At 39.5% G+C, this 461,373-nt stretch carries 421 protein-coding genes, 3 tRNA genes, 1 other RNA gene, 21 pseudogenes and 1 riboswitch (1 of these 447 only partly in view); of the genes and pseudogenes, 212 read left to right on the forward strand and 234 right to left on the reverse strand.

The genetic code is table 11. The annotated features are described in order from the left end of the window. Positions 1–270 carry the 3' portion of a helix-turn-helix domain-containing protein gene (locus SLP02_RS19135; RefSeq protein WP_319422316.1) on the forward strand. It extends 129 nt beyond the left edge of the window, so the window shows 270 of its 399 coding nt (coding positions 130–399); the start codon falls outside the window, past its left edge; its stop codon occupies positions 268–270. A 379-nt stretch (positions 271–649) separates the two neighbouring features. Further along, positions 650–942 (forward strand): annotated as a pseudogene (locus SLP02_RS26795) (HigA family addiction module antitoxin). Between the two features lie 211 nt (positions 943–1,153). On the opposite strand, the gene SLP02_RS19140 reads toward SLP02_RS26795, so the two are convergent. Together SLP02_RS19140 and SLP02_RS19145 are read right to left on the reverse strand one after the other, a co-directional pair. Continuing rightward, positions 1,154–2,734, reverse strand: coding sequence for a PulJ/GspJ family protein (locus SLP02_RS19140; RefSeq protein WP_319422317.1), 1,581 nt, complete (start codon positions 2,732–2,734; stop codon positions 1,154–1,156). A 401-nt stretch (positions 2,735–3,135) separates the two neighbouring features. Beyond that, positions 3,136–3,972, reverse strand: coding sequence for a DUF3598 family protein (locus SLP02_RS19145; RefSeq protein ID WP_319422318.1), 837 nt, complete (start codon positions 3,970–3,972; stop codon positions 3,136–3,138). Between the two features lie 83 nt (positions 3,973–4,055). Between SLP02_RS19145 and SLP02_RS19150 the strand changes: the two genes are divergently transcribed. The 3 genes from SLP02_RS19150 to SLP02_RS19160 all read left to right on the forward strand — a co-directional run bounded on the left by SLP02_RS19150 (position 4,056) and on the right by SLP02_RS19160 (position 6,975). Then, positions 4,056–4,487: a DUF1622 domain-containing protein gene (locus tag SLP02_RS19150; protein ID WP_319422319.1), complete on the forward strand. Its 432-nt coding sequence runs from the start codon at positions 4,056–4,058 to the stop codon at positions 4,485–4,487. A 90-nt stretch (positions 4,488–4,577) separates the two neighbouring features. Next, positions 4,578–5,222, forward strand: coding sequence for a GUN4 domain-containing protein (locus SLP02_RS19155; RefSeq protein WP_319422320.1), 645 nt, complete (start codon positions 4,578–4,580; stop codon positions 5,220–5,222). 82 nt (positions 5,223–5,304) lie between these two features. After that, a complete protein-coding gene (locus SLP02_RS19160) occupies positions 5,305–6,975 on the forward strand; it encodes an FAD-dependent oxidoreductase (protein WP_319422321.1) in 1,671 nt (556 codons plus the stop codon). Between the two features lie 213 nt (positions 6,976–7,188). Here SLP02_RS19160 and SLP02_RS19165 read toward each other — a convergent pair whose 3' ends face one another. From SLP02_RS19165 to SLP02_RS26805, 9 genes and pseudogenes are all read right to left on the reverse strand, one after another. Continuing rightward, on the reverse strand, positions 7,189–7,764 hold the full coding sequence (locus SLP02_RS19165) for a DUF1802 family protein (RefSeq protein ID WP_319422322.1): 576 nt from the start codon (positions 7,762–7,764) through the stop codon (positions 7,189–7,191). A gap of 39 nt (positions 7,765–7,803) precedes the next feature. After that, entirely contained in the window at positions 7,804–7,977 is a 174-nt protein-coding gene (locus SLP02_RS19170; protein ID WP_319422323.1) for a hypothetical protein, read from the reverse strand. Between the two features lie 6 nt (positions 7,978–7,983). Further along, complete coding sequence (locus tag SLP02_RS19175) at positions 7,984–8,157, reverse strand: hypothetical protein (RefSeq protein WP_319422324.1); 174 nt, start codon at positions 8,155–8,157, stop codon at positions 7,984–7,986. Positions 8,158–8,233: 76 nt separating this feature from the next. Then, a complete protein-coding gene (locus SLP02_RS19180; RefSeq protein WP_319422325.1) occupies positions 8,234–9,154 on the reverse strand; it encodes an Hpt domain-containing protein in 921 nt (306 codons plus the stop codon). Next, positions 9,151–9,997, reverse strand: a pseudogene (locus SLP02_RS26800) (IS630 family transposase). The gene SLP02_RS19180 and the pseudogene SLP02_RS26800 overlap by 4 nt, the downstream one beginning before the upstream one ends. A 267-nt stretch (positions 9,998–10,264) precedes the next feature. Continuing rightward, positions 10,265–10,669: a hypothetical protein gene (locus SLP02_RS19195; protein WP_319422327.1), complete on the reverse strand. Its 405-nt coding sequence runs from the start codon at positions 10,667–10,669 to the stop codon at positions 10,265–10,267. Positions 10,670–10,689: 20 nt separating this feature from the next. Continuing rightward, positions 10,690–12,978 (reverse strand): tetratricopeptide repeat protein, encoded by a 2,289-nt coding sequence (locus SLP02_RS19200; RefSeq protein ID WP_319422328.1) that lies wholly within the window; start codon positions 12,976–12,978, stop codon positions 10,690–10,692. A gap of 43 nt (positions 12,979–13,021) precedes the next feature. Next, positions 13,022–13,546, reverse strand: a complete 525-nt coding sequence (locus SLP02_RS19205) for a LysM peptidoglycan-binding domain-containing protein (RefSeq protein ID WP_319422329.1) — start codon at positions 13,544–13,546, stop codon at positions 13,022–13,024. Positions 13,547–13,647: 101 nt separating this feature from the next. Then, positions 13,648–15,851, reverse strand: a pseudogene (locus SLP02_RS26805) (Hsp70 family protein). A 603-nt stretch (positions 15,852–16,454) separates the two neighbouring features. Here SLP02_RS26805 and SLP02_RS19220 point away from each other — a divergent pair. Both SLP02_RS19220 and SLP02_RS19225 read left to right on the forward strand, forming a co-directional pair. Next, on the forward strand, positions 16,455–16,859 hold the full coding sequence (locus SLP02_RS19220; RefSeq protein ID WP_319422332.1) for a hypothetical protein: 405 nt from the start codon (positions 16,455–16,457) through the stop codon (positions 16,857–16,859). Further along, the gene (locus tag SLP02_RS19225; RefSeq protein ID WP_319422333.1) at positions 16,859–17,641 is read left to right on the forward strand and encodes a hypothetical protein; all 783 of its coding nucleotides are present in this window, start codon (positions 16,859–16,861) and stop codon (positions 17,639–17,641) included. The genes SLP02_RS19220 and SLP02_RS19225 overlap by 1 nt, the downstream gene beginning before the upstream one ends. A 218-nt stretch (positions 17,642–17,859) precedes the next feature. On the opposite strand, the gene SLP02_RS19230 is transcribed toward SLP02_RS19225, so the two are convergent. From SLP02_RS19230 to SLP02_RS19255, 6 genes are all read right to left on the reverse strand, one after another. Next, the gene (locus SLP02_RS19230) at positions 17,860–18,885 is read right to left on the reverse strand and encodes a glycosyltransferase family 4 protein (RefSeq protein ID WP_319422334.1); all 1,026 of its coding nucleotides are present in this window, start codon (positions 18,883–18,885) and stop codon (positions 17,860–17,862) included. Positions 18,886–19,166: 281 nt separating this feature from the next. Further along, positions 19,167–20,261 (reverse strand): NAD-dependent epimerase/dehydratase family protein, encoded by a 1,095-nt coding sequence (locus tag SLP02_RS19235; protein WP_319422335.1) that lies wholly within the window; start codon positions 20,259–20,261, stop codon positions 19,167–19,169. Positions 20,262–20,810: 549 nt separating this feature from the next. Further along, a complete protein-coding gene (fmt, locus tag SLP02_RS19240) occupies positions 20,811–21,812 on the reverse strand; it encodes a methionyl-tRNA formyltransferase (RefSeq protein WP_319422336.1) in 1,002 nt (333 codons plus the stop codon). A 91-nt stretch (positions 21,813–21,903) separates the two neighbouring features. Continuing rightward, entirely contained in the window at positions 21,904–23,892 is a 1,989-nt protein-coding gene (gene nblS, locus SLP02_RS19245; protein ID WP_319422337.1) for a two-component system sensor histidine kinase NblS, read from the reverse strand. Positions 23,893–23,978: 86 nt separating this feature from the next. Continuing rightward, entirely contained in the window at positions 23,979–25,238 is a 1,260-nt protein-coding gene (gene purD, locus SLP02_RS19250) for a phosphoribosylamine--glycine ligase (RefSeq protein WP_319422338.1), read from the reverse strand. 256 nt (positions 25,239–25,494) lie between these two features. Further along, a complete protein-coding gene (locus tag SLP02_RS19255; protein WP_319422339.1) occupies positions 25,495–26,130 on the reverse strand; it encodes a phosphoribosylanthranilate isomerase in 636 nt (211 codons plus the stop codon). Between the two features lie 159 nt (positions 26,131–26,289). Between SLP02_RS19255 and psaK the strand changes: the two genes are divergently transcribed. Continuing rightward, the gene (gene psaK, locus SLP02_RS19260) at positions 26,290–26,562 is read left to right on the forward strand and encodes a photosystem I reaction center subunit PsaK (protein WP_319422340.1); all 273 of its coding nucleotides are present in this window, start codon (positions 26,290–26,292) and stop codon (positions 26,560–26,562) included. A gap of 81 nt (positions 26,563–26,643) precedes the next feature. Here the strand turns inward: psaK and SLP02_RS19265 are convergent, their stop codons facing one another. Further along, positions 26,644–28,368 carry an alpha/beta hydrolase gene (locus SLP02_RS19265; protein ID WP_319422341.1) on the reverse strand — a complete coding sequence of 575 codons (1,725 nt, stop codon included), beginning with the start codon at positions 28,366–28,368 and terminating at the stop codon, positions 26,644–26,646. Between the two features lie 199 nt (positions 28,369–28,567). On the opposite strand from SLP02_RS19265, the gene psb34 reads away from it, so the two are divergent. Beyond that, the gene (gene psb34, locus SLP02_RS19270; RefSeq protein WP_319422342.1) at positions 28,568–28,747 is read left to right on the forward strand and encodes a photosystem II assembly protein Psb34; all 180 of its coding nucleotides are present in this window, start codon (positions 28,568–28,570) and stop codon (positions 28,745–28,747) included. A 165-nt stretch (positions 28,748–28,912) separates the two neighbouring features. After that, positions 28,913–29,464, forward strand: a complete 552-nt coding sequence (gene psbP / locus SLP02_RS19275) for a photosystem II reaction center PsbP (RefSeq protein ID WP_319422343.1) — start codon at positions 28,913–28,915, stop codon at positions 29,462–29,464. Between the two features lie 48 nt (positions 29,465–29,512). On the opposite strand, the gene SLP02_RS19280 is transcribed toward psbP, so the two are convergent. The 4 genes and pseudogenes from SLP02_RS19280 to SLP02_RS26810 all read right to left on the reverse strand — a co-directional run. Then, the gene (locus SLP02_RS19280) at positions 29,513–30,001 is read right to left on the reverse strand and encodes a cupin domain-containing protein (RefSeq protein WP_319422344.1); all 489 of its coding nucleotides are present in this window, start codon (positions 29,999–30,001) and stop codon (positions 29,513–29,515) included. A gap of 134 nt (positions 30,002–30,135) precedes the next feature. Continuing rightward, complete coding sequence (locus SLP02_RS19285; protein WP_319422345.1) at positions 30,136–31,089, reverse strand: isoaspartyl peptidase/L-asparaginase; 954 nt, start codon at positions 31,087–31,089, stop codon at positions 30,136–30,138. Positions 31,090–31,157: 68 nt separating this feature from the next. After that, complete coding sequence (locus SLP02_RS19290) at positions 31,158–31,319, reverse strand: DUF2256 domain-containing protein (RefSeq protein ID WP_319422346.1); 162 nt, start codon at positions 31,317–31,319, stop codon at positions 31,158–31,160. Between the two features lie 368 nt (positions 31,320–31,687). Further along, positions 31,688–31,909 (reverse strand): annotated as a pseudogene (locus tag SLP02_RS26810) (IS1 family transposase); the annotation flags it as partial. A gap of 65 nt (positions 31,910–31,974) precedes the next feature. Between SLP02_RS26810 and SLP02_RS19300 the strand changes: the two are divergent. Beyond that, positions 31,975–32,920, forward strand: a pseudogene (locus tag SLP02_RS19300) (IS630 family transposase); the annotation flags it as partial. Here the strand turns inward: SLP02_RS19300 and SLP02_RS19305 are convergent. The 6 genes and pseudogenes from SLP02_RS19305 to SLP02_RS19330 all read right to left on the reverse strand — a co-directional run. Then, positions 32,801–33,223 (reverse strand): annotated as a pseudogene (locus tag SLP02_RS19305) (IS1 family transposase); the annotation flags it as partial. The pseudogenes SLP02_RS19300 and SLP02_RS19305 sit on opposite strands and share 120 nt — an antisense overlap. An 849-nt stretch (positions 33,224–34,072) precedes the next feature. Next, positions 34,073–34,372, reverse strand: coding sequence for an IS1/IS1595 family N-terminal zinc-binding domain-containing protein (locus SLP02_RS19310; RefSeq protein ID WP_319422347.1), 300 nt, complete (start codon positions 34,370–34,372; stop codon positions 34,073–34,075). Positions 34,373–34,570: 198 nt separating this feature from the next. After that, the gene (locus tag SLP02_RS19315; protein WP_319422348.1) at positions 34,571–35,194 is read right to left on the reverse strand and encodes a hypothetical protein; all 624 of its coding nucleotides are present in this window, start codon (positions 35,192–35,194) and stop codon (positions 34,571–34,573) included. Positions 35,195–35,212: 18 nt separating this feature from the next. Continuing rightward, a complete protein-coding gene (locus tag SLP02_RS19320) occupies positions 35,213–35,350 on the reverse strand; it encodes a hypothetical protein (RefSeq protein ID WP_319422349.1) in 138 nt (45 codons plus the stop codon). Between the two features lie 179 nt (positions 35,351–35,529). Then, positions 35,530–36,180, reverse strand: a complete 651-nt coding sequence (locus SLP02_RS19325) for a GIY-YIG nuclease family protein (protein ID WP_319422350.1) — start codon at positions 36,178–36,180, stop codon at positions 35,530–35,532. A 150-nt stretch (positions 36,181–36,330) separates the two neighbouring features. Further along, positions 36,331–37,011 (reverse strand): uracil-DNA glycosylase family protein, encoded by a 681-nt coding sequence (locus SLP02_RS19330; RefSeq protein ID WP_319422351.1) that lies wholly within the window; start codon positions 37,009–37,011, stop codon positions 36,331–36,333. Between the two features lie 357 nt (positions 37,012–37,368). On the opposite strand from SLP02_RS19330, the gene SLP02_RS19335 reads away from it, so the two are divergent. Further along, positions 37,369–37,629 carry a DUF6761 family protein gene (locus tag SLP02_RS19335; RefSeq protein WP_413467402.1) on the forward strand — a complete coding sequence of 87 codons (261 nt, stop codon included), beginning with the start codon at positions 37,369–37,371 and terminating at the stop codon, positions 37,627–37,629. 100 nt (positions 37,630–37,729) lie between these two features. Here SLP02_RS19335 and grxD read toward each other — a convergent pair whose 3' ends face one another. From grxD to SLP02_RS19350, 3 genes are all read right to left on the reverse strand, one after another. After that, entirely contained in the window at positions 37,730–38,053 is a 324-nt protein-coding gene (grxD, locus tag SLP02_RS19340) for a Grx4 family monothiol glutaredoxin (protein WP_319422353.1), read from the reverse strand. Positions 38,054–38,277: 224 nt separating this feature from the next. Continuing rightward, entirely contained in the window at positions 38,278–38,535 is a 258-nt protein-coding gene (locus SLP02_RS19345; RefSeq protein ID WP_319422354.1) for a BolA family protein, read from the reverse strand. 92 nt (positions 38,536–38,627) lie between these two features. Next, on the reverse strand, positions 38,628–39,326 hold the full coding sequence (locus SLP02_RS19350) for a hypothetical protein (protein ID WP_319422355.1): 699 nt from the start codon (positions 39,324–39,326) through the stop codon (positions 38,628–38,630). A gap of 189 nt (positions 39,327–39,515) precedes the next feature. Here SLP02_RS19350 and SLP02_RS19355 point away from each other — a divergent pair, with 189 nt between their 5' ends. The 10 genes from SLP02_RS19355 to SLP02_RS19400 all read left to right on the forward strand — a co-directional run bounded on the left by SLP02_RS19355 (position 39,516) and on the right by SLP02_RS19400 (position 48,979). Beyond that, positions 39,516–40,934: a phospholipase D-like domain-containing protein gene (locus SLP02_RS19355; protein ID WP_319422356.1), complete on the forward strand. Its 1,419-nt coding sequence runs from the start codon at positions 39,516–39,518 to the stop codon at positions 40,932–40,934. Positions 40,935–41,069: 135 nt separating this feature from the next. After that, positions 41,070–41,390 (forward strand): Asr1405/Asl0597 family protein, encoded by a 321-nt coding sequence (locus tag SLP02_RS19360; protein WP_319422357.1) that lies wholly within the window; start codon positions 41,070–41,072, stop codon positions 41,388–41,390. A 16-nt stretch (positions 41,391–41,406) separates the two neighbouring features. Next, positions 41,407–41,994, forward strand: coding sequence for a (2Fe-2S) ferredoxin domain-containing protein (locus SLP02_RS19365; RefSeq protein WP_319422358.1), 588 nt, complete (start codon positions 41,407–41,409; stop codon positions 41,992–41,994). Between the two features lie 229 nt (positions 41,995–42,223). Continuing rightward, entirely contained in the window at positions 42,224–43,507 is a 1,284-nt protein-coding gene (locus tag SLP02_RS19370) for a DUF389 domain-containing protein (protein WP_319422359.1), read from the forward strand. An 87-nt stretch (positions 43,508–43,594) separates the two neighbouring features. Then, on the forward strand, positions 43,595–43,867 hold the full coding sequence (locus tag SLP02_RS19375; RefSeq protein ID WP_319422360.1) for a DUF3143 domain-containing protein: 273 nt from the start codon (positions 43,595–43,597) through the stop codon (positions 43,865–43,867). A 235-nt stretch (positions 43,868–44,102) separates the two neighbouring features. Continuing rightward, positions 44,103–46,592 (forward strand): EAL domain-containing protein, encoded by a 2,490-nt coding sequence (locus SLP02_RS19380; RefSeq protein ID WP_319422361.1) that lies wholly within the window; start codon positions 44,103–44,105, stop codon positions 46,590–46,592. 44 nt (positions 46,593–46,636) lie between these two features. Beyond that, on the forward strand, positions 46,637–47,353 hold the full coding sequence (gene pgl / locus SLP02_RS19385; protein ID WP_319422362.1) for a 6-phosphogluconolactonase: 717 nt from the start codon (positions 46,637–46,639) through the stop codon (positions 47,351–47,353). Between the two features lie 115 nt (positions 47,354–47,468). Beyond that, positions 47,469–48,488, forward strand: a complete 1,020-nt coding sequence (locus SLP02_RS19390) for an FHA domain-containing protein (protein WP_319422363.1) — start codon at positions 47,469–47,471, stop codon at positions 48,486–48,488. Positions 48,489–48,606: 118 nt separating this feature from the next. Beyond that, positions 48,607–48,789 (forward strand): DUF6888 family protein, encoded by a 183-nt coding sequence (locus SLP02_RS19395; RefSeq protein WP_319422364.1) that lies wholly within the window; start codon positions 48,607–48,609, stop codon positions 48,787–48,789. Next, positions 48,767–48,979, forward strand: coding sequence for a DUF6887 family protein (locus SLP02_RS19400; protein WP_319422365.1), 213 nt, complete (start codon positions 48,767–48,769; stop codon positions 48,977–48,979). The genes SLP02_RS19395 and SLP02_RS19400 overlap by 23 nt, the downstream gene beginning before the upstream one ends. A gap of 86 nt (positions 48,980–49,065) precedes the next feature. On the opposite strand, the gene SLP02_RS19405 is transcribed toward SLP02_RS19400, so the two are convergent. Further along, positions 49,066–49,845 carry a hypothetical protein gene (locus SLP02_RS19405; RefSeq protein WP_319422366.1) on the reverse strand — a complete coding sequence of 260 codons (780 nt, stop codon included), beginning with the start codon at positions 49,843–49,845 and terminating at the stop codon, positions 49,066–49,068. 151 nt (positions 49,846–49,996) lie between these two features. On the opposite strand from SLP02_RS19405, the gene SLP02_RS19410 reads away from it, so the two are divergent. Further along, positions 49,997–52,207 (forward strand): lytic transglycosylase domain-containing protein, encoded by a 2,211-nt coding sequence (locus tag SLP02_RS19410; protein ID WP_319422367.1) that lies wholly within the window; start codon positions 49,997–49,999, stop codon positions 52,205–52,207. Between the two features lie 42 nt (positions 52,208–52,249). Here the strand turns inward: SLP02_RS19410 and SLP02_RS19415 are convergent, their stop codons facing one another. Continuing rightward, positions 52,250–52,720: a hypothetical protein gene (locus SLP02_RS19415; RefSeq protein WP_319422368.1), complete on the reverse strand. Its 471-nt coding sequence runs from the start codon at positions 52,718–52,720 to the stop codon at positions 52,250–52,252. A gap of 166 nt (positions 52,721–52,886) precedes the next feature. Continuing rightward, on the reverse strand, positions 52,887–53,063 hold the full coding sequence (locus SLP02_RS19420; RefSeq protein WP_319422369.1) for a hypothetical protein: 177 nt from the start codon (positions 53,061–53,063) through the stop codon (positions 52,887–52,889). Between the two features lie 159 nt (positions 53,064–53,222). Between SLP02_RS19420 and SLP02_RS19425 the strand changes: the two genes are divergently transcribed. The 8 genes from SLP02_RS19425 to SLP02_RS19460 all read left to right on the forward strand — a co-directional run bounded on the left by SLP02_RS19425 (position 53,223) and on the right by SLP02_RS19460 (position 58,958). Then, positions 53,223–55,649 carry a dynamin-like GTPase family protein gene (locus SLP02_RS19425; protein ID WP_319422370.1) on the forward strand — a complete coding sequence of 809 codons (2,427 nt, stop codon included), beginning with the start codon at positions 53,223–53,225 and terminating at the stop codon, positions 55,647–55,649. 68 nt (positions 55,650–55,717) lie between these two features. Continuing rightward, positions 55,718–56,095, forward strand: coding sequence for a KGK domain-containing protein (locus tag SLP02_RS19430; RefSeq protein WP_319422371.1), 378 nt, complete (start codon positions 55,718–55,720; stop codon positions 56,093–56,095). Positions 56,096–56,264: 169 nt separating this feature from the next. Beyond that, positions 56,265–56,552, forward strand: a complete 288-nt coding sequence (locus SLP02_RS19435) for a KGK domain-containing protein (RefSeq protein ID WP_319422372.1) — start codon at positions 56,265–56,267, stop codon at positions 56,550–56,552. 35 nt (positions 56,553–56,587) lie between these two features. Beyond that, the gene (locus SLP02_RS19440; protein ID WP_319422373.1) at positions 56,588–56,959 is read left to right on the forward strand and encodes a KGK domain-containing protein; all 372 of its coding nucleotides are present in this window, start codon (positions 56,588–56,590) and stop codon (positions 56,957–56,959) included. Between the two features lie 2 nt (positions 56,960–56,961). Next, positions 56,962–57,204, forward strand: a complete 243-nt coding sequence (locus SLP02_RS19445) for an HNH endonuclease (protein ID WP_319422374.1) — start codon at positions 56,962–56,964, stop codon at positions 57,202–57,204. A 216-nt stretch (positions 57,205–57,420) separates the two neighbouring features. Then, on the forward strand, positions 57,421–58,029 hold the full coding sequence (locus tag SLP02_RS19450) for a hypothetical protein (RefSeq protein ID WP_319422375.1): 609 nt from the start codon (positions 57,421–57,423) through the stop codon (positions 58,027–58,029). A gap of 51 nt (positions 58,030–58,080) precedes the next feature. Beyond that, positions 58,081–58,395 carry a carbon dioxide-concentrating mechanism protein CcmK gene (locus SLP02_RS19455; RefSeq protein WP_319422376.1) on the forward strand — a complete coding sequence of 105 codons (315 nt, stop codon included), beginning with the start codon at positions 58,081–58,083 and terminating at the stop codon, positions 58,393–58,395. A gap of 194 nt (positions 58,396–58,589) precedes the next feature. Then, positions 58,590–58,958 (forward strand): carbon dioxide-concentrating mechanism protein CcmK, encoded by a 369-nt coding sequence (locus SLP02_RS19460; protein WP_319422377.1) that lies wholly within the window; start codon positions 58,590–58,592, stop codon positions 58,956–58,958. Positions 58,959–59,155: 197 nt separating this feature from the next. Here SLP02_RS19460 and SLP02_RS19465 read toward each other — a convergent pair whose 3' ends face one another. From SLP02_RS19465 to SLP02_RS19485, 5 genes are all read right to left on the reverse strand, one after another. Next, a complete protein-coding gene (locus SLP02_RS19465) occupies positions 59,156–59,701 on the reverse strand; it encodes a hypothetical protein (protein ID WP_319422378.1) in 546 nt (181 codons plus the stop codon). 467 nt (positions 59,702–60,168) lie between these two features. Next, a complete protein-coding gene (locus SLP02_RS19470; RefSeq protein ID WP_319422379.1) occupies positions 60,169–62,004 on the reverse strand; it encodes an ABC transporter ATP-binding protein in 1,836 nt (611 codons plus the stop codon). A gap of 234 nt (positions 62,005–62,238) precedes the next feature. Further along, positions 62,239–62,874 carry an ATP phosphoribosyltransferase gene (gene hisG, locus SLP02_RS19475; protein WP_319422380.1) on the reverse strand — a complete coding sequence of 212 codons (636 nt, stop codon included), beginning with the start codon at positions 62,872–62,874 and terminating at the stop codon, positions 62,239–62,241. A 98-nt stretch (positions 62,875–62,972) separates the two neighbouring features. Then, positions 62,973–63,836 carry an EamA family transporter RarD gene (gene rarD, locus SLP02_RS19480; protein WP_319422381.1) on the reverse strand — a complete coding sequence of 288 codons (864 nt, stop codon included), beginning with the start codon at positions 63,834–63,836 and terminating at the stop codon, positions 62,973–62,975. Between the two features lie 79 nt (positions 63,837–63,915). Continuing rightward, positions 63,916–64,818: a LysR family transcriptional regulator gene (locus tag SLP02_RS19485; protein WP_319422382.1), complete on the reverse strand. Its 903-nt coding sequence runs from the start codon at positions 64,816–64,818 to the stop codon at positions 63,916–63,918. A gap of 185 nt (positions 64,819–65,003) precedes the next feature. On the opposite strand from SLP02_RS19485, the gene SLP02_RS19490 reads away from it, so the two are divergent. Together SLP02_RS19490 and SLP02_RS19495 are read left to right on the forward strand one after the other, a co-directional pair. Beyond that, positions 65,004–65,921 (forward strand): aromatic alcohol reductase, encoded by a 918-nt coding sequence (locus tag SLP02_RS19490; RefSeq protein ID WP_319422383.1) that lies wholly within the window; start codon positions 65,004–65,006, stop codon positions 65,919–65,921. Positions 65,922–66,274: 353 nt separating this feature from the next. Continuing rightward, positions 66,275–66,754: a GNAT family N-acetyltransferase gene (locus SLP02_RS19495; protein ID WP_319422384.1), complete on the forward strand. Its 480-nt coding sequence runs from the start codon at positions 66,275–66,277 to the stop codon at positions 66,752–66,754. Between the two features lie 15 nt (positions 66,755–66,769). Here the strand turns inward: SLP02_RS19495 and fabG are convergent, their stop codons facing one another. Beyond that, positions 66,770–67,534 (reverse strand): 3-oxoacyl-[acyl-carrier-protein] reductase, encoded by a 765-nt coding sequence (fabG, locus tag SLP02_RS19500; RefSeq protein WP_413467253.1) that lies wholly within the window; start codon positions 67,532–67,534, stop codon positions 66,770–66,772. Positions 67,535–67,667: 133 nt separating this feature from the next. Here fabG and trxA point away from each other — a divergent pair, with 133 nt between their 5' ends. Both trxA and SLP02_RS19510 read left to right on the forward strand, forming a co-directional pair. Next, entirely contained in the window at positions 67,668–67,985 is a 318-nt protein-coding gene (trxA, locus tag SLP02_RS19505) for a thioredoxin (protein ID WP_319422385.1), read from the forward strand. Between the two features lie 49 nt (positions 67,986–68,034). Next, on the forward strand, positions 68,035–68,610 hold the full coding sequence (locus SLP02_RS19510; protein WP_319422386.1) for a Uma2 family endonuclease: 576 nt from the start codon (positions 68,035–68,037) through the stop codon (positions 68,608–68,610). 60 nt (positions 68,611–68,670) lie between these two features. On the opposite strand, the gene SLP02_RS19515 is transcribed toward SLP02_RS19510, so the two are convergent. Next, the gene (locus tag SLP02_RS19515) at positions 68,671–69,210 is read right to left on the reverse strand and encodes a DUF4352 domain-containing protein (protein ID WP_319422387.1); all 540 of its coding nucleotides are present in this window, start codon (positions 69,208–69,210) and stop codon (positions 68,671–68,673) included. Positions 69,211–69,422: 212 nt separating this feature from the next. On the opposite strand from SLP02_RS19515, the gene SLP02_RS19520 reads away from it, so the two are divergent. Then, positions 69,423–70,031, forward strand: coding sequence for a Uma2 family endonuclease (locus tag SLP02_RS19520; RefSeq protein ID WP_319422388.1), 609 nt, complete (start codon positions 69,423–69,425; stop codon positions 70,029–70,031). A 211-nt stretch (positions 70,032–70,242) separates the two neighbouring features. Here the strand turns inward: SLP02_RS19520 and mreD are convergent, their stop codons facing one another. The 3 genes from mreD to SLP02_RS19535 are packed head-to-tail and all read right to left on the reverse strand — an operon-like array spanning position 70,243 to position 72,619. Further along, complete coding sequence (gene mreD, locus SLP02_RS19525; protein WP_319422389.1) at positions 70,243–70,791, reverse strand: rod shape-determining protein MreD; 549 nt, start codon at positions 70,789–70,791, stop codon at positions 70,243–70,245. Positions 70,792–70,806: 15 nt separating this feature from the next. Next, complete coding sequence (gene mreC / locus SLP02_RS19530; RefSeq protein WP_319422390.1) at positions 70,807–71,553, reverse strand: rod shape-determining protein MreC; 747 nt, start codon at positions 71,551–71,553, stop codon at positions 70,807–70,809. Between the two features lie 25 nt (positions 71,554–71,578). Then, the gene (locus SLP02_RS19535; protein ID WP_413467254.1) at positions 71,579–72,619 is read right to left on the reverse strand and encodes a rod shape-determining protein; all 1,041 of its coding nucleotides are present in this window, start codon (positions 72,617–72,619) and stop codon (positions 71,579–71,581) included. A gap of 244 nt (positions 72,620–72,863) precedes the next feature. Between SLP02_RS19535 and SLP02_RS19540 the strand changes: the two genes are divergently transcribed. The 4 genes from SLP02_RS19540 (at position 72,864) to leuB (ending at position 76,928) form a co-directional block, all read left to right on the forward strand. Further along, positions 72,864–73,868, forward strand: coding sequence for a multicopper oxidase domain-containing protein (locus tag SLP02_RS19540; protein ID WP_319422391.1), 1,005 nt, complete (start codon positions 72,864–72,866; stop codon positions 73,866–73,868). A gap of 113 nt (positions 73,869–73,981) precedes the next feature. Further along, on the forward strand, positions 73,982–74,818 hold the full coding sequence (locus tag SLP02_RS19545) for a hypothetical protein (protein WP_319422392.1): 837 nt from the start codon (positions 73,982–73,984) through the stop codon (positions 74,816–74,818). A 245-nt stretch (positions 74,819–75,063) separates the two neighbouring features. Next, positions 75,064–75,735, forward strand: coding sequence for a Fe2+-dependent dioxygenase (locus tag SLP02_RS19550; RefSeq protein ID WP_319422393.1), 672 nt, complete (start codon positions 75,064–75,066; stop codon positions 75,733–75,735). A 101-nt stretch (positions 75,736–75,836) separates the two neighbouring features. Further along, positions 75,837–76,928, forward strand: a complete 1,092-nt coding sequence (gene leuB / locus SLP02_RS19555; protein WP_319422394.1) for a 3-isopropylmalate dehydrogenase — start codon at positions 75,837–75,839, stop codon at positions 76,926–76,928. 82 nt (positions 76,929–77,010) lie between these two features. Here leuB and SLP02_RS19560 read toward each other — a convergent pair whose 3' ends face one another. Then, positions 77,011–77,433: a DUF29 family protein gene (locus SLP02_RS19560; RefSeq protein ID WP_319422395.1), complete on the reverse strand. Its 423-nt coding sequence runs from the start codon at positions 77,431–77,433 to the stop codon at positions 77,011–77,013. A gap of 297 nt (positions 77,434–77,730) precedes the next feature. Here SLP02_RS19560 and SLP02_RS19565 point away from each other — a divergent pair, with 297 nt between their 5' ends. Both SLP02_RS19565 and SLP02_RS19570 read left to right on the forward strand, forming a co-directional pair. Continuing rightward, positions 77,731–78,756 (forward strand): ABC transporter substrate-binding protein, encoded by a 1,026-nt coding sequence (locus SLP02_RS19565; protein WP_319422396.1) that lies wholly within the window; start codon positions 77,731–77,733, stop codon positions 78,754–78,756. Beyond that, the gene (locus tag SLP02_RS19570) at positions 78,743–79,942 is read left to right on the forward strand and encodes a substrate-binding domain-containing protein (RefSeq protein WP_319422397.1); all 1,200 of its coding nucleotides are present in this window, start codon (positions 78,743–78,745) and stop codon (positions 79,940–79,942) included. Before SLP02_RS19565 ends, SLP02_RS19570 begins: the two co-directional genes overlap by 14 nt. Before the next feature lie 16 nt (positions 79,943–79,958). Here the strand turns inward: SLP02_RS19570 and SLP02_RS19575 are convergent, their stop codons facing one another. Continuing rightward, positions 79,959–81,824 (reverse strand): two-component system response regulator, encoded by a 1,866-nt coding sequence (locus SLP02_RS19575; RefSeq protein ID WP_319422398.1) that lies wholly within the window; start codon positions 81,822–81,824, stop codon positions 79,959–79,961. Positions 81,825–81,870: 46 nt separating this feature from the next. Then, positions 81,871–84,144, reverse strand: a complete 2,274-nt coding sequence (locus SLP02_RS19580; RefSeq protein WP_319422399.1) for a response regulator — start codon at positions 84,142–84,144, stop codon at positions 81,871–81,873. A gap of 920 nt (positions 84,145–85,064) precedes the next feature. Here SLP02_RS19580 and SLP02_RS19585 point away from each other — a divergent pair. The 3 genes from SLP02_RS19585 to SLP02_RS19595 are packed head-to-tail and all read left to right on the forward strand — an operon-like array spanning position 85,065 to position 86,144. Further along, positions 85,065–85,544, forward strand: coding sequence for a hypothetical protein (locus tag SLP02_RS19585; protein ID WP_319422400.1), 480 nt, complete (start codon positions 85,065–85,067; stop codon positions 85,542–85,544). Further along, complete coding sequence (locus SLP02_RS19590) at positions 85,514–85,918, forward strand: transposase (RefSeq protein WP_319422401.1); 405 nt, start codon at positions 85,514–85,516, stop codon at positions 85,916–85,918. Before SLP02_RS19585 ends, SLP02_RS19590 begins: the two co-directional genes overlap by 31 nt. Next, positions 85,842–86,144 carry a tyrosine-type recombinase/integrase gene (locus SLP02_RS19595; protein ID WP_319422402.1) on the forward strand — a complete coding sequence of 101 codons (303 nt, stop codon included), beginning with the start codon at positions 85,842–85,844 and terminating at the stop codon, positions 86,142–86,144. Before SLP02_RS19590 ends, SLP02_RS19595 begins: the two co-directional genes overlap by 77 nt. 419 nt (positions 86,145–86,563) lie before the next feature. Here the strand turns inward: SLP02_RS19595 and SLP02_RS19600 are convergent, their stop codons facing one another. Then, on the reverse strand, positions 86,564–87,586 hold the full coding sequence (locus SLP02_RS19600; protein ID WP_319422403.1) for a hypothetical protein: 1,023 nt from the start codon (positions 87,584–87,586) through the stop codon (positions 86,564–86,566). Between the two features lie 99 nt (positions 87,587–87,685). Further along, positions 87,686–88,540: an AraC family transcriptional regulator gene (locus tag SLP02_RS19605; protein ID WP_319422404.1), complete on the reverse strand. Its 855-nt coding sequence runs from the start codon at positions 88,538–88,540 to the stop codon at positions 87,686–87,688. Positions 88,541–89,063: 523 nt separating this feature from the next. Between SLP02_RS19605 and SLP02_RS19610 the strand changes: the two genes are divergently transcribed. Continuing rightward, positions 89,064–91,589, forward strand: coding sequence for a sigma 54-interacting transcriptional regulator (locus tag SLP02_RS19610; RefSeq protein ID WP_319422405.1), 2,526 nt, complete (start codon positions 89,064–89,066; stop codon positions 91,587–91,589). A 243-nt stretch (positions 91,590–91,832) separates the two neighbouring features. Here SLP02_RS19610 and SLP02_RS19615 read toward each other — a convergent pair whose 3' ends face one another. Next, entirely contained in the window at positions 91,833–92,321 is a 489-nt protein-coding gene (locus tag SLP02_RS19615; protein WP_319422406.1) for a hypothetical protein, read from the reverse strand. A gap of 129 nt (positions 92,322–92,450) precedes the next feature. Here SLP02_RS19615 and SLP02_RS19620 point away from each other — a divergent pair, with 129 nt between their 5' ends. Next, complete coding sequence (locus SLP02_RS19620) at positions 92,451–92,969, forward strand: hypothetical protein (protein WP_319422407.1); 519 nt, start codon at positions 92,451–92,453, stop codon at positions 92,967–92,969. Between the two features lie 187 nt (positions 92,970–93,156). Here the strand turns inward: SLP02_RS19620 and SLP02_RS19625 are convergent, their stop codons facing one another. From SLP02_RS19625 to SLP02_RS19645, 5 genes are all read right to left on the reverse strand, one after another. After that, the gene (locus tag SLP02_RS19625) at positions 93,157–93,315 is read right to left on the reverse strand and encodes a hypothetical protein (RefSeq protein WP_319422408.1); all 159 of its coding nucleotides are present in this window, start codon (positions 93,313–93,315) and stop codon (positions 93,157–93,159) included. A gap of 56 nt (positions 93,316–93,371) precedes the next feature. Beyond that, positions 93,372–93,560, reverse strand: a complete 189-nt coding sequence (locus tag SLP02_RS19630) for a type II toxin-antitoxin system Phd/YefM family antitoxin (protein ID WP_319422409.1) — start codon at positions 93,558–93,560, stop codon at positions 93,372–93,374. 85 nt (positions 93,561–93,645) lie between these two features. Further along, the gene (locus tag SLP02_RS19635; protein WP_319422410.1) at positions 93,646–94,518 is read right to left on the reverse strand and encodes an SMP-30/gluconolactonase/LRE family protein; all 873 of its coding nucleotides are present in this window, start codon (positions 94,516–94,518) and stop codon (positions 93,646–93,648) included. A 130-nt stretch (positions 94,519–94,648) separates the two neighbouring features. Beyond that, positions 94,649–95,518, reverse strand: coding sequence for a phosphodiester glycosidase family protein (locus SLP02_RS19640; protein ID WP_319422411.1), 870 nt, complete (start codon positions 95,516–95,518; stop codon positions 94,649–94,651). 40 nt (positions 95,519–95,558) lie between these two features. Beyond that, complete coding sequence (locus tag SLP02_RS19645) at positions 95,559–95,789, reverse strand: winged helix-turn-helix transcriptional regulator (RefSeq protein ID WP_319422412.1); 231 nt, start codon at positions 95,787–95,789, stop codon at positions 95,559–95,561. Between the two features lie 231 nt (positions 95,790–96,020). On the opposite strand from SLP02_RS19645, the gene ribD reads away from it, so the two are divergent. Further along, the gene (gene ribD / locus SLP02_RS19650) at positions 96,021–97,133 is read left to right on the forward strand and encodes a bifunctional diaminohydroxyphosphoribosylaminopyrimidine deaminase/5-amino-6-(5-phosphoribosylamino)uracil reductase RibD (RefSeq protein ID WP_319422413.1); all 1,113 of its coding nucleotides are present in this window, start codon (positions 96,021–96,023) and stop codon (positions 97,131–97,133) included. Here the strand turns inward: ribD and SLP02_RS19655 are convergent. Beyond that, positions 97,124–97,297 (reverse strand): hypothetical protein, encoded by a 174-nt coding sequence (locus SLP02_RS19655; protein ID WP_319422414.1) that lies wholly within the window; start codon positions 97,295–97,297, stop codon positions 97,124–97,126. The genes ribD and SLP02_RS19655 overlap by 10 nt on opposite strands. A 196-nt stretch (positions 97,298–97,493) precedes the next feature. Here SLP02_RS19655 and SLP02_RS19660 point away from each other — a divergent pair, with 196 nt between their 5' ends. The 3 genes from SLP02_RS19660 to SLP02_RS19670 all read left to right on the forward strand — a co-directional run bounded on the left by SLP02_RS19660 (position 97,494) and on the right by SLP02_RS19670 (position 99,929). After that, positions 97,494–98,012 (forward strand): GIY-YIG nuclease family protein, encoded by a 519-nt coding sequence (locus tag SLP02_RS19660; RefSeq protein WP_319422415.1) that lies wholly within the window; start codon positions 97,494–97,496, stop codon positions 98,010–98,012. 12 nt (positions 98,013–98,024) lie between these two features. Then, on the forward strand, positions 98,025–98,612 hold the full coding sequence (locus SLP02_RS19665; RefSeq protein WP_319422416.1) for a GIY-YIG nuclease family protein: 588 nt from the start codon (positions 98,025–98,027) through the stop codon (positions 98,610–98,612). A gap of 339 nt (positions 98,613–98,951) precedes the next feature. Further along, positions 98,952–99,929 (forward strand): alpha/beta hydrolase family protein, encoded by a 978-nt coding sequence (locus tag SLP02_RS19670; RefSeq protein WP_319422417.1) that lies wholly within the window; start codon positions 98,952–98,954, stop codon positions 99,927–99,929. Between the two features lie 150 nt (positions 99,930–100,079). On the opposite strand, the gene proB is transcribed toward SLP02_RS19670, so the two are convergent. Further along, positions 100,080–101,201, reverse strand: coding sequence for a glutamate 5-kinase (gene proB, locus SLP02_RS19675; RefSeq protein WP_319422418.1), 1,122 nt, complete (start codon positions 101,199–101,201; stop codon positions 100,080–100,082). Between the two features lie 188 nt (positions 101,202–101,389). Here proB and SLP02_RS19680 point away from each other — a divergent pair, with 188 nt between their 5' ends. Next, on the forward strand, positions 101,390–102,655 hold the full coding sequence (locus SLP02_RS19680; protein ID WP_319422419.1) for a HEAT repeat domain-containing protein: 1,266 nt from the start codon (positions 101,390–101,392) through the stop codon (positions 102,653–102,655). Between the two features lie 49 nt (positions 102,656–102,704). Here the strand turns inward: SLP02_RS19680 and SLP02_RS19685 are convergent, their stop codons facing one another. Beyond that, on the reverse strand, positions 102,705–104,060 hold the full coding sequence (locus SLP02_RS19685) for a peptidylprolyl isomerase (RefSeq protein ID WP_319422420.1): 1,356 nt from the start codon (positions 104,058–104,060) through the stop codon (positions 102,705–102,707). A 139-nt stretch (positions 104,061–104,199) separates the two neighbouring features. On the opposite strand from SLP02_RS19685, the gene SLP02_RS19690 reads away from it, so the two are divergent. Then, positions 104,200–104,337: a hypothetical protein gene (locus SLP02_RS19690; protein WP_319422421.1), complete on the forward strand. Its 138-nt coding sequence runs from the start codon at positions 104,200–104,202 to the stop codon at positions 104,335–104,337. A 111-nt stretch (positions 104,338–104,448) separates the two neighbouring features. Continuing rightward, positions 104,449–104,530: transfer RNA gene (locus SLP02_RS19695), tRNA-Tyr, on the forward strand. A gap of 908 nt (positions 104,531–105,438) precedes the next feature. Here the strand turns inward: SLP02_RS19695 and SLP02_RS19700 are convergent. Together SLP02_RS19700 and SLP02_RS19705 are read right to left on the reverse strand one after the other, a co-directional pair. Continuing rightward, positions 105,439–105,561, reverse strand: a pseudogene (locus SLP02_RS19700) (nitrate reductase associated protein); the annotation flags it as partial. Positions 105,562–105,704: 143 nt separating this feature from the next. Beyond that, positions 105,705–107,840, reverse strand: a complete 2,136-nt coding sequence (locus tag SLP02_RS19705) for a molybdopterin-containing oxidoreductase family protein (RefSeq protein ID WP_319422422.1) — start codon at positions 107,838–107,840, stop codon at positions 105,705–105,707. Positions 107,841–108,360: 520 nt separating this feature from the next. Between SLP02_RS19705 and SLP02_RS19710 the strand changes: the two genes are divergently transcribed. From SLP02_RS19710 to SLP02_RS19735, 6 genes and pseudogenes are all read left to right on the forward strand, one after another. Further along, the gene (locus SLP02_RS19710; RefSeq protein WP_319422423.1) at positions 108,361–109,875 is read left to right on the forward strand and encodes an AAA family ATPase; all 1,515 of its coding nucleotides are present in this window, start codon (positions 108,361–108,363) and stop codon (positions 109,873–109,875) included. A 3-nt stretch (positions 109,876–109,878) separates the two neighbouring features. After that, complete coding sequence (locus tag SLP02_RS19715) at positions 109,879–110,403, forward strand: SH3 domain-containing protein (protein ID WP_319422424.1); 525 nt, start codon at positions 109,879–109,881, stop codon at positions 110,401–110,403. Positions 110,404–110,571: 168 nt separating this feature from the next. After that, positions 110,572–110,955, forward strand: a complete 384-nt coding sequence (locus SLP02_RS19720; RefSeq protein WP_319422425.1) for a YkvA family protein — start codon at positions 110,572–110,574, stop codon at positions 110,953–110,955. 30 nt (positions 110,956–110,985) lie between these two features. After that, positions 110,986–111,672, forward strand: coding sequence for a response regulator transcription factor (locus tag SLP02_RS19725; protein ID WP_319422426.1), 687 nt, complete (start codon positions 110,986–110,988; stop codon positions 111,670–111,672). Positions 111,673–111,679: 7 nt separating this feature from the next. Next, positions 111,680–111,901: pseudogene (locus SLP02_RS26815) on the forward strand (ATP-binding protein); the annotation flags it as partial. 237 nt (positions 111,902–112,138) lie between these two features. Next, positions 112,139–112,966, forward strand: a complete 828-nt coding sequence (locus SLP02_RS19735; protein ID WP_319422428.1) for a GGDEF domain-containing protein — start codon at positions 112,139–112,141, stop codon at positions 112,964–112,966. A gap of 44 nt (positions 112,967–113,010) precedes the next feature. On the opposite strand, the gene SLP02_RS19740 is transcribed toward SLP02_RS19735, so the two are convergent. Further along, positions 113,011–114,354 carry a Mur ligase family protein gene (locus SLP02_RS19740; RefSeq protein WP_319422429.1) on the reverse strand — a complete coding sequence of 448 codons (1,344 nt, stop codon included), beginning with the start codon at positions 114,352–114,354 and terminating at the stop codon, positions 113,011–113,013. 241 nt (positions 114,355–114,595) lie between these two features. On the opposite strand from SLP02_RS19740, the gene SLP02_RS19745 reads away from it, so the two are divergent. The 3 genes from SLP02_RS19745 (at position 114,596) to SLP02_RS19755 (ending at position 118,182) form a co-directional block, all read left to right on the forward strand. Further along, a complete protein-coding gene (locus SLP02_RS19745) occupies positions 114,596–116,425 on the forward strand; it encodes a hypothetical protein (protein WP_319422430.1) in 1,830 nt (609 codons plus the stop codon). A gap of 58 nt (positions 116,426–116,483) precedes the next feature. Continuing rightward, a complete protein-coding gene (locus SLP02_RS19750; protein ID WP_319422431.1) occupies positions 116,484–117,485 on the forward strand; it encodes an ATP-binding protein in 1,002 nt (333 codons plus the stop codon). Positions 117,486–117,720: 235 nt separating this feature from the next. Then, positions 117,721–118,182, forward strand: a complete 462-nt coding sequence (locus tag SLP02_RS19755) for a hypothetical protein (protein WP_319422432.1) — start codon at positions 117,721–117,723, stop codon at positions 118,180–118,182. A gap of 125 nt (positions 118,183–118,307) precedes the next feature. Here SLP02_RS19755 and SLP02_RS19760 read toward each other — a convergent pair whose 3' ends face one another. The 3 genes from SLP02_RS19760 to SLP02_RS19770 form a co-directional block, all read right to left on the reverse strand. Then, on the reverse strand, positions 118,308–118,775 hold the full coding sequence (locus SLP02_RS19760) for a DUF29 domain-containing protein (RefSeq protein WP_319422433.1): 468 nt from the start codon (positions 118,773–118,775) through the stop codon (positions 118,308–118,310). Positions 118,776–119,005: 230 nt separating this feature from the next. Next, positions 119,006–119,335 carry a type II toxin-antitoxin system RelE/ParE family toxin gene (locus SLP02_RS19765; protein WP_319422434.1) on the reverse strand — a complete coding sequence of 110 codons (330 nt, stop codon included), beginning with the start codon at positions 119,333–119,335 and terminating at the stop codon, positions 119,006–119,008. Further along, entirely contained in the window at positions 119,335–119,580 is a 246-nt protein-coding gene (locus SLP02_RS19770) for a type II toxin-antitoxin system ParD family antitoxin (protein WP_319422435.1), read from the reverse strand. Before SLP02_RS19770 ends, SLP02_RS19765 begins: the two co-directional genes overlap by 1 nt. 80 nt (positions 119,581–119,660) lie before the next feature. On the opposite strand from SLP02_RS19770, the gene SLP02_RS19775 reads away from it, so the two are divergent. From SLP02_RS19775 to SLP02_RS19800, 6 genes are all read left to right on the forward strand, one after another. Further along, the gene (locus SLP02_RS19775; protein ID WP_319422436.1) at positions 119,661–120,839 is read left to right on the forward strand and encodes a vWA domain-containing protein; all 1,179 of its coding nucleotides are present in this window, start codon (positions 119,661–119,663) and stop codon (positions 120,837–120,839) included. 333 nt (positions 120,840–121,172) lie between these two features. After that, a complete protein-coding gene (locus SLP02_RS19780; protein ID WP_319422437.1) occupies positions 121,173–122,273 on the forward strand; it encodes a methyl-accepting chemotaxis protein in 1,101 nt (366 codons plus the stop codon). 214 nt (positions 122,274–122,487) lie between these two features. Next, entirely contained in the window at positions 122,488–123,375 is an 888-nt protein-coding gene (locus SLP02_RS19785; RefSeq protein WP_319422438.1) for a flagellar motor protein, read from the forward strand. Between the two features lie 186 nt (positions 123,376–123,561). Further along, a complete protein-coding gene (locus tag SLP02_RS19790) occupies positions 123,562–125,472 on the forward strand; it encodes a fumarate reductase/succinate dehydrogenase flavoprotein subunit (RefSeq protein ID WP_319422439.1) in 1,911 nt (636 codons plus the stop codon). Between the two features lie 561 nt (positions 125,473–126,033). Then, positions 126,034–129,471 (forward strand): non-ribosomal peptide synthetase, encoded by a 3,438-nt coding sequence (locus SLP02_RS19795; protein WP_319422440.1) that lies wholly within the window; start codon positions 126,034–126,036, stop codon positions 129,469–129,471. 355 nt (positions 129,472–129,826) lie between these two features. Beyond that, a complete protein-coding gene (locus SLP02_RS19800; RefSeq protein ID WP_319422441.1) occupies positions 129,827–130,483 on the forward strand; it encodes an HAD family hydrolase in 657 nt (218 codons plus the stop codon). 54 nt (positions 130,484–130,537) lie between these two features. On the opposite strand, the gene SLP02_RS19805 is transcribed toward SLP02_RS19800, so the two are convergent. The 3 genes and pseudogenes from SLP02_RS19805 to SLP02_RS19815 form a co-directional block, all read right to left on the reverse strand. Further along, the gene (locus SLP02_RS19805) at positions 130,538–131,206 is read right to left on the reverse strand and encodes an HAD hydrolase-like protein (RefSeq protein WP_319422442.1); all 669 of its coding nucleotides are present in this window, start codon (positions 131,204–131,206) and stop codon (positions 130,538–130,540) included. 276 nt (positions 131,207–131,482) lie between these two features. After that, positions 131,483–131,869: pseudogene (locus SLP02_RS19810) on the reverse strand (type III glutamate--ammonia ligase); the annotation flags it as partial. After that, positions 131,836–132,583: pseudogene (locus SLP02_RS19815) on the reverse strand (IS1 family transposase). The pseudogenes SLP02_RS19810 and SLP02_RS19815, both read right to left, overlap by 34 nt. An 820-nt stretch (positions 132,584–133,403) precedes the next feature. On the opposite strand from SLP02_RS19815, the gene SLP02_RS19820 reads away from it, so the two are divergent. Next, complete coding sequence (locus SLP02_RS19820; RefSeq protein WP_319422444.1) at positions 133,404–134,474, forward strand: hypothetical protein; 1,071 nt, start codon at positions 133,404–133,406, stop codon at positions 134,472–134,474. A gap of 71 nt (positions 134,475–134,545) precedes the next feature. Here the strand turns inward: SLP02_RS19820 and SLP02_RS19825 are convergent, their stop codons facing one another. Continuing rightward, entirely contained in the window at positions 134,546–136,051 is a 1,506-nt protein-coding gene (locus SLP02_RS19825; RefSeq protein ID WP_319422445.1) for a site-2 protease family protein, read from the reverse strand. 127 nt (positions 136,052–136,178) lie between these two features. After that, a complete protein-coding gene (locus SLP02_RS19830) occupies positions 136,179–137,051 on the reverse strand; it encodes an alpha/beta fold hydrolase (RefSeq protein WP_319422446.1) in 873 nt (290 codons plus the stop codon). Between the two features lie 421 nt (positions 137,052–137,472). On the opposite strand from SLP02_RS19830, the gene SLP02_RS19835 reads away from it, so the two are divergent. The 7 genes from SLP02_RS19835 (at position 137,473) to SLP02_RS19865 (ending at position 143,343) form a co-directional block, all read left to right on the forward strand. Continuing rightward, positions 137,473–137,997: a GNAT family N-acetyltransferase gene (locus SLP02_RS19835; protein ID WP_319422447.1), complete on the forward strand. Its 525-nt coding sequence runs from the start codon at positions 137,473–137,475 to the stop codon at positions 137,995–137,997. Positions 137,998–138,091: 94 nt separating this feature from the next. Next, on the forward strand, positions 138,092–138,871 hold the full coding sequence (locus tag SLP02_RS19840) for an SDR family NAD(P)-dependent oxidoreductase (protein WP_319422448.1): 780 nt from the start codon (positions 138,092–138,094) through the stop codon (positions 138,869–138,871). Positions 138,872–139,101: 230 nt separating this feature from the next. Next, a complete protein-coding gene (gene bchI / locus SLP02_RS19845; RefSeq protein ID WP_319422449.1) occupies positions 139,102–140,175 on the forward strand; it encodes a magnesium chelatase ATPase subunit I in 1,074 nt (357 codons plus the stop codon). 60 nt (positions 140,176–140,235) lie between these two features. Beyond that, positions 140,236–141,060 carry an ABC transporter ATP-binding protein gene (locus tag SLP02_RS19850; RefSeq protein WP_319422450.1) on the forward strand — a complete coding sequence of 275 codons (825 nt, stop codon included), beginning with the start codon at positions 140,236–140,238 and terminating at the stop codon, positions 141,058–141,060. 28 nt (positions 141,061–141,088) lie between these two features. Then, positions 141,089–142,348, forward strand: a complete 1,260-nt coding sequence (locus SLP02_RS19855; RefSeq protein ID WP_319422451.1) for an MlaD family protein — start codon at positions 141,089–141,091, stop codon at positions 142,346–142,348. 88 nt (positions 142,349–142,436) lie between these two features. Further along, positions 142,437–142,625, forward strand: a complete 189-nt coding sequence (locus SLP02_RS19860; RefSeq protein WP_319423711.1) for an NAD(P)H dehydrogenase subunit NdhS — start codon at positions 142,437–142,439, stop codon at positions 142,623–142,625. Positions 142,626–142,677: 52 nt separating this feature from the next. Then, a complete protein-coding gene (locus SLP02_RS19865) occupies positions 142,678–143,343 on the forward strand; it encodes an HAS-barrel domain-containing protein (RefSeq protein ID WP_319422452.1) in 666 nt (221 codons plus the stop codon). 335 nt (positions 143,344–143,678) lie between these two features. Here the strand turns inward: SLP02_RS19865 and SLP02_RS19870 are convergent, their stop codons facing one another. After that, positions 143,679–145,373, reverse strand: coding sequence for a bicarbonate transporter BicA (locus SLP02_RS19870; protein WP_319422453.1), 1,695 nt, complete (start codon positions 145,371–145,373; stop codon positions 143,679–143,681). A 696-nt stretch (positions 145,374–146,069) separates the two neighbouring features. Here SLP02_RS19870 and SLP02_RS19875 point away from each other — a divergent pair. Then, complete coding sequence (locus SLP02_RS19875; protein ID WP_319422454.1) at positions 146,070–147,500, forward strand: FAD-binding domain-containing protein; 1,431 nt, start codon at positions 146,070–146,072, stop codon at positions 147,498–147,500. A gap of 16 nt (positions 147,501–147,516) precedes the next feature. Here the strand turns inward: SLP02_RS19875 and SLP02_RS19880 are convergent, their stop codons facing one another. Together SLP02_RS19880 and SLP02_RS19885 are read right to left on the reverse strand one after the other, a co-directional pair. After that, a complete protein-coding gene (locus SLP02_RS19880; RefSeq protein ID WP_319422455.1) occupies positions 147,517–148,413 on the reverse strand; it encodes a succinate--CoA ligase subunit alpha in 897 nt (298 codons plus the stop codon). 297 nt (positions 148,414–148,710) lie between these two features. Then, positions 148,711–149,979 carry an ATP-grasp domain-containing protein gene (locus tag SLP02_RS19885; RefSeq protein WP_319422456.1) on the reverse strand — a complete coding sequence of 423 codons (1,269 nt, stop codon included), beginning with the start codon at positions 149,977–149,979 and terminating at the stop codon, positions 148,711–148,713. A gap of 537 nt (positions 149,980–150,516) precedes the next feature. On the opposite strand from SLP02_RS19885, the gene SLP02_RS19890 reads away from it, so the two are divergent. Next, positions 150,517–151,236: a hypothetical protein gene (locus SLP02_RS19890; protein ID WP_413467403.1), complete on the forward strand. Its 720-nt coding sequence runs from the start codon at positions 150,517–150,519 to the stop codon at positions 151,234–151,236. Positions 151,237–151,283: 47 nt separating this feature from the next. Here the strand turns inward: SLP02_RS19890 and ruvX are convergent, their stop codons facing one another. Continuing rightward, positions 151,284–151,727, reverse strand: coding sequence for a Holliday junction resolvase RuvX (gene ruvX / locus SLP02_RS19895; RefSeq protein ID WP_319422458.1), 444 nt, complete (start codon positions 151,725–151,727; stop codon positions 151,284–151,286). Between the two features lie 105 nt (positions 151,728–151,832). On the opposite strand from ruvX, the gene dnaG reads away from it, so the two are divergent. Beyond that, positions 151,833–153,797 (forward strand): DNA primase, encoded by a 1,965-nt coding sequence (gene dnaG, locus SLP02_RS19900; RefSeq protein WP_319422459.1) that lies wholly within the window; start codon positions 151,833–151,835, stop codon positions 153,795–153,797. Positions 153,798–153,833: 36 nt separating this feature from the next. On the opposite strand, the gene SLP02_RS19905 is transcribed toward dnaG, so the two are convergent. The 8 genes from SLP02_RS19905 to SLP02_RS19940 form a co-directional block, all read right to left on the reverse strand. Further along, on the reverse strand, positions 153,834–154,217 hold the full coding sequence (locus SLP02_RS19905) for a DUF1636 domain-containing protein (RefSeq protein ID WP_319422460.1): 384 nt from the start codon (positions 154,215–154,217) through the stop codon (positions 153,834–153,836). Positions 154,218–154,695: 478 nt separating this feature from the next. Next, positions 154,696–154,843, reverse strand: a riboswitch (cobalamin riboswitch). An 87-nt stretch (positions 154,844–154,930) separates the two neighbouring features. After that, the gene (locus tag SLP02_RS19910; protein ID WP_319422461.1) at positions 154,931–155,512 is read right to left on the reverse strand and encodes a hypothetical protein; all 582 of its coding nucleotides are present in this window, start codon (positions 155,510–155,512) and stop codon (positions 154,931–154,933) included. A gap of 124 nt (positions 155,513–155,636) precedes the next feature. Beyond that, entirely contained in the window at positions 155,637–156,539 is a 903-nt protein-coding gene (locus SLP02_RS19915) for a metal ABC transporter permease (protein WP_319422462.1), read from the reverse strand. Then, the gene (locus tag SLP02_RS19920) at positions 156,532–157,323 is read right to left on the reverse strand and encodes a metal ABC transporter ATP-binding protein (RefSeq protein ID WP_319422463.1); all 792 of its coding nucleotides are present in this window, start codon (positions 157,321–157,323) and stop codon (positions 156,532–156,534) included. The genes SLP02_RS19915 and SLP02_RS19920 overlap by 8 nt, the downstream gene beginning before the upstream one ends. A gap of 57 nt (positions 157,324–157,380) precedes the next feature. Beyond that, the gene (locus SLP02_RS19925; protein WP_319422464.1) at positions 157,381–158,322 is read right to left on the reverse strand and encodes a metal ABC transporter substrate-binding protein; all 942 of its coding nucleotides are present in this window, start codon (positions 158,320–158,322) and stop codon (positions 157,381–157,383) included. A 192-nt stretch (positions 158,323–158,514) separates the two neighbouring features. Next, on the reverse strand, positions 158,515–159,042 hold the full coding sequence (locus SLP02_RS19930; protein WP_319422465.1) for a hypothetical protein: 528 nt from the start codon (positions 159,040–159,042) through the stop codon (positions 158,515–158,517). After that, positions 158,948–159,346, reverse strand: a complete 399-nt coding sequence (locus SLP02_RS19935; RefSeq protein ID WP_319422466.1) for a hypothetical protein — start codon at positions 159,344–159,346, stop codon at positions 158,948–158,950. The genes SLP02_RS19930 and SLP02_RS19935 overlap by 95 nt, the downstream gene beginning before the upstream one ends. A gap of 180 nt (positions 159,347–159,526) precedes the next feature. Further along, the gene (locus tag SLP02_RS19940; protein ID WP_319422467.1) at positions 159,527–160,660 is read right to left on the reverse strand and encodes a hypothetical protein; all 1,134 of its coding nucleotides are present in this window, start codon (positions 160,658–160,660) and stop codon (positions 159,527–159,529) included. 172 nt (positions 160,661–160,832) lie between these two features. On the opposite strand from SLP02_RS19940, the gene SLP02_RS19950 reads away from it, so the two are divergent. Beyond that, complete coding sequence (locus SLP02_RS19950; RefSeq protein ID WP_319422468.1) at positions 160,833–160,976, forward strand: hypothetical protein; 144 nt, start codon at positions 160,833–160,835, stop codon at positions 160,974–160,976. Here the strand turns inward: SLP02_RS19950 and SLP02_RS19955 are convergent. From SLP02_RS19955 to SLP02_RS19975, 5 genes are all read right to left on the reverse strand, one after another. Continuing rightward, on the reverse strand, positions 160,973–161,854 hold the full coding sequence (locus SLP02_RS19955; RefSeq protein ID WP_319422469.1) for a 4-hydroxybenzoate solanesyltransferase: 882 nt from the start codon (positions 161,852–161,854) through the stop codon (positions 160,973–160,975). The two genes, SLP02_RS19950 and SLP02_RS19955, sit on opposite strands and share 4 nt — an antisense overlap. A 7-nt stretch (positions 161,855–161,861) precedes the next feature. Then, positions 161,862–162,296 carry an aspartate 1-decarboxylase gene (gene panD / locus SLP02_RS19960; protein WP_319422470.1) on the reverse strand — a complete coding sequence of 145 codons (435 nt, stop codon included), beginning with the start codon at positions 162,294–162,296 and terminating at the stop codon, positions 161,862–161,864. Positions 162,297–162,350: 54 nt separating this feature from the next. Next, on the reverse strand, positions 162,351–163,526 hold the full coding sequence (locus SLP02_RS19965) for a pyridoxal phosphate-dependent aminotransferase (protein ID WP_319422471.1): 1,176 nt from the start codon (positions 163,524–163,526) through the stop codon (positions 162,351–162,353). A gap of 66 nt (positions 163,527–163,592) precedes the next feature. Further along, a complete protein-coding gene (locus tag SLP02_RS19970) occupies positions 163,593–163,919 on the reverse strand; it encodes a type II toxin-antitoxin system HicB family antitoxin (RefSeq protein WP_319422472.1) in 327 nt (108 codons plus the stop codon). Further along, positions 163,912–164,166: a toxin HicA gene (locus tag SLP02_RS19975; protein ID WP_319422473.1), complete on the reverse strand. Its 255-nt coding sequence runs from the start codon at positions 164,164–164,166 to the stop codon at positions 163,912–163,914. Before SLP02_RS19975 ends, SLP02_RS19970 begins: the two co-directional genes overlap by 8 nt. A 186-nt stretch (positions 164,167–164,352) precedes the next feature. On the opposite strand from SLP02_RS19975, the gene SLP02_RS19980 reads away from it, so the two are divergent. Beyond that, positions 164,353–164,634, forward strand: coding sequence for a YiaA/YiaB family inner membrane protein (locus SLP02_RS19980; RefSeq protein ID WP_319422474.1), 282 nt, complete (start codon positions 164,353–164,355; stop codon positions 164,632–164,634). A 114-nt stretch (positions 164,635–164,748) separates the two neighbouring features. Then, positions 164,749–166,269: a carotenoid isomerase gene (crtH, locus tag SLP02_RS19985; protein WP_319422475.1), complete on the forward strand. Its 1,521-nt coding sequence runs from the start codon at positions 164,749–164,751 to the stop codon at positions 166,267–166,269. A gap of 119 nt (positions 166,270–166,388) precedes the next feature. Here the strand turns inward: crtH and SLP02_RS19990 are convergent, their stop codons facing one another. The 5 genes from SLP02_RS19990 to rpoD all read right to left on the reverse strand — a co-directional run bounded on the left by SLP02_RS19990 (position 166,389) and on the right by rpoD (position 174,673). After that, on the reverse strand, positions 166,389–167,339 hold the full coding sequence (locus tag SLP02_RS19990) for a succinylglutamate desuccinylase/aspartoacylase family protein (protein WP_319422476.1): 951 nt from the start codon (positions 167,337–167,339) through the stop codon (positions 166,389–166,391). Positions 167,340–168,513: 1,174 nt separating this feature from the next. Next, positions 168,514–170,430, reverse strand: coding sequence for a 1-deoxy-D-xylulose-5-phosphate synthase (gene dxs / locus SLP02_RS19995; RefSeq protein ID WP_319422477.1), 1,917 nt, complete (start codon positions 170,428–170,430; stop codon positions 168,514–168,516). A gap of 423 nt (positions 170,431–170,853) precedes the next feature. Further along, positions 170,854–171,492, reverse strand: coding sequence for a glycerol-3-phosphate 1-O-acyltransferase PlsY (plsY, locus tag SLP02_RS20000; protein WP_319422478.1), 639 nt, complete (start codon positions 171,490–171,492; stop codon positions 170,854–170,856). A gap of 212 nt (positions 171,493–171,704) precedes the next feature. Further along, on the reverse strand, positions 171,705–173,207 hold the full coding sequence (lnt, locus tag SLP02_RS20005; RefSeq protein ID WP_319422479.1) for an apolipoprotein N-acyltransferase: 1,503 nt from the start codon (positions 173,205–173,207) through the stop codon (positions 171,705–171,707). A gap of 320 nt (positions 173,208–173,527) precedes the next feature. Next, the gene (gene rpoD, locus SLP02_RS20010) at positions 173,528–174,673 is read right to left on the reverse strand and encodes an RNA polymerase sigma factor RpoD (protein ID WP_319423712.1); all 1,146 of its coding nucleotides are present in this window, start codon (positions 174,671–174,673) and stop codon (positions 173,528–173,530) included. A 586-nt stretch (positions 174,674–175,259) separates the two neighbouring features. Between rpoD and SLP02_RS20015 the strand changes: the two genes are divergently transcribed. Then, positions 175,260–176,993, forward strand: a complete 1,734-nt coding sequence (locus SLP02_RS20015; protein WP_319422480.1) for a hypothetical protein — start codon at positions 175,260–175,262, stop codon at positions 176,991–176,993. On the opposite strand, the gene modB is transcribed toward SLP02_RS20015, so the two are convergent. The 5 genes and pseudogenes from modB to SLP02_RS20040 form a co-directional block, all read right to left on the reverse strand. Continuing rightward, positions 176,990–178,825 carry a molybdate ABC transporter permease subunit gene (gene modB / locus SLP02_RS20020; RefSeq protein ID WP_319422481.1) on the reverse strand — a complete coding sequence of 612 codons (1,836 nt, stop codon included), beginning with the start codon at positions 178,823–178,825 and terminating at the stop codon, positions 176,990–176,992. The two genes, SLP02_RS20015 and modB, sit on opposite strands and share 4 nt — an antisense overlap. 19 nt (positions 178,826–178,844) lie before the next feature. Continuing rightward, the gene (gene modA, locus SLP02_RS20025; RefSeq protein ID WP_319422482.1) at positions 178,845–179,702 is read right to left on the reverse strand and encodes a molybdate ABC transporter substrate-binding protein; all 858 of its coding nucleotides are present in this window, start codon (positions 179,700–179,702) and stop codon (positions 178,845–178,847) included. A gap of 65 nt (positions 179,703–179,767) precedes the next feature. Then, an RNA gene (ffs, locus tag SLP02_RS20030) (signal recognition particle sRNA small type) lies at positions 179,768–179,864 on the reverse strand. Between the two features lie 70 nt (positions 179,865–179,934). Beyond that, positions 179,935–181,883, reverse strand: a pseudogene (locus SLP02_RS20035) (heavy metal translocating P-type ATPase). Between the two features lie 88 nt (positions 181,884–181,971). Further along, positions 181,972–182,367: an ArsR/SmtB family transcription factor gene (locus SLP02_RS20040; protein ID WP_319422484.1), complete on the reverse strand. Its 396-nt coding sequence runs from the start codon at positions 182,365–182,367 to the stop codon at positions 181,972–181,974. A 442-nt stretch (positions 182,368–182,809) separates the two neighbouring features. On the opposite strand from SLP02_RS20040, the gene SLP02_RS20045 reads away from it, so the two are divergent. The 3 genes from SLP02_RS20045 (at position 182,810) to SLP02_RS20055 (ending at position 186,168) form a co-directional block, all read left to right on the forward strand. Next, complete coding sequence (locus SLP02_RS20045; RefSeq protein WP_319422485.1) at positions 182,810–183,076, forward strand: glutaredoxin family protein; 267 nt, start codon at positions 182,810–182,812, stop codon at positions 183,074–183,076. 51 nt (positions 183,077–183,127) lie between these two features. Further along, the gene (locus SLP02_RS20050) at positions 183,128–184,606 is read left to right on the forward strand and encodes a UDP-N-acetylmuramoyl-L-alanyl-D-glutamate--2,6-diaminopimelate ligase (protein ID WP_413467404.1); all 1,479 of its coding nucleotides are present in this window, start codon (positions 183,128–183,130) and stop codon (positions 184,604–184,606) included. Positions 184,607–184,884: 278 nt separating this feature from the next. Next, positions 184,885–186,168 carry a bifunctional folylpolyglutamate synthase/dihydrofolate synthase gene (locus SLP02_RS20055; protein ID WP_319422487.1) on the forward strand — a complete coding sequence of 428 codons (1,284 nt, stop codon included), beginning with the start codon at positions 184,885–184,887 and terminating at the stop codon, positions 186,166–186,168. Positions 186,169–186,200: 32 nt separating this feature from the next. Here SLP02_RS20055 and SLP02_RS20060 read toward each other — a convergent pair whose 3' ends face one another. The 7 genes and pseudogenes from SLP02_RS20060 to gyrB all read right to left on the reverse strand — a co-directional run bounded on the left by SLP02_RS20060 (position 186,201) and on the right by gyrB (position 195,033). Continuing rightward, on the reverse strand, positions 186,201–186,836 hold the full coding sequence (locus tag SLP02_RS20060) for a hypothetical protein (RefSeq protein WP_319422488.1): 636 nt from the start codon (positions 186,834–186,836) through the stop codon (positions 186,201–186,203). Between the two features lie 91 nt (positions 186,837–186,927). Continuing rightward, positions 186,928–187,434, reverse strand: a complete 507-nt coding sequence (locus tag SLP02_RS20065) for a hypothetical protein (protein ID WP_319422489.1) — start codon at positions 187,432–187,434, stop codon at positions 186,928–186,930. Positions 187,435–187,594: 160 nt separating this feature from the next. Further along, the gene (locus SLP02_RS20070) at positions 187,595–189,139 is read right to left on the reverse strand and encodes a sensor histidine kinase (protein WP_319422490.1); all 1,545 of its coding nucleotides are present in this window, start codon (positions 189,137–189,139) and stop codon (positions 187,595–187,597) included. A 505-nt stretch (positions 189,140–189,644) separates the two neighbouring features. Continuing rightward, positions 189,645–190,419, reverse strand: a pseudogene (locus SLP02_RS20075) (IS1 family transposase). A gap of 66 nt (positions 190,420–190,485) precedes the next feature. Beyond that, positions 190,486–192,366, reverse strand: a complete 1,881-nt coding sequence (locus SLP02_RS20080) for a DDE-type integrase/transposase/recombinase (protein WP_319422491.1) — start codon at positions 192,364–192,366, stop codon at positions 190,486–190,488. Next, entirely contained in the window at positions 192,359–192,901 is a 543-nt protein-coding gene (locus SLP02_RS20085) for a hypothetical protein (protein ID WP_319422492.1), read from the reverse strand. Before SLP02_RS20085 ends, SLP02_RS20080 begins: the two co-directional genes overlap by 8 nt. 197 nt (positions 192,902–193,098) lie before the next feature. Next, on the reverse strand, positions 193,099–195,033 hold the full coding sequence (gene gyrB / locus SLP02_RS20090) for a DNA topoisomerase (ATP-hydrolyzing) subunit B (protein WP_319422493.1): 1,935 nt from the start codon (positions 195,031–195,033) through the stop codon (positions 193,099–193,101). Between the two features lie 355 nt (positions 195,034–195,388). Between gyrB and SLP02_RS20095 the strand changes: the two genes are divergently transcribed. From SLP02_RS20095 to SLP02_RS20115, 5 genes are all read left to right on the forward strand, one after another. Further along, positions 195,389–195,724 carry a hypothetical protein gene (locus SLP02_RS20095; RefSeq protein WP_319422494.1) on the forward strand — a complete coding sequence of 112 codons (336 nt, stop codon included), beginning with the start codon at positions 195,389–195,391 and terminating at the stop codon, positions 195,722–195,724. Between the two features lie 18 nt (positions 195,725–195,742). After that, complete coding sequence (locus tag SLP02_RS20100) at positions 195,743–196,411, forward strand: SDR family oxidoreductase (protein WP_319422495.1); 669 nt, start codon at positions 195,743–195,745, stop codon at positions 196,409–196,411. A 78-nt stretch (positions 196,412–196,489) separates the two neighbouring features. Continuing rightward, on the forward strand, positions 196,490–197,290 hold the full coding sequence (locus SLP02_RS20105; RefSeq protein ID WP_319422496.1) for an alpha/beta fold hydrolase: 801 nt from the start codon (positions 196,490–196,492) through the stop codon (positions 197,288–197,290). A 304-nt stretch (positions 197,291–197,594) separates the two neighbouring features. Beyond that, on the forward strand, positions 197,595–199,445 hold the full coding sequence (gene ftsH3 / locus SLP02_RS20110) for an ATP-dependent zinc metalloprotease FtsH3 (RefSeq protein ID WP_319422497.1): 1,851 nt from the start codon (positions 197,595–197,597) through the stop codon (positions 199,443–199,445). A 116-nt stretch (positions 199,446–199,561) separates the two neighbouring features. Continuing rightward, the gene (locus SLP02_RS20115; RefSeq protein WP_319422498.1) at positions 199,562–200,389 is read left to right on the forward strand and encodes a ChaN family lipoprotein; all 828 of its coding nucleotides are present in this window, start codon (positions 199,562–199,564) and stop codon (positions 200,387–200,389) included. A 3-nt stretch (positions 200,390–200,392) separates the two neighbouring features. Here the strand turns inward: SLP02_RS20115 and SLP02_RS20120 are convergent, their stop codons facing one another. Further along, positions 200,393–202,033 carry a SpoIID/LytB domain-containing protein gene (locus SLP02_RS20120; protein WP_319422499.1) on the reverse strand — a complete coding sequence of 547 codons (1,641 nt, stop codon included), beginning with the start codon at positions 202,031–202,033 and terminating at the stop codon, positions 200,393–200,395. 421 nt (positions 202,034–202,454) lie between these two features. Beyond that, complete coding sequence (locus tag SLP02_RS20125; protein WP_319422500.1) at positions 202,455–205,826, reverse strand: hybrid sensor histidine kinase/response regulator; 3,372 nt, start codon at positions 205,824–205,826, stop codon at positions 202,455–202,457. Positions 205,827–206,219: 393 nt separating this feature from the next. Between SLP02_RS20125 and purU the strand changes: the two genes are divergently transcribed. Both purU and SLP02_RS20135 read left to right on the forward strand, forming a co-directional pair. Then, on the forward strand, positions 206,220–207,074 hold the full coding sequence (gene purU, locus SLP02_RS20130; RefSeq protein WP_319422501.1) for a formyltetrahydrofolate deformylase: 855 nt from the start codon (positions 206,220–206,222) through the stop codon (positions 207,072–207,074). A 48-nt stretch (positions 207,075–207,122) separates the two neighbouring features. Continuing rightward, positions 207,123–207,554 carry a DUF29 family protein gene (locus tag SLP02_RS20135; protein ID WP_319422502.1) on the forward strand — a complete coding sequence of 144 codons (432 nt, stop codon included), beginning with the start codon at positions 207,123–207,125 and terminating at the stop codon, positions 207,552–207,554. A 6-nt stretch (positions 207,555–207,560) separates the two neighbouring features. Here SLP02_RS20135 and SLP02_RS20140 read toward each other — a convergent pair whose 3' ends face one another. Further along, positions 207,561–208,496 carry a formylglycine-generating enzyme family protein gene (locus SLP02_RS20140; RefSeq protein ID WP_319422503.1) on the reverse strand — a complete coding sequence of 312 codons (936 nt, stop codon included), beginning with the start codon at positions 208,494–208,496 and terminating at the stop codon, positions 207,561–207,563. Positions 208,497–208,582: 86 nt separating this feature from the next. Here SLP02_RS20140 and SLP02_RS20145 point away from each other — a divergent pair, with 86 nt between their 5' ends. Next, positions 208,583–209,242 carry a cysteine dioxygenase family protein gene (locus tag SLP02_RS20145; protein ID WP_319422504.1) on the forward strand — a complete coding sequence of 220 codons (660 nt, stop codon included), beginning with the start codon at positions 208,583–208,585 and terminating at the stop codon, positions 209,240–209,242. 35 nt (positions 209,243–209,277) lie between these two features. Here the strand turns inward: SLP02_RS20145 and pgeF are convergent, their stop codons facing one another. The 4 genes from pgeF to SLP02_RS20165 form a co-directional block, all read right to left on the reverse strand. Then, a complete protein-coding gene (gene pgeF, locus SLP02_RS20150; protein WP_319422505.1) occupies positions 209,278–210,078 on the reverse strand; it encodes a peptidoglycan editing factor PgeF in 801 nt (266 codons plus the stop codon). An 80-nt stretch (positions 210,079–210,158) separates the two neighbouring features. Then, a complete protein-coding gene (locus tag SLP02_RS20155; RefSeq protein ID WP_319422506.1) occupies positions 210,159–210,854 on the reverse strand; it encodes a class I SAM-dependent methyltransferase in 696 nt (231 codons plus the stop codon). Between the two features lie 317 nt (positions 210,855–211,171). Further along, positions 211,172–211,975 carry a hypothetical protein gene (locus SLP02_RS20160; RefSeq protein ID WP_319422507.1) on the reverse strand — a complete coding sequence of 268 codons (804 nt, stop codon included), beginning with the start codon at positions 211,973–211,975 and terminating at the stop codon, positions 211,172–211,174. 262 nt (positions 211,976–212,237) lie between these two features. Beyond that, positions 212,238–213,032 (reverse strand): type 1 glutamine amidotransferase, encoded by a 795-nt coding sequence (locus tag SLP02_RS20165; RefSeq protein ID WP_319422508.1) that lies wholly within the window; start codon positions 213,030–213,032, stop codon positions 212,238–212,240. Between the two features lie 248 nt (positions 213,033–213,280). On the opposite strand from SLP02_RS20165, the gene clpS reads away from it, so the two are divergent. Together clpS and SLP02_RS20175 are read left to right on the forward strand one after the other, a co-directional pair. After that, a complete protein-coding gene (gene clpS, locus SLP02_RS20170) occupies positions 213,281–213,574 on the forward strand; it encodes an ATP-dependent Clp protease adapter ClpS (RefSeq protein ID WP_319422509.1) in 294 nt (97 codons plus the stop codon). 28 nt (positions 213,575–213,602) lie between these two features. After that, positions 213,603–213,884: a DUF2103 domain-containing protein gene (locus SLP02_RS20175; RefSeq protein ID WP_319422510.1), complete on the forward strand. Its 282-nt coding sequence runs from the start codon at positions 213,603–213,605 to the stop codon at positions 213,882–213,884. A gap of 495 nt (positions 213,885–214,379) precedes the next feature. Here the strand turns inward: SLP02_RS20175 and SLP02_RS20180 are convergent, their stop codons facing one another. The 3 genes from SLP02_RS20180 to SLP02_RS20190 form a co-directional block, all read right to left on the reverse strand. Further along, on the reverse strand, positions 214,380–215,567 hold the full coding sequence (locus tag SLP02_RS20180; protein WP_319422511.1) for a TRC40/GET3/ArsA family transport-energizing ATPase: 1,188 nt from the start codon (positions 215,565–215,567) through the stop codon (positions 214,380–214,382). Between the two features lie 43 nt (positions 215,568–215,610). Beyond that, positions 215,611–216,045 (reverse strand): DUF2358 domain-containing protein, encoded by a 435-nt coding sequence (locus tag SLP02_RS20185; protein ID WP_319422512.1) that lies wholly within the window; start codon positions 216,043–216,045, stop codon positions 215,611–215,613. A 95-nt stretch (positions 216,046–216,140) separates the two neighbouring features. Then, on the reverse strand, positions 216,141–216,710 hold the full coding sequence (locus SLP02_RS20190; protein WP_319422513.1) for a CesT family type III secretion system chaperone: 570 nt from the start codon (positions 216,708–216,710) through the stop codon (positions 216,141–216,143). A 197-nt stretch (positions 216,711–216,907) separates the two neighbouring features. On the opposite strand from SLP02_RS20190, the gene SLP02_RS20195 reads away from it, so the two are divergent. After that, on the forward strand, positions 216,908–217,351 hold the full coding sequence (locus SLP02_RS20195; protein WP_413467405.1) for a nucleoside deaminase: 444 nt from the start codon (positions 216,908–216,910) through the stop codon (positions 217,349–217,351). Positions 217,352–217,566: 215 nt separating this feature from the next. Here SLP02_RS20195 and feoB read toward each other — a convergent pair whose 3' ends face one another. Together feoB and SLP02_RS20205 are read right to left on the reverse strand one after the other, a co-directional pair. Continuing rightward, positions 217,567–219,420, reverse strand: coding sequence for a ferrous iron transport protein B (gene feoB / locus SLP02_RS20200; protein WP_319422515.1), 1,854 nt, complete (start codon positions 219,418–219,420; stop codon positions 217,567–217,569). A gap of 59 nt (positions 219,421–219,479) precedes the next feature. Next, positions 219,480–219,725 carry a FeoA family protein gene (locus SLP02_RS20205; protein WP_319422516.1) on the reverse strand — a complete coding sequence of 82 codons (246 nt, stop codon included), beginning with the start codon at positions 219,723–219,725 and terminating at the stop codon, positions 219,480–219,482. A 285-nt stretch (positions 219,726–220,010) separates the two neighbouring features. Here SLP02_RS20205 and SLP02_RS20210 point away from each other — a divergent pair, with 285 nt between their 5' ends. The 3 genes from SLP02_RS20210 (at position 220,011) to SLP02_RS20220 (ending at position 221,838) form a co-directional block, all read left to right on the forward strand. Continuing rightward, positions 220,011–220,313 carry a type II toxin-antitoxin system HigB family toxin gene (locus SLP02_RS20210; protein WP_319422517.1) on the forward strand — a complete coding sequence of 101 codons (303 nt, stop codon included), beginning with the start codon at positions 220,011–220,013 and terminating at the stop codon, positions 220,311–220,313. Positions 220,314–220,414: 101 nt separating this feature from the next. Next, on the forward strand, positions 220,415–220,828 hold the full coding sequence (locus SLP02_RS20215; RefSeq protein ID WP_319422518.1) for a helix-turn-helix domain-containing protein: 414 nt from the start codon (positions 220,415–220,417) through the stop codon (positions 220,826–220,828). 20 nt (positions 220,829–220,848) lie between these two features. Next, positions 220,849–221,838: a methyltransferase domain-containing protein gene (locus SLP02_RS20220; RefSeq protein WP_319422519.1), complete on the forward strand. Its 990-nt coding sequence runs from the start codon at positions 220,849–220,851 to the stop codon at positions 221,836–221,838. 29 nt (positions 221,839–221,867) lie between these two features. Here the strand turns inward: SLP02_RS20220 and SLP02_RS20225 are convergent, their stop codons facing one another. The 4 genes from SLP02_RS20225 to SLP02_RS20240 all read right to left on the reverse strand — a co-directional run bounded on the left by SLP02_RS20225 (position 221,868) and on the right by SLP02_RS20240 (position 225,206). Then, entirely contained in the window at positions 221,868–222,098 is a 231-nt protein-coding gene (locus tag SLP02_RS20225) for a type II toxin-antitoxin system HicB family antitoxin (protein ID WP_319422520.1), read from the reverse strand. Between the two features lie 268 nt (positions 222,099–222,366). Beyond that, positions 222,367–222,582, reverse strand: a complete 216-nt coding sequence (locus SLP02_RS20230; protein WP_319422521.1) for a DUF5818 domain-containing protein — start codon at positions 222,580–222,582, stop codon at positions 222,367–222,369. Positions 222,583–222,703: 121 nt separating this feature from the next. Then, positions 222,704–224,473 carry a S8 family peptidase gene (locus tag SLP02_RS20235; RefSeq protein ID WP_319422522.1) on the reverse strand — a complete coding sequence of 590 codons (1,770 nt, stop codon included), beginning with the start codon at positions 224,471–224,473 and terminating at the stop codon, positions 222,704–222,706. A 133-nt stretch (positions 224,474–224,606) separates the two neighbouring features. Further along, the gene (locus SLP02_RS20240; RefSeq protein WP_319422523.1) at positions 224,607–225,206 is read right to left on the reverse strand and encodes a Uma2 family endonuclease; all 600 of its coding nucleotides are present in this window, start codon (positions 225,204–225,206) and stop codon (positions 224,607–224,609) included. Positions 225,207–225,502: 296 nt separating this feature from the next. Here SLP02_RS20240 and SLP02_RS20245 point away from each other — a divergent pair, with 296 nt between their 5' ends. Next, positions 225,503–225,706, forward strand: a complete 204-nt coding sequence (locus SLP02_RS20245; RefSeq protein ID WP_319422524.1) for a hypothetical protein — start codon at positions 225,503–225,505, stop codon at positions 225,704–225,706. 53 nt (positions 225,707–225,759) lie between these two features. On the opposite strand, the gene gatA is transcribed toward SLP02_RS20245, so the two are convergent. Both gatA and SLP02_RS20255 read right to left on the reverse strand, forming a co-directional pair. Then, the gene (gene gatA / locus SLP02_RS20250; RefSeq protein WP_319422525.1) at positions 225,760–227,214 is read right to left on the reverse strand and encodes an Asp-tRNA(Asn)/Glu-tRNA(Gln) amidotransferase subunit GatA; all 1,455 of its coding nucleotides are present in this window, start codon (positions 227,212–227,214) and stop codon (positions 225,760–225,762) included. Between the two features lie 4 nt (positions 227,215–227,218). Then, on the reverse strand, positions 227,219–227,389 hold the full coding sequence (locus SLP02_RS20255; protein ID WP_319422526.1) for a hypothetical protein: 171 nt from the start codon (positions 227,387–227,389) through the stop codon (positions 227,219–227,221). Positions 227,390–227,667: 278 nt separating this feature from the next. Between SLP02_RS20255 and mnmA the strand changes: the two genes are divergently transcribed. The 4 genes from mnmA to SLP02_RS20275 all read left to right on the forward strand — a co-directional run bounded on the left by mnmA (position 227,668) and on the right by SLP02_RS20275 (position 232,460). Next, on the forward strand, positions 227,668–228,729 hold the full coding sequence (mnmA, locus tag SLP02_RS20260; protein WP_319422527.1) for a tRNA 2-thiouridine(34) synthase MnmA: 1,062 nt from the start codon (positions 227,668–227,670) through the stop codon (positions 228,727–228,729). Positions 228,730–228,927: 198 nt separating this feature from the next. After that, a complete protein-coding gene (locus SLP02_RS20265; protein WP_319422528.1) occupies positions 228,928–229,350 on the forward strand; it encodes a hypothetical protein in 423 nt (140 codons plus the stop codon). A gap of 166 nt (positions 229,351–229,516) precedes the next feature. Beyond that, positions 229,517–230,926 carry an ATP-binding protein gene (locus tag SLP02_RS20270; RefSeq protein WP_319422529.1) on the forward strand — a complete coding sequence of 470 codons (1,410 nt, stop codon included), beginning with the start codon at positions 229,517–229,519 and terminating at the stop codon, positions 230,924–230,926. A 91-nt stretch (positions 230,927–231,017) separates the two neighbouring features. Further along, positions 231,018–232,460 (forward strand): ATPase domain-containing protein, encoded by a 1,443-nt coding sequence (locus SLP02_RS20275; protein WP_319422530.1) that lies wholly within the window; start codon positions 231,018–231,020, stop codon positions 232,458–232,460. Here SLP02_RS20275 and SLP02_RS20280 read toward each other — a convergent pair. The 5 genes from SLP02_RS20280 to SLP02_RS20300 form a co-directional block, all read right to left on the reverse strand. Beyond that, positions 232,409–232,738, reverse strand: a complete 330-nt coding sequence (locus SLP02_RS20280) for an antibiotic biosynthesis monooxygenase family protein (protein ID WP_319422531.1) — start codon at positions 232,736–232,738, stop codon at positions 232,409–232,411. The two genes, SLP02_RS20275 and SLP02_RS20280, sit on opposite strands and share 52 nt — an antisense overlap. A gap of 108 nt (positions 232,739–232,846) precedes the next feature. Then, positions 232,847–234,766, reverse strand: coding sequence for a peptidoglycan D,D-transpeptidase FtsI family protein (locus SLP02_RS20285; RefSeq protein ID WP_319422532.1), 1,920 nt, complete (start codon positions 234,764–234,766; stop codon positions 232,847–232,849). Between the two features lie 317 nt (positions 234,767–235,083). Further along, positions 235,084–235,596, reverse strand: coding sequence for a hypothetical protein (locus SLP02_RS20290; protein ID WP_319422533.1), 513 nt, complete (start codon positions 235,594–235,596; stop codon positions 235,084–235,086). A gap of 180 nt (positions 235,597–235,776) precedes the next feature. After that, positions 235,777–236,574: a 5'/3'-nucleotidase SurE gene (gene surE, locus SLP02_RS20295; RefSeq protein WP_319422534.1), complete on the reverse strand. Its 798-nt coding sequence runs from the start codon at positions 236,572–236,574 to the stop codon at positions 235,777–235,779. Positions 236,575–236,679: 105 nt separating this feature from the next. Further along, positions 236,680–237,162, reverse strand: coding sequence for a GNAT family N-acetyltransferase (locus SLP02_RS20300; protein WP_413467406.1), 483 nt, complete (start codon positions 237,160–237,162; stop codon positions 236,680–236,682). A 185-nt stretch (positions 237,163–237,347) separates the two neighbouring features. Here SLP02_RS20300 and cydB point away from each other — a divergent pair, with 185 nt between their 5' ends. Together cydB and glgA are read left to right on the forward strand one after the other, a co-directional pair. Further along, positions 237,348–238,352 (forward strand): cytochrome d ubiquinol oxidase subunit II, encoded by a 1,005-nt coding sequence (cydB, locus tag SLP02_RS20305; protein WP_319422536.1) that lies wholly within the window; start codon positions 237,348–237,350, stop codon positions 238,350–238,352. 191 nt (positions 238,353–238,543) lie between these two features. Continuing rightward, positions 238,544–240,025 carry a glycogen synthase GlgA gene (glgA, locus tag SLP02_RS20310; RefSeq protein WP_319422537.1) on the forward strand — a complete coding sequence of 494 codons (1,482 nt, stop codon included), beginning with the start codon at positions 238,544–238,546 and terminating at the stop codon, positions 240,023–240,025. A 113-nt stretch (positions 240,026–240,138) separates the two neighbouring features. Here glgA and SLP02_RS20315 read toward each other — a convergent pair whose 3' ends face one another. The 4 genes from SLP02_RS20315 to SLP02_RS20330 form a co-directional block, all read right to left on the reverse strand. After that, entirely contained in the window at positions 240,139–240,783 is a 645-nt protein-coding gene (locus tag SLP02_RS20315) for a hypothetical protein (protein ID WP_413467263.1), read from the reverse strand. Between the two features lie 113 nt (positions 240,784–240,896). Next, positions 240,897–242,936: a hypothetical protein gene (locus SLP02_RS20320; protein ID WP_319422539.1), complete on the reverse strand. Its 2,040-nt coding sequence runs from the start codon at positions 242,934–242,936 to the stop codon at positions 240,897–240,899. 49 nt (positions 242,937–242,985) lie between these two features. After that, on the reverse strand, positions 242,986–246,315 hold the full coding sequence (locus SLP02_RS20325) for a tubulin-like doman-containing protein (RefSeq protein WP_319422540.1): 3,330 nt from the start codon (positions 246,313–246,315) through the stop codon (positions 242,986–242,988). 5 nt (positions 246,316–246,320) lie between these two features. Continuing rightward, positions 246,321–247,478: a hypothetical protein gene (locus SLP02_RS20330; RefSeq protein WP_319422541.1), complete on the reverse strand. Its 1,158-nt coding sequence runs from the start codon at positions 247,476–247,478 to the stop codon at positions 246,321–246,323. A gap of 177 nt (positions 247,479–247,655) precedes the next feature. Here SLP02_RS20330 and rfbB point away from each other — a divergent pair, with 177 nt between their 5' ends. Together rfbB and SLP02_RS20340 are read left to right on the forward strand one after the other, a co-directional pair. Continuing rightward, positions 247,656–248,747 carry a dTDP-glucose 4,6-dehydratase gene (gene rfbB, locus SLP02_RS20335; RefSeq protein WP_319422542.1) on the forward strand — a complete coding sequence of 364 codons (1,092 nt, stop codon included), beginning with the start codon at positions 247,656–247,658 and terminating at the stop codon, positions 248,745–248,747. Positions 248,748–249,329: 582 nt separating this feature from the next. Beyond that, positions 249,330–253,277 carry a tetratricopeptide repeat protein gene (locus SLP02_RS20340; protein WP_319422543.1) on the forward strand — a complete coding sequence of 1,316 codons (3,948 nt, stop codon included), beginning with the start codon at positions 249,330–249,332 and terminating at the stop codon, positions 253,275–253,277. Between the two features lie 19 nt (positions 253,278–253,296). Here the strand turns inward: SLP02_RS20340 and SLP02_RS20345 are convergent, their stop codons facing one another. Next, positions 253,297–254,499, reverse strand: a complete 1,203-nt coding sequence (locus SLP02_RS20345) for an RNA-guided endonuclease InsQ/TnpB family protein (RefSeq protein WP_319422544.1) — start codon at positions 254,497–254,499, stop codon at positions 253,297–253,299. A 27-nt stretch (positions 254,500–254,526) separates the two neighbouring features. On the opposite strand from SLP02_RS20345, the gene SLP02_RS20350 reads away from it, so the two are divergent. From SLP02_RS20350 to SLP02_RS20390, 8 genes and pseudogenes are all read left to right on the forward strand, one after another. Continuing rightward, a complete protein-coding gene (locus SLP02_RS20350) occupies positions 254,527–254,685 on the forward strand; it encodes a hypothetical protein (RefSeq protein WP_319422545.1) in 159 nt (52 codons plus the stop codon). 128 nt (positions 254,686–254,813) lie between these two features. Continuing rightward, a complete protein-coding gene (gene glnT / locus SLP02_RS20355; RefSeq protein ID WP_319422546.1) occupies positions 254,814–256,112 on the forward strand; it encodes a type III glutamate--ammonia ligase in 1,299 nt (432 codons plus the stop codon). A gap of 534 nt (positions 256,113–256,646) precedes the next feature. Next, on the forward strand, positions 256,647–257,597 hold the full coding sequence (locus SLP02_RS20360) for a PDR/VanB family oxidoreductase (RefSeq protein WP_319422547.1): 951 nt from the start codon (positions 256,647–256,649) through the stop codon (positions 257,595–257,597). Between the two features lie 166 nt (positions 257,598–257,763). Further along, on the forward strand, positions 257,764–258,750 hold the full coding sequence (locus tag SLP02_RS20365; RefSeq protein ID WP_319422548.1) for a heme-dependent oxidative N-demethylase family protein: 987 nt from the start codon (positions 257,764–257,766) through the stop codon (positions 258,748–258,750). A gap of 93 nt (positions 258,751–258,843) precedes the next feature. Beyond that, positions 258,844–259,650 carry a cupin domain-containing protein gene (locus tag SLP02_RS20370; RefSeq protein WP_319422549.1) on the forward strand — a complete coding sequence of 269 codons (807 nt, stop codon included), beginning with the start codon at positions 258,844–258,846 and terminating at the stop codon, positions 259,648–259,650. Between the two features lie 62 nt (positions 259,651–259,712). Then, positions 259,713–261,655: pseudogene (locus SLP02_RS26820) on the forward strand (primary-amine oxidase). 310 nt (positions 261,656–261,965) lie between these two features. Further along, complete coding sequence (locus SLP02_RS20385; protein ID WP_319422552.1) at positions 261,966–262,295, forward strand: hypothetical protein; 330 nt, start codon at positions 261,966–261,968, stop codon at positions 262,293–262,295. Then, the gene (locus tag SLP02_RS20390) at positions 262,292–262,456 is read left to right on the forward strand and encodes a hypothetical protein (RefSeq protein ID WP_319422553.1); all 165 of its coding nucleotides are present in this window, start codon (positions 262,292–262,294) and stop codon (positions 262,454–262,456) included. Before SLP02_RS20385 ends, SLP02_RS20390 begins: the two co-directional genes overlap by 4 nt. A 403-nt stretch (positions 262,457–262,859) precedes the next feature. On the opposite strand, the gene SLP02_RS20395 is transcribed toward SLP02_RS20390, so the two are convergent. From SLP02_RS20395 to SLP02_RS20405, 4 genes are all read right to left on the reverse strand, one after another. Beyond that, the gene (locus SLP02_RS20395) at positions 262,860–264,770 is read right to left on the reverse strand and encodes a transketolase C-terminal domain-containing protein (protein WP_319422554.1); all 1,911 of its coding nucleotides are present in this window, start codon (positions 264,768–264,770) and stop codon (positions 262,860–262,862) included. Between the two features lie 548 nt (positions 264,771–265,318). Beyond that, entirely contained in the window at positions 265,319–266,371 is a 1,053-nt protein-coding gene (locus SLP02_RS20400) for a tetratricopeptide repeat protein (RefSeq protein ID WP_319422555.1), read from the reverse strand. Between the two features lie 110 nt (positions 266,372–266,481). Continuing rightward, positions 266,482–266,646, reverse strand: coding sequence for a tetratricopeptide repeat protein (locus tag SLP02_RS26825; RefSeq protein WP_413467407.1), 165 nt, complete (start codon positions 266,644–266,646; stop codon positions 266,482–266,484). A gap of 9 nt (positions 266,647–266,655) precedes the next feature. Beyond that, positions 266,656–267,081 carry a tetratricopeptide repeat protein gene (locus SLP02_RS20405; RefSeq protein WP_319423713.1) on the reverse strand — a complete coding sequence of 142 codons (426 nt, stop codon included), beginning with the start codon at positions 267,079–267,081 and terminating at the stop codon, positions 266,656–266,658. Between the two features lie 180 nt (positions 267,082–267,261). On the opposite strand from SLP02_RS20405, the gene SLP02_RS20410 reads away from it, so the two are divergent. Further along, positions 267,262–268,443 (forward strand): sensor histidine kinase, encoded by a 1,182-nt coding sequence (locus tag SLP02_RS20410; RefSeq protein WP_319422556.1) that lies wholly within the window; start codon positions 267,262–267,264, stop codon positions 268,441–268,443. A 53-nt stretch (positions 268,444–268,496) separates the two neighbouring features. Here the strand turns inward: SLP02_RS20410 and SLP02_RS20415 are convergent, their stop codons facing one another. The 10 genes from SLP02_RS20415 to SLP02_RS20460 all read right to left on the reverse strand — a co-directional run bounded on the left by SLP02_RS20415 (position 268,497) and on the right by SLP02_RS20460 (position 277,851). After that, positions 268,497–269,297, reverse strand: coding sequence for an SDR family NAD(P)-dependent oxidoreductase (locus tag SLP02_RS20415; RefSeq protein ID WP_319422557.1), 801 nt, complete (start codon positions 269,295–269,297; stop codon positions 268,497–268,499). A gap of 475 nt (positions 269,298–269,772) precedes the next feature. After that, positions 269,773–270,264 (reverse strand): hypothetical protein, encoded by a 492-nt coding sequence (locus tag SLP02_RS20420; RefSeq protein ID WP_319422558.1) that lies wholly within the window; start codon positions 270,262–270,264, stop codon positions 269,773–269,775. Positions 270,265–270,389: 125 nt separating this feature from the next. Next, complete coding sequence (moeB, locus tag SLP02_RS20425) at positions 270,390–271,562, reverse strand: molybdopterin-synthase adenylyltransferase MoeB (RefSeq protein WP_319422559.1); 1,173 nt, start codon at positions 271,560–271,562, stop codon at positions 270,390–270,392. Between the two features lie 212 nt (positions 271,563–271,774). After that, complete coding sequence (locus SLP02_RS20430) at positions 271,775–272,713, reverse strand: GDP-L-fucose synthase family protein (RefSeq protein ID WP_319422560.1); 939 nt, start codon at positions 272,711–272,713, stop codon at positions 271,775–271,777. Between the two features lie 53 nt (positions 272,714–272,766). Next, positions 272,767–273,837: a GDP-mannose 4,6-dehydratase gene (gene gmd / locus SLP02_RS20435; protein ID WP_319422561.1), complete on the reverse strand. Its 1,071-nt coding sequence runs from the start codon at positions 273,835–273,837 to the stop codon at positions 272,767–272,769. Between the two features lie 220 nt (positions 273,838–274,057). After that, positions 274,058–274,969 carry a UTP--glucose-1-phosphate uridylyltransferase gene (locus SLP02_RS20440; protein ID WP_319422562.1) on the reverse strand — a complete coding sequence of 304 codons (912 nt, stop codon included), beginning with the start codon at positions 274,967–274,969 and terminating at the stop codon, positions 274,058–274,060. A 41-nt stretch (positions 274,970–275,010) separates the two neighbouring features. Then, on the reverse strand, positions 275,011–276,135 hold the full coding sequence (locus SLP02_RS20445) for a THUMP domain-containing class I SAM-dependent RNA methyltransferase (RefSeq protein WP_319422563.1): 1,125 nt from the start codon (positions 276,133–276,135) through the stop codon (positions 275,011–275,013). Positions 276,136–276,292: 157 nt separating this feature from the next. Continuing rightward, positions 276,293–276,934, reverse strand: coding sequence for a histidine phosphatase family protein (locus SLP02_RS20450; protein ID WP_319422564.1), 642 nt, complete (start codon positions 276,932–276,934; stop codon positions 276,293–276,295). Positions 276,935–276,960: 26 nt separating this feature from the next. Beyond that, positions 276,961–277,188: a DUF4278 domain-containing protein gene (locus SLP02_RS20455; RefSeq protein WP_319422565.1), complete on the reverse strand. Its 228-nt coding sequence runs from the start codon at positions 277,186–277,188 to the stop codon at positions 276,961–276,963. Positions 277,189–277,350: 162 nt separating this feature from the next. After that, on the reverse strand, positions 277,351–277,851 hold the full coding sequence (locus tag SLP02_RS20460) for a pentapeptide repeat-containing protein (RefSeq protein WP_319422566.1): 501 nt from the start codon (positions 277,849–277,851) through the stop codon (positions 277,351–277,353). Positions 277,852–277,961: 110 nt separating this feature from the next. Between SLP02_RS20460 and trpD the strand changes: the two genes are divergently transcribed. Together trpD and SLP02_RS20470 are read left to right on the forward strand one after the other, a co-directional pair. Beyond that, the gene (gene trpD, locus SLP02_RS20465) at positions 277,962–279,008 is read left to right on the forward strand and encodes an anthranilate phosphoribosyltransferase (RefSeq protein ID WP_319422567.1); all 1,047 of its coding nucleotides are present in this window, start codon (positions 277,962–277,964) and stop codon (positions 279,006–279,008) included. 91 nt (positions 279,009–279,099) lie between these two features. Beyond that, positions 279,100–279,222 carry a hypothetical protein gene (locus SLP02_RS20470; protein WP_319422568.1) on the forward strand — a complete coding sequence of 41 codons (123 nt, stop codon included), beginning with the start codon at positions 279,100–279,102 and terminating at the stop codon, positions 279,220–279,222. Positions 279,223–279,403: 181 nt separating this feature from the next. Here SLP02_RS20470 and SLP02_RS20475 read toward each other — a convergent pair whose 3' ends face one another. Together SLP02_RS20475 and SLP02_RS20480 are read right to left on the reverse strand one after the other, a co-directional pair. Continuing rightward, positions 279,404–280,129: a hypothetical protein gene (locus SLP02_RS20475; protein WP_319422569.1), complete on the reverse strand. Its 726-nt coding sequence runs from the start codon at positions 280,127–280,129 to the stop codon at positions 279,404–279,406. A gap of 389 nt (positions 280,130–280,518) precedes the next feature. Continuing rightward, a complete protein-coding gene (locus tag SLP02_RS20480; RefSeq protein WP_319422570.1) occupies positions 280,519–280,806 on the reverse strand; it encodes a hypothetical protein in 288 nt (95 codons plus the stop codon). 160 nt (positions 280,807–280,966) lie between these two features. Here SLP02_RS20480 and SLP02_RS20485 point away from each other — a divergent pair, with 160 nt between their 5' ends. Further along, positions 280,967–281,932 carry an aldo/keto reductase gene (locus SLP02_RS20485; RefSeq protein ID WP_319422571.1) on the forward strand — a complete coding sequence of 322 codons (966 nt, stop codon included), beginning with the start codon at positions 280,967–280,969 and terminating at the stop codon, positions 281,930–281,932. Between the two features lie 33 nt (positions 281,933–281,965). On the opposite strand, the gene SLP02_RS20490 is transcribed toward SLP02_RS20485, so the two are convergent. Next, the gene (locus tag SLP02_RS20490; protein WP_319422572.1) at positions 281,966–284,332 is read right to left on the reverse strand and encodes a ribonucleoside-diphosphate reductase subunit alpha; all 2,367 of its coding nucleotides are present in this window, start codon (positions 284,330–284,332) and stop codon (positions 281,966–281,968) included. Positions 284,333–284,607: 275 nt separating this feature from the next. Here SLP02_RS20490 and SLP02_RS20495 point away from each other — a divergent pair, with 275 nt between their 5' ends. The 4 genes from SLP02_RS20495 to proC all read left to right on the forward strand — a co-directional run bounded on the left by SLP02_RS20495 (position 284,608) and on the right by proC (position 287,579). After that, positions 284,608–284,886, forward strand: a complete 279-nt coding sequence (locus tag SLP02_RS20495; protein WP_319422573.1) for a PipX family protein — start codon at positions 284,608–284,610, stop codon at positions 284,884–284,886. Between the two features lie 23 nt (positions 284,887–284,909). Beyond that, positions 284,910–285,578, forward strand: coding sequence for a YggS family pyridoxal phosphate-dependent enzyme (locus SLP02_RS20500; protein WP_319422574.1), 669 nt, complete (start codon positions 284,910–284,912; stop codon positions 285,576–285,578). 479 nt (positions 285,579–286,057) lie between these two features. Beyond that, the gene (locus SLP02_RS20505; RefSeq protein ID WP_319422575.1) at positions 286,058–286,624 is read left to right on the forward strand and encodes a cell division protein SepF; all 567 of its coding nucleotides are present in this window, start codon (positions 286,058–286,060) and stop codon (positions 286,622–286,624) included. A gap of 148 nt (positions 286,625–286,772) precedes the next feature. Next, on the forward strand, positions 286,773–287,579 hold the full coding sequence (proC, locus tag SLP02_RS20510; RefSeq protein ID WP_319422576.1) for a pyrroline-5-carboxylate reductase: 807 nt from the start codon (positions 286,773–286,775) through the stop codon (positions 287,577–287,579). 72 nt (positions 287,580–287,651) lie between these two features. Here proC and SLP02_RS20515 read toward each other — a convergent pair whose 3' ends face one another. The 3 genes from SLP02_RS20515 to SLP02_RS20525 form a co-directional block, all read right to left on the reverse strand. Continuing rightward, positions 287,652–288,332 (reverse strand): rhomboid family intramembrane serine protease, encoded by a 681-nt coding sequence (locus SLP02_RS20515; RefSeq protein ID WP_319422577.1) that lies wholly within the window; start codon positions 288,330–288,332, stop codon positions 287,652–287,654. Positions 288,333–288,347: 15 nt separating this feature from the next. Further along, positions 288,348–288,545, reverse strand: a complete 198-nt coding sequence (locus SLP02_RS20520; protein ID WP_319422578.1) for a DUF751 family protein — start codon at positions 288,543–288,545, stop codon at positions 288,348–288,350. 387 nt (positions 288,546–288,932) lie between these two features. Further along, positions 288,933–290,576 carry a DUF3685 domain-containing protein gene (locus tag SLP02_RS20525; protein WP_319422579.1) on the reverse strand — a complete coding sequence of 548 codons (1,644 nt, stop codon included), beginning with the start codon at positions 290,574–290,576 and terminating at the stop codon, positions 288,933–288,935. Between the two features lie 218 nt (positions 290,577–290,794). Here SLP02_RS20525 and SLP02_RS20530 point away from each other — a divergent pair, with 218 nt between their 5' ends. Then, a complete protein-coding gene (locus tag SLP02_RS20530; protein ID WP_319422580.1) occupies positions 290,795–292,627 on the forward strand; it encodes a tetratricopeptide repeat protein in 1,833 nt (610 codons plus the stop codon). Between the two features lie 6 nt (positions 292,628–292,633). Here the strand turns inward: SLP02_RS20530 and SLP02_RS20535 are convergent, their stop codons facing one another. Beyond that, complete coding sequence (locus SLP02_RS20535) at positions 292,634–292,912, reverse strand: TMEM165/GDT1 family protein (protein ID WP_319422581.1); 279 nt, start codon at positions 292,910–292,912, stop codon at positions 292,634–292,636. 61 nt (positions 292,913–292,973) lie between these two features. Beyond that, positions 292,974–293,321, reverse strand: a complete 348-nt coding sequence (locus tag SLP02_RS20540; protein WP_319422582.1) for a TMEM165/GDT1 family protein — start codon at positions 293,319–293,321, stop codon at positions 292,974–292,976. A gap of 172 nt (positions 293,322–293,493) precedes the next feature. On the opposite strand from SLP02_RS20540, the gene SLP02_RS20545 reads away from it, so the two are divergent. From SLP02_RS20545 to SLP02_RS20555, 3 genes are all read left to right on the forward strand, one after another. After that, positions 293,494–294,429 (forward strand): serine hydrolase, encoded by a 936-nt coding sequence (locus SLP02_RS20545; protein ID WP_319422583.1) that lies wholly within the window; start codon positions 293,494–293,496, stop codon positions 294,427–294,429. Positions 294,430–294,714: 285 nt separating this feature from the next. Further along, positions 294,715–297,228: a GTPase gene (locus SLP02_RS20550; protein ID WP_319422584.1), complete on the forward strand. Its 2,514-nt coding sequence runs from the start codon at positions 294,715–294,717 to the stop codon at positions 297,226–297,228. A 47-nt stretch (positions 297,229–297,275) separates the two neighbouring features. Further along, a complete protein-coding gene (locus tag SLP02_RS20555; RefSeq protein ID WP_319422585.1) occupies positions 297,276–299,048 on the forward strand; it encodes a GTPase in 1,773 nt (590 codons plus the stop codon). A 354-nt stretch (positions 299,049–299,402) separates the two neighbouring features. Here the strand turns inward: SLP02_RS20555 and SLP02_RS20560 are convergent. Further along, a tRNA-Leu gene (locus tag SLP02_RS20560) sits at positions 299,403–299,482 on the reverse strand. 276 nt (positions 299,483–299,758) lie between these two features. Here SLP02_RS20560 and SLP02_RS20565 point away from each other — a divergent pair. From SLP02_RS20565 to SLP02_RS20585, 5 genes are all read left to right on the forward strand, one after another. Beyond that, positions 299,759–300,370 carry a hypothetical protein gene (locus SLP02_RS20565; RefSeq protein WP_319422586.1) on the forward strand — a complete coding sequence of 204 codons (612 nt, stop codon included), beginning with the start codon at positions 299,759–299,761 and terminating at the stop codon, positions 300,368–300,370. Positions 300,371–300,475: 105 nt separating this feature from the next. Beyond that, positions 300,476–301,222 carry an ABC transporter ATP-binding protein gene (locus SLP02_RS20570; RefSeq protein WP_319423714.1) on the forward strand — a complete coding sequence of 249 codons (747 nt, stop codon included), beginning with the start codon at positions 300,476–300,478 and terminating at the stop codon, positions 301,220–301,222. A gap of 213 nt (positions 301,223–301,435) precedes the next feature. Further along, the gene (locus SLP02_RS20575) at positions 301,436–303,133 is read left to right on the forward strand and encodes an ABC1 kinase family protein (protein ID WP_319423715.1); all 1,698 of its coding nucleotides are present in this window, start codon (positions 301,436–301,438) and stop codon (positions 303,131–303,133) included. A gap of 42 nt (positions 303,134–303,175) precedes the next feature. Next, a complete protein-coding gene (locus SLP02_RS20580; RefSeq protein WP_319422587.1) occupies positions 303,176–303,538 on the forward strand; it encodes a hypothetical protein in 363 nt (120 codons plus the stop codon). Between the two features lie 174 nt (positions 303,539–303,712). Then, positions 303,713–304,102 (forward strand): hypothetical protein, encoded by a 390-nt coding sequence (locus tag SLP02_RS20585; protein ID WP_319422588.1) that lies wholly within the window; start codon positions 303,713–303,715, stop codon positions 304,100–304,102. A 391-nt stretch (positions 304,103–304,493) separates the two neighbouring features. On the opposite strand, the gene SLP02_RS20590 is transcribed toward SLP02_RS20585, so the two are convergent. Further along, positions 304,494–305,258, reverse strand: a complete 765-nt coding sequence (locus SLP02_RS20590) for a ChaB family protein (protein WP_319422589.1) — start codon at positions 305,256–305,258, stop codon at positions 304,494–304,496. Positions 305,259–305,319: 61 nt separating this feature from the next. Continuing rightward, the gene (locus SLP02_RS20595; RefSeq protein WP_319422590.1) at positions 305,320–305,859 is read right to left on the reverse strand and encodes a Dps family protein; all 540 of its coding nucleotides are present in this window, start codon (positions 305,857–305,859) and stop codon (positions 305,320–305,322) included. Positions 305,860–306,118: 259 nt separating this feature from the next. Between SLP02_RS20595 and SLP02_RS20600 the strand changes: the two genes are divergently transcribed. From SLP02_RS20600 to SLP02_RS20635, 8 genes are all read left to right on the forward strand, one after another. Next, positions 306,119–308,797, forward strand: a complete 2,679-nt coding sequence (locus SLP02_RS20600; RefSeq protein ID WP_319422591.1) for an MGH1-like glycoside hydrolase domain-containing protein — start codon at positions 306,119–306,121, stop codon at positions 308,795–308,797. 136 nt (positions 308,798–308,933) lie between these two features. Then, entirely contained in the window at positions 308,934–309,146 is a 213-nt protein-coding gene (locus SLP02_RS20605) for an NblA/ycf18 family protein (RefSeq protein ID WP_319422592.1), read from the forward strand. A gap of 290 nt (positions 309,147–309,436) precedes the next feature. Next, positions 309,437–310,318 (forward strand): sigma-70 family RNA polymerase sigma factor, encoded by an 882-nt coding sequence (locus tag SLP02_RS20610; protein ID WP_319422593.1) that lies wholly within the window; start codon positions 309,437–309,439, stop codon positions 310,316–310,318. Between the two features lie 155 nt (positions 310,319–310,473). Further along, the gene (locus SLP02_RS20615; RefSeq protein WP_319422594.1) at positions 310,474–310,956 is read left to right on the forward strand and encodes a hypothetical protein; all 483 of its coding nucleotides are present in this window, start codon (positions 310,474–310,476) and stop codon (positions 310,954–310,956) included. 200 nt (positions 310,957–311,156) lie between these two features. Further along, complete coding sequence (locus SLP02_RS20620) at positions 311,157–311,423, forward strand: type II toxin-antitoxin system Phd/YefM family antitoxin (RefSeq protein ID WP_319422595.1); 267 nt, start codon at positions 311,157–311,159, stop codon at positions 311,421–311,423. Positions 311,424–311,426: 3 nt separating this feature from the next. Then, positions 311,427–311,681, forward strand: coding sequence for a Txe/YoeB family addiction module toxin (locus tag SLP02_RS20625; protein ID WP_319422596.1), 255 nt, complete (start codon positions 311,427–311,429; stop codon positions 311,679–311,681). Positions 311,682–311,838: 157 nt separating this feature from the next. Next, positions 311,839–312,729, forward strand: coding sequence for an ABC transporter permease (locus SLP02_RS20630; RefSeq protein WP_319422597.1), 891 nt, complete (start codon positions 311,839–311,841; stop codon positions 312,727–312,729). Positions 312,730–312,927: 198 nt separating this feature from the next. Next, positions 312,928–313,710, forward strand: a complete 783-nt coding sequence (locus SLP02_RS20635; protein ID WP_319422598.1) for a pentapeptide repeat-containing protein — start codon at positions 312,928–312,930, stop codon at positions 313,708–313,710. Between the two features lie 59 nt (positions 313,711–313,769). On the opposite strand, the gene SLP02_RS20640 is transcribed toward SLP02_RS20635, so the two are convergent. Continuing rightward, positions 313,770–315,488, reverse strand: a complete 1,719-nt coding sequence (locus SLP02_RS20640; RefSeq protein WP_319422599.1) for an ATP-binding protein — start codon at positions 315,486–315,488, stop codon at positions 313,770–313,772. Positions 315,489–315,525: 37 nt separating this feature from the next. Further along, positions 315,526–316,110, reverse strand: a complete 585-nt coding sequence (locus tag SLP02_RS20645) for a Uma2 family endonuclease (RefSeq protein WP_319422600.1) — start codon at positions 316,108–316,110, stop codon at positions 315,526–315,528. 158 nt (positions 316,111–316,268) lie between these two features. On the opposite strand from SLP02_RS20645, the gene SLP02_RS20650 reads away from it, so the two are divergent. Both SLP02_RS20650 and SLP02_RS20655 read left to right on the forward strand, forming a co-directional pair. Next, positions 316,269–317,246: an aldo/keto reductase gene (locus SLP02_RS20650; protein ID WP_319422601.1), complete on the forward strand. Its 978-nt coding sequence runs from the start codon at positions 316,269–316,271 to the stop codon at positions 317,244–317,246. 110 nt (positions 317,247–317,356) lie between these two features. Beyond that, a complete protein-coding gene (locus tag SLP02_RS20655) occupies positions 317,357–318,364 on the forward strand; it encodes a quinone oxidoreductase family protein (protein WP_319422602.1) in 1,008 nt (335 codons plus the stop codon). 118 nt (positions 318,365–318,482) lie between these two features. Here SLP02_RS20655 and SLP02_RS20660 read toward each other — a convergent pair whose 3' ends face one another. Next, positions 318,483–318,830, reverse strand: coding sequence for a MerR family transcriptional regulator (locus tag SLP02_RS20660; protein ID WP_319422603.1), 348 nt, complete (start codon positions 318,828–318,830; stop codon positions 318,483–318,485). Between the two features lie 104 nt (positions 318,831–318,934). Here SLP02_RS20660 and SLP02_RS20665 point away from each other — a divergent pair, with 104 nt between their 5' ends. After that, positions 318,935–319,894, forward strand: a complete 960-nt coding sequence (locus SLP02_RS20665) for an SDR family NAD(P)-dependent oxidoreductase (protein ID WP_319422604.1) — start codon at positions 318,935–318,937, stop codon at positions 319,892–319,894. Between the two features lie 365 nt (positions 319,895–320,259). On the opposite strand, the gene SLP02_RS20670 is transcribed toward SLP02_RS20665, so the two are convergent. Next, complete coding sequence (locus tag SLP02_RS20670; protein WP_319422605.1) at positions 320,260–321,507, reverse strand: inorganic phosphate transporter; 1,248 nt, start codon at positions 321,505–321,507, stop codon at positions 320,260–320,262. Between the two features lie 239 nt (positions 321,508–321,746). Here SLP02_RS20670 and SLP02_RS20675 point away from each other — a divergent pair, with 239 nt between their 5' ends. The 6 genes from SLP02_RS20675 to mnmG all read left to right on the forward strand — a co-directional run bounded on the left by SLP02_RS20675 (position 321,747) and on the right by mnmG (position 328,195). Next, positions 321,747–322,598, forward strand: a complete 852-nt coding sequence (locus tag SLP02_RS20675) for a tetratricopeptide repeat protein (protein ID WP_319422606.1) — start codon at positions 321,747–321,749, stop codon at positions 322,596–322,598. Between the two features lie 98 nt (positions 322,599–322,696). Then, positions 322,697–323,665, forward strand: coding sequence for a hydroxymethylbilane synthase (gene hemC, locus SLP02_RS20680; protein ID WP_319422607.1), 969 nt, complete (start codon positions 322,697–322,699; stop codon positions 323,663–323,665). Between the two features lie 94 nt (positions 323,666–323,759). After that, complete coding sequence (locus tag SLP02_RS20685) at positions 323,760–324,080, forward strand: hypothetical protein (protein WP_319422608.1); 321 nt, start codon at positions 323,760–323,762, stop codon at positions 324,078–324,080. Positions 324,081–324,304: 224 nt separating this feature from the next. Next, positions 324,305–324,829 (forward strand): Ycf51 family protein, encoded by a 525-nt coding sequence (locus tag SLP02_RS20690; protein WP_319422609.1) that lies wholly within the window; start codon positions 324,305–324,307, stop codon positions 324,827–324,829. Between the two features lie 11 nt (positions 324,830–324,840). Beyond that, the gene (locus tag SLP02_RS20695) at positions 324,841–325,992 is read left to right on the forward strand and encodes an iron-containing alcohol dehydrogenase family protein (protein WP_319422610.1); all 1,152 of its coding nucleotides are present in this window, start codon (positions 324,841–324,843) and stop codon (positions 325,990–325,992) included. A gap of 283 nt (positions 325,993–326,275) precedes the next feature. Then, a complete protein-coding gene (mnmG, locus tag SLP02_RS20700) occupies positions 326,276–328,195 on the forward strand; it encodes a tRNA uridine-5-carboxymethylaminomethyl(34) synthesis enzyme MnmG (protein WP_319422611.1) in 1,920 nt (639 codons plus the stop codon). Between the two features lie 2 nt (positions 328,196–328,197). Here mnmG and SLP02_RS20705 read toward each other — a convergent pair whose 3' ends face one another. The 6 genes and pseudogenes from SLP02_RS20705 to SLP02_RS20730 form a co-directional block, all read right to left on the reverse strand. Next, entirely contained in the window at positions 328,198–328,962 is a 765-nt protein-coding gene (locus SLP02_RS20705; RefSeq protein ID WP_319422612.1) for a class I SAM-dependent methyltransferase, read from the reverse strand. Positions 328,963–329,095: 133 nt separating this feature from the next. Further along, positions 329,096–331,501 carry a glycoside hydrolase family 15 protein gene (locus tag SLP02_RS20710; RefSeq protein WP_319422613.1) on the reverse strand — a complete coding sequence of 802 codons (2,406 nt, stop codon included), beginning with the start codon at positions 331,499–331,501 and terminating at the stop codon, positions 329,096–329,098. A gap of 94 nt (positions 331,502–331,595) precedes the next feature. Beyond that, positions 331,596–332,514: pseudogene (locus tag SLP02_RS20715) on the reverse strand (cation diffusion facilitator family transporter). A gap of 39 nt (positions 332,515–332,553) precedes the next feature. Then, on the reverse strand, positions 332,554–333,312 hold the full coding sequence (locus tag SLP02_RS20720; protein ID WP_319422615.1) for an SDR family oxidoreductase: 759 nt from the start codon (positions 333,310–333,312) through the stop codon (positions 332,554–332,556). Between the two features lie 140 nt (positions 333,313–333,452). Further along, a complete protein-coding gene (locus SLP02_RS20725; protein ID WP_319422616.1) occupies positions 333,453–333,794 on the reverse strand; it encodes a glycine zipper 2TM domain-containing protein in 342 nt (113 codons plus the stop codon). Between the two features lie 173 nt (positions 333,795–333,967). After that, on the reverse strand, positions 333,968–335,581 hold the full coding sequence (locus SLP02_RS20730; RefSeq protein ID WP_319422617.1) for a GMC family oxidoreductase: 1,614 nt from the start codon (positions 335,579–335,581) through the stop codon (positions 333,968–333,970). Between the two features lie 478 nt (positions 335,582–336,059). Here SLP02_RS20730 and SLP02_RS20735 point away from each other — a divergent pair, with 478 nt between their 5' ends. The 3 genes from SLP02_RS20735 to SLP02_RS20745 all read left to right on the forward strand — a co-directional run bounded on the left by SLP02_RS20735 (position 336,060) and on the right by SLP02_RS20745 (position 339,050). Further along, positions 336,060–337,460, forward strand: a complete 1,401-nt coding sequence (locus SLP02_RS20735; RefSeq protein ID WP_319422618.1) for an aspartate ammonia-lyase — start codon at positions 336,060–336,062, stop codon at positions 337,458–337,460. A gap of 427 nt (positions 337,461–337,887) precedes the next feature. Next, positions 337,888–338,106 carry a glycogen debranching protein gene (locus SLP02_RS20740; protein WP_319422619.1) on the forward strand — a complete coding sequence of 73 codons (219 nt, stop codon included), beginning with the start codon at positions 337,888–337,890 and terminating at the stop codon, positions 338,104–338,106. Between the two features lie 245 nt (positions 338,107–338,351). Beyond that, on the forward strand, positions 338,352–339,050 hold the full coding sequence (locus SLP02_RS20745; RefSeq protein WP_319422620.1) for a Crp/Fnr family transcriptional regulator: 699 nt from the start codon (positions 338,352–338,354) through the stop codon (positions 339,048–339,050). A 2-nt stretch (positions 339,051–339,052) separates the two neighbouring features. Here SLP02_RS20745 and SLP02_RS20750 read toward each other — a convergent pair whose 3' ends face one another. Next, the gene (locus tag SLP02_RS20750) at positions 339,053–339,676 is read right to left on the reverse strand and encodes a hypothetical protein (protein WP_319422621.1); all 624 of its coding nucleotides are present in this window, start codon (positions 339,674–339,676) and stop codon (positions 339,053–339,055) included. A 631-nt stretch (positions 339,677–340,307) separates the two neighbouring features. On the opposite strand from SLP02_RS20750, the gene SLP02_RS20755 reads away from it, so the two are divergent. From SLP02_RS20755 to SLP02_RS20770, 4 genes are all read left to right on the forward strand, one after another. Continuing rightward, positions 340,308–341,048, forward strand: coding sequence for a bacteriorhodopsin (locus SLP02_RS20755; RefSeq protein WP_319422622.1), 741 nt, complete (start codon positions 340,308–340,310; stop codon positions 341,046–341,048). 439 nt (positions 341,049–341,487) lie between these two features. Continuing rightward, the gene (locus SLP02_RS20760; RefSeq protein ID WP_319422623.1) at positions 341,488–342,432 is read left to right on the forward strand and encodes an NAD(P)-dependent alcohol dehydrogenase; all 945 of its coding nucleotides are present in this window, start codon (positions 341,488–341,490) and stop codon (positions 342,430–342,432) included. A gap of 106 nt (positions 342,433–342,538) precedes the next feature. Beyond that, complete coding sequence (locus tag SLP02_RS20765) at positions 342,539–343,132, forward strand: Uma2 family endonuclease (RefSeq protein ID WP_319422624.1); 594 nt, start codon at positions 342,539–342,541, stop codon at positions 343,130–343,132. 66 nt (positions 343,133–343,198) lie between these two features. Further along, positions 343,199–344,164, forward strand: a complete 966-nt coding sequence (locus SLP02_RS20770; RefSeq protein ID WP_319422625.1) for a 2-hydroxyacid dehydrogenase — start codon at positions 343,199–343,201, stop codon at positions 344,162–344,164. A 47-nt stretch (positions 344,165–344,211) separates the two neighbouring features. Here SLP02_RS20770 and SLP02_RS20775 read toward each other — a convergent pair whose 3' ends face one another. Beyond that, positions 344,212–344,673, reverse strand: coding sequence for a nuclear transport factor 2 family protein (locus tag SLP02_RS20775; RefSeq protein ID WP_319422626.1), 462 nt, complete (start codon positions 344,671–344,673; stop codon positions 344,212–344,214). A 46-nt stretch (positions 344,674–344,719) separates the two neighbouring features. Next, complete coding sequence (locus SLP02_RS20780) at positions 344,720–345,067, reverse strand: hypothetical protein (RefSeq protein WP_319422627.1); 348 nt, start codon at positions 345,065–345,067, stop codon at positions 344,720–344,722. Positions 345,068–345,355: 288 nt separating this feature from the next. On the opposite strand from SLP02_RS20780, the gene SLP02_RS20785 reads away from it, so the two are divergent. Together SLP02_RS20785 and SLP02_RS20790 are read left to right on the forward strand one after the other, a co-directional pair. After that, positions 345,356–345,541, forward strand: a complete 186-nt coding sequence (locus tag SLP02_RS20785) for a hypothetical protein (RefSeq protein ID WP_319422628.1) — start codon at positions 345,356–345,358, stop codon at positions 345,539–345,541. Further along, positions 345,525–345,749, forward strand: coding sequence for a hypothetical protein (locus SLP02_RS20790; protein WP_319422629.1), 225 nt, complete (start codon positions 345,525–345,527; stop codon positions 345,747–345,749). The genes SLP02_RS20785 and SLP02_RS20790 overlap by 17 nt, the downstream gene beginning before the upstream one ends. Positions 345,750–345,810: 61 nt before the next feature. On the opposite strand, the gene SLP02_RS20795 is transcribed toward SLP02_RS20790, so the two are convergent. From SLP02_RS20795 to SLP02_RS20815, 5 genes are all read right to left on the reverse strand, one after another. After that, complete coding sequence (locus SLP02_RS20795) at positions 345,811–346,377, reverse strand: TetR/AcrR family transcriptional regulator (protein WP_319422630.1); 567 nt, start codon at positions 346,375–346,377, stop codon at positions 345,811–345,813. Between the two features lie 16 nt (positions 346,378–346,393). Then, the gene (locus SLP02_RS20800) at positions 346,394–346,858 is read right to left on the reverse strand and encodes a nuclear transport factor 2 family protein (RefSeq protein ID WP_319422631.1); all 465 of its coding nucleotides are present in this window, start codon (positions 346,856–346,858) and stop codon (positions 346,394–346,396) included. 159 nt (positions 346,859–347,017) lie between these two features. Then, positions 347,018–347,884, reverse strand: coding sequence for an aldo/keto reductase (locus SLP02_RS20805; protein ID WP_319422632.1), 867 nt, complete (start codon positions 347,882–347,884; stop codon positions 347,018–347,020). 59 nt (positions 347,885–347,943) lie between these two features. Then, positions 347,944–348,537: a Uma2 family endonuclease gene (locus SLP02_RS20810; RefSeq protein ID WP_413467408.1), complete on the reverse strand. Its 594-nt coding sequence runs from the start codon at positions 348,535–348,537 to the stop codon at positions 347,944–347,946. A 168-nt stretch (positions 348,538–348,705) separates the two neighbouring features. Then, positions 348,706–349,548 carry a UbiA family prenyltransferase gene (locus SLP02_RS20815; protein ID WP_319422634.1) on the reverse strand — a complete coding sequence of 281 codons (843 nt, stop codon included), beginning with the start codon at positions 349,546–349,548 and terminating at the stop codon, positions 348,706–348,708. Positions 349,549–350,022: 474 nt separating this feature from the next. On the opposite strand from SLP02_RS20815, the gene SLP02_RS20820 reads away from it, so the two are divergent. Together SLP02_RS20820 and SLP02_RS20825 are read left to right on the forward strand one after the other, a co-directional pair. After that, positions 350,023–351,291, forward strand: a complete 1,269-nt coding sequence (locus tag SLP02_RS20820) for a glycosyltransferase (protein ID WP_319422635.1) — start codon at positions 350,023–350,025, stop codon at positions 351,289–351,291. Further along, positions 351,288–351,803, forward strand: a complete 516-nt coding sequence (locus SLP02_RS20825; RefSeq protein ID WP_319422636.1) for a hypothetical protein — start codon at positions 351,288–351,290, stop codon at positions 351,801–351,803. Before SLP02_RS20820 ends, SLP02_RS20825 begins: the two co-directional genes overlap by 4 nt. A gap of 108 nt (positions 351,804–351,911) precedes the next feature. On the opposite strand, the gene SLP02_RS20830 is transcribed toward SLP02_RS20825, so the two are convergent. Beyond that, complete coding sequence (locus tag SLP02_RS20830) at positions 351,912–354,974, reverse strand: PAS domain-containing protein (protein ID WP_319422637.1); 3,063 nt, start codon at positions 354,972–354,974, stop codon at positions 351,912–351,914. 468 nt (positions 354,975–355,442) lie between these two features. Beyond that, a complete protein-coding gene (locus tag SLP02_RS20835; RefSeq protein ID WP_319422638.1) occupies positions 355,443–356,441 on the reverse strand; it encodes a glycosyltransferase family 2 protein in 999 nt (332 codons plus the stop codon). Positions 356,442–356,717: 276 nt separating this feature from the next. Here SLP02_RS20835 and SLP02_RS20840 point away from each other — a divergent pair, with 276 nt between their 5' ends. The 3 genes from SLP02_RS20840 to SLP02_RS20850 all read left to right on the forward strand — a co-directional run bounded on the left by SLP02_RS20840 (position 356,718) and on the right by SLP02_RS20850 (position 360,620). Continuing rightward, a complete protein-coding gene (locus tag SLP02_RS20840) occupies positions 356,718–357,092 on the forward strand; it encodes a DUF2237 family protein (RefSeq protein WP_319422639.1) in 375 nt (124 codons plus the stop codon). A 593-nt stretch (positions 357,093–357,685) separates the two neighbouring features. Further along, on the forward strand, positions 357,686–358,762 hold the full coding sequence (locus SLP02_RS20845; RefSeq protein ID WP_319422640.1) for a cache domain-containing protein: 1,077 nt from the start codon (positions 357,686–357,688) through the stop codon (positions 358,760–358,762). Positions 358,763–359,162: 400 nt separating this feature from the next. After that, positions 359,163–360,620 carry an ABC transporter substrate-binding protein gene (locus SLP02_RS20850; protein WP_319422641.1) on the forward strand — a complete coding sequence of 486 codons (1,458 nt, stop codon included), beginning with the start codon at positions 359,163–359,165 and terminating at the stop codon, positions 360,618–360,620. Positions 360,621–360,657: 37 nt separating this feature from the next. Here the strand turns inward: SLP02_RS20850 and SLP02_RS20855 are convergent, their stop codons facing one another. Beyond that, complete coding sequence (locus tag SLP02_RS20855) at positions 360,658–361,671, reverse strand: AEC family transporter (RefSeq protein ID WP_319422642.1); 1,014 nt, start codon at positions 361,669–361,671, stop codon at positions 360,658–360,660. A gap of 156 nt (positions 361,672–361,827) precedes the next feature. Beyond that, the gene (locus SLP02_RS20860) at positions 361,828–362,112 is read right to left on the reverse strand and encodes a GlsB/YeaQ/YmgE family stress response membrane protein (RefSeq protein ID WP_319422643.1); all 285 of its coding nucleotides are present in this window, start codon (positions 362,110–362,112) and stop codon (positions 361,828–361,830) included. A gap of 149 nt (positions 362,113–362,261) precedes the next feature. Here SLP02_RS20860 and SLP02_RS20865 point away from each other — a divergent pair, with 149 nt between their 5' ends. Together SLP02_RS20865 and SLP02_RS20870 are read left to right on the forward strand one after the other, a co-directional pair. Next, positions 362,262–362,582 (forward strand): MliC family protein, encoded by a 321-nt coding sequence (locus tag SLP02_RS20865; protein ID WP_319422644.1) that lies wholly within the window; start codon positions 362,262–362,264, stop codon positions 362,580–362,582. 179 nt (positions 362,583–362,761) lie between these two features. Then, on the forward strand, positions 362,762–362,983 hold the full coding sequence (locus SLP02_RS20870) for a type II toxin-antitoxin system HicB family antitoxin (protein ID WP_319422645.1): 222 nt from the start codon (positions 362,762–362,764) through the stop codon (positions 362,981–362,983). A 20-nt stretch (positions 362,984–363,003) separates the two neighbouring features. Here SLP02_RS20870 and SLP02_RS20875 read toward each other — a convergent pair whose 3' ends face one another. After that, on the reverse strand, positions 363,004–364,188 hold the full coding sequence (locus SLP02_RS20875; protein WP_319422646.1) for an esterase-like activity of phytase family protein: 1,185 nt from the start codon (positions 364,186–364,188) through the stop codon (positions 363,004–363,006). A 197-nt stretch (positions 364,189–364,385) separates the two neighbouring features. Between SLP02_RS20875 and acnB the strand changes: the two genes are divergently transcribed. Further along, complete coding sequence (acnB, locus tag SLP02_RS20880) at positions 364,386–366,983, forward strand: bifunctional aconitate hydratase 2/2-methylisocitrate dehydratase (protein WP_319422647.1); 2,598 nt, start codon at positions 364,386–364,388, stop codon at positions 366,981–366,983. A 109-nt stretch (positions 366,984–367,092) separates the two neighbouring features. Here acnB and SLP02_RS20885 read toward each other — a convergent pair whose 3' ends face one another. Beyond that, on the reverse strand, positions 367,093–367,509 hold the full coding sequence (locus SLP02_RS20885) for a four helix bundle protein (protein ID WP_319422648.1): 417 nt from the start codon (positions 367,507–367,509) through the stop codon (positions 367,093–367,095). A gap of 344 nt (positions 367,510–367,853) precedes the next feature. On the opposite strand from SLP02_RS20885, the gene groL reads away from it, so the two are divergent. Beyond that, on the forward strand, positions 367,854–369,536 hold the full coding sequence (gene groL / locus SLP02_RS20890; protein WP_319422649.1) for a chaperonin GroEL: 1,683 nt from the start codon (positions 367,854–367,856) through the stop codon (positions 369,534–369,536). A gap of 146 nt (positions 369,537–369,682) precedes the next feature. Here groL and SLP02_RS20895 read toward each other — a convergent pair whose 3' ends face one another. From SLP02_RS20895 to SLP02_RS20955, 13 genes are all read right to left on the reverse strand, one after another. After that, positions 369,683–370,096 carry a hypothetical protein gene (locus SLP02_RS20895; protein ID WP_319422650.1) on the reverse strand — a complete coding sequence of 138 codons (414 nt, stop codon included), beginning with the start codon at positions 370,094–370,096 and terminating at the stop codon, positions 369,683–369,685. Between the two features lie 138 nt (positions 370,097–370,234). Beyond that, positions 370,235–370,930 carry an SOS response-associated peptidase gene (locus SLP02_RS20900; RefSeq protein ID WP_319422651.1) on the reverse strand — a complete coding sequence of 232 codons (696 nt, stop codon included), beginning with the start codon at positions 370,928–370,930 and terminating at the stop codon, positions 370,235–370,237. A 475-nt stretch (positions 370,931–371,405) separates the two neighbouring features. Next, on the reverse strand, positions 371,406–371,642 hold the full coding sequence (locus SLP02_RS20905) for a type II toxin-antitoxin system HicB family antitoxin (RefSeq protein WP_319422652.1): 237 nt from the start codon (positions 371,640–371,642) through the stop codon (positions 371,406–371,408). A gap of 61 nt (positions 371,643–371,703) precedes the next feature. Further along, positions 371,704–373,992 carry a xanthine dehydrogenase family protein molybdopterin-binding subunit gene (locus SLP02_RS20910; RefSeq protein WP_319422653.1) on the reverse strand — a complete coding sequence of 763 codons (2,289 nt, stop codon included), beginning with the start codon at positions 373,990–373,992 and terminating at the stop codon, positions 371,704–371,706. Beyond that, positions 373,992–374,984, reverse strand: coding sequence for an FAD binding domain-containing protein (locus SLP02_RS20915; protein WP_319422654.1), 993 nt, complete (start codon positions 374,982–374,984; stop codon positions 373,992–373,994). The genes SLP02_RS20910 and SLP02_RS20915 overlap by 1 nt, the downstream gene beginning before the upstream one ends. Further along, a complete protein-coding gene (locus SLP02_RS20920) occupies positions 374,981–375,496 on the reverse strand; it encodes a (2Fe-2S)-binding protein (protein WP_413467409.1) in 516 nt (171 codons plus the stop codon). The genes SLP02_RS20915 and SLP02_RS20920 overlap by 4 nt, the downstream gene beginning before the upstream one ends. 104 nt (positions 375,497–375,600) lie before the next feature. Then, entirely contained in the window at positions 375,601–376,500 is a 900-nt protein-coding gene (locus SLP02_RS20925; RefSeq protein WP_319422656.1) for an alpha/beta hydrolase family protein, read from the reverse strand. A gap of 113 nt (positions 376,501–376,613) precedes the next feature. Continuing rightward, positions 376,614–376,988, reverse strand: coding sequence for a hypothetical protein (locus tag SLP02_RS20930; RefSeq protein ID WP_319422657.1), 375 nt, complete (start codon positions 376,986–376,988; stop codon positions 376,614–376,616). A 255-nt stretch (positions 376,989–377,243) separates the two neighbouring features. Continuing rightward, positions 377,244–379,460, reverse strand: a complete 2,217-nt coding sequence (locus SLP02_RS20935; RefSeq protein WP_319422658.1) for a xanthine dehydrogenase family protein molybdopterin-binding subunit — start codon at positions 379,458–379,460, stop codon at positions 377,244–377,246. Positions 379,461–379,527: 67 nt separating this feature from the next. Then, entirely contained in the window at positions 379,528–380,514 is a 987-nt protein-coding gene (locus SLP02_RS20940; protein ID WP_319422659.1) for an FAD binding domain-containing protein, read from the reverse strand. A gap of 73 nt (positions 380,515–380,587) precedes the next feature. Then, positions 380,588–381,235, reverse strand: coding sequence for a 2Fe-2S iron-sulfur cluster-binding protein (locus SLP02_RS20945; protein ID WP_319422660.1), 648 nt, complete (start codon positions 381,233–381,235; stop codon positions 380,588–380,590). A 349-nt stretch (positions 381,236–381,584) separates the two neighbouring features. Continuing rightward, the gene (locus SLP02_RS20950) at positions 381,585–382,541 is read right to left on the reverse strand and encodes an ABC transporter permease (RefSeq protein WP_319422661.1); all 957 of its coding nucleotides are present in this window, start codon (positions 382,539–382,541) and stop codon (positions 381,585–381,587) included. Between the two features lie 203 nt (positions 382,542–382,744). Beyond that, on the reverse strand, positions 382,745–384,352 hold the full coding sequence (locus tag SLP02_RS20955) for a DUF6798 domain-containing protein (RefSeq protein ID WP_319422662.1): 1,608 nt from the start codon (positions 384,350–384,352) through the stop codon (positions 382,745–382,747). 217 nt (positions 384,353–384,569) lie between these two features. Between SLP02_RS20955 and SLP02_RS20960 the strand changes: the two genes are divergently transcribed. Both SLP02_RS20960 and SLP02_RS20965 read left to right on the forward strand, forming a co-directional pair. Next, positions 384,570–384,656: transfer RNA gene (locus SLP02_RS20960), tRNA-Ser, on the forward strand. A 265-nt stretch (positions 384,657–384,921) separates the two neighbouring features. After that, positions 384,922–385,122 carry a hypothetical protein gene (locus SLP02_RS20965; protein ID WP_319422663.1) on the forward strand — a complete coding sequence of 67 codons (201 nt, stop codon included), beginning with the start codon at positions 384,922–384,924 and terminating at the stop codon, positions 385,120–385,122. Between the two features lie 146 nt (positions 385,123–385,268). Here SLP02_RS20965 and SLP02_RS20970 read toward each other — a convergent pair whose 3' ends face one another. The 3 genes from SLP02_RS20970 to SLP02_RS20980 form a co-directional block, all read right to left on the reverse strand. After that, positions 385,269–386,192, reverse strand: a complete 924-nt coding sequence (locus tag SLP02_RS20970; protein WP_319422664.1) for a cobalamin-binding protein — start codon at positions 386,190–386,192, stop codon at positions 385,269–385,271. Between the two features lie 160 nt (positions 386,193–386,352). Beyond that, positions 386,353–386,880 carry a lecithin retinol acyltransferase family protein gene (locus SLP02_RS20975; RefSeq protein ID WP_319422665.1) on the reverse strand — a complete coding sequence of 176 codons (528 nt, stop codon included), beginning with the start codon at positions 386,878–386,880 and terminating at the stop codon, positions 386,353–386,355. A gap of 445 nt (positions 386,881–387,325) precedes the next feature. Beyond that, a complete protein-coding gene (locus SLP02_RS20980) occupies positions 387,326–387,505 on the reverse strand; it encodes a hypothetical protein (RefSeq protein ID WP_319422666.1) in 180 nt (59 codons plus the stop codon). A gap of 563 nt (positions 387,506–388,068) precedes the next feature. Here SLP02_RS20980 and SLP02_RS20985 point away from each other — a divergent pair. Both SLP02_RS20985 and SLP02_RS20990 read left to right on the forward strand, forming a co-directional pair. Continuing rightward, positions 388,069–388,602 (forward strand): annotated as a pseudogene (locus SLP02_RS20985) (DUF1643 domain-containing protein). 3 nt (positions 388,603–388,605) lie between these two features. Beyond that, complete coding sequence (locus SLP02_RS20990; RefSeq protein ID WP_319422667.1) at positions 388,606–389,067, forward strand: DoxX family protein; 462 nt, start codon at positions 388,606–388,608, stop codon at positions 389,065–389,067. A 242-nt stretch (positions 389,068–389,309) separates the two neighbouring features. Here the strand turns inward: SLP02_RS20990 and SLP02_RS20995 are convergent, their stop codons facing one another. The 3 genes from SLP02_RS20995 to SLP02_RS21005 form a co-directional block, all read right to left on the reverse strand. Further along, positions 389,310–389,780 carry a rhodanese-like domain-containing protein gene (locus tag SLP02_RS20995; RefSeq protein ID WP_319422668.1) on the reverse strand — a complete coding sequence of 157 codons (471 nt, stop codon included), beginning with the start codon at positions 389,778–389,780 and terminating at the stop codon, positions 389,310–389,312. 12 nt (positions 389,781–389,792) lie between these two features. Continuing rightward, positions 389,793–390,527 carry a TIGR04283 family arsenosugar biosynthesis glycosyltransferase gene (locus SLP02_RS21000; protein WP_319422669.1) on the reverse strand — a complete coding sequence of 245 codons (735 nt, stop codon included), beginning with the start codon at positions 390,525–390,527 and terminating at the stop codon, positions 389,793–389,795. 131 nt (positions 390,528–390,658) lie between these two features. Beyond that, positions 390,659–391,018 (reverse strand): GTPase, encoded by a 360-nt coding sequence (locus SLP02_RS21005; RefSeq protein WP_319422670.1) that lies wholly within the window; start codon positions 391,016–391,018, stop codon positions 390,659–390,661. Positions 391,019–391,408: 390 nt separating this feature from the next. On the opposite strand from SLP02_RS21005, the gene SLP02_RS21010 reads away from it, so the two are divergent. Beyond that, positions 391,409–392,101, forward strand: coding sequence for a pentapeptide repeat-containing protein (locus SLP02_RS21010; RefSeq protein WP_319422671.1), 693 nt, complete (start codon positions 391,409–391,411; stop codon positions 392,099–392,101). Between the two features lie 400 nt (positions 392,102–392,501). Here the strand turns inward: SLP02_RS21010 and SLP02_RS21015 are convergent, their stop codons facing one another. Together SLP02_RS21015 and SLP02_RS21020 are read right to left on the reverse strand one after the other, a co-directional pair. Then, on the reverse strand, positions 392,502–392,858 hold the full coding sequence (locus SLP02_RS21015) for a hypothetical protein (RefSeq protein WP_319422672.1): 357 nt from the start codon (positions 392,856–392,858) through the stop codon (positions 392,502–392,504). Positions 392,859–392,997: 139 nt separating this feature from the next. After that, positions 392,998–393,639, reverse strand: coding sequence for an HhH-GPD family protein (locus SLP02_RS21020; protein WP_319422673.1), 642 nt, complete (start codon positions 393,637–393,639; stop codon positions 392,998–393,000). A 284-nt stretch (positions 393,640–393,923) separates the two neighbouring features. Here SLP02_RS21020 and SLP02_RS21025 point away from each other — a divergent pair, with 284 nt between their 5' ends. From SLP02_RS21025 to rppB, 8 genes are all read left to right on the forward strand, one after another. Further along, complete coding sequence (locus tag SLP02_RS21025; RefSeq protein WP_319422674.1) at positions 393,924–395,522, forward strand: efflux RND transporter periplasmic adaptor subunit; 1,599 nt, start codon at positions 393,924–393,926, stop codon at positions 395,520–395,522. A gap of 9 nt (positions 395,523–395,531) precedes the next feature. Beyond that, positions 395,532–398,702 (forward strand): efflux RND transporter permease subunit, encoded by a 3,171-nt coding sequence (locus SLP02_RS21030; protein ID WP_319422675.1) that lies wholly within the window; start codon positions 395,532–395,534, stop codon positions 398,700–398,702. Positions 398,703–398,716: 14 nt separating this feature from the next. Then, a complete protein-coding gene (locus tag SLP02_RS21035; RefSeq protein WP_319422676.1) occupies positions 398,717–399,208 on the forward strand; it encodes a hypothetical protein in 492 nt (163 codons plus the stop codon). 32 nt (positions 399,209–399,240) lie between these two features. Next, entirely contained in the window at positions 399,241–400,179 is a 939-nt protein-coding gene (locus SLP02_RS21040; RefSeq protein ID WP_319422677.1) for a hypothetical protein, read from the forward strand. A 235-nt stretch (positions 400,180–400,414) separates the two neighbouring features. Next, positions 400,415–400,639, forward strand: coding sequence for a DUF433 domain-containing protein (locus SLP02_RS21045; protein WP_319422678.1), 225 nt, complete (start codon positions 400,415–400,417; stop codon positions 400,637–400,639). Further along, positions 400,636–400,977, forward strand: a complete 342-nt coding sequence (locus tag SLP02_RS21050) for a DUF5615 family PIN-like protein (RefSeq protein WP_413467410.1) — start codon at positions 400,636–400,638, stop codon at positions 400,975–400,977. The genes SLP02_RS21045 and SLP02_RS21050 overlap by 4 nt, the downstream gene beginning before the upstream one ends. Before the next feature lie 92 nt (positions 400,978–401,069). After that, positions 401,070–401,762, forward strand: coding sequence for a two-component system response regulator RppA (rppA, locus tag SLP02_RS21055; protein ID WP_319422679.1), 693 nt, complete (start codon positions 401,070–401,072; stop codon positions 401,760–401,762). Between the two features lie 27 nt (positions 401,763–401,789). After that, positions 401,790–403,157 (forward strand): two-component system sensor histidine kinase RppB, encoded by a 1,368-nt coding sequence (gene rppB / locus SLP02_RS21060; protein ID WP_319422680.1) that lies wholly within the window; start codon positions 401,790–401,792, stop codon positions 403,155–403,157. A gap of 174 nt (positions 403,158–403,331) precedes the next feature. Here the strand turns inward: rppB and SLP02_RS21065 are convergent, their stop codons facing one another. Next, positions 403,332–405,380: a heavy metal translocating P-type ATPase gene (locus tag SLP02_RS21065; RefSeq protein ID WP_319422681.1), complete on the reverse strand. Its 2,049-nt coding sequence runs from the start codon at positions 405,378–405,380 to the stop codon at positions 403,332–403,334. A gap of 81 nt (positions 405,381–405,461) precedes the next feature. On the opposite strand from SLP02_RS21065, the gene SLP02_RS21070 reads away from it, so the two are divergent. Continuing rightward, complete coding sequence (locus SLP02_RS21070; protein ID WP_319422682.1) at positions 405,462–406,583, forward strand: precorrin-8X methylmutase; 1,122 nt, start codon at positions 405,462–405,464, stop codon at positions 406,581–406,583. Between the two features lie 158 nt (positions 406,584–406,741). Here the strand turns inward: SLP02_RS21070 and SLP02_RS21075 are convergent, their stop codons facing one another. The 5 genes and pseudogenes from SLP02_RS21075 to SLP02_RS21095 form a co-directional block, all read right to left on the reverse strand. Then, a complete protein-coding gene (locus SLP02_RS21075; RefSeq protein WP_319422683.1) occupies positions 406,742–407,089 on the reverse strand; it encodes a four-helix bundle copper-binding protein in 348 nt (115 codons plus the stop codon). 1,049 nt (positions 407,090–408,138) lie between these two features. Continuing rightward, on the reverse strand, positions 408,139–408,489 hold the full coding sequence (locus tag SLP02_RS21080; protein WP_319422684.1) for a cupredoxin domain-containing protein: 351 nt from the start codon (positions 408,487–408,489) through the stop codon (positions 408,139–408,141). Between the two features lie 158 nt (positions 408,490–408,647). After that, the gene (locus SLP02_RS21085; protein ID WP_319422685.1) at positions 408,648–409,007 is read right to left on the reverse strand and encodes a transposase; all 360 of its coding nucleotides are present in this window, start codon (positions 409,005–409,007) and stop codon (positions 408,648–408,650) included. 4 nt (positions 409,008–409,011) lie between these two features. Further along, on the reverse strand, positions 409,012–409,824 hold the full coding sequence (locus SLP02_RS21090; RefSeq protein ID WP_319423717.1) for an ISL3 family transposase: 813 nt from the start codon (positions 409,822–409,824) through the stop codon (positions 409,012–409,014). Positions 409,825–409,986: 162 nt separating this feature from the next. Then, positions 409,987–410,614: pseudogene (locus SLP02_RS21095) on the reverse strand (transposase); the annotation flags it as partial. A 453-nt stretch (positions 410,615–411,067) separates the two neighbouring features. Between SLP02_RS21095 and SLP02_RS21100 the strand changes: the two are divergent. Then, on the forward strand, positions 411,068–411,388 hold the full coding sequence (locus SLP02_RS21100) for a metal-dependent hydrolase (RefSeq protein ID WP_319422686.1): 321 nt from the start codon (positions 411,068–411,070) through the stop codon (positions 411,386–411,388). A 92-nt stretch (positions 411,389–411,480) separates the two neighbouring features. Next, on the forward strand, positions 411,481–412,017 hold the full coding sequence (locus tag SLP02_RS21105) for a hypothetical protein (protein ID WP_319422687.1): 537 nt from the start codon (positions 411,481–411,483) through the stop codon (positions 412,015–412,017). Positions 412,018–412,035: 18 nt separating this feature from the next. Here the strand turns inward: SLP02_RS21105 and SLP02_RS21110 are convergent, their stop codons facing one another. From SLP02_RS21110 to SLP02_RS21160, 11 genes are all read right to left on the reverse strand, one after another. Beyond that, positions 412,036–412,179 (reverse strand): hypothetical protein, encoded by a 144-nt coding sequence (locus SLP02_RS21110; RefSeq protein WP_319418902.1) that lies wholly within the window; start codon positions 412,177–412,179, stop codon positions 412,036–412,038. Positions 412,180–412,313: 134 nt separating this feature from the next. After that, entirely contained in the window at positions 412,314–413,396 is a 1,083-nt protein-coding gene (gene psbA, locus SLP02_RS21115; protein WP_319419943.1) for a photosystem II q(b) protein, read from the reverse strand. A gap of 510 nt (positions 413,397–413,906) precedes the next feature. Further along, positions 413,907–414,587 carry a biuret amidohydrolase gene (locus SLP02_RS21120; protein WP_319422688.1) on the reverse strand — a complete coding sequence of 227 codons (681 nt, stop codon included), beginning with the start codon at positions 414,585–414,587 and terminating at the stop codon, positions 413,907–413,909. A 222-nt stretch (positions 414,588–414,809) separates the two neighbouring features. Continuing rightward, on the reverse strand, positions 414,810–416,225 hold the full coding sequence (locus SLP02_RS21125) for a uracil-xanthine permease family protein (protein WP_319422689.1): 1,416 nt from the start codon (positions 416,223–416,225) through the stop codon (positions 414,810–414,812). 29 nt (positions 416,226–416,254) lie between these two features. Beyond that, complete coding sequence (locus SLP02_RS21130; RefSeq protein WP_319422690.1) at positions 416,255–416,638, reverse strand: allophanate hydrolase-related protein; 384 nt, start codon at positions 416,636–416,638, stop codon at positions 416,255–416,257. Further along, the gene (locus SLP02_RS21135) at positions 416,635–417,654 is read right to left on the reverse strand and encodes a formamidase (RefSeq protein ID WP_319422691.1); all 1,020 of its coding nucleotides are present in this window, start codon (positions 417,652–417,654) and stop codon (positions 416,635–416,637) included. Before SLP02_RS21135 ends, SLP02_RS21130 begins: the two co-directional genes overlap by 4 nt. 68 nt (positions 417,655–417,722) lie before the next feature. Next, a complete protein-coding gene (locus tag SLP02_RS21140; protein WP_319422692.1) occupies positions 417,723–418,649 on the reverse strand; it encodes an ABC transporter permease in 927 nt (308 codons plus the stop codon). A gap of 32 nt (positions 418,650–418,681) precedes the next feature. Then, a complete protein-coding gene (locus SLP02_RS21145; protein ID WP_319422693.1) occupies positions 418,682–419,782 on the reverse strand; it encodes an ABC transporter permease in 1,101 nt (366 codons plus the stop codon). Further along, positions 419,783–420,949, reverse strand: a complete 1,167-nt coding sequence (locus SLP02_RS21150; protein WP_319422694.1) for a BMP family ABC transporter substrate-binding protein — start codon at positions 420,947–420,949, stop codon at positions 419,783–419,785. Positions 420,950–421,073: 124 nt separating this feature from the next. Continuing rightward, entirely contained in the window at positions 421,074–421,790 is a 717-nt protein-coding gene (locus SLP02_RS21155) for a cysteine hydrolase family protein (protein ID WP_319422695.1), read from the reverse strand. Between the two features lie 50 nt (positions 421,791–421,840). Next, positions 421,841–423,385, reverse strand: a complete 1,545-nt coding sequence (locus SLP02_RS21160; RefSeq protein ID WP_319422696.1) for an ABC transporter ATP-binding protein — start codon at positions 423,383–423,385, stop codon at positions 421,841–421,843. A gap of 122 nt (positions 423,386–423,507) precedes the next feature. Here SLP02_RS21160 and SLP02_RS21165 point away from each other — a divergent pair. Continuing rightward, positions 423,508–423,672 (forward strand): annotated as a pseudogene (locus SLP02_RS21165) (dienelactone hydrolase); the annotation flags it as partial. A 525-nt stretch (positions 423,673–424,197) separates the two neighbouring features. Here the strand turns inward: SLP02_RS21165 and SLP02_RS21170 are convergent. Then, positions 424,198–424,404, reverse strand: a complete 207-nt coding sequence (locus tag SLP02_RS21170; protein ID WP_319422698.1) for a hypothetical protein — start codon at positions 424,402–424,404, stop codon at positions 424,198–424,200. After that, on the reverse strand, positions 424,394–424,579 hold the full coding sequence (locus SLP02_RS21175; RefSeq protein WP_319422699.1) for a hypothetical protein: 186 nt from the start codon (positions 424,577–424,579) through the stop codon (positions 424,394–424,396). Before SLP02_RS21175 ends, SLP02_RS21170 begins: the two co-directional genes overlap by 11 nt. 203 nt (positions 424,580–424,782) lie before the next feature. Between SLP02_RS21175 and SLP02_RS21180 the strand changes: the two genes are divergently transcribed. The 11 genes and pseudogenes from SLP02_RS21180 to SLP02_RS21225 all read left to right on the forward strand — a co-directional run bounded on the left by SLP02_RS21180 (position 424,783) and on the right by SLP02_RS21225 (position 431,949). After that, positions 424,783–425,049, forward strand: a complete 267-nt coding sequence (locus SLP02_RS21180) for a hypothetical protein (RefSeq protein ID WP_319422700.1) — start codon at positions 424,783–424,785, stop codon at positions 425,047–425,049. Between the two features lie 581 nt (positions 425,050–425,630). Then, a complete protein-coding gene (locus SLP02_RS21185) occupies positions 425,631–425,966 on the forward strand; it encodes a type II toxin-antitoxin system VapC family toxin (RefSeq protein WP_413467411.1) in 336 nt (111 codons plus the stop codon). A gap of 634 nt (positions 425,967–426,600) precedes the next feature. Continuing rightward, positions 426,601–426,980, forward strand: a pseudogene (locus tag SLP02_RS21190) (filamentous hemagglutinin N-terminal domain-containing protein). Then, positions 426,934–427,188: a hypothetical protein gene (locus SLP02_RS21195; protein ID WP_319422702.1), complete on the forward strand. Its 255-nt coding sequence runs from the start codon at positions 426,934–426,936 to the stop codon at positions 427,186–427,188. Before SLP02_RS21190 ends, SLP02_RS21195 begins: the two are co-directional and overlap by 47 nt. Before the next feature lie 217 nt (positions 427,189–427,405). Beyond that, positions 427,406–428,437, forward strand: a complete 1,032-nt coding sequence (locus tag SLP02_RS21200) for an SGNH/GDSL hydrolase family protein (protein WP_319422703.1) — start codon at positions 427,406–427,408, stop codon at positions 428,435–428,437. Between the two features lie 210 nt (positions 428,438–428,647). Beyond that, complete coding sequence (locus SLP02_RS21205; protein WP_319422704.1) at positions 428,648–429,547, forward strand: competence protein CoiA family protein; 900 nt, start codon at positions 428,648–428,650, stop codon at positions 429,545–429,547. 263 nt (positions 429,548–429,810) lie between these two features. Continuing rightward, entirely contained in the window at positions 429,811–429,942 is a 132-nt protein-coding gene (locus SLP02_RS26830) for a hypothetical protein (RefSeq protein WP_413467266.1), read from the forward strand. Positions 429,943–430,176: 234 nt separating this feature from the next. After that, complete coding sequence (locus SLP02_RS21210; RefSeq protein ID WP_319422705.1) at positions 430,177–430,980, forward strand: SDR family NAD(P)-dependent oxidoreductase; 804 nt, start codon at positions 430,177–430,179, stop codon at positions 430,978–430,980. A 186-nt stretch (positions 430,981–431,166) separates the two neighbouring features. Next, the gene (locus SLP02_RS21215; RefSeq protein WP_319422706.1) at positions 431,167–431,400 is read left to right on the forward strand and encodes a Nif11-like leader peptide family natural product precursor; all 234 of its coding nucleotides are present in this window, start codon (positions 431,167–431,169) and stop codon (positions 431,398–431,400) included. A gap of 56 nt (positions 431,401–431,456) precedes the next feature. After that, positions 431,457–431,588, forward strand: coding sequence for a hypothetical protein (locus SLP02_RS21220; RefSeq protein ID WP_319422707.1), 132 nt, complete (start codon positions 431,457–431,459; stop codon positions 431,586–431,588). Positions 431,589–431,745: 157 nt separating this feature from the next. Then, entirely contained in the window at positions 431,746–431,949 is a 204-nt protein-coding gene (locus SLP02_RS21225) for a hypothetical protein (protein ID WP_319422708.1), read from the forward strand. Positions 431,950–433,117: 1,168 nt separating this feature from the next. Here SLP02_RS21225 and SLP02_RS21230 read toward each other — a convergent pair. Together SLP02_RS21230 and SLP02_RS21235 are read right to left on the reverse strand one after the other, a co-directional pair. Beyond that, a complete protein-coding gene (locus tag SLP02_RS21230; RefSeq protein ID WP_319422709.1) occupies positions 433,118–433,441 on the reverse strand; it encodes a hypothetical protein in 324 nt (107 codons plus the stop codon). Between the two features lie 166 nt (positions 433,442–433,607). Then, positions 433,608–433,856 carry a DUF1643 domain-containing protein gene (locus SLP02_RS21235; protein ID WP_319422710.1) on the reverse strand — a complete coding sequence of 83 codons (249 nt, stop codon included), beginning with the start codon at positions 433,854–433,856 and terminating at the stop codon, positions 433,608–433,610. Positions 433,857–434,133: 277 nt separating this feature from the next. Here SLP02_RS21235 and SLP02_RS21240 point away from each other — a divergent pair, with 277 nt between their 5' ends. Genes SLP02_RS21240 through SLP02_RS21250 form a run of 3 tightly spaced genes read left to right on the forward strand, consistent with a single transcriptional unit; the run spans position 434,134 to position 434,880 of the window. Next, positions 434,134–434,346 (forward strand): hypothetical protein, encoded by a 213-nt coding sequence (locus SLP02_RS21240; RefSeq protein ID WP_319422711.1) that lies wholly within the window; start codon positions 434,134–434,136, stop codon positions 434,344–434,346. A 20-nt stretch (positions 434,347–434,366) separates the two neighbouring features. Further along, positions 434,367–434,594, forward strand: coding sequence for an HAD family hydrolase (locus tag SLP02_RS21245; protein WP_319422712.1), 228 nt, complete (start codon positions 434,367–434,369; stop codon positions 434,592–434,594). A 7-nt stretch (positions 434,595–434,601) separates the two neighbouring features. Beyond that, complete coding sequence (locus tag SLP02_RS21250) at positions 434,602–434,880, forward strand: HAD hydrolase-like protein (protein ID WP_319422713.1); 279 nt, start codon at positions 434,602–434,604, stop codon at positions 434,878–434,880. A gap of 293 nt (positions 434,881–435,173) precedes the next feature. On the opposite strand, the pseudogene SLP02_RS26835 reads toward SLP02_RS21250, so the two are convergent. After that, positions 435,174–435,311: pseudogene (locus SLP02_RS26835) on the reverse strand (DUF1643 domain-containing protein); the annotation flags it as partial. A 573-nt stretch (positions 435,312–435,884) separates the two neighbouring features. Between SLP02_RS26835 and SLP02_RS21255 the strand changes: the two are divergent. Next, the gene (locus SLP02_RS21255; RefSeq protein ID WP_319422714.1) at positions 435,885–436,346 is read left to right on the forward strand and encodes a hypothetical protein; all 462 of its coding nucleotides are present in this window, start codon (positions 435,885–435,887) and stop codon (positions 436,344–436,346) included. A 77-nt stretch (positions 436,347–436,423) separates the two neighbouring features. Continuing rightward, positions 436,424–436,696, forward strand: a complete 273-nt coding sequence (locus tag SLP02_RS21260) for a hypothetical protein (RefSeq protein ID WP_319422715.1) — start codon at positions 436,424–436,426, stop codon at positions 436,694–436,696. 268 nt (positions 436,697–436,964) lie between these two features. Here the strand turns inward: SLP02_RS21260 and SLP02_RS21265 are convergent, their stop codons facing one another. The 3 genes from SLP02_RS21265 to SLP02_RS21275 form a co-directional block, all read right to left on the reverse strand. After that, the gene (locus tag SLP02_RS21265) at positions 436,965–437,336 is read right to left on the reverse strand and encodes a hypothetical protein (protein ID WP_319422716.1); all 372 of its coding nucleotides are present in this window, start codon (positions 437,334–437,336) and stop codon (positions 436,965–436,967) included. Between the two features lie 214 nt (positions 437,337–437,550). After that, on the reverse strand, positions 437,551–439,470 hold the full coding sequence (locus SLP02_RS21270; protein WP_319422717.1) for a hypothetical protein: 1,920 nt from the start codon (positions 439,468–439,470) through the stop codon (positions 437,551–437,553). Between the two features lie 39 nt (positions 439,471–439,509). Continuing rightward, positions 439,510–439,773, reverse strand: a complete 264-nt coding sequence (locus SLP02_RS21275; RefSeq protein WP_319422718.1) for a helix-turn-helix domain-containing protein — start codon at positions 439,771–439,773, stop codon at positions 439,510–439,512. A gap of 453 nt (positions 439,774–440,226) precedes the next feature. Between SLP02_RS21275 and SLP02_RS21280 the strand changes: the two genes are divergently transcribed. Further along, a complete protein-coding gene (locus tag SLP02_RS21280) occupies positions 440,227–441,720 on the forward strand; it encodes a hydroxysqualene dehydroxylase (protein WP_319422719.1) in 1,494 nt (497 codons plus the stop codon). Positions 441,721–441,856: 136 nt separating this feature from the next. Here the strand turns inward: SLP02_RS21280 and SLP02_RS21285 are convergent, their stop codons facing one another. The 4 genes from SLP02_RS21285 to SLP02_RS21300 form a co-directional block, all read right to left on the reverse strand. Continuing rightward, positions 441,857–442,486, reverse strand: coding sequence for an SDR family oxidoreductase (locus SLP02_RS21285; RefSeq protein WP_319423718.1), 630 nt, complete (start codon positions 442,484–442,486; stop codon positions 441,857–441,859). A gap of 129 nt (positions 442,487–442,615) precedes the next feature. Then, positions 442,616–443,125: a hypothetical protein gene (locus SLP02_RS21290; RefSeq protein ID WP_319422720.1), complete on the reverse strand. Its 510-nt coding sequence runs from the start codon at positions 443,123–443,125 to the stop codon at positions 442,616–442,618. Further along, positions 443,122–443,283, reverse strand: coding sequence for a Clp protease N-terminal domain-containing protein (locus SLP02_RS21295; protein ID WP_319422721.1), 162 nt, complete (start codon positions 443,281–443,283; stop codon positions 443,122–443,124). Before SLP02_RS21295 ends, SLP02_RS21290 begins: the two co-directional genes overlap by 4 nt. A 60-nt stretch (positions 443,284–443,343) precedes the next feature. Continuing rightward, positions 443,344–447,525, reverse strand: coding sequence for a serine protease (locus tag SLP02_RS21300; protein WP_319422722.1), 4,182 nt, complete (start codon positions 447,523–447,525; stop codon positions 443,344–443,346). Between the two features lie 207 nt (positions 447,526–447,732). On the opposite strand from SLP02_RS21300, the pseudogene SLP02_RS26840 reads away from it, so the two are divergent. After that, a pseudogene (locus SLP02_RS26840) lies at positions 447,733–448,099 on the forward strand (endonuclease domain-containing protein). 53 nt (positions 448,100–448,152) lie between these two features. On the opposite strand, the gene SLP02_RS21315 reads toward SLP02_RS26840, so the two are convergent. From SLP02_RS21315 to SLP02_RS21325, 3 genes and pseudogenes are all read right to left on the reverse strand, one after another. Continuing rightward, the gene (locus SLP02_RS21315; protein WP_319422725.1) at positions 448,153–448,695 is read right to left on the reverse strand and encodes a COP23 domain-containing protein; all 543 of its coding nucleotides are present in this window, start codon (positions 448,693–448,695) and stop codon (positions 448,153–448,155) included. A gap of 44 nt (positions 448,696–448,739) precedes the next feature. Then, positions 448,740–449,906 carry a trypsin-like peptidase domain-containing protein gene (locus tag SLP02_RS21320; RefSeq protein ID WP_319422726.1) on the reverse strand — a complete coding sequence of 389 codons (1,167 nt, stop codon included), beginning with the start codon at positions 449,904–449,906 and terminating at the stop codon, positions 448,740–448,742. 1,106 nt (positions 449,907–451,012) lie between these two features. Beyond that, positions 451,013–453,877 (reverse strand): annotated as a pseudogene (locus tag SLP02_RS21325) (tetratricopeptide repeat protein). A 482-nt stretch (positions 453,878–454,359) separates the two neighbouring features. Here SLP02_RS21325 and SLP02_RS21330 point away from each other — a divergent pair. The 4 genes from SLP02_RS21330 to SLP02_RS21345 all read left to right on the forward strand — a co-directional run bounded on the left by SLP02_RS21330 (position 454,360) and on the right by SLP02_RS21345 (position 457,793). Next, a complete protein-coding gene (locus SLP02_RS21330; protein ID WP_319422728.1) occupies positions 454,360–455,796 on the forward strand; it encodes a M15 family metallopeptidase in 1,437 nt (478 codons plus the stop codon). After that, the gene (locus tag SLP02_RS21335) at positions 455,741–456,721 is read left to right on the forward strand and encodes a hypothetical protein (RefSeq protein ID WP_319422729.1); all 981 of its coding nucleotides are present in this window, start codon (positions 455,741–455,743) and stop codon (positions 456,719–456,721) included. The genes SLP02_RS21330 and SLP02_RS21335 overlap by 56 nt, the downstream gene beginning before the upstream one ends. A gap of 209 nt (positions 456,722–456,930) precedes the next feature. Then, positions 456,931–457,545 carry a hypothetical protein gene (locus SLP02_RS21340; RefSeq protein ID WP_319422730.1) on the forward strand — a complete coding sequence of 205 codons (615 nt, stop codon included), beginning with the start codon at positions 456,931–456,933 and terminating at the stop codon, positions 457,543–457,545. A gap of 17 nt (positions 457,546–457,562) precedes the next feature. After that, on the forward strand, positions 457,563–457,793 hold the full coding sequence (locus SLP02_RS21345; RefSeq protein WP_319422731.1) for an ABC transporter substrate-binding protein: 231 nt from the start codon (positions 457,563–457,565) through the stop codon (positions 457,791–457,793). Between the two features lie 238 nt (positions 457,794–458,031). Here SLP02_RS21345 and SLP02_RS21350 read toward each other — a convergent pair whose 3' ends face one another. Next, complete coding sequence (locus SLP02_RS21350; protein ID WP_319422732.1) at positions 458,032–458,241, reverse strand: hypothetical protein; 210 nt, start codon at positions 458,239–458,241, stop codon at positions 458,032–458,034. 241 nt (positions 458,242–458,482) lie between these two features. Between SLP02_RS21350 and SLP02_RS21355 the strand changes: the two genes are divergently transcribed. The 3 genes from SLP02_RS21355 (at position 458,483) to SLP02_RS21365 (ending at position 461,053) form a co-directional block, all read left to right on the forward strand. Beyond that, positions 458,483–459,577, forward strand: coding sequence for a TPM domain-containing protein (locus SLP02_RS21355; RefSeq protein ID WP_319422733.1), 1,095 nt, complete (start codon positions 458,483–458,485; stop codon positions 459,575–459,577). 70 nt (positions 459,578–459,647) lie between these two features. Next, complete coding sequence (locus SLP02_RS21360) at positions 459,648–460,397, forward strand: LemA family protein (protein WP_319422734.1); 750 nt, start codon at positions 459,648–459,650, stop codon at positions 460,395–460,397. A gap of 152 nt (positions 460,398–460,549) precedes the next feature. Beyond that, the gene (locus SLP02_RS21365) at positions 460,550–461,053 is read left to right on the forward strand and encodes a hypothetical protein (RefSeq protein ID WP_319422735.1); all 504 of its coding nucleotides are present in this window, start codon (positions 460,550–460,552) and stop codon (positions 461,051–461,053) included. The last annotated feature ends 320 nt before the right edge of the window (positions 461,054–461,373 follow it).

The raw sequence follows: 461,373 nt of genomic DNA on the forward strand, positions 1-461,373 counted from the left end.
CGTACTTCTGAAGAAGATGCGATTCTTGAATTAATAGTTACTTTAATCGAGAAATTTGAGGATGAACATTATTCTATTTCCAAAGGTACGCCTCAACAAATGCTTTTACACTTGATGGAGTCTAACAACGTAAAGCAAGAAAACTTGGTGGGAGTAGTAGGTTCAAGGGGAGTTGTCTCAGAAGTGGTTAACGGAAAACGCAGTATCAGCAAAGCACAGGCAAAGATTCTGGCTGAATTTTTCTCTGTTGATGTAGGTTTGTTTATTTAAAAAAATAAGTATCAAAGGAATGATTGCTCCCAAGGCTGAATTTTAGTCCCTTTTATGAAAATACCTAAATATCGCTCAGAGGTTGTCTGAAAAGTCTAATTTGTTACATCAACGCCCCCTAAATCCCCCGCCCCTCCCTACCCCTCCCCAATTCTGGGGAGGGAACGATTGGTCTCCCCCAAACTTGGGGGAGATTAGAGGGGGCAGGGACTTTTAGATCTTGTTCCCCCCAAATTTAACGAGCGACCCCGCTTCGAGACCCCGCGTCGCCGTCAGGCGCAAGGGAATGCTCGAATTGTCGGCGTAAGACGCAAGATAAAGGCTTTAGCCGCATATACGCGCGAGTTGGGGGGCTAGGGGGGCAAGACCCAAAATTCTAATGTCAAGAAACGACTTTTCAGATGTCCTCTCACCAACCCATCCAGGAGAAATGTTACTCAAAGAGTTTTTAGAGCCAATGCAAATTACTCAATAAGCACTAGCTCAAGCAATTGGCGTACCCTATTAACGAGTCAACGAACTGGTTAACCAAAAAAGAGGCATTACCCCTCAACTGCCCTGCGACTATCCAAGTTCTTTGGTAACAGTCCCGATTTTTGGCTTAATTTGCAAAATGCTTGGGAAATCTATCATGCTCAAGCGGCAGAAGCAGAACAACTGGAAAAAATCTAACCTTGGGCAACAGGTTGAAGATTAGAAATCTGAATTAAGACACTTGCTGTCTTGTATATTTCAATTTTGGCTGTATATTCTCTTTTAATTTGAAAACATAACACATTATTTTTGTATGGCGAACAGCCGTTCGCCCTTACGATTAATCTGTAGCGAAGACAGTTTAATTTGATATTAAAAACGTAATAAACAATAATTATTGACTTATGGGTTAGGTTGAAGTGGGTCTGCCTGTAGCAGCAGAGCATGCAGTACCAGAAAAACAACTAGGAGCAAATTTTTTCTCAAATACGTCTGAGGTAACAACAAAAATATTATCTTGTAAATCAAATCCAGGTTCCGTAGTACTAGCATGAACACCAATTTCAAACCCAATGATTCGTTGATCTTCCCCTAAAAGCTTTAATCTTGCTTTTTCTGCTGTTTTTTGTTCTGCTGTCAAACTTGTTAACGAGTCTACATAAACTTTATAAGCGTCGATCTCGGTCACAGAAGTTGGAATTTTAAATTTTGTGTTTCGGTTATTCAGAATTTCGGTCTGGGTACCTGTAGTAGTATTATTATCGCGATCGATAATTGCCCAACCTTTGTCATACAAAAATCTACCTAAAGTTTGTTGCCCTAATTCACTACCACCATAGTTGGGAACGCTAGAACCTTTTTTAAAAAATTGAACAGTTTCATTGGAATCACCTTTGACTCGTGGCTTATCAGCAACTGAAGGACAACTTCCAGTTAAAGCAGGATCACGATCGCACTCACCATTAAATGTTGTAGGATTACCAAAGTTTACAGTGTGAGCTACTGCAAGTGAACTACTATTACAGCCCGTCGCATTTATAGGATTAGAAGTAATTGTTAGAGGTTGATCGGATTTTATTTCAATTGGTTGAGGTTGAGCTTGTGTAGTGCTATTTGGATTCTGAGTCCAACTAACAGGAGTTGCAGAATTACTAAAATCAGTTCGCATATGCCACCATGGTTCTGCACTGTCTTTGCATTTATAGTTACCCCCTAAACCTTCAACACTCCAAACAACAGATGTATTTTCATCTGTTTTATATGCAAGGGTTTCTCTAGCTCTAGCTACAACCTGAGTATCATTAGTTTGACTATCATTATTTACGCCACTAGCAGTTTTGGTTTGTCCTGTAAGAAATAATTGCGCGGTATTAGTTCCAGTAATACAAGCATAAAAACCTGTGGGATTCGTTGGTGTAACTGTTCCAGTCGTACAGGGTGAGGTTACAGTCGTATTATTAATACCATCAATTAATGCTTGCTCTGTCCACGAATTGATTGTCCCTGCAGGTTTTGGAGAATACTCGCCATTCGCATTCAATGGTGGTCCCCATCGATATAAAACTTGGGGTCCTTTCCAATTAGTACCACTATTTGATTTAAGATAATATATTACTCGTTCGTCTTTGATATTAGGGTCACTATCTGTATCTAATGTCACACTGTCATTGATTAGTGGAATGTCTAATGCCAAGACTACTGTTGCGCCAGAAACTGTAAATCTAGGTGCATTAGTGGCATTAGTTTCAATCTTTCTCGCTCTCCTAAGTTCATCAGAGATAAAATCCAAAGCGCGAGAGTTTTCATTTCTTGCTTTTGCTTTAGAATTTTCGCTTTGAGTAGTTCCTAATACTGTGACTAGACCAAAACCCAATGCGCCGATAACAAAAATACTCATGAATAAACCAATAAGTAGTTCGATTAAAGTAAAACCAGAATTAGCATTAAATTTGTTTTTTTTTAAAAGTTTATATAACTCTTTATTTTTCATATTAAGGAAAGCTTTTTATATATAAAACTAAAAATATTTATTTGGTATTTAAGCGAAGTAATTTAGATTAGATAAAAAGAATTTATTACCGTCTACACTTGTCGCCGTTTATACTATTACTAACCCAATATAGTTGTATCGATCAAAGAGTGTAAATTCGTAAACACACTGATTTTCAAATGAAGCGGAGATAAATATCAGGTAAATTACTTTGGTTTTTAAGCTGTTAGCTTTTAGCCGTTAGCTTGTTAAACAGCAAATTTTATCTACAAAATAATTGTCCATAAAATGTATAAAAAGCCCTCCAAATTTGAAGGGCTTAACGGTTGTTTTGAATGCCCAGTCCATTTTAAAAAATAAGGCGATCGCAAATTGTTCAAATTTAAACTCAAGACAAATCGTCATCTGACCTTTTTTTCTGTAACTAGAGTACAGCTAACCCAGTTACCTTTCTCGTTATAGCTACGAATAATTCTCTGTCTAGTATCTGGTTTGAGTAACCAACCCATTTCTAAGACAAAATTGTGACCGAGTTGGATCTTTAAAGGGCAATTGCAGGATGCTCCATCAGGTAGCAGCAAAACTTGGGTTGGTATACTGCTATTTTCAAATAATAATTTCGAGTTTTCGATTCTGGCAATGGAGCTTATAGTGCGATCGCCAAAAGACAAACTCTGTTCTATATGCTCACTGTCTTTTTGCTCGATCTGTAAGTAGCTAGTAAAGGTATCAGGATTTCTCAGATCGGCATACATAGTGGTTGCCTCTCCCTGCCATTCTCCTAGTAAACTAGCAACGGTTAAAGCAGGTCTTTGGGGAACGTTGCTATTGGGCAGCTTTTCCCTAATTAATACCACTTTATCTAACCCAGAAGCACTATTATAAAGCTCTACCATTCGCAGTCTACGAGTGCCATCGCCAAAATCATTATCAATTAAGCCAAACTCCGCGCCGAAAGTGCTGTAAGGACTCCACTGCATACTTCCTTGGGAGAAAGCACCATTGGTAAAGAAAATAATACTGCGATTGAGAGAGTCATAATCTACCACTACATCGCGACTGGGTTCATCTGGTGGTAGGTAGCGCACTACCTGATGGACATTTTTATTTTCATTTAGTCCTTCTAAGGTAACTAGAGTTGGAGTATCTGTTAGCTTTTCTCCTTTAGGTGAAAAACGAGTAAATGAGCCGTGCCATTCCCCTAAATTTTTGAGAAAATAGTCCCATTGAGTAAGCATATATTTAGTTTTAAGTTATTTTACTAGAACACTCGATCGTCAAAAGTATCGCCAAAGACACGTTAATTAAATAAGAAACAACAATGTTTGTACATCTAGTCAGCACTCTCAATAATTGGGTAGTTAGTTTGTGTCAGTTATTAGCACTGTTTGTGATTATTACAGGAATAATTAAAGCGTTAATAATTTACGGCAGGCATATTTTTAGTGATTCAAGTTCGGCGATCGCCTTTCAAGGAAGTCGATTAGAGTTAGGCTATGCTTTTTCTCTAGGACTAAGTTTTTTGGTTGGAGGAAGCATCTTAAAGACGACGATCACACCAACTTGGAACGACCTCGGACAACTAGCCGCAATTATTTTACTGCGAACAATTTTAAATTATCTCTTGCTAATGGCAATTGATAAAAGTGCCGATTCTAAGGGACAATCTTTATCGCCAGATAAACAGAAAAGCGACGACCAAAGCGCACCCCCTTCGCGATTGGCTTCGCCACCTCACGAAGTGCGATCTTGAAGATTACGCCTGATGTGAATTTGACTAAGCTGTATACTCATCATTGACTGATAATGTTACCCTTTTACTAAAGTTTAAGTGAATGGACTGATGAGCGACAATCAAGATCGAGTTGTTGAGCAACTTACGACACAGCTATCGGCGATTCAAGAACAGTTAAGTCAATTAACCCGCCGTTTTGATAATCTGGAAAATAATTTGGGGGAAGTGTCTAAATTACCAGCTAAAATAGCTCAGTTTGAAGATGATTTAATGTTGTTAGGCGATCGCTATCGCTATAGAAAGATTCAACAATATCTAATAGAAAGTAATTGGTTTGAAGCGGACAAAGAAACTATCAGATTGATTCTGTCGGTAACAGCTAAAGAAATTGAAGAGCTTACTCCCGAAGATATACAGCACTTTCCCTGTAATGATTTAATCGTAATCGATCGCTTATGGATGAAATACAGTGATGGTCGTTTTGGTTTTAGTCCTCAGTTAAAAATATATCAAGAACTGGGCGGTGGTTTTAATACCATCCTTGAGCAAAACCGACAGTTAATCGAAATCTGGGGCGAACACTTAGGATGGCGCAAAGATAATCGTTGGCTTCCCTGTGATGAATTGGATTTTAGTCTTAATGCGCCTTTGGGTTGTCATCCTTCTCGCTGGTGGAATTCTCCCTATGGATCGAAGATGACTAATTTCTTTTTAGGTCGTTTAATTACCTGTGATATTAACATTGAGCAATAAGTAGGGGCGAACGGCCGTTCGTCCCTACGATATAATTGCTGTGTTTCCTCATCCTTCATCCTTTCGCCTTCATCCTTTTAAAATGGCTAAACCAACAATATTGACCGTTGATGACGATTTAGAAGTACTACAGGCGATCGCTCGCGATCTCAGAAAACAATATGGCGATCGCTTTCGCATTGTTCGTGCTAACTCTGGGGCATCGGCAATTGAGGCTTTAGAACAGCTTAAGTTACGCAATGAAACAGTAGCTTTGTTCCTCACCGATCAAAGAATGCCCGAAATGAGCGGGGTGGAGTTTATTGAAAAAGCCGCGCCGATGTTTCTTAAAGCAAAACGGGTATTACTCACAGCTTATGCCGATACCAATGCTGCAATTGAGGCGATTAATACCGCCCGACTCGATTATTATCTCCTCAAGCCTTGGGATCCTCCAGAAGAAAAGCTATATCCTGTCTTGGATGATTTATTAGAAGATTGGTTGGCGGTGTATCGTCCTGCATTTGAAGGAATTAGAGTAATTGGCGATCGCTGGTCGTCTTATTCCCATAATGTGAAAGACTTTTTGGCACGTAACCAGATTCCCTATCAGTGGATGGATGTAGAAATTGAACCAGAAGCAACCAAGCTAATTGAATATGTATCTCACCAAGACAGTCAGCCTAAACTTCCTCTGGTATTATTTGCCAACGGCGATAAATTAGAACAGCCCAGTAACCTAGAAGTAGCAGCAAAGATTGGGTTACAAACCCAAGCGGGCAAACCTTTCTATGACTTAGTAATTGTCGGCGGAGGTCCCGCGGGTTTGGCAGCAGCAGTCTACGGGGCATCAGAAGGCTTGAGTACAGTGATGATTGAACGTTCTGCCCCTGGTGGACAGGCGGGTTCAAGTTCTCGGATTGAAAACTATCTCGGTTTCCCTGTGGGCTTAAGCGGAGATGACTTAGCCAGAAGAGGCGTTACTCAAGCAAAGAGGTTTGGGGTAGAAATCCTGACCCCCCAGGAAGTTGTCGAAATAAAACTAGAAGATCCCTATCGCCTTGTCAAGTTAGCCGACGGTAGCGAAATCAATTGTCATGCCTTGCTATTAGCAACGGGAGTATATTGGCGTAAATTAAATCTACCAGGATGCGATCGCCTGACAGGTAGAGGTGTTTATTATGGTGCAGCCAAAACCGAGGCTTTATCTTGTCAAGATGAACATATTTATCTCATTGGTGGGGCAAATTCCGCAGGACAAGCAGCCATGTATTTTTCTCAGTATGCTGCCAAAGTTTCGATGCTAGTCAGGGGAGACTCTTTAACTAAAAGTATGTCTCAGTATCTTATTGACCAAATAAATGCCACCGATAACATTGAGGTATTAACCCACACCGAAGTTACTGAAGTACACGGAGAAAATAGCCTGACAGGATTGACTTTACTCCATAACCAAACAGGAGAAACCGAACAGGTAGAAACCAATTCTCTGTTTGTTTTTATTGGGGCAAAACCCGAAACCGAATGGCTAGATGGGTTAGTAGCCAAAGATGAACGAGGCTTTATCTATGCAGGGGCAGATCTGAAGAAAAGCGAACATTTTCGGGGGTGGAATCGCGATCGCGATCCTTTTTTACTAGAAACTAGCGTTCCTGGTATTTTTGTCGCGGGAGATGTCCGACATAATTCAGTTAAACGGGTAGCTTCTGGAGTAGGGGAAGGTTCAATCGCCATTATGTTTGTTCATCGTTATCTAGCTGAAGTCGGCGCATAAGTTTTAAGTCGGTGATTCTAGCTAATAGCTAAAAGAAGTTGTTCTAAAAGCGCGAAAAGCGAAGCAGCGCAGTTCGAGGGTTCGCCTCGTTATGCGACTGCTTCAAGAAGTCGTTGCGGGGGTTTCCCCCGTTGAGCTTATTGAGCAAGAAAAACAAGGCTATTAACCCGAAAGTAGCGTTAAATATGTGCTGGCGTGGGGCTTTTCCTGGGTTTAACTCTCAAGCAAAGTTTTTATTTCTACCACTTTTTGATTATATTGGTTGTCTTCTATAGCTGGAATTAATCGATCAGTAGCAATAGGTAAATTCAATTCAATCCAAGATTTACAGCCACCATAAGCATTACTGTAAGGAATAGATTGAGGCTGAGGTAGACGATAAACTTTTAGTAGTAAAACTATCAAAGGTTTTTGAGGCTTCCATTTAAGGCGATCGCCGATCATTTGTTCATTCCAGATATGATATGGTTGCAGTGCCTCTATTTGCTCAATATTATCAATTGCTAAAATATCTGTTATTTCAGCACAACTTTTAATAGTTACTTGTTCTGGATGCCAGCCAGACTCCACGGAGACAACTTTAGAAACATATTCTGGCTTAAGTAAATGAGGTTTTTGATGTTCGTAGGTAGGATATAGCCAAACAAAAGAATGTTCTACCTGAAAACCCCGTTCGCGAATACCTCCTTTACGCAGCAGGATGATAGTATCGCCTTGATTTAAAGCTTCAATGGCGATCGCCCATTCTTTTAAAGCGTGTTGAAGGTGTAGACGTTTAGCTAGCTTCATAGCTAATAATAAATATTGGTAACTGCTTTAAGTTTAATCTTAAACTAATCTTGCTAAATCAAGAATAAAAACAGTCAGTGCAGTATTGTCGTCTTGAGGAATAACCGTAACATGACTGGCAATTTTTAAAGTATCGGCTTGTCGGTAAGCATTAGGTATAAGACGAATCTGTGCTGCGGGAACATCAATCAAACTAGGAGATTCTGCTACCATGATTCCTCATGCTCCTGTAATATTTTGGCTGATGATAAAATAACCTTTTGTTTGAGAGGTTTGGAGCAAGCTAATTTTAAATAACTTTTGGTGTAGATCGACAATAGCCACTTCTTGTTCTGCTATATGAGCTAAATCAACATGACTCAGCCTGCTACCATACGTGGGATTATGTTTCAATAACCTTTTGCACCTGCAAGTAATAGGTCAGAGGTCAGAAGTCAGAAGTCATTAAAATTCTGCTTTCTGGTTACGGTTAGTTGTGATGGCTGTATTGTTGAACTAGCTTGTCTATTTCTGAGAGAAATCTATCTTCGACTGAGTAAGCTTGGGCTAATTCTCTTAAGGCAAAAGATACTTCCCCGCATTGTTCGCGATCGCCTGCTAAGATCCGCTCTTTTGCTAAAGTATAATCAGCGACTGTTGCCTGAATTATCTCTAAAATGCGATCTCTGTTCTGTGCCAAGGCTGTTTGGGACGTTTGCACAATATCGCTAAAGCCTGGCAGGTTAAACAACTCCGTGAAACCAGCAAACATATCTAGCTGTCCCTGTAATTCCTCTTCTAAATTATAATTAGCGGGATTAGCTGCAACGGTTTGTAGGTGTTCTAAAGCCTGGACAACAACTTCAAAGATCGAAGAGACAATATCCACTCCCAAATCATTAGAACTGGGCATATAATTATCAGCATTCTTGAAAGCATCTGCCAAACGGACTTTTAAAGCAGCAAATACTGGTTCAGCCGCTAATAAAGCCTCTTCTTCGTCAAAAGTTCCTGCTTCAATTTCTCCAATGAGGGGATTACGCAGACAATCATATCCCTGTAACAATAAACTTTCTAATTCCCCATCAAAATCAACGCGATCGCTATAAAGAGCCTTGAAAAAATCCTCTAATCGATGAGCCAATAATTCAATCGCCCCTAACTCAACACTGGCTGCACCACCTTTGATCGAGTGAGCAGCACGCATCAACTCATGAACTTTTGGGGTACTATGGTTTTCACGCAGGTCAAGAAGACCTGTTTCTAGTACCTGTAATAGTTCTTGAGCTTCTTCGATGAAAAATTGGCTTGGTCGCGAATATCGGGGTTGAGTGACATGATTTGGGCGGGTAATAAGTAATAGGTAATAAGTAATACAGCAAAATTGTAGTTTTTCGGGTTTTATAGTCATTCTAAATAATTTGCGTATGATTTAAGGATGTCATCCAAAGAAGTACCAGGAGCGGAATAAATACGTCTTTTTTTGAGGATGGCAAAGTCTTGTTCGATACGATTAAAATCGGCTGAATAGGGCGGTAAAAACAAAACTTTATGACCCGCTTGTTCGGCAATACGAAATACATCATTTTGCCGATGAAATGCTGCATTATCAAGAATAAGAGTAGAGTTCGGATTCAATTCGGGAATGAGATGCTCTTCAAGCCACTGATTAAACCATAAAGCGTTAGTACTTCCTTTAAAAAGAACTGGTGCTAATAATTCTTTGCCTCTTTTTCCTGCTATTAAGCTTGTTCTCGTTCCTCTTTTGCCATTGCGCTCGCCATAGGTTTTTTGTCCTCGTTTTGACCATCCATATGGGCGATAAACATATTCTTCAAAGCCCGATTCATCCAAGTAAACTAAGTTATTTGAACCATCTAAAACAACAATCTCACGCAAATTTCTCAGAAAAGCGATTCGTTGACCATGCTTACGTTCACTATATTTTAGAGTTTTTTTTACGAGTCAATTTCATTTGTTTTTGAGCAGATCCAATCGCACTCGTATGGACTCCAAAATGTTGCGCCCGCTCTCTCAAAAGAGCGTCTGGATTTTCTTGAATATGTTGGATAAGTGCTTTCCAATCTAGTTTTCGCTTTCTTCCTAGTTGTGGTGTTGGAGTTAAATTCTTTCTTTGACACCAATCATTCACACACCACAAACTTACCTCATATCTTCTTGATGCTTCTGCCTTTGAGCCTCCCGTCGCTACAAAGTCAACTACTCGTTTTCGTAAATCTACACTATAAGTCATCTAATAGGATTGATTTTTCAACTCAATCCTATTATTCCATATGTTTCCTATTTAGAATGACTATACAGTTGTTTATGCCCACCTACTTATAGCCGTACCAAGTTAAATTAGCGGTGCGACCCCGCGTCGCCGACAGGCGCAAGGGAACGCGCACCAAGACAGGACATATTTAAAGTTATTTGCTCGCAAGTAACAAGTAATGAGTAACGAGTAACGAGTTTTGAGAAATGTCTATCACGTTTACACGTAATGCTATATTAGAAAAATCTAGGTTTTAAATTTGCCGATGTCTAACTGAAGTTTTTCTGCTACGTTTGAAAGCTGCTTAATCGAAGTAGATACTTGAGTAGCCGATTGAGAATTATTTTCGGTGATCGCCCGATCTAAACCATCAAATTCTGATAAAAATTCTAGCTTGGGTGCTAGTCTATCTAAAGCAGATAAATCGCTGCGTTTAAAACGTTTAATATTACTGAGAATAGGACGTAAATAATCGGCAATAATTCGCTCGTCAGGATTCATTAAGCTTTTACGAGCAAGAGCGATCGCATCTGCTGGATATTGACGACGCTTCATTGCCATAGCAAAGGCTTTAGTAATTTCTGCGTTAGATGCTCCAGGGGATACTTCCAAAACATCATAAGGGTTTGGTGTAGGCGATTGTTTGTTCATATATTGATATCTTTATCTTTTCAGCGATGTATTCTTAAACTGTTGTAAATCTCTTGAAATGCTGGTTCGCGTGGGCAAAGTTCATAAGCCCACTGTGCAAGTTGGTACATTCCATCAAAGTACAGACTACGGCTTTCTGAAGCTTCGAGGATGACATTGATACAAACCTCGGCAACTTTGAAACGCACCTTTTCGTGGCGCGATCTTTTTGCTATTTGAACACCTTCTTTAAATTCGCGTTTCATGACGCGACTAATTTTTTCTAGCTCTACTTGCATTTCAACTGTTTCTATCAAATTGAGGATAAAAGAGTTGTTGGGATCGATATCTTTAATCTTTTGAAGTTTTTTCAATCCTTGCTCATAGCTAATTGTCTCGTTTGATAGTTTTTCTGCAACTTGTCTACCTTTATACTCAGCAAAATAACTTCTAGAAGGTTGACTATTTAAAAGCTCATACCAAAAATTACTGAACTGTAGATGTTCATCAAAATCGTTTATTTTCTTACGCTGTAATTCACAGAGTCTATCTATTTCCTTACACCAATCAGACTTGGCTTTTATTTCGGATTTAGCCTGTTGAAGTGGATAAATTGCTTTACGCCATTCCAGATTTTGTAAATAGTGACAGCCTTCATGATAAGACATAAAATAACAGGCAAAGTTATCTGCTTCGCAAGATGGATTTTCATAGGGTTTAATTTTAATAGCACGCGCCGTATCTCCTTCCATACAAGCTGCTACGGCTAAACCCCAATCTGTATATAATGCTGCTTGCATAGACTTACTGTATAGTTTTTCTACAGGGAAAGTAATTTCTGTTAACTTATGGCGATGACGCTGATAACAACCAGATGGAATAAAAATCCTATTGACTCTTACTCCAACAAGAATAGAAGAATTTTCTCCTTGATAAAAAGAAACCATATCTCGACGATAAATATCCCTTAATTTTAAATACTTTTCAATATCATCATCTTTAACAGCATCGATCGCATTTTCTAATACTTGCTTTAGTTTGGCGGAAACATCTTTTATATCAATAGAGTTGCTTCCTAACCAGGGAACATTTTGTAGTGTGGGATTGTGTTCAATATTTGCTAAAGCTGTTGACCAAGCAATAATAAAATAGCCTAACTTGTTTGAATCTGTCTGAGAAAGATAATAGCTAGCGATCGCCCAGTTGTGTAGAGAATTGATATCCTGTTGTTTCAACCAAATTTGTTCGGTTTTTGCAGCTATTTCTTGCCAGTTTTGACTTTCCCAAATTTGACGCTCTAAAAAAGGCTGAATATGGTTCTCTAAATTAAATTTTACTACCGTATCAAGACCGAACTTTTCAATAAATTCCAGGCTGACAGATTTGGCAATTTCTACTTGTCCTCGATCTAAAAGTTTTTCTATTTCACAAATACTATTTAAGCGATCGCGTTCTGCCAAACTTTTAAGCATAGGACGTTGAGTTACTTCTATACTAACTTTGGAAATAGATCGCCACTCTCGATCTGCTTGTTGCCAGTTTCCAAGTTTAGTATAAGCAAAACCACGAATATAAGCTGCTTGTTCTCCATCTATTCTTTCTAAATAAGAGATTGCTTGTTTGGGATTATGTTTAACAGCTAAAATACTTAATCTAATCTTGCATTCGTCAAATTCTGGTATTAAACCTAATGCTTGTTCGTAATTAGCTTTTGCTTGATTTAATTCGCCTGTTTTCTCTACAACTAGACCTGATTTATATAATTCTTTAGCTTGTATTACTCGTTTTAATTTAGTTAATAACTGTTGTCCATCTTCACGAGTAAATTTGTCTAATATCGGTACAAGTAAATCGATTGCTTCTTGAAATTGCCCTTGTTTAGCTATTTGAACAGATTGTTTTAAAACCTTTTCATAGTTTTCTTGCTGCTTGATACCTTCTTGACATTTGGATATTTCACCCTTTAATTCAGTGGTAGAAAAAAGTTTTTGGGCTTTAATAAATTCAGTTAATGCCTCTTTAAAAAAATTACCTATAGCATATTTTTTACCATTAGCTAATAGTTGCTGAAATCTCTGGTGATCGTCTATTTTTTGCTGACATTGATTTGCAGCTTTGACAAACTCAGGTTTGTTAACTAATTTACTGCACTGCTTATATAGTGAAAGAGCTTGTTTAAGCCTAGTTGTATCGTCAGAAATTCTAGTATCTTTCGTTTCTAATTTTTTGGCTTCAACATAAAGTTCATTAGCTTTATGGTGCTTTTGATATTGGATAAATATAAAGCTACCTAAGCCTATTAAAATAATAAGAAAAAGTAAAAATGGCATACGCTTGATTATTTTGGAATTTTAATTAAAGAAATTAAATGTTTTAGCAATTGTTCTTAAGATTAGGGACAAATAAGAATTCTCCAATTTCTATCGAACTTTCTCGACCTTGTATTGCTGGATTAGCTTCACTAATTAATGACCAAGAGTTAATATCTCCATAAAGCCGCGAAGCAATTAAGGACAAAGAATCTCCTTTTCGCACTACGTAGTTAAAGCCACCACAGGATTTTGACTCAGGCTTTTCCGCAACGGTAGGAGATACGACTGATTGATCTGGTTTAGTTTCGGATGTTTGATTAGAAGCAGTGGTAGAAGTTGGTGTAGTTTGTGGCTGTTGTTTGGCAATAACAGAATTACCTGCAAATCCTAAGCCAATACCCAGTAGCAGAAATAAAATCGCTATACCCACAGGTAGCCAGATGGGAATAGTTCGTTTTTGTTCTTTTATTTCTACAGGCAACTCTGCCAGCATTCTGTAGGTAGAAAGATCGGTTTCGCAATTAGGACAAGTGTTGGCTTCAATTTGCGATCGCTCGCAAACTGGACAAGTTAACTTTACTGACATAACTTTTTAAGAATGTGGAGGATGAAAATTTAAATAAAGTCTCCCTGCCTTTTGCCCCCCTTTGCAAGGGGGGTTGGGGGGATCGGGATAAGGGGGCGCAGTTATCGGGTTAATCCTGTGGCAATACTGTTGTTACTAGTAGGAAGCGGTTGATCTATATAATGACGAACATCTTCAGCTAACTCTCTGAAGAGTCTTTCTGCTTCATAACCGTCTTCCCGTCTCATTGCATCAATCATCTGAGATAATTTACCAGCCATAACTCTGGCTTTACTTGGCTCTATTTGATGCGCTCTAGCAACTCCATCACGACAAGCTAAGATTAAATTGACTTTTTCGGGAAGGTTGTCTAACTCACGTCGAGCATCTTCAGTAAGAGCGTGCAGTCCAGAAATATTGTTATCAGCGATCGCCTTTTTTAAATCCCTAGATAATGTTTCCAGTCGTTCTTTCTGACTAGAGGGAAGCAGAAATTCACACTCTTGGGTAATAAACTCAAAATATCTAATAAAGAATTTGGCAGTATCGTAATCATCATCAGCAAATCGTTTTAACTCCTGTGATTTTTCTTTGGCTGCGTTGGCTCGATCCTCTCTTATGTTGCCATCTTGAGTTTTAATTTGATTAGCAGCTTTAACTGTCTCTCCAGCAATACGATAAGCTTCTTGAACTCCATGTTCGGTTAAATTACCTTCTTCATTAAGTTGCTTGATAGTCTCCTCAACGTCGCGAGAAATACTTTCATCTTGTCCCCCTGTTGATAAAGAACAACTGACTTTTACCGAAGGATCGTTTTTTAAAATAGCTGTAGTCTGAAGTGAGTTATTTTTTTCATCTAACTCTGCTGTTACCAAAATCTCCGTTCCTTTAGGATATGCTTTGTCAAGTGCTAACCACATATCGCCTATTCGTTCATCATCCCTTTTACTGACATCATCGGGACTGTAAAATTTAAAGTGAATTAGGCTTTGTCCATCTGCTTCTGTTTTAAAAGTATGAGTAGTCTTAATGGGAAGAATATCTCCTTGTTTGATTAGCTTGTGTCGAGGATCGTTAACTAATTCAATACAATAGTCGCGAGAAACTGTACCTACTTTCTCAATCAAACCAGCAGCAGTAATTGCAGCACCTTCGGCGACTGCATACATTGGACGGGATGAACTACTACTTTGTCTGCACCAAAAGCTTCTGTAACCTTACGCTGTACCAGAGGAATTTGAGATGAACCACCTACCAGTAAAACAACATCAATCATATCCTCTGGATAATCAGAATACTTAATTGCATCCTTACAAACAGCAATAGAACGTTCTACCATAGGTAAAATCATGCCCTCAAACTGTTCGCGAGTAATCTCTACCTCAATTGAGATCGCCATTCCTAAATCATCTAGTAGCGGGGTAGAAGGCATAATTTGAGCTTTAGAATTGCTACTGAGTTGAATCTTAGCTTGTTCTACAGCCATTTTTAGATCGCCCATAAAACGAGCTTTCTGGTAATGAGGCATCTTATTAATTAAGCTATCTATATCTTCCAAATCTTCTGCTTCTGCTATCTGCTCTTTTACAAAATCTATCAGGCGATCGTCTATATCATCACCACCAAGCCATAAATCCCCTGCTTTACCAGATTCAATAAATTGATTGCCAGCAGCAGTTACTATAGATGAGTCAAAAGTACCACCACCAAAGTCATAAACCAAAATGGTTTTAACATCATCGGAGTTAGGTTTGAAACCATAGGATATTGCTGCTGCGGTAGGTTCTGGCAATAGTTCCGATCCCGCTAATCCTGCTCTAGTTGCTGCTATTTGAGTTGCGTTTCTTTGCTTATCATTAAAATAAGCAGGAATAGTAATTACAGCCCTAGTAATTCTCTCTCTTTGCCCTTGTTGCTCTTGATAAGTTAGGGCATTTTGAACAATCTTTTTGAGAATTTCAGCACTAATATCTTCAGGCTCATATTCTTTGCTATCTAGCCATACCGAAAGGCTATTTTCCGTACCTTTGGTTGACTTAGAAATTTTGTAAGCAAAACGATCTAATTGCTGTTGAACTACAGAATCCCCAAACCCTCTACCAATAAGTCTTTTGATTGAAATAACGACATTTTCAGGATCGGCTTTTAGCTTTTTATAAGCATCGTTTCCGACAATAATTCGATTGTTTTCCAACGCAATCACAGAACGAGTAAGTGTGCGATCGGGCGCAGGATTATCTGGCGCGGTAACTATTTCTGTATTAGCAAATTTAAATGCAGCAACTGAATTAGTTGTTCCTAAATCAATTCCGACTATATTTCCCATGTAAAAATTTCCTTTCTATAAAAATTTCTGCTCTAAATTGAATCTTTTTTAAAGCAGCTTCATATTTTTATATTTTCCAAAAATAGCCGTATATTATCAAAATTAACTATGTTTAAACTAAATATATACTATTAAACATTTAGTTTGCCTTTAAGTATTTATTGTTATGTATAGTCATCAAATACTTTTTATTTACGCTTAAATACTCAAGAAGTAATATTACAAAATTTAAAGTAAATATACTTAGTTGTATTTCAGCATCCACTTGACTTAAACAGTAAATACAAACTGCTTTACCTATTGTCTTAATTGAAAATGGAAGCTACTTGTTCATTTGGACAATCAAAAAAGAGCAAAAATATGAAGTGTTAATAATGTCTAAGTTCTTTGTTTGATATCTGAAAATATAGAATAGCTGACTTTAAACGTATTGAATTGAAGTGAGCAACATACCAGAAGTAAATTTTCTTTCATAGTCTAATTTTTCCGATTTCTTTTAGTTTAAAAGTCAATTTGCGAACACTAGTTTGGATGCTTATATACACATCCTAATTATGAAATTATGACCAAACCAAAAAATGACTCTTTCAAAAAAAGCCGATAATGCTTGCCATTTTGGGAGTAGTTTCTTTGATAGTTACAGCATTAGCTGCTTTTTTTATTTTGCAAGGAATGAGAGAGGCAAAAATTGAAGAACAAGAAAAGCAAGCTGCTATTCAGGCAGAGCAGCAAAAACAAGCTGCAATAGAAAAAGAACAAGAAAGGCAAGCTGCCATTCGCAGAAGACAAATTTCTGAAGGGAACGAAGAAGATTTGACTGCTGCTGAAGCCGAAAAAGAACCTGCGCTAAAAGCTGAAGCTGAAGGAGAAGAACAAAATGCTATTAAAGCTGAAAAGGAAGCTGCTCTCAAAGCAGCATTAGAAGCTCCTAGACCTTGGCAATTAAAAACTTCAATCAAGAGTGATTCAAGTGATTTAGAAAGCGTAATTAGTGGAGAGAAAAAATAATGAAAAATGTTGTATCCAAAAGCTTAATTGCAGCTTGTGTAACTGGTGTTGCAATACTTTCAACAGCCAAAGCTAGTGTGGCACAAGTTAATATGAGTTTCTTGACTGAGGTTGCTGAAAGTTGCCAGAAAGATGTATTGTCATCGGAATATTATCAACAAATGGGATATAAAACTGGGGAAATTCCCAGTAAAGAATATGCAGATGGATATCTTCTTGGAGATTGTATTGAATCTAGATATTTCTATTTACAGGTTATCTCTCAATTTCCTTGGCTAGTTTCAACAAAGGAGATGCTACCTGGATATCCAGTCGCAGTCGCAGTTTCTCTTTTAGCTGAAGCTAATACTTTTAGCAAAACATTTATTTTAGATTGTCTCGTCTCTAAAAACAGTGAAAGTCAAGAATGTACAGACGCAGATGGTTTTAAAGCACTATCTTCAGGTTTGATAGATGGTGGCTACGTTGATATGTTTTATGGTAATGATTATCAAACCCAGAACAAGAGATATAGCTATATGTGTCCTTCTTGTGTAGTTGCCTATAATAAAAATCCATCAGGAAGAAAAATGATTGGGGCATTCATAGAATGGTTTACGACACTCGAACCATCCCAAAGAAAAGAAGTAATGTCTATTTTGGGCGATGAACAAGCACAAATAAACAATCGCGTTAGTATACAAAATGAAGCTGACAAAGCCTGGAATGAATACACTGCCATACGTCAAAGAATGACAGAAGAAGAAAAAGAACGGCGTAGAAGAGAGCTTTTAGGTGAGTAATTAGCAAAATCCATTTTAGTTCCCGCACTTTATTATCTTGTCAAAGCACTATCTTTGCCGAAGATCGCAGTTATGCCTAGAAGACTGGATATTTTTCCTGAAATATCCAGTCTTCTTTTCCACAATATGAAAGCGCGAAACAACACAAACAAAAATATCTAATATCAAATAATGTCTATTGTGTTTTCTTCATAAGACTATCATCCAGCAATGCCTACTCAAATATTCTCCATCAATGTGGCGATGGTTTCGATTTGTTGTTCGACTTGATGACGCTTGATGGCAAGCTGGTAAGCTTTTTCTGCTCTTGCTTCTGCTTCTTGGGGATTATTTAGCAAATGAGCGATCGCTTGCTGCAAAGCTTTGGCATCTCCTGGTTCGACTGTAAGGATCGCCTCTGCATCCATCAAATACTCTTTCAATCCTTCAGTTCGTGTAACGACAATTGGTTTACGACAAGCCATTGCTTCGACTAGACTTGTCGCACCAGCAGACCAATCACTAGGCTTGACACAGACAACAATTAGATCCGCATCGTGATAAAGCTGAAGTAATTCGGGTAGTGCATAAAAGCTATTGGACATATTAACAGGAATAGTTTTGGGGAAATTCCGCGCTAGTCCAGGTGCAAATTGCGAAAAACCAGCAATCTTAACATCGACATCTAAATCTTTAGTCGCCGCAGCTAGTAGATGGTAATCTCGTCTTTCTAAACCAACGCTGACAATAAGGGGGCGAATTTTGTTGGCAGATGGCTGTCCTGGCTTAAAGAATTTACAATCGGTTGTATACCAAAAATAACCAATTTTAGATTCGGGTAAATGCAAATAGTCTCGCAAAAAATCGAGTTGAGCGCGGGAATGAGCGACATATAAATCGATTTTGTCGGCGACGCGATATAAACTTAAGGCTGACTTTCCACGAGGTCGATTAATATTGTGAAAGCGTACTACGATTTTGGGTCGATTTTTCTTACTACTATTAACAGCAGCGAATGGAATTCCTAATCCTTCCCCTTCACAAAAAACAAAATCATCTTCTCCGAGTCTAGAAGTTACTCTGCGGGCATATTCCCAATAGTGTGGTATGCCCGTGATTTTGCCCCGAAGTTGATCTGGGAACGAAACCGAGCCTGAGCGTGGTTCATAAAAAGTGGCATCCAATCTTTCACCAAGCATCCAGACATCGTTACGAGGGCATTTTTGCGATCGCGCTTCTAAACTTCGTGTTTTTTGCCGTTCCAAATCATTAAATTTTCTCAGTGGGACGTGATATTTCAATTTTACTTGGCTCTCATTTAGCAATTTTAAACTAATTACTGAGGGGATGAATAATTATATCTGCCGTTAGTATTTTAACTAAATTTTTTCTCTAAAATGCTAATTATAATATTAGTTTAAACTTCAACAGACTTCTTGCACAAATTATCTTTATCAGTCTTTAAATACTTTTTTAATGTGTAATTTAAAGGATTGATAATAATTTCTAGAATCTCTAAATTTCTTCATGCAAGAAGTCCAACTTTTTAAGCACTAACTTTTTCTTGCACTGGAGATGCGTATTGTTGGTGATAATAGCTCATTGTCTCTAACAACACTTCTGCCAAAGGTTTTGTTGGAGTCCAACCCAGTAATGTTTCTGCTTTACTAAGATCGGGCATACGGCGATCGCAATCTTCATATCCTTCACCGTAAAATTGCTTCGAGGTAGTATTAACAATAGGATGATTTTTATAACTTAAATCACCCGTAATCTTAGCGTAGGTAAGACGCATCAACTCAGCAAGTTCGGCAATATTTACTTCGTTATTGCGGTTGCCAATATTAAAGATTTGATTTTGAGCTTTGTCTGGAAATTTAAGCATTAGACGCATAGCATCAACCGCATCATGAATAGATACGATTGTGCGCTGTGCGAGTCCACCATCCACCAGTTGCATTGGTTTGTTGTCTAACAAAGCAGTCATAAAGCAAGCTAAAACTCTAGGTACGCCATCGGAACTACCATCTCGACCAGGAATGTAATCCATCTTTGGCCCAAAAAAGTTAAGCGGTCTGATGATGGTAAAAGGCATACCGTTTTCTTGATTGTGGGCGTAGATCAAACGTTCGGTCATCTGTTTTGCACAGGCATAAGTCCAACGCTGATTGGAAATTGGTCCCATAATTAGTGGCGTTTCGTCTTCTCGCAGTTCGTAAAAATCGGGGTTGCTGTAATTATCTCCAGGTAAGTAGCTCGATAAAGTGCGACCGTATACTTCGCTAGTAGAAAAGCTAACCAACCATTTTTTGTACTTGGCGCACAATTCTACAATTGGATAGATATCGAATAAATTGGCATAGATCGTGTCTAATGGGCGAGTATTATACTCCGCTGGGTTGCAGATAGCGGCTAAGTTAAAGACGACATCAGCTTGGGCAATTTCACTTTCAATTTCTGCTAACTCTCCAGGTGAATTAGTCGTATTTCGATGTAAATGAAAATTGGGATTTGTAAGATGTCTGGCTATTTTGCGATCGCTAGGATCCCAGCCATGAATTTCAAAACCACCTTCATCAAGTAGCCTGTCTAAAAGATGACTACCAATAAAGCCACCACAACCTAACATTATTATTCGCATATTCTATATCCTAACTTTGTAGTATTTATGTGTCTTTGGGGTAATTTTACCATGAAAAAGTGTATTTTTAGTTAATGCTAGTAATATTGCTTAGTTCAAAATCGGTAATATAAATATCGCTTGAAAAATAGACGCTACTGAATCGGGGCATAAATAGTAAGACTAATGTTCTTGTCCATTTTGAAAAAGCCAATAACTAAAAATATTAAAATTAAAATCTAAAGTTTTATGCTTTAAATCATTACCGTCAGTTTTTTGACTTTTAAGAACAATAGCAAGTAACCTCTTCATAAATGTGTCAATTTTATGACAATACTGTCACACTTATTTGCCAAGATTAAATACTTATTATTCACACACATCAACAATTAGAGTAATTAAAGCAGTTAAAAAGAATGATTTACCGTTATATTCAACTTACAAAGGGCTTCGATAGCTGTTGTTTTGTTAATAATTAAATTTTGTCCGAACCATTTTAATACATATAACAGAAATATAATTTGCATAATTAATTTTGCTATAGAAAATGTCGATTAGATAGTTGCTTATTTAGCCGTTATTTATTTTAGTACCGACAGCCAAACGCATTCCATTGACAAAATCCCAACCAGATTGAGAGCGTTTCCCTGCAAGCTGTACCTGTTCTAGGAGTAATAAGCCTAAACCTGTCTGCACAACTGCACCAAAGTTTTTGATATTTTTGACTATTTCTCCTGGTTCACCTGAAAGCGAGGCTAATTCTAAGTATTGTTGTTTAATGCTAATGTATTTTTCTGGCAGGTCTTGAATAGTAGCTTGGGTAAGAGGAACTGTAGCACTTATTTTTAGTTTTTTATCCTGCAACGTGGCAGCACAATTAGGGAAAAAGCCTCGCACTTGATTGTGTACTTCTACTGCACTTTTTGACCAATCAATTATAAAATCAGACTTATCAATTAATCGTGCATAGGTAGCCTGGCTGTTATCTTGCCGAGTGGGTGAAATCTGCTGTTGTTCTAGTTTGAATAGAGTATCCAACAATAAATCTGCTCCCTGAGTGGCGAGACTAGCAGCTAAATTATGGGCATTATCTAAAAGTTTGATTTGGGTTTCGGCTTTGAGCAGCATATCTCCCGTATCCATACCCTCGTCCATCAACATAGTAGTGATGCCTGTAAGGCGATCGCCATTGACAATGCTCCACTGAATCGGCGCAGCACCGCGGTATTGGGGTAATAGCGAACCATGAACGTTGATACAGCCTAATTTGGGCATTTCTAAGATTTCTGAGGATAAAATCTGTCCATAAGCTACGACGACAAAAGCATCTGCTTGAGTATTTCTGAGATTATTTAAAGTTTCTTGGTCTTTTTTAATTCTTCGAGGTTGCCAGATAGTTAAATTATGTTCTCTGGCAATTTTTTTAACCGCCGAGGGAATAGTTTTACTGCCTCTACCTCTTCTTTTATCTGGTTGAGTCACTACTCCCACAACCTCAATCTCAGGGTGTTCTAAGAGTTTAGTTAAAGTAGTAACGGCAAATTGAGGAGTACCAAAAAAGACAATTTTCATGTTGATTATTGTACTTGCCAACGGCTATGCTGATTACTGAAAATAATTATTCTCTGTGGTGATAAGATTAAATGCGATCGCGCTTCCCAACCTACTTACTTATTACTTCAGCAGCTTCTTTAACTTCAGCCTGATAAATTGGTAATTCAAACCAGAAGCTTGTGCCGACACCAACTTCACTATCGATATAAACTCTGCTGTTGTGCTTTTCAATTATATTTCTGACAATAGAAAGACCTAAACCAGTGCCTTCAAGGGTGTGAACTCGATTTTCTACTCTAAAGAAACGCTCAAAAATAGCATCTTTATCTTCTTTAGAAATGCCGATTCCTGTATCCATTACTTCTATCCTAACTGCTGGCTGGCGTAATGTATTAGAATCAGCTTTGGTTGCGTAGGCTCTAACCGTAACTTTTCCGCCCGAATTAGTAAATTTTAAGCTATTGCCCACCAGATTAGTTAATACCTGTAGTAATAAATCGTAGTTACCCAATACAGCAGGCAAGTTAGACTCAAGCACCCGATCTAATTCAATTCCTTTATCTTTAGCGTTTAGCTGGCAGGTTCGCAAAGTCTGTTCTATGGGTTGAATCAAATCTACTTCACTGAGGCTATAGGCACGAGAAGATTCTAGGCGAGATAGGTCTAAAACATCATTAACTAAACGAGTTAAACGATCTGTTTCGTGGTTAGCCGTATCTAAAAACTCTTTTCTTTGAACGTGAGTTAAATTCTCGCCATATTCTGAGAGGGTTTCAATAAAAGACTTGATGTTAAATAAAGGAGTTCTCAATTCATGGGAGACATTGCTGATAAATTGACTTTTTGCTTCGTTTAACTCCACTTCACGGGTAATATCTTGAACCGTCATGGCAATTCCCTTAACATTTTCGCTACCGCCATCGACAACTCGACGGAGTAAAACCCGAATAGTTCTGGATACAGGTTTGTTTACAGTAATCCGAAATTCGTCTTTGGTGGGTAAAAGATGATGTTTTTCTGCTTCTGAAGAAATAGACTTTTCTGGTTCAACCTTAGTTTCTGGCTCAGTCTTGCTATCAATCATCTGATAAAGTGGTTTAGTTAGCTTAACCGTCAATTCTGAAGGCAGACGATGCAAAACATTTTCACCGATCGCCTCTTTTTCCCAACCAAAAATGTTTCTGGCTGTAGGATTGGCTAAAATAATCCGCATTTCTGGATCGATTAACATTGCCCCATCAGCAATGGTAGATACCAAAGTTTCCAGCTTTGCTTTTTCTGAGGTTAATTCTTCAATATTTTGTTCTTCATATTTTTCTAGCTTCTCAGCCATTTGATTAAAGCTACTAATTAACTCTCCTAACTCGCCTCTCAAAGGCAGATCGATTCGTTGCTTAAAGTTTTTTGCAGCAATGTTTCTTACCCCTACCAACAGTTCTTTGATCGGTTTAGTGATCATCAAGGCATTAAATACATTGCCCAAAATTACCATTGCCCAGATCGTAATAAATACGGCAATTGTTACATCTCGCGTCAAATTGGTCGAAGCCACAATTGTGGGATTGGGATTGATGCCGACTGCCATCACCCCTAAATACTTATTGTTGTGCCGTAGAGGCACAAAAACGTCGGTTACTTGTCCGTTGGGTGTTTGATGTTGCCGCACAAAGGGCAAATCAATATTTGGATCGTAGTTGTTGGGTAGCTTAATACGACGTTTGATCGTCAGAGAGTTTTGGACTTCTGCTTGGGAATAGGGAATGCCGAAAAAGATACTCCCCGCACGATCGGCATAGATTATGTAACGAATACTGGAGGTGCTGCGGTAAAAACGATCGGAAAAATTTGCTAAACCTGTTAAGTCATTTTCAGCTACTAAGGGTGCTGCATTGGAAGCAATTAAGATGCTTAAATCACTTCCAAAGCGGGTGTCATTAATATTTGACTCTAGCTGAATTGTATTGACTGCCCAGAAAGTTATGCTGCTCATAATCAAAGAAACTATCAAGGTAGCAGCAGCCATCAGCTTAGTCTGGAGGGTAAAATCAGACCACCAGAGGGAGATAACTTCTTTGATTTTAGTAATGAAGGTCAGCAATGTAATCGGTTTTAAATAAATATTAAGTTAAGTGAATTATAGTGTATTAACTGGGCTGACGAACAGAAAAAAAATCTTATAAACCTTTAGTTTTTGTACTTATGCCCAATGTCACGACGGTAATACATTCGCTCAAACTGAATTGATTCTACTGCATTGTATGCAGAAGCGATCGCCTGCTCAAAATCATCTCCAATAGCAGTAATTCCTAGCACTCTACCACCATCGGTAAGAATTTCTTCTTGTTCTAGTTTTGTACCTGCATGAAATACTATTGCACCTTTATTGGTAGCTTCAGCTATTCCTGCGATCGCCTTGCCTTTCTCGTAAGTATCGGGATAGCCTCCAGAAGCAGCCACTATGCACACCGCACTACCTGCTTTGGTTTTGATTGGCGGCAATTGTGATAATTTTTGTTCGACACAGGCAAGTAAAATCTCATCTAAAGGCGTATCTAAAAGAGGTAATACTACCTGAGTTTCAGGATCGCCAAAACGACAGTTAAATTCAATTACTTTTGGTTCACCTTCAGGGGTAATCATCAAACCTGCATACAGTACTCCGCAATAATCAATCTTCTTTTGCTTGAGAATATCTAAAGTAGGCTGCAAGATTTCTTGTTCAATTCTTGTCATTAACTCTGGCGTTACTAATGGCACAGGAGAATAAGCACCCATTCCGCCCGTATTTTTGCCCGTATCTCCCTCGCCGATCCGTTTATGATCCTGGGCGGGAGACAGGGGGCGAATAGTCTTACCATCGGTAACCGCCAAAACCGATACTTCTGAGCCTGTAAGAAATTCTTCGATGACTAATTTACCAGAATTATCCCTTAGTAAATCTACTGCTGCGATCGCCTCCTCTATAGTAGTTGCCACAATTACCCCTTTCCCCGCAGCTAAACCATCGGCTTTGACCACAATCGGCGCACCTTGAGCGCGAAGATAATCTTTGGCAGCAGCAGCATTAGTAAAAGTCTTAGACTTGGCAGTAGGGACATTTGCCTGAGTCATAATTTCTTTTGCCCAAGACTTGCTCGATTCTATTTGCGCGCCTTCTTTCGTCGGTCCAAAAACAGCAATATTACGCTCTCGTAAATAATCGACAATTCCCAAAGATAAAGGAACTTCTGGTCCTACTACCACTAAAGAAATTTGATTGGCTTTAACCGCATCGGCAATACCTGCAAAATCATCCACAGCTAAAGCTAAGTTGTGGCAGTTTGACATAGTTGCAGTGCCACCATTGCCAGGAGTACAAAAAACTTCGTCTACGTTAAAAGATTGTAATAATGTCCAGGCTAGGGTATGTTCTCTGCCACCATTGCCCACTACTAATACTTTCATATACCGTTGCTGATTTATGTATAAAATTCAACATTAAACTGTTCGTGGCTGTCAGCTATAAGCTATAAGCTTTTTAACGAGTGAACAGATAATAATAACTTTGGTTATAATACCCTGATTCAGATTACCTATCCTATTAGTTTGTCGTTCAGGAAAACTGCCCAGTACAGACAAGTCATGCCTGTCTTGGTCAGCATTCCCTTGCGCCCTACGTCGACGCGGGGTCTGACCGCTTGTCTCTTCTCTAATTGCCCTACTAATTGTTAATTGTTAACTGCTTAAAGAGTTGAGTTACCTTATTTAAGTCTTTGTCTCCAGGCGATCGCTCTACGCCACTAGAAAGATCGATCCCGTCGGGTTGGAGGCGAGATAGGGCATCGGCGATATTATCAGGGTTTAATCCCCCAGCCAGCATCCAAGGTAAAGCTGGTTTAAATTGCTTTAAGTCCTGCCAGTCAATAGTTTTGCCTGTGCCACCCAGCATTTGAGGATGATAAGCGTCTAGAAGCAAAGTATCTACTTTGTCTGTATAGGCTTTAGTATTTAGCAGGGATGCAGCAGTTTTAATCCGAAAGGCTTTGATTAGTTCAATTTTAATAGAAAGTGCCTGACGTAATTGAGCGCAAAAGTCGGGAGTTTCTGAGCCGTGTAGCTGCACCGCAGTTAGATTTGCTGTATTAACTACCGTGACAATTTCAGCTAAAGAATGATCGGCAAAAACTCCCACCTTATCAACTCGCGGTAATAAATTATCGGCGATCGCCTTAATATTAGCTGGAGTAATATAGCGAGGCGATCGCTTCACACAAATAAAGCCCAAGCTATTTGCGCCCAATGCCACAATTTCTTGACCTTGTTTAATTTGAGTAATTCCGCAGATTTTAACTCGCATATGTAATAAAACCAGATAATACCGTATTTTTTTAGTAAAACTTTGAACTACTGTTAATTATTTAGAAGAAACGCGGTTTTCCAGAGAGAGATTTTTATAATTCCTATAAACAAACGTAGTCTAAAAAATATTTAAAGAGCAGAGGAGTCAAGATTCATAATGATATCTAATTTTCTTTTAGCAGTTCAATACACCCCTTCAACAGCCGATTGGACTCCTACCGTGGCAATAGTCATGATTATGTCTAATTTATTTTGTATTGCCATTGGTCGCTATGCGATTCAAAATTCAGGGCAAGGTCCTAGCTTGCCCGTACCCAAACCTGAAGTATGGAGTAATTTCGGTTTACCTGAACTACTGGCAACTACTAGCTTAGGTCATATTCTGGGCGCAGGAATTATTCTTGGTTTAGGCAACGCAGGAGTTCTTTAGCAGTAATTAATTAGGGTTACATTGAGTTGGCAGATTTTAGCGATCGCACTATCTCTAATTGCCAATTTCATCTACTCTTATCTAATTTAGCTGTAGAGATTCTGAATCTAGAAATTCTATCAAACTCAAGGGCATGGCTGGTTTGCTGATTATCGATCCGTATTGAGCATTAAGATACTGAGCATAGGTTGGCTCGTTAGTAATGTAAGTACTAAAAAACGCTAATCCTAATTGTTTAACATAGCCTTGAGCTATTTTAGGATCGGGACCGATCGCTTGGGGAGGAACAGGAATACTCCCAGCCGACTCGTTAAGAGTGGAAAAATGTGTCCCACCCTCTAGCAGTACTAAATACTTTTTGGGAGTTTTTAGCCAGGTAAAGGGAATAATTTGTTCAGATAAAGAGGGCGTGACGGGATCTGCGCTACCTGATACTAGCATTACAGGAATCTTAATTTTACTTAAGCCTTGTTCGCCAAATACGGAGCTAGTCAAAGGATTAATAGCAACTGCTGCTTTAATGCGCTCGTCTCTAAGATTTACGCCAGTTTCTACAACAGGAATCTGTAATGCTAGACACTGAAGCAGTAAAGATAAATTCCAAGAATCATCTAAATTAGTACAATCTCGATTTAGAGTTTGCCAATTTAATTCTGCTCCTGCGATCGCCAAAGCGGTATATGCTCCAAAAGACTGTCCAATCATGCCGACATTGTTGGTATCAATCTTTTTGCCATAGTTACGGGCTATATAATCCAGCACGAACTTAATATCTAAAGGACGATCGATTAACTCCTTGGGTGGAGTTACATCTCTAACTAAACCGTTTAACAAAGCCTGAATTTGTCTAGCACTGCTGCCTGGATGTTCGGGTACAGCAACGGCAAAGCCATGAGAAGCAAGATGTTTAGCAAAATAAGCAAAAGTAGTCAGGTCGCTACCCAAACCATGAGAAATAATAATCAATGGCAATGGCTGCCTGTTTTTAACTTTAGGTAAATAAAGCTCTACGGGAAAAGTGCGCTCGCGAGACCGACCCGAAGGATCATCGCGACGGCTATCTTTCATCGTCAATAGCTCTTTACGGTATGAATATTTACCTGGGCTTAATAAATCTGAATTTATAGTTTTGGGGGCAGTCACAGCTAGTTGGCTTTCTTTTGTGGCTTCAGCTTGCACAGCAGCGATCGCGCGCTGATTGCCTTTAACCACTTGACTGAGATCTTTAATGATCTCTAATCCTTGTCTCGAATCAATTCGCAGTATTTTGGTTGGAAACTTCTTCAGCACGTTAAGAGGAGTTAATCCACCATCTTCAGCGTCTGCTGCTGCCAAAATCAACGCCGAACGAATTGCATAAAACCCAGGTTGACGAGCTTTGGTTTTAATTACTTTAGAAACTCGGTCTAAAATTTTTTCTCCCTGAAAAGAATAGAGAAATTGAGCGATCGCTAAATGGTCAAAATCCGCACTAGTTGTTAAACCCACTTTAAATTTCTGTAACTGTTCTGGGGTCAGAAATCCAGCATAGCTGGCTAACTCTCCTTCAATTTTTCCTGTAGTGGCATAAGTTTCTAGAGACTTAATTGAGACAGGAAACTCTAATGCTCCATAACTTAAGACGATTTCTTCGGCTGCTACTGCTTTTTTCGTCCAATAGCCAATCAGCCCCAGGGAGCAAACTACCTGTAAAGCTCCCAGGGCAATATATGAACCTAAGTGGGCGATTTTACTCCTAGACCGATGCCGATTGCTTTTTAAGGTAGATTGATTGGCTATCGAGCTAATAAACAAAGAGAATATCATGCCAAATTATTCAAGTAGAGCATAAGAACTACTACCGTTGTAACATTTTCCTTATTTGCTTTTAGCTGAAAAACCAAGGCGATCGCTATAGGAAAATACCAAACAGTGAAAAGCTGAGAGCTTTTTTATTGTGCGATCGGATAAATAAGATTACTATTTATTAAGGTTTACAAATAAAAATAAGAGGATTTAAAAATTTATGCCATATACAGAAGAAGAAGGTGGAATATTAAACAACTTTGCTAAAGAGCCAAAAATGTATACAGCCGACGAGCCTGATAAAGCTGAGAAACGCAACTATACCATTCTCGGAGTGCTAGGGTTTTTGCTGGTGGGCGGTATCATAGCAGTCGCAATATTCGCATCTACTGCCAGCTAATTTCTAAGCATCAAATAAAAAAAAACTATTATGATTTTGCCTCGTGTTTTCATATTTGCAGCACGGGGCATTTGTTTGGCTTTGGTGTCTTTGGTATGCTATGAGACAATAAAAATGCAAAGTAATAGTATTAAAAACAAGATTTATAGAGGTAATAACATAAAAATGTTCAAGTCTTTCTTCGCTGGCTTGCTAATTGTTTTAAGCTTATTGGTAACAAGTTGTTCTACAGGAGTAACTGGCTTACAAAGTTACGTCAACACTAGTAAAGGTTATGAGTTTTTGTATCCTAACGGTTGGATACCCGTTAATTTAGGAACATCTGCTAGAAAAACCGTAGATGTCGTATTTCGTGATTTGGTAGAGACAACAGAAAATCTTAGCGTTATTATTAATAATGTTCCTGATGACAAAACCTTAGAAGATTTAGGCGATCCCTCAGAAGTTGGATATCGTCTGCTCAAAGTAATTAATAATACCGATCCTGATAAAAAAGCAGAATTTCTCAGAGCCGAATCTCGTCAAAACAAAGACAAAACTTACTATCTTCTAGAATATGAAGAAAACTTGCCCGATCGAGAAGAAAGACATAATATTGCTAGCGTTTCCGTTAGTCGTGGTAAAATTTTTACCTTTAGTCTGTCTACCCCTCAAAGACGGTGGGATAAAGTTAAAGACAGTTTTGAAGTTGCAGCAAAATCTTTTACCGTCAGGTAATTTATGAGGGATGAGGATAATAAAATTGATTGGCTGTTTTAGTTACTTTTAATCCTTTACATAAATAGCTAATTCTAACCATAAATCAGGAAAAGCGTCTTGAAAGTAGTCTGCTTTTCCTAATTCCATATCGCGATAATCAAAGCCTGGAGCTACAGATTCACCCAATAAACCAAATTCCCCTGTTTCAAGTACGGCAGCTTTCCAATGATTTCCTGGTATCAATAGCTGCGCTACTTCTCCATGAGCAAAATTAAGTCCAAGCTTGACTTTGTTCAATTTTCCAGATGGACTAAGAACTAGATAGGTAATCGGTGAGCCTGCTTGGAAATAATGCAAAATATCTGACTGATTCTTGTGAAAATAATCGATAGGACGATCGTCGGTAAGCAGATAGTAGATAGAAGTGAGTATACTGCGATCGCTTCCTGTTCTTGAGGTTGCTATACTTGTTTCTGAGCGATAAGTTTCAGAGAAATAACCACCCTCAATATGTTCAACTAAAGATAGATGTTTGATTAAATCCTCTTTATTCATTTTTGATAATTTTGCTCTTTCGGGAATTAGGTTTGAGTGTCAGGCGATCGCCATAATTAATTTTAGATATTTTTGGAGCGATTAAATTAAGTCTAGCCTAATCGCTCCCTATAAGACACAGAATCAAAAGCTACTTACTGATAACCTATTAGTTCTTCCTGATTATTCCAATTAAGGGTATCGCCAATCTGTTTACCGTCATGATAAGCAGCTAGTATAACCTCGCTAGTTTTACCCCAAGAAATAGTACCATCAGCAGCGATCGCAATTGCGCCTAAATCTCGATTACGACTGCGTGATTCGCTCATAGATTTTTCCATGGCATCCGCTAAAGACATACCATCGGTAACGCGAATCACAATTTTGGCAGCTAAACATTCTTCCATAATCTCTTCGCCAATTCCTGTGCAGCTTACCCCAGCCGAGGCATCGGCATAGTTACCTGCGGGCATAGCAGAATCGCTCACTCGACCAATTCTTTCTAATCCTTTGCCCCCTGTGGAAGTTCCTGCGGTGATTTTACCGTTTTTGTCGAGAGCAACCACCCCAATTGTTCCTTTTCGTGGCTCGTGAATTAATGCTTGTTCGGCAACTACTCCTGCCATTTTTTTGTCAAAATTTTCATTCCGTTCCTGCATCCATTCTTGCAGGCGAATCTCTACTAAAGGATCGTACTTAGGCACATGAAGTTCTCGCAGTAGTTCAAACGCACCATAGTCCGATAATACGCGATCATTTTCTCCCTGCAAAAACTTCGCCAGTTCAATCGGATGTCTAACACGGGATACATTAATGATCCCACTAAAACGTTGCTTCGAGCCATCCATCAAACCAGCACTCATACGTATCTGTCCGTCAGACTGAAGTACAGAACCTGTACCTGCATTAAAAATTGGTTGATTTTCTAGCAGTCTACACCCCAAAATAACAGCATCAGTAGCACTAGCTCCATAAGCGAGTAAGTCATATACTTCTTCAACAACCGAATGAAGGGCTTGGCGGACTACCGCTTCACCCTTCTCACTCCTGATATGTCCTCCTGCGCCACCGTGAATAATTAGCTTGGGCTGTACTTGATTAGCTGACATAAATTAAATTGCTTCACTGAAAATTAACAACCGCATCATTGTAGATGGAAGCCCTACATAAATGCTGTTTATGATTCACTATTATCAGATTGTTTGCGGCGACGACAACGATCTGAGCAATATTTAACGTCGTCCCAACACTTTGACCATTTTTTACGCCAGGTAAAAGGGCGATCGCATACAGGACAAATTTTAGTGGGAAGATCGGATTTCTGACGCTGACGAGGCATATTTTAAGAAAGGAGGGATAAGGACGAAACAGTTTTATCAAAAAGTTTTTATTGCAGCCCCTTTGGGGCAGATCGTCGTCTTACGACGACTTCGCTGCGAAGCGCACCGCCCTTTGCTCCGTTTAGGAGCAAATAAGGACGGAGCAAGAAGCAGCGTGCAGTATTTAGTTTAGCAAAACCCTTCTAAAAACTTAATTGAAGGTGATTAGACAGAGATCGCCCATGCGATGTCTTCGATTGAGTAGAGTGTAAGACTCTATTTAATTGGAACTAATAACTAGCAAGCGTGGTAATAGATGCGAGAAAGGGGTACTCCCCGCATCTATTACACCTTTCTCGCAGGGACTATTCTTTATTATTACTTGAGGCTATCCCACTAATAAAATTCTGGTAGTCCTAAAGATGTAAGGATGCGTTGTAGTGATGGACAAAATACCAACGGGCGAGTGGAATATGGCTCTTAAACAGAGCCATATTCCACTCGCCCAAATTGCTCCAACATGATTTTCAATCTTCTTCGAGAAGAAAAGTGTTTTTCTGACTAAACGAGAAACTCTTTGACGCAATGTACAGTTAAATCTCTCGATATAGCAATACGTGGCTAGGTTAGGACAAAATTAGCTAAAATAAAAGCGCTCGCCAAAACCGAAAAATAATGCCTGCTCCCTATAGCTACGATTTAAGAAAAAAAGCCGTAGATGCCTGTTCTAGAGGTGAAAAGAAGAGAACTATTTGTCGATTGATGAAAATAAGCCGTAACACCTTAGACCTATGGCTGAAAAGAGAACAAGAAACAGGAGACTTTAAAGCGGTCGCCGAGCGTCCCACCAGAGAAGAGCGAAAAATTCAGAATTTAGAGAGATTCAAACAGTTTGTTAAACAACATAAAGATAAGACACAACAGCAAATGGCAGATTTGTGGGGAGAGAATCTTACCCAGCAAAATATTAGTGATGGAATTAAAAAGTTAGGCATAACCAGAAAAAAAGCGGTCAGACCCCGCGTCGCCGACAGGCGCAAGACAAAGGGCTTGCCCGCATGTACGCTGACCAAGACAAACTTACGGGTATCAAGAAACAGATGAAAAGAAAAGAAAAGAATTTCAAGAGCAACTAAAACATCAACAGGCAAATAACCTAGTTTATGTGGATGAAGCAGGATTCGATAACCGAGACGATTATCCCTATGGTTATAGCCCCAAAGGAGAAAGATGTTAGGCACTCAAATCTGATAAAAGAAATGAGAGAGTAAGTTGGATTGCTGCATTCAAAGAAGGAAAAGTGTTTGCTCCGTTAACTTTTGAAGGGTCATGTAATCGAGATTTATTTGAGACATGGCTTAAAGAAAGTTTGATTCCTCAACTTCAACCTGGAAATATCATTATTATTGATAATGCTACTTTTCATAAAGGACAAAGTATTCAAGAAATAGTAGAAGAAGCAGGGTGCCAGATTTGGTATTTGCCCTCTTATTCTGCCGATCTAAACAAGATAGAGCGTTGGTGGTCGGTTCTCAAAACTTGGATGAAGCAGAGAGTTAAAGAATTTGAGACTGTTAGAGAATGTGTTGATACAGCTTTCAAAAAATGTCCTAACGTATATGCGTAATGCTATATAATTAGTTTGTCCTGTCTCCTTTCCTACGGCTTGATGGCGTTGGGAAGGGATTACTTGTTCATAGGCTTCCCAGAAATCACTATAACAAACGGCGCACTGTCGATAGACTGGAGGTAAAGAAGACCCAAGTTTTCTAGCTCCTTTTCTGCTGCGGTCGCCGACATGAACTCCAATCACTTCTTTAGTCTGAACATCTAAAGCTAGCCAAATCCACTGTTTATTGCTTTTATTGCCAACAAATGACCACATCTCATCACACTGAATGGTCAGTTTTCCTGTCTTGGTGCGCCTTCGCGATTCGTCTTAAAAAGACGCGGTGAAGCAGTTGCGGTGGTGAGACACTTGCGTTGCGGACGGCAGTTTTTGAGGCGAGGAAACGCCCCCGTTTAGGGGGCTTGTTCCACTCGCCTGTTGGGACAGAATACTCTGACCCAAAACACGCCTCGTCTATGACCCGTTGAGGTACCTGCGGGGGTTACCCTTTGGTTGTCGAGGGCGAGCAAACTGAGTCAAGGTTCCCTGGCATAAGCAAAGGCACGAACCCGAAGGGAGGGAACCTCCGTTGCGAGACACCCTCGACAGTACGTGCGTACAAGTCCTTCGTCTGCGGAGGGAAAGCCAAGGCGCGTTTTGAGTGGGAAGCTTCTCACTCAAAAGCCGCCGTTCCTGCAAGGCTGTCTCGCAAAACCGTTGCGGGGGTTCCCCCCGTTGCGACCAAGGACGCTTCGTCCGCAGGTGAGTCCGTTGCGCGGGTTCCCCGCGTTGAAGGAACTGTCGAGGGCGAGATACCTGCGGGGGTTACCCCTTGGTTGTCGAGGGCGAGCAAACTGAGTCAAGACCCCGCGTGCGCGAACTGTCGGCGCGTTTTGGGTGGGAAGCTTCCTACCCAAAAGCCGCCGAGGAGTTCGCCGCCGTTGCGAAGCGCGAAAAAGCGTTGCGGGTCTGCGACCCGTTGAGCTTATTGAGCAAGAAGCAACGTCGAGCCGCATTTTGCGGCTGGCGCAAGGGAATGCTAACGGGTGTTGAACCATGCGCGGGGGTCGCACCGCTTTTTTTTAGCTGTCACGCTAACTTGCTTGGAAACTGATTCATATTTGTCATTGACGTAGTTTTGTAGCCAAGGTTCTGAAACATCTGTCACTCTTGCACCCTCGACACTTGCTTCAAGTCGGTGAAACCGATGGCGCGTTTTTTGTATGAATATTCACACAAAAAAGCCGCCTTCCCAACGCAGTGTCTGGCAATCCCCGCCAATGGAATCTTTTCTAATAATAGCTTGTCAATTAAATTTTTGGTCGGTTGACTAATAACTTTTTGCTGTCGATTTTCGACGAACTGTCTACCGCAGTCACGACAACGATAATTTTGGTTTCCATTGTGAATTTTTCCATTTTTTACAATTTGCTTGGACTTACAAGAAGGACAGGATATTAACATCTTGCTCTACAAAATTATTTCTTCTTATATCCTTACATCTTTAGGACTACCTTAACTTTTTACACGGATATCTGCGAAATCAAGACAGTTTAATAAATAGGTTGATTAGAGTAAAAAAACAGCAGAAGAAAGGTTCTAGTTAGCAAATTTTTATCGCTCAAGAATGTTTTAGATAGACTGATAAAGGCAGTTTCTACTTTAGCTTAGCAAAGGAATAGCTGTTCCCAATTTACGGTAGTCAAGCAATTTATCTACCGCTATTTCAATTGATTCAATCTCTTGAACTTTGCGATCGCCACACAGATCGATTAAGCTAGTAAAAACTTTATTAACAGTGCCATCTAATTCGCTCAAAGTCTCTGTTGGTGGAGGTGGCAGGGGTGGTGGATCTATAATTGAACCAACAACAACTCTAGCTTCCTGCTCAGCCGTTTCTCCATTGCCATAATCAGCAAGCACTTTAAATACTGTTGTATTAGCAATTGTCGTCTCGTATTCATCGGAAGGACGAAACTCTTGGGTAATTAACGTTCCATCTTGATAGAGACTAGTTTTTAATGCTCCTTTTGCCTGGCAGCGCACTCGGACAGGTTTAGACGAGGCTAAACTGGGCATTACCTGAGCATTTAGCTCAATTACTCTAGGTTCGGGTGGTTGTAAAATTCCCCGACGATAGAGAATCAGGCGATCGCTAAATTCAATTGATTCAGGTGAGGGCGAATGACCATTCGCCCCTACATCGCTTTTGATGGCGAGGGACGTTGGGGTTTCCCCAGCTTGTCCAATCGCCATGTTGATGTAAACCTTTTCTCCTACTTTCATGTCCCAATGACCATCTTGTTATCCTTGAAGAATTGTGTTTTGCAGTAGAGAAATTTCTGCATCCAGCAAAATATTGAGGTTTAAGTCTTTAGCAAAAGCATCTTTTAAAGCTTTGGTTGTCCAGTGGTCTAACTCCTTACTCCAAACTTTCTGCAAAATACAAACGGGAGCAAAAGGCTTAGAACCTTCGGGACGAATTTTCTCACAATCTTTAATTGAGATACCAAGTCACTGATGTTAATCTTTCTAAGGCGCGATCGCTCGGCAGAACTAGAAATTGTTACCTCATCTTTGCCTTGGAGTTTTAACGGTAATGGCAGATTATTAGGTATTGATTAGGTTTGAGAGTCAATTACTGAACTCCAGTCATCGTTTTTGACTGCTACTTCTAATTGGTGACGGCGTTTGATTTCGACCTCGCTTTGCATAGCTTGTGATGTTAATTCATCAGTTAAAGTGGCATCTGCCATTGCTTTACGTAGCTTTAATTTCTTATCCTCATAAGCATCACGTTCGCCATTGGTCATAGCAGCTTTGGCTGCTTCACCAATTGTTTGCGCCCAAGTTCCCTGTTCTCCAGTATTTCCAGTGGGAGTATAATTAATTTCTGCTATCCAATCATTTTTAAGTGCTTCCATTGCTTGACGTTTGGGAAACTTAAAAGTTTGAACCCGAACAAAAGTACATACTTGAGTCCCGTTTTGAGCAATATGTCCCCTAAGAGAACGTAAAACATCTCTAGAATAACCAACATACTGGTAAAGGCGATCGCTATCCAAAACTGCATAAACTCCAGCAACTTTAGCATTTTCTGCTTGTTCTGACCATGCGGATAAAGTAACTATGGCTGTTCCATCAGACTGCGGGGCAACGGTAGAGGCATCAGCACTATGCTCATGGTCAGAACTATATAAAAAGCCATGCAAGCCTTGATGAGCAATAGGAACGTTTTGATGTTCGATGGGAGTATTTTTTTCAGATTCCACAGCTATAGTCTTGGTAAAGATCTATTAATTATCCTACCCGTATATAGTTCGACAAAATCTTTCTGGATAAGAATTGTAATTTAATTTTTGGCCTTGCTGATTACAGATTTGCCATAAAAAAGACTAGAGAGAATTACAGCAAACATTTATTTAAAACTCGACTTGTGCCAAACGCTTCTGTAACATTCCTGGAAAAGCCTCATAATATTTTTGATTTAGGGGAGAAGGATGGGGCAAGGGTAGCAACTTCACTGAACGTTGATGAGTCATGCCCATATCGTCTGTAGCACTGAGATTTACCCTTAGAGAATTTTCAAAGCGATCGCTACTTTTATAAAAACTCTCAACTTCTCCTTTTGCACCATAGGGAACAAACCATTTAAAAGCTTCTGTTCCAAGAGGGATAATCTGATTTCCCTGCCAGTGAAAGACAAATAATCTTTCTATAAAAGGACGAAATCTTTTTTTTACCTTCATCAAATAAGCTTTGTTTCCTGGTGGCTTATACGGCACAGTATTAGTTAATAAAACTCTCTCAATAATCGTAGCGTCTAAATCTTTTCTTGAAGGGGCTTTTTGTTTATAAATTCCATAATAAAAACCTTCTCTGACCATTGTTCCTGAAGCACCAATTAAAGGTTGTTCAGCATGAACCTCATCTTTACCTAAATCACGACCAAAAAAACATAGAGGACTTTGTAAATTTCCTGCATAAAGAATTGGCTTAGTAGGCTCAAGTCCAGCAGATTTATATACAGGAATATCTATCGGAAAATCTTCTCTTTGTGCTTCTTGTTGCACCTGAGCAATTAAAGTAGCAATATCGAACATAAATTAATTTTGTTAATTATCTTATTAAGTTGCTGTAAACGGTGGGTTGAAACCAAGACTAGATATATTGCTGAAGTTTAATAGAAAAAATGCTTTTTACTTCTTTTTCTCTAGTTCCTAATATTGAATTTAGTTTACTTACAAACCGTATTTGATTATTGATCGCCCGTTATCGAACTTGACGGCAATGTCAATAAAGCTTTTCAGCTATTTTATAGTTTTTTCGTTCACCTATATTAGTTCTCAAGCTTGAGACTTTCTAACTTGGATCGCGGTAAAATGATAAAAAGTCAAAAAACTTAATAACAGTTCAACTTATACCCACAACTTAAGGAAAATAATTAAGCAATAGTCATGATTCTTCAAGATCCGCAAACAATTCGGCATTATCAAACAATCACCGACGGAATGGTAAACCTCTGGTGTAGACGCTACAGCTTTGAGGAAATTAGACTGTATTTGGATGGCTATATTGCTTGTTTGCGCAACAGCAACTTTATTGAGCAATACCAGATTCATAAATTAGAAGAGCAAGCATTAAGCTTTCTACGAGATCCCTCTAATTTTGAGCGATCTTTTCCTCAAACACAAATGGAAACTGACACAGACTACTATTAACTCGCTCGAAAGCTTTGGAAAATTTTAGATAATTTTTTATTTGAAATACGAAAGAGACGGATAGTTACAGCCGTCTCTTTAAAGTTATAGGCAGTAGATTCTAGGAAGCTAAGGCAACTTCAACCATCTGTTGCAATTCACCACTTTGATACAGTTCGATCGCAATATCTGAACCGCCAACAAACTCCCCATTAATATATATTTGAGGGATAGTAGGCCAATTGGAATATTCTTTGATTCCTTGACGTATATCTTGATCTGCCAAAATATCTACGGTTTCGTAAGGAACACCCAGAGTATTGAGAATTTGCACTACATTGTTAGAAAAACCACACTGGGGCATCAGTTTCGACCCTTTCATAAATACCATGACTTTGTTGTCATTAAGTAATCGATCAATTTTTGTTTTTACTTCAGGTGTCATAAATCTTTATTACCTATTTTGCTTAATTTACTAAATAACGCCAGCTATTATTTGTAGCGATTAATTCGATCTTACTAAACTTCAAAACATTAGATCATTTAACAATTTTAAATGATTGAGCTTAAACAGCTTGACTAGTAGATGTGGGCTTAAATTTAAATAGTCATTTATTTAGCTTGAGACTAGTAGCAAAATTTAACTCGTTACTCGTTACTTGTTACTCGCTACTTAAGCGGAGCGCTACTAGCAGCCTGCCAAGCTTCAGGAGTGTAGGTTTTAAGAGAGAGGGCATGAATTGTTTCTGATGCCAACTCAGCTTGCAGTGCAGCATAAACTATTTGATGCTGTTTGACTCTGGATTTGCCTGCAAAGTCTGGAGATACAATTATGGCTTCAAAATGTTGTCCATCGCCCGCAACTTTAACTTTGGCATTGGACAGTTTCTCTTGAATCATTGTTTGTACTTGTTCAGGGCTAATCATATTTTATTTTAGTAGAATGGGTATAGACTTTAATTTTAGACAGTATTTAGTTGTTGTAACCTAAACCTAATCTGCTCTATGTAATTAAGTTATTAGGGATTAGGAATCGTTGGATCTACACTTGGCGGTTGAGCTTCTGGGTTTGGAGCTTGAGGGGCAGCATCAGGGGGAGACTGAGGAGACTGGGGAGTAGGTGCTGGATTTTGCAGAGGAGTAGAATCTGGTTTAGAAATAGTAAGAGGCGTATCTACAAAACCAATCTCTAATAGCTGATCGTAAGCCTTCTTACCCAATCCAATTCCTGGACTTTGAGAGGTAACAACTTGAATTAGCAAAGGAATAGATAATTCAGGGTTTCCCTGCGCTCGATGAACTAAAGCCAACTGATAGGTTGCATTGTCCCTGGCAACACCAGTTTCCAAAGCTTTTTTGCGCTGAGATTCAGCAGCAGCATTGTCTATTCCAGTGGTGCTATTGAATAGCTGGAGATAGAAGTTAGATAGTTGGTTGTATACCTGACGCGCACGCTGCAATTTCTGTGATGCTAGAGCATAATTTTGAGCATCAATAGCCTTATCGGCTTCTGCCATTAGTTTTTTTCCGCCTTCGATGCTAAAAATGCTGGCTGAGGGAAGAGAATTACCTTCGGCGGCTTTATTTTCAGTCGATTGAGACTCTACGGGAGTAGTTGTTGACTGTGCCTGAATAGAAGCAATAGGAAAACCAATTAAAAATAAAGTCAAAAACAATAAGCGAGGCACAGAAGAGTTAATTATATTTAGTCTAAGCATAGGTTATGTCTTACCATTTTGTTTCGGTCTTGAGAGGTGATGGCTTTGAGGCTTCAGGTATCTTATCACCCAATAACCCGTGTGTGAAAATCAAAAACTTTATCTTGATTGGGATTAAAAAACTGGTTGATTTATCATTTGATCGCTTATGGTGGAAAGGTTTATTTCTAGGCAGCTTTAGCTTAGTCTATGTATCGCTTAATTTGGATTTTATCCTGCATAACTTTAATTACCGCCTGTCAGAAAACTTCTTCTCGACAAGCTAATTTACCTCAAGATAAATTTATTCAAGCTTATTTTAATCATCGACAAAGTAATGATGATACTTACATCGATCCTTATCGTCAAATAGAACATTCAGGTGATAATTTAGAAGCAGTAATAATTAACGAGATAGAAAAAGCAAAAACTAATATCGATTTAGCTGTGCAAGAGCTAAATTTACCATTAGTGGCTCAGGCTCTAGCTCAAAGTTATCGCTCAGGGGTAAAAATAAGAGTAATTTTAGATAATAACTATAGTCGCCCTTTGAGTAGTTTAAGCGCACAGCAAATTAAGCAGTTAAAGCAACGCGATCGCCTAAAATATAATCAGTTTTTTCAGTTAGTAGATCTAAACCAGGATGGTCGTTTAAGCGATCACGAAATTGCCCAGAGAGACGCTTTAGCGATTTTAGAACAGGCAGGTATTCCTGTCATTGACGATGCTGCTGATGGCTCAAAAGGAAGCGGTTTGATGCACCATAAATTTATGGTAGTTGATGACGAAAAAGTAGTCACAGGGTCAGCGAATTTAACCCTCAGTGGTGTTCATGGAGATATTGATAATTTAAATACCAAAGGTAATGTTAATCATTTACTTACTATTGATAATAACCAGGTTGCAAAGTTTTTTACTGAAGAATTTAACTATATGTGGGGAGATAATAATCAAGGCGGATTAAATAGCAGATTTGGTTTAAAGAAACCTTGGCGATCGCCTGTATCTATTCAAGCAGAAAATACCCAGATTACAGTTCAATTTTCTCCTACTCCTAGCAGCAAGAATTGGCAGGATAGTACTAATGGTTTAATTGCCAAGACAATCAATGAGGCTAACAAGTCTATTGATTTGGCATTGTTTGTTTTTAGTGACCAAGAAATAGCTAATACTCTACAGTCAAAACAGCACCAAGGGTTGAGCTTACGAGGTGTTTTCGACCCTGGTTTTGCCTTTCGTTACTACAGTGAAGTATTAGATATGCGAGGCATTACCCTCAGCAATGACTCTTTGAAGCGAAAAAATTCTCTCTGTCAAGCCGAAACTGGTAACAATCCTTGGCAACAACCCCTGCAAACTATGGGTATAGCCAACCTAAATGCGGGAGATAAGCTTCATCACAAGTTTGCCCTAGTGGACGATCAAACCGTGATTTCTGGCTCACAAAATTGGTCTGAGGCTGCTAATAGTAACAACGATGAAACTGTGATTGCGATCGATAACCCAACAGTTGCCCAGCATTTTCAACAAGAGTTTGAAAGTCTTTATCAAGTGGCTTTTTTCGAGCTACCGCCCAAAATAAAAACTAAGCTTCAGCAGCAACAATCTTGTCAGCGTACACTGCCTTAAAGAGGAGCGCGTTCGGCGGTCAAAAAGCTTTAAGTTCTAAGCTTGGCAATATTATCTAAATTCTATTGATAATTATTATCGATTAACAGCTATAATTTTTTAATTAAACTAATTGATTAATATTCTCAATAACCAATGATTAACAACGATCGCGAATCCTATCCCCAAAGTCGAAAAAAAGCCAATCTAGAACCCTCTTGTCATTTAGAACAGAATAAACTTAGTCAGGTTTTAGCGGTTAAGTGGTCTTCACGCTGGGATGTATTTCGTCGCCTCAAGGAATTAGAGATTAATTGCCAGTGTTCAACCAATGAGCCTTTGCTGGTTCATTTGCATAGTCCAGCTACTGCTATACAAATTTGGAGTGTAGTTAGACAATTTAATGGATCTCGTCAGGAATTGATTGGATGCTTAGATGATTGCTGGCAGATAAGGTACGATCGTAGAAGCAAATAATTTTGAGCGAGCAACGATGAAAAAAGCAGGTAATGCAGTCTCTTCTTTTAATCTCAGTGGAAAATTGAGCAAAATTAAGCTTGAGAAAAATAAAATTAAATACATTAAGCTGGCTACCGAGCAAAATAAAGTTTGGATCAAGGTCAGCAAAAAGCTGAGAAAGCAGATTTCACAACTACCCCTTGAGTCTAAGCTAGAGGTAGCAGGAAAGCTTAAACAATATTCCAAAACGGGTAAGGTCAAATACAAAGCCCAAACTATTACTTTAGTGCCTCAAAACCTGGAGCAATCTGCCAAAATCAAAACTAAGCAGGTTTCTTTGCTGCCTGTGTTTGACAGCAAAACAAAATCCAAAGCTAAAGTGTTGATCTGCCAAAAATCCAACTGCTGGAAAAAAGGTGGTCAACAAGTCTTTGAAGAATTAGAATCCGTATTGAGCGATCGCAATTTAAGCGAGCAGATTTCGATTAAAAAAACAGGCTGTTTAAACAAATGCAAAAAAGCTCCTAATTTAGTCATGCTCCCTGACAAAGCTCATTACACCAAGGTTAAACCAAAGCAGGTTGCCGATTTTGTTGATAAGCATTTAATTGCTGAATCTTGAGCGTGACAAATTTAAAGACCGCGCTGTTTGTCTCAGTTATAACCTTTTTTAACTCACTGAAACATAGAAACTGTAAGAAATCATACTTTGGTGGATTAAAATCATAACTTTTAATCCTCAAGATGGATTCAATCTGGCAGATACTCAATCAAATTAAGGAGTAAGAAGGATGAATATTTAATGCTTCACCCTTTTTGAATTACTTGTTAATGACCAATGATCGATAAAAATGCGACAGCTACTGATTGAGGTACAGCTTGGGAAAGGGAAGAAGATTATCGAATTAGCCGAACAAGAGTTTCAAGGAGCTAACTTAAGTCAAACAGCAGCAAATACCTCTAGAGGAGAGATCGATTTAGTAATAGCTTATGTTCCTAACTCTCAGGTAGAGAAATTTCTCGGAGAATTAGAAGACTTTGAAGACCTTCACGTTACTTTAATTCCTCGTGGAGTAATGCCTCTTAGACCTCCTGTGGATGAAGTTCCTGACAAAGTGATTGATGTTGAACCCAAAAGTCCTTTAGAAGTATTTTTAGCTGGTTTACAAAGTGTAGGCTCTTGGAAAGGTTTTATCGCTTATGCCATAGCTGGCGGAATTATCGTCTGGATTGGTTTATATACTAACAGCAGCTTTCTTTTGGTGGCAGCAATGTTAATTGCTCCTTTTGCTGGTCCGGCGATGAATTTTGCGATCGCCACTGCTAGGGGAGACGGTTTATTACTCAAAAAAAGTTTAGTTCGCTATGTAACTGCAATCTTGGTAACTGCTACGGTGACTTGTTTACTGAGCTTAATTTTGAGTCAAGATCTAGCTTCTAATTCAATGGTAGAAAGTAGCAAGGTTTCTTCTGTGTCGGTTTTGCTACCTTTAGTTGGTGGTGCTGCGGGAGCTTTAAATTTAGTGCAGTCAGAACGGAGTAGTTTAGTTTCGGGGACGGCGGTAGGAATGTTGGTTGCTGCTGCTTTAGCACCGCCTGCGGGAACTCTAGGAATGGCAGTTGCTTTGGGGATGTGGAGCATGACCTTTAACTGTGGATTTCTTTTGATTTTGCAGTTAATAGGGATTAATCTAGCTGCTGCGATTGTTTTTCGTATCTATGGATTGTCCTCCCAAGGAGCGCGCTACAAACGAGGAAGTAAGTGGATTTTTCCCGTCACTTTAGCTATTACATCTACGGCATTAGCTATTTTATTGAGCGTGCAGTTTTCTCTCGATCCAGATTTGCAACGCTCTAGTTTAGAACAGCGTGCCAATGCTGAGGTTCAGAAAGTTGTTAACAATAGCGATTTAGGTAAGTTAGTTAAATCCAGCGTTAGTTTTACTAGAGCCGATATTAAGGATCAAAATACCTTGTTGTGTTTGATTTATGTCCAACGTCCACAAAATATTACCTTATCCGATCGACAAATAAGCGATCGCTTAACAGAAAAAGTACAAAATAGTCTTGTACAAAAGGATTTCAAGGCGACACCTTTAGTCAGCGTTAACGTATTAAAGTCACCTAGTTATTGAGGGGAAAAGAGAAATCAATCATTAAATACGTTTTTTTGATACCTTATAGTTTGATAAGTTAAAAGGAATTTTATTATTACAATTTTTATGAGTTTACCAGAGGCAGACACCCCTTTATACAATCACAGCTTACCAACCATCGAAGACTGGCTACGAGGTCAAGGGTGTAATCAAGATCGAGAAAATCTTCATTGCTGGTATCTTGACAAATTTGCTTGGAAAGCAGAGATTTGTTTAGACGTGGAAGAACTGACCGTACGCTATTACGATGCAAAAGAGGCAAGTCAAAACCTTAGTCGTTCATTTAAATATTCTTTGAGTCGCCAAGACATTGAAGAGGCGGTTTTCTCAGGGCCATAATTTTGAGCGACAAAAATCTAATTTGTTAACGCTACTTACTGCATTTGATTAATATTCCTCGAACATCAAAGTATTAGCAGGAATGCCAAAGATTCAGGCTAATGCTTTTAATTTGTCTTGCTGTTTATTCTGTAGCTTTATCAGGGAATACTAAAAAAGGCAATTGTCTTTGATTGAAAAAGTATTTTCAAAAATAATCCTCAATCAAACATTGCCATAATTGAAGAATTTGAGTATGGCAATGAATAATCTAGGCTTTAAACTACCTAACCTACTAGAGCTTTTCGTCCGTCACACTCCAGCAGCGATCGCCATGTTAGATCGAGAAATGCGTTATTTGGTTATAAGCGATCGCTGGATTGAAGATTATCAGCTAAAAGAAAAAAATATTATTGGGCGAACTCATTATGAAATTTTCCCCGAACTCCCCGAACGCTGGAAACAAGATCATCGAGACTGTCTAGCGGGAAAGGTTGAGTTTCTCAAAAGTGAGGAAGATAGTTTTGTTCGACCTGATGGCAGAGTTGACTGGTTGCGCTGGGAACTACGCCCTTGGCATGATTTGGAAGGTAAAATCGCTGGTTTAGTGATGCTTTGTGAAGTAATTACCGAGAGAAAACTACTAGAGCAAAAATTACAAAAGAACGAAGCTCAAATGCGCGCTATGTTTGAAGCCATGACTGACTTGGTTTTAACTATCGAGTTGGTTAATGATTCAATTCAAATTTTACCAAGGGAATTTTACAATTCAAACTATGGTAATGCTCACCATCAAACAATCGAACAAACTGATGCTCAATTATTTCATGGTGCTGAAGCCGAGAATTATCGCAGCCTGATACGACAAGTTTTGCAGACTCAGCAAGCCATTAACCTTGAATACAGTCTTAAGCTCAATAATTCTTTGGACTGGTTTAGCGTCAATATTTCCCCCGTATCTGAAACTATCGTTATTTGGGTGGCTCGTAATATCAACCATCGCCAAGAAATGGAACAAAACCTTTTTGCCGAAAAAGAGCTAGCTCAAGTTACCTTAAAATCCATCGGCGATGCAGTCATTACCACTGATGCTTTAGGTAAAGTAAAATTCGTTAATTCAGTAGCAGAGCGATTAACTGGCTGGGGGACAGCAGAAGCTCAAGGAAAACCAATAGCCAAAATTTTTCAAATTATCAACCAACATACCAGAGAACCTGTAGTTAATCCTGTAGATTTGGTTCTACGAGAAAATCATATCTACGAGCTTGCTAGTGATACTGTGTTAATCGCCCGTGGTGGAAGTGAATATGCCATTGAAGACTCAGCAGCACCAATTCAAGATCGTCAAGGTAACCTTATTGGTGCGGTCATTGTCTTCCACGATGTGACTGAAGCTCGCAGTTTAGCTCACGAATTATCTTGGCAAGCTACTCACGATACTTTAACTGGGTTATATAATCGACGCAAATTTGAGCAACAATTAGATTCAGCAATTCAAGAATCTCAAGCTAATAAAATAGACCACGCTCTTTGTTATTTAGATTTAGATAGATTTAAAATTGTCAACGATACTTGCGGTCATGCTGCTGGAGACGAATTACTAAAACAGGTAACTAAGTTACTGAAGCAAAGAATTCGTAGTTCGGATATTTTTGCTCGTTTGGGAGGAGATGAATTTGGACTTTTACTTCATCAATGTCCGATACAAACAGCGCAAACAATTGCTAATCAACTCAGACAATTAATTCACGACTTTCGCTTTTCTTGGGAAGATAAGATATTTAAGATTGGAGTTAGTATTGGTTTGGTTGCTATAGATTCAACCACAACCAACTTAGCCAGTTTATTAAATAAGGCTGACGCAGCTTGCTACGCAGCTAAAGAAAGTCGTAACTGCGTCCATCTTTACTACGAAGATATTATAGTTGCCCAACAATGGGGACAAAGACAGTGGATTGCCATATTAAACCGAGCTTTAGAGGAAGATCTTTGTCTTGATGCGCGTACATACGACCCCGCGCAGCATCGCTTTTGTCTTTATGCTCAAAAAATTGTTAACCTCAAAGATAATGGCGATCGCACTCATTATGAAATACTTCTCCGTTTAATTGGCGAATCAGAAGAAATAATTGTTCCTGGTGCATTTCTTCCTGCTGCGGAGCGTTATGATTTGATGCCAGCGATCGATCGTTGGGTCGTCACTACATTTTTTGCTAGCTATGAAGCTTACTGTCAATCTAGACAAGAGCAAAATTTAAAGCATCCAACTAACGTATACACCATCAATCTTTCGGGAGCGAGTATTAATAATCAAGAGTTTGCTACTTTTCTTCAAGAACAATTTGATTGCTATGCTATTCCACCTGAGACTATTTGCTTTGAAATTACCGAAACAGTAGCGATTTCTAATTTAGGTAAGGCAGTAACTTTAATCAAGCAGTTAAAGAAATTAGGTTGCTCAATTGCTCTAGATGATTTCGGTAGCGGTATGTGTTCTCTGACCTACTTGAAAAATTTACCCGTTGATTATCTAAAAATTGATGGTAGCTTTATTAAGAATATCGCCAATGACCCTGTTGATTATGCGACCGTAGAATGTTTCAATCATATCAGTCAAATCATGAACATCAAAACTATCGCTGAATTTGTAGAAGACGATGTTATTCTGCAAAACTTAAAGCAAATAGGTATTGACTATGCTCAAGGTTATGAAATTGAGAAACCTCAGCCTCTAATCTTCAACTAAGATTATTGATGTTAGCCAAATTCGGAAATAAACTTGTAGATATTATGAATAGAATTGTTGAAGTTTTAGCCGACAAGACTGATTTGATCAAGCGATCGCAAGAAATTCTTTTATCTCGCCTACAAGCAGCTATTGAAGCAAGAAATCAATTTACTATCGCTTTAGCAGGAGGCAGCACCCCAAAACCTCTTTATGAATCTTTAGCTAGTCAGCCTTTACCTTGGTCGAAGATACATTTTTTTTGGGGAGATGAACGCTATGTGCCAGCTAGCCATAATGACAGTAATCAGTTGATGACCCGTCAAGCTTTACTAGACAGAATTGACATTCCCCAGGGCAATATTCACCCTATGGATACTACCGTCGCAGACCCTCTTGAAGCTGCCCAAAAACACGAGCAGGATCTGCAAGAGTTCTTTGGAGTTAAACAGACAGAAATGCCCAAATTTGACCTAATCTTGTTGGGCATGGGAGATGATGGACACACAGCCTCATTGTTCCCCAAAACTGAAGCCTTGTCCGTTAGCGATCGCTTGATTACCGTAGGCAATAAAGATGGTCAGCCTCGTCTTACTTTTACCGTCCCCTTGATTAATCAAGCTCGTTGCGTTGTCTTTTTAGTTGCTGGAGAAAATAAACGTTCTGCTTTAAAAGAAGTATTTGCCTCCCAAGGTGATGCTCAAAATTACCCCTCTCGTTTGATTCAACCCCAAGGAGAACTTATCTGGCTGTTGGATCGTCAAGCAGCAGCCGAACTATAAATTGCCTAGCTTTTCTATTGATCTGTAAAAAACTAGAACGCCAAAGGTAGTATATAGTGGGATAAAAAAATATCTATGTCGGTAGCAGTGTAATAGTCAGTTTAAAAAAATACCTATGATTACTTGCCCTAGTTGCAATCATCAAAATCCAGAAGGATCTTTGCAATGCGAAAATTGCTATACTCCTTTGCCCGCTACAGTTGGCTGTCCTAACTGTGGTGCATCCGTACAAACTGATGCTACTTTTTGTGGTCAATGTGGTTTTAATTTACAAGCAGAAAACCCCTTTGCCGAAGTTTCTTTAGCAGAAACATCATTCGCATCAGAAGAAATTCCCCTGCCAGAAGAAATTCCCCTGCCAGAAGAAATGCCTCTATCAGCAGCCAGCGAGGATATTTTACCCGAAACCTCTATGAGATTACCAATCCAAAGCCCTTGGGATGAGCAAGAAGAGGAAGATATGATGACCATTGGACAAACTTACCCAGTATCGCAGATTATAGAGCCAGAGACAGCAGTTAATTCTGAATCTTCTGTACCAGATACAAAATTTGCAACTGAAGCAGAATATAATGATTCAACTGCTGATGAAGAAACTTTATCCTGGGAATCAAATACTGCCGATTTAAGTTTGGATTTTGAGCAGTCCCAAGTAGCTTCAGAACCTTCTTTTGAAGAGCCACCAGCATCAGCACCACCTGGAGTTCCTTTAGAATCAATTAATCTTAATAATCAAGCTGGTTCGTCTATACCTAAACCCGCTCAAGATAGAGAAAGTTATGCAGCAAGTGCAACTCAACTACAGTTACAAACCGTCAGCCTACTTCATTTACAAAGCAATACTAAGATAAAACTGCCTTTAGACTTAGATGTGGTTCATATTGGTAAACCAAACGGTCAAATTCCTCCTGATATAGACGTAGCTGGTTTTCCTGATTCAGAAATAGTATCACGGGTTCATGCTGACATTCGGATTGAAGGAGACACTCTTTATATCGAAGACGTGGGCAGTTCTAATGGAACTTATATAAATCATTCTTCTTTGGTAAGAGGTAATCGCCATCGCCTACGACCAGGCGATCGCATTTCACTAGGAAAAGGAGATTTAGTAACCTTTATCTTTCAACGTAGCTAAAATGTCTGGTGAAAAAACAGTATTAATACCATACAAATGAACTAACGGTGCAACATCGATAGAAAGTAAAAGGTAGGGAGTTTCAACCTATATGAAGCACCTTGAAAACTAAATATTAATGATTACAGCAAAACAAGCACTGAAAGCTTGTATTTTGTCCGAATTTCTAACCTCAAAAGGCTTACCAATACGGGTATTTCGATATCTAGAAGCTGAAAAGTTAATTCGGATAGAAGCAGGCTTTAGAGACAAACAAATTAGAATTGTTATTAACGAGAATGGAAAAGCAAAATATATCTAAAACACTAGAAAACATGACGGTTGAGCAACTCAGCCAATACATGAAAGACAACAAAGACAATCATGAAGAGTGGCAAAAAGCTTATGACCTATTTGCTCAAAAATCTGATTGGCAAGATGCGCCAGAAGGCGCATCCTGGGAGGAACAAAAGCAATTTGTTGAAAATTTTGTTTCTCAAGTAACAGGCTAGTATCATAGTCAAATCCTTATTTCACAAAGAAAATTAAACTATGAATATTTAAAAATCTTGCCAGACAATTAAAATTTGCTTAAGTTTTAGCGGACTGTAAAATCTCTCTGCACAGTTAGGTCTAAGTCGTTGTTGGGATCGATAGAAATTAGCTCTGCTTTGTTTCCTCCCAACAACAGCCCAGCGAGCGCTCCAGCCCCAGCACCTCCAAGGACTTTTAATGCTCCAATATCGCCAAAGATTTCTGATAATACGGCAGCAGCACCACCACCAATAGCAGCACCTTTAAGGATATCGCCCGCATTTGCGCCTTTTTTGACAGTTTCTGTGCGGGTTATAACATTAGAAATTGCCTCAATGGGTAGGCTTGTACCGTCAGGAAAAATAACCTCATCGGCAACAAACAATGAGCCAGTTTCATCATTACTAGGTTGAATATTTCCTGAAATCTCGCTACCGTAAGGGATTAAGGTATTTTTTCGACTATCTCGCACATTAGCTGCTACCAACAAAGTTACAGGTGTAGTTTCTTTAGGAGTTACTAGAATTTTGTCTTTGTCGTATTCTATGGGAATAACAAAGCCTTCAGGGACGGTATTAGACGCACTAGCAGGAAAACGATCGCGTTGTTGGTCATTGTCTCTAGATGGGTTATATTCTCTGTCTCTAGTTGGATAATATTCCCTATTTCTAGGTGGGTTATATTCCCTGTCTCTAGGTGGGTTATATTCTCTGTCCCTAGTTGGTGTTTGTTCGGGAAAAAGCTGTGCTTGGGCTATATTGGCAAAATTAGCGACCGTAGTTAGCGAAATAGCAAGAGTAGTAAAAATAGAGGTGGTTATCTTAGAGTATTTTGCGTTAAACATGACTAGGTAAAAATATTTCTTTGAGAGATTTAGTTATGAGCAATTGACGCAGAGAGATAAACCATAGTTCCAAATAATTGATTTACAGATAGTAATAGCAGTTGGTAATCCAGTCAGAATCTAAGGTATAAGTCCAAGCAAAGTAACCTTCATGTTAAAATCCCACCTGCGCTCGAAAAAACCCAAACGCAAGCCAGCAAAACATCGAGCCCATTTTTTTTTAAAGCACAAAAGACTAATTTTGTTGGTTTTGATTAGCAGTTTAGGCTGGGGGTTTTGGCAGGTTCAAAGCAGTCTGTTTTCCCAGTCGAGAAAAGAACAAGTTGGTTCAGTATCACCTATAGTTAATTTGCGATCGCTTGCTCCTACTGCTAGAGCTAACCAATTAAAACTTTTGAGTAACGCTGAAGGAAATGGCGATTCTGCTCAACAAATAATCATTAACCGTAATCGCGCTCGCTATTTATTAGCTACGGATTTGATTCAACAGCAGCAGGGCAAACTAGCCTTAACTTACCTTCAAGGATTAGCTGAAGATTACCCGTTGTTACGTCCTCAAATATTATTTAAAACCGCCCAGGCTTATCAGCAAAATAAAGAAGAACAAGCTGCCCAAAGAACTTTAGAAGATCTAATCGAAAACTATCCTCGATCGCCGATTACTGCTAATGCTATATCTTTATTAGATGGCGATCGCTCCCAACATCAAGCCCGATTAATTCGGGAATTTCCCTATCATCCCCTAGCTCAAAAGCTGGCTCGTCAGGGTTTGCAGCAAAATCCTGACCAGTTTAAACTGTTGCTGCTGTTGGCAAAATACAGTCGAGATGCCGACTTAAATAAAATTCGCGAGCGCCTTGTCTTAGAATACTCAGGAAAATTAACTCCTGAAGACTGGGAAGCGATCGCCAATGGCTACTGGCGAGAGGATGAATATCGCAGAGCAGCAGACGCTTACGCTTTTGCTCCTGACACACCCCGCAATCTTTATCGTGTAGCTAGAGGATTTCATCGTAACGGTAATCTGGATGCTGCTAGGCTTGGCTATCAAATACTAATTAGTGAATACCATGATGCTAGAGAAGCGGGACAGGCTTTATTATATTTAGCCAGCATTTCTAGTGGTGATGAAGCGGTAGTTTACTTAGAAAAAGCGATCGCCAAATTTCCTGATGTTGCTCCTGAAGCTTATCGTTCTAAGGCAATTATTCATGAACGTTTCGGCAAGTATAAAGCAGCAGCTCAAGCTCGCGATCGGCTATTAAATAAATACGGCGATTCGTCAGCAGCAGTAGAGTATCGCTGCAAAATAGCCCAAGAATTAGCCAATAAAGGCAACAAAAAAGATGCTTGGCAGTGGATGCAGCCTGTTGTTAAATCTAACTTAGAACTAGATTTTGCTCCTCAAGCACTTTATCAAACTGGAATTTGGGCAACCGATCTGGGTAAACCTGCTGCTGCTGAGACAGTCTTTAAAAAGATTATAGGACTATATCCTCAATCCTACTGGGCGTGGCGTTCGGCAATTAAGCTAAATTGGCAGGTGGGAGACTTTGAGCAAGTACGTTCTCTTAATCCTGCCTTAGATTTGGCTAAAACTTACAGCCCTTTGCCAACGGGTTCTAAAGCCATGCAGGAACTGTATTTGTTGGGACAATATCATGATGCTTGGTTACTTTTGCAGTCAGAAATTGAGCAGCATCAACAGCTAACCGTCAATGAGCAGTTTAGCGAAGGGATATTAAAGCTAGAGCTAGGTCAGTATAGCGCAGGAATGCAGGAAATTTGGGATTTAACCAAGCGCGACGATCCCCAAGAATTAGAACAGTGGAAAGCTTTGCGTAAAACAACCGCCTACTGGCAGGGTTTATTTCCTTTTCCCTATGAGTCAAAAATTCGCGAGTATGCTCAACAAGAACAAATTAATCCTTTACTAGTTATTTCAGTAATGCGCAAAGAATCTACTTTTGATCCCAAAATTGATTCGGCAGTCGGGGCAATAGGCTTGATGCAAATCGTGCCACCCACTGCTAATTGGATAGCAAAACAAATACAGTTGCCCAACTATTCTTTAACTAACCCCGATGACAATATTAAGATTGGTACTTGGTATCTCAAACACAATCACGATCGCTATCAAGATAATTCTTTATTAGCAGTAGCTAGCTATAACGCTGGTACTAGTAACGTTAATGATTGGTTGACTAAATACGATCTTAATGATCGCGATCGCTTTATAGAGCAAATCCCCTTCCCCGAAACCAAAGATTATGTAGAAGGAGTATTCGGCAACTACTGGAACTATCTACGCTTGTACAATCCCGAAATACGCCAAAAAGTTGATAGTTTGGGCAAAAATTAACAGTGCGCTCCAGAATGATTGGCTTTGCATCTGGTGGGCAATTTATTTCGATTCGGAATTAATATATTTCAATATATCGGGATTGCTTTTGTCTATAACATAGACATATCCGAGATCGATCGCTATTCTTCTTCTCAGACCAAGAGTAGGATACAGTGGAGCTCCTAATCCCTTAGTAGCGTGTAAATCAGCCGATTTAACCAACTGTAAAGCGACATCTTTCGATAAATTGTTACCGAAGGTATTCAAAACATTAGTGGCACAATCATTTTTATACACTTTTTTTAGTTCAGCATTGCGTTTTTCATACGCCAATAAAATTACGTCCAAACAAGCAGCATAATCATAGCTATTATTAAAATCAAAGACAAATTTTTTAGCTTGGCTATTTTGGGGTTGAGACTGGGCAAGATTTGCCTGAGCTTTGATTTCAGCGTCAGATGAAATTGATAGAGCTAATGGAATAGCGAAAGCAATTCCTATTGTTAGTGATACTTGTAAAAGCTTTTTCATTTTTTGCAGCTAAATAACTATAAATTTAGATTGATTTTGTTACTGGTTTTTCCTAATCTCTTAATGCGAAAGAAAGCTGGCAACTATTCTATCCGAACTCAGATCGTAATTGAAAAAAAAAGCGAGCGATCGCTCCCACAGTTTAAACGCTTCACGAGCCAAGTCTTTAACACAGTCTAAAGACACGATTGCTAGCTGTTGCCGAACAGATTGGCATAGCTAATTCTGCTTTAAGCTGGGTAGGTTCTAAAGCATCTATTTGAACTGCAAAACTGGCTAAGCAATCCTTTACTCCACTTTGAAAAATAAGAGCAGAAACATCAACTTCCTCTTCAGCTAACAAGGTATCTTCGTCTTAGCTTAAGTCCCCTAGTTTGTTGTATTAATCAAAAAATTCTGCCTACAAAATGCGATCGCGCTATTTAACAAAATCATAATTAGATAGATATTTATCGTTGACGTGAGGGAACTCTAAATTAAGTACTACAGCTTATTTAGTCTTATGAGTTTTCTGACTCCCCAATGTTCTGAACTAGTCCATAACGTCAACAGCATCTTAGATTTAGTAGCAGAATTAAATAAAAATCAGCAAGTTCGAGTTGCCGAAGCCTCTTTGAGCAAGGCGATCGCGCCTAAGTTTGAAATTGTTTTTGCGGGGGCATTTAGTGCAGGCAAATCGATGTTGATTAATGCACTCTTGGAACGGGAATTGCTTTATAGTGCCGAAGGACACGCCACAGGCACAGAATGCTACATAGAATACGCTGAACCCGAAGCCGAAAGAGTGGTTCTAACTTTTTTGAGTGAAGCAGAAATTAAACAGCAAGCCCTTAGTTTATGCCAGCATTTGGGATTATCAGCAAAAGATAATATTAATGAACCAGAAATAATCAATTTACTGCATCAGACTTGTGCTGTAATTATTGAACAAGAAGGCGGTGTAAGTAAGTCAGAAAGGGCAAAAAAGGCTAATGCTTTAGTTTTACTGCTAAAAGGATTTGCAGCAAATCGCGATCGCATTGATGCTAAGAAAAATAATACTTATTCGATGGAGGAATTTAATTTCTCTAATTTATCCCAAGCAGCTACTTATGCCAGACGGGGTAGTAATAGCGCAGTATTGACTAAGGTTGAATATTACTGTCATCATCCCCTTTTAGAAGACGGTAATGTTTTGGTAGATATGCCAGGTATTGACGCGCCTGTAAAAAAAGATGCCGAACTTACCTACAGCAAAATCGAACATCCCGACACCTCGGCAGTAATTTGTGTGCTTAAACCCGCTTCGGCTGGAGAAATGACTTCAGAAGAAACCGAGTTGATGGAAAAGATGAAATCTAATCTAGGAATACGCGATCGCGTTTTTTATGTCTTTAATCGCATCGATCAAACTTGGTATAACGGACAATTAAGACAGCGTTTGGATAGCTTGATTCAAAGTGAGTTTAGAGGTAACAAGCGGGTATATAAAACCAGTGGCTTATTAGGATTCTACGGTAGTCAAGTCAAATCTACCAACATCAGCGATCGCTTTGGTTTAAATTCTCTATTTGTCGAAAGTGTTAAAGGGATTGGGGGAGAGGAAGAAACGCCCCAGTTTGTGAGTGAATTTAATAATTACTGTGCCAACTCAGGTAAACTTACTCGCACGAACTTTAGAGTATCCGTCAATAGTTACGAAACACAGAATGAAAACTATACTCGCATCCTCAGCGAATTTGGTACGCCCTTAATTGAACAACTGATTGCCGATAGTGGCATTGAAGAATTTCGTAGTGCGATTAGTCGCTACCTAACCGAAGAAAAACGCCCTCAGCTATTTGCTAACCTAGCTGAAGATCTCAAGCCTATCTGTAACAACCTTAAACAGCATTACCTCAAGCAACTACAAGAGTTAGATAATCAACCCCATGAGATTGAGGCGATGAAGACTCAGGAGTTGACGCTACTTAACCAAAGGCTACAGGTAATTGGTAAAGAATTCTCGCAACATTTAGAAAATGAAGTAAATTCCATCGTTACCAATCAAAATTCTGAATTTGAATCAGACTTTCAAAAACTTAAAGCGCAAATGGTAAGTCGTCTTGATGAACTCCTGCAAACCTTTTCCGTACAGGGTGCTTATAGTCGCGCTACTTTATCCCATCCCCGTAATGCAACCGCGCCTCTTATTGCTGTGTTGGTAGAAGCTTTGTACTACTTGGCTAACGAACTTGAGGTTATTTTAGTTGCAGCATCACAGGTGTTAGTTCAAAACTTTTGTCAGCGTTTGAGCGATCGCTTTAAACAACAAGAATATTACCGTCAACTGGATCGTTTACTGGGTGAAGATACTGGTATTCAAACAGAATTAAAAGAATTAGAAGCTAAATTAATTCATGCCCTAGTTAGTGAAGCCAAAACAGAATGCGATTGCTATGTTCGGGAAAGCCCACGCTTTTATGATGAAGGAACGTTTTCTATCTATCAGTTTCGTCAGACATTACAGCAGACTTCTCAAGGTTATGACTGCGCCAGCATGGTTGAAGCCGAACCTGCTATCCGTCAGCTATTAAAGTTAGATTTTGAACCAAAAGTTTCCACCACAATTCGTCGCAATTTCCGTCAAACAATCAACCAAACTATCAAAACCCAATTGTTACCAATGGCGCAACAACAAGCAGAGAAAATCTTACAATATTATCCCCAAGCAAGAGCATTTCTAGAACAAACTTTGGAACAGGAAGCTATTGCTAAAATTGCTCTCAATCAGAATTTACAGTTAGAAGTAAAAGAGAAAATAAAACAGTATAACCAGTCAGTAAATGGCTTGAACGAATGCTTGCGATCGCTCCAATTATTTGACCATCAATTACCAGTTATTGATCGACAAGAAATAGGTGTAAATATTGACTCAGTTAATACACAGCCCAATCATGCAAATGAATAGTATAGTAACTCTTTTGAGGATATTTGCCAAATAAAAGTAGATAACACCAATCCAAATTAAACAATAAAATGACAAATTCCAGTATTGATTTAAAACCAAATGAACATTTGAGTAGCTGCGATAATCGAGACGTTATTTCTTTTGATTCAAGAGATCCTATTTATATTAGTAAATTATTTGCTCTTGTTAGATCAGCATTTGAAGGTCACATTATTTATTATATAAGTAATTCTATTACCCAAAAGTTAGCAAACAAATGTGATGCAAAACTATGGTTTGAAGATGGAGAAAAGTGTGAAATTCTTAAAGCTACTTCTTCAGGATGGAAAACAGGAAAAATGAAGTTAAAAATTAATATATCTTTAGAATTTATTTCCGATCAACCTGAACAAGATAAATCACCTCTTGATGATGTTCGTCAAGAATTTAATCAAAGTAACTCATAACTTCAAGGAGAATAACCAAACTATAGATTAGGAAATCTAAAATATTTCTTAAATCTCTTTGCGTCTTTGCGTCTCTGCGCGAAATAAATAATAGTCCAAATTCTCTAGATGATATTCGTAATCAAATAGATACTGCTAACTAATAATCCAAACAAAGGAGTAATTAATAATGGAAGAAGCAAATAAATTTATCAATGGCGATGAAGTAATTTCAATTAATGATAAAGAAAATAATGTTTTAATTAATCATCATACTTATAAAGCTGAAGAGTTTTTAAGTAGACTAGGCAAACACATTGACCGTAATAAGAAAGAGATATGGATTGACAAAGGAGTGCCTTGTAAAATGCTATCTCCCAATCAACAATGGCAAAAAGGTAAAATAAAGATCTGTTTACAGTTTATTCCCGATCGACCAGAATCAATGCTGGATGACATTAGACAAGAAAATCAGTAGAAGTATTATTTATATAATTTATCAGAATTATTAAGATGAACTCAGAAATTAATTTCAAGCAAATGGAACATGAAGACTCTAATGCGGTTGTTTCTTTTAATAATGGAACGACATTTAAAGTCTGTAAGTTTATGGAAAATATAAACACTTTTTTTAGACAATTAATACTCAATGAGTTACAAGAAAAATTAAGACAGGCTGGTTTAGGAACTCCTCCTCGCGTTAATACTTGGAATACAGGTGTTGATGCCGAAATTTTAGAACCTAAATCTGGAGAATGGAAAAAAGGCAAGGTAAGAATGAGAGTAATTTTAGAATTTTGTCCTGATGAACCAGAAGATGCAACAATTAATAACGTTCAACAAAACAGCAATTCTTTAGATGACATCCGTCAGACCATTTCTTAACAATGTCTAAAATACAGAGAATTAATATTCCTCAGCCTGTTAAAAAATATGTATTGCAGCGAAATAACCATCAATGCCAAAGCTGCGGTAAAAAGAATACCGAAGCTCGACTAAATATAGATCATATTATTCCTCTGGCTAAGGGCGGAAGCAACGATATAAGTAACCTGCAAGTCTTATGTAGCCCATGTAATCAAAGGAAAAAGCATCATTTTGATTCTCGTTTTCGGCGTAATTATAATTAGCTATATTGTCTTTACTTGAGCTAAAAATAAGATAGTGACCCTGTTTTAAGCTTCGCTAAAAGTGCATAAGAACTCCAATGTAGTCTTAAAATGCCTTTTTTACAACTCTTAAAGCGTTTCGCTACAAATATAGCTTAATCAAAAATAAAACCCTGTTTAGTAAGTGGAGAGCAGAGATACAATAAAAATATAAAGGCTATAGCTGCTATTTGACTGATGATCTATACTACCGAAGAACTACTCCAAATACTAGACTGCGAGCTAAAAGAAAACTGGAAAGGTAAACGAATTGTCTTATCATCAGCGAAAAGGCTAAACGATCCTGTCGTAGCAAAAGCCTTAGATATGAATCAGGTCAATAAAGTATTTGCTTATCGCGATTTTCGTTCTCAAATCCACAAATATCAGCGACAGCACGAAGTATCAGGAATTATTTGGCGCACCTGTACTTTTGCTGGACAAAGCATAACCTATCCAGAAATACACAATCAATTGATTCCTGTCCCAGGAGATAAAGATATTTTAATTGCCGCCCGAACCAAAATTCTGGATTTTTGGTATTCAATGACGGACAAAATGAATTTCTGGCTAGTTAACAATCGTCTTGATAACAACGGTAGTCATCATCAAAAAATCACCTTTGGCTATCTGCAAAAGCTAGTTCAACAAACAGAATGGGCAGAAATAGACGCAGCCCGCACAGAAATTTATCTCGGTTTGTGTTGGGGAAAGCCCCAAGAACATATCTATCAGTGGGCAAAACCAAAGTCGGGTTGCGATCGCATTATTGCTACTATATCCGAACCGAGCGCAATCAAGATATAGTAGTTTAAACAATCATCTTACTATAATTTCATTTTTAAGTTAGAAAAACTTATGTCTCAACAACACGCAGTAGGAGTAATCCAAGCCCTTGGTTTTCCTGCTGTCTTAGCTGCTTCTGATGCGATGTTAAAAGCTGGTCGCGTTACCTTAGTTTATTTTGATAAAGGAGAAAGCGGCACTTTTGTAATTGCTATTCGTGGTCCAATTGCCGAAGTTAGACCTTCTATGGAAGCAGGATTACTGGCAGCAGAAAATACTTTTGGTGGTGAGGTGACTACTCACTATACTGTACCCAACCCACCAGATAATGTAGTTGCTGTTTTGCCTATCGCCTATACCGAAGAAGTAGAGCAATATCGCTTTTAATTTACTCTACAGCGAAAACTAAATTTATAAAAATCACCGTCAGTCAGCTAAAATTAGTACTCGTTACCGATTACTTCGCTATTTTTATCAAGTGAATCAAAATAAGACAACGAAGTCTGCTGTAACCGCCAGTAAATGTAATTAAGCATTACTTTTATTCGTATTTATAATTAATAATTTCAAGGAGCAAATTTATGCCGTCTCAATCTGCGGTAGGATCGATTGAAACCAAAGGATTCCCAGGTATTTTAGCAGCAGCCGATGCTATGGTAAAAGCAGGTCGAGTGACCTTAGTTGGTTATATTCGTGTAGGTAGTGCGCGCTTTAACGTTAATATTCGCGGTGACGTATCTGAAGTAAAAACGGCTATGGCTGCGGGAATCGAGGCAGTAAAAAAAGCAGAAGGAGCAACGTTAGAGTCTTGGGTAATTATTCCTCGCCCCCATGAAAACGTCTGTGCTGTCTTGCCTATTGACTACACTGAAGAGGTAATGCCTTACTTCGATCAGGTAGAAGGAAGAACATTACCTATCGCTCCTAGTCCTAATTCTCTACTGAGTTAATTTATTAAAGATTACTCGATAGCAAGATGAGAAATGGTTAAGGGAAGAACAGACAAAGAAAGACAATTTTGCTCTGATACATAAAATATAAGCTGTATTAGCATCAATCTTTATTCTTTCTTCCCTTACTCTTTCACCAAAAATTTGGCTAAATTAGCTTATCAATTCACTCACAATTTTCCTATAACCAAAAGCAGCTAGTTACCTAGTAAGAATAGTTTTCTTCTCAAAGCTCTAAAGTAAAGAAAAACAGGAAATTGATAATATTCAATTATTAGCCAAACAACACAAAGTAGATGGGCGCAAAAAGTAAGAATTGTCCAGGTTAAGGGAAGCCAGGACAGTAGACTATCCTCTGTTGGTGGAAATAAATACATTCCAGAAGCAATAATTGACGTAGGAATACAGACAAAACCAAAGGCAAATAACAAATAAACCCAGCCTATCTCTGCACCTTCCCTATGAATTCCCTTCCAGGTTTTACCATTCCAGTACCAGGTTAAGGGCAATTGACTGTCTGCCATCTTCAACAATTGTTTGTCAAAATTTGTCGTAAAAATATGTTGACAAAAGCCACAGGCAAAGGTTTCCATCATCGGCATCTCTCTTACTCTACCGTGACGGCAAACAGGACAAGGATATTCTCCTTCAAGATGAAAGCGATTGAATTCCTTCCATTCTTTTTGTAATAAATCTACTCCAGAATTAGCTGAGGAACTACTCAAGTTATAAATGTTAGACATACACCTCAAACATCGTGATACTTTCCAAGTACTATATTTTTAGGCTTAAAATGCAACCAGTTTTATATTAACGCTACTTTCGAGTCAAGAATAGGTTTTGCCAAGGATAGCTATAAGCTATATGCCTTGAGAACTTTTTGCTCAAGCCAGTTAGAAATTAAACGAGAACAAAAAAGCATTCTTCAACTGACTGTGTAGTAAAAGTTTTAGCTTCCTTAAGTTAATTATGAGATAAAGGTTAGCTTGAGTTTATTTATGCCAAATTGTAATTATAACGAGCCTAATATAGTTAGTTTGGTTGTCGCTCTACATAAAGATATAAATATCAATATTAATTAGTAGTAAAACAAACTTTTTTTGCAGAGAATATACATTCTCAATAAAAACAACATTGTCTTAAATCTCAACAGCCCCTTGAAATCCTTAATTATTAACTTCTAGCTTTTAACTTCCTCCTAGCACTTAAATCAATTTCCTAGCATTTGTAATTTGTATAAGCTGGCATATAATCCTTCGGTAGCTAATAATTCATCATGACTACCAAATTCTACTAACTCGCCACGCTTTAATACCAAAATTTTATCTACGTTACGGATAGTAGAAAGACGATGAGCAATAATAATTGCCGAACGATCGATCAGTAGCTGATCTAAAGCTGATTGAACCAAAGCTTCGGTGGATACATCTAAGCTAGAAGTAGCCTCATCTAAAATCAAAACATGAGGATTACGGATGGCAACCCGCGCAAAAGCCAAAAGCTGTTTTTGTCCCCCCGAAAGGTTTGTACCTCTCTCCCGTAAGGTTGTGTCATAGCCATCAGGCAAATCTTCAATAAAGCTATCAATATTAACTAATTTAGCAGCCTGTTTAACTTCTTCAAGGGAATAGTCGTCACCCAAGGTAATATTGCGTTTGACATCTCCCGCAAATAAAAAGCTTTCTTGTAAAATCACACCAATGTAGCGACGTAAATCTGCTTGAGGAATATCTCTAATATCAATGCCGTCTACCAATATTCTGCCCTTACTTGGTTCATAAAGACGACACAGCAAGCGAATTATAGAGCTTTTTCCCGCACCTGTAGGACCGACTAAGGCTACTTTTTCTCCAGGTTTAATAGTGAAGTCTAAATTTTTGATTACATATTCATCGCTTTTGTAGCCAAACCAAACGTTCTCAAAGCGAATTTCGCCTGTTTGAGAGTTACTAGCATCATTTAACAACAAAGTACGGTGTCCCTCGGCAACAGAGATGACTTTATCTCTAATTTCAATGGGTTCTCTTAACAATTCCGTAATCCTTTCGATCGCGGTAAACCCAGACTGAAACATGGTAAACTTATCAGCAAACTGACGTATGGGATTAAATAACCGTTGGGCATAGAGAATAAACGCCGTTAGTTCTCCATACTGCATGGTGTCCCGAAGCACAAAGATCCCTCCTGCCCAAAGAACCGCTGCGATCGCAACTAAAGCAATCCATTCCAGCGTCGCCGATACAGCCGAATCATGAAAGATAGTTTTATCAACTTCTGAGCGATAGCGTTCGTTAATTGAGCGATACATTTCGCTGTTGTATTTTTCCCGCCGAAATAGCTGCACAATATTAATTCCTGTAATATTTTCTTGCAGCATGGAGTTGAGCCTAGATAGTTCCTCTCTGGCTTTATAGTTGGCTTTACGATATTGCTGCTGGAAATAAATAATTAGTGCCGTCACGGGAATCAGCATAAAAACCAGAATTGATGCCAGCTTCCAGTTAGTGAGATAAATCATCACTATAATCGCCAGAATAGAAACAAAATCACTAACTACGCCAATTGCACCGCTAGCAAAAACATTTCCTAAAGCTTCTACATCACTAGCAATACGAGTAATTAGTTTGCCCACAGGAGTGCGATCAAAAAAGCTAGAGGCTAAAGAAGTAACGTGAGTGAACAGATCTTGTCTGACTTCGGCAGTAATCTCCTGTCCAATTTTTTGTACCAGATAACCCTGCACTGACGAGAACATCAGCTTGATTAATACCGTGATTAACAACAACCCTGATAAAAGATTAATTCCCTCTTTGATAGATACCCCATGCAAAAAACTCCAGGTTGATTCTTCTTTAAGCAAGGAAATAGCTTGACCAACAATCAAAGGCTGAATTGCACCAGCCACAGCCAAAGGAATGAGTAAAACCAAAGAAACAATTAGTATTCCTCTGCTTTGGCGAGCGTAAGGAACTAGCTTCAGAAATAACCGCCAATCATTTTCTGGCTTTTTAGTTTTAATTTCTGGCTGGGGAGAAGCGATGGTCATAATTTTTAGTTGTAGCTGGAAACAGAGTATATCTGTCTTGTTAACTCTTAGCTGTTAGCTTTCATTAATTATTAAACAGTTCTAATTCAAATTATGACAGTAAAATAGTCTAAAGCGACTTTGAAAACGGCTTATAGCTGCACGCTGCGGATGCAGCGAAGTCGTACCTGCGGGGGGTACCCCTTGGTCTTGGGGCGACGATATGGGCGTTAGCCCTGCGCTTAGAGCCTATAGCTAATCGTCCCGCGATTTTAGTTTAGCTACCAAATCATTAATGTTGTCGCGATTTAGTCGATAACTAAGAGGATGAGCAATCAATCTAGCACTACTTTCATAAAGAATATCGGTTTCAATTAAGCCATTTTCCTTGAGTGTTTTACCTGTAGAAACCAAATCTACAATTGCCTCAGACATTCCTGTAATTGGTCCTAATTCTACTGAACCAGACAAAGGAACAATCTCTACAGGTAAATCAATACTGTCAAAATGTTCTTTGGCACAGTTAACAAATTTAGATGCCACCCTGCCGTGAGGCGGCAGTTCAACCGAACGTTTATAGGGACTGCTGCTAGGAACTGCTACCGATAGACGACAATAACCAAATTCCAAGTCAATCAAGTTAGCAACTTCTGGCTGTTTCTCCCGCAATACATCATAGCCAACAATTCCCAGTTGCGCTTGCCCATATTCTACATATACAGGAACATCTTGCGCTCTAACCAATAAAGCTTTGGCGGTATTTGTAGGATCGCTAATTTGTAGCTGACGATTAGTTTTATCTAGAAAGGCACTAAAATCTAAGCCTAGATTGCGAAACAATTCGATACTGTCTTTTAATAATGCGCCTTTGGGTAAGGCAATAGTGATCATATAAATTATCCATTGGTTGAGCAAAAATAATGTTAACAGAATTAAATCACCTTACTTTATCAGTTTCTTGTTGAGAAACATCCTTTGATTGTTTCTTCTCATGCCTTGCGATTGACAAGAGAAGTAGCCGAATAAACTGCTAATGCAGTCCAAATCAAGCCAAAGACGATCGCATTATTTCTGGTAAAGGATTCATGATATAACCAAACTCCGATTATTAGTTGCAGACTGGGTGCAATGTATTGCAAAAACCCGATAGTCGAAAGTCGTAGCAGTTGTACAGCACTATTAAAGCAAAACAAGGGAACAGATGTTACAACCCCACAACCAATCAAGAGTAGGGTAATCAACCCATTTTGTCCAAAGTGGTTGTCATTGTGCCATGTAAGATAAGCGATCGCTACAGGAGCTAATAAGCAGGTTTCTACTGCCAACCCCAGTAATGGTTTAACAACAATTATCTTTCTTAAAAATCCATATATCCCAAAGGAAAAAGCTAAACCCAAAGCAATCCAAGGAACTTGCCCCGCTGCAAAAATTGAGTAGCCAACACCGAAAGTTGCTAAACTAAACGCAAGCCACTGTAACCATTGAAGTCGCTCGCGCAATATAATTACACCCAACAGCACGCTAACCAGAGGATTAATAAAATATCCTAAACTAGTTTCAATAATGCGATCGCTGTTGACTCCATAGATATACAATCCCCAATTAAAAGCCAAAATGCTGCCTGAAGCGAGTAAAGGTAATAATTGCCTTGGTTTTAAAATCAGCTTGCCTAACTCTTGCCAACGCCTGTAGCTAAACAAAACCCCCAACAGTAATACGCTAGACCAAATGACACGATGACTTAAAATTTCGAGAGCAGGAATTGAGCCTAAAAGTTTCCAATACAGCGGAAACAATCCCCAGATGCCATAAGCTAAAACTGCATACAATATTCCCAAACGTTGAGAATTCATCAATAATCGTTCAGCATAATTAAATATTCTTCCTTAATCTAGCTATCAATCTTAATTACCACCTCAATCCATCATCCACCTAATCTTTTGAAGACAAGCCAGAAAAATATTCTGCTAGAAAATCTACAAAAGTCCTTATTTTAGGTGATAGGTATTTTCTACTTGTGTAGACAGTATAAAGGAATGAGGTTGGCAAGGTACAGTCTAGCTTCAGAACCTCCAGTCGTCGGCTGGTAATATCGCCTTCAATCAACCACTCTGGCAATATCGCTAATCCCATGCCTGCTAGAGCAGCCTGATACAGCATATTAGTGCTGTTGGAGCGGACTGAAAATGGTAGTTTTATTTTCTCCCGCTCGCTAGGATTATCAAAAAATATTTTATCGGCAAACTGCAAGTATTGATAGGTAACAGCTATATGTTTCGATAGTTCGTTGAGGTTTTTTGGGTGTCCATTTCTTCGTAAATAGTCAGGTGAAGCAACCAACATGAATTGAATCGGGCAAATGCGTCGTGTAAGCAATGAAGGATTGGGATTTTTATAGGTTACACGTAACGCTAGGTCAAATCCTTCTTCCACTAGGTCAACTATCCGATCGTTTAAATTTAGCTCCAAGAAAACATCTGGATAGCAAGAGCGGTATTCCGTTAAGGCTCTAGTAAATAATGGGTTGGCAAACCAAATCGGAGCAGTAATCTTAAGTACGCCACGTGCAGTGACTGCCGTTTTTTTTACTGCTGCCTCCAGCACTTCCAAATTGTCGATAATTTCTCGGCATTGCTCGTAATACACTATACCTGCCTCGGTTAAGCTCAAATGTCGGCTGCTTCGATTCAACAAACGTGCGCCTAAGTGTCGCTCCAAGTTCATGATATGTTTGCTAGTCATAGCTGTAGACAAATCTAGCCGCTCGGCAGCAGCTACAAAACTTCCCAATTCGACTACCTGACACAAAACTTTCATGCTACTTAAAGTGTCCATAGTGATTTCAAAGTTTACTAATAAGAAACATAGTATCAATAAAACAATACTCGATCTTCAATTAAAAAATCGCTACGATGGAAAGATGGTGATTGAAGGCACGTATTTAACTTCAAGGCGATCGCATAGCTTGTGCTTTATCGAGCAAAAAATCTCACATTAAAATATAAACTAAGGAGCAATTGATGAATAACACTCCCATTCTTGTCTTGGGTGCAGGTGAACTCGGCATGGCTATTCTTCGCAATTTAGCCAAGCGCGCAGCTTTATTTCCTGGCACTACTCTCACAGTCCTCCTCCGCCCTTCAACAATTAATTCTCACGATCCCAGCAAACTACGAAAGCTCGACGAACTTCAATCCCTTGGTGTCAGATTCTTACCCAGCGACCTCGCTACCGACTCCATTTGCGACCTCTCCCGTCTTTTCAAGGACTTCCATACCGTAATCGGCTGCACTGGCTTCGTGGCTGGGCGTGATATCCAACTCAAGCTTGCTCGCGCAGTTCTTGATGCTAGCGTAAAGCGTTATTTTCCCTGGCAATTCGGCGTTGACTACGACATTATCGGCAAAGGCAACTCCCAGGATCTATTTGACGTGCAGTTGGACGTACGCAACCTCTTGCGATCGCAAGAGCGCCTGGAATGGGTCATAGTTTCGACGGGTATGTTCGTTAGTTTTTTGTTCGAGCCTTCGTTCGGCGTAGTCGACTTAACGCAAAATATGATACACGCACTGGGAAGTTGGGATAACGCTGTCACTGTCACCACGTCCGAGGACATCGGTGCTTTAACGGCGGAAATTATTTTTGCCGAACCACGGATTGTTAACCGCATTGTGTACACGGCTGGAGATACAGTCACATACGCGCAATTAGCGGACATCGTTGACTCCGTTTTGGGTCGGAAGATGCAGCGAGTGGAATGGAGTGTGCCTATGTTGAAAGACGAACTAGCGAAAGATCCCGGCAACCTGATTAAAAAATATAGGGTTGTGTTCGCGGAGGGCAAAGGGGTCTCATGGGAAATAGACAAGACGTTTAATGCCCAGCATGGAATCGAGGTTTGCAGTGTCAAACGGTGGGCGCAGAAGAATTTGAAATGAGTAATATGCTTTGATTCATAAAGTTTTCTAAGAAGCCAATTTGAAATAAAATTCGTCGAAATGTTGTGTGTAAATCTAAAAAACGCCTAACAAGAATAATTTGATCCAAGTTAGCTTCTTCCTTTAACTTACTCAAAAAAGTTGACTAATACTAAACATTTTCAATGTCAGGAAATAAGGACACATATCCTGGATATTTAGCCAAAAAGTTGCATATATATCTGTAAAATGGAAAAAATCAACAACCAATAAATTGATGTTTTAAATCACACTTGAACCAGAACAAATCAAGCTAGATTTATACGTAAATATCCAAAGATTTTTGGTAATTTTTTTAAGAGGTATCAACCGTAATGAATTGTAGTCATGTTCAATTTTGTGCCGATAAATCAAAAGTAGATTTCGTACAGCTACAACGCCTGTTCGCAAAAACAGCTTTTTGGGCGCAAGAACGAAATATAAATGACTTACAAATTGCGATCGCCAACAGCAATCCTGTAGTTACAGTCCGGGACGCAGAACGTCTTATAGGCTTTGCTAGAGCAACTTCCGATGGTGTATACCGTGCAGGAATTTGGGATGTAATAGTTGACCCCGATTATCAAGGCATAGGCTTGGGCAGAAAGCTAGTAGAAACCGTCATATCTCATCCTTTAGTTAGCAAAGTAGAAAGAGTTTATTTAACTACCACTCATCAGCAAAGCTTTTACGAGCGTATCGGCTTTAAACAAAACGAAAGTACTACTATGGTGTTGTACAACAACTCAAAACCTTCGGAGGACTTAGCCCGACGAATCCAAGAACTACCAGTAGGATTGATAATTGATAATTGATAATTGATAATTGATTTAAGCCATCACCATTCCCCCATCAACGTTAAATACTTGACCTGTAATATATGCCGCTGCGGGATCGGCTGCTAAAAAGCGGATTGTGCCTGCTACTTCTTCTGGCTTGCCATAGCGACCAAGGGGAATAAAATCGATGATTTTATCTGACTTAAGATCTTGGGTCATGTCAGTCTCAATAAATCCTGGTGCTACAGCGTTAACGGTGATACCACGATTAGCTAACTCTTTGGCGACGGTTTTGGTAAAGCCAATTACTCCAGCCTTAGCTGCACTGTAGTTTGCCTGTCCAGGATTACCCATTTGTCCTGCAACCGAAGCAATATTAACAATTCTGCCACTACGCTGCTTGAGCATGGTTTTACTAACTGCCTTGGTACACAAAAATACTCCAGTCAGATTTAAATCAATTACTGCCTGCCATTGTTCAGGCTTCATTCTCAGTAATAAAGTGTCTTTGGTAATGCCTGCATTGTTTACCAAAACATCAATGCGCCCAAACTTATCAAGGGTTTGTTTAATTAAATTATCTACCTGTTCAGCTTGAGAAACGTCTGCCTGTAATGCGATTGCTTCTCCTCCTGCTGCGGTAATTGCTTGGACTATAGCCTCTGCTGCCTCACTTGAACGAGCATAGTTGACCACAACCTTTGCGCCTTGACCGACTAGAGCGATCGCTGCTGCTTTACCAATTCCCCTAGAAGCACCCGTGACTAATGCTACTTTATCTTTCAAATGCTGTAAATTTTCTGGTAATAACTCCATATCTTGCCCCTTGGAAATAAGCTTAAGAAACTCAACAAAATTCTGATACTTCTGATTAACTTAGCTATCATATAGGCTTATTAGTCCCTTAGACTAGTTCGCGACTCAATTACTTGTATATAAGGCGATCGCTATGGCAGTTAAAAAACAATTCTCCAGTTTTGAAGATCTATTGAAAGGTTCAGAGCTTCCTGTTTTAGTAGATTTTTACGCAACTTGGTGTGGTCCTTGTCAGATGATGACCCCAATTTTAGAACAGGTAGGGGCTAATTTACGCGATCGCCTTCAGGTAGTCAAAATTGATACCGATAAGTATCCTAATCTGGCTACTAAGTATCAAATAGAAGCTTTACCTACTTTAGTTTTATTCAAAGATGGTCAACCCGCAGAGAGAATAGAAGGCGTGTTGCAAGCGCAACAGTTGATTCAGCATTTAGATACTTTGGTTTAACTATGCAAACATGGTTTTCTTCAGCGATAAATATTGAATATTAGGTGAAATGACACAGGCACTTGAGAAGAAAACTTACACCTCTGAAGAGTATTTAAACTGGGAAATACTCTCAGAAGAACGTCATGAATATGACGATGGAGAAATTAGATTAATGACAGGAGGTACGCCCAACCACAATAGAATTTGCCGTAATTTACTGATTGCTCTTGAACTCGCTTTCAAAGAACAACCTTATGAAACTTTTTTTACAGATCAGCGTCTTTGGATTTCCAATCGCAATCTCTATACTTATCCCGATATTATGGTTCTGGAAAAACCAATTCAGCTTCAGGAAAGTCGAACTGATACGGTGATGAATCCCTGTTTAATAGCGGAAGTACTATCAAAATCAACTAAAGATTATGATCGCAGTGAAAAGTTTGTGGCATACCGCACGATTGAGACTTTTCAAGAATATCTTTTGATCGATCAATATAAAATTCAGGTCGAACATTACGTTAAAACGAATGCTCATCAATGGTTATTATCGGAATATACCGACTCCGAAATGACTTTAACCTTGAGTTCAGTGGACGTACAGTTCAAAATTGCCGATCTGTATGAAAATATTGAATTTAAATAGGTTTAACTCATTGACCAAGGACAAATCGTTTATTAAGCGGACTAAACATTTTATCAATTTTCATTGAGTAATTGGAATAGTATATTCTTCCATTCCTAACGAGTCTCTGTAATTTAATGTCACTCCTTGAGCATCTTCGAGAACATCATAAGCTAATAGATCTCTATTGGTCATTCCAGGCAAAATTAAACCTTCGTCAAACTTATTTTTATTATTCCAAATCAAATCACTTTCAACTGAAAAATCTTGTTGATAAGTTCTTCCTTGGTTATCTTTAAGCTTTAAACTATGGTCTTCTATTGAATCTGTTTTTTTACTAGTGTTAGTAACATCTACCTCTAAAACTAAATATTTTCCTTTCGCAGTGCGAACTTCGTTTGTCAAACCTGCTACAAATGATTTGGTTATGTAAACTCGGCTTACTTTAATTTCTTGTTCTTTGGTTTTGATGATATTGTTCTCAGTTGGATATTGTTCAAAAGAATAAGCAGGTTCTTGATTCTGAGCCTTCCAACCCAACCATAGAGATAATAAGATTAAAACAATCCAAAAAATAGTAGTTTTACTTTGAGCAATCTCTTTTTTCGATTTGTAGTTCATTAGTTGTCATCTAATATTCATGCTTTACCTAACTCTTCTTACTTTTCCCCAATTAAGTGCAATAATCTCCATTCAGACTCATCTTTATCGATATTCACATTACAATTGTCCGAAAAACCTATAAAATGTCGTGGTAGAAGCTATCAAAATTATGGAGAAAGTTAGAGATAGATCTCAAATCCTTAAAATATCGATCGAGCATAAACAATAATATGACTATAACTACTTATAAATGGTCAATTGAAGAATGGCACGATCTAGTTGATTCAGGAGTTTTGGCTGGTAAAAAAGTCGAATTTTTAGAGGGAGAAATAACTGCCATGAGTCACGAAGGAGTCCCTCACCGCAATACCAATCATAGGGCTGTTAAATACTTGAGAAAGCTTTTAGATGGATTAGCGGAAGTCTATGAATCCCACCCGATTACTTTAGACAACTCCCCCTATTCGAGAGCAAGCGAACCAGAACCAGATATCGCCATTGTTCAGTTACCAGAGAGTATTTATGATGCCCATCATCCCTATCCAGAGAATATCTATTGGCTAATAGAAGTTTCTAAGGAAACCTTGAGGAAGCGAAACAACGCGGTCTTGGGGGTTTCCCCGCAGGGCTATGCGCCCAGAGCGTCGCTAGACGCGACTCAACGCTTCGCGTTGTGCAGCGATTGTTTCAAGAAGGACTTGGAACAGAAAACAATTATTTATGCTTGCAATAGCATTCCTGAATATTGGGTAATTGACCAACGGTCACAGCAGCGGACAGACCCCGCGTCGCCGTCAGGCGCAAGGGAACGCTGTCCAAGACAGGCTCCGTCCGTTTAGGGCGGAGTAATCTGTGACTTAGTTAATCAAAAACTAATAGTTCATACTCAACCTCAAGCTGACGGTTATATGCAAATTGCCGAATACAAAACAGGTGCGATTTCGCCTCTAGCTTTTCCGAAGATTGCGATCGCTTTAAATCAACTTTTGCCTGATTAATTTTAATCTTTTAAATAGGTTATAGTTACATCTTGCTTTTTCATTTGTTCTATCAAAACTGACTTGCTCCTTTTGTCATTTTATTATTCCAAAGATCAAAAGGATAATAAAAAGCTGGACTCCAGAGACTATTTATAATTGCCGAGATGATAGCTATCTGCTGATACTTGTCGATAATTTCTGAGATACTAAAAAAGTGATATCTTGCATATTGCAATCCATAGACTGTTTCAGCAATAATTGTCATGAAAAAGACAATAAAAGCTACAGAGATAAAGTCTTCTCCAATATATTTTTGTTTTTGCAGACTGGAAGTTAGCACCCCAATCAAAACAAAACTAAATATATAAGAAGGGGTGCTAGTAACTATACCGTCATAGATACAGCCCATAATCAAGCCTGCGATCGCACCTTGCCAAATATTACGCTTTATACTCCAAGCAACTACCCAAATTAACAGCCAATTAGGATTTGTACCTAACAGTTCCATTCCAGGAATATGCAACAGCATTAAAAAAGAACATATAACTACAGAAGCAAAAATAAACAGGACATTTAAAATTTTCAAGCTGTCAAAAGATGTCTGTTTTTTATTTCCCATTCTTTAAATTATCTATTACTTAATCTTTGGTTCAAAAGGTTGAACAATAACCCATTCTAAAACATCAATAGGTGCAGTTAATTCTATTTCTATTTCGGAAACGGCATCTTCTTTTTGTTTTTGCGGTTTTACTTTGCCAATAGGTAAACCAGGCGGATATAGCTTACTCAGATTTGAGGTGACTATTTGATCTCCAGGTTTAATGTCTATAACCTCTTCAAAAAAGTGCATTACCACACTAGATGCTTTTTCCCCTTGAACATAGCCCAATTGACGACTACGGCTGATAACTGCGCCAACTCGACTAGTATCATCGCTAATTAGCAGTACTTTACTAGTGTGGGGGGTAACGCTGGTAACTCTGCCTACCAAACCGCCAATTCCCGATACGACAAAACCTGGTTTAATATTATCTTGGCTACCTTTACCTAGGGTAACTTGCTCCCACCAGCGATCGCGACTACGGCTAATTACTGGTGCGGATATAGTTTTGGTTGTTTGAGTCGAACTGTAATTTAGCAACTGTTTTAGCTGCTTATTTTGCTGTTCTAATTCTGTTTCCCGCTGTTCCAACTCTAAAATACGAGCGTTGGTTAGTCTGTCCTCTAGAGTTAGCTGCTTTTGGGACTGAAAAGGACTGACCATAAAATAATATATCTCTGATACAATTGCAGCCTGAGTTTGTCTAATTAAGAGGGCAATTATTAAAGCCACTATAACTATTGTTGTGCGAAAACCAAATTTATCCCACCAGCGATCCATATTTCATCCAATTGGTAATGACAATTTAAATAAGTATGGAGCGATCGCTAAATACTCGATCTAAGGTTTTATCTTCCAATACTCTACCTGTCCCTAAAACGACACATTTTAAAGGTTCAGCAGCAATATGAGTGACAATTCCTGTCTCATGACTAATTAAAACGTCTAGCCCCCTTAACAATGCTCCTCCGCCAGCCAACATAATGCCACGGTCAATAATATCCGCAGCCAAATCTGGGGGAGTTTGCTCAAGGGTAAGTTTAATCGTTTCAATAATACTTTTGACTGGTTCTTGTAAACATTGGCGAATTTCTGATTCACTAACTTCAATGGTGCGAGGTAAGCCTGACAATAAGTGCAAACCTCTTACTTCTACGGTGCGATTGTTGGCTTCATCCACAGGATAAGCTGAACCTAGCTTGAATTTGATCGCTTCGGCTGTATTTTCGCCAATAGCTAGCTTATGCTCTCTTTTTATATGATTAGCAATTACTTCGCTTAATTCATCTCCAGCGATGCGGATCGATTCGCTAATTACTTTGCCCTGAGAACTAATTACCGCTACCTCCGTTGTGCCACCACCAATATCGACAATCATGTTACCTGTAGGTTCACTAATAGGTAATCCTGCGCCAATAGCTGCTGCCAGAGGTTCTTCAATCAAATCTACTTCTCTTGCCCCTGCATTAGAAGCTGCTTCAATTACGGCACGACGCTCTAATTTGGTAACTCCGCTGGGAATACCAATAACCATGCGGGGATGAACTAAGGGGTTACCTTCAAAAGCTCGTTTGACAAACTCATGAATCATGGCTTCTGTCGCCTCAAAATCAGCAATTACACCATCTTTGAGCGGACGCAAAGCCTGTATATGTTCAGGAGAGCGACCCAACAATAATTTTGCTTCTTTACCAAATGCCTGTGGGATTTCCGTTTTGCGATCTATTGCCACCACAGAAGGTTCTTCTAAGACGATTCCCTTACCGGATACGTAAATTAATGTATTAGCAGTACCTAGATCGATACCCATGTCCCGCGAAAGCTTAAAACGATTAAGAAAACCCACTTTGATTTATTTCTCCGAATAAATTTGGCGTAGCTTTATTTGAGTCGGATCTAATTTACTCCTGATATATCGATTAGTCTAATCGAAAATATACTTAATTCGATCATAGTCAAGGTAAATTAATTTCTGTTTACGTATTTATAGTGAGGTCGGTAAACTAATTTTCTTTATTAGGAAAAATATGCAATTATTTAATTAGCACTTTTCTATAGGACTGATTTGTTCAAGTATAAAATTATTTTTTATGTCCGATATATTCCCATTAGACCGTCAACTGAGAAGTCGCCGACAAATTATTCGCTGGGGTTTATTGGCAGCAGGCATTTCTGCTACGGCATTAAAGCTTAATAGCAGTGAGGTTAAGGCTGCTGAACCAGTTAAAATTCCTCCCCTTCCCCAAATCAATAATTCATTAGCTCAAAGTTTTGAGCCGATGGCAGTTTTGCGAGATTTTAACTATGGCATAGTCAAAGAAGAAGCTGGGCGCACCATCCGAGAATTTGAACTTGCTGCCCACAGCACGACTTTACAGCTTAATAGTGCCATTACTTTTGTTAGCTGGAATTTAAACAATCGCGTTCCCGCCCCTACCTTGAGAGCCACGGAGGGCGATCGCGTTCGCGTTATTTTTCATAACGAAGATGGGCATTCTCACAGCCTGCATTTTCATGGCACTCACCCAGTTGAAATGGATGGAGTCACATCTGTACGTAGAGGCAAAACAATGATCTATGAATTTGATGCCGAACTCTATGGCGTTTATCCCTACCATTGTCATGTTGCTCCCGTTACTCGTCATGTAAGCAAAGGACTGTATGGTCTATTTATTGTCGATCCCCCAGAAGGTCGTCCCCCTGCCGATGAAATGGTGATGGTAATGGGTGCTTACGATCTCGATACTGATGGCAAAAACGAACTATATGCTTTTAATGGTATTCCCAACTATTATCGCGATTACCCAATTCCCATTTATCAAAATCAGTTGATTCGTCTCTATGTACTCAACATGATTGAGTTCGATCCAGCAGTCACGTTTCATATTCATGCCAATATGTTTCAGGTTTATCGGACAGGAAGAAGTCTAGAACCCAATGAAGAAAGTGACGTAATTACGATGGGAACAGCCGAACGACATATTTTAGAATTTGCTTATAAGTATCCTGGCAAATATATGTTTCATCCCCATCAAGACTATATTGCTGAATATGGCTGTATGGGTTATTTTGACGTAATCTCTGAGAATACATAATTTGGCGCAACCTAAAAATAAATTTACTATTTTCAAAATTATTGACTTAAATTCGCAATAATAGTAAATTACTAATTCAGCACAATTACGTAGTAAATGCCAAATAAAATTTTATGTCTACTCGAATTAAAACTATAGAATTATTTTTAGCCTGTGGTTTTGCAACAGCAGTGGGGACTCAAGCTGTACCTACAAATGCCCATGAAACCGATAATATCCTAGAGGCATCTACTTCCCAAACTTATTTATTGGCACAAAGTGCAGAAGGCGGTGAAGGCGGTGAGGGTGCAGAAGGCGGTGGTGAAGGTGGAACTGCTACTGGAGATCCCAATGTAGACTATATGACTTCTCTAGGTTTGATGAAAGGTCATTTGCTTGTAGCCAAAGAATTGATGGCTCAAAAAAACTATGAAGAAGCCGAACCGCATATTGGTCATCCTGTAGAAGAACTTTATAGCGATATCGAAACTGTACTACCAGAAAAGGGAGTGAGCGACTTTAAGCCAACCTTAAATCAGCTTCACGATTTAGCAATATCTGCTCCTGATTCTCCTGAAATGAAAACATTGTTCGCTAAGTCGGAGGCTTCTATTGATGAAGCGATCGCTGCTGTACCCCAAGAACAACGTAACTCCCCAGAATTTGTGCTAAATGTAATGGTGGAGATGCTAAAAAATGCTGAGGCTGAATACAAAGCTGCGATCGCCAACAATCAGTTTGTAGAAGTGGTAGAGTATCAAGATTCCAGAGGATTTGTTTTTTATGCCGATCAGCTATATCAAACCGTAGCTGACCAAAAAAGCCAGGCAGATCCAGAAGGACATAAGGTGATTACCGATAGTTTGGCAGAATTAAAAACAGCTTGGCCCTCTATTGAGCCACCCGCAAAACCCATCAAACAGCCTGGTGAAATTTCTGCTCTAGTAACTCAAATCGAATTTAACAAATAAGTTCGATGTGCAGGAGAATGTTATTAACTAACGTGAGTTCGGGTTAACAAGATTAGTCTGTTGAGGTAGCTATCAGCTATTAGCTATTAGCTATTAGCTTTTGAAAGATTTCTCAATCCCCTAAATATAAAATTTTATTTAGAAAAACTGTTTTTCAATTACCCGTTGTCCGCAAAGGTTTGGGCTTTTATGCGAACTCACGTTAACTACAAAGCATCAATTCAAGAGTTAAAAAGTCAAAAGTTATGATTTTCTCAATTGAGCAAATTCTTTCTCCTGATGAGTTAGCCGAAATTAAACAAGTTTTAGAACAAGCAGAATTTGTTGATGGTAAGCTTACGGCAGGTTGGCACGCTAAATTGGTTAAAAACAATCAGCAACTAAAAACAGGAACGTTTCAAAAAGAACTTCAAAGAAAGATTGGTGTTGCTTTAGCCGATAATGTTCTATTCCAATCAACCGTTCGTCCCAAAGCAGTTCATTCACTGCTCTTCAGTCGCTATAGCGAGGGAATGTCTTACGACACCCATGTAGATAATGCGCTGATGAAAGGTAGCTCTAGCCTATCTCGCTCTGATGTTTCCTTTACCTTATTTTTGAATTCGCCCCAAGATTATGAGGGAGGAGAGCTAGTCATTGAAGGAGTGCAAGAGGAACAAAGCTATAAGCTGGAAGCTGGTTCGGCTATAGTTTATCCTTCTACTACCCTGCACCGTGTTAATTCTGTGACTCAAGGAATAAGGTTAGTTGCTGTTGGTTGGGTACAGAGTACAATTCGCGATGCGGGCGATCGCGAAATTCTCTTTGATTTAGATACGGCTCGTCGCGCTATCTTTGTTAAATCTGGCAAAACCCCAGAGTTTGACTTGGTTTCTAAGAGTATTGCTAATCTTCTCCGCAAATGGGCAGATGTATGACAACTTAAAAAATAATTAACTCTACCTCTTTGAATCACTAGTAAATGGTAAATTAATAGCTATTGCCAAATTGCATTTCTCAGAAAAGTTCAACAGCTATTATGACTAAAAACTACCACATTACTTTACTTCCTGGGGATGGTATTGGCCCTGAAATTATGGCTGTGGCGGTAGAAGTATTAAAGGCGATCGCATCTAAACATAATTTAACGTTTACCTTTACTGAGGCTTTGATTGGCGGTGCTGCGATCGAGGAAACAGGAGAACCTTTACCCGAAAAAACATTAACAGCCTGTCGTCAAAGTGATGCAGTCTTGTTAGCGGCAATTGGTGGTTACAAATGGGATAGCTTACCCCGCAATCAACGTCCTGAAACTGGCTTGTTGGCAATGCGTGCTGGACTAGGATTGTTTGCTAATCTTCGACCAGCAACTATTTTACCTCAGCTAATTGACGCTTCTTCTCTGAAGCGAGAAATAGTAGAAGGAGTAGATATTATGGTGGTGAGGGAGTTGACTGGCGGTATATATTTTGGAAAGCCTAAAGGAGTGTTTGAAACCGAAACGGGAGAACAAAGGGGTGTAAATACGATGGCGTATAGCGTCAGCGAAATTGATCGCATTGCCAAAGTCGGTTTTGAAACTGCTCAAAAACGCAGCGGTAAATTATGTTCAGTCGATAAAGCTAATGTACTAGACGTTTCTCAACTATGGCGCGATCGCGTTACGGCAATGGCAAAGGATTATAGTGATGTAGAGTTAAGCCATTTATACGTAGATAATGCAGCAATGCAGCTAGTACGCGCCCCCAAACAGTTTGATACCATCGTTACGGGTAATTTATTTGGTGATATTCTTTCTGATGCTGCGGCGATGCTAACGGGCAGTATCGGGATGTTACCCTCTGCTAGCTTAGGCAGTGCGGGTACACCTGGAGTATTTGAGCCTGTCCACGGTTCAGCACCCGATATTGCTGGACAAGATAAAGCAAATCCTCTGGCACAGGTACTCAGTGCAGCGATGATGTTGCGTTACGGTTTAAATGCCCCCGATGCTGCAACCGAAATTGAGAACGTAGTTAACCGAGTTTTGGATCGCGACTACCGTACAGGAGATATTATGTCACCAGGGATGAAGGCTGTAGGCTGTAAAGAGATGGGAGAAGTATTAATTAACTTGATAATTGATAAATGAGTCTAATACATCTTCAATGGCGCGATCGCCAAGCTAATAAAAGGCATAGCCATTAGCTAAATCGTCTTCGGATTAGGGGTTATTAATAATCAACTAAAGAGAGTGCTTGGCTTTTAATTTTTTTGGGATCGATTAACTTCAAAAGTTCTTCTTGGCTGTAGTCACCATCAAACGCTTCTATAGCTGCCCCCTTTAAAGCAATGTCAAAAGCATCGTTGATTATTTCTTCTAAATCTTGTTGTTGGGCATAATATCCACCAGCTTTACGTCTTTGATTTGTTCTATTAATTTGCTTAACTGAATTAGCAATCGAAAGCTCCCACGATCTTGTTAGCTTATTCTCAGCAGATTGCTTGATAAGGTGTAGAAGTACAACAATCATGTAGCTATATATCTTATTAAGCTTGTCTTCTACCGACATTTCCTCTAGCTCATCGACAATTTGCAGGGCTTTTAAATAGTTTTTATTTTCGATACTTCTTCGTAGCTTGATTAATTCTTCCATGCTGTATCTATAATTGCTTATCCCTTATTTTAAATTAAATGTTGGAAACCATATTTAAACCCTTGCAATACGGCTTTACGCAGCGATCGCAACTACAAGCGATCGCTGTTGGCGTAATTTGTGCCGTGGTAGGTAGTTACTATAAATATTAAAAAAGTCGCGTTTTCCTCTATGATCACTATAATTTAGAATTAATTAAAAAATTAAGCAGATGTTAACACTATTAATTCTGATTGATGCTTATAGCTGATAGCTCTTAAAAGTAGTAGTCCAATCAACGATAAATGGCGATCGCAAATGGCAAAGAAAATTTGGTTTTTAGCTATCTCTCTATTGTTGAGCTTCGTAATCACAACCAACTGGCACAGAATACCCTCAAAGGCTTCTGGCACTGCTCCTCAAAATACAAAACCAGCAGTGGTAATTGGTTATAGCAGTTGGGCTGGTTGGTGGCCCTGGGCGATCGCCGAATCTGAGGATCTATTCACCAAGAATGGAGCTAATGTCGAGCTTAAATGGTACGACAATTATACTAAATCGATGGAAGATTTGGCTTCTGGCTATATAGACGGCAACTGTCAAACCCTCAACGATACAATTAGCTTTGCCGTAGATGCAGTAAAAGGGGAAGTCGCAGTTTTGGTCAACGACAACTCAGCCGGTAATGACAAAATTGTTGCTGCTGCGGAAATTAATGGAGTCAGAGGCTTGAAAAATAAGCGTGTAGCGGTTGAAGCGGGAGTTGTGGATGATTTTCTTTTAACTTTAGCACTAGAAAAAGAGGGAATGTCCAGAGATGACGTACAAATCATCGATATTGAAACTGGTGCAGCAGCAGAAGCCTTTGTTGCTGGGCAAGCTGATGCAGTGGGCGCGTTTCCTCCTTTCTGGTTAAATGCGCTGCAAAGAAAAGGAGCGAAGGAAATAGCCTCATCCAAAGAATTTCCAGGAGCAATTCCCGATCTTTTAGTCGTAAGCCAAAAGTTAATCAAAGAACAGCCCGAACAAGTACAGGCTTTAATTGATACCTGGTTTGACATTTTGCAGTTTATGTCCGATTATCCTGCCCAAGCCGATAAAATTTTGGCAGATAGGGCTGGAGTAAACAATGAAGAATTTCAATTATTTAAAGAGGGAACGAAAATATTCACCCTTGAGGAGAACTTGGAAGCCTTTAGTGAAGGAGATAATATGAAACATTTACCCTATGCTGCCTTCAAAATTACCGATTTTTTGGTCAATAAATTAAAGTCTATCGATAATAAACCCAGTTTAACCAAAATCTTTAATCAAAATTTTATCAAAGCTTATGCAGTCAAATAATCAGCAAAGAAAAGCTTTTACACTTAAGAATCAAAAGCATATTTGTCCTAAATGCGGTTTTGAAAACCATAATTCTGCCGTTTATTGTGAAATTTGTTTTTATCCCTTAAGCATTGATGAACCTAATACTAATAAATCATTAGCCACAAAACCGCTCGTAGTTAAGCCTCAGCGTGCAAACGCACTTAAGTTGTCGGCAAATGGTTTTAGGCAAGAGCTTCACAAGCCAAGCGTGCTGAGTGGTTTAGCGGTTTTAGCAATTGCGATCGCTCTTTGGGTTAATTATTTTATTTCTCGTCAACCTAGCTACATTACTTCTTCTCAAGGAGATAGTCTGGCTCTTTACGACTCTATGAGTCAAGTGCCAGAAGTACCTGACGGCTTATTTAGCTATGGAGGCGCACTGTATTTTGCTTCTTTAGTTGCTCATGGTATGAATGATGCCATGCTCTGGGAACACCCTAACTTTGACTTGAGATATACTAAACCTTTAAACAACGATCAAAGCTATAGCAATGGCATTAAAATGCTTCTCGATGGCGAACTCAGCTTTGCTTTCAATGGTCGCCCTTTAGTTGACCGAGAATATTCTCAAGCACGCTTACGGGACATGAAACTGCAACAAGTTCCCATTGCTATTGACGGTATTGTCATTTTTGGAAATAATCAGATTCTTACTAAAGGTTTAAGTTTAGATCAGGTTAGGGATATTTTCACTGGCAAAATTACTAATTGGAAACAGTTAGGAGACCAGGATCTGCCTATAACTCCAGTTTTACTTAGCCCAGAAGATATTGAGCTATTGAACTTAGATAATACATCTGCCATCCCATCAACAACTAAATATGTTTCTAACTATACTCTTGCTTTGCGCAAAGTAATCGCCACGCCAGGGACAATATCTTTTGCCTCTTCATCTTTAGTTCAAAATCAGCAATTAATTAAAGTATTTGGTTTAGCTGAGGAAAATTCCCGTAATTATATGAATCCCTTGATAGCAGGAAAGCCTAATTTAAAAATATTTAAAAGCGGTAACTATCCCCTGACGCGAAGATTGTTTTTAGTTATTCGCCAAGATGGAACTCCCGATCAGTTGGCAGGAAAAGCCTATGCCCAGATGTTACTGTCTCGTGAAGGTCAAGCAATAGTTAGAAAAGCAGGGCTTGTTCCTCTGTATGGAGAATAATAGGGTAAATATAATTTCAGTTAAAATTAGGGTAATTTTCATTAAACGATTTTGGATAGTGAGCTAGCATTGATTCAACTCCAATAGAGGGTAAAGGCTTAGAAAATAAAAATCCCTGACCAAATTCGCATCCAAGAGCTTTTAGCTGCTGGAGTTGCTGAGGTGTTTCTACTCCCTCAGAAATAGCATCCATGCCTAAAGTTTTGGCTAAAGTAATGATTACTCTAACAATCTCCAAATTTTCTAAATCATAGTTCATTTGTTCGATAAAAGAGCGATCTATTTTTAAATTATCAATGGGAAATCGGCGTAAATAGCTCAAAGAAGAATAGCCAGTTCCAAAGTCATCAATACTAAGTTTAATATTTCGCTCTCTAATCTGCTTAAGGGTATTTTGTATACATCCTTCTGGATCGATCAAGACGCTTTCTGTAATCTCTAAACGTAAACAATTACCGTTTAAACCAGTTTCTTGTAGTATACGATCTAGCTTTTGGATAAACTCTGGTTGTTGTAGCTGCTGACTGGCTATATTAACATTCATTTTGAGAGAAGCGACTTGAGGAATCTGGGCAAACTTTTGTTGCCACTGCTTTAATTGCTGACAAGCTTCTTTTAGTAACCACTCGCCAATTTCTAAAATTAAGCCTGTGTCTTCGGCAAGGGGAATAAACTCGACGGGAGGAATAGAACCCTTAGTAGGATGTTGCCAACGAATTAAAGCTTCAAAACCAACTAATTTACTATGGTTTAAAGAAATAATTGGCTGGTAGTGAAGCACAAATTCATTACGTTTGACAGCCTGACGCAGATGATTTTCTAACTCCAATAGCTTTAGAGTCTCTTGGTACATAGCCATGTCAAAAATTTCATAACGCGATTTTCCTTTAGCTTTGGCACGATACATGGCAATATCAGCGTCTCTCAGCAATTCCGCAGCGTTGGTGTAGTCAGGAGAACCAAAGACAATGCCGATACTGGCACTAGTAAAAATATTTTGACCTTTCAGTTCAAAAGGCGATCGCAATTTTCCTTGAATGCGATCGCCGATCATAGTTGCATCTTCAATACTGCTAATGCCGTCTAGTAAAATAACAAATTCATCTCCTCCCAAACGTGCTACTAGGTCATTTTCTCGTAGACATTTTTGTAGTGAGTTTGCCACCGCAATTAATAATCGATCGCCAGTTGAATGACCTAAACTATCGTTAATTACTTTAAAGCGATCGAGATCGATAAATAACAAAGCATACATATAATCTGGATGACGTTGGGCGTGTTTAATAGTCCACTCAACTCTTTCCATTAATAAGCTACGATTACCTAACCCCGTCAAGCCATCGTGGAGAGAATCGTAAACCAACTTTTGCTGAATTCTCTGACGCTCATTAATTTCTCTGAGGAGGCTTTGATTAACGGTTTTTAGCTCAATTGTCCGCTGCTGAACTCTTATTTCTAACTCTTGGTTTAACTGACTTATTTTAGCGTGAGCCAACTGGAGGGCAATTTGATTTTTAACCCGCACCAATACTTCTTTGACCTGAATTGGTTTGCTGATAAAGTCTACTCCCCCAACTTCAAATGCTCTAACCTTGTCCAATACGTCATCTAAGGCACTTAAAAAAATTACGGGTATATTGCAGGTTAAAATATTTGCCTTAAGTCTTTGACAAACTTCGTAGCCATCTAGATCGGGCATTTTTATGTCTAGCAAAATTAGATCGGGCAAAATTGCACTTGCACCTCGTAATGCTGTCGAACCATTTTTAGCACAGCGTACTTGATAGCCTTGCGCACTCAGAGTATTGGCGAGAACTTTCAAATTATCAGCCATGTCATCCACAATTAGAATATTGATGTCTTGAGTGGAAAAAGAAATCATCGTTTTTTTTTGCGTGTAAAAGATGAAAGTGTGTAAGATTGATTGTTTACGGGCTTTTTGCTTGAGCTAAATCAAGAATTTGATCAAAATCAAAATTGTCGATCTGTTTTTGCAGTGCATCTTGCAGATCGCAATGTTTTGGGGGAATTTCTTGTATTAGCTGAGTTAATAACTTGTCGTCTAATGCTGCTGCTGCTTGTTCTAATTGATTTATCCAGCTATCGGGCATAACTCTCAAAGCATTTGCAGTTAATCTAAAGCTGCTGGGTGAAGGTGTTATCGATTGATAAATATAACGTACTCCTAGGTGTTGAGCAATCTTCTCAAAGATAATATTTTCCGAGAAAGGCTTCTCTACAAAGTCATCACATCCTGAAGCTTGATATAGCGATCGCTCTTCTTCTAAGCTGCTAGCGGAAAATGCCACAATCGGCAGACTTTTAGACTGAGGATAAGATTTGATCTGCTCTGTTGCTTCATAACCATTCATCACGGGCATTTGAATATCCATCCAAATCATATGAGGTTGCCAGTGCAGCCAAATATCAACTGCTTCTTTGCCGTTAGCTGCTTCTTGGATTTCAAAGCCTACTTTTTCTAATATCTGTGCCAAAATTTTACGGTTGGTTTTAGAATCATCCACAATTAGAACACGATAATTAGGCTGCTCTACCTCTAGACTAATGACTTTTTTAGGAGAAGATTCAGCTTTAATCTCTACTTCTTGACTAGCAACTACTTCAATTGCCAGATCCAAGCGCAAGATCATTCTTCCTTGTCGATGGTTATCATGCTCAACGGTTATGTCCCCTTTCATTAGTTTTGCTAGCTGACCACTAATAGGCAAACTTAAAGGACTATGATCGTAAAACTTGCCTTTTTGGCGAACGCTAAGGGCAGGATCGAATAAGTCTACAAGCTCTAGTAAGGCGAGAGAGAAATTAAGATTTTCGATGACAAAATGAAGATTTTGCAGCTTAGATTCAATTGAGTCTAAATTAACGGCAGAAGAACTTATCTGAACAATTATTGATTCGCTCTGATTGTGTTGTAAGCAATAGCTGACTAAATTAGTCAAGATCTGACGTAATCTCCTTTCGTCGGCGCAAATATATTGTGGTAGCTGAGAATCTTTAATTAGAGAAATATCTAAACCTCGATTATCTGCTTTATGTCTGAGGCTGCATTCAAAACTATCAAGCCAAAGATAAAAATCAAAGCTATCTTTGGCTAAAACTAGACGATTAACTTCAATTTTAGACAAGTCTACCAACTCATTAATCGTTGACAACATCCGCTTGCCACTGTGATTAATGATTGCCATATTTTCTTGTTGCGATCGCGTCAGGGATGATTCTTGCTGCATAATCTGCGCGAATCCTAAAATGGCATTTAAAGGCGATCGCAACTCATGGCTCATATCTATCAAAAGGGAGTTTGTCATAGATTGAGATCTTGCTTTATGAGTCAAGACCCCGCGTCGCCGAGAGGCGCACTGGTTAGCTTTCCGATGTTGAGCAGCAGTTTGTTTTAAAGAATTACCAACGGTCACAGCAGATTCTGTCTGAAAAAAGTCGTCGTCAGATTCAGCATCTTCTCCTAAAGCTACTGAAATCTCTTGCTGTAAACGATTGAACCTGTGGCTAATCCAAAGATAGGCTATTATTCCTAATAAAATTGTCGGTAATAAGTAAGCTAAATATTGCTTTGTTTGTTCTTCAGGCTTTGTGGCAACATAGCTAGCTAATTCAGATTGAGGTATTACAATTATTAGCTTGTCTTGGCTACCTTGATGCTGCCAAGGATATATCTGTCCCCAAAAATTCTGCTGTTTAGCTGTAAAACCGAAAGGCTTACCCTCAATATCTTCTATTTTAGACAACGATTGTTTCAGTGCCGTTATGATTGCCTGATTGCTCTTAATCTGCTGCTGAAAATTAGTAGCTACAACCGTATTTTCTCGAACAATTAAGATTTTTGCCGCCAAGGGAACGTCTACCTGCTGCAAAATCTTGGGCAAATTTGACTTGCTTAGATCCGAACTTGAGGTAATCTCTGAGCGTCGATCCCTATTATTACTTAGGTATTTATGCGGACGTGAAGATAAGCGATCGCTAATTTGATTTTGTGCTTGTTTAGCTATATTTTCTATAGTTTGTCTATCTCTATCAAAAGAAAAATATTTTATTAAGCTGCAGGTAATGCCGATATCAATAACAATTGGTGCTGTTATTACTAAGCACAGTGGCACGTTACGTATAATCTGAATCAGCTTTTGTTTAGGCGATTTTAAACCTGAAATTTGATTCTTGGACTTCATGATTATTTTTTCACTTTGGCGATTAAAGACAATTCCCTAAATTAGAGCGATTAGGCAATTTTTGATTTAAAAAATGCTTTAATTCTTATCAGCAACAAGTACCTTATTATTTACAATTAGTCTTCATCAAAAAATTCAAGTGCATTTAGATTAGTTACCAGGAAAATCAAGACTCAAAAGGGCAAACAATATTTATTTAATGCTATTTGTAAATGCAGATTAATAGCAGATACTGACTGACAATAGCATTTTTATAATAATAGGTATAGATTTGGCTTTTTATGAACAATCAAAAGAAAACTTAACTTAATCAATAGCTAAAATGTGTCAAAATACATTTTAGTGCATAATTTGTTTTTTAGTGTACTAATAATGTTGTATAAATGAGTAAGCTATCATTGTACTCGGCTTCTATTGTTATCTGAAGCTTGAACTAATTTTTGCTCTAGATACTTTATGGACATATGGAAATCGATCTCGATTTTGCTATTTAGATGTTAATTATTAAACAAGTCGATTATCAAACAAGAAGTTTGATTCTTGTAAATTACAGTTGTCGTCTTTGAGCAAATATTCCTGAACAATACCTAAAAACAGTAAAAATACGGATGAGTAAAATTGCTGAGATGAATACAATGTGCGTAAGAACATCCATTCACCTAGGATTTACACTTAGAGAATTCTTGAATATGTGATGAGCAGTAACTGATAAATTTTTTTGTAAACTTTAGCAAATCAGCAAATCGTTTTCTTCTCCAAGTGTCATAAATCTTTTTAATAAGCGCCTATATTAGGCGGTTTAAAAGAAAGCGAAGTTGATGTTGAATTTATCAGGTACTATTCAATCATCATCAATTTCACGCTTAAGAATATTTGGCGTAAACATTCTCTCAATCAGTAGTGACAAAAACAAGTTAACTATGAAAAAGATTACCTATCAAGCTACCCTCAAAGAACTTGCACTTCTAGTTCCCACAGAAAGCTATACCGATCCCGAATTAGCTCAAAGTCTTTTGCAATCAGGTGTTACTACTCCTATTATTTTTACTGCTGATGGTGCTACAAGCCGATTTGGGATGAAGAAGCTAACTGTAAAAGATGGTATGAAAAGATTAAATTTGGCTGCTTCCAACTCAGAAATTGGTAAGCTAACTGCTCCTGTAATTTTAATTGAAAACTCAGTTACCGAGCTAATTTCGACCGTTGAAGTAAATACTGCCAAACAGTCAGATATACCCTTAGATCAAAATACCTACAGTTGGAAAAACGAAAAGAGAAATATATCTGAACATTGCACAGCCAAAGAATTAGGCAAGAAGTACGGTATTAGACTGCAATACCTTAATACTGTGATTCAGGGCAAAGTAAAATGTACCAGAGGTTGGAGTTTGGCGCAATAGCTAAAACTTGTGAGAACAACAAAGTTCATTTGATTACTAAAAAATGGACTTTTCTCCTCGATCAATGGGGAAGCAAAGTAATCAGAGTAAAATTTCCCCGTAAGGCTTGTCGAGAGTGTCAATTTCGCCACCTGTGTACTCGTTCAAACAAGGAAGCACGAGAACTTACTCTACGCCATAAAGAAGAACACCTTGCCATAGATAGAAGGAGAAAGCGACAAGAGACAAAAACATGGTTAAATACTTACAATCAACGCGCTGGAGTTGAAGAGACAATTTCTCAAGCTGTTCGCGGTTTTGATATGCGTTCTGCTCGCTATATGGGTTTGGATAAAGTTCATTTACAACACATACTTACTGCGACTGCTTGGTAGGCACAAGCTACGGGATTCAACTCTGATTTTAATAGCTTACCGTCATGGGTTGAGAATATCTGAGTTAGTCGCTTTGCGCTGGTCACAGATTGATTTTACTAGTGGCACGATTTATATCAATCGGCTCAAGCATGATGTAAGTTCCACTCATCCTCTGCGTGGTATTGAACTCAGAGAAGGCAATTGCAGAGAGATTATCCAGACTCAAATTATCTGTTTGTTTTAGAGAGAGGTACAGTCATGGCTGCTGCTACTGCAGTCGTGAATTATTAAGCGCGCTAGAATTAGGGCAAAATTATCTTTGAGCGTTCATCCTCATATGTTAAGGCACGCCTGCGGATTTTACCTTGCGAGTAGATAGAGGACATGACACGAGAGCTATCCAAGCATATCTTGGTCATCGCAATATTCAGCGACGAACTCTGTTCGTCCCATGCTTTCAGCATGGACAAATCAAAGATTTGTGTTCGCTATACATACAGAGTTTTCTCCAAAGCGGTTTCAGGAGTTTTGGATGAATTGAAAGGAAGGTCGAAGTTTACATTACTTTACATCATGTTTTGTTTTGCACGTATGTCGGCTCGTACGCCGTGCAGAACAGCTTTTGCATCTATAAGCCGAGCGCTGACCATCTGGTCGAAGAGTTTACTTAAAGTCTTCGTAGATAGTCGCTCCCGCACTGCGGAGTTCATCCAGGAACCATTTGGTATCCGAGAGTAGTTCGGGTAGGTAAAGCCCAGGGCGGGCAGAAGAACGGTCGTTGAGTCCCAACACCGACGCGAGAGAAAGAACGACGCAGAGACCCGTGAGTGAGGCTGTGCCATACTTGAACTCCAGCATTGATCGCGAACGCTTCGTTCGACCATCGGCCTCGCCCTCGATTTCGACGACGATCTCGGTCGCCGCTTCACCGCCTCGGCGGCGGCTGGACGATTCACCATTCATCAGGTCGAAGCGTACATCTGATGCCCCAGTGGCGGCATGGAGACTCGCGGTATCGAACGTGGAAAATGCGGTGGCATCAAGGAATCGACCGTCAACTGATTCGAACTTGCCCTTGTCGTCGTCGCCGGACAGCCATACGCGCCGCCCACCCTCGAATACCAGAGCGGCGGGAGCAGCCCCGTGCACCCGCTCCATGTCTTCGAGTGCTGCTGGACCGACTGGATCATTTTCGTCGACGATTGCGCCGAGCCTGATAGATTGGACAATCTCGAAGCCTTTGGCGCTGTTGAGTGCCAAAAACGTGGCCGCACCTGCCATCCAGTGACTGGCAAGCACGATGGGTGCTGCGGTCGCATGATGCGCGAACATCGCCAACTCGGGGCCGATTTCAGTGAGGGCAGCGTTGATGTTCAGGTAAGGGATGCCCAAGTCCTGCGCGTAGCTTAGTCCTTTGAGTCCAGCTTCAGGAGCTAACATGACCACAGCAGCTACGGCGACGTCTTCACCGAGACCCAATCGAGGCTTATCAAGATCTATGGCAACGGCCTCGGCAGCGCCCACCTCCTGAGCGACTTCGCCTGCGGCTTGCAGGTTCCGTCCTCCAATGAGCACTGGAACGCTGGGGTGCATCTCACGGAACCACTTGACGGCAGCGCGCCCCACGAAGCCCGATCCTCCGGCGAAAAGTACCTGTCCTAAAGCCACCTTATTTTCAATTATCATGATTTTTACCTCTTGTTATGAAACCAGTTGTATTTAATTGAGTGTAATGACTTCCAACACTCAATTTCTTTCAGATTCTTACGATGATTTGTCAGATTCTTATGGTGAAGAGCGAACTTGCTTTGGTGTTACTCCTGTGAATCGCTTGAACTGTTGAGTCAGATGACTTTGACTGGAGAAGCCTACTTGTAAGGCAATGTCTGCGATCGCCAAATCCGTTTTTGACAACATCAATTTTGCCCGTTCCACTCGCTGTCCAATTACATATTGGTGAGGAGAAATACCTGTGGTGCGTTTGAATAAGCTGGCAAAGTAAGTAGGGCTGATATTGATGAGTGAGGCAATTTGAGAGAGTGATAAATCTTGATCGAGGTGAGTGTGAATATAGTCAATTGCTTGCTGTAACTGAATACGAGTTAAGCTTCTGTTCTTTGATGTAACAATCTGTACAATCTCAGCCTCAGCATAGTGTCGCAGCAAATGAATGACTAACGTTTGAGTTAAAGATTCGACATATAATCGTCCCATTATGCCACCCGATCGCAACTCAGCTAAAAGCAACATGGCGATATGTTGAAGCTGCAAGTCATGCTTACGAAAATGATTCGCGAGGTCGATCCGCTCTGTATCTATTTCAGATGCTTTAGCAACTTGTTCAATCAACTTCGGCTGTAAGTGAATATGTAGTTCTGTCTGGAATAACTGACTTCCCAGACAGCGCCAGTAGGTTGGTTTTTTAGCAGGAACCAAAAGGCTGTCTCCCTTTTGAAAAAGGGACTCATGCAAGCGATTGTCAGACTTCTGGCTCAAATGACTGGGATGTCCTAGAGGTAAGATCAGCCAATGATCTGACAGGGCAGGAATTTCTTTTTCTTCTGTTTTGCCTGGAATTGAATAATATTGATATTGCTCGACCAAGATTCCATTCCAGCCTATCTGCTGACTTGATAACACTGGAGTTATACTCAACAGTTGGCTGAGTTGGCTTGGTTTAAGAAGGTTCCCCGTGACAGATTTGATTTTCAGCATTTGGCTTATCTATTTGACCTGATGTCACTTTTAAATTGGTTGTGTTGCAAAAAATGTACTCAGTATCAATTGTAGATAGCTGACGAAAACCCTGCTCTTTCGGATAGGTAGTTCCTAGTCCTAAAAGTAAGGCGACCGCTATGCTTAGGGCTAGTGCAAAGACTTCTCCCAGGGAATGCGACAAAAGAGGGGTAATTTCCGTATCTTGAGAATAGATTTAAGAGTAATTGCCTGATTTTCCTGAAGCACAACCTAAAAGCAAGCAGATGAAAGGCAAATAAGCAATTACCTACTATTCAACTACCAAAAATAAGGAGTACTAAAGCGACTCTCAAGGGATAAGGGATGAAAATTGAGGGCAAGGAATAAAATTTCTTTTTATTTCTTGCCCTTGTTTCACCTACATAAGCTAATCTGGTTGTATCACTTAACTTGTGATGGCTAAAATATGAATTCTGACTTAGTTTCTTTTTTACAGCAGAAAACTTGTCTGGGTAATTTATCATTAGAAGTTCTAAAGGCGATCGCATCTTTACTAGATGAGCGAACAATTGCCACAGATGAGATCGTTGTTACTGAAAATACCCAGCCTGATGGCTTGTATATTATTCATACAGGAAAAGTATTAAGCGATAGTCAATCAGAGTCCCATCCCAGCAGCTTATTATCAGGGACGGTACTAAATTTATATGCTCTGTTATTAAATCAGCCGACGCAATATACGATCAAGACCGTTAGTGAAACTAAAGTCTGGTTTCTTGAGGGGACAGAGTTTCAAAAATTAGTCGAGCAATACCCCGCAATTGCTCAGACTTTTTCCCAGCAGTTAGCTACAGAGGTTAGGGAATTATCAGACAAGCTACAGTTTGAACAAGAGCGTCAGATAACTTTAAGACCCTATCTAGTTAGTAAAGCTAAACGGGGAATAATTGGTAAAAGCCGTTATGCAACTAGATTGCGATCGCAAATTAAAGAGGCTGCTCAAACCAGAGACTCGGTACTAATTTTTGGTGAACCAGGATTAGAAAAGGATAATACAGCAGCTTTAATTCATTTTGGTTCAGCCGCTCGCCGACAACCAATTATTAAAGTTGATTGTGCCAAATTACAAACTAGTGGTGCAGAGTTGTTTGGTCGTAGCGGTGGGAAACCTGGACTAATTGCCAGCTTAGATAGAGGAACTTTGGTTTTAAATAATATACATTTATTACCCACTGAATTAATAGATGCGATCGCCGCTTTAATTAAAGATAATCAGTATACCCCTGTAATGCGTCCTGGGGGAAATGTCCCGCAAGTACAATCTTCTCAAGCCAGAATAATTCTTATTTCTGAACAAACTGTACAGGCGATCGACTCTGTAGTCGCCAATTTGATTAAAGTTCCCCCCCTAAGAGTGCGAAAAGCTGATTTAGATGAACAAATCAATTATTATCTAAATTTGATTGGACGCAACAAATGTCTGCGAAAAACCAAGATAACCCCCGAAGCAATCAGAAACCTTCAGGCTTATGATTTTCCCAACAATCTCAGGGAACTAGAAAGTCTCATCGAGCGAGCTTTAACTCAGCTACAGGGTTGTGATGACATTACCGAAGAAGTTGTTTGGCACTCCCAAAGTAAAAAGAAACAGTATCGCCTAAATCTCCTCAATAAATATCCCAAACTACGTTACTTCCTGCGTAGCGACTGGTATCCTGACAAAATCAATTATGGCTTTACCGCCAGCTTTTTTGCCTTTATTGTTTTAGTCCTTTTTCTTGCCCCTCAAAACCGTCAGCATAACTTTGCTTTAAACTTATTTTGGGCTTGGTGGTGGCCTCTAATTTTAGTTACTTTTCCCTTGATTGGCAGGTTATGGTGCGCCGTCTGTCCTTTTATGATTTATGGCGAAATCACCCAAAAGCTATCGCTAATTCTATTTCCGCGACAGCTTAAAAGATGGCCGAGAAATACTGCGGAGAAATGGGGTGGCTGGTTTTTGTTTGGTTTGTTTGCCCTAATTTTGCTATGGGAAGAATTATGGGATTTGGAAAACACCGCCTATCTTTCCGCTTGCTTGCTGCTACTCATTACCGCAGGAGCAATGATCTTTTCTGCCATTTTTGAACGTCGTTTTTGGTGTCGCTATCTTTGTCCCATCGGCGGGATGAATGGCTTGTTTGCCAAACTTTCCATGACGGAATTGCGAGCGCAACAGGGTACTTGCTCGGCAGAATGCACTACCTATCAATGCTACAAAGGAGGCCCAGCCAAAGGAGAGGGACAAGAAACCAATGGCTGTCCTTTGTATTCCCATCCTGCACAGCTAACGGACAATAAAGACTGCGTATTGTGTATGACTTGTTTAAAAGCCTGTCCCCATCGCTCGGTCGAAGTTAACCTGCGTCCCCCTGGAATTGAACTATGGACAACCCACACTCCTCACAGTTATGAAGTAGCTTTGCTGTTTCTGTTGTTAAACGTAATTTTTTTACACCGTTTACCAGAAATATCAGCTCGATTGAGTTTAAATCTGCACCTTGAACAATTTAGCAACCATGCTTTAGTATCCGTTATCGCTTTGAGTTTACCGCTGGCTGTACCTCTGCTGGCGCAAATCGCAACCGAACTTGTGGGTAAATTAAATAATAAATATAAACCCCGCAAGTTTGTTGAACTGGCTTATGGCTATTTACCTTTGGTCTTAGCAGGGAACTTGGCTCACTATCTTCGCTTGGGTTTAGCAGAAGGGGGAAAAATATTACCCGTAACTATGGCAACCTTCGGCTTAGATGGTGCAGGTCTACCTATCTTAGTTGCTCACCCCGCAGTAATTGCTTTTTTACAGGGATGCTGTTTAATATTTGGCGTGCTGTTTTCTATTTTGCTAACTCAAAAAATTGCTCGTCAGCAACTTAAGTATCTCTTACCCCAGCATTTAGCCTCCGTAGTTTTGGCTGTAGCTATGTGGCAGGTAATTATTGGGTTTTAATTTCTTCTAAAATGCAGATTAGGTCAGAATTTTCCATGATGCCTAGATTCCTAACACATTGTACGTACTTGCCGATGGATGTTTACAGCATCTTGATCGGCGTTTAACTATTTTACACTGATGATCGCCAAAATTAGATCGGTTGGGTTTTTGGATCGGTTATCTAATGCCCTAATAATCATCAATACCTGGACTTTTTAGATAATTTTTTTTGTACATTTGATATGCGACCGCTAAGAATATTCAAAGCTTGTTCTCTGTTTCGATGTTTGACTCTGAAGACTCGTAGTCAATATACATTTCAGGATTGCCCGTCTCAAATCTATTATCAACTAAGGTAATCAGACTAGTATCAGAACGCCATTCATAAAAAATCAATCTAATTTCCTTTAGATTAGTATTTATTTTTGGTTGTCCATATTTAGCTACTAAAGCATCGTAAAAAGAATCCCTTTCGGAATAATCTTTCAAGTGTAGTTGAATTTTATTGAGCGAGTCATTGGCAGGATCGAATCCGTAGCACGCAATAAATTTTAATTTACCTGCTTGCCAATCTGACTCGTAATAAGAGTGTGCGCATTTTGTAAGCGTTGAATCTTTTCTCATAGCAATTGGACTTGATTTCCATAAATCGTCTCTGCTCATTCCCCATTCAGTAAATTGCCAGTTAGCATAAGCAGGAGCAACCATGGATGCAGTTATAGCACAAGATAATAGTAGTTTTTTCAACATGGGATAACCTGGGATAAGATGTATCCTTTCAGATTATCTACATTTTAGTTACAAGTATGTGACCCAGATCGCTATATGGTAAAAATAAAGTTTTAAAGTTAATCTAGTAAAACTATATTAGCAGTAGCCATGACAAAAAAAGCGAAATTAGACGACTCAACTAATAAAACCTTTATCTACTATCAGATGTATAAAGAAGGATTAACTCTAACTGAAATAGCAAGGCATTTTAACAAATCGATTAATACGATCAAAACCTACATTAGAAAACATCCTAAGTATAAAAATCCTGGATCTGGCAATAGACTTAGTAAACTAGATCGCAATACTGTAAAAAAAGATAAGTCTATTAATGATAGTACTAAGCAGCTATCTTTTTATTGTCCTGAAAGCCTACTTGATCGGATTAAGTTGACTCCTGGTATAAAACTTAAGGACAGATATATTAATGCTTTTGAGCAATATTTAAAACTTAAGGTCAAAGATCGACCTGCATCAAAACTAAAAGCAACCGCTAGTGATAAAAAAGTTAACTTTCTATGTCCTAGTTATTTAGTAGACAAGTTAGACAATACGAACAAAAAATTAACTAGATCTCAAAAGATAATTGCAGCATTAGAACTAATATGCGAAAGCAATAATATTTAAAACGATTGATATACATGATGTAAAGATTATTTTAAATAAATTACTCGACAGTATAGTTTAACTATATACATAATAAGAGACAAGAAAACAAACATTATTAAATCAAAGGAATTAAGACAATGACTACTAAGCAAGCAAGCTACATTCAAGACGGCTCTATTTATTTGTTGGTACTAAAGACTATGGATTAAATATTTCGTTTTTCACTTCCTGTCGGTGACATGACAATTAATTCTCTTTGGCTAGTCATCTCAAATTTTGTATCTCGATTCTGAGCGCACAATTGCTCGAATTGTTGCTCTGTAATGGGATTAGCTAAGGCTCTAATGTCTATGGTCTCAATCATTAGTCATTCTTCTAAATTGAGAATTTGAGATCGATAAGTCTGATTATATTTATAGGTTACTTGAAAAAAGCAGACAAAATATCTTCTGGTAACGGATCGTTAAAATCGTCAGGGACTACAAATAAACCTTCATCTTGATCCAAAACTCTGTCTTTAAGAGGTTCTTTAATCGGAACTAGACGAACAATAGGCTTTCCTGCTTTGGCAATGACTATCTCTTCGCCTAGAACAGCTTGAGACAGCAACTAAGATAAATGAGTTTTGGCTTCGTGGATGTTAACTTGCTTCATATTATAATAAAGTTAGCTAATCGCTTAGTCTATTATAAAGTTAACCAACATCAATCTGAGATAAAAACTCTGCTTTACCCGTGACTCCAGGATTGAGATAAAAAATAGAGCCAGCTAAGTTATCTTCAGTTGAGCGATTTTGCCCTCCTGCGGTGGTAACATACAGTCTGCTGTAATCAGCACCACCAAAAGTTAAGCTACTAACTAGAGCCGTGGGAAAGGGAATCCGCAGCACTTCTTCTCCTTCTGGACTGTAGCGAAAAATATGTCCCCCATCCCAACGCGCAGACCAAATATATCCTTCACTGTCTATCGTTAATCCATCGGGAACGCCATCGATTTCGGTAGTTAAAATATGAACTTGAGGATCGCTTAATTCCCCCGTTGCCAAATAATATTCAAAACGATAAACAGTACGAGTATCTGAATCTGTAACATAAAAATACTTGAGGTCTGGAGAGAATCCCATGCCGTTGGGAACGGTTAATCCCTCCATGATGACCTGTAATGAACCATCCAAATCCAAACGATATAGCCTCCCAGAACATTCGGAAGTGGCTACAGTACCACTATAAACTCTTCCTAAAGGATCGGCGATCGCATCATTGAAGCGGGTTAATCTCTCAGCAGGAATCTCAGCCACAATAGTTTTGATTTGTCCTTCTTGCCAATGTTCAATTGTGCCTTTGGTTTTGAACAGCAGCAAAGAACCATCTTTTTGGATAGTAAAACCACCTACAGGTTCACCAGCATAGATTTGCTCAGGTTTTCCTTGAGGATGATAGCGATACATTTTTCCTTGAGGAATATCTGTCCAGTAAAGACATTGCAGTTGAGGATGCCAGGTAGGGACTTCGGCATTGTGATGAGGATGATCGAGTAAAATACTTGGCTGTTTGGTTTTTATATTCACGATCTTAACTTGATGATTTTTAGCTGTACAAACCATCAAAACCCGTCCTGATTTATTTTGAAATAGCAATTTAATATAGATTAATATACGTTTTGTGTTTGATTAAATGACATTAGCGCGATCGCCAGTTTTATGACTCTTTAGTTACTAGCAAAACAGATTTAATCGGTCTTTGAATCCTATTCCCTTCTTTGTCTACTCTGCCATAGACAGCTTGACCATCGTAATACAGAGAAGCGGAACTTCCTCCATCCAGATTCATTGCTTTGACTGCGCCGAGACTAGACAAGAAATTGGCAAATTCTGGTAAAGATATGCCTGAATCAAGAGGTTGTGGCTGCTGCGCCACCATAGCTAGAATTACGTCGCCACTGTCCGTAATCCCGACTGCGCTTCTGGCATTTAAACTATCACTACCGATCGCATCACGGATTTTTTCGCCATCTTGATAAGCAGTAAATCCCTCGGCGACAGAAGTATCTTTGGGTAATAAACCAGGGCCAGCTGCTAAAGACGCTTTTAATGTACAATTAGAAAGTATGGGTGCGAAGTGTGGCTGAATATCGTATTGTGTCTGTTTTCCACAACTATAACGACGAAACTCAGCACGATTAAATATTTTCCCCAAATACGGTTTTAAATCAGGATTGTCTACCAGCCTTTCATTGAAACGCGGATCGGCGACAATCTTTGATTCTTGAGTAATAAAGGAAGTAGTCTTTTGATTTACAGGATCGAAGTAACCGCCATTGATAGCTGCAACAACGTTATCTTTTTCTTCTACAAACTCTTGGATAGATTTGAGTTCGCCTGAAATTTTAGGAGCAACAAGATAATTACTGTTGTGAGGAATAGTAATAGTATGGATCGTATGTTGCGATCGCTTTATTACATCGTAACTAATTTGATTATCTTTAGCTAGAGATAAATTATTGACGCTAAAAGACAAAATCAAGCCCAGAACACTCAATCCTAAAAATATCCATCCCGTTCTTTTCATTACTTGTTACTCATTACTTATTATTCAACTAGGGTAACTACTAAAATTTCGGATAGTAAATCAACCCCACACCCACTTTATTCTTACGGATAAAAATAGCTTCAGAAGAAATCAAGTCTTTGAGACAAACTTGAATCATAGAAACAGGACGATTAACAATTTTGCTAATTTCTTTAATAGTTATACCAGTGTTTCTCGCCTGAATTATCTGTAAAATTTGTGCATGAGTGCTAATGCCAGGAGTTGAACTGATAATATTAATTTCTATCACTGACTAATAGCTCCTTGGTCATTAATTAAGTTGATTGCCAGAAACTTAATTAATTAAAAAAAAATAATGGACATAACCTATAGTTATCCCCGCAGTTATATCCGCTATTTTTATTAACGACTACAGTAAATTTACGTAGAATAAAAAAATTAAAATTTTGCAAAAATCACGAAAGTATGACCAAATTGCGATCGCAATTTGGTCATCAAGCAAGTGCTAGTCTTAATAACTATGAAAGATGAACAAAAAATATCTGCTTTTGATGCTGAAATGATGCAGAGATGTATACAGTTGGCACAGCGCGCAGCAGGAAAAACGACACCCAACCCTTTAGTAGGTTCAGTTATAGTTAAAGATGGCAAGATTCTTGGCGAAGGCTTTCATCCAGGTGTAGGACAACCCCACGCCGAAGTATTTGCTTTACAAGCTGCGGGAGAAGAAGCCAAAGGCGCAACAGTATATGTAAATCTTGAACCCTGCAATCACTACGGCAGAACACCACCTTGTTCAGAAGCCTTGATTAAGGCAGAGATAGCCAAGGTAGTTACGGGAATGGTAGATCCCGATCCTCGCGTGGCTGGAGGCGGAATCAAAAAGCTAGAAGATGCGGGAATAGAAGTCATAGTCGGGGTAGAAGAAACTGCCTGTCGTCAGCTAAATGAAGCCTTTATTCACCGTATTAATTATCAACAGCCTTTTGGCATACTTAAATATGCCATGACCTTAGATGGCAAAATCGCAGCCACCACAGGACATAGTGCTTGGGTAACAGGAAAAGCATCCCGTCATCTAGTACATCAGGTAAGAAGCACCTGCGATGCGGTAATTATCGGCGGCAATACGGTACGTAAAGATAACCCGAACTTAACTACTCATGGTGTAACAAAACATAATCCCCTGCGAGTCGTCATGAGTCGTAGCCTAGATTTACCTACTGAATGCAACCTTTGGCAGACCGATATTGCTCCAACTCTAATCTTTACGCAAATAAATAGTAACCCCGTGCTTCAGAAAAAACTAACCAACAAGGGAGTAGAAATTATCGAGGTTACTCAACTCACCCCCAAAATAGCCATGGAACATCTATACCAAAAAGAACTATCTAAAATATTATGGGAATGTGGTGGGACATTAGCAGCTAGTGCGATCGCCGATGGTACAATTCAAAAAGTAATGGCATTTATCGCCCCTAAAATCATCGGTGGAACATCTGCACCATCCCCCGTCGGTGATTTAGGCTTTAGCAAAATGACAGAAGCACTGCAATTAAAACAAATAACTACTCAGGTTATTAATTCAGATATTTTAATTGAAGGATATTTATCAATAAACAATCAATCGTGACAAGTTAAGAGACTACGCTGTTTGTCAACGCGCTGCATCGCATTTTTCAAATAGGCTTCAGCAACTCGAACATCTTGCCGATTTGTATTTAATTCTGCTACTAAATCTAAGATGCTGTTGACGTTATGGGCTAGTTCAGAACATTGAGGAGTCAGAAAACTCATAAGACCAAATAGGTTGTACTACTTAATCTAGAGTTCCCGCACATCAATGATAAATATCTATTTGATTATGATTTTGTTGAATAGCGCGATCGCGTTTTGTAGGCAAAATTTTTTGATTAATACATTTGTATCGTATTGATTTTGCAACACTGACAGATTTATTATATAAACATTTGAAGTAGTTTAGAAATACATAATGCTAGGAAAAAACCATTGTTTTGATAGGGGAGAAATATATTTTCATGATCCTAATGAGTTAGCAATACTTACTTGGCAAACTAAAGATTATGTGATTGTTCGCAATAGCAAAATCATCAGGTTTTCAGTGTATCCTCACTCTATTTCCAATAAAAAAGTTATTGAATGGCTCAGAGGCTTAATTAGTTACAAAGATAAAATAGTTACACCTGGTGGTAGAACGCTATCTTCAGATGGAAAAACTATCAGAAATAATACTGAATTTATCTACTTTATTTTTAATGCTGATAGCAATGCCATCAAAATTGGCAAAGCAAAAGATGTTTATAAAAGAATGAAGTCTCTACAAACTGGCACACCTGTTTATCTAAAGCTACTCAAAATCATAGATAAAAAAGCTGGCAAAGAGGCAAGAGATACAGAACAATCATTGCACAGACAATTCAAACATCTAAAATTGTTAGGTGAGTGGTTCAAATTTAATGATGAATTACAAGAATTTATCAGACAACTTTAAAGACAGATTAATATGAAAACGATAGGAATTTCATATGCAAGAGCCTGGAAATATAGTAAGCCTAGTTTAATGAATAAAATTGAGCTTGGAAAGATATATTTTTTCATTGGCGGAAGCGCATATTTTCATAATCCTCAAATACCAGTTAGATTGAGCTACAAACATAAAGAGTTCTTCTTGATTAGAAAAAATATCAAAATTAAAATTTCTATTTATCCTCGTTCACTTTCTAATCAGAAAATTATCGAATGGTTCAAAACTTGGATTAGCCGAGAAAATATTTTAATTACTCCAGGTGGCGTAAAAATATTATTAAACGAAAAGGCTATATTAAATACACAAGAATATATTTATTTCATATTAAATATTGATAGTAACGCAGTCAAGATTGGCAGAGCAAAAGACGTTTTAAAGAGGCAAAGATCGCTTCAAGTTGCAAATCCTATTGAATTAATTCTGTTAAAGACTGTTCAAGTCAATTCTAATAACGAGGCAAAAGAAAAAGAAAAAGCATTTCACGATCAGTTTTATGATCTAAGGTTAATAGGTGAATGGTTTAAGTATGATGAGAAATTACGTGAATTTATTGAGACTGTTTAAAGCTTATTAGTATGTATAGTATTACGTGTAAACGTGTTTTACATTTTGTAAATTACTACTCTCTACTTATTACTTCCTAATTCTTACTAAAGATTTCAACTCAATGTATATTTTGAGAAGCTACGAGTAGTAGTCAAAAAGTTTCCTCAGTGTTGAGTCATAGATTACTCCGCCCGTTGGTCATAATGGTTTTTTCAGATAAATCTCAAATAGAATCGATAGAATAAACCTTTTTAATCTACATCAGACGTATGATATATTTGCGAATTGATATCCATGCTGAATCAAAACCAGGAAATTGTCACTTATACTAACTGATAAAGATTAATACATAAATATATGACTGTTCAAGCCTTTTGGAAAGCCACTAAAGTCGAAAATGCTCAACCACCATACGATACAATACAACTCAAAGTATTTTATCCAGCATCAGCTCCAGATACTCAGCAAACGTTCTCTTCTTATCCTGCCGATCAAGCTAAAGCTCCTTTTCCAGTAGTAATTTTATTCAGTGGTGTCAACTGTAATTTAGCAATGTACGAATGGTTGGCTTTAAAGTTAACCGCTCGCGGATTAGTAGTAATTTTATTCAACTGGCTGGCAGAAAATATTCCAGGTAACATTTCACTTACTCCTGGTGTCGATCTCGCTGCGCTCTCACCTGATGTCTACGGTACTGTACCTACTGCTTCGGCTTTACCTTCACTTTTAGCTGAATTAGAGCAATTAAACACATTCGGTATATTAGCAGGTCTATTAGATCTTCAAAAGATTATTTTAGGCGGGCATTCTGGTGGTGGAAGGGTAGCTTTAGAAAGCGCTAACACTAAGTTTTTTAGCCAAGTAGCTGCTGCGTTTAGTTACGGAGCGCACACTGCTGCTCCAATACAAATAGGATACGAGTCTAGTACTATTTTATCTTTGCCAAATTCTGTACCAATGTTGCTAATTGGAGGTACTCATGATGGAGTAATTGCTAGGAACAGCAGTATCTATGGTATTGATGAATGGGCAACCGCAGCAACTCCAGTTGTACGTACATTCAGAGAAGCTATTTCTAGAGAACAAGGTGATTCTTATTTAGTCGTAATAGAAGGAGCAAATCACTTTTCTATTGTCGATCGCCTTGATTCTACTTTGCCAGCTGCTGCTTTAGATTTTCCTTCTTCTCAACCACAAACTCAAATTCGCTCAATCATAGCGGAGACAGTTGGTTTGTTTATCGATCTTCATGTCCGCCAACAATTAAAAGCATCTGAACAACTTGAACTATTACTGGAAGATAATTCTCTAATTGCATCTTTTGAATGCAAGTAAATTATCAATTGATCTAGGGTTTTATATTTAGAACTATAGAGTCGAATTCGCTTTATCTGTACATTTGACTCGATCCTAATCTGTACAGTTAAACCGCAGGCTTAAAGCTGTCTTAGCCGTTTGATTGTTGTAACTCCAACTGATGTTAAATTACTGAACATCATTGATAACTAAATTATTACGATGCACCACCGTATCTGCACCGTCATAACCTAAAATTTCAGCAATTTCAGTAGAATGATGTCCTTTTATTTGTTGAATCTCGTTACTGCTGTAGTTAACTAAGCCTCTGCCTAATTCCATACCTTCGTTGTTGCATAGCTGTACTGCATCAGCAGCAAAAAAATCTCCTTCAAGGGCGATAATACCCGCAGGCAATAGAGATGTTTTTTTGTTGGTAACTGCCTTGACTGCACCAGTATCTAAATATAGTTTGCCCATAGGAATTAAACCATAGGTGATCCAGCGTTTGCGGGCATTGTCTGTCTGAGGCTGTGGTTCAAACTGCGTTCCTAAATCTTCTCCCTGTAATATTTTGAGGATATTTTGCGGTTGCTTTCCTTGAGTAATCACGGTTCTAACCCCCGTACTGGTAGCAATTCTGGCTGCGGACAGTTTGGTTGCCATTCCTCCTGTTCCCCACTGAGAACTACTAGAACCTGCATTTACCTGTAGCTGATGAAACTCGTTGCTGCTGACTAACTTAATAGGTTGAGCATCGGGGACGGTTTTGGGATCGGCAGAATACATTCTATCTACGTCAGTCAAGAGAAACAACCAATCTGCTTTAACTAAGCTAGCAACTAAGGCAGATAAAGTATCATTGTCGCCAAATTTTAATTCATCAACGGCAATAGTATCATTTTCATTGACTATAGGAATTACTCCTAAACCCAATAATTCTCTAAAAGTATTAGAAGCATTAACATAAGTATTACGTTCCATTAATTCACGGCGAGTTAAAAGAACTTGAGCGATCGCCTGCTGTAAAGTACTAAATAAATCATCATAAATCCGCATTAGTCTTCCCTGTCCTACCGCAGCCACAGCCTGCTTTAACGCCATCTTGCGCGGTCTTTCGGCTAAATTGAGTCTGGCACAGCCTACCCCCACCGCACCAGAAGAAACTAAGACAATATGATGTCCCTGAGAACGTAAGTAGCTTAAAGTCTCAACTAAAGAAGCAATAGTGGCGATCGCAATTTCTCCTGTAGGCTGAGTCAAGCTAGAAGTACCTATTTTGATTACTATTGTCTGAGGCTTACTGCTCATTAATTTGAGTGACTAGTTGCGGACAAAATGATCTAAACGCATTGATTTGATTCTTTAAATACATGAACAACTAATTGTTAGTGGTCTATGCTACTAAATAACGATTAGAAATAACATAACAATAAAAGTAAGGTTCAATTTTTACGTTTAATTGTCCCCAAAATAATTATAAGTGTGATGGCGATCGCGTGACCTATTTTAAATCAGAAGCAGTCAATAAATCAAAATCTCAATCACTGTCGGCGATCGGAAAAATTCTCGACTCAGCCCAAAAAGCAGCACAAAAACAAGATTGGCTAGAAGTTAGCAACTGTCTAAAAGAATTACCTCAAAGCGAAGCTAAACTGCTGCTTTTAGAGTCGGCACAATGGCAAACAGCATTTGATTTGGCATTAGAAATGTTGCTCAAAGCCGATTTTCAACATAAGTGGGAGATCACCAAGCTATTACCCAGTTTTGGAGAAGATTTAATTCCTCCCCTAGCTTCTTTGGTGCAAGATGAAACTACAGAAGCCGAGGTACGCTGGTTTATTTGCCAGATTTTAGGCAATTTCCCCAATCAAAAAGTAGTCTTGACTTTAGTAGAACTACTCCAGCAAACCACCGATGAAGAGTTAATCGCGATCGCTGGGAAAACTTTAACTAAAATTGGTAATAATGCCATTGATGCTTTAGTAGAGCTTTACGCCCAACCTGAATATCGTCGGTTGGCAGTGCAGTCTTTATATTACATCCGCACTGCCGAAACCATTGAACCTTTACTTAAAATTATTCAAGATACCCAGCCAGAATTACGCACCATCGCCATTAAAGCCTTAAGTAGCTTCCACGATCCCCGTATTCCTGCCGTTTTGATTACGGCGTTAGAGGATAGTGCCAGTAGCGTTAGAAAAGAAGCAGCGATCGCTTTAGGGTTTCGCTCAGATCTCTGTCAAGAATTTGGCTTAATAAATCATTTACGACCTCTTCTATTTGATTTAAATTTGGAGGTATGCCGTCAAGCAGCAGTATCCTTGGGCAGAATGAAGACTAAAGAGGCAAATGCTGTCTTATTCTCAGTCTTGCAAGCAGAAACTACCCCAGTTAGTTTAAAGCTAGACTTAATTAAAGCCTTGGGCTGGAGTGAAATAAGCTCGGCAATAGATTATCTAAACCAGGCATTGACTAATAAGAGTGAATTAGTTCGACAAGAAATTATAATTACTCTGGGTAGAATCACTGCTCAACAATTGCAGCAACAAGCTGCTCAAGTATTAGTAAACTTTTGGCAAGATAATCAAGCATTTTGTGACTCCCAGATTAAACAGGCTTTAGCTACATCTTTAGGAGAATTACGCTGTAGTTGCGCTCAAATAACTTTAGAACAGCTTGCCACAGATAGCGATCGCAAAGTTAAGCTGCACGCACTTTCTGCTTTGAAAAAGCTCTCTTTAACAATGAACAATGAACAATGAACAATAAACAATGAACAATATTTATACTTAACAACCTTAATTATAAGACTTATAAATCTACAGGAAAGGCATAGTAAGCAATTCCTTCAGATTGATAGTTAGGTAAGTTATCTTCGACAAAATCTTTTTCTGAAGCTGAAGGTGTGTAAAAATGCGATCCAGTTTCAGGAAGTGAAAAACGATAGATGGGAATTGTTCCTGGCTGTTGTGTAGTGTAGGCGAAAAAGGACTCACTTTCTAAACTAAAGTTGTCTAAATTATTAGCAATAAAATCTTTTTCCGTTGCCGAAATAGTATACAACTGTGTGCCTGTATTCTGATTCAAAAAACGATAAACTTGTTGTGGTTCAGGGCTACCCGTCAAAGAATCGACGCTGACATAGGAAGCACCTTCAGAAACGTAGTTCGGCAAGTTTTTGATAATAAAGTCCCGTTCATTTTCAGACGTGGTATACAAATGTGTTGATGTATTTTGATTTAAAAAGCGATATACGCTTGAACCTAGAACATCAGGATCGAATTCTCGATCTGCTACTTTGACTGTAAAAGTGTCTTCCACCGAATCGCCAAGTAAGTCTGTAGCCTTGATGCTAATATCTGCTGTACCGCTTTGATTATCTGCATAATCAAGTGTCAGTTCGCCTTCGTTAATCGATACATTGACCAGATCAGGATTAGAATTACTCACAACTTCAAACTCAAGCTCATTCTGTTGAGATATGGAGATATTGCTGTAACCGACTAAATTAGCATCACTCTCTACTACAGGATTATTAGGATCTTCAGCAATTACGGGTAAATCAGTAAAGGCAGGATTTGCCCCACTAGCATCAATGATTGGCAAAGCAGCGATCGCATCTACAGGTTCTAAATCAGCATTGGTAAGCACCTCGCCAAAAACAGTAAATCCGCCATTTTGGTTATCTAGATTAGCAGAATTATCAGCTAAATTGAAAAACCATTGATTAGTAGCACTGTTAGGATCGTCACCTAACTTTGCCATCGCCATCGTACCTCGAAGGTTAGATCTATCTGCACTAAATTCATTAACTACAGGCGGAGCGGCAGGAACTTGTTCTATCCCTAAGTCCTTGACTGTAAACCCTCCTCCTTGCACGATAAAGTTTGGTACAGAACGATGGATAATCGAATTTACATAATCACCATTTTGCACATAGTTACTAAAGTTGTCTACAGTTTTTGGCGCGCCTGCCTCAGCCTGATCGAATAAGAGGACATTAGTTACCCCGCCTCCCAAAGAATTATCAGCTAGTTCAAAACTAGCTACCTCTCCAGTGGTAAAAGGATCGTCAAAGTGTTGTGATAAATTGACGTTAGTATCTGTTTCGTTTTTAAAAACGACCAGATCATAAAGGGGTTGAGTAACAATGGGATTAGTAGTCATAAAGGATTTTCCTCAGCGAAAATAATCATTGTGCCGCTACTAATCTAGACGAGCAAAAAGATAAACGCTAGACTATTTGTACAAAAGTGATTTCAATTTTATATATCTCTTAGATACTGGATAGAGGAGCAAAATAATTATGTCTGACTTAAATCGTGGAATTATGAAATTTGATGGTGCAGATAAACCTATCTTGGTTGCTGTATCCGCAGTTATTATTTTTGGTAGCATTATTGCTTTGATTTCTTGGGCGTTAAAGTCTGCCTACGTAGTCTAGCTTTAGAGCGATCGCAATCAATTGGAAATAGGGAAATGAGCTATATTTTGATTCTCGGCAAAAAAGATCACAATCCTATGTTATGATTCTAAATTGTATTGTGGTGCATAAGGGTCGGTGCCCGAGCGGTTAATGGGGGCGGACTGTAAATCCGCTGGCTATGCCTACGTTGGTTCAAATCCAACTCGGCCCACTACATATAGAGGAGAGAGCTTTAAAAGTTCTCTGCGCGGGTGTGGAACAGCGAGACAGTGTGGTCTTGCGAAGCAGCGCTTCACTTGGGCAAAGCCCAAGTGAAGCGACTGCTGAGGGCGGGGGTTTCCCCCATGAACAACTGTCTCAAGACAGCTCCCTAAACGGGACGGGCGACACAAGGGCATTCCTAAACGGAACGCCCTTCGGGTTCGACAGTTTGCTTATGCCAGGGAACCTGTCCACCGCAACTGTCTCACCTCGCGCCCTTGCCTTTCCACCCGCCTTCATTGCTTCTGAATATGTTTAGCTATGTTCAAGAGATAGCTAAACATAGTCAAAGATAGCTAAAGATGGCTCAAAATTAGGTCACTTTTAGATCGGGTTAAGCTCATCTTGGACAAGATAGATAAGTTATTAGATGCAGCTAACAACAGGTTGAAGCAATCAAACGCTGGCATCAAAATATTTAGGCGCGGACAAAAGTTATCACTACTCTGCCCGAAGAGTAAATCATCACCAGTCAAATAATTGCGATCGCTTTTCTTTTGACCGCGAGGGGTGGCAAGCGGGTGTGGAACAAGCCCCCTGGACGGGACGGGCGACACAAGGGCATTCCTAAACGGAACGCCCTTCGGGTTCGACAGTTTGCTTATGCCAGGGAACCTGTCCACCGCAACTGTCTCACCTCGCGCCCTTGCCTTTCCACCCGCTCTGTTTAAGAGCCATACCCAACGGGGGAGTGGAACATGCGCCTTGCAAAGGCGCGTTTCCTCCCCCCAATCGCGGTGTTGGTGCTGGCTCTTGATACGGCCTATCTGAATTTTGTTGCTGATAAATTAAGATAGCCTGACCCTTCTGTATCTTCTGAAGGATTTCAGTATACATCTCTTCGTTTCTTGCATTGCCCTAGGTCAGAGAAACTTTTAATTCTTTTGGAGTTTGACAAGGCAAATCTAGAAGCTTTTGGCGATCGCTAGTAGAAAATTGATTCCACTGAGGTAGCTTTAATTTTATGCTACACAGGTCTAACTTATAGCCTACCTACATGGGAATACATCTTAAAGAACTAGCAAAATCCATCTCGAATTGAAAAAAATTGCTCATACTTTATAATTTTCACTACATACACAACATTCTTTACTCAAAAGCTACCTGACTAATTCTTCAGTGGGTTAGCTATTTACAAGCTCAACTTCCACCAGAGAATCACCGACTGCTGCTGCGTGTCCCATATCTGTATATGTTGCAGCAGTTGCAGCATTTATCGTATTGTTGGCATGACTGACTTTTCGCCAATAACCCATTGGCGCAACCACAACTCCTTGGCGAGTTATATCACTGAGCATCGCTGGCGCTTGGAAAGCTCCCCTATTGTTATATACCTTCACCATTTGCCCCTTAGAGATACCGCGCTTAAGAGCATCATCGGGATGAATAATTATCTGTGATTCTCCCTCAAGCTTGGCGTGTTTGGGCAGATTGGCAAAGCAAGAGTTAATAAACTGATGTGACTTGATCGACATCAAACTAAGCGGATAGCAACTAGCTAGTTCGGGATTGCTTGGCACAGATTCCCTTTGTGGAGTATAAGTTGGCAAAGGATCGATTGGCTCACCTGGTTCGTACTCTTCAAATCCCTGACGAAAAGCAGGCAGCACGAAACTACTATCTAACTCCAGGCTAGATAAAAATTCACATTTCCCCGAAGGTGTAGGAAAATTGCCCTCTGCATGGGGAACTGCCTCAATTTTCAGTTTGGCAAAGCCTTTTGATTTTAAAACTTCTAGATCGATACCTTCTAAGACTGGTGCAAACCAATCAAGTACCTCCATCACCAACTGCTCGTCAGTCAATTGAAAACACTCATCTTTAAAACCCATGCGCTCTGCCAAACGTCGAAACAGTTCCGTATTAGGGATAGCTTCTGCTATTGGTTGAATAGCTGCATTATTTAGAGTTACATAAGTATGTCCCCAAGAGAACATCAAGTCTAGATTTTCTACCTGGGTGGTAGCGGGTAGAACAATATCGGCGTAATCTGCTGTATCGGTAAAGAAATGCTCGCTGACTACCGTAAATAAATCGTCGCGACTAAGCCCCTCAATAATTTTGTTTTGTTCAGCAGCTTGAGTTACAGGATTGCAGTTATAGACAAACAGCGCTTTTACAGGTGGATCGAGAGGCACTTCTCCCGTCAAAATGCGCCCCAGTTGCCACTGATTGAGAACTCTTGTTCCTGGTTTGATGAAATGAGGACGGTGAACTACGTCCCAGCGAATCGGAAAAGGCCACATAGGGGCTTGTAACATTCCACCTCCTAAGTGTCGCCATGACCCTACTAAAGCTGGTAAACAACTTATAGCACGGATTCCTTGACCGCCTCCAGCCTGTTTTTCTAAAGCAACACCAATACGTACTACTGAAGGTTGAGTTGTGGCGAACTCTCTAGCAAAAGTAACAATATCTTCTACTGAAATTCCTGTAATACTGGCAACTTTTTCTGGAGGGTAATCTTGTACGCGCTGCTTTAATTCAGCAAAACCAGCAGTGTACTTCTCGATATAATCGTCATCGGTAAGATTTTCGTTAATAATAACGTGCATCATTCCTAATGCTAAAGCACCATCTGTTCCTGGACGGATGGGAAGATGCCAATCGGATTGTTTGGCTGTTCGAGTTCGTACTGGATCGATAGAAACCAGCTTTGCTCCATTTTTACGAGCTTCTTGAATAAAAGGCCACAGATGAACATTGGTACTTAGGGCATTACAGCCCCAAAGAACAATATATTGAGAATGAGAAAATGTATCGGGGTCAGTTCCATGAGTTAGACCGTAGGTCATCATAAAAGCTGTACTACTACACGAAGCGCACATTGTACGTTCGGTGACAGTTGCTCCCAGACGATTGAAGAAGGGATCTCCAACTGTTAATCCGTTAAGTAAGCCTTCATGACCCAGGTAACTACAGGGCATAATTGCTTCAGCCCCATGTTCGGCGATTATTTGCTGAAAACGAGTGGTTATCTCATCTAAAGCTTCATCCCAGCTAATGCGCTCAAACTTACCACTGCCTTTTGCTCCGACTCGGCGCATCGGATACAATACACGCTTTTCGCTGTAAACGCGGTCTAGATAGTCACTTACTTTCCCGCACAAAGTCCCCCGTGTAAATGGATGGTCTGGGTTTCCTTCTACTTTAATAGCTTGACCATCTTGAACTGTTACTAGCATTGAGCAAGTATCTGGACAATCATGAGGACAAGCGCCATAAACTACTTTGGGTTGATTACTAACTGTACCGACCATAATATTTACTCCTAAATTTTATTGACAAATTTTTATATAAGGGATGTGTAAAATACAAACAGATAAGCGAATATCTGTTCTTAAAAAGCAAACTTAATTTTGTTAGAGTATTGACCAACAGTAATCTATTACCGTGTTCCTACACTTTGAATAAGCTCAGGACATTTAATATCTAAAATGAATCTTTGCAACTATGTTAAGTATCAATAAATAAAAAAATTGTTAATTAGAATACCTTTCGATTTAAATATTAAAAAGCAGTGACAAAAAGGTTTTGGCTATTTATTTAGATATTTGTTGGTAAAGACAGTTGAGATAATTGATTACAATAATTGCTTAGGCGAGGTTAGGTAGCCTATTCAAAAAAAGCTAAAATCTATATGTGAAGCGGTATCCTTTAAGAAAAGCTGAACCCTATTTGTCCCTATTCGAGGTTAAAAGAGGAATAGCTAATTCCCATCAGACGTATGATTAAGAATAAGATAAATATTTAAAAACAAGCAATAAAATAATTTTCAGAATGAACTTTCAACAAGAGTTTAGCCTTCTATTACGTGCCTGTTATCCCTTGATTTATCTGCCTACCAACGAGGAAGAAAGGGCAGAAAAAGCGATCGCTGCTGTCACCGAGAAAGTAGGCAAGCGCAATGTTTTTATTTGGGATTTTGTCAACGGCTATCAAGAAAACCCTAATAATGCAGGTTTTGGTAAGCGTAACCCTCTACAGGCATTAGAATTTATTACTAATATGCCCAAAAAGGCAGGAGGAGTATTTATACTGCGAGATTTTCAGCGTTTTTTAGAAGATATTGCTATTTCTCGCGAATTACGCAACCTAGCGCGGATCTTAAAGTCACAACCAAAAAATATCGTGATTATTGCTCCTCAAGTTAACATACCCGAAGAATTAGCCGAAGTCATTACGATAGTTGATTTCCCTTTGCCCACTACCCCAGAAATCAAAACCGAAATTACTCGTTTAATTTCGGCAACGGGACAAACTCTGTCTGATAAACTTTTAACTGAATTTGTCAGAGCGGCTAAAGGACTTTCTACAGAAAGGATTAGAAGAGTATTAACTAAAGCGATCGCCAGTACAGGTCAGCTTGAACAAGAAGATGTAGAGCTAATCCTGGAAGAAAAACGCCAGTCAATTCGGCAAACGCAAATATTAGACTTCTATCCCGCCACCGAACAAATTTCCGATATAGGCGGTCTAGACAACCTTAAAAGCTGGCTACTGCGTCGGGGAGGAGCATTTAGCGAGCAAGCTAGAGCTTATGGCTTGCCTAATCCCAGAGGACTATTATTAGTGGGGATACAGGGAACAGGAAAATCTTTGACGGCAAAAGCGATCGCTCATCACTGGCATTTACCTTTGTTGCGGTTGGACGTAGGACGTTTGTTTGCTGGTTTGGTAGGAGAATCAGAATCTCGTACTCGCCAAACTATCGAATTAGCCGAAGCTCTCTCTCCGTGTATATTATGGATTGATGAAATTGATAAAGGTTTTGCAGGAGTAGACGGAAAAGGAGATTCAGGCACTACTAGCCGTGTTTTTGGTACGTTTATCACCTGGTTGGCAGAAAAAAAATCGCCTGTATTTGTCGTGGCTACAGCCAATAATATTCGCTCTCTCCCTCCAGAAATGTTGCGAAAAGGCAGGTTTGATGAGATATTTTTTGTGGGATTACCTAATCAAGAAGAACGACAGGCTATTTTTAAAGTACATTTAGTTAAATTACGTCCCCATAACCCAGGCAATTATGATGTCAAGCGGTTAGCATATGAAACACCAGAATTTTCTGGGGCAGAAATTGAACAGACGATCATCGAAGCAATGCACATTGGCTTTAGCCAAAATCGTGATTTTACTACAGATGATATCCTAGAGGCTGCAAGCCAAATTGTTCCCCTGGCAAAAACAGCCCAAGAACAAATTGAATTTCTGCAAAAATGGGTGGCAGCGGGAAAAGCTCGTCTGGCATCTAAAAATAATGGTTTAAGCGATCGCATTCAAAGTCAACTTAATTAATAGATGACTAAATCTACCTTTGTTCAACGTTTATCATCCACTGTCCAATTTATCTTGGGCTTTATTCTCGGCATTAGTTTAATTGCGGGATTATCAGGCACAGTAATATTTGCTTACTATAAGAAAATGTCTACCTTGCCAAAAAAACCAGTTTTTCCTGAAGTCCCAGCACAACCATCAGCATCCAAAGACACTCAACCATCCACAAGTATTGAACCTTTAGAGCCTAAGTCTAATATGGTTGAAGAATCAGAGAAGTTAGCTCAGGAGAAGGAGACTAAACCAGAATCCCAACCTGAATCTGAGCTACCGCCCAATGCCTATCGCGCAGAGGTTACTTGGCCTCAAGGTCTAAGTTTAAGAGCCGAACCCGACGTAAATGCTGACAGGATTGGCGGAGTAGGTTTTGAGAAAAATATTATCATTCTCGAAGAGTCTGCTGATGGCAAGTGGCAAAGAGTTAGAATTCCTGGGAGTGAGCAGGAAGGTTGGGTAAAGGGGGGAAATATCAAGCGTACTTCTGAGTGAACGTGAGTAGGAAGTAGTAATTTAACCAAAAGTACCAATGTCCACACGTAATGCTATATAAGTAATACCAAATTCGATTATTAAAATATACTTTAAATATGAGTTGGCAAACAGACTAAACCTACTGACTTCTGACCTCTGACCTCTGACCTCTGCCTTCTTTTGACAATGAAACAATGGCGACAAAAAGCAAGAGAACTTAAAAAAGAAATCTATGCTCTTTACTATGCTTGCCAAGATGGGAGAATTCCCTGGTACGTAAAATTTTTAGCTAGTTGCGCGATCGCTTATGCTCTCAGTCCCATCGATCTAATTCCCGATTTTATCCCAGTCTTAGGACTGCTTGACGATCTGATCTTACTGCCGTTGGCAATCACTCTGATTCTGAAACTAATTCCAACCGATATTATGGATGATTGTCGTCGTCAAGCAGAAACGGCGTTGCGATCGCCTAAGAATAAATTCTATCGTCACGCAACTGTAATTATTATTTGTATTTGGTTTTTAACAGGTGCTTTATTAGTTTTCTGGTTAAAAAATTTAAGTCGCTAAAATGAATCGCCACAAATAAGAAATAAGATTATGCGAATTCTATTGGTAGAAGACGATGATCGCATTGCTAAACCACTAGTAGAAGGTTTAAAAAACGAACGTCATGTAGTGGAAGTAGCCAGGGATGGTTTGGAGGGTTGGGAATATGCTCAGGGGGCTGAGTTTGACCTAATTTTGCTAGATCTGATGTTGCCAAAACTTGATGGAATTGAGCTTTGTAAGCGTTTACGAACAGCTAAATCTACGGCATTAATTTTGATGCTTACTGCTAAAGATACTATCGATGACAAGGTGATTGGGCTAGATGCGGGAGCAGATGACTATTTGGTTAAACCATTTAAACTCAAAGAACTAGCAGCCAGAGTCAGAGCTTTATCTCGCAGAAGCTACGAACTTAAACCACAAATTTTTAGCTACGAAGAATTACAGCTTAATCCTAGTACGGGAGCAGTAACTTATCAAGATAATTCACTCTCATTAACCCCAAAAGAATATTTGATTCTAGAATACTTTTTACGTCATCCCCAGCAAATTTTAACCCGTTCGGCTATTCTCGATCAGCTTTGGGAATTTGACAACTCATCGGGTGAAGGAACGATCAAAACTCATATCACTAACTTGCGCCAGAAACTTAAAGCAGCAGGAAGTAAGGATAATTTAATCGAAACAGTTTATGGCATTGGCTATCGTTTGGGGTCACTAGGAAGTAGGAAGTAAGAAGTAAGAAGATACGGGAATTGGCATTAAAAGGGAACATCTCGATCTAATCTTTGAACGTCTGTGGCGAGCAGATCGTTCTCGCTCTTATTACCAAGGAGGATCGGGCTTAGGATTAGCAATTACCCAAGCGATCGTTCGCAACCATAAAGGGACAATTACCGTTACCAACCAGGTAGATATCGGTAGCTGTTTTACAGTGTGTTTACCCATTATTTCTAATTCGTAATTAGCTGATATAGCTGTGGCGCGATCGCCAAATTCTCAAGCAGTAGTTAGAAATTTTCAGATATTTCAATCGAATTTTACCTTCAGCCTTTATTACTTCAAAAGCTTCAGCAGTACCTTCTTAGTCACTCTAAAATTTTATTATTTAAAAATGCTATGAATTCACAGTGGTTATATATTGATAATCGAGTTAACCTATTGCCTAAAAAAGATATATATCAAAACTCTGCTTTGTTTTATGCCTACTTCTAATCGTGGCACTTTGATTATTGGGATATTTAGTGTTTTGCTGATCGGCATACTCGATTATTTGATTACTGTCGATATTTACCTGTCAATTTGTTATCTGATTCCAGTCTTGATTGTTACTAAGTATTTGGATGAGCAAGCAGGCATTTTATTATCAATTATCTGTACGCTTAGCTGGTACATAGCTGAGAAGGCAGCTAAAACAGACTTAAGTACTGTCATATTAATCTGGAATGCTCTTGTTAGATTGAGCGTATTTTTAATAGTGGTTCATTTAATGTCGGCTCTTAAAAATGCCTATGAACGAGAAAAAAATTTAGCTCGTGTTGATAGCTTGACCAAAATATATAATCGCCGTTGCTTTATAGAAATGCTGAATGCTGAAACCAAGAGAAGTATACGTAACGAGCGTTGCTTAACTCTGGTATATTTTGATGTAGATAATTTTAAGTCAGTTAACGATGTGTTTGGACACGCCAAAGGAGATAAATTATTATGTTTAATTGCTAATACAGTTACTCAATGTATTCGTGAAACTGATGTCTTTGCTCGTTTAGGAGGCGATGAGTTTGCTTTATTATTACCTGAAACAAATTATGAATCAACTCAGTTAGTTTTAAAACGTATACAACAAGAATTAATGATTAAGGTTAAAGAAAAATCATTCGACGTAAGCTTTAGTATTGGGGCTGTTACTTTTGTGAAATTATCAAATTCAGTTGATAAAATGCTTGAAAGAGCAGATAGTTTGATGTATCAAGTGAAAAATAATGGTAAAAATAGCATAAAACATGAACTATATAAAGGGTTACTTTAATATTTAAGCCTTCAAAAACAGCCTGTAACTATTAAGCCTTAAGCTCAAAGAATCTTGCGTCCGATTAAAATTTCTCTAACTTCTAACATTGCTGAATAAGTAGGAATAATATGCAAAGTGTCTTCTTTATCGGTATGTTTTAGAGCAGTAGTTATTGCCTCTTGTAAATTCTCTTTAACTAATAGTTGAAAATTTGTTTTATCGGCTTCAATTTCTTCTGAGCTATAAGCCAATCTTAATGCCATATCGTAAGTGCGATCGCCGCTGACAATTAGAGTCCCCCCTAGCTTAACCAACTCTTCGGTATCTACATCCCAAATCCAAGAGACATCAGTACCGTCGGGAATGCGATCGTTTAATACTAATAGTGTTACCTCAGATTTACCAGTCTTTTTAATGTTATTTACTGCCCTGATTGTTTCATTCATGCCGACAGGGTTTTTAGATAACATTATGCGAACCTGTTTGTTATCAATTTCTAGTTCTTCCGCGCGCCCAAAGGCAGCTTTAAAGTTCTCGATCGTACTAAAGATATGGTTAGTTTCAATGCCCATTTCTTTAGCAATCAAAGCTGCTGCCAAAGTGTTATATTTATTATAAACCCCGATTAAAATTTGCGGATATTCTTTACTGTCCAAAGACGTTTTGCTTTTCTCAAAACCACAGCTAGGACAACGATAATCTCCTAGATGAGAAAGATAAACTCCCTGATAGTCTAAAAGATGTCCACAGCTAGGACAATAGATTGAATCAACGGCGTGAGGAATCTCATCAAGATATAATTCTGGTTCGTTAAGTCCAAAATAAAGAACCTTTTGCTTGAGCTTTTGTCCTAGACCAGAAAGGCTGGGATCGTCTGCGTTTAAAACGATAGTTGTTGCTGGTAAGGGTGCGATCGCTTTAACCCAACGTTGAGCAATTGTATCTACTTCACCGTATCTATCTAGCTGATCGCGAAAGAGATTTAACGCCAGAATATACTTCGGCTGACAATCTTTCAAAATTAGGGGCAAAATGTTTTCGTCTACTTCTAAGATGGCGTAATCAGCAGAAAGTTTGCCAGTCATATTTGTGCTGTTTAACAAAGCAGTAATCAAGCCATTGAGAAGATTAGCACCGCTAGAATTATGAACTACTTTAAAACCGCGATCGCTTAAAATTTGCTTGAGTAACAAAGAGGTGGTAGTTTTACCATTTGTCCCTACTACTAAGATTACCCCGTTGCTTACCTGCTCAAATAATAGTGGCAGCAAGCGGGAATGAAGACGACGAGATATTTCTCCTGGTAGAACAGAAGCTGCACCCAAGCGCAGCGATCGCACCACTCCTGTAACAGTTTTTGCGACCCCTACAGCCAAACCCAAACGAACTCGATCCAATAGTTGCATGATCTGTTTTCTTGGCGAACATATATCTTGATAACCTATTTTGCCTAGATTTGGCAGGATTTAGTTAAGAATGTAATGGTTGCTAGCTAACAAAGATTCTTTGTGTGAATTTGTTCTAGAAGCTTAAGTTTGGGAATAATTGAATTTATAGCGCATATTGATTAAATACTTTTTTAATTAATTTAAGTTAATCAATATTTTTTAACTACTTAATTTAATTTATTTAATTTTATTAGAAGTAATGGATATTCACCAAGCAAGACAATTAGCCCAAGACGAAAGTACTGCACCAGAAAAGTTAAGAGAATTAGCTAATTCAACTGATTTAATTGTTCGTAAAAATATAGTAATCAATCCCAATATCCCTCCAGACGTATTGATAAAATTAGCTGCCGAATTTCCTAAGCAAGTATTTGATAATCCTGCGATTGATTTATTACTGCTAGAGACTCCCGATCTTTTTTCTGGTACATTAGCTAATGCTTTATGCAGTTTGTTAAAGCGAGTGGTATCGACAAGAATGATTGAATATGCTGCTAATTCTAGTGATAAAAGACTAAAGTTAGCTATTTTAATGAATCCTCAAACTCCTCAGGAGACTTTAAAAGAATTAGCAAAAAACAGAAACTATCAAGTACAAGAAGCAACTGAATTACATATTAATTCTACAAATCAAAATACAGCAGATAGCTACAAAGACTTTGTAAAAGCAAAAATACAGCAACAGCTCGTAGAAACCGATCAAAGCTATCAAAAAATAATTGGAGATGTCTGTGAAATAATAAAGTTATACGAATATCTACCAGCTATTTCTTATTATCAAAAATCTAGAACTAACCAGAAAAAATCCTATCCTCAAGTTACGCTTAAGGAAGTAGAAGAGTTAATGCGAGAAAAAAGATCGGTTTTGGATATTGCTAGTAATCCTCATATATCAATTGACATTATTAATAAATTGCTTGAGCATCATGATACTTATCAAATTGGTAGGCGTTTAGCTCTTAATCCTAGTACACCTAACGAAGTATTAGAAGAATTAGCTAGGTCTAACTATCATTATGGAGTTCATGAAGCAATTGTACTAAATAAAGATACTCCAGTATATATTCTAGAAATTATTCTAAATCATAGTAATGGTATGTGTGATTATGTTCATAAAGCATTAGGTAGAAACAATAAATTATCAGCTTGTCATCTTTTACAATTAGTAAACAAATCTTGGCATGCACGAGTTCCAGTATTTAATAACCCGAATACATCAGAATATTTGAGAGAAAAACTAATAGAAACCTTCAAAAAAGGATGGTATTCCCATCAATATAAACAATTTATTAATGCTACTTTTATAATACCTATATCTAAAGATTATCCTCAAGAATTTATCAATAATCTTTATGTGCCAGGAGAGTTTATTGAATTGTGTGTTGATGAAGCAGTTTTCGATTATAAATACAAACGCTCAGACCATAAAAAGAAGCAATCATTAAGTCTACAAATTTTAGCATTTCATCCTAACATAACTACAGACAGCTTAAAAAAATTGTTAGCTCATGAAAATGAATTAGTACGCAAAAGTGCCTCGTTAAATTGTAAGACTCCACAATACATTACTGAAGTTTGGGGAATGCCATTTTTAAAAACTTTAAATCAAAATGAGTTAAAGAGTCTTGCTAGCAATTTCTATGCAACGGAAGAACTTCTAAAGGAATTAGTGAATCATCAAGATATTACTGTTAGCAGAACAGCAGCCAGTAATCCCTGTGCATCAGATGAGATATTAGAAGAATGGGAAACATCTCCTTTTTATAAAGAGGGAGTTTTAGAACAAATAATGGCGGAGGAGCAAAGATTATTAGACCGATGGGAATCATCTATTTCTGCCTCCAACCGCTTAACAGTTTTATTAAACTTTGAAACTCCAGTATCTGTCTTAGCCAAAATTTCCCGCTCTTCATCTTGGTTGGAAAGATATGCTATAGCCCAAAATCCTAATACACCTTATCCCATTATTCAAAGATTAGCAGAAGATGGTAATCGAATAGTTCGCGCTGCTGCCAAGGCCAAACTCTAAAGAAAAAAATAGATCTTATTCTCATATTCTTTCTCTGCGTCTCTGCGCGAAATAAAACATGACACCAACCCAACTAAAAAACTACCTCAATCAACTTATTAGCCAAAACATCAAAATCAGTACTATGATTTGGGGTGCGCCAGGAATCGGAAAATCTAGTATTGTAGCTCAACTTGCCCAAGAACATGAGATCGATTTTGTTGACGTGCGCTTGTCTCAACTCGCACCTACCGACTTGCGGGGTTTACCTGTAGCCATAGATGGTATATCCAAATGGTATCCTCCTGAATTTCTTCCCAGAAAAGGTAAGGGAATCTTGTTTATGGATGAATTAAATATGGCACCTCCAGCTTTACAGGGAGTGGCGCAGCAGCTAATTTTAGATCGTCGGGTGGGTTCTTATATCGTTCCCGAAGATTGGTATGTTTGGGCTGCGGGAAATCGCAAAGAAGATCGCGCAGCCGTGTTTGATATGCCTACACCCTTGGCTAATCGATTCTTGCATTTACAGGTAGAAGCCGATTTTGACAGCTTTAAAGCTCATGCGCTGGAAAAGCAGGTACACGAACAGATAATTGCTTTTCTTTCCTTTCGTTCCACTCTCTTACACAAGCTCGATCCCCAGCAACCCGCTTGGTGTTCTCCTCGTTCCTGGGTAATGGCAAGCGATCTACATTATGCTGGCTTAGATATTGCTAGTGCGGTGGGAGAAGGCGCAGCAGCAGAATTCGCAGCTTATATCACCTTATACAAAACACTGCCCAACTTAGAACCTATTTTACAGGGAAATGGTAATGCGATCGCTTTTCCTGAAGAACCATCGGTAAGATATGCCACCACCACAGGTTTAACCGTTAGGGCTACCGATGCTAACCAGGCTTATAACGCTTTTAACTGGTTAAGTGAGAAAGCTACTGCCGAATGGGTACAGTTATTTGCCGTTGATATGTTCCGTCAGATGCGAAGTAGAGGACAAATGGGTGCATTGGCAAAGTTGGTTAAACAGGATAGCCAGTTACAGAAGTTTTTGAAAGATTTTCAAGAATTAGTTGGCTTTTAAAATTCTCCTGTCTTATTTGGCATTAACGCAACTTGGATATATAGCTACAGGTCGCTTCGCAAATAGGAATTATTCTCATTTGTGAAGCGACCTGCTTTAGTTTTAAGGTGATGCAGAAAAATGATTTATGGTAGTTCTTATGTATTTACTTTTGCGATCGCCTTGTCTAAAATCAAATATATTTGCTGTTTTGGGAACAATTAATACAGCAATAAAAGTTATATAGATATTGAAGATGAATATCGAAGAAATAAGAAAACAGGCGCAAAATGAAAATACTGCACCAGAAATACTGGCAGAATTAGCTAATAGCGAAGATAAATTAACTCGTCAATATGTAGCAAGCAATCCAAATACTTCTATCAAAGTTCTAGAAAGACTAGGTAAAGAGTTTTCTGAAGTAATTACGGATAATCCAATTTTTAATTTGCTTTTTTTAGAAAATCCTCATACTGAATTCATCAGAATATCTCTTGCTCGTAGTTCGACAACCTCAGCAGAAATTTTGGCTAGGTTAGCTGATTTAGAATATTATCATGAAGAACATATTGTAAGAGCAGTTGCCAGAAATCCCAACGTCCCCGTTCATGTTTTAGAAATGCTTGCTAATGATGAACACATATCTGTAAAAAATGCTGTTGTAAATAATAAAAATACACCAACTGAAATTTTTGATAAGCTATCAGCATATCTTTAAAATATGCTTGCGATCAGTAAAAAAATAAATCAGCAATTAACCAGTCAGAAAATAATCAGTGCATCGCTACTGCATTTGAGAATGCGATCGCCTTTTTTGTTAGCTTAAATTTATTTATCCAGTATTTAATTCTCTGGAAAGAAATTACTATCTAAAGTTTGCTTAACAGAATAAGGAGACTCTTGAGGAAAATTATTAACTCCCGTTTCTCTCATTGCATCTCTTTTACCTCGTTGATAAGCTTTAGTTAAAATAGTTTTGTCTTGTAATAAATTTTTTAGACTAGGAGTATCTTCAAGATAATCGCTAATATTATCTCTTTCTCTACTAATTGTATTGCTCCAGCTTTTACTTCTTTTATCTGGTTGATATTGCCACTTGAGTAAATGTTGATAGATAAGTCTTAGACTAGATATCAGCTTATTTTGCTCGCTTCTTCCCAAGCTTTCTATCTCCTCAATTAAATTTTCTAAATCTAAACGCTCGAAATCTTTAGCTTTCAATAATTGGCTAGTTTCTTGCAACCATAAGAGATAATCGGTTTGGTATAAATCTTTAATTGCGACTGTATCGATTTTCTGTTTACCGCGCATAATTTTCTTAGGTATGCCGAAATATTACTTTTGAGGGTAGTAGAAATATCTACCCAATCAATTTTTTAGAGGTAGTGTTTCTCTATAATTGAAATCCTTAAGATGATTTTGTGCCACAAATATAATTTAGCAAATATATGAATCAACCAATAACTAGTCAAAAAATAATCAGTGCGTCGTTGCTTCGTTTACGAATGCGTAGCAAACTACATTAATCAATTAAAATATAGTTAATCATCTCGATCCAAATCAGATTCAAGAATATCTTCTACATTTCTTGCTCCGTGAATTACCCTAATAATTTCTACTCCATCTTCAATCAACCGATAAAAAACTAAATAACTCTCAAATCCTTTAACTGCCTTTTGCCTAATATCTATTAATTCAGGACTATCAAATTTGCTAGATTTACCCAACTGAGGAAAATTACCTAGTTGAGCAAATGTGTTTTCTGCTGCTAATAGAAAATCATCCGAAATGTCCAAATTATTGTTGCCTATGTATGTAGCTAATTCAATTAAATCATTGATAACGATAGGACGTTTGAGAACTTTGCCCATTATTGTTTTTGCTCGATTTTAGCTTTGACAACAGCGCGAATTTCCGCCCAGTCATTTTCTGTAATCGGGGTTGCTTCCCCAGAGTTTAAGCCTTCCAATAAAAGAGATTCTAATCTATTTTGTTCTTTGCGATCGCGATCGCGACGAATCAAGTCTCTCATGTATTCACTTACTGTACCGTAATCACCATTTTTAATTTGCTCTTCTACATAAGCACGCATGGACTCAGGTAGAGAAATATTCATACTTTTCATTGGTTTATAATCAAATTATTAGTCAATGCTATTTTATGCCATTTTATGCCATTAATTTAGTAAATAAATATATGAATCAACCAATAACTAGTCAAAAAATAATCAGTGCGTCGTTGCTTCGTTTACGAATGCGATCGCCTTTTTTTGCTACCTTAGCTTTATTCGCCAAATTTATACCAACTCCCGATATTCCTACTGCTGCAACTGACGGCAAAGATATCTTTTTTAATCCCGACTTTTTACAGTCTCTTAGCGCACCTCAACAAGATGGCATACTATTACACGAAGTTCTACACGCAGCGTTGCTTCATTTTCTACGCAGAGGAGTAAGAGAAAAAGAAACCTGGAATATAGCGGCTGATATTGTGGTTAATGGCATAATATGCCAACAAGGTTGTTTTGAATTGCCAGAAGGAGGTATTCGCGATCCTAAATTGGAACATCTTAGCGTGGAAGAAATTTATGAGCTATTGCCACAACAAGATTGTTCACATTGTTTGAGTATTCTCGATCTATTGGACAATGCGCCAGCAGGTAATGCCGACGAAAAAAGGCTGGCATCTCCAGGGCAAATAAGCAGTAAATTTGATAGCCTCTCGGAAGCTAAAAAAGCAGAATTAGAATCCCACTGGCAGAATGCGATGCAGCAAGCAACAGTAATTGCCCGCACTTCTAATCAGGGAAATTTACCCGCAGGAATGATCAAGGAATTAGGCGCATTAGATCGATCGCAGCTAGACTGGCGCAGTTATTTATGGCGATATTTAGTCAAAACACCTACAGATTATACAGAATTTGATCGTCGTTTTATTGGTCGAGGTTTATATCTAGAAACTTTACAGGGAGAATCGGTAAAAGTATATGTAGCAGTAGATACTAGCGGTTCGATTGACGAGCAACTACTGAAAATGTTCTTGAGTGAGGTCAAGGGGATTTTAAATTCCTATCCTCATTTAGAATGCGAACTTTATTATGCTGATGCAGATGTTTATGGTGCTTACGAATTAAATCCCGATAGCGATATTCCCCAACCCCAGGGAGGCGGAGGAACGTCTTTTGTCCCCTTTTTCAGTAAAGTTAGTCATGGCTGGGATGGAATGACAACCGCAGTCTGCGTTTATCTTACGGATGGTTACGGTACATTTCCCGATACTGCCCCAGAATTACCCGTTTTGTGGGTAGTGACTCCTGGTGGCTTAGATTTATCCCAGTTTCCTTTTGGTGAAACCGTTAGACTATTATCAATTTAATCATTCTTTACTGCAATATTACAACAGTTAGAGCAGTTTGATTTATGAACTATCGATATTAACTAAGCTACATAATCAAGACTTACGCAGTGAAGAAAAATCAAGGTTTTAGCAAGGACAAAGGGAAAAATAAATCCTTTAACCCTTACCCTTTAACCTTTTCCCAGTCTCAACCTAAAATTGAGTGCCTAAGTCCTAATAATCTATCTTGTTTGTGATTTCATATTTAATTCTGTTTACCTACTCAATCGAGTTGATGCCAAAATTAAAACTGCTGTGAAATTTAGCTACACTGACGGCTATGGCGTAATTTAACCAACTTTTTTAAAGACTATGCAACAAATATTAAATATTTTTAGTTTAATTCCTGGTTATTTAATAATTTTGGCGATTTTTCTGGTAATATTGCCTACTATTTTGGCGATATTATTACGTTATTCTTTATACCGACATTTAAAGCATTTAGCAGGGAGAAGTCGGCAACTATTAGGAGGAATGAAGTTAGAATCCACTCCTAAAATTATTAGCAAATTAGAACAGAGGTTTATAGATACTAATCTCAATCCCGATCAAATTAATACAGCCTCGGTAATTGAAGGAATCTATAGTCAAGAAAAATTTTATTTTTTGGGTATGTCTTTAGAATGCGAGTTTATTGATAGTTTGTGTCGTATTCTACCTAATTTGCTGCTGTCTTTTGGGCTATTAGGAACTTTTTTAGGTATTACATTTAACTTGTCTAGTTTAAGTCAGACAATTACCCAGATTAATATTAATGATGTAAGAAACTTGGTCGAACAATTAAACCAGCCTTTACAGGGTATGGGGGTAGCATTCACTACCAGTTTAATTGCGATCGCCTGTAGTTCTCTTTTGACAGTTTTGAACTTACTGTGGAATACCAATATTGTTAAAGCAGGTTTACTCAGCCATCTCGAAGACTACATCGATAATATCTATTTACCCACAATACAGCCTGTAAGTTCTCTAGAAGAAGCGATCTCTCAATTTAGACAGGACTTTGATGGCATGGTGTATAAACTAGGAAACACAATTGAAGCATCCATGACGAGAGCTTTTAGCCGCATCGAAAATAGCGCAGCCACCTTTGAACACGCAGCCAACACTTTTGATAATAGTCGCTTTCCTGAAAAACTTGATTCAGCTACTAGTAATTTGGCGATCGCTCAAAATCAATTTTCTCAATCTTCTCTGGTATTGCAAAAGTCTACCCTCTCTTTCGATCATAATTTAGACTCTATGCAAAAACTGACTAAAAAGTTTTTGGAATTAAATCAGCAGGTAAGCAATATTAATCAGCAATATTCCAGTTTGATTGACCTCAATAAGCAGAAAAATTTTATTGAACAATCAGGTTTAAAAGAAATTCAACTAGAACTATCAAGACTGATTAATAAAATTCAAACCCCATAGCAAGTAATAGGTAACGCTACTTTCGGGTTACGAACATGAAATAGTTGAGCTGTAACCTCTAACCTATAACCAAAAAGCTTTTGAAAGATTTGTTAATTTTCCCAACCTAAAATTTCATCATTGAAGAACGGTTTTTAAATTACCTCTCTTTGCAATAGCTCTACTCTTCCAGGCGAATCTTATCCCGAACTCACGTTAGGTAATAAACAGTTGTATGAATAAAAAACGAAAAATACGTAGTTATGAAGCCACAGAAAGCCTCAACGTGTGGCCCTCTTTTACAGACTTGATGGCTAATGCTTTTATGATTATTAGCCTGTTTCTTTTGTTGGCTTTATTCAAGTCTTTGTTTCTCAAATATACTGCCCAAGAAACAAAGCAAAACCTGAGTGATACTGAAAGACAGGTGCGTTTACTTCAAAGAGAAATTGCTACTTTAGAAAATGAACTAGGAGAAAGCACTTCTAACGTGCGCCAGCTTAAAAAAGCTTCTTCTGAACTGCAAAGACTATTACTCAGTAGCAACGAAAAAAAAAGACTATTACTCAGTAGCAACGAACAAAGTCGTAATCGTGCAGATATTTTACAATCAGAAATAAAGCGTTTAAAATCTGCGCCTCCTGTAGTGGTAATTCAAGACTCTGGGGGATACCAGTTTGACTCTGGTAGTGCGAGTCTACCGCAAGAATTAAAAAGCTACATCACCAAAGATCTTGTCAATCGCATTGAAAAAATTAGCCAACAGCGCAACCTCTACGTTGTCGAAATTATCGGGCATACTGATGGTCAAGTAAACTCTGGTGGGGGCAATTTAGATCAGCAGCTAGAAAAAGTAGCTCAGGGAAAACAGTCTGTAGACAGTCTTAAACCTGGATCTAACGCCGATTTGGGCTTAATGCGCGCCTTAGAGGTAGTCAAAGAACTCCAGAAGGTACAAGAACAAACAGGAAAACTTAAAGGAGTCCAGTTTCACGCCTATTCAGCAGCCCAAATACAGCTTCCCAACGGGAATTTTGCCCAAGTCAATCGGCAAAGCGATCCCAACCGCCGTAGAATTGAAATTCGCTTCTCACCACTAGGAAAAGCAGAAACTGTTCAGTAAATTTTTTAGTTAAACTAGGATAATTTAGAGAAGCAAGCTGAGTAAAACTTTATATTCCTCATCTCAATAATTTCAGAGATGGTAATTTTGTTTCAATACAAAATTAAACATTACTCGTTACTCGTTACTCGCTAGAAATCTCTACTGTTGCTATTTGAAATTACTATATCCCTCATCCCTTTAAAGATGCTCGATCCTAAAATTCCTGCTGGTAGACTAGAAGACAAATGGGACAATTATAAAGATCACTGCAAGTTAGTTAGTCCTGCTAATAAGAAAAAGCATACGATTTTAATTATCGGCACAGGTTTGGCGGGTGCATCGGCTGCTGCTACACTGGCGGAATTGGGTTATAACGTCAAAAGTTTTTGCATTCAAGATTCTCCTCGTCGCGCCCACAGCATAGCGGCACAAGGGGGCATTAACGGTGCCAAGAATTATCCTAATGACGGGGATACGGTATGGCGATTGTTTTACGACACCATTAAAGGAGGCGACTATCGTTCTCGTGAAGCAAATGTGCATCGCTTGGCGCAAATTAGTAATCAGATTATCGATCAATGTGTGGCTCAAGGCGTTCCCTTTGCCAGAGAATACGGAGGGCTGTTAGGGAATCGTTCTTTTGGAGGGGCGCAGGTATCTCGTACCTTTTATGCCAAAGGACAAACGGGACAGCAGTTATTGTTGGGGGCATATAGTGCCATGTCTCGTCAAATTGCCGAGGGCAAAATTGAGATGTTTTCCCGTCGAGAAATGTTGGATTTAGTTTTAGTTGAGGGGAAAGCACGAGGCATTATTGTTCGCAATTTAATTACGGGAGAAATAGAACGTTACGCAGGGGATGCAGTATTACTTTGTACTGGAGGCTACAGCAACGTCTTTTATCTTTCTACTAATGCCCGTAACTCTAACGTTACTGCTGCTTGGCGATGCTATAAACGAGGGGCTTTGTTTGCCAATCCCTGCTACACTCAGATTCATCCTACCTGCATCCCTGTGACGGGAGGATACCAGTCGAAGTTAACCTTGATGAGTGAGGGGTTGCGGAATGATGGCAGAGTATGGATACCAAAACAACCAGGAGATCAGCGTCATCCTAGTCAAATTCCTGAAGCGGAAAGAGATTATTATCTGGAAACTAAATATCCCAGCTTTGGTAATCTTGTTCCGCGTGACGTGGCTTCACGGAATGCCAAACAGATTACAGATGAAGGTAGGGGAGTTGGGGAAACAGGACTAGCGGTTTATTTAGACTTTCGAGATGCCATTAAAAATTTGGGCAAAGAAATAATTAGCGATCGCTATGATAATCTATTTCAAATGTACCAAAGGATCACAGGCGAAAATCCCTATGAAGTACCGATGCGTATTTATCCTGCCGTACACTACATCATGGGTGGCTTGTGGGTAGACTATAACTTAATGAGTACTATTCCTGGTTTACACGTCTTAGGAGAAGCAAATTTTTCCGATCACGGGGCAAATCGCCTGGGCGCAAGTGCCTTAATGCAGGGGTTAGCCGATGGTTATTTTGTCATTCCCTACACTTTAGGCAACTATATCGCTACCGCCGATTTACCATCTGTAGAAACTACCCACTCTGCTTTTGAGGAGGCAGAAGCCACGGTAAGGTCTAAAGTAAGTAAATTACTGAGTATTAAGGGAAATAAAACCGTGACTGAGTTTCATCGCCAGCTAGGTCATATTCTTTGGGACTGTGTGGGAATGTCGCGCGATCGAGCAGGTTTAGAAAAAGCGATCGCCTCGATTTCAGACTTGAGACAAGAATACTGGCAAAACGTGATTATTCCAGGAGATATTCACACTTTTAATAAAAATTTAGAATTTGCGGGTAGAGTCGCCGACTTTTTGGAATTAGGTGAACTTATGGCGCGGGATGCCCTGGCTAGAGAAGAATCCTGTGGCGCACACTTTCGCGTTGAATGCCAAACAACAGAAGGCGAGGCACAACGTAATGATGAGCAGTTTGCTTATGTTGCAGCTTGGCAATACAAAGGCGATGAAAAGACTCCAGAGTTACATACAGAACAGTTGGAGTTTGACAATGTGGAATTAACCCAACGTAGTTATAAGTAATACTGTTTATCAAAAATAGCTGGATAGATCGAGATTTTTTGTTCATCAAGATTAATCTTACTAATGTCTTATTTATTCTGACCTCTGACCTCTGACCTCTGACCTCCGACCTCTGACCTCCGACCTCTGACCGCTGACCTCTGACCTTTACTAAATTGTTACTTTCGAGAATTAATATAAGCTATTTGGTAAGCGATTATTGGCTGAACGTGAGCGAAAAAACGTGCCCAGATGGCAATAAATGAAATTAAAAGAAATTATTACAAATCACATCATTTTTTAACTGATGCTTTTTTTTGTAGCATAATTTTTCTTTTACTGGTAGTATAATTTCAAATTCCATTGTTTAATGCAAAGATCATTCATATTAGGCAAAATTAAATATTAGTTAAATAAGTAGGCAGAATTGAATATAAAACCGAATAAGCAAGATTTTATTCGCTAATTTTTACTCCCTGCGAGAAAGGTGTAATCACAGCATCTAGTATCCCTTGGCTACGTCTTTCTTCCTACCAAGACTATCTTCTAATTAATTTCACCCACCTAGTTAATTGTTTTTTTATGCTGTTAAGAAATAAATTTTTCGCCAAAAAATCAAATTCAGCTATTAATTATTGGCAAACAAATCTCAAAAACATTGCTCCAATCCTAAATTTTCCTACGGATAAAGTAAGGGCAATTGATTCTGCAACTGAAAATACAATTGTTCAGAGCCAGAAGAATTTGAAGCAAAAAGAAGTTGCATTTTCAGCAGAATTAAGCATCGCCTTGAAAAATTTTTCTCAACAAAAAAATGTCCCACTTGGGGCGATCTTGCTGAGTGCATTTCAAGTTCTACTATATCGCTATACTAGCCAAAAAGATATTGTAGTCGGCTGTTTGGACTTGTATGGTGATCAGAAAACAAAGCTAGAAATATTACCTATTAGAGTTTCTCTTAAAGACGAGCAAAACTTTGCCGAGCTATTAGCCTTAACCCAAACACAAATTTCAGCAGCTAGTAATTATTTAGACCTAAACCTCGTCGCTTTAGCTAAAGCTTTAAAAAAAGAAAGCTCAGAATTTTCCCTAGCTTCCATATCTCAGATCTTATTTAGATTTAATCCCTCTTCACAAACTTCTCAAGTTGGAGCGACTAAAACAAAAGCTAATAGCGAATTGTTTATCGATATTATAGACAAGTCAGACTATTTAATTTGCCAAGTTGTATACGATCGCCAGTTATATAATGATGAGACTATTCAACGTATCTGTAACAATTATCAGATATTGCTAAAGTCAATTGTTGCCAATCCTCAAGTACCAATTTCAGCTTTATCTTTGCTATCGACAGCAGAACGACAGCAAGTTCTAGTCGGATGGAATTCAACCCAGGTTGACCAAGAAACTAAATGTATTCATCAACTATTTGCAGCAAGAGCAGCGAGTAACCCCACAGCAGTCGCAGTTATCTGTCAGGGAGAACAGCTAACCTATGGGGAACTAAACCAAAAAGCTAACCAATTAGCCTATTATTTGCAGAGTTTGGGGATTGGCTCAGAGTCTTTGGTTGGTATTTACCTAGAACGCTCCGTCATGATGGTAGTTGGTATATTGGGGATTCTCAAAGCGGGAGCTGCCTATGTACCTTTAGATTTAGGAAATCCTCAATCTAGGCAAGCTTTTATTTTAGAAGATGCCAAGATCACCACCTTATTAACTCAAGCCAGTTTACTAGACCAAATACCCAGCCAAATCAAAACCAGTATTTGTTTAGATCGCGATCGCGATGTGATAGTGCAGCATCCTCAAAATAATTGTCCTTGTCAAGCTACACTCTCAGACTTAGCTTTGATTGTTTATACTTCTGGTTCAACGGGAAAGCCCAAAGGAGTAATGACCTCCCACGGCAATTTGAGTCACTATGCTAGTTCATTGCAAATAGCTCTTAATATCAAAGAGTCAGACGTATATCTCCATCGCGGACAAATTGCTCTAATTGCTTCGGCTCGACAACTTTTAATGCCTTTGACTCAAGGTGCTGCTGTTGTAATTTTAACTGAACTAGAAAAGCGCGATCCACTTTTAATGTTCGATCTGATCAAACGTTATGGTGTCACCATAGTTGACCGCGTTCCTTCATTTTGGTTAAGTTTCGCCGATATTTTTCGTCAGCTCGATACCCAAACCAAGCAGAGTATCCAAGATAATTCCGTACGTTTAGTGGCTACTGGTGGCGAACAGGTTACTTTAGAGGTTTATCATTGTTGGCAAGAAACCTTTGCTGCTCACGTTAAGTTTGCTATTCTCTACGGTCAAACAGAAGGTACGGGAGTGGTAACTGTTTATGATGTCCCCACTCAAGTAGATAATTCTTTAAAATCTTTACCTGTAGGTTCTCCCATTTCTAATATGCAGGTTTATTTACTAGATGACTATCTACAACCTGTGCCTATCGGCGTTGCTGCCCAGATTCATATTAGCGGTGCTGGAGTCGCCCACGGCTATCTAAATCGACCCGAATTGACCAAAGAAAAATTTATTGATAATCCTTATATGCCAGGGGAGCGTCTATACAAAACAGGAGATTTGGGACGTTATCTGTCTGATGGCTCGATTCAATTTCTTGGTCGTTTAGATCGTCAAGTTAATATCCAGGGATTGCGCATTGAGCTGGGAGAGATTGAGGCAGTACTATCACAACATGAATCGATCCAAGAAGCAGCGGTAGTTGTCCGTAGCAATAAATTAGGGGAAACTTTAGCTGTTTATCTGGTGCCAACTAAAACAGCATCACCCAGGGCAGAGTTGTTAAAAAGCTATCTTCAACAAAAATTACCAGCCTATATGGTTCCCAAGGATTTTATTTTTGTAGCTGCTTTTCCTCTAACTACGAGCGGAAAAGTAGACCGACTTGCCTTATCTGCCTTGAATACAGATGAATTACCAAAACCCATTGTTGCCCCCCGCGATCGCTTAGAATTGGAGATGGTGCAAATGTTAGAAGAAATTTTAGGCATCAAACAAATAGGCATTCGGGATAACTTTATTGAATTGGGTGGTAATTCTCTTTTGGCAGCACGTTTAGTAGCGGAAATTGAAAATAAATACCAACAAAAAATTCCCCTCTCCACAATTTTTCAGGCATTTAATATTGAAAATTTAGCTAACCTCATTCGTCAAGAAGAAGAATTTTCTGCTCCCAAATGCTTGGTGCCAATTAAACAGGGAAATTCTCAACCAAACCTGTTTGCGATTCATTTTTTGGGACATGGCTTAGAATATTATCTTCCCCTGGCTGAATATCTACATTCAAATGTCTCTATCGATGGACTATCATCATTTTTGAGCAATGAATCTGATAAACCTCATCCTAGAGATATTAGACGCTTGGCAGCATACTACACCCACAACCTAAAAAAAGTCCAGCCTCAAGGACCTTATTATTTGCTAGGGGTATCTTTTGGTGGTTTAATTGTCTACGAAATAGCACAATTATTAGTATCTCAGGGGCATGAAGTTAGGTTTCTGGGCATGATAGATACTTATTGTCCGAATCAAAACGCAATTCGCAAACAGCTTGCTGCTAAAGAGCGTATATTGGCTCATCTTGATAAAATTCGCTCTCTAGGAGTAAGTCATATTTCAAATCTGGTCAAGTGGCGCATCGGCAATAATTTGGACAACATTAGAGCTTGGCTATACCAAATTGATTGGGTGCGAGAGAATTTTGTCGACCAAACAAGCCGCAATTTTGATAAAGCTAATTATGTACGGCTCAGAAAAGAGCATCAAGAAGTCAATCAAGGCTATGCCATACAGCCATATCCAGGAAAAATTAATATGTTTCGAGCTGCTCATAATATGGATTCCAAACTAGATTGGCAAGATTTAGCTCAATCAGGTTTATCTATTTATGATGTACCTGGAGAACACCTGGAAATTCTTCAAGTACCTCATGCTCAAGTATTAGCAGAAAAAATTCAATTAGCATTACAAGAGTGCGAAAAAATCAATTAGGAATCATCTTTCGTTAGCCAATTTGGAAAAAAAATGAGATCGGCAGCTAGAAAAAGCAGCTTAGGGAAGAAAGCTTGTAGACAAGTCCTAAACTTGAATCTAACGCCGATCTGGGCTTAATGCACGCCCTAAAAATTGTGAAGGAATAGAAGGTACAAAAGCAAACAGGAAAACTTAAAGGAGTACAGTTCCGCGCCCATTCAGCAGCACAAATACAGCTTGCCAACGGTAAAGAAAGCGATCGCCTAAGATATCAGCTTGAAGAAATTTCTGCTAAATAACTTCGTAATTGCGATTGGTCTCGTTGCATATAGTATGGTTATGGTCTAGATGGATCGCTAATATAATTTAGGTTATGTCATACAAAGCACTTGCAACCGATTACGATGGCACGATAGCAACAGAAGGGAAAGTTAGCGAAACTACTTATTCAGCCTTAAAACATTGGCAACAAACAGGGCGATCGCTGATTTTGGTAACTGGAAGGCGACTCGATAATCTCTACGATGTATTTCCCCAGGCTAAATCATTTGACTGTATTGTGGCAGAAAATGGAGCATTACTTTCTTTGCCGATTATTGGAGAAGAAAAATTATTGGGTTCGCCACCTCCCAATTCTCTAATTGAAGCCCTACAGCAACGGCAAGTCGAACCATTGAGAGTAGGAAGGGGAATTATATCTACCGAGATTCCCCACGATACAACCGTAATTGAAGTCATCAAAGAATTAGGTTTGGCGTGGCAGATTAGCTATAACAAAGGGGCAGTAATGCTGCTGCCAGAGGGTGTTGATAAAGATTTTGGATTGAGAACTGCTTTGAACGAAATGAACTTATCCCCTGATGAAGTGGTGGCTGTCGGCGACGGAGAAAACGATTTGCCTTTATTGAAATTAGGCGGTCTGTCTGTATCGGTGAATAATGCTGTACCTGTACTAAAAGAGGCTTCTGATTGGGTAATGACTAAAAGTTGCGGAGATGGCGTTGTCGAGTTGATTGAGAAGTTGCTTTAACAGACCCCGCCTGCTTGGGCTTTTATTAAACTTCGTTTGTCACTAAGATTTAGTTCATTTAGGAGTATTAATGATTTGATGAGCGGCTTCTAACAAATTCTCAACCGTAACCTGTGGCTGAGGATAAACTTCTAAATAATCTTTCTCTAACTGTCTGACAAAAGCAGTTTTCATGCCAACACTTTTAGCCCCAGCAATATCCCAAGCATGAGCGGCAACTAGCCAGGTCTCTTCTAAATTATCTGTTTGAATCATCTTGTAAACATCAGGATGGGGTTTAGTAAAAGCGATCGCATCACAAGAATAAATCTCGGTAAAGTATTGTTGTACTGCTGCCCGTTCTAATAAGTCACGGGTAGAGTTCTTGCTACCGTTGGTAAGAGCTAAAACTCTCCAACCTGCTTCTGTTAAGGTCTGAAATGCTTCTTTTGCCCCAGGCTGTAACTCTAGCTCGCTAAAAGTTGTCATAATCTGTTCCAACTGCCCAGAACTTAGGTTAATATCCAGCAGCTTCATAGTTCGTGGCAATTCAGCTTGTAAAAACTTCTTGAGCGGTTGATACTCCCCTGCATGAGAAAAGGCAAAGGCATCTCTTAATGATTGAGCGAACCAGAGTTCTAAAGTATAGTTCGGCGCACCCAATTCAATCAATTGCTGTCGAGGCTTTTCTAGAGAAAAACAAGTGCCGATGATATCAAAAACTACAGTTCTTTGCTCGGACATTTTTTCTTCCCAAAAGGTAATGAATTACTGTGATCTAACTCTTGCGCTTTGTGCTTTTTAATTGACAATTATCGAGTAACTTCTACTGGCACATTAATTAATAGTAATTGGAAATTAGAATAGACTTCTTGCATGAATCATAAATCTAGGTTAGGTATCGAGGTCAGAAGTCAGAGGTCAGGAATTGAATATTAGCATCGAAAAAGTATATTTATGCCAGAGGTCTAATACAAACATCTACCAGCCTTGGAAGAAGATGAGTAAAAGTGAGAAATATTAAAAGAATTTTAGATAACGCTTAATTTCCCAATCCGAAACGTGATTATGATATTTTTCCCATTCCCCTTGCTTATAGTTGATGTATGTCTGGTACATGGTGTTTCCCATTACTTCTTTACTCAAGGGATCGGCTGCGAAGGCTTCAACCGCTTCTCCCAAGGTACGGGGCAAAGATTGAATTCCCTTGGCAGTCAATTCATCCAAGCTATATTCGTACATATTTTCAGTGTGAGGCTCTCCAGCATCTAATTCATCTCGGATACCTTCTAATCCTGCTGCTAAGATCATTGCTGCACCAAGATAGAGATTGGTTGAAATATCGGCTGCCCTACATTCAACTCTGCCACCTGCTAAAGGAATTCGCAGCATATTGGTACGATTATTAAGCGTTGGTGAATCGAATGCTCTAACATTTTCTTGGATTTGGAATAACAAAGAGTGTCTTGGCAAGCGTTCGCCGTAGGCGCCTTTCGGCGACGCTGGGTCTTGCCGCTTTTTCGATGTAATCGAGCCAGATAATGTCTTAGTCGAGTATTCTCACCTTCAACTAAGCGTCATATAGGTTTTACAAACGATTTGAGCGCCATCTGCAATAAAACCTGGATAAACCTTCCATCCATCGGTTACGTAGAAATAGCACTGCCATTCTTTAACTACCCTCCATCGTGGTTCAAAAGTTTCTGCACTATGATCCCCAAGAACCCAACCTAAAATTCCTGGCTGAAAGTGAGCTACTGCTGTCCAAAGCCATATTTTGTTTTTTTATGACCAACAAAGGTTTCTAATTCGTCCAATTCTCCCACTTGTGGAATTGTTTCTGGATCATAGGCATTTCTGTAAAAGTTCTCCCACTGCGCGAACCCAGTTCATAATAGTGACGTGATGTATTCCTTTTACCGTCGCTCTGGGTTTTAAACCCATTCCCTTAACGTACATTATCAAGCATTCTCGTTTTAGTTCGTCCGAATAACCTTTTTAAGTTTGATAACAGTCTAGAAATTGTCTTTGGCACTCAACACAGATCTAGTTTTGTTTGCTTCTTTTCTTTCCGTTTTTATTGATGTGAGTAGATTTACATTCAGGGCATTGCCTGAAAATTTAACTCTCGTTAGTTATTCAATCAGCGAGCGCGAGTTTTTAAATCATACCTTAATTCACCAACGCCGCAAAATTATTATCCAATTTATATCAAAATGAGTGTGCTACGATTATGGTGATTGCAAAATTGTCTACAAGCGCATATCAATTGGGCTTTTTAGACTGTGGGCTGCAACCACCATAAATGCCACAAGGCGTTAAGCAGCATACTTTGATTCACGATCGCTCGTGATTGAAAGTCACAGTGTGCTACTTACCAAGAAGCAGATATTTTGCGAATAATTCAGTACAGATAAATTCTATCAAAGCCAATTTGAAGTCGATTCTATATGCCGAATTTAGTTCGGCATATAGAATCGACTTGTTGAAAAAGATCGATTATTATGCGGTAGCTCTATTTTACTGCGGCTTTTACCAATTATCTACTAAATGTGGTTTAGTAATTTAACAAATCTTGTAACTCTTATCGAATAAGGATTTAAAAGTTTTATAAATTAATTTTTACAAAATTTTTTGATTTATGAGTAAAAACGGTATGAATATTTTGACTTATAAGTCAAAATATTCATAAAATCTAGGGCGTCTCACAACTTTAAGAGATGCCCTCTGGTGATTTCCAGGAAGCTACGCAAAAATCATGGATACAAACCGACCTAGCTGTCTGACACAAGTACCTTAAAATATCTCAGTGTATAGGTTTTGTCTGTTGGATTATGGTTATGGTCTGTTGTTTGGCATAATCACCAACGCTCAGAGATTCTGAAATTTCTGCAATCTCGATCTGTGCTAATCTGCTTTTTACTGTTATATTTTGCCCCGCATGAGTGAAGCTACCGTAGTTAATGGAAATGGCGTATCAAACGAAGAAATCGTTGCTGCTTTGGAGATTCCCGCAGATTTTAATTTTGATTTGCCCGATCCTGAAGATGAAGCAATTGGTGAGTCAGATTTCCAACATCAATTAGATACGATCTGGAAGATCTGTGATCGCTTTGATCTGCAAACAGACATTTGGCGCGGACGTATTTTACGCTCGGTTAGAGACAGGGAAAAGAAAGGCGGTGAAGGTAGAGGGGCAGGATTTCTTAACTGGCTCAAAGATCGCGAAATTACTAAATCTCAGGCTTACGCTTTGATTCAATTGGCAAATAGTGCCGATACACTTTTAGCAGATGGACAGTTAGACCCAGAAAGCATTAATAATTTTAGTAAGCGGGCATTTGTAGAAACCGCCAAATCTGCCCCTGAAGTTCAGCAATTAGTAAGCGAGGCTGCTCAAAAAGGCGATCGCATTACTCGCCGTGAAGTAAAGCAGCTTTCTGATGAGTGGACTGCCATGAGTTCGGAATTACTCCCCGATGAGATCAAAGAAAAAGCAGCAGCAGGAATTTTGCCCGCCCGTCATCTTGCTCCTTTGGTGCGGGAAATGGAAAAGTTACCCGATTCTCATCTAGTAGAAATTAAAAGAGAAATTGCCGAAAGTCCTGATATTGATACGGTCAAGCTGATGACCGCCGAAGCCAAGAATTTAGCCAAATATCTTGATGCTGCTGCCCAGGTGCAAACCCTGCGAGATAAGGCGGTAGATATGGAGATGGCACTAGAAGAGGCTTTAAGACTAGAGTGTATTAACACTGCTGCGGACTTGGTTAAACAAGCCACTACTTTAGAGCAAACTGTGGGCAAACTTTTTACTACCTGGAAACGCATGGGCAACGTTGCCGATCGCCTTTATGTAGAAACGGGGGCTTCTAATCCTCACTTGCGATCGCTTTTGACCTGCTTAGAAACTCTAACTGGCGATATTATCGAAGTACCTTTGGATGAAGAAGGAGAGCAAATTGTACGTCTGAAGATTTTAACTGAAGACATAAATGCGATTGATAATTAGGGTGTGTCATGTAGCGTCCTTTTAAAAGAGATCGAGACTGTCTCAACTACTCTAACTATCCTAACTGTAAACTAGCCCAAGCCAATACGACCAGCTAGACTAGCACTTAGAGGAATCAAAGTCGTCAACATTAAAAACAAGGACAATAAAGCCCAAGCTGCTCTGCTATCATCAGGTTCTGTTAACTCATTTTGAACAGGACGCTCTAAATTTCGTTGCAAGAATAAAATCAACACTGCCCAATAGAGAGGAATGGGATTTACAGGGTTAAACAAAGCCACAATTCCCAGGATAATTAAAGTTGCCACAGTGGTTCTGCGAGCAGTCTTGCGCCCATAAATTGCATGAACGATTCTGCCTCCATCTAATTTACCTGCGGGTAAAAGATTTAAGGCAGTAATTACCAAACCTAGCCAACCAATGACAACCAAAGGGTTAATATCAACTACTGCTGACTCTAAAGCTGAACCCAAAATCACTTTTGCCAAAGTTCCCACCAAAATAGATGCTCGCAAAAACTCCGTTGGTAGCTGAAACATACTGCCATCATGAGAAAAAATTAAACCGCAAACCAATAATAATAAAGAAATGATGCCTGCTGTAGCTGGACCGGCAAAAGAAATATCGAACAATGCAGTGCGGTTGGGCAGCAATGACTCAAAGCGCGTGATTGCTCCAAACGAACCAATTTGCCAACTAGGTAGAAAGAAAGGAATACTTAAACGAACATTGTAGCGGTTGGCAATCACTCTATGACCAATTTCGTGAGCTATTAAAATAGTCCATAATCCCAAACTTAGGGGAATAGCTTCACCATAACGTCCAAAGTCACTAAATAAATCAAATCCCTGTAATAAACTAGCGGCTTCTAGGCTGGTCAAAATTGTGCCGATAAATAAAATTAGAGCTATGTTTTTTTGAGCCAGGGTGGTAGTCTGAGGATCGTTTATCTTGGGTAAGATGACTACTATAGGTCTTTCTTCAGGACTTTCAACCAAAAATAAACGATACTTATCATTAAAAGATTGCTCTAGCTTTTGATTCATTCTGGAGTATGCGGTATCTGCTTCCCCACGCAGATTTCCTTTGAAAATTGCTCCATCTTGATAAGGTATTGTTTCTGTAGCAAAAAAAGTGTCGATGCCAAAAATCCCTTTTAATTCTGCCAAATCTTGATCGGGGATAGGCGATATTTCTGGCTCTGTGTTTTGCTCAAATTTTTTAAGGTCAGAAGATTGAGTTGTTTTTTCTAAGATTTGTGCTTCTCGTTTAATTCTCTCGGCTGCCTTTTGCTGTAGCAAAGCTTCTTGTCCTTCTGCTCTTAATTGCTTTCCTAACCAGATATAAACAGCAATTGAAGTAACCAGCAAAAATAGAATGCCAACTAAGTTAAGGTATATGCCGACAGAAAACAGACCAAAAAATAATAGCCACGGTCCTACTAAAACGATTGACTGTAGCCACGCTAGCATTCCTAATCTACCATAGGCTTTGGATTTATTGTACCCCCAAATAAGTATGGCAAGGACTGCTGCAATAGGTATAAAAGTGGCAATAGATTCTGATCCGTTTAACATTAGTTATTTTAAGATTGTTTTATTAAGATAGGTTAAATTAACCATCAAAAATAGCTCTGTATGCTGTAGTTGATATTTTAGTTATTAATGGTTTTTAATTTAATTACTTTATTATCTCAGGTTAAGTCTATACTCTATATTTGTTCAAAACTTTGGTAATGATTGCAAATACTTCTTCAGAGGCTTCGATCATGGCTAAGTGTCCACAGTTAGGAATTTCAAATACGTTGCTATCTTCTGAGGTAAATAATTGATGAAAGCTAGCTAGGTGATTGACATACTTGATTTCCATCACCCGATCTTTTTCTCCTGCAATAAAATATACAGGCTGTTTTAAACGAGAAACTAATTGAGGCAGTAAATGAACCTCCGTTTCGGTAGTGGATTCTAAAAGCGCACCCAAAGCTGCTTTTTCGTCGGCTTGAATAAAATCAATAATTCTTTGCCGACCCCACTTCAATTTTAGAGGACGAGCCACCATCATTCTAGAGAACAAAACATCTAATAAAGGAACATTACGTAACCAACCAGGACGAAACTTAACCAGTTGCTGACCCGCATTACGAAAACGTTCAAATTCTTCTTTAAGATAAATTCCTCCTCCCGAATTAAGACAAATAACACCCTTAATCACTTGGGGATACATATCCGCAGACCAAAGAGCAACGCTTCCCCCTAAAGAGTGACCAATGACCCATGCTTGTTTAATTTCCAGATTTTCCAGCAAATATTTTAAATCTTGGGCATAAGCACTAAGACTGTAGTGATTATCGAGAGTGTTTGAACTTGTTGGTGCTTTGGTAGCGATAGATTCACCAAAACCTCTGGCATCATAGATCAAACACTGATACTCAGATTTTAATAGTTCTACTATGGGTTGCCAGTAGTGACGGCTTAAAAGCCAGCCATGAACGAAAACTAAAATAGGTTGTTTGAGATTGTCAACAGGAGCAGTTAACTCATAGACATGAGGTGTTTCTAATATATTTATGGATGGCATCTTTTTATCGTATCATCACATTTTCAACAAATCCTAGCTCTACTATTGTGTCAATTTTGACCATTGATTGCAGGAGCGCAACGGGCGGCTAATCCCTTCGTCCCCGTCAAGGCTAATTGATGTTACGCACTCATCGATCTGTAAGGCTTGGGGACGGGGGGAGTTGGAGGCTTGCGGTGCGACCCCGCGTCGACGTAAGGCGCAAGGGAACGCGCACCGTTGGGGACGGTTCAGCTAGACTATGCTCCTCGTCACCCCGTCACAGCAGTTAGATTAAATGCGTAATGTCAGAGGCTAATATTAAGTTATGTCTCAAATAGTTTTTGGATTGAGATCTGCTTTTGGGTCTGAAAATAGATTAATATAACAAAGATATATAAAAATATCGTATTAAAACCACAAATCAGTAAGCCATATCGGCATGGTCTTTTGGAAAAAACTATTTAACAATCCAGATGCAGTAGATACCTCGAAAACTACTGAATCTGGTGAAGAAGTATTAAATTTGGGAAGTAAAGACGATTCTCAGCCCCAAATAGTATTTAGCACCGATCGCGATCTTGATTATTATGAGCTTGAAGAGCTTTGCGATCGCGTTGGCTGGGCGCGTCGTCCCCTACGAAAAGTTAAAATAGCCATAGAGCATAGTTTTTTAGTGGTTTCGATGTGGGAAGTCAAAGGAAAAAAAAGACGTTTAATTGGCTTTTCCCGCGCTACTTCCGATCATGCTTTTAATGCGACTATCTGGGATGTAGTAGTCGATCCTAAATACCAAGGTCAAGGTTTAGGTAAGGCATTGATGAAGTATTCTATCTCTCAGCTACGCAGTGCAGATATAAGCAATATTACTCTGTTTGCCGATCCCCAAGTAGTTAAATTCTATCAAAGACTCGGCTTTATTGTCGATCCTGAAGGAATTAAGGGGATGTTTTGGTATCCAGACTAAATCAACGATCGATTAACAATGTATCAATGGGTCAATGGTTACCGAGCCAAGTTGCGTTACAATTTGCAACAAAAGCAATAATAATTTTTAAAACATGAGTACGGCTTTAGTTACTGGAGCATCTTCGGGAATTGGTGAGTCATTTGCCAGGGAATTAGCAAGTTTAAATACAGACTTAATTTTGGTCGCGCGATCGCAAGATAAATTAGAACAGTTAGCTCAAGAATTAAGCAGTAAATATCAGGTAAAAACTGAAGTTATAGTCAAAGATTTGACAGAGCCAGCAGCAGGACAGGCAATATTTGACCAGGTTCAAGCTCAAGGTTTGACGGTCGATCTGTTGATTAACAATGCGGGATTTGGCGATTATGGAACGTTTTGCGATCGCCCTTTAAGCAAACAGTTAGCCATGATTCAACTTAATATGACTGTATTAGTTGAATTAACAGGCTTGTTTTTACCCTTGATGCAGCAGCGTGGTAGTGGGGGAATTATCAATATTTCTTCAATCGCTGGTTTTCAACCGCTGCCCTATATGTCAGTATATGCTGCAACAAAAGCTTTTGTCCTCAACTTTAGCGAAGCACTCTGGGCGGAAAATAAAGACACGGGAGTTAATATTTTGGCGGTATGTCCTGGTCCAACTGAATCAGGATTTTGGCAAAGAGCAGACTTTCCCGATAATTTTCCAGGAACAAGTTCTAGCATCATGAGCGAGAGTGAAACAGTAGTAAAAGAAGCTCTCAAGGCAATGAAGAAAAAAGAATCTACTATTGTTACAGGTGGTATTGCTAATCAGCTTTTAGTTAATGTTCCTCGATTTGTCCCTAGAGACTTTTTAGTTAGTGCTGTAGAAAAACAGTTTAAGAAATAACTTACAGCAGTTGAAGCAAATGTTAAGACACATAAACCTTGTAAGGGCGAACGGCCGTTCGCCCCTGCATTTAATCCTTCGACAAATTTATATTTAATTTCACCCACTTACTTAGCTTAAGAATCGTGAAACATGGCACAATTAAGAAATATTGAATTGATTAAATAAAAAGATTTTAGTGGCTACTTTTCCCATTAGCCAACGTAACCGCTTAATAAACAAGGATTGATATGACTGCAACACTACAAGTACCTGCTAAGACCCGTCGTCAGGTATTTCCCTTCACGGCTATTGTGGGACAAGAAGAGATGAAGTTAGCTCTTCTGCTCAACGTTATCGATCCTAAGATTGGGGGGGTTATGATTATGGGCGATCGCGGTACAGGCAAATCTACCACTATTCGCGCTTTGGCTGACCTGTTACCCGAAATTGAAGTAGTAGAAGGAGATCCTTTTAATAGCGATCCTCATGATGCAGACTTGATGAGCGATGAAGTTAAACAAAAAATAGACCAGCAAATACCAATTAATACCGTTAAGAAAAAGGTGCAGATGGTCGATCTTCCCCTTGGTGCAACCGAAGACCGAGTTTGTGGAACTATCGATATTGAAAAAGCTTTGTCTGACGGGGTAAAGGCTTTTGAACCAGGATTGCTAGCTAAAGCTAATCGGGGCATTCTGTATGTAGATGAGGTGAACTTACTTGACGATCATCTTGTAGACGTGCTGCTTGATTCGGCTGCTGGTGGTTGGAACACTGTAGAAAGGGAAGGCATTTCGATTCGCCACCCTGCCCAGTTTGTGATGGTGGGTTCGGGCAACCCCGAAGAAGGAGAACTTCGCCCTCAATTATTAGATCGCTTTGGGATGCACGCGGAGATTCGCACTGTAAAAGAGCCAAATCTACGGGTGCAGATTGTCGAACAAAGAGCCGAATTTGATGGTAATCCCAGTTCTTTTGGCGAGAAGTATGCTGAAGAACAAATTGCTTTGCAAAACAAGATTGTCAAGGCACAAGAGTTACTGCCTTCTGTAACAATTGATTACGATCTACGGGTGAAAATCTCCGAAATCTGTTCAGAGTTAGACGTAGATGGTTTGCGGGGAGATATAGTTACCAACCGTGCTGCTAAAGCGATCGCCGCTTTGGAAGAACGTACAGAAGTAACGGTTGATGATATTCGCCGCGTAATTGTTCTTTGTTTACGCCATCGTCTACGCAAAGACCCACTAGAATCTATTGATTCGGGTTATAAAGTCCGAAAATCAGTGGCGCGTATTTTTGGGCTAGAACTAGAAGAATAAGACTTAGTTAGGTACGGAAAATCCTAGATTTAAGTTTAAAATTTTTGAGAAGCAAAGCCAGTGACACTAACTACCGACAACCAAACAACAGCGCAACAAAATCCTCAAGTCCCTTTAATTGAACTGCGAGGAGTCAGTAAATCCTTTGGTAACAAAGCAATTTTAGATCGGGTAAACCTGAAGATAGATCGAGCTGAAGCACTGGTGATTATTGGTCCTTCAGGAACAGGAAAATCTACTATCTTGAGGATGATCGCTGGATTAATGCCCATCGACAAAGGGTCAATCTATATGAGTGGGCAAAAGCAAACAGGCTTAATAGAAGACCAAGAAAATTCCCTCGGCATAAGTATGGTGTTTCAACAGGATGCCCTATTTGACTCTTTAACCGTAGAAGAAAATGTCGGCTTTTCTCTTTATCAACATTCCAACCTCAGTCGGCGCAAGATTAAAGATTTAGTTGATGCAAAGCTAGAAATGGTTGGTTTGGGAGGAACGAATAAGAGTTTTCCGGCGGAGTTGTCTGGAGGGATGCGTAAGCGAGTTAGCTTTGCTCGGGCAATTATATTCAATCCAGAAAATCCTCAAAGCAGACCAGAAATAATTTTATATGATGAACCAACCGCAGGTTTAGATCCAATTGCTTCTACCGTGATTGAAGATTTAGTGCGTGATTTACAGTGTACCGAAAGGGGTTGTGGTACATACATTATGGTTAGCCATCAACACAGTACCATTCGCCGTACTGCTGACCGGATTATCTTTTTATATGGAGGCAAAATTCAATGGACTGGAACGGTTGAAGAAATTGATACTACTGATAACCCTTTAGTAAAGCAGTTTTTCAGTGGTAGCGTTGAAGGTCCAATTCGTGTGGTTGATTAAACTAAAAAGCTTAAGGTGAGAGGAAAATATGCTGCGATCGCGCACTGTCAGAGAAGGTTCGGTGGGATTACTAATTATATTTAGTATTTTGGTGTTTGGAGGTATAGTCTTGTGGATTCGAGGTGTTACCTTGGGGAATAAAAGCTACAAGATTACTGCTGATTTTCCTGATGTTAATGGCATTCAATTAGGAGACGGGGTCCGTTATCGAGGTTTAAAAGTTGGCAGAATTGACGAGATTAAGCCTAGTACCAATGGAGTTGATGTGGTAATTGAAATTGACTCCACGGATCTTTTAATTCCCAAAAATTCCACAATTAAAGCCAGAAGTTCGGGTTTAATTGGAGATACCTTTGTTGATATTGTGCCTGAGTCTGACTTACCCAAAGAATCGGCTGATTTGAGTCCCGTTAGTTCTAACTGCGATTCATCTCAAATTATTTGTAATAATGCTCGTCTTCAAGGAGAAAAAGGCATTACCCTAGATGATTTATTGCCTTATACTTATCGCTTTAGCAAAGCTTATGGTCAACCAGAGTTTGTTGCCAAAGTGGACTCGGCGGTGGAAAACGCTGGCATAGCAGCAGCAGAAATTGGCAAGCTTACCAAAGAAGCTTCGGTTTTAGTTAATGATCTAAAGCAAGAAGTGGCTTCTGTGTCTGATGCCACTAAAACGATAACTGACGTGGCAAATAACACTTCTAATGAACTGGTGTCTACAGCCAAAACCTATCAGCAAACTGGTGAACAAATAAGCAGGTTAACCAACAATGTCGATGAGTTGATTACTCAAAACAAAACCAACCTGACCACTACTCTAACTAGTGTTGAAACTACTAGCGATCGCCTGCAAGGTTTAGTTACCAAACTAGATAAAACCGTTGATACCGCCGATACAAAAAAATTAGCAGCTAATTTATCAGAATTAACCGCAAATGCAGCGGTAGCTTCTAAGAACTTAAAAAACATCTCGACAACCTTTGGCAATGACGAAAGTTTAGTCAGCCTTCAACAAACCCTAGACTCGGCTAGAGTTACCTTTGACAATGCCCAGAAAATTACCGCAGATCTCGAATCATTTACTGGAGATCCTGCCTTTTTAAAAAATGTTCGCGATTTGGTTAATGGTTTAAGTAATTTGGTTTCTACTACCGACCAACTAGACCAACAGGTTCAAACTAGTAATGCAATTAAACCAATGTCTGAAGCATTATTTGTTTCTCCTAAGACGGCGAAAACAGAAAAAAACAGCAAATTGCCAAACATAGGCAATCAGCAATCTCCCTAGTATTCAACAATTTGATTATCAACCTAACTAAGTTTACTTGGTAAGCTAAATAATAACCATATAAAAAGCGATCGCATTAAAGCAAATGATGATATTACCTGGGGCAACTGTAACAATTACTAATTCTGATGACACCTACTATAAATTTCAAGGCTTAGTACAGCGTATAGACGATGGTAGAGTTGCGGTATTGTTTGAAGGAGGCAACTGGGATAAGCTAGTAACCTTTAATCTATCTGAGCTTGAAGCCGTAGATTTAACCAAGAAGAAGAAATAACGTTATCATATCGGGGATAAAAACCTAATTCCTTATCCCTCATTCTTTAAAAATGCGTCTTCCCCTACCTCAATTTACGGTTGACGATCGCAACCCCAAACATATTGGGGAGGTGATTGAAACCTCTACAACTGGATATTTAGCTCAGTGTCTTGAACCTGAAGACTTAAAATTTCCTGTAATGCCTCCTTTTGGTAGCTGGATTAAATCTTTTGATGAAGAATCTGGTAACAAAATTTTGTCCGTGGTTACTTATGTCACCACTAGTCCCATTGATTCTGTTCATCGCGCTAGAGCATTGGGCTTATCTTTAGAAGAGTTGCGAGAACAGCAGCCACAAATATTCGCCATGCTCAAAACCGAGTTTAAAGCAGCAATTGTCGGTTTTGAAACACCCGCGAACGTTAATGGTAATAAAGCGAAATTAGGTCAAGTATATCAATATTTACCTCCTCGTCCACCTCAAATTCATCAATCTGTTTATCACTGTGATGCAGAAGAAATAATTCACTTCACCGAAAAACTAGACTTCCTCAGAACCCTTTTACAGGCTAAGGATATACCCGTAGAATCTTTAGTTGCAGCATCTGTACGAGATATTTATCGTCAGCGAAAAGCAAATCGCGATTGGTTAGTTAATGTCGGTCGTACTCTCAGCACACTTTTAAAAGATGATTATGATCGTCTACGCTATATTTTGAGTCAGATTCATTGGTAAGCATTAATCATTGGCTTTGCTGATTTAACGTATAAGACAGTTAATACCCAATCCGGTTATCAACACGGTGATTGGACAAGGGTCGGAAAACATGCGGGCAAGCCCTTTGTCCGCGTCCCTCACCGTCAATAAGTCGATTGGGTATGCGCCCTAGACGGGCGCACCCCTCGACTTCAAAACATACTTTAAATATAAGTTGGCAAACAGGCTTTTTCCCTCCTGACCTCTTTCGAGACCCCCTCGCATGGTTCGACACCCGCTAGCATTCCCTTGAACTTCGGGTGTGGAACAAGGCTCTTGGACAGAGAAGGCGCCAAGAAGCTAAAAGCTCTAAACTATCCAATTGCCTGAGAACTAACAGGGTAATTTTCAAAGTCGGCAATATGTTCATCGACATAATCAACCGCTTGTTTTAAGGCAATAGTGCGATCGCCTATAAAATTTTTACTGGGTATTTTTACAATTACACCCAACTTTCTTAAGCGTTCTTCGGCTTGATTTTGCAAACCAACTAAGAATACCTGACAATCTTTTTCTAATGCTTCGGTTATGGCATTTTCCAAAGCTAAGGCAGAAGTCACACCCAAAAATGGTACTTCCGACATATCTAAAACCAATGCCTGATAGTCATCAATCAAATTATGTTGGCGAGAGATGGCTTTGGCTACCCCAAAAATCATCGGACCACTTAGATAAAATAAGAGTACGCGACCATTGGCTCTTTCTAATAACTGTTTTTCTTCATCGTTGAGTACAATTTCTTCATCGTCATAAGTAATAGCTTTGACTTTTTCGGCTCGCAAATTAGACAGACGTTCGATAGTCAGAATATTAGCTACAAATACACCCACACCAACAGCCACCATCAAGTCTACAAAAACAGTGAGAATAATTACCCCATACATGATTAAGGCTGCCTTGGGAGAAATTTTGTGAGCGCGCTTGAGGAAACCCCAATCCACAATATCAAAACCTACTTTAAAAGCTATTCCTGCTAAAACTGCATTAGGAATACCTGTTAAATATTGACTTAAACCTAAAACAACTACGAGTAAAATCAAGGCACGAGTTATGCCAGATAAGGCAGTCCGACCACCAGCTTGGATATTAACTACTGTCCCCATGGTTGCCCCAGCACCAGCAATACCACCGAATAAACCAGAAACCAAGTTACCAATACCTTGACCAATTAATTCTTTGTTAGAGTTGTGTTCGGTACGAGTTAGACTGTCAGCCACCAAAGAAGTTAGCAAAGCATCAATACAGCCCAACATTCCCAAAACTAAACTGTTAACCAAAATTGTTTGCAGTTGAGCTGTCTCAAAGGTAGGAATCTGTAACTTAGGTAAGCCAACTGAAATTTTACCAATAGTGTGAATATCAGCGTTACCAAAGAAAAGAATGGCGATTATACTGCCCAAAATTAATGCCAGTAACTGAGGAGGCATAAATTTCTTGAGCTTGGACGGATAAAAGAATAAAATCCCTAGAGTTAAGGCAGCCAGCAAAGTTTCTAAAGGATTGATATTTGCAAACAGGGTCGGTAAATTTTGCACTGTCCCTAAAGCACCGCCCTTAGGACTAGCTTGCCCCAAAAATGGCGCAGTCTGCAAAATAATCAGAATTACCCCAATACCCGACATAAAGCCAGATATCACCGTGTAGGGCATCAGGGTAATGTATCTGCCTAATTTAAAAAATCCAAAGATAATTTGAAAAATGCCAGCCAACATGACGACTGTAAATGCCATTGCCAAACCGTTTTCGGGATCGGCAGCCGTTAGAGTGGCAATTACGGCAGTCATCACCACTGTCATCGGACCAGTTGGCTCAGAGATAAGGCTGGGAGTTCCACCAAACAAAGCTGCAAAGAAGCCAATTAAAATTGCGCCCCAAAGCCCAGCAGAAGCTCCCGCACCAGAAGCAACACCAAAGGTCAGAGCCATTGGTAAGGCAATTACCGCAGCGGTAACACCACCGAAAATATCGCCCTTGACGTTTTTCAAGTCAATTGTGTTGGTAATTGGCATGGTAATAATTTAAAATATTATGTTGGTAATTTTTACTATGTTCTAAGTTATTAATTATTGACAAAATAGTTTTGTATATGGTAATACCAAATAATTAATTAAAAACTATTGTTATTATTTTTTCAATTGACTTAAATCTATAGAAGACCATACCTTAATGAAATTTTAAAAGCAATCTTTACTGCTTGATTTTTTAAAATCTGCAAACTAAGGAAAGGTTATCAATCGACTATTCTTTAATAATTTAGATTAATAATAAGACAATCTCTCAACTTTTAGACAAAACGAGAGTTGCTATGTGTCTTAACAGGTTTTAATCATCCTCAAAAAGAATAAATAGATCTTGTTGACTAGTTCGTTTGTCAGTCATAGTCACGGTAGAACCTACATTTTGTATTGAGTTTAGTACGGCGATCGCATTGCTTTAGCTTCTTGATTTGATTCAGGAATGGGGAATTGATTAACCATTGACATAATTTGTGGAACATCAATATATAAACAGCCTAGGTTGCTATTAGAGGCTCGTTGAGTTACCGTTTGGTGATTAATTTTGATTTCGGTAGAGGTAAAGGATAGATATTTTTCTAAAGATAATTTTAAAGAAATAGAATGAGAATTCTCGCTCTCTAATCTTTGATAGAGAGTCAGGTTAGTTCACAAACGCTAAGATAAACAAAAAAAAGCGTTGAGTAACCCATGTCTGATTTAATACTCTTTTGGCATCGTCGTGATTTACGAATTTCTGATAACCTTGGATTAGCAGCAGCAACAAAGCAAACTGCAAAAATAGTCGGTTTATTTTGTCTAGACTCTAATATTCTCGATCGCGATGATATTGCCCCCGCCAGAGTCACCTATATGATTGGCTGCTTACAGGAGTTGGAGCAAAATTATCAGCAGCTTGGTAGTCAATTAATCATTGTGCAAGGAAAACCTCAAAAAGCTATTGCTCAGATAGCGATCGCACTTAAGGCAAAGGCAGTATTTTGGAACTTAGATGTTGAACCTTATGCAAAAGAGCGCGATCGTACTGTAACCGATGCGCTCAAAGAAAAAGGTATCGAGACTAAAAACTTTTGGGATCAGCTACTTCATGCCCCAGGCGATGTGCTAACTAAATCTTCTAGTGAACCCTATAAAGTTTATACCCCTTTTTGGCGTAGCTGGAATCAAGAGGACAAACAAAAAACGACCAAAGAAATTAAGCAGCTATCGGGTTTAACTAAAGCTGAATTAGAAACAGCCAACCAGGCTGGCGCGATCGCCCTACCTACTGCCCAAGATTTGGGCTACGTGTGGGAAAATCCTTTAATGCTTGAGCCAGGAGAAACCGCAGCAATAGAGAAGCTAGAAGAATTTTGCGATCGCGCTATCTACTGTTATGAAGAAGAGCGTAATTTTCCTTATGTGGATGGTACATCTAACCTCAGTGCAGCCTTAAAGTTTGGCGCAGTAAGCATTCGCAGCGTATGGCAAGCAACTTTAGATATGTTAGCTAACTGTCGCAGCGAAGAAGCCAAAAACGGCGTAGTTACCTGGCAAAAAGAACTAGCCTGGCGAGAATTTTATCAGCACTGTATGTTTTTCTTTCCTGAATTAGCCAAGGGCTCATATCGCGATGAATTTAAAGACTTTCCTTGGGAAAACGACGAAACCAAATTTCAGGCATGGTGTGAGGGAAAAACGGGTTATCCCATCGTCGATGCGGCTATGCGACAGCTAAACGAAACTGGCTGGATGCATAATCGTTGTCGGATGATTGTTGCCAGCTTTCTAACTAAAGATCTAATTATTGACTGGCGTTGGGGCGAAAAATATTTTATGCAGAAGCTATTCGATGGTGATTTATCATCTAATAATGGTGGTTGGCAGTGGAGTGCCTCTAGCGGGATGGATCCTAAACCGCTACGCATCTTTAATCCTGCTTCTCAAGCAGCTAAATTTGACCAAGATGGGGAATACATCCGTCAATGGCTGCCCGAAATAAGCTCAATGGAAACAGAGTATTTGGTAACGGGTAAAATACCTGAGTTAGAAAGAGCCAGTTACGATTATCCTCAACCCATTGTCGATCATAAAGTTCAGCAACGACAGTTCAAGGCACTGTATAAACAACAAAAGGGCTAAACTAGAACCGACTTAGTTAGGTAGTAGTAGATAATGCCTTTTGAATAATTGCTGGAATTTCACTGGGTTTTCTAGCTATTTTGATACCAGCTTTTTTGAGCTTGCTAATCTTTTGGCGATCGCGATTGACAGCAGGAATAGAGCTAGATAAATTATTGCTAATAATTGTCACTGCATCACGAAACACCTTTTCTTGAGGTGCTTTTAATCCTGCAACGTAAACAATGATTGGTTTATCGTCGCCATTATTTTTACAGTAGGTAGTAATTTCTTCGGCTTGATTAATACTTTGACAAATAGAAACGATCGCTTTGGTGTTTGAGTTTGACTGCAAAATTGCTAGCCACTGAGGCAGACTAGAGCCGACAATTCGATCCTCCCCTAAACTGACAACTATGGACTGTCCCATATTTGCCTGATTTAATTCTGCTGCTACCTCATAGGACAGGTGCTGGCTGGTGGTGAGCAACCCCACTTCTCCAGGGCGATAAAACTGAGGCTCTAACTTACCTAACCAACTTTGCTGTGGAATCACAACTCCATGACTACCAGGACCTAAAACTAGCACGTCCTTAGCTTGAGCATATTTTAGAAGCTCAATCGTATCTAAAGGAGGAACATTTGCAGTAAAAATAATAATTTTCTTAATTCCCGCAGCGATCGCTTCTTTTGCTGCATCAAGTACTTGAAAGGGATCTACAAAAATTAGGCTAATATCAATTTGCTTAACTTGGTTTAGTACCTGTTCTACCAAATCAAAAACGGGAATATCATCAACTTCACTGCCTCCATTACCAGGACTAATTCCCGCTACAATTTCAGTGCCAGAGGCTTTCATTTGCACTGCATAAACAGCAGCCTGAGACTCTGTAATTCCTTGGACAATTACCTTTTTGGGTGAAAACCAGTTCATAGCAGAAAAACTTTCTATTAAAAAAATTAGAGCGGTTCAAATCAGAATCAAAACTCATCAACTCAGCTATGATACCAAATCCGATTGACAGAGGTTATTTATGTAGGCTGACTGGGAGACGAGGGGACTAGGAGACTGGGGGATGAATTAATCTTCGGGACTTCTTTTTTAAGTAACCTATACCAACAGGATTTAGTATGAAATATATTCTTCTTTCTTGGTGAGCGTTCCCTTGCGCCTGTCGGCGACGCGGGGTCTCACCGCTTTACTTTTAACAAGTTTGAACAAAAAAAACCTTTAATTTGATTTAACCACAGCTATGGCTTGGGCAATTGCTGCTTCTAAATTGCTAGACAAATACATAGTCTCGGTAATTTTTATATCTTTTAGATTGTCTTTATTTAATAATCGTAAGATAAACTGAGGTTGAGGGTCGAGTTCAACTGGTGTTAAAGATTTTGTCTGCTTGATAGATGTAGGCTTATTTGCTTGATCGCTTTCGGCTTTCGGCTGTTCATTAGCAGATGAGGCTGATTTAGCGATTGATTGGGCATAATTAGCGATCGCCTCAATAACTTCTCGACTGACCGCTTCTGTCTCCCAAATATTGACTAAAATAGCTTTTATGCCAGACACCGACTCCAGTTCGGCGAGAATTTCTGCTATTTGCTCTTGATATTTAGGGTTATTTTCTGTGCTGCTCAGGCTCTGGGCAATTAAAACACCACAGGCAGGAGAAACTTTATTTTGCTCAAGTAAGTCCCATGTCAATAACGCCAAATCAAAACTGTTGCAGATTATGGCAATTTTACCTGCGCTATTTTGCCAATCTAACCAACGCCATCTAGCCTGAGCAAAATCTTGGTTAAATTTTACAACATTATGTTGATTAGCTTGTATTTGATATTGAGAAAAATTCAAGGTTTCAACTATAGGTTGTCTTGCCAGCGCGTGATCGTTAATCGTAATTTTTCCATCTAGTGCCATCAACTCTCCTTTGCTATTAACTCCCAAAGGATTGATTTCAATTAAATCTAGATCTTTTTCGACAAACAAGCGATACATTTTGGCAATAATCTCGCTAACAGAGCAAATTAATTGACCTGATAGTCCCATATTGGCAGCTAGGCGACGGGCATAGAATATAGAAAATTCTGACTCGACTACTACCTGCTGTAAATTAGCCAACAATGAATCTACATTCATGCCTCCTAATGCCGAACCAAGCAGCACAGGGCGTTGTAAATCATAGTCGAGAACTATTGCCAGCAAAAACTCTCTCTCGGCATTATAGTGAGCTTCTGCTAAAATAAATTCAGGGTATTCATTTAAAATAGACAAATTAAAGATAATCCTAGCCGCCGCGATCGCATCAATAGTATTAGCAGCAAAACGGACACCTCCCGCTTTGCCTCTCCCTCCCGACCTAACTTGAGACTTCAAAACGACTGGATAAGGAATTTGCAGTTGCTTAATTTTTCTAGAATCTTTGATAGTCTGAGAAGGTAGAATAGGAATACCCACCATCTTAAACAATTCTTTAGCCTGATATTCTAGTAGTTCCATATCCTAATTGTAAATTGGTAATTTGTAAACTAGATTTGGGTTAAAAACAGCATTTAGAAATTAGTATCTTAAATTAATTTCTCTTACTTAACCCTTGTTTAAGGTAGCTAATTCGTTATTCTCAAGTTATTTTGTTACCTTATGTTTACATTATTAAGTTATTTGCCTCTAATCTTGAAAATTTAGTCAAGAAGCAACTATGATAAGTACTGCTTAAAAGTTAGACTTGATGTAGATATAAACGACTACTTAAAAACAGCAAGTATGATGATTATGTCGAGGCTTTCGACCAGCATTTTACACTTGTATTCTAGTATCGCCTAAAGTTTGTTGCTTTGGCTGCGGTTACTGTTAGTTTACAACTCCCAACTAGATAAATTCATAATTCAACTATGCCCTACAAATATCACGAACTATTTTTTTACTCAGCGAGAAGCGTAATATTAGCAATTTAATCATCAAGTATTCAAGTATCTCGGAAAAAATACTGTTCGACTCATGACAGCTATGGCAAAATTTTATAACGATGGAAGGGGAATGGAAAAAGTTGTAATTATCATCAATGCCGACGTTAGTGAACAAGGAAAGCTAATTGCAGCGTCGCCAGTAACGCAAAAAATGGTTGAAGCCTTACAGCGAAGTATCGCCGAAAATTCTTCATCAACGGAGGTGGAGATTGTTTCGGCGGCAACTCTTTGGTCTAAAAACTCTAACTCTAAAGTTATTAAGAAAAATAGGGATTCAGAGACAATTTACTGCCCTTTAACCATTCAAGTGCCAGAATATTTCGATTTTGCTCAAAAGCAAATATATTCTGCCTGTAAAGACGTTAATGCTAGAAGACGTTGGGTAGAAACAAATTTAGGCTTTAAAACAAGCGTAGGTGATTCTTGGTTAGGACATTTATGGCTACCAATAATTCTATCTGATGAACTTGTATATGCAGAGATAATTGGTGAAGGCTCTATGCCCAATTCTTATGAGCAGCCTGTGGCAATACCAAGTCGCCAGCTTAAATCTCTTCATAGTTTAGCCGAAAAATTATTAGAAAATTTAGATGCGCCACCAGCAACCTACCTACTTCAGTTTAGTCTGTACAATGGGGAGATTGTGTTTGATAGACTATGGCCCTTCCCTGCTGCACCTGCTCTAATAACCCTTAAAACCCAACAGCCCGATCTGTTTACTTGTCATTGGCAGTGTTTGACGAAACAACCCATAAAAGATATTAGTATTTCAGATCCTATGCCAATTTAATAAGGATGATGGATGAGGAAATAAAATATTGCTGCCTTCTCAGTTCCTCATCCTCTATCTCTTATCATTTTAGAGCGTCTAATATCAAGCCACTGTTGCAAAATTATTGCTGCTGCGTGGCGGTCGATCGCGCCTTTATTACGGGTTGAGAATTTTTTCTGTGCCTTGAGTTGCGCCTCTGCTTCGACAGAGGTTAGACGCTCATCAACATATTCAATCGGCAACTGGAGAATATTGCCTATTTGGTCAGCGAATTTTTGAACCTGTTTTGCTTGTGAGCCAATATGTCCCTCTAAAGTGTAGGGCATACCGACAACCAATGTTTCAACTTCTCTCTCTTTAATTATTTCTTTTAATTGCTGAATATCTTCAGCCAGAGAAGTTCGATAAATAGTAGTTAGACCAGTAGCAATCAAGCCTGTGCCATCACAACCAGCTACTCCCATACGCTTTTTACCAACATCCAACCCCAAAGCTGAAACTTTTTTCATGGTGACCAATAGTAATTATTAGAATCTGAGAGATTTATTTCAGTTTACGTAACTCAAAATTGATTATTATAAGGATTGCGAATCATTTAAGTTTACCAAACACGAGTGAAAGTTCCCCGACTTCATCCAGATACAATTGAAGAAGTACAGCAGCGAGTTGATATTGTTGATGTCATCTCAGAGCATATTGTTCTCCGCAAACGAGGCAAAGATTTTCTGGGTTTATGTCCTTTTCACAACGAAAAGACTCCTAGCTTTAGCGTTAGTCAGGACAAGCAGCTATATTATTGTTTTGGCTGTAGTGCTGGGGGAAATGCCTATAAGTTTTTGATGGAGATTGGCAAACAGTCTTTTGCCGAGGTTGTCTTAGATCTAGCACGTCGCTATCAGGTAGAAGTTAAAACAGTTGAGCCTGAGCAAAGACAAGAAATTCAGCGTCAGCTAGGTATTAGAGAAGAACTATATCGAATCTTGGCAGTCACGTCCAGCTTTTATCAACACGCTCTCCATCAGTCTTTTGGAGAATTTGCACTTAATTATTTGCGTCATCAAAGACAGATAGAAGACGCAACTATCAGTAAGTTTCAACTAGGTTATGCGCCTGCGGGTTGGGAAACCCTTTATCGATATTTAGTTGAGCAAAAACGCTATCCTGTTAATTTTGTTGAACAAGCAGGATTAATTAAACCCCGTAAAACAGGTGGCGGGTATTACGATGTATTTCGCGATCGCCTAATGATTCCCATTATGGACATCCAGGGCAGAATTATCGGCTTTGGTAGTCGGAGTCTGAAGGAAGAAGATCAGCCAAAATATCTTAACTCTCCCCAAACACCTCTATTTGATAAAAGTAAAACTTTGTTTGCCTTAGATCGGGCTAAGACTCATATCAGCCAAGCTGACTGTGCAGTGGTAGTAGAAGGCTATTTTGATGCGATCGCACTTCACGAAGCAGGTATTGGTAATGTGGTGGCATCTTTGGGTACAGCCTTTACTCAAAATCAGCTTAAGCAGCTACTGCGCTTTACTCCTTCTAAACAGGTAATTCTTAACTTTGATGCGGATGATGCTGGCAAAAAAGCTACAGAAAGAGCGATCGCTGAAGTCGAAGATTTAGTCTATGGCGGAGTAGTACAGCTACGTATTCTCAATCTTCCTGGTGGCAAAGATGCGGATGAATTTGTTAAAAGCAGGGAAGATGGCGCAGTATTATATTATCAGGCTTTAGAAGCTGCCCCCTTATGGTTGGATTGGCTAATTAGCCGCTTAACGGCAGACAAAAGCATGAAGGCTGCCGATCAGTTTCAACAAGTAGCAGCAGCAATGATCGTGCTGTTAAATAAATTACAGGATGCAAATCAACGCAACCATTACTTAACTCAATGTGCCGAACTTCTTAGTCAGGGAGATGCCAGACTAGTTTTACAAAATCTGGCTACCCTCAAGTCACAAATCAAATCGCCTCGTCCTAGATATCAGAGAAATTTTACTAAGCAGCAGAAAAATAATTCTGACTCAGCTAAACCAGCTTTTGCGATCGCCAGTCATCCTGAAAGTGAACTATTAGAACAAGCAGAAACTTTATTGCTGAGGATTTATATTCATTATTCTCGATATCGAGAGCAGATTATTGAGCAGCTAGAAAGCAAAGACTTATTATTTAGCATTGCTGTTCATCGGTTTTTATGGCAACAAATTATCGCCATTGAAGATAATTTACCTCGTCCATCATTAGAGAATGCTAATCCACTATTAAGTGAATTACATAACCGTAGTTTAGATTTTCCTAAAAAAATGAATACAGTGACAAAACTGTTTCATTTAGATGAAAAAACCCAAGAAGATGTTTTTCGGGCAGATATAAGAGTAGCAGAAGCGATCGCTTCTCTAGAACAGGTAAACTACCAAAAGCGTCAGATCTACTGTGCAGAACAGCTACAGAATCTCGATCCTGCTACAGATTTAAAGCTAATGAAATATCATTACCAAGAAATTCAAACCGCCGTCGAAAAAATTAGACAACTAGAACAAATACGCTTGGCTTTCTCTCAAGATCCCATTACTCAGTAGATCTTTTACATAATTTAATTATGCAATACACTTTAATTAATGAGAATTGGTTAAGGGGGGTAAAATAAATGAGGTAGCTTGTTGAATAGCTTTAGAACGTTCTCGGTAAGGAACTTTCCCTTGGGGCGAGGTAACATATTGCTCGATAAATTTTAATAAATCGGGTGCAGATTCTATAGGTGCAAGTCGATCCAAAACAAAGGTCAGCTTATCATTAGCAGCTAAAGTAACGGCACAGGAACGGCGACAAGCTGCCATACAGGATACGGGTTGGATAGTAATGCGATCGCTCCAGTCACAATTATCCAAACCTTTTTGCAGTTCTTCGATCAGGTGTTGTCCTCCCGACAGTCCGTGTTTCTTTTTTTGAGTCTCGGAAAAGCGACACAGGCTACAAACTAATAATGTATGTTCAGTCATGGTGATTTCAAAAAAATAGGTGAATTAAAATAAGGAAAAAAGAACGACAACTCGATTAATAATAAGAATCAAATTGAGAGCGAATCGGCATCAAAAACTATGCGGTATGAAGTAGATTGCTAACCTAAATCAACTACAATCTCATACCCTATTTACTGGTTGATCATTTATTAGGTTTTACCCAAGCAGATTTATTCTGTATAGCGATTGAAACACTATTTTCTGATAGCTCTTGGCTTGACTTTTAGCAATTAGAATAATCAATTTAGTTGCTAATGTTGCCAGCAAAACAGCTTGAGTAATAATCAATTTACTCAAAATATTGCTATTGGGAATCGCGCTTAAAATCTTGGTAAAACTGCGTTTAATAATTACTCTGTGGGCTGCCGTAACGTGGTGGGCAATATTCCAAACAGATAATAAATAGTTGTTGAAACTAGAAAGTGTTTAAACATCTGTACCTCGCAGATTAGTTTGTTCATGTAGTGTTAGCATCGGCGGGCATTCTGACTTAGAGAGTTTTAATCTTCTCGTTACAGTTGCGGAACAGCGTTGGATTTACACCAATCTTTCCCCATTACTTCTAATGGCTGATTTTCATTAGAACCGAATAATGTTTAAGGTATCATATTATTATTTTCTTAGCAATAATTGTTAGTAATTAAGCTCAATTTTTTCACTAAGTATCTTTGTTTATAGTTAAAGCAATCTTTTTACTTAAACTTTCTACATAGAATAAAGTTGATACATTTATCGCACTGAGTTAACCTGACTTTAGCTCTTATTTCATTACATTGCTGATATATACCATCCAAAATAGTTAAATGTAATTCTTGGCATTCTAAATTAGCAGTACGAATTTGCAAAACCTTACTTGCAAGAGGCGAAGATAAAAGTTCGCCATAAAAAATTGATAAATTTTCTTCTTGACTAACAGTGTTGATTCCAGTAATTCCTGGTAAATTGTATTCCTTTTTTTCGCCCTGAGTAGCAGATTCTAAGATTTTATAGTAAGGCGGTTCCCATAACTGAGGTGCTGTTGTAAACTCCATCGTGGTTAGGCACTGATTTTCGTTATCATACGCAGAGTGGGCAGCACCAAGCTTGTTAATAGATATTAAAGAAGAGTGTAATACTCTAATACCGAGGTCGTTTGCATAGTATGTTAGTTTTTGCTCGTTGGTTACTTCTTTATCTGAGTCTGTTGATAGCTCTTGATTATCAAATTGTTCACTGCATGAAACTACAGATAAACTCAAAAGACTAACAAGCCCAACATATGCTAATTTTTTCATGAACTTAGAAATCAATGCTTGTAGTTATCAAACACCGATTCTAACTTTTAAGCGTAAAATTGCACATCGATCAAAATATATTCAATTAAAGCAATACTTATAAGGAGTGTTTCGCGATCGCTCTTTAAAGTTTCTTCTTTGTTCCATCGAAAACAGGCTCTTGGTGCCGTTGAGAGTTCTGAGCCAAAATGCCGTACCTTGGTGCAAATACCATTGTCACAACAAATAGCACCGTCATTAGTACCACGATCGCTCCACCTGTAGATACGTCAAAATGATAGCTAAGATAAGTCCCACCTACACAAGAGAAGACACTGGTAGCGATAGAAATTCCTAGCATATGGTCAAAGCGATTGGTTAACAGGTAAGCTGTCGATCCTGGAGTTACCAGCATGGCAATAACTAAAATAATACCTGCGGTTTGTAGGGCAGTGACGATGGTAAGAGCCAGCACCGAAAGCAGGGTATAATACATAAGCTGGGTGTTAAGACCGATCGCTTTAGCGTGATTGGGGTCAAAACAAAACAGCAGCAGGTCTTTACGTCGTATCAAAATCACCACCAGAGTGATCGTACCTGCAATCAAAGTTTGAATGATGTCCTGTTGAGATATGCCCAAAACGTTGCCAAACAGAATATGAAATAGGTCAATATTACTAGGAATTTTTGTTACCAACACCAAACCAAGGGCAAAAAAGCCAGTAAACACTACGCCAATAACGGCATCTTCTTTAAGGCGAGTTTTTGATTTAATATAGCCAATCGCCACTGTAGCCCCAAATCCAAAGACAAACGCGCCGATAGCAAAGGGAATATTGAGGGCATATGCCACTACTACCCCTGGCACAACCGCATGGGAAACCGCATCTCCCATTAGTGACCAGCCCTTAAGGGTAATGTAGCAAGAAAGCACCGCACAGACTAAACCGACAAAAGCACTAACCCAGATAGCCTGAACTAAAAATCCATACTGCAAGGGTTCAATCAGCCAGTCTACCAGGGGAATATTGGCAGTTAAATTACTCATACCTTGCCTTTACTTCAGAATTATGAAACATCTGACGTAGGCTATTAACTGGTAAACCACCAAAGGTCATGGCTAAGTTTTCTTCGGTAAAGGTTTCTTCAGTTGTTCCAGACGCAAGAATAGTTTGATTGAGAAGAATAGTGCGATCGCAAAACGTGGAAATCGAAGCTAAATCGTGGGTGGATACTAAAATGGTGTGTCCTTCGTCCCGTAGCTGGATCAGCAGATCGATAATCCGTTTTTCTGTTTTAACATCTACTCCCGTAAAGGGTTCATCGAGTAAAATTACCTTACCTTCTTGAGCCAAAGCCCGCGCCAAAAAGGCTCGTTTTTTCTGACCTCCAGACAGTTCGCCGATTTGATGAGTGCGAAAATCAATCATACCCACTCGCTCTAAACTTTCCATCACCAGCCGACGATCTTTAGAACCAGGGATACGCAACAGGTTCATGTAGCCGTAACGTCCCATCATTACGACATCAAATACGCTCACGGGAAAATTCCAGTCCACTTCATCCGACTGAGGCACATACGCCATTAACTGTCGTTTTTGAGCTTTTTGCACGGGCAGACCAGCAACGCGAATTTGTCCTTGGCTGGGTTTTAAAAAACCCATGATGGATTTAAATAAGGTAGATTTGCCACTGCCGTTTGGCCCTACTAAAGCAGTGATAGAGCCTGGTTCTACAGTACAGTTAGCGTTATAAAGAGCTAATTTAGCATTGCTGTAGGTAACGCTGAGGTTATTGACGCTGATATCGAGTGTTTGAGTTGCAGATTGCATAATCTTTTAAATTGCTTACTTACTTACTTATTACTCCCTGCGGGGGGTACCCCTTGGCTACTTATTACTACCCGCCAGCAAACCATTACTAATAGTGCGGGCATCGTATTCGAGTAAATCTAAATAGGTGGGAACTGGCCCTTCTTCGGTGGAAAGGGAATCTACATAGAGGTTGCCCCCAAACCTTGCCCCTGTTGTTTTCGCAACCTGTTTTTGTCCTTCATTGTTGACGGTGCTTTCACAAAAAATAGTCGGCACATCGTTTGCTTTCACGGATTCAATTACGCCCTGTACCTGCTTGGGAGTAAACTGCTGTTCGGCATTGATAGGCCACATATAAATTTCTTTCATGCCATAGTCGCGAGTAAGATAAGAAAATGCCCCTTCGCAACTTACTAAATAGCGTTGGTTTTCGGGTACTTGCTGCAAGTCCGTTTCTAGCTCTTCATCAATGGCTTTTAGTTTTTGGCTATATGCCTTTGCATTGGCGTTGTAGGTATCTGCGTTCTCTGGATCTAGTTTCACAAATGCTTTACGAGTATTCTCGACGTAGACCAGCGCATTGCGAGGCGACATCCAGGCATGAGGATTGGGTTTGTCAGCATAAGAGCCTTCCGCAATGGGAATCGGCTTAATTCCTTCTGTCAGTACCACCGAGGGCACATCCTTCACGCTGCCTAAGAACTGCTCAAACCAGCGTTCCAGACCCAAGCCGTTGTAGAGAATCAGGTCAGAATCTTGGGCTTTTACTATGTCGCTAGGTGTAGGTTCGTAGCCGTGGATTTCTGCGCCAACGCGAGTAATCGATTCCACAACCAGCTTGTCCCCTGCCACCTTTTGAGCCATGTCTGCTATGACAGTAAAAGTAGTAAGGACTTTCTTTTTAGCTTCGGTGTCTGCTGATGAAGTTTCCTCTGTCCCATTACAGCCAGCAATCCACATCCCTAGCGTTATGCTAAAGAATAAGATAATGCCTCGTCTCAAAATAATTTGTGCCATAGAAAAAAAAGTGAACCTGATTTCATCATCATATCACTTTTTTCATATTCTTCTCATAATTGAGTCGATAGCAACTATGTACTCCAGATAAAGCGATGAAGTGTGGTCTTTGCTGCACGGAAATGCTTTTTGATGTCGAACTCTTTAGGGGCAGATGCGAGAAAGGACTTGTCCGCATCTAGTACCCCTTTCTTACTCAATAGCCTCGCCCTCGGCAATAGCTCTATGAGGGAAACCCTCAAGACCGCTTTGCCTCGCAACGGCTTCTTGAAGCGATCGCCCAAATGACATCCTTGAAAAAAATGCCCCACAAAATTGTCGAACTAAATCCATTTCTAAGGTGGAGGTAGCAGAGAGTAAATTGGGATTAGAACGATGTTGACTAGAGATAAAGCGACGTTCTAGTTCTTCTCTAGCTTCTCTTTCTAGTAGTCCCGTATGTTCCTGGGCAAAAATGCGTCTGACATTACCCTTGGAGTAGAGGTTTTTATAAAAGTTTAGTTTTGCTGTTGTCTCCTCGTAATGTCCCGAACACTGAGACTGCAAACAAGACATTCCTTGCCATAAAGATAATTCTGTAGAAGCAGCGACAATAGAGTGATGGCAATTAGAACAGGATAAATTTTTAGTATCTATATCTATTGTGTATTGCTGCGGTTTCGATGCCCCAAACTTTAGCGTTTTTATTGGTATGGCGATCGCCCAAAAGACCAAACTCAACTAGAGTATTAAAAGTATGTTGATAAATAGCTGGTGCTTGTGCGCCAATTAAGGTAGCTTCTTGCATATCGAAGAAATTTTTAAACGCCCAATTCTCCCACCAAGTAGAGTTTTTAAGAATAACTGGTTCAAATTGCTGATGAGTTCTGGCTTCTATGGGATAACTCGGTTTAAGCGAAGCGGGTCCCATATTGGGCATGAATGTTGGTCTTTGTAAGAAAATATTGCCATCCTGTTCTATATATTGTTTGGTTGAAGGATGTAAGATTCCGCCTTTTTGCCTCATGTAATGAATAATGCCCAAGATGAATTGCTGTACTGTGCGATCGCTTATATGATGTAGTCCCAGTTCGTTTTGCAGTTTAATTAATACTTCTGCTGTGGCTTGGTGTAATTGTTCGACATTGACCCTTACAGCACAAGTACCAGTTTGTTCTAAAAAACCACCAAAAGAGGTTTTAAGACTTAGTTCGGAGATTATTTCCTAATCCAAACGGCGATCGCAATATTCTTTTAACTGTGGACTACATTTACCTAATTTCCTTAACTCTTCCCATTCATACAGCGACTCTAGATCCGAGGGAATAAAAGTCGCGACGTAATCTGTATCCGAACCTAATTGCGATCGCCAATATTGTTTAAATTCAGGAATGATTTCATCTAAGTTTTTGCCCTTACCTCGTTCGTCTAGATACTGTTTAATTGCGGTACGTAAAGTAGTCCTAAAAGTAAGGGCAGCAAAGAAACCAGCGCGATGGGCAGCATCCTGTACGGAGTCGGAGAAGGTAATTAGTTTTTTATCATCGTTATAGGTAGAAGCAAACAGAGTACCAATGGCAGCACTAGCCAAACTAGCAGCACGCGAACCTAAAATAGCTAGATTATTTTTTGCCTTATAAAACGGGCAATCATGACTAGATTCTCGCCATTTAGAACCGTTATTGCTTCTTTGCCGCACTATATTCGGTTCGATGACTAAGAGTAAGTTTTTTCCATTACAAGTATGACAGTGAGTAGCTTTAGGAATATTCAGCCTCAGACAGTCCTGACACAGTTTTCTTTCAATCCTTTCTTTTTCTTCGTGTTTTTCGTCATTTTTAGTTGGAAAGATAAAAGCAATCAGGGGATTACGATTAAAGAATGCCGTATAAAACGATCTAAGATCTCTACCAAGCTGCTGGTCATTATGATTGCGTCGTAAACTGCCCCAACCAGTAGCACCACATTCGCGACAGTGGATTACAGACAGAGTTTTGCCCGATTCTTCCGTAGTCAGATCGTCAGCAAAAGCTAGTGCAGGGCGATCGCTAATATTAGCTACCATGCGCCGTAACTCTCTCAGCCATAGCTGGATGCGGATATTTGCCCAAGGACGATTATTAATATCTCGTGCAATGGAAAATAATGCAGCCAAATTGGTAAGTAAAGCAATTTGATATTCTGTAGGGGCGAACAGCCGTTCGCCCCTAACATCAGGAAGACGCATTTTACGATTTAACTGCGCCCACAGAGTAGGTAAAGAAGTTGGTTTGCTATTCCACGCTGGCGGTGAGGGTTTCCCCGCATCTAAGGCTTTAGCCGCATCTGCGCGCGTCGACAGAAAGGCGCACTTCCGCATTTAGGCGCAAGGGAATGCTCGCCAAGACAACTTTGTCTTTTTCTAAGTCTGTCGAAAATCATATAGGTGCTATTTGGTATTTCATCCATCACTACAATTCATCATTACTTGTTTAGCACTACCTAAGAATCATTCTTTCATTGATAGCAATAAGCGAACAGCTTTAGGTGTGATGGAAGCTTTTTTAGGAATGAATAATCATGAATTAAATATTGCCGACAAGGATTTAGAGAATTTAGTATTAGATGTGACAAGCGATCGCACTAGCAAATTAAATCCTATTCAAATTCTACAAATAAATCTGATAAATCTTTAAGCTAAATAACCTAAAATCATTCCCGCCAGCAAGATAAAACCTAACCAGACATTTTGTTTTAAAACTTTGCCATAAACAGATCGAGGGATATTTGGCTGACGCAGTTTAAGATATTGCCATGTCCAGCCAGCCGTAGCCAAAGCCAAGCTAACCCAGAAAGCCAAACCTAAAGCTAGCACCAAGCCTAAGCAAGCCAACAAGCCTACTGTAATAGCATAAAAAATAGCGATCGCGCCTGGGGTATATTTACCAAAAAAGATAGCACTAGAATTGATGCCAACTTTTAAATCATCTTCTCGATCGGATAGGGCATAACCTGTATCAAAACCCATCGTCCAGGCTACGGTTGCACCCCAAAGTAACCAGGTAGCAGGTTCAATAGTTGCCGTTACAGCAGTCCAGCTAATTAACACTGCAAAACCCCAAGCTAAGGATAAAACTAACTGAGGAACAGGAAATACACGCTTTGCCAAAGGATAGAAAACAATCAAAGGAACAGCAGCTACACAGAGAATAAAGCTGAGAGGATTAAGATAAATGGCTAGTATGGCAGCACAGACTAAAGCAACCATAAAAATAGCAATTCCCACTTTTACTGACAGGGCGCGGGATGCTAAAGGGCGAGATTTTGTTCTAGCTACCTGGGTGTCAATATCTTTATCCCAGAGATCGTTAACTATACAACCTGCTGCACTAGTGGCTAAAGTACCTAAAATTATTACGCCCACCAAAAGAACAGGAGGTGTTCCTTTAGCAGCCAAAAATACACCCCACAGGGCAGGAATCATCAAAATTAGTCTTCCTGCTGGCTTATCCCAACGCAACAGACGTATTACCTTCTGCCAAGTTGGTTCGCTCTTAATTTGCTCCTGAGTCATATGTTTCTCAGTTCGGATTACGAGAATTGGACGGTTGAGATAGCTCTAGGCGATCGCCATTGACAACCAGATTCTGTTCAATAAACTTTTGACAGCGATTGTTTTCATCAGCTACAATCACCTTTGCCTGATGTCCACTACTCATAACCTTAGCGCGATCGCAATATTCATAGGCAATAATAATCAAGAGATCTCCAGGTTTACATAGCAAGGCTGCACCACCATTAGGGCAGATTTCTCCTGTACCTGCTTCTCCTGAGATCGCATAGGTAGACCAGCGTTTACCATTTTCTAGGTTAATTATATCTACTTCTTCTAAAGGCAGGATACCAACTTTGTCCATTAAGTCTCGATCGATAGTGATACTGCCAACATAATTTACATTAGCTTCTGTAACCCTGACGCGATGAAGCTTGCCGTGCATTAACTTAATTTGAGTCATCAATCTCCTTTTAACCCGCTCTTTTTATCATAGACTGCAAAGCCAGATTAGAAGTTATCCACAGATATTTTTCAAACCGCTAATTAATCGTTTAATTCCCGCTTCAGCAGTAGACAGTTGCAGACTACCATAAGCCACCCTGAGATAACAGCCATTTTCCATACCAAAAGTGCTACCAGGGATTACTGCTACCTGGTGTTTTTCGACTAGCTGCCTAACTAAATCTAAATCATTAAGATCGGTATTGATTTTCAAAAAGAAATAAAACGCGCCATCTCCAGTGGTAACGTTACAGATCTCTGGAATTGACTTTAGCTGTTTGGTAAAAATAGCTCTTACTTTGGCAATCTCTGGTAAATGTTGTTGACAATAGCTAATTCCTGTTTGCAATGCACCCAAGGCGGCATATTGAGAAACCACTGGAGGACAAATTAAATTGGTATCCTGTATTTTTTTTATTGGCATTAACAAGTGTTGAGGAATAACCATATAGCCGATGCGCCAGCTAGCGAAGCCATAGGCTTTGGAGAGGCTAAAAAGAGAAATAGTATGGGGACTATCTGTAAAAGCACCAGGAGAAGTATGCTTAACTCCGTCGTAGGTAAAGTATTCATAAGCCTCATCGCTAATGTGATAGATACCGCGATCGCGACAGAGATTATTTACTGCTTTTAAGCTTTGCTCAGTATATACTGCCCCCGTAGGATTATTGGGCGAAATAGTCACAATCGCCTTGGTTTTTGGTGTAACTGCTTTTGATATAGCCTCAATATCTAGCTGATATTGGGCATCGGTGCTAACTAATACGGGATGACAATTAGCCATGGTAATTGCCATCTCATGGTTAAAATAATAGGGAGTATTAAGGATAATCTCGTCTCCTGCCTTGGTAATCCCTAGGACTGCATTCATAAATGCCATATTGCTGCCAGCAGTCACGACAATGCAGTGTCGATCGCCAACTTTAATTTTGTTATCCTGAGCAAGTTTAGTCTCGATCGCTTCTATTAAGGGTTCAATTCCTGTGACGGCTTGGTATAGATGATTGCCTGGTTGAGCTAAAAATAATTGCAAAGATGCGATCGCCTTGGGTGGTGGCGGATAAGCAACTACGCCCTGTCCTAATGATATTGTGCCTGGATTGCGTCGAATTAATTCACTCACAAAAGGAATCAACGGTAGCTGTACCCGATCCATGCGCGAGTTGAAGTTTTGGCTGGTTAATGACATGGCAAGGTTAGTACTTTAAAAAGGTTCATCTACAAAATATTTTGACTGCCACGGCGATGATTTGGTTTAGCAAGCTAACTTATAATTTATCAATCGATTTAAGCTGACATTTTCATCTGCTGCTTGTATGGCCAACATACGATGAAGTTCAGGGGTTGTCCGAACCTGAAATTTACCGCTGTAGGTTTTCTCCGATATAGGAGCAGGAATTTTTTCACCGTTAGCTTCCATATCAACCACAATATCTTTGACTAAATTATTTATACCTGCGAGTGCTGCAATCTGATTTTCATCAAGATAAGACAAGCTAGGAAATTCTGAACATAGACCTACATATTCTCCATCTTCACTAGACCAGATAACTCTATAGCTATAGTGTTCGTAATTAACCATTTTTCATCTCCTCTATTTTTGAGATTGCTGCTAGAACCTGTTTTACTTGATAAGGTTTTGCACAACCATTCTTGCTTTGAATGTTGACACGGGGATCTCCGTGCCAGGGTGTTTTGTATACACAATGACTTGAGCCTGATTGTCTAGCATCACCAAAATAGCGATCGCAGACTTTAACTAAATCATTAAATTTAACGTTTTTGGGATTTTCCTTAAATTGGGCTACAAGTTTTTTAATTTGTGCCATGTAAATATATTAGTATCATTATTGATACTACGCAACCTGTTAAATAATTATTCTAGAGAAAATAGCTGAGATGCGATCGCGTCTATCAATCCAACCAAGTAACTTTCACCTAACTGTAGTCTTATAAAAACCAACTTCTCTAAAATATTTGGTAATTAAACTTTGTCTGTGGAGCAAGTTATGGTGATGAGCAGAAAATCAGTTAACCAAGATCATAGTTCAGCTTGGGTAGTTCAAACTTGGTTATCTTTTGTTCTTTCTATTTCGGCTACGGCAATAGGAATACTATACTTACCCGTAGATGGTTGGGTCAAAGGTTTTATGGGCATGGGATTGACCTTTACCGTTGGTTCAACTATCAGCCTAACTAAAACTCAAAGAGATATTCATGAAGGGAAAAAATTGACCACCAGAATTGAGGAAGCAAGGGTAGAGCGGATTTTGACAGAACACGATAGTCTGAAATGAATGAATTTTTAAGAAGTTGCGATGTTAAACATAGAATTAAAAACTGGAGATTAACGATAGACTATATATTTAACAAGAGCATCAATTTAAATTTTTTCATCATTTTTACAATTTATGAGCGCGACTGCAACAATCACTCCTACTACAACTTATGATGTGGTAGTTATTGGTTCTGGCATTGGGGGTTTAGTTACGGCTACCCAATTAGCAGCCAAAGGAGCAAAAGTATTAGTTTTAGAACGTTATTTGATTCCTGGTGGTAGTGGCGGCTATTTTGAGCGAGAAGGCTATCGCTTTGATGTCGGTGCATCAATGATTTTTGGTTTGGGCGACAAAGGAACAACCAATTTACTGACTCGCGCTTTAGATGCGGTAGACATGAAGATTGAAGCCATTGCCGATCCAGTTCAAATTCATTACCATTTACCAGATGATTTAGAACTCAAGGTTCATCGCGACTACGAAGAATTTTTACAAGAACTAGTTGCTATTTTTCCCCACGAAGAAAAAGGTATTCGCGGTTTTTATGGCGAATGTTGGGATGTGTTTAATTACCTCAACTCGATGGAGTTACTTTCATTAGAAGAACCTCGCTATTTGATGCGTGTGTTTTTCCAGAAGCCATTATCTTGTTTGGGTTTAGCAAAGTATTTACCTATCAATGCGGGAGATATTGCTCGTAAACATATTAGCGATCCTAAACTACTTAATTTTATTGACATGGAATGCTATTGCTGGTCAGTTGTGCCTGCTGCGAAGACTCCTATGATTAATGCGGGAATGGTATTTAGCGATCGCCATTATGGAGGCATTAACTACCCCAAAGGCGGTGTCGGGCAAATTGCTCAAAAGCTGGCTGAGGGATTAATTGAGGCAGGTGGAGAAATTAAATACAAAACTAGAGTTACTAATATTCTGCTCGAAAATGGTAAAGCAGTGGGGGTCAAAACCGCACAAGGTAAGGAATATCGCGCTAAAAAAGTCGTTTCCAACGCTACTAGATGGGATACTTTTGGTAAACTTGTTCCTTCAGCAAATACTCCCAAAAAAGAACAAAAGTGGCAACAAAGATATAAAAAATCTCCTAGCTTTCTTAGTCTGCACTTGGGGGTTGATGCCAAAGTTTTACCTGAAGGTACGGAATGTCATCATATTATCCTCGAAAATTGGGACAAGCTTGAAGACAGCCAAGGAACTATTTTTGTCTCTATTCCTACTCTGTTTGAACCTAGTTTAGCTCCAGAGGGACATCATATTATTCATAGCTTTACCCCAAGCTGGATCGAAGAGTGGCAAGGATTGACTCCTCATGAGTATCAAGCTAAAAAAGAAGAAGTTGCCGCTAGTCTAATTAAAAGACTCGAAACAATATTTCCTGGACTATCAGCAGCATTGGACTATCAAGAAGTTGGCACACCTCGGACTCATCGCCGTTTTTTGGGCAGAGAAGATGGTACTTATGGTCCTATTCCTCGCCGTAAGCTAGCTGGTTTACTGGGAATGCCTTTTAATCGTACCAAGATCTCAGGACTATATTGTGTTGGGGATAGTACTTTCCCTGGTCAAGGTTTAAATGCTGTTGCTTTTTCGGGCATGAGTTGTGGGCATCGTGTCGCAGTCGATTTAGGACTATGACCAACGCTCACAGCACAAAGGCGAACTTCGGCAATACTTATATCTTTTATATTAAAGTTTGCGTGACTATGGCTGATGGGGAGACTAAGTGACTAGAAGACTGGGGTAAACAAGTACGATCAAATTATCGCCAGATGAATAATGGCATCACCTTGATTAACTAAAGGATTTTGAATATGGCTAATAACCAGACCTGTGACGCTAGCTCTTACTGCAACTCGTCTTTCTCCAAAAGCGTTAGTAATATAGCCTAGCTCTTGTCTTCTAGTCACTTTCTCGCCCAAGTTAACTTCAAGATGAAAAATCCCCCCACAAGAAGCCCGTATCCACTTGCTATTGTTAGTTTCCCAAGAATCGGAGACTCTTGAAACCAGATCTTCTTGATACATTTCCAAGCAATTCATCACCTGTAAAATTCCCTTAACTCCGACCTCAATTGCCAAAGGGTCAAAACGTAAAGCCTCTCCTGCTTCATACAGTAAAACGGGAATACCTTTTCTGGTGGCTGCATGGCGCAAAGATCCATCCCTAGTAGAAGCGTGCATCATTACAGGTGCGCCAAAGGCTTTAGCACAACGATAAGTAGTTTCATCTTTCAAGTTAGCGCGGATTTGAGGCAAGTTAATACGATGAACTGCTGCGGTGTGTAGATCGATACCGTGGGTGCTACGCTGAACAATTTCACGCATAAACAAATTGGCTAATTGAGAAGCCAAAGAACCACTTTCTGAACCAGGAAAAGAACGGTTCAAATCTCTTCTGTCGGGAAGGTAGCGCGATTGTTCAATAAAGCCAAATACATTGACAATGGAAACAGCAATAATAGTTCCCCGCAACTTTTGAGGATTAATTCTGCCTAATATTTGAGCAATAATTTCTACGCCATTAATTTCATCCCCATGAATGGCTGCGCTTAACCATAACTTGGGACCTGGTTCAACGCCGTTAACCACGGTAACAGGCAGAGAAACTAAAGTTTGAGTGGCTAATCGGCTTACAGGAAGCTCAAAACGCCGTAACTTTCCTGGTGCAATTATTTCCTTGGCAATTTCAAACGTATTTTCTGACACTTTTATACTTAATACTTAATGCGATCGCCAAACGTACCCGAAGAGTAATCGCTATTGTCCACTTCAGAGACATGGTTAACAATAAACTTTATCATTTTACCTGTTACATCTACCTTCGTCTTTTCAATTCCCTCTAAAATTGGGTTTGATTGAATAGTTAAATGTTTTGATACAGGGGATTGGGAATTTTAGGAACTAGGGGGTAACTTTATTTGAAGTAATTATCTGCACTCGATCTAACCTAAGATAAAGATAGCAAATCGAATCCCGCAATTTGCAATCCCTAGCTTTCGCTGCTCTAATAAGGACATATAGGCTCAATTACTGAATTGATTGTATTTTATTCAGTTAAATTGCTGAGGAAATTTATAGTTACTTTTTATATGATGTTAATACTTGCTTTTGTGAACTAAGCATAGATTAAAAAAAGAAAAAGGCATCAGCAACTACTACTGATACCTTTAGAGTCCCACGAACTGTGAAATACCAAATAATGAAATTTGGTACTCATACAGGATAGTCCGAATTTGCTCCTGTAATGTATCAGATTTTACCATCTATTTTTTTCTATCACCACGGAATATCTAAAACTTTCATGACAAAATAGTTGTATTTAAATCTCGAGCGATTAATAACGCAGTTATGTCACAGTAAAGAAACTTTATACAAGCTGATATGTCAAGCAGCACATTGTAGATAAAATAAATAGATACTGGCAATCCCAAGTTTTCTGGCTCTAGCTGCGATCGCCTTAATCCAATCCTCTAATTTCTTTTTATTTTACATTTCTAGGTGAATCAAACGCTCTAATTACCTTATTTACATTGGTAACAAATGAGCTTAAAGCTCCATGATATAGGTTCGGTTAAATAATTAAATAACATGAGTTCGGGATAACTTAAAAGTCTTATTCTTTCCTTGACAGAAAATACTATTCCTTCGTGAAATTACCATCAAAATTGTCTTAACCCGAAAGTAGCGTTAAATATTTTGAATTACATAAGAAAAAGGTTTTGGGAGTCTTGCCGTGTTTCGACCCCAAAACCTTTCTCTCTTACACTTATTCCTCACACACAATTAATAGCTTACGGGGACTATTTGATTAGTGCTGTATTTTGAGTGCCACTTCGTGTATTGTCATAATATTTGAGCAACCTTAGAGAACTAAACCTGTTTAGCTAACCGCAGAGGGTTCTTTATTTTTACTATCGAAGAAGGTTTTCAAGATACTTTCTGCCATCTGAGGACTGCTCAAGCCTATACTAGCCTTTGATTGATCGGGGGAAGCATGATCGACCAAAATGTCTGGTATGCCAAAGCGTTCGACTGGTACCAGAACATTATGCTCTTGAAGAGCTTCTAGTACTGCCGAACCAAATCCACCCATAAGACAGCCTTCTTCTAGGGTAACTACTTTACCGATACGTTTAGCTAAAGGAACTATTAAATCTGTGTCTAGAGGCTTAACAAAGCGAGCATTAACTACTGTAGCTTCAATACCGTGTTCGCTCAATATTTCAGCTACCTGTAAAGCAGGATATACCTGAGTGCCATAGCCAACTAAAAGTAAGTCGTCGCCACTGCGAAGAATTTCCCCTTTGCCAATCTCAATAGGTTCCCAGCCTTCTTCCATCAGCGGTACACCAATACCATTACCACGGGGATAGCGCATGGCGATCGCACCATCGTTATAATTAATGCCTGTCACCACCATTTGCTGTAGTTCAGCTTCGTCTTTTGGTGCCATGACAACAATGTTAGGAATACAGCGTAAATAAGCAATATCGTACATTCCCTGATGAGTAGGACCATCTGCCCCGACAATTCCTGCTCGATCTAAACAAAAGAAGACAGGTAGCTTTTGAATACAGATATCATGAATGATCTGATCGTAAGCTCGCTGCAAGAACGTTGAATAAATTGCAACTACAGGCTTCATTCCTTCACAAGCCATTCCTGCTGATAGGGTTACAGCGTGTTGTTCGGCAATGCCGACATCAATATATTGCTTGGGTAATTTGCTTTGGAGTTTGTCTAAACCTGTACCTGTTGCCATCGCTGCGGTAATACCCACAATTTTCGGATCATTTTCTGCCAGGGTAGTTAGAGTATCAGCAAATACTTTGCAATATTTAGGAGGCTTAGGTTTGGTGGCGGGAATACCTTTACCTGTGGCTAAATTAAAAGGATTTTGAGCATGATAGCCTACCTGATCTTTTTCAGCGATCGCATACCCTTTTCCTTTGACAGTTGCCACATGAACTAATACAGGACCAGGTACTTTATGAGCCTGTTTAAAGGTAGAAATTAGTTCTGCTAAATTATGTCCATCAATGGGGCCAAAATACTTGAAGCCTAATTCTTCAATTACTGCCCCAACTTTTGGCACAGCCAGCCGTTTCATTCCTTCTTTGACTCTTTCCATTTCTGGGGTTAAAGATTGACCGAAGAAGGGTAGCTGTTTAAATTGTTCTTCTAAGTTGTCAGAAAGAAACTGCACGGGATCGGATAGTCGAACTTTGTTCAGGTAGCGGGAAATAGCCCCTACGTTAGGAGAAATAGACATTTCGTTATCGTTTAACACCACCATCAAATTAGTGTTAGGCAGATGTCCTGCATGGTTGATAGCTTCAAGTGCCATCCCCCCAGTCAAAGCACCATCGCCGATAATTGCTACACATTTAAAATCTTCTCCTTTGGCATCTCTTGCCAACGCCATGCCTAAGGCTGCGGAAATGCTTGTCGAGGCGTGACCCGCACCAAAATGATCGAATTTATTTTCACTTCGTTTTAAATAGCCAGCGACACCATCTTTTTGCCGTAAAGTATTAAATTTATTGTATCTACCCGTAAGCAATTTATGGGGATAAGCTTGATGTCCCACATCCCAAGTCACTTTGTCGCGGTCTAAGTCCAAAGTTTGGTAAAGGGCAATAGTTAACTCTACTACGCCTAGACCTGGACCTAAATGACCTCCACTAGCTGCAACTGTTTGTAAATGTTTTTCTCTTATTTGGCGGGCGATTTTCTCAAGTTGTCGGATTGATAAACCGTGCAACTGATTTGGGTGAGTTATTTCACTTAAATGCATACTGCCGTGTTCTCTAATAACAGATTATCTATTTATTCTTGATTGATTATCCTACTTTCTCTGTCCTCAAAGAGAAAATTGGATACTTTTCTCAATATGATGAGCCTTGATGCTAATTTTTTCAACTAGAATTGTCTCAAAGCAGCAACCGTAAGCTTCTGTCTCGATGTTTGACCTTCAAAACTACTACTATTATTAGTATGTAAAACTTTCTGCTTGTGATTTTATTGTAGCTTGTCTGCCTGAGAAGATAATTAAAAATGTCTGATGTGAATTAGTTTCATTTAAAGCTCTTAGCCGTAATCTTCTTAGCTTCTAAACAAAGATTCCAGTAAAAGTGAGTGATTTTACTGGAATCTTATAAAACTTGTTTGAAAGTTCATATTTTATGTATAGAAATCAATGCCTTGATTGTCTTAGCAGTTATGATGCTTGACCAATCTTTGGCTCAATACCAGCTACTAAACGCTGAATATTAGTTCTGTGACGTAGAATCACGTACAATCCTGCTAAAATGGCAAAGATTGAATAGGCTGGAGGTTGATTCAAGGCAACCATTAAAATATTAACTGCGATCGCGCCACAAATTGAACTGAGGGAAACTATTCTGGAGATACTTAAAGTAATTCCAAAACTTGCTAGAGTTCCTAAAGCAACAGCAGGGTTCATCACCAGCAAAATACCCAAAGCAGTAGCAACTGATTTACCGCCACTAAAGTTAAGCCAAATAGACTTACTATGTCCGATAATGGCACTTAAAGCTGCGCCTGTAATTAACCAAGTGTGCCAGTCAACGGGTAAAGTTTGGCTGGGGGAAAAGTAATAAAAAAGGTTAACTATAGCTAATGCTAATAAACCCTTGACTAAGTCTATTGCCAATACTGCGATCGCCGCGGATTTACCCACGGTTCGCAAAACATTTGTAGCTCCTGTTGAACCTGAACCATGTTCTCTAATATCAATTCCCTTCAGATAACGTCCGACTATATATCCCGTCGGAATTGATCCCAATAGGTAAGCAGTTAAAATCAGTAATGCGCTAATAGCAAAATATACCACCATGATTTATTCGTCGTATTAAAATATCGTACGACCAGTTTAACGGTTTTTTGGGAAAAAATAATACTTCTACTAATAGAATTTACTTTAATATTTATCTTTCATGGGGTGGTAACCAACCTCAAGAAAAGATGAACTTTTGTAATTTTACTAATAGGGATCGTCTATAGCTATCTTATAGTATACTGCACTACTAACAATTGTCTTTAAAAGAATTAAACATTTTTTTTCATTTGACTATAAATAAATCCCAATCCACTTAGAAAAAGCAATGTAGGAGTTAACCAGTCTCCCCAGCGCACATACAGAGTTTTGTTTTGGCGACGGTAGATAGTGTGAGCGTGAATTGCATATTTATTAATATCTGAGATCCAAAGAGTATGACCGTGAGGGTCGACAATCGCACTGTAGCCTGTATTTGTGGCTCTAGCTGCCCAGCGATCGGTTTCTATCGCCCGCATCACGTCATGGGCATGGTGTTGAGCGGGCATCGTCGTACTGTAATGAGCATTATTTGATGCGGTAATGATAAACTCACCCCCTGCTTTTGCCTGTCGCCAAAAATGCTGTGGAAAAGCAGATTCGTAGCAGATAGCAATAATTGCTCTCCCAAAGGGAGTATCAAAGATCTGATTGCTTTTGCCAGCAGCTAAATGAGCATTTAAGGGTGAAAGGCGATCGATTAATTTGCCAACCACAGACTCAAAGGGGATGTATTCTCCCAAAGGAACAAGCTTATATTTGTCGTAGCGACTATAGGTTTTCCCTTCACCAGTTAAAGTAAATATACTATTAGTGTAACTGCTGCCATCTCTACCGTTTGCACCTATCCAGGCAGGAATTTTGGCTTTAATTACAGCCTGATAAAAACTAGAGCCGTCAATGATATCCTGCCAATAAAAAGGTAAAGCACCTTCAGGAGTTAAGACTACATCTACTCCTTGTTTAGCCAGTCTTTGATAACCAGAAGTATAGCCAGCGATCGCTTTACTCCAGCCAGCGGAAAATAGCTTGATTTCGTTGGCAATATTTCCCTGAATAATGCCGACTTTTAGCGGTGCTAGATTATCTTTTGATACTGGTATTTGATAAAGATAATAGCCTACAAGATGACCTGTAATTAAAACTATTAAAGGAGAAGTTATCAACAATAGTTTAATTTTAAAATCAGCATGATTCCGCCAAGCTAAAATAGCTTCTGCCAGTAAACCATTAACCGCAACAATTATCGCTGCAACGGTATTAACTCCTGAGATTTTGCCTAACTGTAAAATAACTAAATTATGGGGACTTTGAGTATAGGCGATCGCGGGCCACCACAAAGGACTATAGCTCCATAATGTTTCTAGGCTACACCATAAAGCTACGCCAATTAAAACCAAAATCAGACTATTAAATAATTTTTTATTGCTAATTCTTTTACTAACAAAGCCGATTAGAATTGCCCAGGTTACTACTACTCCTGCACCCCATAAAGTAATAAAAACCCAGCAAAAAATAGCGATCGCTAAACTAGCCAACCAAGGAACACCCATCCAAGTCATCGGATGTATTCCAGTGATCCAAAACAAAGCCATGCCGTCATAGCCAACTCCCCAAGCTAAAGCAAGAATAGCTATCTGTTTTAAAGACTTTCGCTGTCTAATTAAAATCCATAAAGGAGCTAAAGCAAACCAAGCAAAATACCAAGCATTGAACGGTGCTGGTGCTAACCCCATTAAGAAACCGCTTAGTAAAGATGTGATGATTATTCGGATTCTCAACGGTAATAATTTCATCAAATCTCAAGCAATTGATGAGTACCTCAGTAATCACAACTGGACTTGTGCCAATACCAGAATGAGGTGTTTAAACACTGCTTGTAAGCAGCTAGCTATTTGGGAAACTTCAAGAGCAGGGCGAAACTATTGCCCAGATGTACAGACTGAATATTTGCTGTCGTACAGCTACAGCAGCTAGAAAAACTTAAAGAGAGATCGAGCAATTATTTGTTGACCTCTCTACTAACTATCTATCTAGAGACAGATTACTAAAATATTTAGCGTATGTATTCTTTTAATATGCTGTTACGGTTAGGATGACGCAGTTTGCGTAGTGCTTTAGCTTCAATTTGACGAATACGCTCGCGGGTAACATTAAAAATTTGTCCAATTTCCTCTAATGTTTTCATGCGACCATCATCTAAACCGTAGCGTAGGCGCAAAACGTCTCGTTCGCGAGGGCTAAGAGTGTCTAACACACTTTCTAAATCTTCTCTAAGCAAACTTTTAGACACCTGATCTTCTGGAGTCTCTCCGTCTGCCTCAATAAAATCGCCCAAACGAGAGTCTTCTTCTTTACCAATGGGTGTTTCCAAGGAGATAGGCAATTGAGCCGATTTAGCAATAAATCTGAGCTTTTCAATCGTCATTTCCATGCGAGTAGCAATCTCTTCTTCTGTAGGCTTGCGTCCTCGCTCTTGAGAAAGTAGTTTAGTAGTTTTTTTAATACGAGAAATAGTTTCATATAGGTGAACAGGAAGGCGAATAGTGCGAGACTGATCGGCGATCGCTCTGGTAATTGCCTGTCTGATCCACCAAGTAGCATAGGTAGAAAATTTATAGCCTTTTTCATGATCGAATTTTTCGGCTGCTCTAATCAAACCAAGAGAACCTTCTTGAATCAAGTCCTGAAAAGATAAACCACGATTCATATATTTTTTGGCGATGGAAACAACCAACCGCAGGTTGGACTGCACCATCTTGTCTTTAGCTCTCCTGCCGATATAGAGACGACGACGGAATTTGGGATATTCCATGTCTACTTCTCTTGCCCACTCTTCGTCACTAGCTTCGTGACCTAGACCGTCTTCTAAACTATCTTTTAGTCTTTCTAGTTCCAATAAATCGGCAATTTGACGGGCTAATTCAATTTCTTCCTCTGCTCTTAAAAGTCTAATGCGACCTATTTCTTGCAGATAGATGCGAATAGAATCTTCAGTATAAGGTTTTTTTCTGCCACGTTCGACACGCTTAGTACCAGTAGCTTTTTTCTTTTTGCCTTTTGCTGCTGGCTTAAGATCGACACTGTCTTTTACTTTTTTGGAATCCTCTTCAATGAGGCTTTCCCAGTCGTTTCCAGGATTGGCGATCGTTGCTAGAACTTGGTTAGCTTGGGTCATGCCGTTTTCCTCTTGCTCCTTCAGTGAAAATTTAATGATATTTTTTTTGTTAACTTTAGTTAAGTTGAAATTAGCTTGTGTCTAATTACACTTAACTTGACTATTGATTATTTGGATCGCTTATCTGCTGACAAATAACGGTTTGATCCTTGTGTATCATGGTTGAGATAGATTTTCTAGCGGGTATTATTAACTAGAAGCTGGCGATATTTTTCGATTTTAGCCTTGATCGCCATAAGTTTGGTAAATATTAAACAGAAATTCAGGAGTTTTTACACAAGATTTATCAAGAAATTACAAAATTTTCTGTAATTTTACTCCTATGGCATTGTAAGCAATTTGACAGGAAATAACACGGATTAATTTTTTTATCTAGGAATTTTCCTCTTTGAGAAGCTCGTAAAATAGCATCAGAGTAGCTTTGAATAAGATCCTGCTCGGAGCGTCTTTTTGCTTTACATTTATTCGTAATTTTAGCGTTGCTGATTTAGCGAATAAGTGCGGTGGGGGTTTCTCTCAATGAGCAACTTGTTCAAGACAGTAATTGACTTATAAAATAATATTTTTTGTAACTCTTAGCTTTTAGCTCTTAAGATGACATACTACTAAAATGTTTAATGGTGAAGAGCAAGTGAAAATCAACAACAAAGATTTTTATTTCTGGTTGGGTGTAAGTTTATTATTCGCTCTTTATTACGGATTATTTTTTTACTATCAGGTATTTAGCCATGAATACATAGTTCAAGATGATGCCAGACATCATGTAGTTTGGCTACAAAAATTTATCGATCCAAAGCTATTTCCTAACGATCTAATTGCTGACTATTTTCAAAGTCTTGCTCCTTTGGGATTTAAAGCACTATATTTTTTAATGGCAAAAATTGGCATTCAGCCAATTGTCTTGGCAAAAATATTGCCTCCAATACTAGGTCTAATTACTACTGTTTATATCTATTTATTTAGTTTAGAAATATTACCTCTTGCCAGTTGTGCATTTTTAAGTAGCTTATTCGTCAATCAACTCATTTGGCTAAATGACGATTTGGTTTCGGCAACACCTAGAGCTTTTCTTTATCCAATCTTGGCAGCATTTTTATATTATTTATCCAAAAAGGAGCTTGTTGCTTGTTTATTATTAATGCTATTGCAAGGCTTATTTTATCCTCAGTTATTATTAGTTGAAATAATAGTATTTAGTTTGAACTTGTTAATAGTAAAGGACAAGATATTATTTAAATTTACTTCCCAAAAAGAACCCTATATTTGGTGGATATTGGGAGGAATAGTTACGGCGATCGCACTTTTTTCCCAGGTTCAAAAACCACCAGAACTAGCAATCCTTGTTACCGCCCAACAGATGCAGCAAATGCCAGAGTTTAATTCTGGTGGTAGAACTCCGTTTTTTGGTGGTGGTTGGTTTAATTATTGGCTGGCTGGCGATAGTGGCTTAAGTTTGCCTCTTTTTCCGTCTGTAGTTTGGAGTGGGTTGGCATTACCTTTTTTACTTAAAACTAAACTGCCGATTACCAAGTTAATTACCAAAAAAATCAGCATTTTAATTCAGGTTGCGATCGCATCTATTTTAATGTTTATCGCTGCCCATATTTTATTGCCAAAATTACATTTACCAAACCGTTATACATATCATAGTCTGCGGTTGGTTATGGCAATTACCACGGCAATTGTCTTAACGATTTTAATCGATATAGCTAAAAATTGGTTGCTTAAAAAGCTTCAGTCGAAAACTTCTTTTAAGACTTCAGAAAAAATTAAAATTGCTGTAATTACTATTTTTAGCATCACAATAATTGTACTTCCTGCTATCCCTTATGTATTTACTAATTGGTGTCAAAATTGGAAAATAGGTACGGCAACGGAGATATATCAATATTTGGCAGGGCAGCCTAAAGATACTCTTGTTGCATCCTTAAGCAAAGATGCTGATAATATTCCTGCATTTTCCCAACGGTCAATTTTGATTGGAGGTGAATTTGCCTTTGCTTATCATCCTATCTATTATAATCAATTTAAACAAAGAACAATTGATCTATTAGAGGCTCAATATAGTCCAAATCCAAAAGTTTTAAAATCTTTTATCCAAAAATATAAAGTAGATTATTTACTGTTAGATAATAATGCTTTTACAGCTAATTATTTATTAGACAAAAATTGGCTGGTTAATAGCAGTTGGTCGGCAAAAACAAACAAAAACATATCCCAATTAGAATCCAATGTTTCTCCTGCTTTACTCAAATTTGTTTTATCTTGTTCAGTTAGATCTACAGGCAACTTAAATCTAGTAGATAGTAACTGTATTGTAAATAATTCAAACAACGATGTTTAATTAGGTGCTTTAGCATCAAACATTATTATCTCAGGAGGAGACAGATGAATGTACCAAGGAAAAGCTAGCTTATTTAGTCTTTGCCACTCAAGCAGAGTTATTTCTGCTTCAAGCTGATAATCTTCTGCATTATTAATCGTGGAATGAAGTTTTAAGTACGCAATAACTTTGTTAGGAAATTCGCTATATTTAGTCAGCCATACGGGAAATATATTTATCCCTGACTCATTTTTGGTAAAGGTAATTACATGAGCATGAATCCCAATCTGGCTTAGGTTTTTAGGTATGGGATGCTCAACCTGTAGCTCACATTGCCAATCTATAGCTGCGATAATTTGAGATGATATTTTCTTGGCACGAGAAAAATTATTGCATCCTGTTATTTGAGCCGTTTTGAGGTTAGGAGGATGATTGATAACATTTTGTTTTTGATTAAAAGCGATCGCCTTTCCGCGATCGATAATTAATAATTGCGGACAAAGATAATAAGCCTCTGCCAGATTGTGAGTAACATACAGAGTTAAACCTGGATAATTAGTCAAACGCTTGCGGAGCAATTTAATTAATCTAGATTTTAAATTTGTGTCTAAAGCCGAAAATGGTTCATCCAGCAAGGTTACAGCAGGATTGCTAGCTAAAGCTCTGGCTAAGGCGATTCTTTGCTGTTCTCCTCCTGATAGCTGGGCGGGAAAGCGATCGTGTAATAAAGGTAAATTTACTTCTTGCAATTGCTTTGTTACTTCTTTTTTAATTACTGAAGTTGAGTGTGTAATAGACATCCCAAAAGCAATATTCTCAGCCACAGTAAGATGAGGGAAAAGAGCATAATCTTGAAATACTAAACCCACAGCGCGCTCTTGGGGTAGTAGGTTAATTTTTTTTGCTGAATCAAATAAAACTCTGTTATTAAGAACGATTATGCCTCTATCTGGGGTTTCTAAACCCGCAATACAGCGCAAAACAGTTGTTTTGCCTGCGCCAGAAGCTCCTAGTATACCTAACGGATTTTGCTGGCTATTAATTGTAAAAGCAATATCTAATAAAAAATCTGGTAGTTGTTTTTGAATATCTACTTCTAACTTTATCTCTTCTATTTGCTTACTTTCTCTAAAGGCTGTTTGCGAATAGCCTCTTTCTTTAGGAAAAAATATCCGTTTGCCCCGATCTACGTTACTTTGGTGTTCCCAATAATTAACTCCCATAATGACAACTAAAGAAATAAACAATAAAATAATTACCAACCATAAAGCCCGATCCATCGCCCCACTTTCGGCAACGAAAAAGATAGCGATAGGTATGGTTTGAGTTTTACCAGGAATACTCCCCGCTAACATCAAAGTTGCCCCAAATTCACCTAAAGCACGAGCAAAAGCCAATAAAGTTCCTGCAATCAGTCCAGGTTTAGCTAAAGGTAAAATGATTCGCCAGAAAATTGTGATTTCTGAAGCCCCTAAAGTTCTCGCACAGGCAATGAGATTACTATTATTTTGCTGAAATGCTGCTAAAGCAGTCTTGTACATTAAGGGAAAAGCTACTACTGTGGCTGCAATGACGGTGGCATACCAGGTAAAAATTACTCGTATGCCTACCAAATCTAGTAGTTGTCCTAAGAATCCATTTTTACCCAAAGCTAACAGCAGTAAAAATCCTACTACTGTTGGTGGCAATACCAAAGGTGCGGTAAAAATGCCATCTATTAAACCTTTACCTTTACCCTGATATCGACTCATCCACCACGCAGCCAAAACTCCCAAGCAGAAAGTAATTATCGTGGCGACTACTGCTGTTTTGAGAGATATCCAAACGGAAGCTAAAACACTGCTATTTAACAAAAGATTTAATCGTACAAATTCAGGTAAAGCAAAATGAAGTATCTTCAGTTGTTAATTGTTTATTATTAATTGACACAAAGCCATACTGTTTAAAAATAGCTTGAGCTTTGGGTGAGAAGAGGAACTGAAGCATCTGTTGAGCAGCTTGGGGATGATTGCTATCTTTAATTATGGCAACAGGATATATTATAGGACTATGGGTTTGTGGGAGTGCGATCGCAACAGTTTTGACTTGTTTAGAAGACTCTGCATCGGTACGATAAACTATTCCTGCATCCACATTGCCCGTCTCCACATAACTTAAAACTTGACGTACATCTTTGCCATAAACACTTTTAAGTCTAACCGCATCAATAATATTTAGGTTAGTTAATATTTCTTCAGCATATTGTCCCGCAGGAACACTTGTCGGTTCTCCTAAAGCGATTTGCTTAGTTGATTCTTTAGCTAAATCAGCAAAATCAACAATTGATTGATTGTCGAGCGGTACTATTAAAACCATTTGGTTTCTAACTAAATCTTGACGAGTTTTAGCAAGTAGCAGCTTTTTAGCCTCTAAATCATTCATTTGCTTTGGTGCAGCAGAAATAAAGATATCAATCGGCGCGCCTTGTTCTATTTGATTTTCCAAAGAACCAGAAGAACCAAAATTAAGAGCTATCTTTACTTGAGGATGTTGTTGCGTATAAAGATCTTCAATATCAGTTAATACATCCTGCATACTAGCAGCAGCAGAGATAGTTAATTCTGTTGTTGCGGTTTTCTGTTTATCTACTGTCTGGCGATTGACGGTTTGAGTACAGCTACTAATTAAACTTAGAATTAAAAATTGAAAAGCGATAAATCTCTTAGGTATGTTTTTAATTCCTCTTGTCATGATCAATAAGAGTAATTCGGTTTCAACAACTGTAGTGAGTTAAATCCTAAAACGCATCTATAAAAAGTGATTCGGATATCACGCCTGTGTTAAGCATCCCTTATTGCTGCTGCCGTCAAGCTCTGACAAGGTTCGGGCGTTAATACTGCATGAGTCCGAATCATAAACCAGCATAACACAATCATTCGCCGATAACCAAGTAGATGCGTATTGTAACTGCACTTTACTTTATCTAGCCTTTTAAAACCCTAGTAGCGTTGAGAATTGCCAACAGTGCTACGCCTACATCGGCAAACACGGCTGACCAAAGAGAGGCTATTCCAACTGCTCCTAGTAAAATAAACAAAGCTTTAATTGCCATTGCCAGGATGATATTCTGCCAGACAATAGAGTGAGTTTTACGAGCGATATTAATTGCTTCTGCCACTTTAGAAGGAGCATCGGTCATTAGCACCACATCGGCAGTTTCGATCGCTGCATCTGAACCTAATGCACCCATTGCTATACCTACATCGGCTCTGGCAATTACAGGTGCATCGTTAATTCCATCGCCGACAAAAGCCACTTTGCTTTTTTTGTCAGACTTACGAATATAATGCTCGATCGCCTCTACTTTATCTTCTGGTAGTAATTCGGCTTCGTAGGTATCTAAACCGAGTTTACTGGCAACATTCTTAGCCACAACTCGGTTATCTCCCGTTAGCATTACCGTTTGGGTGACTCCTGCTTTTTTGAGTCGGGCGATCGCTCTTGAAGCATCTTCTTTAATTCTGTCGGCGATTAAGATATAACCCGCATATTTTTTATCTATTGCTAAATGAACTACCGTACCTTCAACATTGCAGGTATCATGTTCTATATGTTCTCGGTGTAACAGGCGATCGTTTCCTGCTAATACTGACTTTCCCTGAACTTTGGCTCGTATACCGTGTCCTGGGATTTCTTCGTAATCGGTAACATCAGAGTCAGCAATTGCACCATCGTAAGCTTCAACAATCGATCGCGCTACAGGATGATTGGATTGAGATTCTGCTAAAGCTGCTAGGGTTAATAATTCCTTTTCGCTGTAGCCGTTATAGGGAGTTATCTGAGTAACTTGAAATACACCTTCGGTTAACGTTCCTGTTTTATCAAAAATAACCGTTTTGACATCGGTTAAAGTATCTAAGAAAGTCGAACCCTTAACTAAGATTCCTCTTTTTGCTGCACCGCCGACTCCACCGAAGTAACCCAAAGGAATACTAATCACTAATCCGCAGGGACAGGATATTACTAATAAGACTAACGCCCGATAAACCCATAGTTCGCTAGATTCACCAGGAATTAATAAGGGCGGTAAGATGGCAACGGCTAAAGATAAGAAAACCACTACAGGAGTGTAATAACGAGCAAAGCGAGTAATAAATTGCTCGGTTGGGGCTTTTTTACTGCTAGCATTTTCCACCAAGTCCAAAATCTTAGCAATGGAAGATTCGGCAAATAGTTTAGTTACTCGAACGGTCAAACTACCTGTTTGGTTAATCGCACCTGCTAGGATCGTTTCTCCTTCTCTTACAGTTCGAGGTATAGACTCACCCGTCAGTGCCGAAGTATCCACCTGGGAATTACCCGCTAATATCTCCCCGTCTAAAGGAACTTTCTCCCCTGGCTTGATAATGATAATATCCCCAACTTCTACTTTTTCTGGTGCAACCTCTCTAATTTCACCATCTAGCTTGAGATTCGCCGTGTCGGGGCGTACTTCTAACAATGACTTAATCGAACGTCGCGATCGCCCGACTGCAAACCCCTGAAACATTTCTCCTACCTGGAAAAACAGCATTACCGCCACGGCTTCAGGTATTTCATGAATGGCGATCGCACCTATGGTAGCAATAGTCATTAAGAAGTTTTCATCAAAGATTTGACCCCGCAAAATATTACGTCCCGCACTAGTTAAAACACTCCAGCCACTTATCAAATAGGCGGGAATTAGAACTGCGTATTCAGCGATCGCTCCAGGGGTATTATGCAAAGGCTGGTTAAAAATTAAGCCAACAAGAAATAAAACTATCGCAATACTTAAAGGAATAAGTTCAGAGCGTAGAGTCGGAATCATTATGAGCGTGGCTGATGGTCATGACCTTCATGTTTATGGCTTTCGACGGTAGAACAGCAGCCAGAAGAATGTTGATTTGACATTATCAAAGCAATTTGACAATTGAACAATTGAATACTTGTTCAGATAATATCTCAAAAAAAGCAATTGAGCAATGAACGAAAGTCAGGATTAAACCTCGTCCAGATGCTCTGCTACTTCCCGATAAAGATTAGCAATATGCGCGTCTGCCAGACTGTAATAAACATTACGACCTTCACGGCGATGCTTAACTAAGCGGAGGTTTCGTAACAGACGTAACTGATGAGAGACAGCAGATTCACTCATCTTTACTACTGCTGCTAAGTCACAGACACAAAGTTCAGCTTTGAATAGTGCAGAAAGAAGTTTTAGCCGATGGGGGTCTGCCATTGCCCCAAAAAACTGAGCCATCTGTTGTGCTTTTTCTGTGGTTACGATTTGAGATTGCACTCGGCGTACTTGCTCTAAATGAACTAAAGAGGAATCACAAGTCGGTGCGTCGGATTCTGAGGAGGCTTGTTTTTTCGATTGGTCAACTTTACTCATTTTTTAGACTCTAAAACTTATTAGTCTAGTTATGCAGACAATAATACTGAGTTAATACAGCTTTAAACTAGCTTATATGATAATGATACTCATTATTTTGCCTGAATGTCTATTCAGATGAACAAATACACTTATCAATCGTTTCTATTTATTTACGGAGTTGGTAAATGCGTAATGCTAAACTCATATTTTACTTATCAACCAAAAACATACAATTTTTTAAAAGCTACTAGCTACGAACAGTACTATATTGTAAGTCATTACTGTCTTGAACGAGTCGCTTATGGGGGAAACCCCCACCGCGAGAGTGGAATAGCGCTTGGGTCTGTTGCGGGGGTTCCCCCCGTTGAAGAACTGAACCAAGACAGCCCTTTAATTCAGGGCATTTCCGTGCAGCAAAGACCGCGCTCGTTCGCTAAATCATCAACGCCTTTTAAAATAAATGCACTTAATTCTCTACAGCAAACCAGGCTGCCATCTTTGTGAAGGTTTGCAGTCAAAACTGGCACAGGTAAGCAACGTTGATTTTGAGTTAGAAATTCGCGATATCAATACTAATGAGAACTGGTTTGCTGCTTATCAGTATGAAATTCCAGTACTCTGTCAAAAGTTACCTGAAGCAGAAAAAACATTGCCTCGTTTGTCTCCTCGTGCTTCGGTGGCCAAACTAGAGCAAATGTTACAGAAAAATTTAACAATCTTAGGTTAAAAAAGTGTCCAAAATGTAGTAGAAACTTTTGTTTACTCAAAAAGAAATATGATGAAGCTGCGGGAACTATTAGCGAAGGTAAATCTTCAGCAACCAGAACATTCTGCTTTAGATTTGGAAGTCAATCGAGTTTGTACTAATTCTCATGCGTGCAAACAGGGAGATTTATTTATTGGGATGCCAGGAACAAGAGTTGATGGCGGAGAATTTTGGCGTAGTGCCTTGGGGCAAGGTGCGATCGCAGCAGTGGTAACTCCTAGTGCAGCGGATAAACAGCCTCCCACCGCCGATGCCTGTGTGATTCAAACTGAGGATATGATTGCTACCTGTAGTGCGATCGCCGCAGCTTTTTATGATTATCCTACCCACAAGCTTAAAACCATTGGCGTAACTGGCACAAACGGTAAAACTACTACCAGTCATTTAATTGAATATTTCTTACTTCAGGCGCAACAGCCGACAGCTTTACTAGGTACTCTCTATACCCGTTGGCAGGGATATAGCCAAACTGCTATCCATACTACGCCTTTTTCTGTAGAATTACAGTCTCAGCTAGCAGAAGCGGTAAAGGCGGGAAATAAATACGCCGTAATGGAAGTTAGTTCCCATGCCTTAGCTCAAGGTAGAGTTAAAGCCTGTAGTTTTGAAGTGGGAGTCTTTACTAACCTAACTCAAGATCACCTTGACTATCACAAGGATATGGAAGACTATTTTCAGGCGAAGTCTTCGCTCTTTACTCCCGAATATCTCAAAGGTAAAGCCATTATTAACCTAGATGATGCTTATGGTAAGCGTTTAATTAATCGGCTTGATAGCAGCAAGGTTTGGACTTATAGCGTAAACGATCGGGCTGCGGATTTATATACCAGTAATTTAGATTATCAACCCACGGGAGTTAGAGGTACTTTGCATACTCCCGTAGGCGAGATGGCTTTTAATTCTCCTTTGGTTGGTCAATTTAACTTAGCTAATCTCTTGGCAGCAGTGGGAACAGCCTTGTATTTAGATGTAGAATTACAAGTCCTGATAGATTGCTTACCTCAGTTTGCAGGCGTACCTGGCAGAATGGAACGAGTCCAGCTTACTCCTGAACAAGATATTAGTGTTATCGTCGATTATGCCCACACTCCTGACAGTTTAGAAAACTTGCTCAAGGCTGCCCGTCCCTTTATTAGTGGGAAAATGATCTGTGTCTTTGGCTGTGGTGGCGATCGCGATCGCACTAAACGTCCCTTGATGGGTAAAATTGTCGCCGAACTAGCAGACGTGGCGGTGGTTACATCAGATAACCCCCGTACCGAAAACCCCGAACAGATTCTCAAAGATATAGTAGCAGGGATTCCTCTAACGATTGAACCAATGGTTATTAGCGATCGCGCCCAGGCGATCGCCACTGCCATCAAGCAAGCACAGTCAGGAGATGGGGTACTGATCGCTGGCAAGGGACATGAAGACTATCAAATTTTAGGTACAGAGAAAATTCATTTTGACGATCGCGAACAGGCAAGAGTTGCTTTGGGCGATCGTTAAACTTTAAAAAAGCGTTGTATTATTGCCAAAATAAGCAACGCTTTACGCATTCACCAACGCCAGTAATTTTATGGCGGGACGAGAGTGATACTAAATTCTGTTCGGATAGAACACTTTAAGGTTAGGTAGATCAGAGGTCAGAAGTCAGAGGTCAGAGGTCAGTAAATTGATCACTACCTTTATCAATCGGATTTAGTTTAAGTTTAATAATCATTAAAGTTCAGGTTTCCAGTTTGGCTTATGATAATTGATATAATGATTTGAACAGAGTCAAGACCATGCCAGTCAAAGAAGATATTAGTTCTCTTTTAGAGCCTTTTCAACGTTTTGGCGTAAATCTGGGTTTAACTAGAATTGAAAAACTACTGGCTGCTCTAGGAAATCCGCAAGCTAAAGTACCGATTATTCATGTTGCAGGAACAAATGGCAAGGGATCTGTATGCGCTTATCTGTCTTCGATTTTGACGGAAAGTGGTTATCGAGTCGGACGCTATATTTCCCCTCATTTAGTAAACTGGACTGAAAGGATTTGTCTTAACGAGCAAGAAATAACTATCCCAGCTTTAATTGAGATCCTCCAGGAGGTTACAAAAGCTGTTGACCCTGACTGCCAAAGCCCGACTCAATTTGAAGTGATTACCGCAGCAGCTTGGCTTTATTTTGCTAAATCACAGGTAGACATTGCCGTGATGGAAGTAGGGTTAGGTGGTAGACTGGATGCTACTAACGTTAGCGATCGCACTTTAGTTAGTATTATTACTTCCCTAAGCAAAGAGCATTGGCAGCGTCTTGGTCCTACTGTCGCTGATATTGCTAGAGAAAAAGCAGGGGTGCTTAAAGCAAATTGCCCTGCTGTTGTTGGTCAACTTCCCCCTGAAGCTAAACAGGTGGTAGTGGAAAAAGCGCGAGAATTGAACGCGCCGATCGCTTGGATTAAGCCAGCCCAAGGAATTCATCTATCAGCACAAAATGATGCTCGCTGGGCAGAATACCAAGATATTAAATATCCCTTGCCCCTATTGGGAGAAGTGCAGTTAAGTAATTCGGCGATCGCGATCGCCACGATTAAAATTTTACAGCAGCAGGGTTGGCATATTCCTGAACTAGCGATTCAAACGGGAATGAATAAAACCCGTTGGCTAGGCAGATTACAGTGGACAACCTGGAAAAATCATCCTCTGTTAATTGACGGGGCGCATAATTCTGCTGCTGCGATCGCTCTTAGAAGCTATATTAATACTTTAAACCAGCCTGTCATTTGGGTTATGGGTATGCTAACAACCAAAGACCACGCAGACATATTTGAAGTGCTTTTAAAACCTCAAGACGAACTACATTTAGTTCCCGTACCCGATCATAGTAGTGCTGAACCTGCAAAACTGGCATCAATAGCTCAACAGGTTTGTCCCCATTTAAGTAACTGTAAAACTTACGACAGTGTTTTTTCTGCTTTGGATATAGCAGTTGATTCTGCTAATAACTCCGCAACACAACCCTTAGTTGTTTTGTGCGGATCTTTATATTTAATTGGTTACTTGTTTAAAAACTCAGATATTTCTTAGCAACTGTATTTTTTCAGCTAAATTCAAAAAGACTACCGTGAGCGAGACAGTCCTGAAGAAGACTGTCCAAGAGGAGAAGGCGTTATAGTATTAGACTTTGACTTTTCTTGACTGCTCGGAATTTCTACAGATGGACTGTCTCCTAGCGGACTAGTCAGACTACTACCTGATGCACTATTTTCTAACGGACTAATCAAACTATTTGACGAGCTATTAAAATTATTACTAGAGGATGGCTGACTATAGTTGGGAATCGTTGACTGAGCATTTTCAGCAGCCATGTTTTCTTCAATTGACTTATTTCTCTCAACGCTAGAATTATTATCTTGGAGAGGACTTCCTGGAGAAAGACTCGAACTTCCTGAAGATCTAATAGTTTTGGGTGGATGTGAATACGTACCAGTAGGAATCCCTTCTTTAAAATCATTATTAATTTCTACACTACCACTGCCTGCTGCTGGAGGCGGGGCGGAGATAATCTTCTGCTTGTCTTTTCCATTAGACTTTTCATAAGGATTGTAATCTTTCGCTGTCTTTTGGGAATTTTTCTCGTCTTGGGCAACATTCTCACTATAAAAACTGTTTAAAGCCACTGCTAAAAGTAGAGCAGTTGTAGATAATAAGAGGATACCGATGATAACCAGTCGTCTGCTTGAATTGTTTTTCATTACATTTGACTTTTGTTATACTACAGGTAAAAATCTTGATTAGTTTTCATAGCATTAAGTAATCATAAAATAACCGATTATTTTTAACCAGTCAAGCTTGGTAACTTTCAATCTTTTCGGGAGATAGTTTACGTAAGATAGGAAGAGCGCGATCGCTCAAACCACCAAAATCTTCAACTAAGACTAAATATTTATTAGCATCTAGATAGTCACGATAAGGAACTGTGTCGCTTTTTGTATCCATTGCCCAACCAACGCCACCACCCACAAAAACGCTGCCCATAGCACCACCAATAGCACCTAAAATACCGCCTACTATGTGATTACCTGGATCTCCCGCCCAATCTAAATTGTCTAATCCTGCAATCAGGTTAAACACATATCCACCAATAAAACCAAAAGGAATTAGCCAATATGCCATAAAAGTTGCACGATTCTTAGCTTGCCTCATGGGATCGATAAAGCCAAGCTCATCGGCAGTTTTGTAGCCTCTGCCTGCGATCGCCATTTTATTCAAGGGAATGCCTGCTTTTTCTAACGCTGTATAAGCTTCTTCGGCTTGGAAGCGATCGGATAAAACAGCAATTAGATAGTTCATTAATTAATTCTCGATTAAACCATACGTTAATTAAAATCCTAGCTCACTCAGGTATTACTCTACCGTTTTCGACTAAAAACTATAAATTTCAGGCGCGTGATTTATCTGTAGATATGAATCAGAGACAAAGGATATGCAGATCGAATATGTTTTTCAAAATCTAGACTTGTATGTGAGATTTCTGTAGGTTAGGATTGTGATGTGAGTTACCCAAAGGAAGAAAGATAGTTAGTTCTTTACCCTGTTCTTGTCTCTGTCTAACGGTGAGTTTTCCTCCCAAAGCCTGAAATATATTTTTAGTCACGTCTAGATTAAGGCTGAGACATCCTGTTGCTGGTTGAAAAGCCAGTAATTGCCCCAAAGATTTAAGTGGATTATCAATATTACCTGCTTGGGATAGCACCTGCAATTTAAGCTGATCTCCGGCGGTGGAAACTTTGACATCGATGTGTCCTCCAGTCGGCAGACTACGAGTACAGCTTTCGATTAACCCAGTCAATACCTTGTCTAGCATAGCAGGGTCGCTTACCACTTTTGGTAGTTTTGAGGGGAGGGTAAAATCTAAATCTACGTGACGACGTTTGGCTTTCTCCTGCCAACGGGGAATACTTTGATGAAATACCTGCTCCAAAGAAAACTGTACTAACTGCACTGGTTTAGCAGCGGGAGGAGTGGACTCCAATTCCGCAGCACTAAAAATTAACTCCATGCGTTCTATCTGTTCAGTACATTCGCGATCGATAGTTTGTAACCGCTGCACCACGTTGGGTTTGAAATCCTGCTGACGCTTAAGCAGCAGCTTAGTTAAGGTGCGAATAGTAGTTAGGGGAGTTCTTACTTCATGAGTAAGAGCCTGTAACAGTTCCATTTCGGCATATCTGGTAGTCTTTTTAGATGCCAAGGTGGACTTAATTTTAGCCAGTTCTGAAGCTGCTGGAATATTTTCAGCTTGACGAGTTTTAGCTACTGACAAAGTAGCCGAATCGGGTATGTTGTGCAGCAATTGACGGCTAAAGTTAGTTACTAGGCGATAGCTGGGATTTGGTGGACTAAAGTGCTTCACTAGATTATCTAACTGTTCTAGATAATGAAAGTTAGTTACGACTAAGCGCGATCGCAATGTTGCCCAAACTTCACCGATGGTTATCGGATCGAAAGAAAAATGGAACTTAGTAGCTGACTCCCTATCTTTGCCTAAAACCATAACCAGACCAAAGTTAGCGGTTAGAACTAAACAAAACTGTTCTTGACTAATAGGATCTTGAGGAACTAAAGGCAGCTTAATTACTGATGCAGCATCTTCATTAACTGCTTGATTGGTTTCTACAGAATGACGGCAGGGCATTAAAGCGTTAGTATTGAAAGCATCTTTGGTGAATACCGCCGACTGAAAACAGGTAACTAAATTAGAATTACTTAATAAAGGAACAGGCGCAGAAAAGATTAGTCCCTGCTTTTGATGGGGTAGAGATTTTTGGTTAGAATCAATTTCAGACAGGAGTAGCTTTTCTACTGAAGCGATCGCTCCACTCCACTCTTTTTGAGCTTTTAATTCTGCTAGACGGTTTTTTTCGCTATAGTATCTCTGTCTATTGCTCTCGGTTACTTGTTGAGCATCAGAATTATTATTTATTATACAAGTACCCTCGGCTTGTAATTCCCGATTTAGTACATCACTTAAATTTTGTAGTAACCAGTTTTGCACTTTAATACTTAAACCTCTTCTTGCTTCTCTTATCTTTAGTACCCAAATATAATCTGGGCAAGGCGATACTTTTCTATTTGTTTTGATAGTATCTGTTTTTATAGTCTCTTACCAAGAAGTAAAACCGAACTAAGGAGGTGGCAATCGCCGATATAGTAGAAACCTCGGCGTTGCTGATTTGAGTGAAGAAAATAACGGTAATCCCAAAACTCGTAAGATTAAGTAGATAGAAGACGAGGATAATAATAATTTTGAGCTAAAGGATTTAATAACTTATCCTTTCTTTTCTCTTTCTTCACAGCATTATTCTGGGATTTTGTATCGAATAAATCTTTTTTGATTAGTTTGATCGACTAATTTTTAAATAGATAATTTTCTAACCCTTTAAAAAACGGATCTAGCTGGTAAGGCAAGCCCCGTGGTACTAGCTGAATCTGTTTTAGTTTCGGCTTAGAGAATTTTTGGCGTTGGTGAATCGAGGTATGATTTGGGAATAAAGCGAGCGCTAAAAATGAGAATATTGTTTTATATAAGGAACTGGGACATCCCAAAATCTAAGATAATGAAGAAGTAAACGAATCGAATGCTCTAACATTTTCTTGGATTTGGAATAACAAAGAGTGTCTTGGCAAGCGTTCGCCGTAGGCGCCTTTCGGCGACGCTGGGTCTTGCCGCTTTTTCGATGTAATCGAGCCAGATAATGTCTTAGTCGAGTATTCTCACCTTCAACTAAGCGCCATATAGGTTTTACAAACGATTTGAGCGCCATCTGCAATAAAACCTGGATAAACCTTCCATCCATCGGTTACGTAGAAATAGCACTGCCATTCTTTAACTACCCTCCATCGTGGTTCAAAAGTTTCTGCACTATGATCCCCAAGAACCCAACCTAAAATTCCTGGCTGAAAGTGAGCTACTGCTGTCCAAAGCCATATTTTGTTTTTTTATGACCAACAAAGGTTTCTAATTCGTCCAATTCTCCCACTTGTGGAATTGTTTCTGGATCATAGGCATTTCTGTAAAAGTTCTCCCACTGCGCGAACCCAGTTCATAATAGTGACGTGATGTATTCCTTTTACTTTTCCTATTGCTCTAAAACCCATTCCCTTAACGTACATTATCAAGCATTCTCGTTTTAGTTCGTCCGAATAACCTTTTTGAGTTTGATAACAGTCTAGAAATTGTCTTTGGCACTCAACACAGATCTAGTTTTGTTTGCCTCTTTTCTTTCCGTTTTTATTGATGTGAGTAGATTTACATTCAGGGCATTGCCTGAAAATTTAACTCTCGTTAGTTATTCAATCAGCGAGCGCGAGTTTTTAAATCATACCTTAATTCACCAACGCCTATTTGATTACTTTTTTGGAAGTTTTGGCTGCTTTGTTTTTTTTAATCGCATCGTTAATAATATTTTGAATTTCCTGTTTGGTTAATGCTAATGCCACAACATCTATATTTTTTCCGCCTTGAATAAATCCGTGGTTCAAAGCATATCGGTGAATAATTCTATGTTGAGCCAAAGAGAGATTCTGGGTATAATTCTGATTTATTGCTGGAACTGCTTGATGTTCTCCTGTCTGAGGATCTCGGATGTGAATGACTGAAATATCGTTACGATTATATTTGAACTTAGCCTTTTCTTTGCTTCTAATTTTGTCTCTTCTACGGAAATCCCCTGCTTCATAGCGATCGCGTAATTCTTGCAGGCGATCGCTGTTATAAAATAAGTAATAAAACTCAATTCCTGTTCTACTAATAGTTCTCTCTTCAATATCGCCTAACAAAACCTTCAAAGTTTCGTTAGAACTAGGCAAAGAAACTGGATAAGATTGGACTCCGTGATCCCAAACTGAAGCGCGAGTACTCTTCAATTTAGTATGCGAGCTTTGATTATGTACATCTATCAAGAAGATATGGATGATTTCCTGTAGGTCGTGTAGCGTTACAACTGCTTGCTTTTTGGGATCGTAATCATTTTCTTCCATAAACTTGGCACAGCTTCCTGGAATTTTGCCACTTAACTGTTTCTGAATACTGCCAAAATATCTTTCTACTGTACCTTTATACCAAGGTATCCGAACAGGACAAAACTCTAAATTTACTTTTAGTTCTCTGCAAGCATCTTCTAATGATTTGCCTCGAAAATCCGTACCATTATCGACTTTGAGAGTTTCCATTAACCCAAAAGAAGTCCATTTATTTTTTACAGGTTGATAGGTCGATCTCACGTATTCTTTGGATCTAATACTGTGCAACAAGCAGTACATAACCGAAAGATAGCTAGGGGGATCGAAAGTCAAGTAATAGCCAACTACCGTCTGTGAATACACATCGATTGCAGATGTAAGCCAAGGTAGACCGACTGGTAATCTATGTTCATTATCCAAAACAAAAAAAGGCAACTTACAGTGATCGATTTCTACGACTTCTAAGGGTCTTGTAGGATTCAAACCTTCGCCGACACTTACAGATCGATGAATTAAGTCTGAAGTTTTCTTTCCTAACCTAGCTTTATCTCTCTCTTGTGAGGGAATTTTTTTGATGGTATTACGAATAGCCATATAGTTAGGGATTTTTAACTCTGGCAAATTCAAAGATTGTCTATACTGATTTTCTTCCACAATTAAAACAATCACGCGGTCGTAGGTGTCTTTAATAGAACCTTGATTGCGATTTAGGTATATTTCATCAATTGCTTGTTCTATTATTTGGTTAACTTCTGGCTGTAGTCGAGATTTACGGTTGCCTTTCTTTTTGGTATTTGATACTAAACAATGAATGTTTCCTTCCGATTGCTTATATTTTTTGACCCATTGATAAACCGCATTAAATGAAGGTTTAGGTTTATTTTGAATTTTTTGCGGAATATTTTCATCTAGTTTTATTTGACGATATACTTCTTTAATAATTGGTTCTAATGCTTTTTTAGTAGACTTATTTATGCCTTCTTCCAAGACTTTCTTTACATACTTTTCTTTCCAAATTGCATTGTTTTTTTCTGCTTCACTCAGATCGGGAAAATTAATGTGTTGTTGAGATTTTGCTGTGACGAACTGGAGTTTTCCTTTAAACAAAAGATCTGTAATATCAGTTTCTGACAAGCTAGTTTCCCTTGCTGTGACTACATTACGGATTTTCCAGTCTCCTAAAGATATCCTTTCGATTAATTCATATTCTCGTCCGTGTAGTTCAAACTTCAATCCATCTCGCAGCTTTATTTTAGACATTTAACAATCTCTCCCAATCAATTTTTTCCGAGACTGCTGTAATATCACTGTCTAACTGAATAAGTTGCTTAAGATCTATCTTGACTGAGCAGCAAAAGATTAACTTGAGCAGTACATTACGAGGAATTTTATGGCAGTCAAGAATCTGATAAATACCAGAAAACGAAGTTGGCACTTGAGATCTAACAATTTCTAAACAGTCTCGATATTCATCAATACTAAAATTTTCTCGTGCATATCGATAGAGTAACTTGATATTTGAGAAGATTGGCTCTCGTCGAACTTCCGACTCGCTCAAAGCAACAAATGTCCATCCAGCACCATCGCAAATATTTAACAGTCTCTGGTAGAGTAGCTTGTATCGATCGCCTTCAAGCGTTTTTTTAGATTTAACGTCGATAATTTGTTTCTTATGGCGGCGAATAACTTGAAAATCGGGAACATATTGTTTGAGTTTGCCTGACTCGTAATAATCAAATGAAATAGCTGGCGTTATATAAGATACAACATCTGGATCGAATTCCAGCCAGTACATAAAATCTCTTTTAAGCGCGGAATCATACTAAACACCCGTCTTCATTTTGCAGCTACTAAAATTGCCGACGGTCTGCTTGTATCCGCTATTCCTGCGTAGCTTTCGAGAAACAGCCATAAGATAAGGGTATCTCTTATAATTGATTGTGAGATACCCTTATCTTATGACGTTTTAGCTTATGAGTAAACCGACAAGAATTAAATATCTAAATCATCTAGATTTAACTTGGGTGCGTTGGCTTCGATAAACTCTCGTCTGGGGGCAACACGATCGCCCATCAAGACAGTAAACATTCGATCTGCTTCGGCTGCATCATCAATTTCTACTCGTTTCATAGCGCGGGTTTCAGGATTCATTGTCGTGTCCCAAAGCTGTTGGGGCATCATTTCACCTAGCCCTTTGAATCGCTGAATAGTATAGTTAGCATTGGCGGGAAATTCAGCAATACGCTCTTGTAATTCGCGATCGCTATAGCAGTATTGATGGTTGCGTCCTCGTTCTAGTTTATACAGAGGAGGGCAGGCAATATAAATATAGCCTTGGTCTACTAAGTCCCTTTGATAGCGATAAAAGAACGTCAGCAACAATGTTCTAATGTGCGCCCCATCTACATCAGCATCCGTCATAATTACAATGCGGTGATAGCGCAGTTGAGTTGGATCGAATTCGTCTCCTTTGATGCCTAACCCCAAGGCGGTAATCATTGACTGAATTTCATTATTCTTGTAGATTTTGCTGTCATCAGTCTTTTCGATGTTGATGATTTTACCTCTCAGGGGTAAAATTGCCTGGAATCTTCTATCCCTGCCTTGCTTTGCTGAACCACCCGCAGAATCTCCTTCCACAAGGAAAATTTCTGATTCTTCAGGATCGCGAGTACTACAGTCAGCCAGCTTTCCAGGTAAAGGAGAAGACTCTAAAACAGATTTACGGCGAACTAATTCTCGCGCATGGCGGGCTGCTTCGGCTGCTTTAAAAGACTGAACGGCCTTTTCGATAATGGCATCGCCAACATTAAGATTAAATTCTAGATAGTCGTTTAAAACTTCTCCTACAAGAGAATCAACTATGCCGCGAACTTCTGTATTACCCAGCTTGGTTTTTGTTTGTCCCTCAAACTCAGGATCGGGTACTTTAACCGATACGACTCCAGTTAAACCCTCACGGACATTTTCCCCGCCAAGGTTAGATTCATTTTCTTTAATTTTGTTACGCTTGCGGGCAAAGGTATTCATTGTCCGAGTCAGGACAGTTTTTAAACCCTCTAAATGAGTACCCCCATCAATGGTACGGATATTGTTGGCAAAACCTAATAAATTATCACTATAGGAGTCAATACACCACTGCAAAGCAACTTCTACAGTTACGCCATTTTTCTCTTTATTGACATAAATAATGTCTTGATGCAGAGGATCTTTTTCTAGCGTCATGTATTGGACATATTCTTTGATGCCACCTTCATAACAAAATATATCCTGGCGTATTTCTTCTAGGCGTTGGTCGCTAAAGGTAATTTTAATGCCCGCATTGAGATAAGCTAACTCCTTTAACCGTTTTGCTAGAATATCATATTCAAAAGTGGTTGTTTCACTAAAGATAGTCTCATCAGGAACAAAATGAACTGAAGTTCCTGTGCGCTTAGGCTGGTCTTTATTTGGTTTTACAGCTAACTGTCCTTGAGCTTTTCCTTTTTGATAGCTTTGGAGATAAACTTTTTGATCTCGCCAAACCGTTACCTCTACCAATTTTGATAAAGCGTTAACTACCGATACACCTACCCCGTGTAAACCACCCGAAACCTTATAACCGCTTCCGTCACCACCAAATTTACCCCCAGCGTGCAAAACAGTCATTACTGTTTCTAAAGCTGACTTGCCTGTCTTAGAATGGATGCCCGTGGGAATACCCCGTCCATCATCGGTGACGGTGACTGAACCATCAGGATTAATATCAACTTCTATATGAGTACAAAAACCTGCAAGTGCTTCGTCAATAGAATTATCTACTACCTCGTATACTAAGTGATGCAGTCCTTTTGGTCCTGTCGAACCAATGTACATCCCTGGACGTTTGCGTACTGCCTCCAGACCTTCTAAAACCTGAATTTGATCTGCATCGTAAGTGCTAGCCATGTAGTTTCTCCGAAAAATGCCTGATTAGCTTCGTATTTATTACTTAATGAAAAAACACTCAAAGATTCTAACACAAAAGCTTTAGTGACCGCCTTAAAGCTTTCTGTGATCGTTTTTAACTATAGGCTTAATCCCCGATTTAAAGCTGATATGATTTTGCGATCGCTATTAAGCCACAAATAAAAATTTTAGCTGACTCCTAAATGACAGTTATAAGGGATAGCCAATCAATAGTGCAAAACTAATTTTATTTATATTTGATTTTTTCTTCAATATAGTTTTATTGTACTACAAGGCGATCTGCAAATTAGCTAGATAGTAAAATACAGCTAAGGTAGTTTTTGGGAAAATAGTAATGGGTAGTCGTATTATAAAAGAGGCTTTATTCTTAACAGGATTGGCATCTGCAATATTATTTGCCAATCTAGCCAGATCCCAATCAGTTGATGGCGTAGATAATACAGTTCAAAATTTAAGTCAAACTCTTCAATATAATGATGTTAGACCAGTTAGACAACCAAACTTCTTGATTGATTCGAGTAGTGGCTCGCAGCAGTTTTTTCAACAAGGAAAAAAACAACTTTATTTTTTACCAGAAGAGAAAGCAAAACCAATTTTAAAAATAGACAAGACTGTTAAAGCTGATGGTGTAAATTATGAGGATTTGCAACCTATGCCTAATAAAAAATAAATTTAGCTTAAATTGACAATGACAAAAACATATTTAATTACGGGAACAAATAGAGGCATCGGCTTAGAGTATTGTCGTCAGCTAAAAGAACAAGGACATGAGGTAATTGCTGTATGCAGATCGCCTTCTGAGGAGTTGGAAGCTTTGGAGGTACAGATAGAAAAGGATGTAGATCTTACTTCTGAACAAGCAGTCAATAGTTTAGTTGCAAGACTCAATGGAAAAAAGATTGATGTTTTGATTAATAATGCGGGAATAGTAGAGCGGAACACCTTAGAAGAGCTTGATTTTGATAGTATAAGTCGGCAGTTTGAGATAAATGCGATCGCACCGTTGCAATTTACCAAAGCACTTTTATCTAATTTAGATAATGGCTCAAAAGTTGTTTTGATGACTAGTCGTATGGGTTCAATTGAGGACAATACATCTGGTGGCTCATACGGCTATCGAATGTCCAAGGTAGCTTTATCGATGGCAGGTAAATCTTTATCTCATGATTTAAAGCCTAAAGGTATTGCGGTGGCTATTTTACATCCAGGGTTGGTTAAAACTCGTATGACTAATTTTACCGATTCAGGAATTACCACCGAAACTTCAGTCAAAGGTTTACTGACTCGTATTGAAGAATTAGATCTCAACAATACAGGAACTTTTTGGCATTCCAATGGAGAGATTTTACCTTGGTGATAAGTACCCAGATAATTAAATCTAGCCAAGATTCTGCTTCAACAGATAATTAGAGCGATTCTAACCAGGAGATACAGAATGCCCAGAACCAAGATTGGTAATATTGAAATGTACTATGAGGTTCACGGCAGTGGTGAACCTGTAGTTTTGATTCACGGTTTAAGCATGGATAGCAGCACATGGTTCAACCAAGTTCCTGTACTCTCACAAAAATATCAGGTTATCGTCTTCGATCATCGTGGTGTTGGACAAACTGATGCTCCTAATCAAGATTACTCAACCGAGATGATGGCGGATGATCTTGTCGGCTTATTAAAATTTTTGAAGGTGGATAATGCTCATATTTTGGGCTTTTCAATGGGTGGTATGATTGCCCAGACAATTGCCTTGAAATATCCTAAGTTGGTAAAAAGCTTAGTGTTAAACGCAACAGCCACCCAGTTTCCTGCTAGAGCAAAACATTTAGTTCAGACCTGGATCAGAATGCTCAACGAAAATGTGTCTATAGAAACCTGGATGAGAGACATCTGCTTGTGGGTTTACACAAATGAGTTTTTTGAAGATGACGAAACTGTGACGGATTTAATCAATCTTGCACTCAATAATCCTCATCCACAATCCACTCAAGGTTTTGCAGGACAGGTTGCTGCGCTGATGCAACATGACACGCGATCGCAAGTTAGCCAAATCTCAGTTCCAACTTTGGTGCTGATTGGTAGAGATGAAATCTTTATTCCTCTAAAATATTCAGAAGAACTTGCTGCTAAGATCCCCAAAGCTGAGTTAGTGATATTGGAGCGAGGCGGACATAATAGCTTGATAGAATTTCCCGAGCAGTTCAATCAAGCTGTAATGCAATTTTTAGACGGAGTGGCATAGAGCATAGATTGTAGGAGTAAAATAAATTTAATAGGCTTTTCAGCAATTTCTATAGATTCATTGGCAAATGTTTCCTGAGAAACGTTAACATAAGTTAACAAGGTTAAAATTTAAAAGAGTAATAAAGGCTGGATTTTTAGATGATGCTTGCAGATAGTAATCTGTAACCGTTGGTCAAATCCGATGTTGTCAGTGTATTCAGCTTATAATTATCTAAATAATCTTTAACAAAGAGCAACAAAGCAGAAATCATTAAAATTAAAGTAAAAAGATTCCTAATCTTCAGCGCAGGGAGGCTGTCAGAGTGAGTAAAGATAACAATAAAAAATGGCGCAATGCAGGACTGTATGTTTTGTTAGCCATAGTAGTGGTAGCGTTAGGCACTGCCTTTTTAGATAAGCAACCTCAAACACGTGAAACTTGGGCGTACAGCAAATTAATAGACGAAGTTCAGAGCCATAAAATAGAAACCGTTAAGATTAGTGCAGATCGCACTAAAGCGCAAGTTATTGACCGTGAAGGCACACCTATAACTGTTAACCTACCTAACGATCCTCAATTAATTGATATTTTGAGTGATAACGGTGTTGATATTGCCGTTCTGCCTCAAAGTGATGAAGGATGGTTGTTTAGAGCTTTGAGCAGTCTTTTATTCCCCATATTATTATTAGTTGGATTATTTTTCCTTCTTAGAAGAGCGCAAAGTGGTCCAGGCTCACAAGCCATGAACTTTGGCAAGTCTAAAGCTAGAGTGCAGATGGAGCCAAAAACTCAGGTAACTTTCGGCGATGTAGCTGGTATTGAGCAAGCCAAGCTAGAGCTTACTGAAGTAGTAGACTTTCTCAAAAATGCCGATCGCTTTACCGCTATTGGCGCAAAAATTCCCAAAGGTGTATTACTTGTAGGACCTCCAGGAACAGGTAAAACCTTACTAGCTAAAGCGGTAGCTGGTGAAGCTGGCGTACCTTTCTTTAGTATTTCTGGTTCAGAGTTCGTCGAAATGTTTGTGGGTGTGGGTGCTTCTCGTGTCCGCGACCTGTTTGAGCAAGCTAAAGCTAATGCACCCTGTATCGTCTTTATCGATGAGATTGATGCCGTTGGTCGTCAGCGTGGTGCTGGTTTAGGGGGTGGTAACGATGAGCGCGAACAGACTCTTAACCAACTGCTAACCGAGATGGATGGTTTTGAAGGCAATACAGGCATTATCTTGATTGCTGCTACCAACCGTCCTGATGTATTAGACTCCGCTTTAATGCGTCCAGGTCGCTTTGACCGTCAGGTAGTAGTTGATCGTCCTGACTATGCAGGTCGTCAAGAAATCCTCAACGTTCATGCTCGCGGTAAAACTTTAGCTAAAGACGTAGACCTAAATAAAGTTGCTCGTCGTACCCCTGGCTTTACTGGTGCTGACTTAGCAAATTTACTTAACGAAGCAGCAATTCTAGCGGCTCGTCGCAGTTTAACTGAAATCTCAATGGATGAAGTCAACGACGCAATCGATCGCGTCATGGCAGGACCAGAGAAGAAAAACCGCGTCATGAGCGAAAAACGCAAAGAGTTAGTGGCTTATCATGAGGCTGGTCACGCTTTAGTTGGTGCATTGATGCCTGACTACGATCCTGTACAGAAAATAAGCATTATTCCTCGTGGTCGTGCTGGTGGTTTAACTTGGTTTACCCCTAGTGAAGATCGCATGGAGTCTGGCTTATATTCTCGTTCTTATCTTCAAAACCAAATGGCTGTAGCCCTCGGTGGTCGTCTAGCTGAAGAGATTATCTATGGCGAAGAAGAAGTTACTACTGGTGCTTCTAATGATTTACAGCAGGTAACTAAAGTAGCGCGTCAGATGGTAACTCGTTTTGGAATGAGCGATCGCCTTGGTCCTGTAGCTTTGGGTCGTTCAAACGGTAATGTCTTTATGGGTCGCGATATTGCCTCAGACCGCGATTTCTCCAACGAAACCGCAGCAGCGATCGATGAAGAAGTACGTAACTATGTCGATCAAGCCTATGGTCGTGCTAAAAAGGTCTTGCAAGAAAATCGTCACATTCTTGATCGTTTAGCCGCAATGCTAATTGAGAAAGAAACGGTAGAAGCAGATGAACTACAGGATGTTTTATCCAGTAATGATGTAACAATGGCATCTTTAGCTTAAGTTCAATTTAGTTAACTTGACGAAATTTCTGTAAACACAAAAAGGCTAAAACCTATGCTAGATTGCCGTTCTAAACATTAGTTAACGGCGATCGCTAGCGAAAAACTAATACATTCATGAAATTAAAAATTCCCGCCCTAATTTGCTTCTTCAGCGCATTTTTGGCGGGATTTATTTTTCAATACCCAAATCAAGCGACTAACGTTACTGCAAAGGCTGTAGGGATTATCAGTGAACAGAAAATTAATCAACTCAAACAGTATGACGTAATTTACTTAGGAGAAAATCACGATCGCGCTGAACATCATGCAGCAGAGTTAGAAATTATCACTCAACTCGATCAAGCTCAAGCAAATTCTAAGACAAGACTAGCAATTGGCTTAGAAATGTTTCAGCGTCCTTTTCAACCAATCTTAGATCTTTATTTATCAGGAGAAATTAGCGAGGCTGAGTTAAGAGAGCAAACTGAATACGATACTCGCTGGGGTTTTGACTGGGAATTTTATGCTCCTATTTTACGCTTTGCTCAAGAAAACAAAATCCCCCTAATTGCTCTAAATACTCCCGCAGAAGTTACGCAAAAGGTAGCTGAAACTGGCTTAGATAGCTTAAAAGACGGTAATTTTCGCTATATTCTACCTCTAGCGGAAATTAAGCTGGATAATCAAGAATATCGTCAAAAAATGGCAGAAGTCTATCAAGCACACGCTCAAAATGGACAGGGAAATAGCAGCGATCAAGAAAATTTCTATGCAGCACAAGTATTGTGGGATGAGACCATGGCAGATGCGATCGCTCGTTACTACAACAATCATCCTCAGTCCCAGATAGTTGTCTTAGTTGGCAAAGCTCACGTTATGGATAATTATGCTATTCCTGAGCGTGTAAATAGACGCATCAAAGATAAGTCTTTTAGCCAAACAAGCTTTTTATTAGAAGAATAATTTTTACTTCTTACTAATTGATTTTGGAGACTCATCCCGCCAGAAAACGATGCTGTCATCTAATGGCTTAATTTCAGTCTGGGGATAATAGAAAGCCAAAATTCGCTCTGCTGACCAACCCAGATTTGCCAAATTATAAGAACCATATTGGCTCATACCTACGCCATGACCAAAGCCACCACCAATAAAATCATAAGCCTGTAACTGCTTCTGCTTATTGTAAATGGGCTGAAGATAGAAGAAAGTACTGCGAGGAGGCTCTAAGGCACTGCGAATTTCATTTTTGTGTAGCTCTAGTTTTCCTTTGTCAGTTTCGATAGCCAAAGTCAACATTCTGCCAGAGGGCGATCGCTCTTGAACCTCCATTGATTTAATGGTATTAAAATCAGCGAGAGGATCGCGAGTTTTTTGCAGGTATGTACGCAGATCTTGATTTAAGTCAGCAATGCTTCTGGTTTTGTGCCAGCGAAATACGCCTTCTCTTCCTGTTTCATTAAACCCCTGAGTCATTTTCAGAAAGTGACGAAAGGTTTGTTCATTATTTAAGGGATGTTTTACCAGATCCCAAAGAGGACGAGAGGAATCAATTACAGGCTGAAGGTAGGGACGTTCTGCACCATTCCAGGTGTCTGCAAAACTAGCCGTTACCCCGCCAGTAGTAGAAGAATAAAGAGCATCAATTAGTTCATTTTTGTAGGTAAGAACTAAACCTGCGGTTTGAGCGATCGCTTGGTCACTAATAGGATTAGTATCATTCAAGCCTTTATATACCTGACAGTGGACGGTGGCGCAAAGTTGGTAATCATCTACCTTAAAACGCCGTAGATTACGTAAGGCATAGGTGCGGGCGATAATTGTTTGAGCCGCAACCGCTTGAGCAGGGGCATTTGCACCAATTTCATAGGGAACAACTCCCCGCAGATAAGTTTCTAGGGGAACATGATTAACTAAGCTAAACTCTCCATAAGCGTTAGGTTGAAGCTTGAGACTGCCTCCATAGGTACGAGCAGCCTGAGAATTATCGGTAGTGTTAACCTCAACTAAGTTTTTGCTACTGGTAATTTCTACTTGATCTTGGTTGTATTCTTTTTCACCAATTTTCAAGATAATATCGGGCTTTTTAGATAAGACTTCCGTATCAAGATAGGGACTATCGTAACCATTGGCTTCTAGACTATGAAGCAGCCAGCGACGAACCAAAGGAGTACTGTAAACATCTCGCTTTGCCCAGACTTGCCAGCGTCCAGGTTGAGCCACCTCTACCTCAATCCCCAGTTTCTGCCAAGATTTGGCACTATCTTCAGCAGTTTCAAAGGTAGAGCGATCGCTTAAAATCAGCTTTTCTTCTAATTTAGGTTTAGTCAGAGGGGTAGAATCTACCTTTAACACAACTTCTTTGGTTTCAATCGCCGAAATAGATGCTTGATCGGGAAAACTAACTTTTAATGAATCGCCAGAAGTACTATTGATCTTAACTTTTTGGATTAAAGGATCTCCATCAATCATCGGTTTGGCACCCAAACGCTGAATAATTCCAATTTCGAGATCTAGCTTTTGAGCCTTAGCTTCAGCAGCAATTGTAGACTGTATTCCCCATAGGTTTGATATCCAAAAAACACCTAAAAATACTGTAGCTTTTATCATTTACAACCCTGTTTACTTTTTTTCTACGAATACAGCAAAAAATAATCTTGTACGTAAGGTGGGCAAATTCAGACTTTATTGTGAAGTCCAATTTTTGCTTTGCCCACCCTACACATTCTCTGTACGGGCGAACGGTGAGACAGTTGCGGTGGGTCGAGACCCCCTAAAGGGTTCGTGCCTTTGCTCAACGGGGGGAACCCCCGCAACGCAACTGCTTCACCGCGTCGCCGTTAGGCGCAAGGGAATGCTCGACTTGCGGGTTTCACCGACATAAGCAAACTGAGGAAAGATCCCGCGTCGCCGTCAGAGGTCAGACCCCGCGTCGTCCGAAGGCGCAAGGGAATGCTGACCTAGCAAGGGAATGCTTTCCGATGTCGAACCCGAAGGGCCCTTCGCCCCTAACTGATTACTTCTGACTTACCTAGCCTTCGTCCTCATTTTTAATTAACGTTTCCCCATCCATCATTCTTTTAGCTGCTTTTAATAGATCATCTTCTACATAAGGTTTCACAAAATAGCCATTTGCCCCGCGAGACGCTGCTATATTCCGCATTTTTTTCGCTCCACGGGAAGTTAGCATGGCGATCGGTAAAGATGATAGTTTTTCGTCTTGTTGCAGTTGAGACAGCAGTTCTAAACCGTTCATGCGGGGCATTTCGATATCACAGAAAGCGATGTCACACTCTAAACCATCACTTAGTTTTTCCCAGGCTTCTTGACCATCTCGCGCTTGTTCGACACGATAACCAGCCTTTTTAAAAGTCATGGACAATAGCTCTCGTACCGTTACCGAGTCATCAATAATTAGGACTAGAGGCGCATTCTCAAATTCCGCTTCTGCCAGATTGTTTTTAACTCGATTAAAGTTAACGGTGACGGATTCAGCTTCTTTATTTGCCCGATTGATGTCAATCAAATGTTGCGCCACATCCATCAAATCTTTTTCGGTGTAGGGTTTAGTTAAATAAGCTTTTGCACCCAAGTCATTAGCTATTTGTCGATGTTTATCGGCACCACGAGAAGTCAACATAGCAACAGGAATAGATCTAAGGGATTGATCCTTATGCAGATTAGACAGCAGTTCTAAACCATTCATGCGAGGCATTTCAATATCGCTAAAGATCATGTCGCAGACTAAACCACCTCGCAGCTTATCCCAAGCTTCTTGACCGTCTCTAGCTTGCTCAACCCGATAGCCCAGCTTATTAAAACTCATTGATAGTAGCTCTCGAACCGTAATCGAGTCATCAACTACCAATACCATTGGCTCTTGCTGAATACTTTCAGCCTGGAACTGTTTTCTGGCAGCTTCACCAGCCAGGACATCAAAGCCAATTTCAATAGTTCTCTTACCTTGAGCAATTTCAATTAGCTCTAGTACGTCACCAATCGGCATGATTGTACCATCACCCAGAACTGTAGCTCCTGCTATACCTGGTGGTTTCGGGATTGCGCCATCAATTTGTTTAATTACGATTTCTTGTTCGGCTTTAACTTCATCTACTTCAACTGCTAACAAATTATCTAAACTGCGCAGAATAATTACAGAAATAGTATCGTCGTTGTTTTGATTTGCATTATATATTCCAGCCCTACGAATTTTGCGATTGTAATTAAGTAGAGTCTTGAGAGGTCTTAACGGTAACAAGGTATTTTTCCAGGTAATACAGCGCAGACCGTTGGCATTAGTTGTAATATCACTGGGTAAATATTCTTTGGTGTCTTCTACCCCGTCAATGGGAAAAGCAATCTTTGTATTATCGTCTACACAGGTTAGGGCTTTACAGATACTTAAAACAAGGGGTAAGCGAATCGTAAAAGTTGTACCTTTGCCAACTTCTGATTCAGTGCTTACCGAGCCACGAATTTTTTTGAGGTCGGTATTAACTACATCCATACCTACACCACGACCAGCAAAGTCATCAGCCTGGTCTTTAGTGCTAAAGCCTGGATGGAATAGCAGCTCATAAACCTGTTGTTCTGTCAAATTTTGTGCTGTCGCCCAAGTGATGAGATTTTTCTCAACCGCTTTTTGCTTGACAATTTCAAGATCGATTCCCGCCCCATCATCACGAACGGTAATTACAGTCTGATTCCCTTGAATAAAGGCACGAATATTAATATTTCCTACTTCTGGTTTACCTTTTTTCAGTCTTTCTTCAGGCTTTTCAATCCCATGAGAGATGGCATTGTTTACCAAGTGAGTCATGGGATTATAAAGATGCTCGACGATCATTTTATCGATTAGCACATCTTTACCTTCTACATAAAGTTGAGTTTGTTTTTTCTGCTTACGGGAAATATCTCTAATTGCTCTAGGTAGTCGGTCAGTCGTTTGCTCAAAAGCAACCATCCGCGAAGAGTTCATGCCGTCTTGCAACTGGCCGGTTACCTGACGGAAAGTTTGAGCAACCTTGTCCGTTTCATCTACCACAAACTGAATATCTGATGCAGCTTCTCTAACTCGGACAATTAGCTCAATAATGTCTTGAGAAACTAAGTGGAAGCCGTTAAAGCGATCCATCTCTAGCGCGTCTAATCCTTCTGCTTGAGCTTCTCTAGTGCTACCAAAACCAGAGCCACCAGCAGCCACCGCTGAGTTAGCACGGGACTGACGACTAGCGATTAATGCTCCTTCTAAAAGCGATCGCTCGTACATATCGTGCATTTTAGCTCCAGCATCTCCTAGAGACTGTACATGACCTAGTAGGTTATCTAAAAAGCGACGCAATCTTTCTTGATCATCCTCTAAACGATTACGTTTAACTACTAGCTCTCCGATTAAGTTATTGAGGTCATCCAGTTTCTTTACCGAAACCCTCATTGTTTGGTCAAAACTTTGGGCTTGATTGACTGGTGAAAGGTCGGCTACTTCGTTACTTACTTTAACAGTTACTGGTGCAGGACTAACCTTGGGTCGCTCAAAAGCAGCAGGTACAACCTCTAGCAAGGAATCAACCTCATCGCCAAGCAATGAGTCCAAGGATGATAATTCTAAATCAGAATCCAAGGAATTTTCTATTGTTTCAGATGTAGACTCTAGCACCAAAGAATCTAAAGACTCTATTTCTGTCTCTAAGTCTAATATGCCGTCGAGATCATTATCTAATCCTTCTGCCGTCAGCGAATTTAGATCACTTAAGCCTTCAAAATCATTAAGCTCAAGACTATCAAGCTGTAGATCTTTAGCACTATCTAAGTCTAAAGCTGAGTCATCTAATTTATCTAAAATATTTAGATCGATCTCTTCTAAATTATTTTCCTGAGCATATTTGGCTGTTAATGATTCAAACTCGCTCAAATCATCAAGCTGAATGTCTTCGGAATCTTCTAGATTTAATAGTGCTTCTGTTAAAGACTCTAAGTCATCAAATTCTATATCTGCCGAACTATTTAAATCAGTTTCTTTAGCAATATTTTCTTGAAGGTCTGCTTCAACTAGATCTATTTGTTGAGAATCGTTGGTGATGAGTTCGTCTACTTCTGGACTTGATTTAATTTGCTCAGGAGAATTATCTAAAACTAGATTCGACTCTAATGTATTTCCATCCTCAGCCAATAGTGGATCGCGAAAATCCCAGTTATCAAAATCGGCATCTGACAAAACTTTCTTTTTGGTCTGGTCAGTTTCTGCTGTTGAAGACTCTTCAGAATCTAAAGTTTCGGCAGATATAAATTCTGTTACTATCTCAGAATCATCGTCTTCTGTCCATAAATCTGCTGAACCTTCAGAAGCTTTTGAAGGTTCATTTAGATTGTCATTTGTTTCTAAAGACTTGTCTTGACTGCTCATAATAGTTATTTTTGACCGAATATTGCTTTGTTGCTCAACTTTGAACCAGGAAAGGTAAATTTAGTTTTGCCTCTAGAGATTGTCAAAGATGATTCACCCAGAGTCTGGAATTTTTAGAATATGTATATGTATAAATTTGTAATAGCATTATCTGCCGTATTTAAAAGATCCGCTTCAAGTTAAATCTTAAAGCTATAAGAAAAATAAATATATCTACTTAAATTAATTATATGGTTGGCTAGATAATTTTAGTTTGCCCAAAAATAGAGTATCAAATTAAGTTTGACTAAAAAAAATATTGAGGTCTTAAATAATTGAGAGTATATTGTGATTGTTTACTTTGGGTAAACATCATTTTTAGTTATTGTAAAAAATATTATTTGCTGAACACACATGAGCGAACCTACCGCAACTTTACTAATTTCTTGTCCTGATAGCCCTGGATTAGTTGCTAAGATTGCCAACTTTATTTATGCTAACGGGGGTAATATAATTCATGCCGCTCAGCATGCAGATTTCGCTACAAGTTTATTCCTGATTCGTATAGAATGGCAACTTGAAGGCTTCAATTTACCTCGTGAAGCAATAGCTACAGCTTTTAAGGCGATCGCCAAACCTTTAAATGCCACTTGGCAACTACACTTTTCTGACACTTTACCAAAGATTGCACTATGGGTCACTAAACAAGAACATTGTCTTTTAGATCTGCTTTGGCGTAATCAAACTAAGGAATTACCAGGAACTATTGCTTTAATTATCAGTAATCATGCTAATTTGAAAGCGATCGCCCAGCAGTTTGGCATCGATTTTCATTATTTACCGATTACCAAAGACAATAAAGCCGAGCAAGAAGAAAAACAGCTAGAGCTTTTACGCCAATACGAGATAAAGTTAATAGTCTTGGCTAAATATATGCAGATTATTAGCCCCAATTTAATCACTCAATTTCCGAATATTATTAATATTCATCATTCTTTTTTGCCAGCTTTTCCTGGAGCAAAACCTTATCATCGCGCCTATGCTAGGGGAGTTAAAATTATTGGTGCTACAGCTCATTACGTAACCAAAGATTTAGATGAAGGTCCAATTATTGAGCAAGAGGTTGCTAGAGTTAATCATCAAGACACTATTGCCGAGTTGATTCGCGAAGGGAAAGATCTTGAGCGGTTAGTATTATCCCGTGCTGTCAGGCTGCATCTACAAAACAGAGTTTTAGTCTACGATAACAAAACCGTAGTGTTTAGCTAAAATTCAATCAGGTGCAGCATTTTTAAGCCAGCAATTTCAGTATTTAAAATGGAAGAGTTAATCGAGTTAAGGAAAAGTATTACATCAGGAGATTACAGTAAAGCTTTAGAAATCGTTGATCAACTAGAAGAAATGTCTCTAGAAGACAAGCTTAACAAAATATACAGCTACACGGTTATCTTATTGCTGCATTTGATTAAACAAGAAGCTGAAGGAAAAACTACTAGGTCATGGTCAAATTCTATTCTCAATTCAGCAGAGCAAATCAACAGAATCAACAAAAGGCGTAAATCAGGAGGCTATTACGCCAAAGCCGAAGTTTTACAAGAAATTATTGATGACGCTTTTCCTCCTGCTTTGAGAAATGCTGCTTTAGAAGCTTCTGGTGGTGCTTACCAGGAAGAAGAGCTATTGAAAATGATTAGTAGTTTATCTGATATTAAACAAAAGGCACTAAATTTATTGGAATCCAAAACTTAAAACTATTCACTTTTTAACTAAACGAAAACCAAACAAAATATGGCGAGAGTTAATTGGACGAGTGTGTTCGTAAGCAGCACGACAAAAACCAGGTAAATCGTCCCAACCGCAGCCTTTCATGGTGACGCGAGTATCATCATATTTTAACGAACTCGTATATTCAAAGACATTTCCCGCCATATCTTCTACGCCATAAACGCTTTTACTTAGAGGAAATTTGCCAATTTCGCTAGTATAATTCAATTCGCTAGTTGCTGAGTTGGTTGCTTGGTTTTGCCAATCATTACCCCAAGGAAAATATCTGCCATCTTCTCCTCTGGCTGCTTTTTCCCATTCCTCCGCCGTTGGTAGGCGATAAGCTGCCTCCGTTTTTTCTCTCCAGTCAGCATAAGCTAGGGCATCTTGGTAAGATATAAGCACAACTGGTTTTTGAGCGGTATTGGGGGGATATGTATTATTAGTCCAGAGAAATTCTTTTACCTTGGAATAGGGATGGACTAAAAACCCTTGTTTTTGATAATCTGCTTCGCTAATTCCAGGGGCTTGATAATTGGTAGCTTGAATAAATTCTTGATAGTCTTGGTTGGTAACTAAATTGCGACTAATGCAGAAACCTGGAAGAGATGAAGTTTGGCGAGCGCTTTCCCCATCAAACCAACCTGTTTTACGTAGTTTTCGTTCGGCTTGTTTAATCTCTGCGTCTGTATCAGCAATTGACTCAGCCGAAATACGATAGGCATAATCTCGTTCTTGGCGATCGCTGCCTGAAATAAAATCTCCAGCAGGAACATACACAAAAGATTTATCTGATGTGCATTCTTCAGAGGTGATAGCTGCCGATGATCTGGCTGATGGAAAAACGCCACAGCCGATAATGGCGATCGCTATTGTGACTAAAGCTATTATTTGTATGGGTAACTTATTAAAATTTTTTGTAGGCATTATACTTTCTATAGAAAAAAGTGAAAGTGAAATATTTTAGCAATCTGTAATTTATTTACTACTAAGCATTTACCCGTTAAAAAATTATGCCTCAGAATCTTTCAACTAATACTAGCGATCGCCTTATTGAAGCCAACCCAGACTGCGAAAACTGGATTGTTGATGATGATAGTTCGACCGAAGCTTATTATCCTCAAGAAACAGAGTTAACCGTAGATCCCTATCGCCTTTTTCGTTTTCTAAGCGATCTAGAAGATATATTGCTGGATATTCCTGGCGATCGCGATCGCCTTAAAGCCATCATGCCTTTAGTGCGACATTTGTTAACCAGTTCTTATTGGTTACAGATGGAATACGATCAGCCTTCGCCTAAAACTGGTTGGTCTGTCAAAATGCTGTATCGTGAACCAGAATATCCTCTAACAGTACAGATGGTAGCTTGGCAACCCCGAAGCGTATCACCAATTCATAATCATGGTGTGTGGGGAATCGTGGCTTTAATAAGTGGCGAAGAAAAAAATCGGTTTTGGAAGCGATCGCCAACTGCTGAACATCCCGATCGCCTAGAGTTAGTTGGAGAAAAAATTCTGCAACCAGGAGAAATCATTAGCTTTATGCCTGGTGCTATTCACAGCGTTGAATCTATTGGCGACGAGCCGACTATATCCTTTAATCTTTACGGTGAGACAAACTATAAGCAACGTTATGAATTTGATGTCACAAATCATACTGCTAAGAACTTTTAATAGATAACTGTGTAGTAAAAATTACCTACTACCTACTACCTACTAACAATTCCTGACCACTGCACCTGTTTTTCCCCCGTGCGTCGATAAGAGAAAAAGCGATCGCTTTGTTGATAAGTACAGTATGGTGCGATCGCTATATATTTGGGATTAATATCTAATTGTTCTAGCTGAATTTGATTTACCCGTGGCACATCTATACGTACCTTTCCTGGTACGTCATCAGGCGAAATCGGGGAATTAGGTAATTGCCTTAATGCTGCTAATATTTCAGCGTCAGTTTTGCTTTGGGCATCAGCAACAATAGTTTTGCCCACTTCTACGGCAACATCTTCACCTACCTGATAAACTTCACCAGCGATCGCTGGACCAATAGCAATCCGCAGGTTTTCTTTTTTGCTATCTAACTCTAGAAATCGAGCGATCGCACCCGAAACTATTTTTTTTGCTGTACCTCGCCATCCTGCATGGATAGCACAGACTTTACCCGTAACTATATCTCCAATCAAAACAGGAGTACAGTCCGCACTAGCTGCCCAAACAGATTGTTGTGGCTGTTGGCTCATAACTCCATCAGCATCAGGAAAAGAGCCAGCTAAACAATTTTTTTCTTCAATTTCTTGGGTTGTTAATACTATATTGCCATGTACCTGCTTAACTCTATAAGCAGTTGTATTGGGTTGCAAAAATAGAGTTAAATCTTCTGGAGTACGGGGATAAAATTGCTTAGTAAAAAAGCCATGTTGCCAGTTAGATAATACATTACAGGTTAGGTAAGAATAATCCTGCCAACTTTGCCATTGCCAAATGCGATCGCTATTTCCTGAGTCAGTCACAGAATTTGAATTTGAAAAGGACTAGCAATTATTGTATGTTGATTAACTATGAATTATAGAAAGGTGACATCAATTCTAATTTATGCAGATCGCTTGGCATACCAAGCATGAAGAAGAAGGGTTTGTAAGAACAACACGGGAGCATCAAAACCGCTTGATGCGATCGCTGATTCAACCTCCCGGGGCGATAATATAGCGACATCTTTGCCATAAGAAGTGCGAAATTTTTCAACCTCCTCAATAGCTACTTCAGATTTCAACATTCGCAGCCAAAATTCAAACAAACTTTTATAAGTTGAAGTGGACATATCAGCAGCCAAGGTAGACATAACCAAATATCCATTAGGGCGAAGTCGCGAGGCAATTTGACGTAAAAAGCTGCGTCGCTCATCTGGCTGAAACAGGAAATAAAGCACTACAAAGCAAGTGACAGCATCAAAAGCGTCCGAGGTCGGCAGTGAATCAAGATAGCCTTCGTAAAAAGTGCAGCGCGACGCAATACCCGTCTTTTCGGCTTGCTGGCGACAGATATTTAGCATAGGTGTCGCAGGCTCTACAGCCGTAAACTGCCACTGGGGAAATGCTTGGGCGAGATTAATCAATTCTGCGCCAGTACCCACGCCAACACAGAGAACTCGTGCATTGGCTGGCAGTTCAGAGAGTAGCGCACGGGTAAGTAAATGAAGTACGCCGTTCAGAGGAGCCAACTTAGCAAATCGTTTGTCATAGGCAGATGCGCGTTCTTGGTCGAAGACAAAAGGTTCTTGGTTCTGCATAGGAGTAGGGAATAAGTACAAACTTGGACGTATTCTAGTCTTTATGTAAAAATGCTTTTCTCTCAACTTAAGGCGTTTGAGAGGCTGTGAACTGGGAGTAAAGTTGCTACGTAGCGAATTTAACCTTCTAACCTTTGTTCAAATAGACTCCGCCGTAGAACAACGGAGTTTTGCCAATCGAGATAATCTCTTACTATTCAAGAGCTTAAAGTTTTAATTTCTGCCGAAGCCTATTGCTTAATATTTTTGTTAAAATCAACTTAGCAATATCTGAACGAAATAAAACTTAGAATAATCCAACGCTCAAACAATAGCAGTTAGTTTGAAACGACTGCTACATAAAGCTTGGTTTCTGGTTCATATTTCCAGGCTACTCCTTCTGGATCTTTGCTTTGACTCCACTCTTCAAAATCAGGCTCAGATTTCCTTCTACCAACGGTACTGGAATTAAGATCGAGACGTTTTGCTAGTTCGGCTTGAATTAATGATTGTCCAGCATCAATAGAAGTCGGTTGATTATCTGTTAAATCTTCGACTTCAGATTCAGTATCTATTGCAGTTGAAGTCTCTGCTTTAGTTAGTTGAGCGACGGCAGATGATTCTTGAGAATCGTCTAGGTTTTTAATTCCTGAATTTTGTTCTTGTTTTGCCAATTGAGCAATACCTCTAACCGATAATTTGTTAGATTCTTTAGCTGCTAATTGATAAGAGTTTATAGCCTGATCTGGTTCACTATCGTCAAAAATACTGCCTAAAGCACTGGCAGTAGGGAAATAATAAACAACGCCTTTATCTTTAACATTTTTAGGCTTGGTACCATATTCCTCGCTTTTACGGCTAAGAAAAATTTTGGCATCTCTAGCAGTCAGGTTTGCTTTAACGGATAGATCCACTGGAGTTAGGTAGCCCCGATTTTCTTTAATTAATTGATTAAAGTAGGGATTGATATCTCCACACCATTTTTGCCACTGAATATTTTGCCAAATTTTATAAGCTACGATTAATGCTGCTAATGCTAGCAAAAAAGGCCATAGCTGATATAAAACCACAAAACCAAAGGCAAGAGGCAGAATGAGAACCAAAATTCCAGCAGAACCATTATCTAGTACTTTTCCAGTCATAGTTTTGGTTGCAATTGCATAAGATGTACGAAGTGGAGCTAAAAAATAGCTCCTGGTGAATGAAAGCTCTGTCGTATTTAGGTTAAGTGTTTACTTGAGTTTTTTAATCTTGCTTGACAAGACAATAACTCTTGGAAAAAATCCTTTTACGACAGTTTTCTTTTTAAGTTGCAAGATATTCTTGCATAATTTGTCTGATTGCAATATTAAAGTAAATTGTGTTGCAACGCACGCAACTAATGCAAAGTTTAACAACTAATTTCTAAACTGTAGCCATCAGGTTTGATAATTCAAGACGTTGCAACATGGCTTTGCGTGCTGCAACAGCTAAAGAATCGTCTAAAGGAGTTAAAATAAATTCTTGCTCATATTTTTTTTGCAAGGCTTTTTTAATTAGCCAATCTGCAATAAAAGGATTTTTGGGTAATAAAGGTCCATGAGCATAAGTTGCGATCGCATTTTGATAAAATGCCCCTGCGGTTTTATCTTCTCCGTTATTGCCATAACCTTTAATTACTCTACCCAAAGGCTGCACATCGCTAAGATAGGTTCTACCGCCGTGATTTTCAAAGCCAATTGCGATCGCTTTTTCTCCCAGCATCTGCTCTAATTCAGAGGCGATAGGATTGGCGGTAATTTCAAATACTAAGTTGCCTATACAGCGTTGGGCATCAATACCTGGGTGTTGACTTACCATATCCAGTAGCCCTAAACCCTCAATTCTTTTACCCAATGCTGGCTCGTAATAGTGTCCTAAAAGCTGGGGTGAGCCACAGGTAAACACTCCTGGTGTTCCGCGATCGAGCTTTTCCTTGAGAACTTGGGCTTTTTCTCCCCGCAGGTCACGCATGACAATTTCTTGTTGACGATCCTGCGCGCCTCCACCCACAATTAAATCTACTTGGCTGAATTTTTGCGCCTCTGTTTCTCTGGTAAGGGAAACAATCTCTACCTCGATTCCTCGCCACTGACAACGCCTTTGCAGACAAATTACGTTACCGCGATCGCCATAAGTACTCATTAGTGTCGGATAAAGCCAGCCAATTGCAATTTTCATCAATCTGATAGTAAAAGTTAAACATTAGCAAATTCAACAACTCGATTGGGTAAGCTGGGGAAACCCCAGCACCCCTCTCGTTCAAGGCTAATCGCCACTGGCTCAATCAATTTTGAAGAAATTGTTAAAAATAGGTAAACTAGAATTTTGGGCAGGTTGCAGATTAAGACCAAGTGTTAATCTACAACCTGCTAACCTAGTGTTTAGATAAACATTGTTTAATTGACATAACTTTAGGATTTATTGGAATGACTTTCACTCCCACCGTAACTAAAGAGAAAGCTGGTCAAACCATCACACAGCATTATCCCAACTACAAAATCATTGTGCTAAATGACGACTTTAATACTTTTCCCCACGTCATAGAATGCCTGATGAAATACATTCCAGGCATGAGTGGCGATCGCGCCCAAGAGTTAACTGAACAGATTCATTTTGAAGGACAGGCTCTAGTTTGGGTTGGTCCCCAAGAGCAAGCAGAACTGTATCACCAACAGTTAAAGCGCGCTGGATTAACTATGGCACCATTAGAAAAAGCTTAAAATCAAGTAGTAAAAGCAAGTAAAGATTATGTCTTCTGATGGTCGGTTAGTCTGGAATCACTCAACTCATCTGGCTGGTTTGATTCCTATATTGGAAAAACTAGTTAAGTGTGAAGGAATCACCACCATTACTCCAGGCAGAATCAAAAAGACTAGAAGCCATATCCCCAAAATGAAGCTGAAGATATCTGTTCCCATTCGCGGTGGCTATAAAATTATTGCCCGCCAAGGAAAAACAGTACAGGAAGTGTTTGTCCTTAGTACCTTAGAGCAGTCAGAGTTGGAACAGGCGATCGCCAATTTATTATAAGCAGCAACTTTCCAGAAAACGTCCATACGAGCAAATGTAGGGTGGGCAAAAGATCATCTAGAGTAAAAAGCATTTCAGGTGTAAATCTTTGCCCACCAAAATTAAAGTCATTATTCCCAGCAAAATAATGTCTAGTTGTGTTTCGGATTAGAGTAAGTCTGACCAGATATTAGTATAGATTTTGCTTTAGTTCATCTTTGACTTGTTGAAGAAATTATATTCAATTCCTTGTACTTGATTTGACGCATCGCTATTTAAGCGATTTACAAGAGCGATCGCTTTTTGGGATAAACAAAAAATAATCTAGAACAAAAAGCATTTCAGGTATAAATCTTTGCCCACCAAAATCAAATATCAAATAATTTTATCTTTGCAAACACAATGCCAATTGTGAGCCTATATTCACGATTGAAATTTCGATGGGCATTAACACTATGCAGCTTTCGCTAGCTGATCTAGATTGCCATGCCCACCTACGTTTAATGTAATAGCGATCTAAACCTTCGCTATGTTCTTGAAGCTAATTTTCAAATAATCATCATCCATTTTTGCTCCTGATGGCTCAAGTGCTGCCAAAGCTTGAGGTAAAACCAAGTTACGACGATGATTACCAATTCTGACGTTTAACTCATCGCCAGTTTTATTTAACTGGATTTTTTCTTTGGGAATTCCTGGCAGATATAGATGAAGACTATAGTTACCTTCTTCTTGAATTATTTTAATCGTGTTTTCCTTGTAATAAACCTGAGTAGGATCTTCGTCCTTATACAAGATTTCTTTAAGCTTTTCTAATGCTTCCATGCCACACATTTCGGTAGGAAACAAAGGAGCTTCTTTGACTGGCAAAGGATGAAAGTTATCATAAATCTCTTGTTTATAAACTTTCTGGTTTTCTTTCCAGCGTTGGAAAAAAGGATCGCTCACCTCATCAGGAATTACCCGATTTGCTATTACTAAGTCTGTAGCCACATTGTATAAACTTAGATAAGCATGGGCGCGCAAGGACTCTTTAATCACCATTTTTTCGGGGTTCATTACTAAACGCACCGAAGTTTTAGTATTATCGGTCAAAACCTTTTCTAAAGCTTCTATCTGCTCATAAAATTCATAGGGAGCATTCATGACTTCATTATCAGGCAAGGAAAAACCTGCAATCGGTTTAAAAAATGGTTCAACTAAGGGACGCAAAGCTGCGGACATTCCCTGTAAAGGCTTGTAAAAACGCCTCATATACCAGCCTCCAACTTCAGGGAGGCTTAACAGTCTTAAAGCCGTTCCTGTGGGTGCTGAATCAATAATTAAAATATCGTAGTCACCATCATCATAGTGACGCTTCATTCTGACTAAACCAAAGATTTCATCCATCCCTGGCAGAATTGCTAATTCTTCAGCCTGCACGCCGTCTAAACCTCTGGCTTGCAAAACCTGAGTAATGTAACGCTTCACCGCACCCCAGTTGCCTTCTAATTCTCTCAAGGCATCAAGTTCTGCCCCCCAAAGATTAGGACGGACTTGTATTGGGTCGTGTCCTAATTCAAGATCGAAGCTGTCCGCCAAAGAGTGTGCAGGATCGGTACTCAGTACTAAGGTTCTATAGCCTAACTCCGCACAACGCAAACCAGTGGCAGCAGCAACGGAGGTTTTACCTACTCCGCCTTTGCCAGTCATTAAAATTACCCGCATAAAAATTTAGATCCTATATTAAATATATTTACATTACTTAATTTTATTGTGACGCTTTTTTACCCGAAAAGAAATTTTGGCGCAAAACATTCCAGGGTGAAATATGCCAATAGTCAACATGAGATGAAATTAGATTATCGCCGTTAATTCCTAATTCACTCCAGCCAGGAATTGATAAGCGCGGTTTCCAAGGCAGGGGTGGAGTCATATTTAATGTCCACTCTGTCTTGATCGAGTTATCCTGTTTACTCATGTCATGTACTTCCATCTCGACATTGATGAAAAAGCTGTTTAAAAAGCCGATCATTGCCTGGTACTTTTTAACTCCCCGAAATTCATTTAAAGGATCTTTAAAATAAACATTGTCTGCATAAATATCAAAAGTTTGATTCTCTGGAAAATGTTGATAATCTTCTTTGAGAATTGCGACTAAATCCCTTTGTTGTTGATGGTTAGTAGTTGTTTGTTGATTGTTCATAAGTATTTACTTTTTAGCTTTTCAATTATCGTGGATAACTAAGAGCTAATAGCTAACCCAAGCAATTTACTCTCTATTGAAAGTAGGAACATAAGTTAAACCTCTACCTCAGACCACAGACGCTCTAGCTGAGACTTCCAGGCTGCTAAAAATTGCTCTCTTTGGTTTGGGTCTTGATCGATTCCCCCCATAACCCCTTCTTGGTAGAATCTATCTATAGTCTGATAGGTAGCTTCTAAAGTTTGTCCTTGGGCTTTGGCAGCTTTAACAATTTGAATGATTTGTTTTTCAATCAACTGATTAAAAGAGCCTGAAAGTCCTTTGGCTATAAGATTTTGTAGAGATGCGATCGCGCTTTTCAAATCTTCTGCTGTTAAACTTTCTAGGCGATGCTGATATACACCCCATAAAACATTTTGATTAATTGCATAGCGAACTTCTTGAGTAAGATCAAAATTATCTTCCAATAGCTGAGGTAACAATGACTGGGCTTCTGAGGCTGTTGCAATAGGGGTTAATAGTCTCAACCAGGAACTATCTTCTGAGAGAATTACCAGCAAATGAATCTGGGAATTTTTAATTTGCCAAGCTTCGTTTACGTCATGCTTGATATCGTTTTGGTCAAATAACTGTTCTAGAACAGTTGATATTTCTGCTGCTTTCATCTTTAGGCTGAAAAATAAATATTTGTATTGCTAGGTTTAACGATAGTTTAATAGTTTTTAAGATTAGGTAAATCTGTAATTGTGTATATTTTTAAGGGTTTTACTCAATGGCAAAACATTTGTCATCACGCGATCATAACGTTGAAAAAACTTTTGACCAGCTAGATTACAGTGCTTATTTAGTTCATTGTCATTGGATGAACTATGCTCTTGAATTGGCACATAAGGCAGGGGAAGCAGGAGAAGTGCCTGTCGGGGCTGTAATTATCGATTCTCAGGGAAATTTGCTGTCTGAGGCTGCTAATCAAAAGGAAAAAAATCAAGACCCTACCGCCCATGCCGAAATTGAAGCAATTCGTAATGCAAGCCGAGTAAAGCAAAACTGGTGTCTGCAAGACTGCACTCTTTATGTCACCTTAGAGCCTTGTCCTATGTGTGCTGGAGCAATCCTTAATTCACGCCTCAGTTTGCTTGTTTATGGTGCAGATGAGCCAAAGTCAGGCGCAATTCGTACCGTAGTAAATTTGCCTGATAGTGAATGTTCTCATCACCGACTACAGGTGTTAGCGGGAATTAAAGAGGCTGCTTGTCGTCAACAATTGCAGTCCTGGTTTAGTCGTCAAAGAAACAAAAGTAAGTAAACGGCTTCGCCGTAGCTATTAGCTGTTAGCTCTTAGCTATTAGCTTAATTAGAAGAGGCTTTAAACTTCTCCTAATTGAAGGTGAGAGATGCGCGGGGTTCACGCGCATCTCTAATCGACTTGTTGAACCCAATAGCTTGAAAGCTCTTAGCCTTTTGCTTAAATAGTCTTCAGAGCTATAAAAGCTTTTTTTTGCAATGCAAGTTTAGTATTAGTTATTGAAATCCTAACAGTAAAGCTGTTTGATAAAAACAAAAGCTTGATACCCAAGCTAATCCTAAAGAAAAAGCCAAAGAAAACAAGGTAAATTTCCACGACTTTGATTCGTTCAAAAGCGTGGCAACAGTAGTTAAACAGGGAGTGTAAAGTAAGCAGAAGATACAAAAACTATATCCTTGGGCAAAGCTTACTGTTTCGGTAATATGACCACCCACGGCGGTCGCATTTAAGCCATAGATTACCGCTAACGAACCCACTACAATTTCTTTAGCTACAAAACCAAAAATTAGAGTCAAAGTTAGGTAAGGATCGATACCCACAGGAGCCATAATCGGTGTAAGAAATTCACCCACCTGACCGCCAATAGTATTTATTCCTGTTGCTCCTGGGGGTAAATTAGTAACAGTCCACACCGCAATGCAGCCAAAGGTAATAAACCCTGATGCTCTAGTTAAAAAATGCTTGACTTCGCCCCAACCTCTAACAATTACCTGTTTCCAAGTGGGGAAGCGATAGGGAGGTAGTTCTAAAACAAACGGTTCATCATTTTTAAACACTCCTTGAAACACAGCAGCCGTTGCGATCGCTGCCACGAAACTGAGTAGATAGAGAGAAAATAAGACAATTGCCCCATTCCCATTAGGAAAGACCGCAGCAATAATAAAGACAAAGACCTGAAGCCGAGCCGAACATAGAGCAAAAGGAATAATTAGCATGGTCAGGAATCTTAATGATTGAGAACGCATTACCCTAGTTCCCATCAAGGCTGGAACATTACAGCCAAATCCCATCATTTGCATCACAAAACTGCGACCATCTAAACCAATCCTCACCATTAACGCATCCATTAAATAAGCTGAACGAGAAAGATAGCCACTATCTTCTAAAACCGCCATCAAAATAAAAAATAGAATGATTAAAGGCACAAAACCAATTACCGTAGCCAACCCATTCCAGATGCCATCAATAAAAAAACTTTGCACAACTTCAGGAAAAGGCTGGAGAATTGGCTCAACAAGGCTAGTTTGCAACCAGTCGGTTATATCCCCTACCAAACCTTGAGCAGGTAAGCCTAAGTTCCAAATGAGTGAGAAAACTAAATACATCCCCAGAAAAAATAGAGGCAATCCCAAAATTGGATGTAATAGAATGCGATCGAGCCTCGTAGTTAAATTGTTCCCCACATTCTGAGGCATGGTTACTGCCCCTGCTAAAACCGATTCAATTTTCTTAGGAGTAATATCGGCACAGTTGCCTAAACAGGGTTGAATATTTTTGACTTCCTGGGATTGTCCTTTAAGAGCATAAGAGATTTTTCGGTAGGCGTTAGCATATCCTTTCCCGTACTTGGCACTTACGAGGACACAGGGCATCTCCAAGCGTTCTGATAACTCATCAGTATCAATTACCACCCCGTATTTCTCTGCTTCGTCCGCCATATTAAGAACAACAACTGCGGGTAGACCTAAAGCTTTTATTTGCAGAGGTAGAGAAATTTGTCTATCTATCTGAGAGGCATTAAGCACCACTACCACTAAATCAAAAGGAAATTTGTCTAGGAAACTTCGCGCAACTTTCTCATCTTCAGAAAAGCCGTCAAAGTCATAAATACCTGGTAAATCGACTAATTCTGTAAGTTTGCCGTCAATTTTAATTTGAGCCTGAAGAAAATCTACCGTCATCCCTGGCCAATTACCAACCGCAGCAGCAGCACCCGTAAGGCGATTAAAAAAAGTTGATTTTCCCGTGTTGGGCATTCCCACTAATACAACTCGTTTAAGGCGATCTCGCGAGTCAGGTGATTTGCGATCGCGTCTTGAAATTGTTGTCTTGTTATTATGGCAAGTCATAGATTTATCTAAGATTCTATTGTTTTGTTATTTAACCCGTTCATATCTGATGTCTCAATTCAATGAGAATTTGGATAACGAACTCGAACCATCTCGGCTTCTTGGTGGCGAATCGCAATTTCAGTCGTAGAACCGACGCGAATGTGCAACGGCCCTCCAAAGCCAGCTTTACGTATAACCTTAATTTGCTTATTGGGAATAATTCCTATTGCTGCCAGCCTTTTACCTAACCCCTGACTGTGGCGTTTTAACTGTATGCTCTCGACTACAGCTATTTCGCCCGATTTTAATTCTGATAGTGTCATATATACCAAATAAAAATATCTAGCAATAATTATAAATACTTGAGGACGTTAAAACAAGATATAACTCTCATGTAATCGAAAGTCTTTTAGAACAATGACAATTTAACTTTATTTTTGTTGATTTAAATATTTTCCTCGAAGATGCCATGCCAAAAGTGCGATCGCGATCTTTGCTATTTTGTGATTGACTTCAAATTCGCAATTTGCTAAGTTTGAGATAGTGGAGCTAAAAATTGCGTTTAGGAGAGAAACAAGATGAATGTTGTCAATTAACAAGGAGACTTGATGCACGTCATCTCATATTCTCGACTTAAACAATTCTGGAGCAATCATTCTACTGCTGAGGTTAGTCTAAGATATTGGTATAAACTCACTATAAAACAACAGTGGCATTGTTTTAACGATATTTGTCAAACTTTTCCTTCGGCAGATAGAGTAAAAAACTTCGTTGTGTTTAACATTGGAGGCAACAATTTTCGCTTAATTGCTTATGTTGATTACAAACAGAGTAAAGTTTTTATTCGGTTTGTTTTAACCCATGCTGAATATGATAGAGAGGATTGGAAAAAAGATGAATGGTATCAATAATCAGTAACTCTCAAGTGAGTTGACTACAAATAGCCCCGAATCTCGATTATGTATTTGCTTTTGTTCTATCCTAATTTTTGTCTAAGCCAAATCTTATTTTTATGATCGATAAATATATTCAATTGCTACAACAGTTCCCGCCTCGTACTATAACTAATGACGAACAGTTAGAAGCAACACAAGTGGTTATAGATAAGTTGCTTGACCGCCCCCAATTAAGTCCTGAAGAATTAGATTACCTTAATCTTTTGGGTACATTGGTTTATGAGTACGAACAAAAAGGCGAACCAATTGCCGATATTTACGGTGTAGAACTATTAAAAGTTTTGATAGCTGAAAGACAGTTGCGTCAAAAAGACCTCGTTCCTGTCTTTAAAACAGAGTCTATTATCTCTGATATCTTGAATGGGAAACGACAATTAACTGTGCGTCATATTCAAGGATTAGCTCAATTTTTTAACCTGTCGCCAGCGGTATTTCTACCAGAAGAACAAAACATCAAAGTTATTGCTTAAAAAATATTAGTCTATTTTAAATGAATCTACTTTACATCACGGGGTTACTGCTGTTATTGCTAGCAGTTAGTATTGCTGTTTATCTATTAACCGCCCGTAGTTATCAATCTGCTGATTCTGTTGCCAATTCTTACGATGAATGGACTGAAGACGGAATTTTGGAGTTTTATTGGGGAGAGCATATTCATTTAGGACATTATGGTTCACCAGCAAAATCAAAAGACTTTATAGCTGCCAAACATGACTTTGTGCATGAAATGGTGCAGTGGGGTGGTTTAGATAAATTATCTACGGGGACTACTTTATTAGACGTTGGTTGTGGCATTGGGGGCAGCAGTCGTATCTTGGCAAAAGACTATTGTTTTAAGGTTACAGGTGTCACTATTAGCCCACAACAGGTTAAACGCGCCCAAGAATTAACCCCGCCAGGAATTGACGCTAAGTTTCAGGTAGATGATGCCATGGCTCTTTCTTTCCCTGATGCCAGTTTTGATGTGGTTTGGTCAGTTGAAGCGGGACCACATATGCCTGATAAAGCAGTTTTTGCCCAGGAGTTATTACGAGTACTAAAGCCTGGAGGTATTTTGGTTGTAGCAGACTGGAATCAGCGTGACGATCGCCAAATCCCCCTCAACTTCTGGGAAAAACCTGTCATGCAGCAGCTATTAGATCAATGGTCACATCCTGCATTTTCTAGTATTGAAGGCTTTTCAGAGCTTTTGGCTGAGACAGGGTTGGTGAAAGGAGAAGTTGTTACCGACGACTGGACACAAGCAACTCTTCCCTCTTGGATTGATTCTATCTGGCAAGGAATAGTAAAACCCAAAGGACTAATATTGTTTGGTTTGTCTGGCTTTATTAAATCGTTGAGAGAAGTGCCTACCTTGTTACTTATGCGTTTAGCTTTTGGTAATGGTCTTTGTCGCTTTGGAATGTTTCGGGCTACGCGAGCTAATTCTTCTCAGCCTAAAGAAGTTGAAAGTGAGGCTGCATTAAAAAGTGGGAATTAGTCTGCTTGCGGAAAGTTAAACTGTCCTTTTTAATTAGTAACTTTTAATTTATTATTAGCTATTGGAATTTCTTGATGTTTTTCTTGATAGTCTTCCTTGACTAATTCCCAAGCGTTTTTCAATTCTTCTAATGATTCTTGAGGCGTATCCCCGAATGCAGAAATAGTTGGAATCTCTTGAAAATGTGCCAACCAGTCTCCTTGCTCATCAACATACAAATTGATAATAAAATCATCAAAATTGTAATTATCTAAAGACATTATTTTCCTTTTTGCTGGCATTTAATGAACTGTTGAACTTGATAAATCTTCGCTTTGCCATCTTTGCGAGATTGGATTGGTAATGATTGACTATTAGGAGAAAACCATCTTTTTGACGCGCCAATAGCCAGCCACTTTGTTCCAACAGAGTTTCAAACTCTTTAAAAGTTAGATTTTGTGAATTTTGTTGTGCTTATAAGGTTTGCATCTTTAATTGTATTAAAAGCGATCGCCTGTTCTAAATCACATAAACCGAACTGAGTATAATTCAAAGCAGCTTATAAGATTCAACCTCTAAGACAGGACCGATCATAGCAGTAGTCATAATATCTTCGCGGATTTTCCCTTGTATTTCTACTTTTATTCCTTCTTTTTGTAATTCTGCTACGGGGTCTTTGAGTTGATAGGTTGTGCCATCATCGGTCACTAACGCCCAAACACCAAAGCCAAAGCCCTTTTTCTCGATTGTTCCTATTACTTTCATCGTGGCTATCTAATCAATAAAAAACTGAGTTCCAAATTATCTTAGCAACTTAGAACTCAGTACCTGTAATATTTAATAGATTAAGGAGATAGAAAATCAACTTGTCTCATTTCTTATCCTTTTAAATCCTTGCTGTTCGAGTTTCTTTTTTGCTAGCTAAGTATGCCAAACCTAGACAGAGAAGAGCATTGACTATTAGATAAGTACGAGCGATCGCGCCACTGCCCAAAAGCCAAATACCAGGATCGACTACAGCACTGACACCCAAGCAGGCAGCAACACCAATACTCGAACCAATAGCAAACCATCTCCAGCTAGAATTCCCCAGTAAAAAGATAGTTAAAACAAAAGGAATTAAAACACTGGCAAACAAAGGATTGAGATTAGAATTGCCTAATACTACATTGCCAAGTTCGGGTAAAGAACTCCCAAATAGGCGCATTGGCCATTGAGGAAGATCGAAGATATATAGTCCTTGAAGGAAAAATAGCCCAGAGCTACCAAAAATCAAACCGCTATTGAGAGCCAAGCTAGCAGGTAAATAGTTACGTAAAAACCAAGCTAATAAGTACGAACCAAGCACCATGCCTATTTTAGGCAACAGAGCTACCGCCCCACCATCGATCCAGAAACCAATGTTGAGATAGCCACTCTTACGTAACCAACGGAAGAAATCATTAAAGCTAATCTTGCCTTTAAGAGCCAATTGAACTGCTGCACCTGCATCAAGATTTCCCGCACCAAAATGATTTAGATGGTCTTCTTGAATCTTGCGAGAAGACTGCTTGATAATATTTAATACTTCTGTAGGCTCTTCTACGCCTGTGGCTCTAATTAAGGCAGCCACTCCAGCTACGTGAGGAGCAGCCATACTAGTTCCCTGAAAACCAACAAATACTGATTCTCCACTGCTAGGATCGACCGTATTTTGAATAATTTTACCCGTTTCACTGCCTCCAGGAGCAGAAATATCAACCCCAGCACCAAAGTTTGAGTAAGATGCCTTATCTCCCGCAGCATCGATAGCAGAGACGCTAATTACATCAGGATAGCGAGCAGGATAAGCAGCAGCATTGCGACCTTCATTACCCGCAGCAGCGACAATAACTACCCCTTTGCTATGGGCATACTTAATCGCTTCTTCCAACATGATACTAGCTCCGCCACCGCCCAAGCTCATATTGATTACATCTGCACTATTATCGGCAGCAAATTTAATCGATTCGGCAATATCGGCAATTGTTCCTCCACCACTGCCAGAGAGAACTTTTAAAGGCATGATGCTTGACTGATAGGCAATCCCCGCTACTCCATAACCATTGTTGGTCGATTGGGCAATAGTTCCTGCTACATGAGTACCATGTCCATTATCATCATCAGCATTTTCTTTGTCGTTAACAAAATCGTAGCCTTTGACAAACTTAGTCAGTTTTAAATCAGGTACTTTACTCACTCCTGTATCAATGACAGCGACGGTAACACCTTCTCCTTTGGTTTCATCCCAAGCTTTTTCAATATTAATGTTGCGGAAATTCCACTGTTTACTATAATCAGGATCGTTAGGGGCTTCAAAAGCTTTATATTGATAATTAGCTTCAATATATTCAGTATCTCGGCTAATGGGCGATCGCTTTAATTCTTTAAGAGTTTTTTTGTCACCCTTGACTATATAAATGCGATCGCTAATCGAAAAAACGCTATTTAAATTAACCTGTTGATTATATTTCTGAGAAAGTCCTTGAATTTCATCACTGACTTTGGCGATCGGCACATCTTCTTTAAAATCTAAAATAATGGAGTCAAATTCTCCTGATTGTGCCAGTCCTTTGAAATTGAATAGGGCAAATCCAATTGCAAAAACAAATAGGCACAGCAGCATTAATCTTTTCATTGCCACTTCCTGATGATTATAATTTTGTTACTTACTAAGATAACGTAACTCTGGTGATAGCAACTATATCTTTTGCCTACTATCAATCGCCATGACTTCCATCGAAATTGCGCTCGCCTTGTGGCAACCCAGGTTATTTAATAAAATTAATAAAATCTGATTCTATTGTCAAAGGACTTTCACTAAATCCTCGATTAACAAAACTTTCTAAATCTCTGGCAGCTAAATTAGGCAGAAATATACTATTAGCAATCTCAGTATATCCATCATTTGCTAACTGATAAAAAGTAATCTGATTGTCTTGCCAGAACCAAACTTCTGCAACTCCTATAGACTTATATTTCTTAAGATCGTCAATACTACCACTTGAAAATATTACTTCAATAGCTAGATCGGGAATGCTTTTTCTAGCACCAAAAGAAAAGCTAACATCTGGTTCTTTTGCTGCTAAAGGTTTGTTAACTAATCTAGTTGAACGCATAGGATAATAAAGCAAGTTTGTTTGCCTACAATATGCCACAATTAAATAGTTGATTACCTCTGCTATAACTTCATGATTTTGACTGGGAGACACTAAAGTAATTACCCCATTAAAATATGAAACTCGATAACCTAAATACTCTTGAGAATCTAATTTTTCATAATCAGCCCAATTCATCCCTGCTAGACTCAAAGTTTGGTCTTTTTGACTGAGATGATTTAAATCAAACGGTAGTTTGGCATTGATCAACATAGCTTTATATCTCTGGAACTCGATTAAGCAACATTATTTTTGTTTTGTATATCAAAGCAGATTTCAAGTTGATCGTACTATAAGAAAATAGCTCATGTACTTACAATGTGAGCAATTAGTTTAATTGTGAAAATATGCGATCGCCTACTATTAAACAAATAAACTTTTTCAAACAGCTAGTAGCTAGTTGCTAAATCGCCACCAATCATTCCCTTAAGCACAAAATAACTTGGTAGTTTACTACACAGCAGTTAGAAAATACTAAAATACTTGAAGACGAATTTTAGAATGAGAACATGAACCCCGATCAAGTAAATTGCGCTGTAGATTGCGCCAAGGGCTGCGTTTTAGGCGATCGCTGTCCGAATACTGAGTATAAAAATGAAGCCTCTAATTTTATTCAAGAGACTTCATTAGACAAAATGTTGGAAATGGCAGAGATAGCCAGAATGAAAAAGATATCAGAACCCCCTAAGTGGGTAATACCCGACGATATTTAAGTAAATAAAGTAGGGGCGGTTCCAGAACCGCCCCTACTTATCCCTCATCCCTGTTAAATCTTTGGTTGCTTTTTATGCCATTGGGTTGCCTGTTCGTAGGCATAAGCAGTATGAAACAGAACATCTTCCCGCAAGACATTACTAATCAACTGTAAACCAATGGGCAAACCTTTTTCGTCAAAACCACACGGGATACTCATGCCTGGTAAACCTGCCAAGTTAACAGGAATAGTCATTAAATCTAGAAGATACATACTTAGAGGATCTGTAGTTTTATCTCCTGCTTTAAATGCTGTGGTAGGCGCAGTAGGTGCAACCAAAACATCTACATCTGCAAACGCCTGCTCAAAATCTTGTTTGATTAGGGTGCGAACCTTTTGCGCTTTAAGATAATAAGCATCGTAATATCCTGAAGACAGTGCATAAGTACCAATCATTATGCGCCGTTTTACTTCCGCCCCGAAACCAGCAGCGCGAGTATTGGTATACATCTCTAGCAGGTTGTCTGATTCTTGACGTAAACCATATTTAACAGCATCATAACGAGCTAGATTTGCTGAGGCTTCTGAAGGAGCAATAATATAATATGCTGCTATACCATAACGAAAACGAGGACAGGAAATCTCTTTAACTTCTGCCCCCAACTCTTCTAACTGAGCGATCGCTTTTTTGACTGTTTCTGCAACTACAGGATCTACTCCTTCCCCAAAAGTTTCAGTGATGATGCCTACTTTTAAGCCTTTTTTGAGTTTTGGTTGCAGATATTGAGTATAGTCAGGAATATCTACTTTTAGACTAGTAGAATCATTAGGATCGTGTCCAGCGATTTCTCTCAACACAATTGCAGCATCTTCTACACTACGAGCAAATGGTCCAATTTGATCTAAAGATGAACCAAAAGCCACCAAGCCAAAACGAGAAACTAAACCATAAGTTGGCTTCATTCCCACTACCCCACAAAGAGAAGCTGGCTGGCGAATTGAACCCCCTGTATCTGAACCAAGAGAAACTACACACTCTCCAGCAGCAACAGCAGCAGCCGAACCACCAGAAGAACCTCCAGGCACTCTTGCTAAATCCCAAGGATTGGCTGTAACCTGAAAACTAGAGTTTTCTGTAGAGCCTCCCATAGCGAATTCATCCAGATTGGTTTTACCTATAAGTACCGCACCTGCATCCTTTAGTTTCTGGGTGACGGTAGATTCATAAGGAGGCACAAAGTTAGCCAAAATCTGCGAAGCGCAGGTAGTTTTAATCCCTTTGGTACACATATTATCTTTAACACCCACAGGAATGCCTTCTAGTATGCCAATAGATTCCCCTGCTGCAATTTTGTCATCTACTTCTTGGGCAGTGGCTAAAGCTTGATCGGCAGTTATAGTCAGAAACGCTTTTACTTTTGGTTCGACTGTTTCAATCTGTTTTAGAGTCGCCTGGGTAATTTCGACTGCCGAACGTTCCTTGTTGACTAGTTGCTGATGTAACTCTTTTATACTTCCTTGGTACATCTATCTAAGATTTAATTTGAGACAATAACTCACGATACAGTAAACGAGTTGTTTTAAACAATATTCTTACCAGGGCATCTTTACCCTTGAGCGTCTTGCGTAACTCTTGGGCGCGATCGCAAATCTCATCCCCTATTTTGCCATTAATCCGCTGTTTTTGAATGCAACTTGGCATACAGCCCAATTGTTACTATCTTCGACATCGAGATTTTGTAGAAGAGTATTTAAGTCAGACAGAGGAGTTGGCTGAATCTGCACATCAGCGTTTATCTAGCATACAGCCCGATTTTAGTTTAGTTCGTTCTCGTTTGTTATTAAGATAAGATATTGTAGAGAATGTGTGCGTGATTGCGATCGCACCAGTTGCAAATTGTTATCGTTGAAGAAAGGATATTATTATTTGCTAAATATCCTCAATATCCATAGAAGTTAGTATTTATATCAGTTAATTCCATGAATAAGGTCGTTGTCGGCTTGTCTGGCGGAGTTGACAGTTCTGTTGCTGCTGCCACACTACATCATCAAGGTTACGAAGTAATTGGTCTTACCCTCTGGTTAATGAAGGGTAAAGGTCAATGCTGTTCTGAAGGGATGGTGGATGCTGCACGACTGTGTGAAGAATTAGAAATTCCTCATCATATTGTGGATAGTCGAGATGTATTTCAAGAAAATATTATTGATTTTCTAGTTAGCGGTTATCAAGCAGGAATTACTCCCCTACCCTGTTCTCAATGCAATCGAGCGGTGAAGTTTTCTCCCATGTTGGACTATGCCAAAAAAGAATTAGGCACAGATAAAATTGCCACGGGTCATTATGCTCGTATTAATTACGATCATCAAAGCGATCGCTATCAGCTTTTAAGAGCCGTAGATCGTCATAAGGATCAGTCTTATTTTCTCTACGATCTCACTCAAGAATTGCTGGCAGGTTCGGTTTTTCCTCTGGGAAATCAAACTAAAGAAGAAACTCGTCGAGTCGCAGCAGAATTTGGTTTAGCCACAGCAGATAAACCCGAAAGTCAAGACCTATGTTTAGTAGAGGCTCATGGCTCAATGCAAACTTTTTTAGACCGCTATATTAATCAAAAAGAAGGAGATATTGTGGACATGACGGGGAATGTCTTGGGTAAACATACGGGCATTCACCACTACACTATTGGTCAAAGAAGAGGCTTAGGTATTGCTGCTGCTGAACCTTTATACGTAGTCAAGTTAGATGCAGTGATGAATCGGGTAATAGTAGGCGATCGCCATGCAGGAGGACGCTTAGAATGTACTGTTTCTAGGTTAAACTGGGTTTCTATTGCCGAACCGACTGCCCCAATTCCAGCCGAAGTTCAAATTCGCTATCGCTCAAAACCTGTCCCCGCGCAAATAATTCCAATTGAAAATTCTCGGATCAAAGTTATATTCGCCGAACACCAGTTTGGCATAACTCCTGGTCAAGCAGCAGTATTTTATAGCGGAGAAATGGTTCTAGGTGGCGGAATAATTGAAGTGGAGAGTCAGACGTAGGGTGGGCAAATTCAGTTTTCACTGCATTGTTGAATTCTATATTTTAGTTTGCCCACCTTACTTGGTGGCGAAATAATTGAAGTTGAAAACAGTAATTAAAAGTAGGGTAGGCAAAATTAATTTCTATTGCATTGTTGAATTCTACTTTTAGTTTGCCCACCTTACAAAACAAGTCACTGAGGAAATTTAATCTAAAGCATGGAAAGAGGATTATTATGGCTGCCCTTGCTGGTGGTATTTATTTGGTTAGCATGGAGTGGCTGGAATGAATACCAAAAGTTAGAGGCTTATAAAATTTGGGCGGCAGGTTTTGATAATGCTAAGTTTGATATCTACTCTGTTTTGGGTGTCAAAAATCGTCAAATCACCTGGGGGAAGCCTACCCGCAAAGGAATGATTAACTTAGATAGCTTTTCTTTAGATAAAGTGAAAGAGATTAACTTATTAGTAAACGATAAACCTGTCGGCATTACTTCAAACAGTTCAGAAGAAGCTAATAATCTTCCTCGTAAGGGTAAAACCGCCTTAGAATTTAGTTTTGTTGACCAAGAACAAACTAGACAAATACCTTTTACGGATATTTCTTTAGCTGCTAAGTGGTGCGCGTATTTACAGAAATAATATCTTTTCTCTTAAAGTTTGCGTGACTATGGCTGACGGGGAGACTAGGTAACTAAGAGACTGAGAAAAGGTCTATCCGTATCATTCTTTTTTGTATTTCATATAAAGTCACAATTATGAGTTCTTTTAAAACACTAGTATTTATTATTTTTTAGGATATTTTGTCATGCTGTGTTCGGAAGAACTTTTGAGGCTGGAACTATTTGAGACATTATCAAGCGATCGCCTGGAGTGGATTTGCGATCGCGCTACAGAAATAAAGCTTAACAAAGGAGAAATCTTAGTTAGAGAAGGAGATCCTGGAAGGGGCTTTTTTATTATGCTTTCAGGCAGCATCAGTGTTACTCGATTGAGCGAAGGCTTACAAATACCTGTGGGGCAGCATCAAAATCTTTCTTTCTTTGGAGAAATTCAGATTCTTAGCGACGATCTTGTACCTGTTACCCTACAGGCTTTGACTGACTGTCGCCTATACGAAATTAATGGGTCAGATTTTCTGGAGATAGTACACGAATGCCGTGATTTTGAGAGAACTATATTTAAGATAGTCCAAAATCGAGTGCGAGGGTTAGAGTCATTTGTGCAAAATCGCGAAAAAATGGCAGCCTTGGGCACATTAGCTGCTGGTTTAGCTCACGAACTCAATAATCCTGCTGCTGCGGTAGTTCGCGCCCTCAAAGATATTACCCCCGCCGTGCTGGAACTACAGCGTATGAACTTAGTTTATGGACAGCATAATGTTGATGATCAGCATACAGAAGAATGGCTTAAGGTCAGAGACGATGGTTATGAATTTATTAATAACGATCGCTCTAAACCACTGGCAATGATGGATCGCGAAGACGCAATTCTTGAGTGGCTAGAAGACTATGGGGTTAAAGATGCTTGGAAGCTATCAGAACCTCTAGCAGCAGGGAATGTAGAGACAAAAATTCTCGATCGGCTGATGTCCCGTTGGCGAGACGATTCTACGGAATTACGGGATATGGGTTTGCGCTGGCTGGCTTTATCTTTTGAAGTAATGACGATGATTCAATCGGGTTTGCGGGGTGCGGAGCGAGTTTCTGGGCTAGTTCAGTCTATGCGTTCCTATTCTCACTTGGATCGTGGTGCTAAACAGCTAGTTGATGTTCATCAAGGATTGGAAGACACTCTGCAATTATTGTCTCATAAATTAAAACAAGGAGTTAAAATCAACCGCGTTTACGATCGCACTCTGCCTCAGATCCAGGCTTATGGCAGTGAACTAAATCAAGCTTGGACTAACCTAATCGATAATGCGATCGATGCGATCGACGACAAAGGCACAATTGAGATCGTTACTTTGAATGAAGGCGATCGCCTGAAAATAAAAATTATTGACTCTGGAACAGGCATTCCTCCTGAAATCAAATCTCGTATTTTTGAGCCATTTTTTACTACCAAATCCGTAGGTAAAGGTTCTGGCTTGGGTTTAGATAATGTTCGGCGCATTGTGGAAAATCGTCATCGTGGGGCTATTTATCTAGAGTCTGAACCCAATAGGACTTGCTTTACTATTTGCCTGCCAGTATGTGTTGAGAATGCTGACAATTAAGCTATTTTTAGGGTAAAAATAAGCAATATCTTGGAAATTTAGGGGCGTAAACCAGCTAAAATATTCACCAGAACAATTTTAAAGCATTTAAATGAGTACAAAACGCATTTCTACTGGAATAGATGGTTTAGACGAAATTCTCGTAGGCGGCTTAATTACTCACCAAGCTTATCTAATTAAAGGTCAACCAGGTAGCGGTAAAACTACTCTGGGATTTCATTTTCTTGGTGCTGGCATTGCTCAAGCAGAAACATCATTATTTATTAGCTTTAGCGAATCAGAAGCTAGGCTGCGCGGTAACGCCCAAGAAATAGGAATATCCTTGGAGCAAGTGGAGTTTCTCGATCTCAGTCCCACAGAAGACTATTTTAGCCAAGATCAAAGCTATGATATTTTTTCTCCTGCTGAAGTAGAAAAAGCACCCATAACCCAAAAGATTATTGATGCGGTTGAACGTATCAAGCCACAACGTATCTTTTTAGATGCTATAACTCAATTTCGCTTTTTGACAGCAGATCCTTTCTCGTTTCGCAAACAGGTGCAGTCTTTTTTGCGCTTTATGTTAGAACGCAACATTACTCTTTTGTTTACTTCTGAAGGAAGCGATCGCCATCCTGATGATGATCTACAGTTTATGAGTGATGGGGTAATTGAGCTACAGATGACCTCAGATAGACGCACCATCAAAGTCAATAAGTTTAGAGGTTCTGATTTTGCTAAAGGCATTCACGATCTGATTTTAAGCGATCGCGGTATGGAAGTTTTCCCTCGTTTAGTTCCCGAAACTCTTCAGCGCGAGTTTCAACCAGAAACTATTTCGGCTGGTATTCCCGAAATCGACGAATTACTCCACGGCGGTATTGAACGAGGAACAACCACCATCATTACTGGACCATCAGGAGTTGGTAAATCCAGCTTTGGGATGCAGTTTATGAAAGAAGCTGCGGGTAGGGGAGAGCGTTCTGTCGTTTATGCTTTTGAAGAGGGGACAGAAACTTTGCTCAAGCGTTGTGAAGCAATTAATATACCCGTTCATGCCATGCTTGAGCGCGATACTCTAGGGGTGATTTCCGTTGAGCCACTCCAGTACACCCCTAATCAATTTGTTCATTTAGTTCGCACTCAAGTAGAGCAAAACAATGCCCGAATAGTGATGCTTGACAGCACATCTGGCTATAGACTCTCTATGCAGGGAGAAGATTTGGTGCGTCAGCTACATTCTCTTTGTCAGTATCTAAAAAACATGGGAGTGACGATTATTTTAATTAACGAAACCCACTCCATTGCAGGGGGAGAATTTAGCGTTACCGAGGGAGGACTTTCTTATTTAGCAGATAATTTGATTTTTATGCGTTATCTAGAATTAGATGGTCAGCTACGTAAGGCGATCGGTGTATTAAAGAAAAGGGTGTCGGATTTTGAGCGGACTTTAAGAGAATTTGAAATTACCAAATATGGCATTAAAGTAGGAGAACCTTTGACTCAGCTACGGGGAATTCTTAGCGGTGTACCAGAATGGATCGATAAGCATTGAACATAGTGTTCAACTACAGGAAAAGGAGCGTAAAAATGATGTAGTAATTCTTTCCAAGTTTGATATTTCTCAGACTGTCTAAAACCAACGGTATGATCTTCTAGAGTTTGCCAATTGACCAATAATAAATATTGGTTATCTACTTCTACACACCGCTGTAAATTATGATCGATATATCCTGGCATCGAAGCAATAATACTGGAAGCTTGGCTAAAAGCAGCCTCAAACTCTTGATTCATGGCTGGTTTAATTTTTAGTATGGCAACTTCTAAAATCATGAGAACTAATCAAAAAATAATTTGCTAATCATTATCGTTAGATAAATTGTTGAAATTGAATATTTAAATAAGTTTTGTAAAATGCGCCATTAAGTTCGCTAAAAAGTTTTATCTAGAAGATTTAGAGACTTGATTATTTGGAGGTATACCTTCAATATTAATTATTCCCTGAATGACTGAACCGACTATAGGTGCTGCTACAGTAGAGCCAAAAGTATATTTACCATGAGGCTCATCAACTACGGCTAACACTGCGTAACGGGGTGCTTCTACAGGAAAGATACCAACAAAACTGGTAATTTTAGCAGTTTTATCATAACCACCTTGAGTCACTGCTTTTTGGGACGTTCCCGTTTTGCCTGCAATCCGATAACCAGGAATTTTAGCAGCATAACCACTTCCGTCTTCCACGACTTTTTCCATCATTTCTAAAACAGTAGTAGCAGTTTTAGGAGAAAATATCTGTTTGCTGTGGGGAGGCTGAGAATAATGTAAATAACCTTTATAATCTGACAAACCTCTAACTACGTGGGGAGTAATTAGTTTACCTTTGTTCGCCAATGCTGCATGAAGTTGAATTAGTTTGAGAGGAGTGACAGAAAAGCCTTGACCAAAAGCTGCGGTGGCTGGTTCGATTTCTCTGACGGTAAATTCTACTTCGTCTTTGAGTCTACCCTTAGTATATCCAGGAATATCAAATTCTACCTCATCTTCAATACCTATTTTTTGTAAATCTCGGTAATAGTCGAGGGGATTCATGTGTCGCATTACCCTGATCATTCCTACATTACTTGAGTGCTGAAGAATTTGTGTTAGAGTTATTTTGCCTCGCGCTCCTTCTGTGGCAAAATCGTGATTACGCACCAAGGCATCCTTGATTTGAATCTCTCCCGTATCATTAAACGTATCCTGGGGAGAAATCACCCCTGCATCTAAAGCCAAGGCTATATTAATCGGTTTAAAAGTTGAGCCTGGTTCGTAAAGATCGGTAACTGCCCAATTTTTAAACAGTCCAAAATCGTTGTATTTATAATAAGTATTGGGATCGTAAGTGGGTTCTGAGACTAAAGCTGCGATCGCACCATCACGCACATCCATGACAATTACGGCACCTCGCTTTGCCTTATATTCCTTCATTTGTTTAGCTAAAGCATTACGGGCAATTTCTTGCAAACGCAGATCGATAGTCAACTGTAAACGCAGGTCATCAAAGTTAAAAAGCTGTTGAGATTTTTTGAGATTACCTGGATAAAACACTGGTTTATTGTTGTCAAAGCTACGCTTCATTTTCCAGCTAATTGGCTTTCTTTCTAGTAGCTTATTTTGAGTATACTCAACCCCAGCTTGAGGAGTACGGCTACTATCTCGATTTACATATCCCGTAACTTCTGCTGCCATTTCTTTATGAGGATAAAAACGAGTATAGTTTTGCTTGAGATCCAAACCATCGATTTGTAGTGCTGCGATTTTCTCTTTAGCTGATTCTGGTAAATTTTCTGCCAAAAGTATTCCCCAATCTTGCTTACTAAAAATTGTTAGTAATTCTTCAGGGGTTTTAGTCCCTAATATATTTGCTAACTTTTCAGCGATTTCTTTTGCAGGTACTGCTTGGGAGTTTCTTATGAACAAGTGAGGATGGACATAAAGAGTATAGGTAATGCGATCTGTTGCTAGAACATTTTGTTGGCTATCTACAATCTGGCGACGAGGAATGTAGAATTGTAACTTTGTGGTTTGTTGATCTAGTGCTATTTGAGTTAGTTTTTTTCCTTGAGGTGCTTGCTCATAGACTATTACAGGGTTAACTATCTGTAAATAGTAAAGTCTGGTAGCCAAGCTTAGCGCGCCTATAACTAATATTCCCCAAACTATGAATAAGCGCAGTATGGCTTGATTAGACTGATGTGCTTGCTTAGGGTTTGTATTTCGGTGACGGCGTTTAGAGGTTGAATAATTAGATTTGGCTTTAATTTGGACTTTACGGCTTTTAGCTGATTTTAGGGGAATTTCAAACTTAGATTTGGTCATAATTAACCCATAAGCTGTATAGTATTGATACTATCTTTGACAATTAATTAGCAATCATTTAAAAAAAGCTTAACAAATCAGCATTAATAAAGTTTCTGTTAAAGATAAACTTGTATCACAAGTAATTTGATATTAGGCAATGCTATCTATATAATCGCTGGCTCAAAATTTACCAACGAAGAATCACTAAAGATATTTTGAGTTTGTGCTATTGCTTATTGATTGTCAAATAACTATAAAATGCAATCTTGTTGAACGGCAATTCTATATTTTCTATTAAGAATTGGTTTACAAGAATCTACAGCAAAATTAATAGTTTAATATCCCCAACTATTGAGTTTTAAATTAGCTACCTTAACTCGATTGACGTTAATTTGAGAAGCAGTTTTAACTTGAACTTCAGCTGGATTGATAAACAAGGCTGACTCTGGTGTTGAGATAGCAAGCTGTTTATTTTGACCAGCCTCCTTAGCAATTTGATATTTAATAGTTTCGTTAATTGATACTAATTGACGTTCTTGAAGCTGTAGGTTTTCAAGATTTTGATATTCCTGACTCCAAAGCTCAGGAATTTGTACTGTAGATATATAAAGACCAATGCTTGCTGTCATAGAAACTAAAGCCAAACCAAAAGATCCTTTTTGTAAAGAAGATAAAGTCTTGAGGTTATTTGGCAGAACATTTGACTGGGAAAAATTACGAGATTTTACTACTTTTGCTCGTTTAACTTGAGGACGCTTAACTACTTGGTATTGGTGATTATTATTTTTTGGCTGTAGTTCTGGCGAATAATATTCAGTGGTCAAATCAGGTTGGCGAAGAGCAGACATTTAGTAATCTCCGTGTTTATTGAGAGGAATCCGTTGGGCGAAATCTTAACCTATTTTCGACAAGATGATAAGAGGGCAAACAAAAAGTAATACTTGAACTAACTGTTAAAAAATGCTACCCAAAACTTTTATGATTTTGGCGATCGCGATTTGAGTAATGCAAATTAGATAATTTTGCTGTTAATTTACCTGAAATTCTTGCTCATAAAGATATTTAACTATTGTTGCATCGGTAAGATTATATTGCAGGGGCGTAATGGTAATATAGCGATCGCGAATTGCCTGAACATCTGTCAAAATATGAGGCGGTAAATTAATATCTTCTGGCTGTTCAATATCCTCAATAATTTCTCCTTCTAGCCAGTAATAGTTTTTCCCACGAGGATCTAGTCTTTTGGAAAACTTCTCAATGTAGCGACGTAAACCCTGACGAGTAACTAATACTCCCGTTATTTCTGAGGTTGGTACAGGAGGAATATTAACGCTCAATAATGGTGGTTTAGGATACTCTCGTGCCATCTGCTGCACCAGCTTTAGAGCAAAATCTGCTGCGGGCTGAAACTCTAAAAAGGAAAAGCTTGCTAAACTGAAAGCAACGCTAGGTATACCTTCTAATACTCCCTCCATTGCCGCTGATACCGTACCAGAATACAAAACGTCTGTACCCAAATTAGGACCGTGATTAATTCCTGAATAAACAAAATCGGGTCGAGTTTTGAGAACAGCACTAAGAGCAAACTTAACGCAGTCAGCAGGAGTTCCCGAACAAGACCAAGCAATCACGTTATCATCAAAGACAGAATCAATTTCTTTAGCTCTAATAGGTTGATGAAGAGTTAACCCATGTCCAGTAGCAGAACGTTCGCGATCTGGACAGACAACCGTTACCTGATGACCAGCCTGTGCCAATGTATTGGCTAAAGCGCGTACACCTAAAGCAAGAATACCATCATCGTTACTAATTAAGATATTGCTCATCGGTCATTTACGTCTATTGAAGTTAGTTGTTGCTACAAACCAAACCATAGCAAAAAATAGCTTATAAAATGATATACGGTTATCTATTGAAAAGTTAACTTTGGCTTAATGGTTGATTCTTGGCAAACTCCATTGGAAAAAACAGCGATCGCCCTGTTGTTCAATAACTTCTGCACCTAAACCATAATAAAACTTTAGTCCGCGAGTATTTCTAGCATCCGCCGTCCAAGCTAAATGAGTACAATTGTTTTTATAAGCAATTTGTTGTAGTTCGCTCATTAATAAACTTCCTGCACCTTTGCTTCTCATGTTTTGCTCGACATACAGATCGTCTAACCAAATATTAGGTTGTCCTGTAAAAGAAGAATATCTAAATCCATACAGCGCAAATCCAATTGTATTTTGCTCGACTTCGGCAAACAGAACATAAGCAAAAGGATTATTGCGAAAAATTGTTTTGCGTATCTTATCCTCAGAAGTTTCAATTACTCCTGAATAAGCCCCAATACCGCGGTCAAACTCGGCTTTTGTTTGAATAAATTTATAAATTAGGGATGCTTCATCAGGAATAGCAAATCTAACTTTAATCACACTATTATCCACAGTATTAAAATTATTCTTAATTAAGAAAATTACCAGGATAGCCGTTTTTCGCCAGCAAATCAAAATTAATCGGCTTTAGTGAAGCATTTCGTCCCTCGTTTACCATAGACAGCAAAATTAGATATGTTTATTAAAGATTCTCAAACTGATTACCTATATTTTTAAAGATAATGGATCCTCTTAAGTATTTTCTGCCCCAGGTGTGGTTTACTATTTTGGCATTATTCTTGTTTCTCTACGTGATGCTAGATGGCTTCGATCTAGGAGTAGGAATACTTTCTATAACTGCATCTGACGATGAACGCCGTGGCATATTAATGACTAGCTTGGGCAATGTTTGGGATGCCAATGAAACTTGGTTAGTTTTGATGGGAGGGGCGTTATTTGGGGCGTTTCCCTTAGCTTATGGCACAATTCTTCAGGCTTTGTATATTCCGATTATGATCATGATTTTTGGCTTGATATTTCGTGCTGTGGCGTTTGAATTTCGGGAACACTCGGAAACAAAGTTCCTCTGGAATATAGCTTTTGGTGGCGGTAGTTTTTTGGCTGCCATCGGTCAAGGATTTGCTTTAGGAGCAATTTTAGAGGGTATTGCCGTAGATAGTGCTGGTCATTTTATTGGCGGGACTTGGGACTGGTTGAGTTTGCGATCGCTTTTAGTGGCTTTAACTCTAATTCAAGGCTATGTCCTAATTGGTTCAACCTATTTAATCTTAAAGACTGAAGGTGAACTACAAACGACCCATTACTCGACTGCCAGAATTTCAGCGATAACTACTTTTGTCGGTGCAGTATATTTAACCGTTACTACGCCGATTTTTTCTGAAAGTGTTAGAACCAAGCTTTTTGAAGCACCATTAGTTTATATTTTTGCTTCGATTCCCTTGTTAGGGGCATTATTAATCTTTCTACTCTTGAAAAGCCTTTATCTAGAACAAGAAAATAGCCCCTTTGTTTGGACTCTATTGCTGTTCTTTATTTCATTTCTAGGATTAGGATTAGTTGTCTTCCCCTATATTATTCCTACCCAAATCACCATCTACCAAGCTGCTGCTAGTCCTAGCTCTCTAGTATTTATGATTATTTTTGTCGGTTTTTTGATCCCGATTATGTTGGCTTATAACATTTATAACTATATTGTTTTTCGTGGCAAGGTAATCGATCTTCACTAATAACAACCTTGCATTAAAATAAAAAGTGACGAAAATAGAAAGTAAGTTTTTCAGCCTTTTCTCATTTTCAGGCTATTTTGGATAACATTCTTGTACTTTTTTTCGCTTAAATCCACGTAAATTGAATTTGTGGTCTAGAATCTTAAATAAAAATAGATAATTATAAAGTTTTATTAAGAGAGGATCAAAGTATGTACGTCGTGCAGATTGCCTCCGAATGCGCTCCTGTAATTAAAGCTGGCGGTTTAGGAGATGTGGTTTATGGGCTGAGTAGAGAATTAGAAAATCGCGGTAACTGTGTCGAACTAATTCTGCCGATGTATGACTGTATGAGATACGACCATATTTGGGGTTTGCACGAGGCATACAAAGATTTAGGTGTACCTTGGTATGGTGGCGAAATTAAATGTGATGTCTTCTGTGGTTGGGTACATGGCAGATTATGCTTTTTCATCCAGTCCAAAAGCCAAGATCAATTTTTTGATCGTGGTTATGTCTACGGTGGTGAAGATGATCCGATGCGCTTTGCTTTCTTTAGTAAAGCAGCGATGGAATTTTTGCTTAAGAGCAATAAACGTCCTGACATTATTCATTGTCATGACTGGCAAACTGGACTGATCCCCGTAATGCTATACGAAATGTATCAGTATCATGGTATGGAACGCCAAAGAGTTTGTTACACCATCCATAACTTTAGACATCAGGGCAATTGTGGCAACGAAATTTTAGAAGCCACAGGTTTAAATAGACCAGATTACTACTTCCACTACGATCGCCTGAGAGATAATTTTAATCCCTTTGCTTTAAACCTAATGAAAGGCGGGATCGTTTATGCCAATTATATAAACACCGTTTCTCCCCACCACGCCTGGGAAGCTCGCTTTACTGATGTTGGCTATGGCTTAGGTCATACTCTAGAAATTCATCAAAGCAAATTTAGTGGCATTCTTAACGGTATCGATTATAAGCTGTGGAATCCTAAATTAGATGAGCTTATCCCCTTTGAGTATGATGTAGATAGCTTGACTGACAAAGCCAAAAATACAAAAGCTTTGAGAGAGCGACTATTTTTGCAAGATGCCGATAAGCCTGTAATTGCCTACATAGGTCGTTTAGATCAGCAAAAAGGCGTACATTTAGTACATCATGCGATTTACTATGCTTTGCAACATAATGCTCAGTTTGTCTTATTGGGTTCGGGAACTTCGGCAGAGGTTAATAATCGCTTCCTCCATGAAAAATATTTCCTCAATGATAATCCTGACGTACATCTTGAAATTGGTTTTAATGAAGAACTAGCTCATCTGATTTATTCAGGGGCAAATATGATCGTTGTTCCCAGTAACTTTGAACCCTGCGGACTAACTCAGTTAATTAGCTTAAAATACGGCACAGTACCTATTGTGCGGGGTGTTGGTGGCTTGCTAAGTACTGTTTTTGACCGCGATCATGACCCAGATCATGCTCCCGAAAAACGCAATGGCTATGTCTTTTATCAGATGGACAACCATGCTTTAGAATCAGCTATGGAAAGAGCGATCGGCTTGTATTACGATTATCCCAAAGAATTTGAGCAGTTAGTCCAGCAGGGCATGGAATGCGACTATTCTTGGAAGAATGCTGGAGCGCAATACCTCAATATCTATGATTCTATTCGTTATCAATACAGCTAATTTATTTAACTAGTTGTACTTTAAGAAAATAGCGATTGTCTTCAATGTCAAATAAATATATTTTGAGTCAAAAAAGGCAATCGCCTTGGGGACAAATCAGGCTTTTGTATAGCCTATTTTGATTGACCAGGAGGAATAAAACGAATCTCAATTCTTCGTCTAGTCTCATCTGGTTTTCGGTCAAGGGGTGCTAGTCTACCTGAAGGTAAATATAATTGTGCTGCGGAATAGGCTCTAAATTCCACATTTTGTAGTCCAGTATTTTGCAATTCTTGCACTACTGCTAGGGATCTCATTAATCCTAAATCTGCGTTTGAACCTGCTAATAATTTACTGACTGGTTGTGTACCCTGGGCAACAGTTTCTAAGGTTTTATCGAGGTTACTATTTTGTTTTGTACCTTCACCATCAGTGTGTCCAATTATTTGAATAAAATCAATTTCTCTTGATTGTAAAATTTTACTTATGTCTGGACTAATTTTTGTTGATATATAATTTTTTAGCTGTGGATTTAATTCTGCACTTCCTGACTTGAATTTAAAATTTCCTGAGCTTTCATCTATAACAATTGGCGATGCTGATTGTAGACGTTTATTCGCCTCTTCTAAATCTTTATTTAATTTCAGTGACTGAAATAGTACAAGTAGCAGTAATAGACATAATATCATAAAAGCATTAGACATCAAATCGGTAAATGATTGAAAAATGCTGCTTGATTCTATTTGTTTTGGGGACGTATACAAAGAGCGTCTAGACATATTTTGTCTCTTAAGAAGAAGATACGAAAGAGTAATTGGTTTCAGGTCAAAAGTAATTTTTTTATTTCGCGCAGAGACGCTAATAGGTGGTTGTTTTTGAGTTAAAAGTTGATTTAAAGAATTTTATTGAATTTTTCGGTTAGGCTTTTGATTTGCTGGTTATAGGTATTTATTTGCTGATTGGCTTTATTGGTTATGTTATTACCTAAATTGTTAAGATCCCAGTTCATTTGTTGTTCGTGTTTCTCGATCGCCTTGATTAGTTTTGCTATTTCTGAGGGTATAGTATTGATTTGCTTTATTAAGTTGGATATTTCTTGAAGGTTATTTTGCGCTCGCTGTTCAAAACTATTTAATAAGCGATCGCTTATTATACCAATACCGCTTAGATTGGAATTTGCTTGTTTTCCTTGTTGTTCTGAGATGTTAGCTAAGTTAGATAAGTTAGAGTTTATTGATTGGAAGATATTTATTAGTTTTGCTGTCTCTGCTTGAGTTTGTTGTAAAGAATTAAGATTATGATTAATTCCAGATGTCAATTTTTGTAATTCGACAAGATTATTACCTGTTTGTTTCTCAAAGCTTTTAAATATTCTTTCTCCCAAGTTATTAAGACTAGTATCAACTTGCTGTTTGTGTCGATCTAGGCTTGTTACCATACGTCCTAATTCAGATCGAATATTATTAAAACTAGCAATCTCTTGTTGAATATTGCGCTCGCTTTTTTCTAGTAAATCACTCGATTTCTGATTTAGGCTATTTACTTGCTCAATTAAACTGTTGGTTTCTTGGGTAGAGGTATTAATATTATCGATCGCCCTACCCAAAGCATCACTAGACTGATGTAAAATTGCGGTTGATTCGTTAAATTGTTGTGGGATAGTGATTAGTTCATTAGTAGCAGTAGTTAGCTTATCGGCGAAGTCACTTTGTTTAAATGTTTCTGCTGCTTCGATAAAGCCTACTGCACTATCTTGTAATTTGTTAGAGGCGGTTTGTAATTGAGTATAAACTTGTTTAGCTAAATCTGTTGCTTGTTGATGACCTTCACTAATTTTCTGGACTCGATCGCCCAAAAAAGCTGTAGACTGAGAAAAAGACTTTTGAGTGTGAGCTAAATCTGTCGTAATACTTTCTAAGTTTTCTGAAAACTTACTGGCTTCTATTTTTTCTGCACCTTGCAAATATAGTCTAGAGCCTGATTCTATTTTGTAAGCTGAAGTTTCAAACTTAGGTACTATTTCGCATACGGTTTCCATCTGTTGTTTTAAACTATATGCTGATTCTTGAAAACTATCGGTACTTGCAGCCATTGTGCTAGATATATCGTTAAACCTGTTAACCATACTATCGACATTATTTTGAAAACCTTGATTAGCAGCTACCATTTTGTTTGCAGCATCACCTATAGTAGTTTCTAATACCTGTCCGACTTTTTCATGAAATCGTTCTAGAAATTCTTGTTGTTGTGTTACCATGCGATCGACAGCTTTATCTAAACGAGTATCACCCTGAACATGAATTTTAAAAATGTTATCTAAATAGTCTTCTAGTGAACTAATTAAAAGAGATTTGGCGAAGTTGGTATTGTAGCGTAAATTAATTCCAATAAGAATTGAACTACAGGCGATCGCAATCAAACTAGTAGAAAATGCTATTCCCATACTTTGTAAAGGTTTTTGCAATTGCTGTATTAAATCACTAACACCAATATCTGTTCCATTTGGATTAAAGTTTATCGTTTGACTTAGGTTATACAAGTTAGAACTAATACCAATAAAAGTACCTAATAATCCAAAGGCTAATAGTAAATTAGGCAATGTCTGGCAAAAATAATCCCATTGTTCGCAACGCAGAGATATCCTCCAAAAGTTTAATCTTTCTTGACTATATAAACCATCGATTAAAGCCATAGTATTTACTTGTTCGAGTTTCTGGCTTGCTTGTTTGAATCTAGCTTCTAAGTTATCTACAATTTGTGGTTGTTTTCCTCGGCTTTCATAAGTTAGTAACCTCGATACCTTATTTGCCGAACCAATTAAATATCGATAAAGAGAGTGACGTAGTAAAACAGCAAAAATAGTCGGTAAGATAACTAAAATAACCGTCAGTAACATTAAAGAAGGTGGAAAAATATTTAAGATATTTAGCATAGCTTTTAGAGGATTAGTAATTTATTTTTTATTAGTTGAGTAACTAGGTTTAAAAATACAAATCTAGTATTTCTTTTTCCTTGGCTTTAAATCCTGCTTCTGTAATTACTCCCGTATCCCTTAATTTTTTAAGCTGCGCTAGTTTAGCAATTATTTCTGTATTATTTTTGGATGAATCATCATTATCAATTTCTGCATCCAAAATCTCATTCTGATTTGCTTTTGGTTCGATAACTTCAGTCGATATTTGATTATCATCATCTATAGTCGTAGTGGTTGCCGATAGCCTTTGTCGATCTTGAGAGGATAGAGAAGGTGAACCGAGTGCCTTTTGTTGATTAAACTTCTCTTCCATACGTCGCCAGAAACGATTAATGATTCCTTCTTGAGCTTTTGTATCCAGGGTTTCTCTTGTACCGACGACAGTTTCTTTGTATAGATAATTGGGATCGTCTTCTGGTAACTCATCGACTACGGCGACAAATTCTCGCAGCTTTGGTAAATAGTATGATTCCCATTTATTCGGGCTGTTGGTAATATCGTCGATCGCCTTATCTAATTCCCCATTCAAAGCCACCGCCATATCTTTGACGTTTGCTAGTTGTTCTAAAGCCTCATCCCAAACGCTACTGAGGGTATTTACTTGATGTGTATCTCGCAGGCGATCGTAATATTGCAACTCATGTAAACCCGTCTGCTGGTTATAGGGAAGTAAGCCAAAGGCTAGAGAGGGATAAAAGATATCCTGTAGCTGTCTCATTTCTCGCGCATCAGGAGGAATGATATCAGTAAACATAATGCGATAATCGTTATGTAGAAAGGTTTTACCATAACCTCTCTGGTTTAAATAATGTCTCCGCATTTGTTCTAAGCCTTGAATTAGCCTTAAAGGAAAAGCACCGTAGTGGCGAACAAACACAACTTCATCTTCAGCTTGAATGGGTTTGAACCAACTATCTTGAATACCTATATCATTTTTGAGAATATTTTTGAGTTGAGTAACCTCGCGGTTATCGGTGTCTTTAAAGCCAATACTTATATGAATTTTGCTTTCTAGAATTGGATCGAAGTAAGGATCGTTAATATTTAGGGGTAATAAAGGTTCGGCTTCTCTCCATATTTGTTCGAGACGGGTTGCACGATCGCTTAAAGAGTAGTTTTCTAGAAACCGTTTAATTGCCGACTGTACCCGATCTAAACTACGGGAACTAAATAAACCATCAACAATTAAATTAATTTCTTCAATTAATTGGGTTTCGTCAATTAAACTAGCATCGAGACAGGTAAAAAGTGATTCTTCTACACCAATCTTTTCAGTAATTTTGTTTGTAACTAAAGCAAGCTGCGAAATGCGATCGCGATCGGGTAATAGACTTTGATAGCAACTATCGCTATCTGCATCGGCAAAGATTGCTTCTCCGCTCATTTCATCGGTGTTTAATTGTTTTAGTTCTTTTTCTTTTTTGTCATATGCTTGCTGAACGTTTTGCAGCTGGTTATAAAAGTTGCTGGCTTTGGTATTTAAGTCGTTGACGTACTGCTGAAGATTTTTGACTATATCTAATGTTTCACGGGTTAATACAAAATCGAAGTTGTGTTTGATTAATTTATTAACTTCCCCAACAATCTGTTTGGCTTCTTCTTGAAACTGGCTGTTTTTTTTCTTTTTATTGAAAGATAACAAGCCACCTTTACTTTCAATATCTTCAATAGTTTGGGCTGCATCGAGCCATTTTCTCTCAATCTCTTCCAGGCTGTGAATTTTACCATTCCCGTTTACTCTATCTTCTATATTTCGATAGGATTTATTTAGTTCAGTAGTTAAAGCTTCTAACCAAGCACGGGTATTAGCCAAACAAAAGTCAGGTTGATTGGGATGAAGCAGGGTCATTAAAAAGCGATCGATATCTTTAGTTAATTTTCGTGTAATTTCCTCGCGAGCTTGTTTAATATTAGTCAGCCAAACTCCACGATTACTTTCGCTCTCTCCTGGTTGAACCTTATGAAATTGTTCGCGAATTGCTTTAGGTAATTGAGTAATTAAATTCTCGCGATCGTCTTTAGTTTCGCATTCGGCAATACTACTTTCCAAACCATTACGCCAGCTACTCAAAGCATTACTAAAGGTCTTGTTTCCATCAGTAGTTGCTTGACGCAGTTTATTAATTAATCCCTCTTGTTTATCCCCCTCTGTATACCATTGATTCAAAAATCTTTCTAGCAATATTTTGGCATCGGGGCTTTGTCCTTCTCCCTGTAGCCAATACTTAACTAGTTTAAGTTTGATTCTATTTAAAGATACCTGTACTGCAATATCGCGAGGAAAATATATTTTTGCCAGACCAAAAGAAAGGTAACGCTGTACATTAGGACGAGGATGTTTATCTAGCTCAATAAAATGCTCTAAATAGTTATCTCTATCTGAGGTAACGGCTGAAGATAATTCTCCAGCAAAAATAAGATTAATTTTATGAGCAATAATATTACACAGTTTGGCTTTTTCCAAAATACGATAATCACTATTAGTACGATTGGATATTAAATAAACATAATCAAAAGGTGGACGTTCTTCTTCTACGTACTGAAGATTGTGTAAGTCATAATAAGCTTTAAACTTAGTTCCCACAGTTGCATAATAATTTAATTCTTTTAGTGCAGCGTAAGTATTAGCATTCATACTTGGAGTATTACCATAAAGTTCGGGACTAGTTACTAAATAACCACTAATTTGTGTCTCGATACCGCCATACATCTTTTGTAAGAAATAAGCAGTATCTAAAAATATTCCGCTACCCGTACCGCCACATAAAGAACCAACGACAAAAATGCTTAACTTATTATCAATAACTAACCCCTGCTGGATTAATTTACCTTCATGTCCTAAAGTCTTTTTCTCGGCTGTTTCTATAGCAGTTTTAATCTGGCGATGATTATGAAAAAATGCCAATCTTCCTACAGGTCTAATTCCTTGTGCGCCTTCATCAATGGCTTTTAAATCTCTTAGTAGCTGTGGAGGAAACCAGCATTCAATATTTTTATAGACCCCTGGCGAACCTTCATAGTTACTAGATTTACGTCCCATTTCTTCCTTGAAGTTGCTAACTTCATTTCTGCTCATTGTTGCTGCAACTTTTTCGGCATTGCTAAAACGTAAATCGACCCCGTGATAAAAATTTCCCGTTCGTAACCCTGTAACATTGCTGCTAGCCTTATCCGTATCTATATGCACGAAACTAACTACAGGGAGTGCATCTAAACTGCCATATTTATCCACAATTAAACGACGAATACGCATCAAAACGTCTTTCCCTGTTCCCCCTAATCCAATACAGATAGTGCGTCTAATTTTTTGGCTTTGAGCTTCTGATTTAATATTCATAGGGCTTATTTAGTTAATTTAATAGCAAGGTCGAAGTTTTGATCTTTGAAAGGACAATTAAGCCTAAAACTATTACGTTCTATGGCTATATCTTTCTTTACCTCTTGTTCGCGATAGAAAACTGGTAGGCTCTTTGAGGGAGTCAAATAAAGACGATTTCCTTTTCTTTGTAAATAGCCTCTTACTTCATCACCAGGACAGAAAATAGCGTTTAAACTATCATCCCCAATCGCTATTTTTTGTTTATGTTTGAGATAGCAAACCTGTTCTTCTTTGTCCCCATCAGATTCAAAAGTAATTTTTAGTTTCCATCGTTTATTAAGACTTATTAAATACTTGAGCCAAAAACCGCCGATTCCTAATAAGATAATTCCTATCAGGGTGGGAAATAGTAGCAATTTGACGACATAGGGCGTTACCAAACAGGTTTCTTTACCTCCAGGTGCGGGCGTACAAAATTCCTGTACAGTAGGGGCAATATCAACTACTGAAAGCTGATAGGTGCGGTTGTTGTCGGTGGTAATAGTTTGCGATCGCTCTTTAATAGGTAAAGCATCTAACCAACTTTGTCTTTCTTGACTAGCAGAACTTTCAGCACGGCGAAAAGAACTATTAGCAGGGGTTTCAATCCAGGTAGCTGAATCTATTCCAGGCTGAGTTAATAAGGGCGCATCTGTTAGCCAGACAATAGACTGGGGCTTTAATGCAGTATTATCCGCCAGACGACACTGGTTAAGCTGTGCCAGTCCACGATAGGTAAACAACTCCGCATTTTGAATATCGGTGTTGCTGAGGTTAATTTGCGACTCAAAAGGTAGAATATTTAGAATCTGTTCGATATCTGCTGGTTTACCCTTAAATTTAATTCCACGCTGCTGTGTTAAAGGATTAATATCTGGTTGTAGAGGATTAATCTGGGAGGCGAAAGGAACAACGTAAACAGTATCCCCAGACTGCAAACTATCCTCAATAATTTGAGTTAAACGCAAACGCCCTTCCGCGTTTAAACCAACGCTTTCAGTCAGGTCGATTGCCATTACAACATCTCGTCCACCGTAGATACGAGAAGCTAGGTTTAATCCCAACTGTTGCCAAGACTTAACACTTTTTCCAGGAGCGATTGCGAAGCTAGCCGAAGGCATCGTTGTGCAGTTGTTTGTCAAAACTGTTTATCTACTAAAATAGGTCAGGCAAATCACTAATGTAATTACTGACAATCGTATTTTCAGATTTGAACAAACCACCACCAGGAATCTACTGACATTAAGGAAATTAGTGACGACCTTTGCTACAATACGGTATTTTCTACCTAGGGATTTCATACACAAAATCAACAAGTTATGCAACAAGATAATAGAAAGCCTCGGAGAATATTGATTACAGGGGGAGCAGGTTTTATTGGCTCTAATTTTGTTCATCATTGGTGCAACAGTTACCAAGGCGATCGCGTCGTGGTTTTAGATGCCTTAACCTATGCGGGGAATAAAGCTAATCTAGCGAGTTTAGAAAACAATTCTGATTTAAGGTTTGTTCAGGGAGATATATGCGATCGCACTTTGATCGATCATCTTCTAGAGTCAGAAAATATTGATACTGTGGCACACTTAGCTGCCGAATCTCATGTAGATCGCTCGATCATTGGTCCTGGAGCCTTTGTGCAAACTAACATGGTGGGAACTTTTACCCTCTTAGAAGCGTTTCGCCAACGCTGGAACAAAAGAGAGCAGCCAAATGACCGTTTTCTCCATGTTTCTACTGATGAAGTCTATGGCAGCTTAGAAGCTAACGATCCCGCCTTTACCGAAACCACACCCTATACTCCCAACAGTCCTTACTCGGCTTCTAAAGCGGGAAGCGATCATTTGGCGAGGGCATATTTCCATACCTACGGAATGCCGACGATGATCACTAACTGCTCCAATAATTATGGACCTTATCATTTCCCAGAAAAGCTGATCCCTTTAATGTGCATTAACATCCTCTTGGGTAAACCTCTACCTGTATATGGTGATGGGCAAAATATTCGCGACTGGCTTTATGTGGAAGATCACTGTCGTGCTTTAGATGTGGTGATTCATCAAGGTCAACCAGGAGAAACCTATAACGTTGGGGGAAATAACGAAGTTAAAAACATCGATTTGGTAGAGCAGCTATGCAGCCTAATGGATGAGCTTGCACCAGATTTACCCATTACTCCTGCTAAAAATCTGATTACCTTTGTCAAAGATCGTGCAGGACATGACCGTCGTTATGCCATTGATGCCAGCAAAATTAAACGGGAGCTAGGCTGGACTCCTCAAGAAACCGTTGCAGCAGGTTTGCGCCATACTGTGGAATGGTATTTAGCCAATCGCGATTGGTGGCAACCTTTGTTAAGCGACGAATACAAAAACTATTACGATCAGGTGTACGCAGAACCAAATCTAAGTTAAGTATTGAGATTAATTACACTAGTGGGCAAAAACAAGTTTTGATGTTAGATTCAGCGGTGTTATCTTCACCATTTCTTGTTTGTCCCCCTTAGTTTGAGTGTAAAAGTGGTTTACTTTCCTGTCTCGGTTGGGATGATTTTGGCAATATTACTTCGCTTAATTGAGATGGGGAGGCTGACCGCTAATGAATTTTTGATTCAAATTTGCTGTGGATAATTAGCGTTAATATGACGTGAGTTCGCATGGAAGAGTAGAGCTATTGCAAAGAGAGGTAAATGAAAAACCGTTTTTCGATGATCAGATTTTAGGTTTGAAAAATCAACAAATCTTTCAAAGGCTTTTCCATTATAGGTTATAAGTTATAGGTTATAGATTATAGGTTATAGGTTATAGATTACAGGTTATAGATTACAGGTTATAGGTTATAGGTTACAGGTTATAGGTTATAGGTTACAGCCCAGCTATTTCATGTTCATAACCCGAAAGTAGCGTTAATATGCTGCTTTGATTAGTTAGGGCATATTTTCAAATTTCTGACGATTGAAGACTGCAAATCGACTTTTCTCTTTACTAATAACGCAGATGATCCAGATAGATGAGGCTCAAGTTTGTTTAAATCAAGCGCAGATTTATTGGCAAAAGCAAGAGTGGCAATTAACAATTCAAGCCTGTGCTAAAGCACTTGCTTTAAATCAAAAACTAACGGACGCTTATAAGTTAATGGGTGATGCCCTCCAAAAAACAGGCAAAATCAAAGAAGCTCTTGGCTATTATCTTCAAGCAATCTCTATTGAGCCAAATTTTGCTGAAGTCTATGCCAATCTAGGCTTTCTCTACGCTAAACAAGAACAATGGTCACAAGCTATTGTCCATTATCAAAAAGCAATTCACGTTAAACCTGAACTGGTTGGCGTATACCGACAGCTAGCAAAGGTATATCAAAAGCTACAACAACCTGAAAAAGCCCAGGTTTATCTAACTCAAGCTGATGAAATAGAGAAAAGGTCAACCAAAGTTTTGTCTTCTAGTTTAGAACGCCAGCAATCTTCCACAAGCGTTATCAATTCAGTTCAATCTTTAGATGAATATTTACGACAGGGGCAACTATTAAAGCAACAGGGAGAATTTCAGCCTGCTTTAGAACAGTATTTCCAGGCAGCCAAACTCGAACCACGAAGAGTAAATACATATCGAGAAATCGTTGTTCTTTGTGAGCAATTAGAGTTATGGTCAGAAGCAGCCAAATATTGTCAGGTAATTTTGAAGCTAACTAATTCTGCTAGTTTAAACGCTTCTCAAACTAATCCTCAAGCTGTTACACCAGTACAAACTAATCGACAATCTTCTAAATTCTTTGCCCAAGAAGCCGAACAATACTACAGTTTAGGCACTCTGCATACTAAAAAAGAAGAATGGTCAGCAGCAGTTGAATCTTACCAAAAAGCGATCGCCTTAAACCCAAAAATGGCGAAGGCATATCGCGATTTAGCCCGCGCTCAAACTCAACTTGGAGACAAAAAACAGTCTGCTGAACATTTGTTAAAGGCTATTTCTTTGGACAATGAAAATGTAAGTGCTGCTGAGTATTTAGAGTTAGGCAAAAACCTAGTCAGTTGGGGCAACCAACAGTCAGCCCTTACCTGCTATCGTCGAGCTATAGCCAGACAGCCTGAGCTTATAGCTGCATATTTGGGTTTGGGAGAATTATTAGTGCAGATGGGAGCTATAAAAAAGGCGATCGCCTGCTACGTTGAGGCTTTAAAACATGGACAGGATGATCCTCAATTGTACTATCGTTTAGGTAGTCTTTATCGGCTGCAATCACAGTGGTCACAGGCGACTCTTTGTTATCAAAGAGCAACTCAATACGATGCTAAAAATAGTGCTGCCTTTCATCAGCTAGGAGAGGTTTTAACTCACCAAGAACTATGGTCAGAGGCTATTGTCGCTTATCGTCAGGCAATTGAGCTTAATTCTGATTTTTTCTGGTCATATAATAATTTGGGCTATGCTCTAATTCAGTTAGAACAATGGTCAGAAGCCATTACCATCTATCAACAGGCAATTAAACTTAATCCCCAATTTCCTTGGTCGTACTATAATCTAGCTGAAGCCTACGGCAAACTCGATCGCTGGGATCGGGCGGTGGACTTCTACCAACAGGCAGCTAAAATTCAGCCAGATCTGCCTAAAATTCAGCTAAAGTTGGGGGACGCGCTATTTCGCCGTAGTCAACAGGATCGAGAGGTGGCCCTAAAACATTTTCAGCTTGCTATTGAACAAAATCCTGACGATCCCGAAGTTTACCATCACGCCTTGGCAATTGATAAAACTAATCTGAAGTTTTATCTCAAACTGGGGGATATTTTAGTACGCTCAGGAGAAATAGATCAGGCAATCGTTACTTATCAGATGGCTTTGCAAATTCAGCCAAAAAACGGTGCAGCAATGGCACGTTTACAGGAAATTCTGCTGAAGCGACCCAACTGCAATGTCGGGCAATATATTAGCAATGTATCGACTGCTGTAGTTGAATATAGTCAGTCAGATTTAAAGTCCTTGGGGGCAGAACTACAGCAGATTTTGCCCCACAGTAACGAGCCTCAGGTTTCAATTATCATTCCTGTTTACAATCAGCTAAATTACACTCTAGACTGTTTAAAAGCGATCGCCACTAATGTCCATAAGTCTACGGCGATCGAGATTATCTTGGTTAATGACTGTTCTACGGATGAGACAAAAAAAATCTTAGAGCCAATTTCGGCAATTAACCTAGTTAACAATCAGTCCAATCAAGGCTTTATCTATTCTTGTAACCAAGGAGCATCCTTAGCTAAAGGCAAATATCTTTATTTCCTCAATAATGATACGCAAATCAAGCCTAACTGTATTGAAAGCCTAATCGAAGTCTTAGACCAAGATCATCAGGTAGGTGCAGTAGGTTCAAAATTAATTTATGCTCAAGGTGCTTTACAGGAGGCTGGGGGAATTATTTGGCAAGATGCTTCAGGCTGGAACTATGGCAGACAAGATAATGCCAATGCCCCTGAATATAATTATTTGCGTCCTGTAGACTACTGTTCGGCAGCCAGCTTAATGGTTAGGACAGAGATTTTTGAGCGACTTCAGGGTTTTGAACAGGATTTTGCCCCTGCTTACTATGAAGATACGGATCTTTGTTTTGCTATTCGTCACCAACTAGGGCTTAAGGTAATGTATCAGCCCAAGTCAGAGGTGATTCACTACGAGGGAATTAGTTCTGGTACTTCTACCAGTAGTGGTACTAAAAAATATCAGCTAGTCAATGGAGTTAAATTTCGACAAAAGTGGCAAGATGTTCTCAACGGTCAATATTTACCTAACACTGGCGTTGCCAATGTTCCTTTAGCCAGCAGGAAATATTTGGGCAACAAAACCATCCTAATTATCGATAGCTATATGCCTTGCTACGACAAGGAGTCTGGTTCTCGTCGTTTGTTTGAACTGCTAAAAATATTTAAATCTCTTAATTTTCACGTAATTTTTGCTGCGGATAATGGCTATAAAGCTGAACCATACACCTCAGTTATGGAGAATTTACAAATAGAAGTTCTTTATACTCAACAGGGTTACGGCAATACTATCGACCAACAAATAAACGAGCGATTATCTTTGATTGATGCGGCTTGGATTTGTCGCCCCGAACTAAATGAAAAGTACACATCATTAATTAAATCAAAACAGTCAATTAAAGTTATCTACGACACTATTGACTTGCACTATCTACGGTTAAAAAGAGCCTGGGAATTATCAGCAAAACAAAGCCCAGAGTCAGCAAAAGACTGGCAGCGAATGCAAGCCACAGAATTACGCCTAGCTTCGCAGGCAGATTTAACTATTACCGTAACTGCGATCGAACAAGAAATATTACAGGCACAGCTTGAACCAAAAACAATATCTACAGATAAAGTAGCCGTCGTGCCTAACATTCATTTTCCCTATCAAGGAGATATTCCTAGTTTTCATGAACGCTCAGGAATATTGTTTATCGGTAGCTATAATCATCCCCCCAATGTTGATGCAATTTTATGGTTATGCCAAAAGATCATGCCTCTGGTATGGCAAAAACAGCCTGATATTAAAGTAACTTTGCTTGGCAGTAACGTGACACCTGAAGTTAAAGCTTTAGCAGGGGATAAAATTACGGTGACTGGATATGTAGATGACGTTAGCTCCTATTTTTTAAGCCATAAGCTATCAGTTTCCCCGCTTCGCTATGGAGCAGGAATGAAAGGAAAAATAGGTCAGAGCTTAGAATATAGTTTGCCCGTAGTTTCGACTGAAATTGGCACCGAAGGCATGAATCTTCAGCCTGAACAAATTTTAGAGGCTAACAATACTGAAGACTTTGCTGAACAAATTTTACGACTTTATAATGATGTCAATCTTTGGAATAGCTTGTCTTTTAATTCTTGGCAAGCGATCGCACCTTATACCCCAGAAACAATCAAACAAAACATCAAAGAATTGATGCAGGGGTTAATTGAATAGTGAACTACCCAACACCGAATCAAAGATTACGATGTGGGCTTCCAAAATCATCGGCAACAGCAACAACAGTTGACTTGCGCCCTCTGCGTTGTCTTACATTGCCTCCCTTGGCAGTGTCTCGCGTCCCACAAGACAATATTCTGATGCCTTCATCTCTGCAATTTTTAGCCGCGTTAACGTCTCTGTCGATATCAAGAGTGTTACAGCTTGGGCAATCCCAAGTGCGGATATCAAGAGACAAGCTACCAACTACATTCAGGCAGTTATTACAAGTTTTGCTTGAGGGAAAAAATCTATCTATCTGAAGAAAAACTTTTCCTTCTTGCTTACACTTGCACTTCAGAAAATTAAGAAACATTCCCCATCCACAATTACTGATAGCTTTTGCTAGCTTGTGGTTACGAACCATCCCTTTTATATTCAAATTCTCGCAAACGATAACTTGGTTTTTGTCTACCAATTTACGAGACAGTTTATGTAGAAAATCTTGACGAGCATTACTTATCTTTTCATGCGCTCTAGCTACTAACCTTGTAGCTTTATTTCTAGAGTTTGAACCCTTTTGCTTCCTAGATAATTTTTGCTGCTTACGTTTTAAATTATGCTCATGCTTTTTGAAATGATGTGGGTTATCATACTTACTTCCATCACTGGTAATACAGTAACTAGAAATGCCCAAATCAATCCCTAACACTTTCCCATTAATATTTGACTCTGGTTCGGGTAATCCATTATCAAATAACAACGAAGCATAGTATTTATTAGTTTTGGTTTTGCTTACTGTAACAGTCTTAAGTTCACCATCAAATGAACGATGTATATTAGCTTTAATTTCTCCAATCTTAGGGAAGTTAAGACCACTATCAATTACCTTGACATTTTGTGGATACTGCAAAGATTGCTTGCCATACCTGCTTTTAAAACTAGGATAACCTCCTCGTTTCTCAAAAAAGTTTTTGTAAGCTATACCAAGATTAATCACTGAAGACTGAAGACACTGAGAATAAGTTTCTTTTAACCATTTTGTCTTCTCGTTTTTCTTCAATTGAGGAATCCACTTTTTCATAGTAATAGCAGATATACCCTTTCCAGTTTCTTTATATATCCGATTATTCTCGGCAAGACAAAAATTCCAGATATAACGGCAACTTCCAAAAGCTTTGGCGAGAGAGAGTTGCTGTTCTGATGATGGATACAATCTTACTTTTACTACGTTTCTCATGCTAGTATTTTAACACATATAGATTTGTTGTTAAAACTATTTCGTATTGTCTATTCCATCCACGCAAAGCAAGGCTTTGCCAGTCTTGCTACATACTTGGCAGTACAGATGTCAGGGCTAGATGCGGGGATTACCCCTTTCTTGCTCAGACAGCTAAAAATAAAATATTCATCTACGGTTGATTAGCTTTATCTTTCAGCAGAGATAGCCAGATTTTTTTATGGTGATGAGAGTGAATAGTAGTGGTAGTTACAAACATCTACAGATGATCGCTTCATAGTAAGAGTTAGTTGTGTGAGGTATTGTCAACCACGATGTTATTATCAGAACTAGCTCGCGATCGCAAAATACGTTATTTTCTCATTTCTTTTACCGATCTATTTGGCGTGCAAAGAGCCAAACTTGTTCCTGCCCAAAGTATCGACGAAATGGCAAAAAGTGGTGCAGGATTTGGCGGATTTGCTGCTTGGTTGGATATGAGTCCCGCCGATCCCGATATTTTCGCCATGCCCGATCCCCATAGTCTATTTCAGTTACCTTGGCAGCCAGATGTGGCGTGGATGCCAGCCGATCTCTATATAAATGGAGATCCCCTGATGCAGAGTCCTAGGGTAGTACTAAAGCAGGTACTTAAAGCAGCCGCAGAACGGGGATACACGATTAAAACTGGGGTCGAATGCGAATATTTTCTGTTATCGGCGGATGAGTTAGAAATTTCCGACAGTCGCGATCGCTCTTCTAAACCCTGTTACGATCAACAGGCATTGATGCGCCGTTATGACGTGGTTAGTGAAATTTGCGATGCCATGTTGACTTTGGGTTGGAAACCTTATCAAAACGATCATGAGGATGGTAACGGGCAGTTTGAAATGAACTGGACTTATGATGATGCCTTGATTACGGCCGATCGCCATGCTTTTTTTAAGTACATGGCTAAAAGTATTGCCGAGAAACATGGGTTTCGTGCTACCTTTATGCCCAAGCCTTTCGCCGATCTAACTGGTAACGGCTGTCACACTCATGTTTCTGTTTGGGATAATACAGGCAAGACTAATTTATTTGAAGACGAAAAATCAGAATCAGAACTTTCCACCATCGGCTATCAATTTATTGGCGGAGTTTTAGAGTCGGCTTCTGCTTTGTGCGCCTTTACCAATCCTGCAATTAATTCTTACAAGCGGATTAATGCCCTCAATACAGTATCGGGTGCAACTTGGTCGCCTAATACTATTAGCTATAGTGGTAACAATCGCACCCATCTGATTCGTATTCCCGATCTTGGTCGGTTTGAATTTCGACTGTCTGATGGCGCAGTAAATCCCTATTTGCTTCCGAGTGCAATTATTGCAGCAGGATTAAATGGTATCGAGCGTAAAATAGATCCAGGCGATCGCTCTAATAATAATAGCTACACCGAACCATCATCAGATAAAGCAAAATCTCTTCCTGGTAATTTATTAGATGCTTTACGCTGTCTAGAAAATAATACAGTTTTGGCAAAAGCTATGGGAAAAGATTTTGTAGATTCTTATTTAAAATTAAAATACCAACAGTGGAATCAATACAGTAATCATATTAGTAATTGGGAGTTAGATAATACTCTAAATTGCTGATTAAAAATTTGGATTCCACAGCTAAAGGCGATCGCGCTATATCATTCTTAGAATAGAGCGATGCCTTACTTTTTATATGATTTTAATTACGTACATACATAATATAGTTATTCCAATTAATTTCCTCATGATTGGCTGGTCAGAGGTCAGAGGTCAGAAAAATTTAAGGTACTTACAAAATTTTTCCTTTTTCGTATGATTTCTATTTGCGAGTCAGCGCGTTGTGGAGGGGCTGTTCCCGTAGCTTGGCTGCGGGATTTATAAGCCCCATGGTCTATGACCCATTAAAGCGACTGGCGAGGGTGAAATGACTATAGATTGAATAAAATTTTGCTTGAAAAAGTTTTAAAATATACAGAAAATTATATTTTAGCTGAAGTAATATAATTATCTAATCGATGTCTTTTATTTTTATTCATCCAGTTCTAACATTTATTATTTATTAGATGTTCAAGCTATTTAAAAATTTGCTTGAGCGATAGTTTCATATTAATGAATTAACTAATAAACGATAATTGTTGTCAAGATTTTCTGATGAACGAGCAAATTGTAAAAGTTGCAGAAATTACCCAATTAACGCCAAGAATAAAAAGTCTGCGCTTAGTTAGTGCTGATGAAAAGAGGCTTGCAGCATTTTCTCCTGGAAGTCATGTGGCGATAGAAATTACTCTAAAACAAAAAAAACGCTATAATTCCTATTCTTTGTGTAGTTCTCCTTATAAAACAGATTCTTATGAAATTGCGGTACTTTTAAGCGAAAACTCTCGTGGTGTTTCTCAATATTTACATCAATTATCGGTAGAAACAGAATTAAATATTGGGTTTCCTAAAAACTCTTTTTCTATGTTTAGTTTAGCAAGAAAATATGTTTTAATTGCTGGAGGTATTGGCATTACACCTTTGCTTTCGATGCTGACTGCTTTGAGTAGATCTAAAACTCCCTTTGAATTACATTACGCTGCTAAATCTCCAGAAGAATGCGCTTTTTACAAATTTCTACAGCAGCAATACAGTTCCCAAGTTAAATTTTATTTTAGTAAAAAAGGCGATCGCCTCGATCCGAAGCAAGTTCTCAAAGAGCAACCGTTAGGGACTCATCTTTATTTATGCGCTCCTCATAGTTTAATGGCAGATTGTCGCAGTGCGGCACAGGCATTAGGATATCCTAATTCGGCGATTCATAGAGAACTTTTTGGAGCGGTTAAAACCAATAAAGTTAAGCCATTTACTGCTATTCTGGCTCAGTCTAAAAAAGAAGTGGAAGTAACCCCAGATCAAACTTTATTAGAAGCACTAGAAGCTGCTGATATTGCTGCTAACTATTCTTGTCGCGCGGGTGGCTGCGGGGCTTGTGAAGTAAAAGTTTTAGAGGGAGAAATTATTCACTTAGATAGTTATTATTCTTCAGAAGAAAAAGCTGCACAAGACCGTATTTTGGCTTGTATCTCTCGCGCAAAAAGTAAACAATTAGTAATCGATCTGTGAAAATCAAATAAGTAAGAAAAGATTGTCCGAAAACCTACTTTTTGTTTGTCTAGGTATAGAAAGTTGAGTGTAACAAATTTTACTAATATTCTTAAAAGCTTAAAACTAATAGCTAAAAGCTTAAAACCTATAAATCAGAATAAAAAAATTACATCGTGAGTAAAAAATGAGTAATAGCCCCGAAGCAATTAAAAATTTCCCTTTTCCTTTTCAGAATGATTCTTATATGTATGCGGTTAATATTCAACCCGTAACTAATCAGGCAATCTTTGATGTTGACGAACACTATCACGCCGAAATAAAGGAACGCGATCGCATTTTAACTGAAGGTAAACAAGGACGCTATTTTGCTTTCCCTCACATGAAAGTTGCTCAGTGGGATGTGGTTGAAATAATTATGAATGATTTGGCTAATTACTACCCCGAATCTTTTTCTCTAACTCAAAATGGCGATCGCTGGACTTGGGAGAACAAAAAGCTTAACCTCAAAGATACCTTTACCTTTTTAGACGAATCAACCTTACCCTACGAACCATTTGAATATATCTCTCGTCAAGTTCAAGAAGATATTATCTTACTCGATCAACGCGAAGGCGATTTATTTATGGATGCAGGAATACTTACCTTTCCTGCCAGTTGGTCATTAGGATTTGATGCAGGAATGCGCTTTGAAGAATTTCACGGACCCGTACCACGAGCGCATGAACTGGGCGTTTTCAAAAAAGCTAAAGCCTTTTTAATGCGGGTACAGATCGGTAAACCTTGGACAAGACTTAACTGGACGATGACCGTTAACCGTCGCTTGGATACATCTCTCGATACCTATGCCGACTGGAAAGACGAACGCAATACAGTCACTTTAGCCAACTGTGGCGCAAAGGTACATTTGCGAGTTGAAGTACAGCGATTTGTCCGTTTACCCCGCAGTAACGGTTTGATGTTTCCCATCCATACTTACATGATTAGCTTGGAAGAACTTCTAACTAATCGGATTTGGACAAGAAGACTAGATCAGGTGTTGAAAAATCTTCCTCCCGATCTAGTTGAGTATAAAGGCTTAAGTCCCTACCACGAAACTGTATTAACTTGGCTGTCTCAATTCGATCTTGAATCAGAATTGGTTTCCTCTTCTCAAGTAGCAAGTAGCAAGTAGCAAGTCTCAAATGACATCGCTTTTCGCGCATATAGCAAATAGCAATTAATCACGCTCCTATCATCTCTTAATAACCACTAATCACTAATAATTATGCAAGCTCAAGAAAAAGTATCAGAATTTGTCGCAGCTAAACCAGGAGTACAGGTACTTAAAGCAAGTGCAATTTCAGATATGGCAGATTTAGCCATACGCTGTGATTTCCCTGGATTAAAAAGTCAGATCGTAGAATTTCCCATTACAGATACGGAAAAGCCATTGACCGCAGGACGTTTTACGATTCAAAAGTCCGCAGATTTACCATTTGACTACGATTTTTTAGAAGTAAAGATCGTTATTTCTGGCTCGATCCGCGTCAAAGATAGTGACGGGGTAATTCATAAAGCCAATGTCGGGGACGTTATTGTTTTTACTCCCCCAACTTCTGTAGTTTTCCTCTGTGACTCAGAAGGCGAAGCGGTTTATATGGCTCATCGCGAACAAGCACCAATGTTTAGTCAGAATGGGGAAAGTCAGCCTGTACTCTCAACCAAACCAGGGATTCAACTAATTAAAGCAGGTACGCCAGAAACAATTGAAGTTGCGCCCATAGTCGAACTTCCCGACCACAAAAGTAAAATTATCGACCTGCCTATTTCCGAAGCAGATAGACCTCTTTCTTTGGGTCGTTTTGCCATGCAGCCATCGATTGATTTTCCCTTTCTCTACGAGTATTTAGAGGTAAAGGTAATACTCAAGGGCAAAATATGCGTTAAAGACGAACAGGGAGTTAAATATGAAGCAACTCCAGGAGACATTTATATTTTTACTCCCCAAACCGTAGTAACTTTCTTAGCAGAATCAGATGGTGAGGCTGTCTACGCAGGACATCGTGAACAAGAACCTCTTTTCCTTCTTTGATTACAAGTTAAGGGCGAACCAACCTTCGCCCCTACGACTGTTGACCATAAATATTTACTATCATGACTACAACCACAACGCGATCGCAAACTTTCCGCAACCTCGCTTCTCCCCAGCATCCCCTCGAACCATTAACGGCAGAGGAAATTAAAGCGGCGGTTAGTATTCTCAAACGAGAAAAACAGTTAGGCAAAACGATTAGATTCCCAACTGTCACTCTCAAAGAACCCGATAAGCAAGCTGTCTTCAATTTTGAAGAGGATGATAACCTTGAGCGTGAAGTTTTTATTATTATTCTCGATAATGCTGACGGGGCTACCTATGAAGCGGTAGTGTCCCTAACTTCAGAAACCGTAACATCTTGGCAGCATATACCAGGGGTACAGCCTTCAATTATGCTCGATGAGTTTGAAGAATGCGAGGCTGCGGTTAAAGCTAGCCCTGAATTTCAAGCAGCGATTAAAAAACGAGGAATTGAAGACCCTGATTTGGTAATGGTCGATCCTTGGTCGGCTGGTTACTACGGTATCGAATCGGAAAAAGGACAGCGATTATCGCGGGCTTTATGCTGGGTGCGATCCACTCCGACAGATAACGGTTATGCCCGTCCCATTGAGGGAGTAATTCCTGTTGTAGATTTGAATAAGATGGAGGTAATTCGGGTCGAAGATCACGGAGTTGTTCCCTTACCGCCCCAGTCGGGAAACTACGCCAAAGAGTTTATCGATGAATTTCGCAAAGATCTCAAACCTCTAAATATTACTCAGCCTCAAGGTACTAGCTTTGAAATAGAGGGGCATTTGTGCGCTGGCAAAAGTGGCAGTTTCGCATCGGCTTTACTCCCCGCGAAGGTTTAGTTCTTTACACTATCGGCTATGAAGATGGCGGACGAGTGCGACCGATTGTTTATCGCGCCTCTTTATCAGATATGGTTGTTCCCTATGGAGATCCACGTCCACAGCACTATCGCAAAAATGCTTTTGACGTAGGTGAATATGGAGTGGGAACATTAGCTAACTCCCTAAAGCTAGGCTGCGACTGTCTGGGAGTGATTCGTTATTTCGATGCCTTTATGACCAATAGCCGAGGGGATGTCTTCACCATTGAAAATGCTGTATGTATGCACGAAGAAGACTTTGGTATACTTTGGAAGCACGTAGACTGGCGTACAGAGCAAGCAGAGGTCAGGCGATCGCGTCGCTTAGTAGTTTCGTTTATTTCTACGGTAGGTAATTATGAATATGGCTTTTTCTGGTACTTTTACCAAGATGGCACGATTCAGTACGAAATTAAGCTGACAGGAATCGTTAACACCGCGTCCGCTATGCCAGGAGAAGATCCCAAATACGGTACGCTAGTGGCACCCCAGCTAAATGCGCCAATTCACCAGCACTTTTTCAATGTTCGTTTAGATATGTGCGTTGACGGCGGTGATAATTCAGTTTACGAAGTAAATACCGAAGCCGAACCCTTAGGGGAAACCAACCCTTATGGTAATGCCTTTTTTGCAAAGTCTACTCCTTTAAATACCGAGTTAGCAGCACAGCGAATTATCAACCCTTTTTCAGGTCGTTATTGGAAAATTGTCAATCCTTCTAGCTTTAACAGTCTGGGACAACCCGTAGGCTATAAACTAATGCCAGGAGATAATATTTTGCCTTTTGCTCATCCCGAAGCTAGCGTGATTAAACGGGCGGGCTTTATGAATAAGCATCTTTGGGTAACACCTTTCAGTCCCGATGAAATGTACAGTACGGGAGACTATCCCAACCAGCATCCAGGAGGTGCAGGTATTACCGAATGGACACAAAGCGATCGCTCTGTTGAAGATACCGATGTTGTTCTCTGGTACACCTTCGGACAGCATCATGTTACTCGTCCCGAAGACTGGCCGGTAATGCCCGTGGCGTATATCGGTTTTAAGCTCAAACCCATCGGCTTTTTTGATGCTAATCCCGCCCTGGATGTGCCACCTTCAGTAAACGGTCATGGAAAGTGTCATTAGTGTAGGTTGATAGCTATACACTCTTATAAAACCCATTTGAGATCTATAAGAGTGCTTGTATTTTGAGTAGGAGTCTCAGGGAGCAAAGATTGATTTTGGTAGTAGCGCGTCTTGGCTAAAATGCTGGTCTGGAATAGAGCGATCTCGCACTCAATCCACGCCAGTATTTTTATAAAATAAAGCATTAAACTGCTATCAAAAGAAGATTTCAGAATTTTGAGTCTATTATGAAATTGTCAATTTTCTAAGTCAATGCTTTTACAGATAAAGTATTCGGTGGTAATCCTGCTGCTATCTGTCCTCTCTAAAATTGGCTACCCAATCATGTCATGCAGCAAACCAAAAATATCATTTGATATTAAAAGTCTGTGATCGGAAGATCACCTTAGATGTACAAGAAGCAACATCGGTTAAAAAACATCTAAAGTTGAAGTCCAAGCAGAATGACAATGGTGCATGGGATAGAGAAGAACAAAGACGTAAAAACCAACCAGCGATCGAGTTACTCAGAAAAAGAATTGCCAGAAACAAGCTTATGAGTAATGAAGAATCTAAGAAGAGAGCAAAATTCTTAACTGACTTTCAAAAAACAGTTGATGAGCAAAGAATTTTAGAACGAAAATTGTATTCTCCACAATGATCGTTTTTATTAATACTGGTATTTTAGGATTGCTTGCTAATCATAAAATACAAGGTGAGGCTGCTGACTACGAACAATGGCTTTTAGGTTTGTTATCAAAAGGCTTTTTGGTCTTAACCTCGGATATTTGTGATTATGAAGTTAGAAGAAGCCTTATTTAAAAATCCTTGAGGGGGTCTAACATAAATAGCATTGCTAGTCTAGACGAACTCAAAGACTTGATAACTTTATTAATATCTAGCTGATTCACAACTGATTGGGGTAACGTTCATAAACGAAGGCAGAAGGCAGAAGAATGAAGGCAGAAGTTTACTCGAATGATGCTAGGTTTTAGACCTCTGCCAAACACATTTCCTCTTCAACAACTCGATTGGGTATGCGTGGGAAACCCGCACACCCCTCTCGTTCAAAGAGGTCTTGATACAATTAGCAAGGTGTACTCACCGCAGCTAGGATGAAGTATACGACCTCTGACCTCTAACCTCTGACCTCAAGGGCGAAGCCCGATAAGTTGCCTAATAAAAAAAGAGCAAGGTATGGAAACCTTACTCTATAAATTGTTTTTTAGATTAAGCCTTTAACGTGACTCATAATGCCTTCTGGATCTATACCTTGGAAGGGAAACTGTTCCCAAAGTCCACCACAGCCTTCTTCATGAACACCAAGATAAGCAAACTTAGGAGTCAAGCCTCGCTCAAGTAGCCAAGAACCAAAGCGACTGCCTAAACCAGTACGACGGTTAAAAGACTCAACAACCAGAACAAAAGGTGCCTTACCGATTTTTGCCATCATCTCTTCATCGACAGCATTCAGAGTAGACTTATTGATTAAACCAACGTTGATACCTTCTTTTTTCAAGCGTTCTACTGCATCCAAAGAGCGATATAAAGCATCTCCAAAGCTGACAATATAGCCTGCGTCTCCTTCACGAATTACTTCGTCTTTGCCAGGAGTAAAAGTATAGTCGCCACCAAACATTTCGTTACCCGCATCATCTAAGATCATAGGAACTTTAGAGCGAGTGGAGAAAATAAAGCGCATACCTGGGTTATAAAATACTTTATTTACACAGGCAGTCATTTGGTTAGCATCGGCAGGGAAATAGAGACGAGTTTCATAACCATCTTCTAGTCCGTTGTCGGCAAACATATTGTTGATACCAAAGTGACAAGTGTTGTCTGCCATGTCGTCGATACCAGCATGAGAAAAATGACATAAGACATTGGACTTGTTAAGACGAGCCATGGTGATCTCAGAAACACACATTTCTAAGAAAGCACTAAAGGTGGCGAATACTCCCTGTTTGCCTTCTTCCATGCCAAAACCCGCAGCAGCCGAAAAATTACCCCGTTCCATAATTCCAGAAGGAATAAACACTTCTGGATGGGCATCGTGGATTTGTTTAAAACCACAAGAACCTTCTAAATCACTATCTATAAAGATAACTTTTTCTTTACGTTCGGCATCGCTCATTTTATCGAGGACAGATACTACCGCTTCACCAAAGACGTTGCGGTTGGAACCAACCTTGTCGCTAACTCCTAAGAACTTATAGTCGTTGCTCGATTTTTTGATGTTTTTGAGAAAGTCTGCTGCTGCACCTTGTCCATGTTTTTCGAGATAGGAAACTGCTTTATCGACGGCAATTACATCATGTCCGTGAGTAGAACCTTCAATACCTTCAATTCCTGGACACATAGGACGTTTGTTGATTAATGCCACAGGACCATTTCCAGTTACCGCAGCGCACATACGGCTATAAAGAGAGTCAATATCTTCTCCGTCTCCCGTATTAACCTCTAAACCGTGACCAGTCAAGGTTTGACCAACATCATAACCAGGCAGATAATCAGAAGGATGTCCAGCAATAGTTACATCGTTGTCGTCGATAAATAGCTTGATGTTTAGGTTTTGAGCAACTGCCAAGCGAGCAGCCTCCGCGTCATTACCTTCTTGTTGCGAACCATCAGAACCCAAGCAAACTATTACTTTATCTGGGTTAGCCAAGGCTATACCGTTGATGAAGGGCCACATATGTCCTAAACGACCAGAACTAAATTTAATCCCAGGTGTCAAGCCTAATTCGGGGTGTCCAGGTAGCTTAGAATTTGCACCACGATACTTGAGCAATTCTTCTTGAGGCAAATCGCCATTTAAGGTCGCCATTAAATATTGTGTGGCAACACGGTGTCCTGCTTCATCAAAAAAGATCGGTACAAACATATCTGGCGCACCACGAAAGAAAGCATCGAGGATCATCACTTCGGGAACAGTATCAAAAGGTCCTCCCGTGTGTCCGCCAACGCCTCTAGCTCCGCCGGTAGCTGTAAAAAAGACGATCGCCTCACGGCAAAGTTGAATATTGGCTGTTAAAGTTTCTTTTTGTTCGGCTGTTAAGGTAGGCTTGTTAGGGTCTAAAGCTAGTCGCTTATAAGCACCTAAATCAATGGGAAAACGGGTGGTTGTTGCAGTCATAATTTATTTTTTGGTGTGTGAGTAAAGCTGTAAATTAAAAAACATTGCTAGTTTCACGAAGTATAAAATTTTGGCTAATATTACCTGTAGCTATCAGCTTTTGATTGACGTTGGTAAGTAACCGATCTGTTTTTCATACTTTAGCTTTAGTCTAGCAATGCTAATTAAGAAATTATTACACTTTAGATCAGTGTTAATTATTATCAGATAAATCTATTGTTCACATAGAGCGGTGAACAAGTTCAAGTTTATCTGGTTGTGGTCTTTGAGGGAAATCATCTTTTTATGGATAGGATCTAGTGGCAACCGAATTAATACTAAATCCGATTGATAAAGCGTACTTTTCACGATCTAGCCAAAGTCTTTGTGACCTCTGGCTTATTTTTATTTTAACGTCAGTTCTGGTTAAGACGATTTTGAGGTTGATTTTATCAAGGAATAGTATTTTCAGCCAACGAAAGATCAAGGGTTTGGGCTTATCCTGAACTCAGGTTATCAAAAAGTTTTCAGCTATAGGTTATCAGCCTTTAAACTACTTTTTAACCAGCTTATTTAATTTCTTTTAACTTACCCAGTACATATTTATATAAAGCCTGGTTGTTTTGTCGTTTAAATAGGGTTGCAGCATAATCTAAGTTTTTCATTGCTTTACGCTTTTCTCCCACCGTTTGATAAACTAAACCCAAGTTGCCATAAGCCTCTGCGTAGTTGGGCTTGAGTTTGATAGCAGCTTGATGATCGGCGATCGCTTTTGGATATTCTTGAATTTTGTTGTGTGCTACCGCCCGATTATAGTAAGCTTCAGCATAATTTTTATTAAGGCTAATTGCTCGGTCGAAATCAGCGATCGCCTGATGATATTTTTGCGCCGTTAAGTAAGATGTGCCTCGGTTGTAGTAAGTTGGGGCATGACGGGAATTAAAGTTAATAATATGAGTGTAATCGGCGATCGCTTTATCTAAATGCTGAATTTTATGATAGACGTTAGCGCGATTGTAGTAAGCTTCTAAGTCTTGGGGATTGAGGCTAATTGTTTGAGCATAGTCAGCTAATGCTTGAGGATATTGCTCAAGTTTATTATAAGTATTGGCGCGATTGTAATAGGCTTCGGCATCTTCTGGGTTAAGGCGGATTACCTGGGTATAATCAGAAACTCCCTGCTGATATTGTTTTAACTTGTTGTGTGCCATGCCTCGATTGTAATAAGCATCGCTGTAATCAGGATTTAATTTGACTACCTGGTTAAAATCAGCGATCGCTTGATAGTATTCCTCCAACTGATTGTAGACAGTGCCACGATTAAAATACGCCTTGGCGTAATTAGGACAAAGCTCGATGGCGCAGGTATAATCGGCGATCGCTTTTTGTTGTTTTCCTAGCTGTCCATAACCATAACCGCGTAGAGTGTAAGCTAAAAAGTTATTGCGATCGCGCTGCAAAACAGCATTTAAATCTTCGATGCCCGTACTATAGTTTCCTTGGGCATAGTATACTTCACTACGGCGATAATAAGCATCAATATTTTCAGGATCGTCAATGAGAGTTAGACGTAGCTCTTCTAAAATATTTTGATAATCTGGTGATGTCGATTCTTTATCCATTACTTATTGTCTAACAACCTCTTGATTACCATGCAGGTTTTGAATTTTGATGAAAATTTGTTGTCCTAACACCTGTTTGCCCTATTTTTGAAACAAATTAGCAGCTAAAGTTAAATCTTTGATTTGCTTCTTTCCTGAAGAATATAATAAACTAGTCCTCGATTGTAGTAGGCATCGCTATAGTCAGCATCGAAGAAAATGGCTTTAGTATAGTCAGCAATCGCTTTTTGATATTCCTGGAGTTTTTTGCAAGCATTGCCCCGATTATTATAAATTAGAGCAGACTAAGGCTTGATGACTGTTGCTCGATTGTAGTCGGCGATCGCCTCTTGATATAGTTCCAGACAACTATAGCTAACTCCCCGATTATAATAGGCGTTACAGTAATCAGGCTCTAAGGCTATACGTCGGTCGCAATCCATAATTGCCTGTTTATATTCTTGCAGGAAATTGAAAGCATTGCCACGATGATAATAAGCATTCCCATCCTCTGAGTCTAAATCAATCGCCATAGAATAATCGGCGATCGCCTGGGGATAATTTTTGAGCTTACCGTGGATATAGCCTCGATCTTTGTGAGCAGCAGGGAATTTGGGCTGAAGGCGAATCATCTCACTATAACAAGCTGAAGCGTTATCGTAGTCTTTGAGCTGACCATAGGAATGTCCTTGACTGTAAATTGACCGTTGGTCTTGGGAATTAAGTAAAATTGCCTGACTATCCTATATTAAGAAATATGTAATCAACAATAACAGTCAGGACATTTAGAGCTACAAGCGTTCTTATTATCGATTTCATACATCAAATTATCAATGCCTACTTTTGTTGACATCCCATAGATATAGGTATTATTGTAGTAAGTTAGCAAGTATATGATTTGGTAATGTTCCTTGAGCAACGATATTGGCAAAATTCTGCTAGCAAAAACCAACACCATCGCTGAAAGTTGGATCGAAAGCATTCGCCAAAATATAGACATCAAAAGCTCCAAAGGTCTTGCCCATACATCGGTACGCAACAGCATTCCTCTAGTTATAGAAGCACTGGCTAGTTTACTCTCAGATTCCATAACCGATAAACCGCAACAGTTAAAAGATGGTGGTTTAGAGCATGGATTTGTTAGAGCCGAACAAGGCTATGACGTGGCTGAAATTATGCGGGAATATAGTTTATTACGGACAATTATCTTTGCTACCTTGAAGTCAGATTTGTTAGCTGGCTCTAAAGATGAAATGTTTCAGGCAATAGAGCTTATTGATTCGGTAGTAGATCAAGTTATCTCTTTGTCTCTAGATAGCTATGTAGATGGGCGATTAGAAGAATTCAAGCAGCTAAGAGGTCAACTGGTACTAACCAATCAAGAATTAACGCGCCTAGTAGAGACACAAAAAGAAGATCTGGCTCATTTGGCACATGAACTCAAATCTCCCCTTAATTCTATAATGGGCTTTTCTAGCCTTTTGATGCAGCAACAGCAAAGATCTACTCAAGGAGAAAATGCTCTGGATCTACAAATGACCAGAAAAGTTATTAAAAATAGTAAACAATTGCTGCGTTTAATTAATGACGTGCTGGAAATGTCTCGTTATGAAGCGGGTAAAATACCCTTGAACGTGGAAGCGCTCGATTTGCGATCGCTAATCCTCGGAGTTACGGAAGCTTTTGAACCTTCTGCCAATCAAAAAAATCTGGAAATAATTTTTGATGACAATGACGCTCCCCAATTGGTACAAAGTGATTTATTAAGACTACAGCAGGTGGTTACTAATTTAGTTAGCAACGCTATTCACTACACCGAATCAGGAACTATAAGAATTACCTGTAAAAGCAATGACCATAATCGATGGTCAATTGCGGTTGAAGATACAGGTATAGGTATTAGCCCAGAAGTACAAACTCATATTTTTGAACCTTATTATCGAGCTAGTTCACTGGGCAATGGCACTGGCTTAGGATTAGCCATTGTTGAGAAGCTAGTCAAGCTACTGCAAGGCAAAGTTGATTTAGTTTCCCAACTCGAAAAAGGCTCTACTTTTACCGTAACTTTTCCCATGACGGTCGTTTTATCTTAGATTAAAAGTAGGGGCGAACGGCTCTAAGACTGACTTTTGACTTATAGAACAAATTAACCAACGGTGGCTACAGAACCACCATCAACTCGATAATTTGCACCCACGACAAAACTTGAGTGTTGAGAACAAAGAAAGGCAATTACCGCAGCTACTTCTTGCGCCTTGCCTCGACGACGTAATTCTAAGTGAGGGCGTTTTTCATCCAGAAAAGTTTCAATTGCTTCGTCAAAACTCATTCCTTTTTCTTTGGCTCGTTTTTCCATCATGGCATCAGTCATCGGTGTGGCGATATAAGCAGGAGAAACCGAGTTGATCAAAATACCGTCCTTAGCAAAGGCTTTAGATAGATTTTTGGTTAAATTGAGTATTCCAGCTTTTGCTGCACAGTAAGGCATCTCATCGGTGTATGGCTGCACGGCATCTTCTGAACCAATGAGAACAATTCTGCCCCAGCCTTCTTTCTGCATAGAGGGAATAAAAGCTCTACACAGTCTTACCGCAGACATAAAATCAACATCTATAGTTTCGTACCAGTCTTCATCGGTTAGACTTAAAAATTCTTTGGTTGAACCTGTTATCCCAGCGCAGTTGACTAAAATATGAACCGTACCATAATGTTCAAGTATCTGTTGTTTTGCTGCTTCAACTGCTTCTAAGTTTGTTAAATCGGCGGTTACTGATATGGCTTCACCAATCTTGTTAATTTCTGCTGCGGTTGTGTTTAATTCATCATTAGTTTTATCTATTAAAGCAATTTTAACGCCCTCGGCTGCTAACAACTTGGCTGTTGCCCTGCCCATGCCAGAGTCTCCTCCACTAATTACGGCTACCTTATCTTTTATGCCAAAATCCATGCTTATTCCTGTATTTCTTTAATTTGGTTTTTGTCGTTAAATTACTACGTGATACGCTTTTACTCTTTAATTCTTGATTACGAATTATATTTTTAGCTAATATCGTATTGTTTCTTTTTTAAACTTAAAGTCAGAAAGCTTATCGATAATCTAAGATTTGCAGTTATAAATACTTTTTTCGGGTGACTGCTATTTTTAAGAAGTATTTGCTACTAATTAATAGTCAAACATTTGTGGCAATATTTTATCTATCTTAGGTTGAATTATATCAACTGCTTAAAAAAATAAACGATGATTAAACATAGCTCTCATTACTTATTGAGCTAACGAAAATATGTATTTCTTGGGGCAGATGTATTTTATAATTAACGCTCTATGCTTTTGACTACTTACTAAATTTGAGAGCGATTTTTCTTTATTTTGTAAAAAGCGATCGCTCTCAAATCAATCATTCGTATGTATGTAATGATAAATATTATTGAGCAGTTTCTGGATTTACTTGACTAGGTGTAAACTCTGCTGCTATACAGCTTTTCATAGCTTTTTCGCTAGATATTTCAATGCTTGTCAAATCAAGAGTACACTCAGCATATTGTGCAGGCAGCAGACTACGACGGCAGTTATCCAAAGCCATACCAGACTTAACTTGCTTTAAACTATCACTAATATCGATGACGCAACTAGCCAACTCATTGGGTCTACGAACACGATAGCAAGACTGCAAAGCATCATCTCCCTTTATATCAGTATTAGCTTTAATATCTTGAACACAAGAAGCAAGCAACCTAGGTTCTAAAGCATCTGAACAAGCTGCTGCTGCTGATGATTTGGCAACACCATCAAGAATTAGACTATCGGCACAACTACCAATATCACCAGCGATCGCTGGAGAATTGGGGATAGCTAATAAAAACACAGGTAAAGAAACTAAACTAGTCCAACGAATAACCTTTACTAGAATTTGCATGGCAATTTAACAATATTTTTAACTCACACCCATATTAAGGGTAGATCACCAAAACTGGAATGAGAAAATATAAAAGGATTAGGGATGAGGAAAATAAGCAATTGAAATATCCTTTTTCCTTTTATCTAATATTGTGGAATGCTAGAATCTATCTCCTCACTCCAAGCGGCAATACCGCCTTTGACATTTGTGCCTTCAATTCCCGCTTCTTTAAGAATATTTAAAGCTTTTGCCGATCGCCCTCCGAGTTTACAATGAGCAATAAGACGATGACCATTAACTAATTCTTTTACTTTATTTATGCCGCTGCCGTCTTCTAGTTCAGACAAGGGAACTAAAATCGAACCGTCAATTTTGGCAATTTCGTATTCATGGGGATTACGAACATCTAGCAAGACAAAATCATCTTTACCGCTATCCATAAGCTGCTTCAAATCTTTGACCGACATTTCTGGGATCATATTTTCTGCCTCTTTGGCTGCTGCTGCTGCTTGAGGTATACCACAAAACTCTTGATAATCAATTAGTTTTTCGATTACAGGACGCTCAGGATTAGGTCGCAGCTTAAGCTCACGGAACTTCATGTCCCAAGCATTATAAAGCAGTAATCTACCGCTGAGGGTATTTTCTGCACCCAAAATAATCTTAATTGCTTCTGTTGCCTGAATTGTGCCAATAATGCCACAGAGAACCCCTAATACTCCTCCCTCGGCGCAGGAAGGAACCATTCCTGGTGGTGGTGGTTCGGGATATAAATCGCGGTAGTTAGGGCCACCCTGGTAGTTAAAGACCGTTGCCTGTCCTTCAAAACGGAAGATAGATCCGTAGACATTAGGTTTGTCTAGCAATACACAAGCATCGTTAGTCAAATAACGAGTAGGGAAGTTATCTGTACCATCAACAACTACGTCATAAGGAGCTAAAATATCTAGGGCATTTTCGGAACTAATAGCCGTTTCGTATAAATCTACCTGACAATGGGGATTAATACTATGAATACGGTCTTTTGCTGACTGAATCTTTGGTTTGCCTACCCATGATTCACTGTGAATAATCTGACGTTGCAAATTGGAACTATCAACAATATCAAAGTCTACTAGACCAATTCTGCCAATACCTGCTGCTGCAAGATATAACAAAAGGGGAGAACCAAGACCACCACTACCGATACAGAGAACGCTAGCTGCCTTGAGACGTTTTTGTCCTTCTAATCCTACTTCTGGCAGAATGATATGGCGCGAGTACCTTTGATACTCATCTTTATTAAGTTCGATTGCTTCCAAGTTTGGATTAAGCATGGTTATTATCAAAGCGCGTTAGCGAAGCTTAACGAAGTTATTGCTGCCCAGACAATCGAGGTCAGCATTTTTACTATAAGCATCTAATTATATAACTATGATCGCAATTATCTTTTAATTTTGCCAGAAGAATAAAGCGATCGCGTCTTCTCTAATTAAGCAAAAGTTGATTTAAAGCGATCTCCATCTTAGTAATGAGTTCATGACTGCTTTTACTCGGCGTGCTGACGATACCAGTCAATAGTATTTTTTAAGCCTTGGCGAAATTCTGTTTCTGCCACAAAGCCAAATTTTTCTTTTGCTCTTTGGGTATCTAAACAACGTCGAGGTTGACCATTAGGCTGATCCGTTTGCCAGACAATCTCTCCTTGAAAATCCATTAACTCGCAAATAGTTTCTACCAAATCTTTAATGGGTACTTCATGATTAGTACCTAAATTGACTGGCGCAGCTTCATTATATTTTTGGGTTGCCATAACAATACCCCGCGCTGCATCAGTAGAATATAGAAATTCGCGAGTCGGGCTACCATCTCCCCAGGCTGGTAATTCTTTATCTCCACGTTGTTGAGCCTCATAGACTTTGCGAATCAAGGCAGGAATAACGTGAGAACTACTGGGATCAAAATTATCTTCAGGGCCATAAAGATTAACGGGCAAGAGATAAATACCGTTAAAGTCATATTGCTGCCGATAGGCTTCTAACTGAACCAGTAAAGCTTTTTTGGCAATACCGTAGGGGGCATTAGTTTCTTCAGGATAACCGTTCCACAAATCATCTTCTTTGAAGGGGACGGGAGTAAATTTGGGGTAGGCGCAGATTGTACCGACACAGACAAACTTACTTATACCTTCTTGATAGGCAGCATGAATTAACTGTGTACCCATCATTAAGTTGTCGTAAAACAGTTCGGCAGGCTTTTCTCGGTTTAGACCAATACCACCCACATGAGCAGCAAGATGAACGACTATATCTTGCTCTTTGACCGCCTGCTGGCAATTTGACCACTGACGCAGATCTAAGGCACGCGATCGCGGTGTGCTAATTTTACCAATAGTTGCTCCAGCCTTACACAATTGGTCTACAACCTGTTTGCCTAAAAAACCAGTTCCGCCAGTAACTAGAATTCTTTTGTCTTGTAAATCTAACATTACTAATTGTAATTGAATGTATACAGGTATTTACTAAGCTATTTAGTTTTTATCTAATCAATAATCGTGGCGAAATTTCTGCGTAAAGAAGTATTGTCACAATCATGACTACCATCAGGAGTAGACAAATTTAAATTGATTAAGTCAGCATTTACCATTAACCGAACTAACTCTTCAAAGGTAACGGTAGGCTGCCATCCCAGTTTTTGTTTAGCTTTAGTAGGATCGCCAATTAGCAAATCTACTTCAGCAGGACGAAGATAGCGAGGGTCGAACTCTACGTAGTCGTGCCAGTCAAGATTTACGTGTTTAAAAGCAATATCCAAAAATTCTTTAATTTGGTAAGTTTCTCCTGTGGCGATGACATAATCATCGGGCAGATCTTGTTGAAGCATTAACCACATCGCCTTGACATAATCCTTGGCATAGCCCCAGTCTCTTTTTGAGTCTAGATTACCCAAGTATAGTTTCTGTTGCGTTCCTTGAACAATCCGAGCTATGGCTCTAGTGATTTTGCGCGTCACAAAGGTTTCACCACGACGAGGAGATTCATGATTAAACAAGATACCGTTACAGGCAAATAAGTCGTAAGATTCACGATAATTTATAGTTTGCCAATGGGCATAGACTTTAGCGCAGGAATAAGGGCTACGAGGATAAAAGGGTGTGGTTTCTTTTTGAGGAACATCTTGAACCTTACCAAACATTTCTGAAGAACCTGCCTGATAAAATCTAACTTCGATGCCTGTACGTTGCTGATAATCTCTTATTGCTTCTAAAAGACGCAAAGTACCCATGGCTACGGAGTCAACTGTATACTCTGGAGAATCGAAACTGACTCTAACGTGAGACTGCGCACCTAAGTTATAAATTTCAATAGGCTTAACTTGCTCTAAAATACGTCTTAAAGTAGTGCCGTCAGTTAGATCGCCGTAATGAAGAAACAGTTGGGCTTGGGGACTATGGGGGTCTACGTAAAGGTGATCGATGCGATCGGTGTTAAAAGTAGAAGTTCTACGAATAATACCGTGAACTTCATAACCTTTCTCTAAAAGAAATTCACTTAAGTAAGAACCGTCTTGACCGGTAACACCTGTAATCAAAGCTACTTTGCGATCGCTCATTTAACTATTTTTGCTACTATTTTGTTTTACTGCTTGGCTATTCTGCACTACCGTATTATATAGTCAATGTTTTTGAAAGAATTGTTACTGCATTTAACATTATTAATAAAAATAAAAGTAGTAGTGAATTATATCAACATACAATGCTACAACTAAATTAATATAATAAAATTTTATCTATAGCTGCAAATAGTATAAAGGCTTAGAACTTTTTCTACCTTCAATTATCTTGCTCTGAATCAAAACTGTTCAAATAGTAGTCAATCATGGTTTGTCGATAAAATAAAGGCATTCCTGTATCGTAATATTTTCCTTGGACGAGATAAGCGATCGCACCACTAGTTTGTCTTAGTTTATCGAGACAGGTTGTTAACTGAAATTCTCCTTTAAATCGTTGATTATGATTTATTTCTGCTGCCAATAAATTAAAGATTTCTGATTCTAAAACGTACATACCAAAAATACCGAGGAATTGATCGTCAGGCATTCCTGGGACTTGTAAATGTTCTCTGGCATACTCTAAAGATGGTTTTTCGTAGATCTGGGCAATATCTAAAATCGATTGTGACTTTTGCCAAGTCCCACTAACACAACCTGCTTTATGAATAATATCTGCATTCATGGGAGTTATGCCGATAACGCTAGTATTTGTTTGCTGATAAATATCGAGCATTTGTTTGGCACAAGAAAACTCAGTATCCGAGGTGTAGATATGATCTCCTAATAACAACAAAAACGGCTCATTGTTTACCCAGTCTTGAGCGCAAAAAACAGCATGACCAAATCCTTCTTGTTTGGTTTGGGTCAAAATCGTAATGCGATCGCCTATAGCCTGTAGATATTCGGTATATTCTCTATCTTCGGCTGAAAGTTTTTGCCATAATTCGGGCTTGGGGGGAGACTTGAACAGATCCTCAAATAAATCGCGATCGCTTTGCTGCACCACAATTCCAATTTCTTCAATCCCTCCACTAATTGCTTCTTCGGCGATCGCCAGAATAATTGGCTTGGCTCTACCGTCTTTGCCGATAATAGGCAGCAGTTCCTTTTTCATCGTTTTGGTAGCTGGATACATTCTCGTACCAAAACCCGCAGCAGGAATAATTGCTTTACGCACTTGTTTACTAGACATTTAATGATTAATGTTAAATGATTAATGTTAAATGTTAAATGCTAATACATTTCATATTTCAAGAGAGTACAGGGAATTGCACCGTTATACAACTTAATGCGCTTAGAAGTTCTTAAGCCAACTTGTCTTGATAGCTTCATGCTGCCTGTGAGAATATACGCAGTCCAGCCTCTGAATCTTTGTTTAAAGATATCTCCTAGCAGCTTGTATAGTTCTCCTAATTCAGCTTCATTGCCCAATCTTACGCCATAAGGAGGATTACAAATTAAAACTCCTCGATCTGCTGGTGCTTCAATAGTAGAAACTTCCTGACGAGCGAATTTTACATAGTCTTCTAGTCCAGAACTTTCAGCGTTAGCAAAAGCCTGTCTGATAATTTTTAGATCGCGATCGCTGCCTATTATCGGTATATCTATACTATTTTTCTGGCGATCGCTTGCTTGCTTAAGTAAACTTTGCCACAGGTCATGGTCGTAATCTAACCAAGTTTGAAAACTAAAGTCTCGGTATAGTCCAGGAGCGATGTCTAAAGCTTTTAAAGTTGCTTCAATCGGTAATGTACCGCTACCACACATCGGGTCTAGAAAGGGTAAGTCGGGTGTCCATTCTGCCATTTCTAATAAAGCTGCTGCGAGAGTCTCTTTCATCGGCGCATCACCCATAGCAGGACGGTATCCACGACGATGTAAACTAGAGCCTGAGCTATCTAAGCTTAAGATACAGTGCTTTTGATCGATGTGAGCATTGATAATCAAATCAGGATTTTCTGTATCTACACTAGAGCGTTTTCCCCGCCGACTCTTTTGTAGATCGACGATCGCATTTTTAATTTGTAAAGCCGTAAAGTGAGTATGATTAAGATTTTTACTCTTACCTGTACAGGTAACGGCGATCGTCATATTTGGGTCGAGATATTCTTCCCAATCTAGCTTTTGCACGTTGCGATAAAGCTCATCTCCGTCAAAACTTTTGATCCTGGCAATAGGCATTAAAATCCGAAAAGTTGTCCTTGTCCAAAGGTTAGCCCGATAAAGTAATTCGCGATCGCCTTGAAAGTGAACCCCTGTAAAGTCAGTGCGCACATTTTTTGCTCCAATTCTGATTAATTCTTGAGCAGCAACTTCTTCCAAACCGCGAGATGTAGTAGCAAAGTAATCATTTAACATTTAACATTTAACATTTATATTGTTCATCCGTAAGGTGGGCAGAAAAAATAATTAATCATCTTGTCAATCAAGATATCCTGCTTATGCCCACCAAAAACCAACAGTCTCATCTTCGTGGATTCTAGATGCTCTGTAATCATAATCATAGCTGGTGGCATTAATTTAACCTAATTTGGGTTTCGGTTTTACTCAGATGAGAAGTATCACCATAAAAGTCTAAATTCCAGCGATTATCATTGTGGCGAACAGCTTTAGTTAAGCAGCAAAGAGCAGCTTTAAAATCAGGTGTATTAGGCACTAGTCCCTTAGCTGCGCCAAATACTGTTACACCATGTCCGACGATTAAAATATCTTCAGAAAACTGAGAAACTAATTGCTTGACTGTTTTTTCTGTACGTCCATAAACATCCGCTCTCCTTTCGGGATATTGAGCAGTTAAATAGGATTTATAATTCCAATCAATCAAAGGGTATTCTGTTGTCAAAAAATCCTGGGGATGAATTTCTGGTTTTTCCGTCATCCATTTGGGGTTGTACCATTCACTTAAGCCCGCCTCTAGCTTAATCGGCAGATTCAAAACCTGGGCTATCTCGTTAGCGGTTTGGATAGTCCGTAGAAAAGGTGAAGCAAAAATATGGCAAATGTTTTCTTGTTTGAGTCTTTGCCCCAATTCTGCCGCTTGTGTTACCCCATCTACAGACAATGGGGGATCGTAACGTCTATGGGCGGTATCAAACCATTCTGGATTAATAAAGTCGAGACGGTTTCCGTGTCTGGCTATCCAAACTGTTTGAGACATTATCTTAAATATATTTTGAGCTATTGTTAGTTTATATTGAGCAGAATCTTAGTGCAGGTATCATATACAAAGTTTTTTGTGTAGCTGACACCCCGATAAGTGTAAAAATGTATCGGTCTAATTAAAATAATTTCATTAGAATTAGGATCGCTTGAAAGACGGTATTTAGCCCAACGACTAACGAAATCAAGTTGTTTAGATTGAACTTCTGTTGCCTGAGATTGATAGCTAACGCCTCGATAAGTCAGTTTCATACGCTTATTTAGTAGTTTCAAAATTAAGAAAATTATTGATTACTACTCAATACGTATGAGAGACTAAAAACTTGCAGTTATTGTTCAATTTAACATTTGGGCGATAGCCTAAATAGAATAAATATGATCAAAAAGCGATCGCATTTTAGCAGTCTAGTTTTTCTACCTACAGCCTAAAGATTCGCGGGTATCTACTCCTGTTTTTGGATTAACACCTGAAGCATTTTCACAAAGTTGTTTGACCTGCGATTTGTCCAAAACTGCAAAGGAAAAGTCTGCGCCATTTATTTTGGCATCTCTAAAAGTGGAAAAAGAGAGGATTGATTCTTGAAAATTAGCGTTGGTCAAATCTGCGCCATTAAAATTAGTCAAATATCCAAAGCCATAGCTAAAATCTACTCCAGTTAAATTGGCATTAGCCAAATTAGAAGCGTTAAACACCGCACCTCGAATATCTGCATCGCTAAAATCTGCTTCTTCTAAATCGACTTTGGCAAAATCTACGCTTTGTAAAACCCTGCCAGCAAAGTCTTTATTGATCAAATCGGATTCACTATAAGTTGAGGGAGTAACCGAAGAAGAACTCCCTGCTATAGCTGGTAAAGGAACAATTAAAAGAATTAACAGCAACAAAAATGCACTTAGTCGGAGAAAATATTTCATGGATTAAATTTATTTTTAAGCAAATTTTGCTTAGAAGAACACAGTTTCTAATTGTAAATCTTCTTCTGTATCCCGTGGGAGTAATCGTCCTTTAAATCACTAAAATAATTATGGAAAATAGTAATCAAACAGATTTTTCGAGCTTATTACAACAACTATTAGACAAACAATCGTTGACCCAAACCCAAGCATCTCAATTAATGCAGGGATGGTTAGGCTCAGAAATTCCAGATGTATTATCTGGAGCAATTTTAGCAGCTATCCAAGCCAAGGGAGTTTGTGCCGAAGAGTTGGCAGGAATGGCACAGGTGTTAAAATCCCAATCTTTGCAACAAGACCAAGTTATCTATGATTATCCTGTTATCGACACCTGTGGAACTGGAGGGGATGGTGCATCTACTTTTAATATTTCCACCGCAGTAGCCTTTATTGCAGCAGCAGCAGGAATAAAAGTAGCCAAACACGGCAACCGTTCTGCTTCTAGTAAAGTTGGTTCAGCCGATGTTTTAGAATATCTTGGCGTTGATTTGACTGCATCTTTACCTAAAGTAAGAGCAGCATTAGACGAAGTTGGGATTACTTTTCTCTTTGCCCGTGGCTGGCATCCTGCTATGAAAAGCGTTGCGCCTATACGCAGCACTCTTAAAGTTAGAACAGTTTTTAATCTTCTTGGTCCACTGGTAAATCCTCTTTGCCCTACTGGTCAAGTAATCGGCGTTTACGATCGCTTATTTTTAAGTAGCATGGCAGAGGCATTGAATATACTGGGAATTTCTAAAGCGATCGCTCTTCACGGTAGAGAAAGGTTAGATGAGGCAGGACTAGGAGATGCTACGGATTTAATGATGTTAAATCAGGGAAAAGTAACGCCAGGTGTTGTTAATCCCCAAGCTTTAGGTCTAAAACCCGCTTCTTTAAAAGAGCTTAAAGGCGGAGAAGTTGAGGAGAATGCAGCAATTTTGACCAACGTGCTTCAAGGAAAGGGAAGTAAAGCACAGCAGGATGCAGTGGTATTAAATGCTTCGCTGGCTTTGCAGGTGGGAGAAGTAGTCGCTTTTGGCGATCACCTTCAGGGTGTAAATGTTGCCAGAGAAATTATCAATAGTGGTATTGCCTGGTCTAAACTGGAAGAGTTGGTTATATTCTTGAAAAGCTGAAGTTTCTATCTGAGATAAACCAAGAGCGGTTTTCAGTTGAGTAGAGCAGAAATTAGATAAGCTTAAATAGAAAATAAATTAAGCTCGATTCATGCCAGCTTTTATATGCAGGCTAGCTCTTTGTTCAGTCGAGCTACGGCAACGGGTAATTAATGCCTATGAAGCCAAAGAAGGCTTAAAAATAGAATTAGTACCAAAACTTGGTTTTTATTGATGAGTTAGGTGCAAAGTAAGTCTGTAACCGCATTAGTAGAATGAGAGCGATCGCAATGATGCAGATCCGTAACACTAGCTAAATTTAAATTGGCATAGTCTCTATGACTTCGTTGATACGAGCAATTTTTCTAAGCTATTAATGTATGCTTCTTGCTTATAAACCATTTCTGATTGCTATATTAAGGCATTTTCATACTCGTTTGCCATTTTTTTGCCTCTTCATAATAAGGAGAATTTTCTGATAGTAAGGCTGCTGCTGCTGCTGCCTGTTTCAAATTTCCGTCTTTAGCTCGACGATCAGCAATAAGATATATTTGCTCGTTCCATTGCTCAATAAGATCTTGAGCTTCTGAATATTGCTCGACCTCTGGGTTTATTTTCTGTAATATACCAATCGCTTTATTGTAGGATGAAGCTTGCCCAGGTTTGATGGTTGATTTTGCTTGAGCCAAATAATTTTGGTATAGATTCTGTTTTTGCGCTCTTGATTGCCATATTTGAACTGCTTCAGTTGCCTTTTGAGCAATCAATTTAGTCGAAGAATCATTTTGAGGCGCAAGTTTAGCAGCAGCGATCGCACCTGACAAATCTCCTTCACTAGCTCTTCCATAAGCAATATCCAAAATCACTTTACTCCAGCGAGTAATGTCAGCTTGCGCCTGTTGGAAAAAAGGAGAATCTGATTGAATTTCTTTAGCTTGGCTAATTGCTTTATTAAAACTGGAAGCTTGATTGTTTTTGAGATACATTCTATTTGAATCAGGCAGATAATCTGCTTGCTGAGAATTCAAATCGGTATAAATTTTAGGATCGCGATCGTTTAAATAATCTAATGATTGAGTAATAGCGAGTACGCCCACTGCACCTATACCTACACCCGTTAAAATATTAGTTAGTTTACTCATGCAATTACTTTAATAATCAAATATTCCTCTTTAAAATAAATATACACGTCGAGGGTTTTTAAATCCGTATTTCTAAAATTAAATATCCAAAGAAGACTTAAAAGTTGTCTATTACTATTTTAGATGATGTCATCCGTAATAACACTGTTCATCGTTCAAAATCATACGTGTTGATTTAATTCTGCTTTATATCTTCCAAAGCGGTTAGTGGCAAAGGTGGAGAAATTGGAAGCTGAAAAAATATCTGTTAGAGGAATATTAAAAGTTTTGAGTCAGAAATAGTTACAAACTAGAGCGATCGCCAGTGAAAATATTCGCGATCAATGCGCGTTTTCACTGGCAATTTTCCTTCTTTCTAAGGCAACTTGAGGAGCAGCAGCAATTAAAGTTTAAATTGTGTCATAACTGAAAATTCTTAACCCAACAAATCCAACTAACACAACAAAACCTAGCATCCTGCGAAAATAATTAACGCCTTGAAACAATTCAAGCCATGCCCAAGTAAACAAAGAGCCAAAGGCTATTAGGTCTAACCCTACACTAATCAAGCCACTTGTAAGAATTAGTTTGAGCAAGCTAGCTACACCCCAGACAATAATAGGTAAGTTTGGTGGTTGAGCAATAACAATATTACCATTACTGTCACGGAAGATTTTATCGAACCACGTCTTTTCCATAGTCTTTATGATTGTATTTATCATTTAGTTTCACAGTTAAAAGAAAGATAAACACCATCCCAAAGAGAGATTTTCTGGAAATGATGTTCGCTCTTCTAATTGTTTGTTGAAGAGCGAAATATTCTCGCTAAAATGTTTCTTAAAGCTAAAATAAAAAATTATGAGCCGAAAAACCAATCGACGTAACTTCCTTGTAGGTAGCGCAGTAGCAGCAACAGCTATTGGCAGCCAAGCTTTAATGAAAAAACCAACCCCCGCCTCTTCATCGACAACTAAATCAATGCCAGAAAGAGTATTAGGCAAGACTCAGAGTAGTCTACCAGTCTTGGGCTTGGGAGGAGCGGGGCAAACTCCCATTTCCTATGAAGGTCGAGAAGTTGAAGCCATTGCTTTGATTGAAAAAGCTTTAGAATTAGGCATCATATATTACGATACCGCAGCCAGCTATGGTCCTTCAGAGGAACGCTTTGGTAAGGTTTTACCGACCTACCGCGATCGCATTTATCTCAATAGTAAAACCGCAGCCAGAGATTATGATGGTGCTTGGCGAGAATTGGAACAATCGTTAAAACGTCTTCAGACAGATTATCTCGATTCTTGGCAGTTACATCACGTTTCCTTTATTGATGAATTAGATACTATTTTTAGCGAGAATGGTGCAATCAAAGCTGTTGAAGAAGCCAAAGAGCAAGGATTAATTAAATTTTCGGGAATTACAGGACATCATGAACCAGAAATTATTGCCGAGGGTTTGCGTCGCTACGATTTCGACACGACTTTGATTTCCCTAAATGCTGCCGATGTTCATCATCCTCGTCCATTTTCCCGTACTGTACTGCCAGTAGCACGAGAAAACAATGTCGGTGTAATCGCTATGAAAGTCCCCGCATACGGTAATTTATTAAAACCCGATCTTTTATCTAGTATGGAACAAGCCATGGGGTACAGTCTCTCTTTATCTGGGGTACATTGTTGCATCATAGCTGCCGAAAACCCCGAACAATTAGAATCTAATGTTACCGTAGCACGCAATTACACTCCTTTGAACGCAGCACAAATGAGTCAAATAGAACAACTAACTGTTAACGCTGGAGAAAACGGCGCGTTCTTTCGTCGATGGACTTAAAACACGCTAATAGTGTATTTAATTCTCTTAAACTTAATTTGCACAAGCTGCACAGCCTTCGCTAGAAGATTCTTTGAAATCGTCTTTTTGCACAGTGCGGACATAGTAAACAGCTTTGCAGCCTTCTTTCCACGCCATCACTAAAGTTTCAAAAATGTCTTTGGCTTTTACTGCTCTTTCTGGTTCATCTGGAAAATACACTCCTTGATTAAGGTTAAACAGTAACTCCATAGAGATGCCTGTATCGATCCACTGCTGCATTACCGCCACAGCTTTGACTACAATTTTTTGATCTAAGCTTTTATTTTCACGATAAAACCAAAAACAGTCTTGAATAAAGGGTGGAGCTATAGGTACTGTTCCCTTTGCCCATTTATCGTAAAAGAACTTGCTATAGACGGGCAAAATACTGGCAGTACAGCCTTGTACCAAAGAAGAAGAAGTGTTAGGCGCGATCGCTGTAATATGAGAATTACGAATCCCGTAGGTTTGCACATCTTGAGCAAGCTGCACCCAACGCTCTGGATCTTGAGCAAGCTTTAGAATCTCATCTAAACACTTCGAGCCTAATAATTTGCCCTGACTCCATTCACTACCCGCAAAAGCTTCATAGGCACCGCGTTCTTTGGCTAATTCCATTGAAGCAGCAGTACACCAGTAAGCTACCTCTTCAAACAGATAACTAATTTCCTTTAGGCTTTCATAAGTTAAATGGCGTTTCGCCAACCAGTCAGCTAATCCCATACAGCCCACGCCAATAGTGCGATATTTATCGTTGTGGGTTTTGCTATCGGCAAAAGGAGGCTTAGTTATATCGATGGTATTGTCTAAAATTCTGACGGCTAGCTGGGACATCTCAGCTATTTCTGCCGACTCTACGTTAGCCAGATTAAGAGATACTAAATTGCAGCAGTGAGCCTCTGATCCTGGCTTGACGTTGCTAAAGCTCTCACAGCAAAGGTTTACTCCAGGAATGTAGCCTTGATGCTTATTGGGATTTGCTCGATTAATAGTATCTTTAAACGCTAGATAAGGCATTCCCGTTTCTACCTGACTCCGCATAATATGCTTAAATAATTCGCGGGCATCTACTTGTTTATATAGCTTAATTTCCCGATTTAATTCCGCTTCTATACGAGCATAAACAGCGTTGAAATTTTCACCCCATTGTTCAGCTAAGTCAATGCCTAATTTTTCTTTAACCTCATAAGGATCTACTAGTGTCCAAAGTTCTTTTGCCTCTACCCGACGCATAAACTCATCGACAATTACCAGTTGCGGAAAAACATCATAGGCTTTGCGACGGCGATCGCCATTTTCCGCCTGCATTTCCAAAAACTCAGGTACGTCTAAATGCCAGATATCTAAACCGATGGTGACTGCACCAGCCCTACGCCCACCCTGATTAACTGCGATCGCTGTATCGTTGAGCAGCTTAACCCAGGGAATAACTCCCCCAGAAGCATTGTCTTTTCCCATTACCCAGCTACCAGTAGCGCGGATACGGCTAACGTTGACTCCAACACCACCACCATTTTTAGAAATTCTGGCTGCGTTGGTAATCTCCTCAAAAATACTTTCTAAATTATCGTCCATAGCGATAATAAAGCAGCTACTCAATGAGCCATTAGGCACTCTTAAGTTAGCTAGAATTGGTGTTGCCAAAGAAATTTTTCGTTTCGCGATCGCTTGATAAAACTTTTTAGCAACGGCTAATCTTATTTCTGGCTTTTCATTAGCAGCTAGTAACAAAGCACAGGTAAGAAAAGCCTCTTGAGGAAGTTCATCTGTTAACAAATAGCGTTTAGTTAATAAAACCGCCCCTGCATAATCATAATCTTTGTCCCATTCAGGATTAATCCACGTGCCAGCTTCGGTTAGTTCAGCCGTAGAATATTTTAAAATATGGCGATCGTAGCGTTTTCTATCTATTTGCCATTGAACCGCCCTCGCATAATCTCCATAGCCAAACCCACGGGCTACCTGGGTATCCTTCCACAAACTCCAAATATGTAGCCTACCCGCTACATACCGCCATTCAGGTTCGGTGGGGCTACACATACCCAAAGCGCAATCAATTAAGTTATCTTGAATATCTCTAGTGCTTACACCATTGCGAAGTCTGGTAGTTAAGCCTGCTTCTAAAGTGATCGAGTTAACATCTTGTTCAGCACAAGCCCATTCCACTACTGAACGAATCTTGGTAATATTCAAGTCTGCCAAAGAACCGTCTCTTCTAACTACCTGAATGCTTGGGGTGTCGGCTTCCAGCTTAGGTAAGGAAGATGACTTATTAGCTGAATTGTCTGCCGAATGCTGTTTAAGTGTAGTTGATGATCTTCCTCGATCTGAAGTAGGGTTAGATACTGAATTGCTGGTTAACGGTAGGGCTGGCTGCATACGTTATGTGAGACTGAAATTTTTTGGCTGAGCTGACTTTATACTATAACCGAAAATCAACTATATATAGCGGTATAAAAATATTATTGAGCTTATATTACCCTATATGTAGCCAAAATTATCTTTTTTAACTAGCCAATTATTCCCTATTTACTCACTAATCATCATTGCTATACATTTATCTTTATATTGCCCTTTATATTGATCGCCCAATAGTATAATTTTTAGAATATTCGTGTAGTCCTAGCATTTAGCAAAACTAATTAAATTGCAGAGTGAATAAATTACCAAGTGAAGTCTATCTAAATCATCCTACCTTCGGGCTTCTATACAGAATATGTCTCCTCAAGGATAATCAAGAATTATTTACCACCCTCTACGCTCAACGTTTATTTTTTATAGTGACGTTCAACAGTGATTCTTCGTTATTCGATCCTATTAGTAGGACAGACTCTCGAATGTTGGTAGAAGGTATGCTGCGACAACTATTATTAGATCGCGAAATCGAAAAACATGAGCAACTTAAAGTGATTTACAAACGCACTTTCTTTTAATTGCCAATTCTTGGCTTGATTTAATGACAGGATCTATTGCAAAAAAAATCAATTTAATTAAACAGAAAATTCCCCAAAACGTCAAGTTGATTGCCATCACAAAACAAGTAAGCATTGAGGCTATGAAAGAGGCTTATGAGACAGGAGTCAGGGATTTTGGGGAAAATCGTCTTCAAGAAGCACTAACTAAACAGCAACAGTTAAAACTAGGGGATATTAATTGGCACTTTATTGGACATATTCAGAAAAATAAAGCCAAGAAGGTTATTGAGAATTTTGCTTGGATTCATTCAGTGGACAGTTTGGCTTTGGCACAGCGATTAAATAGATTGGCGGCAGAGTTGAATCGTGTGCCTAAAGTTTTTTTGCAAGTCAAAATTCTACCAGATCCTAATAAATATGGTTGGCAGGTAACAGAACTTTGGGAGGACTTAGAGAAACTGAATCAATTTAATCAGCTTGATATACAGGGGTTAATGACAATTTTGCCCTTAGGACTTTCTCCGGCGGAAACACTAAATGCTTTTCAAGCAACTCAAAAGCTAGCAGCAGCAATTCAAGAGAAGAATTACGCTAATCTAACCATGGAGCAATTATCTATGGGAATGTCTGAAGATTATCCCCAGGCGATCGCAGCAGGAGCAACTATGATCCGTTTGGGCAGAACAATTTTTAGCGACGCTAATTCCTAGCTGAGTTTTCTAGATCTTGATGGGATTAGACGCATTTTATAGTTTTGAGTGCGATCGCGATCGCAGTAACCGTTTGCAACCTAAAAAACTATATATATAATATCAAGTTTTCTTTTTAACTATAAGGATTAGAGCTTAGTTGCCAAAACTATAAAGAATTGTAAAGAAAAACCAACAGGAAGCAATTTAAATCAATAAATAGACTTTACTACACCGAACATTTGTGATGGTTTGGTGTAGAATCGAGTCGCCGAAACAAAATATTTCTGCAAATACAGCCACTTTCTCCTAAAAACCGAGAATGAAATTGCTAGTTAGTTTAAATGTTCAAAGTTGAAACTATCACAAGATAACTTACAAAAATAAGATGTCCACAAAAGATGTTCAATTTTCCATTAACTATATAACTCAGCAATAATTTAAAGAAATATTTTAATCAGCTAATTTAAAGTCGTAAATTAATTAGGAATCTAAGCAATATGTTAAATACCTTAAAAGAATTTTTTGGATTTGAAGGCGAATACGAAGAGGAAGGTTATGAAGAATACGATCATAGCCAAGCAGTAGATGGTCAAACCTTCATCGCTTCGACACCTAATCATCAACCAGAATCAACTAAAATTGCATCTCCCAGTAACCATACAACTAACCGCAAACAAGAAATGAAGCCACCAAATAATGTAATCGGTATGCCTGGATTAGCTAACGGTAATTCAGAAGTAGTAGTAATTGAACCTCATTCCTTTGAAGAAATGCCCCAGGTGATTTTGGCATTGCGCGAACGCAAGTCTGTGGTTTTAAACCTAAATGTGATGAACCCCGAAGAAGCTCAAAGAGCAGTTGATTTTATCGCGGGTGGTACTTATGCCATGGATGGTCATCAAGAGCGCGTAGGCGAAAGCATCTTTTTATTTACTCCAAGCTCAGTCAAAGTTAGCAGTCTATCAGGAATCCTCAAAGACGTACACACTCCAGAGACTCATGTAAGACGTAGTGTACCTGCACCTGATGCTTGGGGACAACAGCCTAACGCAGCTGCTCAGTAAGCTGAATAAATAGTATTATTAGTGGGCAGTAAGGCTTTAGCCGCAACTAATGCTGCTTCGCAAGCAGCTTGTCTTGGTGCGCGTTCCTTGACGGATTAAAAATCCGCAGGGTCGCACCGCTATTACACGCCCAGTGATTAATCACAGCATGAAATCTAATAGTATTTGCCTTGGTATCATTGGAGGCGGGGTAATGGCAGAAGCTATCTTATCTCGCCTTTTAAAACAGCAAGTTTTCGTAGCTAATAACATATTAATTAGCGAACCTAGAGACGAAAGACGTGAAGTTCTGGTTCAGAAATATCAGGTTCAAGTTACAGAAGACAATCAGGCTGCGATCGCAGCAGCAGAAATATTATTATTGGCTATTAAGCCCCAGATATTCGATTTAGTAGTCAAAGACATTACTCCCAACAACCACAGCACCGTAGTTTCAATTTTGGCTGGAGTAACATTAGATAAGCTAGAGCAGGCTTTTCCAGACCAGCCAGTAATTCGTGTCATGCCCAATACTCCCGCTACAGTAGGAGCAGGAATGACGGCGATCGCACCAGGAACGAAAGCAACAAAAGAGCATATTCAGCAAGCGAGAAAAATATTTACTGCCGTGGGCGAAGTAGTAGAAGTTCCAGAATCCTCTATGGATGCAGTAACGGGACTATCAGGTTCGGGACCAGCCTTTGTAGCCTTGGTAATTGAAGCATTAGCCGATGGTGGAGTCGCTTCAGGACTGCCAAGAGAGATCGCGCTTCAGTTAGCAACCCAAACAGTTTTAGGTACGGCAACCTTAGTTAAAGAAACAGGGATACATCCAGGTGTATTAAAAGATCGGGTAACAAGTCCTGGAGGAACAACTATTGCAGGGGTGGCTAAATTAGAAAGTCTGGGATTTCGTTCGGCTTTAATTGAAGCGGTCAAGACTGCGACTCAGAGATCTAAAGAATTAGGGAAGTAAATAAAATAAAATGGCTAGGAGCGATCGCTTGATTGAAGATGATGAGATTAAATCATGAGAAGATTATTTTAGCTAACGGCGATCGCTCATTAAGCCTAACAAAGGACCCAAAATAGCTCCAAAAATAAAGCCCCCCGCGTGCGCCCAATATGCTACTCCAGAAGCCTCTTGTATCCCCAGAGAAGCAACGCTACTAATTGCCTGTTGTACAAACCAAAACCCTAGGAAAAAAACAGCAGGGATGCGTACAGTAGTCCAAATAATAAATAAAGGCAGAAAAGTTACAATTTTTGCCTTGGGGTATTTAACCAGATACGCTCCCATAACTCCAGCGATCGCACCGCTTGCACCAACGGTAGGAGCAATAGACTGCATCCCAAAAAACCAATGAGTCAACCCCGCTAAAACACCACAAAGTAAATAAAAGAAAAGAAATTTAAAGTGTCCGAGATCGTGTTCGATATTATCGCCAAATGTCCATAAAAACAGCATATTTCCCGCAATGTGCAGCAAACCTCCATGCAAAAACTGGGAGGTTATTAGGGTAGCTAGTTCTGGTACAGGTTGATCGGGGGGTGTGCCATTAAAGCTAGCACTCAACTGCTGGGGAATGACAGCATAAAGCTGAAAAAAGCCGTCTAAACCTGAACCTAAAGACATTTCATAGAGAAAAACTATGACATTGATAGCTATCAAGGCATAAACTACGATTGGGGTGCTGTAGGTAGGATTCTCATCATTAATTGGAATCATACTAAATCTTTAAAGTTAACTAATCCCTAACATAGCTTCTAAAGTTAGATATAGCAGAGAGAAAGTACCTACCAAAAAACCGACTAGAGCGATCGCGGTTACAGGGTTTTTCAGAAAAGGCTTTAATTGCTGAAAGAAAAACCAAAAAATTCCTAGGCTAACGCTGATCAAGTAGCGGGGATAGCGAGAAACGTTTTGAAAGAAATCTTGCATTGTATTATTGTAAAAATATAAATTTTTTTGTTCTAATCTTCATTCATTATTCAACATAAAGCTATCAACATTCAATATTCTGTCTCAGACTTTACCTAGTACCGCTGCGCGGAAGTCAAAAGCATTTAACTGTGAGGCAGGGCTATTTCATGCTAAATTATCATGCACCAAGAAATTAATTTGGCGAGCGACCCCGATGAGTTTTACTCATCTAGGGAACGCGCGAGCTTGGCTAAAATATCAAGTCCGTTTAAACGGACTTAAGGCATGAGACGGAGAATTTATTCTCTGGCTAGTAAGAATGAAATAGCCCTGACTGTGAGGCTTTGACCATTTATGAATGGTAGTTTTATTTACGCTCACATCTACTAGTTGAGAAGCTTGGTATTACTTGCGGCGATTAACGTCTTTAAGAGTGCTGCCAATTCCTTGAATTATGCCTTTACCAATTAATCCTAATCCTTTGCCAATCACCTGAGTTAAAACAAAAACTACGCCACTACCAGTCAGAGAGATAAATTTTCTGGCTAAAGGAGCGATCGCATCACGAATTTCAATGACAATGGTGGTCAACCAAGGGACTCCCGATAATTGTTCTAATTCAATTTTGCGGGGAGCATAAAGAAACAAAGTTCTGATACCATTACTTAGAATAAAGAGGCGATGGCGACTTTCAAAAATGTTTTGCGGATGTTCAAAATACTTTTCCTGGCGATATTTCCAAGATAATTGATTGCGAAAGCGAGCTAACTGGCGATCGCTTTTATACTCTAATTTATACAGTTGATATTTAAAGTTTTCTAGGTCATAAAAATTATTTAGCATTACCTGCATGACACCGTTAGCCAAGTGAATAACCAAATTGTGCAGTAAAAATTCAATGTGTGCGATCGATTCAGCAGCATCAGACTGATAAATTACATTATCGATAGTTAACCCTGGTTCACCAACTAGATAGGCAAAAAGCTCTGGGATACCATAGATATAGTTAAAAATATTTTGCTCAACTGTCGTAAATTCTTGCTCAATTAAATTACTTAACTGCTGTTCTTCTTCTAGAGTTAATTGACCATAATATTGCGTAAAAAAAGCTTCTATACTCCATGACCAAACGTCTTGTAAATAATCTAGATAATTCTGCTCTAAAATATTAGCAATAGGAATTTGGGTAACTGTATCGCCGATACGCTTTAAAATTAAATGACATAAACTCTTTTGAATCTCTGGCTGAAGAATATCAATTTCTAAAGGTATATTGGTTCGATTGCTTAAGCCTAGCTGGATATCGATCGCAACTCGCTCAAAAATTGTTTTGTTAGCAGAATCTGCAAAAACAGGCAGAGGAGTCAACTCCGTAGGGGTAGAAAGAACTAGCTTCCCCTCATTTGCTTCATCGGGGATTTCGCTTAAGACAATTTCCTCTGCCACTAAACGATTAGATAGCCAACGAGCCGTTAATAATTCTCGTTTACGACCAATTAAAAATACTCTATCCCAGTCTGATAAATTAGGATTGCTTAAGCGCTCGTCAATCTCTCTCAGAGTTTCTTCTAGTTCTATTCTGCCAGACTGACTAAAGCGAGATAAAGCAGTTTGCCAGAGTTTAGGGCGAGTTTTTGGGTTATTTTGCCAATAAGTATTGCCATAGGCAACGGTATGTAATCCCTCAATAATAGTATTAATGCTAGAACTGCGATCGCAGTAACCATTGATACCCAAAGACTTAATCTTTGCCAGCCTTTTCGGGGTAAAATTAGTAGTTAGAAGAAACAAAGGTAAGCGAGGATATAGCTGTCTTACCTGTTGACAAAATTCTAGACTAGAGGTTTCTAAAGTGGAGTCATGGAAACCACTACCCACAACTAAGACATTAAGCACCAAGCCTTGAGTCAATTCCCGCCAGGTATCATTACTCATGTCTCCTTCGCCCACAATGGCAAAATTGGGATATTGGGCGATGGCAGTACGTAAACCCAGGCGAAATATGGAATCGCGATCGACAATAAACAGTTTAATCTTGTCTGGGGTCATTTCTATCCGCCCTCGGTGCGGTTTCTTTGATGTAGCTTGATTTATTGTCTAGCTTGGCAATAACAATCAATTATTATATTGCTCAACTCAATATCAAACTGGGAGTACGGGGTATAATAGTCACTTCTTCAGTATTAGTCATAAATAGTTTAGAAATTTTAAACTGACAATTATTTGTTAATTTATAGCCTTTTACTTACCCATAGCTGATAAATATTGTGTCTGAATCACTAAGCGATCGCTATTTTGCCCTCATCGACCAAATCGTTGAACTTACTCTCCAGGGAAAAATTAGCTCCTTTGAGCGAGTTTATAAAATCTTGCTGGAAAAAGTAGACGCTGGTACAGGAGAAATATTAGAACGCTGTCTTAATCAACGCATTGAGGCGACTAAGGCGCAATTAGACACTAAACTTAAAGCAGCACGGGTACTAAGAGCATTACAAACCATTGAAAAGCAGTGGTTGCGTTGGCAATCAGAGAATCAAGTTAGTGCCGAAATCAACGAGACGGCACAAGATATTTTAGCTGCCGATCCTGACGATTACTTTTTAGCCACGGTGGATGCGATCGATCCCAATCTAGATCGAGCTTTAAGCATCGATCAGCTACATAAATTAGCCGCCAGTTTAAAAGCTGCTGCTGATGGGCAGGAGAATGCCGAAATAGCTCAGTCATGGCAGCAGCTAGCTACAGGTATTACGAGCGGTTTAAAATCTTTTACCGCTTTGGAAGGAGATTTAGTTAGCTGGATGTATGGTTCGGCAAGTAGCTTTGCGGGATTTGGCAGCGAAAAACCAAATCCTTGGCGTATTTGGGCGCAAAAAGTCCCTAGTCCTTTACCCAAGCAGCTATTTCAAACCCTAGCACAACAACAGTCGGCGATCGCTTTTGCCAGGGTTGCCAATAATTTAGAACTGCAAGCCTGGGTAGAATTGGCAATTTTATTGCAGTATCTCCAGCGAGGTTTAGTAACCTGGTTCGATCAGCAGCCTTATAATTCTAAGTTTGGTAAGGAGTTATCCAACAGCACTTTTCTGACTTTTGCCTCTATTTGGTGTGAACTGTGGCAGGTATTTATCGATAGCAAGCCTGCCTTAGCCGATGGCTGCTTTTTGGCAATGCTGCAAATTTTGCGTACTTTTGCCCAACGCCCAGACTTCCCTCTTTATAGCGGGGTGTTTGCTTCCTTTTCTGGGGACTATTTACAAGATACTTTAGATTATTTTGACGAACCCCTTAAGCAGGTGGAGGGAACAGAAGAAAAAGCGCGTATTTTAACCTTACTGGGCTATTCTCAACGCACAATTGGCGCATACGATAAGGCCGTCGATTTTCATCAAGAAGCCTTAGAGATTGCCATTGAAGCGGATGATTATGCCTGTGAAATAGCTAATCTCAATCATCTTAGCCGTACCAGCGTTAACTTAAAAAAATATAGTGAGGCGATTAACTATAGCCAAAGAGCTTTAATTGCAGCCAGACAGGTAGGCGATAAGCTGGGAGAAGCCAACGCTTCGGTTAACCTAGGCTATGCCCAGGTGTTTGCAGCCCGACAGTTGGATAATATGGCACCTGAAGGCTATAGCGAAGCCATTCGTTATTTAGAGCAAGGAGTGGAATTAGCCAAAAAACAGGGTGATTTACAGAGTCAATCCTTTGGCTGTAGTAGTTTAGGTATTGCCTACGTAATTTTAGAACAGCCAACAGCAGCGATCGCATCTTTGACCAAAGGAGCAGAATTAGCTCAGTATTCTAGGGATGTCTATCTTCAAGGATTAAGCTTTTCTTATCTGGCAGAGGCACACTACAGCATTGAAAATATCCCTACCGCGATCGCCTTTGGCAGTCTGGGAATGTATTTACTAAATCAAATCAACTCGGTAGAGTGGCGACAGGTGGCAGGTTTGATCTCAATCATTCAAGGACAATTGGGCGAGTCAGACTTTACGGCTATTCTGGGGCAACAGCGAGCGCAAATTATTGGCTTGATTGGCGTAGACGGCTATGATTATCTGCCCAAATTGTTGACAGAATATAAGCAAAATTAAGCTCAGTTAGCTATCTTCATTTATCCAAAGTATTCTCAACGCCATAGTTGCAAAGCCGATTGCAGCCAGAGATTTCAAAAGCTTTTCGGGTAAAAATTGCGCTACCGCACCACCAGCCAAAACGCCCAAAAAACTGGCTAAGATCAGGGCGATAGTTGAACCAACAAATACGGCGCGGGGGTTATTTGAACTTCCACCAAGAGCGATCGCAGCAAGCTGGCTTTTATCACCAATTTCCGCCAGAAATACTGTAACAAAGCTGATTCCAATTAGTTGCCAATCCATATTTCATTGAGCATTTAACATTAAGCATTTAACATTGAGCATTAAGCATTGAGCATTTAAACTACAGATTAAGTACATCGCCAATTAACCAGGCGGTAATGATCAGCAATAAGATAGCTACAGAAAAATCAAGGGTTTCGGGAGTTAGTTTTTTCGATAGCCAATAACCAACCGAAACCCCAATCAAACTAGTCGCAATCAAAGCTAAAGCCGCACCAGTAAAAACAACCCAGGGTGCTTGAGATTCAGCACTCATCAAGAGGGTAACTAGTTGCGTTTTATCACCCATTTCTGCTAGAAAAATAGTGATAAAAGTAGAGCTAAAAACTACCCAAAAGTTATTTTGTTTTTGCTGCTGTGATGTTGGTACTTTGGTAATTGTTTCTAAAGATTGGCGATCGCTATCCATTAATTTCTTCGATCCAAGTCGAGATACATCCTCAACGTCTTATTAAATAATTGAGTCTTTGCTATTGTCGCAAAGTTTGTCTGAAACTCCAACCATTACTTAAACCTGTCAAGATTTTCTGAGCGCGATAAGCTGAACGTTAGAATAATTTAGTCTTATTGTTAATTGTTTTATGCCTTTTTTCCGCCAAGATGAACAGCTAGCTAAAGTTGCTCAAAATATTCTGCAAAACGCTAGAGCCAAATTTCCTGACTTAACTAGAGATAAAATTGCTCTGACCTGGATTGTATATGAAGATCCTGTCATTGTTAATACAGGAGGCGCATTATCTGCTGCGGAATTTTGGCAATATGAAGTAAAAGGCTATAGCTATCGCGGAGTAGAAAGAATTTATCCTGCGAGTATAGTTAAGCTCTTTTATCTGGTAGCTATACAAGAATGGTTTCAAGGGGGAATGGTAGCGGAGTCTTTAGAATTAGATCGAGCTATACGAGATATGATTATCCTTTCGAGTAATGATGCGACTAATTTAATTGTCGATGTCTTAACAGGTACGACTAGTGGTCCAGAATTATCATCGCAACCGTTTGTAACTTGGCAACAGCAACGCAACATAGTTAATCGCTATTTTAAATCTTTAGGTTGGTCAGAATTAGAGAGTATTAACGTCAATCAAAAGACTTGGTGTGATGGTGCTTACGGTAGAGAAAGAGCATTCTTGGGAGAATTGATGGAAAACCGTAATATGCTGACTACAGATGCAGTAACTAGATTACTACACAGCATTATTGGTGGAGTTGCAGTATCTAGAGAGCGATCGCAAAAAATGATGCAGCTACTAAAGCGTAGTCTCAATCCCGCAGAATTTGTTGACAATGATGGCGAAAATCAAATTACAGGATTTCTGGGGGAAGGTTTACCCAGCAATGCTCAAATATGGTCTAAGGGTGGTTGGATGAGTCGAGTACGCCACGATACGGCATATATTGAGATTCCCAACTTATCTCCTTATTTATTAACTGTTTTTACCGAAGGCAAAGACAATGCCCAGAATAAAAATATTTTACCGTTTATTTCTCAATCTATTGTCAAAGCAGTTAGCAGTTAAGATGAAATACTCGCCTAAGCGTTGATGAAGCGCAAAAAGAATTTTCCGACTTACGACAAAAAGACTATGTAGCTGAGGTCTATTTTATTGTCCATATTCAGCAGCTTTTGACATCTGCATATACTCCGCATTTTATATCGGCTATTTTTTCTAAACTAAAGTCAAGTTAAGCATCTATTAACCAGTAGTAGGAATTTCTAAGCCGTAAAAATATCAAGTTAATTTTTCTATAGTTTTGGGAAATCTATATTAAAGGATAAATCTCAACTTAGGATTTAATTATTGATGTCTTACTCCTCTACAGTTGGTTCAAAGCAATTAGATTTAGGATTTTTATTACTGGTTCATCTTGTCTGTGCAGATCAGCAAATTCATTCTGAAGAGATTAAATATTTAAATGAATTGAGCGATCGCGCCAACATCTCACAACAAACTAAAGATGAGATGGATAAGATTTTGACACAGGATAGCCATCATCTCACGATTGATTATATTGCAAAGCAAGTTTCTGTGGGACAGCAATCGGAGGTAATGCGACAAATCTTAGCAATTGCCTACGCGGATGGTTATTTTGCACCATCAGAAAGAGAAATGCTAAATCGCCTTGCTGATATATGGAACTGGTCGAATACAGAAATAGATCGCATTACTACAGAAGCAGAAAGCTCAAGCAATCAAGTTCGGAGTAGTAATGATCGCGATCAAGCCAAATTATCTTTTGCTGCCAAATTATTTAAAAATGAAAAAAAATCCGCTTTGTCTCGTGCCGTAATCGACATGGCTAGTAAAGTTGCGCCCGAAGCAATTGGCAAAAAAGTTGAATGCTTAGAACGAAAGATTTTATTATCTGGACATGAATATGACGAAGCAATTCAACAGTGTTCTAAGATTGCTCAAGAAGATTATCAATATGCAGAATTAGCTTTTAATAAAACAGAAGCAACTCTTAAAACATTAATTTTCAGCCTGGGGGAAGTAATGTTAAGAATTGAGGATAAAAATACTAAAGCTACCACAGCTAAAGAAGTTGCCAAACAGCTAGACGAGAGTAGAAAACATCTTGATACACAAATTCTTGGAGAATTAAACCAAGTTAAAGAGTCTCATCAAGCAAAACAAAGAGCATTGAGCTATTTTACCATTGCTTTTATGGGAAGAACTAAGGCAGGTAAAAGTACTTTGCATTCCATTATTACCCAAGAAGGTTGGGAATCGATTGGAGTAGGAAAACAGCGCACTACTCGCTTTAATCGTATTTACGAATGGAAAAATATTCGGATTATTGATACTCCTGGTATTGGCGCTGCGGATGCTGGTGGGAGAGGCGATGAAGAAATCGCCAAAAGTATCGTTGATGAAGCGGATGTTATTTGTTATGTCGTTACCAATGACAGTATTCAAGAGACAGAGTTTAAGTTTTTAGAACAGTTAAAAGGGAAAACAAAACCATTAATTATTCTGCTCAATCTTAAATATAATCTTCGCGACTCCAAACGCTTGCAACACTTTCTTCAAAATCCCCACAAGCTATTTGCCAAAGATGGTAAAAGTGGTATTGACGGACATATAAATCGTATTCGTCGTTATGCTAGCGAGCATTATGCAAATGACTACTTTGATATCGTTCCTGTAATGCTTTTGGCTGCACAGCTATCGAGTGAACCAGAACATCAACAAAACAAAGACAAACTCTACAAAGCTAGTCGAATACAAGACTTTCTTGATTCAATTCGCGAATCTTTAATTAAGCATGGAACAATCAGGCGATCGCAAACTTTTTTAGGCTCTACTGTCGGCGCAATCCAGCAACCCGATAAATGGATAAGCGAACAAAAACAGGCTTATCAAAAATTTGGTAGTACTTTGAAATCTAAGCAAGGAAATATACGTGGGGATATTAGAAAATCTCAAAGAGATAGTTTTGAATATTTAGAGCAACAAATTAAGGCTGCTTTTCAAGATGTTGTGAATGCCATTCCTAAATTTGCAGAAAATCATTGGAAGGCTGAAGAGCAAGAATTAAATCGAGCCTGGAAACAAAACATTGTAGATATGAATCTTGAAAAGCGTCTTCAATTATCTAATGAAGAAGCCGTCGAGAAATTTAATCAGGAAATTAAAGAATCGTTAGAAGAAATTGGTAAAGAATTACAGCTAATTTCCAAGCTTAATGTTGACAGGTTTGACTTAAATGGTCACGATTCATTTGACGATAAAAAGCTGTTTAAAATTGGCGGTGGCATTATAGCTGCGATAGGAGTAGGTTTGGCTCTTTTTCCTCCTCTTGCTGGTATCGGTATTGCAATAGGTATTTTTGGTACTGGATTAAATCTAATTTCTAATTGGTTTACATCGAAAGCAGAAAAACGTCGTAAAGCTGTAGAAAATATTTCTCAATCTCTTCGCAAACAGATTGACCAACAAAAACAATCTGTTATCAAGCAAGCTACTAAAAACTTTGAAAAATACTCTTCTAATGTATCCACAAGTATCAACAGTTATTTTGATGAATTGACTGAAGGTTTGGATGATATCTCAAATCGATTACAAAAAGCTCAAAATAGTTTGGATGCAACGGTTAACTATCTTAACTGTGGATATGCCAAGCGCATAATTGATTGGTCAATGGATCAATACGAACCATTAACTGTTGAAAATGTAAAGAAAGTTATTGCTAAAGTTAATCGCCATTTTGGGCAAAATATAACTATTCAGACTAAAGCTGAAATTGAGCTTAAAAAATCTTTGTCAGAAATGAAACAAGTAATTCAAGAAGATATCTCAATCAAGCCTTACTAAAATATTAATTTTCTAGCCAAAATACATTAATAAATATTATTAGGTACATGATGATGAATCAAAATAATCAACAATTTAATGCTGCTGCTATTACCGAAAAATTTAATTGTGCTTGCAAAAACCTAAATTGTTTTCTATCAGAAAAATCAAATGAAAATTTCAATCAAATTAAAACCAAATTAGATCGAGATTTACAGAATTATAAACAAGAAGGTTTGATTAGTGTGGCATTTATTGGGCAATATAGCGCGGGTAAATCAACGATTATTTCTGCACTTACGGGAAAAAGAGATATTAAGATTGATGCAGACATTGCCACAGACAAAACCGCTAGCTATAACTGGAATGATATTAAGATCGTTGATACTCCTGGCTTGTTTACAGATCGCGAAGATCACGATGCTATTACCTATGAAGCGATCGATAAAGCTGACTTACTGGTTTTCTCCCTGACTTATATGCTATTTGATTCGGTGACAGTAGAGAATTTTAAAAAGCTAGCCTACGAAAAAGGCTATGCCTGGAAAATGATGCTGGTAGTTAACAAAATGTCTGATGAAGCAGGGGAAGAAGCAGAAAAAATAATTAACTATCGCCATAGTTTAGCTGAAGCACTAAAACCATATTCCCTTGATGATTTTCCTGTATGTTTTATCGATGCCAAAGATTATTGCGACGGTGCGGATGAAAATGATGAATTTCTATGTGAAATTAGTCGCTTTGAGACTTTTATTCAAGAACTAAATCAATTTGTCGAACGTCGCGGTTCACTGGCAAAATTAGATACTCCCGTTCGTATTGCCTTAAGCGCAGTTAATGATGTACAAGCCGAACTTGCACGTAATTCTGGAGGAGATTCAACCTTTTTTGAAATTCTCAATCAGTTGTCACGTCAGGTAAAAAATGAACGCAACCGTGTCAAGATTAAAATTCAAAGTATTGCTTTGAGATTATCTGCTGCGATCGCTCAAGAAGGAGTAGAATTAGCTAGCTATGTTGGCAAAATTAGCAGTGAAAGCGAATGGGAATACAAGCAAAAAACTGTCAATCTAGAAATAGAAAAACAGTATGAGAAAGCTGGGCGAGAAATACAACTTGTCTTTGATGAAGCAGTTAATGATATTAGAGAAGAAGTAGAAAAAGTATTGCAAGGAAATTTAGCTCAAGCTTATATTGCTTATATAGAGAAATCTTTAGATGCTTCTGTAAATCATATTTATGAAGGAATTAATATTGACGCATTAAAAAACCAATTTACTGGATTAAATGATATTGCTAACAATATAGGTACTAATATTTTAGAAAATGCTAGTAGAAGCTTTTTAAACACTGCTGGCAAAACTGGCTTTTTACGAGGTATGGATGTCGCTGGTAGTGGCTTGCATCAAACAGTATTAGGTGTGGGTAAATTTGTAGGATTTAAATTTAAACCCTGGCAAGCTGTGGGAATAGCTAAAAATATTGGCAACTTTGCTAAATGTTTTGGACCGATTTTTGCGTTTGGTGCTTTGGCTTTAGATGTGGCTGATGTGGCTAAAGAAAGAAAACAAGAACAAGATATGGCTGATGCCCGTCGGCAAATTACCAGCCAGTTTCAAAAACTAGCTAAAGATTTAGAACATCAGGTAGAAATTCAATTTTATGAATTTGACAAACAGGTTTATGGCGAAATAGAACAACAAATTGCCGATGCTAGAAAACAAAACGAAGATGCGATCGCGTCATCAAATACATGGATGAAAGAACTATTAGAAGTTCGTAAAGCTTTTAACGAAATATTGGCAAAAATTAGCTCTTTTAGCGGTGAGGACAACAAATAACTCAAAAAGTAGACTAATAATCAAAGATAGTTGGTACAGCCAACTATCTTTCTTACCGAACTTGTAATCGTATAAGCCATTTCATGGTGCGATCTCCAGTTTTGTAAATCCCAAAATATGGGCATATTATCATTAATCTGCCAGATTCGTCATTTTGGGAAAGGTGATAGCTGCATTTTAACGCCTTTAGCCAATGTTCTGTCCGTTGTCAGACTACAGCATTTTGTAAACAAATACTAATGTTAGTCCTCATTTTTGGGTAATAATTAGGTGAAATTTAAACCTAGTCCAGCCAAGTTGAACTCAAATCAATTTATTGAAGAATCTTGAAACCAAGACTCCGTATACTTTTGATGGGCAAAGAGAGACTCGAACTCTCACGATTTCTCGCCACATTTTGAGTGTGGTGCGTCTACCAATTCCGCCACTCGCCCGTGAGTTTGCTCAGAGGTAAGTATAGCGTATATAGGAGGACTATTGCAAGCAACAAGATAAAAAGAGAAAAGTCCTTGTTAAATGTCTTTAACAATAAAAAAAGCTAAATTTTGGTAACTTTTCTCCTGCAAGCTTTATAGGTTCGTTAGTAAAAATGCCCGAACCATCGTGATTTTAATCACTTACTAAAACTTTGTTTGTTTTTATATTAAATATGTAATTAACATTGTTTATTAAAATTACTAAATCAACTCAAGTCCTAAAGGAGACTAAACATGGGTATACTCAATAAACTCAAAGCAACGGTTCAAGAATCAAAACAATCTCTTAGAGAAATAATTAAAGAATATATCTCATTAGATTCGGGTAACAAGCAATTAATTCTTAAGAAAAAAACTGTTTTACTCTTTTGTCAGCAAGCCTTGAATAGAGTTGAACAATTGAAAAATCTAGAATTAGACTCATCAGAAGGACTTATTGCTACGGTAGAACATAATAAAGTTAAAGTTAAAATTCATTTTACTTCTGAAAAGATAACTCTGAATAAAGATAATATTGAAGGTGAACTTCGTTTATTAACAACACCTCAATTTCAGACAAAAAATATTATTTACCGTTACCTCATAGCTGGTTGGCAAAATTTTCTAGGAGGCAAAGTTCCCAATGCTGTGCTACCAGAAAATATTAGAATCGAAAATAACAAAATATACTACAGTATGCCTAGAAATCAATCACAGCTTTTAGAAGCTCTTTTTTCTAGCTTAAAAAATAAATCGGCATTGAAAACTAGTATCAAACAAGGAGAACTAACTATTGAAACTTCTGCTGCTTTGGGTTGGGATGATTTTAACCTGCAAAGCCTGTTTAAGCTTTTGAATAAAAAATAGTTTGAGCTTTGTTAGCTTCTTTTGAGCAGCTTTAATTACAGAATCTATTCAGAATTGTCAAAATAGAAACATATGTTATTTGAGTCAAGGCGATCGCCTTTGCGTATGAATCTATCTAATCAGTTTTCCCAATCTCAGCCGACCATCATTCGCCTAGAAGCAGTAGAAAAAGTTTACGGTAGTGGCAATACAACAGTTCATGCCTTAGATAAAGTCGATCTTACTATCCATCAGGGAGAATACTGCTCGATAATGGGTGCGTCTGGTTCAGGCAAATCTACAGTCATGAATATAATTGGCTGTTTGGATCGACCAACCGCAGGAAAATATTATTTAGACAATATAGCAGTAGCAGGATTAGTTGATGAAGATTTAGCAGAAATTCGCAACCGCAAAATCGGCTTTGTGTTTCAGCAGTTTCATTTATTGCCTCAAGTTAGTGCCTTAGAAAATGTTATGTTACCCATGGTTTATGCAGGAATACCTAGCAAGGAAAGGCAGGAAAGAGCAGCCCTAGCCTTAGACAAAGTTGGTTTAGGCAATAGAGTTCACAATCGACCAAATCAGCTTTCTGGAGGGCAACAGCAGCGAGTTGCGATCGCCAGGGCTATTGTTAACGAACCATTATTATTATTGGCAGATGAACCTACTGGAGCGTTAGACTCCCATACAACCAAAGAAGTATTAGCAATTTTTTGCGAACTACATCATAGTGGCATTACCGTAGTTATGGTTACTCACGAGTCCGAGGTAGCTAAACTAACTGAAAGAATTATTTGGTTTAAAGATGGTCAAATAGTTCACTCTCACCTCACCCCCGAAGAAATGATTGCCGTAGCAGTGGCTACTTAGTCTATATATATGTTTACTGCCACAGCGGATTATAAACTAAAACATCATAAAGTGCTAAGTAAAATGTAGTTTTGTATACTATTATGATTAATAGTAATCACATCACATATTGCTTTGAAGGCAAAAAGTGAGAATTAATTAAGTCGGTAGACAAAGGTGGATTTCAAGAGCGAAAAGCATTTATCTGTACGTCCAGGCGTTCAGCAAGCAACAATGGATTATTCTCAGCTAGAACCTACTTATTCTTCGCGCTATGATGCCAAAGCGATCGGGTCTCAGTATCGTTGGCGACCTTTGCGGGTAATCTGGCGGGCGATCGCCGTTATTTGGCTATTTGGCAATTTTGCCCTGCATCTCTTATTCGATAAGTGGACAAATAGAGTGGCTGTAAATCGGCAAAAGCGAGCTATTGAACTGCGCCGAGTCTTAACCAAACTAGGCCCTACATACATCAAGGTAGGACAGGCTCTTTCTACCAGACCCGATCTGATTCGCAAGGATTTTTTAGATGAGTTAATTAAGCTTCAGGATCAGCTTCCAGCTTTTGATAACCGAATTGCTTTTAAAATCATCGAATTGGAGCTAGAACGCTCTATCGAAGAAGCCTATCGAGAATTTTCCGCTAACCCTGTGGCTGCTGCCAGCTTGGGTCAAGTATATAAGGCGGTGCTGCATACTGGCGAAGATGTGGCTGTAAAAGTTCAACGTCCTAATTTACGTCCTACACTCAATCTCGATCTTTATTTAATGAGACGTATAGCGGTTTGGGTAGAGCCTTGGCTACCGCTAAACTTGGGTCATGACTTGGCTCTAATTGTTGATGAATTTGGGATGAAACTATTTGAAGAAATAGATTATTATCACGAGGCAAGAAACGCCGAACAGTTTGCTCTTAATTTTGCTGGCGATCCTGATGTTAAGGTGCCAGTGATTTATAACCAGTTTAGTAGCGAAAAAGTCTTAACCTTGGAGTGGATTGATGGCATCAAGCTAACTGACTTAGATAAATTAGCAGCAGCAGGTTTGGATGCAGACAATCTGATTAAAATTGGTGTAACTTCAGGCTTGCGTCAGCTATTGGAATATGGCTTTTTCCATGCCGATCCTCATCCTGGTAATTTATTTGCTACCCTTGATGGTCGCATGGCTTATATCGACTTTGGCATGATGGATCAGCTTAGTGAGTCGATGAAAGAAACTATAGCCAGTGCTGTAGTGCAGCTAATTAACCGTGACTATCAGAGTTTGGCAAGAGATTTTGTCAGCTTGGGCTTTTTGACTCCTGAGACGGATATTCAGCCTATTGTCCCAGCATTAGAAAAAGTTTTGGGTAATGCCATCGGTGAAAGCGTCGGTGATTTTAACTTTAAGACCATTACCGACGAGTTTTCTGAACTAATGTACGAGTACCCTTTCCGCTTACCTGCTAAGTTTGCCCTGATTATTCGCTCTTTGATTACTCAAGAAGGATTAGCACTTAGCCTTAACCCCGACTTCAGAATTGTCGAGGTGTCTTATCCCTATGTATCTCAGAGGCTATTAACGGGTGAATCGCCTCAGTTAAGACGACGTTTACTAGATGTTTTAATTCAAGACGGCAAATTCCAGTGGACAAGATTAGAAAATATGATTGCGATCGCCAGTGCCGATGACAACTTCGATCTATTGCCTACAGCCCGCCTAGGTTTACAGTATATTCTTTCAGAAGAAGGTCAATATTTGCGCCAGCAGCTACTTATTGCTTTAACTGAAGGCGATCGCCTGCATACTGATGAGGTGAAAAGACTCTGGAGTTTAATTCAAGACGATATTAAACCGCAAAAGATACTTGACCTAGCTTTTAATACTTTTCGTCAGATCTCTGCTGATAGCGTCGCTGCGATTATTCCTTCTGCTACCACTTCAAGATAAAGTAATAAAACATTTAGTTTGAGTTTTAAAGTTAATAATTTTATGTATTATTTCCCACAGCCACCTTATCTTGCAGCCCTGATTGGCTTATTTGTTGCTTTTACTTTTGGTTTAGTGTTTGAAAAATTAATCGAACAAAAATTACAGGAATCATATAGAAATTCTGAGGCAGAAAATTCTTTCAAATTGGATAATCCCATCCTAGTTGCTAGTTATTTGGGAACTTGTTTTGGATCCTGGCTGTTTCTGGGAGGAGGCTTTTTAATCTTTAGTTTTGGAGTTATTCCCGCCTATGGTGTTGCTTTATTACTCACTATTGTTACTGGAGCGTTGATTTGGCGACAATTAGGTGAAGTTTTGTTACAGATAAAAGCAGGTGGTCCTGAGTCTTTGAGCTTAGATTGACATCACAACTATAAACAGTAGTAAAGATAACCAAAACTTATTCTGATTAACTAACTCTTGTCGCCAAATCCAGAGAATGCAAGAATAAGAGAAGTTATTAAAAAAAATAAAAGTAATCAATAATTAGTAACTCAACCAATAACTTTATCAAATTAAGTTCAGGAGATAATCCTAATGGCTGAAGAAAATAAAACCAGCAGTACTCAGGCAGATGAAACTAACGCCAAAACCACAGCTACTAAGAGTCGAACCGAAACTAAAGCCAAAACTACAAAGACAGACGACAAAGCTTTAGCCTTATCGGTGCAGCCCAGGGCAATGCTACCTCAAAATAGACCCATTGAACCAAGTCACATAGAAATAGTTCACACCTATTCCTCTGTCGGCTCGGATCGCCCAGTTTCCAAGGGTCCCGTTGAATTTAGTAGTACTATAGCCATATCAGGAAATCGTCCTATTGCTGCTAGCACTCTTCAAATCAGCGAGTCTTATATTATGGGAAATCGTCCTATAGCATCTAATGAATCAGATGATACTGATAGTCTTATGGGATATCTAGACTAACTACCTGCTTCAAACATGAGCAAAAAAGACGAGGAAAGTAAAGCCTGAAACAATATACGTATAGCTTTACTCTCCTCGTTTTGTTATTTGATGTTCAATACCGAGACAAGCTTTTGATACTGAGTCGCGCCATCAATAACTTTCTGAGAAAGAATTATTGCCATCTCAACACTTAAAAAATGATATTAGTTAATAGCAAAAAAATATCAACCCTTTCGTTGAAGGATTGAATATTAATAAGTATTTAGAACAGCGATGCGAACCCGCGTCGCCGACAGGCGCAAGGGTCCGACACGAGGGCATCCCTAGACGGGAAGCCACGCGGACTTGGGAAAGCGCATCAATACAGCGATCGCCATAACAAATCCTGGTTATGGCGATCGCTGTATTTTTATGATGCTACTTTAGATTTTGACCAGATGCCATTCTCGTCTTCATCATATTTGTCTTTGATGGTTGCCCAAGCTTTATGCTCTGCTTGAGTCTCATTGTTTGTTTCATCAAATGCAGCATTATAACTGGCGATAAACTCTTGCTGCGCTGCATCTGAAAGATGAGAGCGAATTTCCGGGGATAAATCTTCTGCTCCTTCACAGCGACCAGGACAAGGACGGGGCAAGGTAGAATCATTAATGTGAATTTCTTCTCCTCCTGCGCCCTCGATTAATAGCTGGTACTCTCCAGATTTATTAGCTGGAACTTCCGCCATCAATAAATACTCACCCGCCTTGACGCGAGTCTCGTAAACCGCAGCCTTCTCCTTGGGCATTCCCAAAGTAGCTAGAGCCGAAGCCAAACTCGCTCCCGCACCTCCAGCGATCGCTCCAGTGGCAGCACCTAAAAGTACAGAGGTTATTGGTCCAGCCGCTACAACCGAACCAATAAAGGGAATAAATAGTACGCCGATACCAGTAAATAAGCTTAAAAGAGAACCAAATAAAGAGCCAAAGACAGCACCAGTACGCAAGCCACCCAGCACAACGTCTTTTTTACTGATAAATCCAGTAATGCGAGTCTGAGATTGAAAGTTTTGTCCCATTACCGAAATGTGGTCTTGAGGTACGCCACGATCGATCAAACGACGGACAATATTATCTATTTGTTCTTCTTCTTTTAAGACTGCGGTGATAGTACGTTCGGCTGTATAATCTGCCATCTTCTCTCAATTCCTCCTCAAAAATGCTTTTGTTTATGGTTTTTGACTAGACAAAATCTATCTAGGCATTAACAGTTGGTTTAGTTTCTGCACCAGGGCGATCGCCACTAGATTCTAGCTCTTCACCTTCTAAGAAGGAACGTAACATCCAAGCCATTTCTTCGTGCTGTTCCATTAAGCCAGTTAGAAAATCAGCCGTACCTTCGTCATGGAATTGATCGCCACACTTGTCGATATCTTCTCGCAAATCGCGAATAACTAGCTCGTGATCCTGTACTAAACGGCTTACCATCTCATTAGCGTTGGGTAAATCGCTAGCGTGTTCTGAAATAGTACCGTACTGAATAAATCCTGCTGCTGTGCCTATGGGATAACCACCCAAAGCGCGTACTCTTTCGGCTGTTGCATCTATATTGAGAGTTAAAGCCTCGTAATGCTCTTCCCAAAGGGTATGTAGGGTACGAAACTGAGGCCCAATAACATCCCAGTGATACTTTTTGGTTTTGATGATCAATAAGTATTGATTGGCTAAATCTCGATTCAAGAGTTCTATTACGCCATGTCGCTGTTCTTCTGTTAGACCGATATTTAACTTTGGCATGAGTATAAAGATAATTGCTTGTGTAACTTCATCTTTATTAGAGCAACATTTCAAGCGATCGCACATCTATATATAGAAAGATTTTCAGCGTTCAATATCTAACCAGAGAAATAGGTAATAAAGATTACATATATCTACCCTGAGAACGATAAATACTAAAAAAATATCATTTAAGCTGACCTGTAACTTATTAATAATTGTTAATGTTAATGTTAATTAATACATAAGCTGATATCGATAACTATCTTAACCAGAAACTATGCCAGACCATCAAAAGCTTACTCAAGAAGAACTTAGGTTGCAAGAAGATAGAGAGCGTAAAGCATACTGGCGTAGATGGGGATGTTATTTAAGCGATCGCCAGTGGGGTACTATACGGGAAGACTATAGTGCCGACGGTTCAGCTTGGGATTACTTTGACTTTGAACAGTCTCACTATCGGGCATATCGTTGGGGAGAAGATGGTATTGCGGGTATTTCTGATAATCACCAAAGGTTATGCTTTTCTTTATCGCTTTGGAATGGAAATGACCCTTTTTTAAAAGAAAGATTTTATGGTTTAACTAACTCTCAAGGTAATCATGGAGAAGATGTTAAAGAGTATTATTTTCAACTTGATAACACTCCTACCCATTCTTACATGAAGTTCCTCTACAAGTATCCTCAAGCAGCTTTTCCTTATGATGAGTTAGCCAAGAAAAACCAGGAGAGAGGTCTAGAAGATAGAGAATTTGAATTAATCGAAACAGGAGTTTTTGAGGACGATAAATATTTTGATGTCACCATTGAATACGCCAAAGCTAGCGATGAAGATATTTTAATTTATATTCAAGTTGCCAACCGCGCAGCAGAAAGTGCAACCATTCATTTATTGCCTACACTCTGGTTTCGGAATATTTGGTCTTGGGGTTATGAGGTTGAAAAACCCAAATTAAAAATATACGATCGCTCAGAAAACTACAGCGTTATTGAAACACAGCATCCTGATTTGGGTAAACGATGGCTGTATTGCGCTCATGATGATAATACACCCCTACTGTTTACCGAAAATAACACTAATTATCAAAGGTTATCTCAGACAACCAACGATTCCCCCTACGTCAAAGATGCCTTTAATAGTTACGTGGTAGACAAAGAAGAAGACGCAGTTAATCCCGATAATATTGGCACTAAATTCGCTATTCATCACGTCTTAGAATTAGGTGCGGGGGAAACCACAGGTATACAGCTAAGACTATCTAATCAGCCAGATCTGAAAACACCTTTTGGGCAGACTTTTAATGACACCTTTCAAGTGCGTCAACAAGAAGCTGACGAATTTTATCAGCGTGTATCTCCTCATCAAAAAAGCCTAGAATTACAAAATATTGAACGTCAGGCATTTGCAGGGATGCTCTGGAACAAACAATATTATTATTATGTAGTTGATACTTGGCTAAAAGGCGATCCATCTCAACCCGAACCACCAGCAGAAAGGAAAAACGGCAACAAGAGTAACTGGATACATCTTCACACTGATGATGTCATATCTATGCCCGACAAGTGGGAGTATCCCTATTTTGCAGCTTGGGATTTAGCCTTTCATATGATTCCTTTAGCAGCGATTGACCCTGATTTTGCTAAAAAACAGCTAGAAAGACTTACTCGTGAGTGGTATATGCACCCCAACGGACAAATGCCCTCCTATGAATGGGATTTTAGTGGAGTCAACCCGCCTGTCCATGCTTGGGCTGTGTGGCAAGTGTATAACATTGAACAAAAAATATACGGGCGTTCGGACAAGAAGTTTTTAGAAAGAGTTTTCCAAAAGCTGTTGATGAACTTTACCTGGTGGGTAAATCAAAATGACGACGAAAACAATAATGTCTTCCAAGGTGGATTTTTGGGTTTAGATAACATTGGTGTATTTAATCGCGGCGACTTACCCACAGGAGGCAAACTATCCCAGTCTGATGGTACTAGCTGGATGGCAATGTATTGTTTGGACTTACTAACTATTGCTTTAGAGTTGGCAGGGGATAACGACATTTATGAAGATATTGCCAGTAAGTTTTTTGAACATTTTCTTTATATTGTCGATGCCATGAACCATCTAGGTACAGAAGGCGCAGACTTATGGAATGAGGAAGATGGTTTTTATTATGATGTTTTGCATCTTCCTAATGGTGAAAATATCAATCTAAAAGTGCGATCGCTCGTCGGTTTAATTCCTCTACTGGCTGTAACTACTATTCAACAAGAGACTTTAGAAAAACTACCCAGCTTTAAAAACCGTATTGATTGGTTTGTTAACGAACGTCCTCAGCTTAGTCGCAACCTCGCCTGTATGGAAGGATGCGACAATGATTCTAGTCGTTTGTTAGCAGTAGTTAATGAGGATAGGTTACGTCTTCTATTGGCGAAAATGCTAGATGAAACTGAATTTCTCAGTGATTACGGCATTCGTTCTGTATCTAAATATCATCAAGAACATCCCTACGTCTTTGAGACTGATGATGAAGAATACGATGTAACTTATGAACCAGCCGAGTCGCCGACCAAAATGTTTGGGGGTAATTCTAACTGGCGAGGACCTATTTGGTTTCCCATCAACTATCTTCTAATAGAATCTTTGCAGAAATTTGACTACTATTACGATGGTAATTTTAAAGTAGAATGCCCCACAGGTTCGGGTACAATGCTAAGTCTCAAGGAAATAGCATCAGAATTAGAAAGAAGATTGATTAATATCTTTTTACCCAAAGCCAACGGATCGAAACCAGTATACGGAGATTTTACCAAATTTTACGCCGATCCTCATTGGCAAAACTTGATTCTATTTCATGAGTATTTTCATGGCGATAATGGCGCAGGTTTAGGCGCATCTCATCAGACTGGCTGGACTGGTTTAATTGCTAAGTTGATTATGCAAAAAAGTGAATATGAATCCAAAAGTTAATTGTATTTATGGACAATGGCGATCGCCTTGTTTCTAAAAATTTTTGACTAAATTTCGGATATTACTACTCTAGATAGAGTCAAGTCTTCTTAAACTTTGTTTACAATGTATATATAAAATAAAGAGGGCAAGAGCAATGAAAAGATTAGAAAATAGCCTTTCTGTCGAACAAGAATTTAATCACAAAGTATTTGAAAGTCGGGTCAAGCAGCTATCCCGTGAGGAAGCGCAAGAGCTACTCGTACAGATGCACAAGCAAATGTTTTACAAAGAGAATCTCTACAAAGAATTATTTATTAGCCAAGAAAAAGATATTGTTGATTCTTTGTTTGGAGTCAAAAACAATTAAGCATTTAATTGCAGTTTAACTACAAAGGCGTTTTTTAGTAGCGGGGAGAAGTTTTTGGGTTTACTGCTTTAGAGGGATGTGTACCACGACCAAAAATTGATATACGTAGAAAAAGTAAGAGCAAACTTGTAGCGCGACACAATTTCATTCTTATGTAAAGTATCTAATTTTTTTTCATAGTTAACTTATTGAAGAGTAAGACGAAGTTGAACAGGATTCTTTGTCGATTTCTTATACATAAATTAATCAAGGAAAACCGCTAATTATATAACTAATCTAAACAGCTAAAAATGAATTCAAGTAATACTATCGCTAAATATCTAAAAGAAATTGGACGTACACCTTTACTGAAAGGAGAAGAAGAGGTTGAGCTTGCAAATCAAATTCAGGCGATGATGCCTTTATTAGAGCAAGATGATTTGACTGCTGAAGAAGAAAAGATTGTTCGCAGAGGACAACGAGCCAAACAAAAAATGGCTCGAGCAAACCTACGTCTAGTAGTCTCTATTGCCAAAAAATACCAGAATCGAGGTTTGTCCTTCTTAGATTTGATTCAAGAAGGTAGTATTGGTGTAATGAGGGCAGCAGAAAAATTTGACCCAAGCAAAGGATACAAATTTTCTACCTATAGTTACTGGTGGATTAGACAAGCCATGACCAGAGCGCTCGCCAATCAAGCTCGTACTATTCGTTTGCCAATTCACATTACTCAAGACCTCAACAAAATAAAAAAAGTCACTCGTCAATTGTCTCAGGAACTGGGCAGAAAACCCAGTGAAGATGAACTAATTGCTGAACTTGATATTAGCCAGAAAAAATTTAGATCTATTCTTAGAGCTTCGCAAGTTACTAAGCCAAGAAGCCTCAATGTAACCATTGATGACAATCAGACCGAGTTAGGGCAAATATTAGCAGATGATTCAGCTTCGCCTACGGACTTTATCTATGAAAAAGAATTAAGTTCTCAGGTTGAAGATTTATTAGATACTTTGTCTCCTAAACAACGAGATGTAATTACTCTTCGCTTTGGTTTGAAAGATGGCGAAATAATGACTTATGAACAGATAGGCAATCAGTGCGGTATCAGCAGGGAACGAGTAAGACAAATTAAGAATAGAGCTTTAAGGTTATTAAAACAAAGAGCAAGCGTGCTTTCTCAACAAGCAGGATAGAAAATAAATACTCAGGATAAGGCTATTTTGTCCCAAAAAACTTATTTAACTAAAATAAGTTAACAGATTTAGGCTTTATGAAGGTTTGTATTAATATACCTGTGCCAAGATAAAGTTGGACTTTTTTCTTGATTGACAAAATACAACCAAAGATCATGACCCAGCCCTTTTATTTTTCTAATGGTCAACTAGCCCATAATGCCGATGACCTATTGCAATTGTGTCAACAATTTCCTGACGATGGCACTAATTATTTAGTCAGAGAAGATTTAGAAAAATGGCTTTCTTACATTGGCAAAGATGGCATTGCTCAGTGTGCTACCAACGCACGTCAAACAGCTTTAGAAGACAGTCAAAAACTCGGAGAGTTTTTCAATAAGTGCCATAAATTATCATCTTCAGCAATAGAGCATTCAGCATTTGAAACCTTTACGGACTCAGAAGCAGCCAAAGATACTGATGTAGCTGAAATAGAGTCAGAAGCAACTTCAGAACCACAACAAGTTGATGCCGTAAAAGAATCGGAAAACAAAGAGCAAGAACCTTCAGTATCTCCTACCTCTAATGGACGTAAGCCTAGCTTTTTTAAAATTATTGCTAGGCTAATTGTTAATGTTTTGTATCGGCAGAAAAATTAATTTTAAAAGTGAGCAAATCGATTCAATCAATTTGCTCATCTTAATCTGTGGAAACGACAACAAGGCTGAAAATCAGACAGAAAGAGAAACTGTTATCCATAAAATTAATTAAAGTTAAGCTAGAGCGATCGCAAAACACATAATATCTATCTTGACATTAAATGTACAATGATATGTACAGTTGCTTTCAAAAATAAATCATGGATACAGTAACATATACAGAATTTAGAAAAAACTTAGCTACTCATCTAAATCAAATTGAAGCAGATTGCACGCCACTTATCGTCACAAGGCAAAATGCACCCTCGGTAGTAGTAATGAGTTTAGATGATTTTAAAGCCTATGAAGCTACTTTTCACTTACTATCGGGTCGAAATAATGCACAAAGATTGGATCGAGCTATTAAGAATCTTCGCCAAGGAAAAGGAACAGAACATCAGTTAATTAAAGAATCTGAAGATGACTAAAAAATGAAGCTGGTATTTGACGAACAAGCTTGGGAAGACTACCAGTATTGGATTAAAACAGATAAAAAAATACTTAAGCGGATTAACTTATTAATCAAAGAAATCCCAAAAGAACCTTTTGATGGCATTGGCGACCCAGAACTACTCAAATACAATTGGTCTGGCTTCTGGTCTAGAAGAATAACCAAAGAGCATAGACTAGTTTATGCGGTTGAATCTAATTCAATTTTGATTGCTCAATGCAGATTTCATTATTAATAGTAAAAAGCTAATTTTAGTCATAGCGATCGCCTTTTCACAGAGCAAAAAATCAAAAACAGTAGCAAACGTTCCCTGAAAAGCTCATTGCCCTCTGCCAAAACTCCCGTTAAGCAAGATAATACTGAGACAGTAATCAGTAATCAGTAGTTAGTACATGAATTCTGTTAAACAAGTTGAGAGTAATTTATGGTTGGATAGTTGGCGCAGATATAAACGAGACAAGCCTGCTGTTTTTGGCTCGATAGTAATTCTAATTATTACTTTGGCGGTTGTTTTTGCTCCTCTTATCTATACTAATTCCGCTGATAAAATAGACTTCCTGGCTTCTTCTGCGCCTCCTAGCTGGGAACATCCTTTTGGTACAAATGATTTAGGGCAAGATCAATTAGCGAGAATTTTGCAGGGAGGCAGAGTATCTTTAACGGTGGGTATTGCTTCAATGCTGGTGGCGATATTTCTCGGTACAATTGTGGGCGCGATCGCTGGTTTTTATGGCGGTATTATTGATGGGATTTTAATGCGAATTACCGATTTATTTTTGGCATTACCTCAATTACCTTTATTACTTTTAATTGTTTATTTGTTTCGCGATTCGATTAAAAAAGTTGCAGGGGCAGAACTAGGCATATTTATTTTAATTGTCTTGCTGATAGGTGGATTAAATTGGATGTCGGTAGCTAGATTAGTTAGAGCAGATTTTCTCAAACTCAAAGAGTTAGAATTTGTCAGCGCAGCCAGAGCGATCGGTGCAAAACCAAGTCGGCTTATATGGACACATTTATTTCCTAATGTTTTAAGCGTCATTATTGTGGCTGCTACCTTATCAGTTGGTAACGCCATTATTACCGAATCTACCTTGAGTTTTCTAGGTTTAGGTTTTCCTCCTGATGTGCCAACTTGGGGGCGAATGTTATTTGAGGCAAAAGATTATTTAACTTCTGCTCCTTATATGGCAATTTTTCCCGGCATGGCAATATTTTTTACCGTATTAAGTATTAACTATATTGGTGATGGGCTTAGGGATGCTCTCGATCCGAAAAGATAAGTAGCAAGTAGCAAGTAGCAGATAGCAAGTAATAAGTAATAAGTAATAAGTAATAAGTAATAAGTAGCAAGTTAGATATAGTCAAGGTTTGAGGTCAACTAAATGGTGTCTTCACTTACGCTCATGTCTACTAGTATTCTACATTTGAAATTTATAGAGGCTAAAATAGCGGAATCTTCGCGCTCTATTTTAAAACCTATGAAACCTCAATTATTATCTGTAATCGTTATTTCAACAACTATTGCTTTATCTTTACCTGCTCAATCCGAAAGTTTAACTGATTTAAATCAACTTTTAAGTACTAAAAAGTGTTCTCAATGTGACCTAAATAGCTCTGGATTAGTACAGGCAGATTTGAAGGGGGCAGACTTGCTTCAGGCGGATCTAACGGGGGCAAATTTGAGTCAGGCAAATCTAACAGGAGCAAATTTAACGGGAGCAAATTTAACAGGAACATCCCTAAATGGAGCAAATCTAACGGGGGCAAATTTAACAGGCGCAAATTTGGCTGGTACAGATCTCAGAAATGCTTATGTAGGCAACACGAATTTGACCGAAGTCGATCTTGACTCTGCTCATTTAGAAGGAATTAAAGGTTTATCTGAGACGGCTGCATCGGCAGAACAGTTTCACCGTTGGGGAGTAAAAGAAGCAGCGCGGGGAAATTATAATGCTGCGATCGCCAATTACCGTAAAGCAATTAAAATAGATCCTGAATTAGCTCCATCTTACCTAGGATTAGCAATTATTGAATATAACTTCGATCGACGAGCAGAAGCTAAAAAAAATACGGCGATCGCAGCTAAGTTATTTAAAAAACAAGAACATCAACTAGGCTACAAAACTGCTACGGATTTTCAGCAAAAAATGGCTTTGATTCAGAAAGCAGAAGATAATGCAGAGCAGCAAGAAGGAGGAATGGGTAACGTAGGTAAATTTATAGGCAGTATTGGTTCATTATTGTTGCAATTTTTACTTTAGTCAGAGTTCGAGAGCTAGATTTTTAAGCTGCTCAACCAAGTAATCTTTACATAAAGTTTTTAAAAACCTAAATCTGCTTTGGCAACTTCTGCTGCTGCATATACCTGTTCATTGGGCATTTCTTCCCAGTCGGTACAGCCAATCTCGCGGTAGAATTGAGCATCGTAGGCGCGAGTTCTTACTACTACAGGCATTGGTACGGCATGACCTAAAATCAAAGCTTGTTGCTTGGAGTCTAGTTTAGCTAATACCGACTTTAAATTAGCTCCTCCGGAAACACCTGTAAAGATCGCCTCGATATCTTTTTCGTCGTTTAGTAAGCAGGTAACCCGTGTACCAATCTGGGACATGACTTCGTTATCAATTCCTGATGGACGCTGATCTACCACCAAAAGAGTAACAAAATACTTACGCATTTCGCGGGCGATCGTGCCAAAGATGGTTTGGTGGACAATACTAGAATCAAGGAAACGGTGCGCTTCTTCAATGGTAATTACTAACTGGCGGGGTTTATCGAGGGGGTTTTTGGTTTGTAAAAAGTGATCGGCTTTTTTGACGTAGCTGGAGTGAATACGACGAGTAATCATATTTGTTGCCAGCATATAGGACAGCATATTAGACTGAGAACCAAATTCGATGATAATATTTTTCCCTGCATCTAAAGCTTGAATCAATTGCTCAATATAGTTGTGGGGACAGGCTGAACGAATGTATTTTAGGCTATCTAGACGCATCAATTTGCGCTGCAAAGAAGAAATTGAACCTTGATGACCTTGTTTGGCTTCGCAGAACATTTTAATATCTTCGTTGGTCATATTTAGCAAACGCATGATCCAAGACTTACCATATTCGTTGTATAAGATGTTGGCGTTATCCATTGCTGCTTCAGATAGACCTAATTCGGAAGAGACTAACTTTAGGTCTTCAATTTCAATTTGATCGTAGCTAAGATAAAGTTCTTGGGCATCCCTAACGCCTCTGCGCTTGGTAGATTCGGGGTCAAGAGTATACATTTCTACTTTCCCTGGAAAAAGCTGACGCAAGCCTTTAACGGTGCTTACCTGCTTTCCTTCCTTCATTGCTTCCCAGCCGTATTCTGAGTGCATATCAAACATCAGATTGACTGCTGCATCCTTGCGAATAACTCCCGAAAGCAGAAGACGAGTGAGAAAAGATTTACCAGTTCCAGATTTACCGAAGATTCCATTACTACGTTCTACAAAGCGATCGAGATCGATACAGACAGGCACATTCATATCTAAAGGTTCACCAATAGAAAAATTGCGACGAAAAGGATCGTCTTCCCAACCAAAGACGCTGCGGAAATCATGTTCGGTAGCTTCGTAGCATTGACTAAAGTGGGCAGGAATTGTCTTGACGGGTAATAATTCCATATCAATGCTAGTTTGAGCTTGCAGAGAACCCAAACTTGTATCCTTATCTGGATCTATAGGTAAATTAGGAAAATCGCTCTGAGTGGCTGTGGGGGTAAACATCAGCATGGGGGAAAGAGCAACAGTACCATAAGTACCGCTTCCTGCTAAGACATCCCGTAAAAAAGTATCTTCAATAGGTGGAGGATTGGCAATAATGCGATCGCTCGAACACCCAAGAGATACATCAGTTAATAAGCAAAAGAAACGTGACCTTGTTCCTTGAATTACTAAAAATTTACCGACTCGCATATCTTCAACTGATACATCAGGGTGTAATCTTACTTCTAAGCCTTTGGTTAAAGAACCTTGAATTACTGAGCCTAAAGGGAGTTGCGAGTTCATACTTATACCTAATACGTTAAATTACCAATGCCTTTTACTACACTGGAAATATTTGACTACAATCTAGATTTAGTTTGAAAGGTCTGTCAAAACAAATCATTTTGCTACTAACATCATGAATTTCTGATTCATATAAACCATCTTGGAGTTGCAAACAAACAAATTTTTGCTCTTGAGGATCTATAATCCAATAATGCTCAATTCCTCTGGCAGCATACTCTGAACGCTTATATCTATAGTCTTTGTCACGATTAGCTTTTCCTGGAGAAACCACTTCGACTACCAAAACTGGAGGAGGCATATCTAGAGTCACAACAGCACGTTTGTACAGTTCTATTTCCGATAGTCCTTCAGGAGATAAAACAACTAAGTCAGGAATTCTGGCATTTACCCGATTGCCACTAGTAATTATTTCGGTTTTGAGAGAAATACGTTCAAAAGATATAACCTTAGCTATTTCCATTAGCAAATACATAGCTATTTTAGTATTTTGCCAAGATTCAGGTGGCATTTCTCGTAACTGTCCATTTTCTAATTCATATATTTTTTCCGAATCTACCTGAGAAAAATTTAGATATTCTTCTAAAGTAAAGCGATTAGATAGTAATTTTTGAGTTAGCATTTTTCAATTTAATACAAGGCATTCTCAGAATAAAATTTGTTTTAATTAGATTTTAGACTTTGGCAAATAATTGATATTTTTCTGGTAACTTAGGCTTATTCCGCTAATTTTAGCCGATTTTATTTTTATATCCTACCAAATTAAAATAAAGAGTTATTATGTCAACTACTAAAAAACTAACTTTACCCCTAATGGGTTGCGGGACTTGGGCGTGGGGAAACCGCCTGTTGTGGGGTTATGACGAAAGTATGGATAATCAGCTACAGGAAGTATTTAATCTCTGCGTGAATCGTGGCGTTACTTTGTTTGACACTGGAGATTCTTACGGTACGGGTAAGTTTAATGGTCAGAGTGAAAAGCTACTAGGGAAATTTGCACAAGAATATACAGGGTTGAATAAAAATGATATCTGTCTGGCGACTAAATTAGCTGCCTATCCCTGGCGATTAACTAGAGGTTCAATGGTAGCTGCGGGGAAAGCTTCAATACAACGGATGGGTAGGGTGGATTTAGCGCAAATGCACTGGTCAACGGCTAATTATTTTCCTTGGCAAGAATGGCAGCTTTTAGACGGCTTGGCAGACCTATACGAACAAGGATTGATTAAAGGAGTGGGACTATCTAACTATGGAACAAAGAGATTGAAAAAAGTAGCTGAGAAATTTAGTAGTCGCAACATTCCCATTGCAACTTTACAGGTGCAGTATTCTCTGCTTTCAACCTATCCTGTAACGGAATTAGATATCAAGACTACCTGTGACGAATTGGGTATTAAATTAATTGCCTATAGTCCCTTATGTCTGGGTATCTTAACAGGCAAATATACTGACCCTAGCACTTATCCCCAAGGCTTACGAGGCTTACTGTTTAAAAGACTAGTCCCCGAAGCCAAATCGCTTTTAGACTGTATGAGTGCGATCGCTTTATCCCGTGATAAAACCATGTCTCAAGTAGCGATTAACTGGTGTATTGCTAAAGGTGCAATTCCCATTCCTGGAGCAAAAAATATCAAACAGGCTCAAGAAAACATCGCTGCCAAAGACTGGAAACTAGACGCAGGAGAAATAGCAGAATTAGATCGTGCAGCAGCAAGGATAGACAAGCCAATGGTACAGAATGTCTTCCAAACTCGATAAGCGAACAACAATAAATGGCATTATATCAAAGTTTAAAATTAATACTTGACATTGGAGTATACTCCGTAGTTTAAGTTTGACATAGTTGTTTAATTTACAGGCAAGACACTATGCAAAATTCAACCAAAGCAAGCAAAAAAGATGAGGTAATCATGCAAGACATTCCCCAACAGATGAAAGCAATGGCTGTGGACGATTTCGGCGGTTCTGACAAGCTGACTTTGCACACCTTACCTGTACCTCCAGTGGAGGCAGGCGAAGTTTTGATTCGCATCGAGATCGCTGGAGTTGGCATCTGGGACGCGATGGAGCGCGAAGGTGATCTAGTATATAACGAAGTTCACTTCCCGCGCGTACTGGGTGGTGAATGTGCTGGCATCATTGCTGCTGTCGGCAACAGTGTCGAGCGTTTTGCCGTCGGCGATCGCGTTTACGCCCAAAGCTTCATGAACGATAAGGGCGGTTCCTACGCGCAATACGTCGTGGTGCCAGAAAAGAGCGTCGCGACCATTCCTGATGGCTTCGATATGATGATGGCGGGCGGTTTTCCCATCGCTGGTGCGACGGCGTTGCGTAACCTGGAGGCACTAGGCATCGATGACGAGACCCAACTGATGCTGTGGGGCGCGAGCGGTGGCGTGGGTCATGTAGCCTTGCAGCTTGCCAAACGGATGGGAGCGCGCGTCTTTGCAATCGCATCGGGCGATGACGGCGTGGCATTGTCTAAAGAATTGGGTGCTGACGAAACTGTTGACGGGCGTAGCGATGACGTGATCGAACGCGCTCGCGCCTTTGCACCCGATGGCTTTGATAAAGCGTTTCTGCTGATCATGGGCGACCAAGTGCAAGACTCGTTAGACTTGGTGAGGCAAGGCGGGAGGATTTCTTTCCCTAACGGCGTGATGCCCGAACCTGTAGCGCCCGACGGCGTGGAACTGACTAAGGCTGACGGCTATGGGGATGAGCGATTGTTCCGTCAACTCAACACCTTGGCCGAAATCGGCGACTTCCGAGTTCACATCGCGCAGACGTTTCCGCTCGAAGAGGTCGCGCAAGCGCAAGAAGCGATGAAAAAGCATTATCTGGGCAAAATCGTGCTGCGCGTGAGCGGCGAATAAGAGCCTGTCGAAAGGGCGCTATAAATCACCAACCTCTGCCCAACGATAAAGTTGAGCCGACGCAGATAACACTGAAATGCAGACCAGTAATCTCTCGCTATTTGGCTTCAAAACCTTGTTATCCCTTGCTTTCCAGGCGTTTTAGCTTTTCGACAAGATGGCACTTATACTCTTGAAGTTGAGCGATCTTCTCATCCATTTCTTCAATTTTTTTGCGAATTAGCCGCGCCTTATCTTCGTTTGAAAGTATGTCCCACTCATCCATCGATTGCTTAATTTCCCTGAGGGTAAATCCCAGGGCTTTTCCATGCTTGATAAACTCTAAACGCGACACAACTTCATCATCGTAGTTCCGATAGTTATTTTCTGCACGCTTGTTGTTTGAGTTGAGGAGTCCAGTCTTCTCGTAGAAACGAATTGTATCTTTCGAGAATCCTGTTTTTTGGGAGAGTTCGCTAATCAACATAAAACACTAAGGTTGAGAAGTTTAGAATTAGTACTTGACATTGGAGTATACTCCATAGTTTAAGTTTGACATAGTTCTTAAATTTACAGGTTAGACACTATACTATGCAAAATTCAACTAAAGCAAACAAAACTGTTATTATTACTGGCGCAACCAGTGGTTTAGGCTATTCCTGCGCTGAGGCGATCGCCAGATCTGGGCAAGACTGGCAGATCATCATCGCTAGTCGAAATCTGTCTAAAGTTGAAGAAGCCGTTCGTACCTTAATAGCTGAAACTAAATACCCAAATATTGAAGGTATGAGTCTTGATTTAGCATCCACAGCATCAGTACGTCAGTTCGTAAAAAACTTTCTTACTGGAGAACGTCCACCTTTACAGGCGATCGTTTGTAATGCAGGAATTTCACTCGTTTCAGACACGCTCTATACAGAAGATGGGTTTGAGATGACGTTTGGTGTAAACCATCTAGGACACTTTCTACTCGTCAATCTGCTTTTGCCCCAGATGAGCGATCGCTCTGGCATCGTATTTGTCAGCAGCAGCGTACACGATCCAGATGCCAATACTGGAATGCCTCACCCGCAATACCAAGCTGCAAAAGCCCTCGCATTTCCCACCGATGACGATAATAACGCCAACATCGGAAACACGGGGCGGGAACGCTATACCACTTCTAAGCTCTGCAATATTCTCTGTGCTTACGAGCTTTCCCGTCGCTTGCAAAAGCAACAGTCAAATATTACAGTTAATGCTTTCAACCCAGGTTTAATGCTCGACACAAAGTTTTATCGAGACTGCAGCGAATCAGAAATGTCTGCTTTCGTCGCAAATGTTCCACAGTCTATCATGGATAGCGCTAGAGACTCTAAAACAATGGGCAACGCTCTGGCTAGACTCATTCTCGACCCCTCACTTAATGGTACTACGGGTAAATATTTCGATGGACTGGAGGAAGTTCGATCTTCTGATGAATCCTACGATGAGAAGAAAGCAACCGAACTTTGGGAGTCCAGTGCAGAATTACTCAAGCTTTCACCTAAAGAAGCAACGCTTGTGCAATAAGCATTTGTTACTGCATACTGCTCTTTCATTCATTGTCTAGCAAAACCATCCCGTAGGCTTATCATACTAAATCCTATTCAAGTAGGTTACTTGACTGTTGGGTTAGGTAGTAGGTAGTAGGCAACTGTTTAATAAGTAACTGATTAATAAGTTGGAAATTTTAAGATACTTTTCCCAATCGAATTTAGTATCAATTTATCAAAATCGCGTATCTAGATCACAAAAAATTTCGGTAGGATCGCTTTGGAGAATTTAATTTTATGGCTGAGAAAGGGCTTGCCCGCATCTGTTGAAATACTACTTTTAGCAGAAGTCTCAGCCTTTTGCTTGCTTTGTAATTTTTCGTCGAACTCACGTTCTGCTGATTAAAACAAAGGCAATAGCAAAGAGAAAATAACTGCACCTAAAACCGCTGCCACAGGTAGGGTAATTACCCAAGCTAAAACTACAGACTTGATAGTTGACCAACGTACCTCTTGATTAGTAGAAATTAAACCAATGCCGATAACGCTACCAACTAAGGCATGGGAAGTAGAAACGGGTAAACCGATACGAGAGGCAAGTAGAATCGTAGTTGCAGTGGCGATCTCAGCGCAGAAACCAGTACTAGGTACTAGAGTAATAATATTCTCACCGACAGTAGCTATCACATTTTTTCCCTGTACGGCTAATCCTGCCACAATCCCTAAACCTCCCAAGACCAAAATCCAAATAGGAATTTCTAAACTGTTAATTGGTACTTCGTTGGTATGAAAAATATAGACTATGGCTGCTAAAGGCGCGATCGCATTGCCCACATCATTTGAACCATGAGCAAAAGCCACAAAACAGGCACTAAGCACCTGAAACTTACCCATAATTTTTTCTAAAACTGAAGTCTCAAACCATTGTTTTTGATATTCGTCTAGGCGATTCCAGCTATACAAAGTAATTCCTGTAGTGGCTATTAAGCCAATACCCAAGCTAATAGTTTGCTTTGGTAGCACAAGGTAATTAAAAACGGGTAGCTGTACAACAGTAGGCAAAACAATAATGCCAAAAATGCTAATCAAAGCTGCGCTTAACCAGGGAATCCATTCTCTTAACTGCTTTAAGGTATCTTGCCGTTCAAATAACCAGTAGCGCAACAGACTATATAAACCTGCTGCCACAATGGCACTGATTATAGGAGTTACAATCCAACCCAAACAGATCAAGCCGATATTGCCCCAGGCGATCGCTTCTTTACCAATAGCTATCCAGCTAAATCCTGCGATCGCACCTACGACTGCATGGGAAGAAGCCACGGGTAAACCTTTGCTGGTAGCAACCTGTAACCAAATACCACAGGAAAGCAAAACCGCAATCATGCCTACTAAAAACGTCTGGGGAGTATCGATAAACAAACTAGGGTTGGCCACCTTGGTGGCTAAGGTTGCCGATACCTGTTTACCAAATATTACCGCTCCCGTGAACTCTAAAATTCCAGCGATGATAACTGCTTGATTCAGGGTAATTGCTTTTGAACCGACGGATGTTCCCATAGAGTTCGCCACATCATTTGCACCCAAATTCCAGGCGACATAAGCAGCAAGCAGAGAAATTAAAACCAGAGCGAGAATGTTTATAGACAAAGGACTGTAAAATTTATTTAGGGTTGGAAACGACGAAGTTAGAAGTCAGAAGTTTTTGCGTACCTTGAGTGGTAACTTAGAACCAATACAATAGTTGTGATTAATACTGATTTAAATCAATCAATTAAATAGAATACGGTTATCGATTCCTAACTTTTCTGGTATTCATTATCTCGCTATTACGCTTAGATATAAATAGGTCGCTTTAGATATCAAAATTAAATTAAACATTGAAAAAAATGTATCAGCCCCTAGAATGCCGTCCAGATAGTTATTCCGAATGGTATCGACAAGGTAATCAGCTACGTTTAGAAGGCTATTATCAAGAAGCATTAACTAGCTATGAGCGCGCCATAAACTATAAACCTCTTGATTACTGGTCATGGTATCGCAAAGGTGCAGTTTTAGAAACTTTGGGCGAATATTCTCAGGCAATAGAATGTTATGCCTATGCTGCCAAGATAGAACCAAACAATTACTGGGCATGGTATGAACAAGGCTATATTTACTTTGTTGAATTAAACCAATACGATCTGGCGATCGCTTGTTTTACGAAAGCTCTAGCTGCCCATCCCCAAGATTACTGGGCAATTTACCGTATTGCCGAAGCTTGGCGTAAGTTAGAAGATTACGAACAGGCAATATCATACTACGAGCGGGCTTTAGAGTTGCGTCCGCAAGATTTTTGGTCTTTTTATCGTCGTGGCGAAGCACAACAGCACTGGGGTAAATTAGAATTGGCTTTGCAAAGTTACGACCACGCTTTAGATATTGAAGCTGATGATTACTGGGCTTGGTATCAAAAAGGCAGGGTTTTACAGCAGAAGAAGCAATATCAGCAGGCTATTTATAATTACAATCAAGCTCTAGAACTCGACGCTCGCTTCGATCCAGCTTGGTACCAGCTTGCTTGTTGCTATGCTCAACAGCATAATCATAATTGGGCAATTATGAGTTTAGAAAAAGCGGTCGATCTCAATCCAAAAAAATATTTAGAGTTAGCTACTGATGACCTTATTTGGCAAGAATTCCGTCGGCAAAGAGGGTTTCAACTGCTAATCATGAACAAAAGCGATCGCTATGGTTATTAAGCTTAAGTTAAAATAAAAACAAAAATTAACCAATACGTTTGCAGGAACTGCGATACCCTAGATTGGGTGATTTATTAGATTTTTTTAAGATACTGTTTATGACATCCTCAATTGAAACTTCTAAACGCACTGTGCGTATCGGCACACGGAAAAGCCAGCTTGCTTTGGTGCAAACCTACTGGGTAAAAGCAGAGTTAGAAAAGCATTTTCCCGATCTTGAATTTGAAGTCGAGAAAATGAGTACTAAAGGGGATAAGATTCTGGATGTTCCTTTGGCAAAAATCGGCGACAAAGGTTTGTTTACCAAAGAGCTAGAGACGGGAATGCTCAACAATCAAACGGATTTTGCGGTACATTCTCTCAAGGATCTACCGACTAATTTACCCGCAGGGTTGATGTTAGGTTGTGTAACTAAAAGAGAAGATCCTGCCGATGCTCTAGCGGTTAATGAAAAAAATAAGGATAGAAAACTAGAAACTCTTCCTGCTGGTGCGGTAATTGGTACGTCTTCCCTCAGACGTTTGGCACAGCTACGACACAGCTATCCTCATTTGGAATTTAAGGATATTCGCGGCAATGTCAATACTCGTTTGGCTAAATTAGATGCGGGAGAGTATGACGGGATTATTTTAGCGGTGGCTGGTTTGCAGCGATTAGATATGAGCGATCGCATTCACCAAATTATTTCTCCTGAAATTTCGCTTCATGCAGTGGGACAAGGTGCATTGGGTATTGAATGTCGTGCAGGCGATGAAGAAATTCTCAAGATTTTAAAAGCATTAGAAGATGCCGACAGTTGCGATCGCGCTTTGGCAGAAAGATCATTTTTGAGAGAGCTAGAAGGAGGTTGCCAAGTGCCAATTGGCGTTAATACCAGCATTGAAAATAATAATTTAACTATCAAAGGAATGGTAGCTAGTCTAGATGGATTAAGACTGATTAAGGACACCGTAAGCGGTGATCGTCACAATTCAGAGCAACTGGGCAAAGACTTGGCAGCTAAATTGCGAGAACAAGGAGCAGGTGATATACTGGCGGAAATTTTTGCTGAGGTTGGGCGAGATTAAATCAGCCTAACAACAAAAATTCAATCTTCCTTTGACTCTATTAGAATGATCGAGTATCACTTAAGTTGTCTAGTAATTTTTTTTGTATTAAATTATGAATATTAAAACTATCGCCATTCCCATGTTTGTTGCTCTATCTCTTTTATTTGGAGCCTGTGCAGACAAAACAGAAACCCCTAATGGGGTAGACGGTGCAGCAAATGACGCTGGAGGTGCCGTAAATGATGCTGGCGATGCCACTGGAGATGCTGTAAATGATGCTGGCGGTGCCATGAAAGATGGTGCAAATGACGCTGGAGATGCTATGAAAGATGCTGGAGGTGACATGAAAGATAAAGCTGGCGGTGCCATGGAAGATACTGGAGGTGCCATGAAAGACACTGGAAATGATATGAAAAATGATGGTAACAACTAAAGTACGAGGGATGCTATCAAAGATTTCGGGAACAAAGCTCCTTGAAGTAAAAGCAAATAAATCCTAATTGTCTAATGATTTTTAGCTGATTTTGAGCAATCTGACCATCTAACTGATATTATTTTCATATCAAGATAATAGGTATCGACTAGCTAAGGCTATCGATGCCTATTTTTTATCTTGTAGCTCTAGACTATATCTACTAAATTATTTAATAACTTAATATGACATTGCCAACTGATCTTTTCTTTTATGCCAAATGGTCAGGTATTGCGACAATTATTTGCCTTCTCGTAGCGATTGTATCTTTTGTCGTCGGTTGGGGGTTTCGCTTTCGTCTTGTAGGTGTAACCAGCTTTATGGGAGTTCTCACGACTGGAATATTTGCCCTGGGTTTAGGTTTATTTCCCCATGCAAAAATTCCTGGTGCAGCACGTTATTCCTTGATTTATGATAATGGGGCAAATCAAGCTGTAGTAGCCGTAGCTCCAGATATAGAGAAATCCGCTATCGAACCGACCTTGCTTCAGGCAGCCTCAGATCTATATTCTTATGGTAGGACTGGCGCAAATGGCGATAACCAGTTTACGATCAAATTGAGGACTGTTTTACATCCCCAGACGGGTGTTTCTCAACCTCTGTTTTTAGGAGAAGCAAAGCGATCGCTAATTACTAGAGAAGACAAAGATATTGAAATTAAGGTGTTTTCTCAGAATATAAACAAGCTACCTCCAGCTAAAAATACTTAATTGAAGCAGACATGAGCAAAACCGCAGCAGCAAATAAAACAGCAACTAGCTATACTCCCTTAGCCATCTCTCCTGCACGGGTGCTGCGGGGTGAACATTGTTTGGCAAACTCAGGTCAAGAAATTGCCAAATTGGGTGTGCGTCCTTTGGTGATCGGCGGTAATAATACCCTGAAGACTATTAAGCCTTTTATAGAGCCTGTGCTGAAGGCTGAGAAACTAATTAGCCAATCTGCCAGCTATAGTCCAGATTGTGCCGAGTCTTCACTGATTAAATTAAAAAATTTAGCCACAGAACATCAGGCAGATTTAGTTATTGGTGTTGGTGGTGGCAAAGCTTTAGATACGGCGAAACTTTTGGCTCATCAGTGTGGTTTACCAATAGTTACCATTCCCACTTCTGGAGCTACCTGTGCTGCCTGGACGGCTTTATCAAATATTTATTCTGAGGCAGGAGCGTTTGAGTATGATGTAACTCTTAGCCGTTGTCCTGAGCTTTTGATTCTAGATTATGGTTTGGTGCGTACTGCTCCTCAAAGAACTTTGGTTGCAGGTATTGGCGACGCGATCGCTAAATGGTATGAGGCTTCAGTTAGTAGTGGTGAATCTTCAGCTACCTTGTTAATTTCGGCGGTACAGCAGGCGCGAATTTTGCGAGATATTCTATTCCAAAAATCGGCGATCGCTTTACAAAAACCTGATAGTAATGAATGGCGCGAAGTAGTTGACGCTACGGTTTTGCTGGCAGGGGTAATCGGCGGTCTTGGAGGAGCAGAATGTCGAACTGTAGCTGCTCACGCGGTTCATAATGGCTTGACCCATCTTGTAGAAGCTCATGACGTACTGCACGGAGAAAAGGTAGCCTACGGTATTCTAGTTCAGTTACGTTTAGAAGAAATGGTGCAGGGTAATATTTTGGCAGCATCATCCAGGCAACAGCTAATTAAGTTTTATACTGAAATTGGTCTGCCAAAAACTTTAGAAGATTTAGGATTAGAAAATATTAGCTTGGCTCAACTACGCAAGGTAGCAATTATCGCCACTCAGCCTCAATCGGATATTCATCGATTACCCTTTAGCGTATCTGCTGAACAGTTAACAGCAGCAATGGTTTCAACTACGGTAAAAACTGCTAAAGCTACTAGTACCGCTACGCGGAAGTAGCCAAGGGGTACCCCCCGCAGGGAGTACTGATTTATCGGCTTTGATAGATTATTCGACAGTCACTTTATTTACGCCGTCTACTGGGTAAGCTTTCATCCATCAAAGCTTGCTAGTTAAAACTGAGCAGCGGAAGCAAAATGGGGCAGGAATTGATATACGTTACAATAAACTCCAGATTATAAAATTGCAGTTGAGCGAAGCTTAGGTTAGGCGATCGCCCCAGCTAGACATTCTTCAATTTCTAAAACTTATAAGTATTTCTCTGTTTTGATTCTTATTTAACATGACCGTATCTCATCCCGTAGATTTTCAAGATGCTTTTGATATCATCGTCGTCGGTGGTGGACACTCTGGCTGTGAAGCTGCCTTGGCAGCAGCTAGGTTAGGCTGTCGTACCTTAATGTTGACCCTTAATCTAGACAGAATTGCTTGGCAACCCTGTAATCCTGCGGTGGGTGGTCCTGCTAAGTCTCAGTTAACTCACGAGATTGATGCCTTGGGAGGCGAAATCGGCAAAGTAAGCGATCGCACTTATCTGCAAAAAAGGGTGCTTAACGCTTCTCGTGGTCCTGCGGTCTGGGCATTACGGGCGCAAACTGACAAGCGCGAATATGCTACGGTGATGAAGCAAATCGTCGAGAATCAAGAAAACTTAAGTATTCGCGAAAGTACGGTTACCGATTTAATACTGGGTAAAAATGACGAAATAATTGGGATTGAGACTTATTTTGGGACTTGTTTTGCTGCTAAAGCCGTCATTCTCACCACAGGCACGTTTTTAGGTGGCAAGATTTGGGTTGGCAATAAATCGATGGATGCAGGACGTTCAGGTGAGTTTGCCGTTACAGGTTTGACAGAAACCTTGAATCAATTGGGTTTTGAAACCAGCAGGCTAAAAACTGGAACTCCCGCTAGAGTCGATCGGCGATCGGTAGACTATAGCAAAATGCAGGCGCAGCCAGGAGATGAGATAGTGCGCTGGTTTAGTTTTGACCCCGCAGCCTGGGTAGAAAGAGAGCAAATGAACTGCTATTTAACTCGCACTACCGCCGAAACTCATAAAATTATTCGCGATAATTTGCATCTGTCTCCTGTGTATGGTGGTTGGGTGGATGCTAAAGGTCCTCGCTACTGTCCTAGTATTGAAGATAAAATTGTTCGTTTTGCCGACAAAGAAAGCCATCAGATTTTTATTGAGCCAGAAGGCAGAGATATCCCTGAACTTTATATCCAAGGATTTTCTACAGGACTGCCCGAAAAATTGCAGTTAGCAATGCTTAGAACTCTACCAGGACTGGAAAAATGTGCCATGCTGCGTCCTGCCTATGCGGTAGAATATGACTTTTTGCCTGCTACCCAGTGTTACCCTACCCTGATGACCAAAAAAGTTGAGGGGCTGTTTAGCGCGGGTCAAATAAACGGCACTACAGGCTATGAAGAAGCAGCAGCACAGGGTTTGGTTGCGGGTATCAACGCTGTTAAATTCGTCCGAGGTGAACCAGAGGTAATTTTCTCTAGGGAACAAAGTTACCTGGGTACGCTGATTGATGATCTGTGTACTAAAGATCTTCGTGAACCCTATCGGATGTTAACTAGTCGTTCAGAATATCGTCTTATTTTACGCTCTGATAATGCCGATCGCCGTTTGACTCCTTTGGGTAGAGAAATAGGCTTAATTGACGATCGCCGTTGGCAGCTATATACCGACAAACAAGGGAAAATCATAGCCGAAAAAGCAAGGCTAGAGGCTACTCGCATTAAAGAACAAGATGCAGTAGGAATGGCGATCGCCAGCGAAAATCAGCAAAATATCAAAGGATCGATTACTCTAGCTGAGTTGTTGCGCCGTCCCAAATTTCATTATGCTGATTTGCAAAACTATGGGCTAGATAATGCTGAACTAAATATAGCCGAGACAGAAGGGGCAGAAATTGACCTTAAATATTCTGGCTATATCAAACGTCAACAAACCCAAATCGAACAAATCAGCCGTCATACCCAGCGCAGATTACCCCAAGATCTAGACTATCTCACAGTAGAGACTCTACGGATGGAGGCAAGGGAAAAACTCAATCAGGTCAAGCCTTTGACCATTGGTCAGGCAACCCGAATCGGTGGAGTCAATCCAGCCGATGTTAATGCCTTATTGGTATATCTAGAAATGCGATCGCAACACCAAGCTAAGGCAATCGCAGGTAGCTAAAATTAAACATAGCAAATAGGTACAACATCAAGAAATCTTTCTCCTTCCATAGCTAAACGTAAAGGGCAATCTTTGCTGGGCCACTGGCTACGATTTTCGTAAACATATAGCTGATGTTTGGTAGGTAAGGCATCGGAGTTAATTCGCTCAACTCTGCTAAAGTAAGCTTCGTAGCGTTCAAAGTATTCCAGACCAGGGGCGCGGACATGATATTCCTCTTTAGGGTTAGGTTCAGGATATTCAATAGTTTGCTCTGCCACTAAAGGTACAGGTAATATGGCAATTCCCTTGGGTTTTAAAATACGACGAATTTCCGCGATCGCTTTTAAATCGTCAGGAATATGTTCTAAAACATGAGAAGCAAAAACAAAATCGTAGCTTTGATCGGCAAAAGGAAGATTTTGTAAATCTACCCGATGATCTACCTCTGGCATATAAAGATCGGCTGTCTCGTATCTACCAAATTTATCGGCAAAATAACCTCGAAAAAAATTTTCAGGCGCAAAATGAAGCATACTCAAAGTCGAAGTATCGAGCTTTGATAATAACTGGTCAACTACTAAATATTGAATACGATGTCTTTCTAAAGCTCTACATTTGGGACATTGAGCGTGCTTGCGCCAAGCAGTAGCAGCTTTCAAATCTTTAAAAGCACCAGTGTAGTTGCAGACTGGACAATTAAATTGTTCTTTATGGCGATTTTGTAATTTAAAGACCCAAGATTTGACTTCTTTTTTTAATTCTCTTGCTTGGTTTTTTAGATTCATGATCTTGGCAAGTCGCAAATTTCAGTTAATAGTAATTTACGCTATTTTTACCTGATTACGTATCAACTTTCGCGATTGAGCTTGCCTTGTTTTAGCCTTTTAATCGATACTACAATCGTAGTTAGGCTGAAAATTATTGATCGCATCTGATTGCAACCTGATAGTTCCGTCCTTCCCAGCTATTACAGTCGCTCCAGAAAAAGGTAAACTCAACTAATAATGTTTCCAGCTTTTGAATCGGAATATCGACAAAATAAATTGCTAAATTTGTAGAACTTGAGAACGTTTCTTCAATCGTCTGCCAGTCATTCCACGTCCAATGCAATTTAAATGCGCGACCGCACTGAATTCGCAGTAAAGATTTAGGCTTGACTTGTGCCACTTGTCGATTAAACTGCCAAACTTCAATTTGCCAGCGATCGCTGGTTTTTTGGTAACGTTCGACAACTTCGGGAATTAAATCGAAAAGGCGATCGTCACGAACCGAGCGCAATAATTTAATATACTCCGCATGGGACCACATCAAGGGCATCGCCGAACCTGTAGGTGTACCTAAGTACATATGGGCATCGGGGATATCGGGCGCATCCCAAACTTGCTCTGGTAGTAACGCCGTATCGTCTGCCATTTTTTCCATAGCGCGAATAAATGGTTTGGGATCTCGACGGGCTGCTAATTCGTATACTCCTCTCTCGCCTGTTAGTAGCGTCCAAGACCGCCCCGTACCCCAACCATCCCAAGCACTACCATCTTCTCGTTGTCCGTGTCCATCGTGATTATAGCGTTTCCATACAGGGCCAAAGGGAGTTTCGGTTTTTAGTATTTTATCTACCACTTTAAGAGAGTCTACAATCAAAGGATCGTCAGCAGAGCGAATGCCATAGCGTACTAATTCGAGAAAACTGGGATCGACAATTTCTTTGGCGGGAAATTCTTGTTGGGAATCTGGATGGCGATGGGGAATTTTTAGCATACCCTGGTTAGGATTCTCATTGGGCTGAGGATCGTTAACGTCGGCTGGATTAATGCGGATATAGTACCGTTGGATCTCTGGGTCTAGTGTACCTTCTGTAGTTACCGTCCAAGCTTCGATATGTGTCTCCAAAAAGTCGGCATAATCTTCAATAAACCGTGCTGTATCCTCGTCACCAGCTTCTTTTGCCCAGGTAGCAGCACAAATAAGGGCAGCAATGGTTACGGCTAAAGTAGCTGGAGAAAACCCACTCGACTGTTCCCATCTTTCTTGTTGAGTTACGGGACTTTGAAGAATTAAATATTTAGCTGCTGAAATTACTGTAAAATAAGCATCGAATTGACCCAAAGCCTTGGCTTGTTTGAGATGCCAGGCTAACATAATTGGCTTTGCCACCTCATCTAGCTGAAGTCCTCGCCTCTTTACTTCACCATCGACGTAAAAGTTTTGGGCAAAACCCCCATCTGGATGTTGGGAATTGGCTAGATAAATTAAAACTCTTAGGGGTGTGTCAGTCTCACCTGCTGCTAAGGCGCCGATCGCACTGTTGACTAAATCTCGTGGCCAAACATAGTGATAGCCACCATATTCGCTATCGTCTCCTTTTACTTGCCCCCAGGGAATAGAAAGGGAGGCAATCATCGCACCTGGATATTGTTTATCTTCGTGAGCGAGTAAGACACTAAAGCTATTGCGGTAAAGTTTGCCGTTATCTTGAGTTACTTCTTCTAAAGGCAGAATTTGATCGTGAGTTCGATTCCATTGGTCGATAAAACGCTCTTTGTGCTGTTTAAAGGGAATACCCAAAGATTGGAAAAGATTAGTTGTCGCTCGGTGCAGAGTATTGCCAAAAGCAATTGTTAGCGTGAATTCAGTTTTTTCTGACAGGTCGAGTTCTCCCATCAAAGCCACATTACCATCCTCGGCGCAATCGAATTCCCAATCCATCTGATAATTATCGGCTAAGTCAGTCCAGCCATCGCTGTGTCCGACATAACCGCAAGAAAGACGTTTAAAAGGAACTGTGGCTGATATAGCTAGCCAAGTATTGTCTTTTTGGGCTACCAAAATTTCTCGTCCCGCTGCTATGATTACATACGCATTATTATGCTTACCTCCATCATTCAAGTGAGGCGCACAAAGAGCATAAAGCTTTAGTCGAGCGAGATATTCTGGACTACCAGTCAGCCAAGTATGCTGCAAAATACAGGGTAGGTGAGGATCGCTGATAATTTCCTTGTGAATTGTGTAATTTCCATTGGGATCGTCATTAGTAACGTAGTAACCTAAAGCGTTTTTGTCTATTTCTTGGATTTTAGTTTTTAAATGACGCTTTTCTTCATGAAAGAAACTTTCTCCATCGCTAACTAAATACTGCAAGTCTCTGATCTGAGGGCGATCGATAGTAGGATAATAAACTTCGGTAATAACTCCATTCCACAGGGTAAACCAAATACGGCTAGAGGTTGAGTAAGCAGTACCTACACCCTGTTTGTTGCCTTGTGTCCAGCGAGGTTCGATTCCTGGATGACCAAAAGCTTGATTTTGACCGCGAAAATTTACCATGATTAATTAAACTTACAAAGTCTTGAGAAATTAGTAGAAACGTATAAATTAAACAGTTCTCTTCCACCATAATAAAGCGCGATCGCATCGCTTTTTATGAATGACGACGTGAGAAAGATTTTGCTTCGACAAAGAGATTTTTAATCTCTGGATGCTGACTACGAATTTTTGCTTCTAAACGGTCGATCGCCTCTGTTACTTCTTCAACTGATAGTTCTCGCTGAAAGACAATTTCAATATTAAGTAATACTTCCTCAGGTCCAAAATGCAAAGTAAGAACGCGCATTACTTCTTTAACGGCCCTATCTTCGGCGGCTATTTGGCGAATACTGTCGATCGTCGCAATATCGGCACTTTCACCTACTAATAAACCTTTACATTCGTAAGCCAGCAAAATGGCAACCATTGTCAAGATGATGCCAATAATAATCGAAGCCACTCCGTCAAAATAAGGATTTTTGAATAAGTGACCCAAGAAAACGCCCAAAAAAGCGACGATTAAACCCAAAAGAGCAGCAGAGTCTTCAAATAAAACCGTAAAAATAGTGGGGTCTTTACTATTTTTTGCTGCTTGCCAAATATTGCGATCGCTCTTGTTAGATAATAACGCTCGATAAGACACGCGCCAAGACAGCCCTTCAAACACGAACGCACAGCCTAAAACAATATAACTCCATAATGGGTCTTCTAAAGGAGACGGCTCGATTAAATGAGTTACGCCTTCATAAAAAGACATTCCACCACCGAGGGCAAAAATGAGAATCGCTACGATTAGAGTCCAGAAATATAATTCCTGACCATAGCCAAAAGGATGGCTAGCATCTGCTGGTTTTTGACTCAGACGGATGCCTAATAATAATAGTAATTCATTGCCTGTATCGACTAGCGAATGAATACCTTCAACAGAGCATAGCCGAACTACCGCTAATCCCTGCTGCAATAAATTTAGTAATGGCGATCGCTGCTAACATAGCGATCGCCGCAAAAATAGTTTTTTTTGAATCAGATGCCATGATCGGTTTGGTGGTACAAATTGTGGATCTGCCGCATTTTTAATTCACTGTAAACCCACCATCGATCGCCAAAGGTTGTCCAGTAATATAACTAGCAGCATCAGAGCAAAGAAAAACCACAGTCTGAGCGATTTCTGCTGCCCGTCCCATGCGCCCCATAGGAACCGTAGACGCTAAATCATCAGCCGTCCCATCCATCCCATCTGCCAGGCGATCGATCATATCAGTGGCGATAATGCCAGGATTGACTGCGTTAATCCGAATGCCTTGCTTGGCATAGTCGAGGGCTGCCGAGCGCGTCAGCCCCATGACTGCATGTTTACTAGCGATATAGGGAGACATTCCTGGAAAACCAATTAAACCCCCCATTGAGGAGTTATTAACGATTACCCCAGCACCTTGGGACAGCATTTGTTGGATTTCATATTTCATACACAAAAAGAGTCCCCGCACATTGATTGACATCAGTTTGTCAAACTCCTCGATCGGTTGTTCGTGCAGCGGTTTCTGGGGTGGATCGATACCTGCATTATTGAAAGCACAGTCGAGTCGTCCATAAGTCTCCACCGTCTTCTGTACTAATGCTTTGATATCTTCTTCTTCTGACGCATCGGAGCGCACAAATAAGCATTCAGCACCAGCATCGCGAATTAATCCAGCCGTTTCTTCTCCTTCTGGCTCGCGCCGACCTGAGAAAACAACTTTTGCCCCAGCCACTCCTAGGGCGATCGCGGTAGCTCTACCAATTCCCGATGTTCCTCCTGTAACTAAAGCTATTTTGTTTTCAAGTATCATCATGTTGCTCTTTTTTTATCTATATTTCCTAGAGATTTATTTGTTGTTTAGATCGTAGTTTAGCGTCATTTTTCTCTTTTAATTAGAATAAATTTTAAGCTGGCTCGAAGCATTAGCCTGAAACGTATTTTTTATGCCAAAATTTAAGTTTGCGGTCTGGATAAGGCTTGCAGTTGCTCCCAAGAATAATGGGCGAGAATTTCATTTTCTCCCTGAGCTTCTCCTAAAACTTCCATCGCCTTTTGTTCGAGTTGTTCTAGATCTTCTCCGACTACATCACTCATTGCACCGCCAACTACAGCACCAGCGATCGCACCTACTACAGCACCAGTTTTACCGCCGATTAATTTACTACCAATTGCAGCACCAGCTACACCGCCACCAACCGCACCAATTCCTGTTTCCAAGGCATTATGCTTTGATTTCTGGGTAACTTCTGGTATTTTTTGCTCTTGCCGCTCTTTATTCTTATTTTCTTCGTTCATTGTTGTTCTCCTATACTTATTAATTATTACTTCCTTCTTACGAAGTTTGCTCGCCCTCGACAACCAAGGGGTACCCCCCGCAGGTACCTCAACGGGGGGAACCCCCGCAACGCACGGCGGCTTTTGAGACAGAGTACTCTTTCTCAAAACGCGCCTTAACTTCGCGCTACTTCTTACTTCCTACTTATCACTTCCCCCAACCCAGCAAGGTCAGGCACTCCCATACGTTCTTTTAAATGCTCTGCTACGCGAATGGCATTGGCAATAATAGTTAAAGTGGGATTTACTCCAGAGTGGGAAGGAAAGAAACTACCATCGACTACATAGAGGTTGTCTACATCATGAGTACGGCAGTTGATGTCTAAAACAGAAGTTTGGGGATCTACGCCAAAGCGACAAGTACCGCACTGATGAGCTACCGCCGACAGTGGTAAATAGTTGCGGGGATAAATACCAAAGGGAATAACGTGCTTGGTGCTGCGCTCTACTGCCTTGAGAATTGAAGTCCAGCGATAGATCAAGCGATCTCTGGCTTCCGTATTGTTAGGGGTATAGTCTAAATGCAGCTTACCATTTATCCACTGCACGCGATTATTAGGAACGGGCAAATCTTCGGTTTGCAACCACCAGCCTGTAGTATGCTTTGCCATCACTTCTAAAACATTTTCTGGTGTCAACTTAACGTAAGGAGCAAGCAGCGGTGGCGAATCGGCGGGCATCATGCCTGCTTTGACGTTGCCTGTATTCTGCACCATGCCCATGGGGTAAGGAAAATCAGGTTCGCCCCAGTAGTAGTCATTTAAACCGATAGTTTTTTGATGTACCGACTCGTTAGGCTCATCTTGCAGAGATACCATTGCGGTTGCCAAGTGTTTCATAAAGTTACGTCCTACTTGGTCGGAACTATTGGCTAGTCCGTTGGCATGGGAATCATTAGCCGAACGGAGTAACAAAGCAGATGAATTGATTGCACCACAGGAAACGACTACCAAATCGGCAGAAAATAAATGTTTTTGCTCGCCAATTTTGGTTTCTACTGCCGTAATCTCTTGTCCAGACTCGCTCGTATGTAGCCTGACTACCTTAGCTCCCGTCAACAAGGTTAAATTAGAATGAGTCTGCGCTGGACGGACGCAGTTAACTTCAGCATCGCCTTTAGCGTGAACCAAACAAGGAAAACCATCGCAGGTATCGCAACGAATACATTCAGATAAAGTTTTATCTACTTCATTGAGTTTTATTGCTACTGGTAAATGAAAAGGATAAAACCCTAACTGGCTGAGTTGGTCTACTATCCTCTGCATAAAAGGTTCTTGGCTAACTGGGGGATAAGGATAGTCAGCTTCGGCGGGTGGTTCGGTGGGGTCTTCTTTTCGTTTTCCGTGAACGTTGAAAAGTTTTTCAGCTTTAGTATAGTAGGGAGCAAAATCTGGGAACTTCAGCGGCCAAGCTGGAGAAATACCGCCTTTATGCTGTACCTCTTCAAAATCCCGCTCTCTTAAAGGCAATAGTGCAGCACCATAAACTTTAGTATTGCCACCTACCCAATAGCAGGTTTGGGGTTTAAAGGTTTTCCCTTCTTTGTTGCACCACTCCTCGTCAGTATAGTAGCGTTGCTTTTGATAGACTTCGGTAGGATTCCAGTTATCTTTTTCACGAGGTAAAAACTCGCCACGCTCTAGAAGCAAGATTTTTTTGCCTGTAGGTGCGAGTTCGTGAGCGACGGTACCTCCTCCCGCTCCCGTACCGATAATAATGATGTCGTAGTGTCGGTCTTTAACGCTCATTTTTAATCTTTGTCAAATTGTTTGCTTTTTTATTGATTTGAAAGCTTTAAGTATCTTTTGGTTTTTAAGATGGAGAATTACGAATTAATATCTGAATCATAAATAAAGCACCAGATAGCAAAAAAGCATCGATCAAATAGGTTTCTATTAGCCAGTAAATCCATCTCATTACCAATTTCCTCAGGTTACGCGCAGTGTAATCGCATTTACTATGCTTAGCGATTTACTTAATACGTTAGAGCGATCGCGTGTCAGAGTTATGTCATTGCCATCACGTTTTGGCGAAACTATTATTTGATTATTAGAATTGGCTACTTTAAAAATACTAAATGATTATCGAGAAAAATGCAGAGTCCTAGCGAAGGAGATAATGACAATCTCTAATTATTCTGGAAAAAAGTTTGTTAGTTTCTCTTTCTGGTCGAATAGTATTGTATCTTGAGTTTTGGGACAAGATCTGGAAATATCTGTAGGAAAGATGACAAACAACTATCGCACCGAAAAAGACTCCATGGGGTCAAAGGAAATACCCTCTAACGTATATTATGGTATTCAGACTTTAAGAGCTACAGAGAATTTTCCGATTAGCGGTATCAAACCTTTGGCAACTTATGTAGATGCCTGCATCCTGATTAAAAAAGCTACAGCGATCGCCAATGGAGAATTAGGCTGTATAGACTCAGAAATTAGTCAGGCAATTGTCAAAGCTGCGGATGAAGTTTTAGAGGGAAGTCTGCGAGATCAGTTTGTGGTCGATGTCTATCAAGCTGGGGCGGGAACATCTCATCACATGAACGTCAACGAAGTCTTGGCTAATCGAGCTTTAGAAATACTGGGAGATGAGAAAGGTAACTACAAGAAAATTAGTCCTAACGATCACGTTAATTATGGTCAGTCTACCAATGATGTAATTCCTACAGCGATCAGGGTTGGAGCATTGTTAGCTTTAGACAAAACTCTTTATCCTGCTTTAGATAGTGCGATCGCCGCAGTTGAGCAAAAGGCGATAGAATTCCAGGATATTGTTAAATCTGGTCGCACCCATATGCAGGATGCTGTACCTGTGCGTTTAGGAGCAGGATTTCAAGCCTGGGGGCAAATTTTACAAGACCATAAGGGGAGAATTGAAGCTGCTGCTGGCGATCTGTATAGCTTAGGCTTGGGCGGTAGTGCTACAGGCACAGGATTAAATACCCATCCTCAATATCGTCATCGTGCAGCCGAATTGCTAGGAGAATTTATTGGCAAACCGCTACAGCCCGCCCCGCAGCTAATGGCAGCCATGCAAAGCATGAGTCCTTTTGTAAACGTCTCAGGGAGTTTACGTAATTTAGCACAAGATTTAGTCAAGATTTCCCATGATTTGCGTCTGATGGATTCAGGTCCACAAACAGGATTTAAAGAAATTCAGCTACCCGCTGTGCAGCCAGGCTCATCAATTATGCCAGGAAAATATAACCCTGTAATGGCGGAAATGACCTCAATGGTCTGTTTTCAAGTGATGGGCTACGATACGGCGATCGCTTTTGCAGCCCAGGCAGGACAGTTAGAATTAAACGTGATGATGCCTCTGATCGCCTATGATTTAATTCACAGCATCGAAATCTTAGGCAATACTATTGATAGCTTGAGTAAGCGTTGTTTGCTAGGCATTACTGCCCGTCGCGATCGCTGCTTGGCTTATGCTGAAGGCAGTTTAGCTTTAGTTACGGCTCTTAATACTCATATTGGTTATCTAAAAGCAGCAGATGTAGCCAAAAAGTCTTTAGCCACTGGAAAATCTATCAGAGCGATCGTTTTAGAGGCAGGTTTAATGGACGAAAATCAATTAGCAGCAGTCTTAGATTTAGGTAAAATGAGCAATTTGCCAGAATCTTGATAAGATTTTGAAATAAAATTTATCTAGCACTATTCAACAAAGTAAGTTGCTATATTAATTAAGTCTTATTGCCTAAAATTTATAAATATTGGTTTTTGGTTAATAGTTTCTATTACCCTAGGACTTACGCAGTTTAAAGAGTTTTGCCCCCCTAGCCCCCCAAATCTGGGGGAACAAGAATTAAAAGTCCCCCACTCGCGCATTTCCAAGCCAGTCCGTTGCGGGTCTGTGACCCGAGTTACGGAACTGGCGTTTGCGCCTGACGGCGACGCGGTGAGACAGTTGCGGTGGACGGGTTCCCCGGCATAAGCAAACTGTCGAACCCTTTAGGGGGTCGCTCGTCTTGGGGGATTTAGGGGGCGAGTGCGTAAGTCCTATACCCATGCTTCAATTTTTAACCAATTATAGCTATACAAATTATAAAATAATGTCAAAATCAACTATTTGGGTAAACGAACAGATCGATCCAGGTGGGCTAATCCATGCTTGTATTGCCTGTCAAAATAAAGATGCAGCAGAAAATTGTCATCAAAATTGGCAAAATGATCTGACTGAAGAACAAAAGCAAAACGGCTGGATTGCCAGTCTGCGTACAGTTGATTCTTGGGATGATGTTCCTGTAAATGCTTTGAAATTAAGCTTTTAGTATAGTTAGCCAGTCAGAGATTACTCTGTCCGTTTAGGACGAAGCGAAGGACAGCATTCTGCGGTCAGAGATTACTCAGAAAAGCCTGAAAAGTATGTTTTATTTTTTTACGATCGTAACTCAACTTTGTTGAGTTACGATCGTAATGCTTATAAAATTTGGCGACATAGGAATTTAAACATAGGTTTCCTTTTTGTGCCGTTAGCTTTTTTAGCAGCAGCACAAATTAATAAAGAGGTTTTTCTTTGTCACAAAACCATTCGCATTCGGCTAATCGTCTTCTGGCTGCCTTGCCAGAAATTGAATACCAGCGTTTAGAGCCTTACTTAACTCCTGCTTCTATGACTTTGGGAACTGTTTTATACGAAGCTTCAGAAAAGATTGAAACCGTTTACTTCCCCAATACCGCGTTGATTTCTGTGGTTAACATTCTCAGCGACGGTCTGACTACCGAAATTGGTATAATCGGCGGGACGGGAATTGTTGGTCTTCCAGTTATTCTCAGCAATGGTTATAGTGCCAACCGTGCCATAGTTCAAGTACCAGATCATGCTCTGAAGATTTCTGCTATCGTTTTAAAACGGGAGTTTGACCGAGGAGAAGAGTTGCAAAGGGTGTTGCTTAACTACACCCAGACTAGATTAAATGAGACTGCCCAAATAGCAGTTTGTAACCGTCATCATACAATAGAAGAGCGTCTGGCTCGTTGGCTGCTGACGGTTCAGGATTTAACTCAATCTAATGAATTGCCTCTGACTCAGGAATTTATTAGTAATATGCTAGGAGTTCGTCGTTCGGGCGTAACCATAGCCGCAGGTATTCTTCAATCAGCAGGATTGATTCGTTATTCTCGTGGCAAAATTACTATTTTAACTCGGTCTGCTTTAGAAAATTCTGCTTGCGAATGCTATGGGCTGTTTCGTGATAACTTTTATCGAGAATAAGTTTATTGTTGTTTAATTTCCTGGGTAGTATTATCGTTAATTGATTGTTGGTTCATTGAAGAATAAGAAACCATACTAAATAACAAGATAGTTCCCGATATCAAAGCTGTACCTATAGCTAATTTTTTTGAATATTTATAGTTAGCTATTTTTTGCCATAAACTCTGAGAGCGGAAGTTTTTATGTGATGGGATATTATCATGCTGGGAGCTTTGGTCTTTTCTTTCAAGTAATCTATAAATTCGTTCTGGGGTAAAGCCACCAATTCTTTCTTCTTGCACGGCTTCTAGCCTTTCTTTTAAAACAATTATATTTTTGAGCTTAGATTCAAAAGTAGTTAGGTAAACAAATATTCCCTCTAAATCGTCCACTAAAAAATCTAATTTAATATCTGTTTCTTTAATTGGCGATGGCAAAATAGAATTTTGTGAATCATAGAAGTTTGTTTGAGATGATTGGAGTTTCAAAAACTCCAACTGCTGCTTTAAACTATCTAGTTCTGTAGGAAGTGCGCTTAACTTATTTTTGCTTTTGTCAATCTCTTCTATTAAGGGAATATACATTTCTACAATAGAAATCAAATTTACTATTTGACGCTGAAGATCTTGATGACGAATTTTTTTCATTGAATTGTTATTAAAAATTTAAAACTAAATAAATAATTGTTAGCGATAAGACTAAAGTTGTATTTGGCGATCGCAAAATGAATAAAAGAGACATTAAGTAGCGCACGATTAGTTGAAATGTCTCCTTGAAGCCAAATCATTGAGAATGCTCGGTAGATGATCTTTCTGGATGAACATGACCTTTGGTAGTATCCGCTTGTGAACTACCCGAATCATAATTATTTACCAATCTCTGCTTCTATTAGCTTATTTAGAAGTAGAAAACAATTTCATCAGTCTAAAGTTATAGATAATTATTACTAACTATAAGCTATTAAAGATTTAACTTTATATTTATGTTTGAAATCGTACAGAAACTATTTTTAAAAACAAATATTTTGCTCCAATATTTTTTAATTTTTTGTTTACAAATTTACATATAATTTTGACTGTTATATCTGTCTAAAGAAAGAAGAATAATTCGCAGATTAGAAATTAACTTAAAAAGTAATCTAGCTTGTGAACTTAGGTTCATTGAGAGGCGATAAATACAATCTATCTAGAAGATGAGTATAAAATTTCAAACATCTTGAAGACGATTGAAACCAATTTTTGAAGTTGAAGTAAAAGTTGAAAAAATAGGAGGAAAATAATGCCACAAGGTTGGACAGAAATTTGGCTTTGGGTAGCTTTTATCGGCATGGTAATTGGATTCGTAATTTTAGGCATAAGAGCGATCTCTCACCGTCACAGAGAAGGCATGGAGTTTAGCATGATAAGCTTCTTTATCTGTCTTTGGGCTGCCTGTATGTATCTCTCAATGGCTCTCGGTCACACTATCACTTTAGCAGGTGGTCAAGAGGTATACTGGGGACGCTATCTCGACTGGATTGTCACTACACCATTGCTGCTTCTCGATCTAGGTGTTCTCGCGGGTGCAAGACCAAAATTGATTGGCGCAGTTATTGGTGCAGATATTTTCATGATCGTCACGGGGGTTATTGCCTCGCTGACAACTCCTCCAGAAAATTTTATCTGGTATGTAATTAGTTGCGGGGCTTTTGTGGCTCTTCTGTGGGCTTTATTTAGCGAATATAGTGCCACTGCTCGCCGTCGTGACGACAAAGTAAGCAAGCTGTTTTCTACTATGCGTAATCTGCTGGTTGTATTGTGGATTTGCTACCCAATTGTCTGGATCTTAGGAGCGCAGGGAATTACGGCTATTGGCACAGCATGGGAAGCGTTTTTCTATGCAGTGCTAGATGTGACAGCTAAAGTAGTCTTTGGTTTAATTCTGACTTCTGCTAGTTCAACAACGTTGGCAAAAGCAAGCAATTCCGACAGAATGATGAAGACAGCCGAGTCATACATCCAGGGATATCAAGGGGAGTGATCGAGGCTTCGCCCTTAAGGGATGAATTATGAGGACGAAGGAAAGAATTTGCTTTTTATCCTCAATTCTCATCCCTCATATTTTAATACCGTTCGGTTAAGCCCCCCTGCCCCCAACTTTGGGGGAGCTAGATTCAAAGAAGTCCCCCAGACTTAAACGACTAACCGAACAGTATTGCACCATATCTTATTTGACCAGGGCTTCGCCCTTGAAGTATGAAGTGTGAGGTATGAAGTATGAAGTAAAACAGCTACTTCCTCCTACATGCGGACAAGTCCTTTGTTCCACTATAGTTGCAAGCCCCGTCGTTCACGACGGAAGAGGTTTGGTAGAGGTACAAGCCTCTTCCAAACTTGAAACTTCGCGCCTTCATACTTCTGTCTTCAAACTTCTATTGACTTGTCAAACTTACTGTTTCAATAAAACGGATTTAACATTTATGAAAGCAGCAATTATCGATCGCTATGGATCTTCTGAAGTTTTGCAGATTAAAGAGGTTGCTAAACCCCAGATTGAATCAGACCAAATGCTAGTTAAGGTTCATGCTAGCAGCATTAACCCTATTGATTGGAAAATTAGAAAAGGTCTGCTGAAAAATCGTTCGGGCAGTGAATTTCCCATGTTTTTAGGGTACGATGTTTCGGGTGAAGTTGTTGAAGTAGGCGATCGCGTTAATCGATTTCAACCAGGCGTTTCAATTTATGCTCGTCTCGACCAATCTACGGGAGGTGCTTATGCCGAATATGTTGCGGTTTCCCAACGGGTTGCTGCTGCCAAACCGAACAATATGACCCACGAAGAGGCAGCAACAGTACCTCTAGCTGCCATGACTGCACTACAGGCTTTGGAAAATAAAGGCAACATAGCAGCGGGACAAAAAGTACTAATTAATGGTGCTTCAGGGGGAGTTGGTATTTTTGCCGTTCAGATTGCTAAAGTATTAAAGGCCGAGGTTACGGCAGTTTGCAGCGGTAGCAATGTCGAAATGGTAAAAAGTTTGGGTGCAGATCGCGTTATTGACTACAAGGAGCAAGACTTCACCGAAGATAACGTCGAATACGACATTGTTTTTGATGTGGTTGGCAATCGCACGCCACCTGAATGTAAGTCTGTCATGAAACCTGATGGAGTCTATATTACGACTCAGCCAACTGCCGATGACCAGCTAAAAGAATGGAAACAGAAGCTCATGCCCAACCAAAAAGCAGAAGTAATTATGCTTCAATCTAATACAAAGGATCTTGTTTATCTTACGAGACAAATCGAAGCAGGTAAGATTAAAACTGTCATCGATCGCACTTATCCCCTCTCAGAAATAGCAGATGCTCACGCTTATAGTGAAACAGAACACGCAGCAGGCAAAATTGCGATCGCTATTAATTAATCGGCGTTATTGAATTTTGCTAGAAGTCTATTGCTAAAATGTTAAGCTTGGAAATAGTAACAAAACAACCTTAGATAATATGTAATTAATTACGTTCAAGTAGGTTATGTTAATCAATACCAAGCTTCCTTTAGATAGCGATCGCCTTCAAAAACAAGACCAAACTTTGTGTTTGGCAGGAATGACTTGGATAGATTATGAAAAATTTGATTCTGAAGAATACCCAGGCTATAGAGTCTCTTATTTCGATGGAGTAATTACTTTAGTGTCTCCCAGTAAGAATCACGAAAGAATTGCCCAAACCATTGCTATTTTAGTGTCTGCTTACTGTAGAAAGTTCAGTCTACTTTATTTTCCACTGGGTTCTACCAGATTAGAAAATAAACCACTGGCAGGAAAAGAGCCAGACGTTAGTTTCGCTTTCAATACTGATAAAGATATTCCTGATTTGGCGATTGAAGTCATATTTTCTAGTGGTAGCCTTGACGATCTTAATAAATATCAAGCCATTGGTGTAAATGAAGTCTGGTTCTGGAGAAATAATAAAATTACTTTTTATCAACTACAAAAAGAGTATAGAAAAATTTCTACTAGCAAACTGTTACCCAACTTGTCATCTAAAACATTGGAAAACTTTGTTAACCAAAGTCTTACTAAAAGTCCGTTAGCTATTGAAGCCGATTTTTTACAACAAATTTAACTAACAATTCAAATTAAAATCTAAACTCCCTCGCGCCTTTGCCCCCTGCACACATTTAATTACGACATGAAGACTCGTCCGACGGTGCTAGTCACCCGCAAATTACCCGATGCTGTAGAAACACGTTTAGAAAAAGATTATCTGCCCTGTCTCAATCAAGACGACCATCCCTATTCTATAGAAGAACTCTTGCTAGGTAGTCATCAAGCAGATGCTTTAATTATCACTGGGCAAGATTCTCTAGATGCAGAAGCGATCGCTCAATTGCCCGAACAAATAAAGGCGATCGCCACTTTCTCTGTAGGCTATGACCATATCGATCTCGAAGCAGCCAAAAAGCGTGACATTTACGTAATTAATACTCCCGATGTGTTAACTAATGCTACAGCAGATGTAACCTGGTTATTACTGCTAGCTGCTGCCCGTCGCGCCTATGAAGGAGAGCAGCTAGTACGTCAAGGCAAATGGAGCGATCCTCATCCTACTCAACTACTTGGTACGGAAGTTACGGGTAAGCGTCTGGGTATTTTAGGCATGGGACGAATTGGCAGGGCAGTTGCTCGACGAGCCAAAGCCTTTAAGATGGAGGTTCATTACAGTAATCGTCATCGGCTTTCGCCAGAACAAGAGTCAGGAGCAATTTTTCACGACGATCCAGAAGATTTGTTAAGGGTAAGCGATTTCTTTTCTTTTCACTGTCCCGCCACCCCCGAAACCGAACACTTCCTCAACGCTCGACGGATTGAATTATTACCCGACGGAGCGATTATCGTTAATGCAGCCCGTGGTAGTTTGGTAGTAGATGAAGATTTAACTGCAGCCTTGCGATCGCGCAAAATTCAAGCTGCTGGTTTAGATGTATTTGAAGGAGAGCCTGAAATTAATTCTGCTTATCAAACTTTACCTAATGTATTTCTCTTACCCCATATTGGCAGTGCGACGATAGAAACTCGCACCCAGATGGGTTTTTTGTTGCTGGATAATTTAGATGCTGTCTTTGCTGGTAAGCAGCCCCCTAATTCCCTTACCTGACTCTATACTCTATTCTTCTGTAGTTAAATTCATCCAGACTATTCTGCTTATTCGTGGGCAAGATCGAAAATCTGTAAATTGCCATCTGTCCAGGTAACATGAACGGTACAGCCATAAATTTTCCATGCCTTTCGTGTACGAACGAGACTATAAAAATAACGTCCTCCTAGCGTCCATAAGCTATTACCGCGATCGTTAGGCAGAAAATGCTGTGCCTGAAAGTTTACTCGACATTTTGCTTTGTCTTCCTCAAGGATAACAAGATGGTTAGTCGTAATATGCTGTATGCCTCGAAGTCCCTGATGATTGAGTCGCACATTTTCTACTAATTCATCTGCGGTAGGAGGCATCTGCGTCCCAAAGAGGGCGGTGTAATCAAACTCAATTCGATCCGTTAAACAATTCCGCATAATTTCATAATCACGCATATCTACGCTGAAATAAAAACGGTTAATTAAATTGATGATGTTTGATTCATCAATTAGTTGTTGAAAATGAGTATTATTCATGATGAACTAATAAACAGGCGATCGCATTTTGTAATTATCAGAACAGCTAACTAGCAATTAGATTAGTTTCTTTTCGGATAGATTGTGTAATGGCTTCTACTAATAATAGCCGTTCGTTAATTGATAACTGCAAAGTTGATTCTGTTAAGGATTCTAGAGTCTCTTTTGATTTGGTCTGAGATGAAACACTCGAATAAACTATATTTTCAGCATTTATATTCTGCTCTATTTCTGATTTCAAAGATTCCAAAAACATACAGTCATTAGCTAAATCAGAAGCTTCATCCTCATGTTCTTTTGAGTCTTCAATTTTTTCCAACCGAGTGTTGTATTGATTTAAAAGGAGATCGATTGACTCTAAAATAAACTTGAGATCTTTATATGATAAATTCATAAACGCTTAACTTATACAATATAAATCAACTGGTGTTTTCGCCATAGGCTTTTATTCTAACGAGCGATCGTTTATCCTTTAGGGCATTTTAAATTCTATAGTCATTTCAATTAATTTCAGAGATGGTTAATTTGTATTAATGATCGTGGTAAATTTTACTTGCTACTAGTACAGACGCGAAATTTGAGGGGCTGTCTCTTCGGGAAACCCGAAGAGTTTATATGCCCCGTCGCGTCTCTAACTACCTACTCGCTACTTTTTCAGAAGATCGACTGGTTGCTATTTGGAATGACTATAGTTCAAATTGTAGACAGTGCGATCGCCCTCGCCCGTAACTTAAGCGACACAGATGACCGCCTCGTTAAAAAGAGTCAAACTTATGCCCAATTACTTAAGGTAAAAGTAAATAACCCCTTACAGTGGTTCGCTCAAATAATGCTAATGGAGGATAACAACAATGAAAACCCAGAATGAAATTATCGAACAAGGCTATAAAGCATTAGTGGATTCTTTGGGAGTTGTAGATGCAATTCGATTTATTCAACACTTTAGTCCTGGGGAGGTTAACTATACCGAAGAACATTATCAATGGTTAAAACAAAAATCTTTAAATGATGTCTTTCAAGATATAGAGCAGTTAGGCAAAGACAATCTTGACCAATATCAAAAAGTTATTGAATAGTTGCTTTATTGTAATTGTAGTTTAAATTGTAGACAGTGCGATCGCGCAAAATCTTCAACACTCACTTTAAAGCTTTTAGCATCATATTTTTAGCTTCTGAGGTTGCCTGCGTAAAAACATTTGTATCATCAGTAGCTTGTGCCATTACAAGTCCACCTTGAATTGCCACCATCGAACACTGTGCTAAGTGTCGGCTTTCTGGTTCTGACAAGCCTTGGTTCTGTAGATAAGTGGTAATAGCCTCTATCCATCGTTGAAAATAGCTTTTAATCTCAGATGAAAACGGTTCTCTAGCATCATAAAGAGCAAAAGCTCCAAATAAACAGATTCTTTGTCCACTATCGAAATATGTATTGACTGCTATAAACATCTTACAGAAGACTTTTTCTGGGACATCGTTTGTATCTAAGGGAGCAAATATATTTTCTTCAAACCAGCAGTCAATCTGTTTCAATACGGCTTTGGCAATATCTACTTTTCCTGCTGGAAAATAATTGTAAAAACTTCCTTTTCCTAAACCAGAAGCCTTCATAATTTGAGCGTAGGATGTGCCATGATAACCTTGTTCCCTAAATAACTCAGCTATAGCTGCAATAGCTCGCGCTTTGTCAATTTTGGGTGCGGGCATAATTCTAAAGACCTAATTACGTTAAACCTGGATGGTCTTCTGGTCTTATATTTCTTGACCAAAAGAATTTACGTTCTTCTACTCTAATTTTAACGTCATTAATACTGGCTTCTCGACGAGACATCAAGCCATTTTTATCAAATTCCCATAATTCATTTCCATAAGCGCGATACCATTGCTCTGAATCATCATGCCATTCATACTGAAAGCGTACTGCTATTTTGTTGTCGTCAAATGCCCACAACTCTTTTATAAGCCGATAATCTAGTTCTTTAAGCCACTTGCGAGTTAGAAATTCTATTATCTTATCGCGACCTTGAAAAAATTCGTCACGATTACGCCAGATACTGTCAAATGTATAAGCTAGTGCTACTTTCTGAGGATCGCGAGTATTCCAGGCATTTTCTGCCATCCGCACTTTTTGAATTGCTGTGTCTTGATTGAAAGGGGGAAGTGGAAGGCGTTGTTCGCTTGCGTTCATTTTCTATTAAACTTATCGGCATAATAAAATTAGCATTTTACCAATAGATTTAATAAATTAAAAAACTTTTTCAACTTAAACTGTAACCGTCATCGATAATTTCAAAGCATTAATAAAATTATCGACAACAAAGTAAAAACTGGCGATCGCTTTTGTTGGCTATTTAGAAAGTTGCTCGTCGATCCGTTTTACCTCTTGGTTGTCAAGTTTCAAATCAATGGCTTTAACCGAATCTTCAATACTAGAAATATGGCTTGCACCAGGAATCGGTACGATACAGTCATATTTGGCTCGCAACCATGCTAAAACAATTTGATAAACTGAAACCTCTCTATCTTTAGCTAATTCGGCAATAACTTGAATATCCTGCAAACGACTAACGCGACTGCTTCCCCCTAGAGGACTCCAGGGAAAGAAGATTAATCCTTCTTGTTCACAATAATCCAATACACCATCAAATTCGGGTTGACGATGCCAAGGATTATATTGATTCTGCACTGAAACAATATCTACTACTTTACGAGCCTGTTCGATCTGCTCGACACTAAAGTTAGAAACGCCAACGTAGCGTATTAATCCTTGTTCTACAGCTTCTTTAGCTGGAGTTAGAGCTTCTTCAATTGTATAGTTGGTATCTGGCGCATGGTATTGCCAAAGATCGATTGGTTGAGAACCCTTCAGAATTGCATGGCTTTCACGAATGGTTTTTCGTAAGCGATCGGGATTGCCATCTTGAGTCCATCTGCCTTCAGGACGCAACAAACCCCCTTTAGTGGCAACCGTAACCGAACTTGTATCTCCTGAGTACTGTTGCAGTGCTTTAGCAATCAGGCTTTCATTATGATGTTTATCGGATTCATCTTGGCAATAAGCATCAGAGGTGTCGATTAAAGTCACGCCAAGATCGAGAGCTTTATGGATAACGGCGATCGCGTCTGTTTCTGACGGACGACCTGATATTGATAACGGCATTGCACCTAAACCGATCGCACTAATTTTATTACTGCCTAGCTGTTTATATTTCACGAGCAATCTTTAATTTTTAATTGAAATTATTTCTATTTACTCTTAGAGCAACCAAAAGTTTATCTATCGTAAGTATCAACATTAGCTGAGGCAAAGATTTGTGCTGCTGTTAAATTAAGTTCTTTAAACTGTGGCGAGCGCACTAACTCTTCTCCAGAAAAACTACCTACCTCATTATAAGTATTAGCAACAAGTTCTAATACTAGTAACGTTTGAGCATCAGGGTCAATAATCCAATATTCAGGGATACCGCAATCTTGATATTGCGATCGCTTGGCAATGTAATCTCGATCGCGTTGTAACTCACCAGGACTGACAACTTCGATAACTAGCAAAGGAGAAGCCATTGTCAGGCGAACCGTATTACGTTTTGCTAACTGTTGAATATGTTCTTCTCGAAGAATTGTCAGGTCGGGATAACGATTTCTTGGTTCTCCATTGACTTCGACCTCTAACCCATGCCCTCTAACTCGACGATAGCCTACAAGCAAGGCAAATTGCAGCAATAAGAATGTGGCAATCTGCACATTGTTTCCTGATTCAGGTGGCACTTCAATCAACTCTCCGTTGAATAGTTCATACAGCTTATTCGTGCCATCATCGTAGGATAAATATTCGGCAAAGCTTTGAAACCGAGGTTTAACTTTGATCATAATCTTAATTATAATGCGATCGCGTGGGGTCGGCGTTGGGCGAAGTTGAGGCACGTTTTGCGAGAAAGGCGCACTTCTGCATCTAAGGACTAATTGCGGGGTTTTCTCCGTTAAAGGAATCGAGTATGACATAAAACTAAATATAGATATTAAGCAAGTTTCAATTGCCTAACTACCTAATATCGGCACAAATAACAGCCCTTCAATCCAAATACTATAAACCCATCGGGGAGTATCTGTACTTATCTTCCAAATATAAATTAGATTAACTGCTATAGCTATAATCATCTCTGGATGGTAAGCCATAATGTCTGTTATCCATGAGGTGGTTATAGTTAGCAACGTCAATATATTCATTACCGTCAAAATTATTTTTGTCTTTTTAATTCCCGCTATGATTGGCAAAGTAACTACACCTTTTTTCAAATCGGATTGAATATCCCGAATATCAAAAGCATGAGAATTAGTCACAATAAAAACGAACAAAAACAAGGTAACTAACGCTGCTACAGAATCGAATTGTGAGCCTGCATAAGCTATTGGCAAAGCAACTACGGCATAGGTTAAGATACCGCCAACAGTCCAAGCTTTTGAACCAGGAATGTCTTTGAGGCGATACCACTGCCATCTTGACTCCCGCTTCCAAGGGAATATGGGTGTACCGTAAAGTAAAGGAATAATACCTGCAATACTAACTAGGCGAACATTTGCAGGGGCTTTGTACAATAGCATAACAGTACTTGCGATCGCCGTACACAATAAGATCCAAATATAAGGCTGTCGAAAAAATAACTGAGTTTTAGCATCAGGTATTTCTTGTATATAGGAGTCGAAAATACGGTCTAAATTGTAGGGTATTAAAGCAGAAGCAAAAATCAAAGCGATTGGTTGCCAACCATAACCCAATTCCAGTATTTTTTGGGTGTATATTCCCAAAGACGCGATCGCCGCAGCAACCCAAATACTAGGATAGATAATTAGTTCCAAAAAGCGATCGTAAAACCATCTCATATATAATTATTTATTGCTCGAAACTAATTCTGATTTTTTTTAGTATGATTTTGCCTACAATCTGGCAATTTTAGTAATAAACAAATGTGAGGCGCATTTTTTGTCATCTATTTTCGCTCCTCTTTTGTTTGTGTAGTTTTGTATATCCTAGCTCGAAGAAAAAAAACACACATCTAACTTTTGTAGGGTAAACTATGGTTTTTTGGTCAGTCCTGATACTGATATTAGATTCAGTAAATCAAAGTACGACCAGGGAAAGATGTCTGGTCAGAAGAATATTAATAAGTTTAAAGAATAGCAGTTTTATCTTAGCAACAAAAATCTAATGCTATTAAACGCAAAGAAAGCAAAATCTCCAATAACATTGGCACATTTGTTATTGAGTCTGATTTTTGCAGATATTTTTTTGCCCTGACCAAGCTGTTATCTTAACATACCAATTATTAAAACAGTTCATATAAGAATGCCAAGGTTATGCTTCCTAACAACCAAAAAAAAATAGCTCTCATTTCAGTTCACGGCGATCCCGCCATCGACATAGGAGAAGAAGAAGCGGGGGGGCAAAATGTATATGTCAGGAAGGTAGGACAAGCACTAGCCCGTTTGGGTTGGCAAGTAGATATGTTTACCCGTCGCAGTAGCCAAGAGCAAGCAGCAATTGTTGAACATAGTCCCAACTGTCGCACAATTCGTTTAGTTGCAGGAGCAAAAAAATTTATTAAAAGACAAGAAATTTTTCAGCACCTACCAGAGTTTGTTACAGCTTTTTTAGAGTTTCAAGCACAGCAGGAGACTGTCTATCTCCTTATTCATAGCAACTACTGGCTTTCTGCTTGGGTGGGAATGGAGCTTAAAAAACGCCAGTCGAGTAAGCTTTTGCATACATATCATTCCTTGGGCGCAGTTAAATACAAAGCGGTTAAGAATATACCGCAAATATCTAAAACCCGTTTAGAAATAGAAAAACAGTGCTTAGAAACTGCTGATACGATCGTTGCCACCTCGCCCCAAGAACAAGAAGATATGCGATCGCTCTTGTCACCACAAGGAAATATTGCCGTGATTTCCTGCGGAACTGATATCGAGCGTTTTGGCAGTGTATCTCGGCTAGAAAGTAGAGCAAAATTAGATATCGAACCAGAAGCCCAAGTTGTTTTGTACGTAGGACGTTTCGATCGGCGTAAAGGTATTGAAACCTTAGTTAGAGCAGTAGGTTGTAATCAAGTAAAACAACATCCCAATTTAAAATTAATTATTGTTGGTGGCAGTGCTCCTGGCAAAAAAGATGGCAAAGAAAGAGAACGAATTGAAAATATTGTTCGAGAATTGGAACTAGAAGCAATAACTACCTTTGCAGGACGTATCGAACACGCAGACTTGACTTATTATTATGCAGCAGCAGATGTTTGTGTTGTCCCCAGCCATTACGAACCATTTGGTTTAGTGGCAATAGAAGCGATGGCTTGTAGAACGCCAGTTATTGCCTCGGATGTGGGAGGGCTAAAATTCACTGTTGTTAATGAGTTGACTGGTCTACTTGTAACACCTCAGGATGAGCAAGCTTTTGCAGAAGCAATTAATCATGTACTATCGTATCCTGCCTGGAGTAGACAGCTAGAAAAAGATGCCAGAAAAAGAGTCGAGTCTATGTTTAGCTGGGATGGCGTAGCAAAACAGCTAGAACAGCAATATCTAGCTGAACTTAATCAAATACAACCAGAACTTTTAGAATCAAAAATATGAATTATCTAGTTACAGTTTTAGCCGACAAACAACAGGCACAAGAAGCATACTCGGTATTACGCCGAGATGGAATACCAACTGAAAAAATCACTATTTTGGGTGAAGGTTATCAAAGTGCGGATGACTTTGGTTTAATCGATCCTAGTCAACAGGCCAGTAAAGGAGCAAAAAAGCTGGCTTATATGCTTGTTCCCTTTGGTTTTGTTGCAGGATATGCGTTTAACGTACTTACAGGCATTGAACTTTTTTCTTTTACTAATTCAATTACCGAGCATATTATTGGTGGTGTCTTAGGCGCAGTCTCTGGGTTATTGGGGGCAATTGTTGTTGGCGGTGGTGTTGGCTTAACCGTAGGCAGTGGAGATGCTTTGACCTATCGTAATCGTCTTAATGCAGGGCAGTATATTATTGTCACCCAGGGAACGGATAGTGTGATTCGACAAGCTACGAAATTATTGCGTCAGTTTGAGCCAGAGTTTATTCAAGGATATACTGAGCCTGTTAACAGTTAGGGCAGTTAGGGGCGAACAGAGGCCGTTCGCCCGTACAAAGGGCAGAGGTCAAAAGTACACTTTGTTAATCGGATTGAGGATAAAGAGCGATCGCGTCGCTTTTTGCTCCTACTGCACCAATTCTGTAATCACAGTTATCAATTCAGGAATATTAATTGGTTTGGCAAGATGTCGATTAAATCCCGCATCTAAAGAAAGCTGCCGATCTACTTCTCCAGCATAAGCCGTAAGGGCGATCGCTGGTATATTTTTCTCCTTAGACATTGCGCGAATCTGACTCATGAGACTATAACCATCAGTTTTGGGCATACCGATATCACTAACAATTAAATCGGGAGTTGATTTATTTAGGGCTTTTAAGGCTGATGCTGCTGATGCTACCGATGTTACTGATGCACCCTCTTGTTTTAGAACCAAAGTGAGTATATCTAGCGAGTCTACTTCATCATCTACTACCAAAATTTTGATACCGCTAAAGCGATTTGGCTTTACTGATAGATCGATGGGATTAATATTTATTGGCTCTGCTGTAGGTGTATTTATAAGTGGTAATTTGACGCTAAATGTCGCTCCTTTTCCCTTGCCTTCGCTGGCAGCGGCAACTGTTCCCCCGTGTAGTTCGCTTAAGTGGCGCACTATGGCTAAACCCAAACCCAAGCCGCCAAACTCTCTGGTATTACCAACTTCTGCCTGACGAAAGCGATCGAATACGTGAGGTAAAAACTCTGAATCGATTCCTTGTCCTGTATCTTGAACTTCAAGTAATGCTTGTTTACCTATTTTGCTTAACTTAACTAAAACTTGACCGCCTTCTGGGGTAAATTTTACGGCATTGGAAACCAGATTCCAAACGATCTGCTGTAAACGACCTGCATCCCCTAAAACCTGTCCAATATTGGGTTCAAATTCAGTTTCAATTTTAATTGATTTGGCATCGGCTGCTAATTGAACTGTAGTTAGTGCAGACTTTATAACCATTTCAAGATCGAGAGAAATTTTATTTAGATTTAGCTTACCCCGCAAGATTCTCGAAACATCCAATAAATCGTCAATCAGTTGTGCCTGAAGTTTGGCATTACGTTCAATTATCCCAATTCCCGTTGTTGTTTTCTCAGCATCAAGTCTGCCAGAAGCCAGTAATTGTGACCAGCCGAGAATAGGATTAAGGGGTGTGCGTAGTTCATGAGAAACAATTGCCAGAAAATCGTCTTTTAGCTGGTTGGCCTCGATCAAATCTTCGGTTTGTTGCCGTAGTCTTTGTTCTAATTCTTTAATTCGGGTAATGCTGGTATTTGTCCCATACCACCTAATAATTTCTCCCTGTTCGTTACGTAATGGTCTGGCTTTGATTAAAAACCAGCGATATACTCCGTCTGCACCGCGCAAGCGAACCTCCATATCATATTTCTTACCTGAACTTACTGATTTTGTCCAACTTTTCATAGCTTTGGCTGAATCTTCGGGATGCAGAATAATTGACCAACCGCTATTGACTGTATCTTCTAAAGAAATTCCCGTGTAATCTATCCAGCGTTGATTAAAATAGTCTATTTCGCCATTGGGTAATGCCGTCCAGATCTGCTGAGGAATGACTTCGGTAATTAGCTTAAGCTCTTGTTCTCTTTGCGTTAGAGCCTGTTTGTTGGCCTCGCGATCGCTAATATCAATACCAGAAGGAATCAAATATTCTACCTTGCCGTTGCTATCAAACAAGGGAATGACGGAAAAGTCGAGCAAAATATACTGTTCTGTCCCTATGCGAGCTTGAACATCAAAACGAATTGTTTCTCCTGCTGCTGCTCGTTTGATCGCCTCGTTTAACTGTGCTTGGCTTTGAGTCGAATAAGACCACCAATAGTCTTGGGCAAAGGGTTTTCCTAAAACATCCTCTGGTTGCAGATTGTCAGCGTCTAAAGCGGTACGATTAGCTTCAATTAAGATCCCATCAGGAGTCATTACGCCGACAAAGGTATATAGACTGTCTAGAACTCTTCTCAAGTGGTGTTCGCTGTGACGGAGTTGTGCTTCTATTTGTTTGCGATCGCTGATATCCTGTACCGTACCCATCATGCGGACTGGTTCGCCTGCTTGGTTATAAAAACCTTTACCTTTGGCTACGATCCAGTGAACGCTACCATCTGACCAAATAACACGGTATTCGATGTTGTATTCTGTTTGATTAGCTAAAGCCTGTTCTACTGCCTGATTAGTGCGATCGCGATCTTCAGGATGGAGAGTATTTAGGAATATTTCGTGGCTTAATTCGCCATCAGAAGGTACTCCAAAGATTGCTTTACACTGCTCTGTCCACTCTAGGGTATCTGCAACCAAATCCCAAAACCACATACCGATGCCAGAAGCATCAGTAGCTAGTTTTAATCTTGTTTCGCTTTCTTTTAAAGCTGTTTGCGCCTGTTGACGATTAGTAATATCCCTGGCAATACCTAATATTCGCTCTAGCTTACCGTCCTGAGTACGGCTGTGTACTCTATCTTGAGTGCAAAACCAACGCCATTCGCCATTTTTATGACGCATTCGATATTCAAGTTTGCATACTTCTCCTGGTTGCGATCGCTCTAGCCTTTGGATGTGAGGAGTCAAAGAAGCCCTATCTTCAGGGTGCATGACCTTAGTTCTAAACTCTTGCCCCATTTCTAGAATCTGTTCTGGAGTATAGCCTAAGCAATCATAAGCCTGAGAATTAATATAAAGATTGCGTTGAGAAATTGCGTCGAATATGTATAGTATTCCAGGAATAGCATCGGCAAATAGTTTAAAATCTTTGCTTAACTCTAACTTCTGCGGATTTTCCCGATCTCTTTTTGCTGCGGTGATATCTTTAAAAGTTGTCACTACTCCTAATGGGCGATCGCTGCCTGCTGAAAATAAAGGCTGAAAATTTAGTGAAAGCCATACCAAGCTACCATCTGGCTGATAAAATTTCATCTCCCCATCAACAGGCTGTCCCGTTTCTAAGGCAGTTACTACACTTCTAGAATTACTAAAGGCGATCGCAGGATTTGAAGCAGCAACCCCAATCATTTTCTCAGCAGGATAACCTAATATCTTCTCTGCATTTCTATTACAACTTTGGATACTACCATCAGCTAGCTGAACTAAAATTCCTACTGCTGTAGCTGTATGAGAAATGCCATCTGAACCTGTCTTCATGTTAATACTTCGACTGCACTGCCAATAACACTAAATCGATTTTATTTTCATAACTGAATTACTGTTTACTAGCACTTTTACCTCTGCCGTAGAGAACTAAAAGGAACATTTTTAAAAATGTTTCGCTCACTATTATAAAAAATTTACAACTTTTGATCTATCTAAATTTCTATCTTTAGAAAGATTTTATTTATTAGGTGATGCCGATTATAAAAGAGCGATCGCGCCTAAAAAAGCTGATGTTAAGACAAGCGGCTACGCCGTAGTTATTAATTCGGGGTTATTATACCAAATCCAATTATCAACACGGTGATTGGACAAGGGTCGGAAAACATGCTGGCAAGCCCTTTGTCCGCGTCCCTCACCGTCAAAACATACTTAAAACATGAGCTGGCAAACAGCCTAAACCTACTGACCTCTGACCTCTGACCTCATTCTCAATCGATATTTCTGATTCGTGCAAGAGGTCTATTTTTGACCAAAAACATCTCTAATGCGATAAATTGGTCTTCTTTGAGATTCGTGATAGGTACGCATTAGTAGTTCAGTTACTAAGCCAAAGCAAAATAAATTAACCCCAGTTATGACTAGCAGCACAGCTAAAATTAATAAAGGGCGATCGCCAATGTTTTGAGCGAAAAATAGTTTGACAATGGTAAGATAAGCACCCATTCCTATTCCCGCAGCCAAAGAAATTACGCCTCCTAAACCGAAGACGTGCATAGGACGAGTCAGAAATTTCTTCATAAAGAAGACGGTCAACAAGTCCATTACTACCCGAATTGTTCTACCCAAGCCATATTTACTCTGTCCAAAGCGTCGAGGATGATGACGCACTGGTACTTCTGCTATTCTCGCCCCTTCGATATATGCTAATGCTGGTAAAAAACGATGTAGCTCTCCATAAAGGTTCATATCTGCAACTAATTCAGAGCGATACGCCTTGAGGGAGCAACCATAGTCATGTAGTCTGACTCCTGTTACCTTAGCAATAATCAGGTTGGCAATTTTAGAGGGAAGCAGTCTAGTTAATGCTGCATCCTGTCTATTTTTGCGCCAGCCACTAACTAAATCATAGCCTTCGTTTAACTTGGCAAGCAGCATGGGAATATCGGCAGGATCATTTTGCAAATCGCCGTCTAAAGTTACAATGACCTTTCCCTCTGCTAACCCAAATCCTGCTGCCATCGCTGGAGTTTGACCATAGTTACGCCGTAAGATTACCGCTTTTAAATCGACACGTCTCTGTGCCAAGTTGGTTAGTACCTGAGTTGAACCGTCTTTTGAGCCATCGTCCACACAAATTATTTCGTAGCTTAATTGGGTTTCTCTGACAGAATTGGCGATCGCTTCTACTAATGCCTCTACACTCTCAGCTTCGTTATAAATCGGCACAACTACTGATAGATCTAGCTGTGGTGACTCTAAAACGGAGGCAATACGGTTTTTTATAGATGGAGATGGCATAGTAGAATTTAGCCGAGAAGCATTAAAGATAACTTTATGTATGTCTCATAGATTATCCAGTATTAGATAGCTCTTGTCACTAAATCAATTTTGTTTTATTTGAAAAGGTTATATATTGCTTGATTAGCTACTAGTTTCAAGCTTGTCTATTCTATTAAACAATTGTTTATTGATAATTGGTGTTCTTAGATGAGCGTCTTCTTTGCACGATCGCTATTTTTTCTCACTTTAGCTAGAATTTAATTACTGTCTCAAAATTTCCCCGAAAAATAAGATATGACATCAGCTAAGAATGTTTTGGGTGGAGAACTTAAAGTTTGTTGCACATCGCCCATGACAGGATTTTATCGCACAGGAAAATGTGAAACAGGTCCTCAAGACCAAGGCGTTCACGTAATTTGCACCGAAGTTACCGCTAAGTTTTTGGCTTTTAGCAAAGAAAGAGGCAACGATCTTACTACTCCTATGCCAATGTATAATTTTCCAGGACTCAAACCAGGAGATTGCTGGTGTTTATGTGCATTGCGCTGGAAAGAGGCTTTAGATACGGGTTTTGCCCCACCAATTAACTTAGAAGCTACCCATGAGTCGATGCTAAATTATGTTCCCTTGGAAGTTCTCAAAGAGCATTCTATGAACTTAGCAAAATGAGCAAAAAAGGGCATTGCTAATTCTATGAGGTGACTTCACGTTATAGTGGCAATGCCAAGAAAGTAATCAAAGGAATCGAAGCAATACTTCTCGTTTAACGATTCAAGTTTATCGGTGACGATTAGGGTAAAGGGGAAGGGGTAAAGGATTGTTTTTTCCCTTTAACCCTTCTCGCGCATTCCCAAGTCCGCATGGCTTACCGTTTAGGAGTCCCCGTTGGTCATATAGTATTAATGATTTACTCGAAAAATCATGCTCATATAAGTAGATTTTTCAAACTATTGGCGATCGCTACCAAGATTTAATCCCTATGTTGTATTCTCTTCATTCACAACTATACAACTAGCATCGTCAAATTTCTGTCATCTAAACCAAGCTATAAATCTTATATAACAAGTTTGGCTAATTTTAATTTTAATGTCAGAAAAATTAACGCTAATTAACAAAAAAAGCTAGTACTTGTTTTTAGTCTTTTGACACGATATCTTAAATTAAACTCGCAAATTGTTACTTTTACACAAATCGATAAAGTGACAATTTAGTACTTTAATCTTGAATATTTACAATATATAGAACTAGATTTACTAAAGCCTATGTCTACTCAAGATCAGCCCCCCTTAAGAAGTATTGCTTTAGGTGAAAAGGTGGTTTGCCCTTGTTGTCTCTATATGTACAATTCCCTATCAGATAATCGCTGCCAAAAATGTGACCAAGTACTAACTGTAAGCGTAGAAGCGGTTGACTTAGAAGCATCTGGTGTCAAAAGAATAGTTAATGAAAAGCTTCCATACTTTAATCTCAAGAAAAATTTTCCAAATTCTACTCGGACAATTTTGACCCTTGCCATCCTCTCTGGTGCAATCTTGTTTTCTGGTGTTACTTACTACGTAGTGCAAAAAAATTCAGCACAGCAAGAATTAGCAGCAAGCCAAGCAGAAATAAAGACCAAAACAGTAATAGCTGCTCGTAATTTAGAGCAATTTGTTGGCACACAATACCTTCAGGTTCAAGAAATGGCTGCGAGTCCTTTCCTCACCAATCTTTCTGTTTGGTCGGCTTGGTCTATCGAGCGCAAGCAAGAGTATTTTCAGAAGAATTTTTTAGCGAATTCAGACGGTATGGATAGTTATGTAGTTATTGATGCTCAAACTGGAGACACAGTTTTTAGCGGTGGAACAGAAACTAACAACAGCAGCGATATAGATTACCACCAGCAAGTAGTCAAATTTAAAAAGCCAGTTATCATTCCTTACCAAAAATCGACCAAAACAGGAATTGCCTATATGTATATGGCAGCTCCTTCTTTTGATGAAAGAGGAAAACTGTTATTTGTCACTCAAACTCGAATCAGATTTGATAAGGTGCAAAAAAAAATCTCTGCTGATTTAAATGATTTAAGTTTGATTGTTGGTGATTCAGGTCAATCTCTTGGTTTTTTCCTCGTCAACGGAATTGGACGAATTATTGCTACTAAAAATATAGAAAACTTGAACCCGTATATCGATCGTTCTTTCTTTTTCTCTCGTATTCGGCGACAAAACAACTCATCATCTGTAGACTTAGAAACAATAGGTGGCTCATCTTATCTTGTGGCGTATGCACCAATTATAGAAACAAGAGGACTACCAGAATTGGGCTGGAGCTTAATTTTCACAGCTAAAGTAGATTAAATTTTATTTTAGCTGGGCGTGTCATCATTTGGGGGGAAAGATGCTTTTGAGAATATTTTAGCGAGATACAAGGAGAAAAATGTTCTGCATAGCAGGGCTACGGAGGTTATTTTTCGACGCAGTAGGTCGTTAAAATAGCGAAAAAAGTACTTTTTTTCTAATTGATGACACGCCCTGATAGCAATGGAAAAAGATTACCGAAACTTTTGACAAGCAGTCCATGTTTAATCTAGCGTCTAAAAATTTCCATTTATTTATGTTTGCTTTAAATCAAGATCTTGGCTTTCTGCCCTGCTTTCATCGATCGACTAGCTTCAGCATAATGGCAAAGTTGTCTTTTATATTAGACCTCTTGCATAAATAGGGAAGGAATGAGAAAAACTACTTCCGTATTATTATCATGAATAAAAAAAATCAAGTAATCACAATTTTCTCGATTCTTGTTATTATCTCATTGCCTATTTGGTTACTCATTCGTCCACAAATAGGCATATTTCAAAATCAAACCGATAGCAGCCAAAAGACAGCTTCCAGCGAAAATGGACAGGCAAACCAAAAACAAAGCAGTTTTAAAGCTGAAAATAGATTTAGTTCGGGGGAGAAAATTTTAATTGGTGCGGATAACAATCCTGATAAGCAGTTAGCAGCACAGATGTATGCAAAAAAAGATTTTGGTGAGGCAATAAGTAAATTTCAAAAATCTTTAGAAACTTATCCAAACGATCCAGAGGCATTGATTTATCTGAACAATTCTATTGCCGCAATCGATCCCAATGCAATAACAATTGGTGTAAGCGTACCAATTGGTGGAACTCTAGACGTTGCCAAGGAAATATTACGTGGAGTAGCTCAGGCACAAAACGAAATCAATTCCAAAAATGGCATCGCCAATAGTGGCAGGAACGATCTACTTCAAATCATTATTGCCAATGATGACAATGAACCTGAAGTTGCCAAGCAAATTGCTACTGAGTTTGTAGATAATACTCAAGTGGAGGCTGTGATCGGTCATAATTCTAGTAGTGCTTCGATCGCAGCAGCACCAATATATCAACAGGGTGGCTTGGTAATGATTTCTCCTACTAGCGTTGCCACAGAATTATCTCAGGCAGGAAACTATATATTCCGAACTACACCTACTACTAGAATATTGGCACAGACTCTGGCAGAATATACGATAGAGAAGCTGCATCGACAAAAGATAGCCGTTTGTTCTGATTCAGAAGATTCTGCCAGCAGTTCGTTTAGAGAGGACTTTTCTCTGTCTGTGTTTGAGTTGGATGGAGAAATTACTGCTACTGAGTGTGATTTTGGCAGTGATAATTTTAATGCTGATGAAATTCCTGGAAAAGCGATCGCTGATGGAGCAGAAGCTCTCTTACTTATTCCTTCGGTAGACAAAATTAATCAGGCTTTGCAAGTAGCTCAATCTAATCAAAATCGCTTGACTTTATTGGGTAATCATTCAATGTACGGCTACGAAACTTTAAAGGTTGGAGGCTCTGATACCAACGGCATGATTCTGCCTGTTGCTTGGCATCCTGATGCTACAGCCAATTCTTCGTTTAACATAGAGGCTGAGAGGCTTTGGGGTATGGCTGGAAGCTGGCGTACCGCTACAGCCTATGACGCGACGAAAGCTCTAATTGCTGGTTTGAGTCAAATCGATGATTCTAATCGTGTGACTGCTCGACAACAATTACAGAAAGTATTGACCGATTCAGGCTTTTCCGTTCCTGGAGTTTTGGGCGATATTACTTTTCAAAGCTCAGGCGATCGCTTAGTAAAAGGAGTTTTAGTCAAGATACAACCAGGCACATCCTCTGGTGCGGGATATGATTTCAAATACATTAATTAATATCTCTCAACCCAGTAACAAAACCGAAAAAGCAAAATCAGAAAACTTTCAGCCACCCAAAGAGAACTATCGGTAAAAATAGGGTACTCAATAAAATACCGCTAGCAGCCACATTCCGATTTAAATTATAGGCTTCTGCCAAAATAACGCTAGCAAATGCCGTAGGCATACCAGACATCAAAACTAATACTAAACGACCATCACCCTCAAAACCAAAAAAAGTTAATGCCAATCCAGTTATACCTGGCAAAACCAGCATTTTAATTAGCGTGGAAAAAACTCCCGTTTTCAAATTCTGCCATTGTTGGGACATACCCAACTGCATTCCAATTAAGATAAAAGCTCCAGGTAAGACGATCGTAGTTCCTAGGGAAATTCCTGTTTCAACCAAGTTAGTCAGAGTTAAGCCTTGGCTGAGATAGCCAAAGACAAAAGCCCATAGAGAAGGTAAAAGTACTATACTGCTCAATTGATTCAACCAGTTGCTTTGTTCTTTTAAGCAGCTATATCGATCTGCTACTAATACACCCAATCCATAGCTTCCTAAAACATTATGAGCAATTCCATATAAGACAATCCAACTCCAATAGCTTTGATCTACAAAATGTGGCACTAAAGCTAAACCAATGAAGCCTGTGTTACCCAAAATTGAGGTGATAATAAAACTTCCTCTTCCAGCATTGGTAAAAGGTAAGAAGTCTAGGCTAATTGCGCTATTAGAAGATGGAAAATATCTAGCTTCGATAGAATTTTGTGGATTATTTGACATAACCGACATATGGTAGCTATTGATATATCTTTTTTTGTGTATATGAAGAATCAGTAAGGTTAATGCCAAACCTAACAACAGAACGGTTACGGTAACAGTAATTGGCAGCCAAACGATCTTTTCAAAATTAGATTTTCGAGCTAGAGCAAAAATCTGTAATGGTACGCCAAGCCAATATAAAGTTTTTCCCAGAAGTTTTGGTACTCGATCGCCAACAATTTTCTTTCGGTAGATTAGGATTCCCAGAATAACCCACAATATGCTTTGTAATACAGTTACCACTTTTTCCCCGTAAAACTACATAGTCATCATCAAGTTAGTTTAACGAGTTCAGAGCAGAAAAAGGCAAAAAAATAAGCTGAAATTACCAATAAATTAGTAAATATTAAACTAGTAGCGATCGCCTGAATTTTTAATAAAATAATTAATCACTTCTACTTATCTTCTTCCTGAGATTGAGCGATTGATTAAACCTAAAATGCCTGCAAATATTATCGAACCGATAATTGACCAAACAATCGGAAAAGCTTGACCGCCAACGTCAACGGCAAACAGTATAGGCAAACTTAATTCTCTAGCTAGCCAAACTCCTAAATAAGCTCCAATAATGCCGACAAAAATTGAAGCAAGACAACCCCCTGCTGAATAACCAACTAGTGATTGCCCAATTGAGCCACAGATCGCAGCAACAAGCAATAAAATCAAAACTTCTGTTAATGTCATTGATAAATTGAGCCTCTTGACCTATGTTAATTTCTTTATACTACTTAAAATTTGTAGTTTAGTAATAATCATGACGTGATTATGCTCTACGTCTTAACAGCGCGATCTGCGATCGCAGTTGATTTAAAAAAGATTTGTATTTACTAAAAATGCTTCTTAATCTGAAAACTATTTTCTTGATTGTTCTTGCCTTAATCATTAGTTGCGACACATCGTTTAGCAAAGCATCCGCAGATAGGTCAGTTGAAGCTGCTCGAACTATAGTGTATGAATGTGATGAATATAAGTTTAGTACGCACACGAGTCCTGGCAAGGTGACACTGTATTTACCAGAGCTTACCGTTGTTTTAGACCAAATACGCGCAGCTTCTGGCGCAAAATATCAAAATAAAGATGTTCTATTTTGGAATAAAGACGACAGCGCATTGCTTAAGGTCAAAGACAAGACCTGGAATAGCTGCCATAGTTAGATCTTTAAAGGCGATCGCTTTTGTAAGCTGCAAATCGTCAAATGTAACGCACAGAGTCAATTTTGATAGCTGAGAGTGCCAAGGTTTAGAGGATTTTTGGGTATTTATTTAGAGTCAGGCTATAACAGAGACGTTAAACCATCTTAGCAATTGCTCATATTAATAGGAAATAAATAATAATGAACGATCTTTACTCGATAGTTATTCAGTGGTCTGAAAAAGATAACTGCTTTGTAGCAACTCTGCCTGAATGGGAAAATCGCCATGCTCAAGGAGAATCTTACGAGCAGGCTTTAGAAAATGCTCAAGAAGCTTTGCAGTTTTTAGTAGAGTTATCAAAATCCCAGGGAGAATCATTACCTGAGCCACAAAATTTTCAAGTAACCCCTGTAAGTAAATGATACTTTTGAACTCTATTGTTTTAATTTTCTACTAGGCGAAACAAAAATAACTGACTAATTTGTTGATCATTAAAATTATCATCACTGATCAAAAGTAAACTTTGACTACCATCAGGTAAACGAGGTCCAATAGTCATTCCTTCTAAGTTATCTAGCTCAATTTCTAAGTCTTCTAAATTAAACAATAGTTGCTTTTTTAAAGGTCTTGTTTGAGCTATATTACCTCTAAGACTGGCTATATTAGTCGTATCAGTGGCATCGCCGACTACTACCTGAAATATTTTTGCCCCAGCCCCAGTAAAGCCAAAGGTTCTTTCTAAACTGAAAAAATAGCCTTCGGTTTGTAGTGCTATTAGTTCTGTCAGCCCATTGGAAATAACTTCTGTTGGTGCGGGTTCAAGTAGATATAAATGTTCAGCCACCAAAACTGGATTGCCAATAGGATTGATGACATAGTGTAAAAAGCGAATTCTTGCCTGTTCTTCTTTTGCAAAAGATTTGTCTTGTAATAGGGCTGATTCTGTGGCGGTAAATAAACGAAAAGGATCTTGAGGTAAACCAACACTATTAATTGTCAAAGATTCAAATGCCAGATTCTCTTGTATTCCTTGAGGCTGTTCTGGTTCTTTTCCTGTCAAATAACGTTGTGGTATACGGACATTTGATATTTTTTTGCCCGTGTCTAAGGCAAATTCAGCAATAAAAGGCTCAATATTTTCAGTCGGATTGCCTTCACTGGAAATAAATACTGTATTTCTGGGAGAAAGAGCTAATCCTTCTGGATCGATACTACCTGCTTGATAGTTGCCCTGTTCATCTTGGAGAAAAGTAACATTTTCGGGCTGAAAACTAGCTATTTTAATCCCATCATTTGTCTGTTCAACCTTAAGCCTAAAGGTATAAAAACGGGCAGGGGCAAGTTGACTGCGATCGTCTGATAATACATAAAATTTATCCTGTTGACGCTCATAATTAATCGCCGATAGTCCACCAATCTTTGTCTCCTTGAATGTTGCTTTGGGTATTTGATAGTAATCGACAAATTCTAGGGAAAACTTACGAAACATCCTCTCGGTGGCACTTACTCTCTGGGGCAAACTACAGCTTGTCAGAGTAAAGAGGATATATACAGAGATAAGTAAATATTTGCTCGAAAATCTTTTAATGCGATCGCTAACAGTTCTTTCCTGGTCACTAACACTCACACTTTCACCTCATTAAGTAGCTTGTAAAATAATAATCTAGTTGCTTAAAAAAAGAGCGTGCAGTTAGTTCTGTAAAATCAATACAATAAATATAAATGTATTAATTTAAAAGTTCTCCCTATGAACAAAAGAATGAGGGAGATCGATGAGACAATAAATATTCTGCAATAAATCTACATATAGAAGAGGAGTACTAGATGTTAGAAGCATATAGAAAACACGCAGCCCAAAGAGCAGCCTTGGGCATTCCCGCATTACCTTTGACGGCTGGGCAAACTTCAGAATTGTGTGAATTACTCAAAAATCCTCCTGAATCAGAAAAAGAAGAACTGCTGGCATTGTTAAGGGAGAGAGTTCCCCCTGGTGTGGATGATGCAGCTTATGTGAAAGCTGGGTTTTTGACTGGTGTGGCTAAGGATGAAATTAAATGTCCCGTAATTTCGGCTACTGATGCAGTGCATTTGCTGGGGACGATGATTGGTGGCTATAACGTTCAGTCTTTGGTAGATTTATTAAAGTCTGATGATAGTGCGATCGCAACGGGCGCAACCAAGGCATTAAGCAAGACGCTATTAGTGTTTGATGCCTTTAACGATGTTTTAGAATTATCAGAAAGTAATGATTATGCCAAGCAGGTAATTGATTCCTGGGCAAACGCCGAGTGGTTTACTAATCGTCCAGAATTAGCCGAAGAGATTACCGTTACGGTCTTTAAAGTACCAGGAGAAACCAACACCGACGATTTATCTCCCGCACCCCACGCCACAACTCGTCCCGATATTCCCCTTCATGCTTTGGTAATGTTAGAGTCCAAGATGCCAGACGGGTTAGAAACTATTGCCAAGTTAAAAGAAAAAGGTCATCCTGTTGCTTATGTAGGTGATGTAGTTGGGACTGGTTCTTCTCGAAAATCAGCGATTAACTCTGTTTTATGGCATATTGGCGATGAAATTCCTTTTGTTCCCAACAAAAAAGCTGGTGGATACATCTTGGGAGATAAAATTGCACCCATCTTCTTTAATACCGCCGAAGACTCTGGGGCATTACCAATCGAGTGTGATGTTGCCCAGATGAATACAGGTGATGTAATAACTATTTATCCTTACAAAGGTGAAATTAAAAACGAATCTGACAAAGTTATTTCCAGCTTTAGCCTTAAACCCGACACTATTACAGATGAAGTCCGCGCAGGGGGACGAATTCCCTTACTCATTGGTCGGGCATTAACCGATAAAACTCGTGAAGCACTGGGCTTAGAAATTTCTACGGTATTTACTCGCCCATCTATGCCAAAAGATACAGGTAAAGGATTTACCTTGGCACAAAAAATGGTGGGTAAAGCCTGTAGTTTAGCAGGAGTTCGCCCTGGGACATCTTGCGAACCCATGATGACTACTGTTGGTTCTCAAGACACTACTGGACCAATGACAAGAGATGAATTAAAGGAATTAGCCTGTCTTGGTTTTAATGCGGATTTAACTCTACAAACCTTTTGCCATACCGCAGCTTATCCCAAGCCTGTAGACATCGAAACTCATAAAGATTTGCCTGATTTCTTCTCTACCCGTGGTGGGGTAGCCTTGCGCCCAGGAGATGGTATTATTCACTCCTGGTTAAACAGAATGCTATTACCCGACACCGTTGGTACTGGTGGTGACTCTCATACTCGTTTTCCTCTGGGTATCTCTTTTCCTGCGGGTTCTGGTTTGGTTGCTTTTGCCTCTGCCTTGGGTGTGATGCCTTTGGATATGCCTGAATCTGTTTTAGTTCGCTTTACTGGAGAATTGCAGCCAGGCATAACGCTCAGAGATATAGTTAATGCTATTCCTTGGGTCGCTATTCAACAGGGAAAACTTACTGTTTCCAAAGAGAACAAGCAGAATGTTTTCAACGGCAGAGTTATGGAAATGGAAGGCTTACCCGATCTTAAAGTAGAACAGGCTTTTGAACTTACTGATGCCACTGCTGAACGTTCTTGTTCTGGTAGCACTATCAAACTTAGCGAAGATACTGTAGCCGAATACTTGCGTTCTAACGTGGCGTTGCTCAAAAATATGGTTGCCCGTGGTTATAACGATGCTCGTACTCTGATGCGTCGCGTAGCCAAGATGGAACAGTGGTTAGCCAAACCTGAGTTAATGTCGGCTGACAAAGATGCAGAATATGCAGACACGATTGAAATCAACCTTAATGAAATAAAAGAACCCATTGTCGCTGCACCCAACGATCCTGACAACGTTAAATTGATGTCAGAATGTGCAGGAGACAAAGTAGACGAGGTGTTTATTGGTTCTTGCATGACTAACATTGGACACTACCGCGCTGCTGCCAAAATCTTAGAAGGTGCAGGAGTAGTCAAAGGACGCTTATGGGTTTGTCCTCCCACTCGCATGGATGAAAAACAACTCCGTGAAGAAGGAGTATATGGCGTGTTCGCTGCTGCTGGCGCACGTACCGAAATGCCTGGCTGTTCTCTTTGTATGGGTAATCAAGCCCGCGTCGAAGATAATGCTACTGTCTTCTCTACCTCCACCCGTAACTTCAATAACCGTATGGGCAAAGGCGCACAGGTTTACTTAGGTTCAGCCGAATTAGCTGCTGTCTGTGCTTTGTTGGGTAAAATTCCTACAGTAGAAGAATACATGGCAGTTGTAAAAGAAAAAATTGCTCCCTTTGAAAGCGATTTGTATCGTTATCTTAACTTCGATCAAATTAATAACTTTGAAGATGAAGGTAGAGTAATTTCAATTGAAGATATGCCTAAGATTGAGGATATTTTAGGAATGCCTGTTTAACCTCTTTGGGCCCCTCTCCTAATAGTAGGGCTGTTTCATTCTTGTTAAATAAAGAGAAATAGGGAGTTAGGGAAATAGGGGATTGGGGAAAAGAGAAAATACTAATAATTTAGTTCTTCTTTAATAACCATTTATCAGCACTATTCGTCATAACGACAATTAATCCTAAAATCTGATTATATTGGCTATAAAGTTCTCTTCCCTTATCTAAATCCAAGTATTGGCATTTAACCGCAAACTTCAGCCAGACTTGAGTTTCGGCTGCTTCAGCTTCGGCATCATTGAGTTTAGATAGAAAAGAACCTTTATAGCGTCTCCTACATGCGGGCAAGCCCTTTGTCCATGCTTCGGCTAAATTGGCACATACTGAACGAGAAGAACGTCGAATTTGATCGATTAGAGAATATTTCTCCCCTTTGGGGAAATTTTTAGATAGCTTAAATATTTCCATAGCAGCATCGAAAGCAATTTTATAGACTTCTAAATCTTCATGATTACTAATGAATCTTGGTTTATTTTGCTGCATTTTTATTTCCCTATTCCCCTATCTCCCCAATTCCCCATTATTTTAGAATAATTCTGAGAATGAAACAGCCCTACTCTCCTAATAGGGAGGGGTAATTTTTGCTCGACATAAAACTAAATATTCCTATTTATAGACATAAAAAATATAAGTCGAAGGGGTAATTATCACCCTTGACTTATATTTAATTTCGCCTAGCTGCTTATCTAGAAGTAACTGATTAATGTTTCGGTAATCACTACAAGACTATCTAATTCAAAAATTTAGATAATATAATCTGGCACTCGTCCTCGATGAGTGCTAAATTTGCAAATGAAATATGTAGCGGAATTAACGAATAAAATCCTATGGCGAAGATCGTTTCGTTTAATGAAGAGTCCAGACGAGCATTAGAGAAAGGAGTTAATGCCCTAGCTAATGCCGTTAAAATCACTCTAGGCCCCAAAGGTCGTAACGTTTTACTAGAAAAACAGTTTGGCGCGCCTCAAATTGTCAATGATGGAATTACCGTCGCCAAAGAAATTGAGTTAGAAGATCCTTTAGAAAATACTGGTGCAAGATTAATTCGAGAAGTTGCTTCCAAAACCAAAGATAATGCTGGTGATGGAACAACTACTGCTACCGTAATTGCCCAGGCATTAATCAAAGAAGGTTTAAAAAATGTTGCAGCAGGAGCTAATCCTGTTGCCCTGAGAAAAGGTCTTGATAAAGCTACAGCTTTCTTGATTAAAGAAATAGAGGCTGTAGCTAAACCAGTAGCAGGGGATGCGATCGCTCAAGTAGCTACAATATCTGCTGGAAATGATGAAGAAGTCGGTAAAATGATCGCCGAAGCCATGAACAAGGTGACAAAAGATGGTGTAATTACCGTAGAAGAATCTAACTCTCTAGCTACAGAACTAGATGTAGTAGAGGGGATGCAGATCGATCGCGGTTATATCTCTCCTTACTTTGTTACCGACCAAGAAAGACAGGTTGTGGAATTTGACGGTGCAGTCATCTTGATTACTGACAAAAAAATTAGCGCGATCGCCGATCTTGTTCCCATCTTAGAGAAAGTTGCTCGCGACAGCAAGCCTTTACTGATTATCGCCGAAGACATAGAAGGAGAAGCCCTGGCTACTTTAGTAGTCAACAAAGCTAGAGGCGTATTGAATGTGGCAGCGATTAAAGCTCCTGGTTTTGGCGATCGCCGTAAGCAAATGTTAGAAGATATTGCCGTACTAACTGGCGGACAGTTAATCTCAGAAGAGGTTGGTTTAAGTCTTGATAATGTTGACCTGGACATGATGGGTACAGCAGAAAAAATTACGATCACTAAAGAAGATACAACTATTGTTTCTGGCTCTGGTAATAGCGAAGACATCAAAAAACGAGTAGAACAATTACGCAAACAGTTAGCAGAAACTGATTCAGATTACGATTCTGAAAAACTACAGGAGCGCATCGCTAAATTAGCGGGTGGCGTTGCTGTAATCAAAGTTGGAGCAGCTACCGAGACTGAACTAAAAGACCGTAAACTACGCATTGAAGATGCACTCAACGCGACTAAAGCTGCGGTAGATGAAGGTATTGTTCCTGGTGGTGGCACAACTCTAATTCACCTAGCTAAAAAACTAGCTGGTTTTAAAGAGCAGCTACAGGATACTGAAGAGCAGGTAGCAGCAGACATTTTTGCTAAAGCTTTAGAAGCTCCTTTATCTCAGCTAGCCAGTAATGCAGGGGCTGAAGGTTCTGTAATCGTCGAAAAAGTTAGAGAGACTGACTTGAATATTGGTTACAATGCCTTGACTAACGAATTTGGCGACATGATTGCAGCAGGTATTATCGATCCTGCTAAGGTAGTTCGCTCGGCAGTACAAAATGCAGCCTCTATTGCGGGAATGGTTCTAACTACCGAAGCTTTAGTGGTAGAGAAACCCGAACCCGAAGCTGCTGCACCTGGTGGCATGGGTGGCATGGGTGGCATGGGCGGCATGGGCGGCATGGGCGGCATGGGCGGCATGGGCGGCATGGGCGGTATGATGTAGCCCTTGCTAGTTAAGCATCATTTTCTAGATCGTGATGCACCCAATAAAATAATTTGAAACTTAGAGGCAAATCTTTGATTAGGTTGCCTCTTTTTTTGTACAGTAACTGATTAACATTAATACTCGATTGCCGTTCTAGACTTGAATTATTTGTATTCAATAGAGATTAATCTTTCTGCTTTATAGTCTTCCCAGGTATAGGAAACAATTAGAACACCCATAATACCTGGCGCACCGTAGAATCCCAGTGAGCCACCATTGATAAAATACTCACGCGCTTCTTTTAGAGAATTTTCGTCTTGATAGCATAAAGCAATTTGTTTCCAGGCACTTCCTGCTTCTCCTTTCTCTGATGGATAGTGATAGATTTGATTTGAATTATCCGTGTCACAAATAACATCGTGAGTAGACTGAATCTGAGCTACTGCTTGAGAGATAGTTTCCGAGTCAGACATGGCGTTAGCAAGTGAATGGTCTGCTCTTGCTATGGTTTCTGAAGTTAACCAAATTCCTATTGTCATGCTAATGAAAGAGATGGCAGTTGTTAAACGTTTATTCATTTTCTTGAACAGCTTTTCTCTATAACCAGAAGAAAGGAAAGTAACAGTAAGTATAAAGGAGGAAGATCGCACTCAGGAATTTTAGGCATGGCAACATTATTGAGCAGTGCCTCTAGTTTGTCTCAAAAAAACTAAACGTCAATAAGAGTTAATTGGCTTGATGCAGTCAGGAGTATCATTTTTAGGACTGTTTACCTTCTTGCTTACTGGATATAGTTCCAGAGCAACTTTAGGTAAGGCATCAAGTAATTGTTTTCTGTCTAGCGAGACTTGCCCTTGCGCCTGGCGGCGACGCGGGCTTCCTCGCTCCAATTCACCTAACCACGAATCATAATCAGTTGGTTGAATAATCACTGGCATTCGATGATGCACCTTGGAGACTTCGATATTTGCTTCGGTGGTGATAATAGTGCAGCTTACAAGCTCATCTTCACCGTTGTTCCATGATTCCCATAATCCTGCTAGGGCAAACGGTTGATGGTCTTTGAGACGAAAAAAGTGAGGTTGCTTGTCTTTACTCCATTCATAAAATCCTGAAGTGGGAATTAAACAGGGGCGATGCTTAAATGCGCTTCTAAAGCTCGGTTTTTCTGCAACTGTCTCCACACGAGCATTAATTAGATTACTCTTCCAACTATCCAAGTCTTTAACCCAGCTAGGAATTAAACCCCATTTCATCATCAAAAGCGATCGCGCTGCTGATTTTTGTGCGATCGCTAATATTTGCTGAGACGGAGCGATGTTGTAACGAGGAGGAATAGTTTCGTTTACTTCCACCTCAAATTGTCGGGCAATCTCATCGGCTGTTGTATTTAAAGTAAATCGTCCACACATAGCTAATAAAAAGTAAATAACGACAGTGGTATTTAGTATAAAGATACTGTTAGCTTAATGAATCTAACGATTGGCTAGTGTTTAAGATTTTTGACTGAGAAAAAACTATTGATAACCAATAACTGTCTTAATGTTATCTATTCCTACATCTAAAGTGCGGAATGCATTCCCAAAGCAAGCTGTTCCAATTCCCAGGCTTTTAAGGCATCTAATACATTATGCTCAAAATCAACTAAAGCATCGGCAAGAGCGATCGCGTCTTCTGCTGCTTTTGATACACTAGCTGCTGTGTGTATCCACTCTGTTAAGGCATAAGCTTGAGATCTAGACTTTTTTTGTTGTAAAACCGATTGAATATTCTGCTCAACAATTGCTTCTAATTCTGGATTATCGATGAGCCGTTTGCTCCCCTTGAAGCTGTTTCCAGGCTGTAATAATATCTTGCAGTTCTTTCATAAGCTTTAACGTCGATAGTTTAGCGATAGGCATTTGTTACTTCAAAAGTAGTAACTATGCGAGGAGATGTTTTAAATGCTGGAAAATCTTCTAGATAAAGTTCTGTAGCTTCTTTCAAGTTAGCTAAAGCTTCTTCTAGGGTTTCCCCCTGGCTTGCCGTACCTACTTCAGGACACTCTGCTACATAAACGTCCTCTTCCCAATACAAGATAGCAGTTAGAGTTCTGGTCTTGTTGGCTATGTATTTTGCTGTCATAGAGGTTACTCAATTTTTATTTATTCATAGTTTAATCGAATCTCAAAACTCCCTACTTCTTTTACAGCAACTTATCTGGGGTAATCGGCAAATCGCGAACCCGCTTACCAGTAGCGTGATAGACTGCATTAGCAACGGCGGCTGCTACTCCAGTGGTGCTAATTTCACCTATGCCCCGCACGCCTAAAGGATTAAAGTGATAATCGGGCTTTTCGACAAAAATTGCTTCAATTTCGGGAATATCTGCCTGAATTGGTACGTGATAATCAGCTAAATTGTGAATAATTACCCGACCAGAATGGGGATCGAGCAGCGTTTCTTCCATCAATGCCATGCCGATGCCAAAAATCGTCCCGCCATAAATTTGACTGCGAGCGGTTTTTTGATTGAGTATCCGTCCCACATCAAAAGCCCCAACTATACGGCTAACTTTAACTTGATTACGACGGGGATTAATTCTAACTTCGACGAAATGCGCCCCAAAAGAATTAACAGCAAATTTATCCGCTCCGCCTTCATCTTCTACTACTCCAGGTTTGGTACGGGCTGCGATAGATTTATAACGCGCTCCTTTATCCTGGGGAGATACTTGCGCCTCTACGAATGGCAAATTATGACGTTGCAAAACTTCCTGATACGTTTCACCGATACTAGGAGACTCCGCCACAAAGATGCGTCCTTGTTCGGTGATAATGTTTTCTGCGGTGTAATTATAAAGTGGTGATTCGGAATCGGCGATCGCTAGTTCAATCAGCTTAAGACAAGCAGCCTCACAAGCCGAACGTACCGCAGGACTGACGCTGGCTGCGGTGGAAGAACCACCAGATACGGAAGCCTGGGGTAATTTGGTATCGCCCAATTCAAACTTAACTCGTTCTATGGGTAAACCTAGAGTATCGGCAGCAATTTGGGTCATAATTGTGTATGTCCCCGTACCGAGATCGTGAGTAGCACTACTAACCACTACTCGACCATTAGCCAGAATTTGGGCTTTAGCAGAGGCGGGAAAGCGATAGCCTGGATAGGTTGCTGTTGCCATCCCCCAACCAATCAAATCGTCTCCATCTCGCATCGAACCAGGACGAGGATCGCGATCTTGCCAACCAAAAGCATCGGCAGCGCGGTGATAGCACTCAATTAGATGTTTACTCGACCAAGGTTTATCGGACTGGGGATGTCGATCTGCATGATTAATAATACGAAACTCTACTGGATCGATACCTGCTTTATATGCTAGTTCGTCCATTGCCGATTCTAAAGCATAAGTACCCGATGTTTCGCCTGGACCTCTCATTGGCGTTGGCGTACCGATATTGACTCTAGCTATGTTATGTTTAACTTCCAAATTGGGACAGGCATAAAGTAAAGTGGTAGTCATGCCACAGGGTTCTGCATGGTCGCCGATAAATGAGGTTTCGGTATCGGTAAGATGGCGAATTGCAGTTAGTTTGCCCGTCTCGTCTGCTGCTAACGTCAGCTTTTGAATGGTGCGGGGGCGATGTCCGCAAGCAGAAAACATCTGCTGTCTGGTTAACATTAACCTGACAGGGCGATTGACTTGACGAGCTGCGATCGCAGCTAATAGAGGATGCGTCCAGAAATTTCCTTTGCAACCAAAACCACCACCGACAAAATGAGAAATCACCCGTACTTTTTCTTTAGGTAAGCCCAAGCCTTTGGCCAGCATTCCCCGCGTACCCATAACCCATTGAGTCGAATCATATACGGTCAATTCATCATCGTTCCATTCGGCGGTAGTTGCCGAAGTTTCCATCGGGTTGTGATGTTCTAAGGGAGTGGTATAGGTTTCTTCGATAGTGACTGATGCTTGTTGGAGTCCGCTTTTTATATCTCCCCGACTGGGCTGTAATCTTTCCCCCGCATCGTATTTTTCTGAATGTTCTATTGCTTGTTCCAGGTCAAATACGGGTTCTTCTGTTGCGTAAGTTATTTCAGTCAAAGAAGCAGCCAGTCTTGCTTGTTCATAGGTTTCGGCGATGACAATGCCAATATGTTGACCGTCAAAATAAACTTGGTCGCTTTGTAAGGGTAAAAGGTTTTCTCCTGCAAGACCACTAGCCATATCGCCACCTTCTAGAGAATTTAGCTTGGGTGCATTTTGATGAGTTAGAATTGCTAATACTCCTGGCAATTGTTCGGCGGTAGAAGTATCGATCACTTTAATTCTTCCTTTGGCGATGGTGCTTTGAATTAAATAGCCGTGAGTGATTCCTTCTAAGGGAAATTCAGCCGAGTAACAGGCTTCTCCCGTAACTTTGAGCCTTCCGTCTACCCGCGAGATATCTTTTCCCGTTACCTGTTGAATTTTAGTTTCTTGAGTGCTGGTCATTAATTTATCTCCATTGCTGAGGCGGTTAACAATGCTTGTACCAGTGTCGATTTAGCTAAATCGATTTTAAAACTGTTATAACGATAGGGTTGCGCTCCTTGTAATGCTGCTTCTGCTGCTGCTGTAAAGTTTTCTTCATTATTCACCGCGCCAAATAAAGCCGATTCGGCTTCAGGCGATCGCCAGGGTTTTGTGCCTACTCCTCCCAGGGCTACTCTGGCATTGACAATCTTGTCTCCCTCTATCTCTAAAGCTACTGCTGCTGAAACTAAAGCATAAGCATAAGAATGGCGATCGCGCACTTTTAAATAATGCGATCGCTTTGCCCAGGGTAAAGATGGTATTTCCACAGCTTCAATTAGTTCGCCATGTTCTAAGGCTGTTTCAATTTCTGGAGTATCTCCTGGAAGCAAATGAAAATCTTCAAAAGCAATACTTCTTGCTGACCCATTCGGTTTACGGGTTTGTACTACTGCACCTAAAGCTGCCAAAGCAACGCACATATCTGAGGGATGGGCAGCAATACAGCGATCGCTCGTACCAAAAATAGCGTGCATCCGATTGATTCCTTCGATAGCGGGACAACCAGAATTTGGCTGGCGTTTATTACAGGGATAAGAAACATCATGAAAATAAGAACAACGATTGCGCTGCATCAAATTTCCCCCTGTTGTCGCCATGTTGCGTAACTGAGGCGATGCCCCTGCTAAAATTGCTTGAGATAATACAGGATAGCGATCGCCTACTTGGGTATGATAAGCAACCTGAGAATTAGTAGTTGAGGCATCAAGACGCAACCCACCATCATCGTTAAATGTGATATTACCTGGAAGCTTGCGAATATCGATCAGGCGTTCGGGAGTTTCCACCCCTTCTTTCCACATATCCATAAAGTTAGTTCCCCCCGCAATAAACTTAGCCTGGGGGTTTTGAGCGACTTGAGTAATCGCGCTTGTGCGATCGCCTGCCCGTTCGTAAGTAAAGTGTTTCATACCGCTACCTCACTACTACCTTTTGCTTCTTTTATTGCCTCTAGGATGCCTAAATAAGCCCCGCAGCGACAAATATTACCGCTCATCAACTCGCAAATTTCCGCATCAGTTTGAGCCTGTCCTTCAGCAATCAAACCTACAGCAGACATAATCTGTCCTGGGGTACAGTAACCGCATTGAAACCCATCATGTTTAATAAAAGCTTCCTGTACGGGATGCAGCTTATTATCTTTTGCCAGACCCTCAATAGTAATAATTTCTTCGTCTTCGTGTGCTGCTGCTAGGGAGAGACAAGAAATCACCCGTTCCCCTTCTACTAAAACCGTACAAGCACCACATTGTCCGTGGTCACAACCTTTTTTACTACCCGTCAAGCCCAAATATTCCCGCAGGGTATCGAGTAAAGTTACGCAGGGTTCGAGTTGCAGTTCATGTTTCTCCCCATTAATATTTAACTTCACCGCGATCGTATTAGAACCTACAGAAGCCGTTTGCCTCTCTTGTAGTGGCATTTGGTCGAGTATTGAGAAGTGCCGATCTGAGTTAGAATCGCTCATACTTATTTCTTTCCTTTACTCTAAACTTGTCTTGCTGTCACTTTACAACAATTTGCCAATCAAAATTGTCTCAAATATTGGCTGAACCACCTTGCAACTACCTGCTGAAGTTCGATTAGATCCTGGTGCATCTGGGGATTGTTTTCAGCAGCTTCAAAGTCTAGACGATGCTTCAGATGTTCAAATGTTTTTAAGGATAGAAGCTCTGGTTGTTTTGCTCGTTCGTACTGGGTTTTTAAAGCAGCATATAAGGTTTTTGCCTCCTCCAGAGTCCTAATTTCATCTTGGACACCATGGGCTAATAAAATTGCAGGTATGGGTTTACGCTGGACAATTTCGGCAGCACGTTCTACAAAGTCTAAGCGTTGTTGAGCCGAACGCGACGCTTCAGTCCAGTTATATTGTTTATGTCGCTCTTCAATCCAAGAATATTGTTCTTTTAAGGTTTGATAATTTTGCTGCGTTGTACGCTCAACCATATCTATACCTGATGTCATATCTTTGGTAACACCTATTAGGACAGCAGCACTAATGTTCACTGAACTTTCAATTAAAGTAAGTAAACTTGTAATACCACCTGCTGAAAAACCAAATAGTCCAATTCCCAACTGCGGATCGATTCCCAATTCTGCTTGCAATTGGCTGACAATTTCGGGTAGTTTTTGTAGGGCTGGTTCAATTGTAGGTAGCAGCAGTTGTAAAAGATAATCTTCTAACCGTCGCTGCGTTAATTCCTCTATATTGCCTGCTTTCATTAAGTGTCCAAATAACGGCAACTCAGGATAAGCTTTCCAAGCCTGTACTTCTTTTAATGGCATGGTTTTTGCCAACATTGCTTCACTGCTTGGTGTGTCAAAACCATGCCAAAGGATAATCAACGGCGCAGGACTATCCTGGTTAGGAGGAGGACTTACAATAACAGGAATGCCAGCTATGTTCAATGATTTGATGTTGGACATAATTACCTTTATTGATTAAGAATCCCTATCATTATGGCTAATTTTTATAGCAACTTATCTGGGGTAATAAAATCTCGAACTCGCTTACCCCTTGAAAGATAAAGCTTAAAGCTTTATCTTTCCACGCCAATTAAACGATTCCAAATTAGATAGCCTACTCTGTCTTTGGGTACGATTAAGCTATTATCATCAACTGACATATCTCCCACCCCCGTAAATTCCTCGCGGTTAGGATCGTTAAGATTGATATAGGTTGCACCCTGTTGAAGACGAGTACCTGATTTTAAAATGGGAATTTGTTTTAACTCATCATTACTAAAGTCTTCTAATTGCTGTAACTTATCTATGTCTTTAGCCGTGCGTTCAAATCTTCCTGGTTGGTTGGCTTCTGGACCAGTATTTTGACCAGCCATTGGATTAGGATTGAGATCTTGATCGAATTCGTCTCGATCGCGATTTATAGAGTTGGGTTGTTCTTGATTAGGCATACTATTAAAACTCTGAAAAATTCTTTTGGTAAATTGAAGTTGTTGACCACAACAGAAAAAATTTGCTTTTTTAAAGCCACTGTTATGACAACGCCTCTTATTTATTAACAAGAAAAGGTAGGCACAGACCTCTATCTAACGAAATAAACAATTGAAACAAAGTTATATGAGCGTGGGCTAGGCGGAATCAAGTTCCGCATCTAGAACCATGCTGTTGTCGGACGCAGCGGAGTATTCTCTAACTATCTTGTCACTTTACAATAATTTATCTAGCGTAATTGGTAAATCGCGAACCCGTTTACCTGTAGCATGATAAACTGCATTAGCAACTGCTGCTGCTACACCAACTATGGCTATTTCACCGATTCCCCTAGCACCAAGCGGATTGGCATGATAATCTGGTTCTCCACAAAAGATTGCTTCAATTTCGGGAATGTCGGCATTGACTGGTACAAGGTATTCTCCTAAGTTAGCGTTGAGATAGTTGCCATAACGCGAATCGAGGTAAGTATGCTCCTGTAGTGCCATGCCGATACCGCCGACAACCCCACCGATAGTCTGAGACTTTGCTGTTTTAGGGTTAATAATGCGTCCCACATCTACAGCAGAAACTACCCGCGCTACGTTAATATCTCCCAGTAGTTCATCTACCCGCACCTCTACAAAAGTCGCCCCAAAGGAGTGCATTGAAAATTTTTCTTTTTCCGAACCTGGTTCTGATGTCGCCTCGGCTTTAATAGATTCCTGGTTAGCTTGGGCAAGAATTTCAGCATAGCTTAAGCTTTGGGATGGGTTTTGCTGGTCAAATATTTTTCCATCTTCCACTTTTAAGTCGTCTTGTTTAGTTCTAGCCAGAGGAGAATCTATCTGTTTAACTAATGCTAAAGCCTGCGATCGCGCTTTTTCACAAGCAGCCTTAACCGCAGAACCTACTGAGGCTACCGTCGTCGAACCACCGTGTGCTGGGGCGAAAGGAAAGCTAGAATCACCCAACTCAAAAGTAATGCGATCGCTTGGTATGCCCAAAGATTCGGAGGCAATTATAGTCATGGTAGTGTAAGTTCCAGGACCCATATCGGATGCAGCACTCTGTACCACTGCTGTACCGTCTTGTAAAATGCGGGCTTTGGCAGTTGCTTCTCTACGTATCATCGGATAAGTACCCGTTGCCATCCCGTAACCGATAAGTATTCCGTTTTCACTCATCGATCGCGGTTGGGGGTTGCGTTGACTCCACCCCATAGCTTCTGCCCCCTGTTTGTAGCATTCTCTTAAAGCTTTTGACGACCAGGGCAAATTTGATTCTGGATCTTGTTCGGCATAGTTAATCTGTCTCAACTCTAAAGGATCGATTCCCAGTTCGTAAGATAGTTCATCAAGTGCCGACTCTAAAGCATAAACTCCCTGTGCTTCTCCTGGCGCACGCATAAAGGTAGGTGTAGAAATATCTAGCTTTGCCAGTCTGTATTTGGTTTGTACGTTAGGACAGGCATGAAGAAAACGAGAAGCATTAAGTACTTTCTCGGTATAGGTTTCAAATTGTGCAGCTTCTGCTGTCGCCTCGTGAATAATTGAGGTTAGAGTACCATCTTTGTTTGCACCCATCGCAATCCTTTGAGTAGTATAAGGACGATGCCCCGTCATACTAAACATTTGCTTGCGGGACAAAACCAGCTTGACAGGACGATTTACAACTTTAGCAGCAATAGGTGCGATCATAGTTTGCTGCCAAATACGCCCTGCACAGCCAAAAGCACCACCGACAAAAGGTGAAATAACTTCCACGTTTGCTTCGGGAATACCAAATACAGAACCCAGATGTTGCTGTACGCTTTTTACCCACTGAGTTTTATCGTAGAGTTTTAAATTGTCCTTTGACCAAATAGCGATCGTGGCATGGGGTTCGATGGGATTATGATGTTCGGTGGGAACTTTATAATTAACGTCAATACTTATTTCGGCATTTGCTAATGCTGCCTCTGGGTTACCACGAGACTGGTCGGGTCGATCGGCAGGCGTAATTAATTGACCTGCTTGTTCGGCTTTTTCCACACTGACGCTATGTTCTTCTTCTCGATACTCAACTTGAATCAAAGATGCTGCTTGTTCTGCCTGTTCCAAAGTCTCGGCGACAGTAACCGCTACAGGCTGTCCGTAAAAATGAATGCGATCTGTATAGAGAGTCTGGGGATATTCTGATCCTGGTGGGGCGACAGTAAATTGCTGTTCTTGGGGAATTGGTTTAAAAGGCAGTTGAGGCGCATTGTGATGCGTAATTATCGCTATTACTCCTGGAACTGCCTGGGCCTCTCTGGTATCAATATTGGCAATACTTCCTTTAGCAACGGTACTAGTAGTTATTACCCCATGAGTGACATTCTCAACGGGAAATTCCGCAGCATATTTGGCACCCCCTGTAGTTTTGAGTTTTCCCGTAACTCTTTTTTTAGCTTGTCCGATAACCTGATTCATGATTTGTAGGTAATTATATTTAACAAATTAATAGAGAAAAAAATGTCGATGTTTTACTCACTACTTCCTAAGCCGAAGCTGCAACAGTAGATAATGCCCTTACAATCGCTCGTTTACCCAACTCAACCTTAAAAGCGTTGTGTTCGTAGGTTTGCGCCCCTGCTAAAGCGATTTCAGCAGCTTGTCTAAAAGTATTTTCATTTGCTGGTTTACCTACCAACATCTCTTCCGCTTCAAAAGCCCGCCAGGGTTTATGCGCCACGCCACCCATTGCAACTCTGACATCTTGAATAAGATTATCTTGGATATTTAAAGCAGCAGCTACAGAAACTAAAGCAAAAGCATAGGAATTGCGATCGCGCACTTTTAGGTAATACGACTTATTGCTAAAGTCCGAAGCGGGTAAATCCACCGCCGTAATTAATTCCCCTGGCTGCAAGTTGGTTTCGATTTGGGGTGTATCTCCTGGTAGACGATGAAAATCGGCGATCGCTATTTCTCTTTCCCCATTGCTTCCCTGTACCCGCACCACCGCATCTAAAGCTGCCAACGCCACGCACATATCAGAAGGATGAGTTGCAATACACTGTTCGCTTGTTCCTAAAATAGCGTGAATGCGATTGTAACCTTCAATGGCTGCACAACCCGAACCAGGATCGCGTTTGTTGCAAGGCATAGAGGTATCGGTAAAATAGTAACAGCGAGTACGCTGCATCAAGTTTCCCCCCACTGTAGCCATATTACGCAACTGAGGCGATGCCCCTGCCAAAAAAGCTTGAGACAATACAGGATAGCGTTGGCGAATTAAAGGATGATTTGCAGTATCGCTATTACGCGCCATTGCGCCGATTCTCACACCACCGTCGGGCAATTCTTCAATCTCAGCCAAAGACAATTTAGTGACATCGACCAAATGGTCTGGCTGTTCGACACCATCCTTCATCAGATCGATCAAATTTGTCCCCCCACCGAGAAACTTTGCCTGTTCGATGCTATTAATCGCCAATACCGCTTCGTCTGTGCTGCTAGCGCGAGTATAATCAAAAGTTTTCATATTATTAAATCTATGTTTGCTCTCTCAAAGTCCTATTCGGTAATTAGCTCTATTTACTTTCTACTTTAAAAACTTACGCCTGTTCGTAAACCTCTCTAACCGAAGCAACAATACCAGGATAAGCACCACAACGGCAGAGATTACCGCTCATACGCTCTTTTATTTCCGCATCGGTTAATTCAATCGGTGCATCAAGATTGCTGATATCTGCGGTAACAATACTTGCTTCTCCTGCTGCGACTTCATCTAACATTGCTACGGCAGAACAAATTTGACCAGAGGTACAGTAACCGCATTGAAAACCATCGTTGTTGATAAATGCTGCCTGTATTGGGCTTAACTCGTCGCCATTAGCTATGCCTTCAATCGTCGTAATTTCTGCATCTTGATACTGAACTGCCAAAGCTAAACAAGAATTGATACGTACTCCGTCAACCAATACCGTACAAGCTCCACATTGTCCATGATTACAGCCTTTTTTTGTCCCCGTCAGCCCGACTCTCTCTCGCAGTACATCGAGCAAAGTTACCCTGGGTTCGATATTCACGGTTTGCTCAACACCATTAATCTTAAAAGCAACTTCTGCGCCTTTTGTAGTTAAAGTAGGTGTTGGTTGGGTTGGTTGTGATGTGGCAGTTTTAAACCAGTCTCCAATCACAGTAAATACGGTGCTGAAAAACATTAATTGACCGAAACTTCGTCTTTTGAATTTAATTCTCATTGAGTTTTCTAAATTGGGGTGGATATAAGAGTTTCGTATAAAGTGCGATCGATTGATAATCCTTTCTAAAGTATCATCTATTTTAAATAAGGAAACCTCAGCGTGGGCGGTGCGCTTTTTTTCTCAAGGTTAATTTAAGCTATTTTAGCTGAAAAAATTACTCCCAGACAAGGGAGACATAATCCCTGAGTGGTTAAAAAACCCCGTTCCCAGTTCCCTTCTCAAAAACCCCTTCATCGAGAAATGTCCCGCTTTTCAGAACCAATGATTTTTTCGATTATCAATACTGCTTAATTCTTAAACAAGAAGTATTGAAGCCCCTTCACTGCGTAAAGTATTAATATTTATATTAATACTTTACCCTCGGATCTAAGATACCATAAACTAAGTCAGCTAATAAGTTAAAGAAGACAATCAAAATACCGTAGATAAAGGTAATTGCCATCACCACAGGGGTGTCACTACGGTAAATAGATTCAATTAATAATGCGCCAATACCAGGGACGCGGAACACCTGTTCTGTGACTAATGCACCTGTAAAAATAGTGGGAATATCTAGAGCAATTAGAGTTACTACAGGAATTAAAGCATTCCGCAAGACATGATTTTTAATTACGGCAAATTTAGTTAAACCTTTTGATAAAGCTGTCGTGACGTATTCTTGCTTTAATTCATCCAAAACCGCCGAGCGAATAAAGCGCATTAATATTGCTGCATGGTATAACGATAAAACAGCTATGGGCATAATTGACTGTTGGGCTTGGGTAATAAAACTTCGCCAATCTGTCACCTGTAAAGTGCTATTGAAAATAAAGGGAAACCAGCGCAGCTTAACACTAAAAATAATAATAAAAAGTAAGCCTGTAAAAAAAGGCGGAATCGAAAAACCCAAAAAGGCGATCGTCGTGATTACTTGATCCGTAATAGAATAGCGTTTGATTGCTGAAATAATTCCTAGGGGAAAAGCAATCAATAAACCAATGATATAAGCTGTCCCGACAACTAAAAGGGTAGTAGGCAAACGCTGCCATAGTAATTGCGCCACAGGACTGCGACTGTTAAAAGAATAGCCCATGTCGCCTCGAATAAATGAGCCAAACCACTTGAAATAACGAATATAGGCTGGCTGATCTAAACCTAAAGATTTACGGATATTTTCTCTCACTTCTGCTGTAATTGCAGGATTTGAAGCAAATTCTCCCAGAGGATCTCCTGGTGCTAACGCCAAAATGGTAAAAACAATTAAACTAATAGCTATGAGGGTTGGTATAGCTATCAATAATCTTTTGATAAAATATTGACCCATATATTTATTAATTATCAAGCATAAAGTAAAGTAGCGATTGTCTTGAACGTCAAATTATTAATGTGATTTGTTAATAAAATAGATAAATAATTATATATCTGCCTTAATGGCGATCGCTATGTAATTAATTTTGCTTATGTACTAAACAAACTGTCGCCGTCACAAAAGCGCACTTTTGCAATGGATTTTACCTTTTAGGAAGGTCACTTTTCAATCTGCAAAACCTGATAACTTTTATTGTTAAAAACTGGCTTAAGACGTAGGGTCGCCATACCGTTAAGCTTATCGCATTTAAGATTGCGCTGTTCTTTGTAGAGTACCAGATGGGTTAAGCTATACTTTGGAGCTAGATTATCTAACAACTGACAACTGCGTAGGGTTGCCGTGTCATTAGGCTTATCGCCCATAAGATAAAACTCTCTAGCTTGACCAAGACGATCGATCCACTCTAATACTTCAGTATCCTTATAGGGATGCGTTTTATCATTAATGAAAATAGGTACTCCAGTACGAAGTCTAAGTTTCTTCATGCTCTCTAAATCTGGTGGCACAAGGTAAATCTGTCCAGATTGTCTCTGTTCTTTGACAAAATCCATCATCTGATTTGATGTCTTTCCATAGCCAAAAGACAAAACTTGATCTACAGTTCCAGCGATAACTATGATAGAAATAATTGCAATGCTTAAACGGGTGATTAACTTTTGATATTTAGCTATAGATACCTGATATTTATCAAAAGCTGAAAATACAATTTTACCTAGAATTATGCTGCTAGAAATTGGCACTAAAAAAATTGACATTCGCCAAGGAGCTATAAAGGCAATGGTGTCGCTATCTACTATTAATTGAACAATCGTTGAAGCTACCGTTAAAACAAAAGGAATTAGCAAAATCAAAAAAAGGTTTATCTTCCTGACTATCCATAAAGCAATAATAACCAGTAGAGCTTGAATATAAGATTTATGACCATCTTGTTTCAACCAAACTTGAGGTAAAGAATGATGAGGCACTCGTAAGCGCACAATAAAATCTTGAGCCTGATGCCAAATTTCGGGAGTTGTCGGCGTAAAGGTCAAAGACATATAGCTGTACACAGGTAAAATTAAAGCTAAAGATAATAAACCAACTAAAATTGCTTTAAGAATGTTTTTTTCTCTGACTAAAATCGTCACTTGATAAGAAAAAGTTAAGATGCCTGCACTAACTAAATAAGTCGGATGAAAAGTAGCAGCGATCGCAGTTAAACATACCGCTAAATAGTATTTGCAATCAAGAGCATAGTAGATTGAGCAAATAAGCAGAACACCAAATGTTGATGGTTGAAATACAGGTCCTAAGATATATTGCAGAGCTACGCCATAGTGTAAATCAATTCCTGTATCGAACTCAAATATTTTCAGATGAACTGTATGAATAACAATAAATGCAGCGAAATAAACAAGATATTTTAATTGGGATTTATTAAAATTAAAAACATAGTCAACTATAGCAAACATACTATAAACATAGATGCCAAATAAGCAAAAATAATACACATAAAACATATATTCTGGATGAATATATTCATACGTTGTTTGCACCAGCCATGTAAAAGCAGGAAGGGGATCTATTGTATTTGCAACCCAATCTTCGTTAAGAAAACCATAGCCAGCATTAGCTAAACCGTGCAAAAATTTTGTATTTTGGTTTTCAACCGAATTATAGATAGGATCTTGAGTGTAAGCTAAACCAAAGATCAGGGAAACTAAAACAAATTTGAGTATTGAACCTGATTTTTGATGTTCAAAAAAAGAGTTTAATTTTGTCCCCATAAAAATCAAGATAGATGCTAAAACTTAGAAATTGTACTACACAATCGAAGAGTCGCGGTTCTCTTTACTTGGCATAGCAATCAAACTATAAATCAAGATTTGACGTTAAGCAAATAAGCTATGTAGCAACGTAGGCATACTTTTGTAAAAAATAGCAGGCATAATAGGCAAAAACAGCAAAACCTCAGTAGAATAACTATGATGTAATGCCCAATCTGGAGAGGTGGCAGAGCGGTTGAATGCGGTAGTCTCGAAAACTATTTGGGGGTCAAACTTCACGGGGGTTCGAATCCCCCCCTCTCCGTACAAACAGTACTTCTGGCTTAGCTCTTAAAATTAAATAATTAAAGTAATTAAATCAGTCTTATTATTTTAAGAGTGTAATTTAGCTCAAATTTAGTGCAAGAAAAAATTAAACGAGCTAAGTTTAAGCTTGAGAAAATTAAGATAATGCAGCGGGGTAACCGTTTAACGTTGCGAAGTACTTTACCCCAAAGCCAGAAGACGGAATCAAGCCAAAGCAATATACTATTTCCCCTGGCTTATCAGCTACACCAGAAGGGTTAAAGTTGGCAGTTATTAAGGCTCAGAAGATTGAAGCAGATCTAATTTACGATCGCTTTAGTTGGGATGTTAATAGCGATATATTAACGGTTGCCAAAGATGAGGTCGCCCTGGTGACCCACCCTAAAAGTCCCAGTCTCTTTGAAAATAACCTTTTCTTTCACAAATTTCTCATCGATGGCAGAGATATGCAATATCAAGCCTAATGACGCATATTTTAAAATAAAGTTTGGCTAGTGAATTTAACCAACGACAAACCCATAAAAATAATATTCCCGTACTATTTTCGGCGGAAGGCTAATAAGTAAAGCGATTGCGAAGCTAGTCGAAGACATCGCTTTTTCTATTTATCTCATAAAAATGGCTTCCAACTTTTACCCCGATGACCAAAATCAAATAATTGGGGATGGAAAATTTCTGCTAAAATTTCTGCCGAATCAACCAGCCGAGGACCAGGACGATTGAAGTAGGCATTGCCATCAACGACAAAAACTTTGCCATTTTTAACTGCCTTTAAACTCTTCCAGCCTGGGTGTTGGGTTAAAACTTGAGATTCTTTTTCGGTACGTTTCAAATCGAAGCCACAAGGCATTATCACAATAATCTCTGGCTCGATCTCGATTAAACTCTCCCAGAATAGGTAAGGGGAATGTTCGCCCTTGAAACTTAGAAGCGGTTTGCCTCCAGCGATTTCAATTAGTTCGGGAATCCAGTTTCCCGCGACCATCAGTGGTTCAGTCCACTCTAAAGCAACAACAGTGGGTTTTTCGTTGTCTTTAATTTTATTGGCGATCGCATCGAGACGAGACTGTAACTTATTTAAAACTGGTTGAGCTTCTACTCCCAGAGTTTGTGCTACTCGTTCGATATCTGTCCAGACTTGGTGTAATAAATTTGGCTGTAAAGAAATAACTTGAGGATGGGAATTAATTAGTTTAGCGATCGCACGCTCGACTTCAGGTAGATTAACCGCACAGACATCACATTGGTCTTGAGTCACGATCTGAGTAGGTTGAAGCCGTTCTAAGACTTCTGTTTTAATTTTGTAAATACTCAGAGCTTCTTGCATCAGACTCTGAACGTCGGCATCAATTTCACCGCTTTTTTTACTACTATCAAGTCTGGCTTCGGTACAGACGGGCAAATCTTTGACTTGGTTTGGATAATCGCATTCGTGGGAGCGTCCTACTAAAGCTTCGGTCAAACCCAAACAGTCAATAATCTCCGTAGCAGAAGGAAGTAGGGAAACAATTTTAAGATTAGCTTTGTCGCTCATAAGAAATTGTCATCATGAAGTTAAATAGCTCATACCATTATTTTAAGAGCTATGACCATTATAGGAATTTATCAAACGTGCGAGCGCAAGTAATATCAGTCGTGTAATTGCGATCGCCGAAGAGAATTTATTTCATACAAAGGCGATCGCTGATTTGCAATTAATGTCTTTTATCGTCTAATTCTGAAAGTTTTTTGAAAGCAACAAAAACAGCACCAGCAGCTAATGCAGCACCTACAGCTATGGCTACTGGTGGCAACATTGCCGTAGTGGTAAAACCTACAGCACCTAATAAACCAGCAGCAGGAACAGTTGTTTCTACCAGCAGCAAACCACCAGCAGCAGCCACACCTGCATGCCTAGCAGTCACGCTGTTATCTACCTGCTGACTATTAGACTGACCAGTAGTACAGCGCATAGCAAAGTGTTCGCAGTTGTTAGAAAATAAATTATAGTTTTGCTCATGCAATCTTCTTTCTGCTCTTCTTACGATTTCATCAGCAGAAAATTTATAAGAACAAGGTTTGACATAAACTTGTTTTCCTTCAGCAAATTCACTATAAGAAGTTTTTGTAATTCTTCCTCCTGCTGGTTTTCCTCTGTGATGAATTACAGTTCCGTCTCCGCAATCAATACCATGATGAGTAATTAATCCTTTCTGAATATAAATATGATCGCCTTTAGCCATGATAGTAATACATAATAATTAATAATTTATTATGTATTACATATATAGATAATAGGGAAGGTTATTATGATTTTTCTATTAAATACGAGACTATAAATATAAAGTTTTAAATAATTGTTTGGAAATAAAAAAGATAGTTAGAGATTGGTTTATATTAGACAGCTATCTCGGTATATGTCACAACCTTTTTTCACCTTGGAAATATGACTTAAATTACAAAGCTAGTCAGTTTGGATATTCTGGACAACTAGAGAATCAACAAATTGAAATTCCTTGCGGATTACTACAGTATCTTAAATAGCTTGCTTGAAGAATTAATACCAAGAGTGCGATCGCCTTATCTCCCCAACAAACTAAAATAAGAAAATGTGTCTCACCATAATTACAAGCACGATCAGCATCAGAAAGATGCTTAACGAACGGGTATCGTTAAGCATCAGACTTTTTAGTGGCTCGTAGCTCTTTTCTCTTTGATGGACTGATAAAAGCTCTTATCTTCCAGTTTTTCCTGTTTGAGTTTATCTTTTAAGATTTTTACTCTTTGCATACTGGGGTGGTGCTGATATTTTTCTATGAGCCTATCTATAAAGACTATATGCTCTTTATCTTTTTTCAGTTTCGACATTATTACCTCCTATAATGAACGAGGAAGCGCAGCGAGGTTTCCTCGCCAAGCGCAAGTCTCGTTGTTGAATACATGGAACGATTTTTCAAGTCAAGAGCAAATTTATTTAAGGTTCTGATAGTTGGCTTTCGTAAGCATGAATACAAGTAGCAACAGAAACCTTCCTAGCTTGAAAATAAAACTTTGATCGATGCAATTGTCACGATGTTTCTCCTTGATGAAATAACGAATCGATGTACATTCACAATTTAACAATTATGTCGAGCTAATTTAACGTTTTTTAATAAAAACCTAAAATTGTCATATACGGTAATAAAATTCTCAGACTGGTAAAGAATTGAAGAGTTGGTCGTTATGATTGTGGGATCGCCAAACCCCGATAGTTTCACGCTCTGGGTTTTTTGTACTATAACTCGATTGTCATGAGAAACTGATTATGCTCGGAGGTCTTTATGAGTAAAAGATAGCAATCGGCGATCGCAATATGATTAATTGGTTTGTAATGTCATAATCTTATGGGAAACCAAGGAGGCTGGAAATCGTAAATACGGGGTGGTGCAGTAATAAGAGGCGATTATCGTTATTTACTATGGCATGAATGGGACAGCGATCACAAAACCGTTTCCTTCATCATGCTAAATCCTTCTTGTGCCGATGCTCAAACAAACGATCCGACTATCACTCGCTGTATCAACTTCGCTGTATCATGGGGCTATGGCAGATTGGAAGTAGTCAACTTGTTTGCTAGCTCGCACTCCCAAGCCATTACTGCTCAAACAGGCAATTAAACCAATCGGCAATGATAACGATCGCTATATCAAAGACAGTGTTCACAGGAGCGATGCCTTCGGCTAGGCTTCGCCAATCGCGCCATCTTAGCTTGGGGCAATCATGGTGCATGGCGAAAGCAGGATTTATCTATTCTTCAGTTGTTGAAAGATCATACTCATCTTTACTCTTTGGGCATTACTAAACAAGGTTTTCCTCGTCATCCTTGCAGAGCTGTCCAGCTCAGAGCGTCGCTGACGCGACTGGCTGCGAAGCAGCCTGCTCTTTGCAGTACAATTAAGCCTAAAGTATTCAAGCCGAAAATTTAATTAATGAAATGCGATCGCGCCCACGAACAATCATATAGGGTAAATCATTACTTATCGCTTTTGAGCCGTATTTTTCTTTCCACTATTTTTCTTTGGTCGGGAATCAATAAAATTATGAACCCCCTTGCCACAATTGAAAATATGTCCGCTCATGGAATGCCATTGACATCTGTTTTCTTGGTAGCAGCGATCGCTTTAGAAATTTTGGGCGGACTTTCGGTGTTGTTGGGAATCAAAACCCGATGGGGAGCAGGTATGCTGATAATTTTTTTGATTCCCGCTACCTTGATTTTTCATACTGACTTTTCTACTGAAATAGAGCAAGCAATGTTCTTGAAAAACTTGGCAATGCTGGGCGGATTACTAATGCTGATTCAGTATGGAGGAGGGAATATAGTTTTGTGGGGAGCAGATCGCCCTCCATTACACCAAGCCAAATCAGACACAGATATCAAGAGTGATTAATTAACGATTGTGAATTATTCTCCCCAAATCCAAGAGTTCCTTCAAAAATATGCAAGTAATTTGTAGTTTACTATGAAAGAGCAATCGCTTTATCTTAGAAAGTCTTAAAAGATGCGATCGCGTCATCTTAGCCTAGGATAAAGCCTCAAAGGTAGGATATTACTGCCTTTTATAGTAATTTAACAGCTAAAAAATAAGTAGCGCTCGCTCTATAGGCTTGATTAAGTATTGCAATTTAGAACTTAAAGATTAACTTGAATATTCTTATTGAGTAGTAAGTATTGCCAAAATTTCTGATAAGGATGAACTACACTAACTGGTTTGCTGTCTCGATAGACTAGACGATTTTCATTGACCCATTGAAAAATCGAACCACTCAAATTAAAAACCGTTTGATATCCCATAGATTGAAGTCTTCTGGCGATTTGGCAAGAGCGATAGCCGATAGAACAATAAACAACTATTGGAGTGGAAAAATCGTTTTTACCCCCCTCGATTAAGTCCTCAAGATTGCTGGGAGCTAATCGTGCATTTTTAAGGTGACTGACTTCATATTCTTCCCTAGTCCTTACATCCAAAAGTAGCGGTTTAGATACACCATCTTTTTGTAACCAAACCGCTAAATCTTTTGGGGACAATTGCTGTATTTCTGGGAATTGAAGCCGAATTAACAGTTTTATCAGTTGCCAACTCAGTCTTTTGAATTGAAGCATTATCTTACTCAATTAGCGAACATCTTGATAAAATTGTTTGAGATAGTCGGCAGAGATTCCTATTCCCCACAAAAACCCAATATAAATATAAATAGCATTAGCTTTGAACCCACCCCATTTGGCAACTCGGCGATCGCTAGATTGCACGATGCGATTTACTAAATGAATTCTACCGTACTCACATAACTTAATACACAGGTCTGCATCTTCCATAATCGGTAACTCGATGTCAAAACCGCCACAACGCCAAAAATCGCTGCGACGACAAAAAATTACTTGATCTCCAAATAAGATTCGTAAACCTCTAAAAAATAAATGAGGTCGAAAGATTAATGATGCGTAGTAAGTTTTTAAATAATTATGTAGGGAAACACCCCAGCGAGTTTGTAATGAGCCAGTCATGATCGAAATAAAACCGCCCCCAGCAATAGTCGGCTCGGCTAGAATCTTCTCAATAATTGCAGCCAGGTCGTTAGGTATTAATGTATCAGCATGGAGAAAACAAAGCAGCTCGCCTTTTGCTACCTTCGCCCCTAAATTCATTTGTATCGAACGTCCTGCCGTGTCAGAGACAAGCACTGAAATTCCCGCTTCCCGCGCAATTTTTAAAGTATTGTCTTGGCTGCCTCCATCTACGATCAGAATCTCAAAGGGAGAAGGATTTAAAAGAGTTAGATTATGTAAAGTCCTTGCCAATACGTCTTCTTCATTTAAAGTAGGAATAATAATTGAAATTTTAGAAGACATGACAGGAATATTTTTGAGCGAAAATAGTTGATATCTATAGATTAGGAAATATTAAGGAATAATGCTAATGAGACTGAGAAAAAAGCCAGAAAATCCCCATTCAGCAGAAATTCAAGAAATCGCTTCCTTTTTTAGTTACTTGCTGGCAACTGGCTTACTATTTTGACCCTCTCGATTAATTCATCTAGAGTTTGAATCTGGTTTAATTCTGCTTGAGAGATCGCGACGCTCAACTCGTCGTCTTGTTTGAGAATTAATGGATAGTCAAACTGCTTGCCATATTTTTGCTCAAATTCGTCTCTGTGCAAAAACTCCATCTCTGTATCCGATTCTTTTCTAAATTCCTTCCACTTTTTATTTTCCTTGAACATCCCGAAAGTTAAATCGCAGAGATTACATTGATAAGTCTGAGGACTAATTGCTTTATGACCTATATCCATTAGCGTGTTGACCAAACCGCTATCGGCATTGTAGACAAATATTAGTTTCATATTTCTCAAGTTACAGATTTTTTATGTAAAGAATGAATATTAACACCAATCCCGAAATTCAAGAATTTCTACATAAATACGATTGCGATGCCTACTCTTAGACGAACAAGGACTCGTTAAACTACAAAGGGCTGACTTTTATAAGACTATAAACAATGCCGACAGCTACCCACAGTTGAATTGATTGAATGGTTGGAAAAAGAAAGATAAGATGATAGTGATGGCAACCCTGAAACTAATACTGCATTAGTTATCCGTAAGCCAGAGAAATTGATGGCGAGAGACGCGTCGCCGTAGGGCGCAAGTCCAATCGCCATGTTGATAGAAATGGAATATCAGGGGTATTAAGAAAATGATGCGATCGCTGCTGGTTGAATTAACTTTTGAATTATGAATAATTTATTACAACAGTTAACTAAAACGTTTTACAAGTACCAAAAGCGCAACTCTTATGTGGTTTTGTGTGATTCGATTGCATCTGCTAACGAACTAGCTTTCATGTTGGATGGAGAATGGGACAATTGTAACAGCATTACCTTAGCTACTTATGACCGAGTAGCCGTCTCTTCAGCAGCAGCTTTAATAGGTGCTAAATGGTGTTGTTGTGGAGACAGCGTAGCTCTATTGCCCAAAGTAGCAGAAAAAGTATTGCTAGAACGTTACAAGAAAGGAGAAAGATATTTTATCAATGCTAATTTAAGATGTTCTCTTCTTTCAAAGCAGTGCTTAAAAGATGCAAGTTTGAGTCATGCTTTCCTCAATGAAGCTGACCTGACTGAAATAGACTTAAGCAATGCTGATTTGTCAGCAGCAGATGCTAGTGGAGCTAATTTGACAAGAGCTAATCTGACCAAGGCAAACTTGTTGAGGACGAACCTAAGTGGAGCTAATTTGACAAGTGCCAACCTTAAAGGAGCGAGATTACAGAAAGCTTGTTTGAAGGAGGCAAATTTAAGTGGTGCTAACTTAGATGGTGCAGATTTAACAAGAGCAGATTTAAGAGGAGCAGAGTTGAATAACATTTCACTCAATGGAGCGAATTTAACAGGAACACTGCTAACAGTTGAACAGTTGCCAAGTTAAAAAGTTTTTTTGAATAATAAAATGACTTCGCCCTAGTAATTAGTTATTAGTAATCAATTGGAACTAAAAACTAAAAACTAAAAACTAAATACTTTGAAAAACTAAATGCTAAGTACTAATAACTTTTTGATAAAAAGTGTATTCTCCCAAATTAAACTCGACCGAGAATTTAGCTAATTGCCATGACTGTTGAAGAATTAATACGGCCAAATCCCCAATAGATAAAGAACTATTCCCTTGCACTTCAGGCGTTATGGCACGACTATCAGAGTGATTGGAACAGTTCTCATAAATTAATCGACCATGAGAGCGATCGCTTTTGCCATTTTTAAAATATCTAAATACGGGAACACTAAAACTATCCTATCTACGACAAAGATTGAATGTCTGGCTTTAGTTATTATGATGCAATTTTAGAACTAGCCAACTCAATCAATTCCTGTAACTTTTCTGCTCCAATATATCCAATTATTTCCAACAAATTTTCATCCGTAATCGTGCCTTGAGAAAGAATTCCCGCACGCCAATGGTTGATATTATCATAAATATTAGGGTCGAATTGAGCGGAGGAAACGCTCCCGTCTAGGGAGCTTGTTCCACTCCGCTGTTGAGCAGCATTTGTTTCTATGTATTGTTGAAGTTCGTGAGCTAAAGCAAAGACAAGATTTGACTGGTTTCGGTTTTGAGCGGAGGAAACGGCGAGGTTTCCTCGCCATGTTCCACTCCGCTGTTGAGAACGAGAATATTCGTTTTCCACAATTAATAATGAATTAGATTAGTAATTATCATTTTTACTGAATATATTACTTCTTTGTCTAAAAATTTTAGACAATTTTGATTGTCGGGCGATCGGCGAAGCCATGCCGTAGGCTTATGACTGATTAATTTAAGTTAAACTAATAACATCGAGAAGCAAGAGGACATTTAAAATATTTAGGATTTCTAACAGTACAAATTTTAGCTCCAAAGTCCAATAGAGTTAAATTCCAATGTCTTACTTCTTTATCTGGTGCAATGGTTTCGGCTGCACCAGATAAAATCTTACAGCAAGATTTAACTCGTCCTCCTTTAATGCCAAAAAACCTCTCTAAAACACGGGCAACGTTAGTATCCATTACTGCTGCTGGTCGGTTAAAAGCTTGTGAAAGTATCGCCCTGGCTGTATATTTGTCGATACCTGGGAGCTTTAGCAATTCTGTTTCTTGTTGAGGTACTTTGCCTTTATGCCTCTCAACAATAATCTTGGCAGTTGTGGACAGTCTCTCGGCTCTGAAGAACAGCCCCAATGGTTGCAATAGTTTAGCTACATCTTCAACTGGCGCGATCGCACTTTCATTTAGAGTAGGATAGCGAGTTAAGAAAACCTCATAGATAGGTGCTACAGTATCGGCATCGGTTCTCTGTAAGAGAAATTCAGCAATCAAAATGTCATAGGGACTGTCAGTTTTACGCCAGGGGTGATCTCTTAGATTACACTTTGCCCAGGTTAAAAGATGACCAGCAAACCATTCAATTTCTTCTTTTGATTCGATGGTCATGTTTGGTTATCGGTATGTTTGGAGTCAAAGATTACTCCGCCACGTCCCGCATAACTTCTTCTTCACCTTCTGGATTTACCGCGATCGCTTCTTTGTTTGAGGCAAACAGATCTTCCATGCTGCCCATTCGGACAAGCTCAAAGTCCTTCTTTTAATCTCTTCGCCAGCAGCAGCTAGCTCTTTCGGAGTAATCTGAAAACAATTTCATTCTGATTTCATATTCGTAGGTTACTTTTGGATCAATAGCTACATTTCTTGTGTGCTTTTATCGAGACTGCGATTATATGAAGACACAGCAAAAACTGATCATCTTTCTAGCTTTACTCTTGCCGATATCCCAACCTTCAATAGTTTTGGCACATGGTGGTCATGGCGATGAGTTCAGCCATGAGAATAATACTACGGCTCAACCAATAGGAATTGAGGTAGACGAAGCAACTCAGAAGCGATTGGGGATTACTACTCAACCTCTGGGCAAACAGTTATTAAATTTTGGCGTTAAAACTACAGGACAAATAGAAACCCAGCCTAACAAGCAAATAGCAATTACAGCCCCGACTGCGGGAACAGTAACAGAATTATTAGTTCAGCCAGGAGATACGGTTAGCAAAGGTCAAGTCGTAGCAGTTATTGCCAGTCCCGAATTGCTGGAGTTGCGGGCTGGATCTTTGGATCGCTCTACAGAAGCTGAAGCCCGACTGAGAGAAGCCCAAGCCAATTTAAAAGAAGCTGAAGCTAATTATGCCAACGAACAAAAAATTGCCCAGTCAGAAATTGCAGCAGCTAAAACAGATGTAAGTATAGCTCAAGATAACTATGATAGAGACAAGCAATTAGTTAAAGAAGGCGCATTACCACGTAGGGAAATGCTAAATTCGCAAAATCAGCTATTAGAAGCTAAAACAGTTTCAGCCAGAGCGATCGCCTCTCGTCAAGTCTTAGAAGCTAAAACAGCAGTAGAACGAGCCAGAGTAGAGGTAGATGCAGCCAAATCTCGTGTGGGACTAGCAGCAAATAACTATCAATCGCGACTGCAACAGTTAAATACCACTGCCAACGATCGCGGTTTAGTGACGGTAATCGCTCCTATTTCGGGTTCTGTAGCTAGTTTAGATCTTACCCTGGGGGAATCTATTGAAGATAGAGGCACTAAATTAATGACGGTTGTTGATAGCCAAGAAGTTTTAGCAACTGCCAATATTGCCGAACGAGATTTAGCCCGCGTCAAGATTGGTCAACAAGTCAGAGTTAAGGTTGCAGGTATACCTAATAAAACTTTTGTCAGTCGCATTGCTCAAATCGATCCCACCGTAGGAGATACCCGCGTCGTGGCGGTTAGAGCTAAATTAAACAATGCCAGTCAAGAACTCAAGCCAGGGATGTTTGCCGAGTTGGAAGTATTGACGGATAAGACAGCAGAGGCAGTTTTAGCAGTACCTACCAATGCCGTAATTGATGCCAATGACAAACAGTTAGTTTATATCGAGAATGGCAATAACTCTTATCAACCAGTGGATGTCACTTTAGGGCAAACCTACGGGGATTTAGTAGCAATTCAAGGCAGTTTATTTGCAGGAGACAAAATTGTTACAGAGGGTGCAACCATGCTCTACGCTCAATCCTTGCGTAGTACTCCTAAACCAGAAGCAGCAACCAATACAGAACCGACAGAAAAAACATCTCAGCCTAATTCTCTCTATTTACTATTCATGTTAATTGCTTCAGGGGCGATCGCTACAGTCGCTTTTTTCTTGGGACGCAATACCAGCAAAAAACCCCAAGCTACTAACGAACTTATTTATCAACCAACTAATAACAAGAAAGATCCGCTTGCTAAATCGGAGAAGCCAATTAGTGCGATCGATTCTAAAAATCTTGATTAATTAAATACTATGCTTAATTCTATTCTTAAATGGTCGATCGCCCAGCGTTGGCTAGTAGTTATTGGTGCAGTAGTGGTTACTATTTGGGGCTTTATTACCGTCTCCCAAATGCCTTTAGATGTTTTCCCTGATTTTGCCCCTCCCCAGGTAGAAATTCAAACTGAAGCCCCAGGACTTGCCCCAGAAGAAGTAGAAACTTTGGTGACTCTACCAATTGAAAGTGCGATTAACGGTACGCCTGGAATTACTACTGTGCGCTCTGCTTCGGCGGTAGGACTTTCGGTAGTTAAAGTAATTTTTGGCTGGGGAACGGATATTTATCAGGCACGTCAACTGGTTACAGAAAGATTACAGCAGACTACTTCTAGATTGCCTGAAGGAGTTAAGATACCAGAAATCTCGCCGATTTCTTCTCCCATCGGTACGATTTTGCAATACGCTTTTACGGTGGAAAAGGGCGGAAAAAGCACCTTAATGGATGTGCGACGGCTAGTCGATCGCGATTTTACCAATCGCTTATTAGCCGTACCTGGGGTAACTCAGGTAATTGCCTACGGGGGCGATATTCCTCAGTATCAGGTTTTAGTCGAGCTAAATAAACTACAGGCTTTAGATGTCTCTTTAGCTGAGGTGACAGAAGCTACCGCCCAAGCCAACAGCAATGCTGCGGGAGGATTTTTAGTTGCCCAGGATAATGAGCTATTAATTCGCGGTATCGGTAGGGTGGAAACGATTCAAGATTTGGAAAATTCAGTAATTACCTCCAGAAACGGTACGCCGATCTTGCTCAAAGATGTAGCAGAAGTTCGTCTTGGGGCAGCTTTAAAACGGGGGGATGGCAGTTTTGATGGTAAACCCGCAGTGGTCATGATGGTAAATAAGCAACCGATGGTCGATACCCCTACGGTTACTAAAGCTGTAGAAGCAGCGATCGCCGAATTGGAGGCTGGTTTACCCAAAGACGTTAAGGTTACAGTCACTTTTCGTCAGTCCGATTTTATCGAGGCTTCGATTCGCAACGTCAGAAATTCTCTCAGGGACGGCATTATTATCGTTTCAATCATTCTCCTACTATTTTTGATGAATTGGCGCACGGCAGTAATTAGCCTCAGTTCAATTCCCTTGTCCCTATTGATTGGCTTAATGCTGATGAATTTATTCGGTTTGGGCATTAACACTATGACTCTCGGAGGATTAGCCGTTGCAATTGGTTCGGTGGTAGATGATTCAATTGTCGATATGGAAAACTGCTATCGTGGTTTACGAGCCAACCAAGCGTCAACAAAACCGATCGATCCGTTGCAGGTGGTTTATAACACTTCGCTAGAAGTCCGAGTCAGCGTCTTATTTTCTACCGTAATTATTGCCGTCGTGTTTGCGCCGATTTTCTCTTTAACGGGAGTAGAAGGCAGGATTTTTGCACCTATGGGACTTGCTTATTTAATCTCGATTCTTGCCTCCACCCTGGTGGCTTTGACTCTTGCCCCTGCGCTTTGTGCCTTTTTACTAGCCAATCAAACCTTACCCGATGATGATACTTGGGTGGCTCGTTTATCTAAGAATTTGTATCGTCCCGCCCTTAATTTTTCGCTAAAATTTCCCAGTATTGTTCTACTAATTGCTACGGCTGCTTTTGTTGCTTCCTTAATTGTCTTTACTTCACTAGGCAGAGTCTTTTTACCAGAATTTCAAGAACGTTCTTTAGTTAATGCCATCAATCTGTATCCAGGAGTATCTTTAGAGATGACCAATCGGGCAGGATATGCCATTCAAGATGCCCTCAAAGATGACCCCCGCTTTGATAGTGTACAGTTGCGTTCGGGACGCGCCCCAGGAGATGCCGATGCTGGCAGTGTAACTTTAGGACATTTAGATATTGAGTTGAGTGAAGCAGGTGTACAAGATCGAGAAGCCAGTATTGCCAAGCTGAGAGAGGAATTTGCCAAACTCCCAGGAGTTGCCCCCAGTATAGGCGGTTTTATCTCTCACCGTATGGATGAAGTTTTATCAGGGGTAAGAAGTGCGATCGCCGTTAAGGTTTTTGGTTCCGATCTTGACCAACTTCGCAACTTAGGGGCGCAAGTAAGAGACGCTATGGCAGATATTCCAGGCGTAGTCGATCTGCAACTCGAACCTCAAGTACCGATAAAACAAATCCAAATTAAATTCGATCGCCAAGCAGCAGCCCGTTATGGCTTAACTATCGGCAAACTATCAGAAGTTATTGAAACCGCCCTCAATGGCAAGGTTGTTTCACAGGTGCTAGATAACCAACAGCTATTTGATTTGGTGGTTTGGTTGCCTGAGCGCGATCGCCATAATCTTGAAACTATTAGTAACTTATTAGTCGATACTCCAGACGGAATTAAAATTCCTTTGGCTCAAGTTGCCCAGGTTAACTATGGTACGGGACCAAATACCATCAATCGCGAAAACGTTTCTAGATTGATGGTAATTTCTGCTAATGTTGCCGAACGAGATATCGGTTCAATTATTACCGATGTTCGGGCAAAAGTTAAAGATAAAGTAACTTTACCCGCAGGATATTTTATTCAATATGGAGGTCAGTTTGAATCGGAACAAAGAGCTGCTAAAAACTTAATTATTTTCGGTATTTTGGCTTTAGTTGTTATCGCCATTCTAATGTATTTTGCCGTCAAATCTATAGCTGCAACTGTAATGATTATGCTTAATTTACCCTTAGCTTTAACTGGAGGAATATTTTCGGTGGCTTTAGGCGGAGGTATTCTTTCGGTAGCCTCCATGGTTGGATTCATTACCCTATTTGGTGTAGCCACTAGAAATGGTTTGTTATTAGTTGACAATTATAACCAGAAATTAGCTCAGGAAATGCCATTACGAAAAGTACTATATACAGGCTCAATGGAACGCTTAGTAGCCATTTTAATGACGGCTTTAACTTCGGCTTTAGGCATGATTCCCTTAGTCATTGGTACAGGGGCAGGCAAGGAAATATTGCAACCTTTAGCAGTTGTAGTATTAGGAGGTTTATTTAGTTCTACTGCTTTAACTCTATTAGTTTTACCCGCCCTGTATGCTCAATTTGGCAAATTTTTTATCGTTAAACAAAGTAGTAACGCTCCTGGTATTTATCAAGAGAAAAATATAGCGATCGCTAACAGTAAAACTGCAACTAACTATCCCAAAATAATCAAATAAACTAGAAGCAAATCATGAAAAAAATTAACACTATCCTGTTAGGTTTGAGTACCGCCAGCTTAATGTTTTTGGCTGCTTGTAATAATTCTAGTCCGACAAGTTCTACGCCAACTCCCATACCCAAACCTGAACCGACAACGGAAGCAAATCCCGAATCTACAACTGAAATTGCCACTGAAGACCATTCTCAGCCTGCTGCTGGCGGACAAGTTATCGAAGCAGGAAAATATCATTTAGAGTTTGTTCCCGAAGCTGAAGCCGATAAGTTTCACCTCGATTTCTATCTCCAGTCTGGGGACACTCACGAACCAGTTACCGATGCTCAAGTAACAGGTCAAATTCAGCTACCGTCGGGGGAACAAAAAAGCGTCGATTTTACCTATGACGCAGAGGGTGGACACTATACTGGCGTTCTGCCTACAGCAGAATCTGGTGCATATCAAGCCGTGATTCAGACAAATATCAATGGCGAAAAAGTTAATGGTCGTTTTGCTTTTAATAAATAGTTGAATTTTAAATTACATTACAGGAGTTTTCTATGAATCGTTTTATTCCTACTTTTCTATTTGCTTCGAGTTTATTCTTGTTTCAAGGTTGTTCCCTGCTTTCCAAAACTGCTGATGCTTCTGATCAAGAACAGCAATCAATGGAGCATCATGATATGAGCAATATGGATGAGGATAGTTCCCACCATGACATGAATAATATGAATATGGATGGTGAATCCACTCCAGGCAATTCCCATCATGATATGAGCAATATGCAAGAGGAGACAGTTAAAACCGAGACTGAAGCCAAGCTAACAGTACCAGATGCGATCGCACCAAATCAATCTTTTCCTCTAGCCATAAATATTCAAGATTCAGCAGGAAATCCTGTGAGTAATTTTGATATATCCTTAGAAAAGCGGATGCACTTAATTGTAGTTAGCGACGATCTCGAATTTTTTGCTCACATTCATCCCAAATATACCGATCAAGGACAATTTGATATTGAACCCAGCTTGCCAAAGGCAGGAAATTATACCCTCTTTAGTGACTATAAACCCGCAGGAGATGCCGAAAGAGTTTCTCTGATGCACCTATCAGTAGCGGGAACTAAAGAGGCTTCGGCAAAAATCGACAAAAGTTCAACTAAATCTTTTGGTAAGACCAAAGTTAGTTTTAGTACCGATAAAGAACAAATCAAAGCCAACGAACCACTTACTTTAAAGTTCGATATCCAAGATACAGCTACCAATACTCCCGTAAAAGACTTGCAACCCTACTTAGGAAAAACTGGACATTTAATCATTGTCAAGCAGTCAAATACTCTTACCAGTGAAGATTATATTCATGCCCACGCAACTGAAGGAACAGCTTTAGGTAAAGTTGATTTTGAAACTCAATTTCCCGAACCAGGAAAATACAAACTCTGGGGTCAATTTAACCGTAACGGCAAAATTATAACCGCCGATTTTTGGGTAAATGTGCTGTGATCTAAACTGGAGGATTCAAAGCCAAGGAAACACTACGAATAATTAATAGGCGATTACGCTACCGCGTACCCTACGGATCGCCATTCTCCAATTTATTCTGATTTAATAATCTCATGGCAATATAAGAAGTTGTAACCGAAATAGTCAGCGATCGCTTTTTTCTGCTTGCTAAGATATAACAACTCCGTTTTCCCAGGAATTTGATTATGATAATTATCATAATAAAGTGATAATTATGCTTGACCTACTCAAAAGAATTACAGTTAATCCCAAACAGTGTGGTGGTCGTCCTTGCATAAGAGGGATGAGAATTAGAGTGTCTGATGTTTTAGACCTTTTGGCAGCAGGACTAAGCTTTGAGAAAATTTTAGAAGAGATGCCAGATTTAGAAATGGATGACTTAAAAGCAGCTTTAGCCTATGCTTCTCGCAAGCTAAATCATCCTGTATTAATCCCCTGACAACGATTTGGATTGATGCTCATCTTTCACCTGCGATCGCTACTTGGATTAATAATACATTTGAAATTACGGCATTGGCATTACGCGATATTGGTTTAAGAGATGCCGAAGACTTGGAAATTTTTGCAGCAGCAAAAGCTCAAGAAGTCATTTTTCTGACTAAAGATAGCGATTTCGTAGATTTAGTCGATCGCTTGGATGCACCACCGAAGATTATTTGGTTAACTTGCGGAAATACATCAAATGCTAGGCTCAAAGAAATTTTGAGTGTTACGTTGATGAATGCTTTGGAGCTTTTAGAAACTGGAGAAAAGTTAGTAGAAATTAGTGGCGAATAATTAGAGCGATCGCCATTTTTCAATTCATTCTGATTTAATAATCTCATGGCAAGATAAGAAGTTGTAACCAAACAGATAGCTAAAAATAGCCAATGAGGATTTTGCTAGTTGAAGATGAACCAGATTTGGGGGCTGCGATTAAGCAGAGTTTGAACTACAGTAATCATGTCGTAGATTGGGCTTTAGACGGTCTTGATGCTTGGGAATATTTAGCAGACGAGCGATTGGAATATCATCTGGGAATTTTTGATTGGTTATTGCCTGGACTATCAGGTGTAGAGTTAATTAAACGGATTAGAAAACAGCAAAAACCTTTGCCTATATTGATGCTGACGGCTAGAGACAGGATGGAGGATAAAATAGCTGGCTTAGATGCAGGGGCAGATGATTATTTAGTGAAACCTTTTGATATGCCCGAATTGTTAGCAAGATTAAGAGCATTACAAAGAAGAACTCCTCAACTACAACCCCGACGATTACAGGTGGGTAAACTTAGCTTAAACTACGGTACTAATACATTTTGGCTTCGGGAAGAATCAGGAGAAAAACAGATGTTACTGACCAAGAAAGAGTTTCAGTTGTTAGAGTATTTTATGCAGCATCCCAATCAAATTGTTACCAGCGACCAGATTTTAGAACAACTGTGGGAATTTGGTGCAGAACCTCCTAGTAACGTTGTAGCTGCACAAATTAGTTTACTGCGACGCAAATTAACTAAATCTGGCTGCAATGATTTGATAGAAACTGTTTACGGATTGGGTTATCGTTTTCAACATCAAAGATAGTCTAAATTATTACAGCTAACATTTAACGTGAAGCAAGACAGACTTTTTTTGCGATCGCGCTGGCGACTAGCTAGCTGGTATGCAGGCATTATAAGCATAATTCTGCTAATTTGTGCCTTGGGAGTTTATGAAGCGACTGCCCATGCACATCGTATTAGCGTCAATCAAGAATTAGAATCTGTAGCGGGGACTCTTCACGACAGTCTTTTAGCCGTTCTTAAGCAACCAGGAAAACTCGAACCAGAAGTAAAGAATCTATTGCCCAATACTTGCATCGTCGGCACAGGCTGTTATAAAAGCGATTACGAAGTTAGTCGAAGACATCGCCTTCAGTCTCTTAGATTAGGCGTAATCGGGCAGGATAAGTATTATTTACGTCTGTTCAATTTGTCTCAAGATTTAGTAGCAGTAGCAGGGATGCAGCCTAAATTACCCCAGGTTTTTAACCATCAGCAGGGGTTAACTCTGACGGATGCTGATGGTGTTCGCTATCGGCAAATTTCATTTCTCTTGCATACTCAAAAAGCTCAAGATTGGGGTTATCTCCAAGTTGGTAGAAGTCTTCAAGATTTTGATACTTATGTTGCTAATGTCAGGTGGGTACTGTTGCTGGGAGTTCCCTTGGTATTGTTATTGGTAGTGGCTGCTAGCTGGTGGTTAGCAGAATTAGCTATACGCCCTATTTATCAATCATATCAACAAATGCAGCAGTTTACCGCCGATGCTGCCCACGAACTGAGAACTCCTTTGGCAGCTATTCAAGCAACGGCTCAATCTAATTTGATGCTGCCTAATCTATCTGAAGATAAAGCCAAAGATACTCTCAAAAGTATAGTGCGACAGAATAAGCGGTTATCTTATTTAGTAGCAGATTTATTAACTCTGTGCCGTATTGACGGCGAGATAAGCAGCAATACCTCTAATAAGAAGAGAGAAAAAGTTGCTTTGACAAACTTAATTATTGAAGTGGAAGAAGATTTAGCAGCCCTGGCGATAGCTTCAGAAATCGAACTCACTTCTCAAATTAGAGTATCTCAACCTATTAAGGTAATTTGCGATCGCCAATTACTTTATCGTTTAATTACTAATCTGGTAACGAATGCGATTCAATACACCCCAGCAGGAGGAAAAGTTACCTTAAGTCTTATCGAAGAACATCACGATGCAATAATTAGTGTCCGAGATACAGGTATTGGTATCACTAAAAAAGAACAAAAGCGCATCTTTGACCGTTTCTATCGTGTAGACAAAGCTCGTTCTAGAAGTAAAGGTGGTGCTGGATTAGGGCTGGCAATAGCTAAGGCGATCGCGCTAGCTCATAACGGCAGTCTTAATGTTCAAAGCGAAGTAGGTCAGGGAAGTACCTTTATAATTCGACTGCCTAAGTGTCATTAAAGCAAAGCGGTTAATAACTTTACTTGATTACAGGAATAGACATTCAAATAAAATAATAAGTATCATTATCAAATAAGTTAGTTTAAAGCTGTGTTAACTCAGTATTGTTGTCTGAATAAATAGACTGATAAGTTTTAGAGTCTAAAAAATGAATTTTCCCGACACAAAAGTATGTTACAGCAACAAACGTAAACCGCTCAAAATTACCAAAACCGTAGATCCTTCATGCCCAAATACCCCCAGAGGCATATTAATATTACCTGTAAAGTTAGCTATTAATAATAGGAAAATAAATGAAAGGGCAAAAGTAATATTTTGTTTAATGATGCGATTAGCACGACGACCCAGGCTAATTGCCTGAGCTAGTTTTTCTAGACGATTGCTCATCAAAATTAGATCGGCAGTTTCAATAGCGACATCATTTCCCGCACCACCCATAGCTATACCTACTGTTGCCATAGCAAGTGCAGGGGCATCGTTGATACCGTCTCCCACCATTGCCACGTTTTGATACTTTTGCTGTAGTTTTTGGATAGCCGTCAACTTATCTTCTGGCAGAAGTTCGGCATAAACTTCTTCTATACCCAGAGTTCGAGCAACACTATTAGCAGTACCTTTATTGTCTCCTGTGAGCAACACTACTTGTTCAATGCCCAGTTGTTTCAACTTCTTGATCGACGCTGCTGCTTCTGGTCGAATAGTGTCGGCAACGGCTATTAAGCCAATAACTTCTTGATGAAGTTGTTCATGGGGGAAACCCCCGCCCTCGACAGTTCCTTCAAGTCGGGGAATCCGCCCAACGGACTCACCTGCGGACGAAGCGTCCTTGGTCGCAAGACCACACTTCATCGCCCGTTGGGATTCAACCACCCAGATAACAGTTTTGCCCTCTTCTTCTAAATGTTTATTGGCATCGATAATTTTCTCATCTAAATCGCCAATTTCTTGCCGAACAAAAGCAGTTTTTCCTACTAGAATCGTCTTTCCTGCTACTTCACCGACAATTCCCAGACCTGGCTTTGCTTGGACATTACTAGCATCTTGTAGTTGCAGTTTTTTTAGCCTAGCTGCTTTGACAATTGCTTCACCGATAGGATGTTCGGAACGAGATTCTATGGCAGCAGCTAACTCCAATACCCGATCGCTCTTTTGTCCTTCTATGGGAATAACCTCTACTACCTCTAGTTTTCCCGTAGTTAGAGTACCAGTTTTATCAAAGGCGATCGCCTTAATTTTGCCGATTTTCTCTAATTGTCCCCCATTCTTAAACAAAATTCCTGCCCTAGCACCACGAGCAATTCCCGATAGCAGGGTAGGCATGATTGCAGCCATCAACGCGCAGGGAGAAGCTACGACTAAAAAGATTAAGGCTCGATAAATTGTCGTTTCCCAGTCCCAACCTAAAAGCAATGGCGGTAAAATTGCTAACAAAAGTCCTAGCAAGACAATAATTCGTGCATAACTCCGCTCGAATCGTTCGACAAATTGCTGCGACGGTGGAGTTTCAGTTTGGGCTTTTTCTACTAGCTGAATCACTCGCTGGATCAGACTACTTTCAGGCGATCGATCTACTTTTAATTTTAAAGCTCCATTTCCGTTAAGCGTACCTGCAAAAACTTCATCCCCGACCTGCTTATCAACAGGAATAGACTCTCCAGTAATTGATGCCTGGTTAACATTAGTCCAACCTTCTACAATCAGACCATCGACAGGAATTAATTCTCCTGGCTTTACTAAGACTAAATCTCCTATTTGTAATTTCGCGATCGCCATTTCTGCTGCTTCATTTCCTTGGAGGACTCTAGCGGTATTTGGCACAGTCGCCATCAGAGAACGAATATTTTGCTCTGTACGCCCCATGGCAAAGCTTTCTAAAGCCCCGCTAACAGCAAAGATCAGAATCAGCATTCCGCCATCGACGATTAAATAATAATCCTGTTGCCATAAACCTAAGATCGCTGCCCCTAAAGCTGCCACAATCATTAGTAGATCTACATCTAACTCTCTTTCTTGAAATAAAGTCGTCAATCCTTCTTTAGTGCTTTCATAACCGCCAATAACGTAAGCAGCAGGAAAAATGAACAGAGCAATACTAATCAAATCCCGATGAAGGCACAACCAACCGAGGAAAATGAGAATCGCACAGGCAGCAGCAGCTAAAGCATCTGGATGCTTTTGTAGAATTCCTTTGAATGAATATTTTGTTAAATATCTTTGAGCCATTAACTCGCACAATACTAATTACTTCAATTAAGATAAACCTTGACACTAATGTTAAGGTCAAGTGTATAGAGCAAAATTTTCATGTCTACTAAATACCTAACTATCAAAAAGCTGACGGAAAAAGTGGGAGGGGAGATAACGCCTCGCATGGTGCGTCATTATCATCAAATTGGCTTACTACCCGAAGCAATTAGATCGCCGAGCAATTACCGTCTCTATACCCAAAACCATGTTCAATATCTGCAACGGATTGTGGCACTCAAACAACAGGGATTTCAGCTAGAGCATATCCGCAAGCTACTAGAAAATGAACCAGATCGAGCAGCTACAGTTACGCTAATTGACCAACTACAGCAGCATTATCATGCGGTAATTCAACAAATAACTAGACTGCGACAAACCGCGTCTGCTTTAGAAAGAGTGTTAGGAGGCGATCGCGCCTGTCAAACTGTTCGAGCCGAGGCGATCGCCAAAATAAAGCTATTAAATGCCGATCAGATTAAATCATTTGAAGGTGACTTTGACCAAATGGATACTCTATGGAAAGCTCTTGATGCTTCGACACTGGCTCATCCAGAAAGATTTCCCGAATCCTTGGAAAATCTTTTACCAGATTTATCAGGGCGATCGGAAATTGAAGTCGATTTAATTTCTCAACTGGTGCTAGCCTGTGGAGATGTGAGCCTAGTGCATTTTCTGAGAGTAAGTAAGCAGGCAATCGCTGCTGCTCGTGAAGGATTAAAATCTGGCTGTCAGATTGTTACAGATGTTCGGGCAATTACGGCTGTTTTAGATCGTCCTCGGCTTGCCCATCTCGGATGTCATGTCGATACCTTGATTGATAATCCGCATATTATTAGTGTTGCCGAGGCGGAGCAAGAATTTTGGCAGAGTAAATCCTGGCAAGAAAAATTACTTCAGTTAAAACCTGGCTGTATTATAGTCGTCGGCTATGCTCCTTCTGTATTAGTAAGTATCTGTCAAGCAGTAAAAAATAGACAAATAAAGCCAGCTTTGGTCATTGGGATGCCCATTGGCTTTAGTCATGCTCCTGCTGCAAAGCGTTTGCTAATCGATTCTGGCGTGCCTTTTATTACTATTTCAGGAACTTTTGGCGGTGGTTTATTAGCAGGGACTACATTAAATGCGATCGCTCAATCGACAATCGAAAAGCCTAATTGTCACTGTTACCTCAAACAATAGATTTGAGAAAATTGGCGAAACTAATGATGTATAAATGACTTGAAAGAAGGTCTTATTTCAAGTCTGAACTCTCTAGTAAACTAGAGAGTCAAGATTGTATAATCGAATTTTTGACGTTGTACCTTTGCACTTCAGCAAGTAAGCACAACGTCTTATATTTATGCTGCTGCCATCTGACGACAAGATTCTGCACAACGACGACAGGACTCTGCACAGCGTTTACAGTGGTCACTACCATGACTTCCGCACTCTTCAGCACAGCGATCGCAAGCTTCAGCACATACGCCACACATTTGAGCGTGAATACCCGATTTACGCATCATCAAACGAGCGCAAAGACTGCAAGTATCAGAACAGTCACGGCATAATTCAATACACTTGGACATCATTTGCACCATATCGCTGTTGAGACAGGCAGTAGCGCAGTTCTCGCAGTCTTTTAGACAATCCAGACAAGCCTGAATACAAGATTCTAAATTGGATGATTGAGTTTGAGTAGCTGTCATAATTTTGCTTTCCTAATAATTAATCAAAACGAGTTTATTCGCCTTCAAGTTATAAATTACAAATAAACAAACCATCATTTCATCTAACCAAGGGAACAGTCTTGATTCATTGCTATTGACCTACTTAAATTTCATGCTGATTTAATATTTCTTTGTTAATAAAGCAGTAGCAGTTAGCATAAAAAAGCATTCTTTAATTAAAATCAAAAATATAAAAATCAATATTTCAATAGAAAAATAAGCTCTAATCTTTATAATGATTTGAGGAGAGAAATAGCGATCGCTTTCGGCAAATGGTAGATTCAAGATTAGTGTTGGCTGTAGCTCAGGAGATCGTCAAACCAAGAACCATTTGATAAAATAAATCAAACCGAATATTTAAATAACATCTTGATGAATATGCCCGATCTAAAATATATATCCGATGAAAAAGGCGATGCCTAACGGCTAGCTTCGCAATCGGATTGCTGTAATTGTTCCAATTGAATTATGGGAAGAGTTAACAAGTGAGAATGATGCCGATGCAACGAAAGAGTTATTAAGTATTGCAGGTTTTGAGTCTGCTTTCAAAAAAGCAAATCGGCAAGTTAAAGAAGGAAAAACTAAAGATTTGCGTATGATTAGAGACGATGTATAAAGTTTGGTTATCTTGCTTAAGCTGAAAAAGTTTTTGCTAAAAGCGATAAAACTCTAGCTAAAAAATTAGCAAGATGCTTCAAAAACCTATAAAATAGTTCTCGTTCTCATTCCAACATCAAGCCATTAAAAGGTTCTTATTCTGGCTATTATCGCGCTTTGAGTGGGAGATTACCGAGTTGTTTATTCTATAGAAGATGAATTAGTTATAGTCAATGTAATTTTTATTGCTCATCGTCGTAAAATTTATGAATAATGCTAGATATTTTCTATTTTCAATGATTATTGCCAATTAATTGCGATCGCTCAGTGGGGTAGTATTGAAGTCGAGAGCCAATTCAATAGAGGCAGTATTTTTCCCGTTCGTCTACTACTATATAATTAACCATCGGTCATTATTTTTAGCCAATAAATCAACTTTCATCAGCTTCTGTTTTAATTACTCCTCGATACATATTCATCCCGCAGGTAAAGATATATTCACCTAGTTTTTTTGGTACGATTTCTATAGAATTAGTTTGATTGAGAGTCAAATCCAATGCTTTATTGAAGTCGGGTAATAATACCTGTTCTAGACAGCTACTAGGATCTTGACGATAAAAGTTTAATCTAACAGGTTCGCCAGCAGTTACTTCGATTCTGTCGAGTGTATAACCATCGTCTACCATAATATTAACCTCTTGAATCCCTTGTTTAGTTTGAGCTTTCTGGGATTTAGTTTTATTAAACATGAACCACCAAAGTTCTGCACCTATTAAGCCCAAACCACCTACAGCAACCGCTAGCTTTAAATCTATAGGCTATTCTATCTTCTGAAACTGGCTAATTTCCCTAGCCGAAGCAGGCATTGATTTTTATCTCTCTATTATTTTGGGGTCTTGCACACTTTTGGTGAACTCAAGAACTAGCGATCGCTAGCCTACTAGACAGGACACAAAAATCTTTTCTTGAGTAGTTCGTGACTGGCACGTCCATACATTTGCCTTTTTAACATCTTGAGTCGATTAACTTGTCCTTCTACTTGCCCATTGCTCCATTGATAAGTCACTCCATTTGTGACTGCATCTAAATCATCTTTTAGTTTGTTCGCAAAACCACTAATGGCTCTTATCTTACTTTCCTCGGCGTTTTTCAACCATTCTGCTAATTTATTTTGTTTCTTGGTGCGCGTTCCCTTGCGCCTGTCGGCGACGCGGGGTCGCACCGCTTTTCGACGAACTAAATCGGCAAAATCCATTGCTAAAGAAATTCCCGTATTAAGATCTGGATGTTGTTTTTTCAATAATTCAATGGCTTCCGTTTCGGCTTTGTTTTGGTTGAGCTACAACTTTTTGATCTTCAATAATCGGACAATTATTGGTCTCATCTTCCACATTCTTCAGTAATGTTCGGTGTTGATTCAACACTACTTCTAACATTTGAGCTAAATTTTGTAGTAAGTGGAAGCGGTCTGCTATTTGAATGGCTTCTGGACATCCTCTTGACGCTCCTTCTTTATAAGCTTTGGCTCTATCTCTGGAGATGATTTCAACCCCAGGATGCTCTTGTAGCCATTCGGCTAAAGTTGTAGCTGTGCGGTCAGATAACAAGTCTATTGGCTGACGAGTTTCCAAATCTACCAAAATAGTACCGTAGGTGTGGCGTTTACGATAAGCCCAGTCATCAACTCCTAAGACTTTTGGGACAGGGTGAGATGGTAATGGCATTTTCATTACTAACCTGAGTAGGGTTTGACGGCTAATTTTTACTCCTAAGTGTTGAGTCAAACGTGACCCTGGTAATCCTCCCTGTGCTAAACCTACTTTAATAAGTTGAATATTCAATCGCTCTGTTCGTCTCGCCCAAGGTGCTGCTATTTTGGGTAATCTCTGTGTGAAAATTCGACGCTCACAATTTGAGTTTGAACAAAATAATTTTCGGGTTGAAAGCTTCAAACAGACTTGATAGTTCCCCCAAGATACATCTAATAGCGATCGCTGATAATTACTATGAACAATATCGCTTGTTGAATTACAAATTGGACAAACTGCTTGTATATTCTGGGTTTTGACTTGTATTGTTAGTTTGTTTTCTGTCTCACTGATTGACCAAGATGTTATCTTGAGGCAAAAAAATCAGGTAGTAAATGTTGTAGTAAACGAGAATTGTTTAAGGGCTGGTTTTCTGACATAAATATAGCATTACGCATATACGTTAGGACATTTTTTGAAAGCTGTATCAACACATTCTCTAACAGTCTCAAATTCTTTAACTCTCTGCTTCATCTTTCCTTCTTTAAATGCAGCAATCCAACTTACTCTCTCATTTCTTTTACCAGATTTGAGTGCCTAACATCTTTCTCCTTTGGGGCTATAACCATAGGGATAATCGTCTCGGTTATCGAATCCTGCTTCATCCACATAAACTAGGTTATTTGCCTGTTGATGTTTTAGTTGCTCTTGAAATTCTTTTCTTTTCTCTTCATCTGTTTCTTGATACCCGTAAGTTTGTCTTGGTCAGCGTACATGCGGGCAAGCCCTTTGTCTTGCGCCTGTCGGCGACGCGGGGTCTGACCGCTTTTTTTCTGGTTATGCCTAACTTTTTAATTCCATCACTAATATTTTGCTGGGTAAGATTCTCTCCCCACAAATCTGCCATTTGCTGTTGTGTCTTATCTTTATGTTGTTTAACAAACTGTTTGAATCTCTCTAAATCCTGAATTTTTCGCTCTTCTCTGGTAAGACGCTCGGCGACCGCTTTAAAGTCTCCTGTTTCTTGTTCTCTTTTCAGCCATAGGTCTAAGGTGTTACGGCTTATTTTCATCAATCGACAAATAGTTCTCTTCTTTTCACCTCTAGAACAGGCATCTACGGCTTTTTTTCTTAAATCGTAGCTATAGGGAGCAGGCATTATTTTTCGGTTTTGGCGAGCGCTTTTATTTTAGCTAATTTTGTCCTAACCTAGCCACGTATTGCTATATCGATGAGTCACAGCGGTGGACTGATTACTGTAGTGACTTAGCTGTTGGACTTCAAAAGCATTTAGCTGACAAGCTGTGTTTAGACTTAGGCATAGAATTAGTAAAGTTACCTTCCACTTTGGAAAATTGTTTTTCTCTAGTTTAAGAAGAGACAGTTCATCTCGAATGTGGTCTCAACACCATCGGCCAAGATGTTCAAGGAATCGCTTTTTCTCAACAAATTTGGGCGACAGTAACTCGTTTTTTGAGTAAAAAAGAGCGTCAGACCGAAATTAATCCTAATCTATCTCTAGATGGTTTACAGGTAGGCGTTATAAAAAATACGACTACTGAAGAATTTGTTCAAACTAACTGGTAAAGTAACTCTACTTTTTCATCCGCTCATGATGTCCATTACTCACGCAGCGATCGCACTCTCTAGAACTTCCTTAATCCTTGGCACTGCTAGCCCTTTATCTTTAGGTTTAGCTATCCTCGGCTCACAGCTTGCCGACGTCAACACCACTACTAGCACCATTGGCGAAATCTTCTATCCGATTAGCTCTTGGATCGAGGATCGTTTTCCTCATCGTTCCATTACTCATTCTTGGCTGGCTACGGCGGGTATTACTGCGGTAGGTCTAGCTGTTAACTATTTCTTTCTACATGGCAACATAAAAGCTGCGATCGCCTTACCTTTAGGTCGTCTTAAGTGCCTGTTTTAGCGATACCTTCACCAAGCAAAGAGTACAGCTATTTTATCCCGAACCTGTCTGGGCTATTAGCGTATCAAATCCAAGACGCAGACTAAAGATTGGTGGGGAGTCGCGAACTATGGGTTTTAGGTATGGCGATCGCTCTACCAACATTGGGAATCCATCTGGCTAACGGCGGGGGAATAACTCAAAAAGTTTCACAGAATTTAGGTTTGAGAGATGGCATCGTTAGAATTTATAACCAAAATGCTGCTACTTATAATGTCTATGCGATCCTCGCTGGCTTTTGGACGAGCGATGCCGATGGTAAAGGTGTTTATAAGACTGGCGAGCAGATAATTACAAGCAAAGTGACTATTGAAGTAGACGAAGCTGCCAAGACTAAAATAATAAATCTTAGTTTCAATGATGAAAGTGCCGTACAGCCTCTACAAGAACTACAGCAGGCTGATAAAGATGCAGACATCTATTCAAACGGAGAACTAACGGTAGATTTCCCAGAAGATGTCAAGATACCTATTGAACCTAATCAGATAACTACTGCTGTTTTGAGTGGGAGTAGTTTGAAGTTTAGTTATTGTAGTTTGGATAGTGCAATCGCCATAAGTGAGAGAACAGTATGCAGTAGGGACAGTTGAGATTGAGGTAATACAGTCTTAGCCAAACTTTCTCAAGCTGTCTGCCTTGTCTAGGCGAACATGAACAGGGATAAATTCTGCAAGCTCAACAGTAGAAAGTTCAGTATCGGTAACAGTTGCGCTCGCGATCAAACCGATTAACAGTAAACAGATTAAAAACATGATGATAATTCTAGGAGATGAACTTTATATTTATAGCTGAGTATTCTTGAAAGCAAAAAGCGTTCTCGTTACTTTATCAAGGCGAGAACGCTTTTTACTAAATTCTTTGAGAGTTATCTAACTCTATTTTATTATTACCCGTTAATTGCAGGTGCAGTTAATGCTACAGGAGCTTGAGCGCCACTTGCTAAATCAAGCGGGAAGTTGTGAGCGTTACGTTCGTGCATTACCTCAAAACCCAGGTTAGCTCGGTTTAAGATGTCTGCCCAAGTGTTGACTACACGTCCTTGTGAATCCATTACCGACTGGTTGAAGTTGAATCCATTTAGGTTGAACGCCATGGTGGATATTCCCATTGCTGTTAACCAGATTCCAATCACTGGCCATGCTCCTAAGAAGAAGTGCAAGGCTCTGGAGTTGTTGAAGGATGCGTATTGGAAGATTAGACGACCGAAGTAGCCGTGGGCTGCGACGATGTTGTAGGTTTCTTCTTCTTGTCCGAATTTGTATCCGTAGTTTTGTGATTCGGTTTCAGTTGTTTCACGAACTAAAGAAGATGTTACTAGTGAACCGTGCATGGCGGAGAATAATGCTCCACCGAATACTCCTGCTACTCCTAACATATGGAAGGGGTGCATCAGAATATTGTGTTCTGCTTGGAATACCAACATGAAGTTGAATGTTCCAGAGATACCCAGAGGCATTCCATCACTGAAGCTTCCTTGTCCTAGTGGATAGATAAGAAATACTGCTGTGGCTGCCGATACAGGTGCTGAGTAAGCTACACATATCCAAGGACGCATTCCTAAACGGAATGATAGTTCCCACTGACGACCGAGGTATGAGAATACGCCGATCAAGAAGTGAAAGACAATCAGTTGGTATGGTCCACCGTTATACAGCCACTCATCAAGTGAAGCTGCTTCCCAAATTGGGTAGAAGTGAAGACCAATTGCGTTAGAACTAGGTACTACTGCACCAGATATGATGTTGTTTCCGTAAAGCAAGGAACCTGCTACAGGCTCTCTGATACCATCGATGTCTACTGGTGGTGCTGCGACGAAGGCGATTAGGAAACAGGTTGTTGCTGCAAGTAGTGTAGGAATCATCAAGACGCCGAACCAACCGACATAAATGCGGTTGTTGGTGCTGGTGATCCACTGACAGAACCTTTCCCAGCTATTCTGGGTTTGGGTTTGTTGTAGAGTGGTTGTCATTTGTTTTATGATTGCGTGTGTATATATATTGGTGTTCTATTTCTAGAACCAGACTTAGAAACGAGGTAAAAAATAATGTGTCTCTTTTGTCTATGTAATCAATATAGCTAAGTATTAATACTTTGTCAAGTTATGTAACAATATTCTTGACGAGCGATCGCCTAAAGGGTTCGACAGTTCCTTCGCCCTCAGCAGTCGCTCTTTGTTGGAAACCAACAAGACCGCGCTGCTTCGCAAGTCGGGAAACCCGCCCAACGGACTCAGATGCGGACGAAGCGTCCTTTCTCACCGCGTCGTCCGAAGGCGCAAAGGAACGCTTCCCTAGCAAGGGAACGCTAACGGGTGCTGAATCAGAAGGCAGGGAAACTCCGTTGTAGCGACTGTCGAGGGTGCTGCTGTTCCATTCTCGCCATAGTAATACAAAATACTTAAATGATTGCTACAAATGGCATGACTAATAGATTAGGGAACTGGGGCAGGATTTGTCTGTATTATTTTTTGTGTTTCATATTACATAGTCTCGATCGCTTCAATCAATGCTTGAGAATCTGCCACTGTACCAAAGACACCCCCTTGCATTTGGATCATCTTTAACGCTGCTAAATGATTAGCGTAATCCGTTGCCCCTGTACAGTCAGACAGCAGCAAACATTCATAACCGCGATCGTTAGCATCACGCATCGTCGTATGAACGCAAACATCGGTGGTAATGCCTGATAAAATAATATTTTGGATGCCTTTACCTTTTAAAATTAAGTCTAAATCGGTGGCATAAAACGAGCCTTTTCCTGGCTTATCAATAATGGTTTCTTCAGGAAGAGGGGCAAGTTCGGAAATGATTTCCCATCCAGGTTCACCTCGTACTAAAATTTTGCCACACGGACCTGGATCGCCGATTCCAGCACCAATTTGACGACTCCGCCAGCGTTTATTGGCGGGCAAATCTGCTAGATCGCGGCGATGCCCCTCGCGGGTGTGCATGATATGAAAACCCTTATCTCGCATTATTCCAAGGACTTTAGCAATCGGTTCGATTGGCGCACGGGTTAACGATAGGTTGTAGCCCATCTTATCAACATAACCCCCAATACCGCAGAAGTCGGTCTGCATATCGATAATTAACAACACCGTGTTTCCAGGTCGCAAATCGCCATTATAGGGATAGGGATAGGGTTCTGCTGAAATAAACATAGGTAACATGACGAATTGAGATTGTTGAGATTAGTGATTGTCAATCTGCTCAGTCCAAGCTCATCTTCTTAAAGAGCGACCTCTGTGTGGACTTGCATCGGATAGAATAGTACATCAGGAGTATAGAGGGTAAAGATGATACTATAGTCAGCATAAGTTTGCCCCTGGAGTAATTGTCATCGTACAGGTTGTTGGAGATGTCTGGTCGAGACTGCGAACTTTTTACTCGCGATCGCCAGGCACTATTATATTAAGAACGAGGGCTGCTATCCCTCCTGTAGCAATGCCAGAGGAGAAAACGCTTTTGATTAAATAGGGCGTATTTTCTAAAATTTCTGGTACAAACGAAACCCCCATACCAAGTCCTAGAGAAACAATTAAAATTAGCGTATTGCGCTGACTCAAATTCACACCTTGCAGAATCTTGATACCAGATGCTACAACTGAGCTAAACATCAGCAGCGTTGCGCCCCCCAAAACAGGTTGAGGCATAGCCTGAAACAATCCTCCAACGAGCGGAAATAGTCCTAGCAACACTAAAATTCCAGCAATAAAATATCCTACATAGCGACTGCCCACACCTGTCAATTGAATCACGCCGTTATTTTGACTAAAAGTTGTGTTAGGAAATGTGTTGAAACACGCTGCAATCAAAGAGTTTACTCCGTCTCCTAAAATTCCTCCCTTGACTCGCCGTAAATAGATTTCCCCCTCAATGGGTTCTCCTACTAGCATTGAAGTTGCGGTCAAATCACCAATGGATTCAATGGTTGTAATTACATACAAAAACGCTAAAGGAATAAATCCAGCCAAGCTAAAATCAAATCCATATCGAAACGGAATCGGCACAGTTATATAAGGAAGCTGACCCAAACTGCTAAAGTTCAGCATACCTAGAGGCAAGGCAACGAGATAGCCTACCACTAAGCCAATGAGAATTGCTGACATACGAAGGAAGTTACTGCCAGTGCAATTGAGGACAACAATTACAGTTAATACCAGTAGCGAAACACCAAGGTTTTCTAGGCTGGCAAACGTACCCGCTTCCTCTGAACCTGGACCACCTGCCATTGCTGTAACCGCTACCCGAATTAAAACTAACCCAATTAGCACGACAACAATACCACTCACCAGAGGAGTTATGACTTTTTTGAGGGGTTTAATGAACTGGCTGAGAATAATCTCAATAAATGAACCTAGTAGACAAATAGTCAGTAAGTTAGCCAAGGTTTGAGTTGGCGAACGTCCTGACTCGATCGCGGCGGTGCCAACAGTCACAATCGTTCCGACAAATGCAAAACTAGTTCCCTGAATGCTTAATAAACCCGAACCAATCGGACCGATGCGGTGAATTTGAATGAATGTAGCAATACCAGAGATAAACAGCGACATACTAACTAGAAAGCTGATATCATTAGCTTCCAAACCGATACTGTTCCCGACCACGAGGGCAGGGGCAATGATATTAACGAAGGCTGCCAGTACGTGTTGTAGAGCAGCAGCAAGAGTTTCTGGCAAGGCAGGTTTAGCCTCCAATCCATAAATCATATCTGTGGCTTGGGGTTTTAGCGGTGGAGATTCATGCACGCTAGCGGTTTCGGCAGAGACATCTAATTGCAATGGATTTCGATCGGTCATTGAAGTTTCGCTCTTACAAAAGAAAAGTATTAATTTTGGGAGTTAATATAGTTACGCCAGCCACCATATTGAGTAATTTCTTTACCGTTTTCGCAGCAAATCGATTCGCCAACAACACCGAGAATTTCTGACCCATTATCGAGCATTATTTTGCCAATACACAAGCCTGGAGGTTCTTTGAGCAGTATTTTAGCCAAACCTGCTGGAGGAACAGCCCAAACTTCAACGGCGATCGCCTTACCTTTTTCAGACACACGCATCATGGCAGGGTGAACATCATCGATAGAAAACAGGCGATATGCAGGTTCAGTAAAGGCTTCTTTAACAAAAGTAGCTTTTACTGCCAGAAGATTTTGATTAAGTTCCAACCCCCGCATTAAAGTTCCGTTGACGGCAAGCTCAATATCGCTCATGACTCGACTGGTGCGGACATGGGTAATGCCTGATATTCTCTAGTGGGTGTGGGAAAACCGCAGGATGTACCGTCTGTGTGAACTACTTCATTTTCCCAAGGTAAGCGATAATTGCCATTAACCAAGTCCTGCATATAGGTATACGGACAGTCTTTGGCACCACCTTTGACCGCCACATAACCCCGATGACCAAACTGATAGATGTTGTTTTCTACTGCCCAGTGTTTACGGGCTTCGCGCACTAGATCGGGTCTAACTTCGGCAGTAATTATTTCATTGGGGCGATCGCTTCCTGTAACTAAAGGCATACCGTCAAAGTTGACAATTGCACCTTCTCCCATGGAATCAAAAGTTCCATCTGTCCCACACATACAGACCGAGGCAGTGTACATCAAATTGCAAAAGGCATTGGCTTGATTAGTAATGCGCCAAGAATGACGAATCGGTGCAGTATAACCTGCGGTACGAATCATAATTTCTGCCCCTTTGTAGGCACATTCTCGCGCCATTTCGGGAAACATTCCATCATGGCAAATAATTAGGGCGATGGTGCTGCCGTTTGGTCCTTCACACACGGGAATACCTAAATTACCTGGTTCCCACGGTTCGACGGGAACCCAAGGATGTAATTTGCGATAGTAAAGCTTTAATTCCCCGCGATCGTCGATAATAATGCCGCTATTGTAAGGATTACCGTGTGGATTGTATTCCATAATTGAAAAGCAGCCCCAGATTTTATGCTTCTGACAGGCCGCCCTGAAAGCTGACACTTCTGCACCATCCAAGCGACACATAATTTCTGGATTGGTATCCATAGATAAGCCATGCAAAGCATATTCTGGAAACACGACTAGATCCATGGTTGGCATATTGCGTCTAGCTTTGCCTACTAAATCGCAAATTCTTTGGGTTTGCGCTGCCAAATCGTCGGGCGTTACCACGTTAGGTAACTGAAGTTGTACCATACCGAGAACGACCCCAGCAGGAGATTTATTTAAGCCACCAAGTCCACTCATAATTTTGTTAGTTGTTAGTTGTTAGTTGTTAGTAGGGGCAATTCGCGAACCGCCCTTACCGTTATTGTTCATTTATTCGTACCCAATGCCCCTGGTGCGCCAGTCAACCGTCGTTTGGGGGAACAGGTAATAATCATAATTACCAAAGTTAAGACGTAGGGAATGGCATTAAAAAGATAGTAACCCCAATCAATTCCTACCGATTGCAGGGCAGGTCCAATTGAGCGCGCACCGCCGAACAATAGCGAAGCATAAAGACACTGAATTGGATTCCAGCGAGCAAAGATTACTAGTGCTACTGCTATCAATCCTTGACCGCTAGAAATTTGTTCTGTCCAAACACCAGGATAGTAAAGAGAAAGAGAAGCACCGCCAATTCCCGCTAAAAAACTGCCGATGGTAACACTCAGCATTCTGACTTTAAACACTGAGATGCCCATTGCCCTGGCAGCATCGGGATAATCTCCTACAGCGCGGATGTACAAGCCCCAGCGAGTAGATTTAAAAAACCACTGCATTAAAAAAGCGATCGCGATTCCCAAAATAAATAAAGGACTAATTTTAAGTGCTGCTTGGACTTGAGAAATACTACTCCAATTACCCAAGTCGAGCGTGGGAAGTTGAGTAGCAGCAGGTTTGATAAAAGGTTTACCAAGGAAAAATGCAACTCCGCTACCAAAAATAATCATGGCAATGCCTACTGCCACATCATTAACTCTCGGCTGTTGAGAGAGCCAGCCGTGAACCACACCTAAAACCATTCCTGCCAGTCCCGCAAACAATACCCCCAGCCAAGGAGAACCCGTTAAATAGGAGATGGCATAGGAACTCATCGCTCCAGTTAATAGAGTCCCTTCTAATCCTAGGTTAATTTTGCCGCTTTTTTCGGTGAGGCATTCTCCCAAACTGACGAACAAAAAGGGAACGCTACCCTTGAATGTTCCAGCAATAATGCCTAGTGGTACGCCCCACCAACCTAATGCTTCTGTAGCCATATTTTATTAGTTGTTAGTTGTTAGTCATTGAACTAAACACGAGACAATTGGTCATCAGGAGTAAGATTACTGAGGGGTTTTTTTCGTTCTTGAAAGAAAGCAAAACGTCCATAAAGAGAATCGCTGTACAATACCATCAAAAAAACCAAACCTTGGAAAACTAGAACTGTAGCATCGGGAAGATTGTGCGATCGCTGTAGAATGCCACCGCTAGCCAAAATACCACCCAGCAAAGTCGCTACCAATGCTGCTGCCAAGGGATTATGACGAGCGACGAAAGCGACTAAAATACCGCCATAGCCGTAACCTACATTGAGAGATTCATTTGCCACGCCCTGAACTGCCGCTACCTCAACCATGCCTGCTAAACCTGCACAAGAACCTGCTAAAAAACAGATGATAATAGTCAATTTACCGACTGGGAGTCCTGCTATCTGTGCGGCACGAACATTTCCTCCAGCAGTGCGAGCGGCAAAACCAAAGGTGGTGCGCTGAATTAAGACATATGCCACAACACAGGCAATTAGCCCATAGATTAAGCCATAGTGAATACGAGTACCAGGTATATCACCCAAGCGGTTAATTTCGGCAATCGGAAAAGTTGACGGCTTATTCAGAGAACTCGGATCGCGCATTGGTCCGCCCACTAAATGATTGAGTAGGGCGATCGCAATATAGTTTAAGAGCAAACTGCTAATGGTTTCATTCACGGCTCGATAATGACGCAAGGCTCCTGCGATCGCAATCCAAATTCCGCCAAACAGCATTCCTCCCATTGCCATACTGATTTGAATCAGTACTGGAGATAAAGATTCATCTAACGCAAGCCCAACTATAATTGCACCTAATCCCCCCATGACTAATGCACCTTCATTGCCAATAATTACTAATCCCAAACGGGCTGGAAGTACAGTACACAAAGAACTCAACATCAAAGGCGAAGCTTGAATAAATGTTCTTTGCCAAGCACTCCATCCGCCAAAGGCTGCCTTATAAATTGAGCCGTAAACCTCCAGGGGATTTGCCCCCACTACGGCACAAAAAATTCCAAAGATAATCAGTGCTGCCAAAACTGCACCCACTGGAATACAAATTGCTTCTAAACTTTTACGCCAGTTATATCGATCAATCATTTAAACACTTCCTTGCACCCCGTCTACTAGCCAATCTGTTGTCTCTAGTTCGAGCGCAGTTTGTTGGTAAGATTTGCCATCGGGAAGAATTATTTTTCCCTGATTATCTTTAAGTTCTCCTGTGTAAATTACCATAGTTCCATTAGCAAATTTGTCTTTAACTGCTTCGGCATCTGATTTAGTCGCTTCACTTACTGCTGGTCCATAAGCAGATAGTTTCCAAAAATTTTCTGGAAGACCGCCACGAATTGTATGGGGAATTTCTCCATTCATCAGTGTTTTACCTTCTTTGACCAAATTTGCATACTGAGTATAAACACTTTTCCAGTCCCACTCTGCCCCAGTCAAATAGGCTTTGGGTGCTAATGCCGACTGATCGGTATGGTATCCCGTACAAAAAACCCCTCGTTTACTCGCGGTTTCGATGACTACTTTGGGACTATCAACATGGCAGGTAATGACATCAGCACCTTGATTTACCATACTGTCAACCGCTTCTGCTTCTTTTACAGGGGCAGCCCAATCTCCTGTAAACACGACTTGAGTAGTAATTTTAGGGTTAACGCTTTTTGCTCCTAATGTATAGCCATTAATGTTGCGTAAGACCTGGGGAATCGGCTTGGCAGCGACAAAACCTAGTTTTCCAGTTTTTGTGTTGTTGGCGGCAACAACTCCAGCAATATATTGCGCCTCATCAATGTAACCAAAATAAGTACCGACATTTTCTGGCATTCCCTCTTTATAAAGTCCTCCAGCATGGAAAAACTGCACCTCGGGAAATTCTTCAGCTATTTTGAGAATGTGCGGATCGAAGTATCCAAAAGAGGTAGGGAATAAAATTTTCGCCCCATCTATCTCTATCATCTCCCGCATTGTCTCTTGTACGGCTTGAGTTTCGGGAACATTAGCCTGTTCGACAATTTTAAACCCAGGCAGTTGAGCAACTGCTGCTGCCCCTTCTGCATGGGATTGATTGTAGCCAAAATCATCTTTAGAACCGACATAAATAAAGCCGACAACAATTGGTTCAGCTTCCGAGGCGGTTTCATCCGATGAAGCTTGGTTAGTGCATCCAGTGCCAAATTTCGCGGTTAAACCAAAGGCTGTAGTTGCTAATATGCCTCTAACAATCTGACGACGGGATAATTTTAAACTTTTTTTATTCATATATTTATACTCTTCATAGCAAGTTTGTTAGAAATTAGTGCTAATTGCAATTTCGTGTAGCCTAGGGTTGAAATAAACCGTGTTTAACACCTCAATTGGGAATAAAACCAAATTTCGCAGCAGTTTATTCATAAAAGCTCATATCCAACTTATTGTTTTTGACATAGCCTCCACTAAAAGACAAAGCCTGTATGAAATTTTCACTCGTCGTAGTCCACCCCACAATTCCTCCTTGAGCGCGAATCATCTCTAAGGTAGATTGTTTAAATTCAGGAAAATAGCTGGCAGTGGCATCTTCAACTAACAAACATTCATAACCGCGATCGTTAGCTTCGCGCATTGTTGTCTGTACGCAAACTTCAGTAGTAACTCCAGTAAGGATTAGGTGAGTTATATTTTTTTCCTGTAACCAAGATTCTAAACTGGTTCGATAAAATGCTCCTTTACCTGGTTTGGCAATGACTATCTCATTTGCAAGAGGTTGCAATTCGGGAATAATATTGTTACCTGGTTCTCCCAAAATTAATATTCGACCCATAGTACCCATATCGCCTATTTTTAGCTGGTTTTGACCTCGCTGTAGCTTTGATGGTGGACAATCAGATAGATCGCTTTGATGACCTTCTAACGTATGAAAAATAGGTAAAGCGCGATCGCGAAATGTGTCTAAGATCTGCTTGACAGTTGGCACAATCTTTTGCAGTTGACTAATATCATTACCTAAAGCCTCTCCGAACCCCCCTGATTCTAAAAAATCTCGCTGCATATCAATAATTACTAACGCCACGCGATCGAGGCTGGGTATTTCATATTCGTAGGGCAGGGCTGGGATTAAGACCATAGCTTAATTTATTACTTATTACTTATTACTTATTACTTCCCTACATAAAACTAATATCCCGCCATGCGTTGACCAATAGTGTTAAGGTCTGCTTCAGCAGCCGCACTTTCATAAACCAGCTTTCCTTCGCTAATGGCAAAAATGCGATCGCACAGCTTGAGCAGTTCGTCTAAGTCTTCGCTGACAAGCAGTACGGCTACGCCTCGATTTCTAGCTTCTACAATTGAGCGATGAATAAAATCTACCGCACCAAAATCTAGACCAAAGCAGGGATTAGCTGCAATTAATAACTCAATTTTAGGAGAAGATAATTCTCTGGCTAATACAGCACGCTGGACGTTTCCCCCTGAAAGATTGGCTATGGGAGTTTCTGGAGATGGAGTACTGACGGAGAAGGTTTGAATTAGGCTTTTAGCAGCCTGGCGAATAGCTTTTAAAATTAAAAATCCACCTTGAGATTGGGGAGGGAGATCGAATGTTCGTAGTGCCATGTTTTCGGCAACACTCATATTAGGAACACAAGCGTTTTGTAATGGTTCTTCTGGCAGGGAAAAAACCTGGTGACGAAACATTTCTTTCCGAGTTGCCTGATAGATTTCATCGTTAACTAAAATTGTCCCCGAAGTTGCCGAACGCTGACCTGATAATACTTCCACCAGTTCTTTTTGCCCATTCCCCGATATTCCAGCAATCCCGACAATTTCACCGCTATTCACTTTTAGATTTATTCCTTTAACTGCTAGAAGTCCATCATCTCGCTTGGCGCAAATATTTTTCATTTCTATAACAGTTTTACTAGCAGAAGTTACTGTTTTTTCGATCTGCTGCACCTCGCGTTTTTCGCCCATCATCATTTCCGCCAAGTCAGAAATATTTAGATCCTTGACTAAGCCATTTCCCGCCAACTTGCCTTTTCGCAACACGGTGACTTCATCGCAGAAAGCCATTACTTCGCGAAATTTATGAGTGATCAGTAAAACACTTAAATTGCCAGCAGTTACTTCTTCTCGCAGCAAACCTAATACCTCGTCTGCTTCTTGAAGAGTTAATACAGAAGTAGGTTCGTCTAAAATTAAAATGCGACTCTGAAGATAAATCTGTTTGAGAATTTCTAATTTCTGCTTTTGTCCCGCAGCTAATTGAGCCACCCGAACATTTAAAGGCACCTTAAAAGGTGAGCCTGCCATAAATTCTGTTAAATTTTCGGACTCTCGTTTCCAGTTAATCAATTGAGTCTTATCGTAACGCGAAAGTACCAAGTTTTCCGCTACGGTCATGGCAGGTACAGAAGTGAAGTGTTGGTAAACCATACCAATGCTGTACTTGTGAGCATCACGGGGACTATTAATTTGACGCGCTCGCTCGTCAATAACTACTTCACCTTCCGTAGGCTGATGAAAACCCATAATGCACTTAACCAGAGTGCTTTTACCTGCCCCGTTTTCTCCTAATAAAGCATGAACCGTTCCAGGCTTTATTTTCAAGGTAACGCGATCGAGAGCTACAAAACTACCAAACCGCTTAGACATATTAACCGCCTCTAATACTGGAAGCATCGTGGTCTGCTTTTGGTTGCTTGCAGTCATAGCCTCCATTAAATTACCTCCATTAATGTAATGGCTTTATTCTGATGGGTTTTAGATTGACAGAATCAAGCTAAAAATTATGTGTTTAAAATTACAAAACTCTAAGTAGACACAAACTGAATTAAGGTATCTTTACCGAAGCGATCGCAGGGGATAGAGGTAATAGTTATTTGCTTCTTATTGAAGGAGCAAATCATTTTTCTTTTGCCAACCCTTTCGACTCGACCACGGGCAGAGCATTTTTGGACTTTCAAGCTACTCAACCAGCAGAACAATTGCGAAATCTAATGGGAGAAGGATTAGCTTACGTCAATCATTAGTTTAAGAGTCGTAAAGGCTTCTTTTGCTGCTTCGATGCTTTCAAATAAGATTGTTACATCACTCATATTTTTGTTGAATTAAGTCGTGAAAGCTAGGGCGCATGGCTTCGCTACGCCCTATGTGGATAGTTGAAAAAAAGTAGGCATTTTCACTCACTATTTAACCCTTTCGGGTAAGTTTCAGCCAGGGATAGAAAAAGCTAATAAATTTGCCTCAAAGCAAATGGCAGAAGCTATAGTTGAAGCTCACGGTGGAGTAGTACGTCAATTGAACGAAAGTAAATAGATTATCTGGCATTGCATAATTGCGGGATGATAAGCATTTGATTGATATTTAAGAGACTGATAAATGCTTGGATTTCAGAGCCAGCCCAAATGCACACATAGAAGAAAAATGGAGTCCACAAGGTTATAGCTGGTATGGTGGCGAACTGATTGCTAATAGACATTCTCGTTACAGCCAGTCAGAACAAACAAAAATATTAGATAATCATCCATTCTTCACTGGCGTTTGCCCTCAATGCACACATAAGTTTGCTGAAAATAATTTACCTGTTCACTGTGACTGGATAGATGATTCGGTGTAGCGATCGCATCATTCAAAAAAGGATACTCAAATCCTCGACTATAATCGTTTAAAAGAGCAGTTAAAATTACTAGTAATTTGCTAACAATAATTTTCTTAAAGATAGCATAGCTAAGGTTCATCGATAATTTGACGAATACGATTGAGTTTATTGGCGATTGAGAGAGTATGAACTATATAGTCTGGGCGCTTTTCAAAGTCTTTGCCCCAGTTGGCAATAGTAGTCTCGCTCAAACCAGTTGCTTTCGCCAGTTGTTCGATGCAGGCTTTACGGTAGCCTCTCTGCTCTGGCGGCAATTCGACCCATGCTCTACAGTAATCAATTGGCTCCAAGATACTAGTTCTCAACACATTACGTCAGTCTTATCTTGCAAGTTCTGAAGCGGGGTGTCTAGATAACTCTTTTTATTGAGTCACGGTTTACTAGTAATTTACTAGCGTTTTTAGCTAAATTTGCTGTATGATATGAACTGTATTTAGCACCTATAACTAGTTAAACCATGAACGAAAGTAACAACAGTGTAATGTCAATGGCTCAATTCATTTTTAGTCATCCCGAACTCCAGATGCTGACTCCAAGAGTCTGGCAAACTCACTATGAGGATGAATGTAAAAGCGAAAACAAAATTTGTTCTTTTTCTTCCTTGAGACGATATCCTTGTCTAGTTAGGATTGAGAAAGCAGGAAGGTATAACCTCTATGGTTCGGCAAAGATACCAGCCTCAACTATGACGATGGTAAATAACAATGTGACCAAATCGTCGTGATTTCGGTAACAACCATATAGAGTCCGCAACATCAACGTTCCAATTTTTTACGAGGTAGCTTAGTATCCGTAATCCAATACTGTTGCCCCACTTTCTTAACCTTACTGCCATTTTGGCGACTGCTCCAATCGGTTATATACCGTACAGTTATATCTTTTTTTCCTGTGAATAGAAAAAAGGTACAATTAATAAATATCCAAAATGCAACCATCTCAAAGAGTATAACTGTCAAGAATATTCCCGATAGCCTGATAAAGAAAATTCATGCTAGTTCTATTAGTAATCGGCTCTGCCGATTCGCCTCGCTTTGAGCGAGTCGGAACGCGCTTCGCGTTCGTCGGAGTATGAACTCTGAAATCATTTTTCAGCTTGAGCAGAAATTAAATCCTTCTCGGCGTAAAATTCCAACTCTTAGTAGCATTGACTCTTTAAGAGCAAAAACGAAGGCACATTATTTAACAGAATCCGAGCTAGAGAATTTTAAAAATCAAGGTAGAGCATAAAGTGATTGTTGTCGATACTAACGTTATCGCCTACCTATATATATATAGAAGGATAGTAAACTTCAGCAGACCAGAGCAATTTATGAAAAAGATCCCGTCTGGGTGGCTCCATATCTCTGGCGCTCAGAATTTAGTAGTATTCTCACAGTCTATCTCAGGCGAAATATTCTTAGGTTAGAGGAATGCCAAAGCTGCATCGATAGTGCATGTAAGCTTCTCCAGGGTAATGAATTTGAACTTGACTCTGGTGATATCTTGAAGCTAACAAACTCATGTTCTCTTTCTGCTTATGACTGCGAATATGTGGCTCTTGCTCGGCAGCTATCATGCAAGCTTGTCACCAACGATAAAGAGATTCTCAAGGAATTTCCACAGGATACTATTAATTTGACGGGACAAACGGCAATGCAGTAATTCCAAGGAGTAAGTACCACGCTTGCTAGCTATTAGTACCTGCGGGGGGTACCCCTTGGTCAGTTATCAGTCTCAAGGATTAAGTATTACGCTTGCCAGTTAAAGACTAAAAACTTTTCGCAAATGAAATCAAGATTATTTAGGATAACGATATCCTAACCAAAAGAAAAAAAACAACCTGTTTAGGTTGTTTTTTAGCTTGAGAAGCGACACACTGCACGTCGGCTTTTTTGTAGGAAGCTTCATACAAGAGCGACGGGTCTTGTTGGTTTCGGTCATGCGGCTTTTGGGACAGAAGCTTCCTACAACGGGTGAGTGGAATATGCTTCCGCGGACGCTTCGTCCGCCGCCTTCCCTTTGGGAAGTCGAAGCTCTCGCCTTGCTTGAAGCATTTCCTCACCCCAAAACGCGCCGTACAAAGAGCAAGTATGTCAAGAAAAGCAGGTTTTGTTTCTAAGCACTCCGTTGTAAGACTTTACGCTGAAATAGGCTTGCCATGAAAAAAGAAACTAGGTTGGTTCTTCTAGCAGAGGCTTGATATCTTCTGACTCGATTGCGAACATGTCTGCTAGTTCTGCGATTAGAGCTTCAGGGCAATTTGCATTTCTGACCACAGAGCAACGAATGTCTGCATCTGAATGCTGACTTAGTTGAAGAATTTAATGTAGATAATGGTGAAACAGCATCTTTTAACAATGATGCCAACATTACAAATATCTTAGGAAGAGTTACGGGGATAAATCTTTCTTTAATTGATGGCTTAATTAGCGCTAACGGTACGGCAATCTATTTTTGATTAATCCCAACGGCATTGCCTTTGGACCAAATGCTAGCCTTGACATCGGCGGCACTTTTTCGGTGGCAGAGGCTGAAGCAATAAATTTTGAAGATGCCAACTATAGTGCAATAGCACCCCAAGATACAATTCTCTCAATGGAAATACCTTTGGGCGTTCAGCTTGGTAATAATGCAGGAACATCAAGAAAAGATTTGTGTTTACTTCATCATCGATAATGCTCTGCCCCTGCTGCTATATGCGGGCGAGACTATGCAGACAGCCAAGCGGAGATGGAATAGTACTCATGACTGTAAAAACTACTTTATGAATTATGTCGAACTGCACCGCAAGCATGACTTAGAAGTTAAAATGTGTAGTGCTTTTTGGTACGATACACCAAGCGATAAGCCTACGGCATGGCTTCGCTACGCACGAGTCGATTGAAGTTGAAGCGAGAATTGATTAACAGGTGGCAGTCTCCGTTTAATAAAGAGAACTGGCATAGATACGGTAAACCATTTGGTCAGATTTAGAAGTAAACCTAGCATCAGCTTCTTAAAGATAGATCTCAAATTATAACTAAAAGTATTCAGACACCTCTATTCTTTAGTATTATGGTCGAGGCTCAGGCTTATCCCTCAATTCAATTTGATTAAATAGTATGTTTGACAGTCAAATTAATAGTGTTATAGATAACAACAAATTCGATTCTGACGAATTACCAGAATTTGATAAATTATACGTTTTTAGCGATAGTCTTTCCGACCCAGGAAATATCTTCAACGCAACCACTGCCATACAACCATTTGAAGACTTTTTGGGTTTAGATATTCCGATTACTCCGCCAACTCCGCCATACTTTGAAGGACGCTTCTCTAATGGTTTGGTTTGGGTCGAACAATTAGCAGCAGAACTAGAGCTTGACGTAACCCCCTCTACCGAACTTTCAGGACTTTTTCCTGATAGCAAGCTTGATTTTCCCTTGACACTTGATTTTGATAACGGATTAAATTTAGAGGTTAGTCCTTACTTTGATGGCAATACTACTAAACAAAGCGTTAATTTTGCTTTCGGCGGCGCACAAACTGGGGAAAACGGAGCGGGTGAGTTTGGAGATTTAATCCCAGGAATACAGCAACAAGTAGAATGGTTCATTGACGACCATCAACTATTAAATAAAACAGCCGATTCTAATGCTCTTTATATAATATCAGGTGGCAGAAATGACTATAGCGATCTTAGTGTTAATCCTGAAGATGTCGTCAATAACATAGAGTCAGAAATAGAGTCTCTATACGATATCGGAGCGCGTGACTTTTTAGTTTCTAATTTGGGAGATTTGGGAGAACTTCCTGCAACCCCCTCAGAATTAGCTGATTCTTTAGCCAATTTAACTGAAACTCACAACAGCTTTTTAGAAGAAACTGTTAATGAATTGAACGACTCGCTAACGGGTGCTGATATTGTTATCCTCGACCTCAACTCTCTTTTTGACGATGTTCTAGAAAATCCCAGTGATTACGGTTTAATCAACGTAAGTGACCCTTATCTAGACCCCACAACTCTAACGCCTACTGTTGGTGCTAATGTTGATGAGTATCTTTTCTATGATACGGTTCATCCAACCGTAGTAGGACACGAGATCATCAACGATTTTGCCTTGACAACCTTGACTGCGGAATTTTCAATGTAGCTTGTGCATCATAGGCAAAGCTTTAGTCATCATAGACAACACCGCGATACTTTCTATTAATATCTAACTGAGACTGAAGTTGAGGTTGAGAATGACTGCAAAAAGCTGTTTTTTAGCTGTCCGAGCCAAAATCATCTGATGTATAGATTATCACTTTATTAGTTCGAGGCTACTATGTACCTGTTTACTCAGTAATTTTGTTCTCAATCAATGTGGCTCAAACATGGGGTCAACCCCAAAGGCGAATTAATCACAATCTCCGAAGTTACTTCAGGCAAAACTAACTTAGTCTGTCCTTTTTGCGATCGCGATTTAACAGCCAAGAAAGGCAAAATTAAACAACACCACTTCGCCCACAGTGGAGAAACCTGTCTTAGAGTCAGAAAAGGTAAATTACCATCATTACCGTTATACGATAACTTTCACCTTCAGCTATCGGCAAAACACTTTCAGCTACTAAAAGACCTGTGGAGCGAATACGGACACACGGACTACGCTATTATCACTGTTCCCTTTGAACTGGAGATGAAAAAGCTATTTAGCTGGACACCTCAAGGCTATTATTTTACTGACCTGGGTAAAATTCCCGTCGGTGGACTATCTTTATCAGAGTTTAATGCCGTACAAGAACCGTTAATACTGTCCGAACTTGATAGATTGAAGAACTCAATGTTCATGGCTAAAGCGATTGGAGGAGAGTTGTTAGAGGAAAAACTAGCCGATTTAAACATTTATCGTCTACAGTTACAACGCATACTTCGATTTACTCTCTACTTTCTTCAAATAAAGTGCGATGGTAAAACTCTGCATAAGATAGGCGTGACGAGTAGAGATATCAGCGATCGCATACCTGAAATTGAACGAGATTTAAAGCAACACTATTCAGACATAAGTATTGATGTACTAGGTATTTGGCAACACAGGGGTAATGCAGAACTATACTTCAAGCATCGCTATACAAAGTTTAATTACCGTATCGGCAAACTAACCGAATATTATAAATTCAAAGATGTTGAGACAGTGTTCGAGGATTTGTGTTCTATGCAGCCGAAGATTTTAGAAGAGTCAGAATTATCAATTTACAAAGAAGAATATAATCTAATTCCTTAAGATGATTTTGTTCGGCGATCGCTTTTTAAGATGCCCATAAATCCGAGTCTTTACCCCGATAATTGGAACAGCCTAGCATTGTCAGTAAAAAAAGCTGCAATCGCGTGGAGCGATTCGCCATCGCTTTGCGATGTCGGATTGCCGTAGGCAATCGGCAGTGTAGTTGCTGTGGCAAGAAATGCTACAAGCCAGGAGAAAGGCTTTAGCCGCATCTAAAACCAGATAGTTTAACTCGTTCTCAATGGACGGCGGATATTTTTCAGGTGCATCATCGCAATCACGACACAAAGAACAATCAAGTTTCCAACCTTCAGGCGGTCTGTGCTGTGTGCCATTTGAGCTTGCACAGGGACAAATATAGTCCAGTTAGTGAAGGTCAATTGCCATTGTGGTGAAAAGCGATCGCTCTAGCTACGGGTCACATAACCGCTACACTTCATAAACTTTCAAAACTTCATCACCGTACTGGTTGATTACTTTGACCACCAAGAGGTTCAGATTCGCTTTGAAGTTTTGAATGAATGACACCATATTCGCGCATTGAAACTATCCGCTGTGAAGAATTAGACGTAGAATCAGACGATGACGTAATTCAGCGTTAGATAGTTAATTTTCTGGCAGAGATAAATATGGATTTTGGAATCAAAGATAAGGTCGCTGTAATCACTGGTGGCGGTTCTGGTATAGGTAAAGCCACCGCAGATTTATTAGCCTCCGAAGGTGTCAAACTAGCTCTAGTCGGTAGAACACGGTCAAAGTTGGAGGCAGCAGCACAAGAACTATCCAAACAGACTGAAACAATACCAGTTGTAGCTGACATGACTAAGATGGTAGAAGTTGAAGCAGCAAAGCAGAAGATTATCGACCATTATGGCTCGGTTGACATTTTGGTAAACTGCGCGGGTATTACTGGCGCGACTGGAGACTTTTTGGGCTTGACTGAAGAGGACTGGTACGAAACCCTAGAGATTAATTTCATGGGTGTGGTGCGCGTCTGCAAGGCTTTTATCCCTTCCATGCAGCAAAAATGTTGGGGCAGAGTAATTTTGCTGGGTTCGGAAGATGCAGTAAATCCCTATATTGATGATATGCCTTATTGTGCCATGAAAGCAGGAGTGTTAAATCTTGCTAAGAATCTCTCTAAGGCTTATACCAAAGATGGTGTGTTAGTTAATACTGTATCTCCTGCCTATGTTGAGTCACCGATGACCAATGCGATGATGGAAAAACGCTCCGAAGAGAGAGGAATCAGCTTTGAAAAAGCAGTAGAAACGTTTTTAGAAGAAGAACGTCCACACATCGAACTAAGCCGTCGGGGTAAAGTGGAAGAAGTGGCTGCGGTAATTGCCTTTCTTTGTTCTCAGCAGTCCAGCTATGTAGTTGGTTCAAATTATCGAGTTGACGGTGGATCGGTAGCCACGGTAGGTACGTAATAAACACCAACCCACAGCGACTATTTCTTAATTAATAAGTCAGTTCAACAAAGCGCGATCGCGTAGCTAACCGTCTATCGGGGATACCGCTACGCATATAGTCATCGTTTCATCTGACAATCCTTTTTCAACATCAAACTATTGTGGACTTGTTTAACTGAAACGAAATAATTACAAATAAAGCCCATGCCAGCACCTCAATCAGTCCTTAATTTTTTTATCGCTGTTCTTCAAGACGAAAATTTGAAATCGCAGTTTACTAAAGCTCTGGGTAAAGAAGATACGCCAGCTATGGTCAATCTAGCTAAAGAACACGGATACGATTTTACTGCTAACGAATTACGCCAGGAGCTAAAATACAATACATATGTACCTGCAATGCCTCATATACCTGTGACTGTAAGGGACGCGATGATATAACCGCCAGACAGGGGTATTATATTCACGCTCATAATGAAGAAAAAGCGTGGCAGCAGATGGCTACAAGACATCCCGATGAAACCGCAGCAGGTTTTTCTATTCAAGATTGGTCAGAACATTCGGGTAAAAGCGTTACTGTTCTTAGAGTAGAACGAGATGAAGCTGGTAACGAAATATTAATTAATTAAGATGGTAAAAAAGCCATAACTAACGAGCAGGGTGATGTTATCGCCTATGAAGACAGTCAAGAATAGATTGCTATTTGCTATAAATTCAAAATCTTAATATTGGTATATTATTGATGGCACTCGAACCAAACCATACAACTTTATTCAGGTGTAAATCGTGTTTAAAAAGCATAACCAAGAATTCTGGGATAAACGGTATGGTGAATCTGACTATGCTTATGGCATAAAACCCAACGCTTTTCTCGTCGCTCAAAAAGAACGAATTTACGCGAGAATGCAGGTGCTTGTTCCAGGCGACGGTGAAGGTCGTAATAGTGTCTGGCTAGCTCAACAGGAAGCGGATTGGTTGAAGGTTGTTTGAGTATTTCGCCGAACCAACTTGACTGCGGGTATTTGCTCTGAATAGTTATCAATGCCTTTGAGGCCCAGGTGATGATAGAGATAGTTATTTCCCGCACCGATTTCTATGGCTTTGTCGAGATTAAAGTTATCCTTGAGCTATTCAACTAGTTCAACTGTGGGTAGCTGATAAATAGCTCGACAGATAGACCAAACTCTTAAATCGGCATTGTCTATGGTCTTATAAAAGTCAGCAGATTGTAGTTTAAGAACTCCTCGGTCGTCTAGGAAGATGCGATGCCTAAAGCGCGGGTGTGGAACAGCGGTCAGACCCCCTAAAGGGTTCAGCAGCGCCGCCGACAGAGCGGGTGGAAACGGATGGCGGAAGAGTGAAGTAAGAATACTCTTACTCAACCTCGACAGTTTGCTCGCCCTCAACAGTTCCTTCAACGCGGGGAACCCGCGCAACGGACTCAGATGCGGACGAAGCGTCCTTTCTCGCAACGGGGGGAACCCCCCGCGCATGGTTCAGCAGTTTCGCAGGGCGGGGTACCGCCCAAGTCGCGTCTAGCGACAGGCTCTGGAGAGCCTCGCCTAACGGGAGGAAAGGCGGCACGTTCCAACGTGCGCTGCTTTGCAGCCTGCAGCGGGGGAACCCCGCCACCCTCAGCAATAGCGCTACTCGGAGGGAACCTCCGCAACGCTTTGCTTCGCAACGAACTGCTTCACCGCAACGCAACTGTCTCGCAACGGGCGAGTGGAATATGCTCTCGCGGACGCTTCGTCCGCCGCCGTTGCAAAGCAACGTCGAGGCTCGATAGAGCCTGAGAGCATCGGGAAGCATTCCCTTGCGCCCTACGGCGACGCGGGGTCTTCCCTCATTTCCTCGCCCCAAAACGCGCCTTCTCTATTCAAGAGCCTGTCTTGAGACAGTTGTTCATGGGGGAAACCCCCGCCCTCGACAGTTCCTTCAACGCGGGAAACCCGCGCAACGGACTCACCTGCGGACGAAGCGTCCTTGGTCGCAAGACCACACTGTCTCGCTGTTCCACACCCGAAGTTCAAGGGAACGCTGACCAAGACAAGCCGAACTAAATTCGGCGCAGATGCGGACAAGTCCTTTCTCACCCGCTCTAGCTTCGCAATCGTATTTTTCTAAAAACTCTTGGATTTCGAGAGGGAAAATCATTTTAGATGATCGAGAAAATAAATCCGATAATAGTCAATGCTAAAGCCAGAAAACCAAGGATAACTGGCGGTGTTCCAGGGGTTTTAGTTTTCACCAAGAGCGTCGCGTATAAAGTTCCAATTGAAGTACAAAGACTGATAGCAGGAATTGTATAGACCGACCATGTGTTTCCAGTCCTAAAAGGAATAATCAACAGGACAAATATAGCTAACCCCGTAGCCAAAAACCCTCCACCTGCTGCTCTCATCAAAGCCAGAATTAACACCTGCATATTCTCTTCCAGCTTAGACCATGACAAGCTCAATGCTTCTGCGTGATAGGGCATGAACTGGCTTCTAGTCAAGTAGATTAAGCCGAATATTACTGATACAAGTGCTACACAACTGTAGCTAATAAATGAGATTAAAGATGTGGCTGACATTTTTAGTGTGACTTTATCCTAATCTAGCTAATCTCGATAGAAAGAAAACTGAATAAATCTAAACTTTTTTTTACGCAACAGTACCGTATATCTGAGACTTAGTTGTTTTACGGAGATACAGTGGATGACGGGGACAACCTTTTTTAGTAATGCCCAAAGAGTAAAGATGAGTATGGTTTTTTAGTAGATAGAGAGTATATAAATCTTGCTTTTGCCATGTTCCATGATTGCCCCAGGCTAAGATGACGCGATTGGCGAAGCCTAGCCGAAGGCATCGCTTTTCATAACACTGTCTTTGATACAGCGATTGCTCTTTCATAGTCAAGTAAATAGTAAACTACAAATTACTTACATATTTTTGAAGAAACTCTTGGATTTCAGGATTGGTATTGATGTCCATTTTTCATCATGATAGTGTACACCTCGCTCTAAAAGACAGTTGAAATCTAGTATTGGCTATTATTGTTCGATCTTGACAGCCAAAGAAAATACATCACTCATAAAATGAAAAGTTGAGAAGGAGAAATGGTAAATAGCAATTGCTGAGGTTTATTTTTCTCTGACTCTTGGTTATATTTCCTTTTTTCATCCATACCATGACAGACGCTCTCTCTGACATTAAAGGCATCCTGTTCGACATCAATGGAGTTTTGTATGCAGATAACCAACCTATTGATGGTGCAGTTGAAATTATTAACAAGATTAAAACTAAATTTCCCTGTCGGTTTGTTACCAATACAACTACTAAATCCCGTCAGACATTTCATCGAAGTCTAGTTGAGGACTGCCCATATTTACTTCGGAAATAATTAGCGCACCCTATGCAGCAGTGCTATATTTACGGCAATTAAACAATCCCTCATGTCATTTACTGCTGTCTGAGGATGTAAAGAGCGATTTTGCCGAATTTTCTCAATCCGATACAAAACCAGATGTAGTTGTGATTGGGGATATAGGCGATCGCTGGAACTACTTCATGATAAATAAGGTCTTTAAGATGTTAATTAATAGAGCGATCGCTAATTGCCCTGCACAAAGGAAAATACTGGCAAGCTGAAGGAGATTTGCAGTTAGATATCGGAGCTTTTGTCGCTGGTTTGGAATACGCCAGTGGAAAAACTGCAACTGTAGTTGGTAAACCTTCTGACTCTTTTTTTCAGTTAGCCTTAGCCGAACTAGAACTACCCGCAGAAAATGTCGTCATGGTGAGAGCTAAAAAAGCAGGGTTGACGGGAATTTTAGTCAAAACAGGTAAATATCGCCAAGAATTAGTCGAGCGTTCTGATGTAGAACCAGATCTAGTGTTGGAATCGGTGACAGATATAAAACAAATCTTGGATTAATATGGTGCTTGCTAAATATGTAGAAATAGGATTTATACTGCGACAGTACCGTACACTTAAGGTTAAGTTATTTGACAAAGATACAAAGGATGACGGGGAGAACCTCTTTTAGTAATGCCTAAAGAGTAGAGATAAGTATGGTTTTTCAACAACTGAAGAATAGATAAATCCTGATTTCGTTAGATGCCATGATTTGCCCAGGCTAAAATGACGCGATTGGCGAAGCCTAGCCGAAGGCATCGCTCTTGAAAACACTGTCTTTGATATAGAGATAGTTATCAGAGCCAATTGGTTTAGTTGCTTGCTTGAGTAATGATGGGTGGGGAGTGCGAGCTAGCAAACAGATTTACTACTTCTAATCTGCTATAGCCCCAAGACTTAGCGAAGTTGATACAGCGAATGATAGTCGGATCGTTGACTTGGGCATCGGCACGAGAAGGATCGCAGCACGATGAATGAAACTGTTTTGCGAGACACCCTCAACAGTCCTCTGCGGAGGGAAACCCTCCTGCAAGGCTGTTTCGCAAAACCGTTGCGGGGGAAACCCCCGTTGAGGTACCTGCGGGGGGTACCCCTTGGTTGTCGAGGGCGAGCAAAGTGTCGAAAAGGTTCCCTAGCATAAGCAAACTGAGGAAAGACTCCGCGTCGCGCACGAGTTTCGCGTGCCGCCGTTCCAAAAGAACGTCGAGGCTCTCTAGAGCCTGGCGCAAGGGAATGCTAACGGGTGCTGAACCCGAAGGGAGGTTCCCTCCGTTGTAGCGACTGTCGAGGGTGTTGCTACTGTCCCATTCACGCCGTAGTAGGTAGCGGTAGTCTCCTGTAATTACTGCTCCGCTTTGCATTACTGTTCGTCATATATTTCTGTTGATTTATATTTTAAAGTGTTGTATTATTGTATTGCGACGTTATTCTTTTAGTGACGTGAGCTAAGACATATTTAGGGCTTTTGCCCTCCTATTCACCAGTCCCAAGGGCTGATTGTGTCTATTAATAGGAGGAAATGAATGTCTCTATTAGGTTTACGTTTTCGCACCGTCGCTTCTCGTCTTCAATTACTCGAATATCATCATACAGATTTAGCTTTTGAAAAAGTTTCTACTTTGGTCAGTACCCAGTTGACTAATAGATGGTCAAAAGCGATCGCTCATCGGCAAGACCCCGAAGATCCTTATACTGTTTGGTCGTTGCTTTATTTAGATGCAGTGATTAATTTAGAGGACTGGCAGGGCAAATTTACTCGTGTGGGAGTATTCTTAACAAGTCACGAAAATCGAGCCTATCGCATTCTCAAGCAAGCTCAAAAACCAACTTTTAATCAAGTGCGTAAGAGCCTTAAGATTTATCGTTATTGGGTATTTTGTGTCGAGCCGAAACACTTTCCCAGTGATGGAGAGTGGGTAGATATTCTCTATGGCGAGATTGACAAGCCAAATCGAGAAGGTAGTTCTAGACTAATTATTTTATAAATCATCTTGTCGCAATACTATATCCTCTTGCGCTCAGTGCGTAGGAGGATATCGATTAATAATTAATAACTCAAAACATGAATCAAAACAATCTAACCAATTTAGAAAATTTGAAAAACTTAAAGTACAGAGTTTTCGTTCTCCTGCCTGATTCAGATAACTGCTATCAGGTAGTCTTTTCTGACACGGATGCCGAACGAGTCGAACAGTTAGCGACTCGACTAAGAAAGCTAAAATATCATGCAATAGTTCACTCAGAAGCTTTCTGGAATGGTTATTGGGAACACGAAGCAAATGTCCTCTTTGACATTGAGTATGCCAAAAGAAACTATTCTTTTGTAGATGATTGAAAATAAAAAACAAAATTATTGACGTTTTTCTAGCTGTAGAATATTTTTGAAGTGTTAACCTAACACGCAGCAGTTAACCCATATAATAAAATTCACCTTGGTTGTTTTCATCCCAAGACATATATGCACTCACTACGGGATCGTAATCTTCTTGCATCTCTTCCATTTCTTGCTAGATTAGGAATTCTTCTTGCTCTTCAGGTGAAAGTTTCTTGAAGTTTATATTATCTATTTTCTTTAATGCTTGATTGATTACTCTTTCTTGCGATCAATATAATCTTTCATGGGTATCCTGATACATTTCCTCAATGGCATCCTTAGCATCTCGATACTCTCGATGATACTCATGATCGAGAATGTCGATCCTAATACCAGATTGCTCAAAAATGCGTTGTTCTATTTCTTCACCTAATTCAAAATTAGTTTTCCACTTTAGGCTTTCAAGCACATCGTATGCTATTTCATAAAGAGAGGGAACTTCATCAATTAACTTTTCTATTTCGCTCGCTTCTTCAGTTTGCTTTATAAGTTGTATTATTGTATTCAATTTTTTCGCTTGGATCGCATGAAAAGTCTTTAATCGTGTTTCTCTATCTTCACAATCATTAAACCATTCTTGAGCTATTAGTTTTTGCGTCATGTTTAATTTAGACTCGGTTAAGCCTACCAGTTTTAGTAAAAATAAAATATCTGTACTATGCTACATCTTCTTCATCTTTAAAAGCACCTTTTATCCATTCCCAAACTTTTTTCTAGGCTTGATTATCGTCGAATGGTTCGTAAGGGTAAAAATCCATATTATTACTCCATAAATTATTTACTTTAAATAAAAGAAAAAGTTAAGCAGAACAGTATTATGTCTGGACAGCTAAACATTCTAAAACATCCCTGAGTCCTCCTGTATATCCTGTAGAATTAATTTGAAATATCTGACCATCTATTCTATGTTTTATTTGCCTTAGAACATTTTGCGAATTATGCTTATTTGTACCTGTAAAATGAAATATAAAATGAGCATTTCTTATTTTTGAATTTATGCGAGAAAAATTCATATTCTGTTCCCAAATAGGAGGAATATCTATAAATTTTCTTAATTTAAAATCGTTCTTAAGGTCTTTCGCAATTCTTTCACTTATGTCTCTTTTCCCTCCTACAAATGCTATAGTTTTAGAACTTAAATCAATTTCATAGATCTCTAGGTTTTTATAAATTGCTTCTTTTTCTTTTAAGAGTTCACAATATTGTTGATAATCTCTATACCTGGATTCTTGTTGAAACTTTTTTCTTTCTAATTCATCTATTTTAATCTTTAAACTTTCATTTTCTTGCCGAAGATTTTCATTATCTTCTTCAAAAAGTTCAAGACAACCTTTATTATTTCTTTGTTCTATTAATTCTGTTTTTGTTTCATCTAATTCTTGTTTTAATTGTTCAACATTTTCAACATTTGATTCAAGCTGGTGATTTAAGGCTTGATATCTTCGATCTACTTCATTTTTATCAAGCCTTAATGTATCTAGTAATTGTTTTTGGTTTTCGTTATTTATTCGAGTTTTGATTAATTCTTCTTGTGCTTGATTTAAGGCTTGTTCTCCTAAATAAATTTCTCGTCGATAAGCTTCTTCATTACTGACATTCTCTTTTTTAAATTTAGTTACAAACTCTGTTTGTTTTGATAGATCTTGTTGAAGTTCTTCTAGCCAACTTTGTGCTTCTGATAATTCAGAATGAAGCTGTTCAGAAATTTGAACCTTTTCCTGTTGTTTCTGTTGAAGTTGGGCAATTATTTGCTCCTGAGCCAGTAACATTTCTTTAGTCTCAGCTTTAGCTCGCAGTTCTGCTGCTAATTCTCGTTCGTATTTTTGTTGGCTTTGCTGTAGCTTACTTTTAGTTTGAATAATCTCATCTTCTAACTGTCGAGCTTGTTGTTGAGTTTTATCTTGAATAATTTCCGATTCAGCTAAAATCTTTTCTCTTTGGGCAATAAGTGTAGAAATTTCTTGCTCTCTTCTGGTTAACTCTTGTCTCAATCGTACAGCTTCAAAGAGTGCTTGTTCTTTTTCTTTATCTACTCTTTCCTGTCTTTCGCGAGCTATTTTTTCATGAACTTGTTTTCTGTAGATAACAAATTCGATCCCTGCCCAGGTAGCTAATCCCCCCATTAAGAAAAGGCTAAAAATTAAAGTATAAAACTTGTCAGCACCACTATCTTTAAACAAACTGACAGGAAATTTTTTAATCCAATCTGCCAAGTCAGCACCAAACTTGGGTGGAACACCTCGCACGTAGTAAACTCGCCCAATAATTTGTCCTTGGTTAGTATTTTCTGTTGCCTTCCAAAATTCATCCCGCACACTTTTAAATCCAGCTTCAGTTTGTATAGGAGGCGGATTCTTTAAAGTGTTGTAGGGCAAACCTGATAGTGCTTCAGAATCTAATTGTTGTTTCCAGCCAAATTTAGAATTGGTAGAGTAAAGAATCTTTTGGTTAGAACACTCTGGCTCTTGTTTTACACAATCGGTCACTATCATACCGAAATAGCCATAGTTACTATTGAGGCTACGCTGCAACTCTTCTATGTCTTGATTGATTAGAACATAGGATAATTTAGTCGGCAGGACGTGCGAGAGGATATTAAAATCAGCAGTTTGAACTCGTCTAATTGTCCCGTGCCAGTAGCCTCGATAGTTATACCAGCTAGCCACTGTAGCTAAACCCAAAGCCACAGAACTCACAACTACTAATCTTCCTAAGCTAGGTGCAAATTGTTTCATATTTTTGTGTCATAACAATGAAACTATTTATTTAAATAATTATCGCGATCGCGAATGCGCCTCGCCAAAGCGAGATCGCAACTTCGCACCTCTTTCCCCCAACTCTGTAAGCTTTGCCTCAATTAACTTGAGAGCCATTGGCGATGGTTGAGAATGACCCATTTCCCACCTATTAACTGTGGATGTAACTGTTCCCAGTTCGACACTTAACTGTTGCTGTGTAAGCTCCAATTCATGCCGAAGCGAACGAATCAACTCACCCACTTCAGGTTGCTTCATCGTGCTGATTTTTATTGACCGCATAGTTGCAATTGCTTGCTCACTTAAGTTATGTTGAGCTTCTATATAGTTATTTGATATATTGTTTGATTTCGTAAACGCTATATTGTCGAATATAACTGCAATTTAAATCGGATGTAATCGTGATTTACCCCGAACATTGACTTACTTTTGGCTAAATTACCGCAAAATACAATAATATTTGATATTGAGCGGTCTACGCTCTATGTAGCGGAATTTAATAGTTTCTTGCTTGACTTTTTCTATATCTAGCGTCTCTTCGTGAATTACCTATAGTATGTTTATACCAAGTAAATACACTTTTTGTAGAGTAAATAGCGATCCGTAGGGTGACGGGTTGCCATTTTTATCAATTCGAGGGAGAAAATTTTTTTACACAAATATAATTAGGTTAAGTATAGTTGGAAATTTCCTATTTGCTTCGATCTATCGGTCTAATCAACACACACCATGAAGATGTCAGAATCAAAAAAAGTTATAGTTATTGGCGCAGGTTGGGCTGGTTTGGGGGCGACATCCCATTTAGTCGAGCAAGGTTATGATGTTACTCTTTTGGAGGCAGCACCATATCCAGGGGGTTTGGTAGCGGGTTGGAAGACACCAGGAGGCAGATCCGTAGAAGGAGGAATTCATGGTTTTTGGTATCCTTACCGCAATATTTTCAGTAAAGTTAAACAATTAAAGCTCGATCCTTTTACTCGCTTTACCCGTTCGTCTCAATATTCCCCTGCGGGTCTAGAAGTAGAATCGCCCATTTTTCAAAATGAACCTCGTTTACCTTCTCCTTTGGGAACATTTATTTATACTAAGTTCAAACGTTTGCCTTTAAGCGATCGCCTTTCTGCTTTACCTCTCCTCTATTCGATCATAGATTTTGACAATTCTCATGAGGCTTGGGCTAGTTACGATAAAATGACTGCCAGAGAATTATTTAAACAGTATGGGGTATCAGAAAGACTTTACAAGGAATCCTTTGAACCGATGCTATTGGTGGGTTTATTCGCTCCAGGAGAACAATGTTCCGCAGCAGCAGCCTTGGGAATGCTCTACTATTTCATTTTGGCGCATCAGCCTGATTTTGATGTGGTCTGGTGTCGCGGTACTGTCGGCGAAAAAATTTTTCAACCCTGGATCGACGAAATAGAAAGGGCTGGCGGTAAAGTCCTAACCAACAAACGAGTTAGCGATATTGTGGTTGACGATGCCAGAAAAGCTACAGGAGTAAAATGTGGCGATGAATTCTTTGCTGCCGACGCAATTATTTCTAGTATCAGCATTACAGGAATGAAAAAGATTGTAGAAAGCAGCAGCACCCTTAGTAATTATGCCCAATTCCGTAACTTGGCTAATTTAAAAGGTATTGATGTTTTAGCTACCCGTTTATGGTTTGATCGCAAAATCAATATACCCTTACCTTCTAATGCTTGTTTTGGCTTTGATGCTACTACTGGCTGGACATTTTTCGACCTCAACGATCTTCATGATGAATATCACAACGAACCAAATACTGTCATTGAAGCAGATTTTTATCATGCCAACCAACTGTTATCGATGAGCGACGAACAAATTATTGATAAAGTACATCGCGATCTTGCTACCTGCATCTCTGGTTTTGGTGCAGCTAAGGTTACAGACAGCAGCGTTATCCGCGTCAAAGAAGGTGTCACTCACTTTTTCCCTGGTAGTTATCAAAATTTACTCTCGGCTAAAACCGATATTCCCAATCTATACATGAGTGGAGATTGGATTGTCACCCGTCACGGCTCTTGGTCGCAAGAGAAAGCCTATGTTACGGGTTTAGAAGCTGCAAATCTAGTTATCAAAGAGTTGGGCATGGGTATCGAGGCAAATATTATTTCCATCGAAGCCGACGAACCCCATATCCAAGTAGCTAGAACTATTAATAAAACTGTCAGAGACTGGACTCAGTTTTTACCTAAATTTTGGTAATTTTGACAACTATTTTCGAGTACATACATATTGAATATAGCGGTTCTCAATTGGGTGAGGTGCAGTAGCAACAATGTGCAAACCCAGATCGAATATTATCCAAAGAAATTTGAGCATAGGCAATGGCGATATTTATTTATGTAATACTCAGACCACCATCTACTGGCAAAACAACTCCTGTAATATATGAGTTGGTAATCAGGCTCAATATTGCCTGAGCCAGTTCTTCTGCCTGTCCAATGTGTTCTACACGAAGTGATTTTTCTGCCCACTCTAACAAGTCAGATCGTTCAGAATTACTTTGGTTACTCCATACACCTGTTTCTACAACACCAGGAGCAATTACGTTGACTCTAATGGGTGCAAGTTCTGCTGCAAGAGTTCGACCAAACACCGCAACTGCGCCACTAGCAGCCGACATTACTGAAACACCTCCTGTTTTTGAAGGCTTGAAGATTGAAACACTTGAAGTTAGAGTAATCGATCCATCCTGAGCGATATTTTTAACTGCCGCTCTTGCTGCAAAAAATGTTCCCCAAAATTTCTCCATGCCCCGTCGAGCCGTTTCTGTGTCCATGTCTGCTAAAGAGGAACGCAGAGAGTTTTCATCAGCTACGGCTGTTACAACTAAATGGTCAAAACTGCCAACTTGCTCGAACAAAGCATCAACAGAATTTTCGTCTAATATATTAGCAGCGATCGCTTTAACGTTTCCTACAATAGAGTTTGCTACGTGATTTAATTTATCTTGAGATCTACTTGATATAACTGGTGTGACTTAAACCATAACTTTGCCACTTAATCAACCATAAGCTTGCCATTTCAGATAAGCAAAGTATTAGTTTTTCGTAGTTCCCTACACATCAATGTTTTTAAAAATAAATCATAACTTTGCCTAAAGTTCAAAAATAAAGCATAAATTTGCCAAGAGTAATTTGGAAAAATTAAAGGTGGTGTGACTAGAAAGATAAGTTTGCCATAAGCGGAAACATAACTCTGCCACAATACATTCATGAACCTTCCTCAACGGTTTATTACTAACAAAACGCTCTATAGCTTCAACACCAAGAGCAAATTCTTTAGTTGCTGCGATCGCTTTTAAGTCGAGTATAGTGCCGCGTAAATCTTCTTGTTTTATCTCTGCCGAGTCAGAGATTACTCCGCCGTGAAACGACGGAGCCTGCTCTGACCGTTGGTCAAGTTCCAAACTGGCTGCTAGAGCTTCAATCCAAAGGGAAATTGAAGCCAAGGCTACTGCTGCTTCTGCTCCCCAGCCCTGAAGAATCTGGCGTAACAGCAGACAATTGCCAACTATGGTGTTACCGACAATTAATTTGTCGTCGATGAGTTCCAGTTTACTTTCGCTGCCTCGGCGACAAAAATCGTTGAACAAGTCAGAGTTCATTTTCCGTATAGTGCTTCGATTAGATGCGAACGAAATGCTTCTGTGTCTATTACCAAATCTCGTAATAATTCAACAGCAACACCTTCACCAAGACTTAAAAATCCCAGCATTAAATGTTCTGGTGTGATCGTCGAATTATTTTGTACCTTAACAACCATAGTATTTACTTTTTTCCTCTTGGTATGTATCGCTAATCGCTCGGTTAGACAAATAGCAGTTTATTGAAATTGCTTAAATACTTCTATAGCTTGTTGAACTCTTTGGTAATCTTTTACTTTGCCTTGTTGCTGATATAGTTGAGCATCTTTTTGTGAGTCTTGGATGGCAATTGGCAAGTCTCCTTGTTGTTTATGAAGTTTGGCTACGGTTTTCCAATTTTCTATAGCTTGTTGCTTATCTTTCAAAGAATAGTAAACTTTTGCACGCACTAAATAAGCATCAGCATTTTTAGGCTCAAGTGAAATAGCTTTATTGAGATCGACAAGTGCTTGAGAATATTGTTCCAAAGAAGAGTAAGTTGAACCACGCACTAAATAAGCATTAACATTTTTAGGCTCAATTGAAATAACCTTATTAAGATCGACAAGGGCTTGAGAATATTGTTCTAAACTAAAGTAATTCACACTACGATCTAGATAAAGCTGTACATAGCTAGGTGGAAACTTTGCACAGAAATTGTTTTTATCTGCATTGCAGATATCAAGAGCTTTAGTGAGGTCTTTAGTTGCTGATTGATAATCTTGAAGAGTGTTATAAACAATACTACGGTGCCAATAAGCCTCTGTATATTCAGGAAAGAGTTGGATAGCCTTGGTAAAATCAGCTATGGCTGACTTATAGTTCTTTAAAGAAAAATACGCTTGACCCCGACCTAAGTGACTATCTGGCGATTCAGGACGATTTTCACTGGTTTTAGTGTAGTCAGCGATCGCGGATTTGTAATCTTTTAATTGAAATAAATATATGCCAGCACGCCTAATACGAATATCAGAATCGGGATAAATGGCAATAGCTTTGGTATAAGTCGAGAGCGCGGATTTGTAATCTTTTAAATCTATATAAAGATCGGCAAGATCCGCATAACTCCAAATGTTGTGATTAATTTCACTTGCTTTATTGAAGTCAGCGATCGCTTTTGGATAATTCTTGAGATCTTTATAAGCTCTAGCACGTCCTAAATAAGCCTCGACGTATTTATCGTTAAGAGCAATAGCTTTAGTAAAAAATTCTACGGCTTTTTGTTTACCTGTAAGTCTTATTTCACTATCATATAGTAAATTTCCACCTTGCTCCGTGTAGTAAACTAATTGGAATTGCTTTAATGCTGCCTTCGTTGCCTGATAAGATTCTAAATTATTTTCCTGTTGAGCCTGTTGAGCTTCTTGCTCTAGTTTTTTGAGCTTGGCTTCTAAACTGGCTCCTTGTTCAGTTCCAGGTTCATGATGTTCATAATAGAGTTCTGCCGATTTCTGCCAATTGTTTTTTGCTTTTTGTTGCTGGTTTAAAAGATAGTAAGCTTTACCACGAGTCAAATAAGCTAATGCTAGTTTGGGATTGAGACTAATAGCTTGGTTAGAGTCGCTTAGTGCTTGTCGATCGTCTTTTAACTTTATGTAAGTAGAGCTACGATAAGCATATGCACTGGCATATTTAGGATTAATTTCAATTGCTTTATTAAGATCTTTTAAAGCTAATTGATACTCTTTTAAATTGTAGTAACAAGCAGCACGAGCAGTATAAGCTACTCGTAACTGAGGATCGATCGCAATAGCTTTGGTGTAAAGCTTAACTGCTTCTCGATATTTTTTTGATTCTACCAATTTAGTGCCTTGAGCAATAGGATTACTAGCTTTTATGTAAGGGATTAGTCTTTGTATTTTTCGCTCGGCTTCTGGTTTTCCTGCATCTTTGAAAATCTTCGCTAGATCTCGTAGCTTTGGCTCATCATTAGGAGTTAACTCTTGTTTTAATATTTGTATGCCCTTTTCTAGATCGCGATCGCCTTTTTGAACATTTTTTAAATGGTAGTAAATCAAAGCACGATTGAGATAAGTTTCTGGATCTGGAGTATAAGTATCTAATTTAATAGCTTGATTGTAGTCGGCTAGTGCAGCTTGATAATTTTTTAGCTCACTGTAAGCATCGCCTCTATTATCATAAAGCTGGCTAGTTGTTATCCAATCTTGAGAAGAATCAGACTGTTTAATAGCTCTACTAAGAATGGCAACGGCAGATTTGTAATCTTTTAGTTGATTGTAAGCAATACCTATATTATTGATATAATGACTTTTACCTTCAGGATTGAGCTTCTTAGCTCGGTTATAATCGGCAATAGCAGATTGATAGTTTTCCAACCCAAAGTTAATGTTGCCTCTATTTTCATATGCTTCTGAAGTAGGCTGGAGTTCGAGCGACTGATTATAGGATGCGATCGCCTCTTGGTAACGTTTTAAACGTTGCAAAATCTCACCACGTCTAACATAGTTGGTAAAAACTTTAGGTTCGAGTTGAATGGCGCGGTTATAGGCAGCGAGTGCTTGTGATGACTCACCATAGTAACTTAATTTAAAAGCTAATTGCTGCCAGGCTGCATAAAAGTCAGGATTTAACTTAGTTGCTTGTTTTAAAGCATCAATTGCTTGTTGACTACTTAAGGCTGAAGCTTTACCGTAATAAGCACGATATTCTTGGGGGTTAATAGCGATCGCACGGTCAAAAGCTGCCACTGCTTTTTTAGCTGCTTTTTCACCTTCAGAAGCCCGCCACAATTGATTACCGTAGTTGAGCCAATCTGTTTCGGTGGCATTTTTTCCTGGAACTTTGAAATTAAATAATTGCTCTTTAATCGATTTTTTTTCTAGATCCGTTAGTTTTAAAGGTATGGAGTTATCTTCTTTTAAAGCTGTTGAGGAAATATCAGTCAATTTGGCTAAATTTAACAACTTCTTGCTCGGTATTCCCAAGCTATAACCTAAAGCAACCTCTGCATATTGACCTGGTTTTTCTTCTACATATTCATTTTCTGCGCCAGTATTGATTCCTATTAAACGACCTTGACTATCTAAGACTGCACCGCCACTCATCCCTGGTAAAGAGAGATTTGTATACAGCAATCCATTGCCATTAGTTAGAGAAAAAGAATCTTTGGTCATTTCTGCTGCCTGGTTTCCAGTCTCAGAAATCTGACCCCCAGTTAGGTTTTTTTCTCTTTGATTGCCTGGAAATCCTGAGACAAAAATAAAACTATCAGATAGCGACGTTCTAAAATCTGGATTATTGATGTAGTCTGCAATAGTTGCAGTGGAGTAGCTTTCTTGGCTAGTAAACTTTACGATTGCTAAATCTACTCCTTGAGAAGTTTTGATAGTTGCCTTGGCGATGGAATATGACTGTCCATCGGACGTAACAACAGTATAATCATCTTTATTAGTCACTACATGACCTGCGGTGACAACATAGTAAGTATCTCCCTCATGGGCAACAATTACCCCCGAACCATTACCGTTATTTTTGGAATTTATTTTTACGCTGATTTTCTCGGCAATACTATCTATTTTCCCTACCATACCTTGATATTTAGTTGACTGATTAGGTTTGGTGGTTGCTAATGTGGTGGATAAATCATTCCGTGCGGTTAAACTGGCAATAGGAACAGCAAAACTATTTTCTCTTAATTTCTCTAGCATCTGTGCATCAGGATGAGAACCATCGGCATAGAGATAAGCACCATCGAGAATTGCAGCAGCACCTAACCCCAAAACGCCAATAACTTTTCCTTCGTCATTCAATAATGCACCACCACTCATACCTTGTTTAGTAGAGTTGGTAAAACCAATTTGATAACCACCCACTAAAGGTTTTTGGCTAACCTGCCCAATCTTGCCTGAATTAAAAGTTAACTCATATTCACCATCAGCAAATCCAGAGGTAAATACTGCTTGATTGGGAGTAACTTGTTTGTTATCTTCCAAACTGGCGGGGGTATATTTTTCAGTTGCTTGAAATTGCAATAAGGTTAAGTCTTTTTGACCAGATCGATCGCTCTTAATATTTTTTAGAATTGCGTCGTGTTTTTTACCATCAAAGGTTTGAATTTGATAAGAGCCATTATCATCACCAATGACATGAGCATTAGTCACAACAGTATAGATGTTTCCTGATTGAGCAATTAAAACCCCTGAACCACTACTAGAATTAGCTTCATCAAGGTTGTCATTATATTTTCTAACCATAACTTTTACTGTAATCGCTGAGGCGGTTTGTTGAATTGATTCCTTTGATACCTTTTTAGCAACTACAGCAGACTGGTTATAATTAGTTGTTTGACTTTGTTTACAGGCAGTAGGGATGAGTAATAAGCTACTGCAAGTGATTAAGGCGATGCAAAATGATTTTTTCATAATTTTTGGCTGATTGAGTAATGATCCCCCTAAATCCCCCTTAAAAAGGGGGACTTTTTGAGTTAGTTCCTCCCTTGGCAGAGGAGAGTTGCTGTGTTAATTTTTTGTTTGATTTACTTCCGAGCAATCGCCATTTACGCTCCAGTTACCACCTTTTTAAGGGGGTATAGGGGGGATCGAACCTAGAACGAAGACTAAAAATAACTAATGTCCAATCTCAATACCAGCGATTTTTACCTTCCCTATAACCCCCTGTTGGTAGCAAGAGCAAAAGAACTTCGACGTAACCCTACTCCTGGCCGAGAAAAAATTATGGCAGGAGTGTCTAAGGACATTTAAGTTTAGGGTGCTGCGACAACGACCAATCGACCATTTCATTGTTGACTTTTACTGCGCTGCTTTAAAATTGGTTATTGAGGTTGATGGCGATCGCCATTTTACAGAGAGAAAACTCTACGATTCGGAAAGAACACAAGTTTTAGAAGGATACGGATTAAAAGTTATTAGGTTTACTAACGAGCAAGTAATCGATCCTTTTGAGTCAGTCTGTCAGCAGATTAAAGCGATCGCCTGACCCCCCTAACAAAGGAGACTAGTATCGACGAAAAACAGCTTTTTGATAAATATCTATTTACTCTCTACAGGTGCAGTACGCAGAAAATTCTCAAAATCAACCTGATAATACAATTGCGGAACATTAGAACTGTGACGTACCGCTCCCACCTGACGACCATTAAGTACTTCCTGTAGTTGTGTTAGAACAGTGATCGGGTTATCGTCTGGTCTAAGGGTCATGAGCAACGTATCGCATTCTCCACCCGACTCGCGAGCGATGCAAATTACTGGCTGTTGGTTGATCCGACCATTGGTCAGAAAATTTATCCCGCCGTTATCGTAAGCTTCTTGAAATCTGGGGGAAACTTTTTGACACCTTGTTTGGGGAGAGAAATTTTTAAAGGCATTTGTCTCCCATCGCACCACAGCTATTTTCCCTCTCGATGTCCAGGCAAAAGTGGTGGGTAGCTTTTGATTAGTTTGCTGATCGAAGCTTTGAGCGCAGACAAATTGAACTTGTTCTTGAGCTTTGGCTGACTCGCTGTTTAATCCTATTCCAGAGATAGCAATTCCAGTACTTACAGCTATTACAGAAAATAGTTTATTGTTCATCATTTTTCCTCTTGATTATATGTATGGTTAATGAAACTTGTTCGAGCTTACTGAGGCGAAAGCTTGAGAGTATAGTCTCCCGATTCTCCTGGTTCAAAGGTGTGCGCCATAATTAAATAAGTGCCATCTTCGGGTAAAGTTGCACTTAATTGAGCGTTAAAGTTAGTGGGTGAAATATCATCGTTTTGCTCCAATAAGGTCGGTTTTTTGGGTTTACTCAGCGATATCAATCTTAAAGATGGATCGATTTGCTCACTATCCATTTCAATCGCCACTTTCTCCCCTGCTCGACCCTCAAAAGTGTAAAGATGAAAATAGCTGTTATTGGGCAGCACCTCATCACCTTCTTTGAGAGTGGCGGTTAATGTTTGAGCTTCGGCAGGCAAGGGTTTTACTTGTGCATTCTGCCTTGGTTGCGCTGGCTTTTGAGCAGACTCAGGTACATTTCCCTGCTCGATCGCCGTTAAAAATGGTTGGACTAAATTAGTGGCAAGGGCAAAACTAATGCCGATTGACCCATCACTTTCACCAATCACCTCTCCCGTATTAGGATCGAATACTTCAGCAGTGGCGATCGCTGTATTCACGCCGACCATCTCTCCTTGAGAATTCAGCAGTGGCCCTCCTGAATTACCGTGATTAATGGCTGCATCGTGTTGAATCATTCCTTTGTCTGGATAGACAGCACTGACAATGCCACTGGTAAAAGTGTTTTGCAATCCTTGGGGACTACCAATTGCATAGACAGATTGTCCTACCTCTACCGAATTAACCATAGAAATAGTCGGTAAATTATCGCGATCGCGTATTTTAATTGCTGCTAAATCCAAATCGCGATCGGCAAAGCCAACCACATCAGCTATAGCTTTTTGTCCATCTGCTAAAATCACCCCAACAGTTGAAGATGCTTGTTTGAGTACGTGTGCGTTGGTTAGGACTAATCCAGAGGGATCGACAATCGATCCACTACCGCTAATCTGTCCGTCTTCGACATCATAAACAATCTCGACTACAGCAGGGTTCGCCTCTTTATAAACCTGAATTCTAGTTGCTTCTTCTGAGTTTTGAGTAACAAGAGAGTTAGAAAATTTACTCTTGTCTACCTGAGTGGATTGAGAATTATTTTTTTCTACTGCTGAACCCCAAACAGTTTTAATAACTCCCAGATTTATTGCAGTTAAACATATTACCAAAAGCAAATATCTATTTTTCATATCATTAACTTCGGTATTTATCAACAGGTCGTAATATTTATATTTTTCGAGCTAATAATATTTAAAATTCGTAAATACACAGTTCTTGTAACAATTATGCAGTGCTAAAATCTTATGGTTCGCTAAACATTAATTTGCTTAGACGATAAAATAATATCAAATTGAGCTTTAAAAAAGTAAATTTACTGAAATATTTAACTTTTCTTTTTAAATTAAAACTAAAGAATAGTTAGATAATCATAAAAAAAAGTTATTACAAGTTTCAATCCCTATAAAAGTAGAAACATTCAACTAAGCTTCAGTTATTTAAGGGAAAAAGATGGAAATAAGTAGAAAATCAATTGTCTTGGCGATTATGCTTTAATTATTTTTTACTTTGGTTCTAGTTATTTCTATTCAACTATTGTTGATCCTGAACTTAATTTTTCAGAACTTTATTAAATGAAAATAATTATTCCTGTTGTTATCATTACGAGTCTGTTATCGTGGTTGGGCGATCGCAATTATTTTAACTTTTCAGACATTCTCTAACCCATAAAGAGTTTTTACCGAATCCCGGGAAAGAACGATAATGGTAAAAACTCCTAATACAGTTAGAAGCGGAAAAATCAAACACTGAACGCAAGCAAAAGCAAAACTAAACCAATATCTTTTTCTTTTTATTAAAAATCGTCCCGAAGCGATCGGACCAATGCAATTAATACCCATGCTCAATATGCTCAAGCTTAGTAATATTAAACTTAAAATATCATAATTAAAAATATCAGGAATATAAGGAAAAAAAATAAATAGCGATGGCAATAAAAATGATAGACATAGACCTCCATATATATAGTTAAAAATTGATAATAACTTTAAATGTTCACGATCGCGATTCATGTTGTTCATTTTTTTAAATTCTATATTTTATAAATATGACTAAAAGATAGTTTTTATGCTGAAGTTAATTGGCTACAAATTATAAATATTAAAGTTCTTTTAACTCTTTTAATGCTTGTTGAACTTGTTGATATTCCTCTGTATTTCCCTGTTGCTGAAATAGTTATGCAGCTTTTTGTAAATTAGCTATGGCAGCTTGATATTTTTCAAATAAAAAAAGGAGTGGCTTATTTCACCTCTTGTACTTGCTGTAATAACCCTTGTGTTCTTTGATAGCCTTCTGTATTGCCCTGTTGTTGATACAATTGTGCAGCTTTTTGTATATCGGCTATGGCAGATGGAGTGTCTCCTGATAATCCATCTGCAAACGCTCTATTGTAGTAAGCGTTTGCATAATTAGGATTGCGTTTGATAGCTTGGCTATAATCAGCGATCGCTGATTGGTAGTTTTTTAAATTATAGTAAGCAAGACCTCGATTGAAGTAAGCTTTTACAAAATTAGGATCGAGTTTAAGGGCTTGATTGTAATCAGCGATCGCCCTCTGATAATCTTTTAAACTAAGATAAACATTCCCTCGATTGCTGTAAGCGTTTGCATAATTAGGATCGAGTTTAATAGCTTGGTTGAAATCGGCGATCGCTACCTGATAATCTTTTAAATTATAGTAAGCAAGACCTCGATTGAAGTAAGCTTTTACAAAATTAGGATCGAGTTTAAGGGCTTGATTGTAATCAGCGATCGCCCTCTGATAATCTTTTAAACTAAGATAAACATTCCCTCGATTGCTGTAAGCTTCTACAAAATTAGGATCGAGTTTAAGGGCTTGATTATGATCAGCGATCGCCCTCTGATAATCTTTTAAATTAGAGTAAGCAAGACCTCGATTGCTGTAAGCTAGTGCAAGATTAGGATCGAGTTTAAGGGCTCGATCCTAATCAGCGATCGCCTTCTGATAATCTTTTAAACTAAGATAAACATTCCCTCGATTGTTGTAAGCTTCTGCATTATTAGGATCGAGTTTAATAGCCTGGCTATAATCGGCGATCGCCCTCTGATAATCTTTTAAATTAAGATAAACATTCCCTCGATTGTTGTAAGCTTCTGCATTATTAGGATCGAGTTTAATAGCTTGGTTGAAATCGGCGATCGCCTCTCGGTAGCGTTTTAAGTCTATAAATACCCCACCTCGTTTGGTGTAAGATACAAAATCTTTAGGCGAAAGTTGAATAGCTTGGTCATAAGCATTTAAAGCTTGTGAGTATTGTTTTAAATATGAAAAAGAACGACCCAACCAAAGCCAAGCAGGATAAAAATCGGGAGCAAGTTTAGTTGCTTGCGCAAAAGCATCATTTGCTTGTCGGTCTTTCTTTTGATTGAAAAAAGCTAAACCTTTGCCATAATAAGCGCGATAAGAATTAGGATTGAGTTGAACGGCTCGCTCAAACGCAGCAACAGCTCGATCGAATCGAAACCCTCGCCATAATTGATTGCCATAGTTGAGCCAATCTACCTCAGTGGTATTACTTGAAGGTGCTGGAAAATCAAATAATTGTTCTACGACCGAGGCAATTTCTGCCTCAGTTAGCTTAGAAGGTTGAGAACTATCTTGCTGCAACCACCCAGAATTAATCTTGGCTGAGTTGGCTAATCCTACCAGAGTATTAATTGGCACTCCCAAACTATAACCCAAAGAAATCTCTGCCACATCCCCTGTTTTGCCAACAACTATTTCGTCTTCTGCACCAGTATTAATCCCCACTACCCTACCTTGAGTATCCAAGACTGCTCCACCACTCATGCCTGGAAATGATTGATTGGTATAGAGTAAGCCATAGCCATTGGTTAGGGAATAAGAGTCTTTTGCTGCAAAGTTTGCCAGGTTTTTTGGCTGGACTGCCCCAGCAGTCAATATACGCGGTGGTTGTACTTTTGTCTCTGCTTGTTTACCAGGAAATCCAGAAACGAAAACCCATTGCACGTCATTTATGTCATATTTTCCTAAAGTCGCCACTGAGTAAGTTTGCTGTGACTGAAACTGCACAACAGCTAAATCTATTCCCTCAAAAGTTTTGATAGTTGCCTTGGCAACTGGATATGACTGTCCATCAGGAGTAACAATAGTGTAGTCATCTTGGTTTTCTACTACATGACCTGCGGTGACAACATAGTAAGTATCTCCATTATGAGCAATAATTACCCCCGAACCATTGCCGTTATTTTTCGAGTCAATTCTGACAGTGATTTTCTCGGCAATGCTATCAATCTTGCCTGGTAAACCTGTATATTTCTTCGATGGTGCAATTTTGCTGCCTGCTCTATCTTGAGTTTCTTGCTTTTGCTTCGAGGCGATAGAAGAAGCAATCTGAGTAACTGGAACAGCAAAACTATTAGCTCGTAGTTGTTCTAACGTCTGTGCATCAGGACGAGAACCATCGGCATAAAGATAAGCATTATCGAGAATTGCAGCAGCACCCATACCCAAAATACCGATGACTTCTCCTTCGTCATTAAGTAACGCACCACCACTCATGCCTTGTTTAGTGTAGTTAGTAAAACCGATTTGATAACCACCCATTAGGGGTTTTGGGGAAATCTGCTCAATTTTGCCTAATTTAAAAGTCAGTTGTTCGGAGGCATCAGTAAATCCAGAGGCAAATACTGATTGATTGGGAGTAACTAGTTGGGTATTTCCCAAAGTTGCCAGGGTATATTGTTCAGTCGCTGGGAATTGTAATAAGGCTAAATCATTCTGGTTATCAGACTGCTCATTTTTTTTCAGGGTTGCTTGATGTATCTTGCCATCAACAGTTTTAATTTGATAGCGATCATTGCGACTAGTTACATGAGCGTTAGTAACAACGGTATAAGTTTGTCCTGACTTAGCTACCAAAATCCCCGAACCACTACTAGAACCTGCGGTAACTTTTACTGTAATCGCCGAGGCGGTTTGTCGAATTGATTCTGTCGATACTTTTTCAGCAGCTTGAGCAGATTGATTATGGCTAGTTGTTTGAATGTGGCTACAAGCAGTAGGAATCAGTAACAAGCTACCACTACAGATAATTAAGGTGATGTTTCTAGCTTTTTTCATTTACTTTCTACTGATACAGTATGCAGAAAATTCTCAAAATCAACTTATAGTTTTTTTGTATTAAATTTAATCTCAATTACTAAATATTGATTTGGCTACTTATCAAAATAATATCAAATTCGACTTAAAAAAATTAAATTTATCAAAAAATTAACCTTAATTATAATTTAGCTTACAGATACGGTAGTTCTGAATAATTCATGAAAAAACTGTCTTTTTTTCTATTTATTTCCACCTTTTTCATTTCATTAATTAAAATTTTCTACTTTTTCGGGGATTGATTTTCCATCGATTGAGTTTATAGGATTAAGTAATCAAATCTGAAAGCTGGGAGAGAAATTAATGCGAAGCATGATAACTTTACTAATCTTTTTAAGTTTACTTCTGACCTCCTCCCTAAGCGTCTAAGTAAAAACGATAATAGCTGACCTTTTGTAAAGAAAGCTTTTGACTAAAAAGTAATTCCGTTAGGAGAAATAACAATGCTGACAGAAGATATGGATTTTGCGATCTTTAACGAGCTAGATTCGTCGGGAGCTAATTGGCAACCAAATGGTAATTTCATAGAAACAAACCCTTTACAACTAGAAGACAATTTTCAGTCATCAGGAAGTTTTAGCACCCCTGAGTTGGAAGAAATAATAGCTACCAATGGAACTAAAGAAATGGAGTTTCAATGGCAGTTTCCCGAAAGTGACTTGACTGGCAATTTCAATTCCAATTCTGCTTATCAGTGGAATCATGGCGACCCGTTGACTGGCAATTTCAATTCTGCTTATCAATGGAATCATGGCGACCCATTTACTGGCAATAAAGCTATAGATTCAGATTCAACCGATTCAACCAAAAGAGATGTCTTCACCGATAGCGAAGCTGTTTTAGAAGCGTCTGTGTTTGAAGCTAGAAATCAGTTAGAAATATTTGCTAATGGTGAAGACTTTTTCAACGAGTTAAACCAAGCCTTCGAGCTTGATGTATCTTCAACTGAAGCTAAGGCTGTAATTGAGGACTTGGCTAGCGGTGAAACTATGCCTAAGATTGAAATTCTCTCCGCTAACGAGCTAAATAATGCCAATGCTGCTTTTGGCGAAGAAACTATTTATGTTTCTGAAGAATTCCTCAGCGACAATAGCGATAGTCTAGATGTGGTAGAGGGCGTGTTGCTAGAAGAAATGGGTCATTATGTCGATCGAGAACTCAACCTCTTTGATTCTCCTGGCGATGAAGGCGATATTTTTTCCCAACTGGTTCGAGGTGACACGATTAGCGGGGCTGAACTAGACGATTTGCAAGCTGAAGACGACAGTGCCACGATTAGTGTTGATGGAGAAGTGATTAGTGTCGAGCTAGCCGAACCTTCATCACTAGAACCAACACCTGGTACTGATTACACTGAACTCGTTCCCATTCCGCCAGATTCAGAAATAAATCAAGGACTAACATCACCGTTACCAGAAGTTATGTATGATCTTATTGGCGATCCAGGTAATGCAGAAACAGGAGAAGTTAGTCCAGAACTTGAGGAGCTTCTCGTAACCCGAAATGTAGGTCCGTTTGAAGTTTCTGGACTTACGCCTGCGGTTGACGCTCTTGAACGAATTTTTACTCAGGTCAAAGAAGATAATCCAGAGCTTTATGAGCAATTGGGATATTCTGGGATGTACAACTTGCGTCGGATAAATAGTGTAGATACCGGTCCTATACCAGGTACTATATCAAATCACTCTTGGGGAACAGCCATCGATATCAATATTGGCGACGATCCCGACTTTGAAACAGATGGTAAAACTGACAGAGGACTCGTAGAGTTAGCTCCCTATTTTGAAAAAGAGGGTTTCTATTGGGGAGCTGGATTTGATACTAATGAAGATCCGATGCACTTTGAGGCTTCAAAAGAATTGCTCGAACGGTGGAGATGAAGAAACGGCAGTCGAGCCAGCCTCGCCATCTGAAGACGAATATTTGGTTGGTGACTGGAATGGCGATGGTACGGATAACATCGCTGTGCGACGAGGTGGTCAAATACTCATGGATATCAACGGGGATGGCTCTTTGGTCGAGGAAAAACTATATGGCAATGGTAATGCTGAAGACGAGTATTTAGTTGGTGACTGGAATAACAATAATACGGATAACATCGCTGTGCGACGAGGTGGTCAAATTCTCATGGATATCAACGGGGATGGCTCTTTGGTCAAGGAACAACTATATGGCAATGGTACTTCTCAGTCCCCACCAGAACCACCACCTGGTACTGAACCCATTCCCATTCCCATTCCCTTGCCTATGCCGTATGATGCCACCGAAATTATTAACTCTCCTGCTGTCGAGGATGGAATTCGGGCATCTGCTGAAACCTCTGTTCCCCTAATCTTGAGTGAAGCTCAAGAAAGTGAAGTTACCGATCCTGGACAAATTGCCTATATTCTGGCGACCGCTGACCATGAGTCGGGTCTAGGGGAAAATATGGAAGAATTCGCTAGCGGTGAGGATTATGAGGGAAAAATAGATTTAGGAAATACTCAGCCTGGAGATGGACCTCTGTTCAAGGGCAGAGGGTATGTACAAATCACTGGCAGGAATAACTACACTGACTGGTCAGAGAAACTGGGTGTCGATCTGGTGGGCAATCCAGAGCTAGCTACCGTTCCTGACAATGCTGCCAGAATCTTGGTTGAAGGAATGCGAGATGGTAATTTTACTGGCAAAACATTGAGTGAATACATCAATGGAGAAAATCGAGATTTTTACAACGCCAGACAAATCGTCAATGGTATCGATCCAGCTATAGCTCAAGATATTGCCGATGATGCAGAAAGATACTATGAGGTTTTGACAACGTAGGCACAGCTTACTCACGATCATTTTGGCAACTGCCTCAGTACTCACTTCTAGAGGATAGATACTGGGGCATTCACCAGTTTTAAGAGTACAGTTTAATGTCTTTAATCGCAACTTTTCAGTTTCATTTTTGGTCTACGATAACAAATCTTTTTGTCTAGAAAACGAAGGGGGAGGCTACACGACGATCTATAAATTCAGGCGGAGCAAAGATGTCTACTATCAACTACTTTCTCAAGTTTTTTTGGCTCGTGGGTCTATTATCAGCCTGCCAAATGACTCCAGTTGAGGATTTGTCACGAGCCTCTTCCTTGCCAAGTTCTCCTAGCTCTACTCTAACCTCTACGTTGGCTAAAACTGAGCCAAGCCAGTCTCAGCCCCAGGCAATTTTTAGCCAACTTCTGCCAAAACTCAAAGCGCAAACAGAGCTTCCTATCCGCTTACCTGCCTACATTCCTGAGTCAGACGGTTCCCTGACCATATATGCAATTTTAGAAACCGCAAATGTATCTAAATACGAAATTCAGCTTGCTTTTACAGAAGACTGCAATGGGGCAAGTGTCTGTCGCTTAGGCAGCACTTCAGCAGAAGCGATCGCGCCCAAATCGTCTGTTCTTACAGGCGAGGCTGTAGCTCTGGCTAATGGGATTACTGGCTATTTTACTGATGCCACTTGTGGTGCTAACTGTTCTGATGCTACGTTGACCTGGGAACAAAATTCAGTTCGCTATACCGTTGGTATTAAAGCAGGTAAAGTGACAACATTGGTGAAGATGGCTAATTCTGCGATTAGCGCCTCTGTATCTCTTGCTAATGCGGGAGATTAGACTATATCTTTCGTACTGTGCCAAGCGATCTTTATGCAGGAACTTCTTTGGCTCAATATTTCTTAGAAAAACTAAATAAGCAAAAAGCAGCTATCTTTTATAATTCCCAGAGTAAGTACAGTAAATCCCTCAAAGATGCTTTTAGTACCAGTCTCTTAAGCAAAGGGGGCGAAATCGCTGCCGAATTAGATGTTACCGCTCCTAATTTTAATGCCGATAATGCAGTACAGCAGCAATTCTCATTATGATAATAATTATCACTATCTTGGAAAATTGAGTTCCATTAAACCCAATTTTTTCGTAATCAGATTGAATTTTGCTGTTAAATTTCTCATTTAGGCTCTTGGGTCTTTGTATTATGTAAAGACTACAAAATAACGAGCAAGAAAAACCATCCTAATTATCTCGAGCGATGAAAATTAGGGGGATTTTTGCAGATTGATGCTGGATTTTTCTAGTTATTTTCAACTTGATTCACTTCTATTTTCAACTTGTATTAACTACATCATCTAAACGCAAAGCAGAAACATAAACCAAACGACCCCAAACAAGTTTTTTGCCTGATAAAACTTGAGTTTGTCCTGGTTGAAGGTGGGCAAAAATGATTGATGCTCTCAATTGTTTTCGCCCATCATTAATGCGATCGCCCTGCGCTATATTGTCTTGCTTGAGAGAGCTTTTGCCACTTCTGCTCATAGTCAACTTTATTTTACTCTACCTATTTAAAACTAAACTGTATACTGTATGCAATTGTACTTTTCTTTTCAGCCAATTAGGCAGATCTAATACAGTTAATTTTTTTTGTTCCACTTGCTTCCATTTTTAAAGCTAAATAGAGGTAAAGTTTTCCACTTTTTTGGGGATGGAAATTAGATCGAGCTTTTTATTATTCTGAATTTGTCTTCAGCAAATCAAGTAAATGCAAGGAGTAATAGAAATGGCAAACGCTATTTTGAAAATCAAACAAAACATCGGCATTGGTATAGTTGGTTGGCTGGTTATGTTTGCTCCATCGCCTAGCCATGCTTTAACAGTTGAGGAAGTACCCAATCCTAGAAAGACTGATAATGGTTGGGTAACAGATATGGCAGATATTCTCAGCGATCGCACAGAAAACCAACTCAATCAAATGATTTCTCAATTGGAAAGTGACGATGGTACAGAGATTGCTGTAGTTACCGTTCCCGAAACATCTCCAAGTGCATCCCCAAAGGAATTTGCGACTAAATTATTCAATTATTGGAAAATTGGCAAAGCCGATCGCGACAATGGCATATTGTTTTTAATCTCAACTAGCGATCGCCTAGCGGAAATCGAAACGGGGTATGGGATGGAAGAAATATTGCCTGATGCTAAAGTCGGCAATATTATCGACACGCAAATTATCCCTAAGTTTAAGCAAAACCATTTTAATGAAGGAACTCTGGCAGGAACTAAAAAGTTAATCGCTACCGTAAAAACTTCGGCAGATCGACAATCAGCCGTAACAAAAGTTAACCCAGAAGAACCAGAATTGAAATTTAGCAGCTTCCCATTTACGTTCCCAATTATATTGATGATGCTACCGATATTATTAGGTCTTCTCTTTTATTTTATACATCGTTCGCGTAAACTATTCATTGAACCAAATGAAACAAGAAAACGTATCGAAAAAGATGATAATCATCTTCCTATTTTCTGTGCCAAGTGTAAACAAAAGATGCAGAAAGTTGAAGACACTGAAATACAAAATTTATTAAGTGAATCAGAAAAGATTGCTCAAGAAATTGGCAGTATTAAATTAGAAAGTTGGAAATATTCTAGCTGTAGTCAACAACCTATTATATTTATCTATACTTCTGATCCATCTATTTCTGTGGAGTCTATTGCTCATTTATCTTCTTCTTCAAGTAGTAATAGTAGTCGTAGCGGTATTAGTGGTGGCACCAGCGCTGGCGATATTAGTAGTGGCAGTAGTAGTGGTGGCGCTAGTAGTGGCAGTAGTAGTGATGGCGCTAGTAGTGGCAGTAGTAGTGGTGGCGCTAGTTATTAATCTTGGCGGTGATAGTCGCTAAATTAACGATGTGATTAATTGTTGATATCCAACTCAGATTATTATAAAGATGAAATATTCAGATTCAGAGATTCGCATTCCTGAAGATATTGCTTCAGAAGTTCTCACTTTAGCTTCTCGATACTATGCCGAACAAAATCAAGGATATACTTTATCAGAACTGACTCAGGCAAGTGCAGAAGTTCAAATTCCGCCAGAATTGATCGAATTAGCCGTCCTGAAAGTTCAAGCACAACGTCAGCAAAAATTAGAGCAGCAAGAAAGAATTAAGCAAAAGCGTCAAATCTTTTTAAAAGTCGGTGGGTGTTTTTTAATCGCGATCGCATTCGGTACAATTTATATCTACAATAGTCTTAATCTAGCAATTTCTGAGCCTTTAGCAGCTTGGGCGCAAGTCGAAAATCAATTACAACGACGTGCCGATCTCATTCCCAAGCTGGTTCAGATTACTCAAAGTTATGCTCAAGAAAAAGAAATTATCGATTTTCTAAATAAATCTCGTCAAGGATATTTACAAGCCAAAACTCCAGAAGAAAAATTGCAAGCATTAACCTTAGTTAATCGGGCAATTACTAATTTTCAAAATTATGCTATTACTGACTCTCATTTACAAAAAAGCCAGCTATTTATCAATCTTCAGTACGAAATAGCAGGCACTGAAAACCGTATTGCCACTGAAAGAATGCGTTATAACCAGGCAACAAGTGCTTATAACCAGAAAATTCAGCAATTTCCTAATCTTTTATTCGCTAAAAATTTTGGGTTTAAGCCAATGTCTATTTATCAGTTAAAAAGATGAAAAAATCATTTTATATTACGTTTATCACTTGCGGTTAAAAAACTGTCAAGCTGCTATTGCTGATTACCAAAAAGCAGCACAATTACTTAGCAATAAGGAGACATAAAAAGCGATCGCAAAGTAAATTAGGGTAATTTTTGGGCAAACTTAAAATGAAACAATATTATCCACTTCTACTAGTTTTTATAGTTTTATTAGCTAGCTCCGATTTTTCTCTCTCAGCCACTCAAATTCCTATAAACAAAAAAGAAACAATAGCTCAGATCACTAATAATTATGACTCAATTACACTTGTTGATGGGAAAATTATCTTAGGCGATCTCCTGCAACAAGAACTGCCTGAAAAAATCATTATAGCCAGAGATGAACTGCAAGATCTCTCAAAAATTTTAGCGATTAATTCTTCAGAGACGATACCTTCGAATAGCTTGGCAATCGGCATTGGTTATTTTCATCGAGGGCAAAATAATTGGGAAATTAAATTTACTTTTGGGGGAATTGTTTTGGATACTTCAGAAACCATAATTTTATCTACCAAGCAAATTTTTGCTTTAAAAAAGTTTTTTAAACATACAAACTCGCTTGTTATAAATGGTCAGAAATATCAGACAACTAAATCAATGATCCAGTTTGGACCGATACTTCATCAAAAATAAACTTAAGAAATTGGGTAGTGTTACAAAGAAAAATATATCTATAATTGGCAACCACAAGGATTGAGAAACCAGAGTATGTGACTTCGCTCATTTGTAAGATTGCTAATTTATTTTATATCAGCAAAACTAATTAGATGAACAGATATAAAACATTAAAAAATCCACTTGAAAGTAGGATGGATCTTTAGAGGATGTCTGAAAAGTCAGAATAAATGCGATCGCAAACGTAAATGTTTGACCTGATAATTGTTTCAATCGAGATTGAACTGAGGCTTGATGTTTATTAACTCGTTTTTCTAACTGCTCAAGGTCAGACGCTA

Origin of the sequence: Pleurocapsa sp. FMAR1 (genome assembly GCF_963665995.1) — a bacterium.
Taxonomy (GTDB): Bacteria; Cyanobacteriota; Cyanobacteriia; order Cyanobacteriales; family Xenococcaceae; genus Waterburya.

Excerpts from the sequence above, each read along its gene's own strand:
- ribD (WP_319422413.1), top strand. The coding sequence starts at position 96,021 with ATGAAAGATGAACAAAAAATATCTGCTTTTGATGCTGAAATGATGCAG.
- hemC (WP_319422607.1), top strand. The coding sequence starts at position 322,697 with ATGACATCCTCAATTGAAACTTCTAAACGCACTGTGCGTATCGGCACA.
- SLP02_RS19910 (WP_319422461.1), bottom strand. The coding sequence starts at position 155,512 with ATGAAAAAATTAGCATATGTTGGGCTTGTTAGTCTTTTGAGTTTATCT.
- SLP02_RS19445 (WP_319422374.1), top strand. The coding sequence starts at position 56,962 with ATGTCTAAAATACAGAGAATTAATATTCCTCAGCCTGTTAAAAAATAT.
- SLP02_RS19870 (WP_319422453.1), bottom strand. The coding sequence starts at position 145,373 with ATGCCAATTACCAACACAATTGACTTGAAAAACGTCAAGGGCGATATT.
- psbA (WP_319419943.1), bottom strand. The coding sequence starts at position 413,396 with ATGACAACCACTCTACAACAAACCCAAACCCAGAATAGCTGGGAAAGG.
- SLP02_RS19465 (WP_319422378.1), bottom strand. The coding sequence starts at position 59,701 with ATGTCTAACATTTATAACTTGAGTAGTTCCTCAGCTAATTCTGGAGTA.
- SLP02_RS19315 (WP_319422348.1), bottom strand. The coding sequence starts at position 35,194 with ATGAAAGTAGGAGAAAAGGTTTACATCAACATGGCGATTGGACAAGCT.
- SLP02_RS19455 (WP_319422376.1), top strand. The coding sequence starts at position 58,081 with ATGTCTCAACAACACGCAGTAGGAGTAATCCAAGCCCTTGGTTTTCCT.
- SLP02_RS19405 (WP_319422366.1), bottom strand. The coding sequence starts at position 49,845 with ATGTTTAACGCAAAATACTCTAAGATAACCACCTCTATTTTTACTACT.
- SLP02_RS19580 (WP_319422399.1), bottom strand. The coding sequence starts at position 84,144 with ATGAAGTCCAAGAATCAAATTTCAGGTTTAAAATCGCCTAAACAAAAG.
- SLP02_RS20590 (WP_319422589.1), bottom strand. The coding sequence starts at position 305,258 with ATGGCAGATTATACAGCCGAACGTACTATCACCGCAGTCTTAAAAGAA.
- SLP02_RS20120 (WP_319422499.1), bottom strand. The coding sequence starts at position 202,033 with ATGATAAAAGCTACAGTATTTTTAGGTGTTTTTTGGATATCAAACCTA.
- trpD (WP_319422567.1), top strand. The coding sequence starts at position 277,962 with ATGGAAAATAGTAATCAAACAGATTTTTCGAGCTTATTACAACAACTA.
- SLP02_RS20815 (WP_319422634.1), bottom strand. The coding sequence starts at position 349,548 with ATGAGATGGTTTTACGATCGCTTTTTGGAACTAATTATCTATCCTAGT.
- SLP02_RS19495 (WP_319422384.1), top strand. The coding sequence starts at position 66,275 with ATGAATTGTAGTCATGTTCAATTTTGTGCCGATAAATCAAAAGTAGAT.
- SLP02_RS20790 (WP_319422629.1), top strand. The coding sequence starts at position 345,525 with ATGAAAACCCAGAATGAAATTATCGAACAAGGCTATAAAGCATTAGTG.
- SLP02_RS21150 (WP_319422694.1), bottom strand. The coding sequence starts at position 420,949 with ATGAATAAAAAAAGTTTAAAATTATCCCGTCGTCAGATTGTTAGAGGC.
- SLP02_RS20285 (WP_319422532.1), bottom strand. The coding sequence starts at position 234,766 with ATGACCAAATCTAAGTTTGAAATTCCCCTAAAATCAGCTAAAAGCCGT.
- SLP02_RS19685 (WP_319422420.1), bottom strand. The coding sequence starts at position 104,060 with ATGACTACTAATCCCATTGTTACTCAACCCCTTTATGATCTGGTCGTT.
- SLP02_RS20235 (WP_319422522.1), bottom strand. The coding sequence starts at position 224,473 with ATGAAAAGATTAATGCTGCTGTGCCTATTTGTTTTTGCAATTGGATTT.
- SLP02_RS21045 (WP_319422678.1), top strand. The coding sequence starts at position 400,415 with ATGCTTGACCTACTCAAAAGAATTACAGTTAATCCCAAACAGTGTGGT.
- SLP02_RS20710 (WP_319422613.1), bottom strand. The coding sequence starts at position 331,501 with ATGGTAAATTTTCGCGGTCAAAATCAAGCTTTTGGTCATCCAGGAATC.
- SLP02_RS21145 (WP_319422693.1), bottom strand. The coding sequence starts at position 419,782 with ATGATTGATCGATATAACTGGCGTAAAAGTTTAGAAGCAATTTGTATT.
- SLP02_RS20580 (WP_319422587.1), top strand. The coding sequence starts at position 303,176 with ATGTATTATTTCCCACAGCCACCTTATCTTGCAGCCCTGATTGGCTTA.
- SLP02_RS20755 (WP_319422622.1), top strand. The coding sequence starts at position 340,308 with ATGCCACAAGGTTGGACAGAAATTTGGCTTTGGGTAGCTTTTATCGGC.
- SLP02_RS20370 (WP_319422549.1), top strand. The coding sequence starts at position 258,844 with ATGCAAGCTCAAGAAAAAGTATCAGAATTTGTCGCAGCTAAACCAGGA.
- SLP02_RS21270 (WP_319422717.1), bottom strand. The coding sequence starts at position 439,470 with ATGAAACAATTTGCACCTAGCTTAGGAAGATTAGTAGTTGTGAGTTCT.
- SLP02_RS21195 (WP_319422702.1), top strand. The coding sequence starts at position 426,934 with ATGCAGGAACATCAAGAAAAGATTTGTGTTTACTTCATCATCGATAAT.
- glnT (WP_319422546.1), top strand. The coding sequence starts at position 254,814 with ATGTTATTATCAGAACTAGCTCGCGATCGCAAAATACGTTATTTTCTC.
- SLP02_RS19575 (WP_319422398.1), bottom strand. The coding sequence starts at position 81,824 with ATGATTTCTTTTTCCACTCAAGACATCAATATTCTAATTGTGGATGAC.
- SLP02_RS19860 (WP_319423711.1), top strand. The coding sequence starts at position 142,437 with ATGATATTACCTGGGGCAACTGTAACAATTACTAATTCTGATGACACC.
- SLP02_RS20185 (WP_319422512.1), bottom strand. The coding sequence starts at position 216,045 with ATGAACAATCAACAAACAACTACTAACCATCAACAACAAAGGGATTTA.
- SLP02_RS20955 (WP_319422662.1), bottom strand. The coding sequence starts at position 384,352 with ATGGGGACAAAATTAAACTCTTTTTTTGAACATCAAAAATCAGGTTCA.
- SLP02_RS20575 (WP_319423715.1), top strand. The coding sequence starts at position 301,436 with ATGGATTATTCTCAGCTAGAACCTACTTATTCTTCGCGCTATGATGCC.
- SLP02_RS19785 (WP_319422438.1), top strand. The coding sequence starts at position 122,488 with ATGAATAAAAAACGAAAAATACGTAGTTATGAAGCCACAGAAAGCCTC.
- SLP02_RS21205 (WP_319422704.1), top strand. The coding sequence starts at position 428,648 with ATGTGGCTCAAACATGGGGTCAACCCCAAAGGCGAATTAATCACAATC.
- SLP02_RS20505 (WP_319422575.1), top strand. The coding sequence starts at position 286,058 with ATGTTAAATACCTTAAAAGAATTTTTTGGATTTGAAGGCGAATACGAA.
- SLP02_RS19485 (WP_319422382.1), bottom strand. The coding sequence starts at position 64,818 with ATGGACACTTTAAGTAGCATGAAAGTTTTGTGTCAGGTAGTCGAATTG.
- SLP02_RS20095 (WP_319422494.1), top strand. The coding sequence starts at position 195,389 with ATGGGTAGTCGTATTATAAAAGAGGCTTTATTCTTAACAGGATTGGCA.
- SLP02_RS21010 (WP_319422671.1), top strand. The coding sequence starts at position 391,409 with ATGAATAATTTATTACAACAGTTAACTAAAACGTTTTACAAGTACCAA.
- SLP02_RS19560 (WP_319422395.1), bottom strand. The coding sequence starts at position 77,433 with ATGGAAGAATTAATCAAGCTACGAAGAAGTATCGAAAATAAAAACTAT.
- SLP02_RS20995 (WP_319422668.1), bottom strand. The coding sequence starts at position 389,780 with ATGCTTCAATTCAAAAGACTGAGTTGGCAACTGATAAAACTGTTAATT.
- SLP02_RS20145 (WP_319422504.1), top strand. The coding sequence starts at position 208,583 with ATGCCTCAGAATCTTTCAACTAATACTAGCGATCGCCTTATTGAAGCC.
- SLP02_RS21035 (WP_319422676.1), top strand. The coding sequence starts at position 398,717 with ATGAAAAAAATTAACACTATCCTGTTAGGTTTGAGTACCGCCAGCTTA.
- SLP02_RS20390 (WP_319422553.1), top strand. The coding sequence starts at position 262,292 with ATGATCGTTTTTATTAATACTGGTATTTTAGGATTGCTTGCTAATCAT.
- crtH (WP_319422475.1), top strand. The coding sequence starts at position 164,749 with ATGAGCGCGACTGCAACAATCACTCCTACTACAACTTATGATGTGGTA.
- SLP02_RS19765 (WP_319422434.1), bottom strand. The coding sequence starts at position 119,335 with ATGGGCAAAGTTCTCAAACGTCCTATCGTTATCAATGATTTAATTGAA.
- SLP02_RS20500 (WP_319422574.1), top strand. The coding sequence starts at position 284,910 with ATGACAGGATCTATTGCAAAAAAAATCAATTTAATTAAACAGAAAATT.
- SLP02_RS19195 (WP_319422327.1), bottom strand. The coding sequence starts at position 10,669 with ATGAACAAACAATCGCCTACACCAAACCCTTATGATGTTTTGGAAGTA.
- SLP02_RS20665 (WP_319422604.1), top strand. The coding sequence starts at position 318,935 with ATGCAAAATTCAACTAAAGCAAACAAAACTGTTATTATTACTGGCGCA.
- SLP02_RS19265 (WP_319422341.1), bottom strand. The coding sequence starts at position 28,368 with ATGATATTCTCTTTGTTTATTAGCTCGATAGCCAATCAATCTACCTTA.
- SLP02_RS19160 (WP_319422321.1), top strand. The coding sequence starts at position 5,305 with ATGGCTAAACCAACAATATTGACCGTTGATGACGATTTAGAAGTACTA.
- SLP02_RS21200 (WP_319422703.1), top strand. The coding sequence starts at position 427,406 with ATGTTTGACAGTCAAATTAATAGTGTTATAGATAACAACAAATTCGAT.
- SLP02_RS21260 (WP_319422715.1), top strand. The coding sequence starts at position 436,424 with ATGAATCAAAACAATCTAACCAATTTAGAAAATTTGAAAAACTTAAAG.
- gyrB (WP_319422493.1), bottom strand. The coding sequence starts at position 195,033 with ATGGCTAGCACTTACGATGCAGATCAAATTCAGGTTTTAGAAGGTCTG.
- SLP02_RS19140 (WP_319422317.1), bottom strand. The coding sequence starts at position 2,734 with ATGAAAAATAAAGAGTTATATAAACTTTTAAAAAAAAACAAATTTAAT.
- SLP02_RS20085 (WP_319422492.1), bottom strand. The coding sequence starts at position 192,901 with ATGTACTGGCTGGAATTCGATCCAGATGTTGTATCTTATATAACGCCA.
- SLP02_RS21275 (WP_319422718.1), bottom strand. The coding sequence starts at position 439,773 with ATGCGGTCAATAAAAATCAGCACGATGAAGCAACCTGAAGTGGGTGAG.
- hisG (WP_319422380.1), bottom strand. The coding sequence starts at position 62,874 with ATGATCACTATTGCCTTACCCAAAGGCGCATTATTAAAAGACAGTATC.
- SLP02_RS19610 (WP_319422405.1), top strand. The coding sequence starts at position 89,064 with ATGAATTCTGACTTAGTTTCTTTTTTACAGCAGAAAACTTGTCTGGGT.
- SLP02_RS20540 (WP_319422582.1), bottom strand. The coding sequence starts at position 293,321 with ATGGATAGCGATCGCCAATCTTTAGAAACAATTACCAAAGTACCAACA.
- SLP02_RS19435 (WP_319422372.1), top strand. The coding sequence starts at position 56,265 with ATGGAAGAAGCAAATAAATTTATCAATGGCGATGAAGTAATTTCAATT.
- SLP02_RS19310 (WP_319422347.1), bottom strand. The coding sequence starts at position 34,372 with ATGTTAATATCCTGTCCTTCTTGTAAGTCCAAGCAAATTGTAAAAAAT.
- SLP02_RS20935 (WP_319422658.1), bottom strand. The coding sequence starts at position 379,460 with ATGAATCAGGTTATCGGACAAGCTAAAAAAAGAGTTACGGGAAAACTC.
- SLP02_RS20175 (WP_319422510.1), top strand. The coding sequence starts at position 213,603 with ATGTCTTCTGATGGTCGGTTAGTCTGGAATCACTCAACTCATCTGGCT.
- rppA (WP_319422679.1), top strand. The coding sequence starts at position 401,070 with ATGAGGATTTTGCTAGTTGAAGATGAACCAGATTTGGGGGCTGCGATT.
- SLP02_RS19665 (WP_319422416.1), top strand. The coding sequence starts at position 98,025 with ATGAAAACGATAGGAATTTCATATGCAAGAGCCTGGAAATATAGTAAG.
- SLP02_RS19205 (WP_319422329.1), bottom strand. The coding sequence starts at position 13,546 with ATGTCAGTAAAGTTAACTTGTCCAGTTTGCGAGCGATCGCAAATTGAA.
- SLP02_RS19280 (WP_319422344.1), bottom strand. The coding sequence starts at position 30,001 with ATGAATAAAGAGGATTTAATCAAACATCTATCTTTAGTTGAACATATT.
- SLP02_RS20950 (WP_319422661.1), bottom strand. The coding sequence starts at position 382,541 with ATGGGTCAATATTTTATCAAAAGATTATTGATAGCTATACCAACCCTC.
- SLP02_RS21320 (WP_319422726.1), bottom strand. The coding sequence starts at position 449,906 with ATGAAAAATAGATATTTGCTTTTGGTAATATGTTTAACTGCAATAAAT.
- SLP02_RS19940 (WP_319422467.1), bottom strand. The coding sequence starts at position 160,660 with ATGCGGAAGTGCGCCTTTCTGTCGACGCGCGCAGATGCGGCTAAAGCC.
- bchI (WP_319422449.1), top strand. The coding sequence starts at position 139,102 with ATGACTGCAACACTACAAGTACCTGCTAAGACCCGTCGTCAGGTATTT.
- SLP02_RS20690 (WP_319422609.1), top strand. The coding sequence starts at position 324,305 with ATGACATTGCCAACTGATCTTTTCTTTTATGCCAAATGGTCAGGTATT.
- SLP02_RS21120 (WP_319422688.1), bottom strand. The coding sequence starts at position 414,587 with ATGTTTATTTCAGCAGAACCCTATCCCTATCCCTATAATGGCGATTTG.
- SLP02_RS19430 (WP_319422371.1), top strand. The coding sequence starts at position 55,718 with ATGACAAATTCCAGTATTGATTTAAAACCAAATGAACATTTGAGTAGC.
- SLP02_RS20445 (WP_319422563.1), bottom strand. The coding sequence starts at position 276,135 with ATGTTAAATGATTACTTTGCTACTACATCTCGCGGTTTGGAAGAAGTT.
- SLP02_RS20160 (WP_319422507.1), bottom strand. The coding sequence starts at position 211,975 with ATGACTGGAAAAGTACTAGATAATGGTTCTGCTGGAATTTTGGTTCTC.
- SLP02_RS20565 (WP_319422586.1), top strand. The coding sequence starts at position 299,759 with ATGGGTATACTCAATAAACTCAAAGCAACGGTTCAAGAATCAAAACAA.
- SLP02_RS19165 (WP_319422322.1), bottom strand. The coding sequence starts at position 7,764 with ATGAAGCTAGCTAAACGTCTACACCTTCAACACGCTTTAAAAGAATGG.
- SLP02_RS20620 (WP_319422595.1), top strand. The coding sequence starts at position 311,157 with ATGGATACAGTAACATATACAGAATTTAGAAAAAACTTAGCTACTCAT.
- SLP02_RS20550 (WP_319422584.1), top strand. The coding sequence starts at position 294,715 with ATGTCTTACTCCTCTACAGTTGGTTCAAAGCAATTAGATTTAGGATTT.
- SLP02_RS20865 (WP_319422644.1), top strand. The coding sequence starts at position 362,262 with ATGCTTCTTAATCTGAAAACTATTTTCTTGATTGTTCTTGCCTTAATC.
- SLP02_RS19745 (WP_319422430.1), top strand. The coding sequence starts at position 114,596 with ATGGATATTCACCAAGCAAGACAATTAGCCCAAGACGAAAGTACTGCA.
- SLP02_RS20730 (WP_319422617.1), bottom strand. The coding sequence starts at position 335,581 with ATGAGCGTTAAAGACCGACACTACGACATCATTATTATCGGTACGGGA.
- SLP02_RS20135 (WP_319422502.1), top strand. The coding sequence starts at position 207,123 with ATGGAAGAGTTAATCGAGTTAAGGAAAAGTATTACATCAGGAGATTAC.
- SLP02_RS19715 (WP_319422424.1), top strand. The coding sequence starts at position 109,879 with ATGACTAAATCTACCTTTGTTCAACGTTTATCATCCACTGTCCAATTT.
- SLP02_RS20895 (WP_319422650.1), bottom strand. The coding sequence starts at position 370,096 with ATGAATAAACGTTTAACAACTGCCATCTCTTTCATTAGCATGACAATA.
- SLP02_RS21000 (WP_319422669.1), bottom strand. The coding sequence starts at position 390,527 with ATGTCTTCTAAAATTTCAATTATTATTCCTACTTTAAATGAAGAAGAC.
- SLP02_RS20970 (WP_319422664.1), bottom strand. The coding sequence starts at position 386,192 with ATGAGCGACAAAGCTAATCTTAAAATTGTTTCCCTACTTCCTTCTGCT.
- SLP02_RS20475 (WP_319422569.1), bottom strand. The coding sequence starts at position 280,129 with ATGAGTAAACTAACTAATATTTTAACGGGTGTAGGTATAGGTGCAGTG.
- SLP02_RS20155 (WP_319422506.1), bottom strand. The coding sequence starts at position 210,854 with ATGCAGAACCAAGAACCTTTTGTCTTCGACCAAGAACGCGCATCTGCC.
- SLP02_RS21300 (WP_319422722.1), bottom strand. The coding sequence starts at position 447,525 with ATGAAAAAATCATTTTGCATCGCCTTAATCACTTGCAGTAGCTTATTA.
- SLP02_RS21340 (WP_319422730.1), top strand. The coding sequence starts at position 456,931 with ATGTCTACTATCAACTACTTTCTCAAGTTTTTTTGGCTCGTGGGTCTA.
- SLP02_RS20820 (WP_319422635.1), top strand. The coding sequence starts at position 350,023 with ATGCTTCCTAACAACCAAAAAAAAATAGCTCTCATTTCAGTTCACGGC.
- SLP02_RS20245 (WP_319422524.1), top strand. The coding sequence starts at position 225,503 with ATGAACCCCGATCAAGTAAATTGCGCTGTAGATTGCGCCAAGGGCTGC.
- SLP02_RS20675 (WP_319422606.1), top strand. The coding sequence starts at position 321,747 with ATGTATCAGCCCCTAGAATGCCGTCCAGATAGTTATTCCGAATGGTAT.
- SLP02_RS21070 (WP_319422682.1), top strand. The coding sequence starts at position 405,462 with ATGTCTACTAAATACCTAACTATCAAAAAGCTGACGGAAAAAGTGGGA.
- SLP02_RS21140 (WP_319422692.1), bottom strand. The coding sequence starts at position 418,649 with ATGGCTACAGAAGCATTAGGTTGGTGGGGCGTACCACTAGGCATTATT.
- SLP02_RS20845 (WP_319422640.1), top strand. The coding sequence starts at position 357,686 with ATGTCTACTCAAGATCAGCCCCCCTTAAGAAGTATTGCTTTAGGTGAA.
- SLP02_RS21210 (WP_319422705.1), top strand. The coding sequence starts at position 430,177 with ATGGATTTTGGAATCAAAGATAAGGTCGCTGTAATCACTGGTGGCGGT.
- SLP02_RS21290 (WP_319422720.1), bottom strand. The coding sequence starts at position 443,125 with ATGAACTCTGACTTGTTCAACGATTTTTGTCGCCGAGGCAGCGAAAGT.
- SLP02_RS20400 (WP_319422555.1), bottom strand. The coding sequence starts at position 266,371 with ATGGATAAAGAATCGACATCACCAGATTATCAAAATATTTTAGAAGAG.
- SLP02_RS19770 (WP_319422435.1), bottom strand. The coding sequence starts at position 119,580 with ATGAATATTTCTCTACCTGAGTCCATGCGTGCTTATGTAGAAGAGCAA.
- SLP02_RS20750 (WP_319422621.1), bottom strand. The coding sequence starts at position 339,676 with ATGAAAAAAATTCGTCATCAAGATCTTCAGCGTCAAATAGTAAATTTG.
- SLP02_RS20275 (WP_319422530.1), top strand. The coding sequence starts at position 231,018 with ATGAGTACAAAACGCATTTCTACTGGAATAGATGGTTTAGACGAAATT.
- SLP02_RS21235 (WP_319422710.1), bottom strand. The coding sequence starts at position 433,856 with ATGAAAGAGCAATCGCTGTATCAAAGACAGTGTTATGAAAAGCGATGC.
- SLP02_RS19200 (WP_319422328.1), bottom strand. The coding sequence starts at position 12,978 with ATGCCATTTTTACTTTTTCTTATTATTTTAATAGGCTTAGGTAGCTTT.
- SLP02_RS19440 (WP_319422373.1), top strand. The coding sequence starts at position 56,588 with ATGAACTCAGAAATTAATTTCAAGCAAATGGAACATGAAGACTCTAAT.
- SLP02_RS20515 (WP_319422577.1), bottom strand. The coding sequence starts at position 288,332 with ATGATTCCAATTAATGATGAGAATCCTACCTACAGCACCCCAATCGTA.
- psbP (WP_319422343.1), top strand. The coding sequence starts at position 28,913 with ATGTTCAAGTCTTTCTTCGCTGGCTTGCTAATTGTTTTAAGCTTATTG.
- mreC (WP_319422390.1), bottom strand. The coding sequence starts at position 71,553 with ATGGATCGCTGGTGGGATAAATTTGGTTTTCGCACAACAATAGTTATA.
- SLP02_RS21255 (WP_319422714.1), top strand. The coding sequence starts at position 435,885 with ATGTCTCTATTAGGTTTACGTTTTCGCACCGTCGCTTCTCGTCTTCAA.
- SLP02_RS19360 (WP_319422357.1), top strand. The coding sequence starts at position 41,070 with ATGATTAACAACGATCGCGAATCCTATCCCCAAAGTCGAAAAAAAGCC.
- SLP02_RS20980 (WP_319422666.1), bottom strand. The coding sequence starts at position 387,505 with ATGTCGAAACTGAAAAAAGATAAAGAGCATATAGTCTTTATAGATAGG.
- SLP02_RS19590 (WP_319422401.1), top strand. The coding sequence starts at position 85,514 with ATGTACCAGAGGTTGGAGTTTGGCGCAATAGCTAAAACTTGTGAGAAC.
- panD (WP_319422470.1), bottom strand. The coding sequence starts at position 162,296 with ATGACTCAAATTAAGTTAATGCACGGCAAGCTTCATCGCGTCAGGGTT.
- SLP02_RS19285 (WP_319422345.1), bottom strand. The coding sequence starts at position 31,089 with ATGTCAGCTAATCAAGTACAGCCCAAGCTAATTATTCACGGTGGCGCA.
- SLP02_RS19365 (WP_319422358.1), top strand. The coding sequence starts at position 41,407 with ATGAAAAAAGCAGGTAATGCAGTCTCTTCTTTTAATCTCAGTGGAAAA.
- SLP02_RS21350 (WP_319422732.1), bottom strand. The coding sequence starts at position 458,241 with ATGAGCAGAAGTGGCAAAAGCTCTCTCAAGCAAGACAATATAGCGCAG.
- SLP02_RS20885 (WP_319422648.1), bottom strand. The coding sequence starts at position 367,509 with ATGCAGCAAAATAAACCAAGATTCATTAGTAATCATGAAGATTTAGAA.
- proB (WP_319422418.1), bottom strand. The coding sequence starts at position 101,201 with ATGAGCAGTAAGCCTCAGACAATAGTAATCAAAATAGGTACTTCTAGC.
- SLP02_RS21110 (WP_319418902.1), bottom strand. The coding sequence starts at position 412,179 with ATGTTTTTAATCTGTTTACTGTTAATCGGTTTGATCGCGAGCGCAACT.
- SLP02_RS20015 (WP_319422480.1), top strand. The coding sequence starts at position 175,260 with ATGTTTAATGGTGAAGAGCAAGTGAAAATCAACAACAAAGATTTTTAT.
- SLP02_RS19760 (WP_319422433.1), bottom strand. The coding sequence starts at position 118,775 with ATGCGCGGTAAACAGAAAATCGATACAGTCGCAATTAAAGATTTATAC.
- SLP02_RS19450 (WP_319422375.1), top strand. The coding sequence starts at position 57,421 with ATGATCTATACTACCGAAGAACTACTCCAAATACTAGACTGCGAGCTA.
- SLP02_RS20180 (WP_319422511.1), bottom strand. The coding sequence starts at position 215,567 with ATGCGGGTAATTTTAATGACTGGCAAAGGCGGAGTAGGTAAAACCTCC.
- SLP02_RS20215 (WP_319422518.1), top strand. The coding sequence starts at position 220,415 with ATGATCGATAAATATATTCAATTGCTACAACAGTTCCCGCCTCGTACT.
- SLP02_RS19510 (WP_319422386.1), top strand. The coding sequence starts at position 68,035 with ATGACACAGGCACTTGAGAAGAAAACTTACACCTCTGAAGAGTATTTA.
- SLP02_RS21170 (WP_319422698.1), bottom strand. The coding sequence starts at position 424,404 with ATGAACCTTAGCTATGCTATCTTTAAGAAAATTATTGTTAGCAAATTA.
- SLP02_RS20720 (WP_319422615.1), bottom strand. The coding sequence starts at position 333,312 with ATGATGATACTTGAAAACAAAATAGCTTTAGTTACAGGAGGAACATCG.
- SLP02_RS20615 (WP_319422594.1), top strand. The coding sequence starts at position 310,474 with ATGACCCAGCCCTTTTATTTTTCTAATGGTCAACTAGCCCATAATGCC.
- SLP02_RS19155 (WP_319422320.1), top strand. The coding sequence starts at position 4,578 with ATGAGCGACAATCAAGATCGAGTTGTTGAGCAACTTACGACACAGCTA.
- SLP02_RS20570 (WP_319423714.1), top strand. The coding sequence starts at position 300,476 with ATGAATCTATCTAATCAGTTTTCCCAATCTCAGCCGACCATCATTCGC.
- SLP02_RS19750 (WP_319422431.1), top strand. The coding sequence starts at position 116,484 with ATGACACCAACCCAACTAAAAAACTACCTCAATCAACTTATTAGCCAA.
- SLP02_RS21280 (WP_319422719.1), top strand. The coding sequence starts at position 440,227 with ATGTCAGAATCAAAAAAAGTTATAGTTATTGGCGCAGGTTGGGCTGGT.
- SLP02_RS21315 (WP_319422725.1), bottom strand. The coding sequence starts at position 448,695 with ATGATGAACAATAAACTATTTTCTGTAATAGCTGTAAGTACTGGAATT.
- SLP02_RS20545 (WP_319422583.1), top strand. The coding sequence starts at position 293,494 with ATGCCTTTTTTCCGCCAAGATGAACAGCTAGCTAAAGTTGCTCAAAAT.
- SLP02_RS19670 (WP_319422417.1), top strand. The coding sequence starts at position 98,952 with ATGACTGTTCAAGCCTTTTGGAAAGCCACTAAAGTCGAAAATGCTCAA.
- SLP02_RS19220 (WP_319422332.1), top strand. The coding sequence starts at position 16,455 with ATGCTTGCCATTTTGGGAGTAGTTTCTTTGATAGTTACAGCATTAGCT.
- SLP02_RS20860 (WP_319422643.1), bottom strand. The coding sequence starts at position 362,112 with ATGACATTAACAGAAGTTTTGATTTTATTGCTTGTTGCTGCGATCTGT.
- SLP02_RS19545 (WP_319422392.1), top strand. The coding sequence starts at position 73,982 with ATGTCTACTCGAATTAAAACTATAGAATTATTTTTAGCCTGTGGTTTT.
- SLP02_RS20050 (WP_413467404.1), top strand. The coding sequence starts at position 183,128 with ATGAAGCTGCGGGAACTATTAGCGAAGGTAAATCTTCAGCAACCAGAA.
- ruvX (WP_319422458.1), bottom strand. The coding sequence starts at position 151,727 with ATGAAAAAAGTTTCAGCTTTGGGGTTGGATGTTGGTAAAAAGCGTATG.
- SLP02_RS19955 (WP_319422469.1), bottom strand. The coding sequence starts at position 161,854 with ATGACTCAGGAGCAAATTAAGAGCGAACCAACTTGGCAGAAGGTAATA.
- SLP02_RS21220 (WP_319422707.1), top strand. The coding sequence starts at position 431,457 with ATGGCTACAAGACATCCCGATGAAACCGCAGCAGGTTTTTCTATTCAA.
- SLP02_RS19255 (WP_319422339.1), bottom strand. The coding sequence starts at position 26,130 with ATGCGAGTTAAAATCTGCGGAATTACTCAAATTAAACAAGGTCAAGAA.
- SLP02_RS20065 (WP_319422489.1), bottom strand. The coding sequence starts at position 187,434 with ATGAACTATCTAATTGCTGTTTTATCCGATCGCTTCCAAGCCGAAGAA.
- SLP02_RS19330 (WP_319422351.1), bottom strand. The coding sequence starts at position 37,011 with ATGTTCGATATTGCTACTTTAATTGCTCAGGTGCAACAAGAAGCACAA.
- SLP02_RS20625 (WP_319422596.1), top strand. The coding sequence starts at position 311,427 with ATGAAGCTGGTATTTGACGAACAAGCTTGGGAAGACTACCAGTATTGG.
- SLP02_RS20100 (WP_319422495.1), top strand. The coding sequence starts at position 195,743 with ATGACAAAAACATATTTAATTACGGGAACAAATAGAGGCATCGGCTTA.
- SLP02_RS19840 (WP_319422448.1), top strand. The coding sequence starts at position 138,092 with ATGAGTACGGCTTTAGTTACTGGAGCATCTTCGGGAATTGGTGAGTCA.
- cydB (WP_319422536.1), top strand. The coding sequence starts at position 237,348 with ATGGATCCTCTTAAGTATTTTCTGCCCCAGGTGTGGTTTACTATTTTG.
- SLP02_RS20440 (WP_319422562.1), bottom strand. The coding sequence starts at position 274,969 with ATGTCTAGTAAACAAGTGCGTAAAGCAATTATTCCTGCTGCGGGTTTT.
- SLP02_RS20740 (WP_319422619.1), top strand. The coding sequence starts at position 337,888 with ATGTCAAAATCAACTATTTGGGTAAACGAACAGATCGATCCAGGTGGG.
- SLP02_RS19835 (WP_319422447.1), top strand. The coding sequence starts at position 137,473 with ATGGTCTTTTGGAAAAAACTATTTAACAATCCAGATGCAGTAGATACC.
- SLP02_RS20975 (WP_319422665.1), bottom strand. The coding sequence starts at position 386,880 with ATGGCTAAAGGCGATCATATTTATATTCAGAAAGGATTAATTACTCAT.
- SLP02_RS19950 (WP_319422468.1), top strand. The coding sequence starts at position 160,833 with ATGGAAGCTTTTTTAGGAATGAATAATCATGAATTAAATATTGCCGAC.
- SLP02_RS20190 (WP_319422513.1), bottom strand. The coding sequence starts at position 216,710 with ATGAAAGCAGCAGAAATATCAACTGTTCTAGAACAGTTATTTGACCAA.
- SLP02_RS21180 (WP_319422700.1), top strand. The coding sequence starts at position 424,783 with ATGAACGAAAGTAACAACAGTGTAATGTCAATGGCTCAATTCATTTTT.
- SLP02_RS20455 (WP_319422565.1), bottom strand. The coding sequence starts at position 277,188 with ATGAAACTGACTTATCGAGGCGTTAGCTATCAATCTCAGGCAACAGAA.
- SLP02_RS19905 (WP_319422460.1), bottom strand. The coding sequence starts at position 154,217 with ATGACTGAACATACATTATTAGTTTGTAGCCTGTGTCGCTTTTCCGAG.
- SLP02_RS21360 (WP_319422734.1), top strand. The coding sequence starts at position 459,648 with ATGAAATATTCAGATTCAGAGATTCGCATTCCTGAAGATATTGCTTCA.
- SLP02_RS21155 (WP_319422695.1), bottom strand. The coding sequence starts at position 421,790 with ATGGTCTTAATCCCAGCCCTGCCCTACGAATATGAAATACCCAGCCTC.
- SLP02_RS19655 (WP_319422414.1), bottom strand. The coding sequence starts at position 97,297 with ATGAGTTTTCTGACTCCTCAATGTTCTGAACTAGCCCATAACGTCAAC.
- groL (WP_319422649.1), top strand. The coding sequence starts at position 367,854 with ATGGCGAAGATCGTTTCGTTTAATGAAGAGTCCAGACGAGCATTAGAG.
- SLP02_RS20040 (WP_319422484.1), bottom strand. The coding sequence starts at position 182,367 with ATGAGTAAAGTTGACCAATCGAAAAAACAAGCCTCCTCAGAATCCGAC.
- SLP02_RS20705 (WP_319422612.1), bottom strand. The coding sequence starts at position 328,962 with ATGAATCTAAAAAACCAAGCAAGAGAATTAAAAAAAGAAGTCAAATCT.
- SLP02_RS19855 (WP_319422451.1), top strand. The coding sequence starts at position 141,089 with ATGCTGCGATCGCGCACTGTCAGAGAAGGTTCGGTGGGATTACTAATT.
- SLP02_RS19970 (WP_319422472.1), bottom strand. The coding sequence starts at position 163,919 with ATGGTTAATTACGAACACTATAGCTATAGAGTTATCTGGTCTAGTGAA.
- SLP02_RS20930 (WP_319422657.1), bottom strand. The coding sequence starts at position 376,988 with ATGCCTAATCAAGAACAACCCAACTCTATAAATCGCGATCGAGACGAA.
- SLP02_RS20870 (WP_319422645.1), top strand. The coding sequence starts at position 362,762 with ATGAACGATCTTTACTCGATAGTTATTCAGTGGTCTGAAAAAGATAAC.
- SLP02_RS20945 (WP_319422660.1), bottom strand. The coding sequence starts at position 381,235 with ATGAGAATTAAATTCAAAAGACGAAGTTTCGGTCAATTAATGTTTTTC.
- gmd (WP_319422561.1), bottom strand. The coding sequence starts at position 273,837 with ATGAGCGATCGCAAAGTAGCTTTGATTACAGGTGTTACCGGTCAAGAC.
- SLP02_RS20585 (WP_319422588.1), top strand. The coding sequence starts at position 303,713 with ATGGCTGAAGAAAATAAAACCAGCAGTACTCAGGCAGATGAAACTAAC.
- SLP02_RS21230 (WP_319422709.1), bottom strand. The coding sequence starts at position 433,441 with ATGCCCTATCACGCAGAAGCATTGAGCTTGTCATGGTCTAAGCTGGAA.
- SLP02_RS20115 (WP_319422498.1), top strand. The coding sequence starts at position 199,562 with ATGAAATTAAAAATTCCCGCCCTAATTTGCTTCTTCAGCGCATTTTTG.
- SLP02_RS20165 (WP_319422508.1), bottom strand. The coding sequence starts at position 213,032 with ATGAAAATTGCAATTGGCTGGCTTTATCCGACACTAATGAGTACTTAT.
- SLP02_RS20320 (WP_319422539.1), bottom strand. The coding sequence starts at position 242,936 with ATGCTAAATATCTTAAATATTTTTCCACCTTCTTTAATGTTACTGACG.
- SLP02_RS20840 (WP_319422639.1), top strand. The coding sequence starts at position 356,718 with ATGACATCAGCTAAGAATGTTTTGGGTGGAGAACTTAAAGTTTGTTGC.
- SLP02_RS20460 (WP_319422566.1), bottom strand. The coding sequence starts at position 277,851 with ATGAAATATTTTCTCCGACTAAGTGCATTTTTGTTGCTGTTAATTCTT.
- pgl (WP_319422362.1), top strand. The coding sequence starts at position 46,637 with ATGAATAGAATTGTTGAAGTTTTAGCCGACAAGACTGATTTGATCAAG.
- SLP02_RS20645 (WP_319422600.1), bottom strand. The coding sequence starts at position 316,110 with ATGCTAACTCAAAAATTACTATCTAATCGCTTTACTTTAGAAGAATAT.
- SLP02_RS19965 (WP_319422471.1), bottom strand. The coding sequence starts at position 163,526 with ATGTCATTAACCAGCCAAAACTTCAACTCGCGCATGGATCGGGTACAG.
- SLP02_RS19705 (WP_319422422.1), bottom strand. The coding sequence starts at position 107,840 with ATGGTCGGTACAGTTAGTAATCAACCCAAAGTAGTTTATGGCGCTTGT.
- SLP02_RS20850 (WP_319422641.1), top strand. The coding sequence starts at position 359,163 with ATGAATAAAAAAAATCAAGTAATCACAATTTTCTCGATTCTTGTTATT.
- SLP02_RS19470 (WP_319422379.1), bottom strand. The coding sequence starts at position 62,004 with ATGACCATCGCTTCTCCCCAGCCAGAAATTAAAACTAAAAAGCCAGAA.
- SLP02_RS19170 (WP_319422323.1), bottom strand. The coding sequence starts at position 7,977 with ATGGTAGCAGAATCTCCTAGTTTGATTGATGTTCCCGCAGCACAGATT.
- SLP02_RS20315 (WP_413467263.1), bottom strand. The coding sequence starts at position 240,783 with ATGTCTAGACGCTCTTTGTATACGTCCCCAAAACAAATAGAATCAAGC.
- SLP02_RS20600 (WP_319422591.1), top strand. The coding sequence starts at position 306,119 with ATGCCAGACCATCAAAAGCTTACTCAAGAAGAACTTAGGTTGCAAGAA.
- SLP02_RS19805 (WP_319422442.1), bottom strand. The coding sequence starts at position 131,206 with ATGTCCGAGCAAAGAACTGTAGTTTTTGATATCATCGGCACTTGTTTT.
- SLP02_RS19345 (WP_319422354.1), bottom strand. The coding sequence starts at position 38,535 with ATGATTAGCCCTGAACAAGTACAAACAATGATTCAAGAGAAACTGTCC.
- SLP02_RS19410 (WP_319422367.1), top strand. The coding sequence starts at position 49,997 with ATGTTAAAATCCCACCTGCGCTCGAAAAAACCCAAACGCAAGCCAGCA.
- SLP02_RS19975 (WP_319422473.1), bottom strand. The coding sequence starts at position 164,166 with ATGGCACAAATTAAAAAACTTGTAGCCCAATTTAAGGAAAATCCCAAA.
- dxs (WP_319422477.1), bottom strand. The coding sequence starts at position 170,430 with ATGCATTTAAGTGAAATAACTCACCCAAATCAGTTGCACGGTTTATCA.
- SLP02_RS19355 (WP_319422356.1), top strand. The coding sequence starts at position 39,516 with ATGTATCGCTTAATTTGGATTTTATCCTGCATAACTTTAATTACCGCC.
- SLP02_RS20685 (WP_319422608.1), top strand. The coding sequence starts at position 323,760 with ATGAATATTAAAACTATCGCCATTCCCATGTTTGTTGCTCTATCTCTT.
- SLP02_RS20255 (WP_319422526.1), bottom strand. The coding sequence starts at position 227,389 with ATGCCAAGTTGCATTCAAAAACAGCGGATTAATGGCAAAATAGGGGAT.
- SLP02_RS21025 (WP_319422674.1), top strand. The coding sequence starts at position 393,924 with ATGAAGACACAGCAAAAACTGATCATCTTTCTAGCTTTACTCTTGCCG.
- SLP02_RS19720 (WP_319422425.1), top strand. The coding sequence starts at position 110,572 with ATGAAACAATGGCGACAAAAAGCAAGAGAACTTAAAAAAGAAATCTAT.
- fmt (WP_319422336.1), bottom strand. The coding sequence starts at position 21,812 with ATGAAAATTGTCTTTTTTGGTACTCCTCAATTTGCCGTTACTACTTTA.
- surE (WP_319422534.1), bottom strand. The coding sequence starts at position 236,574 with ATGAGCAATATCTTAATTAGTAACGATGATGGTATTCTTGCTTTAGGT.
- SLP02_RS20420 (WP_319422558.1), bottom strand. The coding sequence starts at position 270,264 with ATGCAAATTCTAGTAAAGGTTATTCGTTGGACTAGTTTAGTTTCTTTA.
- SLP02_RS19460 (WP_319422377.1), top strand. The coding sequence starts at position 58,590 with ATGCCGTCTCAATCTGCGGTAGGATCGATTGAAACCAAAGGATTCCCA.
- SLP02_RS21335 (WP_319422729.1), top strand. The coding sequence starts at position 455,741 with ATGAAGATCCGATGCACTTTGAGGCTTCAAAAGAATTGCTCGAACGGT.
- SLP02_RS19150 (WP_319422319.1), top strand. The coding sequence starts at position 4,056 with ATGTTTGTACATCTAGTCAGCACTCTCAATAATTGGGTAGTTAGTTTG.
- SLP02_RS20800 (WP_319422631.1), bottom strand. The coding sequence starts at position 346,858 with ATGAACGCAAGCGAACAACGCCTTCCACTTCCCCCTTTCAATCAAGAC.
- SLP02_RS20525 (WP_319422579.1), bottom strand. The coding sequence starts at position 290,576 with ATGACCCCAGACAAGATTAAACTGTTTATTGTCGATCGCGATTCCATA.
- modA (WP_319422482.1), bottom strand. The coding sequence starts at position 179,702 with ATGACAAGAGGAATTAAAAACATACCTAAGAGATTTATCGCTTTTCAA.
- SLP02_RS21130 (WP_319422690.1), bottom strand. The coding sequence starts at position 416,638 with ATGAGCGATATTGAGCTTGCCGTCAACGGAACTTTAATGCGGGGGTTG.
- SLP02_RS20765 (WP_319422624.1), top strand. The coding sequence starts at position 342,539 with ATGTTAATCAATACCAAGCTTCCTTTAGATAGCGATCGCCTTCAAAAA.
- SLP02_RS20395 (WP_319422554.1), bottom strand. The coding sequence starts at position 264,770 with ATGACTGCAACAACCACCCGTTTTCCCATTGATTTAGGTGCTTATAAG.
- purD (WP_319422338.1), bottom strand. The coding sequence starts at position 25,238 with ATGAAAGTATTAGTAGTGGGCAATGGTGGCAGAGAACATACCCTAGCC.
- SLP02_RS20655 (WP_319422602.1), top strand. The coding sequence starts at position 317,357 with ATGCAAAATTCAACCAAAGCAAGCAAAAAAGATGAGGTAATCATGCAA.
- SLP02_RS20195 (WP_413467405.1), top strand. The coding sequence starts at position 216,908 with ATGAACTATGCTCTTGAATTGGCACATAAGGCAGGGGAAGCAGGAGAA.
- SLP02_RS20270 (WP_319422529.1), top strand. The coding sequence starts at position 229,517 with ATGCTGTGTTCGGAAGAACTTTTGAGGCTGGAACTATTTGAGACATTA.
- SLP02_RS20990 (WP_319422667.1), top strand. The coding sequence starts at position 388,606 with ATGAAATGCGATCGCGCCCACGAACAATCATATAGGGTAAATCATTAC.
- SLP02_RS19380 (WP_319422361.1), top strand. The coding sequence starts at position 44,103 with ATGGCAATGAATAATCTAGGCTTTAAACTACCTAACCTACTAGAGCTT.
- SLP02_RS19735 (WP_319422428.1), top strand. The coding sequence starts at position 112,139 with ATGCCTACTTCTAATCGTGGCACTTTGATTATTGGGATATTTAGTGTT.
- SLP02_RS20365 (WP_319422548.1), top strand. The coding sequence starts at position 257,764 with ATGAGTAATAGCCCCGAAGCAATTAAAAATTTCCCTTTTCCTTTTCAG.
- SLP02_RS20430 (WP_319422560.1), bottom strand. The coding sequence starts at position 272,713 with ATGTTAGATTTACAAGACAAAAGAATTCTAGTTACTGGCGGAACTGGT.
- SLP02_RS20610 (WP_319422593.1), top strand. The coding sequence starts at position 309,437 with ATGAATTCAAGTAATACTATCGCTAAATATCTAAAAGAAATTGGACGT.
- SLP02_RS21135 (WP_319422691.1), bottom strand. The coding sequence starts at position 417,654 with ATGAGTGGACTTGGTGGCTTAAATAAATCTCCTGCTGGGGTCGTTCTC.
- SLP02_RS19825 (WP_319422445.1), bottom strand. The coding sequence starts at position 136,051 with ATGTTAAACGGATCAGAATCTATTGCCACTTTTATACCTATTGCAGCA.
- SLP02_RS21330 (WP_319422728.1), top strand. The coding sequence starts at position 454,360 with ATGCTGACAGAAGATATGGATTTTGCGATCTTTAACGAGCTAGATTCG.
- SLP02_RS21005 (WP_319422670.1), bottom strand. The coding sequence starts at position 391,018 with ATGAAACTAATATTTGTCTACAATGCCGATAGCGGTTTGGTCAACACG.
- SLP02_RS21265 (WP_319422716.1), bottom strand. The coding sequence starts at position 437,336 with ATGACGCAAAAACTAATAGCTCAAGAATGGTTTAATGATTGTGAAGAT.
- SLP02_RS20280 (WP_319422531.1), bottom strand. The coding sequence starts at position 232,738 with ATGATTTTAGAAGTTGCCATACTAAAAATTAAACCAGCCATGAATCAA.
- SLP02_RS19620 (WP_319422407.1), top strand. The coding sequence starts at position 92,451 with ATGACAAAAAAAGCGAAATTAGACGACTCAACTAATAAAACCTTTATC.
- SLP02_RS20230 (WP_319422521.1), bottom strand. The coding sequence starts at position 222,582 with ATGAAAGTAATAGGAACAATCGAGAAAAAGGGCTTTGGCTTTGGTGTT.
- SLP02_RS21030 (WP_319422675.1), top strand. The coding sequence starts at position 395,532 with ATGCTTAATTCTATTCTTAAATGGTCGATCGCCCAGCGTTGGCTAGTA.
- SLP02_RS19600 (WP_319422403.1), bottom strand. The coding sequence starts at position 87,586 with ATGATAATTGAAAATAAGGTGGCTTTAGGACAGGTACTTTTCGCCGGA.
- SLP02_RS21040 (WP_319422677.1), top strand. The coding sequence starts at position 399,241 with ATGAATCGTTTTATTCCTACTTTTCTATTTGCTTCGAGTTTATTCTTG.
- SLP02_RS20780 (WP_319422627.1), bottom strand. The coding sequence starts at position 345,067 with ATGAATTTATCATATAAAGATCTCAAGTTTATTTTAGAGTCAATCGAT.
- SLP02_RS20290 (WP_319422533.1), bottom strand. The coding sequence starts at position 235,596 with ATGTCTGCTCTTCGCCAACCTGATTTGACCACTGAATATTATTCGCCA.
- SLP02_RS19570 (WP_319422397.1), top strand. The coding sequence starts at position 78,743 with ATGCAGTCAAATAATCAGCAAAGAAAAGCTTTTACACTTAAGAATCAA.
- SLP02_RS19625 (WP_319422408.1), bottom strand. The coding sequence starts at position 93,315 with ATGATTGAGACCATAGACATTAGAGCCTTAGCTAATCCCATTACAGAG.
- SLP02_RS20490 (WP_319422572.1), bottom strand. The coding sequence starts at position 284,332 with ATGCAGCCAGCCCTACCGTTAACCAGCAATTCAGTATCTAACCCTACT.
- SLP02_RS19370 (WP_319422359.1), top strand. The coding sequence starts at position 42,224 with ATGCGACAGCTACTGATTGAGGTACAGCTTGGGAAAGGGAAGAAGATT.
- SLP02_RS20900 (WP_319422651.1), bottom strand. The coding sequence starts at position 370,930 with ATGTGTGGACGATTTACTTTAAATACAACAGCCGATGAGATTGCCCGA.
- SLP02_RS20810 (WP_413467408.1), bottom strand. The coding sequence starts at position 348,537 with ATGATCAAAGTTAAACCTCGGTTTCAAAGCTTTGCCGAATATTTATCC.
- SLP02_RS20080 (WP_319422491.1), bottom strand. The coding sequence starts at position 192,366 with ATGTCTAAAATAAAGCTGCGAGATGGATTGAAGTTTGAACTACACGGA.
- SLP02_RS19925 (WP_319422464.1), bottom strand. The coding sequence starts at position 158,322 with ATGGCACAAATTATTTTGAGACGAGGCATTATCTTATTCTTTAGCATA.
- SLP02_RS20045 (WP_319422485.1), top strand. The coding sequence starts at position 182,810 with ATGCACTTAATTCTCTACAGCAAACCAGGCTGCCATCTTTGTGAAGGT.
- SLP02_RS19755 (WP_319422432.1), top strand. The coding sequence starts at position 117,721 with ATGAATATCGAAGAAATAAGAAAACAGGCGCAAAATGAAAATACTGCA.
- SLP02_RS20640 (WP_319422599.1), bottom strand. The coding sequence starts at position 315,488 with ATGAACTCGCAACTCCCTTTAGGCTCAGTAATTCAAGGTTCTTTAACC.
- SLP02_RS19875 (WP_319422454.1), top strand. The coding sequence starts at position 146,070 with ATGTCTGATTTAATACTCTTTTGGCATCGTCGTGATTTACGAATTTCT.
- SLP02_RS20055 (WP_319422487.1), top strand. The coding sequence starts at position 184,885 with ATGCCAGTCAAAGAAGATATTAGTTCTCTTTTAGAGCCTTTTCAACGT.
- SLP02_RS20660 (WP_319422603.1), bottom strand. The coding sequence starts at position 318,830 with ATGTTGATTAGCGAACTCTCCCAAAAAACAGGATTCTCGAAAGATACA.
- proC (WP_319422576.1), top strand. The coding sequence starts at position 286,773 with ATGAAATCTAATAGTATTTGCCTTGGTATCATTGGAGGCGGGGTAATG.
- SLP02_RS20345 (WP_319422544.1), bottom strand. The coding sequence starts at position 254,499 with ATGAGAAACGTAGTAAAAGTAAGATTGTATCCATCATCAGAACAGCAA.
- SLP02_RS21075 (WP_319422683.1), bottom strand. The coding sequence starts at position 407,089 with ATGACAGCTACTCAAACTCAATCATCCAATTTAGAATCTTGTATTCAG.
- SLP02_RS20140 (WP_319422503.1), bottom strand. The coding sequence starts at position 208,496 with ATGCCTACAAAAAATTTTAATAAGTTACCCATACAAATAATAGCTTTA.
- SLP02_RS20795 (WP_319422630.1), bottom strand. The coding sequence starts at position 346,377 with ATGCCCGCACCCAAAATTGACAAAGCGCGAGCTATTGCAGCTATAGCT.
- SLP02_RS20605 (WP_319422592.1), top strand. The coding sequence starts at position 308,934 with ATGAAAAGATTAGAAAATAGCCTTTCTGTCGAACAAGAATTTAATCAC.
- SLP02_RS19425 (WP_319422370.1), top strand. The coding sequence starts at position 53,223 with ATGAGTTTTCTGACTCCCCAATGTTCTGAACTAGTCCATAACGTCAAC.
- grxD (WP_319422353.1), bottom strand. The coding sequence starts at position 38,053 with ATGACACCTGAAGTAAAAACAAAAATTGATCGATTACTTAATGACAAC.
- SLP02_RS20105 (WP_319422496.1), top strand. The coding sequence starts at position 196,490 with ATGCCCAGAACCAAGATTGGTAATATTGAAATGTACTATGAGGTTCAC.
- SLP02_RS20725 (WP_319422616.1), bottom strand. The coding sequence starts at position 333,794 with ATGAACGAAGAAAATAAGAATAAAGAGCGGCAAGAGCAAAAAATACCA.
- SLP02_RS19915 (WP_319422462.1), bottom strand. The coding sequence starts at position 156,539 with ATGAGTAATTTAACTGCCAATATTCCCCTGGTAGACTGGCTGATTGAA.
- SLP02_RS21160 (WP_319422696.1), bottom strand. The coding sequence starts at position 423,385 with ATGGAGGCTATGACTGCAAGCAACCAAAAGCAGACCACGATGCTTCCA.
- trxA (WP_319422385.1), top strand. The coding sequence starts at position 67,668 with ATGGCAGTTAAAAAACAATTCTCCAGTTTTGAAGATCTATTGAAAGGT.
- SLP02_RS19775 (WP_319422436.1), top strand. The coding sequence starts at position 119,661 with ATGAATCAACCAATAACTAGTCAAAAAATAATCAGTGCGTCGTTGCTT.
- SLP02_RS20485 (WP_319422571.1), top strand. The coding sequence starts at position 280,967 with ATGAGCCGAAAAACCAATCGACGTAACTTCCTTGTAGGTAGCGCAGTA.
- SLP02_RS20125 (WP_319422500.1), bottom strand. The coding sequence starts at position 205,826 with ATGAGCAGTCAAGACAAGTCTTTAGAAACAAATGACAATCTAAATGAA.
- SLP02_RS20915 (WP_319422654.1), bottom strand. The coding sequence starts at position 374,984 with ATGAAACACTTTACTTACGAACGGGCAGGCGATCGCACAAGCGCGATT.
- SLP02_RS21020 (WP_319422673.1), bottom strand. The coding sequence starts at position 393,639 with ATGACCATCGAATCAAAAGAAGAAATTGAATGGTTTGCTGGTCATCTT.
- SLP02_RS20630 (WP_319422597.1), top strand. The coding sequence starts at position 311,839 with ATGAATTCTGTTAAACAAGTTGAGAGTAATTTATGGTTGGATAGTTGG.
- SLP02_RS20535 (WP_319422581.1), bottom strand. The coding sequence starts at position 292,912 with ATGGATTGGCAACTAATTGGAATCAGCTTTGTTACAGTATTTCTGGCG.
- SLP02_RS20595 (WP_319422590.1), bottom strand. The coding sequence starts at position 305,859 with ATGCCAAAGTTAAATATCGGTCTAACAGAAGAACAGCGACATGGCGTA.
- SLP02_RS19920 (WP_319422463.1), bottom strand. The coding sequence starts at position 157,323 with ATGCAATCTGCAACTCAAACACTCGATATCAGCGTCAATAACCTCAGC.
- SLP02_RS19615 (WP_319422406.1), bottom strand. The coding sequence starts at position 92,321 with ATGTTGAAAAAACTACTATTATCTTGTGCTATAACTGCATCCATGGTT.
- SLP02_RS20925 (WP_319422656.1), bottom strand. The coding sequence starts at position 376,500 with ATGTCCAACATCAAATCATTGAACATAGCTGGCATTCCTGTTATTGTA.
- SLP02_RS21125 (WP_319422689.1), bottom strand. The coding sequence starts at position 416,225 with ATGACCGATCGAAATCCATTGCAATTAGATGTCTCTGCCGAAACCGCT.
- SLP02_RS20210 (WP_319422517.1), top strand. The coding sequence starts at position 220,011 with ATGCACGTCATCTCATATTCTCGACTTAAACAATTCTGGAGCAATCAT.
- SLP02_RS19980 (WP_319422474.1), top strand. The coding sequence starts at position 164,353 with ATGAGCAGAAAATCAGTTAACCAAGATCATAGTTCAGCTTGGGTAGTT.
- SLP02_RS19890 (WP_413467403.1), top strand. The coding sequence starts at position 150,517 with ATGGAAAAAGTTGTAATTATCATCAATGCCGACGTTAGTGAACAAGGA.
- SLP02_RS19740 (WP_319422429.1), bottom strand. The coding sequence starts at position 114,354 with ATGCAACTATTGGATCGAGTTCGTTTGGGTTTGGCTGTAGGGGTCGCA.
- psb34 (WP_319422342.1), top strand. The coding sequence starts at position 28,568 with ATGCCATATACAGAAGAAGAAGGTGGAATATTAAACAACTTTGCTAAA.
- moeB (WP_319422559.1), bottom strand. The coding sequence starts at position 271,562 with ATGCTTAATCCAAACTTGGAAGCAATCGAACTTAATAAAGATGAGTAT.
- SLP02_RS19830 (WP_319422446.1), bottom strand. The coding sequence starts at position 137,051 with ATGCCATCCATAAATATATTAGAAACACCTCATGTCTATGAGTTAACT.
- SLP02_RS20325 (WP_319422540.1), bottom strand. The coding sequence starts at position 246,315 with ATGAATATTAAATCAGAAGCTCAAAGCCAAAAAATTAGACGCACTATC.
- SLP02_RS20770 (WP_319422625.1), top strand. The coding sequence starts at position 343,199 with ATGAAGACTCGTCCGACGGTGCTAGTCACCCGCAAATTACCCGATGCT.
- SLP02_RS19885 (WP_319422456.1), bottom strand. The coding sequence starts at position 149,979 with ATGGAACTACTAGAATATCAGGCTAAAGAATTGTTTAAGATGGTGGGT.
- SLP02_RS20905 (WP_319422652.1), bottom strand. The coding sequence starts at position 371,642 with ATGACAGCAAAATACATAGCCAACAAGACCAGAACTCTAACTGCTATC.
- SLP02_RS20060 (WP_319422488.1), bottom strand. The coding sequence starts at position 186,836 with ATGAAAAACAATTCAAGCAGACGACTGGTTATCATCGGTATCCTCTTA.
- acnB (WP_319422647.1), top strand. The coding sequence starts at position 364,386 with ATGTTAGAAGCATATAGAAAACACGCAGCCCAAAGAGCAGCCTTGGGC.
- gatA (WP_319422525.1), bottom strand. The coding sequence starts at position 227,214 with ATGTACCAAGGAAGTATAAAAGAGTTACATCAGCAACTAGTCAACAAG.
- SLP02_RS19820 (WP_319422444.1), top strand. The coding sequence starts at position 133,404 with ATGAGTGAAGCTACCGTAGTTAATGGAAATGGCGTATCAAACGAAGAA.
- SLP02_RS20910 (WP_319422653.1), bottom strand. The coding sequence starts at position 373,992 with ATGACCAGCACTCAAGAAACTAAAATTCAACAGGTAACGGGAAAAGAT.
- SLP02_RS20735 (WP_319422618.1), top strand. The coding sequence starts at position 336,060 with ATGACAAACAACTATCGCACCGAAAAAGACTCCATGGGGTCAAAGGAA.
- feoB (WP_319422515.1), bottom strand. The coding sequence starts at position 219,420 with ATGACTTGCCATAATAACAAGACAACAATTTCAAGACGCGATCGCAAA.
- SLP02_RS20265 (WP_319422528.1), top strand. The coding sequence starts at position 228,928 with ATGGAAAGAGGATTATTATGGCTGCCCTTGCTGGTGGTATTTATTTGG.
- SLP02_RS19585 (WP_319422400.1), top strand. The coding sequence starts at position 85,065 with ATGAAAAAGATTACCTATCAAGCTACCCTCAAAGAACTTGCACTTCTA.
- SLP02_RS19880 (WP_319422455.1), bottom strand. The coding sequence starts at position 148,413 with ATGAACTGGTTTTCACCCAAAAAGGTAATTGTCCAAGGAATTACAGAG.
- lnt (WP_319422479.1), bottom strand. The coding sequence starts at position 173,207 with ATGGGGTTAGCACCAGCACCGTTCAATGCTTGGTATTTTGCTTGGTTT.
- SLP02_RS19400 (WP_319422365.1), top strand. The coding sequence starts at position 48,767 with ATGGAAAAGCAAAATATATCTAAAACACTAGAAAACATGACGGTTGAG.
- SLP02_RS21240 (WP_319422711.1), top strand. The coding sequence starts at position 434,134 with ATGACAGACGCTCTCTCTGACATTAAAGGCATCCTGTTCGACATCAAT.
- SLP02_RS20940 (WP_319422659.1), bottom strand. The coding sequence starts at position 380,514 with ATGAAAACTTTTGATTATACTCGCGCTAGCAGCACAGACGAAGCGGTA.
- SLP02_RS20340 (WP_319422543.1), top strand. The coding sequence starts at position 249,330 with ATGATCCAGATAGATGAGGCTCAAGTTTGTTTAAATCAAGCGCAGATT.
- SLP02_RS19640 (WP_319422411.1), bottom strand. The coding sequence starts at position 95,518 with ATGAAAAGAACGGGATGGATATTTTTAGGATTGAGTGTTCTGGGCTTG.
- SLP02_RS21215 (WP_319422706.1), top strand. The coding sequence starts at position 431,167 with ATGCCAGCACCTCAATCAGTCCTTAATTTTTTTATCGCTGTTCTTCAA.
- SLP02_RS19660 (WP_319422415.1), top strand. The coding sequence starts at position 97,494 with ATGCTAGGAAAAAACCATTGTTTTGATAGGGGAGAAATATATTTTCAT.
- SLP02_RS21295 (WP_319422721.1), bottom strand. The coding sequence starts at position 443,283 with ATGGTTGTTAAGGTACAAAATAATTCGACGATCACACCAGAACATTTA.
- SLP02_RS19390 (WP_319422363.1), top strand. The coding sequence starts at position 47,469 with ATGATTACTTGCCCTAGTTGCAATCATCAAAATCCAGAAGGATCTTTG.
- SLP02_RS20220 (WP_319422519.1), top strand. The coding sequence starts at position 220,849 with ATGAATCTACTTTACATCACGGGGTTACTGCTGTTATTGCTAGCAGTT.
- SLP02_RS20520 (WP_319422578.1), bottom strand. The coding sequence starts at position 288,545 with ATGCAAGATTTCTTTCAAAACGTTTCTCGCTATCCCCGCTACTTGATC.
- SLP02_RS19690 (WP_319422421.1), top strand. The coding sequence starts at position 104,200 with ATGTCTGACTTAAATCGTGGAATTATGAAATTTGATGGTGCAGATAAA.
- SLP02_RS19415 (WP_319422368.1), bottom strand. The coding sequence starts at position 52,720 with ATGAAAAAGCTTTTACAAGTATCACTAACAATAGGAATTGCTTTCGCT.
- SLP02_RS19565 (WP_319422396.1), top strand. The coding sequence starts at position 77,731 with ATGGCAAAGAAAATTTGGTTTTTAGCTATCTCTCTATTGTTGAGCTTC.
- SLP02_RS20450 (WP_319422564.1), bottom strand. The coding sequence starts at position 276,934 with ATGTCTCAAACAGTTTGGATAGCCAGACACGGAAACCGTCTCGACTTT.
- SLP02_RS21365 (WP_319422735.1), top strand. The coding sequence starts at position 460,550 with ATGAAACAATATTATCCACTTCTACTAGTTTTTATAGTTTTATTAGCT.
- SLP02_RS20775 (WP_319422626.1), bottom strand. The coding sequence starts at position 344,673 with ATGAATAATACTCATTTTCAACAACTAATTGATGAATCAAACATCATC.
- SLP02_RS19490 (WP_319422383.1), top strand. The coding sequence starts at position 65,004 with ATGAATAACACTCCCATTCTTGTCTTGGGTGCAGGTGAACTCGGCATG.
- SLP02_RS20480 (WP_319422570.1), bottom strand. The coding sequence starts at position 280,806 with ATGGAAAAGACGTGGTTCGATAAAATCTTCCGTGACAGTAATGGTAAT.
- SLP02_RS20830 (WP_319422637.1), bottom strand. The coding sequence starts at position 354,974 with ATGAAGACAGGTTCAGATGGCATTTCTCATACAGCTACAGCAGTAGGA.
- SLP02_RS20240 (WP_319422523.1), bottom strand. The coding sequence starts at position 225,206 with ATGTTGATCAATGCCAAACTACCGTTTGATTTAAATCATCTCAGTCAA.
- SLP02_RS19520 (WP_319422388.1), top strand. The coding sequence starts at position 69,423 with ATGACTATAACTACTTATAAATGGTCAATTGAAGAATGGCACGATCTA.
- SLP02_RS19865 (WP_319422452.1), top strand. The coding sequence starts at position 142,678 with ATGCGTCTTCCCCTACCTCAATTTACGGTTGACGATCGCAACCCCAAA.
- SLP02_RS19290 (WP_319422346.1), bottom strand. The coding sequence starts at position 31,319 with ATGCCTCGTCAGCGTCAGAAATCCGATCTTCCCACTAAAATTTGTCCT.
- rfbB (WP_319422542.1), top strand. The coding sequence starts at position 247,656 with ATGCAACAAGATAATAGAAAGCCTCGGAGAATATTGATTACAGGGGGA.
- SLP02_RS20650 (WP_319422601.1), top strand. The coding sequence starts at position 316,269 with ATGTCAACTACTAAAAAACTAACTTTACCCCTAATGGGTTGCGGGACT.
- SLP02_RS19790 (WP_319422439.1), top strand. The coding sequence starts at position 123,562 with ATGCTCGATCCTAAAATTCCTGCTGGTAGACTAGAAGACAAATGGGAC.
- purU (WP_319422501.1), top strand. The coding sequence starts at position 206,220 with ATGAGCGAACCTACCGCAACTTTACTAATTTCTTGTCCTGATAGCCCT.
- SLP02_RS21100 (WP_319422686.1), top strand. The coding sequence starts at position 411,068 with ATGATGTCCATTACTCACGCAGCGATCGCACTCTCTAGAACTTCCTTA.
- SLP02_RS19540 (WP_319422391.1), top strand. The coding sequence starts at position 72,864 with ATGTCCGATATATTCCCATTAGACCGTCAACTGAGAAGTCGCCGACAA.
- SLP02_RS19780 (WP_319422437.1), top strand. The coding sequence starts at position 121,173 with ATGCAACAAATATTAAATATTTTTAGTTTAATTCCTGGTTATTTAATA.
- mreD (WP_319422389.1), bottom strand. The coding sequence starts at position 70,791 with ATGGGAAATAAAAAACAGACATCTTTTGACAGCTTGAAAATTTTAAAT.
- SLP02_RS19225 (WP_319422333.1), top strand. The coding sequence starts at position 16,859 with ATGAAAAATGTTGTATCCAAAAGCTTAATTGCAGCTTGTGTAACTGGT.
- SLP02_RS19375 (WP_319422360.1), top strand. The coding sequence starts at position 43,595 with ATGAGTTTACCAGAGGCAGACACCCCTTTATACAATCACAGCTTACCA.
- SLP02_RS19350 (WP_319422355.1), bottom strand. The coding sequence starts at position 39,326 with ATGCTTAGACTAAATATAATTAACTCTTCTGTGCCTCGCTTATTGTTT.
- SLP02_RS20920 (WP_413467409.1), bottom strand. The coding sequence starts at position 375,496 with ATGCCACTACAAGAGAGGCAAACGGCTTCTGTAGGTTCTAATACGATC.
- SLP02_RS20205 (WP_319422516.1), bottom strand. The coding sequence starts at position 219,725 with ATGACACTATCAGAATTAAAATCGGGCGAAATAGCTGTAGTCGAGAGC.
- plsY (WP_319422478.1), bottom strand. The coding sequence starts at position 171,492 with ATGGTGGTATATTTTGCTATTAGCGCATTACTGATTTTAACTGCTTAC.
- SLP02_RS19550 (WP_319422393.1), top strand. The coding sequence starts at position 75,064 with ATGATTTTCTCAATTGAGCAAATTCTTTCTCCTGATGAGTTAGCCGAA.
- SLP02_RS19395 (WP_319422364.1), top strand. The coding sequence starts at position 48,607 with ATGATTACAGCAAAACAAGCACTGAAAGCTTGTATTTTGTCCGAATTT.
- SLP02_RS20635 (WP_319422598.1), top strand. The coding sequence starts at position 312,928 with ATGAAACCTCAATTATTATCTGTAATCGTTATTTCAACAACTATTGCT.
- SLP02_RS20225 (WP_319422520.1), bottom strand. The coding sequence starts at position 222,098 with ATGTCTTTAGATAATTACAATTTTGATGATTTTATTATCAATTTGTAT.
- psaK (WP_319422340.1), top strand. The coding sequence starts at position 26,290 with ATGATATCTAATTTTCTTTTAGCAGTTCAATACACCCCTTCAACAGCC.
- SLP02_RS19515 (WP_319422387.1), bottom strand. The coding sequence starts at position 69,210 with ATGAACTACAAATCGAAAAAAGAGATTGCTCAAAGTAAAACTACTATT.
- SLP02_RS19795 (WP_319422440.1), top strand. The coding sequence starts at position 126,034 with ATGCTGTTAAGAAATAAATTTTTCGCCAAAAAATCAAATTCAGCTATT.
- mnmA (WP_319422527.1), top strand. The coding sequence starts at position 227,668 with ATGAATAAGGTCGTTGTCGGCTTGTCTGGCGGAGTTGACAGTTCTGTT.
- SLP02_RS21355 (WP_319422733.1), top strand. The coding sequence starts at position 458,483 with ATGGCAAACGCTATTTTGAAAATCAAACAAAACATCGGCATTGGTATA.
- SLP02_RS20785 (WP_319422628.1), top strand. The coding sequence starts at position 345,356 with ATGACTATAGTTCAAATTGTAGACAGTGCGATCGCCCTCGCCCGTAAC.
- SLP02_RS19710 (WP_319422423.1), top strand. The coding sequence starts at position 108,361 with ATGAACTTTCAACAAGAGTTTAGCCTTCTATTACGTGCCTGTTATCCC.
- SLP02_RS19725 (WP_319422426.1), top strand. The coding sequence starts at position 110,986 with ATGCGAATTCTATTGGTAGAAGACGATGATCGCATTGCTAAACCACTA.
- SLP02_RS20470 (WP_319422568.1), top strand. The coding sequence starts at position 279,100 with ATGCCAGCTTTTATATGCAGGCTAGCTCTTTGTTCAGTCGAGCTACGG.
- SLP02_RS20555 (WP_319422585.1), top strand. The coding sequence starts at position 297,276 with ATGATGATGAATCAAAATAATCAACAATTTAATGCTGCTGCTATTACC.
- leuB (WP_319422394.1), top strand. The coding sequence starts at position 75,837 with ATGACTAAAAACTACCACATTACTTTACTTCCTGGGGATGGTATTGGC.
- SLP02_RS19180 (WP_319422325.1), bottom strand. The coding sequence starts at position 9,154 with ATGACTATAAAACCCGAAAAACTACAATTTTGCTGTATTACTTATTAC.
- SLP02_RS20695 (WP_319422610.1), top strand. The coding sequence starts at position 324,841 with ATGAGCAAAACCGCAGCAGCAAATAAAACAGCAACTAGCTATACTCCC.
- SLP02_RS20825 (WP_319422636.1), top strand. The coding sequence starts at position 351,288 with ATGAATTATCTAGTTACAGTTTTAGCCGACAAACAACAGGCACAAGAA.
- SLP02_RS21065 (WP_319422681.1), bottom strand. The coding sequence starts at position 405,380 with ATGGCTCAAAGATATTTAACAAAATATTCATTCAAAGGAATTCTACAA.
- glgA (WP_319422537.1), top strand. The coding sequence starts at position 238,544 with ATGTACGTCGTGCAGATTGCCTCCGAATGCGCTCCTGTAATTAAAGCT.
- mnmG (WP_319422611.1), top strand. The coding sequence starts at position 326,276 with ATGACCGTATCTCATCCCGTAGATTTTCAAGATGCTTTTGATATCATC.
- fabG (WP_413467253.1), bottom strand. The coding sequence starts at position 67,534 with ATGGAGTTATTACCAGAAAATTTACAGCATTTGAAAGATAAAGTAGCA.
- SLP02_RS19145 (WP_319422318.1), bottom strand. The coding sequence starts at position 3,972 with ATGCTTACTCAATGGGACTATTTTCTCAAAAATTTAGGGGAATGGCAC.
- SLP02_RS19235 (WP_319422335.1), bottom strand. The coding sequence starts at position 20,261 with ATGCGAATAATAATGTTAGGTTGTGGTGGCTTTATTGGTAGTCATCTT.
- SLP02_RS20415 (WP_319422557.1), bottom strand. The coding sequence starts at position 269,297 with ATGGATTTTGGCATAAAAGATAAGGTAGCCGTAATTAGTGGAGGAGAC.
- SLP02_RS20760 (WP_319422623.1), top strand. The coding sequence starts at position 341,488 with ATGAAAGCAGCAATTATCGATCGCTATGGATCTTCTGAAGTTTTGCAG.
- rarD (WP_319422381.1), bottom strand. The coding sequence starts at position 63,836 with ATGAATTCTCAACGTTTGGGAATATTGTATGCAGTTTTAGCTTATGGC.
- SLP02_RS19800 (WP_319422441.1), top strand. The coding sequence starts at position 129,827 with ATGTCATACAAAGCACTTGCAACCGATTACGATGGCACGATAGCAACA.
- SLP02_RS20360 (WP_319422547.1), top strand. The coding sequence starts at position 256,647 with ATGAACGAGCAAATTGTAAAAGTTGCAGAAATTACCCAATTAACGCCA.
- clpS (WP_319422509.1), top strand. The coding sequence starts at position 213,281 with ATGACTTTCACTCCCACCGTAACTAAAGAGAAAGCTGGTCAAACCATC.
- SLP02_RS20835 (WP_319422638.1), bottom strand. The coding sequence starts at position 356,441 with ATGCCATCTCCATCTATAAAAAACCGTATTGCCTCCGTTTTAGAGTCA.